Raw genomic sequence first — 439,687 nt, 5'->3', positions numbered from 1 at the left:
AAGGCTTCTCCCCCCTCCTTTTCTTTTTAAAATGACCAGTATCAAACTGTTATAGAACACGAAAAAGAGCAAATGGTCATCACCATTCGTGCACATACATTGTTGAAAACAAATAATATAGTAGAAAAACGTCTTTTCGACAAATTACACAGTCTGTGGATAAACAATTCAACAACCTGTGTAATATCTTTCCACAGGTTATCCACAGATTGTGGATAACGCAAATAGGTCAGATAAGTAATTAAGAGTTAAAACACAAATATAATATCAAAATAAACGAGATGGTGCAATGGGTGTCACAAACTTATCCACACATTTTACATCCTGTTGAAAAATAATTATCCACATCGGTTATTTGTGTGAAAAAAATGTCGATAATGGATGTGGATAGTCTAAATATGCCGGAAAAATATCCACAACCTTGTTTTGGAGGCCTTTTAGGAGGAAAAAAAGAATAAAATGTTGGAAACTGAAAAAGAAGGTTTCTTCGTTTGATAAATTATGTTATGCTTATAAGGTTGATAATAAGAGTTTTATCATTGATATTGACAATCGATGTGTTACACAAATATAATGAGTTAGACTGTCTTAAACAGCTATTCCTCAGGGAGGTGTCATAAATGAAAAGAACGTTTCAACCAAATAACCGTAAGCGTAGTAAAGTTCATGGCTTCCGCAGCCGTATGAGTTCTAAAAACGGACGTCTAGTTATAAAGCGACGCCGCAGCAAAGGTAGAAAAAAATTATCAGCTTAGGCCACTGAATAATGTCAGTGGTCTTTTTTACATAAAATCGTAATTGAACTGTCAGTTTTTATCGGAGTGGAAGAAAACATGAAGAAGCGAAACAGGCTAAAAAAAAATGAAGAGTTTCAAAAAGTGTTCAAAAAAGGTCAATCAATGGCGAACCGCCAATTCGTTATTTACCAGCTGGACCAACCAAATCAAGATGAACTGCGTTTAGGATTGTCTGTCAGTAAGAAGATTGGTAATGCAGTGATGAGAAATCGAATTAAACGACTGATCCGCCAGGTGTTTTTAGAGGAAGGTCATAAGTTAAAGCAAGAAAAAGACTACATTGTCATTGCAAGAAAACCAGCAAGTGAATTGACCTTTGAAGAAACAAAAAAGTCTCTCCAACATTTATTTAGAAAATCCGCTGTTTATCAACAACAACCGAAAAAGTCTTCGTAATAGAAACTTTCGTTGAATCAATTTTTAAAAGCGCTTCCTTCATCTAGTGAACTAAAATGAAACCACCACTTTGTAATGAAAAAATGTTACCATACTGATTAGGTGAGTCACTTTCGTAATCAATTCCAACTTAAATAAAGTTTGAAGTAATGGGAGGAATCTTGTTGAAAAGGCGATTATTACTAATATTTAGCTTGATTGGCGCATTGGTTCTATTGGCAGGATGTACACAAATTAATGAACCAATCACATCAGATAGTAAGGGATTTTGGAACTCTTATATTGTTTACCCGCTATCTCAATTAATCACATACATGGCAAATTTGACTGGTGAAAACTACGGGGTTGCGATCATTATTGTGACACTGTTAATCCGCTTGCTCATTTTACCATTAATGATTAAGCAGTTAAGAAGTACAAAAGCAATGCAAGCATTGCAGCCTGAATTGAAAAAACTTCGTGAAAAATATAGCTCTAAAGATCAAAAAACTCAGCAGCAGCTTCAGCAGGAAACAATGGCCCTTTTCCAAAAGAATGGCGTCAATCCATTGGCTGGCTGTTTCCCGATTTTAATTCAGATGCCAATCCTAATTGGTTTTTATCATGCAATTATGAGAACAGCAGAAATTAAAAAGCATACATTCTTATGGTTTGACTTAGGCAGTCCAGATCCATTGTTCCTATTACCGATCATTGCGGGGGTAGCTACTTTCATTCAGCAAAAGCTGATGATGGCTGGAAATCCGTCGGACAACCCTCAAATGGCGATCATGCTATGGGTTATGCCGATTATGATCATTGTATTTGCTATTAGTTTCCCAGCAGCACTTTCATTGTACTGGGTTGTAGGTAACATTTTCATGATCATCCAAACATTAGTGATTAAAACTCCTCAAGTAAAATTAGATACAAAAGAAAAAGCTGGCGGGAATAAAAAATGAAGGAAATAACTGCTGTCGGTCGCACAATCGAAGAAGCAGTAGATTCCGGACTTAAACAAATTCAGCTTCTAAAAGAAGAAGTAGATATCACAATTTTGGATGAAGGAAATAAAGGGTTCTTAGGATTATTTGGTAAAAGACACACTGTAGTCAAGCTGATAGAAAAGAGAAATGCTCTTAAATTAGCTACACAGTATTTAGATAATATTGTTAAATCCATTGATCCTAAAGCGAAGATTGTTTCCAAACAGGAGCCGAAAAAGATTTCTTTTCACATTGATGGAGATAAAACATCATTAATGATTGGAAAAAGAGGTCAAACTTTGTACTCTTTAGAAACCTTGGTACAGTTAGTGTTTAATCGCTATTCTGATCAGTATCATCATATTACCATTGATATTGGAGATTATAGGAAGAAGCGACAAGAAGCACTTGAACAATATGCCGTCAAGACGGCAAACAAAGTTTTAAAAACGAAGAGAAAGGTTCATTTAGAACCAATGCCTTCGAACGAACGAAAAGTAATTCATGATACGATCGCTACTTTTTCTAAAGAACTAGCAACGGCATCAGAAGATACAGGAAGTAAGCGTCATGTAGTGGTGCTGTATAAAAAATAACAGAAAGGCTAGAATTCAGCAAAGCTGGATTTTAGTCTTTTTTTATTGAAAAATTGTGTTTCTATAGAAGATTCATCCTTTATTTCTAAAAAGTTAGGGTGTAAGTTGAGTGGAAAATGCTATTTTTACAAGTAAACAAAGGCATCGGGGCGTTTAAATTTATCGGGTTTCGGTGTAAGATGTGAAGATAAGTTTAGAACGTCGTTATTCACATGTGGATAAGTTAAGTGTTAAAATAGATAGGATGCAAAGCTGTGGATAATTGTATAGAGGATACTTTCACTTCGCTTTCATTTATGGTATCTTTAAATTTTGGATTAAGCGTTTTTGATATAGAGATGGACAACGTCCATTTAATAGATAAAAGACTGTCTATTAAAGTAGAGAAAGAGGTGATTGAGCGATGGATACAATTGCAGCCATTTCGACACCGATGGGTGAAGGAGCAATTGCGATTATTCGTTTAAGTGGGCCTGAAGCGGTGCAGATCGCTGATAGGATGTATAAAGGGCCTAAGGAGAAAAAACTTGTATCAGTGGATTCTCATACCATTCATTATGGTCATATCGTGGATGCAAGGACTGATCAAGTAATAGAAGAGGTCATGGTGTCAGTACTTCGAGCGCCAAAAACATTTACGAGAGAAGACGTTATTGAGATTAACTGCCATGGCGGAATTGTAACGGTCAATAAAGTATTGCAGCTTGCTTTAAGAGAAGGAGCAAGATTAGCGGAGCCAGGTGAGTTCACAAAGCGTGCTTTCTTAAATGGAAGAATAGATCTATCGCAAGCGGAGGCTGTCATGGACTTGATTCGGGCAAAGACGGATCGAGCGATGAATGTAGCAATCACTCAAATGGAGGGACGTCTCTCCGGTTTGGTTCAGCGACTGCGCGGCGAGATCCTAGAAACACTGGCGCATATTGAAGTCAATATTGACTACCCTGAGTATGACGATGTTGAAGAAATGACACATCGCGTCTTAGTGGAAAAAGCGACATCCGTCAAAAAAGAAATTGAATCGTTGCTCTCGACTTCTCAGCAGGGGAAAATCCTTCGAGAGGGCTTATCCACTGTAATTATAGGAAGGCCGAATGTTGGTAAGTCTTCCTTGCTGAATAGTCTCGTACAGGAAACAAAGGCCATTGTCACAGATATACCTGGAACTACGAGAGACGTTATTGAGGAATATGTGAATGTAAGAGGCGTACCTCTCCGTCTAGTCGATACTGCGGGTATACGTGAGACAGAGGACATTGTTGAGCGTATAGGGGTTGAACGATCTAGACAGGTCTTAAAAGAAGCTGACCTGATTTTACTTGTGCTCAATTATAGCGAAGAATTATCAGAAGAAGATATTAAGCTTTTTGAAGCTGTCTCAGGTATGGATATCATCGTGATTGTGAATAAGACAGATCTTGAGCCTAAGCTTGATGTAGAAAAGGTCAAGCAGTTAGCAAAGGATCGTCCGGTGGTCACTACATCATTATTACAAGAAAAGGGCATTGATGAGCTTGAAATGGCGATTCAATCACTGTTCTTCACTGGATCAATTGAAAGTGGAGATTTAACGTATGTAAGTAATACAAGGCATATTGCTCTTCTTCAGGCAGCAAAACAATCAATTGAAGATGCTCTTGAAGGAATTGAAATGGACGTACCAATCGACATTGTTCAAATAGATTTAACACGCTGCTGGGAACAGCTCGGTGAAATTATAGGAGATGCTGTTCATGAAAGCTTGATTGATCAGTTATTCTCTCAATTCTGTTTAGGAAAGTAAAGGGAGGAACATAAGAAATGGGTTATGAAGCTGGCAATTATGACGTCATCGTCGTGGGTGCCGGTCATGCTGGGGTTGAGGCTGCTCTTGCTTCTGCAAGACAGGGCGCTAAAACACTTGTATTGACTATCAACCTCGATATGGTTGCTTTTATGCCATGTAATCCGTCCGTAGGTGGTCCTGCGAAAGGGATTGTCGTTAGAGAAATTGATGCACTGGGCGGAGAAATGGCACGAAATATAGATAAGACGCATATTCAAATGCGCATGCTGAATACAGGGAAAGGACCTGCTGTTCGTGCTTTAAGAGCGCAAGCAGACAAGTTCCAATATCAGCATGAAATGAAAAAAACAATGGAAAATGAACCGAACCTGACAATGCTTCAAGGTATGGTGGATCATTTAATTGTAGAAGATGATGAATGTAAAGGTGTCGTTACACAAACAGGAGCAAACTATCGTGCGAAGTCTGTTGTATTAACGACTGGGACTTTCTTAAAAGGTCGTATTATTTTAGGGGATCTATCGTATTCAAGTGGTCCTAATAACCAGCAACCATCCATCAAATTATCGGATCACCTAGCAGAGTTAGGATTCGATTTGGTTCGCTTTAAAACAGGAACACCTCCTCGAGTGAATAGTCACTCGATTGACTATAGTAAAACAGAAATTCAACCAGGTGATGATGTTCCGCGGGCGTTCTCCTATGAAACGGTTGAATATATCACAGATCAACTGCCATGCTGGTTAACTTATACGAGTTTAGAAACACATCAAATTATTGATGAGAATCTTCACCGTTCTCCAATGTATTCAGGTATGATTAAAGGAACTGGTCCTAGATACTGCCCTTCCATTGAAGATAAAGTGGTTCGTTTCAATGACAAACCAAGACATCAAATTTTCTTAGAGCCAGAAGGTCGTAATACGCAGGAAGTGTATGTTCAAGGATTATCTACAAGTCTTCCAGAGGATGTACAGCAGCGCATGCTTTCCACCATCCCAGGGCTTGAAAATGTACAAATGATGAGAGCGGGTTATGCCATTGAGTATGATGCAATTGTGCCTACTCAGTTGTGGCCTACACTCGAGACGAAGAAAATTTCTGGTTTATATACAGCTGGCCAAATTAATGGTACGTCTGGCTATGAGGAAGCAGCAGGTCAAGGAATTATGGCAGGTATTAATGCAGGAAGAAAAGCATTGGGTAAAGAAGAAGTCATTTTAAGCCGATCGGATGCATATATCGGTGTTCTCATTGATGATCTTGTCACAAAGGGAACAAATGAACCTTACCGTCTTTTAACATCCCGTGCAGAGTATCGTTTGCTTCTTCGTCATGACAATGCGGATTTAAGATTAACTGAACTTGGCTATCATATTGGATTAATATCTCAAGAAAGATTCCAGGCATACCAGCAGAAAAAAGAAGCCATTGAAGCAGAGAAAAAACGTTTATATTCTGTCATCATTAAACCCACAGCAGAGACACAAGAATTTATTCGTTCACTTGGTGGAAGTGAGCTGAAGGACGGTATTCGTGCAAGTGATTTGATGAAGCGTCCAGAAATGAACTATGAATCTGTTGTGACGTTAGCTCCTGCTGAAACACCGCTTCCTTCTGATGTGTGTGAGCAGGTAGAGATTCAAATTAAATACGAAGGTTATATCGAAAAGTCACTCCAACAAGTTGAAAAGCTGAAAAAGATGGAGAACAAAAAGATTCCTGATCGTATTGATTATGATGCCATCAAAGGAATTGCAACTGAAGCGAAACAAAAGCTGAAAGAAGTCCGACCGCTTTCTGTTGCACAGGCTTCTCGTATTTCAGGCGTTAACCCTGCTGATATTTCTATCCTTTTAGTATATTTAGAGCAGGGACGTATTGCGAAGATAGCAGAATAGAAAGGATGTCGGCATGAACATTGAACAATTTACAGCAGCACTAGAGGAGAAAGGGATGACTCTTTCTCCTGTGCAGCTTGAACAATTTGAAACTTACTTCCGCATGCTTGTAGAATGGAACGAGAAAATGAATTTGACGTCCATTACTGAAAAGGAAGAAGTGTATTTAAAGCATTTTTATGATTCCATTTCCGCATCATTTTTCATTGATTTTCACAAATTGACGACGATTTGCGATATAGGAGCTGGTGCTGGTTTCCCAAGCATTCCTCTTAAAATTTGCTTCCCTCATCTACATGTGACCATTGTTGATTCTCTTCAGAAACGAATTACGTTTCTCAATGAGTTAGCAAAAGGGTTAAACTTACAAGATACTACTTTTTATCATGATCGTGCGGAGACGTTTGGACAACGTAAGGAAAAGCGCGAAAGCTATGATCTTGTCACTGCTAGAGCAGTTGCGCGTTTGTCCGTCTTGAGCGAACTATGTCTGCCCCTTGTAAAAAAGGAAGGGTTGTTTGTGGCATTAAAAGCATCTGCTGCTGATGAAGAAATGCAAGCAGGGAAGAAAGCCGTTACTGTCCTCGGAGGAGAGGTTGTTGAAAAGCATTCCTTTGTTCTTCCTTTAGAAGAAAGCGAACGGAACATCATTGTCATTGAAAAGAAAAAGCAAACACCAAAAAAATATCCTAGAAAACCAGGAACACCTAATAAATCACCAATAGAAGGTTGATCATGTAAAAGGTCGGTTTTTCTTCAATATTTAAGATTTTACAGAAGGAAAAAACATGAGAAAATAGAATTATAAAAAGGTAGTTTTTAAAGGTGGTGTAGGTTCATGAAGCATTCACTCTCACGCTTCTTCGGGCTTGGTGACAAAGAACATCCTGAGCGTGAAACCGAAATAGAGGCAAAGATTGCTGAGCATGATACATTAAAGGAAGAGATACAGGAGCTCCCGGTCGACACAATTATGCCAAACCGTTTTCAGCCACGCACCATTTTTTCAGAAGAAAAGATACATGAGCTGGCCACGACGATTCATACCCATGGCATTATTCAACCTATTGTTGTCAGACCGACAGAAGAAGAAGGAAAATATGAACTGATCGCCGGCGAAAGACGTTGGAGAGCGGTACAGACTCTTCACTGGGAGAAAATCCCCGCTATTATAAAAGATTTTACTGATACGGAAACGGCATCTGTGGCATTGATTGAAAATTTGCAAAGAGAAGAGCTGTCTGCTATTGAAGAGGCTCATGCCTATGCACGTCTTTTAGAGCTTCATGATTTAACACAGGAAGCGCTTGCTCAGCGTTTAGGTAAGGGACAATCAACTGTTGCAAACAAATTAAGACTTTTAAAGTTGCCTGAAGAGGTACAACAGGCCATCCTAGAGAAAAAAATCTCTGAAAGGCATGCACGTTCACTTGTACCCCTAAAGCTTCCAGAATTACAAATCGCGCTATTGCAGGAAATCATCGAAAAGCAGCTGAATGTAAAACAGACTGAAGAGCGTGTAGTGAAAATGCTTGAACAAAAAACAGATCGCAAACCGAAGCCAAAACGTAAGGCGTTTAGTCGTGATACACGAATTGCAATGAATACCATTCGCCAGTCTCTCCATATGGTAGAAGACAGCGGGCTTAAAATAAATACCGAGGAAGAAGAATTTGAGGAATATATCCAATTAACGATTCGAATTCCTAAATAGAGAAAAGCTGATGAGATCCACTCGTCAGCTTTTTTTGTCTGCCTTTCATCAAAGTTCATAATATTTACTTATTATTGATTAATTGGTAAAATATGATTCTCATAGTAGAAAGGAGGTGACATCTATTCAATGAATATGAAAAAGACTATTTTTGCTATTATCTGTTATTTACTATTCTCTCTTTCTCTTTTTTCAAATGAAACGACTATATTCGCTGTGAATATGCCACCGAGCCAAGAGGTTCATGATGCAGAAGAAACAATTACGAAGGAAGAACTGAACGTCCTGAAGGAACAAGGCGTGGTTTCTAAAGAGGTAACAGTTCAACAATTAAATCAAGAGCATGAGTCTCAGGACGATACGATTGACTTGATCACAGCTGATGATGACTTGAAGAACTATGGCTTACAACAAAAAAAGCAGGATGAGTTTGTGACGGATGATAAGCCGCACACCATCAAACGCCTTTTAGGAAAGCCGTATCCTGGTACCGATATTTCGTCTAAAAAAGGGGATATATTGGTGACAAACACTGATGCTTTGAAGGGAATCGTTGGACATGCAGGTATCGTCATTAATGAGAAGAGCTTTGCTTCTATTCCAGGGTTTCGACAGCATCCTCAGCTTGATTCCATTCTTAACTGGTTTCGCTATAATGCCAATACAAAGGTCATTCGTATTAATCAAGAGGAAACAGCAGACCTGGCAGGGGAATGGGCGCGCGATTATGTGAAAGCTCATCCAAAGGCTCGATACTCCATCACCATGTCTATTCAATCACTGGACCCGACTTATTCTTCAAAGATTGTGTGGCAGGCCTATGCCAAAACAGGCGATGCTGTAGGACATGCGACATTTACCATTAAGACCCCCTATGGATTCTTAAAAAAGAGAAGCTATAAAACGGTGACCCCTAAGATTATTGTGAATGAAGGCCGTACAATTGGTGGATTACATTTTTGACAAGTGCCCCTCACTTTTGATGGAAGTGAGGGTTTTTTATGCTATCTTTTTCTTCAAAAAGATATATTGATATACTTTTTACTACGTTTAAGTTCGTCTTTTCATGTACGGAAATAGACATTTGCTGACGAATATATAATGGAGAAACAAAAAAAGCAAACGTTTCATACTTTTTTTGATAGAATAGGAAGTATGAATGAATGAGAAACTTGTTAAGTTGAAAGTGGGTGACATCGTGGGAAAAATCATAGCGATTACCAACCAGAAGGGCGGCGTCGGGAAGACGACAACTTCTGTTAATTTGAGTGCGTGTTTAGCATACATAGGTAAACGAGTGTTGTTAGTTGATATTGATCCGCAGGGCAATGCCACGAGTGGTATTGGGATTGAGAAGGCCGACGTAGAGAAGTGCGTGTACGATATTTTAGTTGATGATGCAGATGTTCTTGATGTGATTAAGACGACAGAGGTCGAAAATCTTGATGTCATTCCTGCGACGATACAGCTTGCAGGGGCTGAAATAGAGCTTGTGCCTACGATTTCACGTGAAGTGAGATTGAAGAGAGCACTTGAATCTGTTAAGCAAAATTATGATTATATGATTATTGACTGCCCGCCATCACTCGGATTACTGACAATTAATGCGTTAACAGCATCCGATTCCGTTTTAATCCCGGTACAGTGCGAATATTATGCGCTTGAAGGATTGAGCCAATTGTTAAACACCGTTCGTCTCGTGCAAAAACATTTAAATACGGATCTCGCCATTGAAGGTGTCTTGCTGACAATGCTTGATGCACGAACAAATCTTGGGATTCAAGTCATCGAAGAAGTGAAGAAATACTTTAGAGATAAAGTCTATCAGACCGTGATTCCGCGAAATGTAAGACTGAGTGAAGCGCCTAGTCATGGGAAACCGATTATCTTGTATGATCCACGTTCAAGAGGTGCAGATGTCTATTTAGACTTAGCAAAGGAAGTGGATGCGAATGGCTAAAGGTCTTGGAAAGGGTATTAATGCACTATTTAACACTGTAGACTCAAGTGAAGAAACGGTTGAAGAAATCAAAATAAAGGATTTGCGTCCAAACCCGTATCAGCCAAGGAAAACGTTTGATGAAGATGCATTGTCTGATCTCAAAGAATCCATTCAGCAGCACGGTGTTTTACAGCCGATCATTGTCCGTAAATCGATTAAAGGATATGACATTGTAGCAGGAGAACGTCGTTTCCGTGCAGCACAACAAGCTGGTCTGACAACGATTCCTGCGATCGTCAGAGAATTTTCAGAAACGCTCATGAGAGAGATTGCCCTTTTAGAAAATCTGCAACGCGAGGATTTATCTCCATTAGAAGAAGCGGAAGCCTATGCTTCCTTACTAGATCATCTAAGTGTGACGCAAGAGGAATTAGCGAAGCGATTAGGGAAGAGCAGACCGCATATTGCGAACCATCTCCGTCTTTTGACTTTACCGGATGAAGTACAAAAGCTGATTGCAGATGGAAAGTTATCGATGGGTCATGGAAGAACCTTGCTTAGCTTGAAAAACAAAAATAAGCTGGCGCCATTGGTAAAGAAAATTGTGGACGAGGGGTTAAACGTACGTCAGGTTGAGAAACTTGTTCAGCAATTAAACGAAAATGTTCCACGTGAAACAAAGAAAAAAGAAGCACCAAAGGATCGAGTGTTGAAAGAAAGAGAGTCTTTCTTGCAAAACTACTTTGGCACTTCAGTGTCGATCAAGAAACAGAAGAAAAAAGGAAAAATAGAGATTGAATTTCTCTCCAACGAAGATTTAGAAAGAATCCTCGAATTGCTTTCTGCGAGAGAATCATCAGAGTGACCATCTTGATACGAGATGGTCTTTTTTATATTCTCCCAGTGATATTTTGAATAGGAGCGAAGAGAGAACGGCTTTTTTCTCTTGTCCAATCCATTTGATCAATATGAGATAGACTTTCAGAAAGTGTATTGGCCATAGACATGACAAGATGAAGGCGTGTGTTTTGGAGAACGAAGTATTCCATAAAGCCGCTCACATTGACGATCCCATTAATATGAATATCTCCTACCTCTGGCAGCTCCTTTTGTACACCCGCTCCAGGCTTTAACGGTCCATCTCCAATTTGGAAGGAGCCTACACTTTTCACTCTTCCTAAGCAGGCATCAATCGCTACAATAAACGGATGTTTATGAGCTTGTTCAATTTCAGCGAGCTTTTCTTTTAAATTGACCGCATGAACTGGGTCAGAGAGCGTGCCATATACATGAAGCTTTTTCAAATCAAGGCCTGAAAGCTTTGTACCAACAAGTGGACCTAGAGAGTCGCCAGTTGAGCGGTCTGTTCCAATACAAACGATGGCAACGGGTCTTTTTCCTGCTTTCTGAAGATGCGAGAATAAAATACTTTTAAGCTGTTGAATGGCGTTTGTATCCGTATGGGACACGTATTCTTTCACCCTATTTCTAAAAAAAAGACCGTTCTTGCTATTCATAGGTCTCACTTCCTTGTCATAGTAGTTAGTAACAGTATACGGAAACAAGCTTAATTCTATACCTATGAGGTGATGATTGTGTGGAAGGCTGGTTCAAGGTGGACGCTTTTAATTTTAGGAAGCTTAATAGGAGCGGGGTATGCTTCCGGCCAAGAAATTTGGCAGTTTTTTGGCATTGATAGTGGACTAGCCATTCTACTGTTTACATTGATGTTTATGCTGTCTACCTATGTGGTGTTAAAAATCAGTTATGAGGTACGTGCCGATCACTTTGTGCCAGTGCTAGAGCGGCTTGTCGGCCCGTGGCTGGCTAAAGTGTATGATGTTTTAATTGTCCTTTATTTATTCACGACAACGACAGTCATGATTGCCGGTGGCGGGGTGACACTCGAGATGTATCATGTGCCATTTTGGGTGGGCATCGGTGCATTTTGTCTATTTTCATTTATGATTTTTTTCTGGGATGTGAAAGGGCTCTTATCTGTGAATGCTTTCATTATACCAATTTTGGTGGCGGGGCTCATCTATGCGTTTGTTTTTTATTATATGAACCATGATCATATGTGGCGGATTGATTTTGGGCAGCAGTACAATTGGCCTGCCAGCATTGTCTTTGCTTCTTTGAATATATTATCTGTAGTCGCAGTGCTGTCTTCGGTTGGAAAAGAAATGAAGGGCCTTGGCGAGGCCAAAGTGGCGAGTATATTAAGCGGTCTGATTTTTGGGATCATCTCGTACGTGTATAACGAAATATTGGTTGATATTTCTGGGAGTCTATCAGCAGAAGGCATTCCTTTGTTTACAGTATTAGAAGGAGCACCAACATCATTGTTTGTGTTTATGACCGTTGTCCTTTGTCTAGCTATTTATACGACGACAGCGGCAGGTTTATTTGGTTTATCCAGCCGGATGCTTTCTTTTGTACCATTGCCTCGCTGGCTGGTTGTGCTCGTGATGCTTCTGTTGATGGCGCCTTTAACATCTCTTGGGTTTGCCGATTTGATTGCTTTCTTGTATCCGATATACAGCTTGCTGAATCTTTATTTGCTTGTCTGTTTAATGCTATATCCGATTTTAAGTAAAAAGATATTTTCTCGCCCTGAAAATTATATTGATAAAATAAAATAAGCACCTCTCTTTGTCAGAGCTGTGCTTATTTTATACGAATAGAATCAATGGCGTCTTTGATATCATCATAGACTGGCATTTGCTTGAGACGCTGAAGGCGTTCCTCTAATTCTGAAATGGCTTGTCCTTTTAAATGCTGGGAGATGTGTTGTTTGACAATGGTCGTCTGGTTGATCATGTCTTCGGTTTTAGACAATTGATACTCCAAGTGTACGCGAGTGTTTGCTAATTCGTCATGCAGTCGCATTTTGAGCAGCCGTTTTAGATCCTTTCGCTGTCCTTCTCTTCGTATGGCTTGAATTGCGGCTATTTCTTCTGGGGACTGCGTTTGTGTTTGTGGTGCCGATTGATTTTCAAATACAGACATGGAGCGGCGGGCACTCACATTTTGCAAGAAACGCTGGGCGTCACTAGGAGGTTTATTTTGATTGATCATGCGGTGACTCCTTTCTTAATGAATACCCATTTGCATCGCAAGGCGTCTATCTGCCTTGGCGTAATCATCACCCATTGTGTACATATGTCTTGAAAGGGAAGAAAGTTCTTGTTCGTAATCTCTCAAGGTGTACAGGGCATTCAGTTGTTTTTCATGTGAATAAAAGGAGGAATGATGTTGTTCCATCCTCACTTCTTCTACCAGTGCTTCCACATCACTTGGACTTAATAAATCATAGTGGCCAAAGCCGACGAGTCCTTTGAGCTCTTGTTTTACATGCTGGACGGCGTCTTTTACACTTTCATCGATCCCATCGATTTTATCAAATATAGTGTGTACTTCATGTTCAATCACACTTTGGAGATCGTAGGATGAATTTTTCAGTAAATGGGATTTTATGATAATTTCTAGACCGCTTTGTGCATATGCACGTCCAGAATGGATTTCTTGCAACAGCATGGCTGTAAAACTTGTATTATGATCAAGCTGTTCATCTAAAATACGGGCAGATCCATCTTTGTGGAATGAATACCCATTTCCTTTTAAACTCCCAGAAATAAGAGCTAAAAAAGCATTTGTATCAAAGGATTCGTTCCATTCTATATTCATAGACGCAAAAGCTGATTTTAAAAAGGTGTCAATTTCTCTTTGTTTATATTTAACGGATTCTTGGATGTCGCCTTGTTGCTGTGGCGGCACGGTGTACTTAACTTGACCAACTCCATGATCATGGCGATTGAGTAAACCTACATAATGACTAGGTTGAATATATTCAGTCAAGATCCGTGTATATTGACCTTGCTGCGTTTTCTGCTGAATCGAAGGCGCCAGACTGCTCCATATATTTGGGCTATCAAAGGTGACGGCTTTTTTGACAGCTGGCTGTTCTGTCGCAACATAAGCACAAACAGCACCGGCAAGGGCTTGTCCAGTGAGATAGATACCTGCATTGGGATGCTTCTGGCTGACTTGCTCTATGTATTCCTTCCCTTTAAAAAAGACATGATCTTGATTGCTATCAAGGGACTTCCTTTCAATGGGATAGGCATAATCCGTTTTGAGCAATGACTGTGCCGCAGTGTGTACATCTTGTGGCGAGGTCACCGGCATTTGCTTTGGCATCGGACAGTGAAAAGCGACGATGAACTCGTCTGATTGTTCCGGCTGCATCGTTAATCCATATAATTGATGATCGACCTTGAGAAAATCATGGACAGTGAGCGTTTGCTGACCTATTTCTATCGTATGGTGCTGCTGGTAATTGTCTATGTTTCCAGCATGATCGGATATGATTTTATATTCTTTATCAGTTAATCTATCCTTTCGATTGACCATCGTACCTGCTCCCTCACATAACATTTATGCAGATATCATAAATCAAAAAATATGGAAAAACCACAGCGTTCTACCAATAAAAACCTTTCGACCTACAGTGTTTGTGACAATATTGAAAAAAAGCGGAGTTTAAGTAACTATTGGTCACAAATAAAATGATCTAAAAGAAGGGTTTTTTCTATAAAAAAGAATAGAAGAAAGAGGGTCTTTGCTTTGTGCATTGCTCTTCATCGCCGTTTTTTTGTACAATAGATTCAATGAAGTGAGCAAGAGAGGTGAAAGCTGATGGCAGACAAAGCGTTTGGGTTACATGACGTCGTTGAAATGAAGAAACCCCATCCATGTGGTGTCAATCGGTGGAAAGTAATTCGGTTGGGCATGGATATTCGCATTAAATGTGAAGGCTGCGGGCATAGCGTCATGATCCCAAGAAGAGACTTTGAACGAAAAATGAAAAAAATTCTCGTCAAGCATGAGGAGCCAACTGCTTAAGTAGGCCTCATGCTTTTTTGATGAAATTTGTCTTTTGTATAGAAGAATTAGATGCAAATTTCCGTTTTAAAGGATTGATTTATTCTTTTTGGCAATGTTTCTTCTATTGATAATGCATAACGGTTAGCTTGTCTTTTCATGTAAACCTACTTATAATTGCTCTAGGTTCATATTACGCAGTATAACGAGCACGTTTGATATAGAGGAGATGAAAGAATGGCTTTAACAGCTGGTATTGTTGGCTTACCTAACGTCGGGAAGTCAACGCTATTTAATGCAATTACACAGGCTGGAGCGGAGTCTGCTAACTATCCGTTTTGTACCATTGATCCAAACGTCGGAATTGTAGAAGTTCCAGACGAGCGTTTGCAAAAACTAACAGAATTGGTGCAGCCGAAAAAGACAGTTCCGACTGCTTTTGAATTCACTGATATTGCTGGTATTGTCAAAGGGGCTTCAAAAGGTGAAGGTTTAGGGAATAAATTCCTTTCTCACATTCGTCAAGTAGATGCGATCTGTCACGTGGTGAGAGCTTTTGCAGATGATAACATCACACACGTATCAGGTAAGGTTGACCCTGTGTCAGATATCGAAACCATTAATTTAGAGTTGATTTTGGCTGATTTAGAAACAGTTGAAAAACGTTTGGCTCGTGTGAGTAAGCTTGCAAAACAAAAGGATAAGGAAGCGGTAGCTGAATTTGATATTTTGTCGAAGCTAATGAACGCATTTGAAGCTGGGAAATCGGCAAGATCTGTAGAATTTACAGATGAGCAGCAGAAGCTTGTGAAACAGCTTCATTTACTCACATCTAAACCAGTTCTTTATGTAGCAAATGTGAGTGAGGATGAAGTAGCAGATCATGACGGCAACGAATATGTGCAGCAAATCCGTGAGTTTGCTTCTGGTGAAAATGCTGAAGTCATCGTCGTATGTGCGAAGATCGAGTCTGAAATTGCAGAGCTTGAAGGAGAAGAGAAGCAAATGTTCCTTGAAGAGCTTGGCATCAAAGAGTCAGGTCTAGATCAGCTGATTCAAGCATCTTATTCACTTCTTGGTTTAGCTACTTATTTCACAGCAGGTGAGCAGGAAGTACGCGCTTGGACGTTTAAAAAGGGAATGAAGGCACCGGAATGTGCTGGAATCATTCATACGGACTTTGAACGTGGGTTTATTCGTGCTGAAACGGTTGCATATGAAGATTTACTTGCTGGTGGAAGCATGTCTGCTGCAAAAGAGGCTGGAAAAGTCCGTCTAGAAGGTAAAGAATATGTAGTGAAAGATGGAGACGTCATTCATTTCCGTTTTAATGTATAGGTTCTTGTCATAGGCCAAGTAATTTGTTATAATATACAATTGTGAGTAATATAATTTATTGCTCCTTGCCCGTATAGGGCCGCTTAGACCAAAAGGAGGTGCAATCAGATGAGAAAGTACGAAGTTATGTACATCATCCGCCCAACAGTTGACGATGAGGCTAAAAAAGCAGTTATCGAGCGTTTCAATAACGTGTTAACTTCAAACGGTGCGGAGATCACTGGAACAAAGGATTGGGGTAAACGTCGTCTTTCATACGAAATCAACGATTTCCGTGAAGGCTTCTACCAAATCGTAAACGTTCAATCTGACGCTGCAGCAGTTCAAGAATTTGACCGCTTAGCTAAGATCAGTGACGATATCATTCGCCACATTGTTGTTAAAGAAGAAGTATAAATCATTGAAATATATATTTAAAGGTGGTCTTTCAATATGCTAAACCGTGTTGTATTGGTCGGAAGACTAACAAAAGACCCTGAGCTTCGCTACACGCCTAATGGTGCGGCTGTAGCCACGTTTACTCTAGCTGTGAATCGTACGTTTACGAATCAATCTGGAGAGCGTGAAGCCGATTTCATTAACTGTGTTACTTGGAGAAGACAAGCCGAGAACGTGGCTAATTTCTTGAAAAAAGGAAGTCTTGCCGGTGTAGACGGTCGTTTGCAGACAAGAAACTATGAAAATCAGCAAGGACAGCGTGTCTTCGTGACAGAAGTTCAAGCTGAAAGTGTTCAATTTCTTGAGCCTAAGAGCGGCAGTGCTGGTTCAGGTGGATACAGCGGCGGTGGCAATAGCGGAGGCCAGTATTATGGCGGTAGCCAAAACGATCAGAATCCATTTGGAAATGAACCAAATCAAAATCCATATGGCAATCAAAGCAACCAACAAAATCGTAATCAGGGAAATAGCTTCAATGATGACCCATTTGCGAATGATGGTAAACCGATTGACATCTCCGATGATGATTTGCCATTCTAATTGATTTGAAAAATTGACTAAAGGAAAGGTGTGAAAACAAATGGCAGGTGGACGCAGAGGCGGTCGTGCGAAACGTCGTAAGGTATGTTTCTTTACTTCTAACGGTATCACGCACATCGATTACAAAGATGTTGATCTTCTTAGAAAGTTTGTTTCTGAGCGTGGTAAAATTTTACCTCGTCGTGTAACAGGAACTAGCGCTAAGTATCAACGTAAATTGACATTAGCGATTAAAAAATCACGTCAAATGGCATTACTTCCATACGTTACTGGTGAGTAAGTCGTTTACTTAAAAGCGGAGAGCCTCGAGCTCTTCGCTTTTTTTTGTCTCACGAAGAATCTCATCCGATTTGGCTAGAGCTGTTTTTGGCGGGCACCTTAGGGGAAGTATGTAAAAGAGAGTAAAAGTGACAGTTTGTTCTATACAAATACGGGGTTGATCTGTCATATTGGTAGTCTAGAAAATAATTGCAGTCAGGGCGTGGGAAGATGATTGAATTTAAGAAGGTATCGATGCAATTTTCTGATGAGCGCTATGCCGTTCAATCGGTTGATTTAGAGATTCAGAAAGGTGAGTTTTTTGTTTTCATTGGACCTAGTGGAAGCGGGAAAACGACAACATTGAAAATGATCAATCGTCTCATTTCTTCTACAGAAGGTGAGATTTACATAAAGGGTCAAAAAATAAATGATTATGATATGTATGAACTGCGCTGGGATATTGGGTATGTTCTGCAGCAAATTGCTCTTTTTCCTCATATGACCATTGAAGAAAATATCGCTGTGGTGCCAGAGCTCAAACAATGGAGTCGGAACGAGATTAAAAAGCGAGTGGATGAATTGATGCAGATGGTTGGGCTTGACCCTGCTATGTATCGACATCGAAAGCCATCAGAGCTATCTGGTGGACAGCAGCAGCGTATCGGTGTTGCACGTGCACTTGCAGCTGATCCGGAGATTGTCCTCATGGATGAACCATTTAGTGCGTTAGATCCACTAACGAGGGAGAAATTGCAGGATGATCTGCTTGATTTGCAGCGCCGTATTCAAAAGACCATTGTCTTCGTGACACACGATATGCAGGAGGCGATGAGGCTTGGTGATCGAATTTGTATCATGAAGGAAGGGAAAGTGGTGCAGATTGGTCGTCCAGAGGAATTGGTTCAACACCCAGTGAATGCTTTTGTTCGGGAGTTTGTCTCAGGGGCTGCTCGCCATGCGTTACATCAATCGTTTGAGCTAGAGGACATGGCTAGACCAATGGCTCACGAGGCTCTTTTAGGCTATGAAGCGATCGCAGCACATGCCACGCTGGATGAGGTCTTATCCCAATTGGCAAAGCATGAGGAATTGGCTGTGGAAAAGGATGGGGAGCGAATTGGACTAGTGAATCGTCAAGCGGTGATTCAGTTTTTAGCTGATTCTCCTAGAGAGAGGGGCGAGTCACATGAATGATTGGATCAATGTGTTATTGGATCGAAAAGAACAATTGGGACACGCCTTACTTGAGCATATTCAAATTTCGTTTATTGCTTTATTTTTAGCCATTTTGATTGCCATTCCCTTAGGTATCTATTTAACGAGAGTGCCAAAGCTTGCAGAATGGGTGATTGGGGTGACGGCGGTCTTGCAAACAATCCCGTCGCTTGCGCTGCTTGGCTTGCTGATTCCTCTTGTTGGAATTGGGCAAGTTCCTGCGATTATTGCGCTTGTCGTTTATGCCCTACTCCCTATTTTAAGAAATACATATACAGGCATTCAGGAGGTCGACCCTTCCCTGAGAGAAGCGGCGCTTGCCATGGGAATGAATCACCGTAAACGGTTATTAAAGGTGGAACTGCCTCTGGCCATGCCAGTCATCATGGCAGGTATCCGAACCGGGATGGTTCTCATTGTGGGAACTGCCACTCTTGCCGCACTGATCGGAGCTGGGGGATTAGGAAGTCTAATTTTGCTGGGAATTGACCGAAATGATATGTCACTCATTGTCATTGGCGCTATACCAGCAGCCTTACTCGCACTCTTATTTGATGTGGTGCTGCGCACGTTTGAGAAAATCTCTTTTAAAAAGACTGTGATTTCTGTGACGGTTTTTGCTGTGTTCGCAGTAGCTATTGTCGCGGGCCCATTACTGTTTCAACAAGAAAAGAAGGAAATCACCATCGGTGGAAAGCTAGGATCGGAGCCTGAAATTCTGATCTCGATGTATAAGCTTTTAATTGAACAGGATACGGATATTCAAGTCAATCTTAAGCCTGGTCTTGGCAAGACGTCTTTTGTTTTTCAAGCTTTACGGTCTGGTGATATTGACATTTATCCTGAGTTTACGGGCACTGCGATTTCTGAGTTCCTCAAACAAACAGCGAAAAGCACAGATAAAGAAAAAGTGTATGAGCAAGCGCGGCGCGGTTTGGAATCATCTTTTAAGCTCCGCCTTCTTGAGCCGATGGCTTACAATAATACGTATGCTTTAGCCGTGCCTCAGTCGCTGGCTGATCAATATGATGTATCCAATATATCAGATCTAGGCAAGATCAAGAATCGCATAAAAGCTGGATTCACCTTAGAATTTTCTGATCGACAGGATGGGTATCGAGGTATTCAAAAGACCTATCAACTTGCCTTTGATGATGTGGTGACGATGGAACCGAAGCTTCGGTATCGAGCGATTCAAAAAGGAGATATCAATTTAGTCGATGCGTATTCGACAGACAGTGAATTGAGGCAATACAAATTAAAGGTGCTTGATGATGATCAGCATGTTTTCCCGCCATATCAAGGAGCACCGCTGCTAAGGCAGGAGACATTAACGGAGTACCCTGAGATTGAGACCTCTCTCAATAAGCTCGGTGGTCAAATCACAGACGATGAGATGAGAGAAATGAATTATGAAGTGAATGTAAAAGGTAAGGATGCATTTCAGGTAGCGAAAGCCTATTTAAAAAAGAAAAAATTACTGCAATAATCAAGGAAGAGCAGGTCTGTTATGCAAAAACAGACCTGCTTTTTTCAAAGGAAAAACAAAAATCGTTGACTTTTATTTAAAAACATCATATCCTTAATTCGAGATAAATATATTTTTTTGATTTAATATCTCGAATTCGAGATAATATAAAGACGTCAGTAAAGACATAATGAATAGAGGCTTGTTACTTCATGATTAGGAGGTCATTAGAAGTGAAGAAAACAGAAGGAATTCACCATATCACAGCAATTGTAGGGCATCCTCAGGAGAACGTTGATTTTTATGCAGGTGTTTTAGGACTTCGTCTCGTGAAGAAGACCGTGAATTTTGATGATCCAGGTACTTACCATTTATATTTTGGAAATGAAGGAGGATCTCCGGGAACGATTATCACGTTTTTCCCTTGGCCAGGTGCTCAAAAGGGACAAATTGGCGCAGGTCAAGTGGGCGTGACGACATATGTTGTACCACCAGGCGCTTTCTCTTTCTGGGAGGAACGTCTTGAGCAGTTTGATATTTCTTATGAAATGGTTGAACGTTTTGATGAAGCCTTTCTCTCATTTGAAGATCCACACGGCTTGTTGATTGAGCTTGTAGAGCGTGCGGAAGGGAAACAAAATGAGTGGACATTTAACGGAGTCACACCAGATGTTGCGATAAAAGGGTTTGGGGGAGCGGTTTTATTAACATCACAGCCAGAGCAAACGATGCAGCTGCTCGAACAAACAATGGGTTTTGAACGAGTTGGAGCAGAAGAGGACTATGTGAGATTCCGTTCGTTTGGTGAGATAGGCAATGTCATTGATGTGAACAAGACACCTGTTGCACGCGGACGTATGGGTGTTGGAGTGGTGCATCATATTGCATGGAGAGCGACAGATGATCAGGATCAGTTAGATTGGCAAAGACATATTGCGCAAAGCGGGTATCAAGTGACACCTGTGCAAGATCGAAATTACTTCAATGCCATTTATTTTAGAGAGCTTGGCGGCATATTATTTGAAATTGCGACTGATCCTCCGGGGTTTGCACACGATGAATCAGTGGAAACTATGGGTGAAGCATTGAAACTGCCACCGCAATATGAAGCGCAGCGCAGTCAGATTGAACAAATTGTGCTGCCAATAGAAGTGAGAGAATTGAAAGGGAAAGGAGATGCATGATGAAACATCTTTTTCGAAAAGGAAAGAATGAACAAAGACCTGTTTTGTTATTACTGCATGGTACTGGCGGGACGGAAGAAGATTTATTGCCGCTTGCCGATTTAGTAGATGCTGACGCTTCTGTTCTTAGTGTGAGAGGAAATGTGTTGGAAAACGGTATGCCGCGCTTTTTCAGACGTTTAGCAGAGGGTGTTTTCGATGAGCAGGATTTAATTGAGCGGACAGAGGAACTTTATACATTTATCGGAGAAGCAGCAGATGAATATGGGTTCGATCGTCACAATGTCGTCGCTCTCGGATATTCCAATGGGGCGAACATTGCAGGAAGTCTTTTATTCCATTACGAGGATGCGTTAAAAGGAGCGATCCTGCATCATCCAATGGTTCCAAGACGCGGAGTTTCATTGCCTTCATTGGCGGGGAAACAAGTCTTTATCGCAGCTGGTAAAAATGACCCAATGTGCCGCCCAGAGGAATCACAAGAGCTCGAGCAATTGCTGCAAGGCGCAGGCGCTTCGGTCACACTACATTGGGAAAACCGCGGACATCAGCTAACGAGAGAAGAAGTCGATGCTGCGGCATTATGGTATCGTCGTCAATTTTAATGAAGGTAGGGAATATAGATGGGATTTTTACAGAAGCTTTTTGGGCAAACCAAACAAAAGGAGATGGAACAAATGGAAAACGTAAAATTAGCAGTTATTTATTATAGTTCAACAGGTACAAACTATCAGATGGCAAAATGGGCAGAGGCTGGAGCGAAAGAAGCTGGAGCTGAAGTGAAAGTATTAAAGGTTGCTGAATTGGCACCAGAAGCAGTTGTGGCATCAAATCCAGCATGGAAAGCACATTTAGACGAAACAAAGGATGTCCCAGAGGTTCAATTAAGTGATTTAGAGTGGGCAGATGCCATCATCTTTAGCATGCCAACACGTTTTGGTAACCTACCGGCTCAAATGAAGCAATTCTTAGACACAACTGGCGGCTTATGGTTCCAAGGGAAATTGGCAAACAAAGCAGTGAGTGCGATGACTTCTGCACAAAACCCAAATGGCGGGCAGGAGCAGACCATTCTCAGTCTTTACACAACGATGTTCCACTGGGGAGCGATTATTGCCGCTCCTGGATACACAGATGACTCGTTATACGGTGCAGGGGGCAACCCTTACGGCGTGAGTGTCACTGTTGACCAAAACGGAAAGATTCAAGAGGATGCCGAAGCTGCTGCAAAACATCAAGCAAAACGTACAGTCAATGTAGCAGAATGGATCAAAAAGGGTCAAAACGCTTAATCGATGAATACAAAAAGAATGCAGCCTAGGCGCTGCATTCTTTTTTATTTAATAAGGATCTGATGGTGTGCTGTTGTTAATCGCTTCGTCTACAGCTTGTGCGGCGCCTGTAGACCCTATAGGTCCGCTTGGCTGTTCTTGTTTGAAGGCTTTTAGGCCATCAGCGACACGCTTTCCGTAATCAGGGTCTGCCTTTGTAAAGTTTTCGATCATTTGCTCTTGTATGTCCTTTTGACAGGTCGCAAGGGTGTTGACTAAGTTCTTAATCAATTCCTCACGTTCCCAATCATTGAAGCGGCGATATGTTTCTCCGGCTTGTCCGAAGTTGTTCGGGCGGTCAATGGCTTCCCGTTTGACGTCACCTTCTACAAAAGGCGTATGATCCTTTCCATCCTGCTTGGCTTCTTTTAATCCGCCGAGGATCGATGGTTCATAATTCACATGAGGATTTTGCCCTTTGCCTTGATCGACCTGGTATTCCATTTGCCCATCTCTTTGATTCGTGGCGACATGCTTTTTCGGTGCATTGATCGGCAGCTGTAAATAGTTCGGTCCCACACGATATCGCTGCGTATCAGAGTAAGAGAAGGTGCGCCCTTGAAGCAATTTATCATCTGAGAAATCCAAACCGTCTACGAGAACGCCAGTCCCAAAGGCGACCTGCTCAACTTCTGCGAAATAATTTTCTGGATTTTTGTTTAACACCATTCGTCCGATCGGTTTCCATGGATAGTCATCCTTGTACCAAAGCTTTGTTGGATCAAGCGGATCAAAGTCAAGGTGAGGGTGGGCATCATCTTCCATAATCTGCGCATAGACCTCCCATTCAGGATGATCTCCTTGCTCAATAGCTTCATATAAATCCTGTGTGGCATGATTAAAGTTTTCACCTTGTATCGCTTGAGCCTGTTCTTGTGTCAGGTTGCGAATGCCTTGCTTCGGTTCAAAGTGATATTTGACCAGCACTGCTTTTCCTTCATGGTTCACCCATTTGTACGCATGGACACCTGAGCCTTGCATGTGGCGATAGGTTGCTGGGATACCCCATGGTGAAAAGAGAAATGTCACCATATGTGTCGCTTCTGGAGATTGCGAGACGAAGTCAAAAATACGCTCGCCGTCCTGCCGATTGGTGACAGGATCAGGCTTAAAGGCATGAACCAAATCTGGAAACTTCAAAGCATCTCGGATAAAGAAAATTTTCAGGTTGTTTCCAACGAGGTCCCAGTTGCCTTCTTCTGTATAAAATTTAATCGCAAACCCTCTCGGATCGCGCAATGTTTCTGGCGAATGACCGCCGTGAATGACAGCAGAAAAACGAACGAAAACAGGAGTCTTTTTTCCTTTTTCCTGAAATAACTTCGCCCTTGTATAAGTGGAAATGGGCTCGTCACCGAATGTGCCATAGGCTTCAAAATAACCGTGAGCTCCTGCACCGCGCGCATGGACGACACGTTCAGGAATACGTTCGCGATCAAAATGACTGATTTTTTCTAGGAAATCGTAATTTTCAAGCGTAGTTGGGCCTCTATTTCCAACGGTTCTCATATTTTGATTGTCTGTTACGGGGTGACCTTGCCGATTTGTTAAAGTGTCTTCTGACTCTGAAGATGGCTTAGGGTGTTGATCTTCTTTCAATTCGAATCCCTCCTTCAATATCTCCCTAACAATATGGTCATCTTTCTCCCTATTTCATACAAGGATTGATATAATGATTGAAAACTTTCACGAGGAGCGAACCTGATGATTCGATTACACTGCCTTCATGCCCATCCGTCTAATCAGTCCTATATAGAGGACGTGTTTGGTGATACAGATATTGAGTTGCATCACACGGTCGATTCATCATTTATAGAACGTGCCACAAAAGATCCCGATTTTAATCCTCACAAGCAGCAAACCTATGCCATCAACAAATTGATGAAAGAAGATGAAGCCGACATCATTCTGCTCACGTGCACACAATATATTGCCGCTTTGGGTGATCAGCAGCATCTCTTTAAGCAACCGATTGTTCCGATTGATGAACCGTTATTTGAACTGATTTGTCAGAAAAAAGGGCCTCTTCAACTTGTGTTTTCAAACCCGAATACAGTGGAAGGGACAATGAAGCGGCTTGAGTCATATGCAAAAGAGTACGGCAAACAGATTGATGCAGAGGTTATGGTGATGGAGGATGTCTTTCACCTTTGCCTAAATGGTGATATGCAGGATTATGAGGAGCTAATCAAAAAGCAGCTCAGAAGATGTATGAAAAAAAGTGGAGACATTTGCGTGATGCAACTATCAATGGTTCATGCGGCACAGCAGATGAAAGAGGAGACAGGCGTTCCGATCATTCATCCGCTTTCTCCACTTAAACAGTTTGTCCATCAAACAATATCCGCTTTGAAAGAGTGAACCTGTCTGGTTCGCTCTTTTTGTATAGAAACGGAAATGGAATGACATGTTAAAAAATAATCGAGCGCAAACTATTTTCAAAAGGTGCGCGTCTATCCATTGTAAGAAATAACCGATGCGCATTTAAGATAAAGGAGCTCTTTGTAAAATGAAGAAACGAAAAATTGAGGATCAATTTGCTGATTACGTAATGGAGCATAAACACAGTTTTTATCGATTATCCTATAGTTATGTCAAAAACCCAGAAGATTCGATGGATGTCGTTCAAGAGGCGATTCATAAAGCACTCAAATCTGTTCACCGATTAGAGGATGCGACCAAGATGCATAGCTGGTTTTATAAAATCGTGGTGAACGCAGCCCTAGACTTTTTACGAAAGAAGAAGCGGGTGCAAGTGACAGACGATGATACGCTTGAATTCTTATCACAGGGTGAATCAGATGTATATGAGGATCAAGATGTCAGAAGAGCCATAGAGGATTTGCCCGAAATCTACCGGGGCATCATTATCTTGAGATTCTTTGAAGATTTAAAACTAGAGGACATCGCCCACATTCTCGATGAAAATGAAAACACCATTAAAACAAGATTATATAAGGCGTTGCGGCTTTTAAAAGTAGAATTATCGCAGGAGGAAATATAAATGGATAAGTATTTAGAACAGTTAAAAGAGGAATATTTAGAAATCCCCATTCCACCGGAATATGATGCTATGGTTGAACGGACATTAAAACGAAAAAACAAAAAACCTCATTTTCAGCAATGGACGATCGGACTTGTTGCTGCGGCTGCTCTATTTGTCACGACTGTTAATGTCAGTCCACAGGCGGCAAGAGCTATTTCGGAGATACCTGTCATTGGCGAGCTGGTGAAAGTCGTGACATTCACAGAATTTAAAAAGAGCGATCAAGGAACGAATATTGACCTTAAAACACCACACGTTTCAGGGCTTGGGGACGGAAAATTACAAGACAGCCTGAATCAAAAATATTTAGCTGAAAACAAAAAGCTGTATCAAGATTTTGAAAAGGAAACAAAGGGATATAAAAATGGTCATTTAAGTGTTGAGAGCGGATATGAAGTGAGAACAAACAATGACCAAATTCTCTCACTAGGTCGATACAAGGTGACCACTCAGGCGTCTGCGGCAGAGGAAATGACGTATGATACGGTGGATAAGAAAAATCATGTACTCATTACATTACCAAGCCTGTTTAAAGATGACCGTTATATTGATGTGATTAGTGAAAATATTAAAGAGCAAATGAAGAAACAGATGAAAGAGGATTCAAATAAGATTTACTGGATTACCAAGCAAGATACGGTTGATCCGTTTAAGAAGATTCAGCCAGATCAAAGCTTCTATATCAATTCAAAAGGCAAACTGGTGATTTCCTTTAATGAATATGATGTGGCGCCTGGTTACATGGGTGTAGTTGAATTCACGATTCCAACAAGTGTGTTAAAGGATATTCTTGTCAGCGATATGTACATTCATTAAAAGAAGAAAAAAGACTGCTGAACATGTCAGCAGTCTTGTTGTGTTTATGAAGAAAGTGCGTCTGTCAGTGCAGGTACGACTTGTTTCTTTCTTGATACAACACCTTTTAGTAAAGCGGTGTTGTTTTCAAGTGTGACGTTAAATGCTTTTTCTACTTTTGCAGCTTCGGCACCGAGTGCAAGTGCAAGAGAGTCATTTTCTAGGATGTCTGTGATCACTAGAACGAATAGATCAAGACCTTTCGCTGCGATGACTTCATTGATTTTCGCTTCAATATCAGCCTGTCTTGCTGTAACTTCTGCGATATCTACTGTATTGACTTGCGCAATTTCCACTTTGCTATTGCCTAGTGCGAATTCTTTTGCATCAATTGTAATTAGTTCTTGAACCGTTTTTTGGCTTAGGTCAGCGCCAGCTTTTAGCATGTCTAGGCCGTAAACTTCTGGATCTACTCCTGCAATTTCAGCTAGCTCATGCGCAGCATCAATGTCTTGTTGTGTGCATGTTGGTGATTTGAATAGCAAGGAATCAGAAATGATTGCAGATAAAAGCAAACCAGCGATTTCTTTTTCAATCTTCACTTGGTTCTCTTTGTACATTTTGTTTAAGATTGTTGCTGTACAGCCAACAGGCTCAGCGCGATAGTATAGAGGTTCACTTGTTTCAAAGTTGGCAATACGGTGATGGTCAATGACCTCAGTCACTTGTACTTGATCAATATCGCTTACACTTTGTTGGAATTCGTTATGATCGACAAGAATGACTTGCTTTGTTTCGTTTGCAGCCGTTTCAATGAAACGAGGTGCTTCTTGTTTAAAGAAATCTAATGCGAATTGTGTTTCTCCATTGATTTCTCCAAGTCTGACCGCTTCTGCTTCGACGCCGATTTTGTTTTTTAGATCAGCGTAAGCGATAGCAGAGCAAATCGTGTCTGTGTCAGGGTTTTTGTGTCCGAATACGAGTGTTTTTCCCATGTGAATTCTCCTTCTTACATTTATTGATGATGTTTCTATTCTAACAGCTTTTGACCTTGAATTCAGGGTTTATAGCTAAGAATAATCTAAAAAATTGTAACATGCTGTTTGAAAAGTTGCATGTACGAATCGATATCAGTGTTCCACGTGAAACGCTCCTAAGATAGCCTGCATTTTACTTGCGATTTACCGCTATGGTAAAATAAAGGTTGGGGTAAGACATGGTGTAGCTTACATCGTACGTATACATAGAAGGATACATTGAGCAAGATATAGTAAAAGGATTGGATAGAGGTGAAGGTGTGAAACAAACTAAAGCGTTAGTAGAGGGCGCTATCATGATCAGTATTTTTTCTGTCATGACGCTGTTTTATTTGTATGTGCCGCTATTATCCATTATTTTCTTTCTAGCTGCTCCGATTCCGATCATCCTCTATACAATCAGGCACGGCTTGAAAAAAGGAATTGCTGCTGGCGCTATTGGGATAGTGATCAGCTTTTTAATTGGATCTATTAATGGACTCATGACGGCGCCAATTCTGATTGCTGTCGGATTAGGCATGGGTGTTTTCTATAGCAGAAGACAGCCTGGAAATGCCATCATTGCAGGTGCGCTGATCTATCTATTCAGTTTCCTTATCTCCTTTGTTGTCAGTGTTCAGCTTTTTCAAGTCGATATTATGAGTGTCGCGAAAGAGTCGATTGAGCAAATGATTCCAATGTTAGAGAGTGCCTTAAAGCAATCCGGCGCTTCTGAGCAGGACATTGCGAAGCAGCTGAAGCAGTTCAGAGAGATGAAGGATGCCGCATTGAGTGCTTTGCCTGTCGCGCTGTTGATGTTAGTTACGCTGACGGCGTTCGTGAACCACTGGTTTGTGAAGCCTCTGATCAAACGGTTTGTCAAAGACATGCCGGTTTTGAAGAAATTTAAGGATATGCGGCTGCCAAAAAGCATGGTATGGTATTATTTACTCACAATGCTTTTGATGCTGATTCAGACAGAAAAAGGCAGCTTTTTATCGCTCGTTCAAACGAGTGCGTTTCAAATTTTATTTATACTGGTGCTTATTCAGGGATTTTCTTTTATCTTCTATTATTGCCACGAAAAAAGCATCTCAAAAGCGGTGCCCGTTTTCGCTATCGTGTTAGGGGTTCTCTATCCGCCAATCGGTGTGATTGTGCGTATTATAGGGATTGCTGACATAGGCTTTGATTTAAGAGAAAAAGTAAAAAACAAATAATTCACTCTGAATGTTGAGGAGTTGATATCAGTGCCAAGCTTCTATAGAAAACCTGTCATCAAGTATCCGATCATCGCTTTGATTGTCCTTGCGGTGGTCACAGTCCTCCTCAACCTTTATTATAATTGGATCATAGGAGCGGTTGGTCTTTTAGTCCTTGCAGGTGTGCTCTACTTCTTAAAGTGGGCAGATACGCAAGTGCAAAAAGAGATTGATTCATATATTTCAACATTATCCTATCGAGTCAAAAAGGTTGGAGAAGAAGCATTAATGGAAATGCCAATTGGTATTATGCTGTTTAATGACCAGTATTATATCGAATGGACAAATCCATTTCTCGCTTCGTGTTTTCATGAAAGCACGCTTGTCGGCAGATCCTTGTATGATACATTCGAGTCCGTTGTGCCTCTTATTAAACAAGAGGTCGAGACAGAAAATGTGACGCTGAATGACCGGAAATTCAAAGTCATTATTAAACGGTCAGAGCGCCTTTTATATTTCTTTGATGTCACAGAACAGGTACAGATTGAAAGACAGTACGAAAATGAACGAACGGTGTTATCTTATATCTTTTTAGACAATTACGATGATGTCACGCAGGGCCTTGACGATCAGGTGCGCAGCACCATTAATAGTGAAGTGACGTCTCTGTTAAACAATTGGGCACAGGAATATGGCATTTTCCTGAAGCGAATTTCGTCCGAACGATTTATGGCGGTTCTAAATGAAAGCATTTTAGCAGAGCTGGAAGCGTCGAAATTCTCTATTCTAGACGAGGTCCGTGAGAAAACAGGAGCGCATAGTGCGACGCTTACCCTGAGTATGGGGATCGGTGCATCCGTACCTTCTTTAAAAGAGCTTGGGGCACTTGCGCAGTCGAGTCTTGATCTTGCCCTCGGACGAGGCGGCGATCAGGTAGCCATTAAGCAGCCGAATGGAAAAGTGAAATTCTACGGCGGGAAAACGAATCCAATGGAGAAACGGACACGTGTACGCGCACGAGTCATTTCTCATGCTTTAAAAGAAATTGTTTCTGAAAGCGGAAATGTCATGATCATGGGGCATAAGTTCCCAGACATGGACTCAATCGGTGCATCCATTGGGATTTTAAAGGTCGCCCAGGCTAATGGGAAAGAAGGCTATATTGTCATTGATGCCAACCAGATTGGGGACAGTGTTCAACGTTTGATTAGTGAAATTAAGAATTATGAAGATCTTTGGTCACGTTTTATCACGCCAGAGGAAGCCATGGAGCTTGCAAAGGATGACACGCTGCTTGTGGTCGTGGATACACATAAACCGTCTCTCGTCATGGAAGAACGACTACTCAATAAAATTGAAAATGTCGTGGTCATTGACCATCATAGACGCGGCGAGGAGTTTATCCGTGACCCATTACTTGTCTATATGGAGCCGTATGCTTCATCAACAGCAGAGCTTGTGACAGAGCTTTTAGAGTATCAGCCGAAGAAATTGCGCATTAACATGATTGAAGCTACTGCGCTTCTCGCAGGGATCATTGTTGATACGAAGAGTTTCTCGCTGAGAACGGGATCAAGAACGTTTGATGCAGCATCCTATCTTCGTGCAAAGGGGGCAGATCCTGTCCTTGTGCAAAAATTCCTAAAAGAGACCGTCGATCATTACATCAAACGGGCAAAGCTCATTCAGCATACAGATCTGTATCAAAATCAGGTGGCGATTGCTTCATTACCGTCAGACAGCTCGGAGTATTATGATCAAATCACGATTGCCCAGACGGCAGATTCCCTGTTGTCAATGAGTGAGGTAGAAGCGTCATTTGCTGTCGCTAGACGAGATGACAACACGGTGTGCATTAGTGCGAGATCATTAGGAGATATCAACGTCCAAATTATCATGGAAGCGTTAGATGGCGGCGGTCATTTAACTAACGCTGCAACCCAAATGTATGGTATAACCATTGAAGAAGCGGTAGAGCAGTTAAAAGCTGCCATTGATGAATATTTCGAAGGAGGGGTTCAAAGATGAAAGTCATCTTTCTAAAAGACGTAAAAGGCAAAGGGAAAAAAGGCGAAGTCAAGAATGTAGCTGACGGATATGCTCACAACTTTCTCATCAAACAAGGGTTAGCAGTTGAAGCAAACCCAACGAACCTAAGCGCATTGGAAGGGCAGAAGAACAAAGAGAAAAAGAATGCCATCCAAGAGCTTGAACAAGCGAAACAACTAAAAGAAACACTTGAGGCGCTAACAGTAGAACTAACAGCAAAATCAGGTGAAGGCGGCCGTCTGTTTGGATCAATTACAAGCAAACAAATCGCTGATAAATTGCAAAAAGATCATCAAATCAAAGTCGATAAGCGCAAAATCGAGCTGAATGACGCCATCCGTGCATTAGGATACACAAATGTACCGGTGAAGCTTCATCCAGAGGTACAGGTAACGTTAAAGGTTCATGTGACAGAACAAGCATAAACCGAAAAGAACCCGTCTCATGAGGAGGCGGGTTCTTTTTTTATGATGGATCTGAAATATAGACGCTTCGTCCGGCTCGCATACCGGATATAAACATGAAAAATAGGATGATAATAAAGATGATAATGGATGGCGTCCATGTATGTGTGAGATCAAAAAGGATACCGACCATGAAAGGACCAACGGCGGCTAATAAATAACCGAGAGACTGCGCCATTCCGGAAAGGGCAGCGGCTTGCTCCATATTGGTCGTCCGTAATCCGATAAAAGTGAGCGCCAGACTGATGCTGGCACCTTGTCCAATGCCGATCAATAAAACAGAGATCACAAGAATAGGCGTCGATCCTCCGAGAAGAAGCCCGATCATGCCAAGTAAATACACAAGGACAAGGCTCAAGACAAGCGGTCTTTGTGTTTTTAATTTTTCTGCAAAAACAGGCGTTAAAAAGGTGGATGGCAGCCCAGCAAACTGCATAATGGACAGCATCCAGCCGGCTGTCGACAGGTTCATTCCATGTGATGTTAAAATATCAGGAAACCAGGCGATGCTGCTATAGAAAAGGAATGACTGCAAGCCCATAAAAAAGGTCACCTGCCATGCGACACGTGAACGCCATATCGGCTGCTCTGTGAGCGAAATGCTTTTGACGGATGCTGTGTTCTGATGAAGAAGCTGCGGCGCCCAGACCATCATCGCGAGAAGTGCAAGGCCAGCCCATACGAGGAATGATGTATTCCAGCCGCCAGGCATCGTATGACTGAGCGGAACACTGACACCTGAAGCAAGTGCCGCAAAGACGGACATCGAGGTCGTATATACACTTGTCATCAAACCTGCATGTGCAGGAAATTTATGCTTCACAAGCCCCGGTAAGAGCACATTACATATCGCAATTCCGACACCGACAAGCGCGGTTCCCGCCATTAAGAAGGTGATCGTGCCAAACGAACGAATCACAATCCCAAATAGAAGGACAGCAAGCCCAAGCCAAAGGGTTCGTTCATTGCCAAGACGTTTTCCGATTTTAGGTGCAATTGGAGAAAGTAATGCGAATGAGAGCAGTGGTAATGTCGTGAGAAAACCTGCAAGTCCATTTGAAAGCTGCAAATCGGAACGAATGGCGCCGATGAGAGGGCCGACGGACGTAATGGCAGGCCGCAGGTTAAATGCAATAAGTAAAATCCCAGCAATCAGCAGGATGGTTTGTCCTTTACTGCGAGATTGTAATGTTGATTGTTCTAGTTGTTTTTCCATGAATGTAAACTCCTTTATTTCTTTAAGAAGAACGATCTTTCTTCTGTTCAAGCTCTGCTAGTTTAGCGATTAAGATATGCTGCGGCATATGCATGATTTGTTCAATGGGTACATTGAGTGATGCTGCAAGTTTTTGTGCTGTGTCGGCTGAGATTTGTAAAGGTTTCATGTGCAAATCCCTTCTCTTTCAATCTATAGGTTCCAATATATCATATAAGGGGATCGTTCTAATAGATTTTTTCACAACACACTGTGGATGTACAGAAAGGGTTATTTCAAGTGGACTTTATGATTGTTACGGATTAGATGGAATGACAAAGAAGCAGACAGCAAAGGTCTGCTTCTTATCTTTTCTAAAAAGGTCACCGGTGAGAATCAGTTTTTAAAACTCTTTTCTTTTAGCAGCTCTATGATGAGTTCATTTTGTTTTTCAATTCTGTTTAAACTTTTCTCAACCATGGTACTTGATATGAAAAGCACAATGAGAATGGCAATTCCCACAAATAACAAATAATCCCTCCTCAAATCACAACTATCAAACCAACAATTAATTTAATCCTTCTAGGAAGTTCTAGTTTTGTTGTAGGAATCCTTCTTCACTTCAACCAATATCATATAAAGAACCATTTTGATAACCAATAGATAATACCAAATCAGGAATAGAATCAAACCCGTTTTTGGCTAGATCAAATAGCTGTGCACCATAATGTGAAGCAGCAATGCGTGCATTTTCTGCTGTGTATGGATTTTTCAGGAGTTCTTCTTTGTATATATCAAAAATATTTGTTCCCTTATCCGTGACAAATTGACCGTTTACAATGCTTAAATCTTTTAAATTGTAGCCTGTCACCGTTTTGATTTGATTGACAAGATGGAACTTGGCAAGAGAATCCGGCGTGAATTGAGTAGAATCGTCATTTCTACTTTTCATAATATGGAAAAATAGTTCTCTTGTATTATTGGTTGTATTCAATAAGTCTTCTATTTGTTTGGTCAGCGATTCATCTGTTGATCCACCCACCACTAATTTGAAATGATTTGGGTCAATGGTAAAAGTTAAATTCGTGTTTTTGGGAATGTTTAAACCATTGGTAGAAAATAAAGCTTGCAGTTGTTCGTTTACCTTTTGGCGATTGAGTATTTTCTTTTCTACACTTTCTTGCGTAGGATCGTACCGTTTTTCATGACGAAAGGCGGCATCATTTGAATTATAATGTCCTCCTGTTCCATTATTAGCCCATCCAATTTCAATAGAGTAAGCCGCTTCTCTTTCTGGTTTGGTTAGATCACTTCTGAAATAAGGAGAATGTTTATTTCGATATTTATCAAATATATGGCCATGAGGGTCTTTGAATCGTTTATTTTGTTCATTTATTTTTTGATATTTTTCATCTAATATTTTCATTCGTCTATCAGCTTCGGTCATCACCTCATTTGTACTTTTAATGGCTGAATGTCTATTAAAGTCCATAAGGTTCTGATTGTTTAGAACAGCTGTTGTGTTTGATGTATTTATCTTCACTTTGATACTCCGTAATTCACTTTTTGTCCAATATCATATAAAGAATCATTTTGATAGCCAATAGATAATACCAAATCAGGAATAGAATCAAACCCGTTTTTGGCTAGATCAAATAGCTGTGCACCATAATGTGAAGCAGCAATGCGTGCATTTTCTGCTGTGTATGGATTTTTCAGGAGTTCTTCTTTGTATATATCAAAAATATTTATTCCCTTATCCGTGACAAATTGACCGTTTACAATGCTTAAATCTTTTAAATTGTAGCCTGTCACCGTTTTGATTTGATTGACAAGATGGAACTTGGCAAGAGAATCCGGCGTGAATTGAGTAGAATCTTCATTTCTACTTTTCATAATATGGAAAAATAGTTCTCTTGTATTATTGGTTGTATTCAATAAGTCTTCTATTTGTTTGACCAGCGATTCATCTGTTGATCCACCCACCACTAATTTGAAATGATTTGGGTCAATGGTAAAAGTTAAATTTGTGTTTTCAGGAATGGTTATACCGTTTTTAGAGAATAAATCTTGTAATTGTTCATTCACTTTTTGACGATTGAGTATTTTCTTTTCGACACTTTCTTGGGTAGGATCGTATCGTTTTTCATTCCGGAAGATGGCGTCATTAAAACTATAATACCCTCCTTTTCCAGTGTTTGCCCAACTTATTTCCATTTTGTAAGCAGATTCTCTTTCAGTTTTAGTTAGATCACTTCTGAAATAAGGAGAGTGTTTATTTCGATACTTATCAAATATATGACCATGAGGGTCTTTGAATCGTTTATTTTGTTCATTTATTTTTTCGTATTTCTCATCTAATATTTTCATTCGTCTATCAGATTCGGTCATCACCTCATTTGTACTTTTAATAGCTGATTGACCTTTAGAGTCTAGTCGGTTCTGATTGTTTGAAGCACCTGCCGTGTATGACGTATTAATATTCATTTTGATTCTCCTTTTCAAAAAATAGTGATTATTAAATATATCGGCATTAAAGTTAAAATTTGTTAGTTTTGATCCGATATAGTAATTATTACAAGGGGGTCCAAAATATGACAAAAAATATCTTTAAATCTTTTTTATTGCCAGTATTGTTGTTTGTTCTTTTTTTCAGTTTTATTGCGCCAAATTCAGCAGAAGCAGCTATTACAGGTAATAACAGTCCCGGCACAGCAAGTTCAATGGGGTATTGGAAATACAGTCGTTCAGATACGACAATCTTACCTGAAGGTGAAAATGAAGCGTATTATCAGTTCACGATCAATAAAGGTGAAAGGGTTTATGTAAGAAGTTCGTATAATAAGCAATATACAGGGATGGAAATAGACGTATATAATTCAAGATCTTCTGATACAGGGGTCAAAGTTATTAACCCTGATTCAGTAACGCCCTTTATTTTTGCAAATACTGATGACGTTACTTCTACTTCAGAAACTTATTTTGTAAAAGTGACCCGTGGTACATATACAGGGAATATGTATTTTACTGTCTCTATTCAAGATCGAATTAAATCTGGAAATGGGACATTCAACTTTACGGGGGCCGCTACCAACTTGGGGAATACTTCTTTGAATTTTTCAGGTGTTGATTCTTCTGTCATTACAATGGATTTAACGAGCAATTCTTCTATCCCTATAAATGCAATCGTTAAATCCATTTCAACAACTAGTACCCAATCGCCTAACCAAGGCAATGTTACTCACAAGCTGATGGGTGATGAAAACAAGATTTGGAACGAATCCGTGTTTTCATCTGCAACAAGTGGTTCTTACCGTATTTCTCTGGAAAATCAATTAAGAGTGGCTCAAAAATGGAGCTTTAAGTACAACGCAAAAGCTACAGCGAGATCTACTATGAGCAATGTCAAAGCCGATATTCGTTACGAATATGATGTCACAGACGGGTTCTAATCGTTTGAATTAAAGGTCAGCTAAACATCCATAAAGAGACAAGGCGCAATACGCCTTGTCTCTTTTGTTACGTCCGCATTCATGCCTTTCGTTTTCAATCCTTCTCCCTATATATTTAAAGGCACTGTTCAATCAATCATCCTCATGGTAATTTTGACTATAGTCGATGTTTTTCACTTTTTTATTGATGAAAATGTTAAAATGATGAGTAGCGTATTTTTTTATGAAAGGACGGTGCTTGGCATGACGGAACTTCTCGATGACCGGCTGCCGCCGCAAAATATAGAAGCCGAGCAGGCCGTATTAGGTGCTGTTTTTTTAGAACCATCTGCGCTCACGCTCGCTTCTGAAGTATTAATTCCAGAGGATTTCTATAGAATGTCGCATCAAAAGATATACAATGCGATGCTTGTACTTGGTGATAGAGGGGAACCGGTCGATCTTGTTACGGTGACTTCTGAACTGGCCAATACAGATTTACTAGAAGAGGTAGGCGGGATTTCGTATTTAACCGATATTGCGAACTCTGTCCCAACTGCCGCAAACATTGAATACTATGCAAAAATTGTAGAAGAGAAATCAATTTTAAGACGTCTGATCCGTACGGCGACAACCATTGCACAGGATGGATACACGCGTGAGGATGAAGTAGAGGATCTGTTGAGTGATGCTGAAAAGACCATTATGGAAGTGGCGCAGCGTAAAAACTCAGGAGCCTTCCAAAACATTAAGGACGTTCTTGTTCAGACATATGATAATATTGAACAGCTTCATAACCGCAAAGGCGATATCACAGGGATTCCAACAGGTTTCTCCGAGCTTGACCGGATGACAGCTGGATTCCAGCGAAATGACTTAATTATTGTAGCGGCTCGTCCATCAGTAGGGAAAACGGCTTTCGCATTGAACATCGCACAAAATGTTGCGACCAAAACGGACGAAAGTGTCGCCATCTTTAGTTTAGAGATGGGGGCTGAGCAGCTCGTCATGCGTATGCTTTGTGCAGAGGGGAATATCAATGCACAGAACCTAAGAACCGGTAACCTGACAGAAGAGGACTGGGGCAAGCTGACAATGGCGATGGGCTCGCTATCAAATAGTGGGATTTTCATTGACGATACACCTGGAATCAGAGTAAGTGAAATTCGCTCGAAATGCCGCCGTTTGAAGCAAGAAAACGGTCTTGGCATGATCCTGATTGACTATTTACAGCTCATTCAAGGGAGCGGACGATCAAGCGATAACCGTCAGCAAGAGGTTTCTGAAATCTCTAGGGCATTAAAATCACTGGCAAGGGAGCTTGAAGTTCCAGTTATTGCTTTGTCTCAGCTTTCACGTGGAGTAGAGCAGCGTCAGGACAAACGTCCGATGATGTCTGATATCCGTGAATCAGGAAGTATCGAGCAGGATGCCGATATCGTGGCATTCCTTTATCGTGATGATTACTACGACAAAGAATCAGAGAATAAGAACATTATTGAAATCATCATTGCCAAACAGCGTAACGGCCCAGTTGGTACAGTATCACTGGCGTTCGTCAAAGAATATAACAAATTCGTCAACCTGGAAAGAAGATTTGACGATGCGGGTGTTCCGCCCGGTGCTTAAAGCCCAGCTCAAGAAGCTGGGCTTTTTTTGATGGATCTACATCGAAAGAATGATTGAAAAACGATCGAAATGAGGAGGAGAGAAAGAAAGAGAAATCGTATACTAAAAGAAGAAAAGGAGTGATGACTGATGAAATTCCAACAGTTCGAAGCCGCTCAATTACGCATCGCACGCCCAACCGTCAACATGGAAGAGGTTGTGTCCTTTTATGAAGAAGGCTTAGGGCTTAAACGAATAGGTTCTTTTGATCAGCATGAAGGATATGATGGTGTCATGCTAGGACTTCCTCATCAGCATGTTCATTTAGAAATCACGAAGCATGAAGAAGAAGAAAGCCTGCCCGCTCCGCATCCAGAACAACTTCTTGTGTTCTATATTCCAGATGCTGAGGAATTTCAGCAAATGAAAGAGAGGTTGATCTCATTTGGCGGACGGCAAGTCACCTCTACAAATCCATATTGGGAACGGGGAGGAGCAATCATTGAAGATCCAGATGGGTATCGCATTGTGCTCATGAACACAGATGGAATCACCCCCGTTTAAAAAAAGACTCCCTTGCCCGGGAGTCTTTTCTGTTATGAACGAGGCGTGACACGCAGTTTCAGCTCTTTCAGTCCATACATGCTGCTGCTTGTCATCGGAACGTAAGAAAGGAGCTCTAACGCCTCATATCGTTCGATTAAAATCTTTATAGCTGTACATGCTTCAAGACGTGCCAGTGGTGCGCCAAGACAGAAATGGATGCCGTGCCCGAAACCAATATGAGGGTTAGGGTGGCGGTGTATATCGTATTCATGTGCGCTTGAAAATTGACGCTCATCTCGGTTGGCAGAAGCAAGAAACACAATCACATTGTCCCCCTTTTTCAACACTTCCCCTCCAAGCTCTGTATCTTTTGTGACATAACGGACGATCGTAGGAGCTGGTGCACGAAAACGGACGGCCTCTTCCACCGCACATGGGATGAGTTCAGGTGATTGGGAGAGCGCTTCATACGCACCCGGCTGTTCTAACAAGCTGAAGATCATATTGGAGATCAAGTTGGTGGTTGTTTCGTTGCCGGCTAAAAGAAGAAGATTACAGAATGGTATTAGTTCATCCGCTGACAGTTTGTCTCCATTCTCCTCCGCTTGAATAATGAGGGAAATCAAATCATCACCGAGGTTGTGACGTTTCTTTTCAATGGTGTCTGCAAAAAACGCCATCATGTCAGCTTCTCCTTTGTCACGTGTTTTCTGCCATTCAGCTACATCCTCCTCATTTTCACTTTTAGGCATGCTGACGAGAATATCTGACCATTCTTTAAAGGATTGTTTATGCTCTGACGGCACACCTAAAAGCTCTGCAATGACAATGACAGGAAGCGGATAAGAGATGTCTTGCACTAGGTCAATCTCTTTTTTTCCTTCAAGTTGTGCCATGAGTTCATCCATCAATTCTTGAATACGAGGCTCCCACAATTTCATGACTCGAGGAGTAAAGGCTTTGCTGACAATGGAGCGGATACGAGTGTGATTGGGAGGGTCCATCATCACCATTGTTTTCATCAGTGAATGCTTCCGCTGGTTTTTAGGAGGCTGACTCGAAAAGGTATCTTTATCGATTGTCACACGTTTTGCTTCCTCGTAGGTGAATACACTCCACGTTCGGCTGGCTTCGTCAAAATGAACAGGTGATGTCTGGCGCATGTTGGCATACCAATCAAATGGGTGATACGGGTCCTGCTTGTTTTTCCCTCTTAATAACGTTTTTTGCACGGCACTTGGGGTCGTTGTTTCCATGATCATCACTCCTTATAGGTTGTCAGATGCTTCCTTTTTTTCATTGTGTTAGATTAAAGTTAATTCATCAGCCTGGAGGATTCAACCAACAGAAAAGCGAAATCTGTTGAAGAAAATAGGAAGGGGAGAGCGGCTTGTGGCGGACTGCTACAGAGAGGATAAGCGCGCAACGGAATCAAAGCAGCAATTAAGAAAAGCATTATTTCAGTTATTAAGCGAGAAAGAATGGGGGAAGATTTCTGTACAGGATTTGACGAAAGTGGCGGGCATTCACCGCACGACCTTTTATCAGCATTATGAGGATAAATTTGATCTTGCCCAGCAGGTGATGGATGAGATGTTTGATGTGATGAAGTGTGCCATTTTTGCGCCTGTACAAGAAGATGATTTGGAAAAAGAACATGCAGCATATGTATATATTTTTCGATTTTATCAGCATTTGCAAGAACACGAAGAGGAGTATCAAATTCTCTTGAAACGAGGACGAGAGCTCAATATTCATGAAACGGTTCGTGCTTTTTTTGAAGAAAGCTTTTCTTTGGGGGTAAAGGGGGTCGCAGGCTCAAAACCTGATCCGCATCTCGTTCCTATCGACATGCAGAAGCAATTCGTCATTTCGGCTTACGTTGGAACAGCTGAATGGTGGCTGAGGACAGGGAGACCGTACTCACCTGATTTTATGGCAAGCTCGATGATTCATTTAATTGAAAATCAATAGAAAGTAAGAATAATCAAAATCGTTGTTTTTACTCAAAATCTCCCTTTTTAAGCGCAGAAGAAGTGATTAAAGCGCTTTTTCCCATAATTAAAACGAACAAAATCTGATTTCGAGATATTATTGTTCGGATTTCGCGTTGACTTTTTCGTTTTGCATTGATAAAATAAATGTGTTTGAAAGAGATAACGTTTTGAAAGGTTAACGGAGGTGCACGATATGTCTTCAGTAGTCGTAGTAGGTACGCAGTGGGGTGACGAAGGGAAAGGGAAAATTACCGATTTCCTTTCAGAAAATGCAGAGGTGATTGCCCGTTATCAAGGGGGAAACAATGCAGGTCACACGATCAAATTTGATGGAGTGACTTACAAGCTACACCTCATTCCGTCCGGTATTTTTTATAAAGAAAAAACTTGTGTCATCGGTAATGGAATGGTGGTTGATCCTAAAGCGTTGGTCACTGAGCTTGCGTATCTTCACGAACGGAATGTGAGTACAGATAACCTCAGAATCAGCAATAGAGCCCATGTGATTTTGCCTTACCATTTAAAATTGGACGAGGTAGAAGAAGAGCGGAAAGGGGCTAACAAGATCGGTACGACGAAAAAAGGAATCGGACCAGCTTATATGGACAAAGCAGCTCGTATCGGTATCCGTGTCGCAGATCTATTAGATCGTGAAGTATTTGAAGAGAAGCTTGCACGTAACCTAGAAGAGAAAAATCGTCTTTTAGAGAAAATGTACGACGCAGAAGGCTTCAAGATTGAAGATATTTTAGACGAGTATTATGAATATGGCCAGCAAGTGAAAAAATATGTCGTGGACACATCTGTTGTCTTGAATGACGCACTAGATGAAGGCCGCCGCGTGCTATTTGAAGGAGCACAAGGTGTGATGCTTGATATCGATCAAGGGACATATCCATTTGTTACGTCATCTAACCCAGTGGCTGGAGGAGTGACGATTGGTTCTGGTGTAGGACCGACGAAAATTCAACATGTGGTCGGCGTGTCAAAAGCGTACACAACACGTGTTGGAGATGGCCCATTCCCGACAGAACTCCATGATGAAATTGGTGATCAAATCCGTGAGGTTGGCCGTGAATACGGTACAACAACTGGACGCCCGCGCCGTGTTGGCTGGTTTGACAGTGTTGTTGTCCGTCATGCTCGCCGTGTGAGCGGAATTACTGATCTATCTCTTAACTCAATTGATGTATTGACAGGGATTGAGAAATTGAAAATCTGTGTCGCTTATAAATTGAACGGAGAAATCACAGAAGAATTCCCAGCAAGTCTAAAGGAACTAGCGAAATGTGAACCTGTCTACGAAGAAATGCCAGGATGGACAGAGGATATTACAGGCGTGAAGAATTTAAGCGAACTGCCTGAAAATGCCCGCCACTATTTAGAGCGCATTTCACAATTAACAGGTATTCCACTTTCCATTTTCTCAGTTGGACCAGATCGTTCACAAACGAACGTTGTCCGCAGCGTGTACCGTCCATAATCATAGACTGATCAGACACCAGTAAAATTGCACATTTTACTGGTGTCTTTTTGTTTAAATATTTCTTAATTTCAGTAGAACAGGCTTCCGACCATTACCAAAATATGATAACTGTATAGGGGGAAGGAGCGTTCTAGTGAAAGAAAGAATAAGATTATTAGATATTTTAAGAGGTTTTGCCATATTAGGTACATTGGGAACGAACGTCTGGTTTTTTGCGTATGCAGGGGATACCTTTGCGACAGATCAGATTGCAGATGAATATGAACATGGCAGTTTTCTAGAAAGCCTTGTTTCCATGTTCGTCTATGGGAAAATGCTCTCACTGCTTACCATCATGTTCGGTGTAGGGCTAGAGCTGAAATACCAGCAGGCCAAAAGAAAAAACACGCCTTGGCCGGGTACATATTTATGGATTCTTTTATTTTTATTTATCGAAGGCTTTGTCCATTTTGCACTTGTGATGGAATATGATGTGCTCATGAGTTACGCTGTCACCGGTTTGCTTGTGGCATTTATTGTACGAGGAGGGAGCAAGCGTATCAAAAGAGGCATGATCTTCTCTGGAGTCATTCATCTGCTTGTTCTGTCCTGTCTGATGGTGTTTGCCCTCTCTGAAATGGACACCGCATCGTATGATCAAAGTAGTGAACCGGCGCTGGAAGAGCAGCTGCCAGAGACATGGATCTCGCAGGTTCAAGAACGATTACAACACTTTTTCATGTACCGTGAGGAAGCGATCTTTATCATTCCAATGAACACATTTTTGTTTTTATTAGGGGTGCGGATGATGAGAGCCGGTGTATTTTATGCAAATGAACGCGGGCAATCTCTGCGGAAAAGATTATTCCGAATCGGTCTGTGGGTGGGTTTGCCGCTGAATGCACTTGTCTTCGTTCCGAACGAACTAGTGGAATTCGTTGTGCGCTATGCGTTTTCGCCATTCCTCTCTCTTTTCTATATCGCTGTCATTGCGAAGCTCCTGGCGCATACGGAGTCATGGTTCATGTGGAATTGGTTTGAATATGTAGGGAAAATGGCGCTCAGCTGTTACATCCTGCAAAATGTCATCTGCTCGGTTCTTTTTTATAGCTGGGGATTGGGTCTTGGCGGGCAAATCAACGCCCCTCTTATCGTATTGGCATGGCTGCTCATTTCACTTCTGCAAATCGCCATATCAGCATGTTGTCTAAAGGTTTGGAGAATTGGTCCAATGGAATATATTCGTTCGCAGGCACTTCGCCGGGTGACGAAGAAGAAAGCAGCATAAAGGGGAATTGTTACAATGTTTTTCAAAAAAAGTACGAAAAAAGAACAAGCGAATGCACATAAAGCAGCAGGACCGGCATTTATCTTTTATCTTCTTGCATTAGGAGGACATTCGCTGTACTCTTATTTCCAGGATGATAAACCACCCGTCACCTTTGTCATTCTCATGGCGGGTCTCCTTGTATTTTTCGCCGCAGACTGGATATATAATAAAAGGAATTCATAAAAGAAGCCCTCGTCATGAGGGCTTCTTTCTTATTTCAGCTTTTATATTGGCCTTTTAAATTTTTACGAATGTACTGAATGATTTTGCGCAGTTCGTTGGCATGCGGTCTGCCAAACGGACTTGTTTGTCTTTGCTGATAGAGGACTTGGCCCTTTTCGTTTAGTAAGAAATAGGCAGGTTCCCCGTGCACTCCGTGATCTTCATAAGGAGCATCTTCTCCGTGATAGTGGACTTCATATGCTTTTAATGAAGTGAGGTCCTTGTCAGACATGATTGGGAAGGATAGTCCTTCTTTATCGGCAAATTCCTTCAAGTCATCAGAATGATCCGTTGAAATCGCCATTAAGTGGATATCCTTGTCTTGAAAGTATGATTGCTGCTGTTCAAGCTCTTTCAATTCTTCTACACATACTGGGCACCATGAGCCTCTAAAGAAGACGATGAGGTGCCAGCTTTGATGCTCCTCTAAATGTTTGTGAAAATCAATATGTTCGCCCTGAATGGTTGGAAGTGAAAAATTGGGCATTTTATCTCCTAATTTAAATGAACTCATACTGCTTCCTCCTTTTTCAATCACAATGTCACTTGTATCATGTATAACCAATTTCGGGCGGTCTAAAACGTTTCTATGTGCTTGAATAGGCAGAGGTCATGAAAAGAGGCAGTAAAAATGAAGGCGGTTGCAAATAGAAGGGCTTTGGCGGGAGATTTCAAATCCGACACTTTTTTTAAAAAAATGTCGAAAAACGTATTGCCATATGTAATTACTCTATGATATTATAAATCTCGTTGTTGCAAAGGTCTCTGAAACTTGTTAGGATGCGATGTTCCAGCTTTTTTAAAGCGATTGGTTTGACGCAATACAACTTCTTCAGAATTACTTTTCACAAACCGAGAGCCATTAGCTCAGTTGGTAGAGCATCTGACTTTTAATCAGAGGGTCGAAGGTTCGAGTCCTTCATGGCTCACCATGTATTGGCCCGTTGGTCAAGCGGTTAAGACACCGCCCTTTCACGGCGGTAACACGGGTTCGAATCCCGTACGGGTCATTGATTTACTTTAGCGTTAAGCTAATTTTTCCTCACTTGCTTGAAGGAGCACCACGATTGCTTTTTCGGGCAAGTTACTGAGGTCCGGTAGTTCAGTTGGTTAGAATGCCTGCCTGTCACGCAGGAGGTCGCGGGTTCGAGTCCCGTCCGGACCGCCATTTATACTTATTCATCTTTTTGATGATGGCTCGGTAGCTCAGTTGGTAGAGCAACGGACTGAAAATCCGTGTGTCGGCGGTTCGATTCCGTCCCGAGCCACTTCCAAACGCATCTGCAATCGCAGGTGCGTTTTTATTATATGAAAAAAAGGCATAAAAAGGGAGAAGCCGGACCTAGGTAGGGCCCGGCTCCATAAGAAGAAGACGTTACATCTATATAGACGATTGGTGACTGGAAAAGTTTCGATAAAAAAGGAAAAAAGCCATCAATTTTTTTGAGAGGTGACTTCCTATCCAACGTTTACTAGAAAAGAAAGCCGTTATTATTTTTATCTTTGCCACGTAAAGCGTTATAATAGACAGTGAGCCTTTTTTGCTCAAATGAAAAAGGTCTGATGAGACATGCAAAAATGGAATGACATAGATGCTAAAAATGCAGGAGGAAATCACAATGGAAAAAAAGATTCTTGTCGTAGATGATGAAAAACCGATTGCTGATATATTGGAATTTAACTTAAGAAAAGAGGGCTATGAGGTTCATTGTGCATATGACGGCAATGAAGCCCTTGAAATGGTAGAAGAAATCAAACCGGACATTATTCTGCTCGACATTATGCTACCGAACAAAGATGGCGTTGAGGTATGCCGTGAAGTGAGAAAGAAATATGACATGCCGATTATCATGCTGACAGCAAAAGACTCTGAAATTGATAAAGTCATCGGTCTTGAGCTTGGCGCAGATGATTATGTGACGAAGCCATTTAGCACGCGCGAGCTGCTTGCCCGTGTGAAAGCGAATTTGAGAAGACAAATTGCTACGCCGCAGACAGAGGAAGAATCTGAATCAAATGATATTGAAATTGGATCACTTGTCATTTATCCAGATGCGTATGTAGTGTCTAAGCGCGAGGAAACGATTGAATTGACGCACCGTGAGTTCGAATTGCTTCATTACTTAGCGAAACATATCGGACAGGTCATGACACGTGAGCACTTGCTGCAAACCGTTTGGGGCTACGATTACTTTGGGGATGTCCGTACAGTAGACGTCACCGTCCGCCGTCTTCGTGAGAAAATTGAAGACAACCCTAGCCACCCTAGCTGGATCGTGACAAGACGAGGCGTCGGCTACTATTTAAGAAACCCAGAGCAGGACTAAGATTCTTATGAATAAAGTAGGTTTTTTTCGCTCGATTCACTTTAAATTGACCTTAATTTACGTGCTGCTCATCATCGTCGCCATGCAGATCATTGGCGTGTACTTTGTGAAGCAGCTAGAGCAGTCCTTAATTAATTCATATGATAATTCCTTGAATCAGCGAATCTACTCGTTATCGTATTACCTAGAACAAGATTCATCGAAAAGTAAGGCAGAATTAAAAGAGGATGCTCAAAAGATATTAAACGACTTTAACAACAAAGATGAGTCTAATGAAATATCTGAAGTCAGCTATATTGATGAAAGCAGAGAGGTGATTGCCTCTGTGAATAACGGCAGTCAGGAGATTGCCGGCAAGAAAATCACAGATCAAATCATTAGCCGTATTTTCGCAGTAGGCAAAGACTATGAAAAGAAATTCTATGACCCAGAATCAAATAAACGGGTGCGTATCTCTGCGACAGCCGTGAAAAATGAAAACCAAGAAACTGTCGGTGTGATTTATGTTGTGTCTTCGATGGAGAGCGTGTTTAACCAAATGCGAACCATTAACACCATTTTGGCAACTGGCACACTGATCGCACTTGGGACGACCGCACTACTTGGAATTTTCATCTTTAGAACAATCACTCATCCTATTTCGGATATGAGGAAGCAAGCGATCGAGCTCGCCAAAGGGAACTTTTCCAGAAAGGTTCGAAAGTATGGACATGACGAGATTGGCCAGCTTGCGACGACCTTTAACCATCTGACGAGAGAGCTGGAGGAAGCGCAGCTGATGACGGAGGGTGAGCGAAAGAAGCTTTCTTCTGTCATTGCCTATATGACAGATGGCGTCATCGCCACGAATCAAAACGGTGCCATTATTCTATTAAACAGCCCGGCATTAGAGCTGTTAAATGTTTCACGTGAAACAGCACTAGAGATGCCGATCACGTCCTTACTGGGCCTCGAGGACACGCATACCTTTGAAGATTTAGTCGAAAATCAAGATTCCATGCTGATAGAAATCGAACGCGAAGATCAGCTGTCTGTTTTGCGTGTCAATTTCTCAGTGATTCAGAAAGAGCATGGGAAGATTGATGGTTTAATTGCGGTCATTTATGACGTCACAGAGCAGGAGAAAATCGATGCAGAACGCCGTGAATTCGTCGCAAACGTATCACATGAGCTGCGCACACCGCTAACGACGATGCGAAGCTATCTTGAGGCTCTGGCTGAAGGCGCAATTGGTGATAAAGAGCTTGCGCCAAGGTTCCTCAGTGTTACGCAAAATGAAACAGAGCGCATGATCCGGCTTGTTAATGACCTGCTGCAGCTGTCTAAGTTCGACAGCAAGGATTATCAATTCAACCGTGAGTGGACGAATTTTATCAGATTTATCTCATTGGTCATTGATCGTTTTGAAATGACAAAGGAGCAGCATGTCGAGTTTATTCGCAATCTTCCGCAACGTGAAATATATGTGGAAATTGATCAAGATAAAATCACACAAGTGCTCGATAATATCATTTCCAATGCTATGAAATACTCGCCAGAGGGTGGACATATCACGTTTACCGTTGATCTGGATGAGGAGAATGGCCTTGTATTATTCAGCGTCAAAGATGAAGGGATCGGTATTCCGAAGAAGGATATGGATAAAATCTTTGAACGTTTTTATCGAGTGGATAAGGCGAGAACAAGAAAACTTGGCGGAACCGGCCTAGGCCTTGCGATTGCAAAAGAAATGGTTCAGGCTCATGGCGGAGATATTTGGGCTGACAGCATTGAAGGAAAAGGAACAACAGTGACCTTTACCCTTCCGTACAATGAAGAACAAGAGGATGATTGGGATGAAGCGTGAGACCTTTAAAACCATAATATTGACAATCCTAATTGCGATCAGTCTTGTGTTTACGTGGAATATTTGGATGTTCCAGCCCGTCATGCAGGACCAGGCAGATGCCGGCACTAAGGTCGTGGAAACGAAGAAGATATCAAGCGATGAGCCTAGAAGCCTCATTGATGTCGTGAAGCCGCGGGAGATGTTCATCCATTCAAATGGGGAGCATTTTAAAGTGGATCAAAAGGAACTCTTTCAAAACTTCTGGAATGATGTGAGCCTTTGGGATGTGAAAGAGATTTCGGATGTGTCAGATCAATATTCGGAGCAGAAATTTAAGAATTTCTTCTATGGAAGCGGAGGACAGGGGAAGACATTGGATCTTGTGTTCAATGACCCGATTCCGATTGATATTTTCCAAGCGTTGTTTAAATGGCCGAACAAGTCCATTGAATACAATTCGTTTGACCGGATGATTGTGCCGTTCTCCCAGCAGGACAAGGCCAATAAGAAAGTTTATTTGGTTTCATATAGCAAGGAAACGGTGCTTGAGCTGACAATAGAGTCTGCTAACTATCGGAATCTCATGGACAGTATCGCAGCCGCTCAAAACGAGATGCCGCACTATGATCTCTATACATTCTCAGCGAATTCGAAACGAGATTTCCTCCTTCCGAGAAAGCAAAAGCAGCTTGAAGCAAAAATGTTCTTTATCGAAACGATTAAGACAAGCAAATTCAAGGACGCTTTGTTTACGGATCCGAGTCTAGTCGGCGAGGAGTCTAATTTAAACCGAACGGTGTACACAGATGGCACAAGCCGCCTTGAAGCCAATCAAAAAGACCACCGCATCCAATATCAACATCGCAATATCAACAGCAGCACCGTTTTCCAAACGGGTGATTTGATCAAGCGAAGTGTGAAGTATTTCAATGATACGGGGAGCTTTACCGATGACTTTCAATACTTTGGTATCAATAGCAACCAGCAGCTTTCCTTTAATATGTTTATGGATGGCCTGCCGATCGTCAATAGTACAAAGCACCCATTTGGGATGACCTCTCTTGAAGTACAGTGGGCGAATGACGACATCTTGAATTACAAGCGTCCAAACTATATTCTAGGCAACAAAGCGAGTCAGAGCGAACAGGTCAAGCTGATGAACGGGACAGAGCTGAAAGACTTAATCGTCAAGCAGACGAAATATGATGACCTTGAGAAAATTGAACAAATTTTCCCGGCCTATCAAGCTGCTTCCACCGCATCAGATCAAGATCAAGCGATGTTTGTCTGGCTGGACCCAGTATGGTGCATGAAATACAATGGCAAAACCGTGATTCTATCGCATGATTTGTTGACAGAGGGGGGCGAGAATCATGGAGTGGAATAAGACCAAAACGATCTTTATCCTAGCCTTTCTCGTTCTCGATATCTTTCTAGGTTTTCAATACTTTGAAAAACGATCAACCGATCATTTTGCGATTATCGAAAAAACGGATACGCTGGAAGAAATGAAGGCAGACGGGATCAAATATGGCAATCTATCAGATGAAGCGAAGATTGGCTATCGCATTACAGCTGAAAAGAAGCAATATACGAAAAAGGATGTTGACGAATTAGCTGATCAAAAGGCGAAAAGCACATTCCCGAAAACAGACAAAGATGATCCTGTCACGCTGCTTGAAATGACTTTCAATAAACCAGTGGCCTTGCCGAAAAAAGATATGAAAACAGCGGCGGCAAACCTTGTGAACCAGCGTTTGCTGGATGGGAAGAATTATAAGCTGTGGAGTATTGATGAAGAGACAGGGAAAATCGTCTTTTTCCAAACGTATAAAGGGAAATATATTTTCCAAGAGGGGCTTGATGACTCCGAAACTATCGGAAAAATCACCCTAGATCTAAATGATAAAAACGAGGTCGTATCGTATCAGCAGTCGATGGTGACATCGATTAATGAAGTGAGAAAAGAAACCCTTGTGCCAGCGCTTGAAACTGTGAAGGATTTATATACGCAAAACATGCTGAGCCAAAACACGACCGTGAAAAAGGTAGAGCTGGGCTACTATACGCAATACCCAGGTGCAAGCACGCAGGTCATGGTGCCTGTATGGCGAGTCGAGCTTGAAGGCGTATCAGCTGGTTCAAAGAAAAAGACAGAAGAAGAATATTTGATCAATGCCATTGATGGCTCAACACTTGATCATATAGAGAAAGATGACAAATCCTCAATGGAGTGAGAGAACATGAGCTTGCAGTTCAGTGTACTAGCGAGCGGAAGTACGGGGAACGCTTTTTATTTAGAAACAGACGAGCATGCCTTTTTAGTGGATGCTGGGTTAAGCGGCAAACAGATGGTCGAGCTGCTTGGTCAAATCGACCGCAAGCCTGAGGACTTGGACGGCATTTTTGTGACACACGAGCACTCAGATCATATTAAAGGGCTCGGTGTTATGGCAAGAAAGTACAAGCTCCCTGTCTATGCAAATGCGAAAACATGGAAGGCGATGGAGTCTCATATCGGGAAGATTGATACAGAGCAAAAATTCCATTTTGATATGGAAACCGTCCAATCCTTTGGCGGTCTCGATGTTGAGTCCTTTGGTGTCTCACATGATGCGGCTGAACCCATGTTTTACGTGTTCCATTATGGCGGGCGCAAACTTGCCCTAATGACGGATACAGGCTATGTGAGTGACCGTATGAAAGGGATCATTCAGTCAGCCAATACATTTGTATTTGAGAGCAATCATGATGTCGGTATGCTGCAAATGGGTCGATACCCGTGGAGCATTAAGCGCAGAATTCTAAGCGATGTCGGACATGTTTCAAATGAAGATGCGGCTCTTGCGATGACAGATGTCATTGGAGATGCCACCTCACGCATTTACTTGGCTCATTTGAGTCAAGACAACAACATGAAGGATTTAGCCCGTATGGCGGTCCAGCAGACGCTTGAGATGAAAGGCTTTGTTGTCGGGGATGGCTTTGATTTATATGATACGGACCCGAAAAAAGCAACCCCGCTTTGCGCCGTATGATTTTTACAATCGTATGATTAAGATAAGAGCTTCTTACCAACACTATATACATCATCTATTCACTGAAAGGAAGGAAACATAGTGGATTATCGCGATGTAGAGTGGAAGCCGAGACGAAGCAGAAAAGGATATTTCCTATCTGGTCTGATCGGTGTATTGGTAGGAGCTTTTTTAATGGGATTCTTTTTCCCCTATGTGTCAGGACAGAGCGGCAGTCCCTTTGGGTGGCAGCAGAACGGAGATGGGCAAGCAGCACAGGGCCCTTTAAAGACCGTCAATGTGAACGTCAATGATGCGGTCACAAAAGTCGTATCTCATATGTCGGATACGGTTGTCGGCGTTATTAATATCCAAAAGTCGAGCTTTTGGGAAGAAGGCGGAGAGGCAGGCAGCGGGTCAGGTGTGATTTATAAGAAAAAGGGTGACACCTTTTATATCGTGACCAACCACCACGTCATCAAAGGCGCCAACCAGCTTGAAGTGAGCCTTCAGGATGGGACAAGAATTGGCGCCAATCTTGTCGGAAGCGATCAGCTTATGGATTTAGCGGTTCTCACCGTCAAAAGTGATAAGATCAAGAAGACCGCCGCCTTTGGCAATTCAGATCATGTGAAGCCCGGTGAGCCAGTTATCGCCATTGGAAATCCATTAGGGCTTGAATTCGCAGGCTCTGTCACACAAGGTGTCATTTCTGGAACGGAACGTGCAATTCCTGTGGACTCGAATGGAGACGGACAGGCGGATTGGAATGCGGAGGTACTGCAAACAGATGCCGCCATCAATCCAGGCAACAGCGGCGGTGCTTTGATCAATATGGACGGAAAAGTGATCGGCATCAACTCAATGAAGATTGCTGAATCAGAGGTAGAAGGTATTGGACTGTCTATCCCGGCGAATCTCGTTATCCCTGTCATAGAGGATTTAGAGCGCTACGGAGAGGTAAAGCGTCCGTATCTAGGCGTTGGCATGAAGTCTTTAGCAGATATTGCGAGCTATCACTGGCAGGAAACGTTGAAGCTGCCGTCTAACGTCACATCAGGGGTTGTCGTGATGAGTGTCGAGCCTTTGTCTCCGGCAGGAAAAGCGGGACTAAAAGAGCTGGATGTCGTCACTTCCTTTGATGGCAAGAGTGTACAGAATATCGTAGACCTTCGTAAGTATTTATATCAAAAGAAAGTCGGCGACAAGGTAAAGGTGCAGTTTTACCGAAGTGGAAAGAAAAAATCAGTAGAGATCAAACTTTCTCAAACCGACCGATTCGGCGGCTAACCAGTTCCTTGAGGGGACTGGTTTTTTTTGCATGCTCATCATATGATGGAGGAAAGGGGGCGGTACGATTGGTTACACTACAACCAATGTCACAAACAGATTACGATGTATTGATGGAGAAGGCCATTCAGCGGTACGCAGAAGAAAAGGTACTCGCAGGGACTTGGGAGAAGGAAGAATCACTTGCAAACGCCGAAGAACAATTTGATCGGCTCCTTCCTGAAGGTCTGCAGACAGAGCATCATGAGCTATGGAATTTCTTAAATGGGGAAGAAGCGATTGGCTGGGTTTGGCTTTGTTATGACCCCAATCATCCGCAGAAGGAAGGATTCATTTATAACTTTTTCTTATTCGAAGCCTATCGAGGCAAAGGCTTTGCAAAGCAGGCCATTGCTGCATTAGAGGAGCAAGCAAAGTCATTAGGAGTGCAGAAACTCTCGCTTCATGTTTTTGCTCATAATCAAATTGCCCGTTCACTGTACGAGAAGACCGGATTTGCAGAAACTGGAATATATATGAGTAAACCTTTATAAAAAAGAAGAAGTACCGTGCGGATCGCTACGGTACTTTTTTATGAGGTGCTCATTGCATCCTGAGCCGTGACTCTGTATAAATCAACTTTGCATTTCACGAAAGCGCGGATGATCGATGGGACTTGGGCTTCTGAACGAATCAACAATGAGGTCTCGTCATCACTGATCACAAGATCTGTTCCAACAGTTTGTAAGTACTGCGTGAGAACAGGCTTCACCTCATCATCAATCCACGCATGCTTGAAGGTTGCACGTATGTTTGAGGATGTGATGGTTTTCTCTTGAGGATGTGTATGGGGGGACACTAATTTTCCTTCAGAAATAAAAGCAGTTTTTGTACAGATACTATTTGTGAACCTTGGGCGGTCAGCCGTTAAAAAGACGGTTTTCCCTTCATGTTTTAACGTGTCAATGACCTGCTGGATGTGCAAGATCGAATCTGCGTCAATATCAGCAAAAGGCTCGTCTAGTAAAATAAATTCGGGTCGATGGGCGATAGCCTGCGCCATGCCGAGCCGTTTCTTCATACCAGGTGTGAAGGAACCGACCTTTTCCTGATGATAGCGATCTAAGCCGACAAATTCGAGCAGTTCTTCATAATCACTCGTTTTCTGGCGCGTCCCGGTGATTTTTGATAAGTAGGCAATATGTTCAAGTGCCGTAAGCCCTTCATATAAATCCGTATATTCAGGCAGAACACCGATATGCTGCCTCACCTTTTTTAATGAAGGCATATCCATCATCGTAAACGTCCCAGAGGTTGGCCGGGAAATTCCCGTAATGATATTGAAAAACGTCGTCTTACCAGAACCCTTCGGTCCAATGAGCCCGAAAATATCACCTTGATTGACATCAAGGGTAATGTGATCTATCGCGACTTTTGTCCGATATTTTTTTGTGAGTTCTTTTGTATGTAGCATTTAGACATCCCTCCTTTGAAATAGGAGTGCTGTTCCAATGAGTAAGATAACGGTCAATGCTGTATTCATGAGTACATAGGTCAGCGGCTCACTCAAGCGCACATAATAATAAGGCGTCATATATTGGAACCAATGAATCAATCGTTCTGAAGAAAGAACAGATATCATACTGACGATTGGGAAAAGAAAGGAAAACAACATCCCAACAAACATTGATTTCTGCGGGGTTGGAAAGAGCATGGACAAAAATAAAGCACATGAGATACCGACACTGATAAAGGTTAAGATTTTTAACGCATCAGAGAAAAGAAAACGATGTGAAATCACCATATTCAGTACGTATGTCGTCATAATACAGCTAAGCCAAAACAGCATCAGTCCAAGATATTTCCCGATGATAATGTTCAAACGGGTGGTTTTACTGACGAGAAAACGAATGGTTTTTAAATGAATTTCTCGGCTTAAAATATCGTGAGACAATAAGAAAATAAGGAAGAAACCAAATAACGACATCACCAGTTCATTCCCAATGGAATAAGGATCCTTTGCCTCCCATTTGTCCTGATGAGCAGCAATAAACGGTAGAGTTGAAACAAAAGTAGATAAAATGAAAATAATAACAATTGTTAAAATAGATTTTGTGCTTTTGAAGAGCTGCTTAAACTCATTCATACAGATGGTCCACACACGCTGTACCTCCCTTCATCTTTATTATACCGCTAGAAAGGAAAGACACCATATCTTGCTCTTTAACATTTGTTTAAATTTTATAAAAAGAAGACTCTTTCAACACCAGTTGACTCACTTTTGAAAATGTTCAGAAAAATATCTTGATTTATCAAAAAACATCATGTATGATAGCTTTAATTCAAGATAGTTAAACAGGCAATGACGAGAGAAAGTACAATCATCAATTTTTCCACAGAGAGCTTCGGCAGCTGAAAAGAAGCAAAAATAATGATTCGAAAAATGGTCTCTGAGCCTCGTGCTGAACATATCTATGATATTAGTAGGACACGACGAGAGTTGGTACTCGTTATCAAAACCACAGTATATGAGCCAGATTGGAGCTTTGTACTTGTAGAGGCTGTTTAGCGCGAGCAAACAGTAAATAAAGGTGGTACCACGAGACAAATACCTCGTCCTTATGATTCAAAGATAAGGATGGGGTATTTTTTATTGTCCACTTTTTTCATACAAATGTTCAAATGTTCCACGTGAAACACCACATCCATTTTTTCAAATGAAAGGGAGATTGACATGAGTGAACATGCATTGGTTTTACAATCAGATTTCGGTATTGATGATGGAGCTGTTAGCGCCATGTACGGAGTGGCAAATACGGTCAGCAGCAGCATCCGCCTATTTGATCTAACACACAATATACCGCAGTATGACATTTGGGAGGCATCTTACCGCCTGCTCCAAACCGTCACGTACTGGCCGGAAGAGACGGTATTCGTATCCGTCGTTGACCCAGGCGTTGGGTCAGAAAGAAAGAGTCTTGTCGTCAAAACCACAAGCTCGCACTACATCATTACCCCAGATAACGGGACACTTACGCACGTCGCACAGTATATTGGCATAGTGGAAGCCCGTTATTTAGATGAAACCATTAATCGGCTGCCAAAGTCGGGAAAATCACATACTTTCCATGGGAGAGATATTTACGCGTATACAGGGGCGAGAATTGCTTCAGGTGTGATTTCTTTTGAAGAGGTTGGGCCAAAGGCGGATATTGATGATATTATTCACCTTCCAGTCGTACAGGCTTATGCGAAAGAAGAAGTCATCACAGGGACGATTGATATTTTAGACGTGAGATTCGGAAACCTCTGGACAAACATTCATCACACGCTATTTGAACAACTTTCAATCAATTATGGGGATGCAATAGAAGTTACCATTGCCAACGGGCCAAAAAATGTGTATAAAAATATCATGACCTATGGACGATCTTTTGCTGATTTAAAGGTAGGCGAACCACTCGTATATGTCAATTCACTCGATCATTTAGGCGTGGCGATCAATCAAGGGTCATTTGCAAAGGCTTATAACATCGGAACAGGCACAGGCTGGCGCCTTTCGATTCGCAAAGCTCCGCGCATTATATACGAATAAGAGGAGGATACATCATGGCAGGTAAACAACTTTCAACGAAAACTGTCGTTGCCATCGGAATTGGCGCAGCCGTCTTTGTCATTTTAGGACGATTCGTCTCCATTCCAACTGGGATTCCGAATACACAAATTGAAACCTCGTACGCATTCCTTGCATTAATGGCCGTGCTATTTGGTCCTGTTGCAGGCGCACTGATTGGGTTTATTGGTCATCTTATTAAAGATGCCACCACATTTGGCCCTTGGTGGAGCTGGATTATCGTTTCAGGTGTTGTTGGGTTATTGATTGGCTTGATTTCGAACCGTTTAAAAGTAGAAGAGGGCGACTTTGGCTGGAAAAAAATCACGCTCTTCAATGCCGTACAAGCAGGCGCACAGGCATTGGGCTGGTTTGTCATTGCCCCGGTACTCGACATTGTGATCTATGCAGAACCTGCGAACAAAGTATTTGTTCAAGGCATCGTGGCGGGAATCTCAAACATCATCACAGTCGGTGTACTAGGAACCATCATCATTGCGGCTTATGCGAAAACGAGAAGCAAAAGCGGCAGTCTATCGAAAGAAACATCATGAAGCAAGGTGGAACACATAAATGAAGAAACCGATGATTCAATTCGAACATTTCGGATTCCAATATCGCAGTCAGGCAGAACCGACATTGAAAGATATTAACCTGACCATCTATGAAGGCGAAAAAGTCCTCATCGCAGGCCCGTCTGGATCGGGAAAAAGCACACTAGCCCATTGCATCAATGGGCTAGTTCCTGCGTCTTATAAAGGTTCTATGGAAGGAAGTCTTCACATCGGCGGGAAAAATGCAGAAAAAGAAAACATTTTCTCTCTTTCACAGCTCGTCGGAACGGTGCTGCAGGACCCTGATGGACAATTTATCGGGCTGACCGTTGGAGAAGACATCGCATTTACACTTGAAAATGATCAAGTGACACGCGAAGAAATGAAAGCACGTGTCGAAGAAGCAGCAAAATTAACAGAGGTAGATGGCAAGCTGGCATCATCCGTACATGAGCTGTCAGGCGGTCAAAAACAACGTGTCGCCATCGCAGGCGTACTTGTTAACGAAGTCGACATTTTGCTGTTTGACGAACCACTTGCAAGCCTTGATCCCGCAACAGGCAAAGAAGTAATCGATCTTATTGATCGACTGCAAAAACAAACGAAAAAAACCGTCGTGATGGTCGAGCACCGGTTAGAGGACGTCCTCTTCCGCCATGTGGACCGCATCATCGTCGTCAATGACGGCACGATAGCAGCGGACATGACACCAGATGAATTGCTCGCCTCAAATGTATTAGAAGCGGCGTACTTACGTGAGCCTTTATATGTAAAAGCCATGAAATATGCAGGTATTCCGGTTGAAGCAGGAGATCAGATCGCGAATTTACAGCATCTTACCTTAAATGATGAGGAAAAAATGAAAATCGAGCAGTGGATGGAAGCGTCTGAGCCATCAGTCGAGCAAAATGCAGCGCAGGATTTACTAGAAGTACGTGAACTGAGCTTTGACTATCCGACAAGACCAAACACGCTGAGCAACATCTCTTTTACCGTCAAAAAAGGAGAAATGATCAGCATCGCTGGAGCCAATGGGGCAGGCAAGACGACACTATCCAAGGTGCTCTGTGCATTCGAAAAGCCAACAAAAGGGACCATTCATCTAAATGGTGATGACATCACAGGAGACACGATCAAACAGCGCTCCGAACGAATCGGCGTCGTCATGCAAAACCCAAATCAAATGATTTCTAAACAAATGATTTTTGATGAAGTTGCATTTGGTCTCGTTTTAAGAGGCGTAAAGGAAGAAGACATCAAGGAACGGGTGGAGCGAGTCTTAAAAGTATGCGGCTTATACCCATTTCGGAACTGGCCGATTTCTGCTCTCAGCTTTGGACAGAAAAAGCGCGTCACGATCGCATCAATTCTTGTATTAGAGCCAGAAATCATTATTTTAGATGAGCCAACCGCCGGACAGGATTTTAGACATTACACAGAGATGATGACGTTTTTAGAGCAATTAAATCAGCAGGGTGTCACGATCTTGATGATCACACATGATATGCATTTGATGCTCGAATATACGACAAGAACTATTGTCATTTCTGATGGAGAAAAAATCGCAGATGATACACCAGCCAAAGTGCTGACAGATCAGCTGCTTGTCCAAAAGGCGAGCTTAAAGGAAACATCGCTGTATGAACTGGCGCTTAAAGCAGACTGGCCAAATCCAAATGAACTCGTGGATCGCTTCATTGAGGTTGACAGAAAGGAACGAATGACATGGCTGTAGACATGCTGTCCTATATCGATCGCCCGTCGCCGATTCACCGGCTGACAGGGGCAACCAAACTCATTTGCTTTATCCTCTGGTCATCCGCAGCGATGCTCACGTATGATACAGGCGTGTTAGTGTTTATGCTAGTTGCCAGTATCGTGTTCTTTCAGCTATCGAACGTACGATTTCGTGATATATCCTTCGTAGTGATTGTCCTGGCGATTTTCCTTGTCATCAACAACATCGCCATTTATATCTTTGCGCCGCAGCAAGGTGTCGCCATCTACGGAGCAAAGCACGAGCTATTTCACATTGCAGGCTGGTACAACGTCACACTTGAACAGCTTTTCTATCAGTTGAACATTACGCTCAAATACGTGACCGTGATGCCAGCAGCACTTTTATTTATCGTGACAACAAATCCAAGTGAATTCGCCTCATCGCTCAGCCGAATCGGGGTTAGCTACCGGATTTCGTATGCGGTTGCGATTGCTCTACGCTACATTCCAGATATTCAGCGTGATTTTCGAACGATCGCAATTTCTCAACAAGCAAGAGGCATTGATTTATCGAAGAATGAAAAACTGGGGAAACGGATTAAAAATGCGCTATCGATTGTGATGCCGCTGATATTTTCTAGCCTAGAGCGGATTGAGACCATCAGTAATGCGATGGAGCTACGCGGATTTGGAAAGCATAAAAAGCGCACATGGTTTACGGCGAAAGACTTTCAAAAAGCAGATTATGTGGCGTTAATATTTGTTGGTGTGGTACTGATTGTTTCGTTAGTGATTACATTTGTTAGAGGAACGAGATTTTATAATCCGTTTATATAGAAAGAAGCCTTCACACAGGAGTGGAGGCTTCTTTGTTTTGTTTGTGGATAAAAGTTGCGGAAAATAGTAAAAGACTATTAACATGTGAATAAATCGGTTATATTGAACAATGAGCGAAATAATGTGAATAACCGGAGAACATATTGGAGGAATAAAAAACTTATGAACAAAATATTTTATGCTTGTGCAGAACATATAGAAACCGTACTAGACATGTACATAGATGATCACGAACTGCCACCAGAATTCAGAAAAATCGAACATACACACAGCTTATCCACAACCTGTGAATTGTGCGATGAACCTGCAATATATATAGTGGGGAACGAATGATCGGACACAAAATACACAAATTTTATCCACAATTGTTGATAACTTATATGAATAACTTGTTCTTAAGGTGGGGATGACCTGTGAATATATCAATTATCACAGTAGGAAAATTAAAAGAGAAATATTTAAAGCAAGGCATAGCCGAATACACAAAACGATTACAGGCTTACGCAAAAATCGAGATCATTGAGCTCGCGGACGAAAAAGCACCCGAACACCTCAGCGATCAAGACATGAAAATCATCAAAGACAAAGAAGGTGAACGCATCCTAAGCAAAATCAACCCAGACGCCCACGTCATCGCCCTCGCCATCGAAGGAAAAATGAAAAGTTCCGAAGAATTAGCCGATACAATAGATAAGCTGGCAACATACGGAAAAAGTAAGGTGTGTTTTGTCATTGGCGGATCCCTTGGATTAAGCGATGCTGTGATGCAGCGTGCGAATGAGAAACTGTCGTTTTCGAAAATGACGTTTCCGCATCAGTTGATGAGATTGGTGTTGGTGGAGCAGATTTATCGGGCGTTTCGGATTGTGCGGGGGGAGCCTTATCATAAGTAGATGGGGATTTTTATACCATTTGATAAAATCTATTAATAATTTTTTATCTATTTGGAAACTTAAGTAAAAACTATTATCTACAATTTATTCATCCTAATTATTTGCTATAATTAGGATGAATATTGCTGCGAAACGGGGTTTAATAGATGAATATAGTTCTGACAAGACCATCAGCAGCGCCTGTGATTCAGGCGCTTCGTTCTATTGGATATAACGCTAGTACAGCTATTGCTGACCTTGTAGATAACAGTCTTGATGCTAAGGCATCAACTATTAAAATTAATTTTACCTATAATGATACAGATGGAATGATTACCATAAATGATAATGGTTTCGGTATGACTGAAGATATGCTTCAAATTGCCATGAGTATTGGTTCTAAAGACCCAAGAGAGCATAGAAGAGCAAACGAGCTCGGTCGTTTTGGAATGGGGTTAAAAACGGCATCTTTTTCATTTGGAAAGCGGTTGAGTGTTTTGACAAAAAAAGATGGAGCATATTATGAGAGATGCTGGGATCTTGATCATGTATCAGAATGCAATGAATGGCAACTTTTTACCAAAATTCCTGAAGAAATCAAACTGAAAATGGGTGAAATAAAGGAAGAAAACGGCACAGTCGTCTGTATTGATAAGCTTGACCGTTTTATGGGAGTTGGACGAAAGCGCAGATTAAAAGAAATAAGCTTCTACAATAAAGTTTCCCGTATTAATAGACACCTGGAATTTGTCTTTCACTCTATACTGGAGAAAAAAGAAGTAAGCCTGCTAATCAACGGTAAGGAGATAGAACCGTGGGATCCATTTATGAGATACCATCCGAATACAATGGAAGGCGAAATGCAGATCCTTAGAATAAATGATAATAGAATCAAAGTACAGTATTTTATTTTGCCTCATGCCTCCCATTTAACAGAGTCTGAATATAAGAAGGCTGGCGGTTACAAAGGCTGGCGTGATCATCAGGGATTATATATCTATAGAGAAAATCGTCTTCTATATTTTGGTGATTGGATGGGGCTGTTTCCAAAGGATGCAGCTTCACAGCTGGCCAGGGTGCGCATCGATCTCCCGAATGCAGCTGACTCAGACTGGCAGGTTGATATAAAAAAATCGGGCATTAATTTGCCTGAAGACGCTAAAAGAAGACTAGAAACCATTTCATCCATTGCACGAAAAGTTTCAAGGGATATGTTTTATTTCCGGACACAGTCTGGTCCTAGAAATCCTTCTATTAAGGGAAGTTTAAATACATGGGAGCAGTCAGGAAACGAGGATGGTCCTCAATTTATTTTAAATCGGAATCATCCGATTCTTTCTGAGTTGCTTAAAAATTTGGATGATGAACATGTAAAACTCTTAAACTTATATTTGAAATTTGTACAGCTTGGCTCGCCAAGCAATATTATAGATGCTCCTAAGGTTCCAGAAGAAGAAGTGCAAAAGGTTTCAGACAGCAAGAAAGAATTGGTAGTCCAATTTGCTTCTTCTATGATGCAGTTAAATGTGGCTGAAAACGAAGAACAGCTTTTGAATATTTTGTTAACGCAACCTGCATTTGATGAATTAAACCGTGCAACTTTAAAAGTAATTTTATTGGAGGCGAATTTGAATGTCAGCAATTGATTTGAAAGATTTTTTTGAACAGAACTTTTCAAATACCTATTATTACCTAAAAACAGTTTATAAAAATCAGGAAGAGGCAGCAGAAAAAGCCTTGGAATCAGCAAGAGGATTAGCGTCGGCGGAGAGCCCTATTGACGATCCAACATTTCAAAGGTGGTCACTTGAAATGTACATGAAGTACAAAATTGGTTTGGAAGTTCCAAAGAATTATGTGATGAGAGAGTCCAAAGAAAAAAGCTGGTTTGAGCCTAAGATGGTAGCTAGCGGATTTTTCTGGTCCAGGTACCGTAGATATCTCTCCAGTTCGAAAAACTGGCCTCTTGAGGCAGTTACTGCAATAGATGAAACAACGAATCAGATAATGGCTTCTATAGGAAATCCAAGCTCGATGGACCCATTCGATAAACGTGGGCTTGTATTAGGTTACGTTCAGTCAGGTAAAACAGCTAATTTCACTGGCTTAATCAATAAAGCTTTTGATGTTGGCTATATGCTAATAATTGTGCTGTCAGGGATTCATAATGATTTAAGAACTCAGACACAAATCCGTCTGAATGAAGAGGTAATTGGGAACCGAACAGACAAGGATGGAAATCCAATAGGGGTTGCCCAAATAAGCGCAAATACAGCTGATCATATCATTTCTTCTTGGACAACAGAAGACCATGATATCAAATCAAGCCAAAGGGGTACTAGTAACCTAAACTCACCAACATTAATGGTCGTTAAGAAAAATAAAACCGTACTAGAGTCGCTTCGAGATCAGTTAATTTATCATCGGGATATATATAATTTGGATATTCCCGTCTTAATTGTTGATGACGAAGCAGATCAGGCATCCGTTGACACTTCCAATCCTGATAAAAATGAAGATCCGAAAACGATCAATCGCTTGATCAGGCAAATTCTTGAAATTTTTAATCGGAAAGCTTTTGTCGGATATACTGCAACACCTTTTGCAAATCTTCTAATCAGCAATGAAGGAATTACAAATGAAGAAGGCGATGACCTGTATCCAAAAGATTTTCTTGTCGGCCTACCAAAGCCGAAGGAATATTGCGGACCTGAGGAATATTTTAATGTGGAAGAGGACGCTGAAGATACTCGCCCAAGTCTGATCCGCCATTTGCGTCAAGAAGACCTCGATGTATTTACAAAAATTAAAAAGAAATCTGACGCAAATAAATTCGAAGAAGTTCCTCCTCAAATGCGTGAAGCAATACTTGAATTCCTGCTTGTGATTGCTATTCGCAATTTGAGAGGACAAAGAAATAAACATAATTCAATGCTCATACATACTTCTCGTTTTAAAGATGTCCAGTCAAGTGTAAAAGACGCAGTGGAGCGGGCGTTTGATGCTATATCAAAGCAATTACAGTATAATCCAGAAAGCACTGTGATTGCAGAGCTGCAAGACCTTTATGAAAATGATATTCTCCCAACAAGTAAAGATTGGCCGAATGAAAATTACCCAGAATTTAGCTGGAATGAAGTATATAAAGAATTGATGAATTGCTGTGAAAGTATCCAAGTTTTCGAGATAAATGGTAACAGCCGGGATGCATTAGATTACCATCAATATAAAGAAGAAGGATTAAATGTTATTGCTGTAGGTGGAGACAAATTGTCCAGAGGATTAACACTAGAAGGCTTAAGTATCACCTATTATTTCCGTAATACGCTTATGTACGACACTCTCATGCAGATGGGGCGCTGGTTTGGCTATAGAAAGGGTTATATGGATATCTGCCGCATTTATACTTCTAATGAGATTGCTTCAAATTTTGAACATCTGTCTATTGCGATGATTCAACTTCGACAGGAATTCGACCGTCTGGCTGCAATGAAGAAGACACCTTCTGAATATGCAATCAAAATGCTCAGCCATCCAACAATGAAGCTTACGAGTCCTTTGAAAATGAGAAATGCAGTTTCTTCAAATGTCATTTATGCTGGTACCCTACAACAGACAAGACTATTTGATCCAAGTGAAGATGTAATGAAAGGAAACATGGATGCGGCTGTTAAGCTCGTTAATATACTTCCTTTAATAAAGACAACATACAAAAAGACCAACTTCTACTCGACATCTGGTGTGAACGCAGAACACATCAAGGGATTTCTGTCAGAATATCGAACGGCTGACAGTAATATTGTAAATTCTGCACTAATTGCTGACTATATTGACAGAGTGAACAAAGAGGGAGAATTATTAAATTGGACAGTTTCAATTGTAGAAGGTCAGCCTAAATCTGCTATTGGCCTATCAGCATACCCGGTTGAATTAGGGAAAATCAGTTTGAAATCTGCTTCTGCACTTGGAAATAAGGTCAAAGCGCCTGATAGCATGTATCAAATTAGAGACATTGGGGCTATTGTGTCTCCAAACCATGAGGACATGGATTTGGACTTTGATAAAATTAAAGAACTTAAAGAGCGTAAAGATAAACGAGGAGTGCGTTCAAAGGAAAATGGCCTAATGTTAATATATCCTTTGCATCCAGAAGTTCCTATCTTTAAGAGTTTAGATGTGAAATTCTCCTCGAAACTAGTGCCAATTGGAATTGCGTTTTCTTTCCCGGGGACGGAAATCGAAGAGAAGGGCGTCTACCAGACAAATAAAACGATATAATTTTTAAGGAGAGTATTTGTGTTGAACCTAAAACTAGAATTTGAGGAATTGATACAAGAACTTAGGGACCAGGATGATAGCGAAATTTACAAATTGAATGTCTTGACTTATGAGAATCCAATTATGTTTGCAGGAATTGATCCTGTTAATCATCATAGGCAACTGTACATTGATTTGGGGTCAGGAGGATGGGACGAAGATCAGGAAAAAGCATTGCCTAAATGGAGGGGAATGTCCGTTAAGGTGGAATACTTTGAAAAATTATCCCTCTTAAAGGAACATTATTTTCTTGTTATCCGACAAGAGGATGAACAAAGCCCAGAAATCTTTGAACTTGTTCTGCAGAATCTCGCTGATCATCTGGCAGTAGCTGAAGAAGAAGGATCCCTCTTTTCAACAGTCTATAAAGTACTTGATCGATGGAGGACTTTCTTTCAGCGCGGAGGATTTAAACGCCTTTCAGAAGAGCAGCAACGTGGGTTGTTTGGGGAATTATGGTTTATTAATGAATGGCTGAAAAAGCATCCGGGTCAGCCCCCTCTTATAATTGAGCATTGGGAAGGACCGACGAAAGGCCGTATTGATTTTAAAGGCACCAAATGCGGAATTGAAATCAAAACAATTATTGAAAAATTATCAAAAACGATTAAAATATCAAATGAAAACCAGCTAAAGCTGAATGAAGCCGTATCTTCAATTTATCTCTATGTATGTTTTCTAGAGCAAAGTCGTACACATGGACTTTCTCTTCAAGAGCTGGCAGGACAGGTTCGTGTCAAACTTGCAGAAAGATCTGAAAGAATTGCACTCATTTATAGCGATTTATTGACTGATCTGGGATTTAGAGAAGATGAATATGAAGATGTTCTATATTTTATGGAAAAGACAGAAGTATATGAGGCTGGTGAAAATTTTCCCCGCTTAATAAAGGAACATCTGCCAAAAGGAATTTCACATGTAAGCTATAATATTGATCTGACTCATTGTTCAGCATATGAGAAACAACTGGAAACCATATATCAAATGTTTAGAGTGGAAGGATAAAAGATGATAGAAACAAGACAAAGAAAAGAATTCCTGCTCGATTTTACGGAAGAGTTAGAGGAAAAAGCGATAAAATCTGGTAGTTACCAGGTTCCTTTCCTGGAAAAAATGATTTCCTTTATGGATAGACCAGATGAACCTGAAATTCTGTTGCCTCCTTTTAAGGATTCTGGAAAAAACATTGCCGTAAATGCCTATTCTTATGATGATGAGAATCAAGTATTAGATGTTTACGTTGTTGATTATAACTTTGAGCAGAATGAAGAAGATTTGCTTTCCATCAACATGACTGCTGTTACTGAAATAGCTAATAGGGCAAAACGCTTTATTACAAACTCAAAGAATCTTCTTCAGACGATTGATCATTCATTGGAAGCCTATGATCTTGCTAAAATCATTGATGAAGTAATCAATAGTTTAAATGAAATTAATATTTTTGTTATCACGAACATGTATTATACCTCCAATAAACCTGTAGAAATAAGCATCCCTGGAATTGAAACGGTTAATGTCCAAGTATGGGATATCAATCGAGTTCAACAACTCATCACTTCTGAGCAAGCTATTGAAACAGACTACATCGATTTTGAACAGGACTACGGTGAAACATTTGAAATGATGTTTGTCCCTGATCCTTCAAGCGGTATGAAGGATTTTGAATGTTATATAGGTTATATTTCTGCTGAGTTACTAGCTAAAGCTTATGATGAATGGGGGCAAAAGCTTGTTGAGCGAAATGTCCGTTCATTTCTTCAAGCAAGGGGTGGAACCAACAAAGGCATTCGCGATACATTAAAGGACCCTTTTCAGCGTAAAATGTTTGTTGCATATAACAACGGTATATCAACAGTAGCTCGTACTGGTGAATTTGAACCAGTAAAAGACGGGGTAAACCAATTTAAGATTAAAGGATTAAGTGGCTGGCAGATTGTCAATGGAGGTCAAACGACAGCTTCCATTCATAAAGCTTTCAAGGATGGAATTAGCTTGAAGGATGTCTATGTTCAGGCAAAACTTACAATCCTACAGGTTAATGAATTTGTTGAAAAAGATCAGCACCAAATTGAAGATGAGATGATTTCACGCATTTCACAGTATGCCAATACACAAAACAAGATTAATAAATCTGATTTATTAGCCAATACACGTTTCATGTCTGACCTTGAAAAATTTTCAAGAAATATCTGGATTCCTGGAAAAGATGGTAGGAGATCCGAAAGCAAATGGTACTTTGAACGTGCCAGAGGGCAGTATATGGTTGATATAAACAGGCGCAATAGAGGCAAAGAACAGACCGACTTTAAGAAGCAAAATCCGAAAAATAAAGTCCTCACAAAAGTTGATATGGCTAAATATTTCATGTCATGGGAAGGCTATCCTCACGTTTCTAGTAAAGGGGGGGAGGAAGCTTTTAAAAAATTCATGGAGCTGAATAAGAGCTTCTGGAGCGGAAATTCCCTAGATAAGATAACATTATCTTTCTATCAAAAACTAATTGCCCGAGCTATAATTAATCTTAGGGTAAAGGAAATTGTTGATGAAATGAAGCTAAGAGGGTACAAAGCAAATGTTCTTTATTATACAACTGCAATGATTCATCAAATATACAATGAACAGATAGATTTAGTTGAAGTATGGAAAGAACAATCCCTTTCCGAAAAATGGGATGATATTATTCGAATAATCGCAGAAAAGACATTGTCCTATCTTAGGGAATCTGCGGGAGAGCGAAACGTTACACAATGGGCGAAGCAAGAAGCGTGTTGGATTCAGTACAAAGAAACCTGCTCACAAGAATTAAAAAACTTGATTTAGTCTTATCACCCTAATCCTTTGACAGAGATTCAGGGTGTTTTTTCATTTAAGGATAGTGTTTTATAAATATGTGAATATGATTAACTGAGTGTCAAAAGCCATGCATAAATTCATGTTCCTAAATGAAAATTAAACTTCATTACATACTAGTCTTTTAGATTCACTCGCTGATCTTTGCAGACATTTTAGAGAGTCATAGTGAGACATTATTAGACATGGATTGGAACACTGTAGGTTTGTTATACTTTATAGCTTATAAACAATTTGTCTTTTGCAAACTCTGAAATCTCCCTTGAGAACCCAACAATAAACCATTTGTTATAAATATAATTATGATATAATTGAAAAGTTAATTAAAAAACAAATTTACGAACGTATGTTCTTTTTTAAAATATAATATGAAAGATTACTTCTTAATGAAGTGAGGTTTTATAATGAAAAAATTTAAAGTAATGGATCTTTTTGCAGGGGCAGGCGGTCTCAGCAACGGCTTTGAACAGACAGGCAGGTTCGAAGTGAAAGTTGCTGTCGAAATTAATGAGAACGCACGTAAAACCTTCAAAATAAACCACCATAATGACGTCATTTTACATGAGGATATTACAAAGCTTCAATATACAGACGAAAATGGAGAAAAGATTGGTGAATTCTGTGATATAGATGTTGTAATCGGGGGACCACCATGTCAAGGATTTTCCAATGCGAATCGGCAGCAGAATACCTTAATTTCTTCGAATAATAATCTTGTTAAGGAGTATTTGAGGGCGATTGAAGAAATTCGTCCTTTAGCTTTTGTGATGGAAAACGTGAAAAGCATGGAGTCAGAAAAGCATAAGTTTTTTTTGAGTGAAGGGGACGAAGTTGAGCTTGTTAAGCTGGAAATCGAGCCTGTAGAAGAACATATTAAGATCGGAAGAAGTACACTTTACTCTGTTAACTTAAGAAATTTTCTTATGGATGCCTACAAACAGCGGAAAGATCTAACACCTTTTATGATAAGTAACGAACTCTTTTCTAAATTAAATACACTTTTAAAACATGCTAAAAAGAAATCGCCTATGGATTTATTAAACTTTATAGAAAAAGAGGCAAACTATAAATTTTTTATGAAGGTAATAAACAAGCAATGGCATAGTCAGCATTGTGAATATTGGAATAGCCTATACCAATTAGATTGGACTGACTTGGGAGAAAAGCTGAAGAACCTTTTAGACAAAACAACTGGAGATCTCACTTCATATACAGATAGCCTTGAAAACATCCTTGAGGCACAGAAGGTAATACGCAAGATTTCAGAAGTAATTAAAAATAAAGTTTTGTTATTCGATATAGAAGAAAATAATGATGATATTGAGATTATCATTAAATCATTTAATGTGTTTAATTATATTAAAAGAAAGTTTACCAAGTTAGGTTATGCATTAAATGAGGATAAGTATATTTTTAATGCTGCTCATTATGGAGTGGCGCAGGAAAGAAGCAGATTAGTTTTAATGGGCATCAAAGAAACTTCTTTAAAAAAGGAAGCAGTTAAAACGCCTGAGCCACTATTTCATAATAGGAAAGAGTATAACAAAATCTATGATGCAATAGGCGATTTAGAAAACATATCACCCGGTGTAAATGTAAAAGATGATGAACTTGATAAGACTTCCCATCAACCGCTACTCAATAGTCCTCTTAATGATTATCTTAATAATATAGATAAGGTATATAACCATGTTAGAACTGAATCTGGTGAAGTAGCTCTAAAAAGATTTAAGGCTCTAAAAGAAGGCCAGAATTTTCATAATTTGGATGAATCTTTAAAAACAACCTACACAGATCATAGCAGAACACAAAATACGATTTATAGAAGACTTGCATATAATGAGCCTTCAGATACTGTACTTAATGCTAGAAAATCAATGTGGGTTCATCCAGTTATAGACAGAGCTATCAGTATTAGAGAAGCAGCTAGGTTACAATCATTCCAGGATTCATATAAATTCTGTGGGTCAAAAGACTCGCAGTATCAACAAATAGGGAATGCGGTACCCCCATTGCTTGCTAGGGCTGTTGCAGAGGGAATTTTGCAATCTTTAGGTGAAGAGGTTGAGGAGAATATTAGAGAAATACTTTTGCCTAAACAAGTTGTTGAAAATTGTGTATATTCTGGAATGAAAGTTCGCGGGTAAAGGTCTGATATAGACTTTTTCCTTTAAACTTTTTATATACTCCCATTACATAACTTATAAATTTTTAAAGTAAGGCATAATTAAAATTAAAAATTTCTCTCTTGAATTAAGTTAGGATAAAAAATCCTAAAGAGAAATCATAAGGTAGGAAACACACCATGCACACAATCAAAAAAATAGGCCAAACCTTCTCCTACATCACACCAGTATCACGAACCGACCGCCCCATCCTAGGCATGGTCGCAGGCAATAACAAAACATTAATGATCGATGCAGGCAACTCAGAAGATCATGCGAAATATTTCATCCAAAAAACTTTAAAACAAGAGAAAGCCTCGCCAGATCTCGTGGTCCTCACGCATTGGCATTGGGATCATATTTTTGGTCTGCCTGCGCTGCCTGATACGGTTTCAATTGCTTCTGCAAAGACCAGAAAGGAAATGGAGAAACTTCTTCCGTTTTCTTGGTCAGATGAAGCGATTGATGAGCGGGTGAGGGAAGGAACGGAGATTGAGTTCTGCGCGAAGGCCATCAAGGAAGAATATCATAATCATCGAGATATTCAGGTCGTTTTACCGGATGTCACGTTTGACCGTCGGATGGAGATTGATCTTGGCGGGGTTACTTGTGTCGTGCAACATGTTGGAGGCGATCACGCTGCTGATTCAGTGATCGTGTATGTGAAAGAAGAGAAAATCCTTTTTCTTGGTGATTGCATTTATCCGAAAATGTATGCTGAAAAAGTACATTATACAGTGAAAGAAATCTTACGTCTTTTAGATGAGTTAGATGCTTTTGAAGCTGATACGTATATTCCTTCACACCAAAGACCGTGGTCAAAAGAAGAGTTTCGTCAGGAAACAGACAAGCTTCGGATGATTGCGAAATACACTGATCTTTATGGTGGAGATCGACAGAGAATCGTGAATGAATATCAAGCACATGTGAACAGGGAACTGAAAGAAGATGAGTTAGAGACGATCGCTTATTTTGTAAATGGTTATTAAATAAATGCGCTAAAAAAGTCTCATTTGAGTTATGCATCTCAAATGAGACTTTTAAATTTCTATGGCAAACCTACAACATCTTCTGCATCACAAACTGTGACAGACATATTCTTAGCATTAATAATAATGACACAATCCCATGTCGGCTTAATTTGCAGTTCATCATTCTCATCAATACGGATAATCCCTTTGAATTCAACAGTTTGTTCTAGAAAAACCATTTTCTTTTCTGTATCATCTTTGACTGCTGTTAAATGTTCAGGGTAGTGAACTTTCCAGTCAAAAAAAGTAGTTTTTTTCATAAATCCTCCTGTTTTCACTCGTATAAATCTCCGAATACTTCTTCTGTTTGCTGGATTGTCAGAGTTTTGTTGGTTGGATCGATTGTAATGACACAATCCCAAGTCGGTTTGATTTGTAGCTCGTTGTTTTCATCTATCCAGATCACACCGTTTAATTCAATGGATGGTTCTAAAATGACCAATTTCTTTTCATTATGATCTGTAATCGCAGTTAAATCATGTTGTAAATTAATTGTCCAGTCAAAAAAAGTGACTTTTTTCATGAGTTCCCCTCTCAATTTTGTTTATATTTCCATTATAACTTGCATGAGTTCTGACATGTTATTTGATCATTCTATTTTTTGGTATAATTAGATGTAAATAAAGAATAGATAAAAGCCTGATAAATGTTTGAAATTAATCGGAGGTACATATGAAACAGCTTTACATGAAGCAGAAAGTATTTAGTCTGAGCGGCAGGTTTACGGTAAAGGATCAGCAGGAGAACGATGTGTATGTAGTCGAGGGCAGCTTTATGAAGGTGCCGAAGACGTTCACCATTCTGAATACAGAACGAGAAGAAATTGCTGTGATTACGAAGAAAATGTTTAGCTTTTTACCGAAGTTTTTAGTAGAAGTTGGTGGTCAAGAAGTATTGACGATCAAAAAAGAGTTTACATTCTTTAAAGCAAAATATTCAATTGATGCCGCGGGTGTAGAAGTACAAGGTAACTGGTGGGATATGAATTTCCAAGTGCTGCAAAGCGGCGAAGTGATCGGCCAGGTGAAGAAGGAATGGTTTACATGGGGAGATAGTTATAAGGTCGATATTTTGAAAGAAGAAATGGAGCCTGTGATGATTGCGCTCGTTGTTGCGATTGATTGTGTGAAGGCTGATGAAGCGGCGTCTAGGTCTTCGTCGTCGACAACGATGAATTAGAAGAGAATATGGAAAAAAATAAAATCCTCGATAAGCTTATAAAGCCAATCGAGGATTTTATTTTTACGAGTCAAAATTAATAAACCTTATGATTCATATATAATGAATTTTTTAGGTCATTCTCTATTATTTAACTTTAGTGTTATAATAATCAAATAAATTGATTAAGGAGTTTGAAAAATGAAGAAAAAGACGTTATTCATTATCGGTAGTAGTGCAGTTCTTTTACTTATTATGATCTTTTTGGTGGCTGGACGTTCAACAAATCCAGCAGATTTGGCAAAAGAATTTAAGGAAAAAGTAGAAAATGGAGATGCAAATGGCTTAGTTAAATTAGTAAAGCTTCAGAAAAAAGAGATGTCATGGGATAAAAAGGATGCCGAGAGCATTATTAACTATCTAAAAGATGAAAATAAAGAATTTGAAAACCAAGTAGAGTTATTAGAGTATCAAGCAAAGTATTATCATTCAGACGGTGAAGATAGTACATTTCTGAGAGTCTATTTGGAAAAGCCTTCTTGTCTATGGGGCCATTTTTTATAGATAAAGAGAAGGGTCTATTTGGGCGAGAGAAATATACTCTTAAAGCAAGAGCCTATAAGGTAGAAGTCGAAGCTACGAAAGGCGCAGAGCTCTCTTTTAATGGCAAGAAAATCAATTTAGAAGACAATCATTCTAAACTTCTAGGCTATTATGGACCAGGTGTGTATGAAGTAAAAGGAGAAAAGAAGTTTAACTATACAACAGTAAAGGATGAAGAGGAATTCACACTTTTTGATGCGAATTCTTTTGAAAAAAAAGTGAGCCTTACTTTTTCAGGTGATAATGTAGGTGTTTCTTCATCTATACCTAATACTGAAATAATAGTAAATGGTAAAGGAACAGGAGAGAAAATAGAGAAAGGTACTACATTTGGTCCTGTGAAAGATGGTATTACACTACAAGGTAGGGCTGAATTTCCTTGGGGAGAGGGCAAGAGTAAAGAATACGAAGTAAAAGTTGAGGAAGATACTGACTCATCTTCTTTTTTTGGTGGATCAAAGGAGCAGTATGATTTAACACCCAATCCAATTATTGATAAAACGTTTAAAGAAAATATAAAACAAGAGATAAATGATTTCGCAAAACAGAGGGTTGAGGCTAAAAATTCGAAGGATGCAAATAAGTTAAAAAACGTGTCTGATAATCTTAAAAAAGAATATATAAAAGTAATTGCTGATTATGATGCAAATAATTATTATGAAGGAAAGGCACTGGGTACGAGAATTGATTTTTCAAATGCCACCTATGAATTAGGAAGTGGCGGTTCCCATTTGGTACATATTCCAGTAGAGTTTCATGTTAAAGAAAGAGAAGTTTTTGAATACGTTGACAGTGAAAGCGAAGAGGGATTTTCGGAAGTTGAACTTACTTTGGAATATATGGAAGATAAAAAAACATGGTTAATAAGTAGTGTTGAAGATGATTATTCAACTAATGATGAATATATGACTAGCACAGAAGTAGAAAAAACAACTTTTTAGTATGGATAGTTGTAATATATACAGAGAGTCATTCTGTGGTTATTTAACGGAAGAAGAGTGCTTCAAAGCACTCTTCTTCCGTTCTTTTAGAACAAATCATAATTGTTCTTACAAAAATTAATTAAGCCTAAATAAATACAAAAGAGGTGACCAAACTGATCACATTCCAATACAAAGTATTTCTAACAGTCGTCGAATGCGGCAGTTTTACAAAAGCCGGGGAGAAGCTTGGACTAACGCAGTCTGGAGTCAGTCATAATATTGCGAAGCTTGAGTCGGAATTAGGGGTTGTGCTGCTTCGGCGGAATCGAAACGGGCTGTCGCTAACAGACGCAGGTGAGCGGGTGATGCCGCATATTCGGCAAATCGTTCATCATGCGTCATTGCTTGAGCAGGAGGCGGCGTTGATTCAAGGGATGGAAGTGGGGATTATCAAGATCGGGACGTTCTCCAGTTTTTCTTCAAAAATGCTTCCACAGCTGATTCACCGCTTTACAAAAAGGTATCCCAATATCCAAGTAGAGTTATATGAAGGTGGTTATGAGGAGATTGAGGAATGGATTGCGTCTGGCACGGTTGATGTCGGTTTTTTAACGCAGCCATCAAGAGAATTTGAAACTGTTCCACTTTTCCAAGATGAATTGGTGGTGCTCATGCAAGAGGATCATCGCTTCAATACGAAGAAAGTGATAGAAGTTGACTCGTTACATGATGAATCATTCATTATGCCAAAAGCGGGCTGTGATCTGCTCATTAAGAAATTATTAAAAGAAAGAGGCGTGAAGCCTCAAGTTTTGCTTGAAATTGGAGACAACAATGCGCTCATTTCTATGGTTCAAGAAGGGCTCGGAGTGACCATCATTCCGACATTAATTTTGCCGCCGCAGATGTCTCATACGAAAGTCATTCCACTTGAGACAAACGTATATCGTGAGATCAATTTGGCGTTCAAATCATTCAAAGCAGCATCCCCATCGGCTAAAAGATGGATCGAAGCGGTCAAAGATCAATTTAAGTAAAATCAGCTTGAACGAGATGTCTCCCATTCAAGCTGATGGTTTATAAGGTCAACACGCCGCGAATAGTGATAACCGCCGCGCCTGCCACTTTGATCACAGGCTTTGATTCATTCGGAATGACCGTGATACGAAGTATGCCAGGTCTGCCGATGGCATCCCCTTGGGCAATGTTCAGATGAGTGATTTCTTGCTGAGAAATGATACCCTCTAAATAAAGATAGCCAGCCAATGCTCCGTTTGCTGCCCCCGTTACCGGATCTTCGGGTATCCCAATTCCAGGTGCAAAATCTCTCGTGTAAAGATCACATTCTTTTGTGGTATGAAATGTATAAAGGTGAGTCGTCGTAATATTTTGTTCTTTATTCATTTTCCCTAAAGCCGCTAAGTTCGGTGCTGCTTGATCGATGTCTTTCTGGGTCTTCATCGGAACGAGAAGATGCCAGTTTCCGGTATTTGCTAATTTGATAGGATAAGATGGATCAATGCGATCACTGCTGATACCAAGCATGTCACTAAGCTCTTCTAAATCGATCATAAAATCTCGCGTTTTCGGTGTCACCTGCGTCATTTCCACATCGATGACTTTGTCATTTTCTTCGTGCCATACAACAGGAACATTGCCAATCTTCGTTTCTAACACGACCCCTGTTTTCTCTTTTGCCAGCCCAAACTCCGTCGCCAAAAGCCAAGTCAATCCAACAGTCGCATGCCCGCAGAAATTGACCTCTTCCGTCGGTGTGAAGTATTTGACTCGATAATCAGCTTCTTTATCATGTGCAGGCAGCAAGAAGACAGATTCCGGTAAATTCAACTCCCTGGCGATATTCTGCATCTCATCCTCCGTTAAAAGATCACCATCCAACACGACCCCAGCAGCATTTCCTCCAAATTTCTCAGTTGTAAATGCATCGACATGGTACACTCTAATGTCTCTCATATAATGAATCCTCCTATACATTCTTGTTACGTTTATCATAAGTTTGATCAATGCATTCGTAAAATGAATCTTTTTGATACTTTAAATCGGAGGTGTTCATGTAAGGGGATGAGTTTTCTCAGAATACAGGTTTGAGTAAAATATAATGAAAGAAAAAATAAAGCGAGGGATGCATGATAGCTATAGGTGGATACATCAATATTGGAATCGTTTTTTATGAGGCCATTCATTTACCAAATACTTTTCGCCAATTGTCTGATTATCTAGCTCAAAAAGAAATGTCTATTACCAAAGTAAAGTTTAGTCAGGACCCTGATGGCGAAATGTGGATTGAACACAGTATAAAAGAGAGTATCATTAAAGACGATGACTTTTCAGGGTATTATATGGAGTTTGAATTATCGGGATCGAAGCTAAATGATATGACGATCAACATACAAAAAGAAGCAGGTTACGTAGGGTTCGTTATCTCTTTAAAGTGGACAGATGTTGTTTCTCATAATGTCATTCGTCTTCAACAGGGGATCATACGCTGTCTTGTGGATCTTTATCATACGCTGACGTTTGAATATGCTTTCATTGGACATGAAATTGAAGTAGAGATTCATCCAGATGAGTTCGAAAAGTGCCTGCAAGAACAGCATGCTTTTCCAGTTGCTCTAATTGGCAAAGGAGGTCACATAGACATTTATTATGGTGATGTGGCGATTGACGGCCTTTCTTCTCAAGAAAGAAGGAGGGAATGTTTAAAGGTTGAAAGGTAAATCGTAAAAAAGCCTCCTGAATGTCTCAGGAGGCTTTTTCCATCCATCACCCATAATAATTATTCGCCTGAATAAAAAATTGGGATTGCATGTAGTTATATGTGATTTTCGAGAAATCGAAAGGCTGGCCGTTTGTGAGATGAAAGACGGTTTCGACTCGGAGAGCGGGATCGTCTTGTTTAAGGCCGAGGTGTTTTGCTTCGGTTTCATTCAGTTTGCCTACTTGCAAGTACATATCGGAAAAGCCGACTTTGAGCCCAAGGCCTTCACTGATAAATTTAAAAACAGAATCAGCGGCAATTTCTGTGTTGAGATAGGGAATGATGGTTTTTCGGTAATAGGATTCTTCTAGACATAAGGTTTGTCCATTGATGTAACGGATGCGTTTGAGGTAAAAAACATCCTCATCTTGTTCAATATTCAAATTAAGCGCTGCTTCTTCGGGCGGTTTGATGGTGTCTAGCATTAAAACCTCTGAAGTCAGTTGAAATTCCTCTAAATCTTTTTTAAATCCTTGGTTGGATAAAAGGCTGATGTAGCCCTTGCGCCTGTGTCGTCGAACAAAGATGCCGCTGCCCCTCACTTGATAGATAATTCCTTTTCTTTCGAGTAAGTCTAATGATTTGATAATGGTGCTTTTGCTCACTGCAAATTGGCTCATGAGGGTTTCGAGTACAGGGAGTTTGTCCCCTTGCTGCAGCTCATGGGTGACAATATATTTTTCAATATCGCTCGCAATTTGTTGATACTTTAACATAGCCATTCCTCTTTGTTTTCACGATTTATTGTCTTTGATTATAGCACATACCGATTTTTCTTTGATATGTTAAATGAAATTATATACGTATTGATAAATTGTACCGGTATAATTATAATGTACATATACTAGTAGTGATAAAGGGAGGGTTATATGTCAAAAGTGAGGGATTATCAAAAGCTTGCAGAAGACATCTTAGAGGCAGTTGGCGGAGAAGAAAATGTGGTGAGTGCCGCAAGATGCGCCACGCGTCTGCGTTTGGTACTGAAACGTTCGAATCCAAAGGCCAAGGAAGCAGTCAATGCGATGCCTGGCGTCATTACCGTGGTGGAAAACGGCGGTCAATTTCAGGTCGTCATCGGCCAGCATGTTGGTGAGGTATACGAGCATTTTTCAAGCCTTGTTCAGCTTCAAACGTCGGATGATGACCAGCCTAATGAAAACAAAGGAACGATACTGAACCGTGTCATTGCGACCATGTCCGCTGTATTTGCACCTTTTGTGTATATTTTGGCCGCAGCTGGTATTTTGCAAGGTGCACTTATCCTCATTAATTTGTTATTTCCAAGCTTTTCGAAAACGGGAACGTATGAAGTCTTTAGCTTTATTTCCTGGGCGCCGTTTACGTTCTTACCAATCTTTATTGCCATCACAGCAGCCAAGCATTTTAAAACAAATATGTATATCGCCGTAGCGTGTACAGCAGCGCTTGTTAGTCCGGCTTGGACAGAAATTGCTGGACGTGTAGCTTCAGGTGAAGGCGTTACCTTTTTAGGGATTGCGTTATCTGAAACTGTTTATACGTCATCCGTTTTGCCTCCGCTGTTCTTAGTGTGGATTCTTTCATATGTAGAGAGATTTTTAAACAAACGGATTCACGAGGTTGTCAAACCGTTATTTGTGCCATTTCTCTGTATGGTCGTCATGGTTCCGTTAACCATTCTATTAATTGGACCTCTTTCAACAGCAGGTGCAAATGGGATTGCAAACGGATACAATATCTTGGCGGAAAATGTACCGGCTTTAGCAGGCGCCATTATCGGTGGGTTCTGGCAAGTGCTTGTCATTTTCGGCGTTCACTGGGGCATCACGCCAATGGTGCTCGCCAACTTTGAACAGTATGGACGGGACTCCTTCCAGGCATATCAAACCATCGCTGTTATCGCTCAGGTCGGCGCAGTGTTAGGGGTTATTTTAAAAGCAAGAAACCGCGAAACTCGGAAAGTCGGAGTGTCAGCTGGAATTACGGGACTCTTCGGAATCACCGAGCCAGCGATTTACGGTGTTACCTTACGTTTTAAAAAGCCATTTATTTTCGGATGTATTTCTGGAGCAGCCGGTGCCATTGTTGCCAGCTTCTTTACGCCTTATTACTTTGCGTATGCAGGCTTGCCTGGTCCGCTGACAATTGTGAACGGAATTAGTGCAGATTATCCAACATCGATCATCGGTATCTTAATTGGTGTCGCAATTGCGCTGATTTTACCAGTTGTGCTCATTCAAATGTTTGGTTATGGGGAAGATACAGTAGAACAGACGGCAAGTACAACACCTGTCAAAGATGAAGAAAATAAGAATGCTTCGATGAACAATGAAGAAACAATCACTGCACCACTTGCTGGAAAAGTACTCGCATTATCTGAAGTACCAGATGCCGTATTTAGCTCTGGGGCGATGGGCAGAGGGTTTGCGATTGAACCGAAAGATAATAAGCTGTATGCACCGTTTGACGGCAGCGTCGTCATGCTTGCACCAACAAAGCATGCCATTGGACTTCGTTCAGAATTTGGTGTGGAGTTACTTGTTCATGTAGGAATTGATACGGTTTCTCTAGATGGCTCAGCGTTTACACTCAAGATCAAAGAAGGTGACAAGGTGAAGAAGGGTGACTTGTTGATGACATTTGATCAAGAAGCCATTGAAAGCAAAGGATTAAAAACAGTCACACCGGTCATCATCACCAATACACAAGCGTACGAAGATGTGATCGTAGAACAACTATCGACATGTCAGCCAACGGACGTCATGATCACAATTGTGAAATAGGAGGAATATATAATGACATTACCAAAAGATTTTCTATGGGGCGGAGCATTAGCTGCACATCAATTCGAAGGTGGATGGAATGAAGCAGGAAAAGGCCCAAGTGTTGTGGATGTAATGACAGCTGGTGCCCACGGAGTACCGAGACAAATGACGGAGACGATAGAAGACAGCAAATTTTATCCGAACCATGAAGCAATCGATTTCTACCATCGTTACAAGGAAGATATCGCGATGTTTGCCGAAATGGGGTTAAAATGCCTTCGTACATCCATCGGCTGGAGCCGAATTTTCCCAAAGGGAGATGAAGCAGAACCGAATGAAGCTGGTTTACAATTCTATGATGATGTATTTGATGAACTGCTCAAGCATGGCATCGAGCCTGTGATTACACTGTCTCACTTTGAGATGCCGCTTCATTTGGCAAGAGAATACGGCGGATTCCGAAGCCGAAAAGTCGCTGAATACTTCGCGAAATTCGCTGAAGTGTGCTTCAATCGTTACAAGGACAAAGTCACATACTGGATGACATTTAATGAAATCAATAACAAAATGGATGTCAACAACCCGCTGTTCCTATGGACAAACTCAGGGGTATCAGTCAAAGAAGGCGAAAATGCCAAAGAAATCATGTATCAAGCAGGACATCATGAATTACTAGCAAGTGCATGGGCAGTAGCAAAAGGAAAAGAAATCAATCCTGCTTTTCAAATTGGTGCAATGGTATCTCACGTACCAATCTATCCGTATTCCTCAAATCCAGAGGATGTCATGCTTGCTGAAGAATATATGAGACAACGCTATTTCTTCCCAGATGTACAAGTTCGGGGCTACTATCCGAGCTATGCACTGAAAGAATTCGAACGCGAGGGCTATCATATTCCGTTTGAAGAAGGCGATGAAGAAAGCTTAAGAAAAGGCAAAGTAGATTATCTTGGCTTTAGCTACTACATGTCGACAACAGTTAAAAGTGATGCAGTGTCTGATAACGACGGAGACATTGTCAACGGAGCCCTTCCGCATGGTGTAGACAATCCTTATATCAAATCAAGTGACTGGGGCTGGTCCATTGACCCGACTGGCTTAAGATATACGTTGAATCGTTTTTACGATCGTTATCAAATCCCGCTCTTCATCGTTGAAAATGGGTTTGGTGCTATAGATCAAGTGGAGGAAGACGGTTCCATTCATGACCCAGAACGAATTCAATATCTCGCTTCTCATATCGAAGCACTGAAAAAAGCCATCGAATACGACGGTGTTGACCTTATTGGCTACACACCTTGGGGGATCATTGACATCGTGTCATTCACAACAGGCGAAATGAAAAAACGCTACGGCATGATCTACGTTGACCGCGACAACGAAGGCAATGGCTCAATGAAGAGACTCAAAAAAGATTCGTTTTCTTGGTACCAAAACGTCATTGCCACGAATGGTGAAGAAGTGTAATAAAGGAAAAAATAGAAACCCGGATGAGCGTGGTATATGCTTGTTCGGGTTTTTCATCGTTTAAGTTTTATTAGTGCCTGAATACAAAGAAAAAAGAGAGAATAGCGACAAAATAGTTCGTTGGATTGTGAAAGACTTTCATGTTCAAGGATATTTGAAGAAGAATCCAAAGGGCCGAATATCACCATAACAGCAGGAATGATTCTTTTATACACATTGATTCTCCTTTCGAGAATGGTTTGTTTTTAGTTAGCATTTTCTCATATCGCTGCAGATGTTGAAAAGAAGTAAAGATATGAATAGGTTCTATTACATGTTTTGGTATAATTGATTATCTAATGAAGGATGTATCTGATAAATACAAGATGGAAAGGGAATATTAAGGTCACCAAAATGAATAATAACCCAAAAACAAAAATCGAAACCTTAAAAAGAAAAAGCAGAAGAAAGCATTTAATAAACGAGTTAAGCTATATGACACTTCCAGAAAATGCATTTTTAGATATCGAAGAAAATCAATTGTTTTGTTAAAAGGTTTTTACTTTCCTTCAATCAAGAGAAGAGAAAGTTCAAATACATGGAAACCACTACCGAGAGCATATTGAGAAGTCTGAACAAATGTTAAAGGAAATGGTTAAAAAGGTAAAAATAACACCTACACAAGGCAGATTACTATTTTTTCGAGATCATGAAATTGAAGCCCTTTTAGTGAATGTGGGTGAAGTGTTTAGTCATTTAAATCAGCTTCTTGAGCAGACCAAATTTTCAACTGGATATGGTGATTTTCTTTTAGTCGCAGAGGATTTTCGTTTTGGTTTATGCATAGAGCGAACGGAATATTATTATGAGCTAAGTATTTGGGGGTTATAATAATTAACGATGAATAGAGTTGACACATCTTTTAGGGAGTGGAATTAGCCACTCTTTTTTTCTAACGATGGAGTCATACGCTTGATCGATGATTTTCTCTCAAATTTAAGCAATTCACTATCATTACCTTTCACATTCATATAAAATAAGAGCAGTGAAAAATTGAAGAAATGCTTGATACATGAAGGGCATGTAAGCGGTGAGCTGCATGACATGATGAGATGTATGAACGTGAAGGCTGCAAAGCTGTTCTTTCTCACATATGAGATCTTATAAGCGATCACTTCATTGCGATGGTGTTGAGGGGTGTGTCAGGATGAGGAATCCGTATGTGAGAACGGCTTCTAGTCTATATATTAATTACTTTTTATTAGGTATGGTCAATATAATTTTGGCTTCCAATATGCCATTTTTAATCAAACAGTTAGATACCAATAGTGCAGGAATTAGTTATATGATTTCGGCGCTTGGCATTGGCAGGGTGCTTACGTATGGTCTATCGGGCGTGCTGTCAGATCGTTTTGGGCGTAAGCCGGTCATTTTGGTTTCGGGTGTGCTGATGGCAGTGTTCCTGATCGGAATTCCGTTGTCTCCAAATTATCAAATCGCGTTTGCGTTTGCGATTTTGGCAGGGGTCGCAAATTCGGCAATGGATGCAGGAACGTATCCTGCATTAATGGAGGCTTTTCCGCAAAACTCGGGATCTGCGAATGTGATGGTGAAGGCCTTTATCTCGATTGGGGCAACCATTTTGCCACTGGCGATTTTCTTTTTAGCAGAGCATGATTTGTTTTATGGAATGGCATTTTTTGTTCCTGCTCTGATCTATCTTGTGAATGTCTTGATGCTGTGGAGCTTGCCATTTCCGAATCATCGCAAGGTGGAGCAAGTCCAGGTAACGGAGCATGACGGACTTCCGCGCTTCTCGACAGAGCCTACATTTTGGAGAGAAGGGATCGCACTCATTGTGATCAGCTTTACGTCAAATGGGCTATATGCGTTGCCGCAAATTTGGCTTCCGACGTATGGTGAGGCGATATTGGGGATGACATCGGGCAGTGCTGTGAAACTGCTCAGTTACTATAGCATGGGCGGGCTGCTGTCTGTCGTGATGCTTGCATTTCTGTTGCGCCGTTTTGTCCGTCCGGTCACTGTGCTGCTGATCTATCCAATCATTACGCTTGTTTCCATTTGTGTGCTCTTGGTCGTGAAGTCCCCAGTCATAGGAACCGTCAATGCTTTTGTATTGGGATTTTCAACAGCAGGAGTCTTTCAGCTGACGTTAACTGTGATGGCTGAATTCTTCTGGAAAAACAAAGGGACGATGACAGGAATTATTTCCACAGCGGGCGGTGTGTCGGCTATCGTCATCCCAGTCGTAACAGGCTTAATTCAGAGTCACTCGTCCATTTTACAAATCTTTATGTTCGATGCAGTGGTGGCTGTTGCGGCCATTATCGGCGCACTGTATATCCTGTATCGATACCGCCAAATCATGGTACATGATTAAAAAAAAGACGACCTCCGCCGGAAGTCGTCTTTCTTTTGTTTAGAAACGGTCATTTTCAAAAAGAATCTGTTTCACTTGATCAACTGGCATATCTTCACCAGTAAAGAGTTTGTAAGCAAGTGCACCTTGCCATAGCATCATGCCAAGACCGTTAATGGTTTTGGCGCCAGCTTCCTGTGCTTGAGCAAGAAGCTTTGTTTTTTGCGGGTTGTACACGACATCTGTTACGATCAAATCTTCACGCAGTACATCAAGTGTATCATCGATAATGCTGAGCTGATCTAGTGGTTTCATGCCAAGGCTTGTCCCATTTGCTAGGATCGCACTTTCTGCTACTTCACGGCGGAAAGCGTCTTTGTCTTCAAGTGGGAAAATGTTCGCTTTGACACCAAATGATTTCATTTCTTCGTTGATGTACGTCACATTTTCTTCAGCTTGAACAAAATATTGATCATTACGAGCAAAAATACTAATTTCACGAATGCCAGATTGTGCAAGCTGAATCGCAATCGGAGTCGCAGCGCCGCCAGAGCCAACGAGAGTGACCTTCTTACCGGCTAATTCAACGCCATGTTCAATCAAGTTTCTCACATACCCAAGACCGTCTGTGTTGTAACCGATGAGCTTACCATCCTTGTTCACAACGGTGTTGCTTGCACGTGTGTATCTTGCAGAATCGTCTAGTTCATCTAAGTAATCCAATACTTTCATTTTGTTCGGCATAGAAACGTTAAACCCAGCTGCACCCATTGCTTTCATACCATTTACGGCTGCTTTTAGTTCTTCATTCCCTACTTCAAATGCGAGGTAAGCATAGTTGATCCCTGTTAGTGTATAGCCAAGGTTATGCATTCGTGGTGAAAGGCTGTGTCCGATTGGTGTAGCAAGAAGACCAACTAATTTTGTTTTCCCATCAATATTTCGTTCATGTATGTTTGTCATGATTGACATCTCCTTTAATTATCTAAATAATTTTTTCATGCGTCCAAGAACAAAGACCGCTAGCAATACGCTCATAACCGCAATGATCATATCGAAAAATAACGTCATTTTAATATCGTACGTGCTGACCAACCCACTTGTAATGAGCGGCACGAGAATAAACGCGGAGCTTGCCGCAATGTTGACGTAGGATGAAGCCGTTGCTTTGTTTGTCGGGAATAGTTTCATCATGATACTCATCGCCAGCTGGAAGATTCCCGCTGTAAATAGCCCTAAGAAAAAGGTGCTGACAATCACAATGCTGTATGTTTCGATTTGGAATAATGAAAGCATCGCAAGGAATGCTCCAATTGGATAAATAATTGCCACCATAATAGGTGAAATGAATTTATCTAAGACGATCGACAGCAAGAGAACAGACACCAGTGCACCGATACTAAAATAAGATAGAAGCTGTGTGGCTTGTTCTGTGCCAAGTCCGATTAATTTTAACCCGAGCTGCGGAAGCCATGTCTGCCATACGACAAACAATGCAGTCGACGTGAACCCCATGAGTACAACAGCTAAGCCTTCACCAAGCATTTTAGGTTCTTCCTTCATTTGTTCCTGTACTGGAAGGTCATCTTGTGAAGAGACTTGCTTATGGTTCGGGAACGGCATAAAGATTAAGTAAATCCCAACAAGTAAATAAAGAAGCCCTAGTCCAAAGAACGCCCAGCCCCAGAAGATGTCATGTGCAATAAGGAATGCCAGGATAAATGGAAGAACAGTCGCTCCAATTGAAACGGACGCCTTCACTAAAACAGAAGCTGAACTTGCCTTTTTAGGAAACGATTCTGTCAAAGCAGGATATGTTCCCGAATCAAGTAATGAGTTTGCAATCCCAGCAGAAATCGCAAAGATAAATGCCAATGTATAACTCGTTGTCGTTGGAATACCGATTAAGAATAATAAGTAAAGAAAGTTTCCTGTAATAATGACAGGCTTACGTCCCCAGCGGTCGGCTAACCGGCCTGAGAAAAAGAGAGCAACCAGTTTACCAATTCCGATCGCCGATACAAGCAAGCTGATTTTCGGAATATCCACATGGTAGCGTTCAGATAAGCTGTCCATGTTGGAAGCTACAATAATATTGATCATGCCGAGCATGAAGTAGTTTAAATACATGCCAACAGACGATTTAATATAAGGATTTTTCATGTTCCCACTCCTATATTTGAAACCCCTTTAGGGTCAAATTCTTTGTACACCCTTTGTTATTTCCTTAAAAGTAAATAATATGATGCCCATCACAACACCCCTTGTGTAATTGATGAAAAAAATAATGAATATTCATCTGTTCTTCAATTAAGTACATCGTTCTACTGAAATATAAAAAATAATAACAGTCTTAATAAGAAAGTGGATCTTCATGATTTGATCAGAATCAGAAATGATCAATTTAACTGTTGTTGAATGAAAAATAACGAGCTGACGAGATAGGTATAACGATATACTAAAAGAAGCAACGAGATAAATATACTCCTGTGTTTTAAATGTGTCAAGTTTATGACTTTGTGATTTAAAAAAAGAAAAATGAAACAAAGAAATAGTTGACTTGATCAATAAAAAAAGAGAATTGCTGTACGCAATTCTCCCTTTTCATGATGATGAAGAGGTTTCTCTAATATGAAGTTGAGGCTTTAAGATCAATCGTTGCAGCTCTTCATCCTGTTCGTTCATTTTATGATATAAAAGGTTCGCTGCTTTGACCCCGATGGATCGGGGGAAGGAGGAAACTGTGGTGAGCGGCGGATGGTACATCTCCGCTTCAGGAACATTATCGAATCCAACCACATCGATATCTTCACCAGGCTTAATGTCCCGTGCTGACAGTTCTTGAATGACCCCAAATGCGACTAGATCACTAAAACAAAAAATAGCAGTAGGAGGCTCAGGCTGATCAATCACTTGGGCAAGTGCTTCTTTCCCGCCTTCACGAGTAGGTACCATATCGATAATAAGAGATTCATCAATTGTCAGGTTTGCCTCATCATGGGCTCTTTTGAAACCTTTCATGCGTTCAATCCAAGTCGATGAGGACTTGATGCCGCCTAAAAAGGCAATACGTCGATGTCCTTTTTGAAGAAGGTGATGTACCGCCATCCAAGTGCCTTGTTCATAATCAGCGCCGACATAGTCACAATGCACATCCGCTAATTCACGGTTTGCAAGTACTTTTGGGGTGCGAATTTGATTTAACTGTTTGACCGTCCGAGTAGAGCTTTTCGAAGCTAGGTTTAAAATAATCCCACCAACTCGGTGCTCTACCATTGTGGAAATGAGCCGTTCCTGCTTATCGACACTGTCAAAGGTTGTACCAAGTAAAACGGTATAGCCTAGTGATTCAAGTGTGGTTTGCACGCCGATTAAAAACTCAGAAATAAAGGTGTTAGAAATATCCGTGACAATCACACCAACGATATTTGAGCTTTTTGACCGCATGTTGGCAGCAACGCGGTCGTATACGTATCCTAAGTCCTCCATGGATTGCAGTACTTTTTTTCGAGTGGCTTCAGAGATTCTAGGATTATTTCGAACAACAAGTGATGCCGTTGAAGTCGAAACACCGGCATGCTTGGCGACTTCCTGTAATGTGACACGCTGTTTGTTCATTTTTTTCATTTGTTTTCACCAACTTCCATGGATTGTCTAACTTTGTTCTTGATAAGAGGGATTTCTCCATCAAATGGGCCGAACATCTTTTGATTTATTATACATGAATCAAGGGGGATTGATGAAGTGAAGTTATATGACTGCCACCGTCAATCATAAAAGATTTCCATTGACAGCTTTCTTCTAGAGGCGTAAAATATGAAATTATTCAGAAATAGCAACATTTTAATTCAATAACGAAGGCTATGATTGCTGTGGGTCACACTATGGCAGGAGCAGCTTCTGGAGAGACCGCATGTATGTGCGGCGCCGAAGGGTTCACAATCTCAGGCAAAAGGACAGAAGAGTACGAAATATTGTATTTGTAATGCATGGATGACGCCGTGTATTGCTTTTCTCTATTTTGCTATTCTTTTATGACCGTGAGATTGGAGCGCATCCAATCTCTTTTTTTATGGACTTTTTGAGGGTTCATTATTTCAGTATAAGATCGTGTCGTAGGAGGGCGTTAGCATTGGAACAACAAGAATTGAAACGAGATTTATCAAACCGCCATGTTCAGTTGATTGCAATTGGCGGAACCATTGGAACTGGGCTGTTTTTAGGCTCTGGAAAGGCCATTCAATTGGCAGGTCCATCGATCATTTTTGCTTATTTAATTGTCGGAATGGCGATCTTTTTTGTCATGAGGGCACTTGGTGAATTGCTCTTATCGAAGACAGGCTATCAGTCATTAACCGATATTGCAGAGGATTACCTTGGTCCGTGGGCATCCTTTGTGACAGGGTGGACGTATTGGTTTTGCTGGATTATGACCGCGATGGCGGATGTTATTGCTGTCGGAGTGTATGTGCAGTATTGGTTTGATATCCCGCAATGGATTCCTGCTATCATTTGTTTGTTGATTTTACTAGGGTTTAATTTATTAACGGTGAAGCTTTTCGGAGAAATGGAATTCTGGTTTGCACTTATTAAAGTGATTACGATTCTATTATTGATCGGCGTTGGAATTGTCCTTTTAATCATTGGTTTTCAAACAGATACTGGACCGGTGACGGTAACGAATCTTTGGTCACACGGCGGACTATTCCCGCATGGTGTCACAGGCTTCTTACTGTCATTCCAAATGGTCATCTTTGCGTATGTGGGAGTGGAACTGGTCGGTGTGTCCGCAGCAGAAACAGCCAATCCACAAAAAAACATCCCGTCTGCGATTAATAAAATTCCATTAAGAATTCTATTTTTCTATGTGGGCGCCATTTTTGTCTTACTATGTATCAACCCATGGACTGAGCTCAGTGCATCAGAAAGTCCTTTTGTGAAAACCTTTGGGCTGATTGGAATTCCAGTAGCAGCGGGACTCATTAATTTTGTTGTCTTGACGTCTGCGGCTTCTGCTTGTAATAGCGGTATGTTCTCGACGAGCCGAATTTTGTATAATCTCAGTCATCAAAAACAGGGCCCATCTTCCTTTGGCCGCCTGAACAAGCACGCTGTTCCAAGTAATGCACTATTCGTTTCAACGATTGTAGTTTCGGTCGGTGCTCTTTTAAGCAAGCTGATTCCAGAGCAAGCCTTTGGTATTGTCACAACCATCAGTGCCATTTGTTTCATTTGGGTATGGAGTATTATTTTAATTTGCCATTTGAAATATAAGAAGACACGTCCTGAACTGCATAAGGAGTCTACCTTTAAAGCGCCGTTCACACCTTTTGTGAACATTTGTGTTCTTGTCCTTTTTGCTGCCATTTTAGTGATCATGCTGTTTGCGGATGCAACACGTCCGGCGCTCTTGTTAACACCGGTTTGGTTTGGTTTCTTATTATTGATTTATGCACGAAAGAAACGCCGTGCGTCATAATGGACGGAAAAGCACAGCCTTTGCATTGGGCTGCGCTTTTGTTCATTTAACGATTTCTAATCCTGAACATATAATTTGCATTCAAAATGATTAAAACAAGTCCAATCACGATGATTGAGAAGAGTTGAGAGTGATTGGCTCCAAGGGAATACACAATCAGAATAAACATGGCACTGGTCAATAAGATGTTCATCATTTGATACGTGTGAAACAGTCCGCCAAGCATCACATGCTTTTCACCTTCGTCAGAAATAGCGAGCAGCTTTTTACTATAATCTTTGTCAGACGGGCTTGGGAGATTGCGATTAGGGTAGACAAGTTGTAGAACGGATATCGCTACATAAGAACTGATAATGGTGACGATAAATAAAGCAACATTGACGAGAATCAGCCAAATAGGCTGTTCGGTAACGATAGCCATACCGGTGGCAATTATGGACAAAATGGTACTCACCGTATTGGATAAAGTCGAATCAGTAAAGGTGCGATACTGTTTTGCTTCGAGTTCATCCTCTTCATCTCCAGATACCGAAAGTGATACTCTTTTCTTCATACGTGAAATCCCTGAAAAACAATAAACAATCAATACAATCGTCAAGCCGCTGATGACAAGAGTCGCTTCAAATGCAACATCAAGAAGGGTCATCTCAAATTCAGCTGCAAGCAGACAGTAAGCGCCGAGAAAGCCAAGGAGAGCACCTAAAAGCATTTTGTATATAGTTTTCATGATAGTTCATCCTCCTCGAATAGAAAAATACGTTCAATGGGTTCCTGAAAAATTCGTGAAAGCTTAACAGCGAGCAAGAGAGACGGCATTAATTCATCGCGTTCCATTAAGCTGATGGTCTGACGAGAAACTTTTGCACGCTTGGCAAGCTCAGTTTGGTTCAAACCATCACGCGCACGAAGCTCTTTTAATCGATTTTTCATTCTGTCACCTCAATTTTGATCTGATTCTTTCTTTGATTGTAAAGCATATTATTCAATTTGACAAATAAAGTTGTCAAATTGATAAAAATAATTGTCAGAAAGATCATCTTTCTTCAAAAGATGAACCATGATACGCTAAAAGAAAGAGAAACAGAAAATAGGTGATGCCCGTGTTCATTGACCAATTAAAAAATGACTTACATCAATCTCAACCGTTATTTATTGGAGAAGAAACAGCGTTCAAAGCTGCAGTCCTTGTCCCTTTGGTGCAAGTAAACGGAGAATGGCATATTTTATTTGAGGTGCGATCGCTCATCATGAGAAAACAGCCGGGGGATATTAGCTTCCCTGGTGGCAAACTCGACGGCAGCGAAACAGCACAGGAAGCTGCATTGCGAGAAACACATGAAGAGCTGGGGATTCCGCCAGAATCGGTGGAGATTCTTGGACAGCTCAGCCCTTACATTGCATCTCCATCCTTCGTGGTTTACCCATATGTCGGGATCATTGATGAACAAAAAGTAAAACACTCCTTCAATCAAGAAGAAGTAGAAGAGACCTTTACCGTGCCTCTATCATGGCTAAGTCAATATGAGCCGTACTTACATCATGTATCCGTTCAGCCAACACCTGCTGAGGATTTCCCTTATGAAAAAATCATGAATGGTGAGAAGTACCGCTGGGGGAGTCGTTCGATAGAGGAATGGTTTTATGATTATGAAAACTACACCATTTGGGGATTAACAGCCCGCATATTAAAACATTTTGTGACCGTTGCAAAAAGAAATTCCTAGAGATTCGCTCTCTAGGAATTTGTGGTTTTCAGCCGTTCTTTCGCTGTTTGTTTTCCTTTACCAATTGGAATAGGCGCTCTCGCTTGGCTCAGTCCATAGGAAGGCATATTCACATAGACGGATTCATACGAGCCGGCTTGAATTTGATACGTTTCATGATAAATACCCACTGCGTCATTGTTCTGAGCCCTCTGATGGAAGTTCTTCCACGCAGCCAAATGTTTTTCCATCTTCGCATAAGCCAGAAGGTCATCTGTTGATTTCCAATATTGGATCATCGCTGTCGTACGTAAGCCAAAGTAATTCTCTGTCCCGAGGAAACCAAGCTCATCTTGATGGGTATACAGCTCTCTGATCATGCCAGGCATCGCCATGAACACAGGCATCCATTGATGAACCGCCCAGCGTTTGTTGATCCGCATGCCGATAATAAACACAACAATCGAGTCAGAATTCTCTGTTGTAAACCTGCCAGCACGTATGTCTTTTTTCATTCATTTACCCTTCCTTCTTCATCAAATGGGATGTCTCCACGCACCAATCAATTCCTGCTTGAGCCACTCTTTTTCCGTAATCTAAAGTAAACAGCCAATACTTCGCATCTGCTTCATCTGGATAAAGCTCTTGAATGTTTTCTTCAATCGAAACATAGGTCTCAAAACGGATACGAAGCTGTCTTTCATAATCCTGTAGAAGCACCAGCTTTTTCTCAATCGAAAGATATTGACCGAAGAATAACTTTAATAACACTTCATTTCGTTCTGTTGGTAACTGATCAAGAGGCTTTGCCAGCCACCCTCTTAACGTCTCCAGCCCTTTTTCAGTCAGATGATATTCCCGCTTGTCGGAGCGGCCTGACGAAGAAGCAGGTGAAACCTCAGCAAGCCCTTCCTCGACTATTAACTTTAAAGCTGGATAAATTTGTCCATAACTAATTTTCCAAAAATGATGCAAGCTCTTATCAATTAATTGCTTCACTTCATACCCAGACTTACAATCTGTCGTTAAAATACCTAAAATCGCATACGTCGTATCATTGTATTTTTTCATATCAGCACACCTATCTAAAAGATATATCAATTAGATATATAATAAATTTGAAATGAATAAAAAGCAAGAAAATAATAATTGATAGATTTATATTTTTGAAATACAGGAGATAAATCATAAATATGGTAATATATACTTGATGTGTAACGTGCTTGCGCATCTATTCATAAAAGAATGGAGGGTGTACAAATGAAGTTGAGGAACATAGGAATATTGTTCATGATTGTTACACTATTGATTGGTGTTGGAAGTTTTGGAGGAAACAAAGCATCTGCTAAAAAAGAATCACTGAATCAATCTTATGCATATGCCTATAAAACAAAGGACAATGTCAGTTGGCTAAAGGTGACTGAAAAGAAAGGCAAGGTCACGGGTTACCTAAACGGTAAGGGTGTTAAGGTTGATCCAATTGAACCTTTTATGGTGAAAACAAAATACAAACTAACGGGGAAAACCACCAAAAAAGGATACAAACTTAAGGTCCAACAAAAGAAGAAAACAATCGTATATGACATCTATTTTTCTGGAAAAGATCTCATGGTCAAAAAGCAAGGTGCAAAGAAAAGTAAACGCTATCAAGCTGTTAATGAGAAGAAATTAAAAGAATACAAAAAAGCCATTGATAAGCGCTATGATGAGTACGTGGATACAGCAGAAGACCGATACTATGAGATCATAGGGAAATACACAGATAATTTAAATAAAGCCTACGGCTATCTGTATACAGCAAAAAACAATTCATATCAAATTTTCCTTGATATCGAAGAAGCCGTTTTTGAAGGGGATTTTTCAGGGGCTATTACAATCTCGAAAGCCACAGGGAAGAAAAGTAAGCCATTGAAAAAAGAAAAATATCAAGCAGTTGGAATCACAGGTTTTAAAAACTTTTGGGTATATCCGACACCAAAAATAAAGGGTGGCCTGTCTAAGATGATAGGATCATCTGATATAGAAGCTTCCTATATTGAGTTACCGTTTTGGAAAAATAATGAAAAAATGAAGCTAAAAGCTGTGAATAAGAAACAATATCAAAAGCAAGTAGAAGCATTTAAAAAAGCCGTAAAGAAAAAAGCAAAGAAAAAATAAGATAATAATCAAGTCAGATAGGACATAGAGACTATCTGGCTTTTTCGATTTAAACGGCCTCTAAAGTAAAACGAGACCATTTTGATGACATTAGACTTGTAAAAAAATATTTTTTAAATTCAAAAATATATGTTGACGCTTACATTAACTCGATATATACTAAAAACAAATCCAATATTGATAAATTAGACATGTGACTGGTCATGCAGGCAGGATCTAAAAACGATGAATTTCTTTAATTTGTCGTTTTAGGTCCTTTTTTTGTTGCTGAAATATAGGTCTCATGTATGAGAAAAGGGGGAGGAAAAATGGATTATACACAGGTTGCCAAAGACGTTTTACAGCATGTTGGTGGCAAAGAAAACATTGCGCACCTTGAGCACTGTTCAACAAGACTTCGCTTCACACTAATTGATCAGAAAAAAGCAGATGTACCAGCACTAGAAAAAACACCAGGTGTCATAGCTGTCAGAATGTCAGGACAATGCCAAGTGGTCATTGGGAATGACGTCATTGAAGTGTATCAAAAGGTAACAAAATTAATGGGCGGCAGCTCGCCTGGACAAGACGTGCCATCCAATCAGCCAAAAGAAAAAAGAAAAATAGGCACAGTTCTGTTAGATTTCATTGTAGGTGTCTTCCAACCGCTTGTTCCAGCTATCGCAGGCGGAGGGATTTTAAAATCATTTCTTCTCCTTTTCTCTCTATTAGGCTGGATGGATGCAAAGGGTCAAACCTATCAAATATTGAACATGGTAGGGGACGCACCGCTTTACTTCCTGCCTTTACTAGTCGCTGTAACGACGGCGAATAAACTAAAGGTGAACCCACTGGTCGCATTATCAGCAGTCGGTGCGCTTCTTCTTCCGAACATGACGGCTATGCTTACTGAAGGTGCGCAATTGCTGTCATTCGATGTGAAAAATATAGCTTATGCGTATCAAGTGTTCCCAGCAATCCTTTCTGTATTGCTTTACGCTCAAATGGAAAAATTCTTCACACGATTTTCACCAAAACCAATTCGGATTTTCTTTGTTCCAATGATGTCATTGGTCATTACTGTACCAGTTACATTACTTCTATTAGGACCGATTGGTTTTACAGCAGGACAAGGTTTTTCATCTATCATTCTCGCAATGTTTAATACAGTAGGCTGGGTAGCTGTCGCGATTTTAGCAGCAGTCCTCCCATTCATGGTCGCATCAGGTATGCACAAAGCAATGGTCCCTTATGCAGTCACAACGATGGGTACCCTTGGGAAAGAAGCACTTTATTTGCCAGCATCACTTGCGCATAATATTGCGGAAAGTGGAGCATGTTTCGCTGTAGCACTACGCACAAAAGACAAGGTACTCAGATCAACAGCCATTTCGGCAGGGATTTCAGCATTTTTTGGTATCACAGAGCCTGCTTTGTATGGTGTGACACTTCAAAATAAGCGAGTTCTTGGAAGTGTCATGATTGGTTCGTTTGTTGGCGGGATCTTCATTGGATTAGTTGGTATACAAGCCTTTGTACTTGTTGGCCCTGGATTAGCAAGTATGTCAATGTTTATATCAGATGAGCTCCCACGAAATCTAATGTTTGCTGTCATTGGAGCAGTCATTTCCTTTATTGTCGCTTTCATTGCTGCTTTTGTGTTAGGTAAGGATAAAACAGTAGAAGAAAAGACAAATGATCAAGCTGCATTTGCTGAACAAATTGGAGCAGGTGAAACATTCAAAAGTCCTGTGATTGGTCAAATGATCTCTCTATCTGAAGTAAAAGATGATATTTTCTCTTCAAAGGTCATGGGAGACGGAATTGCGATTGTCCCTTCAGAAGGAGCGCTTTATGCACCAGTAGATGGTGAAGTGACCATGCTGTTCGAAACAAATCATGCACTTGGTATGAAAACGGACCAAGGCGTTGAAGTATTATTCCATATCGGCATTGATACCGTGCAATTGGAAGGACAGTATTTTCATCCAAAAGTTCAGGCAGGAGAACGTGTTCAAGCAGGAGATTTACTGATTGAATTTGATGTAGAAAAAATCATAGCAGCAGGTTATGATCCAGTTACACTTGCTGTCATCACAAATACAGATCAATATGAAATAAAGGTACAGCCATTACAAGAGGTCAATCGTCAAGATACATTGATGGTGGTCACACAATTAGGAGGCTAAATATATGACAACAATTAAAGGTTTTCCAAAAGGGTTTTTATGGGGTGGCGCCATTGCCGCCAACCAGGCAGAAGGCGCTTGGAATATAGATGGAAAGGGACCATCAGTTGCAGATATTGCAATGTATCGTTCCAATTTAAGTGTAGAAGACTATGAAGGACATCTTGCTGTGACTTCTGAAAATATAGATCGTGCAATAAAAGATCCAGACGATAAAAAGTACCCTAAACGCAGAGGTGTTGATTTCTATCATCACTATAAAGAGGATTTGGCCCTATTTGCTGAAATGGGCTTTAAAACACTTCGCATTTCTATTGCGTGGAGTCGGATCTTCCCTACTGGAGAAGAAGCTGAACCAAATGAAAAAGGGCTGCAATTTTATGATCGTGTATTTGCCGAAATGAAAAAACTCAATATAGAACCGATTGTGACACTCTCTCATTATGAAATGCCTTTAGCCCTTAGTGTGAAATATAACGGCTGGGTGGAAAGAAAAGTGGTCGATCTCTTTGTGAAGTTCGCCAATGTTTGTTTCGAACGTTATCAACATGATGTGAAATATTGGCTGACCTTTAATGAAATTGATAGTATTCACCGCCACTCATTCATTACAGCAGGAATTATTCCTGATCGTTGCCCAGAAGGTAAAGTAGAAGAGACCGTGTATCAAGCACTCCATCATCAATTTGTTGCATCTGCTCTTGTAACAGCTGATTGCCATCGTATTATCCCAGGTAGCCAGGTTGGGTGTATGCTGACAAAATTGACAACGTATCCGCATACGTGTCACCCGAATGATGTGGAACAAGCCTTGAAACAAAACTTAGAAAACTATTTCTATGCAGATGTTCAGGTGTTTGGCGAATATCCGCCACTGATTACACGAATGCTTGAGAGAAAAAATATTCATATTCATATGGAAGCAGAAGATCTCAACATTTTAAAAGAAAACACAGTCGATTTCATCTCTTTTAGCTACTATATGTCTTTAACTGAATCCGCCCAAGAAGGGTTAGAACAGACAGAAGGGAATACGATTCGTGGAGTCAAAAACCCTTATCTGCCTTCAACTGACTGGGGCTGGCAAATTGATCCGGTTGGTCTGAAAATTTCTTTAATCGAACTGTATGATCGCTATCAAAAACCTCTTATCATTGTCGAAAATGGAATGGGTGCAAAGGATGTAGTTGAAAGTGATGGCTCTATCCATGACGACTATCGGATTAACTATTTTAAAGAGCATTTCCGTCAGATGAGAGAAGCGATTGAAGAAGGCGTCGATCTCTTTGGATATACGAGCTGGGGCTCCATTGATATTATTAGTGCAGGTACATCACAAATGTCAAAACGCTATGGCTTCATTCACGTAGATCAAGATGATGATGGGAACGGAACATTAAAACGATCTCGAAAAGACTCTTTTTATTGGTACCAAAAAGTCATTGAGACAAATGGTGAATCGCTTGATTGAACACCACAATCATGAAAACAGGTGATGACGATGTTTAAAATCAAAAAAGTTTTAAACTCGAGTGTGGTCCTGGCTGAAGATCAGAACCAACAGGAGATGGTTTTGTTTGGCCGTGGGATTGGCTATGGACAGAAACCGGGACAAATGATAGAAGAGAAAAATGCGGATCAAGTCTTTATGTCAGTCGATAACATGAGAGCAAAAGAATTTCTTCAATTGTTAGATTCAATGCCTCAAGAGTTTATCGATTTAACTCAGCGCATCGTCCAATATGCAGAAAAACGGTTAAATTCAAATCTAAATTCAGGCGTTTATTTTACCTTAATGGATCATTTGAATTTTGCTGTTGAACGACATAAAAAGAATATTAATATTACGAATCGCGTGTACTGGGAAATCAAAAATTACTATACTGAAGAATTTGAAGTAGGGAAGTACGCTCTTGAGTTAGTAAATGATACATTGGGCATACAATTACCAAAAGAAGAAGCTGCCAATATCGCCTTTCACCTAATCAATGCATTAGGTGAAGAATCCGATTCAAAAGATAGCATGAAATATGCCAAAATGATCGGGAGCATTGTCAATCTTGTGCGCTATACATTGAATATGAAAATGGACCAAGAGAATATTCATTACAGTCGGTTCATTACACATGTGAAGTTCTTTGTAGAGAGGTTTTATGCAAATAAATTACTGTCGGATCAAGAAAATGAGTTGTTTGAACAAATTGCACACTTGTATCCTCAGGCGATGGATGTTGCTTTTAAAATCAAAGATTATATTAAACAGGTGCATAGTATCGTCATACCTAATGATGAGCTTACTTATCTTGCGGTACATATACACCGCCTCATATCTTATCAGCAATTAAAATAATGGTGGAACCACTTGCCTTGCGATCAGGCAAGTGGTTCTTTGCTGTGATCAATTTTTATATTAAGTTCCGATAGGTCGTTCTGTTGTGCCAGGATTCGTCTCATTTAACGAATTGAAAGACACTGTTTGTCCGAAAACAACGATGGTTAAAGCGAGGATCAATAAACTCATTTTTTTCATTAGAATTCCTCCATTCAAATATAGGATGGTTCATGTGATAGGCTTCCTTCAAAAAGAGATAGGCTTGATGAATGGCACCTAAATCTTCAAAGTGTTTTGCAGCTAGTGCACTTAATTCACAGGCACCTTCAGCATCCTTTAATTCTTTTAGAATGCTGATTTCCTCGAAACAGGTTTGAGCTTTTTGAGACATATCCTCAGTAAAATATAGATGGTAAAGCAAATTCATTTTTGCTGTATAGATGGGGCATTTCTCTGATTCGTGTTTTTGGTTGACCAATTCGAAGTAATAGAGAGCTTGTGTTCTTTCATCAATAGAGAGCAGCTCTTTGACTAACATAAACATGGTGTGATGGAAATAGCACGATGAGAGGTAGTGTTCATCACTTAGAGCCTTTTCTAGGGCATCGATACATTTTTTCGATTCTCCAGCTTCGGCATACAGAATACTGATATTATGAAAAAGTTGTGAAGTTAGAAAATGATCATTTAGATTGTTAGCGATGTGTAATGCTTTTTTGTAGTAGTTTTCTGCTCTTGTGAAGTCGCCAATATCCATATAATTAGCAGCGGCGATGACAATGGCTGTCGCTAGTCTTCTTTCATATCCTTCATGACTTTTGAAAATATCTATAGCATTCTGAATATAGTGAAGAGAAATTAGGCTTTGACGAAGTAGCATATATAAGTTTGCGATTTTCGTATGGAATTCAGCTACTTCTATTTCATCCGGAATGTTTTGCAGTTTTTTCTCGGCAATTTTAAACAGTCCAATGGCTGATGCATAGTCTCTGTTATATGAAGCGTAAAGGGCTTTGTATAGGTAAAAATAGTATTCAATTAAGTCGTTTGTTTTAGAGGGGCAATCTAGCTCTGTCTGTTCATTCAGTTTTTTACCTCTTCGTTCATATATCATGAGTTTATACTTGCCTTCTAGCAATGAATAATAAGTCAATACCTCCTGATTCTCTTCCATTTCTTGAAGCAATTGCTTTAATTCTGTGTACATTGCGTTAGCACTTTGTACATCATGTTTGCGAATCGCAATTCGCCAATCATTTAAACGGTTCCCCACCTGTTCAGCAGAAATGATAGCCATGAAATTTCACCTCTTTAAGATCCTTTCACCTGTTTCACTAAAAAACGATATCACAATTTTTGGAAGAATATAATCATTTCTGTGAGGTGATTGCCAAGAGGTAATAAAAAGGACCTATGGTCATGTGATGTACGAAATTGTAATGGTGATTGAATGTTTTTACAAATGATTAAAATCTTTTTTTAATCGTCTAAAAAAGGAATATATACAATGGGTTTTATGATTATGATCAAAAATATCACTGGTATATTACAAATAAAGAGATTTTAGTTAATCGGTGGGTAAGTTGGAAGGTCGATCTATTAAAGAAAATCAGTTATGATGATGCTAGATCAAATTTGGAATAGACACGGATAGAAGCAGACAAAAATTAGTCTGTTGGAAAGGATGTTGATATGAAAAAAAGATTTAAAATCTCAAATTGGCAAATCACAGTGATTATGGCGACGCTGTTACTTGTTTTAGTGACTCTGTATATGTCAAAGAGATACTTTTATAGCAAAGAAATCGAATTGCTGACAGAATCTTGTCAACAAGTAGGCGGCAAAATCATACTAGAGACTAATAGTTTGTCTATGGATTATTCATTTGAGTGCCAGGAAAAGTAAAACAGGCAGAAAGGCTGCCTGTTTTATTCCAACTTAAAACCCTAAATCTTGAAGCCATTGATTTAATCTGGTCTCCCGTTTCTCGGCAGTTGACTCATCATCATATCTCCCTAAATGTAAGCTAGTCGTTATTTCTCCGTCATTCATAAACATGATTCTTTCAGAACGAAGAGCAACCTTTGGGTCATGTGTGACAAGCAGTAGTGTCGCTCCTTCAGAATGGATTTTCGAAAATATATTCATCACTTCCTTCGTTGCATTGGAGTTAAGAGCACCTGTTGGTTCATCAGCGAAAAGAATGTCTGGTTCATTCATAAGCGCTCGACAGATAGAGACTCTTTGAAGCTGACCTCCTGATACTTCTGACAAATATCTATCTGCTAAATGATCAATATCAAGTTTCGCCATTAAATATCTAGCTCGCTCATTCACTTCTTTTCTTGGCTTTTTCTTTGTTAAGTAAGCTGCAACAATGATGTTATCAAATAGATTAAGATTTTTTAGTAAGTGGCTGTGTTGAAAGACAAATCCCATATCTGTTAAACGCAGAGCAGTTAACTGTTTATCTGTCATTTCTGATAATAAACTGCCTTTATATTTGATCTCTCCTGTTGAGGCTGATTCTATCCCGCTAAGCTGATAAAGCAAGGAGGTTTTCCCGCATCCGGAAGGTCCCATAATGGTCACAAATTCCCCATGATTTATCGATAAATGGATATCTTTAAGAATGATTTGTTTCTGTCCTTTTAAAGAATCAATTTGCAAAGACAATCGCTTTGTTTCAATCAAGTGTTCCATGTGAAACATCTCCTTATGAAAGTGTATGACGTGTAGTTTGACTAGTAAATAACGTCTTCAATAACGAAGCAGTTAAAGCTAAGCTGACAATCAATAGTGTGATTGGGTACACAACTGACACCCATTGTGGTGCCAGCCACTGGAGGCTTGATGCCCCTAAGGATGCTCCACCTACACTCATTAAAGCTGGTCCAATCGTGTGGACAGCGATCGTTCCAATAAATGTGCCCAAAAAAATAACGACGATAAAACTTGTGATATATTGTACTGTTACATCTTTTTTAGAAAATCCAATCGTTCGTAATAAATGGTTTCGGCTTGAATCTTTTGCTTTTAACATGTGCAGAAACATGAATAACATCAAACTGGCGGTTCCAAAAGCAGCTAATGTAGACAAAAATGCAACGACTTTTACTAAAGATGCTGTGCTGCCGATTGTTTGATGAACGTATTCTTTCATATCTGTCACTTTTGCAGGAGATATCTCTTTTTCAAAGACTGTCTTTTTCTCCGCAATTTCTACTCCTTGGTTTAGTTGGATTTGAATGGTTTTCCAAAGAGCTGTTTGAGGAAATGGCTGTGATATTGCTTTTGCTGTTTTCCCGCCGTTTGTGACATCCTGATAAATGCCAGTCACAATTTTTTGAATTTCCTGCCCGTTTGTTACGAGAGTAATTTTTTCTCCAACCTTTTTCTGGAGTGAATCTGAGCTGAGCACTGATAAGGCAATTTCTTTCTTCTTTAAAGGCTGTCTCCCTTGTAAATAGGTGAGAGGAAATGCTGAGAGATTACCTGCTTCTAAATAGAGTGTTTCTAATGAATTCTCCTTTGATTTTGCCTGAAGAGAAGTTGTTTCATATATGGCTGATGCTTGAATATCTCGATCTTCACGGATCATTGATTCTATTTTATTAGTATTTTCCTTTAGATGATTTCCTTGTCGTATATCAATTCGAAGGTCACTTTGACCAGAGCCAAGATATGTGATGAAATCCGGCGATTGTAAGGTGTACCATAGCTGAATAGGCAGCAACATCAAAAATGTACAAAGGACCATAATACAAGTAATCGTTGTGTACAACTTCTTTCGTGATAACAGATCTTTTAAACCAAGCCAAATATTGACTGATATGAACCTGTTTTTCTTGAGATGCAAGGGTATTTGTTTTTTATCATTCGTTGAAATGACGCTGCCTTGAAGTGCTTGAGCAGCTGATACTCGACCAAACTTTCTTAGGACAGTATAGCTGAAAGAAATGATGATCATTGCCATCACAACAGAAACACAAAGCGGGATGAACCAAGAAGTGAAAGAAGGCTGATTCCCCATGTATCGCTGAATATTGGCTGTAAACATATCACCAAATATAAACGTTAACCCATATCCTGCTATACACCCTATACCAGCAAGCAAGGCATACTTTCCAACGTATAATTGCTTGATTCTTGATAAAGGAATCCCAAGCACCTTCAATATTCCAATTTCACGTTCGTCCTCTTCTATAGAAGCCGTCATAGCAAGGTGGAGAGAGAGAAGGGCTATACCGATGAGCAGCATGCAAGCAAGCAGCAGAATGGCGATCACCATTCCATCTGTCAATGCGTTCAGCATACGCAGCAAAGGTAATGTGACAGCAGGACCTTGTTGTGGAAGCTGTGATGACTGGTAGATTGCTTGAAAGGCATCTGCCTGCGCGGCATCATGCAATAAAAATTCAATTAAATATTCCTTTTTATGAAACACTTGATTCATTGCGTCCCAATCCTTGTGATGAAGAAGGAATCTTTTCGAACTAACAAGACTGGGGTTCATTTGTGCATCTCGCAAGAATGCTTTGATGCGGAAAGAGAATTGATTAGACCCTTTTCCAATCAGTAACGTTTCTCCTATTTTGGGATGATATCTTTGCTGAAAATAGATAGGGACAGCTACTTCACCTTTACTGACAGTGAGCTTTTCATTTTGTTCATTTAAAAGAAAATCAAAATAACGATTTTGTTTTACAAATAAATGATCCATCACACCTGCTTTGGCGGGTTCGTTTCCGAACTTGATATTTGCATGTTCAATTGGAATCATTGGGACGATTTGATGTGCTTTTACCATGGACTGCTTGCTTGAAAATGCCTCAATATCTTTTTCCTTTAGGCTGCCGTCATGCATTTGGACAAAGTCTGGTGCCTTGGCTGAATGGAGCAGATTAGAAATGGAACCATTCAGTTGTACTGTCATTTGAGCGGCGCTTGTTGCTAGAAATGATGTCATCATAATGCATATGGTTAAACCGGTGGAAATGAGACGGTGGCGGGTTAAGTCCTTCTTTATAAACGTCAGTCTCATGAGGTTGATTCTCCTTCATGTTGAAGCATATTTTTTGTTAAGTAGGCAAGGGCAAACATGAAAGTACTGACTATTAATACTGTCACATACATGTTTGCTGAAAACGTATTGAACAAGAACCCATACATCATTTGACCAAGCGGGGCAGCACATTGAGAAACCATTGTCAGATTTGCCATCACTTTTCCTAATTGACTATTTGGCGTTTTCTTTTGAACATGTGAAATCACAATGATTGAGATCATTGTAAGAAGCATAGCAATCGGAAGACATCCTGCTAGAAAGAGAAAATAAGCTGGATAAGTGCCAAATTGAAGAGCTGTGTTGGATGTAGAGAATGCGACAGGTAGCAAGATGATCGCGATGACGATCAGCCAGCGATATAAAGTAGGGATGCGCCAATGCTTTGCTACAAGTCCAACTAGCAGAGCTCCTGCGATGACAGCGAACTCAATCAAGCCCATGCCTACACCATACATGATGTCACTACTTTTCATTGTGACCCTTAAAATGATTGGACCACCTACGATAAAAAATGGCGTGAGGATGAAATTTAACATTGCAGCAAGCAACATGGCTCTTTTTAAAAATGGCTGACTGCCAATATAGGAAAATCCCTGTTTCATATCTTTTACGAGCACTTTGCCCATAGTTTCTGTAAGCGGGCTAGGTGAGAAGGATATGTTTAATCGTAAAAGCATGCATGCTGATAGAAAAAACACGATGGCACTGGCACCTATAATGGATTGACTTCCAATCAGTCCGTACAGAACCCCGCCGATAATAGGAGCGAGAACACCTGAAAGTGCCTGCACGCCATTGACGATCCCGTTTGCTTGTTCTAATTGTTCCTGTTTTACTAACTGTGGAATGCTGGACATCACAGCGGGAGCATAGAACGTACTCATCACACCAAGAAGCACCATGACCGCTCCGATCATAAAGAGTGAATCATTGCCTGAGAATAACCAAAAATAAAAAGCCAGAATCATGATGCCGGTGAGAACATCAAATAAAATCATTAAGTTCCTTCTGTTAAACCGGTCAGCGATTGCGCCTGCTAAGGGGGAAAGAAGGAGCGGTACATTGGATAAAGCGAATAGTAAGGCATATAAGTCAACACGCTGAGTCATATCCAGCACGTGTAAAGATAGAACAAACCGAATTAAGGAAGACCCAAAAACAGAAATAATCTGTCCGAGCACGAGGTAAATAAAGTGGGATGAACCTCTTTTGGATAATAAAGACATGGTATCACTCTCCTTTTAGACCGACCGTCAGTCTATAATGTATGCAGGATTGGTATTGAAGTGACCAATCACTGATTATGTTCATCAAGTTCTCCAGTTAAACGTTTCAGAAGAAAGGAGAAGCTCCCCTTTTCTGCATGTAATGAGGATTCGAGGATATCGATAAAAGCTAGCGCGCGCTGCATACTCTCTTCGGCTGTCCATTGAAAAAGGCCCTCATCAAATATGACCTGTGCAGAAGCAAGAAGGAATTCCACCGTTTCTTGCGGGTACTTTGTTTTGAATGTCCCTTCTCCCACCCCTTGCTGAATGACATCAGCTAAAACGGGTGATAGTTCTTTAATCGCTTTGATTAAGCTTTTTTGGTGCATCTCCGCATTAGAAGGCTGATGAAATTGTTCAATCATGTCCTGTTTATTGCTTCCTTGCTGAGGCGATTGCGCCATGATGATGCGAAATAGTTTGTCGACGACTGGAAGGTCTGGCTCAGCCGCGATACGTTTTGCCACGATGATATCTGCTTTGATGATCCTGTCAATAATGGCATCCATCACTTCTTCTTTGGATGAAAAGTAATAATAAAAAGTGCCTTTTGCAATGCCAACAGCTTTCAGAATGTCGATAATCGTTGTTTGCTGATAGCCTTTGGTAGAAAAAAGCTCTTCGGCTGCGTTTAAGATGTCATTTTTACGTTCTTCAGGATGTTTAACGGTTCTCATAAAGCCATCCTTTCTTTTGACTAGACTGTCGGTCGGTCTCTTGATTTGATTAAACACTTTTCAATGTACCTTTGTCAATGCCCCAGTTTTAAACACTTTGCATTTATTGTGCAATGACACTATGATACATTGAATGAAAATACCTTCAGGAGAGATGCCTTATGCAATTTTTAACCACTGAATTGGCACAAGAAATGGTTGAACGTACGATGCGTATTTTAGATAAAAATATCAATGTGATGAATGCGGATGGTGTCATCATTGGTTCTGGTGAACGAAACAGGATTGGTCAGAAACATGATGGTGCACGACTTGTGCTAACAAGCGGGAACAGTATGGAAATTGACCACGAGGCGTCCTTGCACTTAGAAGGAGTGAGACCAGGAATCAATTTGCCCATTTGCTTTCGTGAACAAGTAGTTGGTGTGATTGGCATTACTGGTGAGCCAGAGGATATTCGGCATCATGCCGAGCTGGTGAAAATGGCAGCTGAGCTGGTGTTAGAGCAGTCTTTTCTGCTTGAACGAGTTCAGTGGCGGCAGCGAATAGAGAGTGAAATTGTCAATCAGTTAATTTCTGATTCGGACGTTGGTGATCATCAGCTAAAGAACCGAGCGGAATGGCTGGGAATGGATTTAGATAAGCGTCGAATGGCCATCGTTTTTCAGCCAGTTCCATCCTCAGAAGACGCTGTGCATAAAATGATTCATGCGATTCAATACGATAAGAATGCGGATGATTTGCTTGGCATGACCTTTCGTCATGAATTGGTTCTTTTAAGGCAGCCGATTTCTGATCATTTTTTAAAGCATGCGGTTGGGCAGCTGCAAAGAACAATGGAAAAAGCAGTAGGAGGCCAGGTGCTGGTGGGGATAGGGACTGTCGCCGCCGACATAAGCCAGTTGTCATTGTCTTTTGAGCACGCAAGAGATTCCTTGAGGTTGGGGAAGGCTCTTGATCCGAAGGAAAGTATTTATTTTTTTGAATCTTATCAGCTGGAAAGGCTATTGATTACTGCAGGAGCTGTTGAAGAAAACAGTAGTTGGGTTGACTTTTACAAGCCATTAACACAAGAAGCTGAGCTTGCCCACACATTAAGAATTTACATTAAAGAAGGCGGTGATTTACAAAGAATTGTTGATCGGTTATTTATTCACAGGAATACATTGCGATATCGTTTAGATAAAATACAAGCTTTGACTGGAAAAGATCCCCGTCATGTGAAACAGTTGATGGAGCTTTATATGGCGTTGTGCATATGCACAATTGAATAAAGGAATAAATGAAAAAAGTTCATCTAGATTCACAACCTGATCCCTGTTAGTAAACGCTTACAATTGAAGAAAGACATTTTGGGGGGATCGAGGATGAGTGGAGATGTGACAGTAAGTACACTAGGGGCCGTGACGGCACTTGTGGTTGCAATTGTTCTTATTCTAAAAAAAGTATCACCTGCATATGGCATGCTGGCAGGTGCTTTCATAGGCGGCTTGGTAGGCGGTGTAGATATTGTTCAGACCGTCAACGTCATGATGGAAGGCGCTAAGGATATGATTCCAGCTGTCCTCAGAATTATGGCGGCAGGTGTACTGGCTGGCGTTTTAATTGAGTCGGGTGCAGCTTTATCTATCGCCGAGGCGATCGTGAAGAAGCTTGGAGAGGCGAGGGCGTTATTAGCACTTGCACTGGCAACCATGATTTTAACAACAGTGGGTGTTTTTGTAGATGTAGCCGTTATCACGGTAGCGCCTATCGCACTTGCCATTGCGAAACGGGCAAAGCTGTCAAAAACGGGGATTTTACTCGCCATGATTGGAGGCGGGAAGGCAGGGAATATCATGTCACCGAATCCAAATGCCATTGCCGCTTCTGATGCTTTTGGTGTACCGCTTACTTCAATGATGGCTGCGGGTGTCATTCCGGCTGTGTTTGGATTGGCTGTTACATATGTGTTAGCTAAAAAGCTTGCAAAAAAAGGGACACCTGTTCTTGAAGAGGAAACCGCGTTAAGCAAAGTTGAAGTGCCAGCTTTTTTTCAAGCACTTGCGGGTCCGCTTGTCACCATTTTATTGTTGGCTTTAAGACCGCTTTTTCAAATCAATATAGACCCAATGATCGCCTTACCGATCGGAGGCATTATAGGCGCTCTTTTCATGAAAAAAGGGAAGTTTCTCAATGATTATGCGATGTCGGGGCTTCATAAAATGTCGGGTGTAGCAATTATGTTATTAGGGACAGGCACACTAGCAGGAATTGTATCGAATTCTTCCTTAAAAGATGTGTTTATCCAAGCGCTCGATGCTTCGGGATTACCTCCGTATTTACTTGCACCAGCTTCAGGGATATTTATGTCAGCCGCCACTGCTTCGACAACAGCAGGAACAGCGGTAGCGAGTGGTGTATTTAGCGGTACACTCATTGGGCTTGGTGTATCGGCTCTTTCAGGAGCAGCCATGATTCATGCTGGTGCAACTGTGCTTGATCATATGCCGCACGGGAGCTTTTTCCATGCAACAGCAGGAAGTGTTCAAATGGACATCAAAGAGCGGTTGAAACTCATGCCTTTTGAATCGTTAATTGGTTTGACATTAACCGTCGTATCGACCATTATTTTCGGCGTTTTCCAGTTGTTTGGCTGATGACATTTGATAAGAAACGAGGGGCTTTAGGATGAAAATTGTGATTGCACCAGATTCATTTAAAGAAAGTTTATCTGCATATGAGACAGCATGTGCCATCGAACGAGGATTTCATGCGATTTTGCCAGACGCTGAATATATTAAACTTCCCATGGCAGATGGAGGAGAGGGAACTGTTCAATCACTCGTTGATGCGACGGGCGGGTACATGATCAATCAAGTAGTCACAGGCCCGCTTGGTGAACCCGTCGATGCCTTTTTTGGCATGTTAGGAGACGGTGAGACGGCCGTTATAGAGATGGCCGCAGCCTCTGGGTTACACCTTGTTCCGCAAGAAAAACGCAATCCGTTACTCACGACATCCAGAGGAACCGGGGAATTAATGCTTGCGGCACTGGATCAAGGAGCGAAGCATGTCATCATTGGGCTTGGCGGAAGTGCAACAAATGATGGTGGGGTTGGGATGATGCAAGGATTAGGTGCGGCTTTTCTTGATCAAGCAGGACAGGAGCTGTCGCCAGGCGGTGGAACCCTTCATCAATTAGCTTCTATTGATCTATCTGGACTTGACCCAAGACTGCAATCCGTTCGGCTGGAGGCAGCCTGTGATGTGGATAATCCTTTAACGGGTGAGAGAGGAGCGTCTGCTATATTTGGTCCTCAAAAAGGTGCAAATGAAGAAATGGTTCAAGTGTTAGACAAGAATTTAGCTCATTTTGCTCACATAGCAGAAAAGCAGTTCAATGTTTCCTTTGAAGGTGCAGCGGGGGCAGGAGCGGCAGGAGGACTTGGTGCGAGTTTATTAGGCTTTTTACACGCCGATTTGCAGCGAGGAATTGATATTGTGCTGAAAGCTGTTCAGTTTGATGATGTCATCAAGGAGGCAGACCTAGTCATTACTGGGGAAGGCCGAATTGACCAGCAGACCATTTATGGAAAAACCCCAATCGGTGTAGCCAAAGCAGCAAAGCAGTATCATCTGCCTGTGATTGCTATCGCGGGCTCCCTCTCAAAAGACAGTGCTGTCGTACATGAGCATGGCATTGATGCACTTTTTAGTATCGTTCCAGGTGTAACTTCTCTTTCTGAGGCAATGAGAGATGGGGCTATTCATGTAGAGAGAACCGCTCGAAATATTGCGGCTGCTATATCAATTGGAAGAAATAAGTAAACGATGAAAAATGTTTCCTTTTCTATCACATTCTTTCTATAGAAATGTGGTAAAATTGTATGAAATGAAATAGAAAGTTGGAGGAAACACAAATGTCTAATCTACCAAATTGTCCTTCATGCAGTTCAACGTATACTTATGAGGATGGCAGTCTGCTCATTTGTCCTGAATGTGCGCATGAATGGTCACTTGAACAAGAACAAGCCGCAGAGGAGCAGCTTGTTGTCAAAGATGCGAATGGAAATCTATTAAGTGATGGGGATACGGTCTCTGTCATTAAAGATTTAAAAGTAAAAGGTTCTTCTTCCGTCTTAAAAATAGGGACGAAGGTCAAAGGCATTCGTTTAGTGGAAGGCGATCATAACATTGATTGTAAAATTCCTAGCTTTGGTGCAATGAAGTTAAAATCAGAGTTTGTGAAAAAGGTATAATAATGAAAGGAGGCTGTCAGTAAGAGGCCTCTTTTTCATTTCTTTATTTATAGGTGAAAGGAATAATCTTAAACAAAATTCCATACATATATACCTGTTGAAAAAAGGTTCATTTTTAAAAAATCAAGCCTCTTTTCACATAAAAAATTGTTGTTTTCTTAACCCTACCTTAAAAAAGGCAGATGATTCGCTAAATTTTGGCTCATCCCCTTCACAACTTTTGGGCATTGCTGTACCATATGGAAGTGTTCTTCTATTTTTAACGGATCATGGTGTTTATCAGGAAATAGATGATAGATGATACTTAGACAAAGAAGGAGAGGTAACGTGACGAACGTTTTAGAACTGCATAATGTATCTAGGCATATTCACGGGAAAAAGATCGTTCAAGACTTGAGCTTTTCTGTCCAAGCGGGCGAAGTCTTTGGCTTCTTAGGACCAAATGGCGCAGGGAAAACAACAACCATTCGTATGATGGTCGGTCTTTCTCCTATTACATCTGGCGACATTCTGATTAATGGTCATAGTATTCAATCCTCATATCAGCATGCTATCCAAGATGTTGGTGCCATTATTGAAAACCCAGAAATGTATAATCACTTAACAGCAAGACAAAATCTTGTTCACTTTGCCAGAATGAATGGGAAAGTGGATGAAGGGCGAATTGATGAGCTGCTAGAGTTGGTCAGCTTACAGCACGTGAAACATAAGCGTGTTCGAACGTTTTCATTAGGAATGAAGCAGCGTTTAGGTATTGCGCAAGCACTTATACATAGACCGAAACTGCTGATATTAGATGAGCCGACCAATGGACTTGATCCAGAGGGAATTCGCATGATACGAGATTACTTGAGAAGGCTTGCAAAGGAAGAAGGGCTAGCTGTCATTGTTTCAAGTCACCTCATGTCAGAAATGGAATTGATGTGTGATCGTTTTGCGATTATCCAAAAAGGCAAGCTGATTGCGATTGAGGATCAGCGTGCAGAGACGAATCAAGACGAATTGGTCAATTATCGAATGAAGGTCGCATCTGGTGAGCTGGAAGAAGCGCAGAAGCTCATTGGTATATTTGAGGAAGGCACGACTGTAAGAGAAGAGGAGCAGTATTTATTCTTCTCCTTGGCAGAAGAGAAAATGCCGGAATTGATTCGTCATTTGAGCGGCGCGTCCATTCATTTGTACGAAATCAAAATAGAAAAACAAACCTTAGAAGATAAGTTCTTAAGCTTAACAGGTAAAAAGGAGGCAGACGTATGATTCGCCTCATTCAAAACGAGTGGATGAAGATCAGTTATCGTGTTGGAACTTGGATTATGGTTGGACTTCTTGTTTTAGGTATGATTGCCACGCTGATCTTTGCACTTAAAACAAATGACGAAGATCAAGCATCAGGTGATTGGAAGACTGAGCTGCAATCGATCAATAAAGCAAAGAAGCAAGAACTGAAAGAGGATAATTTAGGATTTTATAAGAGATCCCTTGAAAAGGATATAGCGATTAATGAGTATCGAATCAAGCATGATTTGCCTCCTGCGGATCAATTCGGTAAAAATGCATGGGCTTATGTGAAGATCAATGCTGATTTGCTGCAGCTGGTCGGTGTGTTTGTGATTATCATTGCAGCCACCATTGTCTCGGCTGAATATAAGCATGGTACAATTAAACTATTGTTAATTCGTCCACCATCAAGAATGAAGATTCTCTTATCTAAATACTTTACTGTTCAACTTTATTCTCTATTTCTTATCGCGGTTTTATTTATCCTATCATTTATCTTAGGTGCGATATTCTTTGGACTAAATCATGACTATGTGCATTTGGCTTATCAAAATGGTGAAGTCATTGAGCGATCTCAGTTTGCAAATATGGTCTCTTATTATTTGGCACATTGTGCTATGTTTGTTGTATTAGGGACACTTTCTTTTGCCATCTCAACGGTATTTAGAAGTGAGGCCATTTCTATCGCGATCAGTGTGTTAGCGTATATTGTTGGAGCATCCATCACAAGCATTTTGATGTTCTTCTTTGATTGGGCGAAATACTTATTGTTTGCCAATGATCCTGCACAATATTTTGCAGACACACCTACTTTTATCGAAGACATATCTCTAGGATTCTCATTAACAGTCCTAGTTATCTATTGGGCTATCTTCTTGGCGATTGCTTTAATTGTCTTTCAAAAGCGAGAAGTAAAAACAGGCTAATTTAAATTTTTAGGAGGTTTACACATGATTAGACGTAAAGGTGAAAAAATTATGGGGATTATTAGTATTGTCCTCAATGTCATTGGTGTTGGAATTGGAGCATTATTCCTCTCCATAGGTCCACAAGTTTATGATCAAATCAATGAAGTGTTACAAGAGGAAGGAGAACCATTGCCAATTGAAACGCTTCAGGCTTCGGTTCATGCATTTGGTACTCAGTACATGGTTGTTTCCGCAATTGCGGCTGTGCTATCGATTGTCGGTGTGGTTCTTTTGAAAACAGACCGCCGTGCCGTGATTTCAGGTATTCTTTTCTTGGTTTCTGCTGTGACTCTTTTGATTGGAACAGTTGGCCTTGCATTTGCTCCAATGATTCTATTGTTTATCATTGGATTGATGTCTCTTATTAGAAAGCCGAAAACAGAAGACATTCACACAAATGAATATCCTTCATAATACAAAGAAAAAGACATGCGTCGCTGTGCGCATGTCTTTTTTATTTAAATAATGCCTATCAGTTTGGCAACGATCAATAAAACAATACTGAATCCCCACATCCAGAAGAAAGAGTAGCGAATATGTTTTCCCATATCGACTCCTGCAAGACCGATCGCAAGCCAAACGGCTGGAGCGAGTGGACTGACAAAGGTTCCGATGATGTTTCCGATCATCATGGCATACGCCGCGGAAGTGCCTGTCACGCCAACCTCAGATGTGATTGATTCGACAATTGGCAGAAGTGCATAATAATAAGCGTCTGTACTTGTCAGCATATCCAGTGGTACCCCAAACATCCCGACAATGATATGTAAAAATGGAAGCAGGAAAGCAGGTAGAATCTGAATGCTGTCCACAGCAATAGCTTTTAGCATTCCCGTTCCTTCGAGAATTCCTAGAAACGAACCTGCGGAGAAAATAACAGCGGCCATCATGAGTGCACTAGGTGCATGCGCCTTGATTCTCTCCATTTGTACATCCACTTTCGGATAGTTAATTAATAGTGCGAGAGAAAGACCAATCATAAACATATAACTAGCCGGAATCACGTTGAGCACAAGAAGGACAACAACGGCTATAAACAGAATGAAATTCACCCAAATCAAGTGATAACGTTTTAAAGCGGCATCACCTGTCTCGCTAATGGATTGAATAGCCTGGTCCCAATCTGCCCCTTCTAATTGAACAGCAGCGATTTCATTTGCGGCGATTTTGACCCGAATGCGTTTTTCTTCTCTTTTTCCTAAAATAAATGCCATTCCTAATACGAGAACGACCCCAATGAGCTGGATAGGAATAAGCGGCACCCAGAGTTCAGATGGATCCATATTCAAGACGCTTGCTGCCCGTCCAGTCGGACCAGCCCAAGGAATCATATTGGTTAATCCGGCACTCGTCCCAATTAATAACAGCAGCAAGTAAGGACTCATATGTAATTTTTTATAAAGCGGCAGCAGTGCAGGTACAGTTAATAAAAAGGTTGTAGCCCCTGCTCCATCTAAGTGAGCAATGATCCCAATTAAAGCAGTTCCCATTGCAACTGTGACAACATTTCCTTTTGTCAGCTTGATTAATGCTTTAATTACAGGTTCAAAGAACCCTGTATCTTGTAAAATGCCGAAAAATAAAATGGCGAAGATAAACATGGTCGCCACCGGCAATACTTTGATAATTCCTTCTTCAAAAAAGGTTTGAATGTCATTTATCCCAAATCCCGCAATCAGTGCTCCTATTAAAGGCACCATGACCATAGCGACAATTGGACTTGCTTTCCCCCAAATCAGCAATACAACAATCGTTAAAATAATCAACAATCCAACAAGCGTTAACATAAGACCCTCCCCCTACAATAAACCGTTTACATTTGTTAGCTCTTTTTATCACAATGCAGTCCCACAGCTGCATTGAAAAAAAGAGTATCAAAAATATGAGCATTAGGCAACCGCTTTCATACCTATACAATGGTAAAAAAGGATGGTGAATCCATTCGCGGCGCGGTATCAAACATGTCAAAAAATTTAGATAAAATATAACGCTTCAAATACATTTCTACTAATAAATATATTTATATAGGTATTTAAGATCATTAAAAAAGAAGCGTCCAATGAATGAACACTTCTTTTAAATTATTTTTTCAAGATGACGTACTCGTAAGGGTCAAGCTGGAACTTCTCTGGCACCTGCTCATCAGTCAGCATATTTTCATAGCTTTCCGCTGAATCTAGTGATATGTTCTGCTGCTCTTCTGTAAAATTCATCATAAACACATATTCCTGAGTGCCATCTGTTCGTTTTTGTACACTGACTCCCTCTGGAATCACCGCTGATAGGACGGGCTGTATATCCATTTCTGCGATGAGTTCCTCGTAAAACTCATCATAAAAAATCTGCTCATTTTCGGAAGCCATATAGTATGCTTTTCCACCTCCAAAAGGATGGACAGTCAGGGCTGGCTGTCCTTCGTAGCAGCCGTTCTCAAAATGTCCTAACACAGAGGCCGTTTCAGGATGAATGGATTCGCAATATTGCCCGACATGGTAGGTGCGTCCATTTCCTGTGGTCATTAATACATGTTCATCTGGCATCAATGTGTTGATTTCCTCAGCCCAAATGCCAAGTACATGGCGGAGAGGACCGGGGAAACCGCCGAGGAAACAGAGGTCGTTTTCATCGACCATGCCGCTCCAGTATGTTGCCACAAAAATGCCGCCCTCTTTGACAAATGCTTCGATCTTTTCTGCTACGCCTGGTTTGATCATGTAGAGCATTGGACCAACGAGCACACGATAGGATGAGAAATCCTTTTCCATGCCTACAATGTCAACAGGAATGCCTTTTTTCCAAAAGCTTCGATAGTGAGTTTGACAAGCCTCTACATAGCGTTTGTTTGTATTATTTAAGCCTTGTGCATCATCAATGGCCCAGTGGTTTTCCCAATCGTATATGATGGCGACTTCTGGTTGAACGGATGTCCCCGCGATAGGCTGCAGCTGCTCTAGTTGTTTCCCTAGATCAGCCACTTCTTGGAATACACGTGTATGTTCATGTCCTGAATGATCCACAACTGCGCCGTGGAATTTCTCAGAGGCACCTCGACCCTGTCTCCACTGGAAATAAAGCACTGAGTCTGATCCGTGGGCAATCGCCTGCATAGCAGACAGATGAGCCATTCCTTGATGTTTGACTTTATTCACATCATGCCAATTCACGAGGCTAGGCGTGCTTTCCATGACGAGAAACGGCTGTCCGTCCTTTAACGAACGATACAAATCGTGAACGAAGGCAACATTTGACGCTAATTCAGCGGTTGTTTCCCTGCCGCTATGCCATGCTGGATAGCTATCCCATGAAATTACGTCGACCTCTTTTGCAAATTGATGATAATCCAGCCCAAGGAATGGACGCATATGCGGGTAGTCGCCCATAAAGTTGGTGGTCACTGGAATATGAGGTGTCAATTCTCGCAGCGGTTCAATTTCATTTTGATAAAAATTGATCGTTTGCGCTGTGACAAAGCGTTTCCAATCTAGGTTCATCCCGTGAATCATGTGCTCCCCGTGCGGTGCAGGTGACTCGATTTGTGACCAATCACTATACGTGTGGCTCCAAAACCCCGTCCACCATGCTTGATTCAAAGCCTCAAGGTCATGATTGTATTTGTCTTTCAAATAGTTCCGAAATGCTTCCTGGCAGAGATCACAATGACATTCGCCGCCGTACTCATTCGAAATGTGCCACATGATCAGTGCTGGGTGATCCTTGTAGCGTTCAGCGAGCAAACGATTGAGTGTATTCGTTTTTTCTCGATAAACTGGTGAGGTGAAGCAATGATTATGGCGCAGTCCATGTAAATTACGCTGACGGTTCGCTTCGACGCGTAATACCTCAGGATATGTTTGCGAGAGCCATGCAGGCCTTGCCCCGCTTGGCGTTGCAAGAATGGCGTGTGCCCCCTGCGCTGCCAAACGGTCCATGATGTCATCCAGCCATGTAAAATCATACTGACCTTCTTTTGGTTCTAGCTTACTCCATGCGAAAATGTTGATGGAGAATGTTTGACAGTGTGCAAGCTTCATTAATCGAAAATCTTCGTCAATGATCTCCGGCATATGAAGCCATTGATCTGGATTATAATCGCCACCATGCAAAAAGCCTTTCACATTGGGGTGAACGAGTGGGTAACGCTTTCCCATTTTGTCACGTCCTATCCTTTTAATTACGGTGTCATTTGTTTAAATACGTCTAGAGAAGGCAGTGCTTTTCCGTTGAAATCAAACATTGCTTGATTTTCCCAAGCATTTCCGACCGTACCGGTTGTTTGGATATAAGCCAGCCCATATTGACTTGACCACGGTGCGCCTTTCGCTGGGATCCAAAGCGGCTCCCAATAAAAGAAACCTTTCCCGCGATTGTTTTTCACTTGTGAAATTTTTTCTGATAGATCTCGTATAAAAGAAGCCTGGCCTTGAGGTGAAGCTGGGTAGCCGGCAGTATTGACTGAATCTTGGTTAAATGAGTTTTCTAGGTTGTCGCCATTTGCTGTTGTAAAACCGTAGGCGGTTTCTACCACGATGACGTCTTTGTGATAGCGAGCGCTAATGTCATTCATATTGTTAGTAAGACCGCTAAATCCGCCATCCCAATACGGATAATAAGATAGACCGATCGTATCGAATGAGACGCCTCTTTTGGTGATTTCATCAAACCACCAGCGGGATGCACCATTGTCCCCGCCATGGGCAAGGTGAAGCATGATGTTGATATTTGAATCGACAGAGCGGACAGCATTTGTGCCAGCCTTTAGCAAAGCGGCAAGCCGGTCAAATTCACCGCCGCCTTCACCCCAGCTTTTGCCGTTCGGCCACAGCATGCCTGAGTTCAATTCGTTTCCGACCTGTACCATGTTCGGCAAAGCATTTTGTGCTCTCATCGCTTTGAGTACATCCCCTGTGTAAGTGCCAACCGCTTTTACTAAATCGTTTTGTGAAAGAGATGCCCAAGCTTTCGGTTTGAACTGTTTACCAGGATCGGTCCAGAAATCACTGTAGTGAAAATCAAGCAGCACTTTCATATTTTGTGCTTTTGCGCGTTTCGATAAAGCGATGGCTGTATTGAGATCGTTTGTCCCGCCATTATAGGCACGGCCTTGGTTGTCGTATGGGTGGTTCCACAGTCTAATGCGCACATAGTTGACGCCTTTTTCCTTTAATAGCTTGAGCGGGTCCACCTGTTTTCCATTTTGGTCGAAGTATCTGCCGCCGCTTCTCTCCACTTCCGCAAGCATGGAGATATCGGCTCCTTTAATGAAATCACCTTGCAGTCCATTGATCGGCTGAACTGAAATCGCATCCGCTTTTGCTTCAGGTAAAATCCCTAATCCCATCAAAAAGAAAACGACAACCGTGACGAGCATCCATTTCTTCATCAAATCTCCCCTTATCCTTTTGTCCCGCCTTGTGTGAGGCCGGACACAAATTGTTTTTGTAACACAAGAAACAATAAAGCGACTGGAATCGCAATGAGTAAAGCCCCGGCTGCAAAGGTCGTGTAGCTGGCCCCCATTTTGTCTGACACAAGATTGTACAGACCGATCGGGAGTGTATACATTTCGGGTGAGCGGACAATGACACTGGAGATGATGAAATCACCCAGTGGTCCTGTAAATGAGTTGATGGCGACAACCGCCAAAATGGGCTTAGCAAGCGGCATAATAATTTGAATGAAAATTCGGAAATGCCCTGCGCCGTCCATTCTGGCTGATTCATCAAGATCCTTCGGAATCGCATCAAGATAGCCTTTCATTAAATACGTATTCATCGGAATTTGTCCGCCTGCATAAATCAAAATCAGTGCAAGATGGCTGTTAATCAGTCCAAGCATTTGAGCCAAAACGAAAATCGCAATCAGCGCTGAAAATTGAGGAATCATTTGCAGCAGTAAAAAGAGCATCAGCCCATTTTTCCGTCCTTTGAAACGGAATCTAGAAAAGGCATAGCCTGTAAAACTAACAAGAATCAGCGTTAACAACATTGTGGCAATACTGATCTTCATGGAGTTCCAATACCATTTTGCATAAAGTGCTCCCGGGCCGAAGAAGAGCTCGGTAAAGTGACTGAACGTTGGATTTTTCGGAAACATACTTGTACTCATGAGGCTGTTTCCAGGATTAAAGGAAGCACCGATCGTCCAAAGCAGTGGATATAGAATACAAATGGAGGCAATGAAAAGGATAAAATAAGTAATGCTCAGGCGAATGAGCTTGTTTTGTTTTGATCCCATATCACATCATGTCCTCCTCTTTGAATGAATTCGTTCTCTTAAACTGCCAGAGTGCAATGGCGATGACAAAGATTGAAAGTAAAATCGTGACAGCCGCAGCGAGTGCATATTGAGAGGACTGCATCGTGAGTTTATAAATCCAAGACACCAAGATGTCCGTTCCCCCAGCGGTTGACCCCGCAACAGGCGGTCCCCCGCCATTAAATAAGTAGATAATATTAAAGTTGTTAAAGTTAAACGTATATTGTGTGATGAGGATGGGTGCAATGGAATAGAGAACAAGCGGTAACGTGATGGACCGGAATTTCTGAAAAAAATTGGCTCCATCAATGGTCGCAGCCTCATATAAATCCTCGGGAATCGCCTGCAAAACGCCTGTTGTCATAATGAAAACGAAAGGAAATCCAAGCCAAGTCTGCATCGCAATGAGGGCAATTTTGCTCCAAAATGGATCTGTTAGCCATGGTTTTGGATCAATCCCTATCGATGCAAAAAGTGTATTGTTAATGGCCCCAAATGTATCATTGAACAGTCCAGCAAACACCAAAATGGTCACAAAGCCCGGAACAGCCCAAGGGAGAATCAAAATGGTTCTAAAAAACCGTTTTCCCTTTAAATCCTTCTGATTGAGCAGAACCGCTAAAAAGATGCCGAGGGCACATTGAAGGGTCGACGCAGCCAAAGTCCATACGACGGTCCAGCCAAGTACATCAATGAAGGTGTCTCTCCAAATATCAATGGAAAAGATATTTTGAAAGTTCTTGATTCCTACCCAGTCGATCAGATTGGCAGGAGGCGAGTGATATAAATCATAGTTCGTAAAGGCAAGCGCAAAGCTGAACATAATAGGAAAGACAACAGAAAATAGAAGTAAAAAGAAAGCAGGAGTGCTCATTAAGTAAGGGAAGCCTTGATCGATGAGCTGATGATATTGAGCACGGATGGAATGAAGTGGAACCCCTTGATCCCGTTTCTTTCCATTCATAAAAGCATCACGCATCATGAGTACATAAAAGCCGATACCAAAACCAGCTGTTAACAGCGCAATAATCCCCTTTGCTAAAAGAAAAACAGAGTTGTCACGAGGCAGCATCGTCCCAAGTGTGAACAGTCCCCAGAAGCCAATATTGAATAAATCATAAAATACAATCAAAAAAGAGACGCCGAACAGGAAAAAAAGTGCCCCTTTGCCGTACTGTTTGTTGTATATCTGCCCCATCCCGGGTATAAAGGAGAACATTAGCGCCCGTCTCCGGTGTGTCTTTGATTCCACTGTGTGTGTGCGGTCTAGTTCAAGGTTACCCGTCACGTCTAACACCTACTTCATATAAAATTAGATCAACTACAGGCAGTTTGATAGACTACCCGCATTTGATGGTTATTTGGAGTGATTTGCTTTAATTTGAGAGTCGATTTGATTGACCGCATCATCAAGTGCCTTTTTCACATCTGTACGACCAGTTGCAATCAGTCCTAATGCACTATCAATCGGCTTCCACACCTCTTCCATTTCAGGATTGTTCGGTGTCAGTGTGGCGTATTTCGTTTGTTTAGAAACAGCATCCGCATTTGCGTTTTCCGTAATGATTGGATCTTTCATCAGTTTTTTCACTGGTGGAATTTCCTCTGTTAATTCAAAGCGCTTCTTTGAATTTTTTTCGTTCGTGATAAATTCAACAAATTTCTCAGCAAGTTCTTTATTTTTAGAATAAGAGGAGACGTTGTAGCCTTTTACACCTAAGAATGAGCTCATATGTTTTCCGTTAGGGAGTGTTGGCAGCTCGGCCACACCATAGTCAATACCCGCCTCTTTATATGGACCAAATGACCAAGGACCAGAAATGACAGCTGCTGCTTTTTTCTCTGTAAATAAGGAGTTGAGGACATTGATTCCTTGTTCACCAATGATGCCTTTCGGGAAAAGACCTTCGCTAAAGAATTTTTGAATGTATTCTCCGCCTTGGATGGCGCCATCGTTGTTCAAACCAATGTCATTAACATCATAAGAGCTATCGCTTTTCTGCTTGAAAATATAGCCCCCAGATCCGCCTAAAACACTTTGCGCATAGTAAATTTCATCCCATTTCGCAACAAAACCGTACTTTCCGTCTTTTGTCAGCTTTTTCGAAAGATCATACCAGCCATCAAGTGTCGTTGGTGCCTTTTTGACAAGATCTTTGTTATAAAAAAGGACAGTGGTTTCAACGGATTTTGGCAGACCATACAGCTTGCCATCTACCGTTTGTGATTGAATCGATTCGTCTGTGAAGGAGTCGATCACTTTTTGATCTGGCTTGATTTCTTGTAATAGCCCCTCAGTGACAGCTGATCCAATTTGATTGTGAGGCATCGTGATGACGTCTGGACCTGTCCCAGCTGCTCCATCTAGACGGAGAGCTTCGATTTGGTCGGCATAAGCTTTTTCGACCACTTTGATTTTCACATCATGTTGTTTTTCGAATTCTTTTACAGCATCTTGAATCCCCTCAGTTTTTTTGACATCCTCCCACACTAGCAAGGTCTTTGTACCTGTAGATGCGGGCTGTGTGCCGCTTGAATTGTCATCCCCTGGTCCGCATGCTGAAAGCAGCAGCACAGCAGTTCCAACGACTGCTGATAATGTCGCCCATTTTCCCTTTTTCATTCGTAATCCCCTCTCGTTCTTTTTTCACAGATGATAAGAAAACGCTTTCTTAATGTGAGAATATCAACTTGAGTAAAAAAAGTAAACATATTTTATTAAATTTATTAAGTAAAATTTTTTACTGATGTAGAGAGAAAAGAAGCCCTCCACATTGGACGGGGCTTCCGGTTGTTTATATCGTACTTTTTCGAAAGACAGGTTCTGAGGCAATCAGCACAGTTTTCGGTAATGTTCTGCCGTCCACAAGTCTTTCTAACAGTAAATCAACTGCTGTTTCACAAAGTAAAGACGTGTGGATATGATACGTGGTGAGCGGTGGTGACACATATTGAGACACATGAATATCGTTGATACTAAAGACGCTCACGCGATTCGGCAGAGAAAATCCTCGCTCATTTAATGCTTGTAAGCAGCCGATGGCAAGAGGATCACTAGCGACACAAAAAGCGGTGGGCAGGTCATCACCAAGCTCATCAATCGCCTTCATCATCAGCGTATAACCTTCATCTACTGAGAAATGGTGACCGACATAGACCAATTGCTCATCAAGGACATTGCGAGCCATCATATATTCACGGAAAGTCGTTTCGCGAATATCTGGAATATGCACATTCGTATTCAGATCAATGTCTGTGCCGCCAACGAATCCAATGGATGTGTGTTCTTTTTCAATAAAAGAATCGATGATCCTTTCAACAATTCGTTTCAGGTTTGGCTTTACTGAATCAAAACGGTCTTCATCTGGTGACGTATCAATAAAAACGATATGCTGGGTGATCGCATATAATTGGTCAAGCTCTGACGTTTTAAATCGGCCGATGGCGATGATCCCTTCTGTAGAAGGATCAATGGAGTGAAGCCCATCAGAAGGATTGTAAGCGGTGACATTCAAACTCCGAGTATTCGTAAGTTCCTCAATGCCCAGACGAATAGATTTAAAATAAATATCTTCAAGCTCTTCCTTTTCGGTCATCCAATAGAGAAAGGCGATTTTTTTTAATGAATGTTTGAAAGTTTTCTTTTGATAGGACAAAGCTTCAGCGGCGGCGTATACTTTCTCACGTGTTTGATCCGTGACAGATAGGTTGGGATCTTGGTTCAGTACGCGAGATACAGTCGCAATGGATAATCCAGCTTTTTCAGCAATGTCCTTTATTTTAGCTGCCAAATCAGCACCTCCTATAGAAAATATCTCCTTCTAGTATAGAGTCTTTAAAAAAATTAGTAAATATTTTTATTAAATTGTTTTCAGTTAAGCGCTTCTTTACGCACTGGGAAGGAATTAGTAAGATATATATATGAAAGGTTTTGGATTAAGATTTCTGATAGGAGAGGGACCGATGTATTACGATGCACTGAAGACATTTGTGACAGTTGTGGAAGAGAAAAACTTTACAAAGGCAGCCCAAAAGCTGCGGATTTCTCAGCCAAGTGTCAGTCTTCATATTAAGAACTTGGAGCAGGAATTCCAGACCGTTCTGCTGAATCGTTCGCCAAAGCAACTAACTGTTACACCAACTGGGGATATGCTGTACCATCGATCAAAACAAATCATTCGTTTATATGAACAGGCGAAGCAGGATATTTATGAGCATCATCATCTGGCAAGAGGGAAGCTGACAATCGGGGCGAGTTTTACCATTGGAGAGTACGTGCTGCCGCAAATATTGGCAGAGTTTCATCAGCTCTATCCGCATGTGGACATTGAGGTGGTCATTGATAACACAGAGGCGATCGCCAGTCATGTCCGCTTATTCCATGTCGACATCGGTTTGATCGAAGGACAGACGAATGACAAAGAACTGACAGTAGAAACTTTTCTAGAAGACGAGCTCTATATCGTCGCGCCATTAGATCACCCCTTTGCTAAGAAAAAGGATGTCACGATTGATCAATTGCAAAACGAAACATGGATCACGAGAGAAGAGGGATCAGGTACCGGAGAATACTTACAGCACGTCCTGAAATCAAATGGACTGAAAGCACGGACATTTGTGACGTTTAGCAGCAATCAAGCGATTAAAGAGGCTGTGATTCATGGAATGGGGCTTTCTGTTTTATCTAAATATGTCCTCCAGCGAGGCAGCATTGGCGGTGAATTGGCTGTCATTTCTGTGAGAGGAATGGATTTCAAACGTAAATTCTCCTATGTCGAGTCACCGATGACAGGGGGAAATAAAAATAAGGAATTGCTTGTTGAATTGTTAAGGAAAGAGAGAAAAGACGCTTCTCCTCAATAGGAGAAACGTCTTTTTTATAACCCTTTAATGTTTATCTCATCAACTGGAAGGAAGATTTCACCTGTATCTGTGTATTTCATGGTGACCTGATCGCCTTCTTTTAAATAAATGACAAGAGGTTCTTTTTCAGATGACATGGTGTAGCTTTTCCCATCGTCTAGCAGGAAGGTGACGGTTGTATAATCACCGGTCTTTTCTTTATACACTCGTTTGACTTTCCCTGTAGTTTCTTTCTTTTCCTGCTTAGAGGAACTGTTAACGGTACCGCCGCCTTTTTGCAGAGCTGTCTTATAGGCTCTCAGTGCTTCGTTTGGTGTTGAAGCGTACGCAGCGATTTCAGGATTGGCTGCCGAAACGATAAAGTAGTTTTGCAGGAAGCCATTTGAATCGAGAACTGGTGTGAGCCAGCTGGCTTCTCCATAGAAATTATAGAGAATCGGCATGCGGCCTTTCCATTTCTTTTCGATGAAACGTTTCTCAATAATTTGCAGAGCGCCTTGAGAATCCATGTAGGACGCTTCAAGATTTCCGGTATAATAAGTCGCTTTTCCTGTCCGGGCATTTGTCAGGGCATACCCAAGCATCGAATCAACGCCCTCTTTCGGACTTGTGAAATCTGTGAAGTAGTACATATCTCCTTTTGCATCAAACACCGGACTCACATTGGCTTCTGTTCCTTCATCTGAAGGCAGCTTTACATCTGACTTTCCAAACATACTATTCCAGAACCCGTGAATATAGTTTCCGAAATAACTGTTTTGCAGACTGACCGCTTCTGGTGAAACAGCACCATCAATAAAAGCAGGTACTTGATCTAGAGCATATTTCTTCGTTGCACCTGTTTTGGCATCAACAACGACCACGCCTGATGCTTTAAAGCCGTTTCGCGCCGAGATAAAATCGCCATACGTGCGAATGTAATAAGGCTTTCCATCATCATTGATTTCCAGCTGTGTGTCGCCGTAGAAAATCAAATCAGGGTATTGAAGACGAATATGCCGCTCAATTTCTTTGTTGAAATAAGAGGAAGGCGTGTAGACCATCTCTGTTTTCACAAACTTTGGATTGGCAGATGAGTCGGTCGCACTTAAAGTAAAGTAACCCGGCGTACTCCCTGAACGAATCCATTTAAAGAAATCCGAGAATTCCACTGGGGCGATGTACACATACTCACCGTTGACCTTCTGGATTTGCAGGCTGCCAAGCTCATAGTAGCTTGTGTTTGGAACCTGTCCGAACGATTTCTTCATTTTGTTCCGAGCAAATTGAGGCGGTACACTTGCAGGTGTTTCCGTCTCATCAAACGCTTTGATTTCCACTTTTTGTTCCATTTTGGAGACATCAAATTTCTCATTCGCATTGAATAGAAAAGCTGTCGCCATATAAACACCGAGCAGTAATAAAATAAGAAACAGCACGCCTTTGATCTTACGCTCCAGCCCAACTGATAAAAAGGCGCCTGCTGCTGTCACAACAAGTCCAATCAACCAGAGGGATGAAGGGTTACGATCCAAATTGGTCATATAATAGAAAACAAAAATACCGACCATGAACAGTAAAGCAAGGCCTGCAATCCACATAAGCGGAACCTGCTGTTCTGTTCCTTTCTTTCTAACGATCAACTTGAGTGGTGTGAGCAAGAGGGTCAAGACAAGACCGATCACAACCGAAAATAACAAAATATATCCCACAAACAGATCTCCTTTCAAATCAATCACTCTTTTAGTATATACGAGTGAGATGGGGAAAAGATTCATAAGACGGAAGGTTCATCTAAATGCCAATCGAGTCGATGGCGGATTGAACATCTTCTTTCAGTTCGTAAAACTTGAGTCTTTGCTCGATTTTCTCTGTTAAGGCGTCAATGGCTTGTCCTGACATATGCGTATGGATGCGCTTTTGATGTTTATACACTTTGTTCTGAAGTTCATCAATTAGATCTAAAATTTTTCCCGCTTCTTGGCGGTCTTCTGCAAATTCATGTTGAAGCTGATGCCGGATGGCTCTGATTAGCGCTGTTTTCTGTTCTTCTTTGATCTTTGCTTTCAAAGCAGCCAGCTCTGCTGGTGTCATGTCTTCAGTGTGAAAGTTTGTTTGAGAAAAGACGGAGCTTGATGTATGCGTATCTGTCATTCGTTGCAAAAAACGGTCTGCATCTGTTGGTTGTTTCTTTGAAAATTCCATTCCTCGTACTCCTTAAGAAATGCCCATATTCTTTGCCAGGGCTGTATCTGCATCATGGTATTCTTTCCCTAGCTGGCTCATATCATCTGATATTGAGTCCAGCCACCTTTTTATATTCATCGCGCTATCAATCGCTGTATCATACTCTTTGACGGAATAGAACTCATTCTCAAGTCCTTCTGTTTTTAAGTGGCGAATTACAGCATCCACATCTGATGCCGTCAGCTGGTCATACGAACCAAAACCGACAATTTGTTTGTATCTCGAACGAACTCGTTCTACTGATTGATCCACTTTGTCATCGAGTTTCTCGATTTTGCGAATGATTTGCTGTATATGGTGCTCGGCATATGTCGAGAATTTACGACCTGTGTTCATGAGAACATGCGACTTGATTAAAATCGCCACCACACTTTGCGGGTGAACATTCGACTGACTCAATTGATGTAACATGGCGGCAGTGAGAGAAGGGTTTTTTCTCAACATATCATCAATGGTTTCAACGGAGCCATCTGATGAAAAGGCATACCGATCTAAGCCATGGCTGCCAGCAAGGGCTTCAAGGAATAAATTCGCATCCAGTGAAGGATTCACACTCATTGCCCGATTGAGGAGATCTTTCATGAATTGGACGGCTTTGGAGGAGTCCTCGGAGTAATCGACGCCTTCAGGTAAAGCGGCATCATACATTACTTTCACACGACCGATTTCTGTCGTATGTCGATTTAAAAGAGAAAGCCCGTCATTGAGATTGATATATTCTGTTAATCTACTACGGTAATCACCTTTTAATGCTTTGGCTTGGAGGCCGTCCGATAGATTGGGGTAAATATTCGGATTCTCAAAGGAGACCCCGCCTTTAATAAAATCATTTTTAACAAGAACATAGGACGCATTCGATCCGCCAAGTGAATGCCCTGTCACATACATCTTGGCATTTGGCATTTTCTTATGTATTTCTTTCGCATACCGATCCGCTTGAACCATTTGATTCTCTGCACCATGTTCAAAAGGAATATTCTTAATCAAATACTTTGTATCTGATATCAGCCAATCTTGCACAATCTCATTTGTATAGGTCGTTGTCCCTGTCGCCACCTTCGTCGTGATTTCCTTTGACGTCTGTGACTGACGAAAAGGAGGCAGCTTCGTCAAAATGGTAGAAAGGAGATCATCTGACTCTTTTTTTCCATGTTTTTTAATGGTATCTTTATATTGGCCTGCGCCAATCGGTTCAGAACCACGGTAGGCGATGACTGCGTTTTTGATTTTTGTGAGGTCTTTGCCTTTGTTTGAAATACGATAATCCTCTCTTGAGACAAGGGTTAGTGCGTTAAGTCCTTTTTTTGTTTCTATATGGTCAATGACATACATGGTTTTACCGCTTTTTAAGCGTATATCTTTCGGATATGTATAATTAGAAATATCATAAGACTCTGACGATATATCATTATAATCTTTATCGCTAAGTCGATTAATTGATTTTATAGTGGGCAATTTTTACACTACTGTAATTTTTATCATAAATATTATATTATAGAGAGAAATAAATATCTATTATAAGTTTAATAATTAAGTAATTTAAAGATGAATGTTAACTTTCAAAAGGTGGAAGATATTTTATATGAAGAATAAAATCAAAATTACGATTATTTTTATTGCCCTTATTACTATTATTTCAGTTACACTGTTTCTTTTAAACGGTAAGCAATCTCAAACAAATGAATCTGGAGGAAAGGTCATCGTGCAAGAAAAAGAAAAAAGTGAACAACAGAAGGCAGAAGAATTCGCAGAGAAAATGAAGCCGAAAATAGAAAAACGTTTGCATAAAATGGATATTCATAATTTTATCGAAACTATATCTTTTAAAAAAGGAGTAACCATTAATCCGATGGGATATATAAGAGTGAGGGGATATGTGAATGGCGAGCCAGAAAGGTTTGAGTTTTCTGCATCATTAGAATATAGATCTAATGAAGTCGGTTCTATGAGCATCTCATCTGATTTATCAGACCGTTTCGAGAATTGGGCTGATTTTGATCCACAAGTGAAAGAAGATTTTTTGAATAGCCTTTCTAAAAAAGAACGTGAACAGTATCTTAAGGATATTGGAGAAAAAGAGTAAAGCAGGTACTCACCTACCTGTTTTTATTTTTGCCAATTTCATAGATAGATTGATTAAAAGTTCATTAAGGAGTTTTTGCTTTTTATGAGAAATACAATGAAGTTTTCTATCATAATTGTGGTCGTTATCATCTCAGTAACTGCGTTCATTGTACAGTACATTAATCAGAGTCTGTCAGATGATGTAGTGCAAGAAAAAAGCGATCAAGAAAAAGCAGAAGAGTTTGCAGAGAAGATGAAACCAAAAATCGAAGAAGATTTACATAAAATGGACATTCACAACTTTATAAAATCTATTACGTTCGAAAAAGATGTAACTATTAATCCCATGGGGGATATTGTTATTGACGGGTATGTGAATGATGAGCCGGTAAAGTACAATTTTTCAGCATCCCTACAATATAGGTCTAAAAAGATAGGTTCAATGAGTTATTCATACGAGTTATCAATTCGATTCAGGGACTGGGAAAAATATAAAGATGAACCGGAATTAAAAGAAAATTTCCTGAAAAGTCTTCCAAAAAAAGAACGCGAACAGTATCTCAAAGACATCGGAGAAAAGGAGTAATTACAAGTGTTCAACTTCTGATTATCTCCAAATCGTTGAAAAGGTATATGCTATCATTCCCCTAACAACACTTTCAAATAAGGGAGAGATTTCAATCATGGCAAATAAAAAGAAATTGATCTTGGACGTAGATACTGGAATCGATGATGCGATTGGGATTTTGCTGGCGGTGAAAAGTCAGCAGTTTGATATGTTGGGGATTACAACGGTATGTGGGAATGTGTCTGTCGATGCGGCTACATTGAATACGTGTAAAGTGCTTGAGCTGGTTGAGGCAGATAATATTCCTGTCATCAAAGGTTCAGCAACTCCTCTTTTAAGAGCGCCCCATTATGAACATCGGGTGCACGGAGAGGATGGGATTGGCGGTGCTTTAAAGGGTGCTCAGCCTAAGAAGAAAGCAGATGCTGGTTTTGCGCCTGATTTTATTATCGACCAAGTGATACAGTATTCGAAGCAGGTTACGCTTGTGTTGACAGGGCCTTTAACGAATTTAGCCCTTGCAGTGAAAAAGTGTCCTGAGCTGATTCATCACGTGAAAGAAGTCATTTTTATGGGTGGTGTCGTTGAGGGACAGGGGAACGTCACGCCGGTTGCGGAATTTAATACATATGCAGACCCAGAAGCGGCGAAGTTAGTGCTGGATGCAGGGTTCCCTTCATTGACTCAAGTAGGATTAGATGTCACGAGACAGGTCTTGCTTACGGATGAAAGAATTGATGCGATTCAGAATGAAACGTTGGCCCATTATATTAGAGAGAGTACAAGTATTTACCGTCAGCGCTATTTTGAGCGAAATGGTGTGTGGGCGTGTGCCATGCATGATCCGCTTGCTGTAAGTCTTGCCATTGACAAGCAGCTCGTGAGCACACAGGCTTTTCATGTGGACGTCGAGACGAAGAGTGAGTTTTGTGATGGACAGATGATCTGTGATTTTCAGCATCAATGGGAGAAAGAGCGCAACGTTCAAGTGTGTATGGATGTAGATGCTGACGCTTTCTTTGATTTATTGATCAAAACAATGAATGCTTAAAAAAGAAGTCTGTGCAAACAGGCTTCTTTTTTATAAGATGGGAACATGAGGAAATGTATGCGTTCACATGAATAAGGGAGGAGTGAAGTCAATTGGCTTCTGTTAGTTTAAGTAGTATTGAAAAAATACGTGCAGCAAGCAGAGGATTGCCGCCAAAGCTGAAAGCAATTGCAGAGCATATTACGAGTGAGCCCCGCGACATCATCCATTTGTCTATTGTCGAGCTTGCGAAAAAAACTGCAAGCTCAGAGGCAACGATTTTTCGTCTTTGTAAAAGGCTTGGATTTGAGGGCTTTCAAGATTTGAAGATTGCTATTGCCCAGGAAATAGACCAAACAAAGCCTAATTATGTAGATGAAGAAATGAGTCTTGATGATGATATGGCTATTTTTATGCAAAAGGTTTTTCAGACGAATATATCCGCTTTAAAGGATAGCTTTCAATTGTTGAATCCAGGGGATGTAGAAAAGGCCATACAAATCATTCATGAAGCAAAACGCTTAGAGTTTTATGGAAGTGGTGGGTCTGGCCTCATTGCGACTGACGCTTTTCATAAATTTATGAGGACAGGCATCAACTGTATTGTTCACACAGATTCTCACTTTCAAGCGATGTCTGCAGGTCTTCTTGATCAGCACAGTACAGTGATCGGTATATCTCATTCTGGACGAAATAAAGATTTGCTCGATGCGATGAAAACAGCAAAGGGAAAAGGGGCAAAAACCATCGGTATTACAAGCTATCAGCGCTCACCATTGAGTCAGCTTGCAGATGTCACGTTGTATACTGCGACACAAGAAACGGCTTTTCGAACAGAAGCGATGTCCGCAAGACTTGCTCAGCTGACGGTCATTGACGTTCTATATTTTGCACTTGCTCACTTAAGGCAGCAGGAAACAATAACAAATTTAAAGCAAATGCGAGAAACCATTTCACAAAAAAGGGTGTAATGATTCCAAAAATAAATTTTTCTGATAATGAAAAATGCTGATGTGGTAACGATTGTGAGCTTTTTAGTGAAAATTATTTTCTTTTCGGTCGTTGAATGTCGAAAAAATTATTTTTATAATGGGATTTAACAGGCAATTCAAAAACTACATATGTGACTTCAAATCAATGATTGGGCGTGATACAGATGAAGGGAAACCAGGCGGTAATTGGTTTGGATATTGGAACAACAAGTACAAAGACGGTTCTGTTTGGACCTCAGGGGAAGGTATTAGCGAAGCATTCAGTTCCTTATGAGCTCATTCAGCCCCAGCCAGCATGGGTTGAGCAGGATCCTGAAAAGATATTAGAAGCCGTCATTGCGAGTGTAAGAGGTGCATTGACGAAAGCAGCATTTGATGAAGAAAATCTTATAGGCATCGGGATAAGTACAGCGATGCATTCCTTAATTGTGATGGATCAGGATGGAAAGGCGCTAACGAACAGTATCATTTGGGCAGATAACAGAAGTGCAGAACAAGCGAAACGAATCAAATCAAATATGGATGGCTTCCACATTTATAAAAGGACAGGTACACCGATCCATCCAATGTCACCGCTTTCAAAAATACGTTGGATGAAAGAAATGGCACCGGATGTCTTCAAGAAGGCAGCAAAATATATTTCGATCAAAGAATATATTCTTTATCATTTCTTCGGTCAGTATGTCGTCGATTATTCAATCGCTTCAGCAACGGGGCTGTTCCATTTGGAAACGCTTCAATGGGATGAGAAGGCGCTTCGTATTGCTGGAATAGAAGCCAGTCAACTATCTGAACTTGTCCCAACGACGTATCAACTGAGAGGACTTCAGCCAGAGATTGCATTGCGCATGGGCATTAAAGAAGATACACCATTTGTCATTGGTGCGAATGATGGCGTTCTAGCGAATTTAGGTGTGGGCGCGATTGGTCAAGGAGAGGTGGCTGTTACGATTGGGACAAGCGGTGCGGTCCGTACGGTTGTAGACAAACCAATTACAGATGAGCAATCAAGAACGTTCTGCTATGCCCTGACAGATGAGCATTGGGTTGTAGGAGGACCGACCAATAATGGCGGGATCATGCTGAGATGGCTGAAGGATGAATTCGGGTCGTCTGAGGTGGAGGTAGCAAAGCGTCTAGGTGTGGACCCTTACGATCTGATGATGGATATCGCGGAAAAGGTTCCAGCTGGTTCTGAGGGTTTGCTGTTTCTGCCATTTTTATCAGGTGAGCGGGCACCTTATTGGAATCCAAATGCGAGAGGCACCTTCTTTGGCATCGGTCTTCAGCATAAGCGGGAGCATTTTATTAGAGCGGTGTTAGAAGGCGTCATTATGAGTGTTTTCTCGATCGGTGTTGCCTTAAGGGATTTAACCGGTTCAGCAAGGGATGTCAGAGCTTCGGGCGGATTTGCACGATCTCCGCTATGGCGGCAAATTTTAGCGGATACGATGGGTAGAGAAGTGCTTGTTCCAGAAAGCTACGAGGCGTCAGCACTTGGGGCGGCTGTCCTTGCACTTTATAGTTTAGGTCATATGGAAGAGATAGAAGAGGTTCAAGAGTGGATTCGGATCTCTGCTCGTCATGAACCTAATATGAAGAACAATGAAACTTACATAGAGCTGTTTTATTTATATGAGCGCCTCTATGACAAACTGAAGGATGAATTTGATGTCATTAGTGCGCTGCAATTAAAACAAAATCGTTAAACATCAGGGAAAAGGTGGGAGAACATGCTTTTATTCATCGTGATTGCGGCGATTGTCCTTTTACTCATTCTCATTACAGTCGTTAAGTTGAATCCATTTGTGAGCTTAATTATTACTTCGATGCTAGTGGGCTTTGCAACGGGGATGGATTTGCAGGAAATCATTCAATCGATTAAAACGGGATTAGGCAATACGTTATCATTGCTGGCCATTGTTCTAGCGCTTGGTACCATGCTTGGGAAAATGATGGCTGAATCAGGGGGAGCAGAGCGAATAGCTCAAACTTTAATCGGCCGGTTTGGGACGAAGAATGTGCATTGGGCAATGATGTTTGTTGCCTTTATCGTGGGGATACCTGTCTTTTTCCAGGTCGGTTTCGTTCTTCTCATTCCTTTACTTTTTACAATTGCCATTGAAACAGGCATCTCGCTCGTAACAATTGGGCTCTCGTTAATCGCTGGCCTGTCTGTCGTGCATGGGCTAGTCCCGCCTCATCCAGCGGCAATGGCAGCCGTTGGCATCTATCATGCCAACGTGGGGAAAACCATTTTCTTCTCTATTATTGTGGGGTTGCCAACAGCGATTATTGCTGGACCGTTGTATGGAAAGTGGATTGGAAAACGGATACATAAACCAGTTCCGGAGATGCTGAGAAAGCAATTCACTGAACGAAATGAAGATCGAAGACTCCCCGGCTTTGCGAATACGATGTTTACCATATTGGTACCGGTGATTCTGATGCTTCTTGCCACACTGGCGGACATTATCTTACCAGAGGACAATATGTGGTTCCAGGTATTCAAGTACATCGGAGATCCAATAACAGCACTGCTGATTGCAACGGTTTATTCTTTCTTCAGCCTTGGCTTTATGCAAGGAATGAGCCGTGACCGGGTGCTTTCATTTAGCAACGAGTGCTTAGGTCCGATCGCTTCCATCTTGCTTGTCATTGGAGCAGGCGGAGCTTTCAATAATGTGCTCATTGATTCGGGTGTTGGTGATTATATTGCAGATGTAGCCAAACACTCGCCGATTTCACCGATTTTGCTTAGCTGGCTGATTGCTGCGGTGATTCGTGTGGCAACAGGATCTGCGACGGTATCCATGATGACGGCAGCAGGTATTGTAGCCCCAATTGCTGCAACTATGCCGGATGTGAGCAGGGAGCTGCTTGTGTTAGCAACAGGAGCGGGTTCATTAATTTTATCTCACGTCAATGACTCTGGTTTTTGGCTGATCAAGGAGTATTTTGGTATGACCATTAAAGAGACGTTTTTGACATGGACGGCTATGGAGACGATCATTTCCGTTAGTGCGATTGCATTTATTATGATCATTAATATGTTTATATAGCCAACAAGCAGTCTGATTCTTTTGAGTCGGGCTGTTTTTAATACCACTTTTTTCAGATTGGGGTAAAATAATGATATTGAAATGTGGGAGGTGGACACGATCGAACCATTAAAACATGTGTACAATGAATTATTTATAAAAGAATTAGCAGAGAAACTTGCACAGTCTTCAACTGTATTTGATGTTGAGCCATTCAAGCGGCTCGTATTTCAAGAGGATTGGCAGCAGCTTGAGTTAAAAGGGCGGATGAGACGAGTCACTGAATCGATGCATGCCTGTCTACCAGAGGATTATGAGCAGGCAATTGAGGTACTGCGTCAGGCAGCCCCGCATTTTTCAGGGCTTAGTGCGCTCGTATTTCCAGACTACGTCGAGACGTACGGCCTTGCACACTGGGACCTCTCGATCAAGGCGCTCGAATTCTTCACATCCTTTTCCACTTCAGAATTTGCCGTTCGGCCATTTTTGATTCAAGATCAAGACAAAATGCTGGCGCGAATGCTCGTATGGTCTCAGGATCAAAATGAGCACATACGGAGGCTGGCTAGTGAAGGCTGTAGACCGCGTCTGCCATGGGGCTTATCTGTTCCTTCACTTAAAAAGAATCCTTCGGTCACGCTGCCCATTTTGGAAAACTTGAAGGCAGACCCGTCGCGGTATGTGCAAAAAAGTGTAGCGAATCATCTAAATGATATCTCTGCAATACAGCCAGACCTGATGAAGCAGACGGTTCAAAACTGGTATGGAACCAACAAACATACGAACTGGATTGTCAAACATGCATCCCGTACTTTACTCAAAAAAGGAGATCCAGATATTATGGCGTTGTTTGGTTATGGTGACGATCCATCCGTTCAAATAACGGATTTGAAGATCGTACAAGACCCTATTCGGATCGGTGAGAAAATGACTTTTCATTTTACTCTTCAAGGCGATAAGCCGCTAAAGCTGCGTGTAGAGTATGCCATAGACTACGTCAAAGCTCGGGGGACCCGCAATCAAAAGGTATTTAAAATCACAGAGTTTGAAACAGGCTCAGCGTTACATAGAGAATTCGTCAGGACACAGTCTTTTCAAAATATGACGACAAGAAAACACTATGAAGGAATCCATACATTAACAATCATCATCAACGGCATCCCGAAAGCGTCGATTGATTTTGAAGTGACAGAAGACAGCAGCTCATGAAAAAAACCCGCCTCAATGGCGGGTTTTAGCGTTTAAGCCTTCTTTTTCATTAAGAATGAAGCAATGATGGCTGCGATTAAGAAACCAATGCTGATAATTGAGCTAGGCAAGTTTTCTTGTCTGAATAGAAACATCACAAAACTCACACTTAGTACAAGACCTGCAAATAAAGTCAAATACGGAAACAGCCACACCTTGAAATACGGCTCCTGTGGATATTTCGGGCGAAGTTTCAGATGTGCCATGCAAATGCTAATCCAAATGAGTGAAACAGCAAAACCAGGAATAGCCAGCATATAACTGAAGATTTGCTCTGGATATAAGTAAGCAAAGAATGTTCCGATGAGAAGAAACAGAACGGTCACCCATAAACTCAAAATGGGTACGCCTCTTTTATTGACCTGTGCCAGTTTTTTCGGACCGCCATCTGATTTAGAGAGAGAATGCATCATTCTCGTCGTTCCATAAATGCCAGAATTGGCCGCCGATAGAACGGCTGTAATCAATACGAAATTAATGAAGTGAGAGGCGCCTTGCATACCGGCTGCTGAAAAGACTTGAACAAATGGGCTGTTATTTGGATCAATTTGATTCCAAGGAATGAGTCCACAGATGATCAAAATCGGCAAAGTGTAAAATAAGATAATACGCCACATCATACTTTTAACAACACCAGGCAAGACCTTTTCGGCATCCTTTGTTTCTGTAATGGTCAGCCCGATCAATTCAGAGCCCCCGTAAGAGAAAATAACAACTAATAAAGAGGCAAAGATCGCACCCCATCCGTTCGGGACGAAGTTTTGATAGTTGGTGAGTGCAGATGTGCTTTGTTCGTTCGGAATGATCCCAAATAATAGGGCTGCACCAAGAATAATAAACACAATAATAACGAAAATCTTCATTCCAGCGAACCAAAACTCAATTTCACCAAAGTATTTTACATTATTTAAGTTAATTCCGATGACTAAGAGTGAGCAGAGTAAACATAGTGACCATAGCGGCACGTTCGGTAACCAGTATTGAAGCAGGCTGCCTGCCGCAATAATCTCGATGACACACACAGTGAGCCACATGAAACAGTAAACCCAGCCGACAACAAATGAAAAACGTTGACCAAGCGCAATCTGTATCAGGTCGCGAAGGTTATTTCCCGGATAGACAATCGCCATTTCAGCTAAGGCTGCCATCACGATGAGCAATAATAATCCGGCAAATACATAGGAAAAGATGACCCCAGGACCTGCTAAACCGATTGTATCGGCACTTCCTTTAAAGATTCCTGTACCAATGACCCCGCCCAATGCAATCATGCGAATGTGACGCGGTGATAAAAGCTTTTTTAATTCTTGTTGTTCCTGATTCGCGCTCATGACGTTCTCCTTTTTTAAAAATGCTTATGTTCCATTTTCTTTTTTCGGGACGTCAGTGTCAATATAAAAAAAGAGATTTTTCAGACAAAAACGGCGGTTGATTCTATCAAATGAGCCGTTTTCTTCCATAAATTCTTTCCATGACCCATCCCCAAAATCTGAAATTTCGTGAAAAAATGAACATTTGTCTTCATTCTGACATAAACAATTTTCAGTTTTTGTCGATATATCTTTTGTATTACTAAAGTCCTAATAAAGAATTGTTTATAACTGTAAAATATTTCAAAAAAGCATGAAGGAATGAAAGGAGTTATGAAAGATGTTTATGAGAAAAGCAAATGATTCGTCAGCGGGAACCCTTTTAAAGGAAAGCAGTCGATTAGTAGAACGAATTGACAAGGGAGACCTTTCAGCACGAATAGATACTGCTGCATTCTCTTCAAGTCAAACGATTGAAGCAGTAGCCCAAATAAATGAAGCTTTGCAAAAGATGCAGGAAGTAAATGAAGATATTCAAATGCGGATGAATTTGGTGACAAAAGCCATTCAAGTTGGTTTATGGGATATGGTCGTTATCGCTGGAGATCCGGTCAATCCAAAAAATGAATTCACATGGACGGATGATTTCCGCAAAATGCTCGGCTTTCAAAATGAGCACGATTTTCCAAATGTTTTAGACAGCTGGGCATCTCGAATCCATCCAGATGAACAAGAATATACCTTAAATGCATTCTCTTCGCATTTATTGGATCATTCGGGGCGTACACCATATGATATCGAATATCGCTTGAAATTAAAAAACGGAGATTATCGCTGGTTCAAAGCAACTGGCACGACCATTCGTGATCGAAATGGTGTCCCTCTTCGTGTGGCGGGAGCTCTTTTTGATATTCATGATCAGAAATTGAAAGAAGAAGAGCTGCAAGCATTCGTGACGAGATATGATTTGATCAACCGTGCGCTTGTGGAAGCTCCTTGGGATATGGTCGTAGAGGCTGGCGATTCAGTTAATCCACACAACGAATTCTGGTGGTCTCCACAGTTTAGAAAAACGCTTGGCTTCACAGATGAAAAAGATTTCCCGAACGTTTTGAGCAGCTGGAGCGATCGTTTGCATCCTGAGGATCAAGAAATGGCTTTGCAAGCCTTTGCGGATCATTTAAATGACCACTCTGGGCGCACGCCATTTGACATTGATTATAGATTGCAGAGTAAAAATGGCGATTATCGTTGGTATCATGCGGGTGGTGAAACCATTCGTGATGAGAAGGGTGTACCTCTTCGTGTGGCAGGAACCATTCGTGATATCACGTTAGAAAAAAATAAAGAGAAAACAGCCGATGAAATGGCTTCTCAGGTAGAACAGCTTTCAAGTTCTATTAGTGAGATGGTATCGGGCATTAGCTCTGTTACAAACCAAGCACAGGAACTTGCTGTAGCTCAAGAGAAGTCAACGTCTGCCGCAAATCTAGCGAAAAACAGTGCAGATGAGACGAAAAACATTTCTGACTTGATCAAAGAAGTGGCGAACCAAACGAACCTACTTGGTTTGAATGCTGCGATCGAAGCAGCTAGAGCTGGTGAGCAAGGACGCGGATTCTCAGTCGTCGCAGATGAAGTGCGTAAGCTGGCGCTTCATAGTGCCAATGCAACGGAGAATATCGAATCTAGTTTAACGGAAATGAAAACGCAAATTGATGAAATTCTTGAAAATATTTCGAACATGACAGCTCTTACACAAACACAGGCTGCTTTAACAGAGCAAGTAAATGCTGCAGTCGATGAAGTGAACCACATGTCTCAGCGCCTTGTTGCCTATTCAAAGAGTATTTAATCGTCAAAACCGCCCTCTCATAAGAAGGCGGTTTTTTTCATTAAAATTGATCTGCTGGGAAAACAATACCGGCATCTTTTCTTGCAGCATCAAGGACTTTCATGACGGAGAGACTTTCATCGAGCCATGCATAGCACTGTTCATGATTATTTGTTTCAATGATGTGTTGAAAAGCCTCTGCTTCATAAAATAGGCGGTTTGAATTTGTTTGTGCATTGAGTGATATCACGTGGTCATTCACGTGAAGCAGCACTTCCTCGCAGCCATTCGCTCCATTTTTCACATGAATGAAGCCCTTTTCTCCTTGAATCAATGCAAAATTCATGCTGCTTGTATCTTTACTGCCGACACTTGTCGCAATGAAATCATTGTAGGTGAAAGTCAAAACACCAGATGTATCGATGCCATTTAGGTGACGGTTTGCCTGGTAGCGAACCTGCTCCGGTGATCCGAAGAGATTCATGATGAAATGGACATTATAAATATTAATATCCATCAATGCTCCTCCTGAAAATTCAGGGTTAAAGACATTTGGCGTTTCGCCGGCTAGCAGCTGATTATATTTGCTTGAATATTGACTATAGTTGCATTGAACCAGTTTGATTTTACCTAATTGATGAAGGTGCTTTTTGATTAAATGATAGTTTGGCATATGAACGGTCGTAATGGCTTCAAAGAGGAGAAGCTGCTTTTCCTTTGCGAGAGCGATTAAGGCTTCCAGCTCTTTGACATTAGAGGTGAAAGGCTTTTCGCAAATCACATGTTTTCCGTTTCTTAATGCAGCCGTCGCATGCTCGCTATGTAATCGATTCGGTGATGCAATATAAACAGCTTCAATGTTTGGATCTTCTAGCATAGCCGTTAAATCTGTATAAGTTGTTTTTACATCAAATTGGTCTGCGAGCTTCTTTGCCGTTGCTTCCTTTCTTGAATAGACGGCATGACAAGAAGCGCCGTCAAGCTGTTCAATCGCTTGCAAGAAGCTTTCCACAATCACACCTGTTCCAATGGTTGCAATGTTCATTCTATTCAAAACCCCTTCCACTCGTTTGATATCAAGTAAAGCTGTCTCTAGTATAACTGATGTTTGAATCGCACGCGCACTTGAGACCTGGGCGTAGAGGGGCGCCAGTGGCAAACACTGGCACATCTTTGGCAACCCTTACAATTAGCTGATGTTTGCTATTGTTTGTTTTGTTAACAATTGAATGGCAGCTTTCCTCTTCTTTAACTCTTGAATGGAGTGTTGAATATCCTCAACTTTTTGTTCAAGCAGCTGTTCAGCTTCTGTCTTTGATTGTTTTTCAAATAGCGATTTAATAATTTCACGAATTTCTTTGAGTGAGAAATCTAGCTTTCTTGCTTCTGTGATAAAGGATAGCATGAGTACATATTTTTTATCATATAAACGATAGCCGTTATGTGCTCTCTTTGGTTCGGGGAGCACACCCTCATTTTCATAAAAACGAATGGTTTCAATATGCACACCAGACATTTTTGACAATTTACCTCTAGTAAACGTAAGCATTTCCTGCACCTCCTTTCTTTGCTATCCATCATACAATTAGATTTGCTAGTTTTAAAATATTCAGTGGTGAACATTTGTTATCATTTCCCCGTCGGAAAAGGGCAGAAACTCTATTTAAAGCAGGATAAATAGAATACGATATAATAGAGAAGGCATATGACAATTTTGTTACAGTGAGAACAAGTAGACAGCGTGATGAAAAAACGATAGGCTAAAATAGGTAAATAGTAATGATATAACCTGTCATCATATAGATGATGGCCTAAAATAGTGCAGCACGTTTTTTGCTGAGAAAAGGGGACCAGTGAATGTATAAATTAGTTGCAATTGATATGGATGGTACGTTATTAAATGATCAACATATGGTGCCGGATGAGGTGTTTGAAGCCATTCAACAGGCGAAAGCAGAGGGTGTTAAAATCGTATTATGTACAGGACGGCCTATTGGCGGAGTGAATCGCTATTTAGATGATCTTCAGCTCAATCAAGAGGGAGATTATGTGATTGCCTACAATGGGGCACTCGTCCAAAACAGTCACACAAATGAAGTAGTGTCAGAACTGACGTTATCCTATGAGGATTTAACTTCTTTATATAAGCTGAGCCGTGAGCTCGATACACCGATGCATTATTTCGATTCCGCTCATTTGTACACACCGAATCGTGATATTAGTGAGTACACAGTACTTGAATCTTATTTAACAAAGCTGCCGCTTAAATATTTACCTGTTGAAGAGGCAGATCCTTCAATGAGACTTCCGAAGATGATGTATATTGATCAGCCAGAACGGTTGGAAAAGACGATACAAGCCATTCCATCTGAAGTAAAAGACAAGTACATGATGGTGAAAAGTACAGATTTCTTCCTTGAGATCCTGCATCCTGAAGTCAGCAAAGGGAATGCCGTGAAGCTTCTAGCGAAAGAGCTGGGGATTGCTCGTGAAGAGGTCATGGCTATTGGTGACAATGGGAACGACGTATCGATGCTGGAATTTGCGGGCTGCGGCGTTGCCATGGGAAATGCCATTGATGATGTCAAAGCAGTAGCGGATGTTGTGACAAAATCCAATAATGAAGCCGGAGTAGCACATGTCCTGCATGAGTTAGTTTTAGGAAAATAAACAAAAAGCGGTCTACCACTGAGGTAGCCGCTTTTTTTATATGTGAGAGAAAAAGTAAACAAGCATCCGTCTGCTGCTCAAATTTGTCTTTTGCAGCATCGCCTTCACATGATCATGGACGGTATGGGTTGAAATAAATAAAGTACTGGCAATTTCCTTTGTAGACTGTCCTTTTAATAGGCAGTCGAGGACGTTCATCTCTCTTTCTGTCAGCTTGTATGTTTTTGCCGCATAAGGAAGAATATCATTGGTTTGGGCTCTCTTGATGTGAATCATGACAGCCTCTTCCTGACCGGCTGCCTGCGCTAATCGAAATGCTTGAAGAGAGAGGAACAGCCCCGTAGGCAATCTCGTCATGCTTGCCGCTGTTTGGTCGATGCCGCCGTATAAAAGTTTTGCCCCTAATGCTCTAAACGGGCGCGGCATAATCGCCCTGTCATGGATTTGTTCAAAGGCTTGAAACGTCTGAAGCCAATGAAGACCCGTCTCATTTCCATAAAGAAGGTTGTAATCGTGCGAGAGAATGAGGAAGCCTTGCTGCTCCGCCGCCGCGTCCTCTCCAGTATCTCTTTTCTTGAAAAGTTCATCTCTCAGCTTGGCTGCGAGTCTAGGCGTTTGTTCGATGACCGCTCTGATATCTTTTTCTTGAAAAGCTTCCTTGTCCTTTAGACGATAGAGGCTGGCAATACCCCAGCATTCTCCTTGAATCACAAGGGCTGCCCGCAATTCATCAGACCATCCTTTACGTAACAAAATGTCTTGGTAGCGCTCACTGTTGAGATATTCTCCGCTTTGGACCAGGCTCGCAGCATGAACAGGACCTTTGGCTAGAGACTCATGCTGATGCACGTCCTTTTTTAAGAACTCATTTTGAAACAGCTGGTCATGAATTTCTTCAATCGGTTCATCTGTGAAGGAACCTGTCGAGAGGAGAGTGGCTGGATCAATGGTCGTGATACAGGCGGCATCAAAATCAAGGACGGCAGCAAGCTCGTCCCGAATGTGTTGTCTCAGCTGCTGAAAATGAGTGGCTGGATTGGTCACATGATCTCCTCCTCAAAAATCCCCACTTTTAGGGATCGTGTTTTCTGGTGTCTCTTTTTACAATAAAGATGTCATACCGTTAGTGTACAGGAAACGATGTAAAGCGGAAAGGAACTGGAGGAGAAGGACATGAAAGGAAACAAGCATTGGCACGATCCCGTTGCTGAGTCATATACAGCGACGATTGCCTATAAAGTACCCGGCTATCAGCTATTGCATGAGTTGACAATAGACGTATTAGAAACTGAATTAATGGGAACGGCTCCCCGCATCCTGACTGTTGGAGCGGGCGGGGGCGAAGAGATCATCAACATGCTTCAAAGAAAAGAAGACTGGCTCATCACAGGGATCGATCCGTCACCTTCTATGCTGGACATGGCGAAACGGCGAGTTACACAGCTTGAGATGGAGTCGCGTGTCACATGGCATGAGACCTCATTAGATAAGGTTTCTGCTGAACCTGTTTACGATGCAGGGGTGAGCTTGCTTGTCATTCATTTTATAGAAAAGCGCCAGCTCTTTTTAGAAGAGATTGCCCGCAGGCTTCAACCAGATGCGCCGTTTATTTTGGCATTTATACATGGAGAGATGAAGTCCCAAGCATTTCAACAGGAGCTTCACATGCTTTCTCTTTTCATGCAACGGCAAGGTCTAGAAAAAGAAGTGTTTACGTCCTTTAAAAACAGGCTGGGGAGCGCGACACACCCTGTTCCCGAGGAAGAGATAAAAGAGCATTTAATCAAAGCAGGATTTGAAGACATCAGACCTTATTTTCAGGCAGGAATGATTAAGGGGCTTGTTTGCAAGCGAGGTCGTAGAGAGGCGGATGAGAAATGAGATCACAGGTGATGGTGATAGGCGGCTATGGACATGTTGGACAACAAATATGTCTTCAGCTAAGCGAAGTGTATCCAGGGCAAATTGTAGCGGCAGGCAGAAGCTATGAGAAGGCAGAGAAATTTTCACGCCAGACAAAAGGGAAAGTTCTTCCCTATCAATTAGATGTTAGTGAGCCGTTATTTTCGGACTGGATGGATCAAACAAAGCTGGTGATCATGTGCCTTGATCAAGAAGACCCGTCATTTGCTGAAACAGTTCTGCGGTCAGGTATTGATTATATCGATATCTCTGCGAAAGGGGCGTACATGGAACAGATGGCAAAGCTGGATCAGCAGTTCATCGGTGCAACGGCTTTACTCAGCGTTGGGCTTGCGCCTGGCCTTACGAATTTATTGGCAGCGAAAACAGTATCTATGCTCTCATCAGTGAATCAAATAGATATAGGGATTATGCTTGGATTGGGTGATCAGCATGGAAAAGCCGCCATTGAATGGACGCTTGACAATGTCCATACTGACTATGTGGTTACTGAGCATCATCAGCGTAAAAGAGTCAAAAGCTTTACTGGAGGCAAGCGTATAGATTTTGGTGTGCAACTTGGAAAGCGGCAAGCCTATCAGTTCCCCTTCTCTGATCAGCAGACATTGCCTTCGACGCTCAGCGTGCCTTCTGTGACAACAAGGCTTTGTTTTGATTCTCGCGCGGCAACGCGGGCGTTTGCCTTCACAAGGAGCCTTGGAATGACGTCCCTTCTCACTGTGCCGAAAATCAAGGAACGAGCCATTTCTATGATTCAATCTGCTCAAATGGGAACAGATCAATATGCAGTGAAAGTGGAGGCGACAGGAATGGAAGGGAACAAGATTCATCAAGCAGCGCTTGGAATAAAAGGGCATGATGAGTCTCAAGCAACAGCTCAAGTCGCCTCTGCTGCGGCACTGCTTTTATTGGGCAGGCGGTTTCAGACAGGTATGTTTCATATCGAACAATTATTTTCATTAGCATATGAGAATGGTGATTTTGCGTTGGTGGATCAAACAACGAAGGAAAAGCGTGTGTTAGCGCTGAAAGCCAGCCTTTTAACGGCATAAAAGAAGACTAGCAGGATGCTAGTCTTAGATTGTTGACAAAGTGCTAAAATGATGTTTATTTTAGCACTTTGTCTTCTTTTTTATGACGATGACACATCTCCTTTTTTCTTGATACTTGCTGTAATGAGCTGTGTCAATGTATCAGAGCCTTTTGTTGAAAGGTGAACACCATCAGGCTGAAAATAAGATGGCTGTCCGGTAGCGGCTGAATGCCAATCGACCAGGGTCACATTGGAATGTTGATCGGCCACTCGCTGAATGACTGCATTCACATCGCTTTCCCAAGACCTTGGGACTCTCGTGTTCACAAGGAAAATGTGCGCCTTTGAAAATTGCTGAATGAATGCTGTCAATGTGCCCTCAGTAAAATAGCCATTCGTGCCAAGTTCAATGATAACAGCGGCATCAGATTGATTAAATGAAGCATACTGAGGAGCGATGCTGACGGCTTCGTTCATTTGTCTGCCAACCTTTGCATCGATGGTGATTTGTGCATATGCCTTTTCAAGATTCGGTGCTATGTCCAGCATGACGGAATCACCAATAGCAAGAATTTGGTGGAACTGCTTCTGATCTGCTGCTTTCTTCTCGTGTTTTTCTTTCTTTTTTTTCGTTTTCGATTCCGTAGAGTCTCCTGCTTTTTTCGGTGCCGTCTTAATTTGTGTCACTTCCTTGGCATGTGGAGACGTATGGGACGAACTGGACATGCCAATGGTAAATAAGATTAAAAGAGCTGCAGTGATTCCAAGGAACACTTTATGAGACGTAGACCATTGTTTGAATCCCTTTTTCCAAATAGACCAAGAGGCAAAATATTGTGTGAAGCCAAGCCGGCGAATAGGCTGTTCGATGAAGCGGTAAGAGGCCTCTGCGATAAGTAAAATGGCAATGATCTGCAATGCGACACGCCCCATAGAAGGCTGTCCAATTTCAATGACAGGGGTGGTCAGCACGATGATGGGATAATGCCACAGGTAAATACCATAAGAACGCTTTCCAATCCAGACGAGCGGCTGATAGGAGAGCCATTTTCCCAATAGGCTTGCAGGGTGGCAGATGCATGCAATTAAAATCGCTGCATTAAGACAGAATAAAAGCATGCCGCCTTGATAGAGAAAGCCGTCAAATTCGTCCACTGCATAAACACATAGAAGAAAAACCGCAAAGGAACCAAAACCAGCGATATGTAAAATACGTCTGCCAACAGGAAGTAGTTTTTTGCTGGACAGTCTTTGCATGGGCCATACAAATGCTAGGCTGCACCCAATCAGAAGCGCAAATGCACGAGTATCTGTTCCATAATAAACCCTGCTTGGGTCCGTATCTGGTGAATAAAGAATTGCCATCCATAAGGCGGAGACAAGTGCAAGGCCAAAGGTGATCATTGGCAGATGGGATCTATTTTTCACCCATTTTAGCCCTGCAATCAATAGTACCGGCCAAATGATATAAAATTGCTCTTCTATCGCCAAAGACCACAAATTTTTCAGTGGAGATACAGCATTGAAGCTATCAAAATAAGAAAGCTGATGGAAAATATACCACCAGTTACTGACATAAAAAAAGGACGATAAGGCATCGCCGCGAATGGACAATAGTGCATTCGAACCCGCAATCGCACACCAGCTGACGGTTAAGAAAATCATCACGTAAGCAGCTGGAAGAAGCCTTCTGATCCGGCCCATCCAAAATGGTAAAAGCTCTTGATAACCCAAATCCTGCTTATGTAACAAGATCGTCGTAATCAAGTAACCAGAGATCACAAAAAACAAATCAACGCCAAGAAACCCGCCGCTCGCAGGTCCAATATGTAAGTGATAAGCAATGACCGCCAATACAGCAACGGCTCTTAGCCCATCTAATCCTAATATATAACGTAAACGATTCTCCTTGCTGTTCATGAAAATGAATCCCCCATTTATGTCAAAACGCTTCTTTTTTGTTGTCACTCCAAAAGAACAACGATTCTTTTATTTTATATAAGATTAGACGAATCAGCATCACATTTTGTTGGCGAATTTCTGTCTTTTTTTAAAATTTTTATATAAAGAAAGAATTGATGGTCAGGAGGGCTGCCTTATTTTTATACTCAAAACCAAAATCCCTGTCATAATAAAAGAAGATGGAAAGGGGATGTGTGAAATGAGAACGATTGAAAATGATCAGTTATTGATTCAGATCAATGAGAGAGGTGCCGAGGTCAGAGAGGTGCTTCACAAGGAAAGTGGACGTCAATATATGTGGTCTGGCGATCCTGCATACTGGGGCAGGGTGTCGCCTGTCTTATTCCCGATTGTTGGACGATTAAAGAATGACCAATACAAGATAGATGATCAAACCTATGAGCTCACGCAGCATGGATTCTTGCGTGATGTTGATTTTGATTTACATGAAGAAACGAAACATACAGTGACCTTTCAATATGAATCAAAAGGCCGCCACATCGAGCAGTATCCCTATGAATTTACCGCCCGTATTCGATACGAGCTGTCGGAAAATGGTCTGACGATTTCCTGGGAAATTGATTATGCCGGAGATGACACGATGTATTTCTCCATCGGAGGTCACCCCGCATTTCAAGTTCCGCTTGTTGAAGGAGAGCACACAGCGGATTATACCCTGACAGTGACGCCGTCTACTGAGCATCTTCCTGTCCAATATGAACTGAAAAATTCACTTATCAGGGAGAAAGAAAAAGGGATTCAGCTTGAAACGATTCAGCTTCGACCAGAGCTTTTTCAGCATGATGCGATGATCTTTAGTCATATCAATCGAGTGTCATTGACGTCTCAGGCAGGTCACGGGGTTGAGGTTGATCTCACTGGTTTTCCGTTCGTTGGCATTTGGTCACCTTATCATCAAGAAAAAGGTACGATGGCCCCTTTTGTTTGTATTGAGCCTTGGTACGGTATTGCCGATGTTGAAGGGACGAATGGGCAGTACAAGGAAAAGTTCGGTATTCAAACTTTAGAGAAGAATGAGACCTTCCAAGCCGCCTATACGATTTTTTTCAAATGAACATTTGTGCATGATAAGTTGAACAATTTGTTATGATAGAAGAAAAAAGGAGGCGTACGAATGGATCGGGAGAAACAACAACTGAGTATTGAAGCGGCAAGGCTGTATTATTTATCGGATTACAGCCAGCAGGAAATTGCCAAACAGCTCGACCTGTCGAGACCAACTGTATCTCGGCTGCTTCAATATGCGAAGGAGAAGGGGTACGTCCAGATAACGGTAATGGACCCGTTTGAAGACTTGAATGAGCTGTCTTCATTGCTCAAAGAAAAATATGACCTGCTCGAAGCTCATGTGGTGTTTTCGCCCAAAGATGATTATCCAACGATCACCGAATACTTGAGCCAATTTGGTGCCGAGTACTTGCAAGACACAGTGAAAGACGGTGATATTGTTGGTGTGAGCTGGGGAACCACCATGTATCAAATTGCTCAAAAGATGCAACCTAAACAGGTCAAAGGTGTAGAGGTTGTCCAGCTGAAGGGTGGGATTAGCCACTCCCATGTGAATACGTATTCTGCGGAAACCATCCAGCTGTTTGCTGAGGCCTTTCAAACCGCACCGCGCTATTTACCGCTTCCTGTTGTATTTGACAGTGCTGCCGTCAAGGAGATGGTCGAACAGGACAGACATATTCAGCGCATCATTGAAATGGGCAAACAGGCGAATATTGCTGTGTTCACTGTTGGAACGGTAAGAGATGAAGCCCTTTTGTTTAGACTTGGTTACTTCCGAGAAGAAGAAAAAGCACTGCTTAAGGCATCCAGTGTCGGAGACATCTGTTCGCGCTTTTATGATCAAGAAGGACGCATTTGCAGTGAAGCGATTAACAATCGTACAATCGGTGTGGAGCTTGATGATTTAAGAACAAAAGAACGCTCTATTCTTGTTGCTGGCGGACATCGCAAGGTTGCTTCTATCCACGGGGCACTTAGAGGGAAATATGCGAACGTATTGATCATTGATCAGCACACAGCAAGAGTTCTTTTAAATGTCACAAAATAAATGAACAAAATTTCATAACCGTGTTTACAAATGTTCATCGGTCATATATGATGAAAGTATCATAATTAAAAGGAAGTGTGAAGCATGACGATAGCAAACCTTATTGATCATACAGCACTAAAACCAGATACAACTAAAGCTGCGATTTTGCAGTTACTTGAAGAAGCGAAGACTCATCAATTTGCATCCGTTTGTGTCAATCCAACATGGGTGTCACTTGCAGCGAAAGAACTAGCAGGAACAGGCGTTGATGTATGTACTGTCATCGGTTTCCCGTTAGGTGCAAATACAACGGCGGTCAAGGCATTCGAAACAAAGAATGCGATTGAAAACGGAGCAACAGAAGTGGATACGGTCATCAATATTGCGGCACTGAAAGACGGCGAATATGATGCAGTTGAGCAAGATATTCGTGCAGTTGTAGACGAAGCAAAAGGGAAGGCACTTGTGAAAGTCATTATTGAAGCGTGCTTACTCACAGATGAAGAGAAAGTCAAAGCTTGTGAGCTTTCAGTGAAAGCTGGCGCTGATTTTGTGAAAACATCGACTGGATTTAGCACAGGCGGTGCAACTGCTGAGGACATCGCATTAATGCGTAAAACAGTAGGACCTGACATCGGTGTGAAAGCATCAGGCGGAGTGAGAACAAAAGAAGATGTTGAGGCAATGCTAGCTGCAGGCGCTACCCGTATTGGTGCGAGTGCAGGGGTGTCTATTATCAAAGGGGATCAATCAGCTCCTTCGAAAGACTATTAATTCATACGATCCTATGGTAGGATAACATTCGTGACTCATAAATGGTGAAAAAGTCATATGCGGAAGGATCTCACTTTTGGGAATTTCTTCCGCACTTTGTTTACGAAATAGGGTTTGTTCCATACAATCGCATTAATGTAAACGAATTCATTCGAGGAGGAAAAACATGAAATACGTGATTGGTATCATCGGTTTGCTGGTGATTCTCGCCATTGCATGGCTGGCTAGTAACGGGAAAAAACGAGTAAAATTCCGTCCAGTAATTGTCATGATTGTACTGCAATTTATTTTAGGTTATATTCTGCTCAATACAGGTGTTGGGAACTTCCTAGTCGGAGGTTTTGCAAAAGGATTCCAAATGCTTCTAGGCTATGCCGGTGAAGGAATCAACTTCGTATTTGGCGGGTTAATGAATGATAAGGCGTCAACTTTCTTCATCAATGTCTTACTGCCGATCGTTTTTATTTCGGCATTGATCGGTATCTTGCAGCATTGGCGTATCCTCCCGCTTATCGTACGCGGAATCGGGTATTTGCTTAGTAAAGTAAATGGAATGGGGAAACTAGAATCCTACAACGCAGTAGCGTCTGCGATTTTAGGTCAATCAGAAGTCTTTATTTCCATTAAGAAACAGCTCGGATTACTACCTAAGCAACGTCTTTATACATTGTGTGCATCTGCGATGTCAACAGTATCAATGTCTATTGTCGGTGCGTACATGCAAATGATTAAACCAGAGTATGTTGTAACAGCACTCGTGTTGAACCTATTTGGTGGGTTTATTATTGCGTCTATCATCAATCCTTATGAAGTGGCTAAGGACGAAGACATGATTGAAATTGTAGAAGAAGAAAAGCAATCCTTCTTTGAAATGCTTGGCGAATATATTATGGATGGTTTCAAAGTAGCGATTGTTGTCGCTGCGATGTTGATTGGTTTCGTTGCATTAATTGCGATGATTAATGGAATCTTTACAGCTGTCATCGGTGTTTCTTTCCAAGATGTACTTGGATATGTGTTTGCTCCATTTGCTTTCCTTATCGGTGTACCTTGGAGCGAAGCTGTACAAGCAGGAAGCATTATGGCAACGAAAATGGTATCTAACGAATTTGTGGCAATGCTTGCTCTAACTGGAGAAGGTTTGCATTTCACTGCTCGTACAGAAGCGATCATTTCTGTATTCCTTGTATCATTTGCGAACTTCTCTTCTATCGGTATCATTGCTGGAGCAGTCAAAGGCTTAAACGAAAAACAAGGGAACGTTGTCGCACGCTTTGGGTTAAAGCTTCTATTTGGTGCAACACTTGTCAGCTTCTTAACAGCAGGCATTGTCGGTTTGATTTACTAATATAAAAAAAGGAATGGTGAAAACAATGAGAATGGTAGATATCATTGCAAAAAAACGTGACGGAAAAGAATTATCTTCAGAGGAAATTTCTTTCTTTGTCAAAGAATATACGGACGGAACAATTCCTGACTACCAAGCAAGTGCCTTGGCTATGGCAATTTTCTTCCAAGATATGACGGATCAAGAACGTGCAGACTTAACGCTCGCTATGGCGAACTCGGGAGACACGATTGACCTCTCTGCCATTGAGGGTATTAAAGTAGACAAGCACTCAACAGGCGGTGTAGGCGATACAACAACGCTTGTACTCGCTCCTCTTGTGGCTGCACTTGATGTACCTGTTGCGAAAATGTCTGGCCGCGGCCTTGGACATACAGGCGGTACAGTGGACAAGCTTGAAGCGGTAAAAGGCTTCCACGTAGAAATTACAAAAGACGAATTCATCGAGCTTGTGAACCGTCATAAAGTAGCGGTCATTGGTCAATCAGGCAACCTGACACCAGCGGATAAAAAGCTTTATGCCCTTCGTGATGTGACAGGAACCGTTAACTCCATCCCGCTCATTGCAAGCTCTATTATGAGTAAGAAAATTGCTGCTGGCGCAGATGCGATCGTATTAGATGTGAAAACAGGTGCAGGTGCTTTCATGAAAACACCTGAAGACTCTGAGAAGCTTGCAAAAGCCATGGTCCGCATCGGAAACAACGTTGGCAGACAAACGATGGCTGTCATCTCTGATATGTCTCAGCCGCTAGGATTAGCGATTGGAAATTCCCTTGAAGTGAAAGAAGCGATTGATACGCTTAAAGGCGAAGGCCCTGAAGACTTAAACGAGCTTGTGCTCACTTTAGGAAGTCAAATGGTCGTTCTTGCGAAAAAAGCAGAAACGCTTGATGAAGCAAGAGAAAAGCTAATTGAAGTCATGAAAAACGGCAAAGCACTTGAGAAATTCAAAGAATTCTTAGAAAATCAAGGTGGAGACGGCTCGATTGTAGATCAACCAGAAAAACTGCCTCAAGCCCCTTACCAAATCGAAGTTCCTGCAAAAGAAGCAGGTGTGGTTGCTGAAATCGTCGCAGACGAGATCGGTGTTGCAGCGATGATTCTTGGAGCAGGACGTGCGACAAAAGAGGACGAGATCGACCTATCTGTCGGCATCATGCTGAACAAAAAAGTCGGCGATCGTGTTGAAAAAGGAGATTCACTCGTGACACTTCATGCAAATCGTGAAGACGTTGCAAATGTCGTGGAGAAAATTTATGACAACATCCGCATCGCAGATCATGCCGATGCACCAACTCTCATTCACACTGTGATCACAGAATAAAGAAAAAGGACAAAAGTGCTTCGCCGCTTTTGTCCTTTTTTTGTTCATTTCTTTTTCTATTGAGATAAAAAATTTCACTTTATGAAACAAACCTCTTGCAATCATTAAATAATGGGTGTATATTAGTTGACGAGTCAATGATTGATATATCAACTAATTGATCTGAATAGAAAAGAGGGGATGGCATTGACTGCATTTTGCTCTGAAGAAGCAGAGGTATTATACCGTTTGCAGTGTGTGAACCGTATGATGGGCGTGAAGTTCGAAGCATGCACGGGCATCAGCCAATCAAGACTAGAGTTGCTATCACTGTTATTCCAAGCAGACGAAATCAGCCAGTCAGATTTGCAGAAAAAAGTAAATATTGATAGTGCGGCTGTGACGCGTCACTTAAAACAGTTAGAAACAAAAGGAATGGTCACGCGCAGAAGAAAGCCAGAAGATAATCGAGTCACACTTGTTCGTCTGACAGAAGAAGGCAGAATAAGAATCGAAGCTTCTAAAAAAGAAAAAGAACGATTTATCTCAGAAATGCTTGAAAACGTAAGTGACGAAGAACGAAAGCTTCTCACTGATGTGCTCAACCGAATACAACAAAACATCGAAAAGATTCAAACAACCTAAAGGAGTGTTTCAACATGGCTACAACATTAAAAACAAACGATTTTATGGAAATTATGAAAGGACGCCGCTCCATTCGTAACTATGACCCAGCTGTGAAAATCAGCAAAGAAGAAATGGCAGAGATTTTAGAAGAAGCAACAACTGCACCATCATCAGTGAATGCACAACCTTGGCGCTTCATGGTCATTGACAGCCCAGAAGGAAAAGAAAAGCTTGCACCACTTGCAAAATTCAACCAAACTCAAGTGTCAACATCAGCAGCTGTCATTGCTGTATTTGCAGATATGAAAAGCAATGAATACTTAGATGAAATTTATTCAAAAGCAGTGGAGCAAGGCTACATGCCACAAGAAGTGAAAGAAAGACAAATTGCTGCACTAACTGCACACTTTGAGGTACTTCCAGAGCAAGTCAACCGCGAAACAATCTTAATTGACGGTGGAATTGTGTCTATGCAGCTTATGCTTGCAGCACGTGCACACGGCTATGATACAAATCCAATTGGCGGATTTGATAAAGAAGTCATCGCTGAAACATTTGGCTGGGATAAAGAACGTTATGTACCAGTGATGCTGTTATCAATTGGGAAAGCTGCTGACGAAGGTTATGCTTCTTACCGCTTACCGATTGAACGCATTACAGAGTGGAAATAATATCTTTTAAAAAGGAGACGATTAGATGATTATTATTCATGCAGGGATGACCATTCATCCAGAAAAAGAAATCGTATTTCTAGAAGAAATCAAAGCATTAATGAAAGCTTCACAAGCGGAAGAAGGCAATGTATCCTACAAGCTGTTCAAGGATACAGCTAAGGAAAATACCTTCTTAATGGTAGAAGTGTGGAAAGATGACGCTGCGGTTCAGAGCCATAATGCGAGTACACATTTCCAAGCTTTCGTAGCGAAGGCAAAAGAATTCTTAGCCGCTCCACTTGACGTTGTTGCCTTTCAAGGCCAGCAACTTTCATAGTAAAACAACAAACACCCTAGGCGTTCAGGACTGGACCCTATAAAGGGAGACAAATAAAAACACCTTTAAGTTGAAAATCGGGTATAGAATACCTGAAATCAATTTGGAGGTGTTTTTCTATGGGTTCAAGAGTTAGTTATTCACTTGAAGTGAAGATGAAATCAATTAAGGAGGTAAAATAATCAAGTCAAAATATTTCATCTAATCATTCAGGTGCTCCCATCTAAAATGAGAACACACTGAATGTTCAATCATATTTATGACATCACGGCCACTGTTGTTCGCCTTTCATGACTTTAGCACTCAATTCTAAGTCTCCAGTGTTCGTAAAGTTCGGATACTCTTTCTTCATTTCAGCAATCAATTGAGCTGAATTGTCTGCCCTCTTAGCTGCTGCTTCAAATTTTGTAATATAGTCACGGGTAAACACAACTGCTGATGTATCTTCAGCACTCTTACCTAGATAATGACCTGGAATCACACGTTCCGGCTTCAGATCAAGAATATGATTTAGAATTTCACGCCATTGATCACGACTTTTTTGAGATTGATTGTCTGCTGTCCAAACATATTCATTCTCATAAACAGGTACTCCACCTAGAACTGTTTTTTTCGATGGAACCCAAAGAAAAGTGTGAGATGGGTCTGGTCCGTCAAGTCCAATGATGTTGATGTTTTTTCCATCAACGGTCAGTTTATCTCCCTTTAAAACATCTGGAATAATCTGTGCTGTTGGTGCATTTTTCTTCAATATTGGATTCCAGTAATCATTTTTGGCCTGAATCGTTCTTTTAATTCCCTTAACAGTTTCAGGCGTTGCCACAATTTTCACATCAGGGAATGCTTCACGAATGGCAGAGAGACCAAAGTAATAATCTGGGTCTTTATGACTGACATAAACAGTTGTCAGTTTCTTCCCTGTATCGCGAATCATTTTTACTAACTTCTCTGCATTATCCTTTTCAAACTGGGCATCGACAAGAATGACTTCTTTCGGTCCTTCAATCAAGCTAGAAGTGACAGCAAAAACTCCTTTATCACCAGGGTTGAATGTTGTGATTTTAAGATTTACAGCTTGTTTGTCCGCTGTGTTTTTGTTATCGGTTGCTGTATTTTTTGTATCTTCATTGCTAGCACATGCGCTTAGCAATAACACGAAACAAAGACCTAAAGTAAATCCTATGACTGATTTTAATTTAAACATTAGATGATTCTCCTTTTTCATTTTTTACGAAGACCCTATATGTTATTAATGACTAAAAACACAGGTCTTATGTATGAGTGTAGCCAACACATAAATAAATATTTCTTTAGCGAATTAATTGGATATTGTTCAATCATTAACCTCCCCGAAACAAAGTGAATATTTGATTCATGCTGGATAGCCTTAGAAAGAAGATGTAACGAACTTAGTTACACCCAGATGAGATGTAACCATTATAGTTACATCTTTTGGTTGATGTCAATAGAAAAAAATTTGAGAGTTTCAACAAAATTCACCCTAATCTGCCTTTTTAACGATCTGTTTTACATGTAGAAAATCAATTGAAACGGGATTCTTCTACGACAAATCCATAAAAAAGAGTGACCGATATTACGTATTTGCCATTTGGTCAAAAAATGTTTTATCTACCCACCATAAAAGATTTAGTCACTTATACGATTGGTTAATCAAGGAGCAGTCTCACTTCATATGCTGAACAAAACGACATTAAGGAAAAAGGCATTGTCATGAGCGTGTCCCATAAGTGTATGCCCGATCGAATTCTTCCACTCCAGTTTGAAATTAGAAAGTCACCGAAAAAGTTTCGGCAACTGGCTGTTTCATTAAGGTGTTTTGATCCATGTATCAAAAACGGGTGTCAGTCCCCCGTTCATCACCCAGGGTTCTTTTATTTTCGACACCTTGTTCCGGCCATTTTATTCCCGTATTGTGCATTTTCCACAAAGTTTCTGAAAATAAAATGTTTTTCGACTTAAGTATATTGGAATATGCTAGAATGAGATATTATTTATTACCAAATTAGGGAGGAACCAAAATGAAAAAAGGGAAATGGACGAGCATAGCACTAACAGCTGTCCTCGGTTTAGGCACATTGACAGCTTTCAGCACCCCTCTATCTGCCCACACTACAGAAAAGTCAACATCCTCAGACGGCGGTCATTATTCAGGTATTCCATTCGATGCAAGTGTTGTGAATGAAGACCGTCTCATCAAAGCCTTGAAAAAACAAGGAAAGATCAAAAAGAATGCCAATGAAGCAGAAACCCAAAAAGCATTAAAGAAATATCTAAAGAAAAAAGAAGAATCTGCTATGAAACAAAGTGCAAGCACCTTAACAGAAGAGCCTGAATTTCTGAAAGAATACAAACAAGAGGTACATAACAAATTAGCCAAAAAGAAAAAGTTAAAGAAGCATAAAGGAAAAGAAGGCAATCATGTAAAACCGGTCAAAAAGGAAAAGTATAAAGGCGATGTTCGCAATGATAAGGTATTGGTTTTATTAGTAGATTTTAAAGATTATAAGCATAATAGTATTAAAAAAGAAGAGACTGATATGTACTATGACAAGTACGATCAGCAGCACTATCAAGACATGCTTTTCGGAAAAAATGGCTACATCGGTCCAGATGGGAAACGAAAAGTATCCATGAAGCAATATTATGAAAAACAGTCTGGCGGCAGTTACACGATCAGTGGAACGGTTGCTGGCTGGTATACAGCGAAGCATGAAGCAGCCTATTATGGCGGGAACGTACCTGATGAATCAGGCAGTGACGGCAGACCGCGTGAATTGGTGAAAGAAGCACTCGAAGCAGCAGCAAAGGACCCGAACATTGATCTTGGTGAATATGATCAATGGGACCGCTATGATATGGATGGGGACGGCGTTTATAACGAACCAGACGGCATCATTGACCATTTGATGGTCGTTCATGCTGGCGTAGGTGAAGAAGCTGGCGGCGGACAGCTTGGCTCTAATGCAATTTGGTCGCACCGCTGGTCACTTGGTGATGTATTTGAAATTCCAAACACTGAATCTGAAGTCGGACAAGGCGGGAAATTAGGCGCGTTAGATTACACGATTGAGCCTGAAGATGGCGCGGCAGGCGTATTTACACATGAATTCGGACATGATCTCGGTCTTCCTGATGAGTACGATACACAGTACACAGGTGGAGGCGAGCCCGTATCCTACTGGTCCATCATGTCAAGCGGAAGCTGGGCAGGTAAAGTCCCTGGAACGGAACCAACAGGCTTTAGTCCATATGCGAAAGAAATGCTTCAAAACTTACATGGCGGTAACTGGCTTACTGGACAAACTATTGATGGTAAAACATTAAAGAAAAGCAAAACAGTGCTGATTGATGAAGCAGCAACAAAAGGAACGAACCATGATGCGGTTCGAGTGGATTTACCAGATAAAGAGATTGTGGTTACAAAACCTGCTCAAGGACAAAATGCGTACTTTAGCGGAACGGGTGACAATTTAAATGCGACCATGACGACAACAGGTATCGATTTGTCGAAAGGGAGCAAAGCAGAGCTGACATTTAAAGCATGGTACGATATCGAAGAGGATTATGATTATGCGTATGTAGAAGTTCGTGAAACAGGAACCGATCAGTGGAAGACCATTGCTGGTAACATCACGAACGATCGAAATGAAGCTGGAGCGAACGAAGGCAATGGAATTGACGGAAAATCAGACGGATGGGTAGATGCAGCCTTTGATCTTTCTGCTTATGCAGGGAAGAAAATTGACCTGCAATTCCGCTATACAACCGATGCAGGCTATTCACTGCCAGGCTTATTTGTAGATGATTTAAACATCACTGCAGATGGAACGAAAGTATGGTCAGATGATGCCGAGGGCACGTCTACTTTCACCTTTAACGGATTCTCGAAATCGAATGGAAAACAATATGCAGCACAATACTATTTACTAGAGTGGCGCTCATATGCTGACGTCGATAAAGGGTTAAAGCATATCAAACGCGGGGCAAGCCTCATGAGCTATAATAACGGTTTGGTCGTGTGGTATGTCGATCAATCCTACGGTGATAACTGGGTAGGAAAACACCCAGGGAACGGTTTCCTTGGGGTAGTAGATGCGGATCAGCAAGTATTGAAGTGGAGTGACGGCTCCATTGCAGCCACAGGTTTCCAAGTACATGATGCAGCATTTTCTTTGAATCCAAGTACGAAGCTCAATATTGATTATACAGCGACAACTGGCTTAACGTTGGTAGATCGCTATATTCGCCCGACTCGTACATTTAGTGATAAAAAGAATTATGTGAATCCAAATAATCCAGATGCAGGGCGTGATGTCCCAACATACGGTCTATCCTTTAAAGTTGTTGGACAAAGTAAGGATCGTTCTGTTGGAAAGGTATTAATTTCTAAAAGTAACTAAACAGAAAGCCGGATTCTACCATTGAATCCGGCTTTTTGATATGGTAATAAACTGTTTTTGATGAAAAGGACGGCTTTTTGGTCGAATGTCTGTTCTTTTTTATTTTGATATCCGAATGAAATCATTATATAATAGAGATTGGAAGGTTTTTCTTTCATACATGGTTCTTTTTAGCTGTTATAACAAAGGAAAGGATGAGCGTTACCAATGAGTTGTGTCACTGCTAAGCAATTAAAGGTGATAAGAGGGACGATGCAGACTTTTTGCAGCCATTTCGAGTATGATGGTCACGGTAAGCTTCATATCAATACCATCATGGCTTTTATTAAAAAGGAGTTTGGTGTGAGAAAAATGAAAGACATTCCACAAAGCCGCTTTACTGAAGCGCTTGAATTAATACAAGACTTTGATTTATACACGGATAAAATAGAGATTCGTGATCGTCTATCAGAAAGGAATTAACTAAATTGAATATTTTAGCAATAATACTAGTAGGAATTGTCGCATTAGAACACCTTGTCATTATGTTATTAGAAATGTTTTTTATGGAATCAAAGATGGCAAAGAGATCCTTTAAGCTGCCAGAACACTTGCAAAAGGATCCAAATGTAAAAGTGATGTTTGCCAATCAAGGGCTTTATAACGGGTTTTTAGCTGCAGGACTGATTTGGGGGCTCATTCTTGGATCGAATACTGTTGGATATATGATTCAGCTATTTTTCATTCTTTGCGTGATCATCGCTGCGGTATTTGGCGGTGTGACCTCTAATAAATCAATCATCGTCAAGCAAGGAGTACCAGCGCTTCTTGCATTAATTGCGCTTATCCTGGCAATTTAACCGTAAATAAAGTCGCCCGAGTAAAGGGCGGCTTTTATCTTTTTCGAAGACCCATTAGACGAATAATGGATGTCAGACATAGTGCAACGGCAACAGCCAAAATAATTTTTCCATACATGACCCCTGTTAAGTTCATCAAAAAGACGGCCAATATGATACAGAGCGTGATGATGATCATCACAATCGAATAGGTTTTCATCTCTTTTCCACTCCTTTAAAAGTCCCCTCACATCCGTGAGGTCTATCCACCTTACCTCATATGATATCACTCAATGACAATTTTACATGAAATTCCCTACCAATAGAATGTCACATATTGATTAGATTTGATGACATGCCATATTTTTTAGAAAATCGGGTATACCATAAAGAGTTGCATCGAAGTTCAATTGCTTGATATTTAATTGCGCAAAATATAAAATGGAAACATGTTAAATCGAAAGGATGATCAAGATGAGTAAGAAAGTGTTATTAGTATCGACAAGCAGTTCAGAAATGAACGGACATCCAACAGGCTTATGGCTAGAAGAGTTGGCAGAGCCATTTCATATTTTTAAAGAAAATGAACTAGACGTTCAAATTGTCTCTATTCAAGGTGGAACTGTCCCTATTGATAAAAATTCAATTCCAGAAGGTGTTCCAGCGCAATATGAAGATGTATATGAATTACTTCAAGACACAAAGGCGCTTACAGATGTGAACCCAGCTGATTATGATGGCATCTTCTTTGCGGGAGGACACGGCCCAATGATCGATTTTGCGTCTAATCAACTGGTAGCCGATGCAATCTTAGCTATTTCAAACAAAAATGGTGCAGTCGGAGCTGTTTGTCACGGCGTTTCAGCATTCATTGATGTGAAGGATCAAGATGGCAAATCATTTATCGAAGGTAAAAAAATCACAGGCTTCACAAACGAAGAAGAGGAAGCTGTTCAGCTGACATCAAAAGTTCCATTTTTATTGGAAACAAAACTTCGTGAGCAAGGGGCAGCGTTTGAAAAAGGAGATGCCTTTGCACCATACGCTGTAGTTGACGGACAAATCATTACTGGACAAAACCCAGGTTCTAGTGCAGAAACAGCACGCCTGTTTGTTAAAACCATTTCATAAAGTGATCAAAAACCAGTCGTAGCAAATACGGCTGGTTTTTTGTCATAAAGATTTCCTAAAAAAGACCATAACAATGAATGGAATAATGGTAAAATATTCACAGGGTAAAAAACCCAATTGAGGAAAAAGGGGATGTTCCTGTGAGAGCATTTTATGGAAAAATCACTGCAGCGTTATTATCCATTCTACTCGTCACAACAGGTTTATTTTCACCAGTATTAAAAGCAGAAGAAGCACCGAAATCAGATGGGAAATTGTCACCACTGACGGAAAAAGCCATTCAGCAAGTGCAAGACTCGATTTTGAAACAGGATGAAGGAACCGCTATCCAAAAGAAGCAGCTAAAAAAATCTTTTAAAGTAGATAAGAAAAATGGAATCAGTATCAAACGAAAAGCCGCTAAAGCTGGTAAGATGCGTACATCTTCCGTTCGCTCCATTGATGGACTAGCCATCAACCAATCGGTTGTCTTATCAGAGGACGACCCAGTCGATTTATGGTTGTTAAGTACGACTTCACCTCAGGCACTCATCAGCCGAATTACCTCTTCAAATCCCGATTATTTCTTACAATTATTTGTTGTTGATTATGAAACTGGACAAGCTTATCCGACGGACTTGATTCAGCCAGCAGGCAGTCTCCTTGGTTTGACCAATTTACCAGCAGGTGACTACGCATTCGGTATCACAAGCGGTGGAAATTTCGGAGACTCTTACACGTTACAAGTGAATGCAAAAAACCCACCCAATTTCACAGGGGCTGTTTCCCTCTCTTCCACCCTGCAATACTTTGTAGCTGAGTATGCGAATGGGGATGTTTTCGCTAATGGTACAAAAGTGTATAACAAACAATCTAAGACCGCCGATTATAAATGGGAGCGTGTATTTTATTTCTCATATGACGGAAAATATGATCAGAGAACCCATTCTGTTGAAAGTGTGAAAGTGAAAAGTATTTCGGCACCAGTATCGTACTCTTCTCCTTATGCGAGTTCATCTGAGGCCATTCTCGTCTACTTAGATGTGGAGACGTTATTTATGTATCATGAATCATCGTTTGCTAGCGGACAATACTACCATAGTAGCTTTGTTGATACACTTGGAAAGACAACGCCAAGGCGTTTAGATATTGATGATATGACAAATTACGGCGATCATATTTTAGCTGTTGATTTGAAAACAGGAAAACCAATTGATTTCTTCAGTGTCCTTAATTTTTACTATGCTGCAGGGATCGAAAAGCTGCCTACGATCAGAACGTTGAATTAAGAAAGGCGGTTGACAGCAAATCTACACATGTGTAGAGTAAAGATAATTAAATGACAAAAGTCCACTAGGGGAGTCATATATGACTGAGACAAGAGAAAATCTTGGACCCTTTGAACCTGATCTAGTTTGTACTAGCGGAGGGAAGTGGAGCTGGACCTCGTCTTATTCATGATTGAATCGATAAGAAGGCCGCTCCATTTGGGGTGGCTTTTTCATTTATTCTACTGAAGAAGAGGAGGCTTTTTTTATGACGTTTTCAGCGCAATTAAGAGAAGAAACAGAACCATTATTTGAAGCCATTTATCAGCATCCGTTTGTTAGAGGACTGGCAACAGGAAAGCTGGAAAAGGAACAGATCATTCATTACGTCAAACAAGATGCAGAATATTTACATGCTTTTATTAAAATTTATGCAGCGGCTCTTAGCAGATGTACAGACAAAGAAGATATTGCCTTTTTCCATCAGCAGATTGCGTTTGTACTAGATAGTGAGACACACCCTCATCAAAATCTTTGCCGAGTGGCAGGTGTATCATATGATGAGCTCCAAGGTGCCCCGCTTGCTCCGAGTGCTCATCACTATATTCATCACATGCTACAAGTCGCCAAGGAAGGTACGCTTGGAGAAATCATCGCTGTCCTGCTTCCATGCCCTTGGACATATTGGGAAATTGGGAAACGAATGCTCACAGATGTGCAGCCTGACCCGTCACATCCGTTTTATGAGTGGATCACATTTTATGGAGGGTTAACCGACTCTATTACAGTGGAGCTTTGCAAGCGGCTCGATCAGCTGGCGGAAGCAGCAAGTGAGAAGGAAAAGGGAAAAATGAAACAGCACTTTATCTTAAGCTGTCAGCTTGAGTACAAGTTTTGGGATATGGCGTTTACGGTGGAAGAGTGGCCAGTTCCATTGGAGGTGCATTCATCATGACATGGAAGATGAAAGAAGTTGTCCTTGCTGTCATTTTATCCGTTGCATGTGGTGTCATCTATTTAGGATGGTCCACACTTTACTTACCCATTACAGCACTTGTTGGTCCAGCAGGAGGCAACATCATGTTTGGTATTTGGGTGATTGCCAGTCCAATCGTCGCGTATATCATTCAAAAGCCGGGAGCTGCCCTGATTGCAGAAACAGCCGCTGCCGCTGTGGAATTACTGACAGGCAGCCACTTCGGTCTTTCAGCCCTGCTGATTGGTGTATGCCAAGGGCTTGGGGCAGAAATCGCCTTTGCTCTTTTTGGTTATAAACGGTATCGCATGTGGACACTGATGCTGTCAGGTGCCTTTGCAGCTGTTGGAGCAATGGCATACAGCCTCGTTGCGAATGGCTTTGGTTATTACACACCTCAAGTTTTACTCATCACACTGATGACTCAAATCATCAGCGGAATGATACTGGGCGGATGTTTAGCGAAAGTAGTGGTGGACGCATTATCTAAAACCGGTGTACTGAATCAATATGCCATCATGAAAGAAAAACGAAACAAAGGTGAACAGCATGAATTCATTTCTCGCGTGCAATAATCTCACTGTCCGTTTTTATGAACAGCCTCAGCCCGTTTTGCATCAAATCTCTCTTTCCATTCAAAAAGGAGAAAAGGTGCTTATTTTAGGACCAAGCGGTAGCGGTAAATCCACGCTCATCTCCGTTCTGGCTGGCATCATTCCAGAACATTTAGAAGCGGACATGCAGGGCGAAGTGATATTGCAAAGACATACAGGCGTCATGTTTCAGGACCCTGATTCCCAGTTTTGTATGCATCGCGTCAATGAAGAAATTGCCTTTAGCTTAGAGAACCGTTCTGTCCCTCGTGACGAGATGGATCGCATCATTCAGCAGCTCATGCAAAAAGTTCAACTTGATGTGGATCCGAATACAGACATCCACACATTATCTGGCGGCATGAAGCAGCGATTGGCGCTTGCTTGTTTACTAGCGTTAGAGCCAGATATGCTGTTCTTTGATGAACCGACCGCACAGCTTGATCCAGCAGGAAGAATGGAGATATTTCAGCTTCTACAGCAGCTTGCAGCTGATCAGCGACAAACCATGATTTTTGTAGAGCATGTGCTAGATGGTGTCATTGAATGGATGGACCGGGTGATTTTATTAAATGATCAAGGCAGCATCTTAGCAGATGGGTCTCCAAAAGATGTGCTCGCGACTTATGAAATAGAAATGAAAGAGGCAGGAATTTGGAGGCCGAAATTATTTCCCGAGAAATGGTCTACGATCCTTCAAGATCCATTTCATCCAATGAGTCACAAACTTATGCAAACCTTTGAAGCAAGAAAGAAGCAGAATGAAAAAGTGCCGCCGACTAAGCGGGAGACCATCATTCGTTCAGAAGATCTTCAATTAAGCTACGGGAAAAAGAGGATTATGAGTGATCTTCAGCTTGATATCAAAGCAGGGGATTGGGTGGCGATCATTGGGGAAAATGGAAGCGGGAAAAGCACATGTCTCAAACATTTGGTTCGTTTAGAGCCAACGAAAAAAGGCCACATTTTTTTAAAAGAGACACTCCTTAAAAAGTGGTCAGACCGAGAACTATATGAAAAGGCAGGCTTTGTGTTTCAAAATCCGGAGCTTCAATTCATACAAGATACAGTGTTTGATGAAATTGCATTTGGTGGAAGGCAGCGTAATTGGCCAGAATCCGTTGTGCAAGAAAAAACAGTTCAGCTATTGAAAGAGTTCGGTTTAGAAAAGCATGCAAAAGCTCATCCTTTCACTTTAAGCCTAGGTCAAAAAAGAAGATTGAGTGTGGCTACAATGCTCCTTTTTGATCAGGATGTCCTATTGTTAGACGAGCCGACTTTCGGGCAGGATGAAAGAACAGCGAAGGAATTAATCAGACGCTTGAAAGAGCGTCAACGCCAAGGCACCACAATTTTGATGGTCACTCATGATATGGACCTTGTCGATGAATGTGCCGATCAAGTGCTTCTTTTTCATCAAGGAAAGCATGTGTATGGTGGCACGCCTTATGATTTGTTTTCAAATCAGGACCTTGTCGATGCTTATCAACTGAGAGCCCCGTTGCATTATCGCTATGTGGCTGAAAGAAAGGACGTGCTGACGATTGCAAAGTAATCATTCCTTTCTTTCCACTGTGAATCCAGTCATCAAATTACTCACTCATCTACTTGCGATGTGTTGTCTCATGGCGATATCTGATCCTAAAACAACCTTCATCATCTGGCTGTTTGCACTTAGTATTGGACTTGTTTTAGGCGGATGGAATTTGAAGTATCTTTTCACAAGACTTGTCCCTTATCTGCTCTTTTTTATTCTCGTGTTTTGGATGATGGCGGCCTTTGGCAAGGGGGATCATACTGTTTGGAAATGGGCATGGTTCCATATGACAGAGGAGAGTTTAAGAAATGGACTCACCATCGCTCTCAGAATGCTTGGCTTTGTGACATTCGGTCTCCTGTTTACGTCCACAACAGATTTGACAGCATTTATGATGAGTCTCATTCATCAGTGCAAAATGTCGCCAAAATGGGCGTATGGGATGCTTGCTGGCTTCCGGTTTATTCCGTTATTTCAAAGTGAATTAAAGCAAATGAAGGCGGCACATAAAATTAGAGGCTATAAGCAAAAAAACAGTTGGAAAGCCTTTATGCGTTATGCACTTCCTCTTTTTACACAGGGCGTACGAAAATCAGAACGGTTGGCCATTGCGATGGAAGCAAGAGGCTTCACGGGTGAGAGAGAGCGGACGTATTATCATGTCATCAGCACTTCGTGGATCGACTATATGTATCTTTTGCTCATCGGTATCAGTATCTTGATATGCATGTCCTTTTTTTAAAAACACCCACATTCTCTTGATAGAATGTGGGCTTTTTATATGTCTTAGGTCATTTGATTGATATTAGTGCACATTACAGGCTGTAATAGACCTTATAACGAACCGATAAAGAGGATGTACTGAGAAAAAGAGAGGATGAACGTGAGCGAATGTCACAGAGAATTGATAACATAATAGACGCTTTACCAATCATTGGACTAGCTATGAGAGAGCAACTAACCTTTTCTGTTTTAGGGAAAGAGAAGGTTCTTTATTATCAGCAACATGGGAACATTGACTTAGGATTTAAAGCTGGTGATACAGTGGCTGATGGATTTCAAAACTTTTCGATGTTGAAAAATGGGAGAGAGCCATCGTTTATCCAAATTCCGAAAGAAGTATACGGAATTCCAATGGATATTGTAGCCGTTCCAATTAAAGATGAGACGGGTCAGGTAGTCGCTGCTTTCTGCGTGGCCTATGATCAGACCAATCAACAACGATTAGATGACATTATGACGGAGAGCAACGAAGCTTCCGAAAAACTAGTCGCAATGGTACAGCAAGTTGCTGCGCATTCAGAGGAACTTCAAGCGACAAGTGAACAAATTCTACAAAACACGAAAACCACTGTAGAAAATTCCTCTAAAATCAATCAAGTGTCCAATCTTATCAAAGGTATCTCTGATCAAACGAACTTACTTGGACTCAACGCATCAATTGAGGCTGCAAGAGTAGGTGAAGCAGGAGCAGGCTTCGGAGTGGTCGCAACGGAAGTGAGAAAGCTGTCAACTCATGCAAAACAAGCAACGACTGATATTGAAACCGCGCTAAAAGATGTGCAGGGATCGATTAAAGGAATGGAAGAAGAAATAGCACAAATTGTCGCTTCTTCTGAGCATCAAGCTGAGCTTGTAAGCACGTTCACAAAAGTTATTGAAGGTCTTCATGAAACAAATGAAACGATGAAAGCATTGGCAGAAGACTTAGTGAATTATCAAGTGAAATAAAAAATAGATCGACTAAAACCTCCAGATCAATCGGAGGTTTTTTTCGTTTTAAGGTGGGGAAGTTGTTAGGATATTGACCGATTGATCACTGACAGGCAGTGTACACTTCTGTATGATAGAAAAAGAGATACTACCCTGGTCAGTAGACCTATTCATAAGGAGGAAGACCATCGTGACACAATCAGCGAAGCTGCAAGAAATCATAGCACCTTACCGTAAAATGTTAGATCAAACTGAACAGCCAATGATTCAATTACAGATGAAACAAGGAAAAACAGGACCTTACGACAGCAAAATTGCAGGTGATCCTTACTTCCCCAAAAACGACGAATATCCAGTTGATGGCGCAGGACACCCTATGAAGCTTTTGGCACAAATTAATTTTGGCCAGCTACCGAAGCCGAAGCTGAAGGATTATCCAGAAACAGGACTTCTGCAAATTTTTATTTCTGTGCATGATGATCTTTATGGGATGAATATTGACCAAAAAACAGAGCAAAAAGATTTTCGGATCAAATTTATTGAGGAACCTTTTTTGGCAGAAGAAGAGTTGTTGACTGATTTTTCTTTTGTGAAAATTCCTGATGATTTTTATTTTCCTGTGACGAAGGAAGGCGCCATTACAGGTGAACGATCAAGTGAAACGATTAGTGTAGAAGATTTCCGCTTTGAGAAAATCACAGGTAAGCGAAGCTGGGACCTATTCGAAGGTGTAGAAGGTGTTGATGGAGATGAAGCGGATGCCTTGCTAGATGAATTTTATGAGACAGAGAGTGGTTTTGGTCACAAATTGGGTGGATATCCAGGCTTTACACAAGAGGATCCGCGTACCTATGAAGACCAAGAGCATACCGTTCTACTATTACAAATCGACTCAGATGATGAAGTGGATATGTTGTGGGGAGACTGCGGAATCGCCAACTTTTTTATCAAACCAGAAGACCTCAAACGAAAAAATTTCGAGAATGTCGTCTATAGTTGGGATTGCTCCTGATTTTGTAAAAAACACTCTTTAAACACTCTTGATAGAGTGTTTTTGTGTATGTTTTTAGACTTTTTGCCCCTATTTCGTCATGTTTGAGAGGTAATATGTCATTCTTTCTAGTTGACCGTATCAAAAAAAAATGTAAAATCATCTTAAAGTCCTCTTTTTTGATAATAATAATAAAATGACATATCAATCAACAATAAATGCTCGAAAAAGCGGAATGTACTGGGGGGTATCAATTGATCATTTCGAAAGTAATCAATAATAATGTGGTCAGTGCGTATGATGACGAGCAGCATGAGCTGGTCATTATGGGCAGAGGGATCGCTTTTCAAAAGAAAAGTGGAGACCCGATTGACGAAGAACGTATTGAAAAAGTATTTTCCATTCAAAATAAAGATATATCAGAAAAATTCAAAACCCTGCTTTATGATATTCCAATCGAGTATATGCAAGTGTGTGAGGCGATTATTGATCATGCGAGAACAACCCTTAATAAAAATTTGAATGACAGCATCTATGTGACACTGACAGATCATATCACCTTTGCTATTGAACGTCATCAAAAAGGAATGGACATCAAAAATGCATTGCTCTGGGAAATCAAGCGGTTGTACAAAGAGGAGTTTATGTGTGGTGTAGAAGCGATTCGGATTATTCAGGACAAGCTCAACATTCATCTTCCTGAGGATGAAGCTGGTTTTATTGCGATGCACATTGTCAATGCAGAGCTCAATGAAGAAATGCCGAACGTGATTCAAATTACCAAACTCATTCAAGATATTTTAAATATCGTCAAGTATCACTTTCAAATTGATTTAGACGAGGAATCATTAAATTATTTCCGTTTTGTCACGCATTTAAAGTTTTTTGGGCAGCGTCTGTTTAACGAAACACAAATGGAAAATCAAAATGAATTTCTGTATGAAGTGGTAAAAGAAAAAAACACAGCAGCTTTCCAATGCGCCGAAAAAATTAATGATTATGTTCAAAAAGAATACAACCGAAGTCTCATAGAAGATGAGATGTTATACTTAACTTTGCATATCGACAGAGTGATAAAAAGAAAATAAATTTAAAAAGAAAGCGTTGACATTACTAAAATAACATGATAATTTATAACTATAAACTAAATAACCCACAATCTTTTAGGATTGTTACTGGTCAAGCAGGCAAAACCTAAATCATTGTCCCTATCTTTGATAAGGCATGATTTAGGTTTTTTTATATCTAAAGACATATAAAATTAAATAAAGATCAATCGCTATGAAGGATTGTTACTGGTTAAGCAGGCAAAACCTAAATATCGATTAATGTCTGAATCGCTATTTTTCGGACATTAATGGATGTTTAGGTTTTTTCTATATCAAGATGTAATCAACGATTGGAGGGTAATACAATGAACCACAAACAAACAGCAAAAGAAGTTTTAGAGCTTGTCGGCGGTGAAAAGAATGTTAAGCAAGTCACGCATTGTATGACAAGACTTCGCTTCAACTTATACGATGAAGGCAAAGCGGATAAAGAGAAGCTGCAATCAACAGACGGGGTCATGGGTGTGAATCAAAGCGGGGGTCAATATCATGTCATTATTGGCAATGATGTTTCAAATGTCTATCAAGCGATGATTGCTGACTCAGGCCTGTCAACAGATGTAAAGTCAGGCGGTACAGAAGAGGCTTCAAAACAAAATGTGATTTCAAAGCTTTTCGATTTTATCTCTGGTGTCTTCACACCGATTCTTCCAGCCATCGCTGGAGCCGGTATGATCAAAGGGATATTGGCACTCATGCTTACGTTCCAGTGGATATCGGATAAAAGCAGCACATATGCCATTTTAACAGCTATCGGCGACGGAGCCTTTTACTTCTTACCGATTCTGCTTGCTGTAAGCGTAGCTAAAAAAATTGGCACAAATCAGTATATCGCCGCTGCCATTGCAGCCGCCGCACTGCACCCGCAGTTAACGGCTTTACTAGGCGCAGGAAATACAGAATTTCTAGGCTTACCAGTGGTTGCCGTTGTGTACTCTTCATCGGTCATTCCGATTCTACTTACCATCTGGCTCGGCTCATATGTTGAAAGATTCGCGGAAAAATATAGCCCAAAATCATTGAAGATCATCCTTGTTCCAACGGTCACACTTCTTGTCGTAGTACCAATTATGCTTATCGCAGTAGGACCGCTTGGTGGGATTATCGGAAATGGCCTTTCAGGTGGAATTGATTTATTGTTCAAACATGCAGGTATTTTGGCCGGACTCTTGATCGGCGGCTTCATGTCACCATTGATCATTACGGGCATGCACTATGCACTACTTCCAATTATGATCAACAACATTACGTTAAACGGTTTTGACTTCATTCTTCCAATGATGTTTGTAGCAAATATGGCACAAGCAGGCGCAGCATTCGGTGTCTTCTTAAGATCAAAAAACAAAACATTCAAATCATTGGCGATGTCTACAAGTATCACTGCATTAATGGGTATTACTGAACCTGCTATGTATGGTGTGAACATGCGATTGAAAAAACCGTTCCTTGCAGCCCTCATTGGTGCAGCAGCAGGCGGCGTGTTCATGTCAATCTTTAAAGTAAAATCATATGTGATATCTGGATCAGCAGGTCTCCCTGGTCTCCCGACATTCATTGGCCCAACATTTGTCTACTCTATCATCGGCTTAGTAATCGCCTTTGTCGCAGCAACGATCATGACACTTGTTCTAGGATTCAAAGATGTACCAGTGAAAGATGATACAAAAGCAGACAAACCAGAAGAAAAGAAAGACACAGTAGCACTTCAAAATGAAGTGGTACAAAGCCCGCTTGAAGGACAACTAAAGCCGCTAAATCAAGTAAATGATGCAACATTCTCAAATGAAATCATGGGTAAAGGTACAGCCATTGTCCCAACAGTTGGACGTGTAGTAGCACCATTCAATGGCAAGGTTGAAACCATTTTTCAAACGAAGCATGCCATTGGCTTAAAGAGTGACCAAGGCACAGAGCTTCTCATCCATGTTGGAATTGATACGGTGAAGCTTGGCGGAAAGCATTTCACAAGTCATGTAGAGTCAGGTGATCTTGTTCAAGCAGGAGATGTGCTCGTTGAATTTGATATCGAGGGCATTCAGCAAGAAGGCTATGATGTCACCACACCAATTATCGTCACTAACACAAACGATTTTGCACAAGTTGATGCGAAAACAGAAGGCGCGATTTCAGTACAAGAGACACTGCTCACAGTCAGTGTAGAAGAAAAAGAGGAGGGCATTCAACATGAACAAGTTAGAAAAAACATTTCCTAAAGGTTTCTTATGGGGCGGCGCTGTTGCGGGCAACCAAATTGAAGGTGCTTATAATAAAGATGGAAAAGGCTTATCGACAGCCGATGTATCACCGCACGGTATTATGCATCCATTCGATGAATCAATGAAAGACTTGAACTTATATCATGATGCGATTGACTTCTACCATCGCTATAAAGAAGATATTGCACTCTTTGCAGAAATGGGATTCAAATGCTTCAGACTATCCATTTCTTGGCCGCGTATTTTCCCAAATGGCGACGATGCTGAACCAAATGAAGCAGGCCTTGCTTTTTATGACAGAGTATTTGATGAACTGCATAAGCATGGAATTGAACCAGTTGTCACAATTTCTCATTATGAAATGCCGCTTGCACTTGTGAAAAACTACGGCGGTTGGAGAAACCGTAAGCTTGTCGATCTGTATGAAACATATGCGAAAACGTTGTTTACTCGCTATAAAGACAAAGTGAAATATTGGATGACCTTTAATGAAATCAACGTCGTGTTACATGCGCCTTTCACTGGCGGCGGACTTGTATTTGAAGAGGGTGAAGACGAGAAAAGCATTCAATATCAAGCAGCGCATCACCAATTTGTTGCAAGTGCTTTAGCTGTCAAAGCAGGACACGAAATCATTCCTGATGCGAAAATCGGCTGTATGATTGCAGCGATGACAACTTATCCGTACAGCTCAAGACCAGAAGATATGTTTGCTGCAATGGATCAGGACCGTAAAACATTGTTTTTCTCAGATGTACAGGCAAGAGGCTACTACCCAGGTTACATGAAACGATACTTCCGCGAAAATGGAATTCATATTGAGATCCAAGATGGTGATGAAGACATCCTAAGAAACCATACAGTGGACTATATTGGTTTCAGCTATTATATGAGCTTTGTGACAAGTACAGATCCAGAGGTTCTTGGACAAGTTACTGGTGGTAACCTATTCGAAGGCGTGAAAAACCCTTATCTAGAAGCAAGTGATTGGGGCTGGCAAATTGATCCAAAAGGACTTCGTACAACACTAAACCAGCTATATGACCGCTACCAAAAACCATTGTTTATCGTAGAAAATGGACTGGGAGCTGTCGATCAAGTAGAAGAAGACGGGTCCATTCAAGACGATTACCGAATTGATTACCTCAGAAGCCATTTGCTAGAGGCGAGAGAAGCCATTGCAGACGGAGTAGACTTGATGGGTTATACAAGCTGGGGCCCAATTGACCTTGTCAGCGCATCAACAGCTGAAATGAAAAAACGATACGGCTTCATTTATGTCGACCGTGATAACGAAGGAAAAGGAACATTAGATAGAAAGAAAAAGAAAAGCTTCGATTGGTATAAACAAGTGATTGCGACAAATGGTGATCATTTAGATGCATAAAAGAAAAAAGACAAACCGTTCATACTGCGGTTTGTCTTTTTTTCGTCAAGGGGACTATGAAGTCCACACTTGATCTGCAATCTCAATCACATGACGAAGTTTTTCCCATTGCTGTTCTTCTGTTAACAGATTGCCTTCCTCCGTTGAGGCGAACCCGCATTGCGGACTCAAGCAAATCTGGTTAATGTCGACGTATTGAGCAGCTTCCTCGATTCGTTTTTTAATCTGTTCAGCCGGCTCAAGCTCACCATACTTTGAAGTCACAAGACCAAGTACGATTTGAAGATTTGGATTTTTCACATAGCGAAGGGGCTCAAATCCGCCAGAACGATCATCGTCGAATTCTAAAAAGAGACCATCCAGATCTAAGCCGGCAAAAATCGTTTCTGCCGCTGCTTCATAACCGCCTTCAGCTGCCCACGTCGATTTAAAGTTACCACGGCAAATGTGCATAGTGATCACCAAATCCTCTGGACGATCGGCAACGGCTTCATTGATTGTTTTTGCAAACGACTCACGAAGTTCATCTTCCTCGCGGCCAAAGGCTTTGATTTGTTCATGCCCTTTTTCAGAAAAGAACACTGCCCATGCGGTATCATCTAGCTGTAAGTAGCGACAGCCTGCATCATAAAAAGCTCGGATGGCTTTCTTATACGCCTGTGCCACATCATGGTGGAAATCATCTAAGCTGTCATACACACCTTCATCAAGCTTTCCACGGAAAAAGAGCATATTCGGACTTGGAATCGTCATTTTAGCCGTATGATCACCAGCGATGCTGTGAAGGAATCGATAATCCTCCAGCATTGGATGATCTGTAAAATCAATCTTGCCCGTTACCTTGATGCCCCGTGCTTTTGTCGTCGTATTGTGGAATTGAATACCTTGATCTGCTTCAAATCCTTCGACCCCATCTAATCCCTCAAGAAAGTCAAAATGCCACCAAGCACGTCTGAACTCTCCATCTGTGACAACCTCTAATCCAATTTCCTTTTGCTTCTCCACAATACGAGTGATTTCTTCATTCTCAATTTGTCGGAGCTGCTCTGCTGTCAGTGTGCCGTCTGCTTTTTGCTTGCGTGCTTCCTTGATACGTTCTGAACGAAGTAAACTGCCTACTTGATCTGCGCGAAATGGCGGTTTCGTTGTTTTCTTTCCAATGGTTTGTACTTGTGTCATGCTGAATCCCTTCTTTCTACAGGTTAAAAATCAAATAAAAAAGCTCTTCCTTGGATAAGGAAGAGCATCATATACTGAGAGAACTCTGCCTTATCTTCAAACAAGCATCTGCTTGCTTAAGGAATTAGCACCATTCTGTTCCGAGGAACAGCGGTTGCCGGGTTTCACAGGGCCAGTCCCTCCACCACTCTTAATAAGGTTACCTTTTGATTCAATTTTCTTAATAAACATAATTATTCAACTTTTCCGAGAGAAAGTCAATGGTTTTTACAGTTAATTTTCTACATGAACAAATCAGCGACGAGAACACCCGCTAGTCCGACAAGTGAAAGAACGGTCACCATCAATGTCCACGTTTTAAAGGTTTGGGCCATGGACAGGTTAAAGTATTCTTTGTAAATCCAGAAACCCGCATCATTCACGTGAGAGAACGTAATACTGCCGGCACCTGTTGCGATCACCATTAATTCTGGGCTCACACCTGTCAGTCCAATCAAAGGAGCAGAAATGCCAGCCGCTGTGAGACCGGCGACGGTGGCTGATCCTAAAGATACACGAAGGACCGCAGCAATCAACCAAGTGAGAAGCAGTGGAGAAAGTGTGCTTCCTTGCATGATTCCTGCAATGTATTGATCAACCCCGCTATCAATGAGCACCTGTTTAAAGGCGCCGCCACCTGCAATAATTAATAAAATCATTGCAATAGAACCGATAGAATCTGTGATTGATTTCATCACATCCTGCATGCTCTTGCCTCTGCCAAGTCCAAACGTGTAGATAGCAAGAAGCACGGAGATTAACAGTGCAATCGCCGGTTCGCCTAAAAACTCAGCGGTTGGCAGTAATGGGGAGGACGGGAAGAAAATTTCTAAAACTGCTCTGAATGTCATGAGCAATACAGGCAAAACAGCGGTGAAAATGCTAATGCCGAAGCTTGGCATTTCCTCTTCTGTAAATTCCTTTGGATTAAATAAGTTCTTTGGAATATGTGCGTGTAACTGATCTTTTTTAAATAGTTTCGTAAAGAGAAGTCCACCTACTAAAACTGCAGGAATCGCTAAAATAATCCCAACTAATAAGGTTTGTCCCATGTTTGCTTGAAAGACATTTGCAATGGCAGTCGGCCCTGGGTGAGGAGGGAGGAAGCCATGTGTGGTGATAAGTGCAGCGACGAGCGGCATACCCACATAAAGCACAGGAAGTCTTGCAGCTTGTGCGATCGTAAAAACTAGTGGAATCAAGATAATGAATCCGGTTTCATAAAATAGAGCAATTCCGATCACAAATCCAGTCAGCATCGTTGCCCATTGAATTTTTCCAATACCGAATCGGTCAATGAGTGTCATCGCAATACGCTGAGCTCCGCCAGAATCAGCCATCAATTTACCAAGCATCGCCCCAAAACCGAGAACGAGTGCGAGGTGACCGAGCGTACTGCCGAGTCCTTTTTCGACGGAAGCAATCGCTTCAAGTGGTGACATTCCTTCTAAAACAGCAACAATTAAAGAAACAATAATCAAAGATATGAAAGCGTTTAACTTAAAGACAACCATGAGTAAAAGCAATAATAAAACGCCAAGTCCGATAAACACTAACGACATGATCTTTCCTCCTTTGTGGTGCATAAGGGAGTGCAAAACACCCCCTATGCTTTATCCTTCAAGTATGTCTACAGCTTCTTTTAACGTATCCCTTGAACCAACATTTCCCGGGAAAATCACATAAGACATGAAAGGGAATTTACTATCTTCACCTGTTTGCCAAACGGGAATGCCTGGTCTGATCTGCCCTGCCACAGTTGCGCGTTTCACGTGAAGTCCTCTAGTTCCAATATCGCTGGAGGTAATGCCACCTTTGGCAATGAGATACTTAGGGCGAATTGTGAGACGCTGGACAATGCTTGTCACAGCATCACTAATTTTTACAGAGAGCTTTAATTCTTCCTCCTGACGATCATCCCCAAGGTCAAGCCGTTCTCTTCTTGTATAAACAGCCACAGATTGACCAGATGCTAATAATGCCTCAGTTTGCTGAATCACGCGGTCAATTTCTTGTTGAAATGCTTCAGGCGCCAGCACGAGATGTGTATTAAACTCAATAAAAGCTACCTCTTTATTCTGTTGAAGCGCTTTTAATTGATCTGTTGTCTTCTTCACATGAGAACCAATCATAATGAGACCACCGTGCGAGCTTTGTTCTTGTATCAAGTCATGTCTTGTTAATAAGGCACGATCCTCTATACCGCCAAGAACTTTTGTAAGTGCCGCCGCACTTCTGAACATGAGTTGCTTTCCTGCTTGAATGGCCTCAATGAGAGCGGTGACAAAGACTTTGACATCGTCATAGTCCACAGCGTTTACAACCACCTTTTTAAAATCGGTCACACTCATGAGCTGTTTTTTTATTTGATCAATCCGTAAAGCCCGTAGATCATCTAACGAAATGTAGGTGGTGTTCTCTTTCGTGAACGATCCGTTTGACTTTTCTTCAATCCATTCTCCGAGATGAGATGACTGAAAGCCGAATGTGCGATCTCGTGCAAATTCTGTGTCACCAGCAGGAATTAATTCGTGTCCATCTTGGACGTAATGAATATTGTTGATTGTCAAGCGTCCACCTTCTTGGAAGAAAGGAAGAAGGATTTCTCCATTGAATTGGCGGGAGCTTTGCTGTTCAATCGTGGTTCTGAGTACGTCAGTTTCCAGCGGAAAGTGTCCACGAAGAGTGGAATCTCCTCGGCTGACAATAATGAAATCCTGATCAACCCGTTCCGCTACCTTCACAATTATTGAAGCGATTGTTTCATGCACAGCAGCCGTTTCCTTCTCTGTCATACTGCGAGAATTGGTCAAAATAAAGAACATTCGGCTGTCTTCAAGAAAACCGGCTTCAATGCTTTCTTCTGACCAATCGGTGAAAACAGAGACGCCATGTACGGTTTGAATCCCTGTTGGATCATCATCTAATACAATGACTTTATGATGAAAGCTGTTCAGTGCTTGTTCGTATGCTGATTGAATGATCTTTGAATCCGCTTTCGGAAGGGCATTCAGTATGTCAGTGCTTTTCTTCATGACCATTTCATCCTTTCTTCACTTCGACATGAGCCATTTTTTCGTAATATTGAACGATGCCGCCATGGTCAAGCCCAGATTTTCCGTCCGCTTTGAGAGCGTGGAAGATTTCGAGCAGTTGGCTAGAGAGCGGGAGAGGAACGCCGATATCATGAGCAGTTTCCATCACATTGGTTAAATCTTTTAAGTTGATGTCGATACGTCCGCCTGGTTCAAAGTTTCGTTCTAAGATGAGAGGGACCTTTGCATCGAGAACAGCACTTCCTGCCAGCCCGCCGCGAATGGCTTCATACATTTTGTCAATGGCAATGCCTGATTTAGCGGCAAGAACGAGCGCCTCGGACATAGCGGCAATATTTAAGTTGACGATGATTTGATTGGCGAGCTTCGCTGTTGTTCCGCTTCCATTTGTCCCAACTAATACAACCTCTGTGCCCATCGCAAGCAGGACATCCCTCACTTGCTCAAAGATGACTTCTTCGCCGCCAGCCATGATGGCAAGTGTTCCGTCTATTGCCTTCGGTTCTCCGCCGCTGACAGGTGCGTCGATAAATTCCACCTGATGCTGTTTTGTAAGAGCAGCTAAAGCTCTAGAAGTAACAGGGGAAATTGAGCTCATATCTACGACAACAGTGCCAGGTTTAGCTGTAGTTAAAATGCCATGATCACCTGAAACAACTGCCTCTACATGCTCTCCTTTAGGAAGCATTGTGATGATGATATCGCTTTCAGAAGCGGCATCAGCTGCTGAAACAGCACCTTTTGCTCCGGCTTCTTGTAACGCTCGAATCGCTTCCTCATTTAGATCGAAAACAGTCACAGTATGACCGGCTTTTAATAGATTGAGTGCCATAGGTTTTCCCATAATACCTAATCCAATGAATCCAATTTTCTTTGTCACATTGAACGCCTCCTATATAGAAAACCCTTACAAAAAGCGCTTTCTTTTTCTTTTGTTAGTATATATACTATCTTTTTGTTTTAATAGTAGTAAATAAACTATTGTTCATTTAATGTACATGACATGATAGGAACGTGTCAACGGAAAATATGAGAAAAGTCACAAAAAAAGACCGGAATCAGCTCCGGCCTTTTGCGTTCATGTTTTATTTTTAGCTACGGCTAATCGAGATCGTTTCACGTTTTCAATGGCATTTGATCCTAGTTCTAAAACAGCGGTGACGTATAGTACATCGATGATTACAAGCTGGTTAATACGGGAGATCATGGAGTCAGATCGATAGGTTGTCTCCCTGGAAGAACTGAGCAGATGAAAGTCAGATCGCTTTGCGAGCTCTGATTTCGGATAGCTGGTGATAGAGGCAACCTTTGCTCCCTTTTCTTTAGCAAATTGCACGGCATCAAGAATTTCTCTACTCTCTCCAGAATGGGAGATCGCAACGATAAAATCGTGTTCCGTGGCGTGAGTTGCAATCATGTTCATCATATGCGGATCACTGCATAGACTCACTTCAAAACCAAGCTGGAGGAACTTATGATAAGCATCTCCTGCAATAAAACTGGACGCACCTGCTCCAAAGAAGACGGTTTTATGTGCCTGTTTCATTTGTTCGATAAATTGTGTCACGGCTTGATCTTCTAAAATATGCTTCATATCCTGAATCGAGTTTGTTGTTAACTCTATGACCTTATGTTTAATGTCAGCTACACTATCGGATGCCTCGATCTCACCGTAAATGGATTGAGGCGTATTGGTCGCAATATCCTGTGCGACATGGACACGAAACACTTGGTACGATTCATAGCCAATTTTTCGTAGAAACCGAAAGATCGTCGTTTCACTAGTATTGCATTCAGCAGCGAGTGCACTAATGGAATGAAGCACAACTTTCTGAGGATTTTCTAAAATGTAATTGGCAATCTTTTTTTGGGTCGGAGACAAACTATGAAACGTTGTCCGAATGTGACTAAAAATATTCTCTTCTATGATAAACACCACACTTCATCTAGCATTCTACATTAAGCATACAGGAACTTATGAAAACGGTAAACAAACCCGATGTGGAAAAAGGAAGAATAATATGGAAATAATGCTTTTTTTGGTTCTTTTGTCATGGTATACTCAATTGGTAATAGACAAAAATGGGGGTTTTTACTATGACGATGAAAAAAGGCCTAACAATCAGTCTGCTCATTTTCTCACTGATTGTTTCGTTGTTTGCGCCAGTGGGATCTGCGGATGCCAAACAAGCAAAAAAAGCGAAAGTAAGCACACACTATTATAAAAAGAAAAAAACATTCAAATATGCACAGGTGAAAAACCTAAGCAAGGCGCATATGAAAACCATCAATCGTGATTTAAAAGAAGACATCGCCTTCTCTTATTCTACTTACTTATTCTTAAAGGACGAAGCGAAAAAGGAAGGCTTTGGGAAGATCACTTACGAGAGATCGTTTAAAACGAAATTTAACAATGGGAAGAAGCTCAGTATCTTAAACTATGATTACATGAATGATGGTGGAATGCATGGGGATACGATGGTTTCCAGCATGAACTATGTGTTAACGAAGAAAAAGACAAAGCAGCTGTTCTTGACAGACGTTGTGAAAACAAAGAAAAAGCGTACGAAAGTAAGAGATTATATTTATAACTACACAAAGAAACATAAAAGCAAATTCTATGTGAACCTGAAAAGAAGAGACATTGAAATCAACTACAACACGCAGTATTACTTCACGAAAAAGGGAATTGCTGTTGTTTTTCAGCCATATGAGATTTCACCTTACTATGTAGGAATTCCGATGATTCAAGTTCCTGCGAAGGTATATAAATAAAAAGAAAAACGACCACTGAGTCTGGTCGTTTTTTGTTATGTACTCACACAAAAGAGCCCCATATGAGGCTCTTTTTCAGATTTATACTTGTTTAGGTGCATCGTTTAGTGGATGACGGCGTTTTCCGTTGTAGTGGCGGCGCATACGAAAGATTTCAAACTCCGAAAGCTCTGCGCTTTTTCGTTTTGGTGTGCGGTTATCTTTTTTGAAAGAGAATAGTAAGTAGCAGCAAAGTGAAGCGATAATCAATAAAATCATCATATGACATTCCTCCAATTCATCCTATTCTTTAAGTGTAGACAGGGTGAGTGATGTTTATAACTGAAAATAAGCAGCAGAATCGGTTTAGTTCTTAATGTCTAGATGATCTGCTAATTTAGGTCTAAAATACTGGTTGTTTGTAACTATTATATTTCCAGTTATTGCACTCGTCAAGAAGAATTTTTCTGGGGTTGTCTCTATTAGTACGAATAAGTGTCATAAAAGTTTCAGAAAATTGTAAACTTTTATTAAAAAACCGTTCCCGAACAGGAACGGTTGTAAACATATCTATGCTTTTTCTTCAAATAAACGGGCGATTTCAACGATGACTTCTGTTGCTTTCACCATGTTCTCGACAGAAATAAATTCATATTTACCGTGGAAGTTTTCCCCGCCAGTAAAGATGTTTGGTGTTGGAAGACCTTTATATGAAAGCTGGGAGCCATCTGTACCGCCGCGGATCGGTTCGATCACAGGTGTCACTGAGCGGTTTTCCATTGCTTCATGGGCAATATCCACAATATGTTTCACCGGCTCAATTTTTTCTCTCATATTATAATATTGATCTTGAATTTTGAGATTGATGCTGTTTTCTCCGTAAATGGCTTTTAAGTCATTTGCTATTTTTTCAAATAGTGCTTTGCGTTCGTTAAATTTGTCTTTATCAAAATCACGAATAATATATTGCAGCTCTGCTTCTTCGACTTCTCCTACAAACTTCGTGAGATGGAAAAATCCTTCGTAGCCTTCTGTGTATTCCGGAGATTCATCAGAAGGAAGCTTGTTGTGGAAGAGCATCCCAATCTTCGCAGCGCTGACCATTTTGTCCTTTGCTGTCCCAGGGTGGACGTTGTTTCCTTTAATGGATACTTTCGCACCTGCTGCGTTGAAGCTTTCATATTGCAGCTCCCCGAGCGGTCCTCCGTCAATTGTATACGCATAGGAAGCGCCAAAGGCATCAACATCAAATTTGTGCGGCCCTCTGCCAATCTCTTCATCTGGTGTAAAGGCGACGCGAATTTTTCCATGCTTGATTTCTGGATTTTCAATTAAGTAATGCATAGCGGTCATAATTTCTGCGATACCTGCTTTGTTATCTGCACCAAGCAAGGTTGTTCCATCTGTTGTGATCAGCGTATGTCCTTGATATTTTTGTAAATTTGGAAACTGTGATGGAGATAAAACGATATGTAGATCTTCATTTAAGGTGATGTCGCCGCCTTGATAGTCTTCATGAAGCTTCGGTTTCACATTCTTGCCGGTGAAGTCAGTAGCTGTGTCGATGTGAGCCAGGAAGCCAATGGTCGGGACGTCTTTGTCTGTGTTAGATGGGATCGTTCCCATGACATAGCCGTTTTCATCCATTGTTACTTCTTGAATCCCGATGGATTTCATTTCTTCAACTAGCTGTCTCGCTAAGTTCAACTGTCCTTCAGTCGATGGGCAGCTTTCCTTATCTGCATCCGACTGCGTATCTACCTTCACATAACTTGTGAATCGCTGAATCATTTCTTCTTTCATGTATACGTCACTCCTTTTGTAGAATACGTTCATTTTATCACGTCTTGAATGCGCTTCATAACAAGAAAGGTTTTCTCTGGTAATTAGAGAGGAAAAAGACCTACTTTCATTTGGTGATGTGTTGAATGGTTCTTTAGGGTGATTTTTTAGGGTGTCTTTTTATTTATAATGAGGACATATAAAATCATCCATTTGTACGTTAAATTGGGAGGAAGGGGTGCGAAAGTTGGATTCTAGTCAAACGCTGGCACTCGCTCAAAAGTTTCAGGAAGCAGCTGTTGAGATTCGGCAGTCAAAGCAGCTGCTTGTGAATCGGCTCAAGGCAGTAGGATCAGGCTGGCAGGGAGAAGCAAGGAATAAATTTGATCAAAGCTTTGAGGAAACAACGGCACGCTATGATCAATTCGAAAAGGACTTGCTTGAAACAAGTCAGGAACTGCGCGATGCAGCGGTCAAAATCGAGGAACGGAAAGTTGAAATAGCCAGAATGGAAGAGCTTGAGCGAAAGAGACGAGAAGAACGGATAGCAAGAAACCGAGAAGGGAGATGATGTGATGGCACGTGACATAGTGGTAGATCCAGATCAGCTGACAGGGCTTGCGAATGATGTTGTAGGCGAACTTTCTGTCATTGAAACGAAGCACCGCGATTTACATAGTGAACTGGATGGTCTCATTTTAGGCTGTGATCCTCGGTATAGAAGCTGTTTTTCAGGCGTTGGGGATGCATGGGGAGCAGGACAAGCATTGATCAGTAAATTGAGCAGTGATGATATTGCGATTCGTCATGCAACAGATAAAATGGTCGAAGCAGACGATATTTTACGGAAAATGTACAGCATTTATGATCAATATGGGACGCTCACGAGCTTAGCTGGTATTGTGATGATGCAGGCGAAATACTACGGGCTTGGGATGACGACCTTCATTAAAGACAATGGCCGGTATGCCGCGCAGCATTCAAAGCTTCTGCTTGATCTGACCAGCCGGGTAGAAGGAACGAGATTTGACCGGCTAGCAAGGATTTGGCTGAGTAAAAAAGAATTATTAAAACGATCGAACTGGTCGATGGCTGACTTGGTCCATAAGAAATTCACAAAATTTTATCCTGATGATACGGTTGCATTTACGAATAGTGTCCGTGATTTTACAAAAGGAAGTATCAATTGGAAGGACACGGCTGGAATCAAGTCTGTTCTGAAAAATGGGTCAAGATTTGCGAAAGGAAATGCCATCATTGCAACGGTAGTCACTGGTGCAACGGAAACAGTCGGCTGTGGATTGAAAATTGCCGAGAACTATGCAGAATTCGGTGATCAGCCAGAAGTCCTTAAGCGTGAAAATGCTAAGGCTGTTGGAAATGCAGTGAACAATACGGTCTTTATCGCTGGCGGGTCTGTCGCAGGTGCCGTTGTCGGAGGAGCTCTTGGAAGCTTTGCAGGACCGATTGGAACCGTCGTTGGAGGAGCCATTGGTTCCGCAGTCGGTGGATTTATAGGAGAAAAAGTCGCCAAGCTGACATCAGGCTTTGCTGAGCAGGTTGCAGTGAAATTAAAGGACCCAATTCATGCGGTTGTGGATAAAGGGAAACAAGCATTCGAGCTGGCGGGTCAAGGTGTGAAAGCAGTTAATGACACCATTGATCAGGCAAATCAGGTGATACATAAAGGGATAGAAAAAACAAAAGAAACCGCAGATTCGCTCATAAAAGGTGCAGGCGATTTCTTTAAGGGTGCATTTTCTTTTGGATAAGGAGAGATCAAGTTGGATCAGCTAAGTCTAAGTATTGAGGAACTCATCTTTAGTTTTTACAGTGAAGGCTATTTTGAACAGGGCATGTCCTTAAAGGAAGCCTATTATCCTGATGTAGAGGACGAGCGCCTAGGGTTTTTATTTGAAATTGCATGCCGCTCTTTGCTCGCAAAAGGTGTACTTGAATTTCGAAACAGACAATATCGTTATAAAGCGGAATACCGTCATTTCATCCAGGCGATGAATGATGCATCTCACACCGTCAAGGCATCTCGATTTGAGGATGAAGATGAAGAAGTCAGCACCTCCTTTCACACGACACAGATGGGCGTATATGCGCACCATACACTTTATGATCAACAAGTCCATCAGATTCAAAAACTGAAAGATGACCAGCAGGCAGAGGAGCAAGTGACTGCCTTTTTCAATATACAGATGAGTGATCACCCTGCACCTGTCGTCACCCTGCAAGCAGAGGAATTTGAAAAGCTATTAGAGCAAGCAAGTGAGGCGAAGAATGAGTGGCCTTCCTTCCTTCATCGAGCAGAGAACGAAGAACTCGTGCAGGCATTTGTTTCTGATGTACAGACGAGAAAAGGAAAGATGGACTCCCTGATGAAGGTCGTCTACGATAAAAATAATACGCCTGATGTGGAATCCATGTTATTTATTATTCCGGGTGAGAAACAGTCGTGGCTTGTGTCGGGAATAAAAGAAAATGAATTTCGCGTGGAGACGGCTCATAGAGACGGATTACGTTCTATATTCTAATGGAGAAAAGGAGAATGACGCTTGAATCCAAGTGAAGTAATAGAAGTGAGAAGCAGGACCTTTTTAAGGGTATGGGCATTCTTAGCAACGGGCGGCTTCGGTATCATCGGTATTTGGTTGTTTTCAGAAGCTCTTACATTTGAATCGAATTATACATTGTTTTTATTTTTAGGCGGACTATTAGGCATTGTCTATGGCTTGATCTCTTTTTTGATGATTCTGCCGGCTTTTACGAAGAGGGGAAATGTGATTTTTTGCATTCAGCGCGGGGAGAATGGTGCTGTGCTGTATCGAGAGCGGACGATCCCTTTTCAAGACATTCAATCCATTGATATGCGCAGGCATCGGTACAGTGTAAGGGGATTTCTCTTCATGGATGTGCTTATTCGGAAAATGGATGGGAAATTGTTCAAGATTCCAGCGTACAGTATTTTAGATGAAGAAGTATTCGAGCAAACCGTCAAACAAGAGATCTATCCATATTTAAATCAAGCAGCCCAAGAGAACTGGAGACAGCAGCATGGTCAGGTCGAAGAGCAGATCGACTAGGAGATATTTTCCATGATTCCAAAGGATGAGGCGCCACTTTTTCGAAAAAATCGTGTATGATGTCAGTAAAGACTGAACACTCGGAGAGGTGATGAGAGATGGATAAAGAGATGGTAATCGACCTCGTCACAGAACAAATGGCACGAATTCGAAAAGAAAAGAATTATACGCAGGACCGCATGACTGAGGTACTTGGTCTATCGAAACGGCATTTGCAGCAGGTTGAAAAAAATAGGCTGCGCCTCAACTGGACGCAAACTGCGGCCGTATGTGCATTATTCAGGGATAGTGACATTTTAAAAGGGACACTTGGGGATGATCCGCTTGAGATTCTGGAAGTCGTGGCACATGATGAATTGCATCTATCGGTGGAACGTACGATCGGCGGAAAGGTTTGGTGGCGGACGTCTATCAAAAAAGGCACATTTCGTCTTCAGCAAAATGTGCTCAGTCAGCATTACCGCATCTTAGATGATGAGAATTATCGCTATTATAGTTCGTTTAATAAAGAAGAAGCGAAGCGGCGCTTAGAGGAATTAAGTCAGCTGTCTTCTCCTTATTCATAAGCAACTGAAAAAGAAAAGAGAGGCACCCAATTGATAGGGGCCTCTCTTTTCTTTGTTTTATACTTTTAGGGTGTTTTTCGCCCGAATAAAGGCAACAAGCTGTTTGATTTCTTCATCATTTAGGGGAACACCGTCTACAAGAATGGTTCCTACTTTTGCTTCCGTCAGTTCAATTTTGATATCAGAGATTTTACGTTGTATCTCTGGCTCGTCCGTTCTACCAAGTAAAAAATCAATGGACGTATCATACAAATCAGCCAGGCGCTTCACTGCTTCAAGCGAAGGTCGTCGGTACCCAGATTCGTAACCGGCATAGGTGCTTTTGGCGATACCTAGGCGATCTGCCGTATGCTGGAGAGACCATTTTTTCTTTTTTCTAAGAGTGGTTAAACGATCGAGTATCATTACATGAACGCTCCTTTATATACAACAACAGTATATCATATTTTGTGATGGAATGTACGCGTTATGCGTAATAATTTCTTGATTAATTCGCGTTATGTGACTATAATGGCAATGAAGGTACGCGTAAAGCGTATATTATAGAATAGCACAAGCTGGCTTATAATATGTGTGACAAACGAAGTAATTTTACTGAAAGAGGTGGACCTGTTGAAGAAATTATTGCTTTTAACCACTGGTGGGACGATTGCATCTGTAGAGAGTGAAAATGGTTTGGCTCCAGGTGTTAAAGCTGAGGACCTTTTAAGCTATTTAAACGAAATTAATGCAGAGTACACAATGGACACAAAGTCCCTAATGAGTATAGATAGTACAAATATGCAGCCTGAATACTGGGTGGATATCGCAACAGCCATTTATGAAAATTATGATCAATATGACGGCTTTGTCGTCACGCATGGAACCGATACAATGGCCTATACATCAGCAGCTCTGTCTTATATGCTGCAAAATCCGGATAAGCCGATCGTGATTACAGGTTCACAGATTCCGATTACGTTTAAGAAAACAGATGCGAAGAAAAACATCACCGATGCCATTCGCTTTGCATGTGACGGCGTAGGCGGCGTGTATGTTGTCTTTGATGGCAGAGTCATTCAAGGAACACGTGCAATCAAACTAAGAACGAAAAGCTACGATGCATTTGAAAGTATTAACTATCCATATATTGCATCGATTGAAAACCATCAAATTGAATACAATAGCAAAGTAAAAAGATCGTCAATGAAACCGCTTAAATTAGATGCATCCTTAAACACTGACGTTTGCCTCTTGAAATTGCACCCAGGTCTAAAGCCTGAATTCTTAGATGCAATCAAAGGTGTATACAAAGGAGTCGTCATCGAAAGCTACGGCAGCGGCGGAATTCCTTTCGAAGGAAGAAACCTATTAGAGAAAATCAACGAATTGCTCGAAGAAGGCATTTCTGTTGTCATCACAACTCAGTGTCTTGAAGAAGGAGAAGACATGAGCGTGTATGAAGTAGGACGCAAAATCAATCAAGAACTAGTGGCACGTTCACGAAACATGAACACAGAGGCCATCGTGCCGAAACTCATGTGGGCACTAGGTAAAACAACAGACCCAAGAGAAGTGAAAAAGATTATGGAAACGCCAATCGCAGAAGATTTAGTGATTTAACTATTCTATAGAAAGCAGGTCATATCAGATGGTTCAAGCAACTTATCGCTATGAGAAGGATTTTCTTGGAGAAAAAGAAATTCCGGCAGACGTGTATTATGGGGTTCAAACCCTTCGTGCAAAAGAAAACTTCCCGATTACTGGATATCGCATGCACGAGGAACTGATTAGAGCCTTTGCCATCGTGAAAAAAGCAGCTGCTCAAGCCAATATGGAAGTTGGACGTTTATATGAAGGAATTGGAAATGCCATCGTACAAGCCTCTGATGAAGTCATTGAAGGCAAGCTGCATGAGTACTTTATTGTAGACCCAATTCAAGGCGGCGCAGGAACGTCGATGAATATGAATGCCAATGAAGTGATTGGAAACAGAGCGCTAGAAATCATGGGACATCAAAAGGGTGAATACATCCATTTAAGCCCAAACACACATGTAAACATGTCACAATCAACGAATGACTCGTTTCCAACAGCTATCCATATTGCTGTATTGAAGCAGTTAGACATTCTGCTTGAGACAATGCAAACGATGCAGGACGTATTCAAAAAGAAAGCGAAAGAATTTGATCATGTGATCAAAATGGGACGTACGCACCTACAGGATGCGGTTCCAATTCGTTTAGGACAGGAATTTGAGGCTTACAGCCGCGTGCTCAGCCGTGATATTAAGCGGATCAACCAATCAAAGCAGCATTTATATGAAGTCAATATGGGTGCAACAGCTGTTGGGACAGGCCTAAATGCAGATCCTCGTTATATTGAGATCGTCGTGAAGAAGCTGGCCGATATTTCTGGTCTTCCGCTTGTAGGCGCAGAGCATCTTGTGGATGCAACGCAAAATACAGATGCTTACACAGAAGTGTCTGCTGCATTAAAAGTATGCATGATGAACATGTCTAAGATTGCCAATGACCTTCGCCTAATGGCTTCTGGTCCGCGTGCAGGTCTTGCTGAAATTGCATTGCCAGCTCGTCAGCCAGGATCATCCATTATGCCTGGGAAAGTCAATCCAGTCATGGCAGAGCTCATTAACCAAATCGCATTCCAGGTCATTGGGAATGACCACACCATCTGTCTTGCCTCTGAAGCAGGTCAGCTTGAGTTAAATGTGATGGAGCCTGTTTTGGTCTTTAACTTGCTTCAATCTATTAGTATAATGAATAACGGATTCCGTTCATTCACAGATCATTGCTTAGTGGACATTGAAGCAAATGAAATACGTTTGAAAGAATATGTCGAAAAAAGTGCAGGCGTGATCACTGCTGTGAACCCTCACTTAGGCTATGAAGCCGCGGCTAGAATCGCAAGGGAAGCCATTTTAACAGGACAATCGATCAGAGATCTTTGCTTGCAAAATGATGTGTTAACAGAAGAAGAACTTGATATTATTTTGAATCCATTCGAGATGACAAAGCCTGGCATTGCGGGTGCAGAGCTCCTAGAGCGATAATAATATCAAAAATTTTATTTTATTAATATGTAGAATTGCCTGTGAAATAGAGAAAAACAGGCAATTCACTTTCTTTCGAATTGACACACTTTTTTCACAATATTTTGAAAACGCTTAACGCACGCACAAAGGGAGGAAACACAATGAAATCACCACGTCTGCCGTCTATTTTAGAAGTCGTGTTTGTACTTGGCTTGTTTTTAGCAATTGTTTTATCTTTTACTCTTTATTTCAAATTGGATATTCAACTGGCATTGTTTATCTCATGGTTTATGGTCATTGCTTTAGGTATTCGATTAGGACATTCATACAAAGACCTTCAAAACGCCATTACAAAAGGGATATCGAATGGTTTAGAAGCCATTTTAATCTTAATTGCAGTAGGTGCACTTGTTGGTACATGGATTGCAGGTGGGGTTGTACCTACGTTAATCTATTATGGTTTAGAGTTTATTCATCCTAATATCTTCTTATTAGCTACACTTGTCATCTGTGCACTCATGTCCATTGCAACAGGGACCTCTTGGGGGACGGTTGGAACGGCAGGGATTGCGATGATCGCAATTGGTGAAGGGCTTGGTATTCCACTTCCGATCGTGGCAGGTGCCGTTTTATCTGGTGCTTATTTTGGAGATAAATTATCCCCATTATCAGATAGTACAGTGCTCGCTTCCTCTCTTTCAAAAGTGGACGTGCTGGCACATGTTCGAGCGATGATGGTTTTATCCATACCAGCCTTTGTCATTACGGCCATTATGTTTACGATTACAGGCTTTATGTATGGTGGACGCAACATTGATCAAAATAAGGTAGAATTTTTGAAAAATGCCCTGCATGATACATTTACCATTAACATTTGGATGGTCATCCCAGCAGTAGTGGTTGTATTACTGCTCGTATTTAAGAAACCTTCAATGCCTGTTATTGCCATTGGTGCTCTTTTAGGATCTATTTGGGCAATGGCTTTCCAAGGAATGAATCCAGCAGATGCGATTGGTTCAGCATACAATGGCTTCTCTATTAATTCAGATGTAGATTTCTTAAATACGCTGTTAAATCGTGGTGGTATTGTGAATATGCTCGGATCTTTAGTGGTCATTATTCTCGGGCTTGGGTTTGGTGGCGTACTTGAATATCTAGGCGTTCTAAAAGTGATTGTCTCTACTTTTGAGAAGAAATTATATAATGCAGGAAATGTAACCCTATCTACACTTGTTGTAGCATTCTTTGCAAATATTTTTGGATGTGCAATGTACGTTTCATTAATTCTTACACCTAAAATTATGGAAAAAAGCTACGATAAATTGAAAATAGACAGACGCGTTCTATCTAGAAACGCTGAAGTCGGTGGAACAATGACGTCAGGAATGGTTCCTTGGTCAGATAACGGGATTTACATGGCGGGAATTCTAGGCGTATCGACATTCTCTTATTTACCATTTATGTGGTTGAGCTTTGTTGCCATTGCTCTTGCTATTATTTACGGTTATACAGGGAAATTCATCTGGTACGTTAAGAATCCACAAGAATCAGAAGAATCAGCTTCATAAGCCGTTTACAAAAGCCGCTCCTCAACCGGGCGGCTTTTGTTTGTCCTGGGTCTGTATGACTATATGTGACATATAGCAAAGAATCAGGAATTAAGACCCCTTATAAAAGAGGTCTTAAGGGGTAATGTGAAGCAGAATGAAAGCATATTTATCCCATAAAAAGGGCACAAATCCCTATTCAAACATGAGTCTTTGAACCTTATAATAACAATATTGGAAAAAGTGCTATTCACCTTACGCTCGTTTAGAGGAACTCTAAGCAGCGTTTTTATTTTTTGTCAGGAGGAGGAACCCATAATGAGCTTATCAAATATGCTGTCTGCCCTAAACGGTGGCATTACAAGTAAAAAAGCAGAAATCGAAGAGAAAATCGCTCGACTGAAAAAGGCGAAAAGTAAGGTCGAACGTGAACAAGATGCGGCAGAGACAGACCTGAAGCAAATCAAGCAGCCAAAGCTTGGGACCTCTTGGAAAGGTGAGCGAAGCCAGGATTTCAAATCAGAGCGGAATGAAGCACATGATGCGCTGCAAACGATTGTGAACGACAAGTACCCACGCTACGTGAGCCGCATCGAATTCAAAATCAGTACGTTAGAAGCCGAACAAGCTGCGTTATCCTTTGCCAGTTCCTTAGCTGGAGACGCCGCACGTCTTGCTGAAAAAGGAGAAGACGCAGTAGAGGACGCCAAACGCTTGATCTCAAAAGCATGGAGCAGCTTATAAGCTTGAACAAATCTGGAGGAAATCACGATGGGACAAATTAAGTTAAACTACCAAACAGTTATGGATCAACTAGATGAAGTCTCCCAAGCAGTCGAAGCATTAACGATGAAAAAAGCAGCAGATAAAGCAGGTGAAAACAGCCTTGAATTTGTGACCAAGTGGACGGCGCGCGAAGCAGAGGTGAACGAAATGGTTTCAAGTTTTAAAGAAGCCTTAATCAAAAATGTCCAGGACACGCGCTCTAATGTGAAAACTTTAAAAGAACAGGACGAAGCGATTGCCGCAAAATAATGGCAATCATTTTTCTAATGGGTTTCATGGGATGATGCGAAATATATATCTAAGGACTCATATATAATTCAGGATGTACGACCTTGTATTATTCTGTTTTCTTCCAAACGCGTCACTAAAAGGACACCTTTTCCCTATTTAAGACTGAGGCTTTTCACCTTATACTATACTTAATGAAAGCAAAACGATAGAAATGTCAGGTTTGGAGAAATCAAGTGAGTTGATCGTTTCCAAGGCTCTGATGCTGTGCTTTCGTATGAGGTCCGATAGAGGTGGATGACATGAGTTTATCCGAGATGCTACACCATCTGCATATGGGAATTGAAAACAGACGTGCAGAATTTGATGACATGATCTCTCGGTTAAAGACAGCCAAAAGCAATATTCGAACAGAACAAGATCTTGCGCAGTCAGACATAAAGGAAATCAAGAAACCTGCTCTAGATTCGTCATGGAAAGGTGAGAGAGGAACCGACTTTCATCGCCACCGAAAAGATGCCTATCATGTAATGCATGACATCGTGAACAATGAGTATGAAAAATATATCGCAGAGATTGATCAAAAAATCTTGCACTTTGAATTAAAAAAAATGGAGCTGGCTGTTGCCAGTAACTTTGCCGGAAGAGCCCAGGACGTGATGGAAAAGGGTGAGGATTTTGCACTCGATGTTAAACATCTGATTGAACGGGGCTGGAAAGCTCTTTGAAACCATAAACGAAACAGCCGTCTCATCAGCGAGCGGCTGTTTTTTATTTAGTCACATCCACCGCCACTATCCCCGGAATCTCCCCCGCAGGAGGCATCAGAAGCGTGATGAGTATAAGAATCAGTATAGGTACTTGTTGTTGAACTGTGATGTGAAGAACGCTTAGCAGACGTACGCTTATCCTTTGATGTGAATAAATGGGCAATGATTGCTCCTAAAGAAGCCAATATGATCATAACAACAAACATAAAAGAACCCATGATGCATCCCTCCTCTTGTTTCCTATTCATACGAATGAGCCATATCGTGGTTCCCGATTTGAAAGAAAAATTGGGCAAAGAGTTTTATTTTCGTTTATGATGATAGGCAAAAGTAAATGCCAAGGGAGGAGAGCCTATGCTATCTCTACGTCAGGAGGAGCTGCTGAAACGACTGATGCAAGCGGAACAGGAACTGACTAGTGAAGAAATTGCCCGCATGATTGGCGTCACATCAAGAACCATCCGAACAGATATGAAAGCGCTTAAATATATTTTGGATGAACATGGAGCCGTACTACATATCAAACGCGGGGCAGGGTATACATTGACCGTAGAGGATTATGGGTCTTTTCGTACATTTTTGAAAAAGTCATTGGGAGAAAGAAACGAAAAAAAGGAGCAGACCATACCCAATCAGCCTGAGGACCGTGTAGCCTATCTATTGAAAAGGCTGCTTCTGTCAGAAGACTATATCAAGTTAGACGCGCTGGCAGAGGAATTATTTGTGAGTGAATCGACAGTGAAAAATGATTTGAAAGCGGTCAGACATCTGTTTTCATTACATGGACTTTCTGTGTCACATCGTCCTAAATATGGACTGCAACTGACAGGGGATGAAATGAAATTAAGATATTGTATGGCTGAGCATGTGTTTCAGCAAGCGCATGCGAACCCTGCGCTGTTACCTGAAGAAACGTATCAATTGATTCAGGATATCGTGCGTTCACGTACAAAAGCAAGCGGACTTCATCTGTCAGAAATCGGTTTAAGTAATTTAGTCACCCACATCGCCATTGCATGCAAACGAATTGAAGAGAAAAAACTGGTCATGATGCCAGAAACGGAATTAAAAGAGATTCAAGTGCAGCCTGTTTTCCAAGTAGCTCAACAAATGGCAGAGGATATTCGGCATGTTCTAGCGATTGATTTTCCATTATCTGAAATGGCGTATATTGCGATTCACTTGATGGGAGCGAAGATGATGGCATACGGAGATACCGGTCATATGCTATTTCATCTTCTAGACGAAGATCACTTTCGCTTCATCCACCAACTGCTTGCTTATGTAGAGGAGCACATGTTACTTGATATTCAATTTGATAAAGAGTTAATCGTTGGATTAAGTCTTCATTTACGTTCCGCTATTCATCGTTTTAGGTACGGTATGAACATTCGTAACCCTTATTTAACGGACATTAAAAGGCATTATCCCATTGCATTTGAAGCTGGCGTCTATATGGGTAGATGGATGAGAGAAAAAGAGGCGATTGAGATTCATGAGGATGAGATTGGGTATTTGGCGCTTCATATCGGTGCTGCAATCGAGCGGACAAAATCACAGCATGTGAGAAAGAGATGCCTGATTGTATGTGCGACGGGTGTCGCTAGCAGTCAGCTCCTTCTTCATAAGCTGACAGCGGCTTTTAGCGGAAAGCTGGAGATCGCTGGCACTGCAAGTGTTGTGGAAATTCTTTCATATGATTTGAGAAGCATTGATTTTATTATTAGTACCATTCCGCTTCAGAACACGTTGCCGGTGCCAGTGATTGATGTACATACCATTCTAAGTGACGATGATATTGTGCGGCTGAAACGGTTTGTGCAGGGCGCGCAGGATACAGGGGTTTTGCGGTATGTGAGTCCGGCGCTGACATTTTTTCGGCAAGACCTTCAATCAAGGGAAGAGGTACTGCAATTTTTCGTAAACGTGCTCAAGGAACAGGATCGCATCCCGGAAGAGTTTGAACAATTATTGCTTGAAAGAGAGCAAGTGTCACCGACATCGTTCGGTCATTTGGTTGCGATTCCCCATCCGATGAAGCCGGCAACAGATGACACGATTTGTGCGATCTGTACGTTGAAAAAACCGGTGCTGTGGGGTGAAAATCGGGTACAAGTCGTTTGTTTGTTGAGTATCCAGAAGACGTATCAAAAAGAATTACAGTCACTTTATCAATTTCTTGTACGGCTGACAGAGCGCAAGGAAGTGGTGGAGCAACTCATCAAGGCCGCTTCATTTGAGGAACTGACGGCGGCGCTTCAAGTATTGGAGCATCAGAATGAAAAAACGGGACACCCATTTCCGCATCTGTGAGGAAAAAGATTAGATGTTAATGAAAGCGCTTTTAAAATAACATCAAAAAGGAGGATGATCACGAGTTTTTGCAAAGGGGGAGACAGATCATGAGCTTCAAGGAGAAAGCGGCAGACGTCATGGGGAATGTGGCTTATCGCATCACGAATCAGAAGTATATTATGGCGATTAAACAGGCATTTGTCACACTGATGCCAATCATCATTACAGGGGCTTTTGCTGTATTGGTGGCAAATATGATCATGAGCCCGGAAACAGGGCTTGCTCATTTTGAGATGTTCAGATTTTTAGCGGCGCTTCAACCAATTATGAAGGCAATCAATTATGCGACGCTGAACTTTTTAACGATTGGGGCTGTATTCCTCATCGGGATAGAGCTTGGGAAAATCAACGGGCACAAGTCCCTGTTCCCAGGGTTGATGGCATTGATTTCATTTATATCTGTTATTCCAACGACACTTCTTCTTGAAGTGGATGGATCGATGCGTGAAGTTGTAGATGTACTGGCAAGGCAATTTTCCGATCCAAAAAGTTTATTTTTAGGGATGATCATTGCGATCGTATCTGTGGAAATCTTTTGTAAGCTGACCGAGGTGAAATGGCTGCAAATCAAGATGCCAGATTCTGTTCCATCGAATGTGGCAACATCTTTTTCATCACTTTTTCCTTCGATTATTACGATTACGATCATTAGTTCATTCGGCTTTGCATTTCATCATTTGACAGGTATTTATTTGCATGAAGCAGTGTATAACGTGGTGCAACGCCCGCTAGAAAGTGTTGTACAGGGTCTACCAGGGATTTTAACGTTGATGTTTGTGGCACAATTCTTCTGGGTGATCGGCATCCATGGCAACCAGATGATCAAACCGATCCGGGAGCCGCTCTTATTAGGATCGATTGCAGTGAATATGACAGCATTTCAAGAAGGAAAAGAGATTCCGAATATCATCACGATGCCATTTTGGGATGTGTATATGAGCATCGGTGGTTCAGGTGTGACCATTGGGCTTTTGATTGCGATTTTTATTGCTGGAAGAAGGGAAGAGATGCGAAGTATTGCCAAGCTCTCATCTGGTCCGGGTCTCTTCAACATCAATGAACCCGTTATTTTTGGCTTACCTGTCATGTTAAACCCTGTGATGGCAATTCCATTTATCGTCACACCACTTGTGACAGGAACGATTGGTTACATTGCGACGGCTACAGGGTTTGCTGGAAAAGCCGTCGTGATGGTGCCGTGGACGACACCACCGATTGTGAATGCATGGCTGTCCACCGCTGGCAGCATGGGGGCTGTCATCACACAGCTCATCTGTATTGTGGTCGCAGTCTTCATCTATTTGCCATTTGTTCTCTTGTCTAACCGTAAACCAGAAGTGGCACCAGATTCAGAATAAAAGGAGAGGCATGAATGAACATGCAATTCAGGTGGTACGGGGAGGATGATCCCATTTCACTTGACCGTAAATATACGAAAAAAAGGCAGAAAGTCTCAATATGGGGACAATTGTGAAGGCTTTGTATGAAGAGGGCTTTGCTGGCTACGTCCGGCCTGATCATGGGCGTATGATCTTTGGCGAGACAGGCAGGCCTGGCTACGGTTTATATGATCGGGCGCTTGGGGCTATGTATTTGCAAGGAATTTGGGAAGGACTTCACGTTCAAACGAGGAAAGGGAAGGTGGCGACATGAACAGAATCGAGATTCCAAGAGATTTTATCCTAGGTGCTGCGGCCTCTGCTTGGCAAAAGGAGGGATGGAAGGGAAAGCAAGCGCATCAGGACTCGTACATCGATTTATGGTATAAGAATGGGTATCACGTTTGGCACCAAGGATATGGCCCGGCTGGTGCGACGAACTTTTACGAGCGCTATCCAGAAGATGTAGCCCTTATGAAAGAAATCGGTCTGACTCATTATAGGACATCGATCAATTGGTCGAGGTTTCTCATCGATTACGAGAAGGGGATTGTGGATGAGGCATATGCCCGTTACATTGATGATTTGATCAATGAATTAATCGCAGCAGGTGTAGAGCCGATGTTTTGCTTAGAACATTATGAGCTTCCAGCCGTGCTGCTTGAAAAGTACGGCGGATGGTCATCAAAGCATGTCGTCGAACTGTTTGTTCTCTATGGCGGAAAAGGTGTTTGAGCGATATGGAGACAGGGTCAAACATTGGTTTAGCTTTAATGAACCGATTGTTGTCCAAACACGCGTTTATCTTGATGCTATCCGGTATCCCTTTGAGCAAAATACGAAGAAATGGATGCAGTGGAACTATCATAAAGCGCTGGCAACAGCAAAAGTGGTGAAGCTGTTTCGGGAGATGGGATTGAAGGAATCAACAGGTGCAAAGATCGGGGTGATTCTCAATCCAGAAGTGACGTATGCAAGATCCTCTGCTCCGCATGATCAAGAAGCGGCACGGATGTATGATTTGTTTTTCAATCGAGTGTTCTTAGATCCCTCCATCAAAGGGGAGTATCCAGAGGAATTGCTCGATGTGTTGAAAAAGCATGAGATTCTTTTCGATGCGACAGAGGAAGAGCTTCAGGTCATCAAGAATCATACGGTTGATGTCATTGGGCTCAACTTATACTATCCGCATCGTGTCAAAGCACCGAGTAAGGCGTGGAATGAGATGACGCCATTTCATCCGTCTTATTATTACGATATGTTTGAGCTTCCAGGAAGAAAAATGAATCCATTCAGAGGCTGGGAAATCTACCCGGACATTGTCTATGATATGGGCATGAGAATAAAAGAAGAATACGGAAATGTTGAGTGGTTTGTGGCCGAAAACGGCATGGGCGTAGAAAAGGAAGAACGGTTTAAAAAAGAAGACGGTATCATTGATGACCAGTATCGCATTTCCTTTATCAGCCAGCATCTGAAACGGGCACTTCAAGCGAAAGCAGAAGGCTCAAATTGTACGGGCTATATGCTGTGGGCTTTTACGGATAATGTATCGCCGATGAATGCCTTTAAAAACCGCTACGGATTAGTCGAAATTCAGCTGGAAAATGAACGGAATCGCCAGTTGAAGGCATCAGCGTATTGGTACCAGACATTAATTAAAACAAGGGAACTGAAGGCCCAAACAGAAGTCAACTATCGATAGGAGTGTTGGGATATGAAACGAATCATTCTCGCTTGTGCCGCAGGAATGTCGACATCCATTGTAGTGTCCAAAATGAAGGCAGCCGCAGAAGCGAAGGGGCTGGATTATGATATATACGCCATACCTGAAGGGGCTATTGCGGATGAATTAGAAGAGCATGGAGAAGATGTGCAGGTGATTTTACTTGGACCGCAAGTAAGCTTTATGAAAAAGGCAGCAGAAAAAACAGCGGCACCTTACCAAATACCTGTTGATGTCATCAATGTGAGATTATACGGAACAGCGAACGGAGAAAAAATACTAGAGCATGCTCTGAAACTAGCAAATGAATCTTAAGTAATTGGAGGAGAAGCAGATGACGGTATTAGAGGAAATGCAGGGAGCAGCCTTTCAAATTATTGCTCATGCAGGCGAGGCAAGAAGTCATTATGTTGAAGCCATTCGTCTAGCAAGAGCTGATGATTTTGAAAAAGCACAGCAGTTGATTGAAAAAGGGGAGGAAGCGTTTCGAAGCATCCACAACCTGCACTTGTCGCTTATCCAAAAAGAGGCGGCAGGAGAGCAGCTTCCCTTTTCTTTACTGCTGATACACGCAGAAGATCAAATGCTCACAACAGAGACCATTCATCTGCTTGCCATTGAAATGATTGAAATGTGTAAAAAAATGAACACCCTGTCAAAATAGATATCAGCTAGTAACCAATTTCTGTTATAATCATTCGATAGATAGAGAGAAAGCAGGATTGGTGAATGAAAAAAACATGTATGTGGATGACGGTTGGTCTTTTGGCGCTGCTCATTTCGGGCTGTATGGGAACGAAGGAGCAAACGGAAGGAAACCAGCAAGTGGTCAAAGAGGAAAAGGGTCCATTACGATTAAAAGAAACAGAAGAGATTCAGCAGACAGAAGCGGAAGTGATTGATACACAAAGCTGGATTGAGCAAAAGGAGCCGGTAGAGCTTCCGATTTTGATGTATCACAGCATCTCCAGCGGTAACTCGCTTCGTGTACCAAAGAGCGAGTTTGCGGCTCATATGAAATGGCTGAAGGAAAACGACTATGTCACGCTGTCGCCAGAAGAAGCGTACCGCGTCTTCACAACAAATACGAAGCCAAGTGAAAAGTGTGTCCTCATTACATTCGATGATGGATATACCGATAACTATACAAAGGCATTTCCGATTTTAAAGCAGTATGGAATGAAAGCAACGATTTTCATGATTGAGCAATCCATTGGGCGCCCGAACCACTTAACGGATGAACAAATGGATGAAATGATTGCAAATGGGCTATCGATTGAGAGTCATACCATTCATCATTTAGAGCTTAATCGTTTATCAAGGGAGCAGCAGAAAGAGGAATTAAAAGGGTCAAAGGCATTCTTTGATCAACGTTTTTCTCAGCGTACGAGAATGGTCAGCTATCCTGTCGGGCGCTATAACGAAGACACGCTAAAGCTGGCGAAGCAAGCCGGTTATCAAATGGCTGTCACCACTGAACCAGGACATGCGAAGAAGGAACAGGGCATGATGTCCTTGCACCGTGTTCGCGTGTCACCGGGACTTTCACCCGAAAGCTTTGGCAGGCTGGTAGAAGGGAATTAACGATAAATGTTTCACATGAAACATTTTACGACAAGTTTCATGGTTTGAATAAAACTTGTTTTGGACTTATAGATTCAAGCAGGGTAAGGAATCAGTTTTGTCATCCACTGATTCCTTTTTATTTAACTAAACAAGGTCATACAGTTGCCAATAGAAAGTAAGGGGGCGGTACATAAGAATTTTAAGTTATATAGATTGTTGCTCAGTGTACTTGATAAAAACAACAAAATTCATTTCAAACATTACAGACCTTAGAAATTTTTACACTTAAAGGTTTAAAAAGTGTGCTTATCTATGGTAACAAATTGATACTTATGATAACATGTAATTGCACAAGTTTTTTGTTCAACTCGGACTAAGTTGAACTAGTTTTCAAACTGAAGCACGAGAGCTTCAAGGTGAATTTCTTGAATGTCACCATATAACTGAAAAGAAATTTAATTTGAGCACTCGGCTGACTACCGTGTGCTTTTTCTATGTATACATTTTTAATTTGAGGAATACACTGAGATAAAATGAAATAAATAAAGTAGCCCTCCAAAAAGCAGAAACGAGATAGAACCAGCATTACCTTGACTAGGGGTAATGAAGGTGCTACTTTATTTTTTATTATCATCTTAAGGGTTAATTCAGAACGGTCTCTTATCTATCATCCATGTTATGAACTGGACTAGAGTTCGTATCGAATTTAAGATAAGAAACCAAAGCTTGTACTTGCAGGTACAAGCTTCTTTCTTTTTGTTCTTGCGTCTCTCAACGCGTGAATGCACAAGTTTTGTTCTCAAACTGACCCCTCCTTTCTTGGCATAAAAACACCTTTATTATAGAAGGGGGGAGGACTATCAATTACTTTACGTTTCTATGTATATTTTACCATTATGTCCATAAAATTACGAATAGCACCATGTTGTTTCCTCTTGTTTTTTATCATTCATCAAAAAATTCCATATGCGCTTTTTCTTGCTTGTAATAATCAATTCGATCCTGCATAGTACCTGTATGAAACTCAAATTTATGTCCGTCAGGGTCCGTAAAGTAGATCGACTGATGATCCTTTTCATCTCTTGGACGACCTGTCAAGATGTTGACGTTCAAATGTTTTAGCTTGTTGTACATGTGATCTATATCTTTTTCATCGATTGAAAAAGCAATGTGTGTGTAAGACTGCTGGATGTCTTGACAAGGAATGTCCTTTTCCACATTCAGGGCAAGCCATAACCCGTTTAAATCAAAGTAAGCTGTCTTTTTACCTTTAAAGTGGCGTCAAATACTTTTGTGTAAAAATCAATTGAGGTTTCTAAATAAGAAACAGAAAAATGCCAATTGAAAAAAGCCTGTAGATGAGGTCTACAAGCTTTTTTGTTTATTGATAAACGGGGTAACCCGTTATTTTGATATCTTTCCCTAGTGTTTCTACTGAGAGTTGATCCAGTTCAATGGCATCACTCATGAGACGTATGCCTTCGCCTCCAAAAAAGGAAGGAGACAGCCTTCCGCCAATGAGTTTAGGTGCCATATAAATGACCAATTTATCTACAAGCTGCTGTTCTAAAAATGAAGCATTGATCTGGCCGCCGCCTTCAATCATGAGGGAGGAGACATTTCTTTCTCCTAGCATTTGAAGCACTTCTTGCAGGGGCACCCGCGTCTCGCTGTCTGTTACAAAGACGCTGACGCCGGCTGCTTCTAAAGCGGCTCGTTTTTCCTCATCGGCTTGCTTTGTTGTAAAGATCCATGTTGGTGCCATCTGATCAGTGACGATCTTTGCTGTCAGCGGTGTTGAGAGCTTAGAGTCTAAAACAATTCGAATCGGATGATGCCCATTTGGAATCCGTGCAGTTAGTGAAGGGTCGTCATGAATAACAGTTTGAGCACCGACCAAAATCGCATCATTGATACTGCGGATATGATGAGCATCATAACGGGATGTCTCAGATGTAATCCATTTGCTGTCAGACGTAGCAGACGCAATTTTTCCGTCTAAGGTAATACCTGCCTTGAGCGTCACGAAAGGTGTTTTTTTCGTAATAAAATGATTAAACACTTCATTCATGAGAATGGATTCCTGCTCAAGTACGCCTGTAATCACTTGGATGCCAGCATCTTGTAAAATGGCGATTCCGCGGCCAGCGACAAGCGGGTTCGGGTCAAGTGCTGCCACGACAACGGTTTCGACGCCTGCTTTCACAAGTGCCTCCGCACAAGGACCTGTACGGCCATGGTGAGAGCAAGGCTCGAGGGTCACATAAATGGTGGCTCCTTTTGCCTTGTCTCCAGCCATTTTAAGTGCATGAATTTCAGCATGTGGTTCACCGGCTTTCATGTGAGCACCGACTCCAACAATTTCATTATCGCGCACAATCACAGCCCCGACGAGCGGGTTCGGTGATGTCTGTCCTTTCATTGCACGTGCATTTTCTAGGGCTAGATTCATATATCGCTCATGATGTGGCAATCGTATGCACCTCTTGCTCCGCCTTCATATGACCTGAGCGGTTGATTTTTGTCTGCAAGTATTTTTCATTAAACTCTGAGACATCACCCCAAAGCGGAATACGTCCAGAAAGAGATAAACCTGCATGGCTGATGGCATCTGTCTTTTTCGGATTATTGGTAATGAGTCTGACTGGCTTTGTACGAAGTGTTTGAAGAACCGCGATGGCTTCTTCATATTGACGCGTGTCATCTTCAAAGCCGAGTGCTTCGTTCGCTTCTACTGTATCGTAGCCGTTTTCTTGGAGGATATAAGCCATGGCTTTCGTGAAAAGTCCAATACCGCGGCCTTCATGGTTGGCTAAATAAAACAGGGCACCTGCACCATTGTCCTCAATCATTCGCATGGACTGCTTCAATTGGAATCCGCAGTCGCAGCGCTTGCTTCCGAAAATATCACCAGTGTGACAAATGGAATGCATGCGGATAAGGGCTTCGTCAGCGTGCTCGAAATCTCCATACACTAGCACGCTTGACTGCTGATGATCGGCAAGCTGGCGGGACGAGAGGCTTTCGATTAAAGCTTCATCTGACAATGGCTCTAACCCATCGTCTTTTAACCATGAATACCAGTTGAACATCACCGTTCTGCCGTCTAAATTCACTGGCAATTTAATGGGTCCAGTGATATATATATACCCGTCCTCTTGCTGTACTCGTTTGATTTTATCTTTTAAAATGGCTGTTTTAAGATCTGTGTGTTTGTCCATATTCTGCACCTTCTTTTTTGTCTGTTTCTTCAATCTGTAAACGAACGAGAACGCCAAATGGATCAACAAATTCGTTACTTTTTCCTATTGTTTTCACTTGAGTGCCTGCTTTTGTTAGGCGCTCAACGACGGACTGTCTGTCTGCTTCTTGTGGGAATACGAGTGTATAGCTTCTAATTCCTGAAAAACGTGGATCAATGGCTCCTTTTCGTCCGCGTCCCCATGCATTAAAGGCAAGGTGATGGTGGTACACACCAGCGGCGATAAATACGCTTGCTGGTGGAGCCATTCGGATATGAAAACCGAGCGTATTGACATAAAAGGAATCAGCTTCTTCTGGGTTCAGATGGAAATGTAAGTGTCCCATCACTGTACCAGCCGGAAGTCCTTCCCACGTCGTATCAGCGGCTTCTTGCAGGAGACCATCTCCATCAAGAGGTGCATTTCCGCCACCTTTCAGTTCTCCATGCTCACCTACCCAAACGTCCTCAGGGCGATCAGCATATATTTCTACGCCAATGCCGTCAGGGTCACTTAAATAAATGGCTTCACTGAAAAAGTGATCGCTTGCTCCAATTAAAGGATAGCCTTTTTTCATCACATGTGCCAGCCATGTGCCCAGGTTTTTTCTGGTAGGTAATAAAACAGCAAAATGATAAAGTCCTGGCTCATGATCAGGCTTCTCCTTGAGTTGTGCATCTTCTTTTAACAAAAGAATGGGTTCCTTTGCATTGCTTCCAAGAGTGGCGGTGGATTCCGTCTGTTCTAATATGGTAAATCCTAAAATGTCTGTATAAAAAGGTAAAGAACGCTCAAAGCTGGATACATGTAACTCTGTTACACCCAATCTTAGCTTCTCAATTGTCTTCAAGCTCGGTCATCTCCTTCATGATATATGCATCGGCATGTTCAAATGTTTTTGAAAATATATAAAAATGAATACCTTGTTACTTAAAGTAACTAAACTATATAATAGTTAGTTGCTTATTTCAAGTAATTAATTATGTTATAATGAAAAAAAGAGAGAAAAGCGGGAGGGAGTAAGGTATGGCTCAAGTAGATGGCTGTCCAATCACAGATGCCATGGAGATTCTAGGCAAGAAGTGGGTCATTCTCATCATCAATCAGCTTCTGACAGGCCCTAAGCGTTTCTGTCAGCTTGAAAATGAAATGAACATCAGCGGACGATTATTATCAGAAAGGCTGAAGGATTTAGAAGCTGAAGGACTCGTTGAGAAAAACGTATACCCTGACATTCCAGTACGGATTGAATACGAATTAACAGCGCAAGGGAAGAAAATTGAGCCGATTATTCGTGAAATGTATGATTGGTCTTTAGAACGTAAAAACAGCAAAAAAGGGGAACATGTCCCTTCCTAATCGATTTCGATCAGTCTGTCTGATCGAAATTTTTTTGTGCGATTTTCCAGAAATCTAAGTCAATAGTATGAAAAATGATGTTGACAATAAATTCACTCATCATATAAGATCAAGAAGAAGAGGGTTCTTTTCCCTGTAATGGAATGGAGGTCATGCCATGGTATCATGAATGGGACAGATTGCCTAAAACACGTGTCAAATCATCATTTAGAAACAGACATCTTTGGCTTTTAGGAAGCAAAGATTTATTTTTTCAACTCAATTGATAATGATTATCATAATCATCTATAAGCGTGATCCAGTGCTTATGAAGGTTATTTTTTTTATTATCCATTGAGAATAATTATCAATATCATTTAGGAGGGTTCACATGAAAGCCATTCGTTCAACATCACACGTATTATTATTGTTTAGTTTTGTTCTATTATTTGCTCTAGCCCCGATTAGCTCAGCCTCAGCAGCAGGCTTAGCAGATGGTCAACATTCAGTACAATATGTGGTATGGAAGGCAGATAGCGATTCGACTTCAACAGCGAATACGTATTTTGAAAAACCAGCCAAGCTTGTCGTGAAGGAAGGAAAAATCAAAGCACAAGTCACGTTAACGAATAGCTCTTGGATCACAAGCTTTAAAACACTTGATCAAGGTGTCTACAAAGATGCGAAGGTGATTAATACAAACACAGCTGCGAATAAGAGAACAGTAGAATTCAACGTGAACAGCCTGACAGAAGTCGTACCAGCAAAAGTGAGCGTGACTGTACCGGTCATCGGATATACAGGCAATTATGACGTCCGTCTCAAGTTTGATGCAGCATCTGTTCAATAAAAAGGGAGGAAATTCGCTTGATGAAAAAAATGATGAGGCTATCAGTCTTCATGACCGCTTTATTATTGGCACTCATGCTGCCTTTTTCAAACGCACAGGCTGCCATGTTAAAGGATGGTACATACTCCGTCAACTATACTGTGCTGAAGGCTGAAGGAAATGCGGTCTCCATGGCAAATGATTACTGGCTGAAGCCAGCAAAAGTGATTGCAAAAAATGGGAAGCTGACAGTACAAATGACCATTAAAAATAGCAGCTGGGTGACGGAATTTAAAGTCCCCGAAAATGGCGGCTATGTCGATACAACGGTTCTCTCAAACAATAAAAAAGCCAACACAAGGATTGTTCAGTTCCAAGCTCAGAGCTTGTCTAAACCAATCAAGTCAAAAATTCATGTCACTGTAAAATCTGCTGATTATGATCATGATTATACCATTCAGCTGAAATTTGATGAGAGCAGTATCAAGTCACTTTCTTCTAACAGCTCAAACGAAACAGCGGGTGCAGCAGAAAATCATCAATCATCAAAGGAATCAACCAAAAAATCTGATTCATCCACTCATACGAAACAAGAAGAGAATCCTCAAACTGGTGATACAAACCAGACAGGGTGGTTCCTTGTGCTTGCTCTATGCTCAGGCGGATTTTTAGCAAGAAAGTGGATCATCAAGCATTAAGGAAGGAAGTGTCACCATTTGAAACGTCTTTTTCACCTAAAGGCAGCCATTCTGCTCGTTTTATTCAGTTTATTGACTGCATTTCAGATTCCTCAAGGAACGGCTCAAGCTGCATCATTTGTTGATGGTGAATACACGGTCGGATTCACTGTTTTAAAAAATGGCAGCACAGAAGCGTCCATGATGGATACGTATACAGAAAAGCCAGCTAAGCTGATTGTGGAAAATGGCAAGACGACTGCCTATGTCACACTGAAGCAAAGCAAAGAGATTACAGATTTCAAGGTCGAACAAAATGGCGCTCTTGTCACCACTGAAACCGTCAGTGAAGATGAAACTGCCAATACACGTGTGATCAAGTTTGATGTTGCCGACTTATCAGCCAAATTAAACGGCTGGGTGAAAATTTACTGGGATTTAGGCGGCCTTATTTATGACGAAGCTTATGACGTACAGCTTGCATTCGATCAAAGCAGCCTAACGCTCGTTACACCTGCAAAGCCAGACGATAACGAAACAAAACCAGATGACCAAACTGGCACAAAGCCAGACGATAACGAAACAAAACCAGATGACCAAACTGGCACAAAGCCAGACGATAACGAAACAAAGCCAGATGATCAAAACGGTACAAAGCCAGATGATAGCGAAACAAAACCAGATGATCAAAATGGTACAAAGCCAGATGATTCTGCGCAAAATCAATTAAAAGATGGTGTGTATCGTGTCAATTACAGTGTGCTAAAAGGGGATGAGGACGAGGCATCTCGGATGAACCAATACTTCTCACATCCTGCATCCTTAACCGTCAAAAACGGAAAGCAAACCATTTCCTTTACGGTGACGGACAATACGTCGGTTGCTTCTTTGAAAACAGAGAAAAATGGCTCTTATCAAGAAGTGAAAACCGTCAGCACAGATCAAGCAAAGAACACAAGAATCGTCTCATTTGATGTAGCTGATTTGAAAAAAGCTGTCAAAGGAAAGGTACACATTGTGGTGGCAGCTGCTCACTATGACCAAACCTACGATATTCGTTTTCAATTTGATTCAAAGAGTATCTCTCCACTTAAGGACGGTCAGGTAGAGGAAGAAACACCAGCCACTCCAGAAACACCAAAACCAAATACACCAGCACCAGAAACAAATAACGGTGGAGCTGGTCAAGAGACAGCTCAACTAAAAGATGGTGTATACAAGCTTCCTTTTTCAATGAAGAAAGCAGACAAGGATGAGCCTTCTCGAATGAACGATTACGTCGTGAGCCCTGCGACATTGGTGGTGAAAAATGGCCGCCATTTCGTTTCATATACAGTGAAGAACAGCTCAGCCATCACGTCCTTCCAAGTAGGGACAGGCGGGAAATATGAAGAGACTCTTGTCGCAAAAACAGATCAAAAAGCAGATACAAGAGTGATTCAATATGAAGCAAAAAGTTTAAGCAATGACCAGGCAGCACGCGTGAAAATTGACATTCCAGCTGCGAATTACCATGAGCAGTACGATGTCAAACTTGTTTATGACACAAAAGGCATCGCACTTGGTGAAGGAAGCGGAATTGCGACGGTTATCGGAGACGATGAGAGTATCGGCTTTGTTAAAAATCCAAATGATCGCGATTCTCAATCAAATCAACTTGAGAATTTAGCGCCAGAGGAAACAGGCGCAGAGCAGATGACATTTACGCCATCAGATGACCAAACCAAGTCTGAGACTGGACAGCTGAATCCGAAAACAGGAGATACCTCTCTTCTCTGGATGTATATTCTTTTATTCGGCGGGTCGTTATTCGTGCTCGTGAGAAAGTATCAAACTAAGGCAAGATAGATTGTTTATTTTAAGTGAGATGCGCCATTCAACTCGGCGCATCCACTCTCTTTTTTCGAAAGGAGGCTTCTGTTTTTGAAGCATCGAATGTTACGTTCCCTGATCGCTGCTTTAAGTGTGTGCGTGATCTTGTCAGGGTGCTCACAGTCGGCTGAAAGCTCAGCGAAAGGCAAGAAAAGCGCGGAATCAAGTGCGCGCATTGTGGCAACGACTGTAGCTGCTGTGGAGATCATGGATGCTTTAGAGGTGGATCTTGTCGGGGTGCCAACAAGTCAAAAATCCTTGCCAGCTCGTTACAAAGGACTGCCAGAAGTCGGCAACCCAATGAGCCCGGACATGGAAATCATCCAATCACTTCAACCGACAGATGTCCTGTCTGTCACGACCCTTCAATATGATTTAGAGACACCCTTTCAACAAGCAGGTGTCCCTGCCACATACTTAAATCTCGAGAGCATGGCTAACATGGAGAAGGCGATTAAGAAGCTCGGAGATCAGTATGACAGAAAGAAACAAGCCGAGCGCATTGTGTCTGACTTTGAGCAAAAAAAGAAAGACATACAAGAGAAGACGAAGGGAAAACGAAAGCCATCCGTTCTGATTTTGCTTGGTGTACCAGGCAGTTATTTGGTGGCGACAGAGCATTCATATATTGGTGATCTTGTGCGTATCGCAGGTGGAAAGAACATTGTCAAAGGTGAGAAAATGGAGTATTTGGCTTCCAATACGGAGTATTTACAAAAAGCCAATCCAGATATCATCCTCCGGGCCGCACATGGGATGCCAGATGAAGTCGTCCAGATGTTTGATCAAGAATTTAAAACAAATGACATTTGGAAGCATTTTCATGCAGTCAAGCAAGACCGGGTGTATGACCTCGAAGAAAGCTTATTCGGGACAACGGGCAATTTAAAGGCAGCAGAAGCATTAGATGAACTAACGCGTATGCTGTACCCGTCATAAGCGGCGAATCTGAATGATAAAAGGACGTTTAAGATGAAAAAAACAGGGATTTTATTTCTGACAGTCAGTGTCTTACTAGTGTGCGTGTTTATTTATTCCGCCATTACTGGGAGCATTCATGTCACCCCGATTGAATTATTGGAAGGGCTCATCACCGGTCAACATGCACAGGTAGAAATCATTAAAGATCTCAGAATTCCTCGCATGCTCATTGCCATGTTTACAGGGGCCGCCTTATCAGTCTCCGGTGTACTGCTGCAGTCGGTCATGAGGAATCCATTAGCTGATGCCGGCGTCATTGGGATTTCATCAGGAGCCAGCTTCTTTTCTTTAATGGCAATAACAGCACTTCCTCAATTTTATTTCTACTCTCCTTTATTTTCGGTGTTAGGTGGAGCCATTTCGTGTTTCCTCGTGTATGTTCTGTCTTGGAAGGGTGGATTAAGCCCCATCCGTATGATTTTGGTTGGGATCGCCATCAATGCCATGTTTACTGGAATGGCAGAAGCGTTCGTGACCATTTGCAGCTATTTCAATATCACGATCAATCAGTCAGGACAGTCGAATCTTACGATGAAAACGTGGGGAGATGTCCGTTTAATCGGAGTCTATGGCGTCGTCGGCCTTGTCGTAGCCCTTTTCTTCAGCAGATGGTGTAACCTCTTGGCTCTTCAGGACAAGACAGCGAAAAATTTAGGATTGCGTGTGACCAGAATGCGCCTTTTGATTTCCATCACAGCTGTATTGCTTGCGGCGGTGACAGCAGCGGTAGCAGGCGTGATCGCCTTTGTCGGTTTGCTTATCCCACACATTTCAAGAAGACTTGTCGGCTCGGATCACCGGGTACTCATTCCATTTTCTGCGTTAAGCGGGGCTTTGCTGATTCTGACGGCTGATACGCTCGGCAGGACGCTTGTCGCGCCAAATGAAATTCCTGCTTCTACGATCATGGCCGTAATTGGCGGGCCATTTCTGATCTTTTTACTAAGAAGGGGGGACCGTCTCCATGGACATTCGTGAGGTGTCATTCTCATATGACCAGCAGAAGGACATCGTTCAATCGGTCACAACACACATTGAAAAGGGAAAAATCACAACCATTATCGGTCCGAATGGCTCAGGGAAATCCACACTACTTTCATTGATGGCGCATAACCATGCTCCAAACAAAGGGCAAATTCACTTAGACGGCCAAGCACTGAATGCGTTTAAGCCAAAGGAGCTGGCAAAAAAGCTGGCTGTCGTCCATCAGCAAAATGAAGCGCCGCTTGATTTAACGATCGAGAGGGTCGTGGCATTCGGCAGAACGCCGTACCAGACGATGCGCGGAGGAGACAAGGAAGAGGATGAGAGAGCGATAGAGTGGGCGCTTTCCAGTACAAAGCTAACGGAAAAACGAAAGGTGCCGCTCGCCTCACTGTCAGGCGGTGAGCGGCAGCGAGTATGGATTGCGATGGCACTTGCGCAAAAAACGCCGATCCTTTTCTTAGATGAACCGACAACCTATTTGGATATCTATTATCAATTTGACATTCTTGAGCTGATTCGAGAGCTTAATGTTGTGCATGGGTTAACGATTGTCATGGTGCTGCACGACATGAACCAGGCTGTCCGATACAGCGATGTCATCATTGCGATGAAGGATGGACAGATCATTAGTGAAGGACAGCCAAACGATGTGTTAACTGAAGAGATGGTGCGGCACATTTATCATGTGTCCGTCACGATTAGACAGGATGCAGAAACAGGGATGTACATCGTGCCTGTTGGTATATAAGCTGTGCAAAAAGCAGGTGAGACAGTGTGAAAAGAGGAAAACGGGTCTGGCAGCGGATGCTGACGATCGTCTGTTTAGGTGTATTCATTTATAGCGGGTCGGCCATTGGCTTAGAGCTGTTCGGCTATTATCAAAATCGTCAGGTGCTTGCAAAGGCTCAGACGATGTATGGTCATGAGAAAAGAATGAATGAAAAAAAGGAGCCGGGAACCATTCGTACGTCATTTGATGAACTGCGGAAGGTAAACGACGACATTGTCGGCTGGATCAATATGAAGGACACGATGATCCAGTACCCAATCGTCCAATCTAGCGATAATGCGTTCTACTTAACCCGTAATTACTTAAAAAATGACACCCGGGCAGGCAGTATTTTTATGGATTATCGCAATGATGTCTTGCATGAAAGTCCGAATACTGTGGTGTACGGTCATCGGATGAGAGATGGGTCCATGTTCGCTGGACTCACAAACTATTTAAAAAAGGATTTCTTCGATGAGCATCGGACATTTCAGTACGATACGCTGTATCAAAGCTATGAAGCGGAGATTTTTGCCGTGTATGAAACAACGGTGGACTTCGATTATATTCAAACCGATTTTCAAGATCTTGGCGAATATGCGCACTACTTGCAAGCTGTGCGAAAAAAATCAATCTACCAAACGAAGACAGACGTGTCCACTGATGACCTCATTCTCACTCTATCGACCTGTGATCATGTGCTTGCACCGAAAAACGGGCGTCTCGTGGTACAGGCAAAGCTAAAGAAAGTTTACTAGAAAAGGAGAGACAGGCGGTTGAAATTTTCACATGTGATCTTCGTGGGACTTGTCTTGATGCTTCTCCTCGGCGGATGCAGTCAGGCAGCACCTGTAGAGAAAGGGAGCGGACAAGGTGCATTGAAGATAAAGGATTTTAGCGGCAGAACGCTGTCGTTTGAAGACTCCCCTCAGCGTATTGTCTCATTATCGACTGGAGACATGAGCATCCTATATGCCTTAGGCGGTGAGGTGGTCGGTCGTCCGGCCGCCGAATTACCAGAGAGCTTACAACAGGCTACATCAGTCCAAACAATTGGTACCACACATCAATTTGATGTAGAGCTCATCACAAGCTTAAAGCCCGATGTCGTACTTGGGAATGAACAATTAAACAGCAAGGACATCTCTATAATAGAAGGAATTGGTTCACAGCTTCTTTTGACAAGTGCCAATTCAGTGAAGGACATCCAGCGCCAAATTACGTTATTCGGAGATTTGCTAGGGAAGCAGCAAAAGGCAAAAGCGCTTAACAAGCAAATCGATCAGCGGAAAAAGCAGGTCAAACAGCCTCAGAAAAAAGTGAAGACACTCGTTGTATACGGGGCACCTGGCACATATATGGCGGCACTTCCTCAATCCTTAAGCGGAGATTTACTGCACATCGCTGGAGGGACGAACATTGCCGAGAATGAACCGGCACTCGAGAAATTCCCTCAATACGCTCAAATCAATGCAGAAAAGGTCATTGAAGCTGATCCTGATCTTATCCTGCTTATGACCCACAGCAATCCTGAAGATGTGAAAGCGGGCTTTATGAGTGAAATGAAACAGAATGCCGCATGGCACGATGTGTCAGCCGTCAAACATGGACACGTCGAGATTCTGCCTAGTGATCTATTTGGGACGAATCCAGGCGCAGACGTGATGAGAGCGATTGATGAGCTAGAGAAAAGATTGAAGCGATTGTCATCATGAAAATGAATGCAGAATTAGATTTTCAAAAAAGACAGTCGAGGCGAAGATGGCTGATACCCGGACTATTCATCTCGTTAGTTGTAGGCGCATGCCTAGGGCTTGCATTAGGTTCTGTCCAATTATCACTGCAAGACTTACTCTCTGCTTTGACGGGATCAGGTCAGCCTGTTCATGAAAAAATTGTGATGGATTTACGCCTGCCGCGCGTTCTCATCGGTTTCATCGTTGGGGCCTGTCTCGCAGCATCAGGGGCGATTTTACAAGGAGTCGTCCGAAATCCACTCGCTGACCCTGGCATCATCGGTGTGACGGCTGGCGGCGGATTGGCTGCTGTGCTCAGCATGATTGTGTTTCCACAATTCACGTATTTGCTGCCAGCCGCTGCTTTCCTTGGCGCTTTATTAGCGGCACTTGTGGTGTATATGCTCTCATTTGATCAAGGGGTTTCACCGCTGAAGCTGATTTTGGCGGGAGTGGCAGTCAATGCCCTGCTTGGGGCGGTGATGAATGGGTTTATGGTGCTTTATAGTGAGCGTGTGCAGGCTGTCCTGCCCTTTTTATCAGGAGGATTAAATGGACGGAGCTGGCATCATCTAACCTTCGTGTCACCCTATGCGCTCGCTGGGTTGTGCCTTTGTTTTTTTGCCATCAAGCCGGCAAATCTTCTTTTGCTTGGCGATGAATCGGCTCAGCTGCTCGGTCTCAGAGTAGAGCGCACCCGGTTTTTCTTAATTACACTGGCGGCACTTTTAGCTGGTGCAGCAGTAAGTGTGAGCGGCTTAATTGGATTTGTCGGACTGGTCGTTCCTCATTTTATCCGTCTTTTAATTGGAGATGACTACCGGTACCTGCTGCCGATCTCGATGCTGGGCGGAGGCGTGCTTGTGGTTTTTGCAGATACAGCGGCACGGGTATGGTTTACACCGGTTGAACTGCCTGTCGGTATCCTGCTTGCCTGCATCGGTGCACCTTTCTTCCTCTATTTATTAAAAAAGAAAGGGAGGGGTTAAGTTGGATGTGATCGCTATGGATGACGTGAGTCTCAGTCAAGGAGGCTTTCAGCTGTCATCTATATCAGCAGCTGTTCCTAAAGGAAGCGTGACAGGAATTATTGGACCGAATGGATCAGGGAAGTCGACTTTTATTAAAGCAGCCGCACGTCTTACGTCAATCGAAAGCGGCACGATATACATTCATGATATACCGCAAAAAGAGATGACAGCTCAGGAGATCGCAAAGGAAATCGCCGTTCTCATGCAGTCGAGAACAGCCATTCCATCTATGACCGTACGGGAGCTGGTCGCACTTGGACGCAGTCCGCATCGTTCGATCTGGAAAAAAAGCTCGAAGACAGATCAAGAAGCGATAGAGTGGGCGCTTAATGTAACCAATAGCCGTATCAATGAAAATAGAATGCTGCATACATTGTCTGGCGGAGAAAGGCAAAAAGCGTATATTGCGATGGCGCTCGCTCAGAAGACGGAGACGATTATTCTGGATGAGCCGACAACTTACTTAGATATTGCGCATCAGCTTGATTTACTAGAGCTGCTCAAACAGCTGAATAAGACGCATGGAATCACCATTTTAATGGTTCTTCACGACCTGCAGCAGGCAGCAAAATATTGTGACCGCCTTATTGCGATGAAGCGTGGTCAGATTTATCAAATAGGGACACCAAAAGAAGTATTAACAGAAAGCTTTTTCAAAGAGGTCTTTGGAATTCAGGCTGAAGTTCACTTAGACGGTGAGCATCCGCTTATTATTCCAATCGCTTCGATCCAACAACAAAAGGGAGATGAACAAAACATGATCATTGTCAACAACCAGGTAAGAGTAGAAAAAGGCAGTGCGGACCACCTCGTCAAGCGTTTTAACAAGCAGGGACAAGTAGAATTCATGGAAGGATTTTTAGGCATGGAAGTATGGGTCACACAGCAGACAACCGATTACGATGAAGTGACCATTCATACACGCTGGAATCGAAAAGAAGACTTTGTGAATTGGACAAAATCTCAGGCATTTGGTGATGCGCACGCTCATGGGAAAGCGAAACCTGAAGGACTATTAAAAAACAAAATTACGTACTATGAAGTGCAAGTCACTAGACCAGCTTTACAGAAAAAAGCCTAAAAAGAAACACAGCGCTGCAGCTCACGTGCAGCGCTATTTTTTTTGCGTTTTTTTACTTTCTGTCACATATCTTTGACAAAGTATTCAAATAACTGACACAATACCATCCAATTTTTAGGTAAAATTTACTTTATTTTTGAAGCGTATGGGTGTAAAGTACAGGTATAAATAACTAACCGAATGAAAAGCAAGAGTAAAATTTCACCGAGCAAATCATTTCAAACAGGCTATCATTTGTGAATCATTGAACAAATATTGAACATTTTGTGAAATGGTGAGCATAGATGTTTCGAATCATTCGGCATGTGAAAGTAAGGGAGGATGTAAGGCTGTGAGTGAGCTGTTTTTAGCAAGATTTCAATTTGCTTCAACGACATTATTTCATTTTATTTTTGTTCCTATGTCAATAGGTTTAGTGTTTATCGTTGCATTGATGCAGACCCTTTATGTCGTCAAGAAAAAAGAGATTTATAAAAAGATGGCGAAGTTTTGGGGTCATCTATTCTTACTCAATTTTGCAGTAGGTGTGGTGACAGGGATTCTCCAGGAATTCCAGTTTGGGATGAACTGGTCAGATTATTCGAGGTTTGTCGGTGATGTATTTGGTGCACCGCTTGCCATTGAAGCACTGCTAGCCTTTTTCCTTGAATCTACATTTATTGGACTTTGGATATTCGGCTGGGATCGTCTGCCGAAGAAGATTCATTTATTGTGTATTTGGCTTGTTTCCCTTGGTACGATCTTTTCGGCGTTTTGGATTTTACTCGCCAACTCATTTATGCAAGAGCCAGTTGGATTTGTGATAAAAAATGGCCGTGCAGAAATGAATGACTTTGGCGCTCTTGTAACGAACCCGCAGCTTTGGGTTGAATTCCCACACGTTCTGTTTGGTGCACTTGCAACAGGTGCTTTCTTTATTGCAGGTGTTAGTGCCTATAAAATGATCAAAAAACAAGAAGTAGCTTTCTTTAAAAAATCTTTCCAAATTACTATGATACTTGCTTTAATTGCTGGCTTAGGTGTGGCGTTCTCTGGACATGACCAAGCAAAGCATTTAATGAAAGCACAGCCGATGAAGATGGCAGCAAGTGAAGCCCTTTGGAAGGATAGTGGAGATCCAGCGGCTTGGACACTATTTGCCAATATTGATACAGATAAAAAAGAAAACTCTGCGGAGATCAATATTCCGTTTGCTTTAAGTTACTTGGCTTATTCGAAGTTTAGTGGAGATGTGCCAGGCATGCTGACTCTTCAAAAAGAATATGAAGCAAAGTTTGGTCCTGGAGACTACATTCCGCCAGTAAAAACAACCTTTTGGAGCTTTAGAATCATGGTTGGTGCCGGCATGCTGATGATTTTTGCCAGTTTGATTGGCTTGTACTTGAGCTTTAGAAAGAAACTCGAAACGAACAAATGGTTTTTACGCTTCATGGTAGGGATGATTGCATTCCCGTTTATTGCGAACTCAGCTGGCTGGATCATGACTGAAATTGGGCGTCAGCCGTGGACGGTCTTTGGGATGATGACGACGGCTCAATCGATTTCGCCAAACGTATCGTACGGCATGCTGTTATTCTCAGTCATTAGCTTTACGACGATGTATCTGATTCTTGCCATCTTGCTTGCCTACCTATTCATTCGAGAAATTAAAAAAGGTGCACATTCGGAAGAGGATAAAGATCAAAAGGATGAAACGGACCTGTCTACAGATCCATTTGATGGAGGCGCATATCATGGCATATCTTAACGAGATTTGGTTTATTCTTGTCGCAGTATTGTTTGTTGGATTTTTCTTCTTAGAAGGATTTGATTTTGGTGTTGGGATGTCCATGCAGTTGCTTGGAAAGGATGCGCACGAACGCCGCATTTTAATTAACACGATTGGTCCTTTCTGGGATGCGAATGAGGTCTGGCTGATTACAGCTGGGGGCGCTATTTTCGCTGCTTTCCCTCACTGGTATGCCACGATGTTCAGTGGATACTATATACCGTTTGCGGTTCTCCTTTTAGCACTCATCGGGCGCGGGGTCGCCTTTGAATTCCGAGGGAAGGTTGAAAAAGCCTCTTGGATCAAAGCATGGGATTGGGTAATCTTCTTTGGCAGTCTGCTGCCGCCGTTTTTACTCGGTGTGCTATTCACAAGTATTTTACGCGGGATGCCAATTGATCAAGACATGAACATGTACGCTGGTTTTACGGATTTTGTGAACCTTTATTCAGTGATTGGCGGGTTAGCTGTAACGGTTCTTTGCCTTTTGCACGGATTGATTTTCGTCACACTTCGTACAGAGGGTGATTTAAGAGATCGTGCGAGAAAGCTTGGCAAGCGTGTCCTGCTGATTGTGCTGCCAGTTCTTGTCCTATTTGTTGGTGTATCTATCATGGAAACGGACATTTATACGGTACGCCCAATCATCACCATTCCGTTAACTGTCCTCATTGTGGTTTGTTACGTAGCGGCTCTATTCTTTATGAAAAAAGAACGTGATGGCTGGACATTCCTATTCACAGGTGCGGGAATCATGGTGACAGTGACGATGCTGTTCACTGCATTGTTCCCGCGCGTCATGATTAGCTCAATCAACCATACGTTTGATCTGACCATTCAAAACGCTGCATCTGGATCTTATTCACTGACGGTCATGACGATTGTTGCCATTTCTTTGCTGCCCTTTGTGCTTGGGTATCAAATTTGGAGCTATTACGTCTTCCGTAAACGTGTAAGCGGTAAGGAGCCAATGACCTACTAATGGATAAACGTTTGCTTCAATTAAAAGGAATGAGAGGGCTTCTTGCCCTCTTAGGTATTGTGTCACTCATCCAAGGAGCAAGTATTATTTTCCAAGCACAGTGGCTGGCACATGCCATTACTACGCTGTTTGACGGGAAAAGCCTTTCGCAGGCAACGCCTTATGTCCTGCTGTTTCTTGCTGCCTTTCTGGTGCGGCACGGTCTCACCTTGATTCGGGAGAAGGTTATGTTTACCTACTCTTCCCGAATTGGAGCAGACGTCAGAAAACAGCTGTTAGACCAACTCTTTCGTTTAGGTCCAGCTTTCACAAAGAAAAAGGGTACAGGAAAGCTTGTCACTTTAGCGATGGAGGGAATTGCTCAATATCGTCAGTATTTACAGCTATTTTTACCGAAAATGGTGAACATGGCTGTGATACCGGCAATGGTCCTCATCTATGTTTGGACATTAGACGAAACATCTGCCGTCATTTTAATCGTGACGCTGCCGATTTTAATTGTCTTTATGATTTTGCTAGGTCTTGTCGCTCAGCGTAAAGCGGCCAAACAATGGAGATCGTATGAGAAATTATCCAATCATTTTACTGATTCTCTCCGCGGCCTTGAAACGCTTCGTTACTTAGGCATTAGCAAAAAACATTCCCGCAATATCGGAGAAGTGTCAAAGCGATATCGAAAGGCGACAATGAGCACGCTGAAGGTTGCATTTCTTTCATCATTTGCGCTTGATTTCTTTTCCATGTTGTCGATTGCAACCGTCGCTGTCTTTCTTGGCTTGCGATTAATTGAAGGGGAGCTTCTGTTATTGCCGGCTTTGACGGCGCTCATGCTAGCACCGGAATATTTCCTGCCAGTACGTGAAGTGGGAAATGATTATCATGCCACGCTAAATGGAAAAGAAGCGAATGAAGCGATGCAGGTCATTTTAGAAGAAAAGGGCTTTCGCACGCAGGAGACACAATCAGTGCAGTTGAACGAGTGGAATGAACAGTCTGCGCTCACCCTGCAAAATGTAAGTGTCCAGCATGACGAACATGCCCCTTATTCGATTCAGGATGTAGATCTCACTGTCAAAGGGAAGAAGAAAATCGGAATCATTGGTGCCAGTGGTTCAGGGAAATCGACGTTAACCGATGTGCTCGGCGGCTTTGTTGAACCGACCTCAGGTCAAATCACGCTAAACGGCCAGCCGCTTGTTCATTTACAGATGAAGGAATGGCAAAAGGAAGTCGTCTATATGCCGCAGCACCCTTATTTATTTCACATGACATTAAGAGAAAACATTCGTTTTTATGAACCACATGCAACAGATGAAGATGTGGAAAGAGCTGCCAGTGAAGCTGGCTTATCTCAGCTCGTGGCGCAGCTGCCGAATGGTCTCGATGAGGTCATTGGAGAACAGGGAAGAGGGCTAAGCGGCGGACAGGCACAAAGAATTGCGCTTGCGCGAACGGTGCTGGGCAAGCGGTCCATTATGCTGTTAGATGAACCAACGGCGCATCTCGATATTGAGACAGAGTATGAATTGAAGAAAACAATGCTTCCACTGTTCGAAGATAAACTTGTGTTCTTAGCGACACATAGGCTCCATTGGATGCCAGACATGGATGAGATCATTGTCATGGATCAAGGAACGATTGCGGAAATGGGTACACATGAATCATTAATGCGAAGAAAAGGCGTGTATTATCAATTGGTACAGGAGCAAATGGGGGCGGTCACACATGGTAAGTAAAGGCTGGTTTATACCTTATATCAAGGAGAATCAAAAGCTGTTTGCGCTGGTTTTATTTCTAGGGGCAATTGCAGTATTCTCTGCTTCTATGCTGATGTATACGTCAGGATTTCTCATTTCAAAAGCTGCCACAAGACCTGAGAATATACTGATGGTCTACGTCCCAATTGTAGCTGTCCGTACCTTTGGTATTTCACGCTCAGCTGCCCGCTATGCAGAAAGATTGGCGAGCCACCAGCTCATTTTGACCATGATTGAAAAAATGCGTGTCCGCCTATATGACATGGCTGAACGAAGTGCGAAACAGACAAAGCTGGGTACAGGTGAAATGCTGGGGCTCTTGTCAGATGATGTTGAGAGACTGCAGGATGCCTATTTAAAAACCATCTTTCCATCTATCGGTGCGCTGCTTTTATATGCCGCATCCATTGGGGCACTTGGTCTATTCTCGTGGCCTTTTGCTGGCTTGATGCTGCTTTATATGGCACTTCTCGTGTTTGTTTTCCCATACGTCACCGTGGTGGTGAACCGGGCGAGACAAATTCAAATGAAAAAAGGCAGAAATGAACTGTACAGCCATTTAACAGATGCCGTCATGGGCGTGAGTGACTGGTTGTTTAGCGGTAGGCAGAAAGATTTTGTTGATGAATATGAACAGAAAGAAGCGCAGCTATTAGCGCTTGAAGCAGCTAAGCATCGGTTTATCCGTCTGCGCCAGTTTTTTGCACAGCTTATCATTGGAGGAGCTGTCGTGCTTGTCGTGTATTGGAGCGGTTCAGTTGTTCAGTCAGGATCGATGTCACACACCCTGATTGCAGCCTTCGTGCTTGTGCTATTTCCGTTAACAGAAGCCTTTCTTCCACTCTCAGATGCAGCAGGTGATATTCCAGTCTATCAGCATGCTGTCAGCAGATTACATCATTATGAAAAACTTTCGTATGAAGGAGAATCTGAGCGCAAGACAGTGGATCAGTCAGCTGTTTCTCAAGGTGAAGCTGTTTCTTTTGATCAAGTGTCCTTTGGGTATGATTCGCATCAACACGTGCTAAAGCATCTGTCGTTTTCATTGAAGCAAGGAGAATCGCTTGCTCTCTTAGGAAAAAGTGGTGCAGGAAAATCGACTATTTTGAAATTGTTAGAAGGAGCTGTCGTGCCAAATCAAGGAGCTGTCAGTATCCAGGGGAAACCGGTCGAAAGCATTCGAGAGAACGTGTCCACCTATGTGTCAGTGCTCAATCAACAGCCGTATTTATTCGATACCTCTGTTTTAAACAATATTCGCTTAGGCTCTCCAGATGCGACAGAAGAGCAAGTAAAAGAAGCAGCGAGACAAGTGCAGCTGCACGATACCATCGAATCTTTGCCAGAGGGTTATCACACCGGTGTTCAGGAGACAGGTATTCGTTTCTCAGGTGGAGAAAGACAACGGATGGCGTTAGCACGGATTTTGTTGCAAAACACACCGGTTGTTGTATTAGATGAGCCCACCGTCGGACTTGATCCACGCACAGAGCGTGAGCTGCTTGAAACCATTTTCCGTGTGTTAAAAGGAAAAACGGTCATTTGGATTACCCATCATCTCACTGGCTGTGAGGCATGTGACCGCATTATATTTATTGAGGATGGACAAATTGAGATGCAGGGGGAGCATCAGGATTTACTGAAAGAAAACCCACGCTATCAAAAATTGTATGAGATGGATCGTCCGTTTTCTACAATATAAATAGATGAAATGACAAGAACGTTCGGACAGAGATTTCTGCCCGAACGTTTTGTGGTTTTAAGGGTTTACTTTTCCAACACCAGCATTTGATACCACTTCTGATTTGACATTGTTCACGTTAAGCAAAGAGTAGTTATAAGGAGGGTTGTACGTACCTGTAGAAGACGTTGGCAGACTGCCTGAGCTGTTAATATATGAGTTGTTGATGACATGCCATGTACCGACTTGACGGCTATCCCAGCTGCCGATCGCATTTTTTGTATTTTCAAATACGTTGTGCTCAATTCTCATTTTTGCGCCCATACGAGAGTTGATCGCTGTCGTATGGATACCTTTATAGTAGTTGTTATACACATGACCTTCCCCATAGCGCATAGATGGTACACGGGAATTCAGGTTTTCAAAACGGTTGTTGTGGAATGTGATTTTTCTGTTGTAGTTGTCGTTATCAGAGTTGCCCATGAGCATCGTTTTCCAGCTGTCATGAACATAGTTCCATGAGAAGGTAATATAATCGGAGTCATTTTTCACATCAAATAATCCATCATAATCATCTTTACCAGAGTTTAATGTATTGTACAGTTCATTATGGTCGACCCATACGTTTTTAGAAGCGCCTTCGATTCCGATGGCATCCTTGTCACCGATTTTGCTGTGATGGATTTTCAGGTTGCGGATGATGATGTTATTGGAACGCCATACTTTAATGCCGATTCCATTAAATTCACCTTTCGTGCCTTTGCCGACGATCGAGACATTGTTTGTATCTTTCACATCGATTTTATTGGCAGATGTATTAGAAGGAGTAATCGTCCCGTCGACAACAATTTTTAATTTTTCGTTTGTTCCTTTACTTTTGAGGGCAGCCAATAGTTCATTTCCAGTTTTGACTGTGACGGTTTTACCGCCTTCACCGCCTGTTGTACCACCATTTAATGTGGAGAATCCTTGTTGATTAAAATTGGCCATAATAGAAGGGCTTTCGGGATACTTTGCTGCCGCTTTTGCCTCCCCATTAGGTGCAAATAATGAAGTCACGAGACCAACCGCTAACACACCAGCTAACATTGGAACTTTTTTCTTCAAAGTCAACATCTCCATTCAATTTTGTTTTAATGTAAACGTTTCCAAAAATAAGCTGCAATTCAACTGCTCCTCCTTTCTTCGCCAGTATTGCCTTTTTCGGAATGTAGGAAGAGCATAGCATGCAAAAAGGTATCATCGGCTAAGAATTGGCGCTGTGTATTCCATGATTTTCTAGAAAACTAAGGCCATGATTATTTTATTTTCGTCTAAATGAGACAAGGATCATTGACGATAGGTATTGGGATAACCTAGTGATTATGGGGGAGAGCATCTCCGCTTGATAGAAAATCAGAACGCATCATTTTATTAGAGACGAAAGAATGTCATAATCATTACATAAGAAAAAACTGGGTATTTAATGCTTCAAATACTGGATCAACAGGGAGAAAAGCAGACAAGCTAAAAAAATAAAACCTATTTTGAACGATATCGTTATACGTGTCGTCTCATGAATAAGAGAAGAAAAAGGAAGGAGGGGTGTGTTTGGAGCAGACAGAAGAGACATTATTGATTCAGCGGGCAAAACAGGGGGATGATGCTGCATTTACAGCCCTATATCGTCATCATTATTCCTTTCTTTACCGTTATATAATGAAGCTCACCCTTCAACAAGAGCTTGCAGAAGAAATCATGCAAGAAACGATGCTGAAAGCGCACATGAAACTCTCTTCATTTAGAGGAGATTCCTTATTTTCAACATGGCTCATATCCATTGCATCTAGACAATTTTTGGATCACCAGAAGAAAAGAAAACGTGAACAATTGAGGGAAGAAAAGGCGAATCAAGAGACGATACGCCGTTTTAAATGGGAGATTCAGCAAAAGGGACATACATGGCATGAGATGTGGGATGCTCTTAACGAATTGAAGGCTCAGGAGAGAGCGCCGATTATTTTGCACTATTATTATGGCTTTACTTATCCAGAGATTGCTTCAATGCTCGGGATGAGAGAAGGTACTGTGAAGTCGAGGGTTCATCATGGATTAAAGAAAATTCGAAAGGAGTGGTCTCAATGAAGGAAGATCAGTTCACCGAACGTTTAAAGGAAGAGTTGCAGCAGCTAGATGAACAAATTGAAGTGAAAGAGCCAAGTGAACAGGCTGTCATGATGATGCTGAAGCAGGCGAAGGAACGAGAGAAAAGGCGTTTTAAACAAGAAGTACTGGCGTACGTTCTCATCAGTCTGACCATTCTGGCACTATTTGTCGCTGCCATCACCCATTTGCCTATCATCTTCATTCTACTTCAAGTAGTGAGTGTGCCGCTCTGCGTCGTTGTCGGCATCAAGGAATATCAACATATTAAAGGAGGGTCTTCCTTATGAGTCAGTCGGAGATGATCATCTTATTGTGCGCATTGCCGTTACTATTTGCGCAGGGCCTTCTTTTATTTATGGATGCAAAGAAAAGAGGGCGTTATAAGTGGTTTTGGGGCATTGTCGGTTTAATTAACTTCCCATCGTCTTCTATTTTATATTGGCTTTGTGTCGTGTACCCTGATCGAAAAAAAGAGGAGAAGATCCGAAAAGATTGAGCAGACGGCCTATAAAACTTTAGGCCTTTTTTTCTTGTTGAAGATCAACTAGAAATCATTCATGGTTCATCTAATTGTCAAAGAGTGCGGGATATATAACGTCTAAATCATGATTTCTAGCTCAATAGTCATTCTGTAAGAGATACTTTCTAAAAACGATTGCGGCGGCTGCTTGATCCATCTCAAATCGGCATCATTTTCATCTGTTATCAGTATTGATCCGTTTTTACAAATGGTGTTAAATTAATCTCAATATGCGTTAGAAAATCTAACAGGATAAAAGATATACAAAGGAGGCAGATGAGACATGTTGACCTTAGATCGAGCAGCACAAACAGCACAAAGCTACATCGACCGTGTGTTAGAAGAGATGGAAAAACGAAATCCTGGTGAGGAGGAATTTCAGCAAGCCGTAAGAGAAATTCTAGAATCACTCGTTCCCGTTTTTGCAAAGCATCCAGAGTATGAAAAACAAGGCATTTTAGAACGACTCATCGAGCCTGAGCGGCTTGTGGTATTTCGCGTACCATGGGTAGACGATGAGGGGAAAGTACAAGTCAATCGGGGATTCAGGGTTCAATTCAATAGTGCCATCGGACCTTATAAAGGAGGCATTCGTTTCCACCCATCTGTCAATGCAAGCATTATTAAGTTTTTAGGATTTGAACAAATCTTTAAAAACGCACTGACTGGTATGCCGATCGGTGGAGGAAAAGGTGGATCAGATTTTGATCCTAAGGGGAAATCGGATGGAGAAATCATGCGTTTCGTTCAAGGCTTTATGAGTGAGCTCAGTCGATATATTGGACCTGATCAAGATGTGCCAGCAGGTGATATTGGCGTAGGGGCACGCGAAATTGGCTATATGTTCGGGCAGTACAAGAAAATGCGTGGTGCTTATGAAGCAGGTGTGCTCACAGGGAAAAGCCCTGGATTTGGAGGCAGCTTAGCGAGAAAAGAAGCGACAGGCTATGGATTGGTGTACTTTATGGAAGAAATGTTAAAAGCACATGGACTTCAATTTGAAGGACGTTCAGTTGTCGTGTCCGGCTCAGGGAATGTGTCTATTTATGCGATGGAAAAGGTCATAGAGCTAGGTGGTAAGGTCGTTGCGTGCAGTGATTCAAGCGGAGCGATTTATGATCCACAAGGCATTTCACTTGAAACAGTGAAGCAGCTGAAGGAAGGAAGCAATCAACGGATTGGGGCATACATAGACATTCACCCGCATGCTGAATTGATTGAAGATTGCGAACAAATTTGGTCTGTTCCTTGTGACATTGCGCTTCCATGTGCAACGCAAAATGAAATATCTGAGATGCAGGCACAGCAGCTCGTGGAAAATGGTGTCATTGCGGTAGGAGAAGGAGCGAATATGCCTTCTACTCTAAAGGCAGTCAAAGTTTTTGAACAGAATGATATTCTATTCGCGCCGGCAAAAGCGGCGAATGCAGGCGGGGTAGGTGTCTCAGCGCTGGAAATGGCGCAAAATAGTGCAAGAATGTCTTGGACATTTGAGGAAGTAGATGATCAGCTGAAACAAATGATGCAGACGATTTATCGTCAGTGTACAGAGACAGCAGACGAATATGGACACTCTGGAAACTTAATAGTAGGAGCAAATATTGCAGGATTTCGCAAAGTGGCAGATGCGATGATCGCACAAGGCGTGATTTAACTCCTGCTCTCCCGCACCTGTTTATTTCATGCCAAGATGGGGAATCTTCCTTGTAAGAATGACAATAAGGAGGCGCGGGAGAAATGAAAAAATGGCTGAAACAAATTTTTAAATGGGCACCTGTGATTTATCCAGTGGTGAGAAAAATATATAAAGAGCGGAAAGCATCTAAACGTCGTAACGTATCAGCCGGATAATCCGGCTTTTTTTTATGCAAGCATGACCGATTGTGCGCTAAACAAAAAAAGATGATAGATTTGAATGATCCATTTCATGCTTCTTTCCGTTAAGTACATAACAAACGGAAAGAGGAGGAAAAACAGATGAACATGAAAAAAGCGATTTTAACCATTCCGCTTAGCGCAGCATTACTATTTCCGGCAGCTCATAGCGTAAGTGCACACGAAGGACATATGCATGGAGAGGCAAAGAAGACATCTTCGTCACAAGAGGTGTCAAACAAAGCAACCGATCTTCGCGCAGCACTAGACCAGCTATTTTCGAAGCATGCCTACTTAGCAGTCATCACAATGCAAAAGGGAATTGACGGCAGCAAAGATTTTAAACAAGCAGCGGCAGCGCTAAATGACAACACAAATGACTTATCGGAAGCCATCGCTTCTGTGTACGGGAAAAAAGCAGGGAAACAATTCAAAGACATTTGGTCAAGCCATATCGGCTACTTTGTTGATTATGTACAAGCAACCGCAAAGAAAGATGAGGCAGGTAAAAAGAAAGCAGTCAAGCAGCTTGACCAATATCGTATGAAACAAGCCGACATGCTCGATCAAGCAACAGGGGGGAGATTGAAAGCAAGTGAGCTTGAAGAAGGCTTGAAGATGCATGTGAATGAACTGCTAAAAGCGTTTGACAGCTACACAGAAAAGGATTTTGATACGACCTATGAAACCGTTAGAAAATCCATTCATCATATGTTTGAAGTCGGTAAAGGCGTATCGTGGGCGATCACAGATCAATTTCCTGGGAAATTTGATCATAAATCTGTCGATACACCAGCCGCAGATCTTCGTGAAGATTTAAACTACTTATTCTCAGAGCATTTGGCACTTGCGGTCGTTGCCATGCAAAAAGGAAATGATGGCAGCAAGGACTTTGATCAAGCAGCCGCAGCTTTGAACGAGAATACAAATGATTTATCTGATGCGATTGCATCTGTTTATGGTAAGGATGCAGGAAAACAATTCAAAGCCATTTGGTCAAGCCATATTGGTTACTTAGTTGATTATGTCAAAGCAGATGCATCAGGAGACAAAGAAGCGAAAGAAAAAGCTGTGAAAAACTTGGATGTATATCGGATGAAGCAAGCGAAATTTCTAGAGCAAGCGACAGATGGCCGTTTAAAGGCGGCGGATTTAGAAGCTGGTTTAAAAATGCATATTGATGAGCTGATCAAAACATATACGTCTTACCATAATGGTGAATATGATCAGCTTTATCCAACAGTGAGAGAGGCGTACGGTCATATGTTCATGGTCGGTCAAGATGTCGCAGCAGCGATTGTTGATCAGCATCCTGAACTATTCAAATCTAACATGCCTAACGAAATGCCGAAAACAGGTATGGGAGGCACAGCCGGTCCTTTAGGTATGTCATATGAAGCATTTGCGGGATTAATCGCAAGCTTGATCCTAGCTGGCGGTGCAATGGGTGCGTTCTTCCTAATTCGTCGTAAGACATCAAATTAAGCTCATATCAAAACAAAAGGGGGAACGGAACGTGCACAATCGTGCCGTTCCTTTCTTTCAAAGGAGGCAGACTGACTTGAAAAGGTGGCTGTTGGGGCTTCTGATGCTTCTTGTCATCACGGGCTGTGCATCAAAATCGATGGATGATTCGTCATCCGCTAAAACAACCTCATCTCCTGAAAAAATGACAACAAACCAAGCCACAAAACACTCTCATTCAAAAGCCATGTTAAAAGACGAACCGTCCGGTATTATCCCGGCTGAAATTGCGATTCCGGCGATTGATGTCAAAGTAAAAGTAGAGAAAACCACTTTATCAAAGGATGGCAGTATGGGCGTTCCAAAAAATACGGACAACACAGCTTGGTTTAAAGATGGTCCAAAGCCAGGAGATAAAGGAAATGCCGTCATGAATGGCCATGTTGATAATAAATGGGGACCTTCTGTTTTTTATCGATTAAAGGAGCTGAAAAAGGGAAACAAGGTAATCGTGACATCCTCATCAGGAAAAAAGCGAACCTTTGAAGTGATCAAAGTACAAAGCTATCCGCGTGAAGAAAAGCCACATGCGTTTTTCGGGTATGCTTTTACACGAAATCTCAATTTAATCACATGTACAGGGACGTTTGATCATGCAGCTGGGACTCATGAAAAAAGATTGGTTGTCTTTACCCAGCTAATCTCTTCATAAAAAAGGCGATGACACGAAGGTGTATCGCCTTTTTTTCATGGTTTCCAAACGCTCCTACAAAAAAATGCATAGGTCATTGGATATGGCTTGTTGTATAAATAGGGGCGTTTGTCATATAAATGAGATGGTAATTTTTATTTCTTTTCAGTAGAATATGAGTAATGAAGAGAACTGCAAGCGTATACACCTTGTCCAGACAAGGCAGATTCTCCACCCTTACATAAGGAGGCTGATCTGATGCTGAGTAAAAGACTGGCGCACATCTTAAGTCAGCTCATGGCAGCGGAGACCCCGCTCACAAGCGCTGCGCTTTCTGTCAGTTTACAAGTAACAAGCCGCACCGTTCGTACAGACATCAAGGAATTGAACGACCGTCTTACTCCTTATCAAGCGGCTGTAACAGCTGTTCGAGGAGCTGGTTATGAGCTGTTGATCAACGATGAGAATGCCTTTCGCCGTTTTATGAAAGAGGAGGTCGAACAGGAAGAGCCGCTGGCTGTTCTGCCAGAGGAGCGCGTTCGGTTTATTTTAAAAAAACTGCTTCTCGCAGAGTCTTATGTGAAACTGGAAGACTTACAGGAGCAGCTGTTTATTAGTAAATCGACGATGAGTAACGATATGAAATGGGTCAAACGCAAGCTTGGGCCCTTTGATCTGAAGCTGGAAGCGAAGCCGAATAAAGGCTGCCGGATCAAGGGATCGGAGATGAAAATTCGTTATTGTATGTCAGAATATTTATTCAGTGAACGCCGATCCTGCCAAACGATGCTGAACACGGCAGTCACCATTTTGCCAAAACATGAACTGGAATTGATTCAGAAAACAATCATTGATTATATCAATGAAGAACGAATGAATCTATCAGACATTTGCATGAATAATTTAATCGTTCATGTCGCGATTGCCTGCAAACGAATTAGACACGGAAACTATGTATCTGTTTTGCCAGAGGAAATCAATGAGATTCCACGGGCAAAGGAATACGAGATGGCTAAAAAAATGGTGGAATGCCTTGAAGGACTGCTGGACGTCTCTTTTCCACAAGAAGAGATCGTCTATATCGCCATTCATTTATTAGGAACAGCCAAAATGGTGCAGTCCTTTTCATCGAGCGCTCAAAAACAAATTGTGGATGATGACACGAGCCGTCTTGTCCAGCTGATGCTCCAAGCCGTTGATCAAAAGCTGCAGCTTGATTTAGCCGGTGATGCGGAATTAATGATTGGACTGAGTCTGCACTTAAAGCCAGCCATGACCCGGTGTAAATATGGGATGAACTTAAGAAATCCGATGCTTGATGAAATAAAGGCAGGGTATCCACTTGCCTTTGAAGCAGGAATTATCGCCAGCAGGGTCCTTGAAGAAGAGGAGGGGCTGAGTATTCATGAGAATGAAATCGGATATATGGCGCTTCATTTTGGTGCGGCTTTAGAGCGGAGGAAAATGGAGATTCCGCCGAAGCGATGTCTCATTGTCTGTGCATCTGGTGCAGGGAGTGCAAGGCTGCTTCAGGATCGTTTGCGGTCACAATTTGGGACTAAGCTGACCATTTTAGGAACAGCAGAGCTTTATTCGCTTCCGCAAGTCTCTTTACATGCCATGGATTTGATTATTACAACGGTCCCGATTCAGATGGATTTACCGATTCCAGTCATACAAGTGAACACCATTTTGGGAGGCGGCGACTTTTTAAAAATTGAAGAAGCCCTGACGAGTGAAACAAGAGTGACACTGGCCTCTCAATATATGAAAAAGGAATTGGTCTTTACAAAACGCGCCTTTCAAACAAAGGAAGAGGTCATCACTTTTCTCACGAAACAAGTCATCGATATGGGATTAGCACCAGCAGAGCTTACACCTTCTGTGATGGAAAGAGAAGAGGCTGCTCCTACATCCTTCGGGCATTATACAGCCATTCCGCACCCGATGACGCCGCTGACAGAAGAGACATTTTGGGCGATCTGTTCATTAGAAAAACCGATCATATGGGGAGAGAAAAAAGTTCAATTTGTTTGCTTGCTTTGTGTCGAAAAAGAGAATGCCAAAGATTTAAAAGGGATGTACCGTCTGCTGGGCGAGCTTGTGCACAATGTGAAATTCATTCAGCATCTCATCGCCTGTGATACATTTGAAGACATGCTCGATATCATGTATAAAAAGGCCCCTTCGTACAAGAACTAACAATGTGATCTTAACTTTTTCCGCTTCCTAAAGGAAAAAGTATAGGTGTTTATGAAAGCGGTTTCATAATATGATGAATGTGTAAAGAAAAGCTACACACTTTCAAAAGGGGGCGTTTACACATGAACATCTTATTGGTATGTGCAGCAGGCATGTCAACAAGCTTACTAGTCACAAAAATGGAGAAAAGCGCACAAGAACAAGGAAAAGACTATCGTATTTGGGCAGTATCTGGAGATTCAGCAAAAAGTCATATTGATCAAGCCGATGTGCTTTTATTAGGACCACAGGTTCGATATTTATTACCACAAATGAAAAAGCTCGGAGAAGAAAAAGGGATTCCAGTCGACGTCATCAATACCGTGCATTACGGCGTATGTAATGGGGCTGAGGTTTTAAAATCTGCTGAACAGTTAATGAACGGATAAAGGGGGCGGAAGGGATGAATGGATTCAACCGATTTCTAGAAGAGAAGGTCATGCCGTTTGCAGGAAAGATTGCCGCTCAAAGACATTTACAAGCATTGCGTGACGGAATTGTTTTAACCATGCCTCTCATTATTGTCGGTTCACTGTTTCTCATTTTAGCCAACCTTCCGATCCCAGGATACAGCGATTTTATGGCAAGTATCTTCGGAGCAGAATGGGCCACGAAACTATCCTATCCTGTTAATGCAACCTTTGACATTATGGCACTTGTTGCAACCTTCGGGATTGCCTACAGGCTTGCTGAAAAGTATGCAGTGGATGCTCTATCATCTGGTGCGATTGCTGTTGCAGCTTTCCTTTTGGCAACACCATATCAAGTTCCTTTCACACCTGAAGGCTCAACAGAAGCCATCTTAGTAGGTGGGGGAATTCCAGTTACATTGATGGGCAGTAAAGGGTTATTCGTTGCCATGATTATTGCCATGCTTTCAACTGAAATTTACCGATTCATTGTCCAGCGGAATATCGTCATTAGGATGCCTGATGGTGTACCGCCAGCAGTGAGTAAATCGTTTATCGCACTTATTCCAGGTTTTGTGGTCATCACGCTGATCTGGGTCGCAAGACTTGTGATTGAGATGACACCATTTGAGAGTATTCATAATATCATCACGGTCTTAATTGGCACACCGCTTTCCATTCTTGGTGGAAGCTTAGGCGGAAGTATTGTCGCCATTGGTGTGCAAATGCTCCTCTGGGCATGTGGTATTCACGGAGCAACCATTGTCGGCGGCGTCATGGGCCCAATTTGGCTCGGTGCAATGGATGAGAACCGTCTCGCATTCCAAGCAGGAGAAGTGCTGCCAAATATCTTCACAGCGCAGTTCTTTGAAATCTTCATCAATGTCGGCGGAAGCGGTGCAACGCTTGCCTTGGTGCTGACGATGATCTTACGTGCCAGAAGTAAACAAATGAAACAGCTTGGTCGACTTGCCATTGGGCCAGCCATCTTTAACATCAACGAACCGATCATCTTTGGAATGCCGATTGTCATGAACCCAATGCTTCTGATTCCGTTTATCCTTACGCCAATCATGATGGTCATGACCACATATATCGGAATGAGCACAGGGCTTGTCGCAAAACCGGCGGGAATTGCGGTCCCATGGACGATGCCGCCTATCATTTCAGGCTATCTAGCCACAGGAGGCAAAATCTCAGGTGCTGTCATGCAGCTGATTAACCTAGCGTTGTCATTCGCTTTATACTACCCATTCTTTAGAATGTGGGATAAGCAGAAATTAAAAGAAGAAAGTGAACTAGAAACAAAAGCAACAACTGATGAAAATGTCGTCAGCATGTAATAGAGGAAACAAGGGGGATGCGGCCGATGGAAATGGAACAAATTGTGTTTCAACTCATCTTACACGGCGGGAATGGCAGAAGCTCTGCGATGGAGGCCATTACATGTGCAAAGCAAGGAAACTTTGATGAGGCGAAGCAAAAATTGCAGGAAGCACAAGACGCGTTAAATGAGGCGCATCACGCACAGACAGAGCTGATCCAAGGAGAAATTAGAGGAGAAAAGACCGATATTAGCCTCTTAATGATTCATGCACAGGATCATCTCATGAACGCAATGACCGTCAAGGAGCTTGCAGCGGAAATCATCGAGCTCCATGAAAAAATGAAGCAACTCGGAGGTGTCAATTCATGAAAGATGGAATCAAAATTGTCACAATAGGCGGAGGATCGAGCTATACGCCTGAGCTTGTCGAAGGATTTATCAAACGATATCATGAATTGCCTGTAAAGGAATTATGGCTCGTGGATATTGAAGCAGGTCAGGAAAAGTTAAACATCGTGGGTGCTCTCGCGAAACGCATGGTTGAAAAAGCCGGGCTGCCGATTGAGGTACACCTGACGCTTGACCGCCGGGAAGCCCTGAAGGACGCAGATTTCGTGACAACACAATTTCGTGTAGGACTGCTGGAAGCACGGGCTAAGGATGAGAGAATCCCACTTAAATATGGCGTCATCGGTCAGGAAACGAACGGACCAGGCGGCTTATTTAAAGGCCTTCGAACCATCCCAGTCATTCTAGACATCGTGAAGGATATGGAAGAGCTTTGTCCAAATGCATGGCTTGTGAACTTTACAAATCCAGCCGGCATGGTCACAGAAGCTGTGCTGCGTTACACAAATCTAAAAAAAGTAGTCGGTCTATGCAATGTCCCAATTGGGATAAAAATGGGGATTGCCAAGGCGCTTGATGTGGATGTTGAACGGGTCGAGGTACAGTTTGCCGGCCTCAATCACATGGTCTATGGATTAGACGTGTATTTAGACGGGGTCAGCATTATGGATCAAGTACTCGATGAATTAGGAAATCCGAATAGTCAGTGGTCTATGAAGAACATTGAAGCGAAAAACTGGGAACCTTCTTTTGTAAAAGGCTTAGGAGTGATCCCATGTCCGTATCATCGCTATTACTATAAAACAAAAGATATGCTGGAAGAAGAGCAAAAAGCGGCCCAAGAAAAAGGAACAAGAGCAGAGGTTGTCCAGCAGGTCGAGTACGAATTATTTGAGCTCTATAAAGATCCTGATTTATCGATTAAACCACCGCAGCTCGAAAAAAGAGGCGGGGCGTACTACAGTGATGCGGCATGTAACTTAATCAGCTCCATCTATAATGATAAGCATGACATCCAACCAGTCAATACAGTGAACAGAGGGGCGATTGCCAGCATTCCGGCTGAATCAGCGGTTGAAGTGAACTGTATTATTACGAAGGACGGACCAAAACCAATCGCGACGGGTGATCTGCCTGTAGCTGTGAGAGGGCTCGTTCAACAAATCAAATCATTCGAGCGTGTGGCAGCAGAAGCGGCAGTCACAGGAGATTACGAGACGGCTCTTGTAGCGATGACGATCAATCCGCTTGTCCCATCTGACGAAATTGCAAAGCAAATTTTAGATGAAATGCTCGAAGCGCATCGTGAATATTTACCGCAATTCTTCAAATCAGTCAAAGCGTAAAACAAAATGGCCCCTTTATGGGGTCGTTTTTTTATCATTGCCCCATATGGAAATTCAAGAAAGAAGTGTATGATATAAAAAACAGCATGTATGGCTTCAAAGAAAGGACGGTTTGAGTATGGTTGCAATTGGTTTAATGCTTTACGGCTTTATCGTTCAACCTCTGTTGAGTTATGGCACAGTGGTCTTGTTTTTGTATGGAATCATCGCTTCATTTATTGGTCTTATTCGTCATAGACAGTATGTGTGGATTTATGTTCTCCGCCTGCTCGTTTGTTTTACCATTCCAGTAACCAACCTGTTGATGTATTTCGCAACGATTGGTGGAGATGAAAGAGACTTTGATTTCCAGCCGATGCCGTTTGTTTATTATCTTGTCTTTATCCTAGAAATCATCATCGTCTTTTTACCAGAGATCTTTTTACTGATCGAAAGAAAGCGGAGCATCAAAGGGAAACAGTGGATATATGCAGGGGCGATTGTGGGTGTATCGATCTTGTTTTGGTGCACAATTTGATGGAAGGCTGACTGGACATCTAAGTCTATTTCGCCTTTTTGTTGCGTAACCTTTTTCGTCTAACCTTTACAAAAGTAATAGAAAGAACAAAGATAGAAATTCCGAGAAACTTAAATAGAAACCGGGTGTGGAACGGTGAATCGTCGAAACCTGTAGCGATGATGATCGATCCGATGCAAAGACCAAAGAACGCTAGTAGATAAGTAAAAAACATACCATCACTCCTTATTATACGTGTGATTACCATTATAAGGTATATCAGAGGGTAAATAAACAAAAAAAGAACCCTTCATGATTGAAAGGTTCTTTTACATGCTTAAGCTTGTTTGACGACCGAATCGACTTCTACTGTCCAGCCGAAGATATCTGGTTGTGTTCCTTTTTGAATACCCGTAATGGCTTCATACAATTTCTTCGATACTTCACCTGTTTGACCATCTTGAATCACATATGGCTGATCGTGATAAATTAATTCCCCGACAGGAGAGATGACGGCCGCTGTTCCAGTTCCAAAGATTTCTTCAAGCTCACCTGATTGATGTGCTTCAATTAACTCATCAATCGAAATTTTACGCTCTGTCACTGGAATTCCCCAGTGTTTTAATAGCTCAAGTACAGAGTTACGTGTGATGCCTTCTAAAATGCTGCCGTTCAATTCAGGCGTCACGATTTCTCCATTGATTTTAAAGAAAATATTCATACTCCCGACTTCTTCAATGTACTTTTTCTCAACTCCATCAAGCCAAAGAACTTGTGAAAAACCTTTCGTTTCAGCAACTTGCTGTGCCTTGAGGCTTGAGGCGTAGTTTCCAGCTGTTTTGGCATTTCCTGTTCCGCCTTTAACGGCACGGACAAATTCGTTTTCAACGGCAATTTTGACCGGATGGATGCCTTCTTTATAGTAAGACCCCACTGGAGATAGGATAATAAGCAGCTTATACGTGCTTGACGGCGCAACGCCTAAATACGGCTCAGTGGAAATAATGAATGGACGGATATACAAGGAAGTGCCCTCTGCATCAGGTACCCAATCCTTATCAATGCGAATGAGTTCATTTAAGCCCTCTAAAACCGTTTCTGTATCAATTTGAGGGATGCACAGGCGGTCATTGGATCTGTTTAAGCGTTCCATGTTCTTTTCCGGACGGAACAAGAGAATTTTCTGATCCTCAGAAACATAAGCCTTCAAGCCTTCAAAAACAGATTGCCCATAATGGTAGACCATCGAAGCTGGGTCCATTGGAATGGCCTGATAAGGGATAATTCTTGGATCATACCAGCCTTGATCAATGGAATAATCCATCACAAACATGTGATCTGTGAAGATTTTTCCGAATTCAAGTTGATCAGATTGAGGTTTTGGTTTTTTTGTTGAACTAAGTTCAACGCGGATGGGTTGTTTTGGCATCGTAAATCTCCTTGCTGTTTGATTATTTGAAAATTCTAATAATATGAAATAATTATGATTCTATTCTATACCTTCACAAAATATTAGCAATAGGTTTTCTGGAATTCAGACAAGAAAAATCTGTTAAAGCGCTTTCCTTCTCTCTGCCGTCAGTCTGCCTCATGTCACCCCTTTTTAATAAAGAAATAAAATCCAAATACATTATTAACTGATTAATCTGACAATTTAAAAGCGGATAAATTTCCTGTAAGATATTCTTTCAACCATACACCTTTTGACCGGTACATTGCAAGGGGCATTGTCATATTTTAATCCTCTTTTTTTTAACCGATAAAGAAAGAAGAGAAGTGAAAGGAGCAAACAACAAGATGAAACGAGCGATACCAGGCATTTTACTTATTTTATTCATGACCGTGATCAGCTTCGGTTGTCAAGCGATGACGGAGGAGGCTGGCGCCAAGCAGGGAACTGCCTATTACGTGGCGACAAACGGAAACGACAAAAACCAAGGAACGAAGCAAAAACCTTTTCGCACGCTGAAAAAAGCGGCAAGTATGGCGAAAGCCGGGGCAACCATTTATGTTAGAGGCGGCACATACAAAGAGAAATTGATTGTCCGCCATTCAGGGACAAAGAAAGCACCTGTTATCTTTCAAGCTTACGGAAAAGAAAAACCTGTCATTAGCGGGGCTTCACTAAAAGGAAATCAAGCAGATGGCGGTCTTGTCACGATCGATCAAAAAAGTTACATTACCCTCAAAGGTCTGACGGTGGGACATCTCAAGACGAATAAGGAAGATCTGACCCCAGTCGGTATTTTCATCAAAGGAAGCGGGAAAGGCGTCAAACTTCTCAACAACCGAGTGTATGACATTCAGACGATACACAAAAATGGGAATGCGCACGGTATTGCGGTCTATGGAACAAAAGCTCCTGCGGCCATTGAAGACATTGAAATCAAAGGGAATACTGTTGAAAAATTAAAGCTGGGCTTCAGTGAAGCGCTTGTGCTGAATGGGAACGTCAAAAAGTTCCGTGTGACACATAACACCGTCCGCCACACTGATAATATAGGCATTGATTTAATTGGTTTTGAGAACGTAGCACCTTCTAAAAAGTACGATCAAGTCAGAAATGGTGTTGTATCTAGAAACAAAGTGTATGAGATTACGAGTGTAGGAAATCCAGCCTATGGCAAAGACATCTCTGCTGGTGGAATTTATGTGGATGGCGGGAAGGACATTGTGATTGATCATAACATCACACATCATAATGACCTAGGGATTGAAGTCACAAGTGAACATAAAGGAAAAATGGCAGATCGTATTCGCATTGAACACAATCAAGTGTATTTGAACCGTTATACAGGCATTTCAATTGGCGGTTATGATAAAAAGCGAGGCGGAACAACAAATACGACGATCTCACATAATATTTTATACAAAAATGACACAGCCGGCTTAGAAGGCGGTCAATTGTTGATGCAATATCAAGCCGTGAACAATCGAATCACGAACAATATCATGACAGCGAGTACCTCGCATTACTTAGTCGTGAATCTTTATGGAGTAAATCAAAAGAATACCTTCCAGAAGAACGTGTATGACGACCGCAAAGGTGCGAAAGCATCACAGTGGGTATGGCGCGGGAAATGGATGGAAGGTTACAAAACGTATCTCTCTAAAAGCGGCCAAGATAAAGGATCAGCACACCTCAATCCACAATTTGTGAGTGAGAAAAAATATGATTTTCGCCTGAAGAAATCATCACCTGCTAAGAAAATCATCGGAAGTTAAGTATGTCTGAGCCACAAACTCATTGTTTTAAATTTTCAAAAAAATCATTGACATTAATGTGACATCACATTAAAGTAAAGAAGACATTTCAACGAAAACAAAATTTCATAACGGATCTCTTATCAAGAGAGGCAGAGGGACTGGCCCTATGACGCCCGGCAACCGTTTCTACTATAGAAATTGGTGCTAATTCCTGCAAAGCTGTGACAGCTTTGACAGATAAGAGAGGAAGAATTCCCGATACATGTTTCATGCAACGGTGATCAAGCCTCTCTTTCCAAGAGAGGCTTTTTTTTCGTCTCTTTTTCAAATGGGAGAACAGTTTACTGGCGTTTTCCCACATTTTTACCTAGTTTTCCGATGTGAAAAATAAAAACAACTTGAGGAGGAACAGCAATGAAGCGTAAGTATTTTACATCTTGTTTTATATTATTAACGGTATTGACCGTCCTATTAACAGGCTGCGGCACTGGATCAAGTGCAGGCTCAAAGGCAAATACGAACGAAAAGGTCTCCTTTGACAATGTACCGAAGCGATTTGCAAAGGGACAGGGAGCCAAAATTAAAGTCATCCGTAAAATCGGAGGAGATGATCATACAGCGCAGTTTTTAGCTGGGACGAAGGCAGAAGGTGAAGCGCTTGGCTTTACGGTAGATGTCTACACCGCAAATGGAGATACAGCGAAGTTCCATGACGCGATCTCTCAGGCGCTGGAAGAAAATTATGATGGTTTTATCATCTCTCATGGGGACGACGAGGCGACCGTCGCTGACGTGAAAAAGATCACAGCGAAGGGCATTCCAGTCGTAGCGTTCGATTCAAATCCTAAGCTGAAGGACATCAAAGGGGTCACAGTGACGTCTCAAGATGACGAACAATTAGCGAAAAAATCACTAGACGCACTCGTGTCTAATTTTAAAGGAACAGCAAATATTGCGTACCTCTGGGTAGATGGATTCCCGCCAATGGTGAGACGAAACAAGGTCTATCAAGAAACGCTCAAACAACATTCAGGGATCAAGGAACTTGACCGCTTTGGTATTGCCTCCTCTGATACGTCTGTTCAAACACAAAATGCAGTAGCAGCGATGCTGAATAAATATCCAAAGGGTAAACTTGATGCTATTTTTGCCACGTGGGATGCCTTTGCCATTGGCGCAGCAAGAGCGCTAAAGGAAGCAGGAAGAACAGAAGTGAAGATTTATGGGATTGATGTGTCAAATGCTGATCTTCAAGAAATGACAGCAAAAGACAGTCCATGGAAGTACACAGCAGCGGTTGATCCGAAGCTTATTGGCGCAGTTGACGTGAGAATTCTTGCGAAGAAAATAGCGGGTGAGAAAACCCCGTCTTCCTATGACCTTGAGGCCTCTCTCATCTCACAAAAACAGCTTCAACAATCAGGAAAGGCCATCAATATGGTCAATCTTGCAGACGAAGTGAAGGGGTTCGGTTCATCGACTGCCTTTGAAGAAGATTGGATGAAGACCTTGAAGAAGCATTATTCAAAATAAACGCCGTGCACTCTCTTCTATAGAGGGTGTTTCGTTTTTCAGATGATGATCATGAGAAGGAGGACATCTATGACTTCGCCGCTAGTTTGTATGAAACATATTTCGATTGAATTCCCAGGAGTAAAAGCGTTAGATCAAGTGAATTTCACATTAAAAAAAGGGACAGTTCATGCACTGATTGGAGCGAATGGTGCTGGGAAGTCCACGTTAATGAAAGTTCTTTCTGGCGCTCATTCGCACTATGAAGGAAGCATCCAAATCAATGGTCAGGCGGCATCGATCCAAACCCCAAAGGATGCGGCCTCATATGGTGTGCAGACGGTTCATCAAGAAGTGGACACAGCTCTCGTTCCCTACTTAAGTGTTGGTGAGAATATGATGATACATCAGATTGAGAAAAAAACATTTGTCGACTGGAAAGAGCTGCACCGTAAGGCAGCTCAACGATTAAAAGAACTGGACATCGACATCTCCACAAAACGCCTTGTGAGTGATCTAACCCTTGCGGAAAAACAGATGGTGCTCATCGCCAAGGCCGTTTCAATTAAATGTAGAATTTTAATTTTAGATGAACCAACGGCCCCGCTAAGTCATACAGAAACAAACAAGTTATTTTCAATGATTGACCGGCTGAAACAGAATGGAACGGGCATTGTGTTTATCTCTCATCGTATGCCTGAAATTTTCACCATTTGTGATGAACTGACAGTGATGCGAAATGGAACCGATGTCGCAGCTCATCTTGTTCAAAATACAGATCCGCAGCAGATCATTGAAGAAATGCTTGGTGCGCCATTAGAGGAGCAATTCCCGCCTCGTACACCGTTGATGGATGCACCTATTGCCCTTGAAGTGAAGCAGCTAAACGACCAGCATAAATTACGCAATATTCATCTTCATGTGAAAAAGGGTGAAATTCTCGGAATTGCAGGCCTTGTCGGTGCTGGAAAAACGGAATTGTGTAAAGCCCTTTTCGGCGCCTCAGAAAAAACGACGGGGACTGTACAGCTTCATGGTCAAACTGTTCATATCGCATCGCCTCATCAAGCCGTGAGAGCTGGAATGGCCCTTGTGCCAGAAGAACGGAGAAAGGAAGGGATCCTGACGGAAGAGAGCGTGGGGTGGAACTTAACGGCCGCAAGTCTTCGTTCATTCTCAAGCGTGTTCAGCTTCTTACATCGTTCGAAGGAAAAGCGGGAAGCAGACGAAATCGTCAAACGACTTGGCGTCAAAACCCCATCTCTTGAAGCAAAGGTGAAGCATCTATCCGGTGGAAATCAACAGAAGATTGCCATTGGAAAATGGCTGCTGGCTGAAGCGGATGTCTATCTCTTTGATGAACCGACTAAAGGTGTTGATGTTGGAGCGAAAAAAGATATTTTCACGCTGATTGCAGAGCTTGCCGCCCGCGGGAAATCTGTGATTTATGCGTCAAGTGAGCTGTCGGAGATTGCAGGGATCGCAGACCGAGTCTATGTGCTGTATGATGGCAGCATTGCCCGGGAAATGACTGCCCCAACGACTGAGGCAGAGCTTTTATATCATTCAACAGGAGGACAATCATGAGTGAACAACAAATTCCAGCCCCTGTGCAGCAAACGAAAAAACAGCGGCCATCCTTTCATCTATTTGATTTCTTTTATCGATATGGCACGATCTTAACCATTGTTGTATTGATTGTGGTATTTGCGGCAGCGAATCCAGCGTTTTTGCAATCAGGGAATATCATCAATATTTTACGGTCTATCTCCATTGTGACCATTATTGCGGTGGGCCTTACCATCTCCTTGGCAGTCAACGGCTTTGATCTATCAGTCGGATCAGTCGCAACGTTATCGAATGCAATCGTGATTTCTATGTTTGTGTGGTTTTCGCAAAACCCGCTGATTGCAATCCTCTCTGCGCTAGCGGCTGCCCTTATTGTTGGTTTACTTAATGCCTTGATGATTGTCAAAATGAAAATTCCAGATATGCTCATGACATTAGCCATGATGTTTATCATTCAAGGGCTGGCTCAGACGTATACGAAAGGGGCGACCATTTCTGAAAACATGGTGCTGCCTGACGGTACATTCTCAACGGGTACAATTCCTGCCTTTTTCAGCAAAATCGGACAGATGCCATATATCATTCTCTTAATGGCAGTGATTGTGCTATTTGCACATGTTTTCATGACCTACACAAAGCACGGACGATTTATGTACATCATTGGAGGGAATAAGGAAGCGGCTCGATTGTCCGGTATTCATGTGAATAAATATAAAATCGCGGCATATCTGCTTTCGGCTTTATTTGCAGCAATCGGCGGTATTGTGCTGGCATCAAGGGTGATGACAGCGGAAATAAATGCTGGCACACCTTATTTAATGGATGGCGTAGCGGCTGCTTTTATCGGTTTTTCCGTCATGGGAGCAGGAAAGCCAAATGCATTTGGTACGTTTATTGGGGCTGTGCTCATCGGAATTTTGCAAAATGGGCTTGTGATGATGTCTGTCCCTTATTATGCGATGGATATTGTGAAAGGCTCTGTACTCGCCCTTGCGCTGGCGTTGACATATTATAAACAGCGAGGCTGACGACGTATTTTTTAAAACCTTTCGAGTCCTGTCTCCGTCTAGTAAACGGAAAGCGGTGCAGCCGCCGTTTCCCAAAAGGAGATGACAAATAGAAATGAATATGTCAGCAACTCATGTAGAAGATTTGAAGAACGTCATGGAAGACTGGAAAAATGAATTATTAGTATATAAATTTGCATTAGATGAAATGGATACGAAGTTTTCAATCATCAGCCAGGAATATAATTTAATCCATGGCCACAATCCAATAGAGCATACAAAATCAAGGATCAAATCCTTTGAAAGCATTGTAAATAAATTAGCAAGAAAAGGGTGCGACATCACAACACAATGTGCCAAGGAGTATATTCATGATATCGCAGGTGTCCGTATCATCTGCTCCTTTATTCAAGATATCTATAATATTATGGATGTATTGAGGCAAAGAGAGGATCTGAAAATCCTTGAAGTGAAGGATTACATTCAACATCCAAAACCAAATGGCTACAGAAGTCTTCATTTAATTGTGGAGATCCCTGTGTACTTAACGAATCGGGTGGAGCATGTGAAGGTTGAGATTCAGGTGCGGACCATAGCGATGGATTTTTGGGCGAGCCTTGAACATAAAATCTATTATAAACTGCAAAACGATGTCCCTCATCAGCTAACCGATGAACTGAAGGAAGCGGCAGATATCGCCCATTACTTAGATGAAAAAATGCAAAATATTAAACGAGAAATTGATTAACCCATAAAAAAGAGCAGCTGCGATATTCACAGCTGCTCTTTTCATGTTTAAGGATTGGTGCCGCGGTCTCTCTTTTGAATGATATCTTGAGATTGTGCAGATTGGCTGTTTTTTTGGATAGAAGCGCCAATGGAGACACCTGTTATCAAGAGTGTCAAAATCGCAGTTGTGATAAGCCATTTTTTCATCATACATCACTCCATATTCTTAACAAGTTTTTAAGGACAACGCCTTGTTCCAGAAATAAGTGGATTCTTCATGAAGTCCCAGATCCGTTAAGTAAGCAGCTGCATCCTGACAGATGGCTTCAAGATCGACAAGAAAATTCATAGATTCTAATTGATCACAATAAGACTTGATTTGCTCTATCATGTTGTCTGGCTGAAGCATAAGTGTTTCTAAAATAGATAATTTAAGTGAAATATTTCGTTGCTTTAAAGTTTCTGCTTTTTGAAGTGAAAGCTGTACATAATAGTGGAACAAACCAGGCTTTTTCAGCTTGAATAGTGCTTTTGTGTAGGCATACATGGCTAGTAAGTAGCCGCCTGGAGAAGACGTTTCAAATGTCTCGATCAATAAAGCTTTTTCTAGGAGCGGCACAGCTGCACTGTATTCATTTCTAAGACTTTTAATAAAAGCTGCATTGCAATACGCATGACCAAGTAAATCTGGGTCTTCCATTTGTTCTAGTGAATGAATCACTTCTTCAAATAATGACTCTGCCTCATCATATTTTGATTGATCAGCATAATTCAAAGCGAGCATCATTTGACAGCTGATTGATTTTTTCACATAACATGGATCTGCGTCATAAATAGATGAAGCCATTTTCAAGTGGTGTATGGAGAGGAGCGTGGATCTTATATTATAGTAAAGACACCCTGTTTTATAATGAAATTCTGCTTTTTCAATGTCATCGTGAACGAGATCTAATTTATCCTCTGCCAATTTTAAAAGGTGAAATGCCGTATCCTGATTGCCTCTGCGCATTTCATACATCCCTTTAAAGAAATAGAAATAGTAGCTGAGCATGTCATCTGTACGGATTGCATTTTCATCAACAAAAAGACTATGATCCAACGAAGCTGTATCTTCAATGAGATCCTTAAAACGGTACTCTAGCAATTGATAGTAAAGTAAGACGTCTTGATTCTCTTCCATGCGATCAAACGCTTGAAGAATCTCTTCTTTTAGCTGGATCGCACCTTGTATTTCTCTTTTTTTCATCATGACATACCAGTCATTTAACATATTCGCTACATCAACGGACGACAAAACACCTGTTTCTGCCAATTTATATCCTCCTTTCTTCATCTATCCATTTCGCTCGATTTCCGTTCATCTGAATTCACTTTCCATATTCAGTATCTTCTTATATTTTAAGCGCTCTCTCGCAATTTGTAAAACATGTTTTTTGATGTAAATTCAACCAATTGTGAAAGAAATAGGGATCAGGCGCCTTTTTGTATACGCTTACATATTTTTAGGTAAAAAGAGGGTTTTAGAAAAAATATATTACGATATCAATAGAGAGAAGAAGGTCATTCAAGCGTTTGTTTTCGTATTTTAGAAAAAACGGTGGTTTTCAAGGTGGTATCTCGTTTTTTGTGAGGTTATCTCACATTATGATTGTGAATCGCTCTTCTTTTAGAATAAAATGAGTTATTCGCAAAAAAGTAAAATTTGAAGAGACTATTGATCTAGGATTGTATGGATCTTTGGTATTGATAAAAAGCATCACACACTATAGCTTTAGCGTGGTATAGTATTATTGGTATTGCGAATATTTAGACAAAACTGACAATAGGGGGTCGTGTTTTATGAAAAAATCGATGTTACTGATCATGGGACTCATTGTTGTGCTCGTCATGGCAGCCTGTGGATCAAAATCGGACAGCGGTTCGGGAGAAGGCAAAGGCACATATAAAATAGGGATAGATGTAACATATCCGCCGTTTGAATTTGAAAAGGGCGGTAAAACTGAAGGGATAGACGTTGATCTGATTAACGCTATCGCGAAAGACCAAGACTTCAAAGTGAAACTTGAAGCTATGGACTTCTCAGGCATTATTCCAGCAATGCAGGCAGGCCAGCTTGATGTAGGGATGGGCGGGATGAGTATTACAGATGAGCGTAAGAAGAAGGTAGATTTCTCAGATCCGTATTTCGACGCTGGATTGACAGTTGTTGTGAAAAAGGACAGCAGTATCAAATCAATTGATGATTTAAAGGGGAAAAAGCTAGCTGTTAAAAATGGGACGACGGGTGCAAAATTTGCATCAGATAACGCAGATAAATATGGGTATGAAGTGGTTCAATTTAATGACAGCCCATCGATGTTCCAAGAAGTTTCAAACGGAAATGCAGATGCCTTAATAGAGGATTATCCTGTCATTACGTATGCAATTGCACAACAAGATTTAAAATTGAAAACAGTTGGAGACCGATTGAATGGAGACCAGTATGGTATCTCTGTGATGAAGGGGAAAAACCAAGACCTATTGAAAAAGATCAATAAAGGTCTAGAGAACCTAAAGAAAAACGGTGAATATGACAAAATTATCGATAAATATTTGAAGTCATAACACAAGCGAGGCGCGCTTCGAGCGCGCTTTCTTTATGATGCGCCGTATGTGAATTAGGGAGGGAGAAACATGGACACGATTATTAATGCATTCCCGTATTTAATGGATGGTTTGCAAACTTCTTTATATATCTTTGTTGTTGCCATCATTTTAGGATTTATCATCGGTTTAATAGTGGCATTATTCCGTCTGTCACCTTTTAAAATCTTAAATTTCATCGCACTCGTCTTTGTCAATGCCATCCGAGGCACACCATTTATCGTACAGCTATTCTTCATTTACTTTGGTTTGAATACACTTGAATTCATATCGCTTGATCGAGTGCCGGCAGGGATTATTACAGTAGCGATTAATGCAGGGGCTTATTTCTCAGAAATTATTCGTGCTGGGATTCAGTCTATTGATAAAGGACAAACAGAAGCTGCACGTTCCTTAGGTTTTACAGGGGGACAAAACATGCGCTTTATCGTCCTTCCGCAGGCATTTCGCCGCATGCTTCCAGCCATTACAAACCAAGCCATCATCAGCTTGAAGGACACGTCTCTCTTATCAATTATCGGAATTGCCGATATTATGCAGCGGGGACAAGTACAGGCATCGGCAACATTTGATCCTTTGAATGTCTGGCTCATTGTCGGTATCATTTATTTCGTGATCATTTATTTACTTTCTCTACTGGCTAGCTACGCAGAAAGGAGATTTGATATCAAATGAGTATGATTACGGTGAAAAATTTAAAGAAATCCTTTGGCGATCACGAAGTGTTAAAGGATATTAATGCAGTCATCGAAGAAAAGGAAGTAGTGTGTGTGATTGGTCCTTCTGGATCAGGTAAAAGCACGTTTCTAAGATGTCTCAATAAGTTAGAAGATATTACGGCAGGTGAAGTCGTTGTCCACGGACATACGATTACAGATCCAAAGGTGAATATCAATAAAGTACGTCAAGAAGTGGGGATGGTGTTTCAGCACTTTAATTTATTTCCTCATAAAACCGTTTTAGAAAACATCACGATCGCACCGATGAAGGTAAAAGGTACCGACAAAAAGGCGGCAGTCGATAAAGCGATGGACCTGCTTGAAAAGGTTGGCTTAAAAGACAAAGCCAAAAGCTACCCTAACCAATTATCTGGTGGACAAAAACAGCGTGTCGCCATCGCAAGAGCCTTGGCAATGGACCCGAAAGTGTTATTATTCGATGAACCGACATCTGCTCTTGACCCTGAAGTTGTCGGGGATGTATTAGCAGTTATGAAACAATTAGCCGTCGAAGGCATGACAATGATTGTGGTCACACATGAAATGGGCTTTGCGAGAGAGGTAGGAGACCGCGTGATCTTTATGGATGGCGGATATATTGTCGAGGAAGACAAACCGGAGGCTCTCTTTGGAAACCCGCAGCATGAGCGTACAAAATCATTTCTTAGTAAGGTGTTATAAAAAAAAGAGTAAGGGCATATGGATGCTCTTACTCTTTTTCTTTTATGGGGCATAGCCGGCCCCATTTCCTAGGAAATATTAGCGCTGGAAGAATTCGATCCATTCTTGGTCTGGCCCTCTGAAAAAGAAGTAGCAGTATCCATTTGGTAACGTCGTAATTTCTTCATCAATTAATTCGATTTGCAGCTTTTGAATACGATTGAATTCAGCATGAATATTGTCAGTTGTAAAGGCAAGATGGTGAACCTTTCCTTCAGATGGCAGATCGCTGCTGTACCCTTGGATGAGCTCAATTTCCGTTTCTGCCTCATCTTTAAAGCCGAGAAATGCAAGCTCAATGACTCCGTTAGTATGAGTGATGCGATCCTTTAATTTCATGCCCACGACCTTTTCATAAAAATCAATGGATGTATCAATATTTGAAACCATAATACCTGTATGATCTAATCGTAATGTCGTCAAAAAAAGAGCCTCCTCTATGGTGTGTTGATATTTTTCTCCTCATCTTATCATAATAGAAGTAACGTATACATTCATATGATAGGATAGAGAGAGTCAATTTAGGATAAGGATGACACGAATGAAAAAAATCTCATTAAAACAAACATTTGCAGAACAAGTGAAAAAGGGATATCCGCTCATTTCCAAAGATGCTGTATCGCATGTAAACGGTATGAAAGAAGGCGAGCTGATTGAATGGGTGGATGAGCGAGGCGCCTTTTTGGGAAAAGGATATTATGGTGTGCAAAATAAAGGGATCGGCTGGGTACTTACTTTTGATGCTAACGAAAAAATAGACCACGCCTTTTTTGTCTCCAAGCTTGAGCAGGCAGAGAAAAGCAGAACGCATTTATTTCGTGATGCACAGACGACTGCTTTCCGTGTGTTCAACGGAGAGGGAGATGGCATTGGCGGGTTCACGATTGATCATTATGACGGTTTCTATCTCATCCAGTGGTATAGCGAAGGAGTGTATACATTCAAGGCGGAAGTATTGGCTGCACTTGAGCATGTATATCCAGACTATAAAGGCATTTATGAAAAGAAACGATTTGATACGTCTGGACAGTATATAGAAGATGATGATTTTGTAAAAGGGGAGAAAGGTCAATTTCCTCTCATCGTGAAAGAAAATGGCATGAACATAGCGGTTTACTTAAATGATGGTGCGATGACAGGCATTTTTCTTGATCAACGTCATGTGAGAAAAGCAATTCGAGATCGTTATGCAAAAGGAAAGACCGTTCTCAATACATTTTCTTACACAGGCGCTTTCTCCGTAGCAGCAGCACTTGGCGGAGCGAGCCGGACGACAAGTGTAGATGTCGCAAACCGCAGTTTGAAAAAAACATCTGAACAGTTTGAAGTCAACGATATAGATGTGGACGGGCAGGATATGAAAGTCATGGACGTCTTTAAGTACTTTCCGTTTGCTGCGAAAAAAGGATGGACCTATGATCTTGTCATCTTAGACCCGCCTTCCTTTGCACGCACGAAAAAGCACACATTTAGTGCGGCGAAGGATTATAAGAAGCTATTAAAAGAAGCCATCCAAATCACAGCTGAGAACGGCGTCATTGTGGCATCAACGAATAGCAGTGCATTTGGTATGAAGAAATTCAAAGGATTTATTGCGCAGGCCTTTAAAGAATCAGGACAAACCTACCGTATCCTTGAAGAATATACACTGCCTGAGGATTTCCGTACGACGAAGAATTATCCTGAAGGAAATTATTTAAAGGTTGTCTTCATACAAGCATAAGAAAAAAGCCATTTTCCGATAAAGGGAAATGGCTTTTTTTATAAGGCAAACGACATGAGGATAGGCGCTGCACATAAAGTAATGATGGCTGAAAGAATCATCGACACACTTGAGATCGTCCCTGAGACGGAGCTCATTTCAAATGCCTTCGATGTTCCTGCCCCGTGTGCACCTGTACCAAGCAGGACGCCCATGGCAATGTCATTATCAATACGGAAATAACGAATGATCATTGGACCGATGATTGACCCAAACAGTGCGGTTAAAATGACGAATACTGCCGTAACGGACGGCATCCCGCCAATCATTTCTGACACACTCATCGCCACTGGTGTTGTGACCGACCTTGGGACAAGACTTTCAATAAGGCCTGTATCCAAATGAAACAACTTGGCGATAAATGCCGTTGATAGGATCGCAATGACAGAACCGCAAGCCACATTCAAAATAATTTCCACTGCATGCTTCTTCAGAATGTGAAAATACTTATAGAGGGGAATGGCGAAAGCAACCGTCGCAGGCTGAAGCATATTCGTGAGCCATTTCCCGCCTTGATTGTATGCGTCGTAAGGAATATTGACGATTAACAGAAAGACGACAAGGACAAGCGGTGTCACAAGTAAGGGGGATACATAGACCTTCGGATGTCGTTTATACACCGCTTTTGATCCGAGATATAAAAGAACTGTTAAGATCAGAAATAGTGCGCCAACTAACATAGCTTTTTTCGCTCCTTTCTTTTCGCAATCATTTGCGTCATGATACCAGTCGAGAGCATGACGACAAAGGTACTCAGTAAGACGACAAGGACAATACTTGTACCAGATTGAGAAAGCAATGTTCCATAATCAATGACACCAACGGCCGATGGGATAAAGAATAGCAGCAGTTCGCCGAGCAGCCATACGGCACCAAGTTCAATCCATTTCAACTGAATAATTTTAAAATGAAGTAATAAGAAAATGACCAGAATGCCTAAAATCGTACCCGGTATTCTTAAATGCAAAAAGGCCGCGAGCACATTCATCAATTTCGCAAAAACAAACAAAGCCATAATCTGAAGGACAGCAATCAGCAGCGTTTTGAGCAATTTCACTTTCTGTTCACTCCTTTTTCTATATAAATTGTTCACTGTTTCACAAAAACATGACAACGTTCCAATTGATTAGCTTACTTTAAAGTGTACAGCACGTTCAGTTATAGGTAAAATACATATATCGAATAATTATTATTCCTTTTGTCTATAGGAAGGGTGAGTCATGTGGACATTAGACATTTAACATATTTCTTAGAAGTGGCGAGGTTAAAAAGCTTCACAAAAGCATCACAATCTCTTTATGTGTCGCAGCCTACCATTTCCAAGATGGTCAAAAATCTCGAGGATGAGCTGGGGGTGCAGTTGTTTTATCGGAATGGCAGACAGGTTGAAATGACAGATGCTGGACAAACGATGTATACCCAGGCGAGTGAAATCACACAATCATTTCAAAATTTAACGAGCGAGCTAAATGATTTAATGAATGTTAAAAAGGGACATATTCGCATCGGGCTGCCGCCGATGATTGGATCGAGTTTTTTCCCGAATGTCATGGGAGAATTCCGCCAGCAGTATCCAGATGTCACATTTCAATTGGTGGAGCACGGCTCTATTAAAGTAGAGGAAGGGGTCGAAGATGGTTCGTTAGATATTGGTGTCATTGTTCTGCCTGCAAATGATAAAATCTTTCATACGTACACCATTATTAAAGAGGACATGAAGCTCGTGACGCATCCATCACATCCGATGGCAGGTCGAGATAAGGTTGATTTAGCTGATTTAAAGGAAGAGTCCTTTATTTTCTTTCGAGAAGACTTTGTTCTGCATAGCCGGATATTGAATGAATGTATGAATGCGGGCTTCCGGCCCAATGTCATTTATGAAACGTCTCAATGGGATTTCATTAGTGAGATGGTAGCCGAGAACTTGGGGATTGGCCTTCTGCCTGAGCGGATCTGCCGTGATCTTGATCCTGAAAAGGTGAAAGTCATTTCCTTAAACACGTCGATCCCGTGGCATTTAGGAGTCATTTGGCGAAAGGATCGCTATTTGTCGTTTGCGGCAAGAGAATGGTTAAAGCATACGAAATCCTATGTGTGGGGAGCAGAGTAAAAGGAAGGATGATATGGATGAAAACAAGTGACGCATCTCATTTATTGGAAAAGGTTCGAGCGGAAAATCCACTCGTCCATAATATCACCAACCAAGTCGTGACTAACTTTACAGCGAATGGTCTGCTTGCTTTAGGCGCTTCGCCAGTCATGGCAAATGCCAAAGAAGAAGTGGCTGAAATGGCGCAATTAGCCGATGCGCTTGTGCTGAATATTGGCACACTGACCAAGGAGACGGCGGAGGCCATGATTCTGGCTGGACAATCTGCCAATAAAAAAGGGATACCTGTTCTATTAGATCCTGTCGGCGTTGGTGCGACAGCGTTTCGAATGAAAGCGGCAAAACAGCTGTTAGAGCAAGTGAACATGACAGTTGTCAGAGGGAACGCTGCAGAAATTGCTCATTTACTTGAAGTGGATGGCTGGGAGTCAAAAGGCGTGGATGCGAAAGCAGCGAACGGAGATGTATCGGCACTAGTCAAACAAGCAGCGAAGACACTTCAGACAGTTGTGGTGATCACAGGGGAAGTCGATGTAGTTTCAAATGGAGAGGACGTGTTGTCTATTCATAATGGACATGAATGGCTCACCAAGGTGACGGGAACCGGCTGTTTACTGACGTCTGTCATCGGGGCATTTTGTGCAGTAGGTGAAAGGCCGCTTCACGCGTCGGCAGCTGCTCTATTGTTTTATGGTGTCGCAGCTGAAAAGACAGCTCAGTACACCCAGAATAAAGGGCCAGGTACGTTTCAAATGGAATTGCTCAATGCACTCACACACACAACTGGCGATGATGTGTTAACGCGAGGGAAAATAGGGGGAATGTCACATGACAAAGGATGATCAACAGCAAATCAAACAGCAATTATCGGTTTATTTTATTATGGGAACAGCGAATACAAGCCGGCAACCGCTTGATGTTTTGAAAGAGGCGATTCAAGGCGGGATCACCATGTTTCAATTTCGAGAAAAGGGTGAGGGAGCCTTGCAAGGAGAAGAGAAGAAACAATTGGCTCGCCAACTTCAAGTACTTTGCCAAGAAGCGAATGTTCCGTTTATTGTAAATGATGATGTGCAGCTAGCGATAGATCTTGATGCAGATGGCGTTCATGTTGGCCAGGAAGATACAAATGCAGTAGACGTCAGACAAAAAATAGGGAATAAAATATTAGGTGTGTCTACGCATAACCTAGAGGAAGTAAAACAAGCCATGAAGGACGGCGCAGATTATGTCGGCATGGGCCCAGTTTATCCAACAGAAACGAAAAAGGATACACGCAGTGTCCAAGGAGTATCATTGATCACGGAAGTGCGTCATCATGGTCTTCATATTCCGATTGTTGGCATCGGGGGCATCACATATGGCAATGCAGCACCAGTCATACAAGCAGGGGCAGATGGTATTAGCATCATCAGCGCCATTAGCCAGAGCGCTGATCCTAAAAAAGCAGCAGAAGAATTGAAAGCACTTGTTGCATCAAAAAAAGTATCTCTTTAATCTGGAGGAGACATGGATTGACTCAATTCATGTCTTTTCTGATTTCGGGGAAAATAGACAGGTGTGAAACAATTGTGTACAATCAAATTGTTCGATTATTGTCGAAATGACAGGTAAATAAAGGAGAATGAACAATGGAAGTGCTCGATACGTATTTTCGCCGCTACGATGAAGCTGGAAAAGGGCAAGAACAAATGGATGAATTGCTCGCATTGTTTTCTGACGATGTCATGATTGTCTTAAATGGTGCAGAGAAGCCTGGGATCCATGCGTTTACACAGTTTTTAAACACATTTTTCCACGTGCATGAAGACATCAAGCATATGTGGGATGGATGGAAAAAAAGAGAAGACGGAAAGTATGAAACGAACTGGGCCGTTTGCGGGAAACTTTCGGATGGCCGTGTTTATACAGCAGAAGGAATTGATATTGCAGAACTGGACGACAAAGGAAAAATCGTTTATTTAGAAAACGTTCCGAAAAATCCAGAGTTATTTCAGCGCTATTAAAAAGCCGGCTTCCAGCGTGTAGACAAACCCTCGCATTCGGTGTCAGTCCTGCGCGCCGGTACTCACGAATGTCAAATTCGCTCTGTTCCGGTGCTCGTCCTTCCTAGAATGCAAAGGTTTTCTATCACGCTGAAAAGAAGACAAAGGGCTAAAATCAAGATCATTTTAGCCCTTTGTCAACAATCTGAAAGCCGGCTCACCTGCCGGCTTCTTTTATTTGTCTAAAGAATAAGCCTCGATGGCTTCTTTCACCGAAGTTTCTTTATCAAAAATAAGGTGGCGGCTGTACACTTCACTTAAATGCAGTGGTTCTTGATCTAAGTCATCTACAAGCTCAAAGACATCTAATATAGCTGCTAATTTTTTGGTCGTTTGTCCACCTGCCGCATTATCAAAGGTTTCTTCTAGAAAGCTCTTTTGGATGATATCTTTTACTTTACGATGGTTTTTTGCACGCACCAAAATGATCCGTTCTTCAAATATTTTATCGGGCATACTGCTTGGTGATGAGATGGATTCAAATAATAACTTGGCAGAATATATCTGACGCATCAGTAATGTCACTTCTTTCTTGCAGCTTTTTCATTGTACAAATATGAGTTCCTCAACGTGTGAATTGATTTCCAGTATGTGTATATCATGATAACATATGAGTGATGTGGTGTAGGAGAAATAGATCTATAACGGGGGGATAAGCATGAAGAAAGTGATTGATAATAGAGGAGAAGTGCATGAAATTTTGTTGATCATCGTCACCTTATGCTCTCTTATCACGTGTAGAAAATTGGCCAGGTTAGAAAAGTATAAAAATAAGTTGAAGGGTCAATTTATACCTTACTAAGGAAAAGAAGAACACAAAAAAAGCCGGCTCATTAGCCGGCTTTTCCTTAAGAATCAGTATCCATATGCATCCCTGTATGTGCCTTTACTTGTATTTCCGTAAAGGTGTCTTCATCTGCTTTTTCAGAGGAGAAGATCGTGCCTAAGTAAGCGGCAAGGAATCCGAGCGGGATCGAGATAATTCCAGGGTTCGACAGCGGGATGAGCGGGTCTCCTGTAAAGATGGCTGCTCCCGATGGGTCCCAGACGCTTGGGCTGAGCGAGACGATAATCAGTGCGCTCAGCAGTCCTACTAAGCTCCCTGCAATGGCACCTGTAGAATTAAATCGTTTCCAAAAGACAGTGAAGATAATCAATGGTAAATTTGCACTTGCTGCCACTGCGAAGGCAAGTGACACAAGGAAAGCAACGTTTAACGATTGGGCAAATAATGCGAGAATGATAGAAAGAATGGCCACGCCGATGGAAGCAAAGCGTGCCGCTTTTACCTGTTCCCGTTCACTCGCTTTCCCTTTGCGGATGATCTGACTATAAAAGTCATGCGCAAAGGCAGACGCGGCGGATAGGACGAGACCAGTTACCACTGCCAAAATGGTCGCAAAGGCAATAGCGGAAACAAAGGCAAATAACAAATCTCCTCCAAGGGCTTGGGCAAGCAGTGGAGCGGCCATATTTCCTGCTGCATCTGCTGCTGTGATCGCTTCTGTTCCAACAAAGGCAGCAGCACCGAAGCCAAGGAAAACTGTCATTAGATAAAAAATACCGATGATCCACGTAGCGGATAGAACAGATTTACGTGCAGAAATGGCATCCTTCACCGTATAAAACCGGATCAAAATGTGCGGCAAACCTGCTGTCCCAAGCACTAGAGCAAGGTTCAAAGACAGGGTCTCTAAAGGCACATCATATTTATTTCCCGGGTGAAGAAATGCCCCACCGAGCGGGGTCGCTGTTTTCATCTCCTCAAACATCTTCAGCAGGCTAAAATCAAACTTTGCAAATACAAGCAGTGAAATAATCAGTGTCCCAAGCATGAGAAGTACAGCCTTTGTAATCTGTACCCAGCTGGTTGCGATCATGCCACCAAACACGACATAAATGGTCATCAAGACACCGACGATCAGTACCGCAATCCAGTAATCAATGCCAAGAAGCAGCTTGATTAATGCACCTGCCCCAACAAGCTGTGCAATCATATAAAAAGTAGAGACTGTGATTGTGTTAAACGCAGCAACTCCTCGAATGGCAGGACGCTTAAATCGTGCAGCAATCATATCGGCCATCGTATATTTCCCTAGATTTCGAAGCGGTTCGGCTACAACGTAAAGTACGACAAGATACGCTACTAGAAAGCCAATGCTATAGAAAAAGCCATCAAATCCATTTAACGCGATCATTCCAGCGATTCCTAAAAATGATGCGGCAGACATATAGTCCCCAGCGATGGCAAGTCCGTTTTGAAATCCAGTCAGACCTCCACCTGCTGTGTAAAAATCGCTCGCATTGCTCGTTTTCTTCGCAGCAAAATATGTGATGACCAATGTGAGCCCTACGATCGCTATGAATAAAATAAAAGCGGTCATGCTCATTCGCCATCACCTCTCGATTCAACTTTTAAAGCGCTTACATATTTGTCAAACTGAGCTGCTTTTCTCGCATAAAGTCCACATAATACCCAAGTCATCACAAATTGTGTGAGGGCGAATAACCAAGCCCATGAGATCGCGCCAATTGCCGGCTTGTTCAAAAAGGTGAAGTAGGATGTAGCAACCGGAAGTGAAAAGTAAAAGAGAAAAAAGAAAATCGTCATCGGTACGATAAATCTGCGTTTTTCCTCGAGAAGTTTTCGAAAATCCTCTGAAGCGGCAACCTTCTTATAATGAACTTTTTTGTCTGCCATTGTTTCCTCCTTTGTACGAATTAGGGACAAGGTACTCCAATGCATATGAGACGATCTGGTTGTTTATGACAGTATATCATAAAAAAGGCACCCGAAAAGGGTGCTTTCTACCGATAATTTGCAAGAAATGTTTGTCTCGCTTTTTCATACGCTTCCGCATCAAAATGATCTCCGCATTTGTGGATGCACCAAGGCTCTTCTTGCCTCGCAATGCCAACCTCATAGCCCTGCTGGACGAATTCAAAGGACTGCGAAACATCATAAAAATGAAAGCCATCAAAGAGGTCCTCACGCCACTTCACATCATATTGCGTCGCCATGAAAAGACCATCAATCGCCGAAGCGTTCATATAATCTTGCGCTTCTGCCTGTTGACGACCACTTTCAAACGAAAGCAGCTGATAGGTGTCGTGACGATATTCAATGACTTTCCCCCTGCAATCAGAACTCTCCCACCAAATCCCATTGTCAGGCACGCTTTCTGCACCTATGACCCCAATCATCCCAAGTGATGGATGCTGTAAAAAAAGCGGGATCAACTCAAGCAGCATATGCTGTTTGACAATCAAGGTATCTTGATGAAGATAAATTTTAAACTGAGCTGGATGAGTGATGGCTTCATTATAAGCAGAGGTCATACTGGATGCATGTCTAATTGGCAGAACCTCCACATGATATCCATGGGGAGCAGGAAGTGAAGCGAGCTGCCGAAAGCAAGCCTGAAACATGGCCTCATCATTTACACATAAAACAAACAGGATGGTGGGGTTACTCATGAAGCTGAACCGCCTCAACCACATACTGATAGGCGGTAGCGGCCTCATGAAAATCTGAACGAATGCCATGCTTCATGAGTATTTCATGTAAATCAATCATTACGCTCTCATAGGAAGGATGCTGTACGCGAATGGTTTCGAGTTCGCGAATACGAAAGCCTGCTGAATGAAAGAGTGCATGAATTTCATGAAGAGTGAAGAAACGTAAATGAGTTTGATCCATTAATCCTGCATCTGTATAAGTGAATCTGCCGGCTAATAATTCTAAAACGGTTGATATGTGACCGATATTCGGAATGGATGACAGGATGGCTCCTTCTTTTTTAAGGAAAGGTTTGACCTTCTTTAAAACGGCCCATGGGTCCAATAAATGTTCAAGGACATCTCCGAATATAATGCAGTCAAATTGTTCCTGTTCGTAAGGGAGCGTCATCTGTTCAATATTTCCGCATAGCACATGATCTAGCTCTTGCTCAGCCTCTTTTGCTGCATTCTCAAACGATTCAATTCCATAAATGGTCCGGCCCTTTTGTTTCAGGACTTTTCCAAGCTTGCCTGTGCCGCATCCGATATCCAATAAAGACGTCCATTCCTCACGAATACGGCTGACAATGACCGGGTTCACGCCATGATAATACTGATCCTTTTTTTGGTGATAATAGGAAAGGGAATCTGAACTCACGCTCTACCCACCTTTCTGCTTTCTCATTGTTTTCATACTTAATATATGGGTGGGGAGCTTGGTTTTATAACGAGAGAAGAACAATTTTTATGAATGGTGGCTAAAAAGGGATCATATAAAGAACGGGAAACGGACTGTCCTCCTAATATAGAAAGACAGAACCCCATGAGTGGAAGGGATTGGTATGAAGGGGTGTTCTACTGTAGCGTATCGTCATGAAAGGATTTTTAAAAGGTCAATTGACAAGTCAGAACTTTTAGCCAAAGCAGTCTGAAAGACAAAGGATAACGGCGTTGATTTACGGTTTGTTTATCATCTTCTGATCACCGTTGGATGTTAAAAAAGCTTGTATTTCTTCGATGGCTAGTCCAATTTTTTTCGCTTCCTGAATCAAATAAACCCACTCTTCGTCAACTCTTCTTTTCACTTGCGTATCCATAATATCCTCCAGTTCAATAAGACATATTCATCTGCAACCAATGACTTGAACAAACCGTCTAGTAACTGTACGTGTGGATGAAAACAGCGCAAAATAGATTTTGTCGAAAAATGATGACATTTAACCTATTTTGTAAAATCTATCACCTACCACGTTCCTAAAAAAATGACTAAAAAACCCATAAATATTGATTTCTTACTTCTAATAATAAACAATTGTAAAGTCAGTTAAAAGATTATAAATTAAAATAATGAAAAAGACCTAAATCATTTGGCTTATATAAACCAATTAGGTTGACATTTGCCATCGAGTAGAACAAATTTCATCTGTGCAGGACGTACATATTGTTCGTTTGGGAAGTTCTTCTCAAGATGGTATTCTAAAAGAAACAGAAACCACCAAGAAGGAATGAAGAAAGACATGTATAGCCTTTTTCAAAAGTATCAAGAAGTTGTCATGTATCTTGTGATGGGTGTGTGTACAACCATTGTCAACATAGTCAGCTTCTACTTATTCGTTGAGATGTTTTCCATGGATTATAAAACAGCTACAGTTGTTTCATGGGTATTTGCTGTTCTCTTTGCTTATATCACCAATAAGAAGTATGTCTTCAAGCAAAAGGCTCGTGATACGAAAAGCCTTATGCGTGAGCTTTCTTCATTTTTTAGTGTTCGTCTCATGTCTCTAGGTGTAGATCTAGGGCTGATGATTTTATTTGTGACCCAAATGGCGCTCAATGAAACTGTCGCAAAAATTCTTGTCAACTTTGTGATTGTGGTCGTGAATTATGTCGCCAGTAAATGGTTCGTCTTCAAGAAAACAAAAGAAGATGCGATTTAACACATGAAAAAAGATAGGTGATGTGAAATGAGCAGCAGGCCAGACGAATTATATGATGTCATATATCAACAAACAGAAAAGCAGCATGAACAAGTGCTGAGGCTAGTCAAAGAAATGACCGCACATCCAGAAGCGTTTTCGGAACAAGAAAAGGAAAAGATCAACCGAATGGACATTGCGCTTCAAACAGCAACGGACATTTTGGAAAACTTAATGACACCTGACACGCAAATGACCATTGTTTTAAGACAAGGGAGAATTCATGTTGACCTGACGAAAGCGTAAAAGAAGCAGCCAATTGTGAAAGCGGCTGCTTTTTATTATGCATCGCTTGTTTCCCGCAGTTGCTTTGGAGACATGCCGATTTTCTTTCGAAAGACTTTATTCAAGTAATTCGCATTTCTGTAGCCGCACTGTATGGCGATTTCTTCAATCGAGTATTTTGTTGTTTTCAGTAACGTTTCCGCCTTTTCTAACCGAATATTGGTTAGATAGTGAATAGGTGTGAAGCCAGTGGCCTTTTTGAATTCCCTCGTAAAATGACTTTTGGATAAACGTGCCGCAGCTGCCATATCGTCCGGGCCAATTTCCTCGTGAAAATGATGGCTGGCAAACAAGGCCGCTTGAACGATGGGCTCGGGCCATTTCTCCATTTGTCCCTCAAGCTTTGGCAAATATGAATACAGTTCCATGACAAATTGATAAGCAAGGCTAGACCCCTCAAATGGATTGGTAATCCGTCTTTCACTGGCTTCATCATAAATGGTCTTGAGCAGGCGGATCGGTCTGGAATTCGGATGAAAACGCATGACCTGCTTTCCTTGGTCAATAAATTGGTCAAAGCAAAGATCGCAGGCTTCCCCGTAAAGCGTTAAATAGAGAAATTCCCAATGCTCACTGTCTTCTGGAAAATAATATTGGTAGGCACTTGGGCTTTTCACGAGAAAGGCCTGACCCGGCAATACTTTGAAACGTTTCTCTCCGATTTCAATCATGCCATGTCCAGACAGTGTGAGCTGAAAGATGCACTTGCCCTGATCCTTCCGCTCCACGCCATTCCAGCTATATAACGAAGAAGATTGAACTTCCCAGCCAACAGACCAGATTTGTGCTGGCAATGTCACATCAGAATGGTGAAAACGAAATGCAAATGCTTCTTTCTTCAAATTGGAAACCCTCCTTCACAGCAAAAAACAACCTTTTTCTATTTAGAATCATGTTACACCTCATATCACATCGTACCATTCACAGCAAAAAAAGGGTATTTTTTAACGATTTTTTTACCATTGAACTGATGCTGCTGGGACAACTAAAATAAAAAGTATCAGAAGAGAAAAGGGGAATGGATATGATCGATACGTTACGCGCGGCATTTCACCAGCAATTTGGAGATAGAGAAGAACTTCGCTATTTTTTTGCCCCAGGAAGAGTGAACTTGATTGGTGAACATACAGATTACAATGGAGGACATGTGTTTCCATGCGCGCTTACTCTCGGGACGTATGCTGCTTGTGCAAAGCGGTCAGATGGCCGCGTGAGAATGTATTCCTTGAACTTTGATCGTGATGGTGTGAAAGAATTCAATCTTTTTGAAATCGCTTACGTAGAATCGGACGGCTGGGCAAATTATCCGAAGGGTGTGTTCAAACAGTTTATAGAAGCAGGAATGAAGATAGAAGAAGGCTTTGACATTGTGTACAGCGGCAATATTCCAAATGGCGCAGGTCTGTCTTCCTCTGCCTCCATAGAGCTTGTCACCGCTGTTCTCATCAATGAATGGTATTCATTCAGCGTTTCAAATGTCCGTCTTGCCCTTCTTTCACAGCGTGCAGAGAATGAATTTATTGGTGTCAATTGCGGGATCATGGATCAGTTTTCGATTGCCCTTGGAAAAGAAGATCACGCCATTTTGCTCAATTGTGACACCCTTGCCTTTGAATATAGTCCGTTTCGGCAAGAGGGGCTAGCGCTTGTGATTGCGAATACAAACAAAAAGCGGGCGCTGGCTGACTCCAAATACAATGAACGCCGGTCAGAGTGTCAATCTGCTTTAAACGACCTTAGAAAAGAAATCGACATTGCGCATTTATGTGAGCTCACTGCGGAAAAATTTGCACAGCATGCCCACTTGATTATAGAGGACACGTGCCGTAAACGGGCAAGACATGTGGTGACGGAAAACGAGCGGACCATGAAAGCAGTAAATTTTCTGAAAGATGATAAAATGGAAGAACTAGGTGCTCTCATGAAGGCCTCTCACCTTTCTTTAAAGAATGATTATGAAGTGACTGGACTTGAACTAGATGCACTTGCTGAAGCTGCTTGGCTTCATCCTGGGACGATAGGCTCTCGTATGACAGGTGCAGGCTTTGGTGGCTGCACGATCAGCATTGTGAAAGAAGAGCTGCTGGACTCATTTATAGAAGAAACAGGTGCGATTTATCAGGAAAAAACGGGCATTCAAGCCTCTTTTTACACAGCTGGAATTGGAGGCGGCGCAAGAGAATTAACGAAGGAGGAAATGTGATGACAATTTTAGTTTGCGGAGGAGCAGGGTTCATTGGCAGTCATGCGGTAGCGGCTCTTTTAGCTAAAGGCGAACAAGTGGTGGTAGTTGATAATTTGCAGACAGGTCATAAAGAAGCTGTTTTGGAAGGAGCTGTCTTAGAGGAGGGTGATTTACGAGATCACGCCTTTTTAAGACAGGTGTTCAAATCGCATCAAATAGAAGCGGTCATGCACTTTGCGGCAGATTCACTCGTCGGGGAAAGTGTGACAGATCCGCTCAAGTATTATGACAACAACGTCGGCGGAGCAACTGCTTTACTACATGTCATGAATGAATTTGATGTGAAACACATCGTCTTTTCTTCAACTGCTGCTGCATACGGTGAACCGAAGCGGGTACCGATCGTTGAAACGGATGAAACGAACCCAACGAATCCTTATGGAGAAACGAAACTAGCGATTGAAAAAATGCTGAAGTGGTCTGAGCAAGCGTATGGAATAGAGTACGTGGTATTTCGCTACTTTAATGTAGCTGGTGCCCATACAGAAGGACTTGTCGGAGAGGATCATCAGCCTGAGACGCATCTCATTCCAATTATTCTGCAAGTTGCTTTAGGAAAACGGGATCAAATGATGATTTATGGTGATGATTATGAGACAGAGGATGGCACGTGTATTAGGGATTACATTCATGTGATGGATTTAGTAGAGGCACACATCTTAGCTGTTGACCGGCTGCGTGCTGGAAAAGGCAGTGCGACCTACAACTTAGGGAATGGAACAGGGTTCTCCGTGAAGCAGGTCGTAGAAGCTGTTAGAAAAGTCACGGGGCATACCATCCCGGCACAAGTAGCAAAAAGACGCGCGGGAGATCCAGCAAAGCTGATTGCTTCTTCTGAAAAAGCACTGCAAGAATTGGGATGGACACCTCAATATGCTGACCTTCACACGATCATTCAGAGTGCGTGGGATTGGTTTCAGAAGCATCCAGATGGCTACCAAAGTGAATAAAACGTAAAGGCAGGCAAGAGAGGGGACAGAGGGAATGGCGATTGATATTTTTGAAAAGCTGGAACAGCTGATTCAATATGGGATCAATAAAGAGCTGATGACATCACTAGATATCGAATATACGAGAAATCGACTGCTTGAGGTACTCAGGCTCGATGAAGCGGAAGCAAGAACAGTCTCAGGAGAAGAAGACCTTGAAAACATCTTAATGCCGATGCTCGATTGGGCAGTAGAAACAGGACTTATTCCTGAAGGGACGGATACGTATCGTGATTTACTAGATGCGAAAATCATGGGCTGCTTGGTGGCTCCTCCAAGTGTTATCTATGCGAAGTTTGAAGAGAGACGCAAGCAAGAGGGACCGAAGGCAGCTACGAGCTGGTTCTATGAGATGCAGCAGCATGCCCACTACATTCATACAGGCAGGGTCGCCAAAAATGTACAGTGGTTTACACCAACAGACGATGGCGTGCTGGAGATCACCATTAATCTATCAAAGCCAGAAAAGGACCCTAAAGCCATCGCTGAAGCGAAGAAGCTCAGTCAAAAGCAATACCCTCTTTGTCTCCTTTGTAAAGAAAACGTTGGGTTCGAGGGGCGGATCAACCATCCAGCGAGACAGAATCACCGGATTATTCCTGTGACACTCTCAGATGAATCGTGGTTTCTGCAATTTTCACCTTATGTGTATTACAACGAGCACTGTATAGTGTTCAAAGGCAAACATGAGCCAATGAGCATCACCAAAAAGACCTTTGAACGACTGCTTTCCTTCATATCTATATACCCGCACTATTTCATTGGATCGAACGCCGACCTTCCGATTGTCGGAGGCAGTATATTAAGTCATGACCATTTTCAAGGCGGTTCGCATGAATTTCCGATGGCGAAAGCAGAGATGGAAGAAGTCTTTTCTCTCAAAGCCTTTCCAAATGTGCGAGCTGGCATTGTGAAATGGCCGATGTCTGTGATCCGCCTTCGAAGTAATGAGCGGAAGTCGCTCGCAGACGCAGCAGACTTTATCTTACATGAGTGGAAACTGTATTCAGATGAAGTGGTGGGGGTCATCGCTCATACAGGAGAGACACCTCACAACACCATTACACCTATTGCGAGGCGCCACGGGGATGACTATGAATTAGATTTAGTGCTTCGTAATAACCGGACAAACAAGCAGCACCCGGACGGCATTTTCCATCCGCACGAAGAAGTCCACCATATTAAAAAAGAGAATATCGGATTAATTGAAGTCATGGGCCTTGCTGTGCTTCCTGGTAGATTAGCAGAGGAAATAAGCCAATTAAAAGAGGCTTTGCTATCTGAAAGTCCACTTGAAGAAATCAAAGCCCGTCCTGCTATCATGAAGCACGAGGCTTGGGCGAAGCGGCTGCTTGAAGAGAACACCTTTACAGAGGACAATACCGAAACCATTTTACAAAAAGAAATTGGCTTTATTTTTTCTCGAATTCTCTCGCAGGCAGGTGTGTTTAAAAGAACTGAGCAAGGGAAAACAGCTTTTAACCGTTTTATTCAAACACTTCAAACAGGCAGGTGATTAGATGATTGAACAAGTAAGAGAACTAATGGAAGAAAAGCAGCTTGATGGTGTTTTGATTCAAAAGCGAAATAACTTCTCCTGGCTGACAGGCGGAAGAAGGAATCATATTGTGTTAAATACGCCAGAGGGCGTGTGCCAGCTGCTCGTCTTAAAAGACGACCTCGTCCTCATTGTGAATCAAATGGAAGAAAAGCGGATCATTGAAGAGGAAATGGCGTACGTCGATCATCCGCTTCAAGTGGTCACAATGGATTGGTATGAGGATGAGACCCCATACATACATGAACTCACAAAAGGTAAACGAATTGGGACGGACATTCAAATGGATGGATTCGAATGGATCGAACCGGATTTGTCGCATGTTCGCTCGATCCTAACCGCCTCACAGCTCAGACAATATGAAACACTGTGTCATGAAACAGCGGTCATTGTAGAAAGTGTCTGTCAAGAAATTGTTCCAGGGCAGACCGAGCACGAGATTGCTTCGCTTGTTGCTCAAAGAGCCATTACACAAGGGATGACGATAGAAGTCCTGCTTGTGGCAACGGATGACCGGATCCATCAATACCGTCACCCGATTCCAACAGATAAAGCTCTTCAAAAGCACGCACTTGTTGTTCTCTGCGCGGAGCGGCACGGGCTCGTTGCGAATGTCACAAGGTCTGTTTACTTTGGTCAGCTTCCGAAGGAGCTTGAAGAGAATAAAGAGCGTCTAGCACGAATTGACACGGTCATGAATGCCGCCACACGTCCTGGGGGAACATTAGGAGATGTTCTGAAAGCAGGTATTGCTCAGTACGAAAAAGAGGGCTTCCCTGATAGCTGGAAAAAGCTTCATCAAGGGGGAAAGACGGGATTTGTATCTAGGGAAATCATTGCTGTTCCCTCATCGAAGGAAGAAATTCAGCTTCATCAAGTGTTTACATGGAACCCTTCATTGCCTGGACTGAAATCAGAGGATACGATTGTTGTAGAAAAAGAGGGCAACCGATTTTTAACGTATACAGGCAAGTGGACGTACATGGACATTGAACATGAAGGGAAGATCTATAGACGACCTGACATCTTAGTGAGAGATGAATAAATGCAGAGTGCCGGCGTGAGCCGGTTTTTTGCTGGAAGTCTTTAGTGAGATTCCACTAATTCAGCATCATTACCAATTCTTACAGCGTATACACAGAGGATCGATACTTTCTTTTCTTGTGAACTTGCGTTAAAATGAGTAAGGTTTTTGTTAAATGTAGGGATACCTATTTCAAAATTGTTTACCTAGATAAAATTTAATTAAGTTAAATTGAAATTTGACCAAACTTTTTTATTGTGGTAAACCTAAATTTGACAAAGTTCTTGATTGTTTGTCCTTTGCCTTCAACTCTCAACTTTTCAAAATCCTAGAAATTTATTGTGTGTGCAATAATATAAATTTATGTCGAATTTATGACATTTTAATAGAAATCTGTTGAAAAATAAATGAACTTTTGAAAAAAGGGAAGCTAACTGTAACAGATTTTGATAGCATTACAAAGGGAAGAAAAGTTTTCGAAGGCAGATGGCTTTTCACAATTATTCAGCAATTTATACATTATCTAAGGAAGGATGGTGATCTTCTTGTTCAGAGCCATTAAACCTATGCTTTTATTAGCGATGCTCGTGAGTGTTTTTGTATTAGGAGGTTGCAGCAATATCGCTGTTTTAGATCCTAAAGGACCTGTCGCAGCACAACAAAAAGACTTAATCCTTTTATCCATCGGATTCATGCTCTTTATCGTTGGTGCGGTATTTGTACTGTTTACCATCATTTTGGTTAAATACCGCGAGCGTAAGGACGTTGGAAACGCCTCTTATAACCCAGAAATACACGGGAACACGCTTCTAGAAGTTGTCTGGACAGTGATCCCAATATTAATCGTTGCTGCCCTTTCAGTTCCAACTGTAAAAACAATTTACTCTTTGGAAGAGGCACCTCAAGCAACAAGCCATAAAGATCCTCTTGTCGTTTATGCTACAGCTGTTGATTGGAAATGGATCTTTAGCTATCCAGAGGAAAATATTGAGACAGTGAACTACTTAAACATTCCAAAAGATCAGCCGGTTTTATTCAAAATCACTTCTGCTGATACAATGGCATCACTATGGATTCCTCAGCTAGGCGGGGAGAAGTATGCGATGGCTGGAATGGAGATGGAACAATATCTTCAAGCTGATCAAGTTGGCACATATGAAGGAAGAAACGCCAACTTCACAGGCGAGGGCTTTGCTCAGCAAAAATTCAAAGTCAATGCGATGACGCAGTCTGACTATGATAAATGGGTAAGCAAAACGAAAAAAGAAGCACCAAAGTTAACGAAGAAAACGTATGACTACTTGATGCTTCCTGATGCTGCAGATGTGCAGACATTCTCATCAACACATTTATCCTTTGCGAAGCATGGAGAGGATTCTGAATACGCACTCCAAGCACGCAAACGTTTAGGTTACAAATCAGTTTCTCCGCATTCCAAAACAGATCCTTTCGAGAATGTGAAGAACTATAAAAGAAAACTAGATAATGAATAAACTGACTAAGGAAAGGAGGAGGCCGTTATGCATTTGAAATGGGATGAGTTTTTTGTAACTGGAGACCCATTAATTCTTGGTGCGCAAATATCTATCGCTCTTACTTCCATTGCTATCGTGTTTGTTTTAACCTACTTTAAAAAGTGGAAATGGCTCTGGAAAGAATGGCTAACATCAGTTGATCATAAAAAGCTTGGGATTATGTATATCCTTGCTGCTGTGATTATGTTCTTCCGCGGTGGGGTAGACGGACTGATGATGCGCGCACAGCTGGCGCTTCCTAATAATACGTTTTTGGATTCCAACCACTATAATGAAATTTTCACAACGCATGGTACGATCATGATTCTATTCATGGCGATGCCATTTTTAATTGGTTTAATCAACGTCGTTGTACCTCTTCAAATTGGTGCACGTGACGTTGCATTCCCTTATTTGAACAACCTGAGCTTCTGGACATTTATGGTCGGAGCGATGCTGTTCAACATTTCCTTCGTCATTGGAGGATCACCAAGTGCAGGCTGGACGAGTTACATGCCGCTCGCCGGAAATGATTTCTCACCAGGACCTGGACAGAACTATTACTTGCTCGGGCTCCAAATTGCAGGTATTGGTACACTTATGACTGGTATTAACTTCATGGTGACCATTTTAAAAATGCGTACAAAAGGTATGACGCTTATGCGTATGCCAATGTTTACATGGACAACGTTGATCACGTCTGTCATCATCGTATTCGCATTCCCTGTACTAACAGTTGCTTTAGCACTTATGACATTTGATCGTTTATTCGGTTCTGCATTCTTTACACTCGAAGCAGGCGGTATGCCAATGCTTTGGGCGAACCTTTTCTGGATTTGGGGACATCCTGAGGTATATATCGTGATCCTGCCGGCTTTCGGTATTTTCTCAGAAATCTTTGCGACGTTCTCAAGAAAACAGTTGTTTGGTTACAAAGCGATGGTTGTATCGATTGTGGCAATCTCTGTTCTTAGTTTCCTTGTGTGGGTTCACCACTTCTTTACAATGGGGAACAGTGCAGCGGTTAACTCATTCTTCTCGATTACAACAATGGCAATTTCTGTACCAACAGGTGTGAAAATCTTTAACTGGCTCTTTACAATGTATCGAGGCCGTATCAGCTTTACTTCACCAATGCTTTGGGCACTTGGTTTCATCCCGAACTTTGTTATCGGTGGTGTCACTGGGGTTATGCTTGCGATGGCAGCTGCGGATTACCAGTACCATAACACGTACTTCCTTGTATCCCACTTCCACTATGTATTAATCGCAGGTACTGTATTTGCATGTTTTGCTGGTCTTGTTTTCTGGTATCCAAAAATGTTTGGTTACAAGTTAAACGAAAGAATAGGCAAATGGTTCTTCTGGGTATTCATGATCGGATTTAACATCTGTTTCTTCCCGCAGTACTTCTTAGGACTGCAAGGAATGCCAAGACGTATTTATACGTATGGACCAGAAGATGGCTGGACTGCACTAAACTTTATTTCAACAATTGGTGCATTTATGATGGGTGTCGGATTCATCATCCTTTGCTACAACATTTACTACAGCTGGAGACACGCGAAACGTGAAGTGTCTGGAGACAGCTGGGGAGAGGGACGTACTCTTGACTGGGCGACATCTTCTGCAATTCCGCCGCATTATAACTTTGCAGCACTTCCAGAAGTGACAACACCAGATGCATTCCATCATTGGAAGCAAAACAATGTAGACGTTCATCCTGAAAAAGAATTCAAGAAAATTCACATGCCGCACAATTCAGGCAGACCACTTATCATGTCTGCATTCTTCGGACTTGGTGCATTCGGTCTTGTATTTGAATGGTACTGGATTGGCATTATTGGCTTAATCGGTGTATTCGCAACAATGATTTTACGCTCATTTGAATATGACGATGGCTACTATATTCCTGTTGAAGAAGTGATTGAAACAGAGAAAAAGAATAAGGAGGCGCAGAAGTAATGGGACATAATGATAGCAGCTATGCAAATGCACCGCTTGAATATCAGTCTGAAACGGGACGTTTAAACATCCTTGGTTTCTGGATATTCCTTGGCGCGGAAATCGTGTTATTCTCAACACTTTTTGCGACCTACTTTGTTCTTCATGGCAGAACAGCTGGCGGCGTTTTACCAGCTGAGCTGTTTGATATGAAGCTTGTATTGATCATGACATTCCTGCTATTGGTTAGTTCATTTACATGCGGGATTGCCGTTCATGAAATGCGCCGTGGAAGTACAAAAGGGGTTGTCATTTGGACGATCCTCACACTGCTTCTAGGTGCAGGCTTCGTTGGATTTGAGATTTACGAGTTCTTCCATTATGTACATGAGGGTGCGAGCATTCATACAAGTGCGTATTGGTCTGCATTCTTTGTACTCTTAGGAACTCACGGATTACACGTATCCATCGGTATCTTCTGGATTACCGGGGTCTTGTTCCAAATTAAAAAACGTGGATTAACTCCACAAACAGCATCGAAGATTTTTATCTCAAGTCTATACTGGCATTTCCTTGATGTTGTATGGATTTTTATCTTCACAGCTGTTTACTTGATCGGATTAGGGGGGCTTTTGTGATATGGCTGGAAAAACACATTCCTCAGCAGAGCACGAACACTTCCCTTGGAAACACGTAGTTGGCTTCATCCTATCCATCGTGCTAACCATCTTAGCATTCTGGATTGCCATTGGAGCTGAAATTGGCAGTTCTGCAAAACTATGGATTATCTTTGGTTTTGCCTTCATTCAAGCGTTCTTGCAGCTATTCATGTTTATGCACATGACAGAAAGCGAGAACGGAACTGTTCAAGTCGGAAATACATTGTTTGGTCTGTTTTGTGCGATTATCTTCGTTATCGGATCTGTTTGGATCTTTGCGGCTCACTACAGCCACGGAGAGAACAGCAAAGACGGTTATTCACCTTCTGCGCCAAAGCAATCTGAGCATTCAGAGAAATAATAAAAAACCACTCATCTCTCAAAGGTGAGTGGTTTTTATCATGATGTTGTGTTATTTATCTGGTGCTGCTGAATCTTTTGCGAATGAATGGAAGTCCATAAATGAGGAACGCTGCAATGTGTGCCAAAATGACATTAATGGCAAAGAATGCGATCATGAAGGTATGTCCTGCTGGAGATAAACTGCTTGTCATGTAAAGACCGAAGAAAATCCACATAATCATAATGGGTGGAATAGAAGCTAGTGCAATTTTTCTGTTTTCAAGCCATAAAAACAGGGGTGTAGCCGTTGCAATACATAGGTACGCAAAGAACATATCCATCGTATCCAACTCCTTTGTAAGTTGATGTTCAATTCAAATGAGAGGTCAGGATGCAATTGTGTCTGTTTTTAGGAGAAATTGTGAACATTTTGTTACAAGTATTATACCACAATTGACTTTGAAGTAAACTCAATAATTGGAAAATGGGCCTTATTCCGTAGAAAGTGGCTTTTTCCTTTTCACTCCGTACAGCTTATGCTGGCTTAATAATTGCTTGTCATATCGCCACATAGGTCATTGAATTTTCCCCTTAATATCTGTAAAATAATCTTTTTAAAGGACTCATGATCGGTTGAATGGTAAGAGTATAGAGGGATTTTTTCCTATTGTTAGGATGAAAAGTATTTCATTTTTTGAAAAATGGTTGGAACCTTTCGGATGTATCTTCCGTCATATTTAAGGTGAGTTGCTTTTGTGAAAAATTCAATCTAATATAAATAAGGGCTTTTATGTTTTGTAATAAGGGTGGTTAGTTCATGAACAAGCAGAATACATCTCCGTACTATCAAGGGGATTTAATTTTTATATTTTTAGCCTTCTTTGCCATCAGTGTCATTGCAATTTATGCTGCGGGTCAATTTGGGCAATATGGATCTAATGCATGGACCAGACAGATCATTTACTACATGGTCGGGGTCATATTTATTGTAGCCATAAATTACTTTGACTTGGAGCAATTAGAGAAGCTCAGTCTCTATATTTTTATAGGCGGCATACTGTTGTTACTTTTTCTGAAAGTTGCTCCTGCAAAAATTGGAAGTCATGATTTTGCTCCAATTAAAAATGGTGCAAAAAGCTGGTTTGTGATACCAGGGGTTGGAACACTTCAGCCTTCAGAGTTCATGAAAATTGGTTTGATTATGATGCTTGCATCTGTCATCGGCAAGTCAAGCCCTAGAGGAAAACGGACATTAGAAGACGATATCTTCCTACTATTAAAAATTGCCGGTGTAGCAGCTGTTCCAGTTGGACTGATTTTCTTACAGGATGCAGGTACGGCAGCTGTCTGTATGTTTATTGTCGTTGTAATGGTGTTTTTATCAGGGGTCAATTGGAAGCTGATTTCTCTCATCGGTTCTGTGGTTGTTCTTTTAGTTGCCGCTGTGTTAGCCGTGATCATTCTCTTCCCTGATGTTGCGAAAACAATCGGCATTCAGCAGTATCAGATTAACCGGATTACCGCTTGGCTGCCTGATAGTTCTACGTCAGCCAACCAAGCGCAGACTCAGGATGCGTCTGGGTCTGATAAATATCAAGTAGACCAGGCCATTATGGCTATTGGAGCTGGACAGATTTTTGGGAATGGGGTTAAAAACTTAAAAGTCTATGTCCCAGAAGCACAAACAGATATGATTTTCTCCATTATAGGAGAAGCCTTTGGTTTTATTGGCTGTGCGTTTGTTGTGATTATGTTCTTCTTCTTGATCTACCGGCTTGTCGTGCTGATTGATCGTATCCATCCTTATAGCCGATTTGCGTCATTCTTTTGTGTAGGATATACAGCACTTATTGTGATCCATACGTTCCAGAACATTGGAATGAACATAGGCGTAATGCCTGTAACAGGGATTCCGCTCCTATTTATCAGCTTCGGAGGAAGCTCTGTTTTATCTGTTCTCATTGGATTCGGAATTGCTTATAATGCAAGTGTTCAATTAACGAAATACCAAAGTTATTTATTTAAATAAAACGGGTAAGGGCAGTCTAAGCATAGACTGTCTTTTTTCATTCGAGTTTTAATTTTTGAAAAGCCATATGTCTTTGCCTTATGATAGTAGAAGTGAAGGAGGTCTTCGAATTGAACAAAACGATAGAAACGATATTAAATCATCGGTCCATCCGTTCGTTTACAGACGAGCGTTTGTCCGAAGAAGAGGTGCTGACACTCATTAAAAGTGCACAGGCTGCTTCGACATCAAGCTATGTACAGGCGTACAGTATTATTGGTGTGACAGATCAAGAGAAGAAGGCCAAGCTTGCTGAACTGGCTGGGAATCAGCCATACGTTGAGAAGAATGGGCATTTCTTTGTCTTCTGTGCAGACTTGAAACGCCATGATGATATTGCAAAAAAAGCAGGGAAGAATCATCAGGAGGCGCTTGAGAATACGGAAGCCTTTCTCATTAGCGTCATTGATACGGCGCTCGCTGCGCAAAATATGAGTATAGCTGCAGAATCAATGGGACTTGGGATCTGCTATATTGGCGGCCTGCGCAATCAACTGAGAGAAGTCTCTGATTTGCTTGAAACGCCATCATATGTGCTGCCATTATTTGGTCTGGTTGTCGGACATCCAGCGAGTCAATCGTCACAAAAGGAACGACTGCCAGTTGAACTCATTTATCATGAAAATTCATATCAGCAAGATGAAGCGCATGTGGATCGTTATTTAAAAGAATACGATGATCGTATTTCATCATATTATGAAGAACGGACAAACGGAGAGAGAACAGATACTTGGTCTAAGCAGATGCTTCGCGGCTTTAGTCAGCCAAAGCGTGCCTTCCTTGGAGAATTTGTGAAAGAGAAGGGCTTTAATCGAAAATAAATAAGACATCCCCCCTTTCGATGGAGAGAGGGGGATTTCTGTAAGAGGTGCAGTAAGATGAAATTAAGTATACTGGATCAATCTCCTTTAATTGGAGATGCAACACCTGCTGAAGCCTTGAAGCAAACGGTTGAATTGGCAAAGCAGGCAGAAAAGTGGGGCTATCACCGTTTTTGGGTATCAGAGCATCACTTTTCAAATCGGCTTGCAGGGTCGAGTCCAGAGGTGCTTCTCGGTCATCTATCAGCCGTTACGTCACATATACGTATTGGCTCAGGCGGTGTGATGCTGCCTCACTATAGTGCCTATAAAGTAGCAGAGAACTTCAGGGTTCTTGAAGCCCTCGCTCCTGGCAGAATCGATCTTGGAATTGGACGTGCTCCTGGTGGTATGCCCATTTCCTCCATAGCTCTTCATCATGGTGAACGAAAACGTCTAGGTGATCAATATCCTGAGCAGGTAGAAGAGTTGAAGGTCTATTTACACGACCTAGCGGATGAATTTTACCCGCTGCCCCATTTAACCGCTTCTCCGAAGGTAGAGACTGCACCAGAGGTATGGATGCTTGGTTCCTCTGGAGGAAGTGCAAGACTTGCGGCGAAAGCAGGTGCAGGCTATACGTTTGCTCTATTTATCAATGGCGAAGGTGGAGAAGATTCTGTAGAGCAATATATCAACCGGTTTGAACCTTCAGCATTCGGTGATGAGCCGCGCGTCAGTCTGGCGGTCTTCGTTTTATGTGCTGAAACAGAGGAACAGGCAGAAAAACTGGCAGTCAGCTTAGATTTATCCTTACTCGCCAATGAACAGGGGCAAAACCTCGGGGGCTATCCTTCATATGAAAAGGCACAGGCTTATTCCTATAGTCCATATGAACAAAAACGAGTGGCTGCCAATCGTCAAAGGATGGTGGTTGGAACGCCATCTTCTGTGAAAAAGCAGCTGACGGCACTAACGAAAGCTTATCGTACAAATGAAGTGATCGCCGTGACCATCACTCACCGCATGCAAGACCGGCTCACATCGTATCGTTTATTAAAAGAAGCCTTTGATGCATAACGTATGTATGTCTGTTTACCGTCCACGCAGCCAGTAGAGAGGGAAGAGGAGCATCATGATGAAAATAAACGCGGCTGTCACCAGCAAACTAAGCGGGTAAATGAAGGACACATAGACCGTCAGCTCGCATGCTTGATGAAAAGGACGAGGATGTTTCGCGTGGAAAAGGGTGAGAAAATACACCAAGGTGATCGTTAGAAAAAAAGCAGTAAAAAAAGAAACGATCCATAGCAATATCAACATCAGTCTCTCTTTCCTCCATATATGATCGAAAAGCCTTGATGAGCATATCCGCTCATGCAAGGCTTTTCTTGTGATTCACGTTTATTCAGGGTGAATTTCGAAAGGTTCCTTCGTTTGAACAGTGTCGGATTTCCCTTTCAAACTGGCATACGCAAGCATTGTATACTCACCAGGTTCGAGCTTTTGACCTTGATTGATCGTGCCATTCCATTTTACGCGGTGTTCTCCTTTATCAACATGTTGATAAACACCTGCTTCACCTAAATATTCTCCATCTGTCGAGTAGACGAGGAATGCAAGGTTTTCAGCTCCGCCAGGCAGATAGCTGCTAATGACATAGCTTCCAGCACGGTTATCCGGCTCTACAGAAACCGAAGTGACACGAGGATAATCAGGCTCTTTTACAATCAATAAAGTCGGAATCTCTGTGACCTTTCTGCCATTTTCGCGAAGGGTAATGCTGCCTTGGTACGTTCCTTTTTTCGTTTTACCGTAGTTCACTTGTACCGCGGAAGTAAAGGACCCAGTGGAATTCCCTTTGACAGTGATTTTTTTCGTTCCGTTTGTGCTGATGCCGCTGCCATCGAATTTGTAATCAATGGTATACGTTTTCGGTGCTTTTGAAAGGTTTTCTACCTTGAATTTCTTCGTTTTGATTTGAACGCCTTTTTCTTTCAAGAAAGTGCCGTAAGAATAACTCGCATCAGAAACGATAGATGACGCTTGGAGTGATTCGATGATGCGAACACTGCCTGTCCCTTGTGTGTTGTGAGGGAATGGACTGCCGTTTGCGTCAAATAATTTTTCTGCTGTATTCATCAGCAATGCTTTGATTTGTTCTGTTGAGTACGATGGTTTTGCTTGCTTCATGATCGCTGCAACCCCAGCCACATGCGGTGAAGCCATGCTTGTCCCTTGCTTTGAGCCATATCCGTAAGGCTGAGAAGCATCATGCGTTGGGATTGTACTCACAATGCTGACGCCTGGCGCTGATAAATCAGGCTTAATCATCCACGTGTCCACAACTGGTCCGCGAGAGGAGAAGTCAGCGACTTGCTCACTAAGTTCTTTGACAAATTGAATGGAGAAAGTTGTTGTATTGTTTCCAGCCTCAATGGCTTTGACAAGCGCCGCTCCTTCAGCTTTTGAAAGCTTAATCGTTGGAAGAGCAAGTCCCGGTACATCGACTGGAATTTCTCCATCGGTGTTGTTATACATCACAACGCCGATTGCACCAGCAGCTTTTGCATTGTCGACTTTATCAACAAAGGCAATGGCTCCTCGTTCGATCACGGCAACCTTTCCTTTCACGTCGATGTCTTCAAATGCTTTTTCGTCACCGATACCTGCATGGACGAGTGTGACTTGTTTTTGGTCAAGTGCTTTTAAATCACTCTCTTGGTAGTAGCCCATCACTTTTGCAGTAGAATAGTTCGGGAATTTTACATTGTAAAGGCTGTACGGAAGCTGAGTTGCTCCGACAGAAATGGCATCTCTTGACGTGCCGGGAGAACCGACTGTCCAGCTGTTCGGACCACTGTTTCCATTCGATGTGACAGCGACAACGCCTTCAGACATGGCCCAATCGAGTGCGATGCTTGTGGCATAATCAGGGTTATTCACACTGTTTCCGAGAGAGAGGTTCATGACATCTGCTCCATCAGTAACAGCCCGGTCGATGCCTGCAAGGACGTTCTCAGTTGTCCCAGACCCGCCTGGTCCAAGTACACGGTAGGCAAGAAGCGTGGCATTCTTTGCGACACCTTTAATTTGTCCATTGGCAGCAATTGTTCCTGCGACGTGTGTGCCATGGTCTGTCGATTCACCTCTAGGGTCTCCTTTAGGTGTCTCTTGCGGAGAATAATCATTATCAACAAAATCATAGCCTTTGTATAAACTGAAGTTTCCTTTTAAATCAGGGTGGGTATAGTCTACTCCAGTATCAATGACAGCGACTTTTACCCCTTTTCCAGAGTAGCCGGCATCCCAAGCTTTTGGGGCACCGATAAATGGAGCGCTTTTATCCATAAGAGGGGAGACATCTTCGTTTGGAAGCTGGATGCTTTCTTTTTTCACTTCATCTGTTTGATATGTAACATCCGGATAAACGGCTTTTACTCCGTCAACTGCGAGCAACTTCGGAATTTCGTTTGCAGGAAGTTTCATAGAGAAACCAGAGAAGACTTTTTCATATTCTTGACGAACACTCGCTTTATCAATTTCTTTGAGTGCTGCATTTTTTACTTTTGTTCGAGATTTTTTGAGGGAGGCCTTTGTTTGAGCTTTGCCTTCTTGCTTTGCTTCAACTAAGGATTTTTCCTTTAATTCAACAATGACAGTGGTATGTTTTTTAGATTTGACATTGATTTCACCGAAGATTTCTGCTTTTTCCAGTTCCACCTGTTTGTTCGATGGAGCGGCACTAGCCTGTTGACCTGTAAAGAATGTGGATAAAATAAAAATAGTGGAGAACAATAGAACAGAAGAACGAGAGATGACCTTTTTCATTAATTTTCCCCTTTCTAGCTGTGTTTTTAGGGAGATAGCCTTTCTTTTTGTGGATAAATAGGAAAGATTCACTGCCCGTTATTAAGTATTCAATACGATGAAAACATTTCCTTTACTAAAATGGTCTTATTTTACATAGTCACAAAGAACTATTTTGTTTATAAAGTCTCACTTATGCACAAACTCCTGTTGATAACTCAATTATTTAGATACATATATGGAAAACAAAAAAATCTCATACACAAAATCTAGTAATGGGGTGTTGATATGTGGATAAACCCTGTTGATAAGGTGTGCTTATCTTTTGGATATAGTGTGTATAAAATTTTTATTCAAACATCCACTTACATGATGAACTTCTGCACTTTTCAACAAAACTTCTGAAAACTAGTTTGTTTTTTCACCCAGATTGTGACAAATCTCTCTTTTTTCTCGGGATATGATAGGAGCAGTTGTTTTGCTAGAACTGCTAGATTCTAAGAAAAGCGGAGGGATGTTCAGTGAGGAAATTCAAAAACTGGTTGAGTGTATGGTTTGGTTTCATGATGAATGTGCTTGTGAATCCTGGTGTGATGATGAAGCAGCAACGTTTTCAGGCGGCCGCGGTGGATGAACGTTTCTTTCAAGTGGTGAAAGAGAGAGAGCTAGAGAAGCTGGCAGAAGAAAAGAACAAGAAGCGCAGGTCAGAGAAACCGTTTAAGCAAAGTCTGATGATGCTTGATGAGAAGACGACGAGAGAGGCGCGTGCTGGTCCGCTCTTACCTTTACATGAGAGATGAAACAGGGTAAAATCCCACATAAGAAACGTTATCTGGTGGGAGAGGATACCCCTTGAAGATATATAAGATATTGAATAACAATGCAGTGATTGTAAAGGAGGGTGATCAGGAGAAAATTGTGATGGGTCCCGGAATTGCTTTTCAGAAGGGGAAAAATGACGTCGTTCCCGTTCAAAAAATAGAGAAAATCTTTGTTGTGCGTGAAGAAAATGAGAAATTCAAACAAATTCTTGCGACATTGCCCGAAGCGCATATTGAGGTGGCAGAGCATATCATCAGTTATGCGGAGGGTGAACTGATGATGCCGCTTAGTGATCATATCCATATATCACTGACTGACCATTTATCCTTTGCCATTGAGCGTATTCAAAAGGGCATTGTGCTATATAATAAATTGCTTGGTGAGATCAAAGTCTTATATAAGCAGGAATATGATATTGGGAAGTATGCCATTCGTTATGTAAAGGAGCGGCTCGGGGTTGAACTGCCGGACGATGAGGCAGGGTATGTGGCACTCCATATTCATACGGCCAAAATGAATACGGAGTCTATGAAAAAGACCGTGAAATATACAACGATGATCAAAGAAATGATCGAGCATATAGAAAGCTATTTTCAGCATTCAATTGATGAGGATAGTATTTCCTATCAGCGACTTGTGACACATTTGAGGTATGCATTAGGCAGGTTGGAATCAAATGAGGCATTTCAAATCATGGACGATGACATGCTGAGTTTTATCCAAACAAAGTATGATTTGGCTTACCGGTGTGCACGTGGACTCGCTGATTTGTTGAAAAATGAATATGAACTTCATCTCCCTGAATCGGAGATCGGCTACATCACGCTGCATGTCCAGCGTCTGCAGGATGCCGAATTGGTTTAGTGTTTGTGCCTGCATGCAGGCTTTTTTTTATGCACACTACTCTAAATAGTGTATATGGGTCAATAGATTCGAAAAAAGAGGTTGACGCAGGTCACGCTCTTATACTATGATGAAAGCGTAATCAAAACTTGATATCGTGGGATTGTGACTGTCAGGCAGGCAAGACCTAAAATTTGCGTAACGAGGGGACGTGTATGTCCTTTTATCGTTAGTGAATTTTAGGTCTTTTTTGCTTTAAAAAAGGAGGAGACAACATGGATTATCAAAAAACAGCCAAAAAATTAACAGAACTATTAGGCGGCAAAGAAAATGTCATCAGTGCCACGCATTGTGCAACAAGACTCAGATTGGTGATGAAAGATGAGGAACTGATTGACAAAGATGCCATTGAGGAACTTGAAGGGGTAAAAGGGGCTTTCTCAAGCTCGGGGCAATTCCAAATCATTTTTGGAACGGGAGCGGTCAACAAAGTATATGAACCATTTGCTCGTGAGACCGGCCTTGAGACAGACGACGAGAAAGAAAAACCTGTCAGCCATGATGAAGCAGTGAAACAAAAAATGAATCCACTTGCACGTTTTGCAAAGACGTTATCAAATATTTTTGTACCGATCATTCCAGCCATTGTTGCAAGCGGTTTATTAATGGGGCTTTTAGGCATGATGAAAGCCTTCAAATGGGCTGACCCAAGCTCCGCAATCTTTCAAATGCTTGATATGTTCTCAAGTGCAGCCTTTATCATTTTGCCGATTTTAATTGGTGTCAGTGCAGCGAAAGAGTTTGGTGGAAATCCGTATTTAGGAGCCGTTATTGGGGGGATTATGATTCACCCGAACCTGCTCAACCCGTGGGGACTGACGGATGCGAAACCAGAGTATATGCATTTATTCAATTTTGATATTGCTCTTCTTGGTTACCAAGGAACAGTCATTCCAGTATTATTGACTGTGTACATCATGTGTCTTGTTGAAAAAAATTTAAGAAAAGTGGTTCCGAACAGTATTGATTTACTTGTGACCCCATTTGTGACGGTGATTGTGACTGGATTTGTGACGTTTATTGCTGTTGGACCGCTTGGAAGAATGCTCGGTACAGGAATTTCGAATGCACTGACATTTATTTATGATCACGCAGGGTTCTTAGCAGGGCTCATTTTCGGAGGAGCCTACTCTCTCATTGTGCTCACAGGGGTCCATCATAGCTTCCATGCGATTGAAGCAGGATTGCTGAATGATATTGGGCGTAACTATTTGCTGCCAATTTGGGCGATGTCCAACGTAGCGCAAGGCGGAGCAGGCTTGGCGGTCTTTTTCTTAGCGAAACGTGCGAAAACAAAAGAAATCGCACTTCCTGCAGCCTTCTCAGCTTTCCTAGGGATTACCGAGCCCGTGATATTCGGTGTCAATCTCCGCTATCGTAAGCCGTTTATCGCCGCGATGATTGGAGGCGCATTAGGCGGGGCATTTGTTGTCTTCACAAAGGTAGCAGCCAACGCCTATGGTTTAACGGGTATTCCGATGATTGCGATTGCAGCGCCATTCGGTGTGCAAAATGTGGTAAATTATGTGATTGGTATGTTAATCGCTGTTGCTGTTTCATTTACTCTCACCATCATCTTTAAAGTAAAAGAAGTCGAAAAATAATCAAGGAGTGGTCACAGTCCATGACAACAACTGACGCAGCACTTCGTCAAAAGGTAGCAGAACGTATTCGAAACTATGAGCATTTGGTGAAAAAAGATGTGTATCGCCAGCATTTTCATTTAATGCCGCCAGTTGGTCTTTTAAATGACCCGAATGGGTTGATTCAATGGAAAGGGGTCTACCACGTTTTTTATCAGTGGCAGCCATTCAAAACGGGTCACGGCGCAAAATTTTGGGGCCATTACACATCGACAGATCTAGTAAATTGGCAGCACGAGGAAGCCGCCCTTGCGCCAAGTGATTGGTTTGATCAAAACGGCTGTTATTCTGGCAGTGCAGTCATTGACGATGGACATATGTATGTGATGTACACTGGAAACGTTCGCGATGAACAAGGGAACCGCGAGACGTATCAATGTTTAGCTGTTTCAGAGGATGGCATTCATTTTCAGAAAAAAGGTGTTGTGGCGACGCTGCCAGAAGGATTCACTGCCCATTTTCGTGATCCGAAAGTATGGAAGCGAAATGGCCAGTGGTACATGGTTCTAGGTGCACAAAGCCTGAACCTGAAAGGGAATCTCGTCTTGTTTACCGCTGATACTTTAGACAATTGGACGTTTCAAGGCATCATTGCAGGCAGTGGGAAAAATGGATTAGAGGATTTCGGCTATATGTGGGAATGTCCAGATCTATTTGAATTAGATGGCCGAGATGTCTTGATTGTGTCGCCACAGGGATTAAAACCAGATGGCTTAAAATATCATAATACACATCAATCAGGCTATTTTGTTGGGAGATTGGATGACCATACTTATCAATATACGCACGGAGCGTTTGAGGAGCTGGACCGAGGCTTTGACTTCTATGCACAGCAAACCTTTCTAGACGAATCAGGCAGACGCATTTTAATTGGATGGATGGGAGTGCCTGATCAAGGAGAAGAGCATCACCCAACGATTTCGTATCAATGGATACACTGCCTCACCATTCCGAGAGAGCTGCGTTTAGATGATGACGGACATCTGATTCAAAAGCCAGTCACTGAGCTTCAGGCGATGAGAACCAACGAACAAGAGCATATTTTCCATATCAAACGCTCCGTTCAATCGATTCCTGTAGATGATATTACGAGCGCAGAGTTATTCATTGATCAGATTGATACACAAAAAGGGTTTGAATGCTGTATTCGAGCGGCAGCCCGTATCATTTATGATAAAGGTGAGGGCAAACTGACACTAGAGCGAGATCGATTTGAAGATCGATCAAAAGAAGTTCGAGAAGTAGCAATAGAGGAATTACACGACCTTCACATCTTTATTGATGCATCGTCAATTGAGATTTTTGTAAATGGAGGCCGAAAAGTATTGACTGCTCGTTACTTTCCTTCCCCGGGAAATAAATCAATCTCGATCAGTGGCAGAAATGAAACAAAGCTTAAACTAAAAACATGGCATTTACAAAGAAAAGCAGGTCAATGATCTGCTCAACAAGTAGAGAAAACGTCTACGTCTCCTATAAGTGATGATCAGTATGATGTGAAATTGAATTTTCCGGTTGATAAGTACAAGAAACAGCGCAATGCTATAAATAAGGGAGCTCTTCAGCCGCCTGCACAATTGATAGAGAAGGTGTCGATTAAAAATAGGAAATGTCAAACAAGAAAAAAGAGATGAATCATGAGTTTGTATAGGTAGAAATCAACCTGTATGAAATATTACTACTAAAGCTAAAGAAGAGCGAAAAAGAAGCAGGAAGGGATAGCCTGCTTCTTTTTATTTTGTGCAGTGAGTAAACCTCTATTTTCCTTAAAAGCGCAAAGGAAGTGTTTGTACATGACCAATGAAAGAAATACAATTACAGCGTTCCATTGTTGGAAAAGGAACGGGGAATTGAAGGTTAAACCCAAACCTTTCAAGTGACATATTCTAAAAAGACTAATAGGATAGATGCTACAGGGTGACATTGTCTTGGTTTTCTAAGACAAAAAGAAGCCATACAATTTGAACTTCTTTGACAAGAAAACTACAAAAAATTCTATTGCTCTCAATTAGCTTGGAGAGCTTGGAAAAATCAAGGTCACGATATTGACCATTATAAAAGCGATTTAGTCGTGTCACCGATGGAATTAGTTAGCTCTAACAACACGAAGGTCTTTTGTCATAAAAAGTAAGTTAATAAGCAGTCGGGGATTTCCCCGATTGCTTTGCTTGTTTAAAATTAAAAGGAGATGATTGAATGAAATACTTTAAGTTGCTTTTATCAGCTTGTGCCATAGCATTAATATGTACAGCATGTTCAAAGAAAGAAGAGGCTGTGGGAGACTCTTCTAAGGGAGAATTGAGCAATATGAAAGATAGTAAATTTGCTATCATTTATTCGCAGGTAATGGATAGAGGATGCGAGGTGGTCAACTATAACAACGAAGGAAAGAAATTGTCGAGTATAACAATGAAAGACTGTGTGGGATTTACCTCATCTACTCAGAGTGATAATAATATGTACTTCTCATCTAATAGGTCTAATTATCATGTCTCGATAGATAAGAATAATGGCAAGGTAAACCATCTACAAACAAAATCACTTTCAAAATCTACAGAAGACGAGGGTGCATTCTTTATTAACTACTCTAATGGGTATGTTCTACACGACATTAACGTTGGCTTTACAGAGGATGGCTTAGTAGGAGAATTAGTATACTGGAATGAAGATGACAACAATAAGAAGCAGGTTGAACTTGAAGGGTCGTTGACCTCGGCAGTATTTGAAGATGGGAGAATTTATGCCATTATTAATAATAATAATGATAGCGTTATAGCCTCCTCGATAGACCCCAAAAATCATAAAGAAAAACGAAAAGAGATAGACATGGACTCAGTTTTCTTCCCTGACAACAATGATTCTTTGAAGTCATTGAGCGATAAGGAATTGTTGGTTGCTGTAAACGATAATGTTGATAGTAAGAAAAATTCTATGTTGGTTGTAATCGACAAGAAAACTCTCGATACGAAAAGAAAGATTGTCATGGATGATAGATTCACTATCTACAAGACAAATATAGACAATGATAGAGTCACGATAGTCTCCTATGAAGGAGAAGTCAAGACTTTCAACAGAGAGCTCAAAGAGATATCATCTGAAAAAATTCCACTTAATTTTAAATCAGATGACGAACGTTTAGAAGAGGTCAAGATTTTAGACGGCAAGATTTATGCATTGGTAAGAATGTTTGATAGAGATAAGGATGGAGTTATTGGCAGAATTATTGAATATAATATTGAAAGCAAAGACTCTAAAGAGATATCCCTAAAATCTGATAGGGATTGGGAAATGACAAGCTTGGAAGTTGTAAAATAACTGACGAGGAGTGTGGAGTAAATTAACTTACATTATCTTGAACCCATGAGGCTTGTGTTATTCACATTGCCATTGTTGTATTTGGCTTGGGGGATTATTGGCTATTTAATCTTTAAGAAGGTTCATGTGGTTTTAACTATCACATTTATAACTTCAACCATTTTTATATTTGCCTATACTGGGTTTGACATGTCAAATATGTATTGGGTAGGGGTGGTGACTTTTTTATGCATGTGCACCTCTGTAATTACAAAAATTATTCGAGACATGTATATTCGCTATAAAAAAGCATAATCAACAAGCTTATGTCCACAAACATAAGCTTTATTTTTGTTTCATACCACTAAAATAACTCAAAATGCTTGTAATAATTAAAGTGATAACTGATGAAACTAACAAAGAAACGCTGATCGCTCCTAACCCTAAACCTTCCCATCCTCCCACAAAAAAGCTTATGAGCAATAAGATGATACTTACCATCATTAAAACTGCTGGAAATCCATACTGGAAAGATGACTGGTTTTTTTTAAAGATTAAAGAAACGCCTAGTATAATAACTGTAAGGATAGTTGTCAGTAGCCAGAAAGACATTTGTTTTTCCCCCTTGAAAGAGATGATGAAAGAACCCTAATGAATAACCAGGGTTCTTTTCAATATCGTACCACTGATTTAAGCTGTTTACCAAAGCAGCCAGTCACAGAACCTTTTCTTTGATCCTATATTTTATTTCCAGCTTCTTTCCCTACACTCGATGTAATCACTTTGTCAGCCACTTCATGTGAGACAGCAGCAGAATGAAAAATTGGTAACGCTAATGCTACAGTTACAAGCATGATGGGAACAAAAATTTTACTCTTCAACATATAACAATTCCCCTCCTTGAATTAACGACTTTGCTTCAAGAGCTCTTTCATAAAAAACGACAGCAATTTCCAACTGCCCACTTCTATTATAGTATCGTGCAGCTTCAAAAGCTAGTTGATACACATCTTCGTAAAGATTTTTGCTTTGTAGAGTATCAAGCCAATGTTTTAACTCTGTGATCGCATTTGGTGTCTTAGATTGAAAATAAAGGAAATATAAAAATTTCATTTCTGCTTCATAAATTATGTCATCCAGTTGTTGGGCCGCCGAGACCCCTTTCTCAAAAGTTTCGGCTGCTGGAACAACCTGTCCTAATTTCAAGAGAGTGTATAACTTGTTAAAATAGGATTTTGGAACATGTGATGTTTCATTCTTTTCAAAAAGTTCACAAGAAGTATCAAAATGGGACAAGGCTTCTGTATATTTTTCTAAGTGGAAATAACACTTGCCTAAGTTAAAGATCGTAGAGGATATAAGGTATTCGTTTTTCGTCTGCTGTGCAAAAGAATGGGATTTTTCAAAGTAAGTAAGTGCATCAGCATATTGTAGCTTAGATAGATAATTTCCAGCGATGACTGAATAACACCAGGCTATTTTTTCTTGCATTAATGGTTGTTCTATAAATAGACTCAATGCTTTATGTGCAAACATGACAGAAATTTGATACTGGTCTATATGGTAGTACACTTCTGATAACTTGTAGTAAAATTCAGCCTTTTCAATAGGGTCTTCAACATCCACAAGAATTTTTTCAGCACTTTTATAAGAACTGATCGCCTCGTCAAATTGTTTTTTCCTAAATTCGTGCATTCCTTTAAAAAACCAGAAATAAAAATCTAACATCTTTTCAATTTGATCTTTGTCTTCGTGAAGTGATTGATCAATCTTATGTTTCTGCTCATTTATCTGAACCATATATTCATCTAACTCTTGGCTAGATAACTTAGGCTTGAGGTAGCTTAGCATTAAGTCATGTCGAAATTCTAGAAGACTAAAATATAATAAAACAGTTTGATTTTCCTCCATACTGTCAAAGAGTCGTTTAACATCCGCTTTTAAAAATTCAGCATCAGTTATTTGGTCTTTTTTGATGGCTGAATACCATTCATTTAGTTTGATCGCAACCTCGTCATAAGTGATAGAACCACCCATATATACTCCCCCTTCATATTCCTATAAAACCAATTATATACAATACCTTAACATGTCTAACTATTCTAAAATCGAACAGATGCGCTATTTATGTAAATTTTCGGTATACCGCAAAATCAAGCTGACTCTAAGAGGGAAAATGAGTAATTCATATAACATATGACATGCTACACATTACTTATTTTTACATAAATGTTGGAAAATAAATCGTCATCTGCGATAATAAGTCTAAATTGTGGTGAATAGAAAGGGGCAGGTAATTAATGAATCACTTTAAAGTTATGATATTGAGCCTTACCTTATTAATGGGGATCACAACTACTGTACATATAAATTCCTCAAATGATTTTCAAACCGCAGAAAACGGCTACTTTGGTTAAGCATTAGGAGAAGTAGACTCTCCACAAGTTTACTTTTTCTATTGGGTTTTCTAGTGTTAGCAAAAAGGCGTACTGGAATAAAAAGCAACTCCATTAATGATTGATTGAAAAAAGAACAAAGAAAAAGCCCTGTCCGTAGGGCTTTTTTGTTCGTCTTTATTCAGTTCGATGCTTCGTTTTATGAATTGTTCTATAAGCCGATTCAACGCCAATGAAAACGTCAAGGAATATAACTATCCAACTGAACAGGTCAGCCCAAACATTGGACATGTTTAGCTGGGGTTAGCCCATTCCATTATACTGCTCTGGTTTTAATAGTGAAATCAACCTGTATCTTATAGCCTATAACGTATATATACAAGGTTGGCTGGAAGCGGTTCGATGACGTTTTACATATATGATAACAGGTGGAATTATGGTATCATTTTAAAATATATACAGCTGAGGCTGACGTTTATCCAAATGCGGTAGGACAAAAAGGGGTTGTTTATTTGAATTCAAAACAGCAGCCGACGACTAGAAAACGCTTGGAGACAATGGCAGATCATGTTGAAGATAAACGTGAAGAATATAAAGAATTGCTCATTCAAGTCCAATCTATTCTCGGTGAACCTTCTCTAGAGCAGGAAGAATTAAAAGAGAAGCTGTCAGATACGTATAAACAAATGAAAGAATATGCCTTATTTGTTGAATCTATTGAAGCCTTTATTCGAAAAATGGCGAAAGAATCTGATCAGCAAAAGTAGGTATCCTTTATGGATAAAAGAGTGTACCCAGACGCGGGTATGCTTTTTTCATGAAATAAAAATGAAAGGTGTCGTCAATTGAAGATAGAAACGTATATTTATTTGGAGGACAAGAAGAAGTTTGTACCCATTGATGATATTGAAAAGATCAAAACATTCGTTGCTACGAAAGAAGATTTTATGGAACAAGGGTTTATAAACCTTGAAGGCACAATTACGTTCGATCATGAGGAAAAGGGGAAAATAGAGGATTTCGAAAATCCAGATTCTATTGAAGAGTTGTGGCATTATTACATAAACATTTTTGAGAAATATGTGGAAGAAGGGTATGGAAAAATATATTATCCAAGTGTTCCATTAGAGATACAGTTAGAAAAAAGATCTGATCATGAAGTGATGTTATCGCTTGATAATCAAACCTTAATTGCAGAGTATAAAGAACTTGTGCGTCATTTTATTGAATCTGGTCGTGAGTTCATTCACTTTCTAGAAAACATAGCACCGCAGGTAGATCATTCTGGTTTCACCAATCAATTGAACGATTTAGAAAAAACATGTTAAAAACAAAAACCGATTCACCCAAAAGGCGAATCGGTTTTTTCTACTCTACTTATCAAAACGATGAGCAGAATGCTTTGTTGGTCCGATGTATTCATTTAGCTGGAAAGAGCCTTTGATGGCAGCTGTGATGAATTCTTTTGCTGCATAAATGGCTTCTTTCACGTCTGAGCCGTTTGCTAGTTCAGCTGTGACTGCTGCTGAGAATGTGCAGCCTGCGCCGTGTGTGTATTCTGTGTCGATCTTCTCTGTTTCAAGTCGTTCGAAGGTTTGTCCATCATAAAGCAAATCGATCGCTTTATCTGGGCTTAGCTTACCGCCTCCAGTGATGACCACATACTTGGCACCAAGTTCGTGAATGCGTTTTGCTGCTTCTTCCATTTGTTCGATCGTTTTGATCTCACCGATTCCGCTTAATTGACCTGCTTCGAAAAGGTTAGGCGTAATGACGGTTGCCAGTGGCGTGAGCTTTTCGCGCAGTGCTTCCGCATGCTCCGGATATAGCACTTCGTTCGCACCCTTACAAACCATAACAGGATCAATGACGACATTTTTTAGGTCATATGTTTTGATGGTGTCCGCTGCAAGTTCGATCACGTCGACTGTTGGGAGCATACCCGTTTTCAGCGCATCTACCCCAATGCCTTCTACAATGGTAGAGAGCTGCGCACGAATCGTCGCCGTATCAATTGGAAACACCTGATGATCCCAATGGTTATGAGGGTCCATTGCAACGACAACGGTTAAAGCTGTCATCCCGTAGACGTTTTTCTCTTGAAACGTTTTTAAATCTGCTTGGATACCTGCACCGCCGCTTGAATCCGAGCCTGCGATGGTGAGTGCTTTATTCATAGACATAGTTGCTGAACCTCCAATGTGATGTGTAACAGTTACTGTTCTATCCCTTATTATAATCAGCTTTTCCGTTTATCACAATGAAACGACATAAAAAAGCGTTCCATCTTAGGAAGAACGCCTTTCCCCTTACCTTTTACAAATCACCAATTTCCCCTTTTTCAGTTCGTCTAAAAGAGTTAAAGCTAATTCCTGATCGGCGCCAACTGACATCATTTTGGCCATGAGCTCGTCATCCCGGGTGCGGATGACATTGGCAATTTGATCTAAAATTCCTTGATCGACCGCTGTCATGCTTTTGGCATTCGTATGCTCTGTGACGGTATCAGAGCGTTCTGGATCGTACGCAAAAACAAAAATATCATCCTTTGCTGAACGTATTTGTTCAATGGTCTGTTTCGCTTCTTTGCTATTTTCTACTGTGAAATATTCCATCGTGATCACTCCTTTTCATCAAAAATTCCCATTTTCCCGTCACATCAAACCGCCTTTTATATCATGAGAAGAACGTCATTTTATGTTTTAATGGAAAAAGACGAATCTATTAAAGGAGTTAGCTGAATATGAAGATTTCCTTATTAATTGTGACACATAACCGGCTCAGCGCACTGTGTGAGCTGCTTGAATCTATTACGAGACAAACCGTACAGCCTTTTGAAATTGTGGTTGTGAATGATGCAGGAGAGCGCGTCGAGATCATTCAGGAACTCTACCCCGAACTTCCGATCCGCTTGATCCATTTAGATGAGAACGTCCAGCATGTGAATGCTAGAAACGTGGGGGTGCGGGAGCTGACAGGCGATGTGATCATGCTGAGTGACGATGATGATTACTTTACACCTTGTCATATTGAACGTATGAGTAAGGCGCTGGAGGACGCCGATTTTGTTTTTTCTGATGCTGAAATTGTGTCATTTGAAGAAAAAGGTGCGACCCGCTTCCCGGTGTCAAGACGTCTGTTTGCGTATACAGCTGCTATTGAGGATATGCGTGTCTTTTCTACATACGTTCCTTCCGGCAGTATGTATAAACGCTGTATACACGATGAGATTGGCTATTTTGATCCAGCGATGCATCATTACTGGGATTGGGACTTTTTCTTACGTGTCACGCAGCATGCCCGGGTCAAACGAGTGCCAGCTGCCAGCGTGATCTATGCGTTTTTTGACGGCGGTGGGAATCAGTCTAGTGATCTTGGTGAGACAAGGAAGAACTACTTAGATGATCTAAGTGAAAAGCATGGGCTGGGTGACCTGCCGACAGCGAACTTTGCTGTCTTATTAGAAGAACCAGCGATGAAAAAACGAGAATCAGAGAGTGAGATTGTGTGGGACGGAAAACCGATGATCTCAAGACTAACGCAGCAGATACAAGGAGGAGAACCCCAATGAAGCCATTTTTAAATGATAGCTGGTGGGCTGTGATGAAAAGTGAATTTGAACAGCCATATTATGAGGAATTACGTGAATGGATGAAGGAAGAATATCGCACGCAGACCGTTTTTCCGAAACCAGATGACGTTTATCGTGCGCTTCATTTGACGTCATATGAAGAGGTCAAAGTGGTGATTTTGGGACAAGACCCTTATCATGGCCCAGGTCAGGCACATGGATTAAGCTTTTCTGTTCAGCCTGGTGTGAAGCATCCGCCATCGTTGAGAAATATTTTTCAGGAGCTAAAGGATGATCTTGGCTGTCCTGTTCCAAATCACGGCTCACTTGTGAGCTGGGCAGAGCAAGGTGTGCTGCTCTTAAACACTGTGCTAACCGTAAGAAAGGGCGAGGCGAATTCTCATAAAGGAAAGGGCTGGGAACGTGTAACAGACCGCGTGATTGATGTGCTGAATGAACGTGATCAGCCCGTCGTTTTTGTGCTGTGGGGAAGACATGCTCAAAATAAGAAAGAACGCATTGATCAAAACAAGCATTTCATCATTGAGTCACCTCATCCAAGTCCTTTTTCTGCAAGAAACGGCTTTTTTGGCAGTCGTCCGTTTTCAAAGGTAAACGCGTATTTAAAGCAAATGGGGATTGAAGAAATCAACTGGTGTATCCAAGATATTGAGTAAAAAGAGGACGAGGGGAGAGACCCTTCGTCCTGTTTATTTTAAAAATTTACGAACCAAGTCGAGTCCGTTTTTCGCATTTGGATAACGGAAGGAAAAATCGAAGCGATTGGTTTGGCGCAGGACGCTTTTTTCATGCGTAAACGTAAAGAAGCTTTCTTTCCCGTGATATCGTCCCATGCCGCTTTCACCCACGCCTCCGAATGGCAGGTAAGGAGTAGCGACATGCATGAGCGTGTCATTGATACATCCTCCGCCAAATGAGAGATGGTCTAGAATATAGGCTTCTGTTTCTTTACTTGTTGTAAATAAGTAAAGCGCAAGCGGCTTCGGTCTTGTTTTGATCATATGAGCTGCCTCGTGCAGAGAATCGAAGGTCATGACAGGCAGAATCGGTCCGAAAATTTCCTCCTGCATGACAGGATCTTCCCATGTGATGTGGTCTAATATGGTTGGTGCAATTTTGAGCTCGTCTTCGTTGCGCTGTCCACCTGTAACGATCGTTCCATTTGAGAGAAATTGTGAGAGCCTGTCAAAGTGACGCTGGCTGACATTTTTCCCAAAGTGCGGATGTGTTTCCGGTTGTTCGCCATAAAAGTCACGGATACAAGCTGTCATTTCCCGCAAAAGTTCTTCTTTAATGGATTCATGAACAAGCAAATAGTCTGGTGCAATACACGTTTGCCCAGCATTGGTGAATTTGCCGAACGTGATTCGCTTTGCCGCTAATTTGATATCTGTATCAGGCGTGACGATGCAAGGGCTTTTTCCGCCAAGCTCAAGTGTGACTGGGGTCAAATGCTTTGCGGCGGCTTCCATGACGATTTTGCCGACTGCCACACTTCCTGTAAAGAAGATATAATCAAAGGGCAGTTTCAACAGCTCTGTACTCACATCTACACCGCCTTCTACGACAGTTGCATGGTCTTCTTGAAATACACGTTCCACCATTGCACTGATTACTTCTGAAACTTGCGGCGTCAGCTCAGACGGTTTTAAAATAACGGCATTACCCGCAGCAATGGCACCAACTAATGGAGAAAGGGCCAATTGGAAAGGATAGTTCCAAGGAGCAATGATGAGCACACTTCCATAAGGTTCCTTCATAATCATACTTTTCGACCCGATATGAGTGAGGGGCGTTCGCACGCGTGTTGGCTTTGCCCATTTGTGGAGGTGCTTGATGGTATGATTGATTTCTTCATACACCATCCCGACCTCTGTTGTGTAGGCTTCCTGTTCGGATTTATGTAAATCATGGGCCAAGGCTTGTAAAATATCCTTCTCATGCTGTTTGATGGCTGCTTTTAAGTCTTTAAGAAGACGGATGCGTTCTTCAACCGGCGGCTTTTGAAAGACTTTTTGTTTCTGAAAAAGTGTTGTGAGTTTGTCCATTATTCAATCCTTTCATAAACGATGTTGTTGCTTTTATTATGTGTGAATGACGATGCCGGGTCAAATAGGAGAGGCGTGAGCGCACTGCTTTGAAAAAATGAACCATTTCGTTTGTTCATTTGGTAAAATAATGTTGAAAGACGATTTTTTTAGATTGGAGGGTCTACCCTTGAATATTCATATATCAAGCCTGCTCCAAAAAATGGAGGAAGCGGTTCAAAAGGCGAAACAAAGTGGAAATGATGAAGAGGTGAAACGTCAAGTGGCGGCGATTTCTTCACTATGTGATGTCATTCTCGATGCACCATCACAGGTGCAAATGCCGCAAACGCCGATTATCTCGCCACCTTCTTCGATACAGACACCGCCCGCGCCGCCCGTATCCTCAGATCAAGCCATGCTTGAGAAACTGATGGGTGCGAGTGGTGCGAAGAAATTTCAGCATCAAGAAGAGGGGCAAAAAGAGAAGGATGGGAACGGCGACTCTATCTTTGATTTTTAATGGTCTTGTCACGACAAAGGGAAGGTGATCGGTTTGAAACTATTTTTGGGCGCTATTCAGTGGATGGCATTTTTTATCGCAGCTTCTATTGCTGTACCAATTGCGATTGCACAAGCATTTGAATTGAACCAAGTGCAGTCAGCAGAGCTGATTCAAAGTACATTCTTTTCACTTGGTCTTGTGGCGATGGTGCAATGTTTATGCGGCCATATGCTGCCGATCAATGAAAGTCCAGCAGGGCTTTGGTGGGGTGTGTATACCCTTTATGCAGGTATGACAGGAACCATCTTTGCGACGTATCCTGAAACTCTGCAAGCACTACAAGGGGCTTTAATTTTTAGTGCCGCTTTCTTTTTTATTTTTAGTTTATTTAAAATCATTAATTGGCTCGCGTCTTTATTTACGCCAGTCGTCACAGGCATTTACTTGCTATTATTAGTTGTCCAGTTAAGTCAGCCGATCATGAAAGGGCTGATGGGTATCGGCTATCGGGGAAATCAGGTGGATGGGCTTGTCTTTTGCTTGTCGATCTTGATTATTGTTCTGACCTTCATGATCAGCCGCTCAAAATGGCATTACTTAAGGCAGTTTTCTGTGTTATTTGCCCTTGCAGGAGGCTGGTTGTTATTCGCTCTACTCGGGTTGGCAAAGCCGGTTCGAATTCCAGAAAAAATCATCGAGTTTCCGAAGCTGTTCCCATTCGGCATGCCAGTATTTGACAGCGGATTGCTTGTCACGTCCTTTTTCATTACGATATTACTCATTGTGAACATGCTGGCAAGTATTCGCATTGTGGAAAGTTCAGTGAAGGCATTTGGTGAACTGCGTGAGCGGAAGAGAGCTCGTCCGGCTGGTTTTGTCGCAGCATTTGGCCACTTACTGAGCGGATTGATCGGAGCAATTGCGCCTGTACCTATTTCCGGAGCAGCAGGATTTATCCAGACAACGAAAATTCCATCGAGAAAGCCATTTTTCATAGGAAGTCTGCTCATTGTACTCATTAGTTTATTCCCGTTGCTCATGAGCTTTTTCTCCGCATTGCCATCACCTGTGGGGCTTGCTGTAAACTTTGTGGTGTTCTCCTCGATGATTGGAATTGCGATGTCTGAGTTTGATCAGTATGAGAAAGAAGAAATTCCGCGGATTCGCTTTGTCCTAGGGATTGCCGTTTTAGCAGGTGTAGGGGCGATGTTTGTACCGCAGGAGGCCTTGAAAGGCATGCATCCTGTGCTCATTTCATTATTAAGCAATGGACTTGTTCTAGGTACACTCATTGCGATCGCGGTCGATCAAGTTCTGTTACGAAAGAAAAAGAAATCCGACAATCTCGTGTCAACGTAAAGGGAAAGTTGAATATCGTCTGTCACCCGCGCTATGATAAATATAATTGACGAGATAAGGAGAATGACGAATGAAACTATTTTTCATTTTAGGTGCGATTAATGCGATGCTAGCTGTTGGACTCGGAGCCTTCGGTGCGCACGGTCTTGAAGGGAAAATCCCTGAAAAGTATATAGAGATTTGGAACAAAGGGGTTCAATATCAGATGTTCCATGCGATTGGACTATTTATTGTCGCCTTTCTTGCAGATAAGCTGTCAGGTGTTTCTTTAGTCCCAACCGCTGGCTGGGTGATGCTTGCAGGTATCCTTTTCTTCTCAGGAAGCCTTTATGTCCTAGCATTGACTCAGGTGAAGATTCTAGGTGCCATTACCCCAATTGGCGGAGTGGCGTTTATTGCTTCTTGGATCATGCTTGTCATTGCAGCAGCAAAAAATTTATAAGTCAAAAAACCGATGCTCTGTGAGGGGCATCGGTTTTTTTCTTAATTCCAGTAAGGGGCGTAGTTTGGCGGTGCTTGATAATAAGGGATGTAGTGAGACGGAGGGACAGGGTTCGTTTGTGCTTCCTCATCTCTGTGGCAAAATGGTCCGATAAACGCACTTGGCTTCACAGGCTGCGTCGCCTGTTTCCACTGTGTTTCGTTCATGCAATACGTATGTGCCATGATGTGAGCAGGGGTGAGAGTGAGAAGGTCTGAGCCTAGGATCACTTCTGGCGTAGATGCGTTAAAAATGGCTAACAAATGAGTCCTGTCTTGAAGGGCAACTTCATAGTGCCACCAGCCTTGAGGTACGTTTGCTACCTGTCCTGGGGTGATGGTATAGGTGTGCAGTTTTTTTGTAAAAGGATTCAGCATCGAGACGGCAGCAGAACCGGCTATACAATAAACAAGCTCTGCGGCATTTTGATGATAATGGGGCTCTACGACTTTGCTTTTACTCAAATATATATCCAGCAGAGATACTTGATCCAACGAATTTAATTGTTTTTTCCCTAAAACGTTAATCAGGTTATGCTGATCGTATTTCACAAGTGGACTTTGATTCAGGTCGTATGAATATTTAACATTTGGTGATGTGTAATCCAGCTCAACAGTCATGAATGTCACCTCTAGGTGTTTGATAAAAACTACTAGGCATCTTATGAGCAGCACCCTAGAGTTGTGACAAAAACCTAGTCAAAAGAAAAAAGCAAGGGCGCCTGCTCCTTGCTTTTGCGATATGTGGCGTTATCTACCTCGGAGAGTACGTGGACATGGAGTATGGATAGTCGTATTGAATTTCCCCATCAAACGTAATGTAATCAAGATAGATCGTTAATAGTAAGTATCGTGTTCCTGTCTTGTTATCACTAATGATAATGTGGTCACGTCCTGCAGCTTCAATGACGCCTCTGAAAATCTTCGAGTTCCATTCCTTACTTGCCTCAAACGTCATATAAATCGTGGCTACCTTGCCGCGGTTCAATCGTAAAATATTTTCAATATAGGACTGCTCGATTGGCAGTTGACCAGTGACATTCTGCTGATAAATCGGCCCAGAAGGAATTTGATACGGCTGCCCGCCGCTCTGCGTGCCCTGCCCCCCTTGTGAAGAACCAGTAGACGGCATTGGTGAAAATCCCTGCTGCATTTGTCCTTGCATTTGACCCTGCGTTTGGGGAGGGACTGAATAACCCATCTGCTGCGCAGGATACGGATTTGCTCCATATTGTTGCTGGCGAAAATCTTGACCTTCGAAACCCGAACCTTGCCCAAATTGATTTTTCAATTTCATAACGTTCCTCCTCTTTCCTCATGGTGTTCTAAACAGAAGGCGCTTGAGCACCTGTTGTTTCCATAGCATTCTTTCTCTCTTTCACACTATGAGACAGGAGGGGAGAATATGTACATTGAACGAAAAAAAGGAACTGTGGTGCAGTTCCTTAGGCGCGGGCAAACCCTCGCATTCTTTGTCAGGTCTGCGCTTCGTTGCTCACGAATATGATGTGCAACCTTCCTTACATCATCCAATTTACAGCGTGCTGGACACCAAATAAAAGAGTAATGATAAGAAAACATGCAGCAAGCGGTGTGATCACAATGAGAAAGGCTTGCCATAATCTGAGCTTCATCACAGCGGCAATGCCTAAAACAGCCATTCCCAATATCCACGTCTTTGCATAAGCATCAATCAGTGTTAAAAGATCGAGATAATACCAAACCTCATAATGCTGATCTAAATAGGGTGAGATTTTGACAAACGTATACGGACCGAGCATTCCAATCGTGAAAATCCAACTGAGTGCAAATAAAGCAGAAGGGAAAAAGACCGACAGCGTGCAGGCTTTGAGCACATCTCGATATGCGGTTTGACTGCCGAAAAAAAGACGCCCTAACCACTTTAGGATGAGTACACCGAAAAATAGCGCCAGATTGCCTGAGAGAATACCATATCCCGCTCCTTGTAACAGAATAAAAGGGAATGGAATATGATTGCCCATATAATCGCTAAAATATCCTTCGTAGATCCAGCCTGTACCAGCGATACTTGCAAGAAGCATCATCAGCCAAATGGGAATAGAGGAATGTTGATATGAGCGAATAATCGTTTTTGTCGCCACGAAAATTTTAAAAAATCGAAAAAAACCTTTTACTTCCTCTTGTTGGGAGTGATCATTCTTCATAGCTTCCAATGTTCTTTACTCCTTTAATACACATAAATGATTACTTATATTACCAAAAAGTTCGCGTTTTTCAAAGATGGATCAATAAAAAAATACAATTTTATAAAAAATAGGTCACTCTACAGTCTCTTTAAGAGGAGACACATATGATAAACATAGTTTGAAAGAGACCGAGGTGAAAACTTTGACAAAAGTAACTGTCATTATGACGAGCTACAACAAGGCGGCTTACGTCGGCAGATCGATTGAAGCGATTTTGCAGCAGACGCTGTCAGATTTTGAACTATTTATCATGGACGATGGTTCAAACGAAAAAACCCTTGCCGCGATTGAGCCCTTTCGCAAAGATCCCCGTGTTCATTTTATCCAAAGTGGTGTCAAATCGCTGGAGGAGAGAACAGCGAAAACCCGATACGCCGTCCTCATTAATCAAGCATTAGAACTAGCAAAGGGCGAGTATATTTCCTATGCCACAGATGACAATGTCTATGCCCCGGACCGTTTAGAGAAGCTCACACATTATCTAGATGCTCGACCAAGTGAAGATATTGTCTATTCTGCATCGAAAGTAATCTATCTAAATAGCAATAAAGATCCAGTAAAGGAAACGATTCGACCTGCGCAAACGGTGCAATGGAATGCACCTTGTGCCATAGATCATTGCTCGGTCGTTCATCGTGCTTCTATTTTAACAAAAATTCATACTGAATTTGGGTCTTACTGGGACGAGAGTCCGCATTTTTATCGAATAGGGGATGCCCGGTTCTTTTTTCGATTAAATCATTTTTATCCGTTCTATCCCTATGATGAAGTTTTAGATACAAATTACATCACAGAACAGTCGATTCACTATCAATTGGCGGAAGAAGAGAAAAGTGCCTTTATTCAAGCACTTCCTGAGCAGTCTACCTGCTGGGAGCTCCGCCATATATTAAAACAAAGACATGGGAGGTGACCTGAAGTGTCGCACTATATTCATCATTATTGGCAGGTGTACTTTGAGTATGTGAATCTCATGAAGGAATTGTCCTATCAACAAATTCCTCTTGGGTTGATCAGCAATTTCTATCAATATATCAGTCCTGAAGTAAGGGAACGTATGGAGGATGAAGCATTCGGTCAAGAATTGACAACCGATTGTCCATTGCCGGAAGAGATTCAGCCATTTTTTGATCAACATAAGCAGCAGATCAAGCGTATTGCTTATCGTCCGGCGAATGGAAAGGTCTTGCTTCACTTTGAACATCTGCGTTTTACTGAACAAAATTACACGCGGTTCCATCCGAGTCAAACGGTGGTGCTTGCTCGCTGGAAGAAGGCAGATTATTTCGGTTTACCGGTCATCAGCAAGCCGGAATTAGCAGGAGAGGTTAATAAAGAAGCCCATGCTGAATATATTGAGAAAGTAAATGCTCTCCTTAAACCTTACGCAAAGCATCCGGTCTTTGGCAATGTCTTTTTTAGAGAAAAGCTTCGGAAGGACATTGTGCAATTTATTGATGTGATTGACCAGACAGAAGTGCTATTTCAGATGGAGCCAATTGCAGCCATCATTGTGGGGACAACAGAGGATGCTTACAGCCGCGTACTTGCACTGCAAACTGTGAAACGCCAGCTCACGAGTATCTGTCTTCAGCACGGCGCACTGATGGGAGACGAAGCCTTTTTGCCGATTTTCACGACGTGCCACGGGGTGTTTGGAAAGTATGAAAAAGACTGGTATGTAGACAAAGGCTGTCAGCCGGAACAGGTGGAGATCACAGGTCATCCGAGGTTTGATTTGGTGAAGGATCGAACGCCGCTTCAGCAGGAACTCATTTTTCGTAAATTGAACTTCAATCCTGCCAAAAAGACCGTGCTTGTGGCAACGCAGCCGTTTTCAGAAGCCTTCTATGGTGATGTGCTTAAAACGATTGCAAAACGGAAAGATATTCAGTTGATCATGAAGCCGCATCCGTGGGAAATTGCCCGCAACCGATTAAATGAGTATGTGTCCATTGAACGAGCAGGAAATCATGTGAGATTGATTAAAAAAGAGATCGACTTGTATGACCTATTGCCATATATGGATATGGTCATTACGCTCACATCAACCGTCGGTCTTGAAGCGATGCTCTTTGAAAAGAGTGTGCTGATCGGGAAAATGACAGAAGGCAGAAGATACCCTTATTACGAGTCGCTTGGCAGCTATCATATGAAAAACCCTGTTGAACTGGCTGAGAAAGCCATTCGTATTTTGTCGGATGATCAAGAGATGAAGCTGGCAAAGAGGCAAGGAGCTGAGTTCATTAAACAACATTATCCGCATGCGCGATCGACCGATGTTCTGCTTTCTCTGCTTCAAACAAAAACAGGTGTGGATTTTCAGAGATGAAGATAGGGGTGTGCAAGCGATATGGAAAAAAAGAGAGAACAATTTCTTCCTTATGCCCTGCCGTTGATTGAGCAGGAAGAAATTGACGAAGTCATTGGAACATTAAAATCCGGCTGGCTGTCAACCGGACCAAAAGTCAGACAGTTTGAAGAAGAGTTTCGGCAGCTGACCGGTGCAAAACATGCGATCGCTGTCAATTCATGTACGGCTGCTTTATTTTTAGCCTTAAAAGCTAAAGGGATTGGAAATGGGGATGAGGTGATCACAACGCCTCTGACATTCTGCGCAACAGCCAATACGATCATTCATACAGGGGCAGCACCTGTATTTGTCGATATTGACCCAGCGACACTCAATCTCGATGTAGAGAAACTAGAAGCGGCGATTACACCACACACAAAAGCGATTGTCCCTGTTCATTTTGCTGGTCAATCGTGCGATATGGAACGGATTTTAGCCATTGCCAAAAAGTACGATCTCTTTGTGCTTGAGGATGCCGCTCATGCTCTGCATACAACGTATCACGGGCAGCCGATTGGTTCGATTGGTGATGCGACTGCCTTTAGTTTTTATGCGACGAAAAATATAGCGACCGGAGAAGGCGGCATGCTGACGACAAATGATGATGCACTTGCCGCTCGAATCAGAAGACTAGCACTCCATGGGATGAGCAAGGGAGCATGGAATCGTTATGGAGAAAAAGGAACGTGGTACTACGAGGTCGAGGAACCTGGCTATAAAATGAACATGTTTGATGTGCAGGCATCGTTAGGGCTTGTTCAGCTAAGCCGTTTAGATGATATGCAGGCACGGAGAGAACAAATTGCGAAAGCATACAATCAAGCATTTCAAAAGGAAGCAGGGCTGATCCTGCCGCCAGTCCATCAAGAGGGAAGACATGCATGGCATTTATATGTACTGCAAGTGGACCCGAAAGAAGCATTCATCACACGCAATGAGCTGATTGATCAGCTGCAAAAGGACTTTAAAATCGGCACGAGTGTTCACTTTATCCCTGTTCATGTGCATCCATACTATCAACAAACCTACCACTATTCACCAGAGGATTTCCCTGAGTCACTCGCGTACTACAAGCGAACCCTCTCACTGCCTCTTTATCCCAGTATGACAGATGAAGATGTGCAGGATGTCATCACTGCGGTGCTGTCTATTTTAAAAGAACAGAAGGCATCTTCATGAAGACCGTTCATGCAATAGACGATCAGGTGCTGTCCGCTTGGATTGAGAAATACGGTCAACAAATTGAACAAATGAAAGGCTTCAAACAGTTTGGTCTTGTCAGTGGCGCCCAGCTCAAAGCACTGCTGTTATATGACTGGTCAAAATGGGAAAGCGGCATATTTGATCAGCATATTTTTCATGTGAAGTTTGCGGAAGCTGAGTCAGCTTCTGCTTTTCAGGAATTGATGGAGCGCTTCATCAATTGGATGAGAACAGAAAAATGCGATTTTTTCTTTTTACGTCTTGAAGCGGCGGATGTTGAAAAAAACCGCATCGTCCAAAAGCTGTCACATGTGTACTATGTGGGCGGTCTCACTCGTCTTGAAGCGCCGCCTGTTCACTTGGAAATGCCATCAACAGGTGAAGATGTGATCATCAGTCTGCCGAATGAAAAGGAATACGATGAGGCGGTGTCACTCGCTTATCAGGCTTTTGTGAAAAGCCGGTATGCCCTCGATCCATTTTTAGACCAGAATGTCGTCCAGCATTTCTATCAAGAATGGATGAGAAATAATGTGCTCGGACGTGCAGATATCAATATCGTAGCAAAGGTGAACGATGAAGTCGTGGGCTTGATACAAGGGATGACCAAGGGCGATGAGCTGGCGCTTGAGCTGTTTGCGATTAGACCGGATGTACAAGGAAAAGGGATCGGGAAAAAGCTGTTTATTGAGATGATGAAGGTCTCTTATGAGAGAGGGCATCGTTTTATTTCTGCCGGAACACAGCTGCATAACACAACCGCCATTCAGCTGTATGAAAAGATGGGATTTAGAACAACAAATGCCTTCTTGTATTACCATGTATGGCCGAAAAAAGGAGAGAGGTAAGATGGCGCATTTCTACATTGGAGATCGCAAAGTGGGGGATGGTGCGCCTGTCTTTATCATTGCAGAGGCAGGCATTAACCATGATGGAAAGCTGGATCAGGCGCTTGCTTTAATTGATGTGGCAAAAGAAGCAGGTGCCGATGCAGTGAAGTTTCAAATGTTCCAAGCTGATCGGATGTATCAAAAGGAACCAGGTTTATACGAAACAGCCAAGGGAGAAGAGGTGTCCATTTTTTCCTTAGTCGAACAAATGGAGCTGCCGCCAGAATGGCTGCCGGTGTTATTAACCCGCTGTGAGGAAAAAGGGCTAATATTTTTAAGCACAGTGTGTGACGAAGAATCTGCGGATTTATTAAATCAAACCGATCCGAAAGCTTTCAAACTGGCATCCTATGAAATCAATCATTTGCCTCTTTTGCGACATACAGCTTCTTTTCAAAAGCCCATCATTTTCTCAACAGCCGGGGCCACTATTGCAGATGTTCATGAAGCATATGAGGCGGTTACAAGCGTGCAAAACGATCAGGTTGCCATCATGCATTGCGTCGCAAAGTATCCAGCACCTAGAGCTTACACGAATCTTCGTGTGCTCCAAACCTTAGCCTCCGCTTTTCCTGAGGCAGTCATCGGCTTTTCCGATCATAGTGAGCATCCTACTGAAGCCCCTGTTGCTGCTGTGAAGCTTGGGGCAGCCATGATTGAAAAGCATTTTACGATAGATAAGACGCTGCCTGGCGCCGATCATTCCTTTGCGCTCGATCCCGAAGAATTAAAGGAAATGGTTCAGCATATTCGAGCGGCGGAAAAGGACCGAAATCAATCAGAAACAGACGCTCATTCTGTGTCAGAGGAGCTCCTTGGCAGTTCTTTTAAAACGACAACAGCCATTGAAGGGCAGATTCGTGAATTTGCGTATCGAGGGATTTTTACGACAAAAGATATTGCAAAGGGCGAGACATTGACCGAAGAAAATCTAGCCGTATTACGTCCAGGACAAAAAAGCCAAGGTCTGCATCCGCGGTACATGGAGATTTTAATTGGCGTCAAGGCTGTCAGAGACATTCCAGCCCATACAGGGGTTTCGTGGAAAGATGTGCTCATGCAGGAGTCTACAAATGATCAATGATGTGCTCTTTGTCATACAGGCTAGAATGGGCTCAACAAGACTGCCAAAAAAGGTGATGAAACCAATCGGTGGTATGGCGTTGATCGATTTTATCGTTGAACGGGTAAAGCAATCAGCTTATTATAATCACAAAACGCAGAACCTCATGATCGCCACAACAGTCGAAGCAGAAGATGATCTATTGGCTCATTATTGTTTATCAAAGGGCTATAAGGTATTTCGTGGCAGTGAGATGGATGTATTGCAGCGATTCGCAAAGATAGCTCAACATTTTGAACCACAAACCATTGTACGTTTAACGGGAGATAATCCATTTATAGATCCAGCGCTTTTGTCGAAAATGCTTGAAGAACATAGACAGAAGAAGGCTGATTACACGTATACGACTGGAATGCCACTCGGTATTTCCGGGGAAATGATCAACGCAACTATTTTACGTAAAATCGACAATTTCCCCCTTACGCAGCCGGAGCGTGAGCATGTCACGCTGTATATCCGAAAGCACCCTGAGCAATTTCAACTGCAATTATTCACATCGCCCAAAGAACTCGCATATCCTGCTTATCGATTCACGATTGATACAGAAGAAGATTATGTATTTGCCACCCGTTTACTTGAAAAAGCCGGTGGGTCTAATGCAGTGCCTACAGCTGAGCTCATCACCATTTGTGAACAAGATCCTAATATGGTTCGGTTGAATCAATTTGTGAGACAGAAGGATGTTGAATGAATAAAAAAATCATGATTGTTGTGTACGGTGGTTTTTTAAGAGGAATGGGGCATATCGTTAGAATGAAACGTCTGGCAAAGGAACTGATTCAAGAAGGAAACGACTTATATTTCTATACAAATGAACAGATTTGTGTAGAAATGCTCTCGCATCCAGCATGGCACGTTCATTTGGTGCAGGAATCAAACGTATTCCTTCAAATGGAGCAGGACATAAAAGAGCTAAATCCTAATCTTCTGCTAATCGATGTCCTTGATTGTGACCTTCAGTTCCTTCGATCGATCAAAGCGTCCTCCAGAAATGCAAAACTGGTCTTATTTGAAGAAGAAAGAACAGAAGCTTGCCAGCTTGCTGATGCTGTCGTAAACGGCATTTATGGTGGACTAGATGAAAAGCACCTGCAAGTAAATGGAACGGACTACTTTTATGGAACACCTTATTTATTGTTAGATCACGAGATCAGCAAATTAAAAGACACATATGAGGTTCGCAAAGAATGTAAGAAGGTGGTGATCAGCCTTGGGGGCAGTGATCCAGGCGGATTATTATTAAAGGCTGTATCAGCATTTCTCGAAGCAGGCCATTTACACATTCTAGCGGTTACAGGAAAAGCCTCTCGCATCGAAGAAGAAATCGAGGCTGCACATATTCAATTCATTCGTCATACGGATCAATTACCTACCCGTCTTGCAGAAGCCGATCTAGCGATTGTTGCTGGCGGGATGACGTTATATGAGGCCGTTTGTATCGGAGTGCCCAGCATTGTCCTTTCGCAAGTAGACCACCAAGCAGTAACAGCCACTCGTTTTGCACAAGAGGGAGCCTGTCACCATCTTGGATTAGGTAGCCTTGTGGATGAAAAGGATATATGGCGTGCTGTTCGAAGGCTGTCCGGCAGCTACTTTCTCCGCAGGAGCATTCATCTCAATGGACGGTCACTCATTGATGGAAAAGGAACCGAACGAGTGAAAAACATTCTTATACACCTCATGAATCATCACCAAAAAGAACATAAGGATGTGTAGATGTGAAGGGAGTTATTTTAGCAGGAGGAAAGGGATCACGACTGGCACCTTTAACAAAGATTTTCAATAAGCATTTATTGCCGGTTGGCCCATATCCGATGATTTATTGGTCATTGTTCAAATTAAAAGAAGCGGGAATATTGGATGTAATGGTCATATCACAAGCAGAACAAATCCCGCTGTTTCAAAAGCTACTTGAAGGCGATCAGGAATTAGGGATGAACATCGTGTATCAGGTCCAGCCCGAAGCTTCTGGAATTTCAGACGGCTTATCCTACGCAAAGCCCTTTGTAGAAGGGGAAAAGTTTGTGCTCATGCTTGGTGATAATGTATTTGAGGATTCGCTAACCCCTTTTGTTGAAGCCTTTCAGCAGCAAGAAAGTGGTGCGAAGGTTCTGTTGAAAGAAGTGGCAGATCCAAAGCGGTTTGGCATTGCAGAAATTGATGCCACCCACCACCGAATTGTATCAATTGAGGAAAAACCGGAGTATCCGCGTTCATCCTACTGCGTCACGGGCATCTATTTTTATGATCAAGAAGTCTTTCAATATATTGAGAAAATCTCGCCGTCAGATCGAGGCGAATTAGAGATTACAGATGTAAACAATCTCTATATCTCAAATAGCCAGCTGACCTATGATATGTTAAAAGGGTGGTGGATTGATGCAGGAACACATGAATCTCTCCACCAAGCATCGACGAAAATGTTTGAAACGATGAAGAAAAAAGAGGGATACGAATGACGAAGTCTTATTTCATTACAGGCGGAGCGGGATTTATTGGACTGAATTTTGTGAAGCTGCTGCTTCAGGAGACAGATGTCCGGCTCACTGTTTTTGACAAGTTAACATATGCTAGTCATCCAGAGGAGATGGATGAATTATTAAAGCTGTCTCATTTTCGTTTTATTCAAGGGGATATCACCCTTCAACATGAGCTGGATCAAGCGTTTGATGAAGTCTATGATGCTATCATTCATTTTGCAGCGGAATCCCATGTTGATCGCAGTATTGAATCGGCAGAGCCCTTTATTCAAACCAATGTCCTCGGTACCTATCGTATGCTGGAGGCAGTCTTAAAGGGCAAGGCGAAAAAACTTATTCATATTTCAACAGACGAAGTATATGGAGATTTGGAACTGAATGATCCGGCTTTCACAGAACAAACACCACTTTCACCGAATAATCCTTATTCAGCAAGCAAGGCAAGCTCAGACCTGCTTGTAAAATCTTATATCCACACTCACCAATTACCCGCAATGATCACACGATGCAGCAACAACTACGGACCGCATCAGCATGAAGAGAAATTAATACCGACGATTATTAGAAAAGCAATCAATGGAGAAAAAATCCCGATTTATGGAGATGGCCAGCAGATTCGCGATTGGCTGTATGTAGAGGATCATGCGAGAGCTGTAAAGCAGGTCCTTGAAAACGGAACAGCTGGGCAGGTGTACAATATCGGCGGTGGCAACGAGAAAACGAATCTCGATTTGACCAAAACCATTCTGACGCAGCTCGGGATCAGTCATGACCGTATTGCGTTTGTTGAAGACCGTAAAGGACATGACAGACGGTATGCGATTGACGCCAGTAAGCTAAAACTGGAGCTTGGCTGGACGCAGGAGACGTCATTTGAAGCAGGTATTGAAAAAACGATCAATTGGTATCGTGCCAAATATGATCAGAGCGAAGAAGGGTGACCGATGAAAGTTTTAATCACCGGTGCAGGCGGGCAACTAGGGAAGGAATTGAGCAGACAGCTTAAGGAGAAAGACATCACCGTCATTTCCTTAACGAGGAGCATGCTCAATATCGCAGATCAGCAAGCAGTCAGACATGCGATGAGACACTTTCGTCCTAATATTGTTGTCAGTGCAGCAGCATATACCTCAGTAGATCAGTGTGAAACAGAAACGGAAAAGGCGTATCTTGTTAATGGCATTGGCGCCTACTATACAGCGCTGGAGGCAAAGAACGTAGGGGCTGATGTGTTACATGTCAGTACAGATTATGTGTTTGACGGGCAAGCAGACACGCCTTACCAAGTCGATGCACAGCCAGATCCTCACACCATTTATGGAAAAAGTAAAAAGCTTGGTGAGGAATTGATTCATCTTGTATCAGACGAAGTGAAAATCATCCGTACATCGTGGCTATACGGACATGAGGGACATAATTTTGTGAATACCATCCTTCGGCTCGCAGAAACAAAGGATCATTTGCGCATCGTGAATGACCAAATAGGCTCACCTACTTATACAAAAGATGTCGCAGAGGCCATCATTCATTTATTTGATCAACAGGCAGGAATTTATCATGTCAGTAACCGAGAAAGCTGTTCCTGGTTTGACTTTGCGTCAGAAATTGTGACAAAAAGCGGCCTGTCTACGACCATTGAGCCAATTTCCACAGAAGAGTACGGCTTCCAAACACCTCGTCCAGCCTATTCTGTGTTAGACCTTCAAGCGATTGAAGCCACAGGCTGGAAGCCGAGACATTGGAAGGATGCGCTTCACGAATTTTTGCAGAAAGAAGGGAGATGGCATCAGCATGATTGATGGTGTACAAACGAAAAAACTCATGAAACATTGTGATGATCGCGGCTTTTTTGCAGAGCTCATTCGAGATGATGAGCCCATGCTGCAACATTTTGGGCAGGCATCGTGGTCGAAAAGCTTTCCAGGTGTGATCAAAGCCTTTCATTATCATGAAAAGCAAGATGATGTTTGGTTTTTCCCAGCAGGTCATGCTCAGGTCGTTTTATACGATTTGCGTGAGGACTCTCCTACAAAGGGTCAAACCGATGTGTATTATATGGGGGAAGACAATCCAATGCTGCTCCTCATCCCAAAGGGTGTCGCACATGGCTACCGGGTACTAGGCGAGACGCCGCTGCAAATTGTCTATTTCACGACAGAATCCTATGACCCGAAAAACCCAGATGAAAAGAGAATTGCATGGAATGACGAGACAATCGGATTTGATTGGGAAACGACATTTAAATAAAGAACAGAGGCCTTTCGCAGGAGAAAGGTCTTTTTTGATTGAATTCAAGGAGAATGAGTTGATACAGCCTTACATTTCTTAGTAACACGTTCACCTTTATAGCTGACGAAGCTAATGATACAACCAACAAGAGTGATCAATGCACATACCAGCCCTACCATTATTTAGTTTTTTTACATTTCGTATGATAAGTATTATCATAAAATACTTTTCAAATGGAACGATTTTTGGATAGGAGAGGTACGAATGAAAATCATCGATGTTGATGTGCATATTTTAAATGAATTGAAAGAAGATGCCCGCTTATCTATGAGGGAATTGTCCAAACGAGTCAATTTATCCGCACCTGCGGTAGCAGAACGAGTGCGTAAATTAGAAGATGCAGGGATTATCGAAGGGTAATCGGTTCAGGTTAACTATAAAAAATTAGGGCTTATGATTGACTGCCTGCTGGAAGTCACAGTGCTAAACGGGGAGTATCAACGTTTTGTGGCTTTTATGAATCAGCACCCACGCGCTTTTTTTGCTTATCGAGTGGCAGGGCAGTCATGCTTTTTCATTAAGTTGTCAGTCGCTTCCCTTGAAGAAATTGAAGCCTTTATTCAAGCAGTGTCTGGATTTACAAAAACCGTATATCATATTGTCTTGTCAGAGTACTCTTTTTCTCATCCCATTCAGGAACGTGTGAAACCAATAGAAGAGCCAGAAGTGACCGTGGTGAAATAAAAAAGGACCTGTCTCAGGTCCTTTCAGCGTGTAGACAAACCCTCGCATTCGTTGTCAGGTCTGCGCGCTGGTGCTCACGAATGTTCAATTCGCTCCGCAAAAGTAGCTGCCCTTCCTAGACTTCAAAGGTTTTCTATCACGCTGAAAAGAAGACAATCAAGTGCATATATCCAGTAATCAGCTGCCCTGAAGTAGAGATAGATACATGAAGGTCGTTAGCAACGTTTGGCAAAAGTCCCATAATGACACATTCAGTCATGCCAATCGAAAACGCACCGAGCGTTAAAGCAAAAATAGCGATAGGGAAGTTTTTCATGATGTGATCACCCTTCTAAAAAAATACATAAAAAGGCCTCGGAAAGATCCGAAGCCTTAAGAGTTTATCATACATGAAAATAAGACGCCAGCTGCTCGTTTGCTAATCGGTTTCCGACAAAGAAGGAACCAAATTCGCCGTAGCGTGCACTGACTTCATCAAAGCGCATTTCATAAACCAATTTTTTGAATTGAAGCACATCGTCAGAGAAAAGAGTGACGCCCCACTCATAATCATCAAAACCGACGGAGCCTGTAATGATCTGCTTTACTTTACCAGCATAGCTGCGGCCGATTAAGCCATGGCTTCTCATGAGTGATTTACGCTCATCCATAGAGAGCATGTACCAGTTGTCATTGCCGGAACGTCTTTTATCCATTGGATAGAAGCATACGTATTGAGAAGAAGGGAGCTCTGGGTATAGACGCGCACGTACATGCGGGTTCTCGTAAGGATCTCCGCCATCTCCGCCTCCTGCTAAGTAGTTGCTGAGTTCAACAACTGAAACGTACGAATAAGCTGGGATCGTAAATTCTGCTAGTCGTGTCTTGTTGAATTCAAGTTCAATTTCACCCAGTTCTTCCATGGTTGGACGCAAAATCATGAGCATAATATCTGCTTTTTGGCCGACAATACTATAGATTGTTTGGCTTCCAGCCTTATCGTGCTCAGCTGTTTTCCATTTTTCTAATAGACCTGTGAATTCATGAAGAATCGCTTGGCGCTCATCACTTGTCAGCAGCTTCCAAGCTGTCCAGTCAAAGGTTCTAAAATCATGCAGTGCATACCAGCCGTCTAGTGTTTGAGCTGCTTCATTGGTTGTATGTTGTTCGCTCATTTATTTCACTCCTATTTACAGTTTTCCATCTGTTCCAACTATAACATAGTTTGTCCAAATGAAGATGTGATCAAAACTTGAACGACGAAGTCAGCTTTTATGGAAATTGATTAAATTAGTTTGAAAAATAAGAATTTAATTTGTAAGCGCTATAATGTAAGTTGGTAGTTTGAATTTAAGTAGAAGAAGAGTATGCTTAAAAGAGAACGCTTTTTTTGTAAAATCAAGGAGGGTATATAAGTGGCAGATATTTTTTCAACAGTTCAGGAAAAGGTTGCAGGTAAAGGAGTCAAGATCGTTTTTCCTGAGGGAATGGACGAACGCATTCTAACAGCCGTTCAAAAACTAGCAGATGGCAAAGTCTTGCAGCCAATTGTTGTAGGTAAAACACAAGAAGTTGAAGCAAAAGCAAAAGAATTAGGTCTTACACTTGATGGTGTTGACGTGTATGATCCTCATACATATGAAGGTTTTGAAGAGCTTGTACAAGCTTTCGTAGAAAGACGTAAAGGCAAAGCAACAGAAGAGCAAGCAAGAAAAGCATTACTAGATGAAAACTACTTCGGTACGATGCTTGTGTACAAAGGTCTTGCAGACGGACTTGTGAGCGGTGCAGCACACTCAACTGCTGACACAGTACGACCAGCACTTCAAATCATTAAAACAAAAGAAGGCGTAAAGAAAACATCTGGCGTCTTCATCATGGCTCGTGGCGAAGAGCAATATGTGTTTGCTGATTGTGCAATCAACATTGCACCAGATAGCCAAGATCTAGCTGAAATTGCGATCGAAAGTGCAAACACAGCCAAAATGTTCGACATCGAACCACGTGTGGCAATGCTTAGCTTCTCTACTAAAGGCTCAGCAAAATCAGATGAAACAGAAAAAGTTTCTGAAGCAGTTCGTATTGCAAAAGAAAAGGCACCTGAGCTTGTACTTGATGGAGAATTCCAATTCGATGCAGCTTTCGTTCCTTCAGTAGCAGCGAAAAAAGCACCAGATTCCGTCATTAAAGGCGATGCTAGCGTATTTGTTTTCCCTAGCCTAGAAGCTGGAAACATCGGCTACAAAATTGCACAGCGCTTAGGTAACTTTGAAGCTGTAGGTCCAATCTTGCAAGGCTTAAACCAACCAGTAAATGACCTTTCAAGAGGCTGTAATGCTGAAGACGTTTACAACCTTGCACTTATCACAGCAGCTCAAGCACTATAAAATAGCATCTCGGCTAAAGCAGTCAGCGCGATAGATTCGTGCTGGCTGTTTTTTTATTTTGGACAAATGTGTACAATATAGAAAGAAAACAATCTGATCGTAGATAAAGCCGATAGGATGGGCAGGTGCTAAAATGGAGGATTTAATACATAAGCTTCAGCATAAGGTCGCTTTTTTAACCGATGCACAGAGGAGAATTGCAGATTATATCGTACAACATCCAATGGAGGTCGCTTTTTTAACTGTCGATAAATTGGCGTCAAAAGTCGGGACGAGTACAGCAACCATCATGCGCTTCTCTGCTGCTGTGGGGTATTCTGGTTTTTCTGAGTTTCAAAAAGAGCTTCAATCAGCGATGAAGCATAAAGCTGACCCTCAAACAAGACTTGAGGCGAATCTCAAGCATTCAAATAAGAGTAAGCTCCTGCATAACCATGTAGAATTGCAATTTCAAAATATCCAGTACGCATTGGACAATATCACGGAAGAAACCTTTCAGCAAATTGTTGGGAAAATAGCCAATGCGCGCCACGTTTTGTGTACAAGTGTCCGAAGTGGAAGACCTGTTGGCGAATACATGTCGTTAGGAATCAATCGGCTATTGGGGAATTGCCAGTATATTGATGCAGATCAAAGTGACTGGGTGGATGATTTGGTTCATTTCAACTCGAGTGATTTCATTATAGCGGTCAGCTATCCGCGTTATGCAAAGCGTATGAAGGATTTGATGGAAGCAGCAAAGTCTTATGGGGTGGAAGTCCTTTTAATTACAGACAGCTACAGCTCTCCACTAACTAAATATGCACAATATGTATTACCGTGTTCCTCAGCAAGTGTAGGCTCTCATAACTCTGTCGTATCTGCTATCTTTATCGTCGATTTCATCTTAAGTGCATTAGCGATGAATGATCCTGAAAGAACAAAACCACGTTTAGATCAAATCAATCATATGTTAACGAAAATGAGTTATCACACAACACAATAGTCGTGTGGGGACTCATTTTTTATTTTTTGAAAGCGCTTTACTAATTAAAAATGAGATGGTATGATCATATCACAAAAGTAATGTATATTACTTTAAATAAATTAAATGTAATGAATATAACTCAAAGGGGATGATGGAAACAATGAGTACTGTTCATTTCGTGTCAAATGATCTTATAGCTAGGGCAAGAAAGCTTAACTCGACCTTGCTGTCAGACGTGATGGGATGCACCGGCGCGATGGATCATCAAATCAAACCAGTTGCGAGAGGCATGAATGTAGTCGGCACAGCTTTTACCGTGAGCTTACGGCCAGGAGATAATCTGTTTCTTCACCAAGCGATTTATTCTGCACAAGTAGGCGATGTACTCATCGTTGATGGGAAAGATCATAGGGGTCACGCATATTTAGGAGAATTGATGGCTAGTTCAGCAAAAGCTGTTGGAATAGAAGGAATCGTGATCGACGGTCTTGTCCGAGATAAAGTCGCTTTAGAGGAATTAGCTTTTCCAATCTATAGTAAGGGGTTCACGCCGAATGGACCTTTTAAGGATGGTCCTGGTGAATTGAATGAAATCATCTCGTGTGGAGGGGTCAAAGTATCACCAGGTGACTTGGTCGTTGCAGATGATGATGGAGTAGTGATTGTCCCGAAAGAGAAAGCAGAAGAGATGCTGTCACTAGCTGAAGAGAAACTAGCGTATGAAAACCACAGATTAAAGACCATTCAACATTATATGAGCGAAGGAAAGCAGGATATCAGTCTCTTAGCGCCTGCATGGCTAGAGGGCAGAATGAAAAAATTCCAGGGATAGGGGAATCTGTGATGAAGATAGGCTTTATCGGTTATGGGGAAGCTGCATATGAGCTGTCAACGGGATTGAAAACAGAAGGATTAGATCATTTTTATGCGTATGATGTACTATTACAGAATGAGAAACTTGCTGGAACAATGAAAGAAAAAGCAGCCCGCACAGGCGTCGAATTAACAAGTAATGTGAGTGAAGTCATTGGAAAATCTGATATTGTTATTGCGGCTGTGCCAGCGAATAAAACCTTAGAAGTGGCTCAATCCGTATTAGATAGTTTGAAAAAAAATCAAGTATATGTGGATGTGTCGGCATCAACTCCAGATATCAAAAAACAAGTGGCAAACGAAATTGAAAAGCAAGAAGCTCTATTTGTAGATGTTGCCATGCTAGGATCTCTTCCAGTTAACAAACACAAGGTTCCAATCACTGCTAGCGGCAGTGGAACAGATCGATTCATTGAATTAACGAAAGAATACGGTATGAATATTACAAAAATCAGTGATCAGCCAGGAGATGCCTCAGCCTTAAAGTTAATAAGAAGCATTTATATGAAAGGGATTGTCGGTTTACTCATTGAATTTTTGGAAATTTCTAAAAAATATAATGTCGAAGATCAAGTGATTTCTTCACTAAGCGAAACGCTGGACAGCAAAAGTTTTGAAGAGACGATGAATCGTCTTGTGACAGGAAGTGCATTACATGCAAAAAGACGAGCGGTCGAACTACTTGGCTCTATTGAAATGCTGGATTCAGCTCATATTGATGCGAGCATGTCCCGGGCAGCACAACAGAAGCTAGAGAGATTAGCAGACTTTCAATTCGTTGAACGGTTTAATGGGGAAAAACCAGCCAGCTGGGAAGAAGTCATTGACGTGATGCAGCAAGGGTGATGTTTGTAAGCGCTTTATTAAAATAAGGGGAGGCGAAGAAACGACATGGGTTTTATTGCATTGATTGTATTCATAGCCGTCATCATTATATGGAATGTCATCGTGAAACGAAATATGGGAGAAGCCATGCTATTAGGCTTTATTGCAACCACTTTGTTTGGCGGAATGGATGCATTAAGACTTTTCTGGGATGGTTTAAAATTTGCATCCACATATGAGGTGCTTTATGCAGCCGTTGCGTTTGTGTTCATGGCCTATTTAATCGAAAAGCTGGAATTAATTCACGCACTCTTGCGCATCCTGAATTCGGTTGTCGGCAAGCTTCCTGGGGGAGCGGCTTATATGAGTACGTTAGGTTCAGCAGTCTTAGGTGCTCTTTCAGGTTCAAATTCTGCAAACACAGCTGCCACTGGCTCTATTACGGCTTCTTGGATGATTAAATCAGGATGGAGCCGAACCCATACGGCCACGATTCTAGCCGGAAATGGCGGACTTGGAGCCGCGCTGCCGCCAAACTCTTCCATGTTTATCATGCTGGGCTTTGCACCAGTTGCAGCTCTTGTCTCTGAAGGTGATTTATATATTGCTCTTTTAATAGGAGGACTGTATCAAGTCGTATACCGGTTTATTTTGGTGTATATTATGGTGAAAAAGAATAAAATCCAAGCGATGCCGCCAGATGATATTGTTCCCTTTAGAGAAGCTGTGAAACAGGGATGGAAATCGATTTTTATTTTTTTCGGTGCCTTGATCCCTATCATCATCACAATTGGTCCGCTGGCAAACTACTTAAAAAGTAATCCAAACATTGGACCAGAGGCAATGGATCAAATTTCTTTAATTACGTGGATTCCGATTCTCATGATGCTGATTAGTTTTACAATTGGAAGAAAAAAGGCGTTTGCTTTAGATTGGTCTAAGTTTTTCAAATCGGCCATTCCTAAGTTTACAACGATCGGTGCCTTGATGCTGTTTGCTGTTGCTGCTAGTCAGGTGCTTGCTGAATTAGGACTCGCAGAAGATTTGACGCAAATCACGTCAGTACTTGCCATTCCGAAGTGGCTCATGGTGCTCATTGTTGGTGTTCTTGTCACGCTGGTGGCTGGACCATTATCTTCAACTGCCACATTAACAGCTGTTGGGCTTGTCTCATTTTCAGCTTTAATCTCAGTCGGAGTAGACCCTGTTGTCGCTGTTGTCGCCATTCTTGCTTTTTCATCAACAGAAGGCGCTTCCCCGCCGGCATCTGGGTCAATTTTCATCGCTTCTGGTCTTGCAGGAGCCCGGCCGGAGAAAACATTTATACCGCTCATTCTTTACTATATGCTGCCGATTGTAGGAATTGGCTGGCTCATCGGAATGGGCATACTTCCAGTATAGAAAGGAGAAACACATGAGAGCATTGATGGAATTTTTATTTAAAGTGCTGCTTGTCCTTTTCTTAACGTCAGGTACCCTGTTGGTATTCGGTCAAATACTAGGGATTCTCTTGCAAAATGGAGATTTGATCATAGCAAGTACGAACCTATTTAAAAATCCTACACTGGTATTAAGCGCTTTTTTTAGTCTTGTTGGTTTCTCTCTTCATTATATTTCTGAAAAGAAAGACACGTCATTTAGCGATCAACCATCAGCATCAGCTGGTGATTCGATCAAATAAGCGTCAAAAGCTGGATTCAGTTGGTGAATTCAGCTTTTTTTGCGCGTGTGAAATAGGTATAAAAACCCAATACGTACGATTCATTTTTCGTTGAATTCGTTTTCAATCATATGCCTCTTGTGCTAGGAAATGGTAACATAACGGAGGACTATTTAAGGAATAGAGGTGTTTGACGATGTCTGGAGCTATCATCGGTTATACAACAGCCTTGTATTCGTTAAAGGCAGACATATCCATAAAAAAAGAACAAATCATAGAACTGAGCATGTGTCGAAAAGAAATAAAAGAAGCAAAATCGACTCTGGCAGATGCTGGTAAAAAAATCACTCATCCAGATCTGACATCACATACATGGTTTGGCCATCTTGCAGATACGTTTGATGACATTCGAGACGAGATGGCATCCGCCAGTCAAGAGATTAAAGGTGTACAGCTGACCAATCTAGTGAATCGAATTGATGAGAAAATCAGTGACCTAAAATCGGAAATCCATTCGTTAGAACATGAGATCCATTCCGTTGAAAGAAAAATAGAGAAAGAAAAGCAGAAACAATTGGAAGAAAAAAGAGGGAAGTCACATGAGTAGAGAAATCAAAATAGATGCCAGTGAAATCAAACGAGTTTTACAACATGCAAAACAATCAGGCGCTCAAATGAATGCAAAACTTCCAACATCCATCAAAGGGAGAAACCAGCTCATAGAAGCAGACACATTAGAAAAAATCAATCAACAGTTGAACGAATTAAGTACATCCTACATAGGCATTCTTCAGAAACAGCTTGTACAAACAGAACAAGCGGTGAACACCATGATCGAAACGGACAAGGCGCTTGCCTCCAGCAGTAAAAGAAAATAAAGGAGAACGCAATGAAAACCCTTGACGCTTTTGCGCTAATAAACGGAATGGACCAAACGCTGAATACATTAAAGCAGCAATCACAACAAATCAGCTCCATAGAAAAACAAATCCATCAGATCATCTCACTTGATGGCGCACTAAAGGGAGAGGCGGGACAAGCCATCCGCTCCTTTTATACAGAATGTCATATTCCCTTCCTGCAATTCTTTCAGGTCATCATTGAGGAATACAGCACTGCGCTGAAAAGCACAAAACAGGCGCTTCATGCTCTTGAACCAAACCAGCACGGCTTGATCTCACAATCATTTATTGAACACGAACTAGATCAAGGACTAAAAAAAGCCGAGCGCACGATATCTGAGATTGTAACGGATGTAAACCATGCCATCGGCAGAATTGGTCATATTGTTCATTTGCCAAATGTAGACGAATCAGCTTTTCAGCAGAGCTATCAAAAAGCCTGGCTCGAGACCTCAAGAACCATTGGACTGCTTCATGCATTTGACCGAGAGCAGACAAGCGCTTTGCAAGAAACAAAAAGCTCCCTTCAAACAATGAAGCAATTCATCAACACGTTAAGCACCATGTTCACCGGCCCGAAAATCGACATCACCACCTATCAAAAAGGGTCTATTTTCAAAAATGGAAAAGAAGAAAAAATAAGCAGCACCGTCGGTGGATTAAATGACAAAATAGACAACCCGAAAGACAATAATCCGATGATGATCATGCTGAAGAAGCTGAGAGAGAAAGAACAGACGGATGTGGAGACGGTTGTTCGGGATGACACACATAAATACATCAACAAACAAGTCACAGTCAACGACCTATCCCTTACGACATTGCAAAGGGAAGCCGTGAACGGGAAAAACAAGATTCATAGAGACATCAGGGTCATAAATGGTAAACTATACAACGTCAAAGGCATTAAAAAATTAAAAGAATTCGATATCGCAGATGAAGTTGTCACCGACTCATCCGATATTGATTTTATTGGCGGCCGATACACCGTTTACGCCAATAAACAAATCATCCGAACGTATATCGCAAACGGTGAAGTAAGAATAGAAGAAGTAGACAAAATCCCAGAAAGCCGGAGCCGAGGCAACGCGAAGCGCATATTAGACGGTGAAGTTGTCTCAACAACCGAAAACATCATCCTAGAATACAGCGGAATCTACGACGGTTATCGAGCCGTAACCGGCAAAGACCCCGAAACCAGCCAAAACATCAGCAGAACAGAACAAGCTCTGTCCGCAGCTTCAATTATCCCAATCGCGAAAATAGTGAAGGTAGGGAAATATGTCTTTAAGATAGATCAAGGGAAGAGTGCGGTGAAGAGGATTACTACTAGTACAGGGAGTAAGATAGATTCTGATACAATAAAAAAATATGTTAGAGATATAGAAGGACGAACAGGTAGAGAGTTACCTAAAAACCAAATAGATAATTTGAAAGCAGCATTAAGAAATAAAGAGTATAGCAAAATGTCACCCATAGAAACGGCTAAGCATCGGGCGAAATTTGATAGTGTGAAAAATAAAGTAATCAAAGAGTGGGAAAGAAATACTGGACAAAAGTGGCCAGTGTATAATGAAAATATTATTTCAGGAAAAACTGGTAAAGTAATTAGAAAAAAAGGAGATAAGTATGATGCTCACCATATAATTGAAAATACTTTTGGAGGAGAGCATGAGTGGTGGAATATGCATCCTGCAAAATTTCCAAATGAGCATCAAGCAGGTATACATGGAGCAGGTTCACCAGCAAATACATTATTTAAAGGAGTTAAAAAATAATGGGATATGAAATTATTAAGAAAAACGAAGAAAATAGTTTTTTTTTAGTAACTGAAAAAGAAATCTTAGATGTTGAAAAGGAACTTGATTTAAAGTTTCCTAAGGAGTTAATTAGTTTTTATATAGAGGTAGGTTACGGTTTTATTAATGGGTCTGAGTTTAACACTAATCGCATTATGGACCCTTATTCTGTAAGAGACTTTCGATTAAGGGCTAATGATTTTGAATTCTATCCTGACATTGAAATCTATGATGAATTTGAGAATAACAAATTAATCTTTTTTGAAGCAAATGAGACAGCTTTAATGTCAATTGAATTGAATGAAAAGGATAGAAGCGCAATATATTATTATGATATACAAATTGCTAATTCTTTAGAGGAGTTTTTAACCAAAATACAAGAGGATGATAAATATTATCTAGATTTACTAGCAGACTATTAAAAGCCTTTCAAGATTTACTTTGCCTTCGATCAACTAATATATGAGAATTGGACAAGGGGAAATTCATAAATTGGAATATAATTGTGGATTGAGTGACCTGTTAAGTAAATCTAAAGATAAAGCAAAACTTCATAAACATAGCACTTATCTAGGAGGATCCAAATGGTCGATTTACCCCAAATCCCAGGCCTAATCATCAACAATCCAGAAACTGATATAAACATCAAAAAGGCAGAATCCCAACTAAACATGGTGCTACCCGATGCTTATAAAAACTTGCTGAAACAGACAAATGGATGTTCCATTGGTGGCGATGTTCTACTATACGGCACTGAGGACATTACGGAACGCAATGCAACGTGGGAGGTTCAACGGTATGCAGGAGGCTATATAGCGATTGGCGACGATGGTGGAGGGCAAGTATTTCTCATGCGTCAGACCAAAGAAGAGAAACTCGTGTGGGTTGTAGATGCTGGTGTAATGGTCCCTCAGCATGCAGAGTTAATCACTGAAGACTTGCTGACGTGGATGAGTGAAGGGGGTATCGTTGAAGCTTAATCAACAGGAGAGTGAGCGTATTGTCTGGAGCTCATGAACCAATTCCTGTCTCGGGGTTGTGAGACCTTCTGTTTTGATCTGAATTGGAGATAGTATATTGAAGATGGTGGGCGGCTATGTGACTTTTCATGTCATATAGCTTTTTATCAAATTGTAAAAGGTGGCCTTAGACATTTCTAGGCCACCTGCACACATCAAACTAATTTATTTTTTAACTGTCCAATTTGTCCAATTGTTACTTCCATTTCATCTCCAGCTTTAAGCCAATTCTGTTTATCAGGTGTATATCCCAAGATAACACCCTCTGGCGTACCTGAGAAAATAACATCCCCTGGTTTAAGCGTCATATACTTAGAAATGTAGCTAATGAGAGTGGCACAGCTGAAAATCATATTTTTTGTATTACTTGATTGTCTCACTTCACCATTAATTTTGCATTCAATTGATAGATTTGTTGGGTCTACCTCATCACTTGTCACCAGATAAGGACCGATCGGTGCAAATGCGTCAAGTGTTTTTCCAAGAAGCCATTGACCAGATTTCATTTGAAGGTCGCGTGCAGATACATCATTACCGACACAATATCCATAAATATATGACAGCGCTTCTTCTTCTGAGACATCCCGAGCTTCTTTACCAACAATCATCACCAATTCTGCTTCATAGTCATATTTCTCAGCAGTTTTAGGCAGTGGAATCTCTTGTTGATGTCCCGCTAACGTATTGTTAAATTTGCTAAACAGAACTGGAGAGTCTGGAATCGCCATATCTGCTTCTTCCACGTGAGGCATGTAGTTTAGGCCGACACATAGAATTTTTTCAGGGTTGATGACTACTGAATCAAATGTAATGTCCTGTTCTTTTACAAGATAGAGAGATGGGTCACTAATTGCTTCAAGAACATGATGAAGTTGTTCTCTGCCTTGTTCACCAGAGCGAATTAATGTATCAATTGACTCTGGAAGCGGAAGACCTTTTTGTTTTGCAGCTTCATTTACATTTATAATCCCATCTTCTGATTTGTAGCCAATGAATCGTTCATTATTTTTTATAAAATGACCTAGTTTCATTTAATTTCCTCCTTATTTGTACTGCAAGTACATCCAGCAGACATATGAGCAACCGCAGCATTTAATAGTTGTTTGACCACTAACACTTCTGATTTGTTACGAGGGGTATATATCATGAGATAAGTATCTGGCAGATTTAATTTAACCCCTGCTAGAGGATGACGTTCTCCCCAGCCTTGTTCGATTACTTTTTTTGCATCACTTGGACTGAACACCATATGCATAGATCCGTCAGAAGGATGTATGTGTGCAATTTCTCCTTCGGTTTCCTTGGCAAGTGTTACCCCAGCATTTTTGTTAATGAGTGTAATCGCATCATTTCTTTTTTCAAAGAAACTTTTCTCATAGTGAACACATTGAGTATGTGATTGAACATATTCATTAAATACTTCATCAAGCAGTTCCCTTGTTCCTGGTTCGCTGTCCAATTGGTCCAATTGTCTATGTGGTACAGGATGTTTCCCGATTTTTGGACGAGGGCCTTTGCGCTTTTCTACTTCACCTAAACGAACAGAATCTTCTCTAGTATTCAATCTGTCATTATAGATATCTGTTTTGATAGGGTTCCGTTTATAAAAGCGGTAGTAAGTTACTAGCAACCAACCATAAACGTTATAAGGAACTCCACCTTTTCCAAGCTTTTTCCACTCTTCGTAATCTTTCTTTCCTAATAAGGTTACACCAATTATCAAAGGAACGTATTTAAAAAAAGATTTAAGCAACACAACACCTCCATGTTTTTATCACGGCGTATTAATTAAAGATAAGTTGAATTATAATGGGAATAAAATGGCTTGAGAAATGAATCTTTATTATTATTCCATAACTGATATGTTATGATCTTAATAAATTAGGGGACAGAGGTGATCATATATGACAATCACGCAATTATATATCTTTCTTAAGGTAGTGGAAGAGAAAAATTTCACAAAAGCTAGTGAAATCCTACATATAAGTCAGCCTGCAGTCAGTCATGCGATTTCTGGTCTTGAGCGAACCCTTGGTGTTTCTTTATTTATAAGAGATAAGAAGAAGGGGCTCGAAATCACTGAAATAGGCAGGAAAGTCGTTCCCTACGCAAAAGAATTGATTAAACAATATGAGTCCATTGAACATGAAGTGAGATTGTTCACCGAAAATAAAGCCGACGTGATACATATTAGTGGTTTCCCAAGTATCACCTCCGTATATATGCCAAAATTAATTTCGTATTTTAAAGAGCATGACCCATCCATTCAATTGTCTTTTACAGAAGGCAGTGTTAATAAAATAAAAGAATTGGTTATGGATGGTTCTGTTGATTTTGGAATCACCATCATCACTGAAGAAGACCATCAATCGATCTTTCTATTCGAAGAAGAGATGGTGATTGTTGCTCCCACTCCTCATCCTTTGGAAGAAGGTGAGGAAGTGAAAATGGAAGAAGTAGTTGATGAGCAAATCATACTTTGTGGTCATGGATTTGAAAAATCAACGATTGAAGCATTTCGGCAGCATCACTTAGAACTGAACATTAGCCATATTGTTGATAGTGTCAACACTGCCTTGAGCATGGTGAAAGGTGGGTTAGGCATTGCCATCCTGTCTCGAAAATCCTTTGAATATTTACCAGAAACACTTCAAACCATCTCCTTTACCCCTACGCTTCATAGGAAAATTGGGATTATTTATTCAAAAGATAAACCTCTCCGAAAATCTGTACAACTTTGTATAAAAGAAATTGGTAAATTTAATCAACTTAGTGAATAAGCCCATAACTTATAGGTTATGGGCTTATTCATATATTGTATTTTCTTTATAAAAATAAGTTTTTTATAATCAATGTATGTTAACGCTTTCTGATTCTAAAGAGAGGTAGAAATCGATAGGAAAGTATGGGTTATTTAGGTAATATTAACTATTTTTATCATTTTGAATAGTAAAGGGGATCTTTTTATGGATCATAAAAAGTTGGCTGCACAGATACTAGAACGAGTTGGTGGTCAGGAAAATATTCAATCCTTTTATCATTGTTCCACCCGGCTGAGACTACGTTTAAAAGATAATCGTAAGGCTTCTAAAGATCAGGTATCTTCACTTGAAGGTGTCATTCAAGTGGTTCAGGGGGGCGGAGAATTTCAAGTTGTGATTGGTAGTTCAGTATCAGAAGTACATGACGAGTTAAATCAATTGACCACAGGAGATTTTCAAGAAGAAACGACTCCACATCAAGAACAACGAAAAGGATTTAAAAACCGTTTCAATCAAGCTGTTGATATTATTTCAGGTATATTTACACCAATCATAGGGGCTTTAGCTGGAGCAGGTATTATTAAAGGAATTCTTGTCATTCTTAGTACAACAGGCGTACTCAATAATCAAGAAGGTTCATATAGAATTTTAAATGCAGCAGCAGACAGTGTTTTTTATTTTCTACCAATTGTGATAGCGCTTACGGCATCAAGGAAGTTTAAAGCTGATACGATCATATCTGTTATCATCGGAGCAGCTCTACTATATCCAGACCTTGTAACATTAATGGCAAGTGGGGAATCAATCACATTTTTTACAGTTCCAGTTCTGCCAGGTGTTTATTCTTCAACGGTTATTCCTATTATTATAGCTATATGGGTTCTTTCTAAATTAGAAAAGTTCCTAAAGCGAGTGACGCCAGATGTAATCAAAATATTAGTTGTTCCGGCTTTAAGTTTAGCCATTATTGTTCCTCTCACTTTGATCGTATTTGGTCCTGTTGGTAATTATCTTGGATACCTACTATCTAGTTCTTATGCCTTTATGTATCACTTAAGCCCTGCTGTTGCTGGCGCCTTTTTGGGTGGAACGTGGGCGATCCTGGTTATTTTTGGACTTCACAAAGTTTTAGTACCGGTTGGAATTAATGATATTGCACGATCTGGTCAAACAACAATCTTTGTGTTTTCAGCTGCGGCAAATTTTGCACAAGCTGGGGCAGCTTTAGGTATCTTTTTTAAATTAAAAGATAAAAAACAAAAATCGTTAGCTGGTACAGCCTCTTTAACGGCTCTATTTGGTATTACAGAACCTGCGATTTATGGTTTCACACTTAAATATAAAAAACCTATGATTGCTGCCGTGATAGGAGGTGCAATAGGCGGTATTATAACGGGTATTGCTGGATCAAGAGCAATCGCTGCCGCATCTCCAGGTTTAATGACTCTTCCTATATTCTTCGGGGATGGTTTCATTGGGCTGTTAATCGGTATCACTGTTGCTTTCCTTATCTCTTTGCTGTTAACCATTCTTTTTGGTTTCGAAGAACAGGGAGGCCGTGCTGAAGTGAATCAGCAGAAAGAGTCAAAAACAACTAGTCATCATGAAAGTACAGAAAAGGAAACACTTGTGGCTCCGCTGTCTGGAAGTTTAATTTCTCTTGAAAAGGTGAATGATCCAGTCTTCTCTTCCAAGTCTATGGGTGATGGATTTGCTATTATTCCTTCTGAAGGTAAACTATATGCGCCTGTTGAGGGGGTTGTTGCAACAGTTTTTCCAACTGGTCATGCCATCGGATTACGAAGTCATAATGGGGCTGAAATATTGATGCATGTTGGTATTGAGACGGTTAACTTACAGGGAAAACATTTCTCAGTTAAGGTAAAACCTGAGCAGGAGGTGCAGAAAGGTGATGTGCTGCTAGAATTTGATTTGGAAGAAATCATCAAAGCAGGATACGACAGCACCACTCCTATTGTTATAACGAATAGTCAAGAGATTTCTAGAACAATGAGAATCAGCAATAAAACGAATATAGCGGTCGGAGAAGAAGTAATGACCTTGAGTTGAATAATAAAAAGGAGCATATGATGATATGAAGAAATTGAATGAATTTCCAAAAGAATTCCTCTGGGGAGCGTCTACATCTGCCTTTCAAGTGGAGGGAGCGTATAATGAAGATGGAAAAGGTTTATCCATTGCTGATATGCAATCATTAGAGTCATCAACGACAAAAGCTGACACAAAAGTAGCAAGTGACTTTTATCATCGTATGGTTGAAGATGTCGCTTTAATGGTTGAATTAGGCTTAAAATCATATCGTTTTTCCATCGCATGGACAAGAATCTTTCCTAATGGAAATGATGAAGAGCCTAATCAATTAGGTCTAAATTTTTACAAGAAACTAATTAATGAATTGGTTAAAAATGGAATTGAACCTATACCGACAATGTATCATTTTGATTTACCTCAAGCACTGATTGACCAATATGATGGCTGGCATTCCTATCAATGTGTAGAAGACTTTGAAAGGTATGCACGTATTCTTCTAACCGAATTAGGAGAGAAAGTAAATTACTGGCTAGTCATAAATGAACAGAATTTGATGCTTAGAAAAGAAAAACTTATTGGAATTAAGGAAAAAGATCCTTTAAAACGTGAACAAATTCGGCACCAAATGAATCATCATATGTTTGTAGCAACACACCGTGCTATCGCCGCCTGTCGTGAAATTTGTCCGCACGCAAAAGTTGGGCCGGCATTTGCTTATCTTCCTTCTTATCCTGCAACTAGTAAACCAGAGGACGTTTTGGCAGCTCGTGATGCAGATAACCTTTACAATCATTATTTAGCAGATGTTCATGTGTTTGGAGAGTATCCGAAGTATTATTGGGACTATTTATGTGAACATAATTGGCAGCCGGATATCAAAGAAGGGGACATGGAAGTCATTAAGGCGAACAAACCCGACTTTTTGGCTTTTAATTATTATTTAACATTTGCAGCTGAATATTGTCCGCAAGATGTGGAAAATACCGATTATGTTAATATCTTAAATCTTGTTGTACCGGGCCGTTTCAGATATGTAAAAAATCCTTATCTAGATGCCACTGAGTATGGTTGGCAAATTGATCCGAAGGGGTTCCGGTTCGCTTTTAACACGTTATACGACAGGTATAGACTTCCATTGATGGTGACAGAAAATGGGATGGGAACAGCTGATGTACTAGAAGACGATTCAAAAGTTAGAGATGACTATCGAATTCAATATTTGAAGGACCATTTGTCTCAGATGAAACTAGCGATTAAAGACGGTGTTCCTATTATCGGCTTGTGGACTTTACTTGATGTCGTTAGTACAGGAAGCGGGTTTAAAAAGCGATACGGTTTGATTTATATTAACCGTGATGAAACAGATCTTAAAGATTTAAGAAGAATAAAAAAAGACAGTTTTTATTGGTATCAACAAAATATAGAGACCAATGGTGCCAACCTTTAACATAAGTTCAGAGACTTCTGCCCTTGGCAGGAGTCTTTTTAGTCATGAATGATAGTTTCAACTGTGAACCGACCTTTTTCCACATCACCAAGTCTCTCTCATTCTCCCTCCATTCATCCCATGTTATAATAAACACAGTTTATGAACGAGAGGATATGCAGGACATGAAAAATGAACCTATTGAGTTACTGACACAGCCGAAATGGCGAATCATAGATCAATCGAGCCTCGGTCTTTATGTGGACCCGAAGCAATCCTTTGCGATGGATGATACGCTTTGTGCGTCGGTCGGGAAGGGGCTCTCACCAGCAACAGCCCGTTCTTGGGTGCATCATAATACGATTGTTCTTGGTATTCAGGATACAAGACTTCCATTTCTTCAAGATGGTGTGAAGCTGCTTGAGGAAGAGGGCTATCGTGTGATTGTGCGCAATTCAGGCGGTCTTGCTGTGGTGCTGGATGAAGGTGTCTTGAATGTATCGTTAATTTTTGCGGAACAAAAGAAGGGCATTGATATTGACCGCGGGTATGATGCGATGGTGGAATTGGTACGCCGGATGCTGTCTAAGTATGAGGTGGACATTGAAGCTTATGAGATTGTCGGCTCTTATTGTCCTGGCAGTTATGATCTAAGCATCAATGGAAAGAAATTTGCAGGCATTTCTCAGCGTAGATTACGCGGTGGAGTTGCTGTGCAAATTTATTTGTGTGCAGATGGAAGCGGGCGGGAACGTGCCGACTTAATCCGCCGTTTTTATGATGCCGCCTTAAAGGATAAACGGCAAGAAGTGAAGGCAGTATTTCCTGATATACAGCCAGATACGATGGCGTCTTTATCAGAATTAACTGGAGAACCAATTGATTGTGCGCTTCTTATGCGTCTTTTACTAGAAGAGCTTCAAACGCTCAGTGATCAGCTGACAGCGTCAGGACTAAACGCAGAAGAACAGCTGGATTTTGAAAAAAACATGACGCGGATGATTGAGCGGAATGAAAAGGTGTTCTCTTAAAAATCTTGAAAAGCATAGAGGTGAAGTGATGGAAACGAAGCTTGAGAAAGCCATTGAACTTCGAAAAAGTGGACACCTTCAAGAATCAAATGAAATGCTCTCTTATCTTGTAGAGAAGTATCCAGACGATGCCTCTATTCATTATCAATGTGCCTGGAGTTATGACTCGTTAGGAGAGGAAAGGCAAGCTGTCTTTTTTTATGAAAGAGCCATTGAGTTAGGATTGTCTTCAGAAGAACTAGAAGACGCTTTACTAGGGTTAGGAAGTACATACAGAACTTTGGGAGAATATGAAAAGTCAAAACAGATATTCCTAAAAGGGATGGAAACTTATCCGGACAACAAAGCCATTCAAACGTTCTATGCCATGACTTTGTATAATTTGAAAAAACATAGCAAAGCGATGGAAATATTACTGAACTGTTTAACTGAGACGACAAACGATCCTGCTATTTTGAGTTATCGAAAAGCGATTGATTTTTATTCAAATCAGTTTAGATAGATTGTGGAAATGATTTATATAGAAACGGAGGGGCACTGTAATGAAAGAATCCCCTCCTTCGTTATGTAGTTTTATATGCGATAGTCTTTTATGACGTAAGAAAGAAGGAAAATGTATTGTCATTATTCACCACGTATTACCCGCTGTTTATGCTTTGCGTTTTGTCTGTGTTGTATGTGATGTATCGTATTCAGCCGATGGCCACTACTGTTAAAAAAATCGTCATTGTGCTCTGTGTGTTAACAAATGCCGCCTATATTTGCTGGCGTCTTTTCTTTACACTGCCGCATGAAGGTACTTTTAATATTGTGATGGGTATTTTGCTTGTTGCCTGTGAATGCATTGGGTTTTTACAGCTGCTTGTGTTTTATACACTTGTTTGGAAGCCTTCCAATCGGAAACAAGTCATGATCAGTGATCTTGACAGGCTGCCAACAGTTGATATCTTCATAGCTACATATAATGAACCAATTGAAGTGCTGAAACGCACTGTTGCAGGTTGTGTGAATCTCTCTTATCCAAAGGACAAAGTCCACATCTATTTATGTGATGATGGCAAGCGGGAGTCTGTAGAGCAGCTTGCTTCTGAGTTTGGTGTTCATTATCTGACAAGAACAGATAACAAGTTTGCGAAGGCGGGTAACTTAAACCATGCGATGTCTCAAACGAATGGGGAGCTGATTCTTACACTTGATGCGGATATGGTCCCCCTTCCTTCGTTTTTAGAAAAAACAGTGCCTTACTTTCATGATGGAGCGACGGCGTTTGTTCAAGTTCCACAGGCGTTTTATAACGAAGATCCTTTCCAATATAATATGTTCTCGAAGGATCGAATTCCAAATGAGCAGGACTTCTTCATGCAAACCCTCCAAGCTGGTAAGGATCGGTTTAATGCTGTGATGTATGTCGGTAGTAATACTGTATTTAGAAGAATCGCCTTAGATGAAATTGGCGGATTTGCTACTGGGGTGATTACAGAAGACATGGCGACAGGAATGCTTCTCCAAGGCAAGTTCAAATCTGTATCTGTCGGAGAAGTATTAGCCGTCGGTCTGGCACCTGAAAGCTGGCTTGATTTGTTAAAGCAGAGAGATCGGTGGTCGAGAGGGAACATTCAGTGTGCCCGTAAGTTTAATCCTTTGAAGGTTCGCGGCTTAACGCTTATGCAGCGAGTTCTTTATTTAGATGGTATTGTGTATTGGTTTAACGGTTTGTTTAAAATGATTTACATTCTCACGCCGATTTTGTTTTTATTGTTTGGTATTCAAAGTTTCTGGGCAGATTTCCAGTCCATTTTCATGTTCTGGCTGCCGGCGTTCTTTAGTTCCTATTTAGCATTTAAACTGGTGTCGAATCAAAAAAGAAGCATGTTTTGGAGTCATATTTATGAAAGCTCTATGGCATTCCACCTGGCTGGTGTGGCTTTAAGTGAGCTGTTTTTCAAAAAGAGAGTGGAATTTCTTGTCACACCAAAGGGAATTCAAACGGACAAAAGACATTTTCATTTGAAAACGATGATTCCCCATTTGATCTTTTTGCTGCTCTCATTGCTTGTCCTAGTGAAAATAGGATACGATGTGAAGGTAAATGGGACGATGAATGCTGATCTCACGTTGATTAATATATTTTGGGTGATGTATAACGGTGCAGGTCTATTTATGGCACTGCTTGTGGCGTTTGACCGTCCGCGTTATCGGAAATCAGAGCGATTTATCATTGAAAAAGGGGGGCAGCTTCGTTCTGATCATCAAGATCAGTCGATTGCTTGTTTTCTACTAGATATGAGTGATTCAGGTGCGCGTCTATCCATTCCATTGGATCAAGCTTCTTCTCTTTATCAAGGACAAAAGCAATTATTCTTTACAGAGGATGAAAGTGTGGCGTGTGACGTGGTCTGGAGCTATTCAGAGGAAGACAAGCTGATGGTTGGTGTTGCTTTTACTGACACACAAAAATCAGAGTATCTATCACTGATCCGCTTCCTATTCACACGAGAGCATGTATCGATAACGGATCGTGAGAAAAAATCCTATGCTGTTCGGACATTTCTCCGCTTTGTAAGAGAAACGAGGAAGGTACCAAAGGCCTTGCAGCGCAAATGGATGAGAAGGCCTTTGCAAGGTGTGGCAGGGACGCTGTCCTATGAGGGCCGGTTAGAAGAGAAGGTGCCGGTGAACATACATGATATTAGTTTATCTGGATGCAAAATCGAGTCTGAAGCTTCAATTGAATTAAATGAGAAAGTGCTGATCACCATTGACGCAGAATCTCTGACAGATCAGCCGGCAATTGCCGTTTGGACTTCAAAAAGGCGCGGCCGCACAATTGTCGGACTCAAGTTTATTCAACCTGAAATCAAGCAGATAGAAGAAAGAGAGGGAGTGGTTTCTTGAAATCCAAAAACGGCAGTTACCTCTATTTACTATGGCTTCCTGTTATCATGGGAGCCGGCTACGGCATTTCGCTTTTGGTGCCGTTTCTTCAGCCTGTACTGACACTTGGCATCGCAGGTCTTTATATTTTTATATTTGGTGATTTTCAGGTGAGACAAGTCAGGTATATTTTTATGTTTGTCTTTTTGATTAATGTCCTATTTAGTGTGATGCTATTTTTGGGCATTTAAAAAAGTGCTTCCCGCAGATGGGGAGCACTTTTTGTTATTCTGCCATTTTTTCGAGGTTGCCGTTTCGGTCCATTTTAAAGGTTGGAGCGGCAGTGTCATCCTCTTCAAACAAAACTAGTTTTCTTGCACGGTTCATGATTTTGACAAGTGTTTCATAATCTTCTTGAATGGTGAGTTGATCCTTTTCAAGCTTTTTCACTTCTGCTTCTAGCTGTGTGACTTTATGTGAAAGTTCGTTGTTTTCTCGTTTTAACCGGCTGTTTTCCATGCGTAAGGCAGACGATTGCTGTCCATCGCCTTCATAGCGGCGCAAGAAATCAATGACATCTTCGATGGTTAACTCCTGTTGCTGCCTAAAAGGATTGGCTTCTGGCTTTTTCTCTACGACATGAGAAGCCTGTGACAATAAATGTGATAAACTAGCTAACTCTTCATTGTAGCTTTGGTCTACAAATTGGAGCTGCTCGGCTGTTTCAGATGCTGGTGCAAACGTTTCCTCCTGCGCTGGTTCCAGCTCCTGTGAGAATTCCTCTTGCGTGACTGTTTCTTCTACTTGGGGCTGATAGAGTAATCGTTTCTTTGCAGGCTGGCCATTGCCAAGTGCGCGCATCCGTTGTTTTCTTTGTTTTTTGGCAAGGGCTAACGCTTTTTCATATTGATGCCTCACAACAGCATTCCATCTAAAACCGCATGCCGCTGAGGTGCGATTTAGCTTGTCTCCTACTTCTTCAAACGCATTCAGCTGTGTGCTGCCCTCTCTGACGTGACGTAAGACGGTTTCTGCCAAAAGAAGATCATCTTCCTCTGACCAAGCATCTTGTCTTTGTTTTGACATGTTTAAACCCCCATATGATTTGATGGTATTAGATTAGCCAAGTTCAAGAAAGTTTATACAAGTTTGCTAAAAGGATAGTGGAAAATACTAGCTTTTATGTGAGCATGCTTCGGCGTTTACAATGCGTCTTGCAAGTCCAGCCGCTTCGATGTACAATGTTGGGTGGTATATTAAGACTCTTGGTTGTCCAACTGTTTCATATAAAATGAAGTTCATCATTGAAAGGAAGCGTAAGACCATGGCTAATGAGTTTCGCGTATGTGACGATTGCGATGCGACGAACCTAAAGACGTTGCTGCCTCGACTCAAATCGGTTGACCCTGATGCAAAAATTGAAATTGGCTGTCAATCCTATTGTGGTCCAGGACGAAAAAAGGCTTTTGCGTTTGTGAACAATCGCCCATTATCCGCACCAACAGAAGATGAGTTACTCGAAAAGGTTCAAAAAAAAGTCAAATAAATGTCACTGAATGTGTTCAGTCGACCTAAAAAGAGGTCCGTCCCTGTCAGGTCGGGCTTTTTACGTCCGTGCAATGGTTGAGAACACATTCACGAGCAAATTCAAGGATGTTTTCGGGAAAAGTTACCCGATATAATAGAAACACGTCTTAAAAAAAGAGGGACGAAACGATGGCGTATCCAAAAGGGAAATTATCTGAGGAAAAGGTATTTAAAGATCCTGTGCACCGTTATGTTCACGTACGGGACGCATTAATATGGGATTTAATAGGAACAAGAGAATTTCAGCGCCTGCGCCGAATTAAACAGCTAGGAACCACTTATTTGACGTTTCATGGTGCAGAACACAGCCGTTTCAATCATTCACTCGGTGTATATGAGATTGTGAGACGGATTGTGGATGATGTATTCAAAGGACGGCCGGAATGGGATGAGGGAGAACGCGAGCTTGTCCTGAGTGCGGCCTTGCTTCATGACCTCGGACATGGACCATTTTCTCATTCCTTTGAAAAGGTCTTCCACTTAGATCATGAATCGTTTACAAGAGATATTATTTTAGGGCAAACCGAAGTCAATGAAGTGCTTCGCCGGGTGAGTGATGATTTCCCGAAGCATGTGGCGGAAGTGATTGCCAAGACGTATCAAAACAAACAGGTGGTCAGTTTGATCTCAAGTCAAATTGATGCCGACCGTATGGACTATTTGCAGCGTGATGCCTACTATACAGGCGTCAGCTACGGCCATTTTGATATGGAGCGTATTTTGCGCGTGATGCGTCCGAGAGAAGATCAGATTGTGATGAAGCAGAGCGGGATGCATGCGGTCGAGGATTATATTATGAGCCGCTATCAAATGTATTGGCAAGTCTATTTCCACCCAGTGACACGCAGTGCGGAAGTCATTTTAACGAAAATTCTCCACCGTGCAAAAGAGCTGCATGAAACGGGCTATATTTTCACGCATGCCCCTGTTCATTTTTATTCGATTTTCGAGGGGAATGTCACCACAGAGGACTATATTAAACTGGATGAATCCATTGTCTTATTTTATTTTCAGGCGTGGGAAGACGAAGAAGATCACGTGCTGGCTGATTTGTGCCGCCGTTTTATGAACCGCCGATTGTTCCAATATACAGAGTTTAATCCGAATGAAGAAATGACGAAATATTTCAAGCTGACCGCCTTGTTCAAGGAGGCAGGCATTGATCCTGACTATTATTTAGTCGTCGACTCTTCCTCTGACTTGCCATACGACTTCTACAGACCAGGGGAGGAAGAAGAGAGACTGCCGATCCACCTTTTGACGCAAAGTGGTCATATTAAAGAGCTGTCGAGACAGTCAGATATTGTTGATGCCATTTCCGGTAAACGAAGAACCGATCATAAACTTTATTTCCCGATGGACTTAATTGTAGATATGTCGGAAAAAGCTGAAGAAAAGAAGGCAATCATGAAGCTGCTTGGATTGGGATAAGGAAGTACTGAAAAAGGAGATGTCGGGAATTTGTTGAAAGAGCATGCAAAGTTGATGAAGGTATTCTCTGAATCCGGGGAAATCGTTGGACGGAAGAAGCTGCAAAAGATGATTTACATAGCAAAAAAGCTAGATTTGCCTTTTTACGAGAAATACGATTTTCACTTTTATGGCCCCTATTCAGAGGAGTTGACGCTCAGAATTGAAGAGCTGTGCAACCTTGGATTCTTGGACGAAATGAAGGAAAAAAAAGGCGGATACTATCAATATCGCTATTCGCTGACGGACAATGGGAAAGAGTTTCTCGATCAGTGTGAAGTGGACATGCCTGACCTCAAAGTGCTGACGAAGCAGATGAACGAGCAGTCGTCTCGTTTCCTAGAGCTCGTCTCTACGATTTTATACTTTGATGATCTGCCAGAAGATGAGGTAAAGGAAAAGGTCTTCACCATTAAAAGCAAGCAGCGCTATACGGACGAAGAATTTGAGGATGCTCTTGCTTATATTGGTCAGCTGAAGGAATTGAACTAGTTTCGCAAAAGCCCAGCATTTAGGGCTTTTTTTTGTTTTGTAAGACCCAGACCAAAAGCGCTATTTTTCGATGAAATGTGTGCTGAAGGATCCGGAAAATTAGTGAATATGACGTATTTCGACTTTCTTCCTGTGTATCTAATTCCCTGTTTTTGACTGAATAGAAGGAAAAAAGTGAATTTTCAGTGAATATATAACTTTGTGAAAATCAAAGGAGGGATAGGAATGAAAAAGCGTTCAGTCTTTTTGTCATTTTTATTGGTAGGTAGTTTGTTACCGGGAGTAAGTTCAGCTTCAGCACCAGTCGCGAGTGCTGGTCATGGGCATGATCATGGTCATGCGCCGTTCGAAACACATATTGGTGAGGGGTTGCCAAAGGCAAACGATTTTAAAGATTTGACGAAAGCACCTCCAATTGAACGAGATGTGACAACAAAGGTATTAGATGAGTCTGGTAAGCAGGTAGGCTCTAGAACCTTTAAGGCGAATACAGGAGATTCTATTTCAACAAAGGCAAGTACAGGCAGTCAAAAAGTAACGGTCTATGCTGTAGCAGATGCGCAGTATCGTGCGAAATATAGTGACTGGCAGACGAGAATTGTCAGCATCATCGAGCAAGCGGACGTCACCTTTAACCGTGATCATGATGTGGACTTTGTCGTACAAGCAGTAGGATCTTGGACATCTTCTGGATCAAATGCAGAGCAAATCTTATCTAACCTTTCGCGCAGCTTTGATGGCAGAGGATACGATTTTGTCACTGGATTTACAGCAAATCCAAACTTTGATGCGGGCGGAATCGCTTATGTATACAATAGTGCACCGCGCGGAAGTGCATTCGCCGTCAACCTTGATCAAGGAACAGCGAATACAGCAAAAGCGGCTACGCATGAATACGGCCATAACTTTGGCTTACCGCATGACCCTCAAGGCAGCGGCATTGTCTGCTTAATGAATTATGATTATTCCTACACAGTCGATTTCTTTGATGCGGCTCATAAAAATCAAGTGAACCGTAACAAAGCGTGGTACAGATAAAATAAGAGAAAAAAGGACAAACATCTATGTGCTTGTCCTTTTTTTATGCTTACAGGTCGCTCATTCGCTTTCCTGCTACGGCATAGTGTTCTTTTTTCATTTCTTCAATAATGACAGAGACTTTTTCTACACCTGCGCCTGTTGTTTCAACAACAGCATCAGTGACTTTCTCCACAAGAGCTCTTTTCTGCTCGTCTGTTCTTCCTTCAAGCATTTGTACGGTGACAATCGGCAATGCGAAAACCTCCTTTTTCCTTTCATGCTACGCTTCCCTTTAGTTTAAGGGACTTCTTATAGTATACTGAATGAAGTAAATCATTGTATAGAAAGAAAGAGGGATTCATGCCTTTGAACCAATTTCTTGTGTATCCATTAGAACTCATTCCATATGTCGCCATTACGCTTGTTGTTGCATTTACGATGCACGAGCTGGCGCATGCATATGTTGCGTATCGTTTCGGAGACCCGACAGCTAAGAACCAAGGGAGACTCACATTAAATCCACTGAAGCATCTTGATGTATTTGGGACGATTTTGATCTTTGTGGCTGGGTTTGGCTGGGCGAGACCTGTACCGGTGAATCGTTACCATTTTAAAAACCCGCGCTTAGCAGGAATCTGCGTCTCGATTGCTGGCCCTTTAAGTAACTTAGTGTTGGCGTTTCTAGGCTTTTTCGTGTACGTACTTCTTCAGAAGTTTGGCGGGGAGTCGCTCATGCGCTTTGAGCCGGGAGTTGATCATTTCTTCCGGATATTTATTAACTTGAACGTCATTTTGTTCCTATTTAACTTATTGCCACTTCCGCCGCTGGATGGGTATCGTATTATTGAGGACGTCGTCAGCCCCCGTATCCGGGCGAAAATGACGCAATTCGAACAATATGGGATCATTATTTTTCTCATATTCGTGATCACGCCGCTAGGACAGTTTGTTTTTGGTCCATTGATCGGAATGCGGGATCAAATCATTCAATGGTTTAATCTTATTTTGAAGCCGCTGCTTTAGGAGGTTTAATGAATGGAAGGTAAAAAGAAGAAACCAATTGGTTTTAACATCATTAAAAAAACAGATGCAACCGACGGACACGGAGGCTTTGGAGCGGGTGCGCTCAGCCTAGATAACATTTCGCCGGTGATCATTGACGTAGAGGAAAAGGAAGCTGTCATTGATATTGGTGCGATGCATGCAAGAAGTGCCGTCGAAAAAGGCATTAAATTTTTGAAAACAAAAGAAGAGGTACCGAACGGAAAGCCGTATTGGCTCGTATGGGTGACCATTGACCGCAGAGAAGAAGGCCCTTATTATGCGGGTGTGACGGCTTGCGAAATGACCGTCGACCGTTCAATCCGCCGCGGGTATAAGTCGCTTCCAGAGCATGTGAATTTCATGGATAAATCAATGAAGCGAAATATCGTCGTCAGTCATATGGATGATGTATCGAAAAAGGTGCTGGCTGATTTCTTGAAGAGTCATAATGAAGCACTATGGGAAGCATCTACAGATGAATTAAAAGAAGGATTGGCTGTCCCTGAATAATTGTGAAATTTTTGTGAAGAATGGCGAATTGCTACCAATTCCAGCTGATTTTTGAGTAAACTGGTGTTAAAGCTAGGACATGGAGAATCCCGAGATGCAGATCTCGGGGTTTTTCATGTCCTTTTTAACGTTTCAGCCACTTTTCCCACCATTTCTTTGGCTTTTGATCTTGAACTGGATCTTGCTCAGATGATTTATCCTCAGCACCGTAGCACACACCTGTCGGCTCTGTTCCTTCTATAAAATAGGTGAATACCTTTGATTCACATCCTGGGCCTGCGAGATCGCCGGTTTTTGGATTGATATACACACCTTTTACGCCGTCTGGCGGCATGAAGGAGGACGCTGGCTGTTTGGAGAGGGCTGATTCCATAAAGGATGCCCATATCTTTTTTGCATAGGCTGTTTCTTCGACCGAGTCAATGGTACGCCCTTTATCATAGCCCGTCCACACACCTGTGACGAGCTGGGGAGAAAAGCCGATCATCCAGCTGTCGGCTCCTGTCGTTCCCGATTTTCCTCCGTATGTTCGCGTGAGATCCTTCATAATGGTGCGGCCTGTGACACTCGTATAGCCGTTTAGCTGATCATTGAACATTCCTGACATCATGTCGGTGGTGACAAAGGCTGCCTTTTCATCTAAGACTTGCTCTCGTTTTTGTTTTTCTTCAAAAAGCACGTTGCCTTTAGCATCCGTTACTTTTGTAATAAAGGTGGGTTTGACTCGTTTTCCACCATTGACAAGCATTGCGTAAGCATTGGTCATTTCAATTGGTTTGATAGGAGACGTGCCTAGGGCAAGTGATGGCACCTGATCTAGTTTTTCGTTGATGCCAAATGTTTTGCCAGCACGTACAAGCTGCTCCATTCCTAAAAATAGATGGGTTTTCACGGCATAAATATTATCAGACAGCGCCAAGGCTTGAAGCATCGTAATGCCGTCATTGGCGTAATAGCCATGATAATTGCTTGGTGAATAAGCAGCACCGCTTCCTTGATCATCGAGCTCAAAAACCGTTTCTTCACTGCGCATGACGGTTGCTGGTGTAAACCCATTTTGCAAGGCAATGTAATAGAGAAGAGGCTTCATTGTTGAACCGGGCTGTCTTTTCGCTTGTGTCACCCGGTTGAATGGGCTTTTCTCATAATCTCTTCCCCCAATGAGGGCGAGTACATGACCAGTTTGGGGATGGATAGCGGTAAAGCCGATTTGGATGTCTGATTTCGAATAGATTGTGCTTTTTAACGTCTTCTCAGCAATTTTCTGTAACTCTGGATTTAAAGTCGTTTGGATATGAAGGCCATAGGTTTCGATCTGTTCCTCAGTTAACCCCAAGTTTTGTTTCAACTCACGAATCACATCATCATAAAAATACGGGGCTTGCTTTGCTTGCAGCTGCTTCTTTTGCAAAGGGCGATAGGACAGTTTTTCTTTCGCGGCTTCAGCGGCTGCCTTTTTCGTAATCATGCCGTCCTCTTGCATGTGCCTCAGAATCATATTCTTTCTTGCGCCGGCTTTCTCTTCATTCACATAAGGGGAGTAGAGAGAAGGGCCCTTTGGGATACCGGCAAGTAAGGCAGATTCGGCGAGGGTTAAATTCTTTGCCTTTTTTCCGAAATACAGACGGGACGCTGCTTCCACGCCATAAGCTCCATGACCATAATAAATGGTGTTCAAGTATCCTTCTAAAATCTCATCTTTTGTATAGTTTTGCTCTAAGCGAATCGTGTAAAAGGCTTCATTCCACTTCCGCTTCCACGTTTTATCATGATCTAAATACAGATTTCGTGCATATTGCTGGGTGATCGTGCTAGCGCCTTGCACCTTAGCCATGGCACGAATATCAGCCACTGCAGCACCCGCCATCCGTTTCACATCAAAGCCATGATGCTCATAAAAGGTTTTATCCTCAACAGCTACAGCTGCCTGCCTGATATGAGGGGACATGTCCTTTAAGGGCACCCAATATCTCTTTTCTCCAAAGCTGGATTCTCCAAGCTTTGAACCATCGGCTGCATAAATCGTCGTAGATTGGGGAACTTGAACAGAAGGGGCGCCTTGCCATTTGGCTATTAAAAGAATCGTCAAAAAGACAGTGCCTGCAAATAGAAAAGCGAGCAAGCCAATAAAAAAACAGGCTCGAATCGTTTTCACGGTCATGCGGATTTTTTTATTACTCATGATTGTGTCCATGCAAAGCCCCCATTTTGACGGTTTTTTATCAGTATGGAACAAAGAAAACCGTTTTAAACAAATGATTGCAAGAGCGTGCATTAAAATTGAAGAGAACTCATGCAGTTCTTTACAATTTGATATGAATCCACTATACTTTTTTCTTGGACAATCGATATAGTCATAGCCGTTAAAGGCGCTAACAATAGATGTTTGTTTATTATTGGATGAGAGGAAGATGGACAATGAGCGAACTTTGGTATACAGAGAAGCAAACGAAGAATTTTGGTATTACTTTGAAGGTGAACAAAACCCTTCACACAGAACAAACAGATTTTCAGCATTTAGAAATGGTGGAAACAGAAGAGTTTGGCAATATGCTGTTTTTAGACGGTATGGTGATGACGTCTGAGAAAGATGAGTTTGTATATCATGAAATGGTGGCACATGTTCCTCTTTTCACTCATCCAAACCCGGAAAATGTTCTCGTCGTAGGTGGAGGAGACGGCGGTGTCATTCGTGAAATCCTGAAGCATCCAAGTGTGAAAAAAGCGACACTTGTTGATATTGATGGCAAAGTCATCGAATACTCGAAAAAATTCCTTCCTTCGATTGCTGGAAAACTAGACGATCCTCGTGTGGATGTCAAAGTCGGAGACGGCTTTATGCACATTGCTGAAGCTGACAATGAGTATGATGTCATCATGGTGGACTCAACTGAACCAGTTGGGCCAGCTGTGAACCTGTTCTCTAAAGGATTTTACGCAGGAATTTCAAAAGCACTCAAAGAAGACGGTATTTTCGTGGCACAAACGGACAACCCTTGGTTCACACCTGAGCTGATTACAAATGTACAGCGTGATGTGAAAGAGATTTTCCCAATCACGAAGCTTTATACAGCAAATATTCCAACGTATCCAAGTGGTCTTTGGACATTTACCATCGGTTCAAAAAAATATGATCCACTTGCTGTAGAAGACAGCCGTTTCTTTGATATTGACACGAAATATTACACAAAAGAATTGCACAAAGCGGCATTCGTTCTGCCGAAATTTGTGAGCGACTTAATCAAATAAATCAAGCGAAGAGGAAATGCGCAAATAACAGTTTGCGCATTTTTTGAAGCGTAAAAGGAGGAATCTTGCATGAGATTCGACGAGGCTTATTCAGGAAAAGTATTTATTGGAAGTCATCCGACATGGGAAGATGCAAAAGTCATTTTATACGGTATGCCGATGGATTGGACCGTCAGTTACCGGCCAGGCTCACGTTTTGGTCCAAACCGTATTCGTGAAGTTTCGATTGGATTAGAAGAATACAGTCCTTATTTAGATCGTGAGCTACACGAAGTACCATTCTTTGATGCCGGTGACATTCCGCTTCCTTTTGGAAATGCTCAGAAAAGCTTGGACTTAATTGAAGAGTATGTCGACAGCATTTTAGAAAAAGGGAAGTTTCCATTAGGAATGGGCGGCGAGCATCTTGTGTCTTGGCCGGTTTTCCGTGCGATGCATAAGAAATATCCTGATTTGGCGATTATCCATATGGACGCACATACGGATCTTCGTGAGGAATACGAGGGTGAGCCTCTGTCTCATTCAACACCGATTCGTAAAGTAGCAGGACTCATTGGACCTGAGAATGTGTTCTCTTTTGGGATTCGTTCTGGGATGAAGGAAGAATTTGAATGGGCAAAAGAAGCGGGCATGCACATTTCTAAATTTGAAGTGTTGGAGCCGTTGAAGCAAGTATTGCCAAAGCTGAAGGGGCGTCCAGTTTATGTGACGATCGACATTGATGTACTCGATCCAGCTCATGCACCTGGTACAGGCACGGTAGATGCTGGCGGTATTACATCAAAAGAGCTGCTTGCATCCATTCATGCCATTGCAGGATCTGAGGTTCAAGTAGTCGGTGCAGACCTTGTAGAGGTAGCACCTGTATACGATCATTCCGACCAAACAGCGAATACAGCGAGCAAGCTTTTACGCGAAATGCTGCTTGGATTTGTGAAATAACACCTTGATAGAGGAGCTTGTCATCTCATGTGGACAAGCTCTTTTTTTACATGGATCAAAAAATAAAGGAGGCAGTTCATGTTTTCTTCTATATTGATGGTGCTTCTCGCTTTTTGTGTGTTAGCGGCGGGTTTTCTCACGCTGAAACGAGAGCTCGCAGCAGAGCCCCCCGTTTTTGCTTCGAAAAAGGAAGCAAAGGAAGAGATGTTGGGGTTGTTTCAGGATCGAGGCTTTTTCTATTTGACGGCCATTGCGTTATTCATGCAGGTGATATTTAAGCGAGCACAGATCGTGCCATTTGATTTTTTTCAGGTATTTTTGGCAAGTTCAGGCGTTCAAGCTCTTTTTTATTTAATCAAAAGAAAAGACATGGGCGTAAAGGCTGTGTTGGTGGTATTAGTGAGTTTCCTGTTTCTTTTTTTCTAAAGGGATAGCGTAAGATCAAAAACGAAGTTTAATCGCAGTGAAGAAGAGAAATGATGGTATGATAGGCGATCATGAATATGGTATACTATTTTAGTTAAACGGGTCTTAGCAAAGGAAGTGCAAAATGACACAAAACCAAATTTCAATTCATGTAAAGTCAGTGATGAAACCAGAGACGGAGCCGGCTGAAACGATCGAATTCCGCACGACTGGAACGTATCAAGAAAAGAATGACAAAACGTATCTCACTTACCATGAAGAACATGAAATGGGTCAAGTAAAAACCGTTGTGAAAATGAGTGAAAAAGAAATTTTTGTCATGAGATCAGGGGCCATTCAAATGAAGCAGCGCTTTCTCATTGGGGAAACGACCGTCACACATTACACGATGCCATTCGGTACACTACAGCTTGATGTACACACACATGGCATTGATCTCGATGTGAACAAGGGACTGCTGCACATTACGTACGATATGCTGACAGGGGAAGATCAAAAGCATTTACATACATTATCGATTTCGTATAAGGAGGATTTACGTTCATGAATATCGCAGAACAGGTCAAAGATGCGTTAAAAGAAGAAATCATTGCGGCAGTCGTCAAAGCAGGACTTGCTGATGAAAGCCAGGTACCAGATGTCCTTTTAGAAGTGCCGAAAGACAAAACTCACGGTGATTACTCCACCAACATGGCGATGCAGCTTGCCCGCATTGCAAAAAAAGCACCTCGCCAAATCGCAGAGGACATTGTCAAAGCGTTTGATAAAGGGAAAGCTTCTATTGAAAAACTGGATATCGCAGGTCCAGGGTTCATTAACTTTTATATGAACAATCAGTATTTAACAAAGCTCATTCCAGCTGTCCTTGAAGCAAAAGAGGCATATGGTGAAACGAATACAGGCGGCGGCCAAAAGGTGCAAGTTGAATTCGTCTCAGCCAACCCAACAGGTGACCTTCACCTTGGACATGCCCGCGGAGCAGCTGTAGGTGATTCTCTTTGCAACATCCTTGATAAAGCAGGGTTCGAAGTGAGCCGTGAATACTATATCAACGATGCAGGCAATCAGATCAATAACCTTGCTTTATCTGTAGAGGTACGTTACTTTGAGGCGCTCGGTCTTGAAAAAGAGATGCCTGAAGACGGCTATAGAGGAGAAGACATCAAAGGCATCGGGCAAAAGCTGGCAGATGAATTTGGTGACCGTTTCGTGCATGAGCCAGAAGAAGAGCGTATGAAGTTCTTCCGTGAATACGGCTTAAAATACGAATTAGAGAAATTACGTGTAGACCTTGAGAATTTCCGTGTCCCATTTGATGTATGGTATTCAGAAACCTCTTTATATGAAAACGGAAAAATCGAACCAGCGCTGGAAACCCTTCGCGCTAAAGGCTATGTCTTTGAAGAAGACGGCGCAACGTGGCTGCGTTCAACTGATTTTGGCGATGACAAGGACCGCGTGCTCATTAAAAAAGACGGCAGCTTCACTTACTTGCTTCCAGATATCGCATACCATAAAGACAAATTGGACAGAGGCTTTGATCAGCTCATTAACATTTGGGGAGCGGACCATCACGGCTATATCCCTCGAATGAAAGCGGCGATCCAAGCACTTGGATATCCTGCTGGCAAGCTTGAAGTAGAAATCATTCAGCTCGTTCACCTATACAAAAACGGTGAAAAGATGAAGATGAGTAAACGTACAGGAAAAGCTGTCACCATGCGTGATCTGATTGAAGAAGTAGGTCTAGATGCCACTCGTTATTTCTTCGCGATGAGAAGTGCGGCAACACATATGGACTTTGACCTAGACTTAGCGATATCTACGTCTAACGATAACCCTGTGTACTACGCACAATATGCGCATGCGAGAATTTGCAGCATGCTGCGTCAAGGGGAAGAAAAAGGCTACGAGCCAAACCTTGAAAAAGCAGATTTCTCTCACATTCAATCGGAAAAAGAGTACGATCTTCTCAAAATCATTGGCAGCTTCCCAGAAGTTGTAGCAGAAGCAGCTGAAAAGCGTATTCCGCACCGTGTAACGAACTATATTTATGACCTTGCATCAGCCCTTCACAGCTTCTACAATGCCGAGAAGGTCATTGATGTAGAAAACGAAACAAAAACAACAGCACGTCTTTCACTCATGAAAGCAACACAAATTACGCTTGCGAATGCATTAAAACTAATTGGCGTATCGGCTCCGGAAAAGATGTAAGAACACGAAGAAACCCGCTCGGAACGAGAGTGGGTTTCTTCGTGTTTTTCATCCAGCTTTTAGATCACTTTTATTTCTCTGAAAAATCTCAATTTCATAATCCTCTAATGCTTGTTTAGGAAGCTTCTTTTCTAAGACAGATTGCAAACTTGCCATATCTTTTGAAGTATCGATGCCGATGGAAATTGTGGGATCTGTCTTGATCATTTGATAGTTAAACAATGCATGCTCTTCCCATAATGAGTCCAATACGTGGATGACCTTTTCATCTAATTCCTCTTCAGAAAGGGTGAGAGTTTTTGAAGTGAAGCTTAATCCAACAATACAAAGAGTAATAAAAAACAAACCAATCAAACGTTTTATCATTATATCTCCTTTATATAGTTAGTATATTCCTTAAATAGATCATAACATCCAATTGGGCTTGTTTGAATTGTTTAAAAGAAACCAGTTCATAAAGGGTCTTTTGAATTGATGATAATCAAACAAGGTTCCTTATAGTTATTTAAATGGCGCCATTCAGAATCTGTTAAATAAAAACATCCGCTATCTACTAGAGACAGCGGATGTTGAACATTACCCAAGCGTATTAATAATGTTAGAAATAGAATCGAATAATTGACTAAGTACATCAGAAAACATAGAGTGCATCCTCCCTTCGGTAAGCATGTAGTATGTGTGCGTTAATTAGAATTATCCAAGTGTATTAATAATGTTAGAGATAGAATCGAATAATTGGTTAAGTACATCAGAGAACATGTTTTTGCCTCCTCTCTTTTCTTTTTACATCTACTTAACGAAGGGGTTGGAGGGTTGGATCACTTTTTCTAAAAAATTTTTAAAAAAGATGGTGGCATAGAAAAAAGCACCACATATGGGACTGACCCTCGTTTTTGAGACAGGGATCAAAACACCTTTATACAGCCAATTGCCGATAGTTTATCGGTGATTGGTTGTTTAGTTTCGTTTGAATACGAATGTTGTTATAATAATAAATGTATTCTTTGACAGTGCGTTCTACGATGCTGGTCGTAGTGCGGTCAATCCTGTTAAGATAGAACGTTTCAGACTTTAGTGAGGAATGAAACGATTCGATGGAGGCATTATCAGCGGGCGTCCCTTTACGGGACATGCTCATGGTAATGCCTTTTATATGAACAGCTTTCTGATACTCGTAAGATGTATACACAGAACCTTGATCGCTATGTAACACGCAATTCTCAGGCAGTGCTGGGAGCTGATTAAGTGTGTTTAAGATAAAGTCTGTGTCCTGCTTATCACCAATCGTAAAAGCAATCACTTCTCCATTATATAAATCCAATATACTGGAAAGGTACAATTGTTTCTGTCCATAAGGCAAATACGTGATGTCCGTTACTAGTTTTTCAAGAGGGCGATCAGACTGAAAGTTCCGATCCAGTATATTACCGGCCACGGCATAGGGCTGCCCATTCTTCTTACGCTTTTTCATTTTAACCCGGCATTGCCACTGGTTTTTCTGCATGATACGTTGAACAGTTTTATGGTTAATACGCATTCTCCTTTTTAGTATGGCTGTGATTTTTCGATAACCATATCGATATTTGTGCTTTCGGCACAACGTGCCGACCTGTTTCTCTAGTTGTCTTTTAGAATGATTCTGAGTCAGATCCTTTTTCCATCTATAATACGAAGTACGTAAGATGCCTAAATGGACACAGATGTCCTGTACCGTCATCGTTTTGCACAATTCTTCTACCAGTTTGATTGACGTTTCCTTATCAACTTCCTTTCCAATTCGTTGTACTTTTTTAACACTTCATTCTGTTGACTCAAATAGCGATTTTCTGCCTGCAGTCTCTCTAATTCGGAAGAGTACTCGGGACCCTTTCCATAGGTATATTGTTTTCCAACAGGCTGTTCGAACCGGTGTGTATCCCCAGCCTTATGCCACCTCACCCATGTCTGAACCTGCGTCTTATTCTTGATATTCAATTTCTGCATGATCTCTTTCATAGGTACGCCTGCCAATCTCATTTCTACAGCCTTCTGTTTGACTTCAACCGGATAACTCACTCTTGTCCCCATAGAAAAAACACCTCCATGTTTTATTTCGGATCACAACGATCTTTTTTCAAACTTGAAGGTGTTTTTTATTTGTCTCATCTTATGGGGTCAGTCCCTATTCGGGTGCTTTTTTAGCCTTTATTAGTTATGAATGAATGCGCAGCTTCACGTCTCCATCTTTACACGCTAGCTTTACATTTCCACCAATCGGTAAGGTGAAAACCGGCTGCGTATGTCCAATATCGACATCGTAAATCACTGGAATGTGTTTGAGCATTGGGTGCTTATCTAGAATGAATCTTAAATGTTCTTCTGTCATCTCGGATTTCTTCTGAAAGCGTCCGATGATCAGTCCTTTGATTGATTCTGCATGCTGCAAGAGGGATGTGAGGTCTCTGGCGAACATTTCAGGGAAAACCAAATCATCATCCTCCACAAATAAGATGGCATCCTTGATATGAGGCATAAACGACGTCCCTTGCAGTAAATTCAGTGTACAAAGGTTACCGCCATACAAGGTGCCTTCAGCTGTTCCTTCCTGATATATTCCCCATTTTGTCGGATGAAATTGCCTGTTCGCTTGATCAAGATACCACGCATCATCACTCCACTTTGTCGAAGGGATCACATCAAAAGACTTACCGTCATTCATCAAGCAGGCTTGAAACATAGCGGTCTGTTCCTCTTGTCCTTGCTCCATTTGGAAGCTGGAGAAATGAGGGCCTGAGTATGTCACCATCTCACATTTTGCAGTAATAGCGCTTGCGAGTGCGGTAATATCACTGTAGCCGCAAAGAACTTTAGAGTGCTGACGAATCAAGTCGTAATCAATGTAAGGCAAAAGCTCATTGCAATTGAAGCCTCCGATTGCTGTCAAAATACCGTCAACTTCATCATCTTTGAACGCCTTATGCAAATCAGACAAGCGGTGTTCAATAGATGAAGAGGAATGAAGATCACATTCAAACGCGTGCTTTCCAAAAGAGACAGTGAAACCTAAAGCCTCTAAACGCTTTTTTGCTTGAGCGATTCCTTCTTCTGATAAAATGCTGGCACTTCGGCTTGGGGCAATGACACGAAGATGACTACCTTTTTTTAAAGGAGGTGGTGTATGCATAAACAAATCTTCCTTTCCATCACATATTTATCCATTATATCGGATCAAATGGTCCAAGTCTGTAAAAGCTAGAAGAAAGGCATAGGTCGTGCGTTTCATACAAGCTGTGCAAAGGGTATGGAAGAGAAAAGACAGAAACGAATGAGGGCGGAGAATGTGAAAAAGAGGAGACTGGAATTTTTATTTTTATATTTTATGATATTCGGGGCATATGTGGTGTATTGGTGGCCGGTTCCAGCGTGGAGTGTTCAGCTGTACGCAGCGGTTTATATCGCCATTATTTTATTTAGTATCATCTCACTCATGCTAGAGAACCGTACATCACAGCACACACTCTTATGGATGTATGTGCTAATCTTTTTCCCGATCATTGGCTATATGTTTTATTTGTTCTCAGGACAGCTCTATGTGAAAGGTCATTTATTCAAATCAAAGAGAATGTACAACCGTGAAAAACTACGCAGAATATCTGAGCTTGAAAGCAAGCCGGATGAATCGCGTCTAACCGAAAATCAGCGGACTTTTTTTCATTACACAGAAAAAGCAACAGGCATGCATGTGAACACAAATAGTGATATGGACATTTTAAAAAATGGGGAGGAGACGTTTCCCCGTATTTTTGAAGAATTAAAAAAGGCAAAATCGTTCATCCATATAGAATACTACATGTTTAAATCGGATTTCCTCGGGCACCGGATGATGGAGATTTTGATAGAAAAAGTGAAAGAAGGGGTAGAGGTTCGCTTCATCTATGATGCGGCTGGCAGCATTCGCTTCTCCCGAAAAGATATTAAACGCTTGAAGCAGGCAGGGGTCAAGGTCGCTCCATTTCTGCCTTTAAAATATGGTTTCTTTAATCAAAAATTCAATTTCCGAAATCACCGCAAAATCGTGATTATTGATGGGAAGACAGGATTTGTCGGCGGGTTAAATGTCGGAAAAGAATATGTCGGACGTGATGAAAATATCGGTTTTTGGCGTGATACGCATACCATGTTAAAGGGTGAGGCTGTCCAAACCCTTCACTCTGTTTTTATGCTCGACTGGGAGTATGTATCAGATGAAGTATTAATTGATGATCCGAAATATCATACGCCGCATCCTGTGACGGGAGAGGATGTCATTCAGGTTGTACCAACTGGACCCGATATGAAAGAAAGTATGAGTGATTTATATGATGCACTCATCTCAAATGCGAAACAATTTGTCTGGATTGCGACACCTTATTTTGTCCCTAATGAATCCCTTCGTACAGCATTGAAAATTGCTGCTACAAGAGGGGTGGATGTCCGGGTGATGGTACCGGAGATCAATGACGGCTTTCTCACACAATACGCCACACGATCCTATTTTTCTGAGCTTCTAAAAGAGGGCATCAAGGTGTATCACTATCAAAAGGGCTTCATGCATCAAAAAGTAATGATCGCAGATGGAGAACTTGCCTCTGTCGGCACTGCAAATGTGGATATGAGAAGCTTTCAGCTCAATTTTGAGGTCAATGTCTTTACAGCCGCGAAAAAGCCCATTGAGCAGCTGATGGCACACTATGAGGAAGATATGATGGAATGTGAGCAGATGGGACCTGTTCATTTTTATAAAAGAGGCTTAAAAGAACGATTAAAGGAATCATTTGCTCGGTTGTTTTCTGGCGTTCTATGAGGATTTCTAGTCAAAGAAATCATTTCCTAATCTAGTATTTTGAAGAGGATTCCTCTATAATTGAAAATGATTATCAATTATAGAGGAAATGAGGTTCTTTTACATATGCTAAAACGCTTTTTCGCCTATTACAGGCCCTATCGAGGTCTGTTCTTTTTAGATTTCTTTTGCGCTGTCGCCGTTGGATTAATGGAACTGGGTTTCCCGCTTATCGTGAACTACTTTATTGATACATTGTTGCCAACAGGGAACTGGACAGTCATTGTCTGGACCGCATTTGCGCTGTTTGTCATTTATGCCCTCAGCTCGGTTATGCAATTTATTGTGTCGTATTGGGGGCATATGCTTGGCATCAATATTGAAACAGATATGAGGAAGAAGCTGTTTGATCACTTTCAGCGCCTATCCTTTAAATTCTTTGACAACAACAAAACGGGTAAGCTCATGTCACGGATGACAAACGACCTCATGTACATTGGAGAAGTGGCGCATCATGGTCCTGAAGATTTGTTTATAGCGATTATGACGATTCTTGGTGCCTTTGCAGTCATGCTGATGATTAACTGGCAGCTGGCCATTTTAACCTTCCTGATCATGCCGGTCATCATCTGGCTTGCCCTTCATTTTAATAAGAAAATGACGCATGCGATTACACAGCTGAACAATGACATTGGAGACTTTCATGCAAGGGTTGAAAACAATATCGGCGGCATTCGTCTTGTTCAAGCCTTTGCCAATGAACATTTCGAGAAAAAACGTTTTGCTGAAAACAACAACCGTTTTCGAAAGGCGAAGCTTCTTTCCTATAAAATTATGTCGGTCAATGGATCGATCAGTTACATTCTCACACGTCTTGTGACACTGTTTGTCCTTCTCGCAGGTACATGGTTTGTCCTGCAAGGTCAATTAACGGCAGGTGGCTTTATCGCGTTTGTTCTGATCACAAATGTTTTATTTAGACCGATTGATAAAATCAACACGGTCATTGAAATGTATCCGAAAGGCATTGCGGGCTTTAAAAGCTATGTCGATTTGCTAGAAACAGAGCTGGATGTGAAGGATACAGAGGGAGCACGTGATGTACACGGACTAAAAGGTGAAATTGAATATCGAAACGTAACATTTGGCTACGATGAACACAGTCATGTGCTGAATAATATCGATTTAAAGATTAAACAAGGAGAAACGGTTGCGTTTGTCGGGCCTTCAGGAGCGGGGAAATCAACCATTTGCAGTCTGCTGCCTCGCTTTTATGATGTGAATGAAGGGGAGATCACGATTGATGGTATAAGCACAAAGTCGATGACATTGTCTTCTTTAAGGCAGCAGATCGGTATTGTGCAGCAGGATGTCTTTTTATTCTCAGGCACCATTCGTGAAAACATTGCGTACGGCAACTTAGAAGCCAGCGATGCAGAGATTTGGGAGGCTGTAAGAAGTGCGCATTTAGAGGAACTCGTACAGCGTTTCCCAGAAGGGTTAAATACCGTCATAGGTGAGCGCGGCGTCAAACTGTCAGGCGGTCAAAAGCAGCGTCTGTCGATTGCGCGGATGTTCCTGAAAAACCCGTCCATTCTCATTCTAGATGAAGCCACGTCAGCACTTGATACAGAAACAGAAAAAGCCATACAGGATGCACTGAGTGAACTAGCTGTCGGCAGGACAACGCTCGTCATAGCCCACCGCCTTGCAACAATTAAACACGCCGATCGTATCATTGTCGTAACAGAGGAAGGCATTGAAGAACAAGGCCGCCACCAAGATTTAATTCAAATGGGCGGCGTATATAGCAGACTGCACGAAGCGCAGTTTGGTCATTAAAGATTAAGCCCTTTTGATAAGGGGCTTTTTTTGTTAGGATAGAAAAAACTCGTGTAGGAAGGATCTGATGGAATGAAGAGGCTTCGGCGATTACAAAAAGGCGATAAGATCGGTATTTTTTCACCTTCAAGTCCAGCATCAGCGACCTCGCCTCTTAGGTATGAGCGGGCGAAGAAGTGGCTTGAGCAAAAAGGATTCATTGTGGTACCAGGATCATTAACAGGGAAAGAGGATCACTACCGTTCAGGTACAATTCAAGAACGAGCGGATGAGCTGAATGAGCTAATGGCTAGGGAAGACTTGGCGTGCGTCATGTCAATGATTGGCGGGACAAATTCAAATAGCTTGCTCCCTTATCTTGATTTTGAGCTGCTGAATCAATATCCGAAGATCATGATCGGTTATTCAGATGCGACAGCGATTCTTTTAGCCGCTTACGAAAAAACGGGACTGCCTGTATTCTACGGACCGGCGCTTGTCCCATCTTTTGGAGAGTTTGAACCGTTCGTCGCTTATACGTATCAGTCGTTCGAAGACATCCTGATGCATCCTCAACCCATTCCTTATCAGATCAAAAAACCACCTTTTTGGACGGATGAACGAATCAATTGGGAAGAAAAGACGCGTGATAAAGAGCAGCGTCCGAACGATTGGCTGTGCGTCATAGAAGGACGGGCAGAAGGCAGGTTGATCGGCGGGAACCTGAATGCAATGTACGGCATATGGGGCAGTGAGTTCATGCCAGCGATCCAAACAGGAGACATTCTCCTCATTGAAGATTGCATGAAAACCGCTTCGGTTGTAGAAAAAAACTTCTCTTTATTGAGAGTAAATGGAGTGTTTGAGCGAGTATCAGGGATTCTTTTGGGAAAACATGAGCTGTTTGATGATGAGGGAACGGGAAAAGAACCTTACGAGATTTTACTTGAGGTGCTTGGAGAGACAAAGAGACCGCTCATCGCAGATTTTGACTGTGCCCATACGCATCCGATGATTACGATGCCAATTGGGGCACAAGTGAAAATGGATGCAGCTGCAAAACAAGTGTGGTTGACGAAAGAGTGGATCTAACAAAAAGAGCGGCCTGAGGGCTGCTCCTTTTTATGAAACCTGCTCTTTTTCAAAAGGCTGCAAGAGATCTTGCGCTTTTTTCCCCTCTACGACAATTAAGTAGTCAGACTCTAAATGAGTGAGCCTGAAGGTTTCAAGCTCTACGATGTTCTTGATGTTGCACATTGTTTTTTTAGAATACACATATAGACGATGTTGAGCCTGATGGCATTTTTCATAAAGAGAAATAAGCTTATGTAAATTCAATGCTTTCGCAGCGATTTGGATTGAATAGATTTGAGACATCTTCATATCCTCCTGTTAATAACTTTCTCACAATAGCTTTGTTACCCCTGTTTGAACAGAGATAAACCTTTATCTATGATTTCCACTCAATGGTTCCTCCGCCGGTTCGCTTGTTGCCTCTTATCGCAGACAGCTCTTCGACAAGTCGGAGCAGTGCCTGATCCTTTAACTTCGCCTCAATCATAAAATCTATATCACGCCCATACGGTTTTAATGCATGAAAAAGCGGTAAGACAAAGGACATATCTACACCATCTGCATGACTGCGTATGGCTTTTTCTGATTTCGGTGAGGATAAATGGATTTTAGGCGGAATGCCAGTGCTCGTCCAAGTGTTGAACATTCTTGGCAGGATGTCTTCAAGCACGGCATCATCATCTTTATTGGCCACGTGATGATGATAATCAAAAACAAATGGAATACCGTGCTTTTCACATACATCAAGGGTTTCTAACGACGTATACGTTTTGTCATCATTCTCAAGCGTCATCCTCGCCTTGATATGCGCTGGTAGCTGTTTGATATTGTCATCAAAACGTTGAAGCGCCGAATCTTTATCACCGTACGCACCGCCCACATGAATGTTCATATAGCCTTCCTTCACGAGCTTCATCGCCTCAAACATTTGATAATGGTACGTCATATCAATCACGGCATTTTCTGTGATTGAAGGCTTGGGGCTAGTAAACAAGGTGAATTGATTGGGGTGAAAGCTCACTCGCAGTTCATGCCGTTTCACCAACTCGCCAATTTCAAGAAACTCCTTTTGAAAAGGTGTCACAAAGTCCCAGCGTACCTCGGGATGGGTCGCAAGCGGGACGATCGAACTCGAAAAACGGTAAAGCGGGATATCATGGGCAATGGCAAAGTAAAGCGTTCTTAATGTATTCACGAGATTGGCCTTTGTTGTTCGTAATAAAGCCTCTTCTCTCTCTTCCTTTGAGAGCTTGCTGTATCTTGCAAAGGTCAGCGACTTGGCAGGAGAAGCCTCCCACAAGGTGACGGCATTGGATACATAACCGAATCGATAACGCATAGGTCAGCTCCTTTATAAAAAGTACGAGAACATGGCGCCAACCCATTCCAGCGGACGTGACAAAAGCGGACGCTGTGTCAATTTCTCCTCTGTCATAAGCTCAGACACTTCTATGTGCTCGCGAATTTTTTCTTCTACGTGTGCAGTAAAGTCGACATCATCAATGGCGACGTCAACTTCTTCGTTTAAAAACAAGCTGCGTTTATCAAAATTTGCCGTACTGATCATACAGCGTCTCTGGTCAATTAGAATGGCTTTCGCATGATAAAATCCTTTATAAAAACGATAAACAAGGCAGCCAGAGGCAATGAGGTCCTTCAAATAATGAAATCCAGCCTCTTTGACGAGTGGATGATCTGCTTTCATTGGGATGATGATTTCAACCGTGACGCCTCGCTTTCGTGCATCAAGCAGTGCACTCAGAAGAGGAGCAGATGGAATAAAGTAAGGCGTACAGATGATGATCTGTTTCCTCGCCTGCTGAATATCTTTGAGGAACAAAGCTTCTAAAGAAAAACCAGCAGTCGCGCGTGTTGTGCATTGTAGTGTTCCCGGTTCCAAAGCAGGAAAAACCTCATATTGCAGCTGATGAATGCCAGATGTCCGGTATAAATCATTCAAAAACACATGCTGGAGATCTGCGACAACTTGCCCTGTCATGCGCAAATGATAATCTTTCCAAATGCCAAACCGACCCTTTTTCCCAACATATTCATCACCAATATTAAACCCGCCAATATAGCCAATCTTTCCATCAATTACCGTGATTTTACGATGATTTCTCATGTTTAACCGATAAATCAAAAAAGGGAAACGAGGCTTATTTAAAAAGTAAAATTGGATGCCGCTTTTCTCCAGCATATCAATGGACTTTTGATCAAACGGATAGGACCCTAATCGATCGGTCAGTAAAAAGACTGAAACCCCTTGTTCAGCTTTTGTTTTCAAAGCTTGTAACACCCTTTGACCAATCTTGTCGTTCTTTACAATAAAGAACATCATATGAATAGAAGAAGAGGCGTGCTGAATATCGGTGATCAGCTGTTCAAAGAGTGGTTCGCCATCATGATAAAAGGCGGCATCACCGCTTGTTTGATCAAAAGATCGTTCAAAAGCGCGGGTGGAAAAATATTTCTTTCCCATATAAAGGTCTAACAATATGAGACAAACGATGACAATGAGTACGAGTAGGATGATCAATGCGATCATGAAGCTTCCTCCTTTTTTGCATATTTCAATAGTGTACCCAAACGTGTAAAAAATATTGACTGAATACTCATTCATTATTTATGATAGAGGTACAACATAGAAACGGAACAAAGTGGGTTTTGGGGAATGAAAGGGGGAGCAAGATGAATAGCCTTTTAATCATGAACATGATCGCATTTGCGGCGGTGACCGCTTACGCTGTGTATTTGTTTATTTATCTCATTCGAACACGAGCAGCGTACATTCGTCTTGGTAAAAAAGAAGAGTTCCAACAAGACGTGAAAAAACGCTTAGAGCGTGTTTGGGTCAATGTATTTGGGCAAAAGAAGCTGTTAAAGGACAAGAAGAGCGGCATCATTCATGTGCTGTTTTTCTACGGATTTATCCTTGTACAGTTCGGAGCCCTTGATTTTATTATGAAGGGACTCGTTCCAGGCAGCGGACTCCCTTTAGGTCCGCTTTACGGTGTCTTTACCTTTTTCCAAGAGGTGGTCACACTTCTCATTTTAGTAGCTGTTGTTTGGGCGTTCCATAGAAGGTATGTGGAGAAGCTTGTCCGTTTAAAGCGTGGCTTTAAATCCGGTCTAGTGCTTTTATTTATTGGCGGCTTGATGCTGACCGTTTTACTTGGGAACGGGATGAATATCATCTGGCATGGACACTCTTTATCACCAACGGAGCCAATCGCATCCAGTGTTGCTTTCTTGCTGGGCGGTATTTCACCTCTTGCGGCAACGGTCGTTTTTTATGTCGCATGGTGGGTGCATCTCCTGATTTTGCTGACATTCTTAGTGTACGTCCCGCAGTCAAAGCATGCTCACCTCATTGCAGGACCGGTGAACGTATTTGCCAGCAGATTAGACCCGCCAGGCAAGCTGCAAAAAATTGATTTTGAAGATGAGACACAAGAGACCTTCGGTGTGGGAAAAATTGAAGACTTCCGTCAGTCACAGCTGATCGACCTTTACGCTTGTGTGGAATGCGGGCGCTGCACAAATATGTGCCCAGCAACAGGTACAGGGAAAATGCTGTCTCCAATGGATTTGATTTTAAGGCTAAGAGATCATTTAACCAATAAAGGGGCCGCCATTACATCAAAGACGCCTTGGGTTCCGCAGCTTGCCTTCAGGCAGACAACAGGAAATCAGCTGGCGCTTCAGGCGAGAGGAGCAGGTGCAGAGGAATCGGCTGCTAGCTCGATGTATCATCCTTCTCTTATTGGTGAAGTCATTACAGAGGAAGAAATTTGGGCATGTACGACGTGCCGAAACTGTGAAGACCAATGCCCTGTCATGAATGAACACGTCGACAAAATTATTGATATGCGTAGATATCTTGTGCTGACTGAAGGGAAAATGGATGCAGATGCACAGCGTGCTATGACAAGTATAGAGCGCCAAGGGAACCCGTGGGGATTGAACCGGAAAGAAAGAGAAAATTGGCGTGAACTGAGAGAAGATGTGCACGTGCCGACAGTAAAAGAGCTGAAAAAAGCAGACCAAACCTTCGAATATTTATTCTGGGTTGGTTCAATGGGGGCATACGACAATCGAAGTCAAAAAATTGCGCTTGCCTTTGCAAAACTTCTCAACGAAGCAGGAGTCTCCTTTGCCATCCTAGGCAATAAGGAGAAAAACTCTGGCGATACACCAAGAAGGCTTGGAAACGAATTTTTATTCCAAGAGCTTGCTGCAAAAAACATTGAAGAATTTCAGAAAAACGATGTCACAAAGATCGTTACGATTGATCCGCACGCCTACAATTTGTTTAAAAATGAGTATCCAGACTTCGGGCTTAAGGCAGAAGTGTACCATCATACAGAATTACTGGCAGAGCTAGTGAAAGAAGGAAAAATAACGCCTGTACATGAAGTGAACGAGGTGATTACCTTCCACGACTCTTGCTACCTAGGCAGATATAACGAAGTGTATGATCCGCCGAGAGACATTTTAAAAGCCATCCCTGGTGTGACGCTGAGAGAAATGGAACGTCATCGTGAAACGGGTATGTGCTGCGGTGCAGGCGGGGGCTTAATGTGGATGGAAGAAGAGAAGGGTACCCGGATTAATACTGCCCGAACGGAGCAGGCGTTACAGGTGCAGCCGTCCATCATCAGCTCAGGTTGTCCTTATTGCTTAACGATGCTGGGAGATGGCACGAAGGCGAAAGAAGTAGAAGAGCAGGTAGGTACATTTGATGTCGCAGAGCTCCTTGAAAAATCAGTGTTTGGCGAGGCTGGAAAGCAGGTTTCGTAAGCAAAACAGGCCGATGAATAGAATGTTCATCGGCTTATACATGGCGCTGTACATCTGCTGTTTAGATAATATGTAAGCGGTAACAAAAGGGAGGGGACATACATGAGTAAGACAGTCATTGTATCTGGAGCAAGAACACCATTTGGAAAACTAGGCGGTGCTTTCAGCGGATTGACTGCCGCAGAACTAGGCGGAGTGGCAATCAAGGCTGCGCTGGAAAGAGTGCCGGGTTCACATCATGTGGATGAGGTCATCATGGGAAGTGTTTTGCAGGGAGGACAAGGTCAGCTTCCTTCAAGGCAAGCAGCAAGACATGCTGATCTTCCGTGGTCCGTTCCGACGCAAACCATCAATAAAGTCTGTGCATCAGGAATGCGCAGTGTGAGCACAGCAGATCAAATCATCCGAGCTGGAGATGCGGAGGTCATCGTAGCGGGCGGTATGGAATCCATGTCACACGCCCCTTATTTGCTAAAAAAAGCGCGATGGGGCTACAAAATGGGAGATGGTGCGGTACAAGATGCGATGATTTTAGATGGATTAACCTGTTCGTTTACAGGCGTTCATATGGGTGAGTATGGGAGCATGGCTGCGAAGGAGCTCGGTATCACGCGGGAAGAGCAAGACCTTTGGGCATTAAGAAGTCATGAACGAGCGATCGAAGCGCAGAAAAACGGCTTTTTTCAGCATGAAATCTCTCCCGTCACCGTCAAGACGAAAACGGGAGAGCGGCTGATGATAGAAGATGAATCCCCGCGTCGTGATACGTCATATGAACGGCTATCAAAGCTCATGCCTGTTTTTGATCAAACGGGTACCATTACCGCTGGAAATGCACCAGGTGTCAATGATGGAGCAAGTGCGCTTCTTTTAATGAAAGACACATATGCAAAGCAGCATGACGTCAAGCCATTGGCAATCGTGCTTGGTCATACGCAGGTAGCTGTAGAGGCAAAGGATTTTCCGAAAACACCAGCCTTTGCTATCGAGAAAATTTTACAGAAAACAGGCAAGCGCCTAGAGAATATCGATCTATTTGAAATCAATGAGGCCTTCTCAGCTGTGGCGCTGGCATGTGAAAAAATAACCGGGCTTGACCGGCGGAAAATGAATATCAACGGTGGTGCAGTTGCGCTTGGTCATCCCATTGGGGCAAGCGGAACACGTATCATATTGACCTTGATTCATGCATTAAAACAAAGAGGCGGCGGTATTGGCATTGCGGCGATTTGCAGTGGAGGCGGTCAAGGAGATGCCATCATGATAAAGGTAGATTAAAAGGGAGGCGTTCATCGTCATGAGTACAGAAGAAACCGTCATGGTCGTTGGAGCTGGTCAAATGGGATCAGGCATTGCCCAAGTTTTTGCTCAGTCTGGCTACACAGTCCTGCTGCATGATGCATCTGAAAAGCAGATTCATCGAGCCATTTCCTCCATGACCAAACAACTGACGAAACGAGCAGAAAAAGGAAAGCTAGCCCATCAGGCAGTCCGAGATATTACGCAGCGGCTTGCCGTATCTACAGATTTAAAGGACGTGCAGCAGGCTCATTTAGTGATTGAAGCTGTATCTGAACAAATGAGTGTGAAAAAACAAATCTTTGAAACACTCGATCAATTTGCAGAGGCGAAGACGATATTTGCAACAAACACATCCTCCTTGTCGATCACAGAATTAGCAGCTGTTACGGGGAGACCGGAGCAAGTGATTGGCATGCATTTTATGAATCCGGTGCCTGTCATGAAACTCGTTGAGGTCATTCGAGCGCTGCAAACGAGTGACGACACGTATCAACTCGTTTGTGAAACAGCAAAGAATTTAAACAAAACCCCAATTGAAGTGGAAGACTTCCCAGGGTTTGTATCAAACCGCATATTGATGCCAATGATCAATGAAGCCATTTACACCCTTTATGAAGGCGTGGCAGATGCAGAAAGTATTGACGGTGTCATGACGCTTGGAATGAATCACCCAATGGGGCCGCTTCGTCTCGCTGATTTCATCGGACTAGATACATGTTTATTTATTATGAATACCCTTCATGAGGGACTTGGGGATAGCAAATACCGACCTTGTCCTCTTTTGAAAAAATACGTGAATGCAGGCTGGCTGGGCAAAAAGACAAAGAGAGGTTTTTACACATACCACGACCACTCATAGGGGGAGTCAAAATGGATGTTTTGCTTACGGATCAACAGCGACTCTGGAGAGAACAGGCAGCAGAATTTGCAAGACAGTGTGTATTCCCTGAAGTGGAAGCCATGGAACAAGGTCAGTTCCCAAGAACACTTTTAGCAGAAATGGGACGACAAGGCTTTCTGGGGATTCCAATACCAGCTTCGTATCAAGGCTTAGGAGCAGATTTTACAACGTATATCATCGCCATTCATGAATTATCCAAAGTGAGTGCGACCATCGGTGTCATTGTGTCCGTTCATACATCTGTTGTGACGATGCCTATTTTGGCTTTTGGAACGAATGAGCAAAAAGAATCCTATGTTCCGCTGCTTGCATCCGGGCAGAAACTGGGAGCATTTTGCCTGACTGAACCGAAGGCAGGCTCAGATGCCTCCAATATTCAGTTAAGGGCGGAGCGGGCGGGCGACCATTATGTGTTAAATGGTACAAAAATGTTTATCACAAGCGGCGGGGAAGCAGAACTGTATCTTGTCTTTGCCGTGACAGATCCTGCTTCTGCGAAAAAAAATATATCGGCATTCATTGTCGAGAAAGATACACCAGGATTTACGATCGGAAAAGATGAGAAAAAGATGGGACTGCACGGGTCAAAAACTGTCACGCTTCATTTTGATGCTGTGCGAATTCAAAAACAGCAGCTGCTCGGTGCAGAAGGAGAGGGCTTTCACATAGCCATGTCTAGTTTAAATGCGGGGAGAATCGGTATCGCGGCTCAAAGCCTCGGTATAGCTGAAGCCGCATTAACTGAGGCAGTGACGTATTTAAAGCAGCACCCGGCAGGTCTAGAAACGACCATTCGGCTGGGTGATTTGGCAGCGAAGCTTGAAGCTGCCAAACTATTAGTCTATCAAGCGGCTTTTTATAAAGAGGCGAATCGTCCGGTGACAAAGGAAGCATCCATGGCAAAGCTATTTGCGTCAAAAACGGCGGTTGAGATCAGTACAGAAGCGATCCATTTACTCGGCATGGACGGTTATACGAATCGCTATCAAGCAGAACGTTACTTTCGTGATGCGAAAGTTTGTGAGATCTATGAAGGAACAAGTGAAATTCAAAAGCTGGTCATTTGTAAACAGCTAATATGAAACGAGGTGGCTCATGATGCAGTTTCAATTAAGTGATGAACATGAAATGATTCAAAAAATGGTGAGGGATTTTGCGAAAAATGAAGTAGAGCCAACAGCAGCAGAGCGGGACGAGACAGAAACGTATGATCCAGCTATTTTTCGCCAAATGGCGGAGCTCGGTTTAACGGGCATTCCTTGGCCGGAAGAGGTAGGCGGGATCGGTAGTGATTATTTAGCCTACGTCATCGCAGTGGAGGAGCTTTCAAGAGTGTGCGCCTCTACAGGCGTCACCCTCTCCGCCCACACCTCTCTCGCCTCGTGGCCTATCTATACTTTCGGAACAGATGAACAAAAAGAGACCTATTTAAAGCCGCTTGCAGAAGGACAGAAGGTAGGGGCATATGCACTCACTGAGAGCGGTTCGGGTTCAGATGCCGGCGGAATGAAGACAACGGCAGTAAAGGCAGGCAATGAATACGTCCTGAACGGTGCGAAAATCTTTATTACAAATGGAGGCATTGCAGATTATTATATTGTGTTTGCTGTGACAGACCAAGAAGCTACATCTCGAAATACGACCGCCTTTATTGTAGAAAAAGAGACACCGGGCTTCTCGGTTGGCAAAAAGGAAAGCAAACTGGGCATACGCTCATCGCCAACGACCGAAATTCGATTTGAAGATTGCCGGATTCATGAAAGAAACCGGCTCGGACAAGAAGGAGAAGGTTTTAAAATAGCGATGATGACCCTCGATGGCGGAAGAAACGGTATTGCTGCTCAGGCTGTTGGGATTGCACAAGGCGCTCTTGATGCGGCAGTCGATTATGCGAAGGAGCGAAAGCAATTCGGCAAACCAATCATTCAGCATCAAGGAATTGCTTTTAAGCTCGCAGATATGGCAACCGCAATTGAAGCATCTAGGCTGCTCACTTATCAGGCAGCATGGCTCGAAACGAAAGGGCTCCCGTATGGAAAGGAATCAGCTATGTCCAAGCTCTTTGCTGGAGATACAGCCATGAAGGTAACAACAGAAGCCGTCCAAATCTTCGGCGGCTACGGGTATACAAAGGATTACCCAGTCGAACGATACATGCGTGATGCGAAAATCACCCAAATTTATGAAGGCACACAGGAAATCCAGCGCCTAGTCATCTCGCGCAAACTGCTAGATATGTAGAAACAAAGCAAAGACCACCTGATGTGAGGTGGTCTGTTTTGGTTCATGAAGCATTAATCACTAGCATCATCCAAAGTTTTTTTATTTTAGGATTGTAAAAGGATAGTGTCGGCAACAGGAAACAGCTTTAACGTATGAGTGATTTGTAACTGGTGAAGTAGTGAGTATTGGTACATGTGAATTGGCAATATACCTACTAAAGAATTAGACCTCAAGAATGATATAGCTATAACCCACATACAAGGTAATAGTCAGGTTTTCCTGAATTTAAGATGATTTCCAGTATCGATCCATATTATATTAGCATTATGTTAAAATTAAGAAAATAAAAATATGGGAGGTTATTATGACCACAACTACTACCATTATAGCAATTGTGACTTTGGTGATATGGATCATGGTTTCCGCAGAACTTTCGAAGTCTTCAAAGAAAGATCACAATGAAAAAGAAAATAGCCGTAGAAAATTAATTGTTTTAATGCTTGCAGGCATCATATTGACCATAGCAGTAGTCATCTCATTACTTCAGAATCTCTAGCCTTAAAATAAACGATAAAAGTGTATCGTTATGAACGCATATTTCAATGCTTGAGAACTAGATAACAAGTTCATCTCATTCACTAATGTGTTTAGACTTTGCAGAAATGTCAGGGTTCAGCCTCATTTCTAACGTGATGGTTATGATTCTGCCTACATAAAGGAGCAATGCTTTTTTTGCCCGAATATCTGGATCTAAAGAAAATACAGAAATGACTATACAGACGATTCATGCAAAAAGCAGCCATTATTTTTATTCATACGTTCAAAGATTTGAATAATGGGTATCTATTTTGATATCAAATCGAAGTCGAGACAACTCAATATGAGTGTCTCGATTTCTTTTGGAATTGAGGAAATTGATTCAATTTAACTAGGTAATTTAATCCGTTTTCTTCTTTTTCGACTCCGATTTGTAGGGACTTATGTTGTGTTTTAGAGAATAGTATGTTTATCACATTTTCTAAATGTTACAATTTTTCAAAAGCTATGATAGGAACTGAAATGTATAAAGATACTGATATATTTCCAAAAATGAATCGCTCCCTAATACAGGATACGGTTCTTCTCTCCTTAGGGTCAATGTGTATAACTTACTTCCCATTCCATTCATCATTTCTCTTGAATTCAAAATAAAATCAACTCTTTTTCCACATCTATAACATGATCTTTCAGTGATTTTTTGAACTTGGTCTCTGTCTTTAACGAAGGTGAGCTCCGAGTGTTGAAGAATATCTCAGTAATAATCAAAGTACTATAGGAAACGAGCATCTCTTAAAAAAATTCATCATAAAAGTTTACTTGTCTCTAAAAAGAAGGCATTGAAGGTTTGAAACGAATTGATTTTTTGATAGTGTTTATCAGAAATTCTGACTAGATTTAAATGAATCAGAGCATTTTATGCTATTACATAAGTGCCCTGTAAAAATGGAAAATGAACGTAAATCCTGATAAAAACTGATTACAAATACCGTTAATTAAATAAATATTACAAATTTTCCAAAAAAATATTGAAATGTAATTTACTTCTTGCTAGACTAAAGAAGTAGTAAATAATCGAAGGAGGTCATATTATGACGAAAGCAACAGATTCTAAGTTTTATGCTTTATTATCGCTGTCACTTCTTGCGGTAACATTAGTAGCTTTAGTGATTGGTAATGGTTCTTTGATTGCAGCAAATCTGGGTGTTAGTACTGCAACTGCGGCAACAGTAGTGAATTTCTTAGATACTTGGTCCTCAGTAGCAACTGTCATTACAATCGTTGGTGTTTTCACTGGCGTAGGCACAATTAGTTCAGGTGTAGCTGCTGCTATCTTGGCTATTCTTAAAAAAGAAGGAAAAGCGAAAGCTGCTGCTTTTTAATCTAAAAAAAAATCATCTCAATCTTTATTGAGATGATTTTTTTTCAAAAGTGTATTGATATCAGATGAAACAACGTTCAATAGACAGGGACTTAAAAACTAATTTAACGTTTTATGCCCATCCGGCTTGTAATAAAACATTAATTAGGAGGAAATTTTATGATAAAAGCAAAAAATCTTGGCTCATTCTCACTATTGTTATTTGCAGATACAGTCGCATCTTTAGTCGTTGGAAATGGTTCAAAGATAGTAGCCAATCTAGGTGTTAGTACTGAGGCTGCTGCTGCTATTTTGTTTGTACTTAAAAAACAAGGAAAAGCCAAGGCTGCTGCTTTTTAAAATGACTTATGCATAAAACAAATAAACTATTTAAAATATATGATCAAAGTATAATGGGGTACCTTAATTATATTGGGATGATTCTTTTTTCTTTCATTGTGATGGTAGCGTTGATTTTCTATCGGGGTGAGATTCCCGGCACTTACCTAAACAGCTTTGTTTTTATTTCAATATACATTGTAGCTACAGCTAATATTAATCGTTGTGTATTACCGTATAGAAGACAGCAGCCAGGCGTGGTCTTTGTCTCTAAACAATTGTTGTTGAAACATTTATTCTTTACAATTAAAAAAGGATATTCAGTTCAATTACTTTTGGCTTGTTTCATTGCTTTAACCTTTTTGTTAGTAGAAAATCAATATTTCATTATGATACTAGCATTTATTGTCGTGATGCTTTCTTTTGCATCTCAATTATTGTCAGGTCTATTCAATATCATCAACAGAATACTCCTTTTGTTGCAATTTTGGTATATCATAACGTCCGTTTTTGAAGCAGTGATGATACTGCAAATAGTACAGTCTCTTCTTATTTACATTTACATAAGTAATTCTCATAGAATACCTTTGACAACTGGACTTTCCTTCCTAAAAAGTGCGAATAAGCAATATAGGTCTGGAAATATTCTGTATTTATTTTTGTCATATATCACTAGTAATAAAATATTGATCATTTTAATAGGTGCCTTAGTATCAATGCTTACTTATTTCGTCCAATCCTTTTTAACGAAAATAGAAAATTTGCCTGCGCTCATTTTAGTCTATATTAACTTTATTACGATCTTAGAAATCTTAATAGGGTCGAAAAAGGAAGAGATTGTGCTTGATAGGGCAAGAATCGAGACGTTGCAATCCTCTTTGATTGTTAGTCCGTACGAGAGATTTAAATCCAGTACGATATATTTACTATGTCTTGTACTGATTTTTGTCAGTGTGTGTGGAATAGTCGGAGTAATGATCAACACGTCCGATATCTCAATCATTCTTAAAAATACGTTATCGTTGCCTTTAATCATCTTTATTGGGGTCGTATATTTCAGAAAAACAGAGCTATTAATCAACGATTATGAACATAAGTTATTGAAGCTGTCCTTGCCTATTTTATTACTCATATGCATTACTATTTTCACGATTACTTCATGAAAAGAGGAGGAAAATGATACATAAAAGATTGAAGTATTTTCTGTGGTACTACTCTATTTACTGTATATTGCTGATAGGTACAGGGATTTATCTAGGGAATATAGTCAACAAAGATTTATTTGAAGCCGCACCACCAACTTCGGGCCAGGAATTTATGTCTGTAGTCCTGACACATAACTTAACGAACTTTGCGATGTATTTACTGGGTTTCTTGTTGTCGCCGTTATTTCAAATAATGGATTTTGGAGGTTCGTCCTTCGTCATTACGATGGGTTTTAGAACGCTAGGAGCACAAGAAGCTTTAGGTAAACTAATTCCTCATGGGCTATTAGAATTTCCAAATATGTTGTTTTATCAAGGAATCAGCCAGTATGTGCTTTTCACACTAATTTATACGAAATCAATTAAAGCTGCTTTAGGTGTCATGAAAAAAATGATTCCTTATTATCTACTATCGTTAGTCATCCTAATAATAGCTGCTTTTATTGAAGGGTATGATTCTTTATTATTTTCTATCATGATCAATCATAGATGGTTTTATTGAAGACTCTATACGACAGAGAAGGGGATTCAAGTGGGATTAGAATTTGTAGAATGTACGAAGAAGTTCAAAAACAATACCATACTAGATAAAGTGAATTTTTCAATTCCAACAGGTCTCTTTCATTTAGTGGGGAGAAATGGTGCAGGTAAAAGCACTCTCCTTAAAATGATAGCTGGTTTAGATAAGAGATACTCTGGAAATATTGAGGCAAACAAAGAATCGACTCTTTATTTAAATGTGGATCCTATTGGTATTCACCCATTTACAATTAGAGAAAACCTAGAGATTCTGTGGAATACGTTTAAAATTGTGCCGACTGAAGAACAAATGGGGAAAGTGAATGAATTTTTCGATGGTAACCTAGATGGTTCGTATAGCAGAGCATCTACGGGTATGAAAGCGAAGGTAGGATTATCTTTATTATTCGTAAAAGATTGGGAAACCATTCTAATTGATGAAACCATGTCATCTCTAGATTCAGAAAGTATAGAGATGCTATCTGAGAGGCTAGTGAATCTCTCTATTAAAAAAATTTCAACCATCATATATGTTTCCCATAGCATGGTAAATAAACGCTTAAACGATCATTCAAGCATTGTGAGTATAGGGGATGGGAGGCTATTATGGAACAACGTCCAAGAATAACATCATTGATATCATTGGTCATTTTTATTATGGCCAATTATTATTTCGTTACTTTTGCTATTGACTTGAATGGCTACATTTCGCAACTAGATGATTTAAGAGCTTTGTTAGAGGATATGTCCTATGAAACGATGCTGAATCTCATTGTTGTCATTACAACAATTCTAACCACCATCAGCCTATTAGTTCAGTATCTCATCGCAAAATTCCTATTAATCATCTTTGCTCCAGAGGTTAAGGGTCATTTGTTTTATGCTCTAATTCCTAAGATTATCATTATGTTTATTAATGTAATATGTATGGGGATCTTGCAAATACAAAGCTTATGGCTGTACCTCTTCACGGCACTCATAGGAGCAGTGTTGATCTTGTTCTTTTTTCAATACAAAAAAGCGAACTGGAAAGCTTCGATTCTCTTTGCGGCACCATTTATTATAGATGCTTTCATTTCCTTAGGAAAAGAAATAGTCGCTGTACTGTAATGAATAATAAATAGAGCATGAACTCTTGCGAAAAAGAAGTAACGGTATTCGCATAAAAGTGAATTCAAGGTTACTTGAGAAAAAAGGTGTTATACAATTTTTTCATTATAGGTACACGTCAACTGAACCCGTTGGTGTGTACCTTTTTATACGCTTTATAAAAAATGGACAATCACTTCGTTCGAATGATAGCCAAAATTTATTCATTCACCATTGCTGCTTCTGATTGTTCCCATTTTTTCGTTTGGAATGAATAAAACGGTTTACAAAATGCAGGCCGGACACAAAAGCTAGACCCATTTCACCTAAATGATGAACCATTAGTTGCTCCCCTTGAGAAAAAATCAAAAATTAACATGATTAAAGGTGGCATAAACTCCCCTAATTTGTTTATAATGAGAGGTATGGTTTGTCGTAAAAATAAGGGATAAACACTTATTATTTCACTGATAAATGGATACATACATGTAATAGAAAGGGAGTGTCTGACCTTGAGTTTGAAAGAATACTCACAGGAGCAGCTCAAGCACATGTCTTTAGTTGAACTTGCTTATGAAATTTTCAGAGACAGCAAAACACCGATTACGTTTTCCGAGTTAATAGATGAAATGGTCCGTTTACAAGGAATACAAAAATCTGATCTTGATGATCGCCTTGCTCAATTTTATACAGACTTAAATATAGATGGCCGCTTTATTTCGTTAGGTGATCAGAGATGGGGACTTCGCAGCTGGTATCCAGTTGATCAAATCGAAGAAGAAGTTCAGCCAGCTGTGAAAACAAAAGCGAAAAAGAAAAAAACAAAAGCAGCTGTCGTTGAAGAAGACTTCGGTGAAATTGAAGAGGAAGAGGAAATCGAAGAGCTTGAAGAAGAACTTGATCTTGTTGAAGACGACGATGATCTCGACCTAGACGATGATGAGGAAATCGAGGAAGATATAGAAGACTTCGACGAAGACGATGACGAAGATGATGATGGTTTAACAGAAATTGACGAAGACGATTTAGACGATAATAAGGAAGAGAAATAACCCTCACAAACCGGTCCTCAAAACAGGATAAAACCGTCTTGACTTTCGAGAGCGAACTATGTAGTATGTATTTTGGGCTCTCTAAAAAGAGTACGTAAAGATACGTTCATTTACGCTCCCTTTCATTTATTTGAAAGGGAGCTTTCTTATTTTTCAAGAGATTTAGGGATACACTCTAAAAAGGATGAAGCTGTGCATGTCTAGTCATGCAAGGGTAAAAAAGAGAGGAGCATACGAAATGACAAAGTATATTTTTGTAACAGGAGGAGTTGTTTCCTCACTTGGAAAAGGGATCACGGCTGCCTCGTTAGGCCGCCTTCTGAAAAATAGAGGGATGGATGTCACCATTCAAAAATTCGATCCATATATCAACGTAGACCCAGGGACGATGAGTCCATATCAGCACGGTGAGGTCTTCGTCACAGATGACGGTGCTGAAACAGACCTTGACTTAGGTCACTATGAGCGCTTCATTGATATTAACTTAAATAAGTACAGCAACGTTACAACTGGTAAAATCTACTCTACTGTTCTGAAGAAAGAGCGTCGCGGCGACTATCTAGGCGGAACTGTACAGGTTATTCCCCATATTACAAATGAAATCAAAGACCGCGTGTACCGTGCCGGAAAAGAAACAGGTGCAGATGTGGTCATTACAGAAATCGGAGGAACAGTAGGAGACATCGAATCCCTTCCTTTCCTTGAAGCGATTCGTCAAATGAAGAGTGACATTGGCCGTGAAAACGTGATGTACATTCATTGTACGCTTGTTCCTTACATCCGAGCAGCAGGTGAACTGAAAACAAAACCAACACAGCATAGTGTAAAAGAACTTCGCAGCCTTGGTATTCAGCCAAACGTTATTGTGGTTAGAACTGAAATGCCAATGACCCAAGACATGAAGGACAAAATTGCGTTATTCTGTGATATTGATACAAAAGCTGTTATCGAATGTCAGGATGCAGACACGCTGTACTCTATTCCGCTTGATTTACAAAAACAAGGACTAGACAAGCTTGTATGTGAACATATGAAACTTGACTGTCAAGATGCAGACATGACGGAGTGGACAGCGCTAGTCGATAAAGTGCAAAACCTCTCAAAACAAGTCACAATTGGTCTAGTAGGAAAATATGTTGAACTGCAAGATGCCTACATTTCTGTCGTTGAATCACTTCGCCATGCTGGTTATGCATTTGATTCAGACGTTCAAATCAAATGGATCAATGCAGAAGAAGTGACAGAAGAAAATATGGCTGATTTCGCGCAAGATGTCGACGGCATCATCGTTCCTGGAGGCTTCGGAGACCGCGGAGTGGAAGGGAAAATCATTGCTACACAATATGCCCGTGAAAACAAAGTGCCTTTCTTTGGAATTTGCTTAGGAATGCAAGTTGCGTCAATCGAATATGCACGAAACGTACTAGGCCTTGAGGGAGCTCATTCAGCGGAAATTGATCCTGAAACAGCATTCCCAATCATTGACCTTCTTCCAGAACAGAAGGATGTAGATGATCTAGGTGGAACACTTCGTCTTGGTCTGTATCCATGTAAATTAGATGAAGACTCCAAAGCATTTGCTGCATACAATGATGAAGTGGTCTACGAACGCCACCGCCATCGCTATGAGTTTAATAATGAATTCAGACAGCAAATGGAATCTGCAGGATTTGTCTTCTCTGGTACAAGCCCAGACGGACGTCTTGTTGAAATTATCGAGCTGAAGGATCATCCTTGGTTCCTTGCTTCTCAGTTCCATCCAGAATTCGTCTCAAGACCGACAAGACCTCAGCCATTATTTAGAGATTTCGTTGGTGCTTCACTGCAAGCATCTGAATCAAAATAAAACAAAAAAGACTGCCGAGAATATCATCTTCTCGGCAGTTTTTTATTCATATTCTTCAACGATTTCTTTCACAGTAAACGATAGAGCGTGGTAGACGTATAAGCATGTCATTAAAGCAGGATAACCGAACCTTGTTCCGTCATCAGCAGGCACAAGCGGTTTCTTGAGCTGAAAATCAATATGGACATCACAATGCTCTTCAATCATGGACGACTCCTTTTGTGCCGGCCCGACACCGACAACCGGCGTCCCTTGCGCGTGAAGCTCTTTTACAAGAGATTGAATCTCTTCGTCTTCTGGGTCTGAATAAAATAGCAGCACTCTATCGCTTGGATGAAGCAAGCTGCGCTCCGTTTGATCAAGCGGCAGCACTTTCGCACCTGGAAATGGCTCCTTGCTTTCAGTTGCCTCTAGGGCTACAGCAGCCAGTTCATTCTTCCCGTGAAAATAAACAGCATGTCCACTGACAACGGCTTGTGTAAGAAGGCGTGCACCATCCTCGATCGCTTCAGCCTGCTTTTCTCCAATACGTGAAAAAATACCTGATAACTGGGTCGTGAAAATTTTTAACAAGACTGATTTCCTCCTTCGGTCAGATCATTTTATAATAGAATATAAAGAGAATATTAGGAAAAATGCTCAGAAAATGTCGTAAAGTAAACTATTATAAATAAAGGAAATGTGAAAATCAAACAGAATTATTTAACAACAGCTCTTTTTATGGCGAAAAATGAAAGCAATGGGGTGTAACAGATGAATGAGAAAATTTTAATTGTCGATGATCAATATGGTATTAGAATATTATTGAATGAAGTGTTTCATAAAGAAGGTTATCAAACCTTCCAAGCAGCCAATGGACTTCAGGCGTTAGATATTGTGAAAAATCATAGACCAAACCTTGTGCTGCTTGATATGAAGATTCCCGGAATGGATGGAATTGAAATTTTAAAACGCATGAAATTAATTGATGAAGACATCCGCGTCATCATTATGACAGCCTATGGCGAATTAGACATGATCCAAGAATCCAAAGAACTCGGTGCTTTGACGCACTTTGCAAAACCTTTTGATATTGATGAGATCAGAGATGCTGTCAAAGAATACTTGCCGCTCGAAACAAATGGGTAGTTGGAAATGATTGAATCGAGTCATTCTGTTGCCGATTTGTCGAATAATTGGTATCCTAGATAAGAAGAAGAAAGCGATCTGACTTTGAAAGTTTACATATGGCGAGAAATTCTGGTCATGCTAGGGTGGAGAGCTTTTTTTAGTAAGCAAATTAGCTACATAGGGAGGATTTTTCATCATGCCTTTAGTTTCAATGACAGAAATGTTGAAAGACGCAAAGGAAAAAGGTTACGCTGTTGGACAGTTTAACTTAAATAATTTAGAATTCACGCAAGCGATTTTACAAGCTGCTGAAGAAGAGAAATCTCCAGTTATCTTAGGAGTATCTGAAGGAGCAGGACGCTACATGGGCGGCTTCAAAACAGTTGTCGCAATGGTTAAAGCGTTAATCGAAGAATATAATGTAACAGTTCCTGTTGCAATTCATTTAGATCACGGTTCAAGCTTTGAATCTTGTGCAAAAGCGATCCATGCAGGATTTACTTCTGTCATGATCGACGCTTCTCACCATCCATTCGATGAGAACGTAGCAACAACTGCGAAAGTAGTTGAGCTTGCACATTTCCACGGTGTATCTGTAGAAGCTGAGCTTGGAACTGTTGGCGGACAAGAAGACGACGTCATCGCTGAGGGCGTTATTTATGCTGATCCAAAAGAGTGCCAAGAGCTTGTAGAACGCACTGGTATTGACTGCCTTGCACCTGCATTAGGTTCAGTACATGGTCCATACAAAGGTGAACCAAACCTTGGCTTCACTGAAATGGAAGAAATTGGTAAAATGACAGGTCTTCCACTTGTTCTTCATGGCGGAACAGGTATCCCAACAGCTGACATCAAGCGCTCAATTTCACTTGGTACAGCAAAAATCAATGTAAACACTGAAAACCAAATTGCTTCTGCGAAAGCAGTACGCGAAACACTTGCTGCAAAAACAGAAGAGTATGATCCACGTAAATATCTTGGACCAGCTCGTGACGCAATTAAAGCGACTGTTATCGGCAAAATGCGTGAATTTGGTTCTTCTAACCAAGCATAATTTGATGAGAACCGAAAGCCGCCTGAGTCACAGGCGGTTTTCTCCATATCTTGAGAAAGCGCAATCAAAATTTACATTTCAGACAATTTATTGATAGGAGAGTGGCACGGTTATGTTATTTTTCGTAGATACAGCGAATATCGCAGACATCAAAGAGGCGCACGAGCTTGGCATTTTAGCAGGCGTCACAACAAACCCTAGTTTAGTAGCGAAAGAAAAGGACGTATCATTCCACGACCGTCTTCGCGAAATCACTGACGTGGTATCAGGTTCTGTCAGTGCGGAAGTCATTTCCCTCAAAGCAGAAGAAATGATTGAAGAAGGAAAAGAGCTTGCTGCCATTGCACCAAATATCACGGTTAAAATCCCAATGACAACAGATGGTCTTAAAGCTGTCAAAGCGTTAACAGACCTTGGAATTAAAACAAACGTCACTTTGATTTTTAGTGCAAACCAGGCACTTCTTGCAGCTAGAGCTGGTGCGACGTATGTCTCTCCATTCCTCGGCCGCTTAGATGACATTGGCCAAAATGGTCTCGATCTCATCAGTGAAGTGAAAACCATTTTTGATGTTCATGGCTTAGATACACAAATCATTGCTGCATCCATTCGTCATCCGCAGCACGTGACAGAAGCTGCACTTAGAGGTGCTCATATCGGCACAATGCCGCTGAAAGTCATCAAGCAGCTGACGAAACACCCATTAACGGATGCGGGCATTGAGCAATTTTTAGCTGACTGGAATAAATAAGTGATTGTGGCAGGCGGGATTGTCTCCTGCTTGCCGCAGTTTTCCTTAAAAACGCTAAGAAATGTTTTGTGCAAAGAAGAGAACATCACAGCCTCGCAAAGCTTCGATTATTTTTCTTCCGACAAATTTCGTTTAACCTGTATTCTTTCTCTTGATATTGGCTAAATTTTGGACAAGACCTTTTAAAGCGCGACATCCACAAACAGTATAACTCCAACAGTGATCTTCTTTAAGAAGGGAGACAAATATGGAAAAGTTAAACATTGCCGGCGGTGACCCCTTGCGCGGGACCGTACACATTAGTGGTGCGAAAAATAGTGCAGTGGCACTGATTCCTGCCACGATTCTCGCTGATTCTCCAGTAACGATTGAGGGCCTTCCGCATATTTCAGATATTGACACATTACGAGATCTGTTAGAAGAGATTGGCGGAAAGGTCACATTTGAAAAAGGTGAAATGGTCGTCAATCCTGCTTCCATGATCAGTATGCCGCTTCCTAATGGGAAAGTGAAGAAACTGCGTGCGTCTTATTATTTAATGGGCGCTATGCTGGGAAGATTCAAGCAGGCTGTCATTGGGCTGCCAGGAGGGTGCCACTTAGGACCTAGGCCGATCGATCAGCATATTAAAGGCTTTGAAGCACTCGGAGCCGAGGTGACAAACGAGCAGGGTGCCATTTATTTGCGCGCTGAAAAATTAGTCGGAGCCCGTATTTACCTTGATGTGGTCAGTGTAGGTGCGACCATCAATATCATGCTGGCAGCCGTACTGGCTGAAGGGAAAACGGTGATTGAAAATGCCGCAAAAGAACCCGAAATTATTGATGTAGCTACACTGCTTGCAAGCATGGGAGCCAAAATCAAAGGTGCGGGTACTGATGTGATTCGAATCGAAGGTGTAGAATTTCTTCATGGCTGTAAGCATTCCATCATCCCTGACCGTATAGAAGCAGGCACATTTTTAATTGCTGGTGCTGCGATGGGAGATGAAGTTGTACTTGATAATGTGATCCCAACTCATTTAGAATCAATTACGGCGAAACTTAGAGAGATGGGGTTCACCATTGAAACAAGCAACGATCAGATGCTGATCGTTGGCAGAAACGAAGGACTCAAGCCTGTCGATATTAAAACCCTTGTGTATCCGGGCTTTCCGACGGACCTTCAGCAGCCGATGACGGCGCTGTTAACAAAGGCGAAAGGCACGAGTGTGGTCACAGATACGATCTACTCAGCCCGCTTTAAGCACATTGACGAATTACGCCGAATGGGGGCAAACATGAAGGTCGAAGGAAGATCTGCCATTATCACTGGACAAACGCAGCTTCAAGGAGCAAAGGTGAAAGCAAGTGACCTGCGTGCAGGTGCTTGTCTCGTCGTTGCAGGGCTAATGGCAGACGGTGTGACCGAAATCACAGGGCTTGAACATATAGACAGAGGATATAGTTTGCTTGAGAAGAAGCTTGAAGGCTTGGGTGCAACCATCTGGCGTGAAAAGCTGAGTGACCAAGAAATAGAAGAACTTCAAAATTCATAAGGCTTTGACTGTGAGAGGAGATTTGGACAAAAATGGAAAGAAGTTTATCGATGGAACTAGTACGGGTGACAGAAGCAGCCGCATTAAAATCTGCTCGTTGGATGGGAAGAGGATTAAAAGACGAAGCGGATGATGCTGCAACAAGTGCAATGCGTGATGTATTTGATACCATTCCGATGAAAGGAACAGTGGTCATTGGCGAGGGGGAAATGGACGAAGCACCAATGCTTTATATTGGGGAAAAGCTTGGGAACGGATACGGACCTCGCGTGGATGTAGCTGTTGATCCATTAGAAGGAACAAATATTGTGGCAAGTGGCGGCTGGAATGCCTTAGCTGTTATTGCAGTTGCAGATCATGGCAACTTGCTGAATGCACCTGATATGTACATGGATAAGATCGCAGTAGGTCCAGAAGCGGTAGGTTGCATCGACATTGAAGCGCCTGTCATTGACAATCTTCGCGCTGTAGCAAAAGCAAAAAACAAAGATATTGAAGATGTGGTTGCAACGATTTTAAACAGAGATCGACATGAGAAAATCATTGCTGAACTGAGAGAAGCAGGAGCAAGAATCAAACTGATCGATGATGGTGACGTTGCAGGAGCCATTAATACAGCATTTGATCATACAGGTGTTGATATTCTATTTGGTTCAGGCGGAGCGCCAGAAGGTGTCCTTTCTGCTGTTGCGTTAAAGGCACTTGGTGGTGAAATCCACGGAAAGCTTCTTCCTCAAAGTGAAGAAGAACTGAGACGCTGTGTGAAAATGGGGCTGGATGTTGGCAAAGTCCTAAGAATGGAAGACCTCGTGAAAGGCGACGACGCCATTTTTGCAGCGACTGGTGTAACAGACGGTGAGCTATTAAAAGGTGTTCAATTCAAAGGCTCTGTTGGAACAACACATAGTGTTGTTATGCGTGCGAAATCAGGTACAGTTCGTTTCGTAGACGGCAGACATAGCTTAAAGAAAAAACCGAATCTTGTCATTCGTCCGTAATCTGAAAGCGGGTATTCATTACCCGCTTTTCATATAGGTGTCAAATGTATATCATTTTCTTTTTAAAGTTGAATATTCTCTGCAAATGAGGTAAAACTAAAGAGTGCTGCGAAATTTTCTGCGAATTTACTTCTTTTAAGCTTCAACAAGTTTAAATACTGCCGCATCATGACGATATACTCATTATCCTTCTCTATGTTGACAAAGCTCGAGTTCACATTGTTCCTATCTTTACGATAAAACGAGTGGGAGCGTTACCATGAGAGCGAGGTCATTCCAACAAAAACGGAATTAAAAGCTAATCAAATACAATGGTCATGCATTTGTAATGAAATACATTGACTAGAAAAGTGTGGTGTCCATATTGAAAGATGTTTCGATTTCATCTTTGGAAAATATGAAATTAAAAGAGCTGTATGAGTTAGCAAAAAAGTACAAAATCTCTTATTACAGCAAACTAACAAAAAAAGAATTAATTTTTGCCATCTTAAAGGCGAACGCTGAGCAAGAGGATCTCTTATTTATGGAAGGGGTTCTTGAAATTATTCAGTCTGAGGGTTTTGGTTTCTTAAGACCAATTAACTACTCCCCAAGTTCTGAAGACATTTATATTTCAGCTTCACAAATCAGACGCTTTGATTTGCGAAACGGAGATAAGGTGTCTGGAAAGGTACGACCTCCAAAAGAGAATGAACGCTACTATGGCCTCCTTCATGTCGAAGCGGTAAATGGGGACGACCCAGAATCAGCTAAGGAACGTGTTCACTTTCCTGCACTCACGCCGCTATTCCCTGATCGTCAAATGATTCTTGAAACACAGCCTAATCACCTGTCTACTAGAATTATGGATATGATGGCGCCAGTTGGGTTTGGGCAGCGTGGTTTAATTGTTGCACCGCCTAAGGCTGGGAAAACCATTTTGCTCAAAGAAATTGCCAACAGCGTTTCTGAAAATCACCCAGAGTCAGAGCTGATTGTCCTTTTGATAGACGAACGCCCGGAGGAAGTAACAGATATCGAACGTTCTGTTGCAGGGGATGTTGTTAGTTCAACCTTTGACGAAGTACCGGAAAACCACATTAAAGTAGCAGAGCTTGTATTAGAGCGTGCGATGCGTCTTGTTGAACATAAGAAAGATGTCATCATCTTAATGGACAGCATCACAAGGCTTGCTCGTGCATACAACCTTGTCATCCCGCCAAGCGGCCGAACGCTTTCCGGCGGTATTGATCCAGCGGCTTTCCACCGTCCAAAACGCTTCTTTGGTGCTGCGCGTAACATTGAAGAAGGCGGAAGCTTGACGATTTTAGCCACTGCGCTTGTTGATACGGGATCACGTATGGATGATGTGATTTATGAGGAATTTAAGGGGACGGGGAACATGGAGCTTCATTTGGACCGCTCTCTTGCAGAAAGAAGAATTTTCCCAGCGATCGACATTCGTCGTTCTGGTACGAGAAAAGAAGAACTGCTTGTACCAAAAGAGCATCTTGATCGTTTATGGGCGATGAGAAAATCGATGTCAGATACACCTGACTTTGCTGAGAAATTCATGCGCAAAATGAGAAAAACAAAGACAAACCAAGAGTTTTTTGATATTTTAACGCAAGAATGGAAACAAGCGAACATGTCTGCATCAAGAAGATAGTTTGTTGAAAAAATACATTTGCAATCATAGACTCACACTGTTATAATTTCATCATGTGCGTTTCAGAATTTATTCTGAGATATTAACTCTGTTTCCGAATTGGATTCAGGGCGGAAGGAGATGACAGTAGATGAAAACAGGAATTCATCCTAACTACAAAAAAGCTACAGTCAAATGCGCTTGTGGAAATGAGTTTGAAACTGGATCAGTAAAAGAAGAGGTACGCATCGAGATTTGCTCTGAATGCCATCCTTTCTATACAGGCCGTCAAAAATTCGCTTCTGCTGATGGACGTGTTGACCGCTTTAACAAAAAATACGGTCTTAAGTAATAATAGATACAATAAACAGGCAGGAATCCGTTCTTGCCTGTTTTTTTACGTGGATTGATGGAACTTTAAAACGGGGGAGAAGACCTTATGTATGTGATGAAACAAAGCGGTTGGCTTGAAGTCATCTGCGGAAGTATGTTTTCTGGAAAGTCGGAAGAATTGATTCGGAGAGCCAAAAGGGCCACCTTTGCCAAACAAGAAGTAAAAATATTCAAACCAGCGATTGATAACCGGTATAGTACAAGCTCAGTTGTTTCACATAACGGTTCATCGGTCGATGGGATTGCAGTAGCCTCACCAAAAGACATAATAACGCACATATCAGAAAGAACCGATGTCATTGGCATAGATGAGGTGCAATTTTTTGATGAGACAATCATTGACATTGTCACTCAATTGGCTGATAAAGGTTACCGAGTCATTGTTGCAGGCCTTGATCAAGACTTCAGAGGAGAGCCATTTGGTGTTGTTCCGCATTTAATGGCATGTGCAGAGCTTGTAACAAAACTTCAAGCAGTTTGTTCGGTATGCGGCTCCCCAGCGAGTAGAACACAACGCTTGATCGACGGTAAACCCGCATCCTATGATGATCCCATTATTTTAGTAGGTGCGCAGGAATCATACGAAGCACGATGCAGACATCACCATGAAGTATCAAGACTTGACGTTGGTACAACACTTGACAATTAAAAAAATAGCAAATGCCGCTGTGTTTCGTTTTTCGAGATTTTGGCTGAACACCCATCATTTGTACTTAAATAAATTAAATAACGCTACGAAAAAATTATCTAATTTTCAACGCTTGCGTTTTAGTATAAGCAGGCATAAAATGACTAACTGTAGTGTAAAGCATTTTAACGAAAAGTTCGATTTCTTGTCATAATTTTTTTGATTAAGGATTATTCTCCTTAATCGTTCTTTAAATTAATAGTTCACTTTATTTATATTTTAGAAAGAGGGTAGTTCTTGATGAACAACGTGAAGAAAACAAAAGAAGGGTACCTCGAAACCACTTTGACAGGTAAAGATGTATTATCGATTCCAACGTTGAACAAAGGCGTTGCTTTCTCTGAAGAAGAAAGACAAGAGCTTGGACTAGAAGGCTTACTTCCTCCAACTGTTCTCACTTTAGAACAACAAGCGGAGAGAGCGTACAAGCAATTTCTAGCACAGCCAGATCGTCTTCGTCAAAACGTATACTTAAGTGATTTGCAAAACCGTAACGAAGTATTGTTCTATAAGCTTATATCAGACAAGCTTCGTGAAATGCTTCCTGTTGTGTACACACCAACTGTTGGAGAAGCGATTCAAGAATACAGCCATGAATACAGAAGACCTCATGGTGTCTATCTTTCAATCAACAACATTGACGGCATTGAGAAAGCATTTGAAAACTTACATGCCACAGCAGGAGATATCGACCTTATCGTAGCAACTGACTCTGAGAGCATTCTTGGAATTGGTGACTGGGGTGTCGGTGGTATCAACATCGCAATTGGTAAATTAGCTGTTTACACGGCTGCTGCAGGTATTGATCCAAGCCGCGTGATTCCAGTCGTATTAGATGTTGGAACAAACAATGAAAAATTATTGAATGATCCATTATACATCGGAAACCATCACAAACGTGTACAAGGTGAAAAATACGATGAATTCATTGATGCATATGTAAAAGCAGCGCTTAAATTCTTCCCGAAAGCATTACTTCACTGGGAAGACCTTGGAAACAAAAACGCGCGTAACATCATGAAAAAATACAATGATAACATCCTAACGTTCAATGATGATATTCAAGGTACTGGTGCCATTACTTTAGCGGGTGTACTTGCAGCTGTCAAGAAAACTGGTACACAATTGAAAGATCACCGTATTGTGATTTTCGGAGCAGGATCAGCTGGTATCGGAATCGCAGATCAAGTGCGTGACACAATGGTACTTGAAGGTCTGACTGAAGAAGAAGCAAACAATGCATTCTGGACATTAGACTACAGAGGGTTGTTAACAGATCAATTTGAAGATGAAGTGCTTGATTTCCAAAAACCATACCTTCGTTCTTCTGATGAAGTAGAAGGCTGGGCTCGTGATGAAAAAGGGCAAATCTCATTTGCTGAAACTGTTCGCAGGGTGAAGCCAACGATTCTAATTGGTACATCAGGTCAAGGCGGCGCATTCACTGAAGAAATCATTAAAGAAATGGCAGCTCATACAGAGCGTCCAGTGATCATGCCAATGTCTAACCCAACACCACTTGCTGAGGCAGTGCCAGAGGATCTGTTTAAATGGACAGACGGCCGTGTACTGATTGCAACAGGAAGCCCGTTCGAAAACGTTGAGTATAACGGAATTGAACATGAAATTGGACAATCAAACAATGCGTTCGTTTTCCCTGGACTTGGTCTTGGCTCAATCGTAACGGAATCTAAAATCATCACAAAAGGCATGTTCGTTGCTTCTGCGGATGCGATTGCTGAAATGGTTGATCATGATAAACCAGGTGCTGGTCTTCTTCCAAGCATTGATAAATTGCAAGAAGTTTCGATCAAAGTGGCCATTGAAGTGGCAAAAGCAGCAATTAAAGATGGTGTCGCAAGAAGAACGCCTGACGACATCGAACAAGCTGTGAAAGATGCAATGTGGATTCCTGAATATAAAAAAATTGTAAGAGCATAATAAATTGTGTAACGCGGCATTGTTTAGGGTAATTTAAACAATGCCGCAATAAATAGAAACTTGTAAGGATTTAAGGAGGAAGAGTAAGGTGGACTTTTTAAATATTTTGATCCTCCTAGCACCGATTTTTTTCGTTATCGCGCTGGGTTGGTTCGCAGGACACTTCGGTAGCTATGACGCTAAATCTGCGAAAGGTGTAAGTACACTTGTGACAAAGTATGCTTTGCCAGCGCACTTTATCGCCAGCATTCTGTCAACACCAAAAGATAAATTCTATAGTCAAATTCCATTTTTCGTTGCATTGATTTTAGGAATCGTTGGTTTTTATATCATTATCCTTCTTGTTACGAAATTTGCTTTTAAATACGATTTAACAAATTCATCTATTTTCTCGTTAAACTCAGCTCAACCGACCTTTGCATTTATGGGTATTCCAGTCCTAGGCAGTTTATTTGGGGCTCAAGAAGTTGCAATTCCGATTGCAATTACCGGAATAGTTGTAAATGCAATGCTTGATCCAATTGCGATTATTGTGTCAACTGTCGGTGAAAAAACAAAAGGAAAAGCCAAAGACGGCGAAAGTTTCCTTAAAATGACGACGAAAGCCATTTTGCACGGTTTATCAGAGCCGCTTGCACTTGCACCGCTAGCAAGTATCATTCTTGTTCTTTTAGGTTTTAAACTTCCTGCAATTGGACATGAAATGTTAGAGGAAATTGGAAGTGTTACATCAGGGGTTGCGCTATTTGCAGTCGGTGTCACTGTTGGTATCCGTAAAATTAAATTAAGCCTACCAGCATTCAGTATCGCATTGCTAAAAGTAGCTGTACAACCATTGCTTATGTATTTCATCGCCATTTTCATGGGTCTTTCGGCTGATGAAATTACAAAATCTGTATTACTTGTTGCCTTCCCAGGTTCAGCTGTTGCAGCCATGATCGCAACCCGATTTGAAAAACAAGAAGCAGAAACTGCATCCGCATTTGTGATCAGTGCAATCATGTCATTAATTTCATTACCGATCATTATTGCACTTACCTCATAAATAAAGTAGAAAGGCTGCCTAACGAGGCAGCCTTTTTAGCGAAATGAATGAAACATAGGGAAGAGCGCACGCTTTTTTTTGATGTCAGTGTGCGTGATTTCCTTTTTTTCTTCTATTTGAGAGGGTTGTTTCAAGCTCCCAGCAAGACGCTCAAGTTTAGTGGTGAGATCTTCAATTTCTCTACGGTGCTGGAGCAGTTGATATGATACACCTTCATCTGCTTTTTTAGCCAGTTTCCGTTCGAGTTCTTGCAGTCGTTTTTCTACATCAGTGCTGTGTAATTGCTGCTGAATGAGCTGATTCACTTGCTTTTCTAATGCTTCAATCCGCTTTGTGGAGGCATCAGTTTCTGCAGCAGGCGATAACTGTTGAACGGTTTCCGCGTGGATTGGCAATCGAATGTCTTGAAGGATCACACCCTCACTCATTTGGTGTTTGACTTCTTTGAGAAGCTGTACAATATCTTCATGAAATTCATAATGTCCAAGTTCATTCCGGGCGACAGGGATGTTGAGCTGTTTGACCCAACGCTGAATCGTTTTTGAAGAAACGCCAATTTTTTTTGCAACCTCATTTGTATTCAAACCAAATGCCCTCCCTTTTTTTCAATTATAAGTACCATTCTCTTCAAGAAGGAACTGTTCCTTCACGTTAGACAAAACAAGTAACCAATCGCCAAAGATCGTGTTTTCTAGCGAAAAATTGCAGAAAATCAATTGTTTTGGAAATTTTTTTGACTGTCATACCCCGCTATACTATAATTAGACTGTTACGCACAAAACAGAGGTGAAGACCATGTTAGACCGTTTAAAATCAATTGAAGAACGCTATGAAAAGCTAAATGAATATTTAAGTGACCCTGAAGTGGTGAACGACCCTAAGAAGCTTCGTGAATATTCAAAGGAACAATCTGATATTCAAGAAACTGTTGAGGTATATAGACAATATCGTGCGGCATACGACCAGTTGAGCGAAGCGAAAGCAATGCTGGAAGAAAAGCTGGATGCCGAGATGCGCGACATGGTCAAAGAAGAAATTTCAGAGCTCACAGAGGAAACGGAACGCTTAGAAGACGAGCTGAAAATCTTGCTGATCCCGAAAGATCCGAATGACAACAAAAACGTTATTGTTGAGGTTCGTGGTGCAGCAGGAGGAGAAGAGGCCGCGCTTTTTGCTGGAAACCTTTACCGTATGTACAGTCGTTATGCTGAAATGCAGGGCTGGAAAACAGAAGTAATGGAAGCGAATGTGACTGGAACTGGCGGTTATAAAGAGATTATCTTTATGATCAGCGGGAAAGGCGCATATTCCAAACTAAAGTTTGAAAACGGTGCACACCGCGTGCAGCGTGTTCCGGAAACGGAATCAGGCGGACGGATTCATACATCAACAGCGACAGTTGCTGTCTTGCCCGAGGCTGAAGAAGTTGAAATTGATATCCACGAAAAAGACATCCGTGTAGATACTTTCACATCAAGTGGACCTGGCGGACAAAGTGTTAACACAACCATGTCTGCTGTTCGATTAACTCACCTACCAACAGGCGTGGTTGTATCCTGTCAGGATGAGAAATCACAAATCAAAAACAAAGAAAAAGCCATGAAAGTGTTACGTGCAAGAATTTATGATAAATTCCAGCGTGAAGCACAGGCTGAATATGATCAAACGCGTAAATCTGCTGTTGGAACAGGGGATCGTTCAGAGCGTATCCGTACGTACAACTTCCCACAAAACCGTGTAACAGACCACCGCATCGGATTAACGATTCAAAAGCTTGATCAAATTTTAGAAGGAAAACTTGACGAGATCATAGATGCATTAATTATGGAAGACCAAGCAAGAAAGCTTCAAAATGCAAAATAATCAGCGAACCAATTTTGAAGCCCTTAAATGGGCTTCTTCTTTGTTAACGGAAGCCGGTAGAGACCAAAACGCAGCAGAGCTCCTTTTGATGCATGTACTGGGCATAAGCAGAAGTGAACTTCTTGCACGTTTTCATGATCAGCTGCCAGAGGAGCAAGATCGGTTGTTCAGCGAGTTTGTCACGCAGCACAAGAAAGGCGTGCCTGTTCAGCATCTAACAGGTATTGAATTCTTTTACGGCCGTCCATTCGAGGTGAACAAACATGTTCTCATTCCTCGCCCTGAAACGGAAGAGGTCGTTTTGGCGGCGCTGAATTTGATGAGTGACATCTTCCCGCACGATCAGCCGCTCAAAGCAGTAGACGTTGGCACCGGAAGTGGGGCAATTGCGATTACGCTCGCTCTTGAAAAAGAAACACTATCTGTCACAGCAACGGATATTTCACATGAAGCACTTGCGGTAGCAAAGCGGAATCAACAAGCGCTAGGTGCAGACGTCCATTTTTTACAAGGGGACTTACTCGAACCTATCAAAGATCAGGGCATCAAAGTGGATCTGTTTATTTCCAATCCACCTTATATTGCGGCAGAAGAAATGGACAGCTTGTCAGAGGTGGTTACGAAGCATGAACCAGTAAATGCGCTGACAGATGGACGTGATGGTCTGTGGTTTTATAAGCATCTCATTCGTGATCTTCACCATGTACTTCATAAACAGGCGGTCGTTGTCTTTGAAATTGGACATACGCAAGGGCAAGATGTAAAAGCACTTCTCTTGCAGTCATTTCCCGCGGCAGATGTCCGCATCGTCAAGGATATTAATGGGAAAGACCGAGCTGTTTGCGCACACATTCAAAACGGAAAGTCCGGCTGAATAAAGTCGGACTATTTTATTATGTAAAGATGAAACTTATGGTAAAAGAGAAACGTATATATAGAAGAATGAACATTCTGATCATGATTTTTTTACATAAATTTGTTTTGAAGGAGCGAATGGTGTGAACAGAAGGTATGCGATGGTGTTGGTCATCGTCAGTGTACTATTGATTGTGAGTGCTTGTGGCAAACCGAGCTTTAAAAAAGAAGCAGCAGCATTTGGAGAAAGCTATAAAAAAGCACAATACACAGTGAATCGAACAGATGACCTAACTGACATGAAGGAGAAGCTGAAGTCTTATTTAACCGAGCATGAATATCAAGAATATACACAAGACAGCATGTTCCCAAGCGTGTTAGAAGCAGCAAAGGATCAAGATTGTCAAATTAAGCTGAAGAAAATTACGTTTACGCCTTCAGATGAAAGCGATGACAGAATTGAATTTAACTATGAAATGATGATTCAATTTATTAATCAAAACGGAAAAGTCAAAAAAGAAATCAAGAAAAAAGGAGCAATGACTGTCATCAAAACAGATGCAGGGTTAAAAATCAGCCGAGATTGGGATGGAAGACTGTACCCTTCCGATTACCAATCCTCACTCCAAAGCCGTTCTTAATGGAACGGTTTTTTTCATTTGACTCATAATCTATTAAAAAAATCATTTTTCCTGTTTATGAGATGGGTTTCCTGGACACAATGTTTGTAGCGAAGAGAAAAAGTGGGGGGGAACACATCATGTTTAAAAGTAAAATGATGATTTGTCTTTATATGTTTCTATTATTATGCGGTGCTTTTGCAAACCTTGGCAGAGAGGAGACAGCGGCTGCTTCTGCAAATCAGCCTGTTGTGATACCAGACGAAGCCATTCGATTACGCATTTTAGCAAATAGTGATCGTTCAGCAGATCAGGATGTGAAAAGAAGCATTCGAGACGAAGTCAATGCTAATATGACAGAATGGGTCAAAGACCTTACATCCATTGAAGAAGCAAGACGTGTGATTCGGTCCAGGCTGCCAGAAATCAATCGTATTGCCAAAGCGAAATTGAAGGAGCAGCACATTGATCAATCCGTATCAGTCAGTTTTCAAAAAGCCTCATTTCCAACAAAGCTCTATGGAAATTTCGTTTATCCTGCAGGGAAATATGAAGCCATTTTAATTACGCTTGGAGAAGGGGATGGAGCCAATTGGTGGTGTGTGTTATTCCCGCCGCTCTGCTTTATCGATTTTTCAAATGGAGAAGCCATCGCATCGCCAGAGGGGGATGAGGATAACGAAGTGACAGCACAGCAAACAGATGAATCTGTGAATGAAGTGGTCAAAGAAGAGAAAGAAGAGAAGGGTGAAGTGAAATTCTTTTTATTCGAATGGGTCTCTAGTCTTTTCTCCTAAAAAAGGTATAAATCTGTTTTTGCCTCATAGAGTTGAAGTAAGAGATCAAAAAGAGGTGAAAGCATGTTTTATCAATTAAGAATAGCCACAGAAGAAGATGCCCCAGCGATCAATGCTTTTCTTGAAAAGGGACAAGCGAAAGGCGGCGTCACGATTGCAGAGCGTACGACATTTGTTGTCATGGAAGATGCAGAAGGTCAGCTGGCAGGGTGTTTAGGTCTTGAACAGCTTAGTGAACAAGAGGGCTTGCTCCGGTCTCTTGTCATATCAGATAAACTAGGTCAAGGACACATCGTGTCTTTGTTCCAAAGTGTTCAAACGCTCGGAGGGAAAATAGGTGTGGATACGTTTTATGTCGTTGCCAACCACTCCTCTTCGCATGACTTTTTGGCATTGATGGGCTTCACGGCTTTAGAGGATATTCCAGAAAGCATGTGGGTATCTGCACATGCAAAAGAGATCTTAACGAAAGAACAGGCTGTGGTTCTTCAAAAAAAAGCCAGTTAATCACAATATATTGAACTTATACACATACTTATCCACTGTTAAACAAGCGTTATCCACAAATTGTGGACAACGCTTGTTTTATTGATCATCATCTTTTATACTTTCAAAAGGATAATTGAGATATATCAACAGTTTTATCTTTTTTAAAAGGAGTTTGTATGATGTTAAATACAAAAAGGTGGTCTGTGGATTTAGAAAAGGATTTATCCACATACTATCCACAAATTGAACAGGCAGCGTTGTTATTGCGGCAAAACGAAGTGGTCGCTTTTCCGACAGAGACAGTGTATGGACTAGGGGCTAATGCGAAAGACACAGAAGCTGTCATGAAAATATATGAAGCGAAAGGGCGTCCAAGTGATAATCCATTGATTGTCCACATTGCGGAGATTGAGCAGCTTCATGAATTTGCACAAATAGAAAGCGAAAAAGCAAAGGCATTGATGGATGCCTTTTGGCCGGGTGCTTTAACCATTGTTCTTCCGTGTAAGCCGGGCACTTTATCAAAGCAGGTCACGGCAGGTTTATCCACGGTCGGTGTGAGAATGCCTGACCATCCGATTGCGCTGGAGCTTATCCGAACGGCTGGCCTGCCGATTGCCGCACCAAGTGCCAACCGTTCAGGCAAACCATCACCAACACAAGCTGACCATGTAGCGAGTGATCTCGATGGAAGAATCGCTGGGATTGTCGATGGTGGTTCAACTGGTATTGGCGTTGAGTCAACAGTTGTATCCTGTGTCGACGAGATTCCAGTCATCCTAAGACCGGGCGGAATTACAAAAGAAGCTTTAGAAGAGGTAGTAGGAACGGTCAGTATTGACCCAGGGCTGACAAAAAAGGACGAGGCGCCTGTATCGCCAGGGATGAAATACACACACTATGCCCCTGAAGCTAAAATGTACCTCTTTTTTGGAAGTGATGAAGAGATGCAGCGTCACATTCAAACATATCAGGCGGAAGGTTTCAAAGTTGGTGTGCTGACAACAGAAGAAAAGAAATCGTTGTTTGCGGCAGATGTTGTTTTCAGCTGTGGGTGGAGAGAAAAACCTGAAACGATAGCGGCAAACTTATATCGTGTACTAAGACAATTTGATGAGACAGATGTAGATGTTATTGTTTCAGAAGCCTTTTCAAAGCAGGGGGTTGGTTCAGCAATTATGAACCGTCTGCAAAAAGCGGCAGGAGGCCGAATCCTCTCTTCATTCAAATAGTTCTAACCCTTCTTGGACAAACATAGGTTAAAGGAGAATGCGTGTCCAAGGGGGATTTACATGTACGAACTAGCTGGCGAATTGCTGACGCTCAGCATCATGGCTTTTGCACTGGGGATGGATGCTTTTTCGGTTGGATTTGGCATGGGAATGATTCAGCTGAGGTTCCGCCAGATCATTTATATTGGACTTGTCATTGGGATATTTCATATGTTTATGCCGCTTTTTGGTATGTTAACAGGTCAGCTCTTATCAGGCTGGCTCGGTCTCCTTGCCACCTATATCGGCGGGGCGCTGCTTTTGGTGCTCGGGCTGCAAATGATCACTGCGTCTATTCGTAAAGAAGATAAACCATTTATCGCACCTGTGGGCACTGGTCTTGTTCTTTTTGCAACAAGTGTCAGCTTAGATAGTTTTTCCGTTGGTTTAAGCCTTGGAATTTACGGTTCTCGCGTGTGGATGACCATTTTATTGTTTGGTTTTTTTAGTATGATCCTCACATGGCTTGGATTATTACTCGGTAAACAGGTTCGATCATGGGTGGGATCATATAGCGGGGCGCTTGGCGGAATCATTTTACTAGCCTTTGGTATCAAATTATTATTTCCGCTCTAGTCAGTCTCCTTACATAACATGTAGAATGAAATGCTATATAATAGAAGAAAAGGAGGGCGAAAGATGAAAATCTTATTTGTTTGTACGGGAAATACATGCAGAAGTCCGATGGCTCAAGCCCTTTTTGCTTCAATTGCACATGATAAAGGTTTAGAGGTCACTGTTAAATCAGCGGGCATTTTTGCCTCAGATGCTGGGAAGGCTTCTCCTCAAGCGGTCGAAGCGTTATTTGAGAAAAGCATTCCGCTGAATCACTCTTCAGCAAAACTGACAGAGGATCTTCTGCGAGAAGCTGATTACGTTTTCACCATGACCATGCAGCATAAACAGTTGATTGTGGAGCAATATGCACATGCAAAAGACAAGATCTTCACTCTAAAGGAATTCGCAACAGGAACAGAAGGCGATGTTTCCGATCCATTTGGAGGAAGCCTGTCTGTTTATCAGGAAACACGTGATGAACTTGAAGCATTGCTCCATCAGCTGGCTGAGAAATTGAAAAAGGATCGGACATCATCATAATGGACAACCTGTAAAACCGTTGCAACAACGGTTTTTCTGCTTTTGTTTGCAAATGACTAAGCAGAGGTTAAAATATAACTGTAAATAAAAAATAAATGTAAGGCTTAACAGATCAACTCACCCTTAGGAGGAATTGCCCGATGAAAGTAGCTATTGCATCCGATCACGGCGGAACGAATATTCGTGAAGAAATCAAACAACTGATGGATGAATTGAAGATTGAATACATTGATATGGGTTGTGAATGTGGATCAGGTTCTGTAGACTACCCAGATTATGCTTTTCCTGTAGCCAATATGGTGGTAAACGGAGAAGTGGACCGCGGCATTTTAATTTGCGGGACAGGCATCGGTATGAGTATCTCGGCAAACAAAGTAAAAGGAATTCGCTGTGCGCTGGCGCATGATACATTTAGTGCGAAAGCGACTAGAGAACATAATGATACAAACGTCCTTGCAATGGGAGAACGAGTCATTGGACCTGGATTAGCTCGTGAGATTGCACATATTTGGCTGACAACAGAATTTACGGCAGGACGACATGCTGTACGGATTGGTAAGATTGCTGATTACGAAGAAAAGCACCTATAAGGAGCGCTTAACATGAACATTGGTCAAGATTGGCTTGAAATGTTAAAAGAGTTTCATCAAATGGTCGAACTGCGTGCTGGGCAAATCTTAGTGATCGGCTGCAGTACATCAGAAGTGGCTGGTGAGCATATTGGGACAGCAGGAAGTGAGCAAATAGCTGCGTCCATTTATCAAGAATTGGATCAGCTAAGACGAGAGACCGGCATTGACCTCGCTTTCCAGTGCTGTGAGCATTTGAATCGTGCTCTTGTTGTGGAAGAAGAAGTGGCTTTCCGGCTTAACCTAGAGATTGTGGCGGCAGTACCTGTCCGAAAGGCGGGTGGTTCGATGGCGGCTCATGCGTATCAGCACATGGAACATCCTGTGTTAGTTGAATCCATCGAGGCGCATGCTGGAATCGATATCGGTGATACATTCATTGGGATGCATCTAAAGAGAGTCGCTGTACCTGTTCGTCTTAGTCGTCATCAATTAGGACATGCACATGTGACGTTTGCGAAAACGCGTCCGAAGCTGATTGGCGGAGAACGAGCGGTTTATACAAGATCTTAGCTTAGATATATTTCTAATATAATGTTGAATGATGAAGGCGCTTCACCACTTGAATATTCGGTTTTTCGCAAAAAAAGAAGTCAATTTCCCAAAAAAACTTTTACATTTCACTCAAAAACCGTGTACAATGAGATGGTGAAAACATCGAATGGAAATAGATTGGAGAGGATTTCGCTGATGAAACATTTACCTGAGCAAGACGCACAAGTATTCAAGGCAATTCAACTAGAGCGGAAACGCCAGCAAGACAAAATTGAATTAATTGCATCAGAAAACTTTGTAAGCGAAGCAGTCATGGAAGCGCAGGGTTCTGTATTAACAAACAAATATGCAGAGGGCTACCCTGGTAAACGCTACTATGGCGGTTGTGAACATGTAGACGTTGTAGAAGATATCGCACGTGACCGCGCAAAAGAAATTTTTGGCGCTGAGTATGTGAACGTACAGCCTCACTCAGGTGCTCAAGCGAACATGGCCGTATACTTTACCATTCTTGAGCATGGCGATACAGTGCTAGGTATGAACTTATCACATGGCGGGCATTTAACACACGGAAGCCCTGTTAACTTTAGTGGTGTACAGTACAACTTTGTAGAATATGGTGTTGATAAAGAAACGCAGCATATCGACTATCAAGATGTACTTGAAAAAGCACGTGAACATAAGCCGAAGCTAATTGTTGCGGGTGCAAGTGCATACCCACGTCAAATTGATTTCAAAAAGTTCCGTGAGATTGCGGATGAAGTCGGTGCTTACTTTATGGTCGACATGGCTCACATTGCAGGTCTTGTTGCAGTAGGTCTTCATCCAAATCCAGTTCCTTATGCAGATTTTGTGACAACGACAACTCACAAAACATTGCGTGGACCTCGCGGCGGAATGATTTTATGCCGTGAAGAGTTTGGTAAAAAGATCGACAAATCGATCTTCCCTGGTATTCAAGGTGGACCACTGATGCATGTCATCTCTGCAAAAGCTGTTTCTTTCGGTGAAGTATTGAACGGAGATTTTAAAACGTATGCACAAAACGTCATTGACAATGCAAAGCAGTTAGCTGAAACCCTTTTATCTGAAGATATTCAGCTTGTGTCCGGTGGAACGGATAACCATCTTGTTCTTATCGACTTGCGTTCTCTTGGCATTACAGGAAAAATTGCAGAAAATGTTCTTGATGAAATCGGTATTACAGTGAACAAAAATGCGATTCCTTATGATCCAGAAAAACCTTTTGTCACAAGTGGTGTACGTGTTGGTACAGCAGCAGTGACAAGCCGCGGTTTCGATCAAGAGGCAATGAAAGAAGTCGGTTCCATTATTGCGCTTGCTCTAAAACATCATGAAGATGAAGCGAAATTAGAAGAAGCGAAAAAGCGTGTATCTGATCTAACTGCCCGCTTCCCTCTATATAGCGAATTAGATTATTAAAAAGCAGACCCATTTGCCTATTTTTGGCATATGGGTTTTTTTTGTAGGATTTGCGAATCATATTGAAAGATGATGTCTTTTTATGTAGAATTGTAGGAAGTGTGCAAAGTTCACCGGAAGATGACAGAAAAGGAGTTGTAGCAAGCAATGGCAAAGGTTTATGTATTTGATCACCCGCTTATTCAACACAAACTTACATATATTCGTGACGTTCATACAGGAACAAAAGAATTTAGAGAGCTAGTGGATGAAGTCGCAACATTAATGGCATTTGAAATCACAAGGGATTTACCGCTTGAAGAGGTAGATGTAGAAACACCTGTACAAGTAGCGAAATCAAACGTAATTTCAGGGAAGAAACTCGGTGTTGTGCCAATTTTAAGAGCAGGTCTTGGAATGGTGGACGGGATTTTGAAACTCATTCCAGCTGCTAAAGTGGGACATGTCGGTTTATACCGTGATCCGAAAACATTAAAGCCTGTTGAATATTATGTGAAGCTTCCATCTGATGTGGAAGAGCGTGAATTTATCGTAGTAGATCCAATGCTTGCAACTGGAGGTTCAGCAGTCGAAGCATTGAACAGCTTGAAAAAACGCGGGGCGAAAAACATTCGCTTCATGTGTCTGATTGCTGCTCCTGAAGGTGTAGAAGAAATGCAAAAGCATCATCCTGACGTTGATATCTACATTGCAGCATTAGATGAGAAATTAAACGAAAAAGGTTACATTATCCCAGGCCTTGGTGATGCTGGTGACCGTATGTATGGAACGAAATAATTAACAAAGAAGTCATGTACATATCACGTACTTGACTTCTTTGTTTTAAAAAATGCTCTTATTTAAATTTTTAAAGGACGTTCGTCATAGGGAGTCCTGTTATGAACCTTGGGGATTCTCATATTTCTCGAGTGCTTTGTGATATTTTTATACAATTATGTTGAAAATGTGAACATTCTGTGTGCGCCAATATTTATAGAAAAGTTTTTTAACTTTCAACTGATTGACACATCATAGAGCCTATTGTATGCTAAACGAGGGTATTATGGTAAGGTTTTCATAGCCTATAGCACTCTATCAATCCTCAATATGAATCCTAAAAAACCCCGAAAAAAATGGGTTCATACCAGCTAATGAAGCAGAACCCCATAAATTTTAAGATGTCAAGTCTGATTGCACAATCAGTTTCTTGGTGATTTGTTTTTCTGAATAGAACGGCGTAAAAACAAATGTCTTTTCTATGGATTTAATCACCATTTATTGACTTTTTTCACAAAATTCTTCATCAGGAGATAGATATTTGATGGATGAGCCAAACCTTATTTTTCGTAGGCAAAGTAAATGTTTGTTATATATCTTGGCTGCATTTGTTTTAGGTTATGCATTGCCAAGTTATAAAACAATATTTCTTGGTTTAATTATCGGCACGTTATTCAGTTTTTTTAATTTACTGCTTGTGATTCGAAGAATGAATGCTTTTGATCACTCCATTGAAACAGGTAAACCTGTGCGATCTCTAGGAAGTGCGGCAAGATGGTGCAACGGACTTATCGCAGTTGCCATTGCTTGGCGTTACCCAGAATTTGTTCATCTGGTAGGTATTGTTTTTGGATTAATGACAATTTATCCTGTCATTATGATAGATTCCTTCATTCAGCTTAAACGCTCTACAACGGAAGAGAGGTGAATACTCTTTGAACCACGGTGCAAGAACAGAAGAATTTCTAGGATTAACATTTAATATGTCCAATGTTCTTATGATTACTGTAGCCAGCATCATCGTTTTTCTCATTGCAGTTCTTACTACACGTACATTGGCAATCCGTCCAACCAAGGCACAAAACTTTATGGAATGGGTTGTTGATTTCGTCCGTAATATTATTGGAAGCTCGATGGACATGAAGACAGGTGCTCCTTTTATTGCACTTGGCGTCACATTGCTTATGTACATATTTGTCTCTAATATGCTTGGTTTACCATTTGCCATTACTATTGGAAATGAGCTTTGGTGGAAATCACCTACTGCTGATCCAGGCATTACACTCACTCTAGCGATTACTGTTGTGGGTCTGTCTCATTACTATGGGATTAAACATAGAGGAATGAAGAATTATGTAAAAGGTTTCCTCGCGCCTATTCCATTTCTATTCCCGCTTAAGATTATTGAAGAATTTGCAAACACGCTAACGCTCGGTTTGCGTCTTTATGGTAATATTTTCGCCGGGGAAATCTTGCTTGGTCTAATTGCAGGATTATCCACGAATTTTTATGCTCAAAATATTGGGCTTGGCATCGTCGGAACAATTGGTGCGATTGTGCCAATGCTTGCTTGGCAAGGTTTCAGTCTGTTTATTGGAGCCATCCAAGCATTCATTTTCACTATGCTGACAATGGTGTACATTTCTCATAAAGTCAGCGACGAACATTAATTTTAAAATTTTCTTGTCCTTATGTGGACGTAAATTAAAGGAGGAGCTTTATAAATGAATATTTTAGCAGCAGCAATTGCAATTGGTTTAGCAGCACTAGGTGCAGGTATTGGTAACGGTTTAATCGTTTCAAGAACAGTAGAAGGTATTGCTCGTCAACCAGAAGCTGGAAGAGAGTTAAGAACAGTTATGTTCATCGGGGTTGCATTAGTTGAGGCCGTTCCGATCATCGCAGTAGTTATCGCATTCCTTGCATTCTTTGGTTAATGTGTTAAGAACTGCACTATAGACTATATGAGACGAAATGGCGAAGATCATTCTAGACAGAACCTTCGCCATTCCTTTATGTTTTATGGTTTCTTAACAATTAACTTTAGGAAGGGAGTTGCCTAACAAATATGTCACAGTTACCAATGGTACTAGGAGCAAGTACTGGTGTATTTACAGGTGGAGATATGATTTTCCAACTTTTAAGTTTGCTCATCTTGCTTGCACTTTTAAAGAAATTTGCGCTTAAGCCTTTATTAGGGATTATGAAACAGCGTGAAGATTATATAGGAAATGAAATTTCAAGTGCTGAACAAAAGCACGTTCAAGCTGAAAAGCTTCTTGAAGAACAACGTGTCTTATTGAAAGAAGCACGCGAAGAATCACATACACTCATCGAAAATGCGAAAAAGATTGGTGAGAAACAAAAAGAAGAGATCATTCAAGCAGCACGTCAAGAGTCAGAGCGCTTGAAAGAGTCTGCTAGAACTGAAATCGTGAAAGAAAAAGAACAAGCTGTGGCTGCACTGCGCGAGCAGGTTGCATCACTATCTGTACTTATTGCATCTAAAGTGATTGAAAGAGAACTTGATGAGCAAGCACAAGAGAAATTGATTCAAGAGTATCTTAAAGAGGCAGGCGAAAGCCGATGAGCGTGACTATTGTCTCTAAGCGTTACGCTTCTGCTCTTTTTGACATCGTTCTTGCTTCTTCGGCAGTAGACGAAACTGAAAAAGAGCTGAATGAGATCAAAAAAGTTCTAAAGGTTGACCAAGAATTGAATGACTTTCTTGTTCATCCAAAGATTACGGCAGACAAAAAGAAACATTTGATTGCAGAAGCTTTCAAAGGTGTTTCGACACATGTATTGCACACAATGTATTTATTGATTGACCGCGGACGCACGAATATTTTCTCTGAAATGACGTCTGAGTTTGTGAAACTGGCAAACCGCACGAAACAAATAGACGATGCGATCGTGTATTCAGTGAAACCGCTGAGCGGTGCTGAAATTCAATCTTTATCTGAAGTATTTGCCAAAAAAGCCGGAGTCACATCACTGCGTGTTGAAAATGTGATTGACAAGGATCTAATAGGCGGAGTGAAAATCCGTATCGGAAACCGCATTTATGACGGCAGTGTCAGCGGAAAGCTTTCCCGCATTGAACGTCAGCTTGCAGGCGAAAATCGTTAGAAGGGGTGAAACCTTAGTGAGTATCAAAGCTGAAGAGATTAGCGCGCTGATAAAGCAGCAAATCCAAAACTATCAATCTGAAATTGAAGTAAAAGATGTCGGTACAGTCATCCAAGTAGGGGACGGTATCGCGCGTGTACATGGCCTTGACAACATTATGGCAGGAGAGCTGGTTGAGTTCTCTAACGGTGTAATGGGTATGGCTCAAAACCTTGAGGAGTCTAACGTAGGTATCGTTATTTTAGGACCTTACAAAGATATCCGCGAAGGTGACGATGTAAAACGTACAGGTCGTATCATGGAGGTTCCAGTTGGTGAAGAGTTAATCGGACGTATTGTGAACCCACTTGGTCAGCCTGTTGATGGACTAGGTCCAATTTTAACAAGCAAAACTCGTCCAATCGAAAGTGAAGCACCAGGCGTTATGGATCGTAAATCTGTACATGAGCCGCTTCAAACAGGGATTAAAGCAATTGATGCCTTGATTCCAATCGGACGTGGACAGCGTGAATTGATCATTGGTGACCGTCAAACAGGTAAAACATCTGTTGCAATTGATACCATCCTAAACCAAAAAGATCAAGACATGATCTGTATTTATGTAGCGATCGGACAAAAGGAATCAACGGTTCGTGGTGTTGTTGAAACACTTCGTAAGCATGGTGCGCTTGATTACACAATTGTAGTCACAGCTTCTGCATCACAGCCAGCTCCGCTACTTTACCTTGCTCCTTATGCAGGTGTAACGATGGGTGAGGAATTCATGTATAACGGCAAGCACGTACTTGTTGTATATGATGACCTTTCTAAACAAGCGGCAGCTTACCGTGAGCTTTCATTATTGCTTCGTCGTCCTCCAGGTCGTGAGGCATTCCCTGGTGATGTTTTCTATCTTCACTCTCGTTTATTAGAGCGTGCAGCGAAGCTTAGTGACGAAAAGGGTGGCGGTTCTATCACAGCATTGCCTTTCGTAGAAACGCAAGCTGGCGATATCTCTGCATATATCCCAACAAACGTTATTTCAATCACAGATGGACAGATTTTCTTACAATCTGACCTCTTCTTCTCAGGCGTACGTCCAGCAGTAAACGCAGGATTGTCTGTATCCCGTGTAGGTGGTTCTGCACAAATCAAAGCGATGAAAAAGGTAGCAGGTACACTTCGTCTGGATCTTGCTTCTTATCGTGAGCTTGAAGCATTCGCTCAATTTGGATCTGATCTAGACCAAGCGACTCAAGCAAAATTAAACCGTGGTGCTAGAACAGTTGAAGTCTTAAAACAAGACTTGAACAAACCGCTTAAAGTTGAAAAACAAGTAGCGATTCTTTATGCACTTACAAGAGGATACTTAGACGATGTCGCGATTGCTGATGTCAAACGTTTCGAAGCTGAATTATTCATGTACATTGAAGAAAACCATAAAGACTTGTTTGACACAATCTCTCAAACAGGAAACATGCCTGCTGATGAAGAGTGGAATACAGCAATCGAAGGCTTTAAACGTACGTTTGCACCAAGCAACTAATTAGTAATCTTTCCGAGAGAAAAAGATTCTCTTTTTCTCTCTTTTCACGTAAATGAACACGGATTCCTGAAAAAAGGTGGTGAAATCTTTGGCCTCATTACGCGATATAAAGTCAAGGATCACGTCAACGAAAAAATCGAGTCAGATCACAAAAGCGATGCAAATGGTATCAGCTGCGAAACTGAATCGTGCTGAAAACAATGCGAAGTCTTTTGTTCCTTACATGGAGAAAATCCAGGAAGTCGTTGCTGCAATCGCAACTGGAACAAGTGCTAAGCACCCAATGCTTCTTTCAAGACCTGTCAAGAAAGCAGGGTATCTCGTCATTACATCTGATCGAGGACTTGCAGGACCTTTTAACAGCTCGATTTTGCGTGCCGCTTACCAAACCATTCAATCTCGTCATCAATCCGCTGATGAATATACGGTGATTGTGATTGGTAAAATCGGACGCGACTTCTTCAAAAAGCGCGGTATTCCAGTTATTTCTGAAGTCACAGGGCTTGGAGACGAAGTAGCGTTTGCTGATATTAAAGAATTAGCAAGCAGTACAGTTCAAATGTTCTCTGATGAAGCGTTTGACGAACTTTACATGTTCTACAACCACTTTGTCAGTGCCATTTCACAAGAAGTAACGGAGAAGAAATTATTGCCGCTAACGGACATTTCGGCCGCAGCGACACCCAATAAACGTTCCGCATCTTATGAGTTTGAGCCTTCTGAAGAAGAAATTCTTGAAGTTCTCCTTCCTCAATATGCAGAGAGTTTGATTTTCGGTGCGCTTCTTGACAGTAAAGCAAGTGAACATGCTGCAAGGATGACAGCAATGAAGAGTGCAACAGACAACGCAAAGGAATTGATCGACAGCCTGACACTCTCTTACAACCGTGCTCGTCAAGCAGCGATTACACAAGAGATTACAGAAATTGTCGGCGGAGCAGCTGCCTTAGAATAGAAATAATTGTCAGGAGGGAATGCAATGAAAACAGGACGCATCAGTCAGATCATGGGACCAGTCGTAGACGTTCATTTTGAAGACGGTCACTTGCCTGAGATTTATAATGCGATCAGAGTTTCGCATAAAGCGGAAAGTGAAAGTGAAGTTACGATCGACTTAACTTTAGAAGTAGCACTACATTTAGGTGATAATACAGTCAGAACCATCGCAATGGCATCAACAGATGGTGTGAAGCGCGGTATGGAAGCTGTAGACCTTGGAAAACCAATTTCAGTACCAGTTGGTAACGTAACACTTGGACGTGTATTCAACGTACTGGGAGATAATATTGACTTAGATGAGCCACTTGGTGTGGAAACTCAAAGAGATCCAATCCACAGACAAGCGCCTTCTTTTGATCAACTTTCTACAGAAGTTGAAATTCTTGAAACGGGTATTAAAGTTGTTGACCTTCTTGCTCCTTACATCAAGGGCGGAAAGATCGGTCTATTCGGTGGAGCCGGTGTAGGTAAAACCGTTCTGATTCAAGAATTGATCAACAACATCGCACAAGAACATGGCGGTATTTCTGTATTCGCTGGTGTTGGAGAGCGTACACGTGAAGGAAACGACCTTTACTACGAAATGAAAGATTCTGGCGTTATCGAAAAAACAGCCATGGTCTTCGGTCAAATGAACGAGCCACCAGGTGCACGTATGCGTGTGGCCCTAACTGGTTTGACAATGGCAGAGCATTTCCGTGATGAACTAGGTCAAGACGTATTGTTCTTCATCGATAACATCTATCGTTTTACACAAGCAGGTTCTGAAGTATCAGCCCTTCTTGGACGTATGCCTTCAGCGGTAGGTTATCAGCCGACACTTGCAACAGAAATGGGTCAGCTGCAAGAGCGTATCACGTCTACAAACGTAGGATCGGTTACATCGATTCAAGCGATCTATGTACCTGCGGATGACTATACGGATCCAGCTCCAGCAACAACGTTCGCTCACCTTGATGCAACGACAAACCTTGAGCGTAAGCTGACTGAAATGGGTATTTACCCAGCGGTTGATCCTCTTGCTTCAACATCTCGTGCACTTGCACCTGAGGTCGTTGGCGAGGAGCACTATGCCATTGCGCGTGAAGTGCAGCAAACATTGCAGCGTTATAAAGAACTACAAGATATCATTGCCATTTTAGGTATGGATGAATTATCAGAGGACGATAAGCTTGTGGTACACAGAGCGCGTCGTGTTCAATTCTTCCTATCTCAAAACTTCCACGTAGCAGAGCAGTTCACTGGCCAAAAAGGTTCTTACGTGCCATTGAAGGAAACTGTTAAAGGCTTCAAGGAAATCTTATCTGGTAAATACGATCACCTTCCAGAAGATGCATTCCGCTTAGTTGGACGCATTGAAGAAGTGGTTGAAAAAGCCAAAGAGATGGGTGTAGAGGCCTAATCTGGTCCTTAGGAGGGTAAAAGCATGAAGACCGTTCAAGTCAATATCGTTACTCCCGACGGCCCAGTGTATCAAGCGGATGTGGAAATGGTCAGTGTCAGAGCAGAAAGCGGTGAGCTTGGTATTTTAGCTGGCCACGTTCCAATGGTTGCTCCGCTAAAAATCGGTGCAGTTCGCTTAAAACATAGTGGATCAACTGAATTGGTTGCAGTAAGTGGCGGATTTGTTGAAGTTCGCCCTGAACAAGTAACCATTCTTGCTCAGGCCGCTGAAACATCAGATAAAGTTGATGTCGATCGTGCTAAATCAGCGAAACAGCGTGCTGAAGAGCATTTGAACCACCCGAATGAAAGTGATATACGCCGGGCGGAACTCGCATTAAAACGGGCGTTAAACCGTTTAAATGTAGCAGGGAAATAAAACAGAAAATCCTTCTTATCACAATGATAAGAAGGATTTTTTTAAAGTGACATGAGGGATTGGTACATTGACACATATGGATGAGAATCCTGTTTTTCAAGATATAAGTGCTCGCAAAACTGCGTACTATGCCACGTTTTATTGTGCCGTCGCAAACCCAGCGTATATTGATGCGGAGAGTCCATATAAGGCCGTACCACCCAGTCAGCATCTGAATGATGACGAAGAACAACCTCTCCCATATACACACTCATCATCGCTTCTAATGCATCTATTGGCATTTTCCACTCGGCAAACAGCTGCTTGGTAAATGCATCAAAGTAAAGTGATTCTAACTGATTCAGGCTTTCCTCAGAGTAATCCAAAGAAATGTTATGAAAATGACACAATTGCGCTAATTCTTCTAGCTGTGTCTGTCTATAATCAAAGTAGAAAGCAATGGCCTCCCATTCATGATCAAATGAGGGAACCAGTTCTCCGTACAAATCAACAAAGTCAGGAAAAGAATCTTTCAATATGTTCAGCTCCTTCCACACGCAGTATATCATCTCCTTGGTACCAGGATAAGAGGGGATTTACTCTAAATGTAGCTCTTTTTTCCAAATGATTCATCTTTCCGATTTTCGAGGATATAATGAAAGGGAGTTTTCCTTTACAGAAATAAATAAAAGGAGGATTCAACTGTATGGAAGACGTAGGACAACAAGCAATTGTTAGTATTGTGATCCACCTGTTTTTTATTGCGGTTACATGGTGGGCATTGCTTGCCGTAAATATTGACCCACTGATTAAAAAAGGGAAAATCATTCAGGCAAGATTGCTGATGATGCTCATTACCATTGCTATTGCATCTGCAGTCAGCAATTTCTTCCTTGATTACTTAAATTTCTCCAGACAAATACCTTATATGTTCTAACGTAAAAGGTTTGGTCACTGCCTTATGCGGGAACTTAAAAAGAAGTGTCAAAAGTATGGCCTTTGATGACTTTTCCACGTATGCATAGACCTCCTTGCGGCAACACTTGTAGCAAGGGGGAATGACAAGTGAGAAAGTATGTAAAAGGTTGGCCATTATTTGCGTTTATTCTTTTTTTTGTTCTGATGATTCAAGGTGTTCGTGCGGAAGAATCTTCTCCGCTCGTCCAAATAGCAGAAGGTCTAAAAAACCAGCAAATTGAAGTAGATGGATGGACTCTTCACGCCAAAACAAATGTAGACATTTCATCCGAACAATTTTCAAAAAAAGTGAAACGTTTCAAAGACGAACTACGACAGTATGAGTGGACCGAAAAAGAAGAAGAACATGTCACCAAAGTCACAGGAATTTACAAAGATGAAAAAAATGATACATTATCGAAAATTTTACTCGTGAAGACCGACACAAAATCCAATCAAAAGTCGTATTTATTATATGAGCAAAAAGGTGCTCGCCCACTGAATACCTGGGAGCATACATATGATCAGTTCGTACGTCATGCAAAAAGCATATTACAAGAGAAATTTGTAATTTTTACTTGTCTCGATGGTCATGTAAATGGTATGATGGATGTTGTTTTGCAAAAAAAAGCTGAAATGTTAGCAAATGAATTTCAAGCAAAACCAGTTGAGTATCTCGTTGAGTCTAATTTTGTGTCGCTTTCCGCTTACACAGATAAGTGGGAACAGTTCATTATGACTTCAAATGATAAAATGAATGTTCAAATTGCCATCAGAAGTTCGGAAATGAACGAAAATCATACGATTACGGTTGGCACACCAATCGTAACGACTGAATATTAATATAGAGAATTTGGGACGCGGAGGGGAAGACCTTGGAAAAAATCATCGTCCGCGGCGGTCAAAAGTTAAACGGCACAGTTAAAGTAGAAGGAGCAAAAAATGCCGTTTTACCAGTTATCGCTGCATCTTTGTTAGCAAGTACAGAAAAAAGCGTAATTTGTGATGTACCTACGCTCTCCGATGTATATACAATCAATGAAGTGTTACGTCATTTAGGAGCAGAAGTACATTTTGAAAATAACGAAGTATCAGTGGATGCATCTCATGCACTAGAAACTGAGGCTCCGTTTGAGTATGTCCGTAAAATGCGAGCGTCTGTGCTCGTCATGGGACCACTTTTAGCAAGAACAGGTCATGCAAGAGTTGCATTACCTGGAGGGTGTGCGATTGGTTCAAGACCAATTGACCAGCATTTAAAAGGCTTTGAAGCAATGGGAGCTAAAATTCAAGTAGGAAATGGTTTCATCGAGGCTGAAGTTAAAGGCCGTTTAAAAGGTGCGAAAATCTATTTGGATTTCCCAAGTGTTGGCGCAACTGAAAACATCATTATGGCAGCTGCATTAGCTGAAGGAACAACGATTTTAGAAAACGTAGCAAAAGAACCTGAAATTGTTGATTTGGCAAACTACATCAATGCCATGGGTGGTAAGGTTCGCGGAGCTGGTACTGGTACAATCAAAATCGAAGGTGTGGAAACACTTCACGGTGCAAAACACAACATCATCCCTGACAGAATTGAAGCAGGTACTTTCATGGTGGCAGCAGCCATTACAGAAGGAAATGTTCTTGTGAAAGGCGCAGTGCCGGAGCACATGACATCACTTGTAGCAAAAATGGAAGAAATGGGTATTCAGATCATTGAAGAAGAAGAAGGTTTAAGAGTCATTGGACCATCTGAGCTCAAGCCAATCGATCTAAAAACAATGCCACATCCTGGTTTCCCAACGGATATGCAATCTCAGATGATGGCGCTATTGCTTCGTGCGAACGGAACAAGCATGATTACAGAAACGGTGTTTGAAAACCGCTTTATGCATGCTGAAGAATTCCGCCGTATGAATGGTGATATTAAAATTGAGGGTCGCTCTGTCATTATCAACGGGCCGGTTCAACTTCAAGGTGCTGAAGTGTCAGCGACTGATTTAAGAGCAGGAGCAGCACTTGTACTTGCTGGATTAGTAGCAGAAGGTCATACACGTGTCACTGAGTTGAAGCATATCGATCGTGGTTATGTGAACTTCCACCAGAAGCTTGCAGCAATCGGTGCAGATATTGAAAGAGTAAATGATGAAACAGCAGATGTGACACAAGAACAAGTTGTATCAGATCTGAACGCGTAATCATAAAGAAATCAGTGTGTCCATTGGGGCATGCTGATTTTTTTTTAGAATCATAGAATGATTTATTTTCAAAGCTTATCATTAGTGTATCCAGCCAACTTAAATTTTATTCATAAAGACGAACAGTAAAATCAGTTGATAAACAGCCTCTTATCTTCATCAAAAGACTTGTCCACCGAATGAAAGAAGCTGTCATATTAGCTTGTCCCCGCCCATAGGATAAAAGAGATTCAATGACAAATGGGGGCAGCCAAATATGAAACCAATGATATGGACAATCGCAGGAATATGCATCATTATTTTAATGATTCCAACTTTACTTGTGTTGCCGACGTTTCAAGGGAAACCGGAGGCAAGCCAGCATGTATCAGCGGAGCCATCAGTTAAAAAAGAAGTGAAGGGTACAGTCAAATTGAAGCAATCACCCGTCGCTATCCCCGTCTATCGTTCAGCTCATCAGCAGGTAGAAAACATCCCCTTAGAAGAGTATGTGATCGGTGTCGTAGCATCTGAAATGCCAGCTGATTTTGAGATGGAAGCACTTAAGGCACAGGCACTCGCCGCAAGAACGTATATCGTCAGACAAATGATCATCGATAAGACCGTCAAATCACCAAAGGGCTCTCTTGTAGATGATACCCAAATGTTCCAAGTTTATAAAAACAAGCAGGAACTCAAGAAAATTTGGGGAAAAGCGTACAATTGGAAGTTAAAAAAAGTCACAGAAGCTGTTGCTAGCACACAAGGAAAAGTGTTGACCTACAACGAAAAACCAATTGATGCCTCATTCTTTTCAACAAGTAACGGAAAAACGGAAAATGCGGAAGCTTATTGGAAAAACGAAATCCCCTATTTGAAAAGTGTCTCAAGTAAATGGGACGAAAAATCGCCAAAATTTCAAAATAAGAAAACCATCTCAGTGAATGAATTTCAGCAAAAATTAGGTGTGACGCTCACTCAGCAGGCTCAGGTAGGACAGATTGTAGAACGGACACCTGGAAATCAAGTGGCGAAAGCCGTAATAAACGGTAAAACACTGTCAGGTAGAGATATTCGAGAGTCATTAGGGCTTCACTCAGCGGACTTTACATGGGAACGACAGGGCCAGCAAATTATCATCACGACAAAAGGGTATGGCCATGGTGTTGGAATGAGTCAGTACGGTGCGCATTATATGGCACAGTCAGGCAAAAAAGTAGATGCTATCGTGAAACATTATTATAAAGGGATTCAAATTGAATCAGCTGATCGTTTTCTTAACACGTATATGGCTAAAAAATAAAGCAAAGGTGCCTCAAAATGGGGCATTTTTTTTGTGTGTTCCAAGAGGTTTGAACAGAATGTGTCAATTTGCGACTTAAGACGCACCTCAGGAAATCTTAAACATTTACGTCCCGACAAGAACCGATGGCCGATACAAAGCCCCTCGAAAGAAGGAGAAATCAAAAGAAAAAATGATGTGTTGGGTGAATATATCTAGACAACTGACAGATTTTTAGTGATTTTGATGAAAGAGAAAAAGGGACCGAGTCCTATACCATTCCAAGACAGAATATTTTAAGATTAAGATGTTTCAATTTAATACATAGGGAGGAAGGAAAAAATGATGTTGAAAAAAGTATTTACACTCGTAACCTTAGCTGTATTGACATTATCTATGTCAATCTCTTCACCAGTATTTGCAAAAGCATCTACAGTCAAAAAACATAACAAAGATGTAAGAGTCACCATCTTACTTGATGCAAGTGGAAGCATGGCAAGAAAAGTAGAGGGAGAACGCAAATTTAACCTCGCAAAACAAGAGGTATTTAAATTTGCTCAGTCACTTCCAAAAGACGCTAAAATTCGTATGAGCTTGTTTGGCTCTGAAGGAAACAACAAAAATTCAGGTAAAGCTCAATCATGTGAAGTCATTAGAGGCGTTTATGGCGTACAGCCTTACGAAAAAGAAAGCTTTGAAAACTCTTTAAACGGACTTGGACCAAATGGCTGGACACCGATTGCTCGTGCTCTTGAACATGCAAAGCAAGCGGATGAACAGCTTAATAATGGAACAAAACATATTGTGTACCTCATCACTGATGGCGAAGAAACTTGTGGCGGGGATCCAGTAAAAGTAGCAAAAGAATTGCATAACTCAAAAGGCTCGACTGTTGTTAATGTCATTGGATTAGACTTTAACGATGGCTATGAAGGTCAATTAAAGCAAGTAGCCAAAGCTGGTAAAGGCCATTACTACCAAGCAAGCACTGGTAAAGAAATGGGTTCTATCCTGTCAGCAGAATCATTAAAACTACACGAATAACTTGCTGAACAAAAGGGAAACGATTGATGTATGCTTTCGTTTCTCTTTTTCTGTACAAATGTAAAAAGGGAGGTTTTTATGAATGAAACGTAATATTGTATTAACCATTTTGGCTAGTCTTGTCCTGCTTCTTTCTTCACCAGCTCATGCTGTGACAAAAAAACAGGAGCCGGCTCATGTGGTGATATTACTCGATTTAAGCGGTAGCATGGCACAATCAATTGAAGGCGAAAAGAAAATCGATATCGCCAAACGTTCTATTCAAAGCTTCGCAAGTATTTTATCAGATGATACACAAGTCCTTCTTCGTGTATTTGGTCATGAAGGAACCAATAAAAATGCTGGAAAAGCAATTTCTTGTGGAAGCTCTGAAGCCGTTTATGGATTTGGATCATATGAGTCATCAACATTTCAGCAAGCACTGAATGTGTATAAGCCAACTGGATGGACACCACTTGCAAAAGCATTAACAGATACGAAGCAAGATTTTGAAGATCACCAGGCTGAAGGGAAAAACATTGTCTATGTCGTCAGTGATGGTAAAGAAACTTGTGGAGGAAGCCCTTCACAAGCAGCAAAGGAATTACATGAAGGCGGAATTGACACCATTGTTAATATCATCGGCTTTGACGTGAATGAAAAAGAAGCCAAAAGTCTAAAGTCTGTTGCAAAAGCAGGCGGTGGACAATATCAACCGGCTGCAAATGCCGAAGAATTGAATCACATTCTACAAAATGCAGCGAGCGCTTTTGGTCAGTAGGATATGAATGGGAGCTGGGGATTGTTTTCCCCAGCTGTTTTTTAGTTTAAGATCAATTCAAAGTGGTTTCTAATTCATCAATTCGTTTCTCCACGTAGTGCTGGTCTTTTCTTGCATGAAAGGTTTCAGCTTTTTCTAATATAGCCGCCGTATTATATTCGGGAATCTGTGAGTAGCTCTCATACACACCCTTTGGAATTAAAACGTTCCCTTCAGGCCAGTAAACAGCGATATTGCCACGTTTCAACTCCCCGAATTGAGCGACTCCTTGGTAGGATCCATATTGATTAAACAAAACAACTGGATCACCTTCTTTGACATAAAGCTCTTTAGCATCTTCGTCATTCATCAAGATAGAATGACGCTTCCCACCATTAAAGGCATCCTTTTCACTATAGATCATCGAGTTGAATTGCTTTCCTCTTCTTGTCGTGATATTAAAATGTCCCTCGGTTTTTCGGTATTGAGGCAGCTGGGCAGGAAGAAGATGTCCTTTGCCGTCCGGTGTTGGACACTCTCCGTCTTCACATAGCCAGGCACCTCCCCATTGAAAAACGTCTCCTTTATGACGTAAATGCTGTATGCCATCATAGTTTCGATTTGCGATCGCAATCTCACGGCGAATGTCTTCAGCCGTTTCGAAATGAATCAGTTCAGCATCTTGTGGGCGTACTCTTTTTGCAAGATCAATATAAATATCCCATTCTGCTCTGGCTTCCTCAATCCGAGGTCCTTCAATTTCTGGACTGAAATATACCATGCGTTCCGTACTAGTTGATGTACCGCCGCCTGGCTGTTCATATCTTGTCATAGCAGGCAGAACAATGACCGTCTCTTCTGCCTGTACTAGCGTAGAGGTATTCAAAATGATATCTTGATGGACACGGAGTTCAAGCTCAGATAATGCTTTTTCGATCGCATCTGGATTTGGCATCGTTTCTAAAAAGTTCCCGCCGCTCGTAAACAGCATTTTGAGTTTTTGCGGATGTTCTTTTGGGAGAGCCATTTTCTCAAAGGATTGCCCAATGGTGTCACCATGCCATTTCGGAATGTCAAACCCCCAAATCTTTTCGATTCTTTCAATATTCTCTTCATCAAAATCACTGCCCGGCAAAACAAATGGGTCAGCACCCATTTCACCAGAACCTTGAACACCGCTATGCCCGCGAATTGGCATGACACCACAATGTTTCCTGCCAATAAATCCACGTAACATAGCAAGGTTAGCGACCTGTGATATATTATCCGTTGCAAAGCGGTGCTGGGTAAGACCCATGCTCCAAATAAAAACGCCTGAATTGGCATTGGCAAGAAGGATGGCAAATTCCTTCATTCTTTCTTTTGATAAGCCTGATGATGCCTCAAGGTCTTCCCATTTCAACTGTGCGACATGCTGCTGTAAATCCTGTATGCCGGTAGTATGAGCTTGAATAAATTCATGATCAAGAGCGGAATGGGGCGCGTGTTGCTCCATGTCAAACCAATGTTTGATGACACCGTTCATAAACGCAATATCGCCGCCTATATTGACTTGATAGAAATCATCTGCGATTTTTGTGCCGAATAAAGCACTTTCTGGAATAGAGGGAACCCAGTACTTTTCCATGGCAGGTTCTTTGTATGGATTGATGACAATAATTTTGGTTCCTTTCTTTTTCGCCGCATACATATATTTAGTGGAAACGGGCTGATTGTTTGCTGCGACAGATCCCCAAAAAATTAAGATATCTGTTCCGATCCAATCGTTGTAATTACAGCTGGAGGCTCCTATCCCAAGGGATCGCTTAAGAGCGGTTTTGCTCGGTGAATGACAAATGCGAGATGCATTATCAATATGATTTGTCCCGATAAAGCGAGCTGCCTTCGCAGCGGTATAATAGACTTCATTTGTAATTCCTCTAGCTGTTAAATAGAAAGCGAGCTGCCGTTTATCAATTGATTTGATTTTAGTTGCGATTTGATCTAATGCATCATCCCAGGAAATACGCATAAAGGCATTGTCACCTTTTTTTCGAATCAGTGGATAAGGGATACGGCCAAGTTTGCGGAGAGTAGTGCTGTCCATTTGTTTGAGCTGTTGAATGTCTTCAAACCATTTTGGATCAATAGCTGGCATTGTATTAAGACGAAGTACATTTAGTCTTGTGGTGCATATATGAGGTCCTGCGAGCGTTTGGTCATATAACCCTGAAACACCAAGGGCACAGCCGTCACACACGCCTTGCGTTAAAATACGATATGCATAGGGGAGATTATCCTTGTTCTCCCAAGCCACTTTCATCGTATCTCGAATGTGTTTCGGCTTTACTTTTCCAAGTCCCATAGGCACAAAAGAGGCCCATAGCTTTGGTGAGGGTTTTTTATTAAGCTTAATAGGCCCCTTATGTTTTGTTTTCCCCATGATATCATCACCCTCCTATTACTTTATAAAGCGTTTTCATATCTAAAAATTACCTTTAGATTGTGATTCTGTCAAATTCAAATTAAGGTCGGGATGAGACAGAAGAAGCAGTAGTAAGGTTTGTTTCTCTAAGCTGCTGAATATCCTTCCGTATGAGAAGAGATATGATAAAAGCGATGAAAAATAAGCCAGAGAACACCATCAGACTCTGCGTGTAGTTACCTGTTATATCCCGGATAAAGGATGAAAATAAAGGTCCTGCTAAACCAGCAGCTGCCCAGGCTGTCAAAATATAACCGTGTATGGCACCAAGTTGTTTCGTGCCAAATAAATCCCCAATATAGGCTGGAATTGAGGCAAACCCTCCTCCATAGCACGTATAAATGATTGCCATCACGATTGAAAAGACGAGTGGTTCTTTTAAGTAGGGAAGTAAAGGAAAAGCAATGAGCTGGATACTAAAGAAGATTGTATACGTATTCGGCCTTCCGATATAATCTGAGAAGGAAGCCCAGCCAATCCGTCCTAAACCATTAAAAGCACCTAAAATGCCAACAAGGGTAGCTGCAGCACCTGCAGTGAATCCAACACTTTCTTGAGCAAGAGGCGATGCTACTGAAATAATGGCAATTCCGCATGTGATATTAATAAAGAGCATGAGCCACAAATAATAAAAACGTCGTGTTTTGATCGCTTCATTTGCTGTAAGCTGTGATAAATCCTGAGGGATTTTTCTTTGATTTGTTTTTAACACATCAAATTGTTTGATGTCATCAGGTGTTGGTGGTGATAAATAAAGAGATGAAATCACCATGATCATAAAATAGGAAATTCCAAGAATGTAAAAGGTATTTGCGATATCTACTTTTTCAATGAGATATTGGATAATTGGGCTGCAAATAAGAGACGCAAATCCAAAACCCATAATAGCTAAGCCGGTTGCAAGTCCTCTTCGGTCCGGAAACCATTTCACTAAAGTTGATACAGGTGCAATGTAGCCTACCCCTAATCCTATCCCAGCGAGTACACCATAAAATAAATAGAGGAGAGGGAGTGAGGACATGTGGACAGCGAATCCTGACCCTGTCATCCCGATACCGAAGAAAATGGCTGAGAAGAGCCCTGATGCCCTTGGACCATATCTTTCAACGAAATGCCCCATGAAAGCAGCAGATAATCCTAAAAATAAAATAGCAATACTGAAGGTCAGGCTTATTTCTGTGAGTGACCACTGAAAGGCCTGATGTAAAGGATTCGTAAAAACACTCCAAGCATAAACAGACCCAATAGATAAATGAATTCCCACAGCACTTGTTGCGATGAGCCAGCGATTTTTCGATTTGTTCATTTTGTTCCCCCCATATAAAGCAATCAAAAAGTTTGATAAGATAGAAATATGTTACAATTTTATGACTTTTTAAAATAATATCATAGTTTGATTGGTTCATATAACTAAATTTGTGCTGAAAGGAAGATCATACAATGAATCCTTCTGTTAAAAAGAAACGAGTTATACACCAATACCGTGAAGGTCAATTTACTTGCAAAACAGATGAAGTTGTAGAAGAATTTCCTTTAACTGTGATCGTGAATGGAGAGGAATTTGTAACACTTGTTTGTTCACCAGATCATTTAAAAGAATTGGTGATCGGTTTTTTAGCTTCAGAAGGAGTCATTCGATTTGAAAATGAGATTAAAAGGTTTACAATAGATGAAAGTATGGGCTTTGCCTATGTTGATTTAGTTCACTCAAGCGAGTTTCAGTCATCAGATTTTACTAAGCGGGTGATTGGTTCTTGCTGCGGGAAAGGGAGACACTTTTATTTTCTCCAAGATGTGAAAACAGCAAAAACAGCCATTGATCGAATCAACATTTCTGCTGATACTTGTATACGCCTAATGAAATGTTTACAAGAAGAAAGTCAATTGTTTCAACATACTGGTGGTGTGCATAATGCTGGACTGTGTGATGCAGAAAAGCTATTCATCACTAGAACTGATATAGGAAGACATAATGCATTAGATAAAATCTATGGATACTGTTTACTTCATCAAATTCCACTTAGAGATAAAATTCTTGTGTTTAGCGGCCGGATATCGTCAGAAGTTCTATTGAAGGCAGCAAAACTAGGAGTGTCGATCGTCATCTCAAAATCAGCACCTACTGAGCTGGCGCTTAATATGGCAGAAGAATTAAATATCACGACAGTTGGATTTGTCAGAGGAGAATCTTTTAATATCTACACTCACCATCAGCGTATAACAGAATAGGAGGCAAAGTATGGACAGTATATTGGATAGGAGACATCGACCATTGCGCGATTTAAGAATATCAGTAACAGATCGCTGTAACTTTAGATGTACGTACTGTATGCCTGCTGAAATTTTTGGACCAGATTATCCTTTTTTGAATAAAGAAGAACTGCTTAGTTTCGAAGAAATTGAACAGCTTGCTACCCTTTTTGCAAAGGACCTAGGTGTGGTAAAAATACGCATCACGGGTGGTGAACCTTTAATGCGAAAAGATTTGCCTATCTTAATAGAAAAGCTCTCAAAAATTCCAGGAATCGAAGATATTGCGATGACAACTAATGGAACGCTTTTACCTGTATATGCTGATAAGTTAAAGAAAGCAGGTCTTCAAAGAGTCACCATTAGTTTGGATTCATTAAATCCTGACCGTTTTAAGCAAATGAACGGAAGGAATATTTCTATCCAAAAAGTGTTTGATGGGATTGAAGCTGCAAAAAAAGCTGGACTTGCTATTAAGATCAATATGGTTGTTCAAAAAGGTGTGAATGATCAGGATGTTTTACCAATGGCAGCTTACTTTAAAAAAGAAGGACATGTTCTCAGATTTATCGAGTTTATGGATGTCGGAAATACGAACAAATGGAATCTAGAGCATGTCATGACAAAGAAAGAGATCATTGGTCTAATTGATTCAACATTTCCCATCAAACCAGAACCTCCTCAATATCCAGGTGAAGTAGCCAACCGATTCTTTTACCAAGATGGTTCAGGAGAGATAGGCATTATTTCTTCTGTTTCAGATGCTTTTTGTGGAACATGTAATAGAGCGAGACTTTCTGCTCGCGGTGAATTGTTTACATGTCTTTTTGCATCATCGGGTTTTGATCTGAAGCGGGTGATTCGCTCAACAAAGGATAATGAAGATATAAAGAACATATTGAAGGAACTATGGTCGAATAGAGATGATCAATATTCAGCTGAGAGAGAGCAGAAGAAAGATCAGAAAAAAGTTGAAATGTCATACATCGGTGGGTAGTGACAACAAAGTATCATGATCATGATTTTTTGAAAAGTAGAGAAAATGTCATAATCATTGTTGAAAATCCTTTTATAGAAATAGGTCTATTCATCTTAGAATCCTGTCATGATCAAAAACCAGCAGAAACTCTGCTGGTTTTTAAAATGTTATTTTGTGGCTCAAAAAGGTTGAGATATGCTTAGAAAATAGATTTTTCAACATTTTTTACTGCTTTACTTTTATGGGAGCTGTGATAAGATCAACTCAATCTTTACCAGCTCGATTTTTTCACTCCTGGAATTTGGCCCTTATAGGCAAGCTCACGAAAAGCAATTCTAGACATTTTAAATTTTCGTAAGTAACCTCTAGGACGACCGGTTAACTCACAGCGGTTTTTTAAGCGAGTAGGGGAAGAGTCTCTAGGTAATTTCCGTAAAGCTTCATATTCACCTTTTTCTTTCAACTCTTTTCTTAATTCTGCATATTTCAATACAAGCTGCTGCCGCTTTTTTTCTTTAGCAATTTTAGATTTCTTTGCCACTTAAAACCCTCCTGGCTTAATGTTGGATTTTCCATTGAAAGGGGTCTTCTTCAAACGTAGTCCATTCTTGATCAAATTCCTCAGGTGTGAGTAAGCATTGATCAAGTGTGCGAATGATATCTGCTTTAGGTAAATCTACGCCAATAAACACAAGTTTTGTATGCCTGTCACCAAATTCTGCGTCCCACTCATCAAGAAGCTCTGGTTCTTGCTTTAATATCTGTGCTTTTTCTTGCTCAGGCAAGGCAGCAATCCAGTAGGCAATTGGTTCAATCGCAACAGATTTTCCAGCCTGTGAAATTAAAATGGTTAAATCATGATGTGTGGCAAGCCATGTAAATCCTTTAGCGCGAACTATTTGCTCTGGCATCTGATCTAACCAATTATTTAACCTGCCAGTATGGAAGGGAAGTCTTCTTTCATAAACAAAGGAGGAGATTTGGTATTCTTCTGTTTCTGGCGTATGCTGAGAATGTCCAGCGTTGATTTCTTTAATCCAGCCAGCAGAAGCACTGGACTTTTCAAAATCGAATAAACCAGTATTTAAAATGTCACTTGGCTTTACTTGCCCTTTTGAGGTTCTGATGATAGATGCTTCTGGTTGAAGTGTGGTCAGCACGTGCTCAAGTCGGTCTAATTCTGAGTTTGATACTAGATCACACTTATTGATAATCAACACATCGCAAAATTCAATTTGATCAATAAGTAAATCGGAAATTTCTCGTTCGTCATCATCGGAAACGGCTTGTTTACGGTCTAATAGACTTTCTCCTGACTGGAAGTCGGTCCAGAAACGGTTCGCATCTACAACAGTAACCATCGTGTCTAACCGGCAAAAGCGCGTCAAATCTATCCCCATTTCTTCATCAATATAAGAGAAAGTTTGCGCGACTGGAATAGGTTCACTAATACCTGTTGACTCAATGACAATATAATCAATATGACCAGTCTTACATAGGCGTTCTACTTCGATTAACAAATCTTCTCTTAATGTGCAGCAAATACAACCATTAGATAATTCAACTAGCTTCTCATCTGATCGAGAGAGCTCACCGCCTTGTTTGATTAGTTCTGCATCAATATTGATTTCGCTCATGTCATTAACAATAACAGCTACTTTTAACCCTTTACGATTTTGTAGTACATGATTTAATATCGTTGTTTTTCCAGCTCCTAAAAAACCGCTTAATACTGTAACAGGTATTCGCTTATTCATTTCCTTCTGTCCCTTTGCCAATGCTCATGTTCATTTCCGCCTCTCTTAAAAAGTAATGATTACGATTTGAAACCTAAAAAATTATTTTGTTTCTCTATGAAGGGTATATTTCTTTAACCGAGGGGAATATTTTTTTAACTCCAGTCGGTCCGGATTCGTTCTTTTATTCTTTGTTGTGATATAGTTTCTGTCACCAGTTTCAGTACAGGCTAAGGTAATTTTTACACGCATCGGTAATAGGAACCTCCTTTAATTCGTAATGGTTACGATTTGTATTTTAAAATGATCAAGATAGAATGTCAAGCTTAGAAGGGTAAAACGATGCCAAATATCAAACAAAAGGGGTATCAAATGTTCATTGATACCCCCTCTCCATTAATAAAAGTCACCAAGCTCTTCTTCGTATTCACCTTCGTAGTGCTGAATGTCACTAGGAATTTCTTGAAGAAATGCTAGACCGCCTAATACCAGCATCAGGATAATGGCGATGAATGATAGAATGGCTGCGACAATACTTGATATGGCAAATAGTGTCTGCATTTTCATCATCTTAGCATATTGTTCTAATAACTCTTCATAAGAAGTATCAGGAGCTTGAATTAATTGTTCCGCTGCGTTTACAGATTTTTGTACATGGATTCCCATCATAATGAGGAAGACGCCAAGGGCAGCAGGAAGAACAAGCCAAAAACCAATAAGAATAGCTAAGCCACCTGAAATATAGAGAAATATACTACCAACTTTTCCCCACTTTGTGATCGAATGAAGAGATTGAATGATTTTCTCAGTTTGTTGCAATGGTGTTCACTCCTTTATGTATTCACTCTTTATCATACTTGAGCAGGTAGTACTTTAGGAAGAGTGAATGTAGAACAATTTTTAAAAATTTCTATCTTCACTTTACTATTTATGGATAAATAAATTATCTTCGAATAAGAAAAAAGTAACATTTACTATGAATTTTAACGTCAATTTATGTCATAAATAAGATTAGTAGTTAAAAATAATTAGTAAAATTATCAAAATATGTTGTTAGTTGTCTTGCAATTGGTTATTATTGTGTTGTATTACCATAAAAATTGGAAGGTGGAATTCATATGTTAGATCGTTTCTTAAACAAAATGACCAATGTTCAACCTGCAGCTTCAAGATGTATTTTGCAAAAATTAGTCACTTCATGCAAATCAGCGCCAACTTGTTTCCTTCAAGGTGTTGGAACTTTCCGTTACTACGTGGATCGTGATACAGGTGAGATTTGTACTAGCCAAGAACGCATTAGATGTGGCTGCTAAATTCAAGGATTTTATTTAATAGGATGTGAACGCATGAGCATATCTTCAATTTCATTCTTAACAAATGCTATGCAGACGTCAAACAGTCGTCAAGCGAGTCAAACATCCAATTCTTTTTTAAACCAAGCAGCGAAAATTGTTCAAGGCGACCATTCTCCAGAAGAGAGAAAGGCATTATTTCAACAACTGACTCTAGTTCAGCAAGGAAAAGATTTAGAGCTTCATGTGTCTAAATTAAAGGAACTAGAGAAAGAGGTTCAAAAAGAATCGTCTTCTTCGTCCGTTACTGTGAATCAGCATGGTGACCAAGTAGATATTTCAAATGAGGCTCGCAGTGAGTTTGAACAAGCTGAGGAACAAGCCACAGCTTCAAGTGAAGCGAGTGAAATCGTCGCAAGGGAAAAGGATCAGGATGTACAGGCAGATTCAAACTAATAAAAAAATGAGGCGTGTGTTTTTTATCTTCACATGCCTCATTTATGTTTATTTTGCAGAAAACCTTGAATAAAGACCATCCGGAAAAGGGGCTGCATATGAGATTGTTTCATCTTCTTCTACCATGATGTAATATGGAAACTCTTCAATATGAAAGGTGCCTATCATTTGTTCGTCCACTGAGATAATTCGCATGTTGGTTTGGTTATCACGATATAATTCTTGATCCTCTTCTTTTCCATTCTTTAGCAAAATACTAAAAGAAATGTCTAATTGACGCTGCTTTTTCGTTTCTAGGAATTGTTCCAGTGATGGGATGCAATGCGGACATGCTGTGTCAGTGAATATAAGCAGCTGCTGCTTGTGATTGGTTTGCAGTAGATCATTTATTTGAATAGGTGATGTTTTTTCAAGTAGCGGATGAACAAATTTTTGCCCAACATGCTGGATCGGTAAGATGATTAATTCCATCTGGTGTTTTAAATAGATCATGATTCCGATCGTCAATAAAAGGCTGCAAAGAATAAGAGTTAGCTGTAAAAGTAAGATTGAAGTCATCGTATATCGTCCTCTCAGAATGAAGTTACGCAGAGCTATCATAATATAAATATCAAAAATATGTCAATTATACTAAATGGTGTAAGGTGGAGCGTTTGATGAGTACAGTGAACCATTGTTTATATGCAATCTCCTATACTTGGAAAAGAAGTCGATCATATCTTCTATTAACTCTATTCATCCAAGTGATCGTTGGCTTTATGCCTTTGGCTAGTGTCTGGATTATTCAAACATTGATTAATGAAATTATTTTATTCATGACTTCTTCAGGAGATATTCAAAAGGTCTTAAGGTTATTTGGGTTGCAAATGGTCATTGTGATTTTAGGATATGGGCTTCAATTCATTCTTCAGCTTAGTCAGCAGAAAGCGACAAATCTGATTGGTTTGCATTTGAAGGGTGAATTGCTTCAAAAAGCGATCAGGCTTCCATATATTACATTTGAACACCCGTCTTTTTATAATGAAAGTCAACGTGTGATGAACAGTCATCAGCATGTTCTGAGTATGGTTAGAAGTATTTTTACAATCATGAGCGCATTGATTACTGTTGTATCACTTCTCATTTATATGATTGGTATCCATTGGGGCTTGGCGGTCATTCTGATCTTATGTACTCTGCCTGTCTTGTGGATTGAGCTTTTCTTTGGAGGTGCACGGTATCAATTAAACCGCATGTTAACGGCCAATGATCGAAGAGAAATGTATGTGTCTGATCTTGTTGCGCAGCGAGATTCATTGAAGGAAATCCGTTTATATGGAATTGGAAATTATCTTCTTCAAAAATGGCAAGGTCATTATGTAAAAAGTGCAGATGAAAAATATAAATTACTAAAACGTCAGGTTCGCTGGGAGATGGCAGGCGGATTGCTTATGACATTTGCCTATGTGTGCTGTGGTCTTTTTATTGTCTTTCTTATCTTTCAAAAGAAATTAGCTGCGGGTACGTTTGTCGCTGTGCTCCAAGCTGTGCAAAATATTCAAAGTGGTTTTCAGGATTTGACGAGGGAATGTTCTAGTTTATATGAAACGAGTCTCTATATTGATGAAATGAGAACTTTTCAAAAGAGAGAAGAAGAAATTGATGAGCAGACAGAGGAAGCGGCATCGCTTCGTAGGATTGAATGTATTCAGTCCATTACGCTAGAAAATCTCTCTTTTACCTATCCGAATATGAAAACGCCTGCTATTGAACATATACATTTTCATATCGATAAAGGTGAACGCATTGCATTGGTGGGGGATAACGGATCAGGTAAGACGACCTTGATTAAATGCTTGACCGGTTTATATGATCCAGACAAGCCGAATATGCAAAGGGTCAATGGTGAATCGATTTCGACCATTTATAAAAAATCATATCATGCGAGAATGGCCGTCCTTTTTCAAGATTTTATGAAGTACGAATTCACTGTGAAAGAAAACATTGGATTTGGCCGTATCGACGAAATAGATAAGGAAGAGCGCATGATCTCAGCTGCACGGCAAGCAGGCATAGAGAAAAGAATTCATCAAATGGAAGAAACATACGATGCGCAGCTTGGCCGGTTTTTTGAAGAAGGTCATGAACTATCTGGGGGACAATGGCAAAAGCTTGCGATGGCGAGAACCTTTTTTAGAGAAAGTGATTTTATCATTTTAGATGAACCGACTTCTGCTCTCGATCCGCTATCGGAGATTTCACTCATTCGAAAGCTATTCGATCATACTCAGGATCAAGGGGTCTTGTTTATCACCCACCGTATGGGAGCGGCCCGCTTAGCAGACCGGATTATCGTGATGAAAGATGGTGCTTTCGTTGAAGAGGGGAACCATGAAGAGCTGATGGCGCTAGATGGAGAGTACAAAAGGCTTTACGAGGCACAATCCCAACTATTTCAACAAAAGGAGATGGCGTAAGGTGAGTGTCTTTTATTTTATAGGTGTCTATTTATTAGGAATCATCTTTGCAGGTGCATGGCTTGATAAAGTGAGAAAACAAACGGCGCATATTCAGCAGATGAATGCTTATCGACTGCTGCCTCCTGCGCTCACGGCGCCCATGTTTTATTTGTTTTTGACTGTTGAATTGGCTTGTACGGGTTTATTGTTCGTGTGGAACATGTCTCTTGTACCTGCGATTGGTCTTACAGCACTTTTATGTATCTATACTGGAGCGGTCACCTTCAATTTATTGAGAGGACATCGTCACATTTCATGCGGCTGTGGGGGTTTGCTTGAAAATGACCGCCTTCACTGGGGAATTGTGATTCGTAATGTGTCGATGCTGGCTCTTGTGATTGGGTTGTTTTATGTACATCCCTATGTAGAAACAATTCCGTGGTCATTTCATATTATTTGTTTTCTGATTGCAGTGGCTGTCTATTTGATTATAGCAGTGGGGAAAACAATCATGATGTTCAATAGAAAATGGATGAATCAATTTGAATCGTTTATAGAAGGAGACCAAGTGAAATGACTGATATTCTACTAATTATTGTGTTATTCATTGTCATTGCTCAGCTGGCGGTCGTGTTTTTGCTTGCCCGCTTTATCGGAAAATTTATGAGTAAAATTAAATCCCTTGATGGGATTGAATTAAAGGAAGCGGATGTTGGTGATGCTGCGCCGTTATTTCGAAGCTATACACATTTAGGAGATAAGGTCATTTTAAAGGAGTATTTACAGAGTGGAAGAGCTGTGATGCTGTTATTTGTAAATACCACTTGCATGACATGCAAAAGCATTTTGTCTGATATGCGTCAGCACATTTCTAGCGATGATACTCAATTCATGTTCATCAATGGGGATGAACAAGGAGATGATGCATTGATCCTTCAATTGCTGCCTGATCAAGCTGTGTATATGCGCTCTTCGCAAATCATGGAACTGTATGGGGTAACTGTGGTTCCGCAAGCGATTCTGATAGATGAACATGGCATCATCCTGCAAAGAAAATCTGTTCAAAATGCGAAACAGTTTGAACAGTTGTTACACGCATCATAAAAAAGCGTCTCTTTGTTGGAGAGACGCTCGTTTTATAATTCTTTTCCTAGAATGTCTAAATCGTACCTGCTGCCGTCCATTTCTGCGATGCGTGGCAAGTGACCCCATGTTTCAAAGCCGTGCTTTTTAAATAATCGAATGCTTGCTTCGTTGTGCCCGAAAATAAAGGCGAGTAATGTTCGAATGCCTAGTGAAGGTGCCAACTCAATGGCCTCTTGTAAAAAAAGTGACCCTAAGCCTTTCCCTCGATCGTCTTGGTTTAAGTAAATACTCATTTCAACGGTCCCGTTGTATGCAGGTCTTCCATAAAACGTTTCAAAGCTGAGCCAGCCGTAAATATGTCCATCCTCATCTGTTTTCACATAGAGAGGTCTTTTCTCTGAATGATTCAAAAACCATTGCCGGCGGTCTTCAACTGAAACTGGTTCTGTATCGGCGGTTACTTCTCTTGAAGCAATAGTTGAATTGTAAATATCAACGATTGCTTTGAGGTCATCTTCTGTTGCTATACGGTTGAAAGTTTTCACATTAAAGTCCCCCATCTTTTTTTCATTCATCATACATATTATTGATGCGATTGCGCAAAATAAAAAGAAAAATGATTTCGTGTGTATATATTTTTTGAAAAGTGTTCAGAATGTTGCTGAGGTGATGAAAAATGAGAGAGGAAGAAAAGAAACGTACTTCCAAAATCACAAAAGTTCAGCAATTTTTCCGTAAGCGCTGGGTATTCCCTGCAATTTACTTGGTCAGCGCAGCGGTCGTGTTAACAGCCGTTCTTTGGTATCAAGCTGTATCAAAAGATGTGAAAGACCAACTATCTGATGGAAATCAAACAGGGCAAGAACAGCGTGATGATGCCGTTGAAGTTGGAAAGCCAATTGAAAATGTTGCCATGCCAGTCCAGAATTCTGATAATGTTTCTGTCGTGAAAAAGTTCTATGAAGCAGATGCTGATCAAAAAGAAAAAGAAGCAGCACTTGTAAACTATAATAACACCTATACCTTGAGCAAAGGTATTGATCTTGCAGATAAAGATGGCAAAGTGTTTGATGTCACAGCTGCTCTTAGTGGAACAGTGGTTCAAGCGAAAAAAGATCCAGTTCTCGGTCACGTCGTTGAAATTGAACATGAAGATGGATTATCGACTGTTTATCAATCGTTGTCACAAGTGAGTGTTAAAGAAGGCGATGAAGTGAAGCAGAATGATGTCATCGGTGCTTCTGGTAAAAATCTTTATGGTGCTGAAAGCGGCAACCATGTGCATTTTGAAATTCGTATGGAAGGTTTAGCGCTTAATCCACTTAGCTTCATTGACAAGCCTGTTTCGACTATTGAAAAGGCCGCGCAAGAAGTGACGGAAGAAGCAAAAGAACCTGCTCAGCCAAAAGCTGATGAAAAAACGAAGGAACCTGCTGCTGAAGATAAGGCCAAAGAGCCTGCTGGAGAAAAATCTGAAGAAAAGTCTGATGAGAAGGGGAAATCCTCTGATCAAGAAAAGTCTTCTGATTCCTCTAAAGACAGCAGTCAATCTGAAGAAACAAAACAATCTTAAGTCTTGAAACCTCTGTATATGAATCATGCAGAGGTTTTTTTCTGTCTTTAAAAAATCCCCCGCACTCGGCGGAAGATGGTTTAGAGTGCGGTAGGTCCTTCTTCACCTGTCCGAATGTTGATTGTATTTTCTATCTCATATATAAAAATTTTCCCATCCCCTGGTTCGCCTGTACGAAGTACCTTTTGAGCTGTTTCAACGACCTGTTCGACAGGTACTTCGCTTAGGACGATTTCAATCTTTAATCGTTCGTACACATTACTTTCCTTTTTGACGCCGCGGTATAGCTCTGTATGTCCCTTTTGTAAACCGCAGCCGTGTACATTCGAAAAGGTAATGGAAGTGACACCAATCTTTCCAAGCTCCACCTTTAATGTTTCAAAATTGGCTGGACGTGTGACAATTTCCACTTTATACATTTTGCTCATAGAGACACCCCTTTTTCATTAATCTTGATAAGCTTTTTCCCCATGCATGGTTAAATCAAGACCCACTGATTCTTCTTCTTCAGTTGCGCGAATTTTAAAGAAGAGATTGACCACTTTGATGATCACGTATGTCACAACAGCTACAAAGGCATAGGTGGCTACAATAGCAACAACTTGCTTCCAAAGTAAGCTGGGATCTCCGTAAAATAAGCCATTGGCTCCGCCATCATTGACAGAGGTTGTTGCGAAAAGCCCTGTTGCAATTCCTCCCCAAGTCCCGCCAATTCCGTGAAGCCCGAATGCATCTAGTGCATCATCATAGCCAAATTTGGCTTTGAGTGAGAAGACTCCCCAGAAACACACGATGCCGCCGATGATTCCGATGATAATAGAAGCAAAAGGTGTGACAAAACCTGCGGCAGGTGTAATTGCCACAAGACCTGCGATGGCTCCAGAAATCGCGCCGAGCATGGTCGGTTTTTTGTTGATCATCCACTCGACTAACAGCCAGCCAATGATTCCCGCAGCAGCAGCTGTATTGGTGTTAATAAAGGCATACATTGCGACACTGTCTAAGGTAAGAGCACTTCCAACGTTAAAGCCAAACCATCCAAACCAAATGACAGCTCCGCCAAGAAGGGTATAAATCAAATTGTGAGGAGAAGAGCTTGCTGCTTCTTTACGCTTCCCGAGCACAATCGCTACGACTAGACCTGCAACACCTGATGAAATGTGAACCACGTTTCCTCCAGCGAAGTCGAGTGCACCCATTTCGCCAATCCAACCGCCGCCCCATACCCAGTGTGCGACTGGCGCGTATACAAATGTGACCCAAAGGAGTGTAAACACGACGACCGCTGAGTAACGAATTCGTTCAGCAAAGGCACCTGAGATGATGGCTGTTGTTAAGACGGCAAAGGTCATTTGGAACATCATGAATAATGAATGTGGAATGGTCTCACTGTAGGGGCCAGGTTCAAAGCCAACGCCTTTTAGTCCAATCCAGTCTAAGCCTCCGATCCATGCATTGCCTGGCGCAAAAGCCAAGGAATAGCCGAACATGATCCATACGATAGAGACGATCGCTAGTGAAGTTAAGCTGTGCATGGTTGTACTTAAGACGTTTTTACTTCTCACGAGTCCTCCGTAGAATAAGGCTAAACCCGGTGTCATTAACCACACGAGTAGTGCGCAGAAGAACATAAATACTGTATCACCCATTTGCATGCTGCATTCCCCCTGAATCATTCAGAATTAATTGATTTCTTAATTCTTCATTATAGAGAGAAAAGTCATATATGACATATTAGTGTGAGGTAATCTTACATGGTTTTTGGTTATATTCAATATAAATGGATGAAAAGTTCGTGAAATATGAGAAAAAACGTGCATTGAGCACGACAAATAAAGGGCGTTTGACCTATAAAATGGAGCTGAGAAACAGCTTGGTTCGTTCCTCTTGAGGAGAATCGAACAATTTTGATGGCGTGCCTTCTTCGACGATACGGCCTTCGTGCATATAGACGACCCGATCGGCGACTTCTTTCGCAAAGCCCATTTCATGTGTGACGATAACCATCGTCATGCCTTCTTTTGCGAGACTTTTCATTGTTTGCAGTACCTCGCCTACAAGCTCTGGATCGAGGGCAGACGTAGGTTCGTCAAATAACATGACATCTGGTTTCATGGCGAGAGCTCTTGCAATAGCCACACGCTGCTTTTGACCGCCTGATAGCTTAGAAGGATATACGTTGGCTTTATCCGCAAGTCCGACCTTTTCTAACAGGACATTGGCTTCTGATACAGCTTGAGTCTTTTTTGTTTTTTTCACCATAACAGGCGCCTCGATGATGTTTTCAAGCACAGTTTTATGCGGAAAGAGGTTAAAATGCTGAAACACCATGCCTATTTTTTGCCGCATCTCGTTTAATTGATCGCGTTTTGGGTGAACAGGACTCCCATCAATGATGATTTCTCCATCATTTTTGATTTCTAAAAAGTTCATACAGCGGAGCAAGGTGCTTTTTCCAGAGCCACTGGCTCCAATTAAGACGACCACATCATTTTCATAAACAGTGAGGTCGATATCCTTTAAAACATGCAGTTCTCCGAAGTGTTTATTGAGTTTTTCAACACGAATGAGTTCCTTTGATTCTGTCATGTTTCTCCTCCTAATGGTCACTGACTGATAGTTTCTTCTCAAAGGTTTGGACAGCGAATGTTAACAGCAGGACAAGAACTAAGTAATAGACGGCTACAACAAGTAAATAGGTCATATTGTCAAAGCTGTTTGAGCCTTGGGTCGTGGCGACGTTAAATAGTTCATTGACGCTAATAAAGGCGGCGAGTGATGAATCTTTTAAGCCGATAATGAACTGGTTGCCAAGAGGGGGGAGGGCGCGTCGCATCGCTTGCGGGAGAATGATGCGTCTCATTGTTAGAAAACGTCCCATGCCAAGAGAGCGTCCTGCCTCTTTTTGCCCCTGATCGATCGATTGGATGGCGCCTCTGAATATTTCTGCTATATACGCTCCATTATGAAAGGCGAGCGCAATGGAAGCGGCCCAGAAGTCGGGGATATTTAATTCTGTCAGTCCAAAATATAGGATGAAAATTTGAACAATCAGTGGTGTGCCGCGTACAAGGAAGATATAGGCGTTGGCGATATAACCGAAGACAGTCACGCGTGATATTTTCAATAAAGCAAAGAAGAGCCCGATGAACATGCCGATAAAGATGCTGATCACAGTGAGCTGTAACGTGAGTAGCATTCCTTCTAAAAAAATACCTCTTGAATCAATCAGTGTCTGAAAAAAATGTGATAGGCTAGGCAAAACAATCATCTCCATTTGAAGAAAGTGCGCCTAAAAAAGGCGCACAATCGTGGTTTTAATTTTGTTTGACCGTGATGTCTTCATCAAAGTATTTCTCGCTAATTTGTTTTAATGTTCCGTCCTTTTTTAATGCGTCAATCGCATCGTTGATCTCTTTTATGAGCTGTTCATTTTCTTTAGATACAGCAATTGCCTGCTCGCTTTGTCCGAGTCTTTCCTGCGCTTCGATTTTTAATTTTTTCTTCATGGCTTCTGCACCTGTGGCGAAATCCGTCACGACTGCATCGTGTTTTCCGTTGGCTAGTGCTTCTAAAGCGACGACATCACTGTCGTAATATTTTGGTTCCTGCCCGCTATGTTCCTTTGCAATATCAGCGTAGGATGAGCCTTTTGAAACAGCGATTTCTTTGCCTTTTAAATCATCAGCATGTTGAATGTCTGCTCCAGGTCTTGTGAAAATTTGCGGACCAGAGTAGTAGTAGGGCTTAGAAAGAAGGACGTGTTTTTTTCGTTCCTCATTGATGGCATGACTTGCAACTGCCGCATCAAATTTTCCTGATTTCACACCTTCGACGATGCCTGCGAACTTATACTTCTTCTGTATAGGCTCAAGGCCTAGTTTGTCACTGATCGCATTGCCTACATCGATATCAAAGCCTGACATCTGATTTCCATCCATGTAACTGAACGGGTGAAATTCACCTGATGCTGCAAATATAAATTTTCCATCCTCCAAAATTGGCGACCCTTTCGCTGTAGAATTACGTTTATCTCCGTTCCCATTTGTTTCATTTGAACCACACGAAGACAGAAGTAATACTGCAACCGAGAAAAGGGCTGGGACCCAAAACCGTCTTTTCTTAATAATAAGCTTCTCCTCCTTTTCAGCCGTTCTCCATATAAGGAGAAAGTAGGCTTTTAAATATGTGTAGCATCTTACCATTTGTTCCTCATATTCTCAATTTTATATGTGTTTTTCCAACACTCACCCTTTTTAAAATGTATGTCTTGCTTTTCCAAGAGAGAACTTGAATTGATCAGGGTAAAAAAGGGAAATGAATCTCATAATAACGGAAGGAAACATGCCAGAACATAAAGAGGGGGTCGGTGTATGAAGAAGTGGAGAGACAACCGAAAAGTCTTTTTAACTGCTATTGCCTTTGGGACGATGTTAAATCCGTTGAATTCCTCAATGATTTCTTTGGCCTTGCATCAAATCCAACATGAATTCGGTTTGTCATTTACGACTGTATCTTGGCTTATTTCGTCTTTTTATTTAGCTAGTGCGGTGACGCAGCCGGTGAGCGGCCGGATTGGGGATCATGTGATGAGCCGGAGAACATTATTTTTATTCGGACTGGGTCTTGTGGCGGTCTCAGCCATCTGTGCGCCGTTTGCCCCGACGTTTGCGGTGCTGATTGTGATCCGGCTATTGCAGGCAATTGGGAGCAGTGCCATTTATCCTTCTGGTGTCGGACTCATTCGGGATCATATTCAAGACAAGCAGGCATCGGCGTTAGCGGTATTGTCCATTTTTGCTTCAGCGATGACGGCGCTTGGACCGACACTTGGCGGCTTTTTGATGACAATCGGTGGCTGGCCGGCTATCTTTTTAGTGAATCTGCCTTTTATTTTGATCAGCTTCTTTCTAGGACTATCTTTGTTTCCAAAGGAGCAGAAAAAGAGAAAGCTACGTATAGGTGAAACGATACGGAAGCTCGATCTGCCAGGCATGCTGCTTTTTACAGTTTGTATTGTCCTTCTGCTTTCGTTTTTATTATCACTAGGTCATGGCATTCAATATGTACAGGGGATTCTTTGTCTCGTGAGTGCAGGCGCTTTTATTTGGTGGGAGTATCAGGTGGATGAACCGTTTATTCAAATTCGGATGTTCAGACAGGAGCAGCGGCTTTCACTCGTGTATGTGCAATTTATCATTTTAAATATCTTTTTCTATTGTCTTTTCTTTGGTTTGCCGAGCTATTTCCAAGATGAATTAGGCTGGCGTGTGGAAATGACGGGTCTTTTTATGCTTTGCATGTCTGGGGTGAGCATCATTATCTCTCCGCTGACGGGAAAGTGGGTGGACCGCGGGGATGAACGCCATCCGGTATTAGCCAGTGCGGTTTTAATGCTGGCTGGGGCTTCTGCGATGACCTTCTTTTTTATTCCGGCACCATTATGGGGGAAAGGGCTGGTTCTAGCGCTGCTAGGACTTAGTTACGGGATTGGAAATGTTGCGCTACAAGCTGCGATGCTCAAGGCAAGCCCTCAGCATATGATTGGCACGTCCTCTGGGCTTTTTCAAACATGTCGCTACCTTGGTTCCATTCTGTCGTCTGCTGTCCTCGGTATGCTGTTTGGGGATGAAATTGCTGGTCCTCATTTTGAGCAGTTAGGCTGGACATTGATCATGATTTCCCTTATCGGCATCGGTGTCAGTCTTTATTTTTCGAACAAGGTCAGAGGAGGACATTCAATAAAAAAAGCGGCGCGATAAGTGGAAGAAGATTCTTCATCACGTTATCGCAAGCCGCTTAAGAGTTAGACAGGTCAGAGTCCTGATCCTTTTGCTTCCTTCTGAATATTTTTCCTACAATTGTCTCATAGAAAGTGACGATGCGATCAATTGGAGAGTCAAAGAACTTCCATAATTTATTCATAATAAACACGACCACAATCGATACGATCAAGCTGCCTAAAACATCTAATGGATAATGGTGACCGACCCAGATGCGGGAGAATCCTGTGAGTAATCCAAAGACGAGCAAGATGTTGCCAAGCTTTTTATTACGAGATCGAATGGCAAGTGAAAGAGCCAGTGCACCTGTTGTATGGTCACTTGGGAAGGAAGCGTCTGCTGAGTGCGGAATGAGTGTGTCGACTTTATGCGCCACAAACGGTCGCTCCTCATAATGAAACAGTGTAATCGCAAAATTGACGATAAGTGCCGCGATGCCCGTTACACCGGAAAAGAAGACATGCTTCTTAAATTTGTGATTACCTAAAAACCAGCAAATCAATAAGACAAGGGCGTACACAAGAATGGCCTTTTTCGTAATGAAAATCATGGCCTGATCTAAAAACTCAGAATGATGAGCCATCCCGTGTATCACTTTAAACAGTTCGTAATTCAAAACATCACCTATACCTTCGCTTAATGCCAACTATTTTTCAAATAATCGTTTATTTGAAACATCCTATATTTTAGCATGTTTCCGTTGAAGTTTAAAATAGAATCCTATTCTGATAGGGAGACCTTCTGTGCTTTTGCTTCTTGGGGCTTTCGTTCGCTCCAATAAAAAACAATCATACTGAGCAAGACAACAATACCTGCAATGAGATATACATTTGAAAAGTCTGTGAAACTGACAAGAAGACCAAATACAAATGAGCCAGCAGCAATACCCGTATCATATAAAGTGAAGAAAGTAGCCGTCGCATAGCCTGTACGGTGAGCTGGTGAGTGCTGAATGGCAAGTGTTTGTAAACATGGTACTAGCGATCCATAGCCAAGTCCAATGACACCACCTGATAGAAGAAGCATTGTAGCTGAATGTGTAGCTGTCAGCATCCATAAACCAATCGCAAAAAGAGCAATCGAAGGATAGATCACAATGTGAGGTCCTACTCGGTCAAAAAGTCTGCCTGTAAATGGACGTGATCCAAGCATCGCTGCCGCAAACACAATAAAGAAATAACTGCTTGCCCCCATCAAGTGAAGGGAATTGGCATAGACTGAAATAAATGAAATGATCGGCGAATAACAGAATGAAATAATGATGCCGACCGCCGCTGTTTTTAATGCACCTTTTTCGAACAGATGAGAAAAAGTAAATCGGAAGACGACACTACCCCCATCTTCAAGCTCTGGCTGTCTGATCAGCATCGTAAAAGCGGCACCAATGGTAACGATAATGGAAAAAAGAAGGAATAAGGAGTGGAATCCTACTTTTCCTACTTGATTGAGTGCGATAAATGGACCGATAACCACAGCGAGGTTCATGGACATGACAAAGTAGCCGAGTCCTTCCCCGCGTTTATGTTTTGGAATCATATCTGCCGCAATGGCACTGGTTACTGTCGTCAAAATGCTAAAAAAGATGCCTTGCACGAAACGCAGCATGAGAAGCGTTTGGAATTGATCAATTGAGATGTATAAATAAGTGAGTAAGGCAAATGCCGTTGAGGAGAAAATCGCCATCCGTTTTTTACCGAATTTCTCAATAATCGCTCCTGAAAACGGTCTTGTCACAATGGCAGACAATAAGAAGACCGTCACAAGGAGACCGCCCTGTGATTCTGTTCCATTTAGTTCATCCATTGTGTAAATAGGCAGCAAGGTTAAAAGGGCATAAAAAGAGGTGAACGTAAATAAATTCACCAGGACAATCATGATAAAGTCTCTCGTCCAAATGCGTTCGTTCATGATGTATGTCACTTCCTATTCAGTTGATAATTTGTGTAAAAGTGTATGGAGGAGTTGTTTTTCTTCGTGGGTGAAATCTGAAAGACATTCTTCTTCAAATTGTTCCATCGTACGTTTGATTTCTTCAAATCGGGCCTTAGCATCATCTGTCATCACGATCAGATTTTCACGTTTGTCTTTTCCTTGTACACGTTGCACCCAGCCATTTGCTTCTAGACGGGTTACGGTTCGGGTAATGGTTGGGGCTTCGACGTTCAAATATGTCCAAATGTCTTTTTGGGTTTTCGGGCCGAATGTATCCAAACAAAAAAGTACAGTCCATTGGGACATGTACAAGTCATAAGCAGCAAGCGCTTCGTTCGCCTTTTTAGACAGCAGGCGTGCGCTTTGGTGTATTTGATGTAAACACTCTCTATTTAACGTATCCATATGCTCACCTTTATTCAATATTTAGCTAGGTAAATAAAATCACCTTTTCTATTTTACGTGCTCGACCCATTCTTGTAAAGTGAAAATTTTCGCCACTCGAAATGATTGCATTTTCTGATAAATCCCTTGTCCCATCTTCATTTTTAGCATATTCCCTATGCAATGCTAATACACTGTTACAAACCTGACAAAGAGAGTGTTTGAGGTGAGGGATCGTGTTTGGCATTTACTACCTAATGGATGAGAAATTAAGACGAACAAGCGCCTCTGAAAATGGATAATATTGATACGAATCTCATTTCACACTTCTCACATCCATTTTAGGGAGGTCGAGTGGTGTGCACGATTACATCAAAGAGCGAACAATCAAGATAGGAAAGTATATCGTGGAGACAAAGAAAACCGTTCGTGTAATTGCGAAAGAATTTGGAGTCTCTAAAAGTACTGTACACAAGGATCTAACAGAAAGACTGCCAGAAATTAATCCAGATCTGGCTAATGAAGTGAAGGAGATACTGGATTATCATAAATCAATCCGCCACTTGCGAGGGGGAGAAGCCACTAAATTAAAGTATAAAAAAGAAGAAATTTTAGAAGGCGAGCCTGTGAAACAATAAGCTTAGTTCTTTGTTCATAAACATGATATATATATCTTCCTCATATCGGTAGTTTCTAACCACAAAATTTGTAAAGACTTTTGTAAAGAAATATCTTTTTTTCTGCAAATTATGATAGAATATATAATTAGGGCAGAATGTGGTATTTGCTATGGAAACAGATTTTCAAGGAGGATATATATAGATGTTTGCTAGGGATATTGGAATTGATCTTGGTACTGCCAATGTACTGATTCATGTCAAAGGAAAAGGAATTGTGTTAAATGAACCATCTGTTGTAGCTCTTGACAAAAACAGCGGGAAAGTTTTGGCTGTTGGAGAAGAGGCTAGACGTATGGTTGGACGTACGCCTGGGAATATTGTTGCGATTCGTCCATTAAAAGATGGCGTAATTGCTGATTTTGAAGTAACTGAAGCGATGCTCAAGCATTTTATTAACTCATTAAATGTGAAAGGGCTATTCTCTAAGCCGCGTATGCTCATCTGCTGCCCAACAAACATTACATCTGTTGAGCAGAAGGCGATCAAAGAAGCTGCTGAAAAAAGCGGCGGTAAGCATGTATTTCTTGAAGAAGAGCCAAAAGTAGCAGCTATTGGTGCTGGTATGGATATTTTTCAGCCAAGTGGAAACATGGTCGTAGATATTGGAGGCGGAACGACAGATATCGCTGTCATCTCAATGGGTGACATTGTAACCGCCTCTTCTATTAAAATGGCTGGAGACAAATTTGATCTGGAAATTCTCAACTACATTAAAAAAGAGTACAAGCTGTTGATCGGTGAACGCACGGCTGAGGATATTAAGATCCAAGTTGCAACGGTATTCCCAGACGCACGTCACGAAGAGATTTCAATTCGTGGACGAGACATGGTGACAGGATTACCAAGAACGATTACCGTCACAAGCAAAGAAGTAGAAGAAGCATTGCGTGAATCTGTATCTGCGATTGTTCAGGCTGCGAAGCAAGTTCTTGAGAGAACACCGCCTGAATTATCAGCTGATATTATTGATCGCGGCGTCATCATTACAGGTGGCGGAGCTCTTCTAAACGGGCTTGATCAATTGCTTGCAGAAGAGCTGAAAGTACCAGTTTTCGTTGCTGAGAATCCGATGGATTGTGTAGCTGTTGGTACTGGTGTCATGCTTGATAATATGGACAAGCTGCCAAAGCGTAAACTCAGCTAATGATGTCCCTCATTCTTTTTCGAAAGAATGGGGGATTTTTATTAAAGAACCCTGCAAATATGCCGATATATTTCATAGAAGATTGTGTTTAGGTCATGTGAAAGAATTTTAATGAGGTGAGCACGTGTTAAAAGGACTATATACCGCAACATCTGCCATGATCGCTCAAGAGCGGCGGACAGAAATGCTTTCAAATAATATCGCAAATGCGAATACGCCAGGATATAAAGCGGATGAGGGGACCATGCGGGCATTTCCAGAAATGCTGCTAAGCCGAATGGAGTCAGGACGTTTCCAAACTTCCTCAGGCAAAGGTTTTAGTGTTCCGCAGCAAACGCCGATTGGCGGCATTAATACGGGGACATATATGCAGGAACTGATCCCTCAATTTACACAAGGAACTTTAAAAACAACAGATCAAACAACGGATGTCGCACTAGTCGAAAATAATGTGCCGATCAACCCGGAGACCAATCAGAAATCAGCGCTCTTTTATGCGGTCAATACCCCAGAAGGCGTTCGTTATACGAAAAGTAGCTCGATTACAATGAACGCACAAAATCAGTTGACTATCAATGGACGTGCCCTTCTTTCTGTCACAGGTCAGCCAATTACGGTTCAGAGTGAGAATTTCAAAGTGAATGCAGATGGAACTGTGAGTGAAAATGGACAAAATCTAGGGCAAATTGATGTACGTGTTGCGATGGATACAAGGAATTTAGCGAGAGAAGGAAATGATTTATACCGTACAGCTGATAACCAGCCCCTGCCAAGCGCAGTCAATAACGGTCAAATGTCCTATACGTTAAGTCAAGGTGTATCGGAGCTATCGAACGTGGATGTGACGAAATCATATACAGAAATGACAACCGCCTATCGAGCATTTGAAACAAACCAAAAAGTGGTTCAGGCGTATGATAAAAGCTTAGAAAAAGCAGTGAATGAAATCGGCAGAGTGTACTAATCAAGAAATGAAAAAGAAAGGAGGATTCTCATGCTTAGAACGATGATCAATGCAGCTGTATCAATGAACGAAGTACAAAAGCAGCTTGATATTATCAGTAATAACATCGCGAACAGTGAAACAACAGGGTACCGTGCGAAAAATACCCGTTTCTCAGAGCTGATCAGACAACAGTTCAACCAAGTGGATGAAAAAAATGAGCAGGTGGCAAACAGTCGTCTGACACCTGATGGGCTAAGGCTTGGTACGGGTACGATGGTCAATGCGTCCATTAACTCGCTGCAAGGCTCGATTAAAGAAACAGGTCGTGATCTTGATGTTGCATTTGGAGCGCCATCTCAGTATATGCAGGTCAATGTCGGCGGTAATATTCGTTATACAAGAGACGGTTCTCTTTACTTACAGCCAGGCAATAATCGTAATCAAGTGCAGCTTGTCACTAGCGAAGGCCATCCGATTCTTGATGAAAACGGAAATGAAATCGTCTTAAATGCGAATTTCCGTGATATTTCAATTGATAAAAATGGACGTCTAACAGCCATTTCAAGAGACAATCAACCGAATCAGCAAGTGAATTTAGGGGTTGTACAAGTCAATAACTCTTCAGCACTTGTCTCTGAAGGAGATAATTTGTTCTCAGTTGACGGTACTTATCAAGGTGCATTAACGGCACTAAATGGAGCAAACCGCCAAGCGATTCAGCTTCAGCAAGGTGCACTTGAAACGTCGAATGTGGACATGTCTAAAGAATTAACGGATCTCATGACAACACAGCGCTCCTATCAGATGAATTCAAGAACGATTACGATGGGTGATCAAATGCTTGGATTAGTGAATACAATTCGATAACGAGCAGGCTGACATCAGCCTCTCATGATAAAAAAGGCGGCTCGCTCAAAGTCGCCCTTTTTTTTATAAAAATCTGAGACATCGGCAAGCAGATCCTCAAGATCAATCCAAGCTTCTTTTCGTTCAAGGCATGTGACGAGCCTTGCAATCTGCTCATCTGCCTTTGGCGTTTGGCTGTAGAGAAGAAATAAGATTTGGAACTTGATTCTTAATATATCAAATTGTGAAGCAACGGCTTCTTTTAATCCTTTTTGAATATACTTCATTCCTTCATCGGTTAAATTTTCTTTATAACAGGAACGCACAGTTTCATAGAGGCACGATACATAGGAGTGTGCGGACTTCCGGTATGCTGGGAGATGAAGTGCTTTTTTAAAGTATTCCAGCGCTTTCTTGTGACGGTTTTGTCTCGACTGAATAAAGCCAGCGTCATAATAAACGATACCGAGCAGTTCTTGATCATCAATGATTTTCACGTATTCGATGATCTCAATAAAAAGAGCTTCTGCTTCTTCATATTTTTTTTGATCGCTAAAGTTAAGTGCGAGGACAATTTTGCACCGATAAATGCTATGGATATCCCCGTGCTTTGCAAAGATATCCATGGCTTTTTCAACATGACGAATCGATAACAACGAATAGCGGTTGTTATAATAAACACCACTTGTACGAAAATGGAACTCGGCTTCCTCTAGCTCATCGTCTAGCAGCGGCAGTTTTTCTTCTGCTTTTTCAAGATAATGAATGGCATCATTTTGATCGCTTTTTAAAGATTCGTATAAACCGAGAAAGAAGTTAAAATAATATTGCAGTTGATCGTTCATTTGGTCTTTGTACTGCATCAGTTCATGTTTCATTTTTTCTAAGTCCTCTGTCTGATTCATCCAGAGCTGATGCCGAAAAAGCATCAGCTGATAATGTAAATAGAGTTCCTGTTTTTTTGATATTTTACGTTGATGTTTTAATAGAGTTATTTTGATTTCTTCAGCCTTCGAAAAATGTCGATGCTTTAGCATTGTATACCACGAATGGAGAAGTTTTTTAATGGATTTATCACTTATAAAATTCATTTTTACCCTCTTATTCAATCAATGATGTAATATATATTACCATATTTGTGAAAAAACAATGAGTGTAGTGTGGATTATATTTGATGACAATAGGTAATAGTAGATTCTATTTTTTACCATATATGTGGAGCGGACGTTGAAAAATACGAGCATTCATAATATACTTCTATAGGAATCAAATGAAGATCATCGATATAGAAAAAAGGAGAGATCAAGATATGCTTGATGCTCAGCAAATTCAAGACATTATTCCACACCGTTATCCATTCTTATTGGTCGACCGTATTTTAGAGGTTGAAGGAGAGAAGAGAGCGGTTGGGATTAAAAATGTCACAGTGAACGAAGAATTTTTTAATGGTCATTTCCCAGGATACCCAGTCATGCCGGGTGTGCTTATTGTAGAAGCACTTGCGCAGGTGTTTGGGGTCATTATGTTAGGCAAAGAAGAAAACAAAGGGAAAATTGGTTTGTTTGCAGGAATTGACGGATGCCGTTTCAAAAGACAGGTGAAGCCTGGCGATCAGCTTCGTTTAGAGGTGGAAGTGACGCGCCTTAGGGGTCCAGTTGCAAAAGGAAAAGCAGTAGCCACAGTAGATGGCGAAGTGGCATGTGAAGCAGAACTCACATTTTCTATCGGTCCTAAAGTATCATGATTTGCCTGGCGGTTCATCAAGGATGAATCGCTTTTTATATGGAAACAACTAGTCTGAACGGATCAGGACTTGCATTTTTGACAAAAAAACGTCATATTAGACAAAAAAGATGAAGGTGATAAAAGATGCTGAAAGAATTTAGAGAATTTGCAGTCAAGGGAAATGTCATTGACTTGGCTGTAGGTGTCATCATTGGGGGAGCATTTGGCAAAATTGTCACTTCTCTTGTGAATGATTTGATCATGCCGCTCGTCGGTATTATTATTGGCGGACATGATTTTAGCGGTCTATCTATTAAGATCGGATCTGCTCAAATTTTATATGGAAGCTTCATACAAACAGTGATTGATTTCTTGATTATCTCGTTTTCCATTTTTATCTTTATTCGTTATTTGAATAAATTAAAACGGAAAAAGGTAGAGGAAGAAGAGGTTGTAGAAACGCCGGATCAAACGGAAGTTTTACTAACTGAAATTAGAGATCTCTTGAAAAATCAAAGCCAATCGAAAGATGTGCAATAAAAAAAGAGCGGCTAACTCCGCTCTCAGCGTGTAGGCAAACCCTCGCATTCGTTGTCAGGTCTGTGCTCTGGTGCTTACGAATATTCAATTCGTTCCGCTCCAGTGCCCGCCCTTTCTGGACTGCAAAGGTTTTCTATCACGCTGAAAGGAAGACAAAGGGCTAAAATAAGATTCATTTTAGCCCTTCGTCAACTATCTAAGAGCGGCTAATCCCGCTCTTTTTATGTGTTTTGTTTAAATGCATCCAGCAGTTTTTCTCCGGAAAGCCCCTCTTTGACGAGGTCTTTAAGTACTTCTTCGGTTTCTGTTCTGTAACGATTTGTAATCATCTTACCATCGAGCAGCACAGAAATGTTTTCTTCTAAAGCAACAATGTTTTTGACTTGGACAGATAGATGAACAGGGCGGTTGTTTTCTTTTGTGATCGTCACAAGAATCTTCACTTCAGTGTGCTGCTGAAAGAGCACCTCAAACACCTGTCTATGTTTCTTTGGAATGAGTGCCTCGATCATCCAGTGATTTTCGCCATCTTCTTTATTAATGATTAAACCGTCACGAAGGGGAATGCTGGACATTTTATCTTGCTTTGGATCAAGTTCGATTTTTAAATCAATCAGCCTAAAGGTTTTCATATTTTCACCTCACAAGCGTTCATTATTCGTAAGTATCATTATAGCATACAACATCTGTATAAATGAAACCGCTGCCTGCTTAAAGCGAGCTGCATATGAGTGAAAGGAGATGTTTTATGGAGTCTTATCAATTGCGAAACATACATATTGGCGAGGAGAAGGCAAAGAGCACAATGCGCGTTTATTCATGGGGAGACATTCTTTCATTTTGTGATGTGTACATGGAAGAAGGTGAATCACTCACGTTTCAATACGTCACCGAGGATCAAATGGACTACTTTGAATTTCAATTGTCGATTCATGACGGGCAGCTTTGTTTTTATTGGTTTGCGTGGGACGGATCTGATTATATTCACATGCCTTCAAGTAATTGGATTCGTTCAGACGTTTTTTATCAATTTATGAAAAATAAGTTTTTCATTAAACAAAACAAGATGATGTTTTATACTCAAGCGGTAAAAAGCAGAAATTAAAGAGGTAATAGAGTATTTGAGGGGGAATTTTGTCATTTTCATGTTTTGTCATATACAACCTTTCTCGGTAGACTAAGGGCAGTTGAAAGGAAAGGAGGTACGGTCTGAATCAAAAGGTAACGTCTAGCATCTGACAGCCCCCCTCTAGCTAAAGCTGATAGACGCTGCCTTGAGCATAAGAACACTGCGTAATAGAACCATCGCTTCTTTGTATAGGTCATGTGTCCCCTTAAATCCCCTTGTGTGTATCCGGTCATGTAGCGTGGCCGGGTACCCTTTTATTCAATGATAAACCGATCACCTCTTGATGATGGATTTTATCAGCGGTATGATAGCCAAAATGGAGACAAAAAGGAGAGAACGATGACAAACATTCAATTGATTGCAACGGATTTAGACGGAACGTTATTGAATAGTGAGCATAAAGTGAGTCGGGAAAATGAGCAGGCATTAAAGGAAGCAGTGGCGAATGGATTGGAAGTTGTCGTTTCAACAGGAAGAGCGTATTTTGATGTGAGGTCTATTTTTGATGGGCTTGGGATGAATACATGGGTGATTAGTGCCAATGGAGCTGTAATTCATGATCCGGCTGGACAAGTATATCATTCAGCTACTTTACAAGAAGAAAAGGCCAAACGCATATTGAAATGGCTTGAAGAACGTGATTATTATTATGAAGTTTTTACAAACGAAGCCATTTTCACACCGAATCGTGGTAGAGAGCTTCTGGCGATTGAAATGGATCGCTTAAAAAGTGCAAATCCAGAAGCGGACTTGAGTGTTTTAAAACAAGCGGCAGAAGTTCAATACAGTCAGTCGGGTTTTTCTTATATTGATACATATAAAGAGTTGTTTCGTGAGGATCGAAAGCTTTCATTCTACAACATCTTAGGTTTCTCTTTCTTTGAAGACAGATTGAAGGCAGGTTGGAATATGTTTGGTGATGATTCAGATGTCACAATGGTCAGTTCAGCCGATCATAACTTTGAAATTGGTTCAAAGGATGCATCTAAAGGCCAGGCATTAACAAGGCTGGCAGAACGACTTGGTATTCCTTTAAGCCAGACAGCGGCTGTAGGAGACAGTTTAAATGACGAATCGATGCTTCGAGCAGCTGGTGTTGGGGTTGCGATGGGCAATGCGAGACAGGATATGAAAGAAATCGCTGATCATGTCACGTTAACAAATGATGAACATGGTGTGGCGTATATGATTCGGCACCTGTTGAAATAGATGCATCGGATGTCGTTGTATAATCCACATAGGATAAAGCGCATTCTACAAAAGAGGAATTCAGAACTACTTCTATTTACACATGATGTGGAACATCATATAATTTAATGATGAACATAACCCGCTTGTAAGGAAATTAAGGAGAGTAAACGAATGGCGCTGGAATCTTATAAGTCCGAAAATCTGCATTTAATCAAGGAAGCCTTAGATTATACTCAGGTTGGCCTGACGGTGACGGACCCGTCTTTACCTGATAATCCTTTAATATATGTGAACAAGGGCTTTTTAGATATGACAGGCTATCAAGAACCCGAAGTATTGGGGAAGAATTGTCGTTTCCTTCAAGGAAATGAAACAGAGCCAATCTCTCTCCAACAAATTAGAACAGCTATTGAGAACAAAGAGGCTGTCACTGTTCAGCTGAAAAATTATAAAAAATCTGGACAGGTGTTTTGGAATGAGTTAAGTGTAGCTCCTCTTTGGATTGATGAAAATGAAGGGAAACGTCTTTATTTCGTTGGTCTGCAAAAAGATGTCACGAAAGAGAAGGAACAGCAGGAGCTTCTTGAGCAATCAATTGATGAAGTGCTGAACATTTCTGTTCCCATTGTTCCTGTGAAAGATGGTATTTCTGTGTTACCGATCATTGGTACGTTAACAGCGCCAAGATTTGATAAGATTATCTCCACAGTCTCCACCTATATCTCTCAATCCAAGGACGATTATTTTATTGTCGATCTGTCTGGTTTATTAGAAGTCGATTCATTTGTGGCAGATGCGATCTTTAAGCTGAATGATTTGATTTTAATGACAGGTACGGAACTCATCGTGACAGGAATTAAACCGAACCTTGCGATGAAAATGGGAGAAATGAGAGAAGACTTCCGTGAATTGAATACGTATATGAACGTGAAATCTGCATTGAAAAAACTGCACATTTAACCTATGTTCATATGAAATGAAAAAAGAGGACTTTTCATCATGTTGAGAAAGTCCTCTTTTTGCTTGGATTAAGATGATTGAGCGGCGGCACTTAATGTGAATAAATCTTCTAGTTCGTTTGTCGATAGCTCTGTAATCCAGCTTTCACTTTGGATAATTTGATCATTTAACGTTTGCTTTGTTTCGAGCATTTGATCGATTTTTTCCTCGATCGTGCCCGTTGTGATCATCTTATGGACGTGAACAAATCGTTTTTGTCCGATCCGATAAGCACGGTCGGTCGCTTGGTTTTCCACAGCAGGATTCCACCATCTGTCGTAGTGAATGACATGGTTTGCGGCGGTTAGGTTAAGTCCTGTTCCTCCTGCTTTTAAAGAGAGAATTAAGATGTTGAATTCTTTCTTCTGGAAGCGGTCCACCATTTTATCCCGCTCCTGTTTGGACAGACTGCCATTTAAAAATTGAACTGGTTCTCCAAACATCTTTTCCGCCAGCTGCTTGATCATGTTCCCCATTCCAATATACTGCGTAAAGATGAGGCAGCTTTCTCCTTGCTCGTGTATTGCTTTTAACAGCTCTGCGAGTTTATCCATTTTTAATGAACGTTTCAGCAGTTTCACATCGGTTCCACTCTCTTTTAAATAGAGAGCCGGGTGATCGCAAATCTGTTTGAGTCTGCCGAGCATACTTAAAATAATGGCTTTCCGCTGCATTCCTGTTAACGAAGCCATGTGTTCGAATGTATCCTTCACGAGCTGTTCATATAAAGAAGCCTGCTCAGCGGATAGCGGAATGAATTCTTTTTCTTCGAGTTTCTCAGGCAGGTTCAGGGCGACCTCTTCATCTTGCTTTGTTCGTCTTAATAGGAAAGGCTTAATCAGTTGCTGTAGCTGTTCAATTCTTTTTTCATCACGGTCTTTTTCAATCGGCAGAACGAATTTCTTATGAAAGCTCGTTAAGCTGCCGAGATATCCTTTGTTGACGAAGTCAAAAATGGACCAAAGCTCTGTCAAACGGTTTTCCATAGGTGTCCCGCTAAGGGCAATGTGATGCTGCCCTTTGAGCTGTCTGATCGCTCTCGATTGTTTCGTATGGGCATTCTTAATGTTTTGGGCTTCGTCTAAACAAATCGTATCCCACTTTGCTGACGTTAATTCATCACGATCAGAATGTGAGAGTCCATAAGACGTCAGGACAATATCTGTTGACTCGTATGCCTTTGTAAAGTGTTCCCCTTGAGGACGCGATGGTCCGTAATGCAAGGCAACATTCAAGTGTGGTGCGAAGATTTCAAGCTCTCGCTGCCAGTTTCCTAAAACAGAGGTCGGAGCAATGATGAGAGATGGAGCGGCATTTTGCTCCTGCTCCTTCAAATATGTGAAATACGCAATCATTTGAATCGTTTTTCCAAGCCCCATATCGTCTGCTAAACAAGCCCCAAATCCATGAGATCTTAAGAATAACAGCCAGTTGACACCATGCTGCTGATACGGCCTGAGTGTGCCTTTGAAGGACTCACTCATTTCGTATGAAGGCAGTTCATGCGTATCATTTAACTGATGGACAAGCCCTCTTAATTGAGACGAAAGTTCAAATTGAATATGTGCAAATGCTGAGCTGTCTAGCAGCTCTGGAATCGATTCAGAGGAAGCTTCTTGATCTGCCAGTTCACGTGACAAAATATCAGACATGTGCAGCCCTTCATTTTCGGCACGCTCCATCCATTTTTTCATTTGCTGTATGAAGGTTGGATCGATTTTGATCCATTGTCCACGAATATTGACAAGGCGCCGTTTACTTTGGACAAGCTCGTTGAACTCATCTTCTGTCAGCTCGATGCCGTTTGTAGCAAAGCGCCAATTAAAGTCCATCAAGGCATCCATTCCGACATGCGACTCGCCTCTTGGGGTAGAGGAAATCCTTGCTTTTAGCATCATGGTGCTTTCTTTGACAATTTGCCACCACGATGGGAGTAGGATCTCAATGCCCATATTCACAAGTGTTTCACTTGCTTCAGATAGGAAGAGCCATGCTTCGTCTTCTGACATGAGCGTGGTGCCAGATGTGAAAGAGAGCCAAGGAACAATTTGACCGAATCGCTCCAGCTCTCTTGAGATTTTATCTTGATACGGATGCCAAGACCTTTTCAATGAACGGATGCCTTCAAAAAAGTGAAGGTCGCTGTTTTTCTTATCACGCAAAAACAATTCGATTTTCCAATCATCTCCGTCGAAATCCGGTTCATTTAAACGCAAGCCGACAGTGAAAGGTGTGTCGTCATCAATCCAGCCAATCGTTTCCAAGAAATCCTGCTCATCTAAAAAATGTCCTTGGAAGGATGAGAGCGCAGGCGATTGTTCTGTCATGCGGTTCCATTTGTGCTGTAAGGCATCATCATATTGAATATAATCCTGTACGGCAAAGGAGAACCACTCAGCCGTATAGCCATCTAATAGTCCTTCTTTGTCTTTAAAACGAAGCACACCTTTTGTCCACGCCTCGTAATCGGGAATGAAATCTTCATCCTCGATGAATTCATAAATGGTGGAGGCTGTCTTCATCAGTGGTTCCGTTTCATCGGTTAGTGTCACATGACTAAAGGTATTAAACGAATTTTTTCCTAGCAGTTCGACGGTCATCCAAGGGCTTAGCAGGAAGGCAGGTGTGCCAATAAAGCTTACATCTTCTAAAAATGTTCCGTAAAAAGACGATTCGTGCCATTGGAAAAGCTGCCTCTTCATTTCATTAAGCGGAACAGGGTGTCCGTCCTCTGCTTGCGCTGAAATGGTGAAAGAGAAATCTTCTGTTTGTTCTGCATGAATGACAATTTGTTTATGGCGTGTCATCAATTAATTTTCCTTTCTTCATTTCCTCTTGGAACGCACGCAGCCGTTTCGTTGAATCCTGTAGCTGCTTTACATATCTTTCCCAAATCGCAGTTTTTTTCGTTTTATGATAAAGTGTGCGCAGTTTTTTTAGCATTTTCACAGATTCTCGATAAGCACTTCGATTCTTTTGATCGAGAAGCTGTGAGATTTCACGGTGATATGATGGAATGAGCGCTTCAGGCTCCTCTTTTGCAATTTGTTTGATCAGATCCTTCTCCAGTTCACTGATGGAGAAACCAACAAGGCTGTGAATCTCAATCCATTCTGCATAACGCTGCTGTGCATATAAGAACTGACTATATTCAGTAAACGCATAGGGCATGCAGATTTGGAGGTAGCGTTCATATAAATGATGATCCTTTGTCTGCTTAAAGTATGCGTCTAAATAGAAGAAGAAATCACTAACGGCTCCTCGTAGTTCTCTGTAGGAAAGGTCGAGCTGGCAATATTCTTCTAAAATATAGGTGATCTCATGATACCAGAGCTTGAGCCGCTTCCAGTCCTTGCGGTTTGTCAGGTCCTTCAGCCAATTGAGCACATTTGGCAGCATATCTGCATTGAGCAGCTTTAATTGTTGAAAAAGGCTATCGTCTTCTTTCATTAAATAATCCATGTGCATCAGTCCGATGGTACGTTCAACCGTTTGCTCTTGCTGCTGAGCATTCTTTAGTAATTCTGTTTCTTTTTTAACCCATTTCCCTCTATTTAATATGGTGCCCCAAATCTCCATAAAGACCGCTACTCGTTCATGCTGGAAAGGTCCGTTTATTTGAAGAAGTGTCCGAACGGCAGTTGGTGTGTTTTCAAGAAACGGATCGAGGGAAAAGGAAAGGGCGTATGTCTTCAAGTGATCCACTGAATCGAAAATGGTGTTCATGAGTTGTTCTACATATGGATTCATGGAATAAAAGTCCTTCTCGGCATCAAGCTGGCCAAGGTCGATTAATTCATGAATCCTTAACCACACATCGATTGACGTATGAATCGCATACAAACTCTTGAATTCAGGAGAATGAGGTGCGTGTTTTTTTAGGATCGATAAATAGCCATAATACAAATGCTGCGGTGTTTGCTGGTGCTTTGGTGTCCGTTTCAGCCAGAGGTTAAATTCCTCTTGGAAAAAATTCAACCAGCTTTGGAGTGATTGTTCGTCTGGGCGCTTCACTTGGAAGTGCTGACGAATCAATTCTTTGCTGCGCTGTAATTCATCCTTTTCTGACCAATTTTCTGTAAATCCAGTCACACTCTCCACTTGAGCGTATAGCGAAAAGAAGACAGCGAGAATGTGTTTACAAAGTCCATCTGCCGGACATGAGCAGCTGCTTCTCACAGGAAACAGCACATGAAGATGGACTCTTGCTGCCACGACATCATGTACATAAGCTGACCATTCCGTATCAGATTCTTGCTTGAGACGATATACACTGTCCTGTCTATAAGTAATCAATGCTTTTTTGATGAGTTGTTTGTTTTCATCTGTTGCAGGAAGAAGTTCTTTGATCTGTTCGGCTGTTTGTTTGATTTCTTCCTCGTTGATGTTGTGCTGAAGCATTTGATCCGCTCCTAACCAAGTAAAAGATTCCAATTCTTTTATTATAGCTCAATGGTGATTTATAAAAAAGTTTTTCATGAAAATGGTCATAAATTTCAAAAGCTGTCGAATGATGTATTAGAGTATTGCATAAACCAACCATACAACATATAATAATGAAATTAGTGGAATCGAAAGGATACAGACATGGATAATAAGGGTTTGAATCAAGAAGAGTTTTTAAAAATTTTGATGTACGCTCATGATATTGGTGAGAATTCAAATGATGTCACCACAAAAGAAATGCTTGAAAATCTGATTGCTCATATTCGAAATGGTCTTGTTTCATAAAAGTGACCCCCTGCTAGTGATGGCAGGGGGTTTTTGTATGCTTTTATGAATGGAACGAAAGCTCCCGGCATACGATGTCATTACAAGCATAAGGCGTATGGGGAGCTGATGGTGTCATGAATATTGCAATTGCAGGCTGTGGATATGTGGGACTGGTCACAGGTGTGTGTTTAGCGGAGGCAGGGCACAATGTGGCGTGTATTGATATTGACCGGAGAAAGGTCATGCAGCTGAAACAGGGACATCCACCAATGTATGAGCCGGGATTAAAAGAACTGCTGAAGCGCAATCTTGAGCAAGGACGAATTCAATTTCACATAAATGGAGCGGCAGCCTACCCGCGGGCTGATGTGTTAATGATTGCGGTCGGCACCCCGCAGCAGGCAGATGGCCAAGCTGATTTACAATATGTGTTTCAAGCTGCAAAGGAAATGGGCACAAAAGCGAAATCAGGTGCGGTTCTTGTGGTGAAAAGTACGGTGCCTGTTGGAACGGGTGATCAAATCGAACAGATGATCCATCAAGAATTAGGACGGAATGAGCCATTATCGATTGCATCTAACCCAGAGTTTTTACGAGAAGGCTCTGCCATTTCAGATACATTGAGGGCAGATCGGCTTGTCATTGGGGCTGAAACAAAAGGTGTATTAGATCGGCTCGAGGAGATGTATGCTGATTTCCATTTGCCAGTGGTCAAGACAGACCGAAAAAGTGCAGAAATGATCAAGTATGCATCAAATGCTTTCCTTGCGACCAAAATCAGCTTTATGAATGAGATTGCCTCCATTTGTGAAAAAACAGGTGCTGATGTTGAATGGGTAGCGCAGGGAATGGGGCTCGATCAGCGGATCGGTTCTTCATTTCTCAAGGCGGGGATTGGCTACGGGGGCTCTTGTTTTCCAAAGGATACAAATGCACTTGTCCAAATCGCAGGGCATGTGTCGCATGATTTTGAGCTGCTAAAGGCTGTCATCAAAGTAAACAATGAGCAGCGAGCGGGTTTTATCCGAAGTATTCAAGAGAGACTGGGGGCAAATCTTGAAGGAAAGCGAATTGCACTTCTTGGCCTTGCTTTTAAACCGAATACAGACGATATGAGGGAGGCGCCGTCGGTTCCAATCGCTCATGAACTCCATCAATTAGGCGCGGAGCTTGTGGCGTATGATCCTGTTGCCGCACGCCATGCCGCTCGTGAGCTACCTGAAAAAGTCGTGTTTGCTCATACGATTGAAGAAGCGATAAAGGATGTCCATGCAGCTTGTATATTAACAGAGTGGACAGAGATTCAGACGTTTCCGCTCACGTCCTATAAGGAATGGATGAGACAGCCGCTTATTTTCGATGGGCGAAACTGCCATACGCTTGAAGCGGCAGAACAAGCAGGAGTCGAATATCATTCGATTGGACGTAGACCAGTTTCTCCAATATATATGTAAAAGAAAACCGATAACAGGTCATGTTATCGGTTTCAGCGTGTAGACAAACCCTCGCATTCGCCCGCAGGTCTGCGCGCTGGTGCTCACGAATGTTCAATTCGCTCCGCAAAAGTAGCTGCCCTTCCTAGACTTCAAAGGTTTTCTATCACGCTGAAAAGAAGACAAAGGGCTAAAATAAAATCATTTTAGCCCTTTGTCAACAATCTAAAACCGATAACAGGTCATGTTATCGGTTTTTTTAATGCGGCAGGATGAATCCGCCATATAAAAAGGCAGCCACAATGAGAAAGGCGGGGTGCATTTTGAATTTAGTCATAAAGAAAAAGGAGATCGCGGCAATGGCGAGCGACTGCGCCCAGCCAATGGCTTTTACTGCATCTCCTCCGATTTCCCATGTTAATAAAAGCATCATCATCGCAATGACAGGCTGGACGGATAAGGTCATGCCTTTGACGACAGGGGATTGACGAAAGCGGTCAATCAGCTTGAGCAATAAAATCAAACCAATGGCTGATGGCAGTACAGTTGCAAGCAGTGCCACAATAAAGCCTGGCCAGCCCATGACGTCATAGCCGACATATGCCGCGATTTTCGTCGCAATTGGTCCTGGCAGTGCATTGGCTAAAGCAAGCATATTGGAAAATCCTTCGTTTGTCATCCAATGAAAATGGTTGACGATTTCTTCATAATTCAGCGGAATTGATGCAGGTCCTCCGCCATATCCTAATAGATTGGACAAGAAGAATGCCCAGAATAAAAAGAGAATCAGCATCATGAAGACACTCCTTTCTCTTTATTTGGTCGGTTCCAGCGTTGTTTCAGTTTGAAATGAAAAGCGCCATAGCATAAAAAGATGATAACAATGATTCCTGGATGAATGGACAGCACCTGCAGCCCGATAAAGGCCACAAGGAACAGAGCGATCCCGAAGATCATTCCGAAGCCTTTCAGCGTTTTTTGTCCAAACTCGTATGCCATGATCCCGAGCAGCACGGCAATGACTGGTGTCACGGCGCCAATCATATTTTGAATGATTTGTGAGGAGCTTAAGACGCTGACAAGTGTGACGAGTGCCACCATGGCGAGACATGTCGGTAAAATATGGGCAACTGTTGAGACAATTGCGCCGGATACGCCCTTCAATCGATAGCCGAGATATGCTGACATTTTGGTCGCGATCGGACCTGGTAATGCGTTGGCGATGGCGAGTGTTTCTCCAAATTCGTCATCATTGATCCATTGATATTTCACTACCGCTTCATGGCGAATGAGTGGTATGACGGAAGGACCTCCGCCAAAACCGAGAATACCGGTTCGCACCATAGCGATGATGAGTTCGATATATGATTGCAAGTGCTTCAACTCCTGTCTACAATTTCATGCCCATTCGGCTTTTGTATCGTTTAATGAGCATTTGGCAGTCCACACTCACGACGCCTTCTAGCGGGTACAGTTTTTTTGTCAAGAATGTCTCCATTTCCTGTTCATTTTGAAAAATGCCATGCATATGTAGCTTGCTTGGCCCTGTCATGTGATAAAGGCTTGTGACAGCTGTTTCCTGCTCAAGCTGAAGGGCGACGGCTTCTAAAAATTTCGGCTCAACCTCTACATTAAAGAAGACAGAAACATGAATGCCGATCTTAGCAGGATTGATGACCGTTGTGAATCGTTCGATGACACCTGCTTCAATTAGCTGCTGAATACGGGCTTGCACAGCAACACGTGAAAGACCGACTTGTTTCCCGAGATCTGTATAGGACATACGCCCGTCCTCATGTAATAGGGATAAAATTTGTTTATCTCGTTCGTCTAATGTTAGGTTCGGAATGCTATAGTCGTTTGCCACCGTATGACCACCTTTCTTTTGTTGATATTTTAACATATTTTATTACGAATAGAATGAGCGAATCTCAATTGTATAACGAAATGAAATATAATGAGGTGATAAGTGTTCTTTTTGCATAAAAATACACCCCGGAAGCACCGGGGTGTATTTATTTTATTGATCTGGGCTGCTTTCTGCACTGGCAATTTGCTGTGCGAGGTCAGCTCGATCAATGTCTGCTTGGAAGAATTCCTGCGTATTTGGCAGATGTAAATTCATATGACGTTTTTGAGAAATTCGGATGGTCACTTGATCAACGGTGTAATCAAATACGTGTCCGCCGACACTTCGATCGTCATCAATGAAATGAAGATGGTATCCACTCACCGCAATGCCATGTGCGTACTGTGGTGTACGGAAACCGGCGATCGTTCCTTGAATATCCTCGAAATCGAAGATGGGCTGTGACTTGACAGCTTCCACCATCGGAACGTAAGGTTTTTCCTGTTTTTCAACTGTACGGGTTTGAACCTTTTTGAATGATCCATCAATGCGGATTGCATAAAACACATTCTTACTCGGTAAAATGCGGTCGATTTCTTCTTCTAGCTCTTTGCTCGTCATGGGTGCATCAATTCGATGAACGATATCTGTTTCAAAGAATGCTAGAGAGCAGAAGGGTGAATAATCTTGATCTGTTACCGGTGTCGCTGTTCCATCTGAGCGCAGTCGATAAAATGCGCCGTCAAAGCCGATCAGCTCTCCATCTAATTGATTGAATGTACCAATGCCGAAATCACCGTGCTCGGGAATTTGTGAAAGGGAGAAATCTCCATCATATACGGCTTCCAGCAAAGAGGTCATCGTCGATACTTGATAGACCTCTTGCTGTTTGTCATGTTGTCTTGTGTCGCTTTGTTGATTCATTGGGTGCATCATACCCATATCCGCTCACTCCTTTGGTGTAATGTATGGACATCTTATCAGACGTTCAATGTGTGTTTTTCACGAAAGACTTCTGGCCATTTTTGACTGGCGAGGTCTGGGTTGTCTTGATAGTCAATCGGAATATCAATAATAACGGGTCCTTCTATGTTTATACCCTTTTGGAGGACAGTTGAAAGCTCTTCAGGTGAGTTAACCCGTAATCCAGTCGCTCCAAAGCTTTCCGCATATTTCACTAAGTCGATCTGTCCGAATTCAACGCAGGATGTGCGGTCATATTTCATTTCCTGCTGAAATGCCACCATGTCGTATGTGCTGTCATTCCAAACAAGGTGAACAAGATTTGTTTTCATGCGGACGGCTGTTTCTAGCTCCATTGCAGAGAAGAGAAAACCGCCATCACCAGAGACCGAAATGATCTTTTCATCTGGATTCAATATGGAAGCCGCAATGGCCCATGGTAATGCGACGCCTAATGTTTGCATTCCGTTGCTCACGAGGAATGTGTTCGGCTCATAGACGCGGAAGTGACGCGACATCCAAATCGCGTGAGACCCGATATCACATGTGACCTTCGTGTCATCAGGAATCAGGCGTCTTAATGTATGAATGACATCCAGCGGGTGAGATAGATGACTTTCTCTTTCTGGTACTTTTTCAATGTCGCTTAACAGCTCCTGCAATTCAGTGACGAATTCAATTTGTTCTTTGCATAGAGAAAGTGGAACACTGTCATGGGCTAGATGTTTAACGGTTTCAGCTATATTGCCAACAAGCTCAAGTGCCGGCTCATAAAAATGGTCAATATCTGCCTGGATGTCATCGACATGGATGATCTGTCGCTGCTTCGGCTGAATATTCCAATGCTTCGGATCGTATTCAATTGGATCAAAGCCGATGGTTAAAAGGACATCTGCTTGTTCAATGAGAAGATCCCCCGGCTGATTTCGGAATAAACCGATTCTGCCTACATATTGAGACTCAAGCTCTCTTGAGAGAACGCCGGCTCCTTGGTACGTTTCGACAAATGGAATTCCAAGTGTTTTCAATAATGTTCTTGTAGCCTTTGCAGCATCTGGACGACTTGCTTTCATTCCCACAATGGCAACAGGTAAGTGTGCATTTTGAATTTTGGCGATAGCCGAGCTGATGAGAGCATCCGGTGCAGGACCTAGTTCTGGAGAAGGGTGAGCAGACACTGGTATTTGTGTGGTGTGTTCGGTCACGACATCTTGTGGAAAGCTGATAAATGCTGCTCCAGCCTGCCCCTTTTGTGCCGCGCGAAAAGCATTTGTTAAGGCTTCGGGTATATTATGAACGTCTTGTACTTCAACACTGTATTTTGTGACTGGTTTGAATAATGCCGCATTGTCGAGTGATTGATGTGTTCGTTTCAGCCGATCCGCACGAATGACGTTTCCAGCGATTGCGACAACAGGATCACCTTCTGTATTGGCTGTTAATAGACCTGTTGCTAAATTAGATGCGCCAGGACCTGATGTGACGAGACAAACACCTGGTTTGCCGGTTAAGCGGCCGACAGCAGCTGCCATAAAGGCGGCATTTTGTTCGTGTCTGCATAGGACAAGCTCTGGACCTCTGTCTTTTAATACATCAAATACGGCGTCAATTTTGGCACCTGGAATTGCAAAAACATGGGTCACACCTTGAGCAATCAGCGTATCAACAATCAATTCTGCTCCTCGTCTTGTTAGGGGTTGTGCTTGAGAATTCATTTACCCCGCACTCCTTTCGGCAAGTAAAATTTTTTATGAAAATATATTTTCATGATATGATTTACTATACATTTCAAAATGGAAAATTTCCAATATCTGTTTAACGTGGTTTTAATATGTTTCACGAATAAGTGTGCAAGGGGTGAAAGGATGGAACTGAGACATTTGCAATACTTTGTCACAGTAGCAGAGGAGCTGCATTTTGGCAGAGCAGCCGCACGGTTGAATATGACACAGCCTCCACTTAGTCAGCAAATTAAGCAATTTGAAGAAGAATTGGGGTTTCCTTTGTTTCACAGGTCGAAGCGAGTGGTGGAGCTAACAGCTGCTGGAAAGGTCTTTTTACATGAGGTGCGGGGTGTGCTGCATCAGCTTGATAAAGCCGTTGATCATGCCCGGCATACAGCAAGAGGAGAGCTGGGAAAAATCATCATAGGGTTTGTTGGAACAGCGACGTATGATATTCTGCCGCCAGTTGTACGCGAATTCAGAGAGCTGTATCCCTCTGTCAGTATTGAGCTGAAGCAGCTTTCTGTTCCGCAGCAGCTAGGAGCGCTTTTAAATGGGGAGATTGATATCGGTTTTTTACATCCTACATCTCCTCATGAAGAACTGGTCAGCCGTTTGATGAAGCAAAGTGAATGTATTTTTGCGATTCCGAAAAATCATCCGCTGGCGAAAAAAGAGGCGGTCACGATCGAAGATATTCGTCATGAACCGATTATTTCTTTATCACATGAATCATGGCCGTCCCTTTATCAACACTTTGTCCTGCTATGTGAAAAGTACGGATTTTCTCCAAATATTGTGCAGGAAGCGGCGGAATATCAAATGGTGATTGGCTTAGTCACAGCTGGTGTCGGTATCGCAGTTATTCCAAAATCAGCCCGGCGTTTATTTAATCTAGATGTTGTGTATCGGTCCATGGAAGGTGAACAGCTTCTGGCAGAATGGACGATTTCCTATAGACGAGAAAATCATAATCCGGCTTTATTTCATCTTGTCCACCATATCCTGCATCGCACCGAGCCTGAATCAGAGGCATAGAAAAAGAGGTATGGTATGATGTCGATACACCAAAAGGAGGCGTGTCTGAATTGATTACGTTGCAAATGGATCAGCTATCAAGAAAAGAAGCATATAAATTATTATCGGGTTCTATTGTTCCACGACCGATTGCGTTTATTACAAGTCTGTCTAAAGACGATGTTGTCAATGCCGCACCATTTAGTTTCTTTAATGTCATCAGCGGACACCCGCCGCTCCTCGCAGTTTCTATCGGACGACGCGAAGGTCAGATGAAAGACACAGCGCAGCATATGATTGACAGGGGAGAATTTGTGGTCCATGTGAGTGATGAAGCGATAATAGAAGATATTAACGAAACAGCTGCTACGCTGCCGCAGGAAGAGAGTGAGCTGGATCGAACCGGTCTTCATCAAGTAAAGAGTCATGTCGTGTCAGTGCCGGGCATTCAGGAAGCGCGTATTCGCTTTGAATGTCAGCTTGAAAAGCATCTCACCTTTCAAAATGATGAAGGGGAGATCACGGTCGATCATATCATTGGCCGGGTTGTGTGTGCGCATTTAGATGAGGCTGTTTATGATGCGGAAAAAGGATATGTTTCGACTCATGAACTAAAGCCAGTCGCACGTTTAGCGGGAAATGATTATGCCCATTTAGGGACGTCATTTGTGCTGAAAAGACCAGAATGAAATGAAAAGAAGACAAAGGACTAAAGCCCTTTGTCAATAATCTGTACCCCCGAGGGAAATCGGGGGTTTTGTGTTTATTTTTTCTGTTCTAGTTTCAGTGGAGCTGCGATGTTCTTTTCTACTTTCTTCCCTTTTAAGACGTCGCTTGCAGCGCCGACTGCCAGTTTCCCGATCAGCTCTGGCTGCTGGGCGACTGTTGCGGATAGTTTTCCTGCTTTGATCGAGTTGAGAGCATCTTCGTTTCCGTCAAAGCCAACGACGAGAATATCTTTTCCAGAGCTTTGAATCGCCTCTAGTGCGCCAAGCGCCATTTCATCATTGTGGGCAAAAACGGCTTTGATGTCAGGGTTTCCTTGAAGGAGGTTTTCCATGACGTTCAACCCTTTTGTCCGGTCGAAGTCAGCCGCTTGTTTTGCAGTCACTTTTAGATCTTTATCTGCTATTTGATGGAATCCTTTTCCGCGCTCACGTGTAGCGGAAGCGCCTGGTACACCTTCTAATTCAGCGACTTTTGCTCCTTTACCAACCTTGTCGATAATAAAGTTAGCTGCCATTTCGCCGCCTTTGACGTTATCTGAGGCAACAAGTGCTTCTACTTTTCCGCTTTCAGCTGAACGGTCTAATGTGATGACAGGAATATCTGAAGCATTCGCTGATTCAACAGCAGTTGAGATGGCAGACGAGTCCGCTGGGTTGATAAGCAATGCGTCGACCCCTTGCTGAATTAAATCTTCTACGTCACTTGTTTGTTTTGCTGAATCATTTTGAGCATCTGCAATGACGACTTCGATGCCAAGCTTTTTCGCTTCTTTCGTCACCCCGTTTTTAAGAGAAACGAAGAATGGATTGTTTAAGGTCGAGATCGAGAGACCGATTTTGATGTCTTTTTTCTTCCCGTCTTTTGTTGATTTGGCCCACTCTGGCGGTTCTAGCGAGCAGGCAGAAAGCATGAATAATGAGAGAGTCAGAATGAGAATGAGATATTTTTTCATAGCAGCTGCCTCCTTAAGCAGATTTCTTTCTGTCTAGTAGGACTGCAATCAAGATGACAATCCCTTTCACAACAGATTGATAGAATGATGATACACCAAGTAAGTTCATACCATTGTTCAGGACACCGATGATGAGCACCCCGATCAGTGTGCCGACAATTCGTCCTCTTCCGCCAGACAGGCTTGTCCCGCCAAGTACAACAGCAGCAATCGCATCAAGCTCATAGGACGTACCAGCTGTTGGCTGAGCTGAGTTTAGGCGAGAGGTTAAAATGGCACCTGCTAAAGCAGACATGAAACCTGCCAATGAATAAATCATAATTTTTACGCGTGGTACTTTGATTCCTGAAATGAACGCAGCTTTTTCATTTCCGCCGATGGCATACGTTCTTCTGCCGAAAGGAGTTTTATGAAGAAGCACCCAAAGTACGATAAAGGTGAGAAGCATCGTGATCGCTGGAACAGGAATGCCTAAGAAATACCCGCGGCCGAATAACTGAAAGGCATAGTTAGAACCGAGTCCTGTAATCGGGTTTCCATCTGTATAAACAAGTGTTAACCCTCTGAAAATCGTCATCGTGGCAAGTGTTGCGATAAAAGGAGCCATTTTTCCTTTTGTGATTAAAAGACCGTTGACCATCCCAAGAATAGCGCCGATGATACAGCCAACGATAATAGCTAAAATCGGGTCCATACCAGACACGATAAATCCGGCAGTCAGTGCACTAGAAAGTGCTAAAATGGCACCGACAGACAAATCAATTCCTCCGGTTAAAATAACAAACGTCATACCAAAGGCAATGAGGGCATTAATGGAGATTTGTCTCAGTAAGTTTAAGATGTTTAATGGCTCTAAAAAGGCCGGGTTTAAAATAGAAACAATGGCAACAAGGATGATGAGTCCTAAGAATGGCCCAAGCTTTTGCATGATGTTGTCAAATCGTCCATTTGAAGTAAGTGGTTTCATGTTACTTCCCTCCTGTAGCTAGTGTCATAATTCGTTCTTGTGTTGCTTCTGCTTTATTTAATTCTCCGCTGATGGTTCCTTCATGAATGACAAGCACTCGATCGCTCATCCCTAGAACTTCTGGGAGCTCAGAGGAGACCATTAAAATGGCGACACCTCGATCAGTCAGTTCATTCATTAACTGGTAGATTTCTCGTTTCGCGCCGACGTCGACACCTCTTGTCGGTTCATCTAAAATCAAGACCTTTGGCTGGATACCGATCCATTTGGCGATGACGACTTTTTGCTGATTTCCACCAGAGAGACTTCGAGCAGAGATTTCAGAGGAAGCCGTTTTAATCGTCAATCTTTTGATGAGCAGGTCAACAAAATCCTGTTCGTTTTTCTTATCGATCAGTCCTTTTGGAGAGAAGCTTTCTAAGTTTGGCAGACCAATGTTTTCTCGAATGGATGCATCCAGCATAAGTCCTTCATCTTTGCGATCTTCTGTGATAAAGCCGATGCCAAGCTTGACGGCATCACTTGGTTTTTTAATAATAGCCTTTTTTCCATGAACCCAGATTTCACCTTGATCAAGAGGATCAAGACCAAACAGCGATCGCATCATTTCGGTCCTGCCAGCGCCCATTAAGCCTGCAACACCGACGATTTCTCCAGCTTTAACGGAGAAATTGATATCTTGAAATTGTCCTTTTCTTGTCGCTTGCTTCACCTCAAGGATAGTATCTCCTAGAGAAGGCGTTCTCTCAGGGTATCGATCTGTTAATTCGCGGCCGACCATTTTTTTGACCACCTCATGGAAATTCGTTTCAGGTATGGCTTTCGTATCGACCGTTTTCCCATCGCGCATGATGGTAATCCGGTCACAAATCGCAAAGATTTCCTCCATACGGTGAGAAATATAGACGATGGATACGCCTTCCTTTTTGAGAGATTCAATGACCTGAAAGAGCTTTTCAATCTCACGGTCCGTTAGAGCTGCTGTTGGCTCATCCATGATGATGACCTTCGCTTCCGTCATTAATGCCTTTGCAATCTCAATCATCTGTTTTTGTCCAACAGAGCAGCTGCCTGCCTCTTGATCAAGCGAGAGGTTCACAGACAATCGGTCCAGCTGGCTTTGGGCAAGAACCTTCATTTTCTTTGTGTCTAGCAATCCAAATTTCGTATAGATTTCTTTCCCGATGAATAGGTTTTCCAAGACGGTCATATCTGGCCATATGTTGAGCTCTTGATGAATAAAGGCGATACCGTGTTGTTCCGCTTCCTTCGGATTTTTGAAAGCGGTTTCTTTCCCGTCGATATGAATCGTTCCCTGGTCTAATGAATAAAGACCTGTTAGCAGGTTCATTAAAGTTGATTTTCCTGCGCCATTTTCACCCATGAGCGCGTGAACCTCACCTGTGACGAGGTCAAAGGAGACCCCGGAAAGAACGGTGTTTTTTCCAAAGGCCTTATGGATGTTATGCATCTCAATGTTCATATCTGGCTCCTCCTTTTAAAAAATGACACCGGCATGAAGAATGCAGTTTGCGTATGGGGTGGCTTCACCCGTGCGAATGACTGCTTTTGCCTGTTTGGTCATGTCTTTGAACGTCTCGTGGTCTACATCATGTAATGGGTGTGAGAACGCTTTCTTTAGAAATAGATGATCTCGCTCATTGGCTTCTTTGATTTCACTAGCTACAGTAATGTGTTCAACCGCCATTTCTTGAAGAAGGAGGGAGGTGACCTCCTGAAAGGACGGTGTGCCGATTGATAGTGCCAGGTCGATTTTGACTGGACCTTCTGGAATAGGCAGGCCGCAGTCTGCGATGACGATTGTATCTGTATGACCAAGGTCAGCAAGTACCTTGGCGATATGACTATTTAAGATGCCGTTTTTTTTCATTTTTTTCTCTCCAGTTCTTCTCTTGTTGGCATGCCGCCTTGTGCACCGAACTTGGTGACAGACATTGATGCTGCAAGGTTAGCGAATGCAAGTGCGTCATAGAGAGAGTTGCCTTCTGTTAAGGCGACAGCCAAGGCTCCGTTAAAGGTATCGCCTGCTCCTGTTGTATCAACTGCTTCGACTGGAAAGCCTGGGACGAGCACTTCTTTCAATCCGTCAAAATATCGAACCCCATTTTTCCCTTCTGTAATCAGTAATTTGTTAGGGTATTGACGCAAGGCGTCTTCAATTGGGAGTCCATTAAACATGAGAACAGCCTCGTGCTCATTCGGTGTAATATAGGCAGCCTGGTCTAAAACTTGCTGCGATACTTTGCGGGCAGGTGCAGGGTTTAAAATCACAGGGATTTCTTTTTCACTGCAAATGGCGCAGACAGCTTCGACCGTTTCTTCAGGTATTTCCTGCTGAATGAGCACTATTCCAATATCATCTATTGTAGAAAGTGCTTCTCTCACATAGTCAGGAGTGACCTCGTCATTTGCCCCTTTGACCACGACAATGCTGTTATCACCTTCTGCTAAAATGATATGAGCCGTGCCGCTTTCCATTTCGGTAACCGGTTTCATATATGAGGTGCGGACCCCTTGATCTTGTAGATTGCTGAGAATATCTTGACCATAAGCGTCATCACCGACTCGGCCGACCATGTATACATCAGCACCGAGTCTGGCACTGGCGACTGCTTGATTGGCGCCTTTTCCGCCTGG

436 protein-coding genes, 4 tRNA genes, 9 pseudogenes, 4 riboswitches and 1 other annotated feature (1 of these 454 only partly in view) are annotated in these 439,687 nt (G+C 41.6%); of the genes and pseudogenes, 317 read left to right on the top strand and 132 right to left on the bottom strand.

What is annotated here, in order from left to right:
- Window positions 1-620: 620 nt before the first annotated feature.
- The 11 genes from rpmH (at window position 621) to NST39_RS19780 (ending at window position 10,962) form a co-directional block, all read left to right on the top strand.
- Complete coding sequence (gene rpmH / locus NST39_RS19830; protein WP_081277122.1) at window positions 621-755, top strand: 50S ribosomal protein L34; 135 nt, start codon at window positions 621-623, stop codon at window positions 753-755.
- A 78-nt stretch (window positions 756-833) separates the two neighbouring features.
- Window positions 834-1,193, top strand: coding sequence for a ribonuclease P protein component (gene rnpA / locus NST39_RS19825; protein ID WP_003214983.1), 360 nt, complete (start codon window positions 834-836; stop codon window positions 1,191-1,193).
- A 158-nt stretch (window positions 1,194-1,351) separates the two neighbouring features.
- Window positions 1,352-2,134 carry a YidC family membrane integrase SpoIIIJ gene (gene spoIIIJ, locus NST39_RS19820; protein WP_095117972.1) on the top strand — a complete coding sequence of 261 codons (783 nt, stop codon included), beginning with the start codon at window positions 1,352-1,354 and terminating at the stop codon, window positions 2,132-2,134.
- Window positions 2,131-2,754: an RNA-binding cell elongation regulator Jag/EloR gene (gene jag, locus NST39_RS19815; protein WP_341029922.1), complete on the top strand. Its 624-nt coding sequence runs from the start codon at window positions 2,131-2,133 to the stop codon at window positions 2,752-2,754. Before spoIIIJ ends, jag begins: the two co-directional genes overlap by 4 nt.
- A 403-nt stretch (window positions 2,755-3,157) precedes the next feature.
- Window positions 3,158-4,537 carry a tRNA uridine-5-carboxymethylaminomethyl(34) synthesis GTPase MnmE gene (mnmE, locus tag NST39_RS19810; protein ID WP_044139031.1) on the top strand — a complete coding sequence of 460 codons (1,380 nt, stop codon included), beginning with the start codon at window positions 3,158-3,160 and terminating at the stop codon, window positions 4,535-4,537.
- Between the two features lie 17 nt (window positions 4,538-4,554).
- The gene (mnmG, locus tag NST39_RS19805; RefSeq protein ID WP_065097567.1) at window positions 4,555-6,441 is read left to right on the top strand and encodes a tRNA uridine-5-carboxymethylaminomethyl(34) synthesis enzyme MnmG; all 1,887 of its coding nucleotides are present in this window, start codon (window positions 4,555-4,557) and stop codon (window positions 6,439-6,441) included.
- 13 nt (window positions 6,442-6,454) lie between these two features.
- Complete coding sequence (rsmG, locus tag NST39_RS19800; protein WP_283924086.1) at window positions 6,455-7,174, top strand: 16S rRNA (guanine(527)-N(7))-methyltransferase RsmG; 720 nt, start codon at window positions 6,455-6,457, stop codon at window positions 7,172-7,174.
- Window positions 7,175-7,279: 105 nt separating this feature from the next.
- Window positions 7,280-8,155, top strand: a complete 876-nt coding sequence (gene noc, locus NST39_RS19795) for a nucleoid occlusion protein (RefSeq protein WP_044139034.1) — start codon at window positions 7,280-7,282, stop codon at window positions 8,153-8,155.
- A 129-nt stretch (window positions 8,156-8,284) separates the two neighbouring features.
- The gene (locus NST39_RS19790; RefSeq protein ID WP_341029919.1) at window positions 8,285-9,118 is read left to right on the top strand and encodes an orthopoxovirus pf05708 family protein; all 834 of its coding nucleotides are present in this window, start codon (window positions 8,285-8,287) and stop codon (window positions 9,116-9,118) included.
- Between the two features lie 235 nt (window positions 9,119-9,353).
- The gene (gene soj / locus NST39_RS19785) at window positions 9,354-10,115 is read left to right on the top strand and encodes a sporulation initiation inhibitor protein Soj (protein ID WP_034620351.1); all 762 of its coding nucleotides are present in this window, start codon (window positions 9,354-9,356) and stop codon (window positions 10,113-10,115) included.
- Window positions 10,108-10,962 (top strand): ParB/RepB/Spo0J family partition protein, encoded by an 855-nt coding sequence (locus tag NST39_RS19780; RefSeq protein ID WP_341029918.1) that lies wholly within the window; start codon window positions 10,108-10,110, stop codon window positions 10,960-10,962. The genes soj and NST39_RS19780 overlap by 8 nt, the downstream gene beginning before the upstream one ends.
- 25 nt (window positions 10,963-10,987) lie before the next feature.
- On the opposite strand, the gene yyaC is transcribed toward NST39_RS19780, so the two are convergent.
- A complete protein-coding gene (gene yyaC, locus NST39_RS19775) occupies window positions 10,988-11,614 on the bottom strand; it encodes a spore protease YyaC (protein ID WP_003215235.1) in 627 nt (208 codons plus the stop codon).
- Window positions 11,615-11,686: 72 nt separating this feature from the next.
- Here yyaC and NST39_RS19770 point away from each other — a divergent pair, with 72 nt between their 5' ends.
- Window positions 11,687-12,742: a YkvI family membrane protein gene (locus tag NST39_RS19770; RefSeq protein WP_113767984.1), complete on the top strand. Its 1,056-nt coding sequence runs from the start codon at window positions 11,687-11,689 to the stop codon at window positions 12,740-12,742.
- Window positions 12,743-12,767: 25 nt separating this feature from the next.
- Here NST39_RS19770 and NST39_RS19765 read toward each other — a convergent pair whose 3' ends face one another.
- On the bottom strand, window positions 12,768-13,178 hold the full coding sequence (locus NST39_RS19765) for a hypothetical protein (RefSeq protein WP_044139037.1): 411 nt from the start codon (window positions 13,176-13,178) through the stop codon (window positions 12,768-12,770).
- Between the two features lie 15 nt (window positions 13,179-13,193).
- Window positions 13,194-14,513: a hydrolase gene (locus NST39_RS19760; protein WP_065097571.1), complete on the bottom strand. Its 1,320-nt coding sequence runs from the start codon at window positions 14,511-14,513 to the stop codon at window positions 13,194-13,196.
- A 285-nt stretch (window positions 14,514-14,798) separates the two neighbouring features.
- Between NST39_RS19760 and NST39_RS19755 the strand changes: the two genes are divergently transcribed.
- The 10 genes from NST39_RS19755 to wrbA all read left to right on the top strand — a co-directional run bounded on the left by NST39_RS19755 (window position 14,799) and on the right by wrbA (window position 22,720).
- A complete protein-coding gene (locus NST39_RS19755) occupies window positions 14,799-15,005 on the top strand; it encodes a DUF951 domain-containing protein (RefSeq protein WP_012011910.1) in 207 nt (68 codons plus the stop codon).
- 216 nt (window positions 15,006-15,221) lie between these two features.
- The gene (gene ychF, locus NST39_RS19750; RefSeq protein WP_044139039.1) at window positions 15,222-16,322 is read left to right on the top strand and encodes a redox-regulated ATPase YchF; all 1,101 of its coding nucleotides are present in this window, start codon (window positions 15,222-15,224) and stop codon (window positions 16,320-16,322) included.
- Between the two features lie 108 nt (window positions 16,323-16,430).
- Window positions 16,431-16,718, top strand: coding sequence for a 30S ribosomal protein S6 (rpsF, locus tag NST39_RS19745; RefSeq protein ID WP_044139040.1), 288 nt, complete (start codon window positions 16,431-16,433; stop codon window positions 16,716-16,718).
- A gap of 36 nt (window positions 16,719-16,754) precedes the next feature.
- Entirely contained in the window at window positions 16,755-17,300 is a 546-nt protein-coding gene (gene ssbA / locus NST39_RS19740) for a single-stranded DNA-binding protein SsbA (protein WP_065097572.1), read from the top strand.
- A gap of 40 nt (window positions 17,301-17,340) precedes the next feature.
- Window positions 17,341-17,580, top strand: coding sequence for a 30S ribosomal protein S18 (gene rpsR / locus NST39_RS19735; protein ID WP_008347556.1), 240 nt, complete (start codon window positions 17,341-17,343; stop codon window positions 17,578-17,580).
- A gap of 209 nt (window positions 17,581-17,789) precedes the next feature.
- Entirely contained in the window at window positions 17,790-18,755 is a 966-nt protein-coding gene (locus tag NST39_RS19730) for an ABC transporter ATP-binding protein (RefSeq protein WP_341029917.1), read from the top strand.
- Window positions 18,748-20,265, top strand: coding sequence for an ABC transporter permease/substrate-binding protein (locus NST39_RS19725; RefSeq protein WP_044139043.1), 1,518 nt, complete (start codon window positions 18,748-18,750; stop codon window positions 20,263-20,265). Before NST39_RS19730 ends, NST39_RS19725 begins: the two co-directional genes overlap by 8 nt.
- 191 nt (window positions 20,266-20,456) lie before the next feature.
- Entirely contained in the window at window positions 20,457-21,428 is a 972-nt protein-coding gene (locus NST39_RS19720; protein WP_283924083.1) for a ring-cleaving dioxygenase, read from the top strand.
- On the top strand, window positions 21,425-22,033 hold the full coding sequence (locus NST39_RS19715; RefSeq protein ID WP_044139045.1) for an alpha/beta hydrolase: 609 nt from the start codon (window positions 21,425-21,427) through the stop codon (window positions 22,031-22,033). Before NST39_RS19720 ends, NST39_RS19715 begins: the two co-directional genes overlap by 4 nt.
- Before the next feature lie 18 nt (window positions 22,034-22,051).
- Window positions 22,052-22,720 carry an NAD(P)H:quinone oxidoreductase gene (gene wrbA / locus NST39_RS19710; protein ID WP_044139046.1) on the top strand — a complete coding sequence of 223 codons (669 nt, stop codon included), beginning with the start codon at window positions 22,052-22,054 and terminating at the stop codon, window positions 22,718-22,720.
- Between the two features lie 48 nt (window positions 22,721-22,768).
- Here wrbA and katX read toward each other — a convergent pair whose 3' ends face one another.
- The gene (gene katX, locus NST39_RS19705; RefSeq protein ID WP_376765254.1) at window positions 22,769-24,379 is read right to left on the bottom strand and encodes a catalase KatX; all 1,611 of its coding nucleotides are present in this window, start codon (window positions 24,377-24,379) and stop codon (window positions 22,769-22,771) included.
- 84 nt (window positions 24,380-24,463) lie between these two features.
- Here katX and NST39_RS19700 point away from each other — a divergent pair, with 84 nt between their 5' ends.
- The 3 genes from NST39_RS19700 (at window position 24,464) to NST39_RS19690 (ending at window position 26,621) form a co-directional block, all read left to right on the top strand.
- Complete coding sequence (locus NST39_RS19700; RefSeq protein WP_003214666.1) at window positions 24,464-25,120, top strand: hypothetical protein; 657 nt, start codon at window positions 24,464-24,466, stop codon at window positions 25,118-25,120.
- A gap of 148 nt (window positions 25,121-25,268) precedes the next feature.
- A complete protein-coding gene (locus tag NST39_RS19695) occupies window positions 25,269-25,763 on the top strand; it encodes an RNA polymerase sigma factor (protein WP_113767979.1) in 495 nt (164 codons plus the stop codon).
- Window positions 25,764-26,621, top strand: coding sequence for a DUF3298 and DUF4163 domain-containing protein (locus NST39_RS19690; RefSeq protein WP_003214892.1), 858 nt, complete (start codon window positions 25,764-25,766; stop codon window positions 26,619-26,621).
- Between the two features lie 44 nt (window positions 26,622-26,665).
- On the opposite strand, the gene NST39_RS19685 is transcribed toward NST39_RS19690, so the two are convergent.
- Complete coding sequence (locus NST39_RS19685) at window positions 26,666-27,595, bottom strand: manganese-dependent inorganic pyrophosphatase (RefSeq protein WP_217012622.1); 930 nt, start codon at window positions 27,593-27,595, stop codon at window positions 26,666-26,668.
- 302 nt (window positions 27,596-27,897) lie between these two features.
- On the opposite strand from NST39_RS19685, the gene NST39_RS19680 reads away from it, so the two are divergent.
- The 3 genes from NST39_RS19680 to rplI are packed head-to-tail and all read left to right on the top strand — an operon-like array spanning window position 27,898 to window position 31,292.
- On the top strand, window positions 27,898-28,836 hold the full coding sequence (locus tag NST39_RS19680) for a YybS family protein (RefSeq protein WP_143247852.1): 939 nt from the start codon (window positions 27,898-27,900) through the stop codon (window positions 28,834-28,836).
- A gap of 30 nt (window positions 28,837-28,866) precedes the next feature.
- Window positions 28,867-30,846, top strand: a complete 1,980-nt coding sequence (locus NST39_RS19675; protein WP_341029915.1) for a DHH family phosphoesterase — start codon at window positions 28,867-28,869, stop codon at window positions 30,844-30,846.
- Window positions 30,843-31,292 (top strand): 50S ribosomal protein L9, encoded by a 450-nt coding sequence (rplI, locus tag NST39_RS19670; RefSeq protein WP_341029914.1) that lies wholly within the window; start codon window positions 30,843-30,845, stop codon window positions 31,290-31,292. The genes NST39_RS19675 and rplI overlap by 4 nt, the downstream gene beginning before the upstream one ends.
- Before the next feature lie 40 nt (window positions 31,293-31,332).
- On the opposite strand, the gene NST39_RS19665 is transcribed toward rplI, so the two are convergent.
- The 5 genes from NST39_RS19665 to NST39_RS19645 all read right to left on the bottom strand — a co-directional run bounded on the left by NST39_RS19665 (window position 31,333) and on the right by NST39_RS19645 (window position 35,013).
- Window positions 31,333-32,547, bottom strand: a complete 1,215-nt coding sequence (locus NST39_RS19665) for a CynX/NimT family MFS transporter (protein ID WP_065097582.1) — start codon at window positions 32,545-32,547, stop codon at window positions 31,333-31,335.
- Window positions 32,548-32,569: 22 nt separating this feature from the next.
- On the bottom strand, window positions 32,570-32,716 hold the full coding sequence (locus NST39_RS19660; protein ID WP_341029913.1) for a YycC family protein: 147 nt from the start codon (window positions 32,714-32,716) through the stop codon (window positions 32,570-32,572).
- 206 nt (window positions 32,717-32,922) lie between these two features.
- Window positions 32,923-33,057: a hypothetical protein gene (locus NST39_RS19655; RefSeq protein WP_282062708.1), complete on the bottom strand. Its 135-nt coding sequence runs from the start codon at window positions 33,055-33,057 to the stop codon at window positions 32,923-32,925.
- A gap of 91 nt (window positions 33,058-33,148) precedes the next feature.
- Window positions 33,149-34,069: a DUF4885 family protein gene (locus NST39_RS19650; protein WP_341029912.1), complete on the bottom strand. Its 921-nt coding sequence runs from the start codon at window positions 34,067-34,069 to the stop codon at window positions 33,149-33,151.
- Window positions 34,066-35,013: a DUF4885 family protein gene (locus NST39_RS19645; protein WP_341029911.1), complete on the bottom strand. Its 948-nt coding sequence runs from the start codon at window positions 35,011-35,013 to the stop codon at window positions 34,066-34,068. The genes NST39_RS19650 and NST39_RS19645 overlap by 4 nt, the downstream gene beginning before the upstream one ends.
- Before the next feature lie 107 nt (window positions 35,014-35,120).
- Here NST39_RS19645 and NST39_RS19640 point away from each other — a divergent pair, with 107 nt between their 5' ends.
- From NST39_RS19640 to NST39_RS19630, 3 genes are all read left to right on the top strand, one after another.
- Window positions 35,121-35,978: a hypothetical protein gene (locus NST39_RS19640; protein ID WP_341029910.1), complete on the top strand. Its 858-nt coding sequence runs from the start codon at window positions 35,121-35,123 to the stop codon at window positions 35,976-35,978.
- A 243-nt stretch (window positions 35,979-36,221) separates the two neighbouring features.
- Window positions 36,222-37,586 carry a replicative DNA helicase gene (dnaB, locus tag NST39_RS19635; protein WP_003214779.1) on the top strand — a complete coding sequence of 455 codons (1,365 nt, stop codon included), beginning with the start codon at window positions 36,222-36,224 and terminating at the stop codon, window positions 37,584-37,586.
- Window positions 37,587-37,715: 129 nt separating this feature from the next.
- Entirely contained in the window at window positions 37,716-38,129 is a 414-nt protein-coding gene (locus tag NST39_RS19630; protein WP_341029909.1) for a VOC family protein, read from the top strand.
- Window positions 38,130-38,161: 32 nt separating this feature from the next.
- Here the strand turns inward: NST39_RS19630 and NST39_RS19625 are convergent, their stop codons facing one another.
- Entirely contained in the window at window positions 38,162-39,367 is a 1,206-nt protein-coding gene (locus tag NST39_RS19625; protein ID WP_341029908.1) for a cytochrome P450, read from the bottom strand.
- A 136-nt stretch (window positions 39,368-39,503) separates the two neighbouring features.
- On the opposite strand from NST39_RS19625, the gene NST39_RS19620 reads away from it, so the two are divergent.
- The 4 genes from NST39_RS19620 (at window position 39,504) to NST39_RS19605 (ending at window position 43,086) form a co-directional block, all read left to right on the top strand.
- Window positions 39,504-40,085, top strand: coding sequence for a TetR/AcrR family transcriptional regulator (locus NST39_RS19620; protein WP_341029907.1), 582 nt, complete (start codon window positions 39,504-39,506; stop codon window positions 40,083-40,085).
- A gap of 216 nt (window positions 40,086-40,301) precedes the next feature.
- On the top strand, window positions 40,302-41,591 hold the full coding sequence (locus NST39_RS19615) for an adenylosuccinate synthase (protein WP_113767962.1): 1,290 nt from the start codon (window positions 40,302-40,304) through the stop codon (window positions 41,589-41,591).
- Between the two features lie 136 nt (window positions 41,592-41,727).
- Window positions 41,728-42,861, top strand: coding sequence for a DUF418 domain-containing protein (locus NST39_RS19610; RefSeq protein WP_341029906.1), 1,134 nt, complete (start codon window positions 41,728-41,730; stop codon window positions 42,859-42,861).
- 15 nt (window positions 42,862-42,876) lie between these two features.
- A complete protein-coding gene (locus NST39_RS19605) occupies window positions 42,877-43,086 on the top strand; it encodes a hypothetical protein (protein ID WP_283924072.1) in 210 nt (69 codons plus the stop codon).
- Window positions 43,087-43,120: 34 nt separating this feature from the next.
- On the opposite strand, the gene NST39_RS19600 is transcribed toward NST39_RS19605, so the two are convergent.
- Complete coding sequence (locus NST39_RS19600; RefSeq protein ID WP_065097598.1) at window positions 43,121-43,639, bottom strand: peroxiredoxin family protein; 519 nt, start codon at window positions 43,637-43,639, stop codon at window positions 43,121-43,123.
- A gap of 342 nt (window positions 43,640-43,981) precedes the next feature.
- On the opposite strand from NST39_RS19600, the gene NST39_RS19595 reads away from it, so the two are divergent.
- The 11 genes from NST39_RS19595 (at window position 43,982) to NST39_RS19545 (ending at window position 52,120) form a co-directional block, all read left to right on the top strand.
- Window positions 43,982-44,057 (top strand) — tRNA-Lys (locus NST39_RS19595).
- A gap of 6 nt (window positions 44,058-44,063) precedes the next feature.
- Window positions 44,064-44,135 (top strand) — tRNA-Glu (locus NST39_RS19590).
- Window positions 44,136-44,216: 81 nt separating this feature from the next.
- Window positions 44,217-44,293, top strand: a tRNA-Asp gene (locus NST39_RS19585).
- A 27-nt stretch (window positions 44,294-44,320) separates the two neighbouring features.
- Window positions 44,321-44,393 (top strand) — tRNA-Phe (locus NST39_RS19580).
- 351 nt (window positions 44,394-44,744) lie between these two features.
- On the top strand, window positions 44,745-45,452 hold the full coding sequence (yycF, locus tag NST39_RS19575; RefSeq protein WP_003215017.1) for a response regulator YycF: 708 nt from the start codon (window positions 44,745-44,747) through the stop codon (window positions 45,450-45,452).
- Window positions 45,453-45,459: 7 nt separating this feature from the next.
- Window positions 45,460-47,298 carry a cell wall metabolism sensor histidine kinase WalK gene (gene walK / locus NST39_RS19570; protein WP_050944648.1) on the top strand — a complete coding sequence of 613 codons (1,839 nt, stop codon included), beginning with the start codon at window positions 45,460-45,462 and terminating at the stop codon, window positions 47,296-47,298.
- Complete coding sequence (gene yycH / locus NST39_RS19565) at window positions 47,288-48,667, top strand: two-component system activity regulator YycH (protein WP_278177313.1); 1,380 nt, start codon at window positions 47,288-47,290, stop codon at window positions 48,665-48,667. The genes walK and yycH overlap by 11 nt, the downstream gene beginning before the upstream one ends.
- Window positions 48,654-49,517, top strand: coding sequence for a two-component system regulatory protein YycI (locus NST39_RS19560; RefSeq protein WP_341029903.1), 864 nt, complete (start codon window positions 48,654-48,656; stop codon window positions 49,515-49,517). The genes yycH and NST39_RS19560 overlap by 14 nt, the downstream gene beginning before the upstream one ends.
- 6 nt (window positions 49,518-49,523) lie before the next feature.
- Window positions 49,524-50,318, top strand: coding sequence for an MBL fold metallo-hydrolase (locus tag NST39_RS19555; protein WP_034660602.1), 795 nt, complete (start codon window positions 49,524-49,526; stop codon window positions 50,316-50,318).
- Between the two features lie 78 nt (window positions 50,319-50,396).
- Window positions 50,397-51,587 carry a S1C family serine protease gene (locus NST39_RS19550; RefSeq protein ID WP_445661871.1) on the top strand — a complete coding sequence of 397 codons (1,191 nt, stop codon included), beginning with the start codon at window positions 50,397-50,399 and terminating at the stop codon, window positions 51,585-51,587.
- A gap of 68 nt (window positions 51,588-51,655) precedes the next feature.
- Window positions 51,656-52,120 carry a GNAT family N-acetyltransferase gene (locus tag NST39_RS19545; protein ID WP_065097605.1) on the top strand — a complete coding sequence of 155 codons (465 nt, stop codon included), beginning with the start codon at window positions 51,656-51,658 and terminating at the stop codon, window positions 52,118-52,120.
- A 38-nt stretch (window positions 52,121-52,158) separates the two neighbouring features.
- Here NST39_RS19545 and NST39_RS19540 read toward each other — a convergent pair whose 3' ends face one another.
- Together NST39_RS19540 and NST39_RS19535 are read right to left on the bottom strand one after the other, a co-directional pair.
- Entirely contained in the window at window positions 52,159-53,040 is an 882-nt protein-coding gene (locus tag NST39_RS19540) for an ABC transporter ATP-binding protein (protein ID WP_065097606.1), read from the bottom strand.
- Entirely contained in the window at window positions 53,041-53,727 is a 687-nt protein-coding gene (locus NST39_RS19535) for an ABC transporter permease subunit (RefSeq protein ID WP_065097607.1), read from the bottom strand.
- A 192-nt stretch (window positions 53,728-53,919) separates the two neighbouring features.
- Window positions 53,920-54,190, top strand: a binding site (T-box leader).
- Window positions 54,191-54,300: 110 nt separating this feature from the next.
- On the opposite strand from NST39_RS19535, the gene NST39_RS19530 reads away from it, so the two are divergent.
- From NST39_RS19530 to NST39_RS19475, 12 genes are all read left to right on the top strand, one after another.
- A complete protein-coding gene (locus NST39_RS19530) occupies window positions 54,301-55,161 on the top strand; it encodes an SAM hydrolase/SAM-dependent halogenase family protein (RefSeq protein WP_341029902.1) in 861 nt (286 codons plus the stop codon).
- Window positions 55,162-55,175: 14 nt separating this feature from the next.
- Window positions 55,176-55,733 (top strand): ECF-type riboflavin transporter substrate-binding protein, encoded by a 558-nt coding sequence (locus NST39_RS19525; RefSeq protein ID WP_041508071.1) that lies wholly within the window; start codon window positions 55,176-55,178, stop codon window positions 55,731-55,733.
- A 19-nt stretch (window positions 55,734-55,752) separates the two neighbouring features.
- Window positions 55,753-57,468, top strand: a complete 1,716-nt coding sequence (locus tag NST39_RS19520) for an ABC transporter ATP-binding protein (protein ID WP_341029901.1) — start codon at window positions 55,753-55,755, stop codon at window positions 57,466-57,468.
- Window positions 57,459-58,289 carry an energy-coupling factor transporter transmembrane component T family protein gene (locus NST39_RS19515; RefSeq protein WP_341029900.1) on the top strand — a complete coding sequence of 277 codons (831 nt, stop codon included), beginning with the start codon at window positions 57,459-57,461 and terminating at the stop codon, window positions 58,287-58,289. The genes NST39_RS19520 and NST39_RS19515 overlap by 10 nt, the downstream gene beginning before the upstream one ends.
- A 162-nt stretch (window positions 58,290-58,451) precedes the next feature.
- On the top strand, window positions 58,452-58,622 hold the full coding sequence (locus NST39_RS19510) for a CxxH/CxxC protein (RefSeq protein ID WP_113767955.1): 171 nt from the start codon (window positions 58,452-58,454) through the stop codon (window positions 58,620-58,622).
- An 80-nt stretch (window positions 58,623-58,702) separates the two neighbouring features.
- Window positions 58,703-59,182: a 23S rRNA (pseudouridine(1915)-N(3))-methyltransferase RlmH gene (rlmH, locus tag NST39_RS19505; RefSeq protein WP_111292098.1), complete on the top strand. Its 480-nt coding sequence runs from the start codon at window positions 58,703-58,705 to the stop codon at window positions 59,180-59,182.
- A gap of 146 nt (window positions 59,183-59,328) precedes the next feature.
- Window positions 59,329-60,807, top strand: coding sequence for an ATP-binding protein (locus NST39_RS19500; protein ID WP_106042829.1), 1,479 nt, complete (start codon window positions 59,329-59,331; stop codon window positions 60,805-60,807).
- Window positions 60,794-63,439, top strand: a complete 2,646-nt coding sequence (locus tag NST39_RS19495; RefSeq protein WP_341029897.1) for a Z1 domain-containing protein — start codon at window positions 60,794-60,796, stop codon at window positions 63,437-63,439. The genes NST39_RS19500 and NST39_RS19495 overlap by 14 nt, the downstream gene beginning before the upstream one ends.
- 18 nt (window positions 63,440-63,457) lie before the next feature.
- Window positions 63,458-64,483, top strand: a complete 1,026-nt coding sequence (locus NST39_RS19490; protein WP_341029896.1) for a PD-(D/E)XK motif protein — start codon at window positions 63,458-63,460, stop codon at window positions 64,481-64,483.
- Window positions 64,484-64,486: 3 nt separating this feature from the next.
- Window positions 64,487-66,298, top strand: coding sequence for an AIPR family protein (locus tag NST39_RS19485; RefSeq protein WP_341029895.1), 1,812 nt, complete (start codon window positions 64,487-64,489; stop codon window positions 66,296-66,298).
- Between the two features lie 434 nt (window positions 66,299-66,732).
- The gene (locus NST39_RS19480) at window positions 66,733-68,475 is read left to right on the top strand and encodes a DNA cytosine methyltransferase (RefSeq protein WP_341029893.1); all 1,743 of its coding nucleotides are present in this window, start codon (window positions 66,733-66,735) and stop codon (window positions 68,473-68,475) included.
- A 158-nt stretch (window positions 68,476-68,633) separates the two neighbouring features.
- Window positions 68,634-69,482: an MBL fold metallo-hydrolase gene (locus tag NST39_RS19475; protein ID WP_341029892.1), complete on the top strand. Its 849-nt coding sequence runs from the start codon at window positions 68,634-68,636 to the stop codon at window positions 69,480-69,482.
- Between the two features lie 59 nt (window positions 69,483-69,541).
- Here the strand turns inward: NST39_RS19475 and NST39_RS19470 are convergent, their stop codons facing one another.
- Together NST39_RS19470 and NST39_RS19465 are read right to left on the bottom strand one after the other, a co-directional pair.
- A complete protein-coding gene (locus NST39_RS19470; RefSeq protein ID WP_106042841.1) occupies window positions 69,542-69,784 on the bottom strand; it encodes a hypothetical protein in 243 nt (80 codons plus the stop codon).
- A 14-nt stretch (window positions 69,785-69,798) separates the two neighbouring features.
- Complete coding sequence (locus tag NST39_RS19465; RefSeq protein ID WP_341029891.1) at window positions 69,799-70,047, bottom strand: hypothetical protein; 249 nt, start codon at window positions 70,045-70,047, stop codon at window positions 69,799-69,801.
- Window positions 70,048-70,196: 149 nt separating this feature from the next.
- On the opposite strand from NST39_RS19465, the gene NST39_RS19460 reads away from it, so the two are divergent.
- The 4 genes from NST39_RS19460 to NST39_RS19445 all read left to right on the top strand — a co-directional run bounded on the left by NST39_RS19460 (window position 70,197) and on the right by NST39_RS19445 (window position 73,245).
- On the top strand, window positions 70,197-70,703 hold the full coding sequence (locus NST39_RS19460; protein ID WP_341029889.1) for an LURP-one-related/scramblase family protein: 507 nt from the start codon (window positions 70,197-70,199) through the stop codon (window positions 70,701-70,703).
- 180 nt (window positions 70,704-70,883) lie between these two features.
- Window positions 70,884-71,246, top strand: a complete 363-nt coding sequence (locus NST39_RS19455; RefSeq protein ID WP_341029888.1) for a TcaA second domain-containing protein — start codon at window positions 70,884-70,886, stop codon at window positions 71,244-71,246.
- Window positions 71,228-72,226: a TcaA 3rd/4th domain-containing protein gene (locus NST39_RS19450; protein ID WP_445662399.1), complete on the top strand. Its 999-nt coding sequence runs from the start codon at window positions 71,228-71,230 to the stop codon at window positions 72,224-72,226. The genes NST39_RS19455 and NST39_RS19450 overlap by 19 nt, the downstream gene beginning before the upstream one ends.
- Before the next feature lie 146 nt (window positions 72,227-72,372).
- Window positions 72,373-73,245 (top strand): LysR family transcriptional regulator, encoded by an 873-nt coding sequence (locus NST39_RS19445; RefSeq protein ID WP_341029886.1) that lies wholly within the window; start codon window positions 72,373-72,375, stop codon window positions 73,243-73,245.
- A 40-nt stretch (window positions 73,246-73,285) separates the two neighbouring features.
- Here the strand turns inward: NST39_RS19445 and NST39_RS19440 are convergent, their stop codons facing one another.
- Window positions 73,286-74,182: a PhzF family phenazine biosynthesis protein gene (locus NST39_RS19440; protein WP_341029885.1), complete on the bottom strand. Its 897-nt coding sequence runs from the start codon at window positions 74,180-74,182 to the stop codon at window positions 73,286-73,288.
- A 173-nt stretch (window positions 74,183-74,355) separates the two neighbouring features.
- Here NST39_RS19440 and NST39_RS19435 point away from each other — a divergent pair, with 173 nt between their 5' ends.
- Window positions 74,356-74,946, top strand: coding sequence for an Imm64 family immunity protein (locus NST39_RS19435; protein WP_106042848.1), 591 nt, complete (start codon window positions 74,356-74,358; stop codon window positions 74,944-74,946).
- A 46-nt stretch (window positions 74,947-74,992) separates the two neighbouring features.
- Here NST39_RS19435 and NST39_RS19430 read toward each other — a convergent pair whose 3' ends face one another.
- The gene (locus NST39_RS19430; RefSeq protein WP_050944627.1) at window positions 74,993-75,703 is read right to left on the bottom strand and encodes a GntR family transcriptional regulator; all 711 of its coding nucleotides are present in this window, start codon (window positions 75,701-75,703) and stop codon (window positions 74,993-74,995) included.
- A 153-nt stretch (window positions 75,704-75,856) separates the two neighbouring features.
- Here NST39_RS19430 and NST39_RS19425 point away from each other — a divergent pair, with 153 nt between their 5' ends.
- Both NST39_RS19425 and bglA read left to right on the top strand, forming a co-directional pair.
- On the top strand, window positions 75,857-77,749 hold the full coding sequence (locus tag NST39_RS19425; RefSeq protein ID WP_341029884.1) for a beta-glucoside-specific PTS transporter subunit IIABC: 1,893 nt from the start codon (window positions 75,857-75,859) through the stop codon (window positions 77,747-77,749).
- 9 nt (window positions 77,750-77,758) lie between these two features.
- On the top strand, window positions 77,759-79,198 hold the full coding sequence (gene bglA, locus NST39_RS19420) for a 6-phospho-beta-glucosidase BglA (RefSeq protein ID WP_106067523.1): 1,440 nt from the start codon (window positions 77,759-77,761) through the stop codon (window positions 79,196-79,198).
- Between the two features lie 70 nt (window positions 79,199-79,268).
- Here bglA and NST39_RS19415 read toward each other — a convergent pair.
- Window positions 79,269-79,413 (bottom strand): annotated as a pseudogene (locus NST39_RS19415) (hypothetical protein).
- Between the two features lie 178 nt (window positions 79,414-79,591).
- On the opposite strand from NST39_RS19415, the pseudogene NST39_RS20030 reads away from it, so the two are divergent.
- Together NST39_RS20030 and NST39_RS19405 are read left to right on the top strand one after the other, a co-directional pair.
- Window positions 79,592-80,068 (top strand): annotated as a pseudogene (locus NST39_RS20030) (YxiF family protein).
- A 316-nt stretch (window positions 80,069-80,384) separates the two neighbouring features.
- Window positions 80,385-81,578: an MFS transporter gene (locus tag NST39_RS19405; RefSeq protein ID WP_126741029.1), complete on the top strand. Its 1,194-nt coding sequence runs from the start codon at window positions 80,385-80,387 to the stop codon at window positions 81,576-81,578.
- A 39-nt stretch (window positions 81,579-81,617) separates the two neighbouring features.
- On the opposite strand, the gene NST39_RS19400 is transcribed toward NST39_RS19405, so the two are convergent.
- The 3 genes from NST39_RS19400 to NST39_RS19390 all read right to left on the bottom strand — a co-directional run bounded on the left by NST39_RS19400 (window position 81,618) and on the right by NST39_RS19390 (window position 85,184).
- Window positions 81,618-82,520 carry a quinate/shikimate dehydrogenase gene (locus tag NST39_RS19400; RefSeq protein ID WP_268507139.1) on the bottom strand — a complete coding sequence of 301 codons (903 nt, stop codon included), beginning with the start codon at window positions 82,518-82,520 and terminating at the stop codon, window positions 81,618-81,620.
- 18 nt (window positions 82,521-82,538) lie between these two features.
- A complete protein-coding gene (locus NST39_RS19395) occupies window positions 82,539-83,720 on the bottom strand; it encodes an MFS transporter (protein WP_044139103.1) in 1,182 nt (393 codons plus the stop codon).
- Between the two features lie 441 nt (window positions 83,721-84,161).
- A complete protein-coding gene (locus NST39_RS19390) occupies window positions 84,162-85,184 on the bottom strand; it encodes a LacI family DNA-binding transcriptional regulator (protein WP_341029881.1) in 1,023 nt (340 codons plus the stop codon).
- 263 nt (window positions 85,185-85,447) lie between these two features.
- A riboswitch (glycine riboswitch) is annotated at window positions 85,448-85,527 on the top strand.
- A gap of 162 nt (window positions 85,528-85,689) precedes the next feature.
- Between NST39_RS19390 and NST39_RS19385 the strand changes: the two genes are divergently transcribed.
- Window positions 85,690-87,036 (top strand): amino acid permease, encoded by a 1,347-nt coding sequence (locus NST39_RS19385; protein ID WP_144457269.1) that lies wholly within the window; start codon window positions 85,690-85,692, stop codon window positions 87,034-87,036.
- A gap of 46 nt (window positions 87,037-87,082) precedes the next feature.
- Here the strand turns inward: NST39_RS19385 and NST39_RS19380 are convergent, their stop codons facing one another.
- Complete coding sequence (locus NST39_RS19380; RefSeq protein ID WP_341029880.1) at window positions 87,083-87,763, bottom strand: DUF3169 family protein; 681 nt, start codon at window positions 87,761-87,763, stop codon at window positions 87,083-87,085.
- Window positions 87,760-87,966: a helix-turn-helix transcriptional regulator gene (locus tag NST39_RS19375; RefSeq protein ID WP_003215336.1), complete on the bottom strand. Its 207-nt coding sequence runs from the start codon at window positions 87,964-87,966 to the stop codon at window positions 87,760-87,762. The genes NST39_RS19380 and NST39_RS19375 overlap by 4 nt, the downstream gene beginning before the upstream one ends.
- Before the next feature lie 170 nt (window positions 87,967-88,136).
- Here NST39_RS19375 and NST39_RS19370 point away from each other — a divergent pair, with 170 nt between their 5' ends.
- Window positions 88,137-88,760 (top strand): NUDIX hydrolase, encoded by a 624-nt coding sequence (locus NST39_RS19370; RefSeq protein ID WP_003214959.1) that lies wholly within the window; start codon window positions 88,137-88,139, stop codon window positions 88,758-88,760.
- An 11-nt stretch (window positions 88,761-88,771) separates the two neighbouring features.
- Here NST39_RS19370 and NST39_RS19365 read toward each other — a convergent pair whose 3' ends face one another.
- A complete protein-coding gene (locus NST39_RS19365) occupies window positions 88,772-89,254 on the bottom strand; it encodes a DUF4188 domain-containing protein (RefSeq protein ID WP_106029400.1) in 483 nt (160 codons plus the stop codon).
- A 4-nt stretch (window positions 89,255-89,258) separates the two neighbouring features.
- Entirely contained in the window at window positions 89,259-89,810 is a 552-nt protein-coding gene (locus NST39_RS19360) for a PadR family transcriptional regulator (protein ID WP_111912994.1), read from the bottom strand.
- A gap of 189 nt (window positions 89,811-89,999) precedes the next feature.
- On the opposite strand from NST39_RS19360, the gene NST39_RS19355 reads away from it, so the two are divergent.
- The 4 genes from NST39_RS19355 to NST39_RS19340 all read left to right on the top strand — a co-directional run bounded on the left by NST39_RS19355 (window position 90,000) and on the right by NST39_RS19340 (window position 95,414).
- Window positions 90,000-90,896, top strand: coding sequence for a hypothetical protein (locus NST39_RS19355; protein WP_341029878.1), 897 nt, complete (start codon window positions 90,000-90,002; stop codon window positions 90,894-90,896).
- A 308-nt stretch (window positions 90,897-91,204) separates the two neighbouring features.
- Window positions 91,205-93,064, top strand: coding sequence for a beta-glucoside-specific PTS transporter subunit IIABC (locus NST39_RS19350; RefSeq protein ID WP_341029877.1), 1,860 nt, complete (start codon window positions 91,205-91,207; stop codon window positions 93,062-93,064).
- Between the two features lie 4 nt (window positions 93,065-93,068).
- Window positions 93,069-94,535: a glycoside hydrolase family 1 protein gene (locus NST39_RS19345; RefSeq protein WP_058013258.1), complete on the top strand. Its 1,467-nt coding sequence runs from the start codon at window positions 93,069-93,071 to the stop codon at window positions 94,533-94,535.
- Between the two features lie 30 nt (window positions 94,536-94,565).
- The gene (locus NST39_RS19340; protein ID WP_341029876.1) at window positions 94,566-95,414 is read left to right on the top strand and encodes a PRD domain-containing protein; all 849 of its coding nucleotides are present in this window, start codon (window positions 94,566-94,568) and stop codon (window positions 95,412-95,414) included.
- A gap of 100 nt (window positions 95,415-95,514) precedes the next feature.
- On the opposite strand, the gene NST39_RS19335 is transcribed toward NST39_RS19340, so the two are convergent.
- The 5 genes from NST39_RS19335 to NST39_RS19315 form a co-directional block, all read right to left on the bottom strand.
- Window positions 95,515-96,693: a Rap family tetratricopeptide repeat protein gene (locus NST39_RS19335; protein ID WP_341029875.1), complete on the bottom strand. Its 1,179-nt coding sequence runs from the start codon at window positions 96,691-96,693 to the stop codon at window positions 95,515-95,517.
- A gap of 641 nt (window positions 96,694-97,334) precedes the next feature.
- Window positions 97,335-98,099 carry an ABC transporter ATP-binding protein gene (locus tag NST39_RS19330; RefSeq protein ID WP_341029873.1) on the bottom strand — a complete coding sequence of 255 codons (765 nt, stop codon included), beginning with the start codon at window positions 98,097-98,099 and terminating at the stop codon, window positions 97,335-97,337.
- Between the two features lie 13 nt (window positions 98,100-98,112).
- Window positions 98,113-100,440 carry an FtsX-like permease family protein gene (locus NST39_RS19325; RefSeq protein WP_341029872.1) on the bottom strand — a complete coding sequence of 776 codons (2,328 nt, stop codon included), beginning with the start codon at window positions 100,438-100,440 and terminating at the stop codon, window positions 98,113-98,115.
- Window positions 100,437-101,690 (bottom strand): MFS transporter, encoded by a 1,254-nt coding sequence (locus NST39_RS19320; RefSeq protein ID WP_341029871.1) that lies wholly within the window; start codon window positions 101,688-101,690, stop codon window positions 100,437-100,439. The genes NST39_RS19325 and NST39_RS19320 overlap by 4 nt, the downstream gene beginning before the upstream one ends.
- A gap of 68 nt (window positions 101,691-101,758) precedes the next feature.
- On the bottom strand, window positions 101,759-102,409 hold the full coding sequence (locus NST39_RS19315; RefSeq protein ID WP_044139120.1) for a TetR/AcrR family transcriptional regulator: 651 nt from the start codon (window positions 102,407-102,409) through the stop codon (window positions 101,759-101,761).
- 161 nt (window positions 102,410-102,570) lie between these two features.
- Here NST39_RS19315 and NST39_RS19310 point away from each other — a divergent pair, with 161 nt between their 5' ends.
- From NST39_RS19310 to NST39_RS19280, 7 genes are all read left to right on the top strand, one after another.
- On the top strand, window positions 102,571-103,683 hold the full coding sequence (locus NST39_RS19310) for a CdaR family transcriptional regulator (RefSeq protein ID WP_341029869.1): 1,113 nt from the start codon (window positions 102,571-102,573) through the stop codon (window positions 103,681-103,683).
- A gap of 93 nt (window positions 103,684-103,776) precedes the next feature.
- Window positions 103,777-105,048 (top strand): GntP family permease, encoded by a 1,272-nt coding sequence (locus NST39_RS19305; protein ID WP_341029867.1) that lies wholly within the window; start codon window positions 103,777-103,779, stop codon window positions 105,046-105,048.
- A gap of 31 nt (window positions 105,049-105,079) precedes the next feature.
- Window positions 105,080-106,219, top strand: a complete 1,140-nt coding sequence (locus NST39_RS19300; RefSeq protein ID WP_111912982.1) for a glycerate kinase — start codon at window positions 105,080-105,082, stop codon at window positions 106,217-106,219.
- A 92-nt stretch (window positions 106,220-106,311) separates the two neighbouring features.
- Entirely contained in the window at window positions 106,312-106,650 is a 339-nt protein-coding gene (locus tag NST39_RS19295) for a zinc ribbon domain-containing protein YjdM (protein ID WP_106065925.1), read from the top strand.
- Window positions 106,651-106,977: 327 nt separating this feature from the next.
- Entirely contained in the window at window positions 106,978-107,907 is a 930-nt protein-coding gene (locus tag NST39_RS19290) for an ABC transporter ATP-binding protein (protein WP_080772921.1), read from the top strand.
- Window positions 107,904-108,854, top strand: coding sequence for an ABC transporter permease (locus tag NST39_RS19285; RefSeq protein ID WP_341029865.1), 951 nt, complete (start codon window positions 107,904-107,906; stop codon window positions 108,852-108,854). Before NST39_RS19290 ends, NST39_RS19285 begins: the two co-directional genes overlap by 4 nt.
- Before the next feature lie 24 nt (window positions 108,855-108,878).
- A complete protein-coding gene (locus tag NST39_RS19280) occupies window positions 108,879-109,310 on the top strand; it encodes a DUF4064 domain-containing protein (protein ID WP_341029863.1) in 432 nt (143 codons plus the stop codon).
- Between the two features lie 44 nt (window positions 109,311-109,354).
- Here NST39_RS19280 and NST39_RS19275 read toward each other — a convergent pair whose 3' ends face one another.
- From NST39_RS19275 to NST39_RS19245, 7 genes are all read right to left on the bottom strand, one after another.
- A complete protein-coding gene (locus NST39_RS19275) occupies window positions 109,355-110,683 on the bottom strand; it encodes a CitMHS family transporter (protein WP_341029861.1) in 1,329 nt (442 codons plus the stop codon).
- 294 nt (window positions 110,684-110,977) lie between these two features.
- Window positions 110,978-113,044: a beta-galactosidase gene (locus tag NST39_RS19270; protein ID WP_341029859.1), complete on the bottom strand. Its 2,067-nt coding sequence runs from the start codon at window positions 113,042-113,044 to the stop codon at window positions 110,978-110,980.
- A gap of 23 nt (window positions 113,045-113,067) precedes the next feature.
- Complete coding sequence (locus NST39_RS19265; protein ID WP_113767928.1) at window positions 113,068-114,276, bottom strand: glycoside hydrolase family 53 protein; 1,209 nt, start codon at window positions 114,274-114,276, stop codon at window positions 113,068-113,070.
- Between the two features lie 11 nt (window positions 114,277-114,287).
- Window positions 114,288-115,130, bottom strand: coding sequence for a sugar ABC transporter permease (locus tag NST39_RS19260; RefSeq protein WP_003215217.1), 843 nt, complete (start codon window positions 115,128-115,130; stop codon window positions 114,288-114,290).
- 1 nt (window position 115,131) lies between these two features.
- Entirely contained in the window at window positions 115,132-116,370 is a 1,239-nt protein-coding gene (locus tag NST39_RS19255) for a carbohydrate ABC transporter permease (protein WP_003214698.1), read from the bottom strand.
- A gap of 138 nt (window positions 116,371-116,508) precedes the next feature.
- Window positions 116,509-117,774: an extracellular solute-binding protein gene (locus NST39_RS19250; RefSeq protein WP_341029857.1), complete on the bottom strand. Its 1,266-nt coding sequence runs from the start codon at window positions 117,772-117,774 to the stop codon at window positions 116,509-116,511.
- A gap of 172 nt (window positions 117,775-117,946) precedes the next feature.
- On the bottom strand, window positions 117,947-118,942 hold the full coding sequence (locus NST39_RS19245; RefSeq protein WP_106065934.1) for a LacI family DNA-binding transcriptional regulator: 996 nt from the start codon (window positions 118,940-118,942) through the stop codon (window positions 117,947-117,949).
- A 172-nt stretch (window positions 118,943-119,114) separates the two neighbouring features.
- On the opposite strand from NST39_RS19245, the gene NST39_RS19240 reads away from it, so the two are divergent.
- Window positions 119,115-120,014, top strand: a complete 900-nt coding sequence (locus NST39_RS19240; protein ID WP_003214942.1) for a LysR family transcriptional regulator — start codon at window positions 119,115-119,117, stop codon at window positions 120,012-120,014.
- 14 nt (window positions 120,015-120,028) lie between these two features.
- Here the strand turns inward: NST39_RS19240 and NST39_RS19235 are convergent, their stop codons facing one another.
- From NST39_RS19235 to NST39_RS19225, 3 genes are all read right to left on the bottom strand, one after another.
- Window positions 120,029-121,705: a hypothetical protein gene (locus NST39_RS19235; protein WP_106065935.1), complete on the bottom strand. Its 1,677-nt coding sequence runs from the start codon at window positions 121,703-121,705 to the stop codon at window positions 120,029-120,031.
- Between the two features lie 82 nt (window positions 121,706-121,787).
- Window positions 121,788-122,198 (bottom strand): hypothetical protein, encoded by a 411-nt coding sequence (locus tag NST39_RS19230; protein WP_003215061.1) that lies wholly within the window; start codon window positions 122,196-122,198, stop codon window positions 121,788-121,790.
- A gap of 12 nt (window positions 122,199-122,210) precedes the next feature.
- Window positions 122,211-123,695 (bottom strand): lipase family protein, encoded by a 1,485-nt coding sequence (locus tag NST39_RS19225; RefSeq protein ID WP_341029856.1) that lies wholly within the window; start codon window positions 123,693-123,695, stop codon window positions 122,211-122,213.
- Between the two features lie 127 nt (window positions 123,696-123,822).
- On the opposite strand from NST39_RS19225, the gene NST39_RS19220 reads away from it, so the two are divergent.
- The 7 genes from NST39_RS19220 to NST39_RS19190 all read left to right on the top strand — a co-directional run bounded on the left by NST39_RS19220 (window position 123,823) and on the right by NST39_RS19190 (window position 131,144).
- Window positions 123,823-124,323 (top strand): DUF1433 domain-containing protein, encoded by a 501-nt coding sequence (locus NST39_RS19220; protein ID WP_065099216.1) that lies wholly within the window; start codon window positions 123,823-123,825, stop codon window positions 124,321-124,323.
- Window positions 124,324-124,407: 84 nt separating this feature from the next.
- Complete coding sequence (locus NST39_RS19215; protein WP_341029854.1) at window positions 124,408-124,890, top strand: DUF1433 domain-containing protein; 483 nt, start codon at window positions 124,408-124,410, stop codon at window positions 124,888-124,890.
- Window positions 124,891-124,987: 97 nt separating this feature from the next.
- On the top strand, window positions 124,988-125,923 hold the full coding sequence (locus tag NST39_RS19210) for a nucleoside hydrolase (protein ID WP_319610080.1): 936 nt from the start codon (window positions 124,988-124,990) through the stop codon (window positions 125,921-125,923).
- Window positions 125,924-126,015: 92 nt separating this feature from the next.
- Window positions 126,016-126,873 (top strand): MurR/RpiR family transcriptional regulator, encoded by an 858-nt coding sequence (locus NST39_RS19205; RefSeq protein WP_341029851.1) that lies wholly within the window; start codon window positions 126,016-126,018, stop codon window positions 126,871-126,873.
- Window positions 126,874-127,058: 185 nt separating this feature from the next.
- Entirely contained in the window at window positions 127,059-128,603 is a 1,545-nt protein-coding gene (gntK, locus tag NST39_RS19200) for a gluconokinase (protein ID WP_185108146.1), read from the top strand.
- A gap of 24 nt (window positions 128,604-128,627) precedes the next feature.
- The gene (locus NST39_RS19195; protein ID WP_126741008.1) at window positions 128,628-129,956 is read left to right on the top strand and encodes a GntP family permease; all 1,329 of its coding nucleotides are present in this window, start codon (window positions 128,628-128,630) and stop codon (window positions 129,954-129,956) included.
- Window positions 129,957-130,037: 81 nt separating this feature from the next.
- Entirely contained in the window at window positions 130,038-131,144 is a 1,107-nt protein-coding gene (locus tag NST39_RS19190; RefSeq protein WP_341029848.1) for a DNA alkylation repair protein, read from the top strand.
- 32 nt (window positions 131,145-131,176) lie between these two features.
- Here NST39_RS19190 and NST39_RS19185 read toward each other — a convergent pair whose 3' ends face one another.
- Window positions 131,177-132,514: an amino acid permease gene (locus tag NST39_RS19185; protein WP_012011793.1), complete on the bottom strand. Its 1,338-nt coding sequence runs from the start codon at window positions 132,512-132,514 to the stop codon at window positions 131,177-131,179.
- Between the two features lie 319 nt (window positions 132,515-132,833).
- Between NST39_RS19185 and NST39_RS19180 the strand changes: the two genes are divergently transcribed.
- Window positions 132,834-134,348 (top strand): methyl-accepting chemotaxis protein, encoded by a 1,515-nt coding sequence (locus tag NST39_RS19180; protein WP_111912962.1) that lies wholly within the window; start codon window positions 132,834-132,836, stop codon window positions 134,346-134,348.
- Between the two features lie 40 nt (window positions 134,349-134,388).
- Here the strand turns inward: NST39_RS19180 and NST39_RS19175 are convergent, their stop codons facing one another.
- Complete coding sequence (locus tag NST39_RS19175) at window positions 134,389-135,372, bottom strand: Gfo/Idh/MocA family protein (RefSeq protein ID WP_341029995.1); 984 nt, start codon at window positions 135,370-135,372, stop codon at window positions 134,389-134,391.
- A 144-nt stretch (window positions 135,373-135,516) separates the two neighbouring features.
- Entirely contained in the window at window positions 135,517-135,876 is a 360-nt protein-coding gene (locus NST39_RS19170; RefSeq protein WP_044140352.1) for a MerR family transcriptional regulator, read from the bottom strand.
- A 308-nt stretch (window positions 135,877-136,184) separates the two neighbouring features.
- Here NST39_RS19170 and yidA point away from each other — a divergent pair, with 308 nt between their 5' ends.
- Window positions 136,185-136,997: a sugar-phosphatase gene (gene yidA / locus NST39_RS19165; protein WP_003215147.1), complete on the top strand. Its 813-nt coding sequence runs from the start codon at window positions 136,185-136,187 to the stop codon at window positions 136,995-136,997.
- Between the two features lie 36 nt (window positions 136,998-137,033).
- Here the strand turns inward: yidA and NST39_RS19160 are convergent, their stop codons facing one another.
- Entirely contained in the window at window positions 137,034-138,041 is a 1,008-nt protein-coding gene (locus NST39_RS19160; protein WP_126741006.1) for a helix-turn-helix transcriptional regulator, read from the bottom strand.
- Between the two features lie 129 nt (window positions 138,042-138,170).
- On the opposite strand from NST39_RS19160, the gene NST39_RS19155 reads away from it, so the two are divergent.
- Window positions 138,171-138,878: a class I SAM-dependent methyltransferase gene (locus NST39_RS19155; protein ID WP_319610081.1), complete on the top strand. Its 708-nt coding sequence runs from the start codon at window positions 138,171-138,173 to the stop codon at window positions 138,876-138,878.
- The gene (locus NST39_RS19150; protein ID WP_113767914.1) at window positions 138,875-139,972 is read left to right on the top strand and encodes a saccharopine dehydrogenase family protein; all 1,098 of its coding nucleotides are present in this window, start codon (window positions 138,875-138,877) and stop codon (window positions 139,970-139,972) included. Before NST39_RS19155 ends, NST39_RS19150 begins: the two co-directional genes overlap by 4 nt.
- Window positions 139,973-140,052: 80 nt before the next feature.
- On the opposite strand, the gene NST39_RS19145 is transcribed toward NST39_RS19150, so the two are convergent.
- A complete protein-coding gene (locus tag NST39_RS19145) occupies window positions 140,053-141,873 on the bottom strand; it encodes an acyltransferase family protein (RefSeq protein ID WP_065099226.1) in 1,821 nt (606 codons plus the stop codon).
- A 241-nt stretch (window positions 141,874-142,114) separates the two neighbouring features.
- On the opposite strand from NST39_RS19145, the gene NST39_RS19140 reads away from it, so the two are divergent.
- The 8 genes from NST39_RS19140 (at window position 142,115) to NST39_RS19105 (ending at window position 149,022) form a co-directional block, all read left to right on the top strand.
- Window positions 142,115-142,990: an aldose 1-epimerase family protein gene (locus NST39_RS19140; protein ID WP_217012566.1), complete on the top strand. Its 876-nt coding sequence runs from the start codon at window positions 142,115-142,117 to the stop codon at window positions 142,988-142,990.
- A gap of 60 nt (window positions 142,991-143,050) precedes the next feature.
- Complete coding sequence (locus tag NST39_RS19135; protein WP_113767912.1) at window positions 143,051-143,995, top strand: sugar-binding transcriptional regulator; 945 nt, start codon at window positions 143,051-143,053, stop codon at window positions 143,993-143,995.
- An 84-nt stretch (window positions 143,996-144,079) separates the two neighbouring features.
- On the top strand, window positions 144,080-144,751 hold the full coding sequence (gene deoC, locus NST39_RS19130) for a deoxyribose-phosphate aldolase (protein WP_044140345.1): 672 nt from the start codon (window positions 144,080-144,082) through the stop codon (window positions 144,749-144,751).
- Between the two features lie 166 nt (window positions 144,752-144,917).
- Entirely contained in the window at window positions 144,918-146,099 is a 1,182-nt protein-coding gene (locus tag NST39_RS19125) for a NupC/NupG family nucleoside CNT transporter (RefSeq protein WP_113767910.1), read from the top strand.
- A gap of 25 nt (window positions 146,100-146,124) precedes the next feature.
- Window positions 146,125-147,426: a pyrimidine-nucleoside phosphorylase gene (locus tag NST39_RS19120; RefSeq protein WP_044140343.1), complete on the top strand. Its 1,302-nt coding sequence runs from the start codon at window positions 146,125-146,127 to the stop codon at window positions 147,424-147,426.
- A gap of 180 nt (window positions 147,427-147,606) precedes the next feature.
- Window positions 147,607-148,050, top strand: a complete 444-nt coding sequence (locus NST39_RS19115) for a MarR family transcriptional regulator (RefSeq protein ID WP_044140342.1) — start codon at window positions 147,607-147,609, stop codon at window positions 148,048-148,050.
- 14 nt (window positions 148,051-148,064) lie between these two features.
- Window positions 148,065-148,703, top strand: a complete 639-nt coding sequence (locus NST39_RS19110; RefSeq protein ID WP_341029844.1) for a nitroreductase family protein — start codon at window positions 148,065-148,067, stop codon at window positions 148,701-148,703.
- A gap of 25 nt (window positions 148,704-148,728) precedes the next feature.
- Complete coding sequence (locus NST39_RS19105; protein WP_217012563.1) at window positions 148,729-149,022, top strand: putative quinol monooxygenase; 294 nt, start codon at window positions 148,729-148,731, stop codon at window positions 149,020-149,022.
- A gap of 265 nt (window positions 149,023-149,287) precedes the next feature.
- On the opposite strand, the gene NST39_RS19100 is transcribed toward NST39_RS19105, so the two are convergent.
- The gene (locus NST39_RS19100) at window positions 149,288-150,226 is read right to left on the bottom strand and encodes an MBL fold metallo-hydrolase (RefSeq protein ID WP_217012562.1); all 939 of its coding nucleotides are present in this window, start codon (window positions 150,224-150,226) and stop codon (window positions 149,288-149,290) included.
- 835 nt (window positions 150,227-151,061) lie between these two features.
- On the opposite strand from NST39_RS19100, the gene NST39_RS19095 reads away from it, so the two are divergent.
- From NST39_RS19095 to NST39_RS19085, 3 genes are all read left to right on the top strand, one after another.
- Entirely contained in the window at window positions 151,062-153,443 is a 2,382-nt protein-coding gene (locus NST39_RS19095) for an immune inhibitor A domain-containing protein (RefSeq protein WP_185108126.1), read from the top strand.
- Between the two features lie 207 nt (window positions 153,444-153,650).
- Window positions 153,651-153,905, top strand: a complete 255-nt coding sequence (locus NST39_RS19090; RefSeq protein WP_034620285.1) for an ORF6C domain-containing protein — start codon at window positions 153,651-153,653, stop codon at window positions 153,903-153,905.
- A gap of 5 nt (window positions 153,906-153,910) precedes the next feature.
- Window positions 153,911-154,282 (top strand): DUF1304 domain-containing protein, encoded by a 372-nt coding sequence (locus NST39_RS19085; protein WP_003215243.1) that lies wholly within the window; start codon window positions 153,911-153,913, stop codon window positions 154,280-154,282.
- 34 nt (window positions 154,283-154,316) lie between these two features.
- Here the strand turns inward: NST39_RS19085 and NST39_RS19080 are convergent, their stop codons facing one another.
- Window positions 154,317-154,481, bottom strand: a complete 165-nt coding sequence (locus NST39_RS19080; protein WP_003214630.1) for a hypothetical protein — start codon at window positions 154,479-154,481, stop codon at window positions 154,317-154,319.
- Between the two features lie 254 nt (window positions 154,482-154,735).
- On the opposite strand from NST39_RS19080, the gene NST39_RS19075 reads away from it, so the two are divergent.
- From NST39_RS19075 to NST39_RS19025, 11 genes are all read left to right on the top strand, one after another.
- Window positions 154,736-155,392: a type 1 glutamine amidotransferase domain-containing protein gene (locus NST39_RS19075; RefSeq protein WP_003215149.1), complete on the top strand. Its 657-nt coding sequence runs from the start codon at window positions 154,736-154,738 to the stop codon at window positions 155,390-155,392.
- A 140-nt stretch (window positions 155,393-155,532) separates the two neighbouring features.
- The gene (locus tag NST39_RS19070; RefSeq protein ID WP_185108124.1) at window positions 155,533-156,660 is read left to right on the top strand and encodes a hypothetical protein; all 1,128 of its coding nucleotides are present in this window, start codon (window positions 155,533-155,535) and stop codon (window positions 156,658-156,660) included.
- 56 nt (window positions 156,661-156,716) lie between these two features.
- A riboswitch (TPP riboswitch) is annotated at window positions 156,717-156,820 on the top strand.
- Between the two features lie 87 nt (window positions 156,821-156,907).
- Complete coding sequence (gene tenA, locus NST39_RS19065) at window positions 156,908-157,594, top strand: thiaminase II (protein ID WP_185108122.1); 687 nt, start codon at window positions 156,908-156,910, stop codon at window positions 157,592-157,594.
- Window positions 157,591-158,190 (top strand): ECF transporter S component, encoded by a 600-nt coding sequence (locus tag NST39_RS19060; RefSeq protein ID WP_106065962.1) that lies wholly within the window; start codon window positions 157,591-157,593, stop codon window positions 158,188-158,190. The genes tenA and NST39_RS19060 overlap by 4 nt, the downstream gene beginning before the upstream one ends.
- The gene (locus NST39_RS19055; RefSeq protein WP_113767905.1) at window positions 158,165-159,763 is read left to right on the top strand and encodes an ABC transporter ATP-binding protein; all 1,599 of its coding nucleotides are present in this window, start codon (window positions 158,165-158,167) and stop codon (window positions 159,761-159,763) included. The genes NST39_RS19060 and NST39_RS19055 overlap by 26 nt, the downstream gene beginning before the upstream one ends.
- Window positions 159,753-160,487: an energy-coupling factor transporter transmembrane component T family protein gene (locus NST39_RS19050; protein ID WP_341029837.1), complete on the top strand. Its 735-nt coding sequence runs from the start codon at window positions 159,753-159,755 to the stop codon at window positions 160,485-160,487. The genes NST39_RS19055 and NST39_RS19050 overlap by 11 nt, the downstream gene beginning before the upstream one ends.
- A gap of 149 nt (window positions 160,488-160,636) precedes the next feature.
- Window positions 160,637-161,476 (top strand): methyl-accepting chemotaxis protein, encoded by an 840-nt coding sequence (locus NST39_RS19045; RefSeq protein WP_106065964.1) that lies wholly within the window; start codon window positions 160,637-160,639, stop codon window positions 161,474-161,476.
- 172 nt (window positions 161,477-161,648) lie between these two features.
- Window positions 161,649-162,470 (top strand): YwqG family protein, encoded by an 822-nt coding sequence (locus NST39_RS19040; RefSeq protein ID WP_341029835.1) that lies wholly within the window; start codon window positions 161,649-161,651, stop codon window positions 162,468-162,470.
- Window positions 162,471-162,703: 233 nt separating this feature from the next.
- A complete protein-coding gene (licT, locus tag NST39_RS19035; RefSeq protein WP_017368351.1) occupies window positions 162,704-163,537 on the top strand; it encodes a BglG family transcription antiterminator LicT in 834 nt (277 codons plus the stop codon).
- Between the two features lie 326 nt (window positions 163,538-163,863).
- Window positions 163,864-165,771: a beta-glucoside-specific PTS transporter subunit IIABC gene (locus tag NST39_RS19030; protein WP_341029833.1), complete on the top strand. Its 1,908-nt coding sequence runs from the start codon at window positions 163,864-163,866 to the stop codon at window positions 165,769-165,771.
- Window positions 165,743-167,161 carry a glycoside hydrolase family 1 protein gene (locus NST39_RS19025; protein ID WP_113767903.1) on the top strand — a complete coding sequence of 473 codons (1,419 nt, stop codon included), beginning with the start codon at window positions 165,743-165,745 and terminating at the stop codon, window positions 167,159-167,161. The genes NST39_RS19030 and NST39_RS19025 overlap by 29 nt, the downstream gene beginning before the upstream one ends.
- Window positions 167,162-167,215: 54 nt before the next feature.
- Here NST39_RS19025 and NST39_RS19020 read toward each other — a convergent pair whose 3' ends face one another.
- The 5 genes from NST39_RS19020 to NST39_RS19000 form a co-directional block, all read right to left on the bottom strand.
- Complete coding sequence (locus NST39_RS19020) at window positions 167,216-168,340, bottom strand: 5-methyltetrahydropteroyltriglutamate--homocysteine S-methyltransferase (RefSeq protein WP_341029830.1); 1,125 nt, start codon at window positions 168,338-168,340, stop codon at window positions 167,216-167,218.
- An 87-nt stretch (window positions 168,341-168,427) separates the two neighbouring features.
- Window positions 168,428-168,540: riboswitch (SAM riboswitch) on the bottom strand.
- Window positions 168,541-168,621: 81 nt separating this feature from the next.
- Complete coding sequence (locus tag NST39_RS19015) at window positions 168,622-169,941, bottom strand: gluconate:H+ symporter (protein ID WP_065099236.1); 1,320 nt, start codon at window positions 169,939-169,941, stop codon at window positions 168,622-168,624.
- Between the two features lie 51 nt (window positions 169,942-169,992).
- A complete protein-coding gene (locus tag NST39_RS19010; RefSeq protein ID WP_341029828.1) occupies window positions 169,993-171,414 on the bottom strand; it encodes a four-carbon acid sugar kinase family protein in 1,422 nt (473 codons plus the stop codon).
- 7 nt (window positions 171,415-171,421) lie between these two features.
- Window positions 171,422-172,315 (bottom strand): 2-hydroxy-3-oxopropionate reductase, encoded by an 894-nt coding sequence (garR, locus tag NST39_RS19005; RefSeq protein WP_044140324.1) that lies wholly within the window; start codon window positions 172,313-172,315, stop codon window positions 171,422-171,424.
- A gap of 198 nt (window positions 172,316-172,513) precedes the next feature.
- Entirely contained in the window at window positions 172,514-173,371 is an 858-nt protein-coding gene (locus NST39_RS19000) for a MurR/RpiR family transcriptional regulator (RefSeq protein WP_185847310.1), read from the bottom strand.
- A 161-nt stretch (window positions 173,372-173,532) separates the two neighbouring features.
- On the opposite strand from NST39_RS19000, the gene NST39_RS18995 reads away from it, so the two are divergent.
- Window positions 173,533-174,210, top strand: coding sequence for a DUF3298 and DUF4163 domain-containing protein (locus NST39_RS18995; RefSeq protein ID WP_341029825.1), 678 nt, complete (start codon window positions 173,533-173,535; stop codon window positions 174,208-174,210).
- An 81-nt stretch (window positions 174,211-174,291) separates the two neighbouring features.
- On the opposite strand, the gene NST39_RS18990 is transcribed toward NST39_RS18995, so the two are convergent.
- Window positions 174,292-174,471, bottom strand: coding sequence for a hypothetical protein (locus tag NST39_RS18990; RefSeq protein ID WP_003215411.1), 180 nt, complete (start codon window positions 174,469-174,471; stop codon window positions 174,292-174,294).
- Window positions 174,472-174,759: 288 nt separating this feature from the next.
- On the bottom strand, window positions 174,760-175,992 hold the full coding sequence (gene pepT, locus NST39_RS18985) for a peptidase T (RefSeq protein ID WP_065099240.1): 1,233 nt from the start codon (window positions 175,990-175,992) through the stop codon (window positions 174,760-174,762).
- Between the two features lie 226 nt (window positions 175,993-176,218).
- On the opposite strand from pepT, the gene NST39_RS18980 reads away from it, so the two are divergent.
- The 5 genes from NST39_RS18980 (at window position 176,219) to NST39_RS18960 (ending at window position 179,629) form a co-directional block, all read left to right on the top strand.
- Window positions 176,219-176,542 carry a WXG100 family type VII secretion target gene (locus tag NST39_RS18980; protein WP_341029993.1) on the top strand — a complete coding sequence of 108 codons (324 nt, stop codon included), beginning with the start codon at window positions 176,219-176,221 and terminating at the stop codon, window positions 176,540-176,542.
- A gap of 4 nt (window positions 176,543-176,546) precedes the next feature.
- Entirely contained in the window at window positions 176,547-177,743 is a 1,197-nt protein-coding gene (locus tag NST39_RS18975; RefSeq protein ID WP_111912934.1) for a DUF6861 domain-containing protein, read from the top strand.
- A gap of 12 nt (window positions 177,744-177,755) precedes the next feature.
- A complete protein-coding gene (locus NST39_RS18970) occupies window positions 177,756-178,514 on the top strand; it encodes a hypothetical protein (RefSeq protein WP_341029823.1) in 759 nt (252 codons plus the stop codon).
- A gap of 21 nt (window positions 178,515-178,535) precedes the next feature.
- On the top strand, window positions 178,536-179,063 hold the full coding sequence (locus NST39_RS18965; protein ID WP_278177170.1) for a YfjD family protein: 528 nt from the start codon (window positions 178,536-178,538) through the stop codon (window positions 179,061-179,063).
- Window positions 179,064-179,161: 98 nt separating this feature from the next.
- On the top strand, window positions 179,162-179,629 hold the full coding sequence (locus NST39_RS18960; RefSeq protein WP_044140317.1) for an XRE family transcriptional regulator: 468 nt from the start codon (window positions 179,162-179,164) through the stop codon (window positions 179,627-179,629).
- Between the two features lie 57 nt (window positions 179,630-179,686).
- Here NST39_RS18960 and NST39_RS18955 read toward each other — a convergent pair whose 3' ends face one another.
- Window positions 179,687-180,034 carry a helix-turn-helix domain-containing protein gene (locus NST39_RS18955; RefSeq protein ID WP_044140316.1) on the bottom strand — a complete coding sequence of 116 codons (348 nt, stop codon included), beginning with the start codon at window positions 180,032-180,034 and terminating at the stop codon, window positions 179,687-179,689.
- A gap of 207 nt (window positions 180,035-180,241) precedes the next feature.
- Here NST39_RS18955 and NST39_RS18950 point away from each other — a divergent pair, with 207 nt between their 5' ends.
- The 6 genes from NST39_RS18950 to NST39_RS18925 all read left to right on the top strand — a co-directional run bounded on the left by NST39_RS18950 (window position 180,242) and on the right by NST39_RS18925 (window position 185,952).
- Window positions 180,242-181,231, top strand: a complete 990-nt coding sequence (locus tag NST39_RS18950) for an asparaginase (RefSeq protein WP_003215391.1) — start codon at window positions 180,242-180,244, stop codon at window positions 181,229-181,231.
- A gap of 28 nt (window positions 181,232-181,259) precedes the next feature.
- Window positions 181,260-182,681 carry an aspartate ammonia-lyase gene (gene aspA / locus NST39_RS18945; protein WP_065099243.1) on the top strand — a complete coding sequence of 474 codons (1,422 nt, stop codon included), beginning with the start codon at window positions 181,260-181,262 and terminating at the stop codon, window positions 182,679-182,681.
- Window positions 182,682-182,824: 143 nt separating this feature from the next.
- Window positions 182,825-184,231 (top strand): Na+/H+ antiporter NhaC, encoded by a 1,407-nt coding sequence (gene nhaC, locus NST39_RS18940; protein WP_341029821.1) that lies wholly within the window; start codon window positions 182,825-182,827, stop codon window positions 184,229-184,231.
- A gap of 297 nt (window positions 184,232-184,528) precedes the next feature.
- The gene (locus tag NST39_RS18935; RefSeq protein ID WP_003215112.1) at window positions 184,529-184,954 is read left to right on the top strand and encodes a YwqH-like family protein; all 426 of its coding nucleotides are present in this window, start codon (window positions 184,529-184,531) and stop codon (window positions 184,952-184,954) included.
- A 27-nt stretch (window positions 184,955-184,981) separates the two neighbouring features.
- Entirely contained in the window at window positions 184,982-185,245 is a 264-nt protein-coding gene (locus tag NST39_RS18930; protein WP_106050388.1) for a YwqI/YxiC family protein, read from the top strand.
- A 281-nt stretch (window positions 185,246-185,526) separates the two neighbouring features.
- Window positions 185,527-185,952 carry a YwqH-like family protein gene (locus NST39_RS18925; protein WP_003214784.1) on the top strand — a complete coding sequence of 142 codons (426 nt, stop codon included), beginning with the start codon at window positions 185,527-185,529 and terminating at the stop codon, window positions 185,950-185,952.
- Window positions 185,953-185,999: 47 nt separating this feature from the next.
- Here the strand turns inward: NST39_RS18925 and NST39_RS18920 are convergent, their stop codons facing one another.
- Window positions 186,000-186,212, bottom strand: coding sequence for a hypothetical protein (locus NST39_RS18920; RefSeq protein WP_223250412.1), 213 nt, complete (start codon window positions 186,210-186,212; stop codon window positions 186,000-186,002).
- A 136-nt stretch (window positions 186,213-186,348) separates the two neighbouring features.
- Between NST39_RS18920 and NST39_RS18915 the strand changes: the two genes are divergently transcribed.
- From NST39_RS18915 to NST39_RS18885, 7 genes and pseudogenes are all read left to right on the top strand, one after another.
- A complete protein-coding gene (locus NST39_RS18915) occupies window positions 186,349-188,307 on the top strand; it encodes a BglG family transcription antiterminator (protein WP_341029818.1) in 1,959 nt (652 codons plus the stop codon).
- Window positions 188,308-188,396: 89 nt separating this feature from the next.
- Complete coding sequence (locus NST39_RS18910; RefSeq protein WP_319610092.1) at window positions 188,397-189,707, top strand: PTS sugar transporter subunit IIC; 1,311 nt, start codon at window positions 188,397-188,399, stop codon at window positions 189,705-189,707.
- 91 nt (window positions 189,708-189,798) lie between these two features.
- Window positions 189,799-190,002: pseudogene (locus NST39_RS18905) on the top strand (mannonate dehydratase); the annotation flags it as partial.
- Window positions 189,999-191,433 (top strand): annotated as a pseudogene (locus tag NST39_RS18900) (glycoside hydrolase family 1 protein). The pseudogenes NST39_RS18905 and NST39_RS18900, both read left to right, overlap by 4 nt.
- A gap of 12 nt (window positions 191,434-191,445) precedes the next feature.
- Window positions 191,446-191,769 (top strand): PTS sugar transporter subunit IIB, encoded by a 324-nt coding sequence (locus NST39_RS18895; protein ID WP_044140307.1) that lies wholly within the window; start codon window positions 191,446-191,448, stop codon window positions 191,767-191,769.
- A gap of 19 nt (window positions 191,770-191,788) precedes the next feature.
- Window positions 191,789-192,118: a PTS lactose/cellobiose transporter subunit IIA gene (locus NST39_RS18890; RefSeq protein ID WP_024423898.1), complete on the top strand. Its 330-nt coding sequence runs from the start codon at window positions 191,789-191,791 to the stop codon at window positions 192,116-192,118.
- A 65-nt stretch (window positions 192,119-192,183) separates the two neighbouring features.
- Window positions 192,184-193,038: a polysaccharide deacetylase family protein gene (locus NST39_RS18885; protein ID WP_268453241.1), complete on the top strand. Its 855-nt coding sequence runs from the start codon at window positions 192,184-192,186 to the stop codon at window positions 193,036-193,038.
- 927 nt (window positions 193,039-193,965) lie between these two features.
- On the opposite strand, the pseudogene fosB reads toward NST39_RS18885, so the two are convergent.
- The 4 genes and pseudogenes from fosB to NST39_RS18865 all read right to left on the bottom strand — a co-directional run bounded on the left by fosB (window position 193,966) and on the right by NST39_RS18865 (window position 197,112).
- A pseudogene (gene fosB / locus NST39_RS18880) lies at window positions 193,966-194,405 on the bottom strand (metallothiol transferase FosB).
- Complete coding sequence (gene ribD / locus NST39_RS18875; RefSeq protein ID WP_044140304.1) at window positions 194,402-195,493, bottom strand: bifunctional diaminohydroxyphosphoribosylaminopyrimidine deaminase/5-amino-6-(5-phosphoribosylamino)uracil reductase RibD; 1,092 nt, start codon at window positions 195,491-195,493, stop codon at window positions 194,402-194,404. The pseudogene fosB and the gene ribD overlap by 4 nt, the downstream one beginning before the upstream one ends.
- Window positions 195,480-196,241 carry a GTP cyclohydrolase II gene (locus NST39_RS18870; protein WP_044140303.1) on the bottom strand — a complete coding sequence of 254 codons (762 nt, stop codon included), beginning with the start codon at window positions 196,239-196,241 and terminating at the stop codon, window positions 195,480-195,482. The genes ribD and NST39_RS18870 overlap by 14 nt, the downstream gene beginning before the upstream one ends.
- Entirely contained in the window at window positions 196,219-197,112 is an 894-nt protein-coding gene (locus NST39_RS18865) for a VOC family protein (RefSeq protein ID WP_106065982.1), read from the bottom strand. Before NST39_RS18865 ends, NST39_RS18870 begins: the two co-directional genes overlap by 23 nt.
- A gap of 176 nt (window positions 197,113-197,288) precedes the next feature.
- On the opposite strand from NST39_RS18865, the gene NST39_RS18860 reads away from it, so the two are divergent.
- The 15 genes from NST39_RS18860 (at window position 197,289) to cydC (ending at window position 213,772) form a co-directional block, all read left to right on the top strand.
- Window positions 197,289-197,621 (top strand): winged helix-turn-helix transcriptional regulator, encoded by a 333-nt coding sequence (locus NST39_RS18860; RefSeq protein WP_106065983.1) that lies wholly within the window; start codon window positions 197,289-197,291, stop codon window positions 197,619-197,621.
- A gap of 370 nt (window positions 197,622-197,991) precedes the next feature.
- Window positions 197,992-198,450 (top strand): NEAT domain-containing protein, encoded by a 459-nt coding sequence (locus tag NST39_RS18855; RefSeq protein WP_044140300.1) that lies wholly within the window; start codon window positions 197,992-197,994, stop codon window positions 198,448-198,450.
- Window positions 198,451-198,470: 20 nt separating this feature from the next.
- On the top strand, window positions 198,471-199,127 hold the full coding sequence (gene isdC, locus NST39_RS18850) for a heme uptake protein IsdC (protein WP_341029812.1): 657 nt from the start codon (window positions 198,471-198,473) through the stop codon (window positions 199,125-199,127).
- Window positions 199,128-199,145: 18 nt separating this feature from the next.
- Window positions 199,146-200,954: an NEAT domain-containing protein gene (locus NST39_RS18845; protein WP_341029810.1), complete on the top strand. Its 1,809-nt coding sequence runs from the start codon at window positions 199,146-199,148 to the stop codon at window positions 200,952-200,954.
- A 75-nt stretch (window positions 200,955-201,029) separates the two neighbouring features.
- Window positions 201,030-201,917 carry a heme ABC transporter substrate-binding protein IsdE gene (gene isdE, locus NST39_RS18840; protein WP_106066956.1) on the top strand — a complete coding sequence of 296 codons (888 nt, stop codon included), beginning with the start codon at window positions 201,030-201,032 and terminating at the stop codon, window positions 201,915-201,917.
- A 33-nt stretch (window positions 201,918-201,950) separates the two neighbouring features.
- The gene (locus NST39_RS18835) at window positions 201,951-202,937 is read left to right on the top strand and encodes a FecCD family ABC transporter permease (RefSeq protein ID WP_341029808.1); all 987 of its coding nucleotides are present in this window, start codon (window positions 201,951-201,953) and stop codon (window positions 202,935-202,937) included.
- Window positions 202,924-203,694: an ABC transporter ATP-binding protein gene (locus NST39_RS18830; RefSeq protein WP_111911679.1), complete on the top strand. Its 771-nt coding sequence runs from the start codon at window positions 202,924-202,926 to the stop codon at window positions 203,692-203,694. Before NST39_RS18835 ends, NST39_RS18830 begins: the two co-directional genes overlap by 14 nt.
- A gap of 26 nt (window positions 203,695-203,720) precedes the next feature.
- The gene (srtB, locus tag NST39_RS18825) at window positions 203,721-204,473 is read left to right on the top strand and encodes a class B sortase (RefSeq protein WP_185108076.1); all 753 of its coding nucleotides are present in this window, start codon (window positions 203,721-203,723) and stop codon (window positions 204,471-204,473) included.
- Window positions 204,474-204,491: 18 nt separating this feature from the next.
- Complete coding sequence (locus NST39_RS18820; protein WP_065099255.1) at window positions 204,492-205,430, top strand: ABC transporter substrate-binding protein; 939 nt, start codon at window positions 204,492-204,494, stop codon at window positions 205,428-205,430.
- A complete protein-coding gene (locus NST39_RS18815; protein WP_341029803.1) occupies window positions 205,427-206,440 on the top strand; it encodes a FecCD family ABC transporter permease in 1,014 nt (337 codons plus the stop codon). Before NST39_RS18820 ends, NST39_RS18815 begins: the two co-directional genes overlap by 4 nt.
- Before the next feature lies 1 nt (window position 206,441).
- Window positions 206,442-207,563 (top strand): heme oxygenase, encoded by a 1,122-nt coding sequence (gene isdG, locus NST39_RS18810; protein ID WP_321160732.1) that lies wholly within the window; start codon window positions 206,442-206,444, stop codon window positions 207,561-207,563.
- A 331-nt stretch (window positions 207,564-207,894) separates the two neighbouring features.
- Complete coding sequence (locus tag NST39_RS18805) at window positions 207,895-209,310, top strand: cytochrome ubiquinol oxidase subunit I (RefSeq protein ID WP_341029799.1); 1,416 nt, start codon at window positions 207,895-207,897, stop codon at window positions 209,308-209,310.
- Window positions 209,297-210,313, top strand: a complete 1,017-nt coding sequence (gene cydB / locus NST39_RS18800) for a cytochrome d ubiquinol oxidase subunit II (RefSeq protein ID WP_065099259.1) — start codon at window positions 209,297-209,299, stop codon at window positions 210,311-210,313. Before NST39_RS18805 ends, cydB begins: the two co-directional genes overlap by 14 nt.
- Complete coding sequence (gene cydD, locus NST39_RS18795) at window positions 210,313-212,049, top strand: thiol reductant ABC exporter subunit CydD (RefSeq protein WP_341029797.1); 1,737 nt, start codon at window positions 210,313-210,315, stop codon at window positions 212,047-212,049. Before cydB ends, cydD begins: the two co-directional genes overlap by 1 nt.
- On the top strand, window positions 212,039-213,772 hold the full coding sequence (gene cydC, locus NST39_RS18790) for a thiol reductant ABC exporter subunit CydC (RefSeq protein WP_341029795.1): 1,734 nt from the start codon (window positions 212,039-212,041) through the stop codon (window positions 213,770-213,772). The genes cydD and cydC overlap by 11 nt, the downstream gene beginning before the upstream one ends.
- A 57-nt stretch (window positions 213,773-213,829) precedes the next feature.
- On the opposite strand, the gene NST39_RS18785 is transcribed toward cydC, so the two are convergent.
- On the bottom strand, window positions 213,830-214,867 hold the full coding sequence (locus NST39_RS18785; protein ID WP_044140379.1) for a pectate lyase family protein: 1,038 nt from the start codon (window positions 214,865-214,867) through the stop codon (window positions 213,830-213,832).
- A 474-nt stretch (window positions 214,868-215,341) separates the two neighbouring features.
- Between NST39_RS18785 and sigY the strand changes: the two genes are divergently transcribed.
- The 13 genes from sigY (at window position 215,342) to NST39_RS18720 (ending at window position 226,635) form a co-directional block, all read left to right on the top strand.
- The gene (sigY, locus tag NST39_RS18780) at window positions 215,342-215,875 is read left to right on the top strand and encodes an RNA polymerase sigma factor SigY (protein ID WP_106066959.1); all 534 of its coding nucleotides are present in this window, start codon (window positions 215,342-215,344) and stop codon (window positions 215,873-215,875) included.
- Window positions 215,872-216,183, top strand: a complete 312-nt coding sequence (locus NST39_RS18775; RefSeq protein ID WP_341029793.1) for a YxlC family protein — start codon at window positions 215,872-215,874, stop codon at window positions 216,181-216,183. The genes sigY and NST39_RS18775 overlap by 4 nt, the downstream gene beginning before the upstream one ends.
- The gene (locus NST39_RS18770; RefSeq protein ID WP_044140285.1) at window positions 216,180-216,392 is read left to right on the top strand and encodes a hypothetical protein; all 213 of its coding nucleotides are present in this window, start codon (window positions 216,180-216,182) and stop codon (window positions 216,390-216,392) included. The genes NST39_RS18775 and NST39_RS18770 overlap by 4 nt, the downstream gene beginning before the upstream one ends.
- A 307-nt stretch (window positions 216,393-216,699) precedes the next feature.
- A complete protein-coding gene (gene gdhA, locus NST39_RS18765; RefSeq protein ID WP_341029792.1) occupies window positions 216,700-218,070 on the top strand; it encodes an NADP-specific glutamate dehydrogenase in 1,371 nt (456 codons plus the stop codon).
- Between the two features lie 83 nt (window positions 218,071-218,153).
- Window positions 218,154-218,267: a hypothetical protein gene (locus tag NST39_RS18760; protein WP_003214702.1), complete on the top strand. Its 114-nt coding sequence runs from the start codon at window positions 218,154-218,156 to the stop codon at window positions 218,265-218,267.
- A 126-nt stretch (window positions 218,268-218,393) separates the two neighbouring features.
- On the top strand, window positions 218,394-219,776 hold the full coding sequence (locus NST39_RS18755) for a copper amine oxidase (RefSeq protein WP_341029790.1): 1,383 nt from the start codon (window positions 218,394-218,396) through the stop codon (window positions 219,774-219,776).
- Window positions 219,777-219,852: 76 nt separating this feature from the next.
- The gene (locus NST39_RS18750) at window positions 219,853-220,467 is read left to right on the top strand and encodes a class F sortase (protein ID WP_341029788.1); all 615 of its coding nucleotides are present in this window, start codon (window positions 219,853-219,855) and stop codon (window positions 220,465-220,467) included.
- Window positions 220,468-220,704: 237 nt separating this feature from the next.
- Complete coding sequence (locus NST39_RS18745; protein ID WP_341029787.1) at window positions 220,705-222,648, top strand: BglG family transcription antiterminator; 1,944 nt, start codon at window positions 220,705-220,707, stop codon at window positions 222,646-222,648.
- A 122-nt stretch (window positions 222,649-222,770) separates the two neighbouring features.
- The gene (locus NST39_RS18740) at window positions 222,771-223,076 is read left to right on the top strand and encodes a PTS sugar transporter subunit IIB (protein ID WP_065097760.1); all 306 of its coding nucleotides are present in this window, start codon (window positions 222,771-222,773) and stop codon (window positions 223,074-223,076) included.
- Window positions 223,077-223,090: 14 nt separating this feature from the next.
- Entirely contained in the window at window positions 223,091-224,440 is a 1,350-nt protein-coding gene (celB, locus tag NST39_RS18735; protein ID WP_341029782.1) for a PTS cellobiose transporter subunit IIC, read from the top strand.
- Between the two features lie 26 nt (window positions 224,441-224,466).
- Window positions 224,467-224,793, top strand: coding sequence for a PTS lactose/cellobiose transporter subunit IIA (locus tag NST39_RS18730; RefSeq protein WP_003215078.1), 327 nt, complete (start codon window positions 224,467-224,469; stop codon window positions 224,791-224,793).
- Entirely contained in the window at window positions 224,790-226,118 is a 1,329-nt protein-coding gene (locus NST39_RS18725) for a 6-phospho-beta-glucosidase (protein ID WP_341029780.1), read from the top strand. Before NST39_RS18730 ends, NST39_RS18725 begins: the two co-directional genes overlap by 4 nt.
- Before the next feature lie 118 nt (window positions 226,119-226,236).
- Complete coding sequence (locus NST39_RS18720) at window positions 226,237-226,635, top strand: hypothetical protein (protein ID WP_113767874.1); 399 nt, start codon at window positions 226,237-226,239, stop codon at window positions 226,633-226,635.
- A gap of 316 nt (window positions 226,636-226,951) precedes the next feature.
- On the opposite strand, the gene NST39_RS18715 is transcribed toward NST39_RS18720, so the two are convergent.
- Window positions 226,952-228,043, bottom strand: coding sequence for a branched-chain amino acid aminotransferase (locus NST39_RS18715; RefSeq protein ID WP_003215056.1), 1,092 nt, complete (start codon window positions 228,041-228,043; stop codon window positions 226,952-226,954).
- A 368-nt stretch (window positions 228,044-228,411) separates the two neighbouring features.
- On the opposite strand from NST39_RS18715, the gene NST39_RS18710 reads away from it, so the two are divergent.
- From NST39_RS18710 to NST39_RS18690, 5 genes are all read left to right on the top strand, one after another.
- Window positions 228,412-229,839 (top strand): right-handed parallel beta-helix repeat-containing protein, encoded by a 1,428-nt coding sequence (locus NST39_RS18710; protein ID WP_341029776.1) that lies wholly within the window; start codon window positions 228,412-228,414, stop codon window positions 229,837-229,839.
- 116 nt (window positions 229,840-229,955) lie between these two features.
- Window positions 229,956-230,065, top strand: a riboswitch (SAM riboswitch).
- Between the two features lie 170 nt (window positions 230,066-230,235).
- The gene (locus NST39_RS18705; protein ID WP_268507074.1) at window positions 230,236-231,354 is read left to right on the top strand and encodes a sugar ABC transporter substrate-binding protein; all 1,119 of its coding nucleotides are present in this window, start codon (window positions 230,236-230,238) and stop codon (window positions 231,352-231,354) included.
- Between the two features lie 69 nt (window positions 231,355-231,423).
- On the top strand, window positions 231,424-232,920 hold the full coding sequence (locus NST39_RS18700) for a sugar ABC transporter ATP-binding protein (RefSeq protein ID WP_341029773.1): 1,497 nt from the start codon (window positions 231,424-231,426) through the stop codon (window positions 232,918-232,920).
- The gene (locus NST39_RS18695; RefSeq protein ID WP_341029772.1) at window positions 232,917-233,930 is read left to right on the top strand and encodes an ABC transporter permease; all 1,014 of its coding nucleotides are present in this window, start codon (window positions 232,917-232,919) and stop codon (window positions 233,928-233,930) included. The genes NST39_RS18700 and NST39_RS18695 overlap by 4 nt, the downstream gene beginning before the upstream one ends.
- 94 nt (window positions 233,931-234,024) lie before the next feature.
- Window positions 234,025-234,657, top strand: coding sequence for a GTP pyrophosphokinase (locus NST39_RS18690; RefSeq protein ID WP_003215004.1), 633 nt, complete (start codon window positions 234,025-234,027; stop codon window positions 234,655-234,657).
- Between the two features lie 47 nt (window positions 234,658-234,704).
- On the opposite strand, the gene NST39_RS18685 is transcribed toward NST39_RS18690, so the two are convergent.
- Both NST39_RS18685 and NST39_RS18680 read right to left on the bottom strand, forming a co-directional pair.
- Entirely contained in the window at window positions 234,705-234,845 is a 141-nt protein-coding gene (locus tag NST39_RS18685) for a hypothetical protein (protein WP_165840211.1), read from the bottom strand.
- 19 nt (window positions 234,846-234,864) lie between these two features.
- Window positions 234,865-235,950 carry a Rap family tetratricopeptide repeat protein gene (locus NST39_RS18680; RefSeq protein ID WP_217012543.1) on the bottom strand — a complete coding sequence of 362 codons (1,086 nt, stop codon included), beginning with the start codon at window positions 235,948-235,950 and terminating at the stop codon, window positions 234,865-234,867.
- Between the two features lie 527 nt (window positions 235,951-236,477).
- Between NST39_RS18680 and NST39_RS18675 the strand changes: the two genes are divergently transcribed.
- The 3 genes from NST39_RS18675 (at window position 236,478) to NST39_RS18665 (ending at window position 238,681) form a co-directional block, all read left to right on the top strand.
- Complete coding sequence (locus NST39_RS18675) at window positions 236,478-237,242, top strand: transporter substrate-binding domain-containing protein (protein WP_034620276.1); 765 nt, start codon at window positions 236,478-236,480, stop codon at window positions 237,240-237,242.
- A 69-nt stretch (window positions 237,243-237,311) separates the two neighbouring features.
- Complete coding sequence (locus tag NST39_RS18670) at window positions 237,312-237,956, top strand: amino acid ABC transporter permease (protein ID WP_341029767.1); 645 nt, start codon at window positions 237,312-237,314, stop codon at window positions 237,954-237,956.
- Window positions 237,953-238,681 carry an amino acid ABC transporter ATP-binding protein gene (locus NST39_RS18665; RefSeq protein ID WP_003215369.1) on the top strand — a complete coding sequence of 243 codons (729 nt, stop codon included), beginning with the start codon at window positions 237,953-237,955 and terminating at the stop codon, window positions 238,679-238,681. The genes NST39_RS18670 and NST39_RS18665 overlap by 4 nt, the downstream gene beginning before the upstream one ends.
- Before the next feature lie 78 nt (window positions 238,682-238,759).
- Here NST39_RS18665 and NST39_RS18660 read toward each other — a convergent pair whose 3' ends face one another.
- A complete protein-coding gene (locus NST39_RS18660; RefSeq protein WP_012011694.1) occupies window positions 238,760-239,143 on the bottom strand; it encodes a VOC family protein in 384 nt (127 codons plus the stop codon).
- Window positions 239,144-239,261: 118 nt separating this feature from the next.
- Between NST39_RS18660 and NST39_RS18655 the strand changes: the two genes are divergently transcribed.
- A complete protein-coding gene (locus tag NST39_RS18655; RefSeq protein WP_341029764.1) occupies window positions 239,262-240,443 on the top strand; it encodes a class I SAM-dependent rRNA methyltransferase in 1,182 nt (393 codons plus the stop codon).
- A gap of 38 nt (window positions 240,444-240,481) precedes the next feature.
- Here NST39_RS18655 and NST39_RS18650 read toward each other — a convergent pair whose 3' ends face one another.
- The gene (locus tag NST39_RS18650) at window positions 240,482-241,162 is read right to left on the bottom strand and encodes a CidB/LrgB family autolysis modulator (RefSeq protein WP_044140267.1); all 681 of its coding nucleotides are present in this window, start codon (window positions 241,160-241,162) and stop codon (window positions 240,482-240,484) included.
- Window positions 241,156-241,539, bottom strand: a complete 384-nt coding sequence (locus tag NST39_RS18645; protein ID WP_341029760.1) for a CidA/LrgA family holin-like protein — start codon at window positions 241,537-241,539, stop codon at window positions 241,156-241,158. Before NST39_RS18645 ends, NST39_RS18650 begins: the two co-directional genes overlap by 7 nt.
- Window positions 241,540-241,704: 165 nt before the next feature.
- Between NST39_RS18645 and cidR the strand changes: the two genes are divergently transcribed.
- From cidR to NST39_RS18625, 4 genes are all read left to right on the top strand, one after another.
- Complete coding sequence (gene cidR, locus NST39_RS18640; RefSeq protein ID WP_003214744.1) at window positions 241,705-242,592, top strand: cidABC operon transcriptional activator CidR; 888 nt, start codon at window positions 241,705-241,707, stop codon at window positions 242,590-242,592.
- Between the two features lie 17 nt (window positions 242,593-242,609).
- Entirely contained in the window at window positions 242,610-243,434 is an 825-nt protein-coding gene (thiM, locus tag NST39_RS18635; protein ID WP_341029757.1) for a hydroxyethylthiazole kinase, read from the top strand.
- A complete protein-coding gene (gene thiE, locus NST39_RS18630) occupies window positions 243,421-244,089 on the top strand; it encodes a thiamine phosphate synthase (RefSeq protein ID WP_341029751.1) in 669 nt (222 codons plus the stop codon). Before thiM ends, thiE begins: the two co-directional genes overlap by 14 nt.
- A 134-nt stretch (window positions 244,090-244,223) precedes the next feature.
- Entirely contained in the window at window positions 244,224-244,598 is a 375-nt protein-coding gene (locus tag NST39_RS18625; RefSeq protein WP_113767864.1) for a nuclear transport factor 2 family protein, read from the top strand.
- A gap of 213 nt (window positions 244,599-244,811) precedes the next feature.
- Here the strand turns inward: NST39_RS18625 and NST39_RS18620 are convergent, their stop codons facing one another.
- The 6 genes from NST39_RS18620 to NST39_RS18595 all read right to left on the bottom strand — a co-directional run bounded on the left by NST39_RS18620 (window position 244,812) and on the right by NST39_RS18595 (window position 249,235).
- Window positions 244,812-245,150, bottom strand: a complete 339-nt coding sequence (locus NST39_RS18620; protein WP_106066974.1) for a DUF4288 domain-containing protein — start codon at window positions 245,148-245,150, stop codon at window positions 244,812-244,814.
- A gap of 335 nt (window positions 245,151-245,485) precedes the next feature.
- On the bottom strand, window positions 245,486-247,027 hold the full coding sequence (locus NST39_RS18615) for a solute symporter family protein (RefSeq protein WP_003214799.1): 1,542 nt from the start codon (window positions 247,025-247,027) through the stop codon (window positions 245,486-245,488).
- On the bottom strand, window positions 247,024-247,338 hold the full coding sequence (locus tag NST39_RS18610; protein WP_111911721.1) for a DUF485 domain-containing protein: 315 nt from the start codon (window positions 247,336-247,338) through the stop codon (window positions 247,024-247,026). Before NST39_RS18610 ends, NST39_RS18615 begins: the two co-directional genes overlap by 4 nt.
- Before the next feature lie 107 nt (window positions 247,339-247,445).
- Window positions 247,446-248,114, bottom strand: coding sequence for a glycosyltransferase family protein (locus NST39_RS18605; protein WP_106066017.1), 669 nt, complete (start codon window positions 248,112-248,114; stop codon window positions 247,446-247,448).
- Window positions 248,107-248,796: a class I SAM-dependent methyltransferase gene (locus NST39_RS18600; RefSeq protein WP_341029743.1), complete on the bottom strand. Its 690-nt coding sequence runs from the start codon at window positions 248,794-248,796 to the stop codon at window positions 248,107-248,109. The genes NST39_RS18605 and NST39_RS18600 overlap by 8 nt, the downstream gene beginning before the upstream one ends.
- Window positions 248,797-249,094: 298 nt before the next feature.
- A complete protein-coding gene (locus NST39_RS18595) occupies window positions 249,095-249,235 on the bottom strand; it encodes an anti-repressor SinI family protein (protein WP_003215413.1) in 141 nt (46 codons plus the stop codon).
- Window positions 249,236-249,691: 456 nt separating this feature from the next.
- Here NST39_RS18595 and NST39_RS18590 point away from each other — a divergent pair, with 456 nt between their 5' ends.
- Window positions 249,692-250,075 (top strand): GtrA family protein, encoded by a 384-nt coding sequence (locus NST39_RS18590; protein WP_034620336.1) that lies wholly within the window; start codon window positions 249,692-249,694, stop codon window positions 250,073-250,075.
- Between the two features lie 27 nt (window positions 250,076-250,102).
- Window positions 250,103-250,360: a hypothetical protein gene (locus tag NST39_RS18585; RefSeq protein ID WP_003215318.1), complete on the top strand. Its 258-nt coding sequence runs from the start codon at window positions 250,103-250,105 to the stop codon at window positions 250,358-250,360.
- A 35-nt stretch (window positions 250,361-250,395) separates the two neighbouring features.
- On the opposite strand, the gene NST39_RS18580 is transcribed toward NST39_RS18585, so the two are convergent.
- Window positions 250,396-251,241, bottom strand: a complete 846-nt coding sequence (locus NST39_RS18580; protein ID WP_003214606.1) for an AraC family transcriptional regulator — start codon at window positions 251,239-251,241, stop codon at window positions 250,396-250,398.
- Between the two features lie 182 nt (window positions 251,242-251,423).
- Between NST39_RS18580 and NST39_RS18575 the strand changes: the two genes are divergently transcribed.
- The 8 genes from NST39_RS18575 to qoxD all read left to right on the top strand — a co-directional run bounded on the left by NST39_RS18575 (window position 251,424) and on the right by qoxD (window position 260,693).
- Complete coding sequence (locus tag NST39_RS18575) at window positions 251,424-252,602, top strand: galactokinase (protein WP_445662388.1); 1,179 nt, start codon at window positions 251,424-251,426, stop codon at window positions 252,600-252,602.
- Window positions 252,602-253,594, top strand: coding sequence for a UDP-glucose 4-epimerase GalE (gene galE, locus NST39_RS18570; RefSeq protein WP_341029737.1), 993 nt, complete (start codon window positions 252,602-252,604; stop codon window positions 253,592-253,594). Before NST39_RS18575 ends, galE begins: the two co-directional genes overlap by 1 nt.
- A gap of 34 nt (window positions 253,595-253,628) precedes the next feature.
- Window positions 253,629-255,149: a UDP-glucose--hexose-1-phosphate uridylyltransferase gene (gene galT, locus NST39_RS18565; protein ID WP_341029735.1), complete on the top strand. Its 1,521-nt coding sequence runs from the start codon at window positions 253,629-253,631 to the stop codon at window positions 255,147-255,149.
- 4 nt (window positions 255,150-255,153) lie between these two features.
- Complete coding sequence (locus tag NST39_RS18560; RefSeq protein WP_341029733.1) at window positions 255,154-256,236, top strand: M24 family metallopeptidase; 1,083 nt, start codon at window positions 255,154-255,156, stop codon at window positions 256,234-256,236.
- Between the two features lie 515 nt (window positions 256,237-256,751).
- Window positions 256,752-257,708, top strand: coding sequence for a cytochrome aa3 quinol oxidase subunit II (gene qoxA / locus NST39_RS18555; RefSeq protein WP_106066372.1), 957 nt, complete (start codon window positions 256,752-256,754; stop codon window positions 257,706-257,708).
- 27 nt (window positions 257,709-257,735) lie between these two features.
- Window positions 257,736-259,694, top strand: a complete 1,959-nt coding sequence (qoxB, locus tag NST39_RS18550; RefSeq protein WP_268484307.1) for a cytochrome aa3 quinol oxidase subunit I — start codon at window positions 257,736-257,738, stop codon at window positions 259,692-259,694.
- Entirely contained in the window at window positions 259,694-260,311 is a 618-nt protein-coding gene (qoxC, locus tag NST39_RS18545) for a cytochrome aa3 quinol oxidase subunit III (RefSeq protein ID WP_034321973.1), read from the top strand. The genes qoxB and qoxC overlap by 1 nt, the downstream gene beginning before the upstream one ends.
- Window position 260,312: 1 nt before the next feature.
- Window positions 260,313-260,693 (top strand): cytochrome aa3 quinol oxidase subunit IV, encoded by a 381-nt coding sequence (qoxD, locus tag NST39_RS18540; RefSeq protein ID WP_007497818.1) that lies wholly within the window; start codon window positions 260,313-260,315, stop codon window positions 260,691-260,693.
- Between the two features lie 55 nt (window positions 260,694-260,748).
- Here the strand turns inward: qoxD and NST39_RS18535 are convergent, their stop codons facing one another.
- Window positions 260,749-261,015 carry a spore morphogenesis/germination protein YwcE gene (locus tag NST39_RS18535; protein ID WP_003215279.1) on the bottom strand — a complete coding sequence of 89 codons (267 nt, stop codon included), beginning with the start codon at window positions 261,013-261,015 and terminating at the stop codon, window positions 260,749-260,751.
- 476 nt (window positions 261,016-261,491) lie between these two features.
- Here NST39_RS18535 and NST39_RS18530 point away from each other — a divergent pair, with 476 nt between their 5' ends.
- The 3 genes from NST39_RS18530 (at window position 261,492) to NST39_RS18520 (ending at window position 264,622) form a co-directional block, all read left to right on the top strand.
- A complete protein-coding gene (locus NST39_RS18530) occupies window positions 261,492-262,703 on the top strand; it encodes an FtsW/RodA/SpoVE family cell cycle protein (protein ID WP_065097786.1) in 1,212 nt (403 codons plus the stop codon).
- A 110-nt stretch (window positions 262,704-262,813) separates the two neighbouring features.
- Entirely contained in the window at window positions 262,814-263,563 is a 750-nt protein-coding gene (gene nfsA, locus NST39_RS18525; RefSeq protein ID WP_144520127.1) for an oxygen-insensitive NADPH nitroreductase, read from the top strand.
- A 57-nt stretch (window positions 263,564-263,620) separates the two neighbouring features.
- Window positions 263,621-264,622, top strand: coding sequence for an LLM class flavin-dependent oxidoreductase (locus NST39_RS18520; RefSeq protein ID WP_341029730.1), 1,002 nt, complete (start codon window positions 263,621-263,623; stop codon window positions 264,620-264,622).
- Window positions 264,623-264,946: 324 nt separating this feature from the next.
- Here NST39_RS18520 and NST39_RS18515 read toward each other — a convergent pair whose 3' ends face one another.
- Window positions 264,947-267,373 carry a S8 family peptidase gene (locus NST39_RS18515; RefSeq protein ID WP_341029727.1) on the bottom strand — a complete coding sequence of 809 codons (2,427 nt, stop codon included), beginning with the start codon at window positions 267,371-267,373 and terminating at the stop codon, window positions 264,947-264,949.
- Between the two features lie 500 nt (window positions 267,374-267,873).
- On the opposite strand from NST39_RS18515, the gene NST39_RS18510 reads away from it, so the two are divergent.
- The 6 genes and pseudogenes from NST39_RS18510 (at window position 267,874) to NST39_RS18485 (ending at window position 274,035) form a co-directional block, all read left to right on the top strand.
- Window positions 267,874-268,152 (top strand): hypothetical protein, encoded by a 279-nt coding sequence (locus tag NST39_RS18510; protein WP_044140240.1) that lies wholly within the window; start codon window positions 267,874-267,876, stop codon window positions 268,150-268,152.
- Between the two features lie 52 nt (window positions 268,153-268,204).
- Window positions 268,205-269,038, top strand: coding sequence for a PRD domain-containing protein (locus tag NST39_RS18505; protein WP_185108036.1), 834 nt, complete (start codon window positions 268,205-268,207; stop codon window positions 269,036-269,038).
- A gap of 254 nt (window positions 269,039-269,292) precedes the next feature.
- Window positions 269,293-270,681, top strand: coding sequence for a sucrose-specific PTS transporter subunit IIBC (locus NST39_RS18500; RefSeq protein WP_065097792.1), 1,389 nt, complete (start codon window positions 269,293-269,295; stop codon window positions 270,679-270,681).
- A 20-nt stretch (window positions 270,682-270,701) separates the two neighbouring features.
- Window positions 270,702-272,159, top strand: a complete 1,458-nt coding sequence (locus NST39_RS18495) for a glycoside hydrolase family 32 protein (protein WP_341029723.1) — start codon at window positions 270,702-270,704, stop codon at window positions 272,157-272,159.
- Window positions 272,160-272,660: 501 nt separating this feature from the next.
- Window positions 272,661-272,851 (top strand): annotated as a pseudogene (locus NST39_RS18490) (septation ring formation regulator EzrA); the annotation flags it as partial.
- Between the two features lie 65 nt (window positions 272,852-272,916).
- A complete protein-coding gene (locus tag NST39_RS18485) occupies window positions 272,917-274,035 on the top strand; it encodes a hypothetical protein (RefSeq protein ID WP_341029721.1) in 1,119 nt (372 codons plus the stop codon).
- A gap of 324 nt (window positions 274,036-274,359) precedes the next feature.
- Here the strand turns inward: NST39_RS18485 and NST39_RS18475 are convergent, their stop codons facing one another.
- The 3 genes from NST39_RS18475 to NST39_RS18465 form a co-directional block, all read right to left on the bottom strand.
- Window positions 274,360-274,626 (bottom strand): YesK family protein, encoded by a 267-nt coding sequence (locus NST39_RS18475; protein ID WP_044140235.1) that lies wholly within the window; start codon window positions 274,624-274,626, stop codon window positions 274,360-274,362.
- Window positions 274,627-274,751: 125 nt separating this feature from the next.
- Window positions 274,752-274,898: a hypothetical protein gene (locus NST39_RS18470; protein ID WP_155758700.1), complete on the bottom strand. Its 147-nt coding sequence runs from the start codon at window positions 274,896-274,898 to the stop codon at window positions 274,752-274,754.
- Complete coding sequence (locus NST39_RS18465) at window positions 274,885-276,051, bottom strand: Rap family tetratricopeptide repeat protein (RefSeq protein ID WP_341029717.1); 1,167 nt, start codon at window positions 276,049-276,051, stop codon at window positions 274,885-274,887. Before NST39_RS18465 ends, NST39_RS18470 begins: the two co-directional genes overlap by 14 nt.
- A gap of 871 nt (window positions 276,052-276,922) precedes the next feature.
- Here NST39_RS18465 and NST39_RS18460 point away from each other — a divergent pair.
- Both NST39_RS18460 and NST39_RS18455 read left to right on the top strand, forming a co-directional pair.
- Complete coding sequence (locus NST39_RS18460) at window positions 276,923-277,177, top strand: hypothetical protein (protein WP_008359596.1); 255 nt, start codon at window positions 276,923-276,925, stop codon at window positions 277,175-277,177.
- 78 nt (window positions 277,178-277,255) lie between these two features.
- Entirely contained in the window at window positions 277,256-277,738 is a 483-nt protein-coding gene (locus NST39_RS18455; RefSeq protein WP_341029714.1) for a hypothetical protein, read from the top strand.
- A gap of 45 nt (window positions 277,739-277,783) precedes the next feature.
- Here NST39_RS18455 and NST39_RS18450 read toward each other — a convergent pair whose 3' ends face one another.
- Entirely contained in the window at window positions 277,784-278,593 is an 810-nt protein-coding gene (locus NST39_RS18450; protein ID WP_044140232.1) for a bifunctional hydroxymethylpyrimidine kinase/phosphomethylpyrimidine kinase, read from the bottom strand.
- 126 nt (window positions 278,594-278,719) lie between these two features.
- Window positions 278,720-279,025, bottom strand: coding sequence for a general stress protein (locus NST39_RS18445; RefSeq protein ID WP_003214888.1), 306 nt, complete (start codon window positions 279,023-279,025; stop codon window positions 278,720-278,722).
- A 128-nt stretch (window positions 279,026-279,153) separates the two neighbouring features.
- On the opposite strand from NST39_RS18445, the gene NST39_RS18440 reads away from it, so the two are divergent.
- Window positions 279,154-279,981 (top strand): glycosyltransferase family 2 protein, encoded by an 828-nt coding sequence (locus NST39_RS18440; protein ID WP_341029712.1) that lies wholly within the window; start codon window positions 279,154-279,156, stop codon window positions 279,979-279,981.
- Window positions 279,978-280,658 (top strand): uracil-DNA glycosylase, encoded by a 681-nt coding sequence (locus tag NST39_RS18435; RefSeq protein WP_341029710.1) that lies wholly within the window; start codon window positions 279,978-279,980, stop codon window positions 280,656-280,658. Before NST39_RS18440 ends, NST39_RS18435 begins: the two co-directional genes overlap by 4 nt.
- A 33-nt stretch (window positions 280,659-280,691) precedes the next feature.
- Here the strand turns inward: NST39_RS18435 and NST39_RS18430 are convergent, their stop codons facing one another.
- Window positions 280,692-282,050 carry an aldehyde dehydrogenase gene (locus tag NST39_RS18430; protein ID WP_341029707.1) on the bottom strand — a complete coding sequence of 453 codons (1,359 nt, stop codon included), beginning with the start codon at window positions 282,048-282,050 and terminating at the stop codon, window positions 280,692-280,694.
- A gap of 169 nt (window positions 282,051-282,219) precedes the next feature.
- On the opposite strand from NST39_RS18430, the gene NST39_RS18425 reads away from it, so the two are divergent.
- The 3 genes from NST39_RS18425 (at window position 282,220) to NST39_RS18415 (ending at window position 284,335) form a co-directional block, all read left to right on the top strand.
- On the top strand, window positions 282,220-282,552 hold the full coding sequence (locus NST39_RS18425) for a YwdI family protein (RefSeq protein WP_113767843.1): 333 nt from the start codon (window positions 282,220-282,222) through the stop codon (window positions 282,550-282,552).
- Between the two features lie 33 nt (window positions 282,553-282,585).
- Window positions 282,586-283,893, top strand: coding sequence for a purine/pyrimidine permease (locus tag NST39_RS18420; protein ID WP_065097801.1), 1,308 nt, complete (start codon window positions 282,586-282,588; stop codon window positions 283,891-283,893).
- A 70-nt stretch (window positions 283,894-283,963) separates the two neighbouring features.
- Window positions 283,964-284,335 carry a DUF423 domain-containing protein gene (locus NST39_RS18415; RefSeq protein WP_003215282.1) on the top strand — a complete coding sequence of 124 codons (372 nt, stop codon included), beginning with the start codon at window positions 283,964-283,966 and terminating at the stop codon, window positions 284,333-284,335.
- 41 nt (window positions 284,336-284,376) lie between these two features.
- On the opposite strand, the gene NST39_RS18410 is transcribed toward NST39_RS18415, so the two are convergent.
- The 3 genes from NST39_RS18410 to NST39_RS18400 all read right to left on the bottom strand — a co-directional run bounded on the left by NST39_RS18410 (window position 284,377) and on the right by NST39_RS18400 (window position 286,559).
- Window positions 284,377-284,994, bottom strand: a complete 618-nt coding sequence (locus NST39_RS18410; protein ID WP_065097802.1) for a cupin domain-containing protein — start codon at window positions 284,992-284,994, stop codon at window positions 284,377-284,379.
- 133 nt (window positions 284,995-285,127) lie between these two features.
- Window positions 285,128-285,670 carry a spore coat protein GerQ gene (gene gerQ, locus NST39_RS18405; protein ID WP_065097803.1) on the bottom strand — a complete coding sequence of 181 codons (543 nt, stop codon included), beginning with the start codon at window positions 285,668-285,670 and terminating at the stop codon, window positions 285,128-285,130.
- 223 nt (window positions 285,671-285,893) lie between these two features.
- Window positions 285,894-286,559 (bottom strand): YIP1 family protein, encoded by a 666-nt coding sequence (locus NST39_RS18400; RefSeq protein WP_341029992.1) that lies wholly within the window; start codon window positions 286,557-286,559, stop codon window positions 285,894-285,896.
- A 184-nt stretch (window positions 286,560-286,743) separates the two neighbouring features.
- On the opposite strand from NST39_RS18400, the gene NST39_RS18395 reads away from it, so the two are divergent.
- From NST39_RS18395 to NST39_RS18340, 12 genes and pseudogenes are all read left to right on the top strand, one after another.
- The gene (locus NST39_RS18395) at window positions 286,744-287,514 is read left to right on the top strand and encodes a glycosyltransferase family 2 protein (protein ID WP_341029702.1); all 771 of its coding nucleotides are present in this window, start codon (window positions 286,744-286,746) and stop codon (window positions 287,512-287,514) included.
- A 6-nt stretch (window positions 287,515-287,520) separates the two neighbouring features.
- Window positions 287,521-288,933 (top strand): capsular polysaccharide export protein, LipB/KpsS family, encoded by a 1,413-nt coding sequence (locus NST39_RS18390; protein WP_341029701.1) that lies wholly within the window; start codon window positions 287,521-287,523, stop codon window positions 288,931-288,933.
- 21 nt (window positions 288,934-288,954) lie between these two features.
- Window positions 288,955-290,133 (top strand): DegT/DnrJ/EryC1/StrS family aminotransferase, encoded by a 1,179-nt coding sequence (locus NST39_RS18385; protein ID WP_268484760.1) that lies wholly within the window; start codon window positions 288,955-288,957, stop codon window positions 290,131-290,133.
- Window positions 290,130-291,005: a GNAT family N-acetyltransferase gene (locus NST39_RS18380; protein WP_185107663.1), complete on the top strand. Its 876-nt coding sequence runs from the start codon at window positions 290,130-290,132 to the stop codon at window positions 291,003-291,005. The genes NST39_RS18385 and NST39_RS18380 overlap by 4 nt, the downstream gene beginning before the upstream one ends.
- Before the next feature lies 1 nt (window position 291,006).
- The gene (locus NST39_RS18375; protein ID WP_341029695.1) at window positions 291,007-292,131 is read left to right on the top strand and encodes an N-acetylneuraminate synthase family protein; all 1,125 of its coding nucleotides are present in this window, start codon (window positions 291,007-291,009) and stop codon (window positions 292,129-292,131) included.
- Window positions 292,121-292,861 (top strand): glycosyltransferase family protein, encoded by a 741-nt coding sequence (locus NST39_RS18370; RefSeq protein ID WP_341029692.1) that lies wholly within the window; start codon window positions 292,121-292,123, stop codon window positions 292,859-292,861. Before NST39_RS18375 ends, NST39_RS18370 begins: the two co-directional genes overlap by 11 nt.
- The gene (locus NST39_RS18365; RefSeq protein WP_341029691.1) at window positions 292,858-293,886 is read left to right on the top strand and encodes a PseG/SpsG family protein; all 1,029 of its coding nucleotides are present in this window, start codon (window positions 292,858-292,860) and stop codon (window positions 293,884-293,886) included. Before NST39_RS18370 ends, NST39_RS18365 begins: the two co-directional genes overlap by 4 nt.
- 2 nt (window positions 293,887-293,888) lie before the next feature.
- Window positions 293,889-294,629 (top strand): sugar phosphate nucleotidyltransferase, encoded by a 741-nt coding sequence (locus NST39_RS18360; protein ID WP_065097811.1) that lies wholly within the window; start codon window positions 293,889-293,891, stop codon window positions 294,627-294,629.
- Window positions 294,626-295,591, top strand: coding sequence for a dTDP-glucose 4,6-dehydratase (gene rfbB / locus NST39_RS18355; RefSeq protein ID WP_106066989.1), 966 nt, complete (start codon window positions 294,626-294,628; stop codon window positions 295,589-295,591). Before NST39_RS18360 ends, rfbB begins: the two co-directional genes overlap by 4 nt.
- Before the next feature lie 3 nt (window positions 295,592-295,594).
- The gene (rfbD, locus tag NST39_RS18350; protein ID WP_113767836.1) at window positions 295,595-296,449 is read left to right on the top strand and encodes a dTDP-4-dehydrorhamnose reductase; all 855 of its coding nucleotides are present in this window, start codon (window positions 295,595-295,597) and stop codon (window positions 296,447-296,449) included.
- A complete protein-coding gene (locus tag NST39_RS18345) occupies window positions 296,442-296,897 on the top strand; it encodes a dTDP-4-dehydrorhamnose 3,5-epimerase family protein (protein WP_341029687.1) in 456 nt (151 codons plus the stop codon). The genes rfbD and NST39_RS18345 overlap by 8 nt, the downstream gene beginning before the upstream one ends.
- 246 nt (window positions 296,898-297,143) lie before the next feature.
- Window positions 297,144-297,623 (top strand): annotated as a pseudogene (locus NST39_RS18340) (Lrp/AsnC family transcriptional regulator).
- A 166-nt stretch (window positions 297,624-297,789) separates the two neighbouring features.
- On the opposite strand, the pseudogene NST39_RS18335 reads toward NST39_RS18340, so the two are convergent.
- Window positions 297,790-297,939, bottom strand: a pseudogene (locus tag NST39_RS18335) (MFS transporter); the annotation flags it as partial.
- Between the two features lie 67 nt (window positions 297,940-298,006).
- Window positions 298,007-298,777: a hydrogen peroxide-dependent heme synthase gene (gene hemQ, locus NST39_RS18330; protein WP_003215092.1), complete on the bottom strand. Its 771-nt coding sequence runs from the start codon at window positions 298,775-298,777 to the stop codon at window positions 298,007-298,009.
- A gap of 240 nt (window positions 298,778-299,017) precedes the next feature.
- Between hemQ and pta the strand changes: the two genes are divergently transcribed.
- The 11 genes from pta to NST39_RS18275 all read left to right on the top strand — a co-directional run bounded on the left by pta (window position 299,018) and on the right by NST39_RS18275 (window position 307,995).
- The gene (gene pta / locus NST39_RS18325) at window positions 299,018-299,989 is read left to right on the top strand and encodes a phosphate acetyltransferase (protein WP_003215086.1); all 972 of its coding nucleotides are present in this window, start codon (window positions 299,018-299,020) and stop codon (window positions 299,987-299,989) included.
- Between the two features lie 133 nt (window positions 299,990-300,122).
- Entirely contained in the window at window positions 300,123-300,974 is an 852-nt protein-coding gene (locus NST39_RS18320) for a MurR/RpiR family transcriptional regulator (RefSeq protein WP_113767832.1), read from the top strand.
- Window positions 300,975-301,116: 142 nt separating this feature from the next.
- Window positions 301,117-301,788, top strand: a complete 672-nt coding sequence (locus NST39_RS18315) for an RraA family protein (RefSeq protein ID WP_113767831.1) — start codon at window positions 301,117-301,119, stop codon at window positions 301,786-301,788.
- A gap of 11 nt (window positions 301,789-301,799) precedes the next feature.
- Entirely contained in the window at window positions 301,800-302,675 is an 876-nt protein-coding gene (locus tag NST39_RS18310; protein WP_113767830.1) for a prephenate dehydrogenase/arogenate dehydrogenase family protein, read from the top strand.
- 45 nt (window positions 302,676-302,720) lie between these two features.
- Window positions 302,721-304,055 carry a TRAP transporter large permease subunit gene (locus tag NST39_RS18305; protein ID WP_341029682.1) on the top strand — a complete coding sequence of 445 codons (1,335 nt, stop codon included), beginning with the start codon at window positions 302,721-302,723 and terminating at the stop codon, window positions 304,053-304,055.
- Between the two features lie 13 nt (window positions 304,056-304,068).
- Window positions 304,069-304,335, top strand: a complete 267-nt coding sequence (locus NST39_RS18300) for a hypothetical protein (RefSeq protein ID WP_003215032.1) — start codon at window positions 304,069-304,071, stop codon at window positions 304,333-304,335.
- A gap of 175 nt (window positions 304,336-304,510) precedes the next feature.
- On the top strand, window positions 304,511-304,921 hold the full coding sequence (locus tag NST39_RS18295) for a YwqH-like family protein (RefSeq protein WP_003215158.1): 411 nt from the start codon (window positions 304,511-304,513) through the stop codon (window positions 304,919-304,921).
- Entirely contained in the window at window positions 304,914-305,192 is a 279-nt protein-coding gene (locus tag NST39_RS18290) for a YwqI/YxiC family protein (protein ID WP_340962058.1), read from the top strand. The genes NST39_RS18295 and NST39_RS18290 overlap by 8 nt, the downstream gene beginning before the upstream one ends.
- Before the next feature lie 11 nt (window positions 305,193-305,203).
- Window positions 305,204-306,994, top strand: a complete 1,791-nt coding sequence (locus tag NST39_RS18285; RefSeq protein WP_341029678.1) for a T7SS effector LXG polymorphic toxin — start codon at window positions 305,204-305,206, stop codon at window positions 306,992-306,994.
- Window positions 306,994-307,437 (top strand): SMI1/KNR4 family protein, encoded by a 444-nt coding sequence (locus tag NST39_RS18280; protein WP_340913372.1) that lies wholly within the window; start codon window positions 306,994-306,996, stop codon window positions 307,435-307,437. The genes NST39_RS18285 and NST39_RS18280 overlap by 1 nt, the downstream gene beginning before the upstream one ends.
- Before the next feature lie 162 nt (window positions 307,438-307,599).
- Complete coding sequence (locus NST39_RS18275) at window positions 307,600-307,995, top strand: SMI1/KNR4 family protein (protein WP_340913369.1); 396 nt, start codon at window positions 307,600-307,602, stop codon at window positions 307,993-307,995.
- A gap of 194 nt (window positions 307,996-308,189) precedes the next feature.
- Here the strand turns inward: NST39_RS18275 and NST39_RS18270 are convergent, their stop codons facing one another.
- Window positions 308,190-309,065 carry a fumarylacetoacetate hydrolase family protein gene (locus NST39_RS18270; protein WP_340913365.1) on the bottom strand — a complete coding sequence of 292 codons (876 nt, stop codon included), beginning with the start codon at window positions 309,063-309,065 and terminating at the stop codon, window positions 308,190-308,192.
- Window positions 309,062-309,787, bottom strand: a complete 726-nt coding sequence (locus NST39_RS18265; RefSeq protein WP_340913362.1) for a luciferase domain-containing protein — start codon at window positions 309,785-309,787, stop codon at window positions 309,062-309,064. Before NST39_RS18265 ends, NST39_RS18270 begins: the two co-directional genes overlap by 4 nt.
- Before the next feature lie 151 nt (window positions 309,788-309,938).
- Here NST39_RS18265 and NST39_RS18260 point away from each other — a divergent pair, with 151 nt between their 5' ends.
- The 7 genes and pseudogenes from NST39_RS18260 to NST39_RS18230 all read left to right on the top strand — a co-directional run bounded on the left by NST39_RS18260 (window position 309,939) and on the right by NST39_RS18230 (window position 318,430).
- Entirely contained in the window at window positions 309,939-310,814 is an 876-nt protein-coding gene (locus NST39_RS18260) for a LysR family transcriptional regulator (protein ID WP_340913360.1), read from the top strand.
- Window positions 310,815-311,000: 186 nt separating this feature from the next.
- On the top strand, window positions 311,001-312,866 hold the full coding sequence (locus NST39_RS18255; RefSeq protein WP_340913358.1) for a beta-glucoside-specific PTS transporter subunit IIABC: 1,866 nt from the start codon (window positions 311,001-311,003) through the stop codon (window positions 312,864-312,866).
- Window positions 312,867-312,891: 25 nt separating this feature from the next.
- Window positions 312,892-314,295: a glycoside hydrolase family 1 protein gene (locus NST39_RS18250; RefSeq protein ID WP_341029677.1), complete on the top strand. Its 1,404-nt coding sequence runs from the start codon at window positions 312,892-312,894 to the stop codon at window positions 314,293-314,295.
- A gap of 164 nt (window positions 314,296-314,459) precedes the next feature.
- A complete protein-coding gene (locus tag NST39_RS18245) occupies window positions 314,460-315,305 on the top strand; it encodes a lipoate--protein ligase family protein (protein WP_341029675.1) in 846 nt (281 codons plus the stop codon).
- A 28-nt stretch (window positions 315,306-315,333) separates the two neighbouring features.
- A pseudogene (locus tag NST39_RS18240) lies at window positions 315,334-315,820 on the top strand (tetratricopeptide repeat protein).
- Window positions 315,821-315,923: 103 nt separating this feature from the next.
- Window positions 315,924-318,200: a glycosyltransferase gene (locus NST39_RS18235; protein WP_265208734.1), complete on the top strand. Its 2,277-nt coding sequence runs from the start codon at window positions 315,924-315,926 to the stop codon at window positions 318,198-318,200.
- Window positions 318,197-318,430, top strand: coding sequence for a DUF5970 family protein (locus tag NST39_RS18230; protein ID WP_113767824.1), 234 nt, complete (start codon window positions 318,197-318,199; stop codon window positions 318,428-318,430). The genes NST39_RS18235 and NST39_RS18230 overlap by 4 nt, the downstream gene beginning before the upstream one ends.
- A 34-nt stretch (window positions 318,431-318,464) precedes the next feature.
- Here NST39_RS18230 and NST39_RS18225 read toward each other — a convergent pair whose 3' ends face one another.
- Window positions 318,465-319,265, bottom strand: coding sequence for an RsfA family transcriptional regulator (locus tag NST39_RS18225; RefSeq protein ID WP_065097832.1), 801 nt, complete (start codon window positions 319,263-319,265; stop codon window positions 318,465-318,467).
- Window positions 319,266-319,503: 238 nt separating this feature from the next.
- Here NST39_RS18225 and NST39_RS18220 point away from each other — a divergent pair, with 238 nt between their 5' ends.
- The 4 genes from NST39_RS18220 to NST39_RS18205 all read left to right on the top strand — a co-directional run bounded on the left by NST39_RS18220 (window position 319,504) and on the right by NST39_RS18205 (window position 322,766).
- Window positions 319,504-319,725: a DUF1450 domain-containing protein gene (locus NST39_RS18220; protein ID WP_003215259.1), complete on the top strand. Its 222-nt coding sequence runs from the start codon at window positions 319,504-319,506 to the stop codon at window positions 319,723-319,725.
- A 170-nt stretch (window positions 319,726-319,895) separates the two neighbouring features.
- Window positions 319,896-321,197: an HD domain-containing protein gene (locus tag NST39_RS18215; RefSeq protein WP_007497716.1), complete on the top strand. Its 1,302-nt coding sequence runs from the start codon at window positions 319,896-319,898 to the stop codon at window positions 321,195-321,197.
- 30 nt (window positions 321,198-321,227) lie between these two features.
- Window positions 321,228-321,728 carry a YwgA family protein gene (locus tag NST39_RS18210; protein ID WP_065097834.1) on the top strand — a complete coding sequence of 167 codons (501 nt, stop codon included), beginning with the start codon at window positions 321,228-321,230 and terminating at the stop codon, window positions 321,726-321,728.
- A 225-nt stretch (window positions 321,729-321,953) separates the two neighbouring features.
- Window positions 321,954-322,766, top strand: coding sequence for a zinc-dependent metalloprotease (locus NST39_RS18205; protein ID WP_065097835.1), 813 nt, complete (start codon window positions 321,954-321,956; stop codon window positions 322,764-322,766).
- Between the two features lie 49 nt (window positions 322,767-322,815).
- Here the strand turns inward: NST39_RS18205 and NST39_RS18200 are convergent, their stop codons facing one another.
- Window positions 322,816-323,001, bottom strand: a complete 186-nt coding sequence (locus NST39_RS18200; protein WP_106029520.1) for a 2-hydroxymuconate tautomerase — start codon at window positions 322,999-323,001, stop codon at window positions 322,816-322,818.
- Between the two features lie 113 nt (window positions 323,002-323,114).
- Here NST39_RS18200 and NST39_RS18195 point away from each other — a divergent pair, with 113 nt between their 5' ends.
- Both NST39_RS18195 and NST39_RS18190 read left to right on the top strand, forming a co-directional pair.
- On the top strand, window positions 323,115-323,771 hold the full coding sequence (locus NST39_RS18195) for a site-2 protease family protein (RefSeq protein ID WP_223251196.1): 657 nt from the start codon (window positions 323,115-323,117) through the stop codon (window positions 323,769-323,771).
- A gap of 12 nt (window positions 323,772-323,783) precedes the next feature.
- Window positions 323,784-324,302, top strand: coding sequence for a YwhD family protein (locus tag NST39_RS18190; protein ID WP_065097836.1), 519 nt, complete (start codon window positions 323,784-323,786; stop codon window positions 324,300-324,302).
- Window positions 324,303-324,426: 124 nt separating this feature from the next.
- On the opposite strand, the gene NST39_RS18185 is transcribed toward NST39_RS18190, so the two are convergent.
- Window positions 324,427-326,496, bottom strand: coding sequence for a transglycosylase domain-containing protein (locus tag NST39_RS18185; protein WP_341029669.1), 2,070 nt, complete (start codon window positions 326,494-326,496; stop codon window positions 324,427-324,429).
- 224 nt (window positions 326,497-326,720) lie between these two features.
- On the opposite strand from NST39_RS18185, the gene speE reads away from it, so the two are divergent.
- From speE to argS, 5 genes are all read left to right on the top strand, one after another.
- Window positions 326,721-327,551: a spermidine synthase gene (gene speE, locus NST39_RS18180; protein ID WP_003214614.1), complete on the top strand. Its 831-nt coding sequence runs from the start codon at window positions 326,721-326,723 to the stop codon at window positions 327,549-327,551.
- Between the two features lie 69 nt (window positions 327,552-327,620).
- Window positions 327,621-328,493 carry an agmatinase gene (gene speB / locus NST39_RS18175; RefSeq protein WP_003214818.1) on the top strand — a complete coding sequence of 291 codons (873 nt, stop codon included), beginning with the start codon at window positions 327,621-327,623 and terminating at the stop codon, window positions 328,491-328,493.
- A gap of 78 nt (window positions 328,494-328,571) precedes the next feature.
- Window positions 328,572-328,919, top strand: coding sequence for a hypothetical protein (locus tag NST39_RS18170; protein WP_044140187.1), 348 nt, complete (start codon window positions 328,572-328,574; stop codon window positions 328,917-328,919).
- Between the two features lie 124 nt (window positions 328,920-329,043).
- A complete protein-coding gene (locus tag NST39_RS18165; RefSeq protein ID WP_044140186.1) occupies window positions 329,044-329,466 on the top strand; it encodes a DUF1934 domain-containing protein in 423 nt (140 codons plus the stop codon).
- Entirely contained in the window at window positions 329,463-331,136 is a 1,674-nt protein-coding gene (argS, locus tag NST39_RS18160; RefSeq protein ID WP_044140185.1) for an arginine--tRNA ligase, read from the top strand. Before NST39_RS18165 ends, argS begins: the two co-directional genes overlap by 4 nt.
- Before the next feature lie 48 nt (window positions 331,137-331,184).
- Here argS and NST39_RS18155 read toward each other — a convergent pair whose 3' ends face one another.
- The 3 genes from NST39_RS18155 to NST39_RS18145 form a co-directional block, all read right to left on the bottom strand.
- Complete coding sequence (locus NST39_RS18155) at window positions 331,185-331,502, bottom strand: hypothetical protein (RefSeq protein WP_341029666.1); 318 nt, start codon at window positions 331,500-331,502, stop codon at window positions 331,185-331,187.
- Between the two features lie 550 nt (window positions 331,503-332,052).
- Window positions 332,053-333,203, bottom strand: a protein-coding gene (locus NST39_RS18150) for an IS3 family transposase (protein ID WP_106030396.1) whose coding sequence is annotated in 2 segments (ribosomal slippage) — window positions 332,053-332,930 and window positions 332,930-333,203 — 1,152 coding nt in all. Because the reading frame shifts where the segments join, the coding sequence is not laid out codon by codon here.
- A 124-nt stretch (window positions 333,204-333,327) separates the two neighbouring features.
- A complete protein-coding gene (locus tag NST39_RS18145) occupies window positions 333,328-334,299 on the bottom strand; it encodes a S66 family peptidase (protein ID WP_340913333.1) in 972 nt (323 codons plus the stop codon).
- A gap of 156 nt (window positions 334,300-334,455) precedes the next feature.
- Here NST39_RS18145 and cls (NST39_RS18140) point away from each other — a divergent pair, with 156 nt between their 5' ends.
- The 3 genes from cls (NST39_RS18140) to NST39_RS18130 all read left to right on the top strand — a co-directional run bounded on the left by cls (NST39_RS18140) (window position 334,456) and on the right by NST39_RS18130 (window position 338,850).
- A complete protein-coding gene (cls, locus tag NST39_RS18140) occupies window positions 334,456-335,958 on the top strand; it encodes a cardiolipin synthase (RefSeq protein ID WP_065097841.1) in 1,503 nt (500 codons plus the stop codon).
- A gap of 105 nt (window positions 335,959-336,063) precedes the next feature.
- Window positions 336,064-337,779, top strand: a complete 1,716-nt coding sequence (locus tag NST39_RS18135) for an ABC transporter ATP-binding protein (protein ID WP_341029662.1) — start codon at window positions 336,064-336,066, stop codon at window positions 337,777-337,779.
- A gap of 72 nt (window positions 337,780-337,851) precedes the next feature.
- Window positions 337,852-338,850, top strand: coding sequence for a S66 family peptidase (locus NST39_RS18130; protein WP_341029659.1), 999 nt, complete (start codon window positions 337,852-337,854; stop codon window positions 338,848-338,850).
- A gap of 30 nt (window positions 338,851-338,880) precedes the next feature.
- On the opposite strand, the gene NST39_RS18125 is transcribed toward NST39_RS18130, so the two are convergent.
- The 3 genes from NST39_RS18125 to cls (NST39_RS18115) form a co-directional block, all read right to left on the bottom strand.
- Window positions 338,881-339,135 (bottom strand): hypothetical protein, encoded by a 255-nt coding sequence (locus tag NST39_RS18125; protein WP_044140181.1) that lies wholly within the window; start codon window positions 339,133-339,135, stop codon window positions 338,881-338,883.
- Between the two features lie 73 nt (window positions 339,136-339,208).
- On the bottom strand, window positions 339,209-340,171 hold the full coding sequence (gene uvsE / locus NST39_RS18120) for a UV DNA damage repair endonuclease UvsE (RefSeq protein WP_065097844.1): 963 nt from the start codon (window positions 340,169-340,171) through the stop codon (window positions 339,209-339,211).
- 12 nt (window positions 340,172-340,183) lie between these two features.
- Window positions 340,184-341,380, bottom strand: coding sequence for a cardiolipin synthase (cls, locus tag NST39_RS18115; protein ID WP_065097845.1), 1,197 nt, complete (start codon window positions 341,378-341,380; stop codon window positions 340,184-340,186).
- Between the two features lie 143 nt (window positions 341,381-341,523).
- Here cls (NST39_RS18115) and NST39_RS18110 point away from each other — a divergent pair, with 143 nt between their 5' ends.
- The 14 genes from NST39_RS18110 to pyrG all read left to right on the top strand — a co-directional run bounded on the left by NST39_RS18110 (window position 341,524) and on the right by pyrG (window position 356,008).
- Window positions 341,524-343,635 carry a heterodisulfide reductase-related iron-sulfur binding cluster gene (locus NST39_RS18110; RefSeq protein WP_341029654.1) on the top strand — a complete coding sequence of 704 codons (2,112 nt, stop codon included), beginning with the start codon at window positions 341,524-341,526 and terminating at the stop codon, window positions 343,633-343,635.
- 102 nt (window positions 343,636-343,737) lie between these two features.
- Window positions 343,738-344,913 (top strand): acetyl-CoA C-acetyltransferase, encoded by a 1,176-nt coding sequence (locus NST39_RS18105; protein WP_341029651.1) that lies wholly within the window; start codon window positions 343,738-343,740, stop codon window positions 344,911-344,913.
- 19 nt (window positions 344,914-344,932) lie between these two features.
- Entirely contained in the window at window positions 344,933-345,796 is an 864-nt protein-coding gene (locus tag NST39_RS18100; RefSeq protein WP_044140176.1) for a 3-hydroxybutyryl-CoA dehydrogenase, read from the top strand.
- A gap of 11 nt (window positions 345,797-345,807) precedes the next feature.
- A complete protein-coding gene (locus tag NST39_RS18095) occupies window positions 345,808-346,920 on the top strand; it encodes an acyl-CoA dehydrogenase family protein (RefSeq protein WP_341029649.1) in 1,113 nt (370 codons plus the stop codon).
- 16 nt (window positions 346,921-346,936) lie between these two features.
- Entirely contained in the window at window positions 346,937-348,079 is a 1,143-nt protein-coding gene (locus NST39_RS18090; protein ID WP_106066080.1) for an acyl-CoA dehydrogenase, read from the top strand.
- Window positions 348,080-348,425: 346 nt separating this feature from the next.
- Entirely contained in the window at window positions 348,426-348,617 is a 192-nt protein-coding gene (locus tag NST39_RS18085; protein WP_106066081.1) for a hypothetical protein, read from the top strand.
- A gap of 1,072 nt (window positions 348,618-349,689) precedes the next feature.
- Window positions 349,690-349,980, top strand: coding sequence for an uberolysin/carnocyclin family circular bacteriocin (locus tag NST39_RS18080; protein ID WP_003214902.1), 291 nt, complete (start codon window positions 349,690-349,692; stop codon window positions 349,978-349,980).
- Between the two features lie 158 nt (window positions 349,981-350,138).
- Window positions 350,139-350,318 carry a hypothetical protein gene (locus tag NST39_RS18075; protein WP_126741250.1) on the top strand — a complete coding sequence of 60 codons (180 nt, stop codon included), beginning with the start codon at window positions 350,139-350,141 and terminating at the stop codon, window positions 350,316-350,318.
- 695 nt (window positions 350,319-351,013) lie between these two features.
- Window positions 351,014-351,460: a hypothetical protein gene (locus NST39_RS18070; protein ID WP_238153554.1), complete on the top strand. Its 447-nt coding sequence runs from the start codon at window positions 351,014-351,016 to the stop codon at window positions 351,458-351,460.
- A gap of 13 nt (window positions 351,461-351,473) precedes the next feature.
- Complete coding sequence (locus NST39_RS18065; RefSeq protein ID WP_065097851.1) at window positions 351,474-352,004, top strand: stage II sporulation protein M; 531 nt, start codon at window positions 351,474-351,476, stop codon at window positions 352,002-352,004.
- A 30-nt stretch (window positions 352,005-352,034) separates the two neighbouring features.
- The gene (locus tag NST39_RS18060) at window positions 352,035-352,649 is read left to right on the top strand and encodes an ATP-binding cassette domain-containing protein (RefSeq protein ID WP_106066997.1); all 615 of its coding nucleotides are present in this window, start codon (window positions 352,035-352,037) and stop codon (window positions 352,647-352,649) included.
- Entirely contained in the window at window positions 352,628-353,131 is a 504-nt protein-coding gene (locus NST39_RS18055) for a hypothetical protein (protein WP_106066998.1), read from the top strand. Before NST39_RS18060 ends, NST39_RS18055 begins: the two co-directional genes overlap by 22 nt.
- Window positions 353,132-353,622: 491 nt before the next feature.
- Window positions 353,623-354,162, top strand: a complete 540-nt coding sequence (rpoE, locus tag NST39_RS18050; RefSeq protein WP_341029645.1) for a DNA-directed RNA polymerase subunit delta — start codon at window positions 353,623-353,625, stop codon at window positions 354,160-354,162.
- A 238-nt stretch (window positions 354,163-354,400) separates the two neighbouring features.
- Window positions 354,401-356,008 carry a glutamine hydrolyzing CTP synthase gene (pyrG, locus tag NST39_RS18045; protein ID WP_341029643.1) on the top strand — a complete coding sequence of 536 codons (1,608 nt, stop codon included), beginning with the start codon at window positions 354,401-354,403 and terminating at the stop codon, window positions 356,006-356,008.
- Window positions 356,009-356,050: 42 nt separating this feature from the next.
- Here the strand turns inward: pyrG and NST39_RS18040 are convergent, their stop codons facing one another.
- Complete coding sequence (locus tag NST39_RS18040; protein WP_341029641.1) at window positions 356,051-356,581, bottom strand: DUF2529 domain-containing protein; 531 nt, start codon at window positions 356,579-356,581, stop codon at window positions 356,051-356,053.
- 180 nt (window positions 356,582-356,761) lie between these two features.
- On the opposite strand from NST39_RS18040, the gene NST39_RS18035 reads away from it, so the two are divergent.
- The 10 genes from NST39_RS18035 to NST39_RS17990 all read left to right on the top strand — a co-directional run bounded on the left by NST39_RS18035 (window position 356,762) and on the right by NST39_RS17990 (window position 367,152).
- Complete coding sequence (locus NST39_RS18035) at window positions 356,762-357,136, top strand: response regulator (RefSeq protein WP_003214681.1); 375 nt, start codon at window positions 356,762-356,764, stop codon at window positions 357,134-357,136.
- 178 nt (window positions 357,137-357,314) lie between these two features.
- A complete protein-coding gene (locus tag NST39_RS18030; RefSeq protein WP_003214879.1) occupies window positions 357,315-358,172 on the top strand; it encodes a class II fructose-bisphosphate aldolase in 858 nt (285 codons plus the stop codon).
- Window positions 358,173-358,284: 112 nt separating this feature from the next.
- Window positions 358,285-358,923, top strand: a complete 639-nt coding sequence (gene fsa, locus NST39_RS18025) for a fructose-6-phosphate aldolase (protein WP_003215343.1) — start codon at window positions 358,285-358,287, stop codon at window positions 358,921-358,923.
- A gap of 247 nt (window positions 358,924-359,170) precedes the next feature.
- A complete protein-coding gene (locus NST39_RS18020) occupies window positions 359,171-360,460 on the top strand; it encodes a UDP-N-acetylglucosamine 1-carboxyvinyltransferase (RefSeq protein ID WP_341029639.1) in 1,290 nt (429 codons plus the stop codon).
- A 32-nt stretch (window positions 360,461-360,492) separates the two neighbouring features.
- Window positions 360,493-361,458 (top strand): class II fructose-bisphosphatase, encoded by a 966-nt coding sequence (gene glpX / locus NST39_RS18015; RefSeq protein WP_065097854.1) that lies wholly within the window; start codon window positions 360,493-360,495, stop codon window positions 361,456-361,458.
- Between the two features lie 364 nt (window positions 361,459-361,822).
- On the top strand, window positions 361,823-363,106 hold the full coding sequence (gene rho, locus NST39_RS18010) for a transcription termination factor Rho (protein ID WP_044140164.1): 1,284 nt from the start codon (window positions 361,823-361,825) through the stop codon (window positions 363,104-363,106).
- Window positions 363,107-363,236: 130 nt separating this feature from the next.
- A complete protein-coding gene (rpmE, locus tag NST39_RS18005) occupies window positions 363,237-363,437 on the top strand; it encodes a 50S ribosomal protein L31 (RefSeq protein ID WP_003215407.1) in 201 nt (66 codons plus the stop codon).
- An 87-nt stretch (window positions 363,438-363,524) separates the two neighbouring features.
- Complete coding sequence (locus NST39_RS18000) at window positions 363,525-364,127, top strand: thymidine kinase (RefSeq protein ID WP_044140163.1); 603 nt, start codon at window positions 363,525-363,527, stop codon at window positions 364,125-364,127.
- 279 nt (window positions 364,128-364,406) lie between these two features.
- Window positions 364,407-366,107, top strand: coding sequence for an oxaloacetate-decarboxylating malate dehydrogenase (malS, locus tag NST39_RS17995; protein ID WP_065097855.1), 1,701 nt, complete (start codon window positions 364,407-364,409; stop codon window positions 366,105-366,107).
- Window positions 366,108-366,195: 88 nt separating this feature from the next.
- Window positions 366,196-367,152 carry an AEC family transporter gene (locus NST39_RS17990; protein WP_341029634.1) on the top strand — a complete coding sequence of 319 codons (957 nt, stop codon included), beginning with the start codon at window positions 366,196-366,198 and terminating at the stop codon, window positions 367,150-367,152.
- A 35-nt stretch (window positions 367,153-367,187) separates the two neighbouring features.
- On the opposite strand, the gene racA is transcribed toward NST39_RS17990, so the two are convergent.
- Window positions 367,188-367,736: a chromosome-anchoring protein RacA gene (racA, locus tag NST39_RS17985; protein ID WP_341029633.1), complete on the bottom strand. Its 549-nt coding sequence runs from the start codon at window positions 367,734-367,736 to the stop codon at window positions 367,188-367,190.
- A 211-nt stretch (window positions 367,737-367,947) separates the two neighbouring features.
- On the opposite strand from racA, the gene prfA reads away from it, so the two are divergent.
- The 21 genes from prfA (at window position 367,948) to NST39_RS17880 (ending at window position 384,946) form a co-directional block, all read left to right on the top strand.
- A complete protein-coding gene (prfA, locus tag NST39_RS17980; protein ID WP_341029631.1) occupies window positions 367,948-369,015 on the top strand; it encodes a peptide chain release factor 1 in 1,068 nt (355 codons plus the stop codon).
- Entirely contained in the window at window positions 369,005-369,889 is an 885-nt protein-coding gene (gene prmC, locus NST39_RS17975; protein WP_341029629.1) for a peptide chain release factor N(5)-glutamine methyltransferase, read from the top strand. The genes prfA and prmC overlap by 11 nt, the downstream gene beginning before the upstream one ends.
- A gap of 142 nt (window positions 369,890-370,031) precedes the next feature.
- On the top strand, window positions 370,032-370,511 hold the full coding sequence (locus NST39_RS17970) for a hypothetical protein (RefSeq protein WP_003214608.1): 480 nt from the start codon (window positions 370,032-370,034) through the stop codon (window positions 370,509-370,511).
- A 119-nt stretch (window positions 370,512-370,630) separates the two neighbouring features.
- Window positions 370,631-371,287 carry a stage II sporulation protein R gene (gene spoIIR / locus NST39_RS17965; RefSeq protein ID WP_341029628.1) on the top strand — a complete coding sequence of 219 codons (657 nt, stop codon included), beginning with the start codon at window positions 370,631-370,633 and terminating at the stop codon, window positions 371,285-371,287.
- Between the two features lie 63 nt (window positions 371,288-371,350).
- Window positions 371,351-371,794: a GNAT family N-acetyltransferase gene (locus NST39_RS17960; protein ID WP_341029626.1), complete on the top strand. Its 444-nt coding sequence runs from the start codon at window positions 371,351-371,353 to the stop codon at window positions 371,792-371,794.
- Between the two features lie 161 nt (window positions 371,795-371,955).
- Window positions 371,956-373,008, top strand: coding sequence for an L-threonylcarbamoyladenylate synthase (locus tag NST39_RS17955; RefSeq protein ID WP_341029624.1), 1,053 nt, complete (start codon window positions 371,956-371,958; stop codon window positions 373,006-373,008).
- Between the two features lie 60 nt (window positions 373,009-373,068).
- Window positions 373,069-373,623, top strand: coding sequence for a manganese efflux pump MntP (locus NST39_RS17950; RefSeq protein WP_268486397.1), 555 nt, complete (start codon window positions 373,069-373,071; stop codon window positions 373,621-373,623).
- Window positions 373,624-373,686: 63 nt separating this feature from the next.
- On the top strand, window positions 373,687-374,145 hold the full coding sequence (locus NST39_RS17945; protein ID WP_044140152.1) for a low molecular weight protein arginine phosphatase: 459 nt from the start codon (window positions 373,687-373,689) through the stop codon (window positions 374,143-374,145).
- 140 nt (window positions 374,146-374,285) lie between these two features.
- The gene (rpiB, locus tag NST39_RS17940; protein ID WP_044140151.1) at window positions 374,286-374,735 is read left to right on the top strand and encodes a ribose 5-phosphate isomerase B; all 450 of its coding nucleotides are present in this window, start codon (window positions 374,286-374,288) and stop codon (window positions 374,733-374,735) included.
- Window positions 374,736-374,747: 12 nt separating this feature from the next.
- Window positions 374,748-375,287, top strand: a complete 540-nt coding sequence (locus tag NST39_RS17935) for a TIGR01440 family protein (protein WP_044140150.1) — start codon at window positions 374,748-374,750, stop codon at window positions 375,285-375,287.
- 177 nt (window positions 375,288-375,464) lie between these two features.
- The gene (glyA, locus tag NST39_RS17930) at window positions 375,465-376,712 is read left to right on the top strand and encodes a serine hydroxymethyltransferase (RefSeq protein ID WP_044140149.1); all 1,248 of its coding nucleotides are present in this window, start codon (window positions 375,465-375,467) and stop codon (window positions 376,710-376,712) included.
- 147 nt (window positions 376,713-376,859) lie between these two features.
- On the top strand, window positions 376,860-377,489 hold the full coding sequence (gene upp / locus NST39_RS17925) for a uracil phosphoribosyltransferase (protein WP_003214553.1): 630 nt from the start codon (window positions 376,860-376,862) through the stop codon (window positions 377,487-377,489).
- 523 nt (window positions 377,490-378,012) lie between these two features.
- On the top strand, window positions 378,013-378,396 hold the full coding sequence (locus NST39_RS17920) for an ATP synthase subunit I (protein ID WP_341029618.1): 384 nt from the start codon (window positions 378,013-378,015) through the stop codon (window positions 378,394-378,396).
- Window positions 378,397-378,403: 7 nt separating this feature from the next.
- Window positions 378,404-379,138, top strand: coding sequence for a F0F1 ATP synthase subunit A (gene atpB / locus NST39_RS17915; RefSeq protein WP_044140147.1), 735 nt, complete (start codon window positions 378,404-378,406; stop codon window positions 379,136-379,138).
- 54 nt (window positions 379,139-379,192) lie between these two features.
- Entirely contained in the window at window positions 379,193-379,405 is a 213-nt protein-coding gene (gene atpE / locus NST39_RS17910) for a F0F1 ATP synthase subunit C (protein WP_044140146.1), read from the top strand.
- Between the two features lie 131 nt (window positions 379,406-379,536).
- A complete protein-coding gene (gene atpF / locus NST39_RS17905; RefSeq protein WP_044140145.1) occupies window positions 379,537-380,058 on the top strand; it encodes a F0F1 ATP synthase subunit B in 522 nt (173 codons plus the stop codon).
- A complete protein-coding gene (locus tag NST39_RS17900) occupies window positions 380,055-380,600 on the top strand; it encodes a F0F1 ATP synthase subunit delta (RefSeq protein WP_106029539.1) in 546 nt (181 codons plus the stop codon). The genes atpF and NST39_RS17900 overlap by 4 nt, the downstream gene beginning before the upstream one ends.
- A 16-nt stretch (window positions 380,601-380,616) precedes the next feature.
- The gene (gene atpA / locus NST39_RS17895) at window positions 380,617-382,125 is read left to right on the top strand and encodes a F0F1 ATP synthase subunit alpha (protein WP_034660286.1); all 1,509 of its coding nucleotides are present in this window, start codon (window positions 380,617-380,619) and stop codon (window positions 382,123-382,125) included.
- An 88-nt stretch (window positions 382,126-382,213) separates the two neighbouring features.
- Complete coding sequence (locus tag NST39_RS17890) at window positions 382,214-383,080, top strand: F0F1 ATP synthase subunit gamma (RefSeq protein WP_044140144.1); 867 nt, start codon at window positions 382,214-382,216, stop codon at window positions 383,078-383,080.
- A gap of 24 nt (window positions 383,081-383,104) precedes the next feature.
- Window positions 383,105-384,526, top strand: a complete 1,422-nt coding sequence (gene atpD, locus NST39_RS17885; RefSeq protein WP_341029611.1) for a F0F1 ATP synthase subunit beta — start codon at window positions 383,105-383,107, stop codon at window positions 384,524-384,526.
- Between the two features lie 24 nt (window positions 384,527-384,550).
- The gene (locus NST39_RS17880; protein WP_044140142.1) at window positions 384,551-384,946 is read left to right on the top strand and encodes a F0F1 ATP synthase subunit epsilon; all 396 of its coding nucleotides are present in this window, start codon (window positions 384,551-384,553) and stop codon (window positions 384,944-384,946) included.
- Window positions 384,947-384,987: 41 nt separating this feature from the next.
- On the opposite strand, the gene NST39_RS17875 is transcribed toward NST39_RS17880, so the two are convergent.
- The gene (locus NST39_RS17875; protein WP_376699995.1) at window positions 384,988-385,494 is read right to left on the bottom strand and encodes a hypothetical protein; all 507 of its coding nucleotides are present in this window, start codon (window positions 385,492-385,494) and stop codon (window positions 384,988-384,990) included.
- A gap of 137 nt (window positions 385,495-385,631) precedes the next feature.
- Between NST39_RS17875 and NST39_RS17870 the strand changes: the two genes are divergently transcribed.
- The 6 genes from NST39_RS17870 to NST39_RS17845 all read left to right on the top strand — a co-directional run bounded on the left by NST39_RS17870 (window position 385,632) and on the right by NST39_RS17845 (window position 391,130).
- A complete protein-coding gene (locus NST39_RS17870) occupies window positions 385,632-385,862 on the top strand; it encodes a DUF1146 family protein (RefSeq protein ID WP_044140141.1) in 231 nt (76 codons plus the stop codon).
- 128 nt (window positions 385,863-385,990) lie between these two features.
- Complete coding sequence (locus tag NST39_RS17865; protein WP_044140140.1) at window positions 385,991-386,725, top strand: YwmB family TATA-box binding protein; 735 nt, start codon at window positions 385,991-385,993, stop codon at window positions 386,723-386,725.
- Between the two features lie 32 nt (window positions 386,726-386,757).
- Window positions 386,758-388,065 carry a UDP-N-acetylglucosamine 1-carboxyvinyltransferase gene (murA, locus tag NST39_RS17860; protein WP_034660278.1) on the top strand — a complete coding sequence of 436 codons (1,308 nt, stop codon included), beginning with the start codon at window positions 386,758-386,760 and terminating at the stop codon, window positions 388,063-388,065.
- Between the two features lie 256 nt (window positions 388,066-388,321).
- On the top strand, window positions 388,322-389,347 hold the full coding sequence (gene spoIID, locus NST39_RS17855; RefSeq protein WP_341029606.1) for a stage II sporulation protein D: 1,026 nt from the start codon (window positions 388,322-388,324) through the stop codon (window positions 389,345-389,347).
- A gap of 324 nt (window positions 389,348-389,671) precedes the next feature.
- Complete coding sequence (locus tag NST39_RS17850) at window positions 389,672-390,370, top strand: VWA domain-containing protein (protein WP_340913877.1); 699 nt, start codon at window positions 389,672-389,674, stop codon at window positions 390,368-390,370.
- Between the two features lie 82 nt (window positions 390,371-390,452).
- Window positions 390,453-391,130 (top strand): VWA domain-containing protein, encoded by a 678-nt coding sequence (locus tag NST39_RS17845; protein WP_065097868.1) that lies wholly within the window; start codon window positions 390,453-390,455, stop codon window positions 391,128-391,130.
- A gap of 52 nt (window positions 391,131-391,182) precedes the next feature.
- Here the strand turns inward: NST39_RS17845 and NST39_RS17840 are convergent, their stop codons facing one another.
- Together NST39_RS17840 and NST39_RS17835 are read right to left on the bottom strand one after the other, a co-directional pair.
- Window positions 391,183-393,531 (bottom strand): FdhF/YdeP family oxidoreductase, encoded by a 2,349-nt coding sequence (locus NST39_RS17840; RefSeq protein ID WP_341029602.1) that lies wholly within the window; start codon window positions 393,529-393,531, stop codon window positions 391,183-391,185.
- A gap of 82 nt (window positions 393,532-393,613) precedes the next feature.
- Window positions 393,614-394,879: an L-lactate MFS transporter gene (locus tag NST39_RS17835; protein WP_341029601.1), complete on the bottom strand. Its 1,266-nt coding sequence runs from the start codon at window positions 394,877-394,879 to the stop codon at window positions 393,614-393,616.
- A gap of 134 nt (window positions 394,880-395,013) precedes the next feature.
- Here NST39_RS17835 and fdhD point away from each other — a divergent pair, with 134 nt between their 5' ends.
- Window positions 395,014-395,802 (top strand): formate dehydrogenase accessory sulfurtransferase FdhD, encoded by a 789-nt coding sequence (gene fdhD, locus NST39_RS17830; protein ID WP_341029599.1) that lies wholly within the window; start codon window positions 395,014-395,016, stop codon window positions 395,800-395,802.
- Between the two features lie 10 nt (window positions 395,803-395,812).
- Window positions 395,813-396,820 (top strand): GTP 3',8-cyclase MoaA, encoded by a 1,008-nt coding sequence (moaA, locus tag NST39_RS17825; RefSeq protein WP_065097872.1) that lies wholly within the window; start codon window positions 395,813-395,815, stop codon window positions 396,818-396,820.
- 253 nt (window positions 396,821-397,073) lie between these two features.
- Here moaA and rpsN read toward each other — a convergent pair whose 3' ends face one another.
- The 4 genes from rpsN to NST39_RS17805 form a co-directional block, all read right to left on the bottom strand.
- Entirely contained in the window at window positions 397,074-397,343 is a 270-nt protein-coding gene (rpsN, locus tag NST39_RS17820; protein ID WP_003215208.1) for a 30S ribosomal protein S14, read from the bottom strand.
- Window positions 397,344-397,359: 16 nt separating this feature from the next.
- Window positions 397,360-398,559, bottom strand: a complete 1,200-nt coding sequence (locus NST39_RS17815) for a GTP-binding protein (RefSeq protein WP_341029596.1) — start codon at window positions 398,557-398,559, stop codon at window positions 397,360-397,362.
- A gap of 81 nt (window positions 398,560-398,640) precedes the next feature.
- Window positions 398,641-398,790, bottom strand: coding sequence for a 50S ribosomal protein L33 (gene rpmG / locus NST39_RS17810; protein WP_003214771.1), 150 nt, complete (start codon window positions 398,788-398,790; stop codon window positions 398,641-398,643).
- Window positions 398,791-398,934: 144 nt separating this feature from the next.
- A complete protein-coding gene (locus tag NST39_RS17805) occupies window positions 398,935-399,357 on the bottom strand; it encodes a DUF5362 family protein (protein WP_050944429.1) in 423 nt (140 codons plus the stop codon).
- A 299-nt stretch (window positions 399,358-399,656) separates the two neighbouring features.
- On the opposite strand from NST39_RS17805, the gene NST39_RS17800 reads away from it, so the two are divergent.
- Together NST39_RS17800 and NST39_RS17795 are read left to right on the top strand one after the other, a co-directional pair.
- Window positions 399,657-399,851 (top strand): hypothetical protein, encoded by a 195-nt coding sequence (locus NST39_RS17800; protein ID WP_003215165.1) that lies wholly within the window; start codon window positions 399,657-399,659, stop codon window positions 399,849-399,851.
- 33 nt (window positions 399,852-399,884) lie between these two features.
- Window positions 399,885-400,286, top strand: a complete 402-nt coding sequence (locus NST39_RS17795; protein ID WP_341029594.1) for a hypothetical protein — start codon at window positions 399,885-399,887, stop codon at window positions 400,284-400,286.
- Between the two features lie 48 nt (window positions 400,287-400,334).
- On the opposite strand, the gene NST39_RS17790 is transcribed toward NST39_RS17795, so the two are convergent.
- A complete protein-coding gene (locus NST39_RS17790; RefSeq protein WP_268485120.1) occupies window positions 400,335-400,844 on the bottom strand; it encodes a thiol:disulfide interchange protein in 510 nt (169 codons plus the stop codon).
- Between the two features lie 98 nt (window positions 400,845-400,942).
- Here NST39_RS17790 and NST39_RS17785 point away from each other — a divergent pair, with 98 nt between their 5' ends.
- The 3 genes from NST39_RS17785 to NST39_RS17775 are packed head-to-tail and all read left to right on the top strand — an operon-like array spanning window position 400,943 to window position 403,828.
- Window positions 400,943-402,742 carry an ABC transporter ATP-binding protein gene (locus NST39_RS17785; RefSeq protein ID WP_341029588.1) on the top strand — a complete coding sequence of 600 codons (1,800 nt, stop codon included), beginning with the start codon at window positions 400,943-400,945 and terminating at the stop codon, window positions 402,740-402,742.
- Between the two features lies 1 nt (window position 402,743).
- Window positions 402,744-403,301, top strand: a complete 558-nt coding sequence (locus NST39_RS17780; RefSeq protein ID WP_341029587.1) for a MauE/DoxX family redox-associated membrane protein — start codon at window positions 402,744-402,746, stop codon at window positions 403,299-403,301.
- A complete protein-coding gene (locus NST39_RS17775) occupies window positions 403,298-403,828 on the top strand; it encodes a TlpA family protein disulfide reductase (protein WP_341029586.1) in 531 nt (176 codons plus the stop codon). Before NST39_RS17780 ends, NST39_RS17775 begins: the two co-directional genes overlap by 4 nt.
- Window positions 403,829-403,860: 32 nt before the next feature.
- Here the strand turns inward: NST39_RS17775 and NST39_RS17770 are convergent, their stop codons facing one another.
- Complete coding sequence (locus NST39_RS17770) at window positions 403,861-404,370, bottom strand: GNAT family N-acetyltransferase (protein WP_034620260.1); 510 nt, start codon at window positions 404,368-404,370, stop codon at window positions 403,861-403,863.
- A 116-nt stretch (window positions 404,371-404,486) separates the two neighbouring features.
- On the opposite strand from NST39_RS17770, the gene NST39_RS17765 reads away from it, so the two are divergent.
- Window positions 404,487-405,383, top strand: a complete 897-nt coding sequence (locus NST39_RS17765) for a peptidoglycan DD-metalloendopeptidase family protein (RefSeq protein ID WP_003214850.1) — start codon at window positions 404,487-404,489, stop codon at window positions 405,381-405,383.
- An 80-nt stretch (window positions 405,384-405,463) separates the two neighbouring features.
- Here the strand turns inward: NST39_RS17765 and NST39_RS17760 are convergent, their stop codons facing one another.
- The 5 genes from NST39_RS17760 to NST39_RS17740 form a co-directional block, all read right to left on the bottom strand.
- A complete protein-coding gene (locus tag NST39_RS17760) occupies window positions 405,464-405,811 on the bottom strand; it encodes a P-II family nitrogen regulator (RefSeq protein ID WP_126741270.1) in 348 nt (115 codons plus the stop codon).
- Window positions 405,812-405,829: 18 nt separating this feature from the next.
- Window positions 405,830-407,038 (bottom strand): ammonium transporter, encoded by a 1,209-nt coding sequence (locus tag NST39_RS17755; protein ID WP_003215412.1) that lies wholly within the window; start codon window positions 407,036-407,038, stop codon window positions 405,830-405,832.
- Window positions 407,039-407,231: 193 nt separating this feature from the next.
- Entirely contained in the window at window positions 407,232-407,972 is a 741-nt protein-coding gene (locus tag NST39_RS17750; RefSeq protein WP_113767789.1) for an amino acid ABC transporter ATP-binding protein, read from the bottom strand.
- A 10-nt stretch (window positions 407,973-407,982) separates the two neighbouring features.
- Complete coding sequence (locus tag NST39_RS17745) at window positions 407,983-408,660, bottom strand: amino acid ABC transporter permease (RefSeq protein ID WP_080772963.1); 678 nt, start codon at window positions 408,658-408,660, stop codon at window positions 407,983-407,985.
- A 40-nt stretch (window positions 408,661-408,700) separates the two neighbouring features.
- Window positions 408,701-409,588 (bottom strand): transporter substrate-binding domain-containing protein, encoded by an 888-nt coding sequence (locus NST39_RS17740; RefSeq protein ID WP_341029583.1) that lies wholly within the window; start codon window positions 409,586-409,588, stop codon window positions 408,701-408,703.
- A gap of 168 nt (window positions 409,589-409,756) precedes the next feature.
- On the opposite strand from NST39_RS17740, the gene NST39_RS17735 reads away from it, so the two are divergent.
- A complete protein-coding gene (locus tag NST39_RS17735) occupies window positions 409,757-411,145 on the top strand; it encodes an MFS transporter (RefSeq protein WP_044140118.1) in 1,389 nt (462 codons plus the stop codon).
- Between the two features lie 37 nt (window positions 411,146-411,182).
- On the opposite strand, the gene NST39_RS17730 is transcribed toward NST39_RS17735, so the two are convergent.
- The 3 genes from NST39_RS17730 to NST39_RS17720 form a co-directional block, all read right to left on the bottom strand.
- Window positions 411,183-411,782 carry an undecaprenyl-diphosphatase gene (locus NST39_RS17730; RefSeq protein ID WP_341029580.1) on the bottom strand — a complete coding sequence of 200 codons (600 nt, stop codon included), beginning with the start codon at window positions 411,780-411,782 and terminating at the stop codon, window positions 411,183-411,185.
- Between the two features lie 104 nt (window positions 411,783-411,886).
- Window positions 411,887-413,074, bottom strand: coding sequence for an MFS transporter (locus NST39_RS17725; protein WP_044140116.1), 1,188 nt, complete (start codon window positions 413,072-413,074; stop codon window positions 411,887-411,889).
- A gap of 15 nt (window positions 413,075-413,089) precedes the next feature.
- Window positions 413,090-413,503, bottom strand: coding sequence for a MarR family winged helix-turn-helix transcriptional regulator (locus tag NST39_RS17720; protein ID WP_044140115.1), 414 nt, complete (start codon window positions 413,501-413,503; stop codon window positions 413,090-413,092).
- Between the two features lie 338 nt (window positions 413,504-413,841).
- On the opposite strand from NST39_RS17720, the gene spoIIID reads away from it, so the two are divergent.
- From spoIIID to NST39_RS17700, 4 genes are all read left to right on the top strand, one after another.
- Window positions 413,842-414,120 (top strand): sporulation transcriptional regulator SpoIIID, encoded by a 279-nt coding sequence (spoIIID, locus tag NST39_RS17715; RefSeq protein WP_008343327.1) that lies wholly within the window; start codon window positions 413,842-413,844, stop codon window positions 414,118-414,120.
- A gap of 184 nt (window positions 414,121-414,304) precedes the next feature.
- Window positions 414,305-415,306 (top strand): cell shape-determining protein Mbl, encoded by a 1,002-nt coding sequence (mbl, locus tag NST39_RS17710; protein ID WP_012011515.1) that lies wholly within the window; start codon window positions 414,305-414,307, stop codon window positions 415,304-415,306.
- A 124-nt stretch (window positions 415,307-415,430) separates the two neighbouring features.
- Window positions 415,431-416,270, top strand: coding sequence for a flagellar hook-basal body protein (locus NST39_RS17705; RefSeq protein ID WP_003215293.1), 840 nt, complete (start codon window positions 415,431-415,433; stop codon window positions 416,268-416,270).
- A gap of 30 nt (window positions 416,271-416,300) precedes the next feature.
- On the top strand, window positions 416,301-417,119 hold the full coding sequence (locus tag NST39_RS17700) for a flagellar hook-basal body protein (RefSeq protein WP_044140113.1): 819 nt from the start codon (window positions 416,301-416,303) through the stop codon (window positions 417,117-417,119).
- Window positions 417,120-417,133: 14 nt separating this feature from the next.
- Here NST39_RS17700 and NST39_RS17695 read toward each other — a convergent pair whose 3' ends face one another.
- On the bottom strand, window positions 417,134-418,189 hold the full coding sequence (locus tag NST39_RS17695) for a tetratricopeptide repeat protein (protein ID WP_341029577.1): 1,056 nt from the start codon (window positions 418,187-418,189) through the stop codon (window positions 417,134-417,136).
- A 218-nt stretch (window positions 418,190-418,407) separates the two neighbouring features.
- Here NST39_RS17695 and fabZ point away from each other — a divergent pair, with 218 nt between their 5' ends.
- Together fabZ and mscL are read left to right on the top strand one after the other, a co-directional pair.
- On the top strand, window positions 418,408-418,842 hold the full coding sequence (gene fabZ, locus NST39_RS17690; RefSeq protein WP_012011512.1) for a 3-hydroxyacyl-ACP dehydratase FabZ: 435 nt from the start codon (window positions 418,408-418,410) through the stop codon (window positions 418,840-418,842).
- A gap of 125 nt (window positions 418,843-418,967) precedes the next feature.
- Window positions 418,968-419,363 (top strand): large conductance mechanosensitive channel protein MscL, encoded by a 396-nt coding sequence (mscL, locus tag NST39_RS17685; RefSeq protein WP_044140111.1) that lies wholly within the window; start codon window positions 418,968-418,970, stop codon window positions 419,361-419,363.
- Between the two features lie 221 nt (window positions 419,364-419,584).
- Here mscL and NST39_RS17680 read toward each other — a convergent pair whose 3' ends face one another.
- Complete coding sequence (locus NST39_RS17680) at window positions 419,585-419,995, bottom strand: YwpF-like family protein (RefSeq protein WP_003215215.1); 411 nt, start codon at window positions 419,993-419,995, stop codon at window positions 419,585-419,587.
- Window positions 419,996-420,111: 116 nt separating this feature from the next.
- Between NST39_RS17680 and NST39_RS17675 the strand changes: the two genes are divergently transcribed.
- From NST39_RS17675 to NST39_RS17665, 3 genes are all read left to right on the top strand, one after another.
- A complete protein-coding gene (locus NST39_RS17675) occupies window positions 420,112-420,468 on the top strand; it encodes a hypothetical protein (protein ID WP_044140110.1) in 357 nt (118 codons plus the stop codon).
- A gap of 372 nt (window positions 420,469-420,840) precedes the next feature.
- A complete protein-coding gene (locus NST39_RS17670) occupies window positions 420,841-421,701 on the top strand; it encodes a Cof-type HAD-IIB family hydrolase (RefSeq protein ID WP_044140369.1) in 861 nt (286 codons plus the stop codon).
- Window positions 421,702-421,854: 153 nt separating this feature from the next.
- Window positions 421,855-422,643 carry a PAS domain-containing protein gene (locus NST39_RS17665; protein ID WP_065097886.1) on the top strand — a complete coding sequence of 263 codons (789 nt, stop codon included), beginning with the start codon at window positions 421,855-421,857 and terminating at the stop codon, window positions 422,641-422,643.
- Window positions 422,644-422,711: 68 nt separating this feature from the next.
- Here the strand turns inward: NST39_RS17665 and NST39_RS17660 are convergent, their stop codons facing one another.
- Both NST39_RS17660 and NST39_RS17655 read right to left on the bottom strand, forming a co-directional pair.
- Complete coding sequence (locus NST39_RS17660) at window positions 422,712-425,489, bottom strand: DEAD/DEAH box helicase (RefSeq protein WP_268453624.1); 2,778 nt, start codon at window positions 425,487-425,489, stop codon at window positions 422,712-422,714.
- Window positions 425,476-427,083 (bottom strand): SWIM zinc finger family protein, encoded by a 1,608-nt coding sequence (locus tag NST39_RS17655; protein ID WP_265208872.1) that lies wholly within the window; start codon window positions 427,081-427,083, stop codon window positions 425,476-425,478. The genes NST39_RS17660 and NST39_RS17655 overlap by 14 nt, the downstream gene beginning before the upstream one ends.
- 186 nt (window positions 427,084-427,269) lie before the next feature.
- Here NST39_RS17655 and NST39_RS17650 point away from each other — a divergent pair, with 186 nt between their 5' ends.
- Window positions 427,270-427,413 (top strand): hypothetical protein, encoded by a 144-nt coding sequence (locus NST39_RS17650; protein WP_003214884.1) that lies wholly within the window; start codon window positions 427,270-427,272, stop codon window positions 427,411-427,413.
- A gap of 116 nt (window positions 427,414-427,529) precedes the next feature.
- Complete coding sequence (locus NST39_RS17645) at window positions 427,530-428,849, top strand: UDP-glucose dehydrogenase family protein (RefSeq protein WP_185107739.1); 1,320 nt, start codon at window positions 427,530-427,532, stop codon at window positions 428,847-428,849.
- Between the two features lie 238 nt (window positions 428,850-429,087).
- On the opposite strand, the gene NST39_RS17640 is transcribed toward NST39_RS17645, so the two are convergent.
- From NST39_RS17640 to alsS, 5 genes are all read right to left on the bottom strand, one after another.
- On the bottom strand, window positions 429,088-429,621 hold the full coding sequence (locus NST39_RS17640) for a chromate transporter (RefSeq protein WP_106067059.1): 534 nt from the start codon (window positions 429,619-429,621) through the stop codon (window positions 429,088-429,090).
- A complete protein-coding gene (locus tag NST39_RS17635) occupies window positions 429,621-430,211 on the bottom strand; it encodes a chromate transporter (protein WP_065097890.1) in 591 nt (196 codons plus the stop codon). The genes NST39_RS17640 and NST39_RS17635 overlap by 1 nt, the downstream gene beginning before the upstream one ends.
- Window positions 430,212-430,218: 7 nt before the next feature.
- Entirely contained in the window at window positions 430,219-430,731 is a 513-nt protein-coding gene (locus NST39_RS17630; protein ID WP_221450687.1) for an Lrp/AsnC family transcriptional regulator, read from the bottom strand.
- Window positions 430,732-430,848: 117 nt separating this feature from the next.
- Complete coding sequence (gene budA, locus NST39_RS17625) at window positions 430,849-431,619, bottom strand: acetolactate decarboxylase (protein ID WP_319610148.1); 771 nt, start codon at window positions 431,617-431,619, stop codon at window positions 430,849-430,851.
- A gap of 38 nt (window positions 431,620-431,657) precedes the next feature.
- A complete protein-coding gene (gene alsS / locus NST39_RS17620; RefSeq protein ID WP_341029566.1) occupies window positions 431,658-433,355 on the bottom strand; it encodes an acetolactate synthase AlsS in 1,698 nt (565 codons plus the stop codon).
- A gap of 150 nt (window positions 433,356-433,505) precedes the next feature.
- On the opposite strand from alsS, the gene alsR reads away from it, so the two are divergent.
- Both alsR and NST39_RS17610 read left to right on the top strand, forming a co-directional pair.
- Window positions 433,506-434,402: an acetoin biosynthesis transcriptional regulator AlsR gene (gene alsR / locus NST39_RS17615; RefSeq protein WP_126741278.1), complete on the top strand. Its 897-nt coding sequence runs from the start codon at window positions 433,506-433,508 to the stop codon at window positions 434,400-434,402.
- Window positions 434,403-434,467: 65 nt separating this feature from the next.
- Entirely contained in the window at window positions 434,468-435,070 is a 603-nt protein-coding gene (locus tag NST39_RS17610) for a flavin reductase family protein (protein WP_044140367.1), read from the top strand.
- A 74-nt stretch (window positions 435,071-435,144) separates the two neighbouring features.
- Here the strand turns inward: NST39_RS17610 and rbsB are convergent, their stop codons facing one another.
- The 5 genes in view from rbsB to rbsK are tightly spaced (at most 15 nt apart) and all read right to left on the bottom strand, a layout consistent with a single transcriptional unit that may run on beyond the window.
- Window positions 435,145-436,062 (bottom strand): ribose ABC transporter substrate-binding protein RbsB, encoded by a 918-nt coding sequence (gene rbsB / locus NST39_RS17605; RefSeq protein WP_012011498.1) that lies wholly within the window; start codon window positions 436,060-436,062, stop codon window positions 435,145-435,147.
- A gap of 13 nt (window positions 436,063-436,075) precedes the next feature.
- Window positions 436,076-437,029, bottom strand: a complete 954-nt coding sequence (gene rbsC, locus NST39_RS17600) for a ribose ABC transporter permease RbsC (RefSeq protein WP_044140093.1) — start codon at window positions 437,027-437,029, stop codon at window positions 436,076-436,078.
- Window position 437,030: 1 nt separating this feature from the next.
- Window positions 437,031-438,512 (bottom strand): sugar ABC transporter ATP-binding protein, encoded by a 1,482-nt coding sequence (locus NST39_RS17595; RefSeq protein ID WP_044140092.1) that lies wholly within the window; start codon window positions 438,510-438,512, stop codon window positions 437,031-437,033.
- 15 nt (window positions 438,513-438,527) lie between these two features.
- On the bottom strand, window positions 438,528-438,920 hold the full coding sequence (rbsD, locus tag NST39_RS17590) for a D-ribose pyranase (protein WP_065097896.1): 393 nt from the start codon (window positions 438,918-438,920) through the stop codon (window positions 438,528-438,530).
- A protein-coding gene (gene rbsK / locus NST39_RS17585) for a ribokinase (RefSeq protein ID WP_341029561.1) crosses the window boundary here: on the bottom strand, window positions 438,917-439,687 show its 3' portion. 108 nt of this gene lie beyond the right edge of the window; only the last 771 of its 879 coding nucleotides appear in the window; its start codon lies beyond the right edge, outside the window — the gene reads right to left on this strand; its stop codon occupies window positions 438,917-438,919. The genes rbsD and rbsK overlap by 4 nt, the downstream gene beginning before the upstream one ends.

Source organism: Bacillus sp. FSL W8-0645, assembly GCF_038007905.1.
Lineage (GTDB): Bacteria > Bacillota > Bacilli > Bacillales > Bacillaceae > Bacillus > Bacillus pumilus.
The sequence above is the reverse complement of the archived record's forward strand: the minus strand, read 5'-3'. Positions and strand labels throughout refer to the sequence as shown.

What these genes read in the sequence shown, in the direction of transcription:
- rpmH (WP_081277122.1), top strand. Translation starts at nt 621, where the DNA reads ATGAAAAGAACGTTTCAACCAAATAACCGTAAGCGTAGTAAAGTTCAT.
- rnpA (WP_003214983.1), top strand. Translation starts at nt 834, where the DNA reads ATGAAGAAGCGAAACAGGCTAAAAAAAAATGAAGAGTTTCAAAAAGTG.
- jag (WP_341029922.1), top strand. Translation starts at nt 2,131, where the DNA reads ATGAAGGAAATAACTGCTGTCGGTCGCACAATCGAAGAAGCAGTAGAT.
- mnmE (WP_044139031.1), top strand. Translation starts at nt 3,158, where the DNA reads ATGGATACAATTGCAGCCATTTCGACACCGATGGGTGAAGGAGCAATT.
- mnmG (WP_065097567.1), top strand. Translation starts at nt 4,555, where the DNA reads ATGGGTTATGAAGCTGGCAATTATGACGTCATCGTCGTGGGTGCCGGT.
- rsmG (WP_283924086.1), top strand. Translation starts at nt 6,455, where the DNA reads ATGAACATTGAACAATTTACAGCAGCACTAGAGGAGAAAGGGATGACT.
- noc (WP_044139034.1), top strand. Translation starts at nt 7,280, where the DNA reads ATGAAGCATTCACTCTCACGCTTCTTCGGGCTTGGTGACAAAGAACAT.
- NST39_RS19790 (WP_341029919.1), top strand. Translation starts at nt 8,285, where the DNA reads ATGAATATGAAAAAGACTATTTTTGCTATTATCTGTTATTTACTATTC.
- NST39_RS19780 (WP_341029918.1), top strand. Translation starts at nt 10,108, where the DNA reads ATGGCTAAAGGTCTTGGAAAGGGTATTAATGCACTATTTAACACTGTA.
- yyaC (WP_003215235.1), bottom strand. Translation starts at nt 11,614, where the DNA reads ATGAATAGCAAGAACGGTCTTTTTTTTAGAAATAGGGTGAAAGAATAC.
- NST39_RS19770 (WP_113767984.1), top strand. Translation starts at nt 11,687, where the DNA reads ATGATTGTGTGGAAGGCTGGTTCAAGGTGGACGCTTTTAATTTTAGGA.
- NST39_RS19765 (WP_044139037.1), bottom strand. Translation starts at nt 13,178, where the DNA reads ATGATCAATCAAAATAAACCTCCTAGTGACGCCCAGCGTTTCTTGCAA.
- NST39_RS19760 (WP_065097571.1), bottom strand. Translation starts at nt 14,513, where the DNA reads ATGGTCAATCGAAAGGATAGATTAACTGATAAAGAATATAAAATCATA.
- NST39_RS19755 (WP_012011910.1), top strand. Translation starts at nt 14,799, where the DNA reads ATGGCAGACAAAGCGTTTGGGTTACATGACGTCGTTGAAATGAAGAAA.
- ychF (WP_044139039.1), top strand. Translation starts at nt 15,222, where the DNA reads ATGGCTTTAACAGCTGGTATTGTTGGCTTACCTAACGTCGGGAAGTCA.
- rpsF (WP_044139040.1), top strand. Translation starts at nt 16,431, where the DNA reads ATGAGAAAGTACGAAGTTATGTACATCATCCGCCCAACAGTTGACGAT.
- ssbA (WP_065097572.1), top strand. Translation starts at nt 16,755, where the DNA reads ATGCTAAACCGTGTTGTATTGGTCGGAAGACTAACAAAAGACCCTGAG.
- rpsR (WP_008347556.1), top strand. Translation starts at nt 17,341, where the DNA reads ATGGCAGGTGGACGCAGAGGCGGTCGTGCGAAACGTCGTAAGGTATGT.
- NST39_RS19730 (WP_341029917.1), top strand. Translation starts at nt 17,790, where the DNA reads ATGATTGAATTTAAGAAGGTATCGATGCAATTTTCTGATGAGCGCTAT.
- NST39_RS19725 (WP_044139043.1), top strand. Translation starts at nt 18,748, where the DNA reads ATGAATGATTGGATCAATGTGTTATTGGATCGAAAAGAACAATTGGGA.
- NST39_RS19720 (WP_283924083.1), top strand. Translation starts at nt 20,457, where the DNA reads ATGATTAGGAGGTCATTAGAAGTGAAGAAAACAGAAGGAATTCACCAT.
- NST39_RS19715 (WP_044139045.1), top strand. Translation starts at nt 21,425, where the DNA reads ATGATGAAACATCTTTTTCGAAAAGGAAAGAATGAACAAAGACCTGTT.
- wrbA (WP_044139046.1), top strand. Translation starts at nt 22,052, where the DNA reads ATGGGATTTTTACAGAAGCTTTTTGGGCAAACCAAACAAAAGGAGATG.
- NST39_RS19700 (WP_003214666.1), top strand. Translation starts at nt 24,464, where the DNA reads ATGATTCGATTACACTGCCTTCATGCCCATCCGTCTAATCAGTCCTAT.
- NST39_RS19695 (WP_113767979.1), top strand. Translation starts at nt 25,269, where the DNA reads ATGAAGAAACGAAAAATTGAGGATCAATTTGCTGATTACGTAATGGAG.
- NST39_RS19690 (WP_003214892.1), top strand. Translation starts at nt 25,764, where the DNA reads ATGGATAAGTATTTAGAACAGTTAAAAGAGGAATATTTAGAAATCCCC.
- NST39_RS19685 (WP_217012622.1), bottom strand. Translation starts at nt 27,595, where the DNA reads ATGGGAAAAACACTCGTATTCGGACACAAAAACCCTGACACAGACACG.
- rplI (WP_341029914.1), top strand. Translation starts at nt 30,843, where the DNA reads ATGAAAGTCATCTTTCTAAAAGACGTAAAAGGCAAAGGGAAAAAAGGC.
- NST39_RS19665 (WP_065097582.1), bottom strand. Translation starts at nt 32,547, where the DNA reads ATGGAAAAACAACTAGAACAATCAACATTACAATCTCGCAGTAAAGGA.
- NST39_RS19660 (WP_341029913.1), bottom strand. Translation starts at nt 32,716, where the DNA reads ATGAAACCTTTACAAATCTCAGCCGACACAGCACAAAAACTTGCAGCA.
- NST39_RS19645 (WP_341029911.1), bottom strand. Translation starts at nt 35,013, where the DNA reads ATGAATATTAATACGTCATACACGGCAGGTGCTTCAAACAATCAGAAC.
- NST39_RS19640 (WP_341029910.1), top strand. Translation starts at nt 35,121, where the DNA reads ATGACAAAAAATATCTTTAAATCTTTTTTATTGCCAGTATTGTTGTTT.
- dnaB (WP_003214779.1), top strand. Translation starts at nt 36,222, where the DNA reads ATGACGGAACTTCTCGATGACCGGCTGCCGCCGCAAAATATAGAAGCC.
- NST39_RS19630 (WP_341029909.1), top strand. Translation starts at nt 37,716, where the DNA reads ATGAAATTCCAACAGTTCGAAGCCGCTCAATTACGCATCGCACGCCCA.
- NST39_RS19625 (WP_341029908.1), bottom strand. Translation starts at nt 39,367, where the DNA reads ATGGAAACAACGACCCCAAGTGCCGTGCAAAAAACGTTATTAAGAGGG.
- NST39_RS19615 (WP_113767962.1), top strand. Translation starts at nt 40,302, where the DNA reads ATGTCTTCAGTAGTCGTAGTAGGTACGCAGTGGGGTGACGAAGGGAAA.
- NST39_RS19605 (WP_283924072.1), top strand. Translation starts at nt 42,877, where the DNA reads ATGTTTTTCAAAAAAAGTACGAAAAAAGAACAAGCGAATGCACATAAA.
- NST39_RS19600 (WP_065097598.1), bottom strand. Translation starts at nt 43,639, where the DNA reads ATGAGTTCATTTAAATTAGGAGATAAAATGCCCAATTTTTCACTTCCA.
- yycF (WP_003215017.1), top strand. Translation starts at nt 44,745, where the DNA reads ATGGAAAAAAAGATTCTTGTCGTAGATGATGAAAAACCGATTGCTGAT.
- walK (WP_050944648.1), top strand. Translation starts at nt 45,460, where the DNA reads ATGAATAAAGTAGGTTTTTTTCGCTCGATTCACTTTAAATTGACCTTA.
- yycH (WP_278177313.1), top strand. Translation starts at nt 47,288, where the DNA reads ATGAAGCGTGAGACCTTTAAAACCATAATATTGACAATCCTAATTGCG.
- NST39_RS19560 (WP_341029903.1), top strand. Translation starts at nt 48,654, where the DNA reads ATGGAGTGGAATAAGACCAAAACGATCTTTATCCTAGCCTTTCTCGTT.
- NST39_RS19555 (WP_034660602.1), top strand. Translation starts at nt 49,524, where the DNA reads ATGAGCTTGCAGTTCAGTGTACTAGCGAGCGGAAGTACGGGGAACGCT.
- NST39_RS19540 (WP_065097606.1), bottom strand. Translation starts at nt 53,040, where the DNA reads ATGCTACATACAAAAGAACTCACAAAAAAATATCGGACAAAAGTCGCG.
- NST39_RS19530 (WP_341029902.1), top strand. Translation starts at nt 54,301, where the DNA reads ATGAGTGAACATGCATTGGTTTTACAATCAGATTTCGGTATTGATGAT.
- NST39_RS19525 (WP_041508071.1), top strand. Translation starts at nt 55,176, where the DNA reads ATGGCAGGTAAACAACTTTCAACGAAAACTGTCGTTGCCATCGGAATT.
- NST39_RS19520 (WP_341029901.1), top strand. Translation starts at nt 55,753, where the DNA reads ATGAAGAAACCGATGATTCAATTCGAACATTTCGGATTCCAATATCGC.
- NST39_RS19515 (WP_341029900.1), top strand. Translation starts at nt 57,459, where the DNA reads ATGGCTGTAGACATGCTGTCCTATATCGATCGCCCGTCGCCGATTCAC.
- NST39_RS19510 (WP_113767955.1), top strand. Translation starts at nt 58,452, where the DNA reads ATGAACAAAATATTTTATGCTTGTGCAGAACATATAGAAACCGTACTA.
- NST39_RS19500 (WP_106042829.1), top strand. Translation starts at nt 59,329, where the DNA reads ATGAATATAGTTCTGACAAGACCATCAGCAGCGCCTGTGATTCAGGCG.
- NST39_RS19495 (WP_341029897.1), top strand. Translation starts at nt 60,794, where the DNA reads ATGTCAGCAATTGATTTGAAAGATTTTTTTGAACAGAACTTTTCAAAT.
- NST39_RS19485 (WP_341029895.1), top strand. Translation starts at nt 64,487, where the DNA reads ATGATAGAAACAAGACAAAGAAAAGAATTCCTGCTCGATTTTACGGAA.
- NST39_RS19480 (WP_341029893.1), top strand. Translation starts at nt 66,733, where the DNA reads ATGAAAAAATTTAAAGTAATGGATCTTTTTGCAGGGGCAGGCGGTCTC.
- NST39_RS19475 (WP_341029892.1), top strand. Translation starts at nt 68,634, where the DNA reads ATGCACACAATCAAAAAAATAGGCCAAACCTTCTCCTACATCACACCA.
- NST39_RS19470 (WP_106042841.1), bottom strand. Translation starts at nt 69,784, where the DNA reads ATGAAAAAAACTACTTTTTTTGACTGGAAAGTTCACTACCCTGAACAT.
- NST39_RS19465 (WP_341029891.1), bottom strand. Translation starts at nt 70,047, where the DNA reads ATGAAAAAAGTCACTTTTTTTGACTGGACAATTAATTTACAACATGAT.
- NST39_RS19460 (WP_341029889.1), top strand. Translation starts at nt 70,197, where the DNA reads ATGAAACAGCTTTACATGAAGCAGAAAGTATTTAGTCTGAGCGGCAGG.
- NST39_RS19455 (WP_341029888.1), top strand. Translation starts at nt 70,884, where the DNA reads ATGAAGAAAAAGACGTTATTCATTATCGGTAGTAGTGCAGTTCTTTTA.
- NST39_RS19450 (WP_445662399.1), top strand. Translation starts at nt 71,228, where the DNA reads ATGGGGCCATTTTTTATAGATAAAGAGAAGGGTCTATTTGGGCGAGAG.
- NST39_RS19440 (WP_341029885.1), bottom strand. Translation starts at nt 74,182, where the DNA reads ATGAGAGACATTAGAGTGTACCATGTCGATGCATTTACAACTGAGAAA.
- NST39_RS19435 (WP_106042848.1), top strand. Translation starts at nt 74,356, where the DNA reads ATGATAGCTATAGGTGGATACATCAATATTGGAATCGTTTTTTATGAG.
- NST39_RS19430 (WP_050944627.1), bottom strand. Translation starts at nt 75,703, where the DNA reads ATGTTAAAGTATCAACAAATTGCGAGCGATATTGAAAAATATATTGTC.
- NST39_RS19425 (WP_341029884.1), top strand. Translation starts at nt 75,857, where the DNA reads ATGTCAAAAGTGAGGGATTATCAAAAGCTTGCAGAAGACATCTTAGAG.
- NST39_RS19405 (WP_126741029.1), top strand. Translation starts at nt 80,385, where the DNA reads ATGAGGAATCCGTATGTGAGAACGGCTTCTAGTCTATATATTAATTAC.
- NST39_RS19400 (WP_268507139.1), bottom strand. Translation starts at nt 82,520, where the DNA reads ATGACAAACATACATGAACGAAATATTGATGGGAAAACAAAATTAGTT.
- NST39_RS19395 (WP_044139103.1), bottom strand. Translation starts at nt 83,720, where the DNA reads ATGAAAAATCCTTATATTAAATCGTCTGTTGGCATGTATTTAAACTAC.
- NST39_RS19390 (WP_341029881.1), bottom strand. Translation starts at nt 85,184, where the DNA reads ATGAAAAAAATGAACAAACAGCGTGTCACATTACAGGAAGTCGCCAAG.
- NST39_RS19380 (WP_341029880.1), bottom strand. Translation starts at nt 87,763, where the DNA reads ATGAAAACTATATACAAAATGCTTTTAGGTGCTCTCCTTGGCTTTCTC.
- NST39_RS19375 (WP_003215336.1), bottom strand. Translation starts at nt 87,966, where the DNA reads ATGAAAAATCGATTAAAAGAGCTTCGTGCGCGTGATGGTTTGAACCAA.
- NST39_RS19365 (WP_106029400.1), bottom strand. Translation starts at nt 89,254, where the DNA reads ATGAAAAAAGACATACGTGCTGGCAGGTTTACAACAGAGAATTCTGAC.
- NST39_RS19360 (WP_111912994.1), bottom strand. Translation starts at nt 89,810, where the DNA reads ATGAAAAAATACAATGATACGACGTATGCGATTTTAGGTATTTTAACG.
- NST39_RS19355 (WP_341029878.1), top strand. Translation starts at nt 90,000, where the DNA reads ATGAAGTTGAGGAACATAGGAATATTGTTCATGATTGTTACACTATTG.
- NST39_RS19350 (WP_341029877.1), top strand. Translation starts at nt 91,205, where the DNA reads ATGGATTATACACAGGTTGCCAAAGACGTTTTACAGCATGTTGGTGGC.
- NST39_RS19345 (WP_058013258.1), top strand. Translation starts at nt 93,069, where the DNA reads ATGACAACAATTAAAGGTTTTCCAAAAGGGTTTTTATGGGGTGGCGCC.
- NST39_RS19340 (WP_341029876.1), top strand. Translation starts at nt 94,566, where the DNA reads ATGTTTAAAATCAAAAAAGTTTTAAACTCGAGTGTGGTCCTGGCTGAA.
- NST39_RS19335 (WP_341029875.1), bottom strand. Translation starts at nt 96,693, where the DNA reads ATGGCTATCATTTCTGCTGAACAGGTGGGGAACCGTTTAAATGATTGG.
- NST39_RS19330 (WP_341029873.1), bottom strand. Translation starts at nt 98,099, where the DNA reads ATGGAACACTTGATTGAAACAAAGCGATTGTCTTTGCAAATTGATTCT.
- NST39_RS19325 (WP_341029872.1), bottom strand. Translation starts at nt 100,440, where the DNA reads ATGAGACTGACGTTTATAAAGAAGGACTTAACCCGCCACCGTCTCATT.
- NST39_RS19320 (WP_341029871.1), bottom strand. Translation starts at nt 101,690, where the DNA reads ATGTCTTTATTATCCAAAAGAGGTTCATCCCACTTTATTTACCTCGTG.
- NST39_RS19315 (WP_044139120.1), bottom strand. Translation starts at nt 102,409, where the DNA reads ATGAGAACCGTTAAACATCCTGAAGAACGTAAAAATGACATCTTAAAC.
- NST39_RS19310 (WP_341029869.1), top strand. Translation starts at nt 102,571, where the DNA reads ATGCAATTTTTAACCACTGAATTGGCACAAGAAATGGTTGAACGTACG.
- NST39_RS19305 (WP_341029867.1), top strand. Translation starts at nt 103,777, where the DNA reads ATGAGTGGAGATGTGACAGTAAGTACACTAGGGGCCGTGACGGCACTT.
- NST39_RS19300 (WP_111912982.1), top strand. Translation starts at nt 105,080, where the DNA reads ATGAAAATTGTGATTGCACCAGATTCATTTAAAGAAAGTTTATCTGCA.
- NST39_RS19295 (WP_106065925.1), top strand. Translation starts at nt 106,312, where the DNA reads ATGTCTAATCTACCAAATTGTCCTTCATGCAGTTCAACGTATACTTAT.
- NST39_RS19285 (WP_341029865.1), top strand. Translation starts at nt 107,904, where the DNA reads ATGATTCGCCTCATTCAAAACGAGTGGATGAAGATCAGTTATCGTGTT.
- NST39_RS19280 (WP_341029863.1), top strand. Translation starts at nt 108,879, where the DNA reads ATGATTAGACGTAAAGGTGAAAAAATTATGGGGATTATTAGTATTGTC.
- NST39_RS19275 (WP_341029861.1), bottom strand. Translation starts at nt 110,683, where the DNA reads ATGTTAACGCTTGTTGGATTGTTGATTATTTTAACGATTGTTGTATTG.
- NST39_RS19270 (WP_341029859.1), bottom strand. Translation starts at nt 113,044, where the DNA reads ATGGGAAAGCGTTACCCACTCGTTCACCCCAATGTGAAAGGCTTTTTG.
- NST39_RS19265 (WP_113767928.1), bottom strand. Translation starts at nt 114,276, where the DNA reads ATGAAGAAATGGATGCTCGTCACGGTTGTCGTTTTCTTTTTGATGGGA.
- NST39_RS19260 (WP_003215217.1), bottom strand. Translation starts at nt 115,130, where the DNA reads ATGGGATCAAAACAAAACAAGCTCATTCGCCTGAGCATTACTTATTTT.
- NST39_RS19255 (WP_003214698.1), bottom strand. Translation starts at nt 116,370, where the DNA reads ATGTTCTCCTTTATACCCGGGATGGGGCAGATATACAACAAACAGTAC.
- NST39_RS19250 (WP_341029857.1), bottom strand. Translation starts at nt 117,774, where the DNA reads ATGAAAAAGGGAAAATGGGCGACATTATCAGCAGTCGTTGGAACTGCT.
- NST39_RS19240 (WP_003214942.1), top strand. Translation starts at nt 119,115, where the DNA reads ATGTATTACGATGCACTGAAGACATTTGTGACAGTTGTGGAAGAGAAA.
- NST39_RS19230 (WP_003215061.1), bottom strand. Translation starts at nt 122,198, where the DNA reads ATGGAATTTTCAAAGAAACAACCAACAGATGCAGACCGTTTTTTGCAA.
- NST39_RS19220 (WP_065099216.1), top strand. Translation starts at nt 123,823, where the DNA reads ATGAAGAATAAAATCAAAATTACGATTATTTTTATTGCCCTTATTACT.
- NST39_RS19215 (WP_341029854.1), top strand. Translation starts at nt 124,408, where the DNA reads ATGAGAAATACAATGAAGTTTTCTATCATAATTGTGGTCGTTATCATC.
- NST39_RS19210 (WP_319610080.1), top strand. Translation starts at nt 124,988, where the DNA reads ATGGCAAATAAAAAGAAATTGATCTTGGACGTAGATACTGGAATCGAT.
- gntK (WP_185108146.1), top strand. Translation starts at nt 127,059, where the DNA reads ATGAAGGGAAACCAGGCGGTAATTGGTTTGGATATTGGAACAACAAGT.
- NST39_RS19195 (WP_126741008.1), top strand. Translation starts at nt 128,628, where the DNA reads ATGCTTTTATTCATCGTGATTGCGGCGATTGTCCTTTTACTCATTCTC.
- NST39_RS19190 (WP_341029848.1), top strand. Translation starts at nt 130,038, where the DNA reads ATGTGGGAGGTGGACACGATCGAACCATTAAAACATGTGTACAATGAA.
- NST39_RS19185 (WP_012011793.1), bottom strand. Translation starts at nt 132,514, where the DNA reads ATGAGCGCGAATCAGGAACAACAAGAATTAAAAAAGCTTTTATCACCG.
- NST39_RS19180 (WP_111912962.1), top strand. Translation starts at nt 132,834, where the DNA reads ATGTTTATGAGAAAAGCAAATGATTCGTCAGCGGGAACCCTTTTAAAG.
- NST39_RS19175 (WP_341029995.1), bottom strand. Translation starts at nt 135,372, where the DNA reads ATGAACATTGCAACCATTGGAACAGGTGTGATTGTGGAAAGCTTCTTG.
- NST39_RS19170 (WP_044140352.1), bottom strand. Translation starts at nt 135,876, where the DNA reads ATGCTTACGTTTACTAGAGGTAAATTGTCAAAAATGTCTGGTGTGCAT.
- yidA (WP_003215147.1), top strand. Translation starts at nt 136,185, where the DNA reads ATGTATAAATTAGTTGCAATTGATATGGATGGTACGTTATTAAATGAT.
- NST39_RS19155 (WP_319610081.1), top strand. Translation starts at nt 138,171, where the DNA reads ATGAAAGGAAACAAGCATTGGCACGATCCCGTTGCTGAGTCATATACA.
- NST39_RS19150 (WP_113767914.1), top strand. Translation starts at nt 138,875, where the DNA reads ATGAGATCACAGGTGATGGTGATAGGCGGCTATGGACATGTTGGACAA.
- NST39_RS19145 (WP_065099226.1), bottom strand. Translation starts at nt 141,873, where the DNA reads ATGAACAGCAAGGAGAATCGTTTACGTTATATATTAGGATTAGATGGG.
- NST39_RS19140 (WP_217012566.1), top strand. Translation starts at nt 142,115, where the DNA reads ATGAGAACGATTGAAAATGATCAGTTATTGATTCAGATCAATGAGAGA.
- NST39_RS19135 (WP_113767912.1), top strand. Translation starts at nt 143,051, where the DNA reads ATGGATCGGGAGAAACAACAACTGAGTATTGAAGCGGCAAGGCTGTAT.
- deoC (WP_044140345.1), top strand. Translation starts at nt 144,080, where the DNA reads ATGACGATAGCAAACCTTATTGATCATACAGCACTAAAACCAGATACA.
- NST39_RS19125 (WP_113767910.1), top strand. Translation starts at nt 144,918, where the DNA reads ATGAAATACGTGATTGGTATCATCGGTTTGCTGGTGATTCTCGCCATT.
- NST39_RS19120 (WP_044140343.1), top strand. Translation starts at nt 146,125, where the DNA reads ATGAGAATGGTAGATATCATTGCAAAAAAACGTGACGGAAAAGAATTA.
- NST39_RS19115 (WP_044140342.1), top strand. Translation starts at nt 147,607, where the DNA reads ATGGCATTGACTGCATTTTGCTCTGAAGAAGCAGAGGTATTATACCGT.
- NST39_RS19110 (WP_341029844.1), top strand. Translation starts at nt 148,065, where the DNA reads ATGGCTACAACATTAAAAACAAACGATTTTATGGAAATTATGAAAGGA.
- NST39_RS19105 (WP_217012563.1), top strand. Translation starts at nt 148,729, where the DNA reads ATGATTATTATTCATGCAGGGATGACCATTCATCCAGAAAAAGAAATC.
- NST39_RS19100 (WP_217012562.1), bottom strand. Translation starts at nt 150,226, where the DNA reads ATGTTTAAATTAAAATCAGTCATAGGATTTACTTTAGGTCTTTGTTTC.
- NST39_RS19095 (WP_185108126.1), top strand. Translation starts at nt 151,062, where the DNA reads ATGAAAAAAGGGAAATGGACGAGCATAGCACTAACAGCTGTCCTCGGT.
- NST39_RS19090 (WP_034620285.1), top strand. Translation starts at nt 153,651, where the DNA reads ATGAGTTGTGTCACTGCTAAGCAATTAAAGGTGATAAGAGGGACGATG.
- NST39_RS19080 (WP_003214630.1), bottom strand. Translation starts at nt 154,481, where the DNA reads ATGAAAACCTATTCGATTGTGATGATCATCATCACGCTCTGTATCATA.
- NST39_RS19075 (WP_003215149.1), top strand. Translation starts at nt 154,736, where the DNA reads ATGAGTAAGAAAGTGTTATTAGTATCGACAAGCAGTTCAGAAATGAAC.
- tenA (WP_185108122.1), top strand. Translation starts at nt 156,908, where the DNA reads ATGACGTTTTCAGCGCAATTAAGAGAAGAAACAGAACCATTATTTGAA.
- NST39_RS19060 (WP_106065962.1), top strand. Translation starts at nt 157,591, where the DNA reads ATGACATGGAAGATGAAAGAAGTTGTCCTTGCTGTCATTTTATCCGTT.
- NST39_RS19055 (WP_113767905.1), top strand. Translation starts at nt 158,165, where the DNA reads ATGAATTCATTTCTCGCGTGCAATAATCTCACTGTCCGTTTTTATGAA.
- NST39_RS19045 (WP_106065964.1), top strand. Translation starts at nt 160,637, where the DNA reads ATGTCACAGAGAATTGATAACATAATAGACGCTTTACCAATCATTGGA.
- NST39_RS19030 (WP_341029833.1), top strand. Translation starts at nt 163,864, where the DNA reads ATGAACCACAAACAAACAGCAAAAGAAGTTTTAGAGCTTGTCGGCGGT.
- NST39_RS19025 (WP_113767903.1), top strand. Translation starts at nt 165,743, where the DNA reads ATGAACAAGTTAGAAAAAACATTTCCTAAAGGTTTCTTATGGGGCGGC.
- NST39_RS19020 (WP_341029830.1), bottom strand. Translation starts at nt 168,340, where the DNA reads ATGACACAAGTACAAACCATTGGAAAGAAAACAACGAAACCGCCATTT.
- NST39_RS19015 (WP_065099236.1), bottom strand. Translation starts at nt 169,941, where the DNA reads ATGTCGTTAGTGTTTATCGGACTTGGCGTTTTATTATTGCTTTTACTC.
- NST39_RS19010 (WP_341029828.1), bottom strand. Translation starts at nt 171,414, where the DNA reads ATGAAGAAAAGCACTGACATACTGAATGCCCTTCCGAAAGCGGATTCA.
- NST39_RS18995 (WP_341029825.1), top strand. Translation starts at nt 173,533, where the DNA reads ATGACGATGAAAAAAGGCCTAACAATCAGTCTGCTCATTTTCTCACTG.
- NST39_RS18990 (WP_003215411.1), bottom strand. Translation starts at nt 174,471, where the DNA reads ATGATGATTTTATTGATTATCGCTTCACTTTGCTGCTACTTACTATTC.
- pepT (WP_065099240.1), bottom strand. Translation starts at nt 175,992, where the DNA reads ATGAAAGAAGAAATGATTCAGCGATTCACAAGTTATGTGAAGGTAGAT.
- NST39_RS18975 (WP_111912934.1), top strand. Translation starts at nt 176,547, where the DNA reads ATGGCACGTGACATAGTGGTAGATCCAGATCAGCTGACAGGGCTTGCG.
- NST39_RS18960 (WP_044140317.1), top strand. Translation starts at nt 179,162, where the DNA reads ATGGATAAAGAGATGGTAATCGACCTCGTCACAGAACAAATGGCACGA.
- NST39_RS18955 (WP_044140316.1), bottom strand. Translation starts at nt 180,034, where the DNA reads ATGATACTCGATCGTTTAACCACTCTTAGAAAAAAGAAAAAATGGTCT.
- aspA (WP_065099243.1), top strand. Translation starts at nt 181,260, where the DNA reads ATGGTTCAAGCAACTTATCGCTATGAGAAGGATTTTCTTGGAGAAAAA.
- nhaC (WP_341029821.1), top strand. Translation starts at nt 182,825, where the DNA reads ATGAAATCACCACGTCTGCCGTCTATTTTAGAAGTCGTGTTTGTACTT.
- NST39_RS18935 (WP_003215112.1), top strand. Translation starts at nt 184,529, where the DNA reads ATGAGCTTATCAAATATGCTGTCTGCCCTAAACGGTGGCATTACAAGT.
- NST39_RS18930 (WP_106050388.1), top strand. Translation starts at nt 184,982, where the DNA reads ATGGGACAAATTAAGTTAAACTACCAAACAGTTATGGATCAACTAGAT.
- NST39_RS18925 (WP_003214784.1), top strand. Translation starts at nt 185,527, where the DNA reads ATGAGTTTATCCGAGATGCTACACCATCTGCATATGGGAATTGAAAAC.
- NST39_RS18920 (WP_223250412.1), bottom strand. Translation starts at nt 186,212, where the DNA reads ATGGGTTCTTTTATGTTTGTTGTTATGATCATATTGGCTTCTTTAGGA.
- NST39_RS18915 (WP_341029818.1), top strand. Translation starts at nt 186,349, where the DNA reads ATGCTATCTCTACGTCAGGAGGAGCTGCTGAAACGACTGATGCAAGCG.
- NST39_RS18910 (WP_319610092.1), top strand. Translation starts at nt 188,397, where the DNA reads ATGAGCTTCAAGGAGAAAGCGGCAGACGTCATGGGGAATGTGGCTTAT.
- NST39_RS18895 (WP_044140307.1), top strand. Translation starts at nt 191,446, where the DNA reads ATGAAACGAATCATTCTCGCTTGTGCCGCAGGAATGTCGACATCCATT.
- NST39_RS18890 (WP_024423898.1), top strand. Translation starts at nt 191,789, where the DNA reads ATGACGGTATTAGAGGAAATGCAGGGAGCAGCCTTTCAAATTATTGCT.
- NST39_RS18885 (WP_268453241.1), top strand. Translation starts at nt 192,184, where the DNA reads ATGAAAAAAACATGTATGTGGATGACGGTTGGTCTTTTGGCGCTGCTC.
- NST39_RS18870 (WP_044140303.1), bottom strand. Translation starts at nt 196,241, where the DNA reads ATGGACAAACACACAGATCTTAAAACAGCCATTTTAAAAGATAAAATC.
- NST39_RS18860 (WP_106065983.1), top strand. Translation starts at nt 197,289, where the DNA reads ATGGCTCAAGTAGATGGCTGTCCAATCACAGATGCCATGGAGATTCTA.
- NST39_RS18855 (WP_044140300.1), top strand. Translation starts at nt 197,992, where the DNA reads ATGAAAGCCATTCGTTCAACATCACACGTATTATTATTGTTTAGTTTT.
- isdC (WP_341029812.1), top strand. Translation starts at nt 198,471, where the DNA reads ATGAAAAAAATGATGAGGCTATCAGTCTTCATGACCGCTTTATTATTG.
- NST39_RS18835 (WP_341029808.1), top strand. Translation starts at nt 201,951, where the DNA reads ATGAAAAAAACAGGGATTTTATTTCTGACAGTCAGTGTCTTACTAGTG.
- NST39_RS18830 (WP_111911679.1), top strand. Translation starts at nt 202,924, where the DNA reads ATGGACATTCGTGAGGTGTCATTCTCATATGACCAGCAGAAGGACATC.
- NST39_RS18815 (WP_341029803.1), top strand. Translation starts at nt 205,427, where the DNA reads ATGAAAATGAATGCAGAATTAGATTTTCAAAAAAGACAGTCGAGGCGA.
- cydB (WP_065099259.1), top strand. Translation starts at nt 209,297, where the DNA reads ATGGCATATCTTAACGAGATTTGGTTTATTCTTGTCGCAGTATTGTTT.
- cydD (WP_341029797.1), top strand. Translation starts at nt 210,313, where the DNA reads ATGGATAAACGTTTGCTTCAATTAAAAGGAATGAGAGGGCTTCTTGCC.
- cydC (WP_341029795.1), top strand. Translation starts at nt 212,039, where the DNA reads ATGGTAAGTAAAGGCTGGTTTATACCTTATATCAAGGAGAATCAAAAG.
- NST39_RS18785 (WP_044140379.1), bottom strand. Translation starts at nt 214,867, where the DNA reads ATGTTGACTTTGAAGAAAAAAGTTCCAATGTTAGCTGGTGTGTTAGCG.
- NST39_RS18775 (WP_341029793.1), top strand. Translation starts at nt 215,872, where the DNA reads ATGAAGGAAGATCAGTTCACCGAACGTTTAAAGGAAGAGTTGCAGCAG.
- NST39_RS18770 (WP_044140285.1), top strand. Translation starts at nt 216,180, where the DNA reads ATGAGTCAGTCGGAGATGATCATCTTATTGTGCGCATTGCCGTTACTA.
- gdhA (WP_341029792.1), top strand. Translation starts at nt 216,700, where the DNA reads ATGTTGACCTTAGATCGAGCAGCACAAACAGCACAAAGCTACATCGAC.
- NST39_RS18760 (WP_003214702.1), top strand. Translation starts at nt 218,154, where the DNA reads ATGAAAAAATGGCTGAAACAAATTTTTAAATGGGCACCTGTGATTTAT.
- NST39_RS18755 (WP_341029790.1), top strand. Translation starts at nt 218,394, where the DNA reads ATGAACATGAAAAAAGCGATTTTAACCATTCCGCTTAGCGCAGCATTA.
- NST39_RS18745 (WP_341029787.1), top strand. Translation starts at nt 220,705, where the DNA reads ATGCTGAGTAAAAGACTGGCGCACATCTTAAGTCAGCTCATGGCAGCG.
- NST39_RS18740 (WP_065097760.1), top strand. Translation starts at nt 222,771, where the DNA reads ATGAACATCTTATTGGTATGTGCAGCAGGCATGTCAACAAGCTTACTA.
- celB (WP_341029782.1), top strand. Translation starts at nt 223,091, where the DNA reads ATGAATGGATTCAACCGATTTCTAGAAGAGAAGGTCATGCCGTTTGCA.
- NST39_RS18730 (WP_003215078.1), top strand. Translation starts at nt 224,467, where the DNA reads ATGGAAATGGAACAAATTGTGTTTCAACTCATCTTACACGGCGGGAAT.
- NST39_RS18725 (WP_341029780.1), top strand. Translation starts at nt 224,790, where the DNA reads ATGAAAGATGGAATCAAAATTGTCACAATAGGCGGAGGATCGAGCTAT.
- NST39_RS18720 (WP_113767874.1), top strand. Translation starts at nt 226,237, where the DNA reads ATGGTTGCAATTGGTTTAATGCTTTACGGCTTTATCGTTCAACCTCTG.
- NST39_RS18715 (WP_003215056.1), bottom strand. Translation starts at nt 228,043, where the DNA reads ATGCCAAAACAACCCATCCGCGTTGAACTTAGTTCAACAAAAAAACCA.
- NST39_RS18710 (WP_341029776.1), top strand. Translation starts at nt 228,412, where the DNA reads ATGAAACGAGCGATACCAGGCATTTTACTTATTTTATTCATGACCGTG.
- NST39_RS18705 (WP_268507074.1), top strand. Translation starts at nt 230,236, where the DNA reads ATGAAGCGTAAGTATTTTACATCTTGTTTTATATTATTAACGGTATTG.
- NST39_RS18700 (WP_341029773.1), top strand. Translation starts at nt 231,424, where the DNA reads ATGACTTCGCCGCTAGTTTGTATGAAACATATTTCGATTGAATTCCCA.
- NST39_RS18695 (WP_341029772.1), top strand. Translation starts at nt 232,917, where the DNA reads ATGAGTGAACAACAAATTCCAGCCCCTGTGCAGCAAACGAAAAAACAG.
- NST39_RS18690 (WP_003215004.1), top strand. Translation starts at nt 234,025, where the DNA reads ATGAATATGTCAGCAACTCATGTAGAAGATTTGAAGAACGTCATGGAA.
- NST39_RS18685 (WP_165840211.1), bottom strand. Translation starts at nt 234,845, where the DNA reads ATGAAAAAATGGCTTATCACAACTGCGATTTTGACACTCTTGATAACA.
- NST39_RS18675 (WP_034620276.1), top strand. Translation starts at nt 236,478, where the DNA reads ATGAAAAAATCGATGTTACTGATCATGGGACTCATTGTTGTGCTCGTC.
- NST39_RS18670 (WP_341029767.1), top strand. Translation starts at nt 237,312, where the DNA reads ATGGACACGATTATTAATGCATTCCCGTATTTAATGGATGGTTTGCAA.
- NST39_RS18665 (WP_003215369.1), top strand. Translation starts at nt 237,953, where the DNA reads ATGAGTATGATTACGGTGAAAAATTTAAAGAAATCCTTTGGCGATCAC.
- NST39_RS18655 (WP_341029764.1), top strand. Translation starts at nt 239,262, where the DNA reads ATGAAAAAAATCTCATTAAAACAAACATTTGCAGAACAAGTGAAAAAG.
- NST39_RS18650 (WP_044140267.1), bottom strand. Translation starts at nt 241,162, where the DNA reads ATGTTAGTTGGCGCACTATTTCTGATCTTAACAGTTCTTTTATATCTC.
- thiM (WP_341029757.1), top strand. Translation starts at nt 242,610, where the DNA reads ATGAAAACAAGTGACGCATCTCATTTATTGGAAAAGGTTCGAGCGGAA.
- thiE (WP_341029751.1), top strand. Translation starts at nt 243,421, where the DNA reads ATGACAAAGGATGATCAACAGCAAATCAAACAGCAATTATCGGTTTAT.
- NST39_RS18625 (WP_113767864.1), top strand. Translation starts at nt 244,224, where the DNA reads ATGGAAGTGCTCGATACGTATTTTCGCCGCTACGATGAAGCTGGAAAA.
- NST39_RS18620 (WP_106066974.1), bottom strand. Translation starts at nt 245,150, where the DNA reads ATGCGTCAGATATATTCTGCCAAGTTATTATTTGAATCCATCTCATCA.
- NST39_RS18615 (WP_003214799.1), bottom strand. Translation starts at nt 247,027, where the DNA reads ATGAGCATGACCGCTTTTATTTTATTCATAGCGATCGTAGGGCTCACA.
- NST39_RS18610 (WP_111911721.1), bottom strand. Translation starts at nt 247,338, where the DNA reads ATGGCAGACAAAAAAGTTCATTATAAGAAGGTTGCCGCTTCAGAGGAT.
- NST39_RS18605 (WP_106066017.1), bottom strand. Translation starts at nt 248,114, where the DNA reads ATGAGTAACCCCACCATCCTGTTTGTTTTATGTGTAAATGATGAGGCC.
- NST39_RS18595 (WP_003215413.1), bottom strand. Translation starts at nt 249,235, where the DNA reads ATGGATACGCAAGTGAAAAGAAGAGTTGACGAAGAGTGGGTTTATTTG.
- NST39_RS18590 (WP_034620336.1), top strand. Translation starts at nt 249,692, where the DNA reads ATGTATCTTGTGATGGGTGTGTGTACAACCATTGTCAACATAGTCAGC.
- NST39_RS18585 (WP_003215318.1), top strand. Translation starts at nt 250,103, where the DNA reads ATGAGCAGCAGGCCAGACGAATTATATGATGTCATATATCAACAAACA.
- NST39_RS18575 (WP_445662388.1), top strand. Translation starts at nt 251,424, where the DNA reads ATGATCGATACGTTACGCGCGGCATTTCACCAGCAATTTGGAGATAGA.
- galE (WP_341029737.1), top strand. Translation starts at nt 252,602, where the DNA reads ATGACAATTTTAGTTTGCGGAGGAGCAGGGTTCATTGGCAGTCATGCG.
- galT (WP_341029735.1), top strand. Translation starts at nt 253,629, where the DNA reads ATGGCGATTGATATTTTTGAAAAGCTGGAACAGCTGATTCAATATGGG.
- NST39_RS18560 (WP_341029733.1), top strand. Translation starts at nt 255,154, where the DNA reads ATGATTGAACAAGTAAGAGAACTAATGGAAGAAAAGCAGCTTGATGGT.
- qoxB (WP_268484307.1), top strand. Translation starts at nt 257,736, where the DNA reads ATGCATTTGAAATGGGATGAGTTTTTTGTAACTGGAGACCCATTAATT.
- qoxC (WP_034321973.1), top strand. Translation starts at nt 259,694, where the DNA reads ATGGGACATAATGATAGCAGCTATGCAAATGCACCGCTTGAATATCAG.
- qoxD (WP_007497818.1), top strand. Translation starts at nt 260,313, where the DNA reads ATGGCTGGAAAAACACATTCCTCAGCAGAGCACGAACACTTCCCTTGG.
- NST39_RS18535 (WP_003215279.1), bottom strand. Translation starts at nt 261,015, where the DNA reads ATGGATATGTTCTTTGCGTACCTATGTATTGCAACGGCTACACCCCTG.
- NST39_RS18530 (WP_065097786.1), top strand. Translation starts at nt 261,492, where the DNA reads ATGAACAAGCAGAATACATCTCCGTACTATCAAGGGGATTTAATTTTT.
- NST39_RS18520 (WP_341029730.1), top strand. Translation starts at nt 263,621, where the DNA reads ATGAAATTAAGTATACTGGATCAATCTCCTTTAATTGGAGATGCAACA.
- NST39_RS18515 (WP_341029727.1), bottom strand. Translation starts at nt 267,373, where the DNA reads ATGAAAAAGGTCATCTCTCGTTCTTCTGTTCTATTGTTCTCCACTATT.
- NST39_RS18500 (WP_065097792.1), top strand. Translation starts at nt 269,293, where the DNA reads ATGGATTATCAAAAAACAGCCAAAAAATTAACAGAACTATTAGGCGGC.
- NST39_RS18495 (WP_341029723.1), top strand. Translation starts at nt 270,702, where the DNA reads ATGACAACAACTGACGCAGCACTTCGTCAAAAGGTAGCAGAACGTATT.
- NST39_RS18485 (WP_341029721.1), top strand. Translation starts at nt 272,917, where the DNA reads ATGAAATACTTTAAGTTGCTTTTATCAGCTTGTGCCATAGCATTAATA.
- NST39_RS18475 (WP_044140235.1), bottom strand. Translation starts at nt 274,626, where the DNA reads ATGTCTTTCTGGCTACTGACAACTATCCTTACAGTTATTATACTAGGC.
- NST39_RS18470 (WP_155758700.1), bottom strand. Translation starts at nt 274,898, where the DNA reads ATGTTGAAGAGTAAAATTTTTGTTCCCATCATGCTTGTAACTGTAGCA.
- NST39_RS18465 (WP_341029717.1), bottom strand. Translation starts at nt 276,051, where the DNA reads ATGGGTGGTTCTATCACTTATGACGAGGTTGCGATCAAACTAAATGAA.
- NST39_RS18450 (WP_044140232.1), bottom strand. Translation starts at nt 278,593, where the DNA reads ATGTCTATGAATAAAGCACTCACCATCGCAGGCTCGGATTCAAGCGGC.
- NST39_RS18445 (WP_003214888.1), bottom strand. Translation starts at nt 279,025, where the DNA reads ATGGAATATTTCACAGTAGAAAATAGCAAAGAAGCGAAACAGACCATT.
- NST39_RS18440 (WP_341029712.1), top strand. Translation starts at nt 279,154, where the DNA reads ATGAAGATTTCCTTATTAATTGTGACACATAACCGGCTCAGCGCACTG.
- NST39_RS18435 (WP_341029710.1), top strand. Translation starts at nt 279,978, where the DNA reads ATGAAGCCATTTTTAAATGATAGCTGGTGGGCTGTGATGAAAAGTGAA.
- NST39_RS18430 (WP_341029707.1), bottom strand. Translation starts at nt 282,050, where the DNA reads ATGGACAAACTCACAACACTTTTTCAGAAACAAAAAGTCTTTCAAAAG.
- NST39_RS18415 (WP_003215282.1), top strand. Translation starts at nt 283,964, where the DNA reads ATGAAACTATTTTTCATTTTAGGTGCGATTAATGCGATGCTAGCTGTT.
- NST39_RS18410 (WP_065097802.1), bottom strand. Translation starts at nt 284,994, where the DNA reads ATGACTGTTGAGCTGGATTACACATCACCAAATGTTAAATATTCATAC.
- gerQ (WP_065097803.1), bottom strand. Translation starts at nt 285,670, where the DNA reads ATGAAATTGAAAAATCAATTTGGGCAAGGTTCGGGTTTCGAAGGTCAA.
- NST39_RS18400 (WP_341029992.1), bottom strand. Translation starts at nt 286,559, where the DNA reads ATGAAGAATGATCACTCCCAACAAGAGGAAGTAAAAGGTTTTTTTCGA.
- NST39_RS18385 (WP_268484760.1), top strand. Translation starts at nt 288,955, where the DNA reads ATGGAAAAAAAGAGAGAACAATTTCTTCCTTATGCCCTGCCGTTGATT.
- NST39_RS18380 (WP_185107663.1), top strand. Translation starts at nt 290,130, where the DNA reads ATGAAGACCGTTCATGCAATAGACGATCAGGTGCTGTCCGCTTGGATT.
- NST39_RS18375 (WP_341029695.1), top strand. Translation starts at nt 291,007, where the DNA reads ATGGCGCATTTCTACATTGGAGATCGCAAAGTGGGGGATGGTGCGCCT.
- NST39_RS18370 (WP_341029692.1), top strand. Translation starts at nt 292,121, where the DNA reads ATGATCAATGATGTGCTCTTTGTCATACAGGCTAGAATGGGCTCAACA.
- NST39_RS18365 (WP_341029691.1), top strand. Translation starts at nt 292,858, where the DNA reads ATGAATAAAAAAATCATGATTGTTGTGTACGGTGGTTTTTTAAGAGGA.
- rfbB (WP_106066989.1), top strand. Translation starts at nt 294,626, where the DNA reads ATGACGAAGTCTTATTTCATTACAGGCGGAGCGGGATTTATTGGACTG.
- rfbD (WP_113767836.1), top strand. Translation starts at nt 295,595, where the DNA reads ATGAAAGTTTTAATCACCGGTGCAGGCGGGCAACTAGGGAAGGAATTG.
- NST39_RS18345 (WP_341029687.1), top strand. Translation starts at nt 296,442, where the DNA reads ATGATTGATGGTGTACAAACGAAAAAACTCATGAAACATTGTGATGAT.
- hemQ (WP_003215092.1), bottom strand. Translation starts at nt 298,777, where the DNA reads ATGAGCGAACAACATACAACCAATGAAGCAGCTCAAACACTAGACGGC.
- NST39_RS18320 (WP_113767832.1), top strand. Translation starts at nt 300,123, where the DNA reads ATGGAGGATTTAATACATAAGCTTCAGCATAAGGTCGCTTTTTTAACC.
- NST39_RS18315 (WP_113767831.1), top strand. Translation starts at nt 301,117, where the DNA reads ATGAGTACTGTTCATTTCGTGTCAAATGATCTTATAGCTAGGGCAAGA.
- NST39_RS18310 (WP_113767830.1), top strand. Translation starts at nt 301,800, where the DNA reads ATGAAGATAGGCTTTATCGGTTATGGGGAAGCTGCATATGAGCTGTCA.
- NST39_RS18305 (WP_341029682.1), top strand. Translation starts at nt 302,721, where the DNA reads ATGGGTTTTATTGCATTGATTGTATTCATAGCCGTCATCATTATATGG.
- NST39_RS18300 (WP_003215032.1), top strand. Translation starts at nt 304,069, where the DNA reads ATGAGAGCATTGATGGAATTTTTATTTAAAGTGCTGCTTGTCCTTTTC.
- NST39_RS18295 (WP_003215158.1), top strand. Translation starts at nt 304,511, where the DNA reads ATGTCTGGAGCTATCATCGGTTATACAACAGCCTTGTATTCGTTAAAG.
- NST39_RS18290 (WP_340962058.1), top strand. Translation starts at nt 304,914, where the DNA reads ATGAGTAGAGAAATCAAAATAGATGCCAGTGAAATCAAACGAGTTTTA.
- NST39_RS18285 (WP_341029678.1), top strand. Translation starts at nt 305,204, where the DNA reads ATGAAAACCCTTGACGCTTTTGCGCTAATAAACGGAATGGACCAAACG.
- NST39_RS18280 (WP_340913372.1), top strand. Translation starts at nt 306,994, where the DNA reads ATGGGATATGAAATTATTAAGAAAAACGAAGAAAATAGTTTTTTTTTA.
- NST39_RS18275 (WP_340913369.1), top strand. Translation starts at nt 307,600, where the DNA reads ATGGTCGATTTACCCCAAATCCCAGGCCTAATCATCAACAATCCAGAA.
- NST39_RS18270 (WP_340913365.1), bottom strand. Translation starts at nt 309,065, where the DNA reads ATGAAACTAGGTCATTTTATAAAAAATAATGAACGATTCATTGGCTAC.
- NST39_RS18260 (WP_340913360.1), top strand. Translation starts at nt 309,939, where the DNA reads ATGACAATCACGCAATTATATATCTTTCTTAAGGTAGTGGAAGAGAAA.
- NST39_RS18255 (WP_340913358.1), top strand. Translation starts at nt 311,001, where the DNA reads ATGGATCATAAAAAGTTGGCTGCACAGATACTAGAACGAGTTGGTGGT.
- NST39_RS18250 (WP_341029677.1), top strand. Translation starts at nt 312,892, where the DNA reads ATGAAGAAATTGAATGAATTTCCAAAAGAATTCCTCTGGGGAGCGTCT.
- NST39_RS18245 (WP_341029675.1), top strand. Translation starts at nt 314,460, where the DNA reads ATGAAAAATGAACCTATTGAGTTACTGACACAGCCGAAATGGCGAATC.
- NST39_RS18225 (WP_065097832.1), bottom strand. Translation starts at nt 319,265, where the DNA reads ATGTCAAAACAAAGACAAGATGCTTGGTCAGAGGAAGATGATCTTCTT.
- NST39_RS18220 (WP_003215259.1), top strand. Translation starts at nt 319,504, where the DNA reads ATGGCTAATGAGTTTCGCGTATGTGACGATTGCGATGCGACGAACCTA.
- NST39_RS18215 (WP_007497716.1), top strand. Translation starts at nt 319,896, where the DNA reads ATGGCGTATCCAAAAGGGAAATTATCTGAGGAAAAGGTATTTAAAGAT.
- NST39_RS18205 (WP_065097835.1), top strand. Translation starts at nt 321,954, where the DNA reads ATGAAAAAGCGTTCAGTCTTTTTGTCATTTTTATTGGTAGGTAGTTTG.
- NST39_RS18190 (WP_065097836.1), top strand. Translation starts at nt 323,784, where the DNA reads ATGGAAGGTAAAAAGAAGAAACCAATTGGTTTTAACATCATTAAAAAA.
- NST39_RS18185 (WP_341029669.1), bottom strand. Translation starts at nt 326,496, where the DNA reads ATGGACACAATCATGAGTAATAAAAAAATCCGCATGACCGTGAAAACG.
- speE (WP_003214614.1), top strand. Translation starts at nt 326,721, where the DNA reads ATGAGCGAACTTTGGTATACAGAGAAGCAAACGAAGAATTTTGGTATT.
- speB (WP_003214818.1), top strand. Translation starts at nt 327,621, where the DNA reads ATGAGATTCGACGAGGCTTATTCAGGAAAAGTATTTATTGGAAGTCAT.
- NST39_RS18170 (WP_044140187.1), top strand. Translation starts at nt 328,572, where the DNA reads ATGTTTTCTTCTATATTGATGGTGCTTCTCGCTTTTTGTGTGTTAGCG.
- NST39_RS18165 (WP_044140186.1), top strand. Translation starts at nt 329,044, where the DNA reads ATGACACAAAACCAAATTTCAATTCATGTAAAGTCAGTGATGAAACCA.
- argS (WP_044140185.1), top strand. Translation starts at nt 329,463, where the DNA reads ATGAATATCGCAGAACAGGTCAAAGATGCGTTAAAAGAAGAAATCATT.
- NST39_RS18155 (WP_341029666.1), bottom strand. Translation starts at nt 331,502, where the DNA reads ATGATAAAACGTTTGATTGGTTTGTTTTTTATTACTCTTTGTATTGTT.
- NST39_RS18145 (WP_340913333.1), bottom strand. Translation starts at nt 334,299, where the DNA reads ATGCATACACCACCTCCTTTAAAAAAAGGTAGTCATCTTCGTGTCATT.
- NST39_RS18135 (WP_341029662.1), top strand. Translation starts at nt 336,064, where the DNA reads ATGCTAAAACGCTTTTTCGCCTATTACAGGCCCTATCGAGGTCTGTTC.
- NST39_RS18130 (WP_341029659.1), top strand. Translation starts at nt 337,852, where the DNA reads ATGAAGAGGCTTCGGCGATTACAAAAAGGCGATAAGATCGGTATTTTT.
- NST39_RS18125 (WP_044140181.1), bottom strand. Translation starts at nt 339,135, where the DNA reads ATGTCTCAAATCTATTCAATCCAAATCGCTGCGAAAGCATTGAATTTA.
- uvsE (WP_065097844.1), bottom strand. Translation starts at nt 340,171, where the DNA reads ATGCGTTATCGATTCGGTTATGTATCCAATGCCGTCACCTTGTGGGAG.
- cls (WP_065097845.1), bottom strand. Translation starts at nt 341,380, where the DNA reads ATGATCGCATTGATCATCCTACTCGTACTCATTGTCATCGTTTGTCTC.
- NST39_RS18110 (WP_341029654.1), top strand. Translation starts at nt 341,524, where the DNA reads ATGAATAGCCTTTTAATCATGAACATGATCGCATTTGCGGCGGTGACC.
- NST39_RS18105 (WP_341029651.1), top strand. Translation starts at nt 343,738, where the DNA reads ATGAGTAAGACAGTCATTGTATCTGGAGCAAGAACACCATTTGGAAAA.
- NST39_RS18100 (WP_044140176.1), top strand. Translation starts at nt 344,933, where the DNA reads ATGAGTACAGAAGAAACCGTCATGGTCGTTGGAGCTGGTCAAATGGGA.
- NST39_RS18095 (WP_341029649.1), top strand. Translation starts at nt 345,808, where the DNA reads ATGGATGTTTTGCTTACGGATCAACAGCGACTCTGGAGAGAACAGGCA.
- NST39_RS18090 (WP_106066080.1), top strand. Translation starts at nt 346,937, where the DNA reads ATGCAGTTTCAATTAAGTGATGAACATGAAATGATTCAAAAAATGGTG.
- NST39_RS18085 (WP_106066081.1), top strand. Translation starts at nt 348,426, where the DNA reads ATGACCACAACTACTACCATTATAGCAATTGTGACTTTGGTGATATGG.
- NST39_RS18080 (WP_003214902.1), top strand. Translation starts at nt 349,690, where the DNA reads ATGACGAAAGCAACAGATTCTAAGTTTTATGCTTTATTATCGCTGTCA.
- NST39_RS18075 (WP_126741250.1), top strand. Translation starts at nt 350,139, where the DNA reads ATGATAAAAGCAAAAAATCTTGGCTCATTCTCACTATTGTTATTTGCA.
- NST39_RS18070 (WP_238153554.1), top strand. Translation starts at nt 351,014, where the DNA reads ATGCTTACTTATTTCGTCCAATCCTTTTTAACGAAAATAGAAAATTTG.
- NST39_RS18065 (WP_065097851.1), top strand. Translation starts at nt 351,474, where the DNA reads ATGATACATAAAAGATTGAAGTATTTTCTGTGGTACTACTCTATTTAC.
- NST39_RS18055 (WP_106066998.1), top strand. Translation starts at nt 352,628, where the DNA reads ATGGAACAACGTCCAAGAATAACATCATTGATATCATTGGTCATTTTT.
- pyrG (WP_341029643.1), top strand. Translation starts at nt 354,401, where the DNA reads ATGACAAAGTATATTTTTGTAACAGGAGGAGTTGTTTCCTCACTTGGA.
- NST39_RS18035 (WP_003214681.1), top strand. Translation starts at nt 356,762, where the DNA reads ATGAATGAGAAAATTTTAATTGTCGATGATCAATATGGTATTAGAATA.
- NST39_RS18030 (WP_003214879.1), top strand. Translation starts at nt 357,315, where the DNA reads ATGCCTTTAGTTTCAATGACAGAAATGTTGAAAGACGCAAAGGAAAAA.
- fsa (WP_003215343.1), top strand. Translation starts at nt 358,285, where the DNA reads ATGTTATTTTTCGTAGATACAGCGAATATCGCAGACATCAAAGAGGCG.
- NST39_RS18020 (WP_341029639.1), top strand. Translation starts at nt 359,171, where the DNA reads ATGGAAAAGTTAAACATTGCCGGCGGTGACCCCTTGCGCGGGACCGTA.
- glpX (WP_065097854.1), top strand. Translation starts at nt 360,493, where the DNA reads ATGGAAAGAAGTTTATCGATGGAACTAGTACGGGTGACAGAAGCAGCC.
- rpmE (WP_003215407.1), top strand. Translation starts at nt 363,237, where the DNA reads ATGAAAACAGGAATTCATCCTAACTACAAAAAAGCTACAGTCAAATGC.
- NST39_RS18000 (WP_044140163.1), top strand. Translation starts at nt 363,525, where the DNA reads ATGTATGTGATGAAACAAAGCGGTTGGCTTGAAGTCATCTGCGGAAGT.
- malS (WP_065097855.1), top strand. Translation starts at nt 364,407, where the DNA reads ATGAACAACGTGAAGAAAACAAAAGAAGGGTACCTCGAAACCACTTTG.
- prfA (WP_341029631.1), top strand. Translation starts at nt 367,948, where the DNA reads ATGTTAGACCGTTTAAAATCAATTGAAGAACGCTATGAAAAGCTAAAT.
- prmC (WP_341029629.1), top strand. Translation starts at nt 369,005, where the DNA reads ATGCAAAATAATCAGCGAACCAATTTTGAAGCCCTTAAATGGGCTTCT.
- NST39_RS17970 (WP_003214608.1), top strand. Translation starts at nt 370,032, where the DNA reads ATGGTGTTGGTCATCGTCAGTGTACTATTGATTGTGAGTGCTTGTGGC.
- spoIIR (WP_341029628.1), top strand. Translation starts at nt 370,631, where the DNA reads ATGTTTAAAAGTAAAATGATGATTTGTCTTTATATGTTTCTATTATTA.
- NST39_RS17960 (WP_341029626.1), top strand. Translation starts at nt 371,351, where the DNA reads ATGTTTTATCAATTAAGAATAGCCACAGAAGAAGATGCCCCAGCGATC.
- NST39_RS17955 (WP_341029624.1), top strand. Translation starts at nt 371,956, where the DNA reads ATGTTAAATACAAAAAGGTGGTCTGTGGATTTAGAAAAGGATTTATCC.
- NST39_RS17950 (WP_268486397.1), top strand. Translation starts at nt 373,069, where the DNA reads ATGTACGAACTAGCTGGCGAATTGCTGACGCTCAGCATCATGGCTTTT.
- NST39_RS17945 (WP_044140152.1), top strand. Translation starts at nt 373,687, where the DNA reads ATGAAAATCTTATTTGTTTGTACGGGAAATACATGCAGAAGTCCGATG.
- rpiB (WP_044140151.1), top strand. Translation starts at nt 374,286, where the DNA reads ATGAAAGTAGCTATTGCATCCGATCACGGCGGAACGAATATTCGTGAA.
- NST39_RS17935 (WP_044140150.1), top strand. Translation starts at nt 374,748, where the DNA reads ATGAACATTGGTCAAGATTGGCTTGAAATGTTAAAAGAGTTTCATCAA.
- glyA (WP_044140149.1), top strand. Translation starts at nt 375,465, where the DNA reads ATGAAACATTTACCTGAGCAAGACGCACAAGTATTCAAGGCAATTCAA.
- upp (WP_003214553.1), top strand. Translation starts at nt 376,860, where the DNA reads ATGGCAAAGGTTTATGTATTTGATCACCCGCTTATTCAACACAAACTT.
- NST39_RS17920 (WP_341029618.1), top strand. Translation starts at nt 378,013, where the DNA reads ATGGATGAGCCAAACCTTATTTTTCGTAGGCAAAGTAAATGTTTGTTA.
- atpE (WP_044140146.1), top strand. Translation starts at nt 379,193, where the DNA reads ATGAATATTTTAGCAGCAGCAATTGCAATTGGTTTAGCAGCACTAGGT.
- atpF (WP_044140145.1), top strand. Translation starts at nt 379,537, where the DNA reads ATGTCACAGTTACCAATGGTACTAGGAGCAAGTACTGGTGTATTTACA.
- NST39_RS17900 (WP_106029539.1), top strand. Translation starts at nt 380,055, where the DNA reads ATGAGCGTGACTATTGTCTCTAAGCGTTACGCTTCTGCTCTTTTTGAC.
- atpD (WP_341029611.1), top strand. Translation starts at nt 383,105, where the DNA reads ATGAAAACAGGACGCATCAGTCAGATCATGGGACCAGTCGTAGACGTT.
- NST39_RS17880 (WP_044140142.1), top strand. Translation starts at nt 384,551, where the DNA reads ATGAAGACCGTTCAAGTCAATATCGTTACTCCCGACGGCCCAGTGTAT.
- NST39_RS17875 (WP_376699995.1), bottom strand. Translation starts at nt 385,494, where the DNA reads ATGATATACTGCGTGTGGAAGGAGCTGAACATATTGAAAGATTCTTTT.
- NST39_RS17870 (WP_044140141.1), top strand. Translation starts at nt 385,632, where the DNA reads ATGGAAGACGTAGGACAACAAGCAATTGTTAGTATTGTGATCCACCTG.
- spoIID (WP_341029606.1), top strand. Translation starts at nt 388,322, where the DNA reads ATGAAACCAATGATATGGACAATCGCAGGAATATGCATCATTATTTTA.
- NST39_RS17850 (WP_340913877.1), top strand. Translation starts at nt 389,672, where the DNA reads ATGTTGAAAAAAGTATTTACACTCGTAACCTTAGCTGTATTGACATTA.
- NST39_RS17845 (WP_065097868.1), top strand. Translation starts at nt 390,453, where the DNA reads ATGAAACGTAATATTGTATTAACCATTTTGGCTAGTCTTGTCCTGCTT.
- NST39_RS17840 (WP_341029602.1), bottom strand. Translation starts at nt 393,531, where the DNA reads ATGGGGAAAACAAAACATAAGGGGCCTATTAAGCTTAATAAAAAACCC.
- NST39_RS17835 (WP_341029601.1), bottom strand. Translation starts at nt 394,879, where the DNA reads ATGAACAAATCGAAAAATCGCTGGCTCATCGCAACAAGTGCTGTGGGA.
- fdhD (WP_341029599.1), top strand. Translation starts at nt 395,014, where the DNA reads ATGAATCCTTCTGTTAAAAAGAAACGAGTTATACACCAATACCGTGAA.
- moaA (WP_065097872.1), top strand. Translation starts at nt 395,813, where the DNA reads ATGGACAGTATATTGGATAGGAGACATCGACCATTGCGCGATTTAAGA.
- NST39_RS17815 (WP_341029596.1), bottom strand. Translation starts at nt 398,559, where the DNA reads ATGAATAAGCGAATACCTGTTACAGTATTAAGCGGTTTTTTAGGAGCT.
- rpmG (WP_003214771.1), bottom strand. Translation starts at nt 398,790, where the DNA reads ATGCGTGTAAAAATTACCTTAGCCTGTACTGAAACTGGTGACAGAAAC.
- NST39_RS17800 (WP_003215165.1), top strand. Translation starts at nt 399,657, where the DNA reads ATGTTAGATCGTTTCTTAAACAAAATGACCAATGTTCAACCTGCAGCT.
- NST39_RS17795 (WP_341029594.1), top strand. Translation starts at nt 399,885, where the DNA reads ATGAGCATATCTTCAATTTCATTCTTAACAAATGCTATGCAGACGTCA.
- NST39_RS17790 (WP_268485120.1), bottom strand. Translation starts at nt 400,844, where the DNA reads ATGACTTCAATCTTACTTTTACAGCTAACTCTTATTCTTTGCAGCCTT.
- NST39_RS17785 (WP_341029588.1), top strand. Translation starts at nt 400,943, where the DNA reads ATGAGTACAGTGAACCATTGTTTATATGCAATCTCCTATACTTGGAAA.
- NST39_RS17775 (WP_341029586.1), top strand. Translation starts at nt 403,298, where the DNA reads ATGACTGATATTCTACTAATTATTGTGTTATTCATTGTCATTGCTCAG.
- NST39_RS17770 (WP_034620260.1), bottom strand. Translation starts at nt 404,370, where the DNA reads ATGGGGGACTTTAATGTGAAAACTTTCAACCGTATAGCAACAGAAGAT.
- NST39_RS17765 (WP_003214850.1), top strand. Translation starts at nt 404,487, where the DNA reads ATGAGAGAGGAAGAAAAGAAACGTACTTCCAAAATCACAAAAGTTCAG.
- NST39_RS17760 (WP_126741270.1), bottom strand. Translation starts at nt 405,811, where the DNA reads ATGAGCAAAATGTATAAAGTGGAAATTGTCACACGTCCAGCCAATTTT.
- NST39_RS17755 (WP_003215412.1), bottom strand. Translation starts at nt 407,038, where the DNA reads ATGCAAATGGGTGATACAGTATTTATGTTCTTCTGCGCACTACTCGTG.
- NST39_RS17750 (WP_113767789.1), bottom strand. Translation starts at nt 407,972, where the DNA reads ATGACAGAATCAAAGGAACTCATTCGTGTTGAAAAACTCAATAAACAC.
- NST39_RS17745 (WP_080772963.1), bottom strand. Translation starts at nt 408,660, where the DNA reads ATGGAGATGATTGTTTTGCCTAGCCTATCACATTTTTTTCAGACACTG.
- NST39_RS17740 (WP_341029583.1), bottom strand. Translation starts at nt 409,588, where the DNA reads ATGGTAAGATGCTACACATATTTAAAAGCCTACTTTCTCCTTATATGG.
- NST39_RS17735 (WP_044140118.1), top strand. Translation starts at nt 409,757, where the DNA reads ATGAAGAAGTGGAGAGACAACCGAAAAGTCTTTTTAACTGCTATTGCC.
- NST39_RS17725 (WP_044140116.1), bottom strand. Translation starts at nt 413,074, where the DNA reads ATGAACGAACGCATTTGGACGAGAGACTTTATCATGATTGTCCTGGTG.
- NST39_RS17720 (WP_044140115.1), bottom strand. Translation starts at nt 413,503, where the DNA reads ATGGATACGTTAAATAGAGAGTGTTTACATCAAATACACCAAAGCGCA.
- mbl (WP_012011515.1), top strand. Translation starts at nt 414,305, where the DNA reads ATGTTTGCTAGGGATATTGGAATTGATCTTGGTACTGCCAATGTACTG.
- NST39_RS17700 (WP_044140113.1), top strand. Translation starts at nt 416,301, where the DNA reads ATGCTTAGAACGATGATCAATGCAGCTGTATCAATGAACGAAGTACAA.
- NST39_RS17695 (WP_341029577.1), bottom strand. Translation starts at nt 418,189, where the DNA reads ATGAATTTTATAAGTGATAAATCCATTAAAAAACTTCTCCATTCGTGG.
- fabZ (WP_012011512.1), top strand. Translation starts at nt 418,408, where the DNA reads ATGCTTGATGCTCAGCAAATTCAAGACATTATTCCACACCGTTATCCA.
- mscL (WP_044140111.1), top strand. Translation starts at nt 418,968, where the DNA reads ATGCTGAAAGAATTTAGAGAATTTGCAGTCAAGGGAAATGTCATTGAC.
- NST39_RS17680 (WP_003215215.1), bottom strand. Translation starts at nt 419,995, where the DNA reads ATGAAAACCTTTAGGCTGATTGATTTAAAAATCGAACTTGATCCAAAG.
- NST39_RS17675 (WP_044140110.1), top strand. Translation starts at nt 420,112, where the DNA reads ATGGAGTCTTATCAATTGCGAAACATACATATTGGCGAGGAGAAGGCA.
- NST39_RS17665 (WP_065097886.1), top strand. Translation starts at nt 421,855, where the DNA reads ATGGCGCTGGAATCTTATAAGTCCGAAAATCTGCATTTAATCAAGGAA.
- NST39_RS17660 (WP_268453624.1), bottom strand. Translation starts at nt 425,489, where the DNA reads ATGACACGCCATAAACAAATTGTCATTCATGCAGAACAAACAGAAGAT.
- NST39_RS17655 (WP_265208872.1), bottom strand. Translation starts at nt 427,083, where the DNA reads ATGCTTCAGCACAACATCAACGAGGAAGAAATCAAACAAACAGCCGAA.
- NST39_RS17650 (WP_003214884.1), top strand. Translation starts at nt 427,270, where the DNA reads ATGGATAATAAGGGTTTGAATCAAGAAGAGTTTTTAAAAATTTTGATG.
- NST39_RS17645 (WP_185107739.1), top strand. Translation starts at nt 427,530, where the DNA reads ATGAATATTGCAATTGCAGGCTGTGGATATGTGGGACTGGTCACAGGT.
- NST39_RS17640 (WP_106067059.1), bottom strand. Translation starts at nt 429,621, where the DNA reads ATGCTGATTCTCTTTTTATTCTGGGCATTCTTCTTGTCCAATCTATTA.
- NST39_RS17630 (WP_221450687.1), bottom strand. Translation starts at nt 430,731, where the DNA reads ATGTTAAAATATCAACAAAAGAAAGGTGGTCATACGGTGGCAAACGAC.
- budA (WP_319610148.1), bottom strand. Translation starts at nt 431,619, where the DNA reads ATGGGTATGATGCACCCAATGAATCAACAAAGCGACACAAGACAACAT.
- alsS (WP_341029566.1), bottom strand. Translation starts at nt 433,355, where the DNA reads ATGAATTCTCAAGCACAACCCCTAACAAGACGAGGAGCAGAATTGATT.
- alsR (WP_126741278.1), top strand. Translation starts at nt 433,506, where the DNA reads ATGGAACTGAGACATTTGCAATACTTTGTCACAGTAGCAGAGGAGCTG.
- NST39_RS17610 (WP_044140367.1), top strand. Translation starts at nt 434,468, where the DNA reads ATGGATCAGCTATCAAGAAAAGAAGCATATAAATTATTATCGGGTTCT.
- rbsB (WP_012011498.1), bottom strand. Translation starts at nt 436,062, where the DNA reads ATGAAAAAATATCTCATTCTCATTCTGACTCTCTCATTATTCATGCTT.
- rbsC (WP_044140093.1), bottom strand. Translation starts at nt 437,029, where the DNA reads ATGAAACCACTTACTTCAAATGGACGATTTGACAACATCATGCAAAAG.
- NST39_RS17595 (WP_044140092.1), bottom strand. Translation starts at nt 438,512, where the DNA reads ATGAACATTGAGATGCATAACATCCATAAGGCCTTTGGAAAAAACACC.
- rbsD (WP_065097896.1), bottom strand. Translation starts at nt 438,920, where the DNA reads ATGAAAAAAAACGGCATCTTAAATAGTCATATCGCCAAGGTACTTGCT.